This is a genomic window from Pseudomonas sp. PDM27 (assembly GCF_019219205.1).
Lineage (GTDB): Bacteria > Pseudomonadota > Gammaproteobacteria > Pseudomonadales > Pseudomonadaceae > Aquipseudomonas > Aquipseudomonas laurylsulfatiphila.
Genome location: NZ_JAHUWF010000005.1, coordinates 56440 through 416570 on the forward strand (window position 1 = coordinate 56440; position 360131 = coordinate 416570).

At 61.0% G+C, this 360131-nt stretch carries 302 protein-coding genes, 2 tRNA genes, 3 pseudogenes and 1 riboswitch; of the genes and pseudogenes, 145 read left to right on the forward strand and 162 right to left on the reverse strand.

Going from position 1 to position 360131, the window contains the following annotated elements; all coding sequences use genetic code 11:
- Positions 1-36: 36 nt before the first annotated feature.
- From speA to KW838_RS12520, 4 genes are all read right to left on the reverse strand, one after another.
- A complete protein-coding gene (gene speA, locus KW838_RS12505; protein WP_102700473.1) occupies positions 37-1950 on the reverse strand; it encodes an arginine decarboxylase in 1914 nt (637 codons plus the stop codon).
- Positions 1951-2169: 219 nt separating this feature from the next.
- Positions 2170-2541: a translation initiation factor Sui1 gene (locus KW838_RS12510; protein ID WP_102700472.1), complete on the reverse strand. Its 372-nt coding sequence runs from the start codon at positions 2539-2541 to the stop codon at positions 2170-2172.
- Positions 2542-2839: 298 nt separating this feature from the next.
- On the reverse strand, positions 2840-3397 hold the full coding sequence (locus KW838_RS12515; RefSeq protein ID WP_102700471.1) for an NUDIX hydrolase: 558 nt from the start codon (positions 3395-3397) through the stop codon (positions 2840-2842).
- 3 nt (positions 3398-3400) lie between these two features.
- Positions 3401-4468, reverse strand: a complete 1068-nt coding sequence (locus tag KW838_RS12520; protein WP_218501236.1) for a DUF2333 family protein — start codon at positions 4466-4468, stop codon at positions 3401-3403.
- A 483-nt stretch (positions 4469-4951) separates the two neighbouring features.
- Here KW838_RS12520 and gcbA point away from each other — a divergent pair, with 483 nt between their 5' ends.
- The 14 genes from gcbA to KW838_RS12590 all read left to right on the forward strand — a co-directional run bounded on the left by gcbA (position 4952) and on the right by KW838_RS12590 (position 23621).
- Positions 4952-6622, forward strand: coding sequence for a diguanylate cyclase GcbA (gcbA, locus tag KW838_RS12525; protein WP_102700469.1), 1671 nt, complete (start codon positions 4952-4954; stop codon positions 6620-6622).
- 955 nt (positions 6623-7577) lie between these two features.
- Complete coding sequence (locus KW838_RS29895; protein ID WP_371317839.1) at positions 7578-8621, forward strand: methyl-accepting chemotaxis protein; 1044 nt, start codon at positions 7578-7580, stop codon at positions 8619-8621.
- A gap of 172 nt (positions 8622-8793) precedes the next feature.
- Positions 8794-10539, forward strand: a complete 1746-nt coding sequence (locus KW838_RS12535; RefSeq protein ID WP_218501238.1) for a protein-disulfide reductase DsbD — start codon at positions 8794-8796, stop codon at positions 10537-10539.
- 132 nt (positions 10540-10671) lie between these two features.
- Positions 10672-11127 (forward strand): type II 3-dehydroquinate dehydratase, encoded by a 456-nt coding sequence (gene aroQ / locus KW838_RS12540; RefSeq protein ID WP_007971361.1) that lies wholly within the window; start codon positions 10672-10674, stop codon positions 11125-11127.
- A gap of 24 nt (positions 11128-11151) precedes the next feature.
- The gene (gene accB / locus KW838_RS12545; RefSeq protein ID WP_007971363.1) at positions 11152-11616 is read left to right on the forward strand and encodes an acetyl-CoA carboxylase biotin carboxyl carrier protein; all 465 of its coding nucleotides are present in this window, start codon (positions 11152-11154) and stop codon (positions 11614-11616) included.
- 17 nt (positions 11617-11633) lie between these two features.
- Positions 11634-12992: an acetyl-CoA carboxylase biotin carboxylase subunit gene (gene accC / locus KW838_RS12550; protein ID WP_095964765.1), complete on the forward strand. Its 1359-nt coding sequence runs from the start codon at positions 11634-11636 to the stop codon at positions 12990-12992.
- A gap of 273 nt (positions 12993-13265) precedes the next feature.
- Positions 13266-14144, forward strand: coding sequence for a 50S ribosomal protein L11 methyltransferase (prmA, locus tag KW838_RS12555; RefSeq protein WP_218501239.1), 879 nt, complete (start codon positions 13266-13268; stop codon positions 14142-14144).
- A gap of 30 nt (positions 14145-14174) precedes the next feature.
- Positions 14175-15428, forward strand: a complete 1254-nt coding sequence (locus KW838_RS12560; RefSeq protein ID WP_102700465.1) for a DUF3426 domain-containing protein — start codon at positions 14175-14177, stop codon at positions 15426-15428.
- A 184-nt stretch (positions 15429-15612) separates the two neighbouring features.
- Positions 15613-16623 carry a tRNA dihydrouridine synthase DusB gene (gene dusB, locus KW838_RS12565; RefSeq protein ID WP_007971370.1) on the forward strand — a complete coding sequence of 337 codons (1011 nt, stop codon included), beginning with the start codon at positions 15613-15615 and terminating at the stop codon, positions 16621-16623.
- Positions 16620-16940, forward strand: coding sequence for a DNA-binding transcriptional regulator Fis (gene fis, locus KW838_RS12570; protein WP_015093301.1), 321 nt, complete (start codon positions 16620-16622; stop codon positions 16938-16940). The genes dusB and fis overlap by 4 nt, the downstream gene beginning before the upstream one ends.
- Before the next feature lie 82 nt (positions 16941-17022).
- Positions 17023-18630 carry a bifunctional phosphoribosylaminoimidazolecarboxamide formyltransferase/IMP cyclohydrolase gene (purH, locus tag KW838_RS12575; protein WP_015093300.1) on the forward strand — a complete coding sequence of 536 codons (1608 nt, stop codon included), beginning with the start codon at positions 17023-17025 and terminating at the stop codon, positions 18628-18630.
- Positions 18631-18785: 155 nt separating this feature from the next.
- Positions 18786-20081 carry a phosphoribosylamine--glycine ligase gene (purD, locus tag KW838_RS12580; RefSeq protein WP_095964762.1) on the forward strand — a complete coding sequence of 432 codons (1296 nt, stop codon included), beginning with the start codon at positions 18786-18788 and terminating at the stop codon, positions 20079-20081.
- A gap of 100 nt (positions 20082-20181) precedes the next feature.
- A complete protein-coding gene (locus tag KW838_RS12585; protein WP_102700462.1) occupies positions 20182-22959 on the forward strand; it encodes a hybrid sensor histidine kinase/response regulator in 2778 nt (925 codons plus the stop codon).
- A gap of 65 nt (positions 22960-23024) precedes the next feature.
- The gene (locus tag KW838_RS12590) at positions 23025-23621 is read left to right on the forward strand and encodes a MarC family protein (RefSeq protein WP_102700461.1); all 597 of its coding nucleotides are present in this window, start codon (positions 23025-23027) and stop codon (positions 23619-23621) included.
- A gap of 11 nt (positions 23622-23632) precedes the next feature.
- Here KW838_RS12590 and KW838_RS12595 read toward each other — a convergent pair whose 3' ends face one another.
- The 6 genes from KW838_RS12595 to cobG form a co-directional block, all read right to left on the reverse strand.
- Positions 23633-24352, reverse strand: a complete 720-nt coding sequence (locus KW838_RS12595) for a hypothetical protein (protein ID WP_218501240.1) — start codon at positions 24350-24352, stop codon at positions 23633-23635.
- A gap of 54 nt (positions 24353-24406) precedes the next feature.
- On the reverse strand, positions 24407-25231 hold the full coding sequence (locus tag KW838_RS12600; protein WP_256358829.1) for a hypothetical protein: 825 nt from the start codon (positions 25229-25231) through the stop codon (positions 24407-24409).
- 192 nt (positions 25232-25423) lie between these two features.
- Positions 25424-27133, reverse strand: a complete 1710-nt coding sequence (gene cobJ, locus KW838_RS12605) for a precorrin-3B C(17)-methyltransferase (RefSeq protein ID WP_218501241.1) — start codon at positions 27131-27133, stop codon at positions 25424-25426.
- Entirely contained in the window at positions 27133-27864 is a 732-nt protein-coding gene (locus KW838_RS12610) for a precorrin-2 C(20)-methyltransferase (protein ID WP_095964814.1), read from the reverse strand. Before KW838_RS12610 ends, cobJ begins: the two co-directional genes overlap by 1 nt.
- The gene (locus KW838_RS12615; protein ID WP_007979603.1) at positions 27864-28490 is read right to left on the reverse strand and encodes a precorrin-8X methylmutase; all 627 of its coding nucleotides are present in this window, start codon (positions 28488-28490) and stop codon (positions 27864-27866) included. Before KW838_RS12615 ends, KW838_RS12610 begins: the two co-directional genes overlap by 1 nt.
- Positions 28483-29805: a precorrin-3B synthase gene (gene cobG, locus KW838_RS12620; RefSeq protein ID WP_218501242.1), complete on the reverse strand. Its 1323-nt coding sequence runs from the start codon at positions 29803-29805 to the stop codon at positions 28483-28485. The genes KW838_RS12615 and cobG overlap by 8 nt, the downstream gene beginning before the upstream one ends.
- A gap of 286 nt (positions 29806-30091) precedes the next feature.
- On the opposite strand from cobG, the gene KW838_RS12625 reads away from it, so the two are divergent.
- The 24 genes from KW838_RS12625 to ureC all read left to right on the forward strand — a co-directional run bounded on the left by KW838_RS12625 (position 30092) and on the right by ureC (position 53764).
- Positions 30092-30739, forward strand: coding sequence for a hypothetical protein (locus KW838_RS12625; protein WP_102700457.1), 648 nt, complete (start codon positions 30092-30094; stop codon positions 30737-30739).
- Between the two features lie 158 nt (positions 30740-30897).
- Positions 30898-32109: a precorrin-6y C5,15-methyltransferase (decarboxylating) subunit CbiE gene (cbiE, locus tag KW838_RS12630; protein ID WP_218501243.1), complete on the forward strand. Its 1212-nt coding sequence runs from the start codon at positions 30898-30900 to the stop codon at positions 32107-32109.
- Positions 32102-33199, forward strand: coding sequence for a cobalt-precorrin-5B (C(1))-methyltransferase (locus tag KW838_RS12635; RefSeq protein ID WP_218501244.1), 1098 nt, complete (start codon positions 32102-32104; stop codon positions 33197-33199). The genes cbiE and KW838_RS12635 overlap by 8 nt, the downstream gene beginning before the upstream one ends.
- On the forward strand, positions 33196-33924 hold the full coding sequence (locus KW838_RS12640; protein WP_218501245.1) for a cobalt-precorrin-6A reductase: 729 nt from the start codon (positions 33196-33198) through the stop codon (positions 33922-33924). The genes KW838_RS12635 and KW838_RS12640 overlap by 4 nt, the downstream gene beginning before the upstream one ends.
- Before the next feature lie 373 nt (positions 33925-34297).
- Entirely contained in the window at positions 34298-34696 is a 399-nt protein-coding gene (locus KW838_RS12645; protein WP_218501246.1) for a DUF2946 domain-containing protein, read from the forward strand.
- A gap of 47 nt (positions 34697-34743) precedes the next feature.
- Positions 34744-35223, forward strand: a complete 480-nt coding sequence (locus KW838_RS12650; protein WP_102700452.1) for a copper chaperone PCu(A)C — start codon at positions 34744-34746, stop codon at positions 35221-35223.
- Between the two features lie 21 nt (positions 35224-35244).
- Positions 35245-35688 carry a DUF2946 domain-containing protein gene (locus tag KW838_RS12655; RefSeq protein WP_102700451.1) on the forward strand — a complete coding sequence of 148 codons (444 nt, stop codon included), beginning with the start codon at positions 35245-35247 and terminating at the stop codon, positions 35686-35688.
- A gap of 239 nt (positions 35689-35927) precedes the next feature.
- Positions 35928-37997: a TonB-dependent copper receptor gene (locus KW838_RS12660; protein ID WP_371317834.1), complete on the forward strand. Its 2070-nt coding sequence runs from the start codon at positions 35928-35930 to the stop codon at positions 37995-37997.
- A gap of 106 nt (positions 37998-38103) precedes the next feature.
- The gene (locus KW838_RS12665) at positions 38104-39477 is read left to right on the forward strand and encodes a PepSY domain-containing protein (RefSeq protein WP_218501248.1); all 1374 of its coding nucleotides are present in this window, start codon (positions 38104-38106) and stop codon (positions 39475-39477) included.
- A gap of 170 nt (positions 39478-39647) precedes the next feature.
- Positions 39648-40436, forward strand: coding sequence for an ABC transporter ATP-binding protein (locus KW838_RS12670; protein WP_218501249.1), 789 nt, complete (start codon positions 39648-39650; stop codon positions 40434-40436).
- Positions 40433-41392 carry an ABC transporter substrate-binding protein gene (locus tag KW838_RS12675; protein WP_218501250.1) on the forward strand — a complete coding sequence of 320 codons (960 nt, stop codon included), beginning with the start codon at positions 40433-40435 and terminating at the stop codon, positions 41390-41392. The genes KW838_RS12670 and KW838_RS12675 overlap by 4 nt, the downstream gene beginning before the upstream one ends.
- Complete coding sequence (locus KW838_RS12680; protein WP_218501251.1) at positions 41389-42399, forward strand: iron ABC transporter permease; 1011 nt, start codon at positions 41389-41391, stop codon at positions 42397-42399. The genes KW838_RS12675 and KW838_RS12680 overlap by 4 nt, the downstream gene beginning before the upstream one ends.
- 201 nt (positions 42400-42600) lie before the next feature.
- A complete protein-coding gene (locus KW838_RS12685; RefSeq protein WP_218501252.1) occupies positions 42601-43023 on the forward strand; it encodes a hypothetical protein in 423 nt (140 codons plus the stop codon).
- Positions 43024-43340: 317 nt separating this feature from the next.
- Entirely contained in the window at positions 43341-44606 is a 1266-nt protein-coding gene (gene urtA, locus KW838_RS12690) for an urea ABC transporter substrate-binding protein (protein WP_007979634.1), read from the forward strand.
- A 189-nt stretch (positions 44607-44795) separates the two neighbouring features.
- The gene (urtB, locus tag KW838_RS12695; RefSeq protein ID WP_218501253.1) at positions 44796-46298 is read left to right on the forward strand and encodes an urea ABC transporter permease subunit UrtB; all 1503 of its coding nucleotides are present in this window, start codon (positions 44796-44798) and stop codon (positions 46296-46298) included.
- Positions 46298-47377 carry an urea ABC transporter permease subunit UrtC gene (urtC, locus tag KW838_RS12700; protein WP_102700441.1) on the forward strand — a complete coding sequence of 360 codons (1080 nt, stop codon included), beginning with the start codon at positions 46298-46300 and terminating at the stop codon, positions 47375-47377. The genes urtB and urtC overlap by 1 nt, the downstream gene beginning before the upstream one ends.
- Positions 47374-48243, forward strand: coding sequence for an urea ABC transporter ATP-binding protein UrtD (urtD, locus tag KW838_RS12705; RefSeq protein WP_218501254.1), 870 nt, complete (start codon positions 47374-47376; stop codon positions 48241-48243). Before urtC ends, urtD begins: the two co-directional genes overlap by 4 nt.
- Before the next feature lie 133 nt (positions 48244-48376).
- Positions 48377-49075 carry an urea ABC transporter ATP-binding subunit UrtE gene (gene urtE / locus KW838_RS12710; protein WP_218501255.1) on the forward strand — a complete coding sequence of 233 codons (699 nt, stop codon included), beginning with the start codon at positions 48377-48379 and terminating at the stop codon, positions 49073-49075.
- A 165-nt stretch (positions 49076-49240) separates the two neighbouring features.
- Positions 49241-50083, forward strand: a complete 843-nt coding sequence (locus KW838_RS12715; protein ID WP_218501358.1) for an urease accessory protein UreD — start codon at positions 49241-49243, stop codon at positions 50081-50083.
- A gap of 133 nt (positions 50084-50216) precedes the next feature.
- Complete coding sequence (locus tag KW838_RS12720; RefSeq protein WP_007945249.1) at positions 50217-50519, forward strand: urease subunit gamma; 303 nt, start codon at positions 50217-50219, stop codon at positions 50517-50519.
- Between the two features lie 9 nt (positions 50520-50528).
- On the forward strand, positions 50529-51062 hold the full coding sequence (locus KW838_RS12725) for a GNAT family N-acetyltransferase (RefSeq protein ID WP_102700437.1): 534 nt from the start codon (positions 50529-50531) through the stop codon (positions 51060-51062).
- A gap of 6 nt (positions 51063-51068) precedes the next feature.
- The gene (locus tag KW838_RS12730; RefSeq protein ID WP_102700436.1) at positions 51069-51602 is read left to right on the forward strand and encodes a GNAT family N-acetyltransferase; all 534 of its coding nucleotides are present in this window, start codon (positions 51069-51071) and stop codon (positions 51600-51602) included.
- Positions 51602-51910, forward strand: a complete 309-nt coding sequence (locus KW838_RS12735; protein WP_218501256.1) for an urease subunit beta — start codon at positions 51602-51604, stop codon at positions 51908-51910. The genes KW838_RS12730 and KW838_RS12735 overlap by 1 nt, the downstream gene beginning before the upstream one ends.
- 153 nt (positions 51911-52063) lie before the next feature.
- Positions 52064-53764, forward strand: coding sequence for an urease subunit alpha (gene ureC, locus KW838_RS12740; protein ID WP_102700434.1), 1701 nt, complete (start codon positions 52064-52066; stop codon positions 53762-53764).
- Positions 53765-53829: 65 nt separating this feature from the next.
- Here the strand turns inward: ureC and KW838_RS12745 are convergent, their stop codons facing one another.
- Positions 53830-59100: a dermonecrotic toxin domain-containing protein gene (locus tag KW838_RS12745; RefSeq protein WP_218501257.1), complete on the reverse strand. Its 5271-nt coding sequence runs from the start codon at positions 59098-59100 to the stop codon at positions 53830-53832.
- A 248-nt stretch (positions 59101-59348) separates the two neighbouring features.
- Between KW838_RS12745 and KW838_RS12750 the strand changes: the two genes are divergently transcribed.
- Positions 59349-60476: a sensor histidine kinase KdpD gene (locus KW838_RS12750; RefSeq protein ID WP_218501258.1), complete on the forward strand. Its 1128-nt coding sequence runs from the start codon at positions 59349-59351 to the stop codon at positions 60474-60476.
- Positions 60477-60591: 115 nt separating this feature from the next.
- Here the strand turns inward: KW838_RS12750 and KW838_RS12755 are convergent, their stop codons facing one another.
- Complete coding sequence (locus KW838_RS12755; protein ID WP_007979663.1) at positions 60592-60897, reverse strand: chaperone modulator CbpM; 306 nt, start codon at positions 60895-60897, stop codon at positions 60592-60594.
- A gap of 27 nt (positions 60898-60924) precedes the next feature.
- Complete coding sequence (locus KW838_RS12760) at positions 60925-61872, reverse strand: DnaJ C-terminal domain-containing protein (protein WP_015093265.1); 948 nt, start codon at positions 61870-61872, stop codon at positions 60925-60927.
- 297 nt (positions 61873-62169) lie between these two features.
- Between KW838_RS12760 and KW838_RS12765 the strand changes: the two genes are divergently transcribed.
- Positions 62170-63444: an Hsp70 family protein gene (locus KW838_RS12765; RefSeq protein WP_007979665.1), complete on the forward strand. Its 1275-nt coding sequence runs from the start codon at positions 62170-62172 to the stop codon at positions 63442-63444.
- A 123-nt stretch (positions 63445-63567) separates the two neighbouring features.
- Here KW838_RS12765 and KW838_RS12770 read toward each other — a convergent pair whose 3' ends face one another.
- From KW838_RS12770 to KW838_RS12780, 3 genes are all read right to left on the reverse strand, one after another.
- On the reverse strand, positions 63568-64581 hold the full coding sequence (locus KW838_RS12770) for an AI-2E family transporter (RefSeq protein ID WP_015093263.1): 1014 nt from the start codon (positions 64579-64581) through the stop codon (positions 63568-63570).
- A gap of 235 nt (positions 64582-64816) precedes the next feature.
- Entirely contained in the window at positions 64817-65125 is a 309-nt protein-coding gene (locus KW838_RS12775) for a PsiF family protein (RefSeq protein WP_218501259.1), read from the reverse strand.
- 64 nt (positions 65126-65189) lie between these two features.
- A complete protein-coding gene (locus KW838_RS12780; protein ID WP_218501260.1) occupies positions 65190-65984 on the reverse strand; it encodes a helix-turn-helix transcriptional regulator in 795 nt (264 codons plus the stop codon).
- A 97-nt stretch (positions 65985-66081) separates the two neighbouring features.
- Here KW838_RS12780 and KW838_RS12785 point away from each other — a divergent pair, with 97 nt between their 5' ends.
- Entirely contained in the window at positions 66082-66969 is an 888-nt protein-coding gene (locus tag KW838_RS12785) for a DMT family transporter (protein ID WP_102700429.1), read from the forward strand.
- Between the two features lie 84 nt (positions 66970-67053).
- Here the strand turns inward: KW838_RS12785 and KW838_RS12790 are convergent, their stop codons facing one another.
- From KW838_RS12790 to KW838_RS12800, 3 genes are all read right to left on the reverse strand, one after another.
- A complete protein-coding gene (locus tag KW838_RS12790) occupies positions 67054-67944 on the reverse strand; it encodes a triacylglycerol lipase (protein ID WP_218501261.1) in 891 nt (296 codons plus the stop codon).
- A 107-nt stretch (positions 67945-68051) separates the two neighbouring features.
- Entirely contained in the window at positions 68052-68357 is a 306-nt protein-coding gene (locus tag KW838_RS12795) for a multidrug efflux SMR transporter (protein WP_007979676.1), read from the reverse strand.
- A complete protein-coding gene (locus KW838_RS12800) occupies positions 68358-68996 on the reverse strand; it encodes an FMN-dependent NADH-azoreductase (protein ID WP_218501262.1) in 639 nt (212 codons plus the stop codon).
- A gap of 109 nt (positions 68997-69105) precedes the next feature.
- On the opposite strand from KW838_RS12800, the gene KW838_RS12805 reads away from it, so the two are divergent.
- From KW838_RS12805 to KW838_RS12815, 3 genes are all read left to right on the forward strand, one after another.
- On the forward strand, positions 69106-70020 hold the full coding sequence (locus KW838_RS12805) for a LysR substrate-binding domain-containing protein (RefSeq protein WP_173900818.1): 915 nt from the start codon (positions 69106-69108) through the stop codon (positions 70018-70020).
- Positions 70021-70233: 213 nt separating this feature from the next.
- On the forward strand, positions 70234-71016 hold the full coding sequence (locus KW838_RS12810; protein WP_256358830.1) for a hypothetical protein: 783 nt from the start codon (positions 70234-70236) through the stop codon (positions 71014-71016).
- Between the two features lie 87 nt (positions 71017-71103).
- Positions 71104-71778, forward strand: a complete 675-nt coding sequence (locus KW838_RS12815; RefSeq protein ID WP_102700426.1) for a hypothetical protein — start codon at positions 71104-71106, stop codon at positions 71776-71778.
- Positions 71779-71851: 73 nt separating this feature from the next.
- On the opposite strand, the gene KW838_RS12820 is transcribed toward KW838_RS12815, so the two are convergent.
- Positions 71852-73921 (reverse strand): AsmA family protein, encoded by a 2070-nt coding sequence (locus KW838_RS12820; RefSeq protein ID WP_218501263.1) that lies wholly within the window; start codon positions 73919-73921, stop codon positions 71852-71854.
- 387 nt (positions 73922-74308) lie between these two features.
- Between KW838_RS12820 and KW838_RS12825 the strand changes: the two genes are divergently transcribed.
- From KW838_RS12825 to KW838_RS12855, 7 genes are all read left to right on the forward strand, one after another.
- Entirely contained in the window at positions 74309-74821 is a 513-nt protein-coding gene (locus tag KW838_RS12825; protein ID WP_095964724.1) for a hypothetical protein, read from the forward strand.
- Between the two features lie 174 nt (positions 74822-74995).
- Positions 74996-75628: a TetR family transcriptional regulator gene (locus KW838_RS12830; protein ID WP_007979686.1), complete on the forward strand. Its 633-nt coding sequence runs from the start codon at positions 74996-74998 to the stop codon at positions 75626-75628.
- Positions 75629-75922: 294 nt separating this feature from the next.
- Entirely contained in the window at positions 75923-76423 is a 501-nt protein-coding gene (gene ureE / locus KW838_RS12835; protein WP_015093252.1) for an urease accessory protein UreE, read from the forward strand.
- Entirely contained in the window at positions 76420-77094 is a 675-nt protein-coding gene (locus tag KW838_RS12840; RefSeq protein WP_218501264.1) for an urease accessory protein UreF, read from the forward strand. Before ureE ends, KW838_RS12840 begins: the two co-directional genes overlap by 4 nt.
- 23 nt (positions 77095-77117) lie before the next feature.
- On the forward strand, positions 77118-77732 hold the full coding sequence (gene ureG, locus KW838_RS12845) for an urease accessory protein UreG (protein ID WP_007979691.1): 615 nt from the start codon (positions 77118-77120) through the stop codon (positions 77730-77732).
- A 27-nt stretch (positions 77733-77759) separates the two neighbouring features.
- Positions 77760-78332, forward strand: a complete 573-nt coding sequence (locus KW838_RS12850; RefSeq protein WP_218501265.1) for a HupE/UreJ family protein — start codon at positions 77760-77762, stop codon at positions 78330-78332.
- A gap of 200 nt (positions 78333-78532) precedes the next feature.
- Positions 78533-79666, forward strand: coding sequence for an AGE family epimerase/isomerase (locus KW838_RS12855; RefSeq protein ID WP_218501266.1), 1134 nt, complete (start codon positions 78533-78535; stop codon positions 79664-79666).
- Positions 79667-79768: 102 nt separating this feature from the next.
- Here KW838_RS12855 and KW838_RS12860 read toward each other — a convergent pair whose 3' ends face one another.
- The 10 genes from KW838_RS12860 to KW838_RS12905 form a co-directional block, all read right to left on the reverse strand.
- Positions 79769-80674, reverse strand: a complete 906-nt coding sequence (locus tag KW838_RS12860) for a cation diffusion facilitator family transporter (protein ID WP_102698677.1) — start codon at positions 80672-80674, stop codon at positions 79769-79771.
- Between the two features lie 171 nt (positions 80675-80845).
- A complete protein-coding gene (locus KW838_RS12865; RefSeq protein WP_007979699.1) occupies positions 80846-81607 on the reverse strand; it encodes an SDR family oxidoreductase in 762 nt (253 codons plus the stop codon).
- Between the two features lie 294 nt (positions 81608-81901).
- Positions 81902-82150 (reverse strand): hypothetical protein, encoded by a 249-nt coding sequence (locus KW838_RS12870; protein ID WP_102698676.1) that lies wholly within the window; start codon positions 82148-82150, stop codon positions 81902-81904.
- A 296-nt stretch (positions 82151-82446) separates the two neighbouring features.
- A complete protein-coding gene (locus KW838_RS12875; protein ID WP_007979701.1) occupies positions 82447-83163 on the reverse strand; it encodes an ABC transporter ATP-binding protein in 717 nt (238 codons plus the stop codon).
- Complete coding sequence (locus tag KW838_RS12880) at positions 83160-84032, reverse strand: ABC transporter ATP-binding protein (RefSeq protein WP_102698675.1); 873 nt, start codon at positions 84030-84032, stop codon at positions 83160-83162. Before KW838_RS12880 ends, KW838_RS12875 begins: the two co-directional genes overlap by 4 nt.
- Positions 84029-85312, reverse strand: coding sequence for a high-affinity branched-chain amino acid ABC transporter permease LivM (gene livM, locus KW838_RS12885; protein ID WP_102698674.1), 1284 nt, complete (start codon positions 85310-85312; stop codon positions 84029-84031). The genes KW838_RS12880 and livM overlap by 4 nt, the downstream gene beginning before the upstream one ends.
- A gap of 3 nt (positions 85313-85315) precedes the next feature.
- Complete coding sequence (locus tag KW838_RS12890; protein ID WP_008048116.1) at positions 85316-86230, reverse strand: branched-chain amino acid ABC transporter permease; 915 nt, start codon at positions 86228-86230, stop codon at positions 85316-85318.
- A 250-nt stretch (positions 86231-86480) separates the two neighbouring features.
- Positions 86481-87614, reverse strand: a complete 1134-nt coding sequence (locus KW838_RS12895) for an ABC transporter substrate-binding protein (RefSeq protein ID WP_102698673.1) — start codon at positions 87612-87614, stop codon at positions 86481-86483.
- Positions 87615-87977: 363 nt separating this feature from the next.
- Complete coding sequence (locus tag KW838_RS12900; RefSeq protein ID WP_015093244.1) at positions 87978-89261, reverse strand: FAD-binding oxidoreductase; 1284 nt, start codon at positions 89259-89261, stop codon at positions 87978-87980.
- A 130-nt stretch (positions 89262-89391) separates the two neighbouring features.
- Entirely contained in the window at positions 89392-90882 is a 1491-nt protein-coding gene (locus KW838_RS12905) for an aldehyde dehydrogenase family protein (RefSeq protein ID WP_102698672.1), read from the reverse strand.
- A gap of 174 nt (positions 90883-91056) precedes the next feature.
- Here KW838_RS12905 and KW838_RS12910 point away from each other — a divergent pair, with 174 nt between their 5' ends.
- From KW838_RS12910 to nadE, 3 genes are all read left to right on the forward strand, one after another.
- Entirely contained in the window at positions 91057-91968 is a 912-nt protein-coding gene (locus KW838_RS12910; protein ID WP_102698671.1) for a LysR family transcriptional regulator, read from the forward strand.
- A 192-nt stretch (positions 91969-92160) separates the two neighbouring features.
- Positions 92161-93387, forward strand: coding sequence for a nicotinate phosphoribosyltransferase (pncB, locus tag KW838_RS12915; protein ID WP_126048937.1), 1227 nt, complete (start codon positions 92161-92163; stop codon positions 93385-93387).
- Between the two features lie 4 nt (positions 93388-93391).
- Entirely contained in the window at positions 93392-94219 is an 828-nt protein-coding gene (gene nadE, locus KW838_RS12920; protein WP_126048935.1) for an ammonia-dependent NAD(+) synthetase, read from the forward strand.
- Between the two features lie 176 nt (positions 94220-94395).
- Here nadE and azu read toward each other — a convergent pair whose 3' ends face one another.
- A complete protein-coding gene (gene azu, locus KW838_RS12925; RefSeq protein ID WP_015093240.1) occupies positions 94396-94842 on the reverse strand; it encodes an azurin in 447 nt (148 codons plus the stop codon).
- 344 nt (positions 94843-95186) lie between these two features.
- Here azu and KW838_RS12930 point away from each other — a divergent pair, with 344 nt between their 5' ends.
- Positions 95187-95774: a TIGR00730 family Rossman fold protein gene (locus tag KW838_RS12930; RefSeq protein WP_102698669.1), complete on the forward strand. Its 588-nt coding sequence runs from the start codon at positions 95187-95189 to the stop codon at positions 95772-95774.
- Positions 95775-95842: 68 nt separating this feature from the next.
- Positions 95843-96022 carry a hypothetical protein gene (locus KW838_RS12935; RefSeq protein ID WP_007973286.1) on the forward strand — a complete coding sequence of 60 codons (180 nt, stop codon included), beginning with the start codon at positions 95843-95845 and terminating at the stop codon, positions 96020-96022.
- Between the two features lie 224 nt (positions 96023-96246).
- On the opposite strand, the gene KW838_RS12940 is transcribed toward KW838_RS12935, so the two are convergent.
- The 11 genes from KW838_RS12940 to rnr form a co-directional block, all read right to left on the reverse strand.
- Positions 96247-97137: a transglutaminase family protein gene (locus tag KW838_RS12940; RefSeq protein WP_015093238.1), complete on the reverse strand. Its 891-nt coding sequence runs from the start codon at positions 97135-97137 to the stop codon at positions 96247-96249.
- Entirely contained in the window at positions 97137-99623 is a 2487-nt protein-coding gene (locus KW838_RS12945; RefSeq protein WP_218501267.1) for a circularly permuted type 2 ATP-grasp protein, read from the reverse strand. The genes KW838_RS12940 and KW838_RS12945 overlap by 1 nt, the downstream gene beginning before the upstream one ends.
- Before the next feature lie 88 nt (positions 99624-99711).
- Positions 99712-102984 carry a transglutaminase family protein gene (locus tag KW838_RS12950; protein WP_218501268.1) on the reverse strand — a complete coding sequence of 1091 codons (3273 nt, stop codon included), beginning with the start codon at positions 102982-102984 and terminating at the stop codon, positions 99712-99714.
- Positions 102985-103356: 372 nt separating this feature from the next.
- The gene (locus tag KW838_RS12955) at positions 103357-105660 is read right to left on the reverse strand and encodes a YgiQ family radical SAM protein (protein WP_218476037.1); all 2304 of its coding nucleotides are present in this window, start codon (positions 105658-105660) and stop codon (positions 103357-103359) included.
- A 189-nt stretch (positions 105661-105849) separates the two neighbouring features.
- The gene (gene dnaB, locus KW838_RS12960) at positions 105850-107247 is read right to left on the reverse strand and encodes a replicative DNA helicase (RefSeq protein WP_008058980.1); all 1398 of its coding nucleotides are present in this window, start codon (positions 107245-107247) and stop codon (positions 105850-105852) included.
- 121 nt (positions 107248-107368) lie between these two features.
- Positions 107369-107815 (reverse strand): 50S ribosomal protein L9, encoded by a 447-nt coding sequence (rplI, locus tag KW838_RS12965; protein ID WP_007973276.1) that lies wholly within the window; start codon positions 107813-107815, stop codon positions 107369-107371.
- Positions 107816-107834: 19 nt separating this feature from the next.
- Positions 107835-108728 (reverse strand): hypothetical protein, encoded by an 894-nt coding sequence (locus tag KW838_RS12970; RefSeq protein WP_218501269.1) that lies wholly within the window; start codon positions 108726-108728, stop codon positions 107835-107837.
- A gap of 36 nt (positions 108729-108764) precedes the next feature.
- Entirely contained in the window at positions 108765-108995 is a 231-nt protein-coding gene (gene rpsR / locus KW838_RS12975; RefSeq protein ID WP_002551829.1) for a 30S ribosomal protein S18, read from the reverse strand.
- A 28-nt stretch (positions 108996-109023) separates the two neighbouring features.
- A complete protein-coding gene (gene rpsF, locus KW838_RS12980) occupies positions 109024-109446 on the reverse strand; it encodes a 30S ribosomal protein S6 (RefSeq protein ID WP_008048087.1) in 423 nt (140 codons plus the stop codon).
- A gap of 305 nt (positions 109447-109751) precedes the next feature.
- Positions 109752-110519 carry a 23S rRNA (guanosine(2251)-2'-O)-methyltransferase RlmB gene (rlmB, locus tag KW838_RS12985; protein WP_007973273.1) on the reverse strand — a complete coding sequence of 256 codons (768 nt, stop codon included), beginning with the start codon at positions 110517-110519 and terminating at the stop codon, positions 109752-109754.
- Positions 110516-113143, reverse strand: coding sequence for a ribonuclease R (gene rnr, locus KW838_RS12990; RefSeq protein ID WP_102673156.1), 2628 nt, complete (start codon positions 113141-113143; stop codon positions 110516-110518). Before rnr ends, rlmB begins: the two co-directional genes overlap by 4 nt.
- Before the next feature lie 224 nt (positions 113144-113367).
- Here rnr and KW838_RS12995 point away from each other — a divergent pair.
- The 4 genes from KW838_RS12995 to KW838_RS13010 all read left to right on the forward strand — a co-directional run bounded on the left by KW838_RS12995 (position 113368) and on the right by KW838_RS13010 (position 116467).
- A tRNA-Leu gene (locus KW838_RS12995) sits at positions 113368-113454 on the forward strand.
- A gap of 168 nt (positions 113455-113622) precedes the next feature.
- Positions 113623-113709: transfer RNA gene (locus KW838_RS13000), tRNA-Leu, on the forward strand.
- 191 nt (positions 113710-113900) lie between these two features.
- Positions 113901-114911 carry an iron ABC transporter substrate-binding protein gene (locus tag KW838_RS13005; protein ID WP_218501270.1) on the forward strand — a complete coding sequence of 337 codons (1011 nt, stop codon included), beginning with the start codon at positions 113901-113903 and terminating at the stop codon, positions 114909-114911.
- Positions 114911-116467, forward strand: coding sequence for an iron ABC transporter permease (locus tag KW838_RS13010; protein ID WP_218501271.1), 1557 nt, complete (start codon positions 114911-114913; stop codon positions 116465-116467). The genes KW838_RS13005 and KW838_RS13010 overlap by 1 nt, the downstream gene beginning before the upstream one ends.
- Before the next feature lie 90 nt (positions 116468-116557).
- Here KW838_RS13010 and KW838_RS13015 read toward each other — a convergent pair whose 3' ends face one another.
- The 12 genes from KW838_RS13015 to KW838_RS13070 all read right to left on the reverse strand — a co-directional run bounded on the left by KW838_RS13015 (position 116558) and on the right by KW838_RS13070 (position 131550).
- Positions 116558-118492 (reverse strand): methyl-accepting chemotaxis protein, encoded by a 1935-nt coding sequence (locus KW838_RS13015; protein WP_218501272.1) that lies wholly within the window; start codon positions 118490-118492, stop codon positions 116558-116560.
- 138 nt (positions 118493-118630) lie between these two features.
- Positions 118631-119920, reverse strand: coding sequence for an adenylosuccinate synthase (locus KW838_RS13020; protein ID WP_007973267.1), 1290 nt, complete (start codon positions 119918-119920; stop codon positions 118631-118633).
- 54 nt (positions 119921-119974) lie between these two features.
- On the reverse strand, positions 119975-121162 hold the full coding sequence (locus KW838_RS13025; RefSeq protein WP_007973265.1) for an ATP phosphoribosyltransferase regulatory subunit: 1188 nt from the start codon (positions 121160-121162) through the stop codon (positions 119975-119977).
- Between the two features lie 312 nt (positions 121163-121474).
- The gene (gene hflC, locus KW838_RS13030) at positions 121475-122344 is read right to left on the reverse strand and encodes a protease modulator HflC (protein ID WP_007973264.1); all 870 of its coding nucleotides are present in this window, start codon (positions 122342-122344) and stop codon (positions 121475-121477) included.
- Positions 122344-123519 carry an FtsH protease activity modulator HflK gene (gene hflK, locus KW838_RS13035; protein ID WP_102698659.1) on the reverse strand — a complete coding sequence of 392 codons (1176 nt, stop codon included), beginning with the start codon at positions 123517-123519 and terminating at the stop codon, positions 122344-122346. Before hflK ends, hflC begins: the two co-directional genes overlap by 1 nt.
- 96 nt (positions 123520-123615) lie before the next feature.
- Positions 123616-124917, reverse strand: a complete 1302-nt coding sequence (hflX, locus tag KW838_RS13040) for a ribosome rescue GTPase HflX (protein WP_095964699.1) — start codon at positions 124915-124917, stop codon at positions 123616-123618.
- Between the two features lie 12 nt (positions 124918-124929).
- A complete protein-coding gene (gene hfq, locus KW838_RS13045; protein ID WP_003221112.1) occupies positions 124930-125190 on the reverse strand; it encodes an RNA chaperone Hfq in 261 nt (86 codons plus the stop codon).
- A 93-nt stretch (positions 125191-125283) separates the two neighbouring features.
- On the reverse strand, positions 125284-126255 hold the full coding sequence (gene miaA, locus KW838_RS13050; protein ID WP_218501273.1) for a tRNA (adenosine(37)-N6)-dimethylallyltransferase MiaA: 972 nt from the start codon (positions 126253-126255) through the stop codon (positions 125284-125286).
- Positions 126255-128165 carry a DNA mismatch repair endonuclease MutL gene (gene mutL / locus KW838_RS13055; protein WP_007973255.1) on the reverse strand — a complete coding sequence of 637 codons (1911 nt, stop codon included), beginning with the start codon at positions 128163-128165 and terminating at the stop codon, positions 126255-126257. Before mutL ends, miaA begins: the two co-directional genes overlap by 1 nt.
- Positions 128162-129592 (reverse strand): N-acetylmuramoyl-L-alanine amidase, encoded by a 1431-nt coding sequence (locus tag KW838_RS13060; RefSeq protein WP_102698657.1) that lies wholly within the window; start codon positions 129590-129592, stop codon positions 128162-128164. Before KW838_RS13060 ends, mutL begins: the two co-directional genes overlap by 4 nt.
- Positions 129593-130063: a tRNA (adenosine(37)-N6)-threonylcarbamoyltransferase complex ATPase subunit type 1 TsaE gene (tsaE, locus tag KW838_RS13065; RefSeq protein WP_007973252.1), complete on the reverse strand. Its 471-nt coding sequence runs from the start codon at positions 130061-130063 to the stop codon at positions 129593-129595.
- Positions 130051-131550: an NAD(P)H-hydrate dehydratase gene (locus KW838_RS13070; protein WP_218501274.1), complete on the reverse strand. Its 1500-nt coding sequence runs from the start codon at positions 131548-131550 to the stop codon at positions 130051-130053. Before KW838_RS13070 ends, tsaE begins: the two co-directional genes overlap by 13 nt.
- A gap of 63 nt (positions 131551-131613) precedes the next feature.
- Between KW838_RS13070 and queG the strand changes: the two genes are divergently transcribed.
- A complete protein-coding gene (queG, locus tag KW838_RS13075; RefSeq protein ID WP_218501275.1) occupies positions 131614-132678 on the forward strand; it encodes a tRNA epoxyqueuosine(34) reductase QueG in 1065 nt (354 codons plus the stop codon).
- A gap of 13 nt (positions 132679-132691) precedes the next feature.
- Here queG and KW838_RS13080 read toward each other — a convergent pair whose 3' ends face one another.
- Both KW838_RS13080 and orn read right to left on the reverse strand, forming a co-directional pair.
- Entirely contained in the window at positions 132692-133303 is a 612-nt protein-coding gene (locus KW838_RS13080) for a trimeric intracellular cation channel family protein (RefSeq protein WP_007973246.1), read from the reverse strand.
- Positions 133304-133452: 149 nt separating this feature from the next.
- Positions 133453-133995, reverse strand: coding sequence for an oligoribonuclease (orn, locus tag KW838_RS13085; RefSeq protein ID WP_116580709.1), 543 nt, complete (start codon positions 133993-133995; stop codon positions 133453-133455).
- Positions 133996-134101: 106 nt separating this feature from the next.
- Between orn and rsgA the strand changes: the two genes are divergently transcribed.
- From rsgA to KW838_RS13110, 5 genes are all read left to right on the forward strand, one after another.
- Positions 134102-135133, forward strand: coding sequence for a small ribosomal subunit biogenesis GTPase RsgA (gene rsgA, locus KW838_RS13090; protein WP_007978809.1), 1032 nt, complete (start codon positions 134102-134104; stop codon positions 135131-135133).
- Positions 135134-135331: 198 nt separating this feature from the next.
- The gene (locus KW838_RS13095; RefSeq protein WP_007978807.1) at positions 135332-135739 is read left to right on the forward strand and encodes a TIR domain-containing protein; all 408 of its coding nucleotides are present in this window, start codon (positions 135332-135334) and stop codon (positions 135737-135739) included.
- Between the two features lie 2 nt (positions 135740-135741).
- The gene (locus KW838_RS13100) at positions 135742-136701 is read left to right on the forward strand and encodes a caspase family protein (protein WP_218501276.1); all 960 of its coding nucleotides are present in this window, start codon (positions 135742-135744) and stop codon (positions 136699-136701) included.
- Positions 136701-137192: a toll/interleukin-1 receptor domain-containing protein gene (locus KW838_RS13105; RefSeq protein ID WP_218501277.1), complete on the forward strand. Its 492-nt coding sequence runs from the start codon at positions 136701-136703 to the stop codon at positions 137190-137192. The genes KW838_RS13100 and KW838_RS13105 overlap by 1 nt, the downstream gene beginning before the upstream one ends.
- Before the next feature lie 536 nt (positions 137193-137728).
- Positions 137729-138163 carry a hypothetical protein gene (locus KW838_RS13110; RefSeq protein ID WP_102698652.1) on the forward strand — a complete coding sequence of 145 codons (435 nt, stop codon included), beginning with the start codon at positions 137729-137731 and terminating at the stop codon, positions 138161-138163.
- Between the two features lie 120 nt (positions 138164-138283).
- Here the strand turns inward: KW838_RS13110 and motB are convergent, their stop codons facing one another.
- Positions 138284-139315 carry a flagellar motor protein MotB gene (gene motB, locus KW838_RS13115; protein ID WP_102698651.1) on the reverse strand — a complete coding sequence of 344 codons (1032 nt, stop codon included), beginning with the start codon at positions 139313-139315 and terminating at the stop codon, positions 138284-138286.
- A gap of 3 nt (positions 139316-139318) precedes the next feature.
- On the reverse strand, positions 139319-140170 hold the full coding sequence (gene motA, locus KW838_RS13120; protein ID WP_046039800.1) for a flagellar motor stator protein MotA: 852 nt from the start codon (positions 140168-140170) through the stop codon (positions 139319-139321).
- Positions 140171-140337: 167 nt separating this feature from the next.
- On the opposite strand from motA, the gene KW838_RS13125 reads away from it, so the two are divergent.
- The 3 genes from KW838_RS13125 to asd are packed head-to-tail and all read left to right on the forward strand — an operon-like array spanning position 140338 to position 143613.
- Complete coding sequence (locus tag KW838_RS13125) at positions 140338-141876, forward strand: HDOD domain-containing protein (RefSeq protein ID WP_218501278.1); 1539 nt, start codon at positions 140338-140340, stop codon at positions 141874-141876.
- A 42-nt stretch (positions 141877-141918) separates the two neighbouring features.
- The gene (locus tag KW838_RS13130; protein ID WP_218501279.1) at positions 141919-142734 is read left to right on the forward strand and encodes a rhodanese-like domain-containing protein; all 816 of its coding nucleotides are present in this window, start codon (positions 141919-141921) and stop codon (positions 142732-142734) included.
- Positions 142735-142752: 18 nt separating this feature from the next.
- Positions 142753-143613 (forward strand): archaetidylserine decarboxylase, encoded by an 861-nt coding sequence (gene asd, locus KW838_RS13135; protein WP_008048034.1) that lies wholly within the window; start codon positions 142753-142755, stop codon positions 143611-143613.
- Between the two features lie 122 nt (positions 143614-143735).
- On the opposite strand, the gene serB is transcribed toward asd, so the two are convergent.
- The gene (gene serB, locus KW838_RS13140; RefSeq protein WP_007977477.1) at positions 143736-144950 is read right to left on the reverse strand and encodes a phosphoserine phosphatase SerB; all 1215 of its coding nucleotides are present in this window, start codon (positions 144948-144950) and stop codon (positions 143736-143738) included.
- Positions 144951-145085: 135 nt separating this feature from the next.
- Here serB and KW838_RS13145 point away from each other — a divergent pair, with 135 nt between their 5' ends.
- Positions 145086-146597, forward strand: a complete 1512-nt coding sequence (locus KW838_RS13145; protein WP_218501280.1) for an AhpA/YtjB family protein — start codon at positions 145086-145088, stop codon at positions 146595-146597.
- A gap of 251 nt (positions 146598-146848) precedes the next feature.
- Here the strand turns inward: KW838_RS13145 and KW838_RS13150 are convergent, their stop codons facing one another.
- From KW838_RS13150 to KW838_RS13190, 9 genes are all read right to left on the reverse strand, one after another.
- Complete coding sequence (locus tag KW838_RS13150) at positions 146849-147562, reverse strand: membrane integrity-associated transporter subunit PqiC (RefSeq protein ID WP_102698648.1); 714 nt, start codon at positions 147560-147562, stop codon at positions 146849-146851.
- A 175-nt stretch (positions 147563-147737) separates the two neighbouring features.
- Complete coding sequence (gene parC / locus KW838_RS13155) at positions 147738-150005, reverse strand: DNA topoisomerase IV subunit A (RefSeq protein ID WP_102698647.1); 2268 nt, start codon at positions 150003-150005, stop codon at positions 147738-147740.
- A gap of 7 nt (positions 150006-150012) precedes the next feature.
- Complete coding sequence (locus tag KW838_RS13160) at positions 150013-150537, reverse strand: TIGR02281 family clan AA aspartic protease (RefSeq protein ID WP_102698646.1); 525 nt, start codon at positions 150535-150537, stop codon at positions 150013-150015.
- Positions 150534-151523: an esterase-like activity of phytase family protein gene (locus tag KW838_RS13165; RefSeq protein ID WP_218501281.1), complete on the reverse strand. Its 990-nt coding sequence runs from the start codon at positions 151521-151523 to the stop codon at positions 150534-150536. Before KW838_RS13165 ends, KW838_RS13160 begins: the two co-directional genes overlap by 4 nt.
- Positions 151523-153427, reverse strand: a complete 1905-nt coding sequence (gene parE / locus KW838_RS13170) for a DNA topoisomerase IV subunit B (protein ID WP_007977465.1) — start codon at positions 153425-153427, stop codon at positions 151523-151525. The genes KW838_RS13165 and parE overlap by 1 nt, the downstream gene beginning before the upstream one ends.
- Positions 153428-153477: 50 nt before the next feature.
- Entirely contained in the window at positions 153478-154086 is a 609-nt protein-coding gene (locus tag KW838_RS13175; protein ID WP_007977463.1) for a YqiA/YcfP family alpha/beta fold hydrolase, read from the reverse strand.
- A 203-nt stretch (positions 154087-154289) separates the two neighbouring features.
- Positions 154290-155105, reverse strand: a complete 816-nt coding sequence (cpdA, locus tag KW838_RS13180; protein ID WP_218501282.1) for a 3',5'-cyclic-AMP phosphodiesterase — start codon at positions 155103-155105, stop codon at positions 154290-154292.
- A gap of 112 nt (positions 155106-155217) precedes the next feature.
- Positions 155218-155670 carry a DUF1249 domain-containing protein gene (locus tag KW838_RS13185; protein WP_007977461.1) on the reverse strand — a complete coding sequence of 151 codons (453 nt, stop codon included), beginning with the start codon at positions 155668-155670 and terminating at the stop codon, positions 155218-155220.
- Positions 155661-156278, reverse strand: a complete 618-nt coding sequence (locus tag KW838_RS13190; protein ID WP_015093209.1) for an NUDIX domain-containing protein — start codon at positions 156276-156278, stop codon at positions 155661-155663. Before KW838_RS13190 ends, KW838_RS13185 begins: the two co-directional genes overlap by 10 nt.
- Positions 156279-156502: 224 nt before the next feature.
- Between KW838_RS13190 and KW838_RS13195 the strand changes: the two genes are divergently transcribed.
- Positions 156503-157249, forward strand: a complete 747-nt coding sequence (locus KW838_RS13195) for an RsiV family protein (protein ID WP_116580721.1) — start codon at positions 156503-156505, stop codon at positions 157247-157249.
- On the opposite strand, the gene cytX is transcribed toward KW838_RS13195, so the two are convergent.
- Positions 157218-158510 carry a putative hydroxymethylpyrimidine transporter CytX gene (gene cytX, locus KW838_RS13200; RefSeq protein WP_218501283.1) on the reverse strand — a complete coding sequence of 431 codons (1293 nt, stop codon included), beginning with the start codon at positions 158508-158510 and terminating at the stop codon, positions 157218-157220. The genes KW838_RS13195 and cytX overlap by 32 nt on opposite strands.
- A 167-nt stretch (positions 158511-158677) precedes the next feature.
- Positions 158678-160567 (reverse strand): phosphomethylpyrimidine synthase ThiC, encoded by a 1890-nt coding sequence (gene thiC / locus KW838_RS13205; RefSeq protein ID WP_218501284.1) that lies wholly within the window; start codon positions 160565-160567, stop codon positions 158678-158680.
- 150 nt (positions 160568-160717) lie between these two features.
- A riboswitch (TPP riboswitch) is annotated at positions 160718-160823 on the reverse strand.
- A gap of 205 nt (positions 160824-161028) precedes the next feature.
- On the opposite strand from thiC, the gene KW838_RS13210 reads away from it, so the two are divergent.
- On the forward strand, positions 161029-162468 hold the full coding sequence (locus KW838_RS13210; protein ID WP_102698640.1) for a TolC family outer membrane protein: 1440 nt from the start codon (positions 161029-161031) through the stop codon (positions 162466-162468).
- Between the two features lie 68 nt (positions 162469-162536).
- Here the strand turns inward: KW838_RS13210 and waaA are convergent, their stop codons facing one another.
- Together waaA and KW838_RS13220 are read right to left on the reverse strand one after the other, a co-directional pair.
- Positions 162537-163814 (reverse strand): lipid IV(A) 3-deoxy-D-manno-octulosonic acid transferase, encoded by a 1278-nt coding sequence (gene waaA, locus KW838_RS13215; protein ID WP_218501285.1) that lies wholly within the window; start codon positions 163812-163814, stop codon positions 162537-162539.
- Positions 163815-163825: 11 nt separating this feature from the next.
- Positions 163826-164728, reverse strand: a complete 903-nt coding sequence (locus KW838_RS13220; RefSeq protein ID WP_173900784.1) for a LysR family transcriptional regulator — start codon at positions 164726-164728, stop codon at positions 163826-163828.
- A 103-nt stretch (positions 164729-164831) separates the two neighbouring features.
- Between KW838_RS13220 and KW838_RS13225 the strand changes: the two genes are divergently transcribed.
- The 4 genes from KW838_RS13225 (at position 164832) to KW838_RS13240 (ending at position 168261) form a co-directional block, all read left to right on the forward strand.
- On the forward strand, positions 164832-165164 hold the full coding sequence (locus tag KW838_RS13225; protein WP_007977444.1) for a multidrug efflux SMR transporter: 333 nt from the start codon (positions 164832-164834) through the stop codon (positions 165162-165164).
- 111 nt (positions 165165-165275) lie between these two features.
- The gene (locus KW838_RS13230; RefSeq protein ID WP_102698638.1) at positions 165276-166451 is read left to right on the forward strand and encodes an FAD-binding oxidoreductase; all 1176 of its coding nucleotides are present in this window, start codon (positions 165276-165278) and stop codon (positions 166449-166451) included.
- Positions 166448-167260: an aldo/keto reductase gene (locus tag KW838_RS13235; protein ID WP_007977442.1), complete on the forward strand. Its 813-nt coding sequence runs from the start codon at positions 166448-166450 to the stop codon at positions 167258-167260. Before KW838_RS13230 ends, KW838_RS13235 begins: the two co-directional genes overlap by 4 nt.
- Positions 167261-167292: 32 nt before the next feature.
- On the forward strand, positions 167293-168261 hold the full coding sequence (locus KW838_RS13240) for a hypothetical protein (protein ID WP_007977441.1): 969 nt from the start codon (positions 167293-167295) through the stop codon (positions 168259-168261).
- A gap of 142 nt (positions 168262-168403) precedes the next feature.
- On the opposite strand, the gene hldE is transcribed toward KW838_RS13240, so the two are convergent.
- Positions 168404-169828, reverse strand: coding sequence for a bifunctional D-glycero-beta-D-manno-heptose-7-phosphate kinase/D-glycero-beta-D-manno-heptose 1-phosphate adenylyltransferase HldE (gene hldE / locus KW838_RS13245; RefSeq protein ID WP_015093200.1), 1425 nt, complete (start codon positions 169826-169828; stop codon positions 168404-168406).
- A 176-nt stretch (positions 169829-170004) separates the two neighbouring features.
- On the reverse strand, positions 170005-171807 hold the full coding sequence (gene msbA / locus KW838_RS13250; protein WP_218501286.1) for a lipid A export permease/ATP-binding protein MsbA: 1803 nt from the start codon (positions 171805-171807) through the stop codon (positions 170005-170007).
- Between the two features lie 154 nt (positions 171808-171961).
- On the opposite strand from msbA, the gene KW838_RS13255 reads away from it, so the two are divergent.
- Positions 171962-173824, forward strand: coding sequence for a bifunctional O-antigen ligase/aminoglycoside phosphotransferase family protein (locus KW838_RS13255; protein ID WP_218501287.1), 1863 nt, complete (start codon positions 171962-171964; stop codon positions 173822-173824).
- 84 nt (positions 173825-173908) lie between these two features.
- Here KW838_RS13255 and KW838_RS13260 read toward each other — a convergent pair whose 3' ends face one another.
- The 15 genes from KW838_RS13260 to glnE form a co-directional block, all read right to left on the reverse strand.
- Positions 173909-174793 carry a glycosyltransferase gene (locus tag KW838_RS13260; RefSeq protein WP_218501288.1) on the reverse strand — a complete coding sequence of 295 codons (885 nt, stop codon included), beginning with the start codon at positions 174791-174793 and terminating at the stop codon, positions 173909-173911.
- Complete coding sequence (locus KW838_RS13265; RefSeq protein ID WP_218501289.1) at positions 174790-175944, reverse strand: glycosyltransferase family 4 protein; 1155 nt, start codon at positions 175942-175944, stop codon at positions 174790-174792. Before KW838_RS13265 ends, KW838_RS13260 begins: the two co-directional genes overlap by 4 nt.
- Positions 175941-177383, reverse strand: coding sequence for a PIG-L deacetylase family protein (locus KW838_RS13270; protein WP_218501290.1), 1443 nt, complete (start codon positions 177381-177383; stop codon positions 175941-175943). Before KW838_RS13270 ends, KW838_RS13265 begins: the two co-directional genes overlap by 4 nt.
- Positions 177384-177391: 8 nt before the next feature.
- Positions 177392-178288: an antimicrobial resistance protein Mig-14 gene (locus KW838_RS13275; protein ID WP_218501291.1), complete on the reverse strand. Its 897-nt coding sequence runs from the start codon at positions 178286-178288 to the stop codon at positions 177392-177394.
- Positions 178288-179418, reverse strand: a complete 1131-nt coding sequence (locus KW838_RS13280) for a glycosyltransferase (protein ID WP_218501292.1) — start codon at positions 179416-179418, stop codon at positions 178288-178290. Before KW838_RS13280 ends, KW838_RS13275 begins: the two co-directional genes overlap by 1 nt.
- Entirely contained in the window at positions 179402-181159 is a 1758-nt protein-coding gene (locus KW838_RS13285; RefSeq protein ID WP_218501293.1) for a carbamoyltransferase, read from the reverse strand. The genes KW838_RS13280 and KW838_RS13285 overlap by 17 nt, the downstream gene beginning before the upstream one ends.
- Before the next feature lie 167 nt (positions 181160-181326).
- Positions 181327-181662, reverse strand: a complete 336-nt coding sequence (locus KW838_RS13290; protein WP_218501294.1) for a YceK/YidQ family lipoprotein — start codon at positions 181660-181662, stop codon at positions 181327-181329.
- 208 nt (positions 181663-181870) lie between these two features.
- The gene (locus KW838_RS13295; protein ID WP_218501295.1) at positions 181871-183322 is read right to left on the reverse strand and encodes a lipopolysaccharide kinase InaA family protein; all 1452 of its coding nucleotides are present in this window, start codon (positions 183320-183322) and stop codon (positions 181871-181873) included.
- Entirely contained in the window at positions 183322-184074 is a 753-nt protein-coding gene (locus tag KW838_RS13300) for a lipopolysaccharide kinase InaA family protein (RefSeq protein ID WP_015093189.1), read from the reverse strand. Before KW838_RS13300 ends, KW838_RS13295 begins: the two co-directional genes overlap by 1 nt.
- Complete coding sequence (locus KW838_RS13305; RefSeq protein WP_007971805.1) at positions 184071-184805, reverse strand: lipopolysaccharide kinase InaA family protein; 735 nt, start codon at positions 184803-184805, stop codon at positions 184071-184073. Before KW838_RS13305 ends, KW838_RS13300 begins: the two co-directional genes overlap by 4 nt.
- Positions 184805-185611 carry a lipopolysaccharide core heptose(I) kinase RfaP gene (gene rfaP, locus KW838_RS13310; protein WP_218501296.1) on the reverse strand — a complete coding sequence of 269 codons (807 nt, stop codon included), beginning with the start codon at positions 185609-185611 and terminating at the stop codon, positions 184805-184807. Before rfaP ends, KW838_RS13305 begins: the two co-directional genes overlap by 1 nt.
- Positions 185612-186733 (reverse strand): glycosyltransferase family 4 protein, encoded by a 1122-nt coding sequence (locus tag KW838_RS13315; protein ID WP_103397336.1) that lies wholly within the window; start codon positions 186731-186733, stop codon positions 185612-185614. It abuts the gene before it with no gap.
- Positions 186733-187794, reverse strand: coding sequence for a lipopolysaccharide heptosyltransferase I (gene waaC, locus KW838_RS13320; RefSeq protein WP_007971808.1), 1062 nt, complete (start codon positions 187792-187794; stop codon positions 186733-186735). The genes KW838_RS13315 and waaC overlap by 1 nt, the downstream gene beginning before the upstream one ends.
- A 1-nt stretch (position 187795) precedes the next feature.
- The gene (gene waaF / locus KW838_RS13325) at positions 187796-188830 is read right to left on the reverse strand and encodes a lipopolysaccharide heptosyltransferase II (protein ID WP_218501297.1); all 1035 of its coding nucleotides are present in this window, start codon (positions 188828-188830) and stop codon (positions 187796-187798) included.
- Between the two features lie 307 nt (positions 188831-189137).
- Positions 189138-192077 carry a bifunctional [glutamate--ammonia ligase]-adenylyl-L-tyrosine phosphorylase/[glutamate--ammonia-ligase] adenylyltransferase gene (gene glnE / locus KW838_RS13330; protein WP_102698623.1) on the reverse strand — a complete coding sequence of 980 codons (2940 nt, stop codon included), beginning with the start codon at positions 192075-192077 and terminating at the stop codon, positions 189138-189140.
- A gap of 383 nt (positions 192078-192460) precedes the next feature.
- On the opposite strand from glnE, the gene aceE reads away from it, so the two are divergent.
- From aceE to msrA, 5 genes are all read left to right on the forward strand, one after another.
- Complete coding sequence (gene aceE / locus KW838_RS13335; RefSeq protein ID WP_015093183.1) at positions 192461-195106, forward strand: pyruvate dehydrogenase (acetyl-transferring), homodimeric type; 2646 nt, start codon at positions 192461-192463, stop codon at positions 195104-195106.
- Between the two features lie 11 nt (positions 195107-195117).
- Positions 195118-197091 carry a dihydrolipoyllysine-residue acetyltransferase gene (gene aceF / locus KW838_RS13340; protein WP_218501298.1) on the forward strand — a complete coding sequence of 658 codons (1974 nt, stop codon included), beginning with the start codon at positions 195118-195120 and terminating at the stop codon, positions 197089-197091.
- 269 nt (positions 197092-197360) lie between these two features.
- Complete coding sequence (locus KW838_RS13345; protein ID WP_218501360.1) at positions 197361-198755, forward strand: alkaline phosphatase D family protein; 1395 nt, start codon at positions 197361-197363, stop codon at positions 198753-198755.
- A 228-nt stretch (positions 198756-198983) separates the two neighbouring features.
- A complete protein-coding gene (locus tag KW838_RS13350; RefSeq protein ID WP_102698620.1) occupies positions 198984-201677 on the forward strand; it encodes a bifunctional diguanylate cyclase/phosphodiesterase in 2694 nt (897 codons plus the stop codon).
- A 183-nt stretch (positions 201678-201860) separates the two neighbouring features.
- Positions 201861-202511 carry a peptide-methionine (S)-S-oxide reductase MsrA gene (msrA, locus tag KW838_RS13355; protein WP_007971822.1) on the forward strand — a complete coding sequence of 217 codons (651 nt, stop codon included), beginning with the start codon at positions 201861-201863 and terminating at the stop codon, positions 202509-202511.
- 100 nt (positions 202512-202611) lie between these two features.
- Here the strand turns inward: msrA and KW838_RS13360 are convergent, their stop codons facing one another.
- The 4 genes from KW838_RS13360 to putP form a co-directional block, all read right to left on the reverse strand.
- Positions 202612-203448: a 23S rRNA (adenine(2030)-N(6))-methyltransferase RlmJ gene (locus tag KW838_RS13360; RefSeq protein WP_007971823.1), complete on the reverse strand. Its 837-nt coding sequence runs from the start codon at positions 203446-203448 to the stop codon at positions 202612-202614.
- A gap of 189 nt (positions 203449-203637) precedes the next feature.
- Positions 203638-203967, reverse strand: a complete 330-nt coding sequence (locus KW838_RS13365) for a hypothetical protein (RefSeq protein ID WP_218501299.1) — start codon at positions 203965-203967, stop codon at positions 203638-203640.
- A gap of 858 nt (positions 203968-204825) precedes the next feature.
- On the reverse strand, positions 204826-206232 hold the full coding sequence (locus KW838_RS13370) for a PAAR domain-containing protein (RefSeq protein WP_218501300.1): 1407 nt from the start codon (positions 206230-206232) through the stop codon (positions 204826-204828).
- A 291-nt stretch (positions 206233-206523) separates the two neighbouring features.
- Positions 206524-208008, reverse strand: a complete 1485-nt coding sequence (putP, locus tag KW838_RS13375; protein WP_126048845.1) for a sodium/proline symporter PutP — start codon at positions 208006-208008, stop codon at positions 206524-206526.
- Between the two features lie 461 nt (positions 208009-208469).
- Between putP and putA the strand changes: the two genes are divergently transcribed.
- Both putA and KW838_RS13385 read left to right on the forward strand, forming a co-directional pair.
- Positions 208470-212420 (forward strand): trifunctional transcriptional regulator/proline dehydrogenase/L-glutamate gamma-semialdehyde dehydrogenase, encoded by a 3951-nt coding sequence (putA, locus tag KW838_RS13380; RefSeq protein WP_218501301.1) that lies wholly within the window; start codon positions 208470-208472, stop codon positions 212418-212420.
- A gap of 258 nt (positions 212421-212678) precedes the next feature.
- Positions 212679-214481 (forward strand): acyl-CoA dehydrogenase, encoded by a 1803-nt coding sequence (locus KW838_RS13385; protein WP_218501302.1) that lies wholly within the window; start codon positions 212679-212681, stop codon positions 214479-214481.
- A 90-nt stretch (positions 214482-214571) separates the two neighbouring features.
- On the opposite strand, the gene KW838_RS29900 is transcribed toward KW838_RS13385, so the two are convergent.
- From KW838_RS29900 to KW838_RS13400, 4 genes and pseudogenes are all read right to left on the reverse strand, one after another.
- Positions 214572-215417 (reverse strand): methyl-accepting chemotaxis protein, encoded by an 846-nt coding sequence (locus KW838_RS29900; RefSeq protein WP_371317840.1) that lies wholly within the window; start codon positions 215415-215417, stop codon positions 214572-214574.
- 18 nt (positions 215418-215435) lie between these two features.
- Positions 215436-216509 (reverse strand): annotated as a pseudogene (locus KW838_RS29905) (cache domain-containing protein); the annotation flags it as partial.
- Between the two features lie 100 nt (positions 216510-216609).
- On the reverse strand, positions 216610-216912 hold the full coding sequence (locus tag KW838_RS13395) for a cell division protein ZapA (RefSeq protein WP_102698611.1): 303 nt from the start codon (positions 216910-216912) through the stop codon (positions 216610-216612).
- Positions 216909-217139, reverse strand: a complete 231-nt coding sequence (locus tag KW838_RS13400; protein ID WP_007971835.1) for a hypothetical protein — start codon at positions 217137-217139, stop codon at positions 216909-216911. The genes KW838_RS13395 and KW838_RS13400 overlap by 4 nt, the downstream gene beginning before the upstream one ends.
- Positions 217140-217515: 376 nt before the next feature.
- Between KW838_RS13400 and KW838_RS13405 the strand changes: the two genes are divergently transcribed.
- From KW838_RS13405 to selO, 3 genes are read left to right on the forward strand one after another with little or no spacing between them, the layout of a single operon-like run.
- Entirely contained in the window at positions 217516-219258 is a 1743-nt protein-coding gene (locus tag KW838_RS13405) for a potassium/proton antiporter (protein WP_102698610.1), read from the forward strand.
- Positions 219259-219292: 34 nt separating this feature from the next.
- Complete coding sequence (gene mscK / locus KW838_RS13410; protein WP_218501304.1) at positions 219293-222661, forward strand: mechanosensitive channel MscK; 3369 nt, start codon at positions 219293-219295, stop codon at positions 222659-222661.
- A gap of 48 nt (positions 222662-222709) precedes the next feature.
- On the forward strand, positions 222710-224173 hold the full coding sequence (gene selO, locus KW838_RS13415; RefSeq protein WP_218501305.1) for a protein adenylyltransferase SelO: 1464 nt from the start codon (positions 222710-222712) through the stop codon (positions 224171-224173).
- A 6-nt stretch (positions 224174-224179) separates the two neighbouring features.
- On the opposite strand, the gene KW838_RS13420 is transcribed toward selO, so the two are convergent.
- Entirely contained in the window at positions 224180-224581 is a 402-nt protein-coding gene (locus tag KW838_RS13420) for a type II toxin-antitoxin system HigA family antitoxin (protein ID WP_102698607.1), read from the reverse strand.
- Entirely contained in the window at positions 224578-224874 is a 297-nt protein-coding gene (locus KW838_RS13425) for a type II toxin-antitoxin system HigB family toxin (protein WP_218501306.1), read from the reverse strand. Before KW838_RS13425 ends, KW838_RS13420 begins: the two co-directional genes overlap by 4 nt.
- Before the next feature lie 195 nt (positions 224875-225069).
- Between KW838_RS13425 and trxC the strand changes: the two genes are divergently transcribed.
- Complete coding sequence (gene trxC, locus KW838_RS13430) at positions 225070-225504, forward strand: thioredoxin TrxC (protein ID WP_007972193.1); 435 nt, start codon at positions 225070-225072, stop codon at positions 225502-225504.
- A gap of 126 nt (positions 225505-225630) precedes the next feature.
- Here trxC and KW838_RS13435 read toward each other — a convergent pair whose 3' ends face one another.
- Positions 225631-226401, reverse strand: a complete 771-nt coding sequence (locus KW838_RS13435) for a ParA family protein (RefSeq protein ID WP_102698604.1) — start codon at positions 226399-226401, stop codon at positions 225631-225633.
- A 345-nt stretch (positions 226402-226746) separates the two neighbouring features.
- On the opposite strand from KW838_RS13435, the gene KW838_RS13440 reads away from it, so the two are divergent.
- From KW838_RS13440 to KW838_RS13535, 20 genes are all read left to right on the forward strand, one after another.
- The gene (locus KW838_RS13440) at positions 226747-227472 is read left to right on the forward strand and encodes a beta-ketoacyl synthase chain length factor (protein ID WP_102698603.1); all 726 of its coding nucleotides are present in this window, start codon (positions 226747-226749) and stop codon (positions 227470-227472) included.
- Positions 227448-228260, forward strand: a complete 813-nt coding sequence (locus KW838_RS13445; RefSeq protein ID WP_102698602.1) for a 1-acyl-sn-glycerol-3-phosphate acyltransferase — start codon at positions 227448-227450, stop codon at positions 228258-228260. Before KW838_RS13440 ends, KW838_RS13445 begins: the two co-directional genes overlap by 25 nt.
- A complete protein-coding gene (locus KW838_RS13450; protein WP_095964643.1) occupies positions 228238-228513 on the forward strand; it encodes a phosphopantetheine-binding protein in 276 nt (91 codons plus the stop codon). The genes KW838_RS13445 and KW838_RS13450 overlap by 23 nt, the downstream gene beginning before the upstream one ends.
- Positions 228514-228522: 9 nt before the next feature.
- On the forward strand, positions 228523-228777 hold the full coding sequence (locus KW838_RS13455; protein ID WP_007972204.1) for an acyl carrier protein: 255 nt from the start codon (positions 228523-228525) through the stop codon (positions 228775-228777).
- Positions 228774-229319, forward strand: coding sequence for a hypothetical protein (locus tag KW838_RS13460; RefSeq protein ID WP_102698601.1), 546 nt, complete (start codon positions 228774-228776; stop codon positions 229317-229319). Before KW838_RS13455 ends, KW838_RS13460 begins: the two co-directional genes overlap by 4 nt.
- A complete protein-coding gene (locus tag KW838_RS13465; protein WP_218501307.1) occupies positions 229316-230995 on the forward strand; it encodes an acyl-CoA synthetase family protein in 1680 nt (559 codons plus the stop codon). The genes KW838_RS13460 and KW838_RS13465 overlap by 4 nt, the downstream gene beginning before the upstream one ends.
- Before the next feature lie 146 nt (positions 230996-231141).
- Positions 231142-231876, forward strand: coding sequence for a glycosyltransferase family 2 protein (locus tag KW838_RS13470; RefSeq protein WP_218501308.1), 735 nt, complete (start codon positions 231142-231144; stop codon positions 231874-231876).
- Positions 231873-232814, forward strand: coding sequence for a glycosyl transferase (locus KW838_RS13475; protein ID WP_102698599.1), 942 nt, complete (start codon positions 231873-231875; stop codon positions 232812-232814). Before KW838_RS13470 ends, KW838_RS13475 begins: the two co-directional genes overlap by 4 nt.
- A complete protein-coding gene (hutH, locus tag KW838_RS13480) occupies positions 232795-234339 on the forward strand; it encodes a histidine ammonia-lyase (protein ID WP_218501309.1) in 1545 nt (514 codons plus the stop codon). Before KW838_RS13475 ends, hutH (KW838_RS13480) begins: the two co-directional genes overlap by 20 nt.
- A complete protein-coding gene (locus tag KW838_RS13485; RefSeq protein WP_007974600.1) occupies positions 234332-234757 on the forward strand; it encodes a thioesterase family protein in 426 nt (141 codons plus the stop codon). Before hutH (KW838_RS13480) ends, KW838_RS13485 begins: the two co-directional genes overlap by 8 nt.
- A complete protein-coding gene (locus tag KW838_RS13490; protein WP_218501310.1) occupies positions 234754-235458 on the forward strand; it encodes an outer membrane lipoprotein carrier protein LolA in 705 nt (234 codons plus the stop codon). Before KW838_RS13485 ends, KW838_RS13490 begins: the two co-directional genes overlap by 4 nt.
- Positions 235442-237781: an MMPL family transporter gene (locus KW838_RS13495; protein ID WP_218501311.1), complete on the forward strand. Its 2340-nt coding sequence runs from the start codon at positions 235442-235444 to the stop codon at positions 237779-237781. Before KW838_RS13490 ends, KW838_RS13495 begins: the two co-directional genes overlap by 17 nt.
- Complete coding sequence (locus KW838_RS13500; RefSeq protein WP_218501361.1) at positions 237781-238938, forward strand: sodium:proton antiporter; 1158 nt, start codon at positions 237781-237783, stop codon at positions 238936-238938. The genes KW838_RS13495 and KW838_RS13500 overlap by 1 nt, the downstream gene beginning before the upstream one ends.
- Positions 238925-240172: an NAD(P)/FAD-dependent oxidoreductase gene (locus KW838_RS13505; RefSeq protein WP_218501312.1), complete on the forward strand. Its 1248-nt coding sequence runs from the start codon at positions 238925-238927 to the stop codon at positions 240170-240172. The genes KW838_RS13500 and KW838_RS13505 overlap by 14 nt, the downstream gene beginning before the upstream one ends.
- Positions 240169-240894: a class I SAM-dependent methyltransferase gene (locus KW838_RS13510; protein WP_218501313.1), complete on the forward strand. Its 726-nt coding sequence runs from the start codon at positions 240169-240171 to the stop codon at positions 240892-240894. The genes KW838_RS13505 and KW838_RS13510 overlap by 4 nt, the downstream gene beginning before the upstream one ends.
- Positions 240894-241511 carry a hypothetical protein gene (locus KW838_RS13515; protein WP_218501314.1) on the forward strand — a complete coding sequence of 206 codons (618 nt, stop codon included), beginning with the start codon at positions 240894-240896 and terminating at the stop codon, positions 241509-241511. The genes KW838_RS13510 and KW838_RS13515 overlap by 1 nt, the downstream gene beginning before the upstream one ends.
- Positions 241508-242704: a beta-ketoacyl-[acyl-carrier-protein] synthase family protein gene (locus KW838_RS13520; protein WP_218501315.1), complete on the forward strand. Its 1197-nt coding sequence runs from the start codon at positions 241508-241510 to the stop codon at positions 242702-242704. Before KW838_RS13515 ends, KW838_RS13520 begins: the two co-directional genes overlap by 4 nt.
- Positions 242701-243162, forward strand: coding sequence for a hotdog family protein (locus tag KW838_RS13525; protein ID WP_218501316.1), 462 nt, complete (start codon positions 242701-242703; stop codon positions 243160-243162). Before KW838_RS13520 ends, KW838_RS13525 begins: the two co-directional genes overlap by 4 nt.
- Complete coding sequence (gene fabG, locus KW838_RS13530) at positions 243159-243887, forward strand: 3-oxoacyl-ACP reductase FabG (RefSeq protein WP_102698590.1); 729 nt, start codon at positions 243159-243161, stop codon at positions 243885-243887. The genes KW838_RS13525 and fabG overlap by 4 nt, the downstream gene beginning before the upstream one ends.
- Positions 243887-245113, forward strand: a complete 1227-nt coding sequence (locus tag KW838_RS13535) for a beta-ketoacyl-ACP synthase (RefSeq protein ID WP_218501317.1) — start codon at positions 243887-243889, stop codon at positions 245111-245113. The genes fabG and KW838_RS13535 overlap by 1 nt, the downstream gene beginning before the upstream one ends.
- 139 nt (positions 245114-245252) lie before the next feature.
- On the opposite strand, the gene KW838_RS13540 is transcribed toward KW838_RS13535, so the two are convergent.
- Together KW838_RS13540 and KW838_RS13545 are read right to left on the reverse strand one after the other, a co-directional pair.
- On the reverse strand, positions 245253-245468 hold the full coding sequence (locus KW838_RS13540; RefSeq protein WP_015093148.1) for a DUF6124 family protein: 216 nt from the start codon (positions 245466-245468) through the stop codon (positions 245253-245255).
- Positions 245469-245939: 471 nt separating this feature from the next.
- On the reverse strand, positions 245940-246842 hold the full coding sequence (locus KW838_RS13545; RefSeq protein WP_218501318.1) for a LysR family transcriptional regulator: 903 nt from the start codon (positions 246840-246842) through the stop codon (positions 245940-245942).
- A 118-nt stretch (positions 246843-246960) separates the two neighbouring features.
- Here KW838_RS13545 and KW838_RS13550 point away from each other — a divergent pair, with 118 nt between their 5' ends.
- The gene (locus tag KW838_RS13550; RefSeq protein WP_218501319.1) at positions 246961-248241 is read left to right on the forward strand and encodes an MFS transporter; all 1281 of its coding nucleotides are present in this window, start codon (positions 246961-246963) and stop codon (positions 248239-248241) included.
- Here the strand turns inward: KW838_RS13550 and gspM are convergent.
- From gspM to KW838_RS13665, 23 genes are all read right to left on the reverse strand, one after another.
- Complete coding sequence (gspM, locus tag KW838_RS13555) at positions 248234-248665, reverse strand: type II secretion system protein GspM (protein WP_102698585.1); 432 nt, start codon at positions 248663-248665, stop codon at positions 248234-248236. The genes KW838_RS13550 and gspM overlap by 8 nt on opposite strands.
- Positions 248662-249768 (reverse strand): type II secretion system protein GspL, encoded by a 1107-nt coding sequence (gene gspL / locus KW838_RS13560; RefSeq protein WP_218501320.1) that lies wholly within the window; start codon positions 249766-249768, stop codon positions 248662-248664. Before gspL ends, gspM begins: the two co-directional genes overlap by 4 nt.
- Entirely contained in the window at positions 249765-250616 is an 852-nt protein-coding gene (locus tag KW838_RS13565) for a type II secretion system protein GspK (protein WP_218501321.1), read from the reverse strand. Before KW838_RS13565 ends, gspL begins: the two co-directional genes overlap by 4 nt.
- Entirely contained in the window at positions 250613-251155 is a 543-nt protein-coding gene (locus tag KW838_RS13570) for a type II secretion system protein GspJ (RefSeq protein ID WP_218501322.1), read from the reverse strand. The genes KW838_RS13565 and KW838_RS13570 overlap by 4 nt, the downstream gene beginning before the upstream one ends.
- Positions 251148-251531: a type II secretion system minor pseudopilin GspI gene (gspI, locus tag KW838_RS13575; RefSeq protein ID WP_218501323.1), complete on the reverse strand. Its 384-nt coding sequence runs from the start codon at positions 251529-251531 to the stop codon at positions 251148-251150. Before gspI ends, KW838_RS13570 begins: the two co-directional genes overlap by 8 nt.
- Positions 251524-251991, reverse strand: a complete 468-nt coding sequence (gspH, locus tag KW838_RS13580; protein WP_218501324.1) for a type II secretion system minor pseudopilin GspH — start codon at positions 251989-251991, stop codon at positions 251524-251526. Before gspH ends, gspI begins: the two co-directional genes overlap by 8 nt.
- A 3-nt stretch (positions 251992-251994) precedes the next feature.
- Entirely contained in the window at positions 251995-252450 is a 456-nt protein-coding gene (gene gspG / locus KW838_RS13585) for a type II secretion system major pseudopilin GspG (RefSeq protein WP_102698579.1), read from the reverse strand.
- 3 nt (positions 252451-252453) lie between these two features.
- Complete coding sequence (gene gspF / locus KW838_RS13590) at positions 252454-253662, reverse strand: type II secretion system inner membrane protein GspF (RefSeq protein WP_218501325.1); 1209 nt, start codon at positions 253660-253662, stop codon at positions 252454-252456.
- Positions 253663-253665: 3 nt separating this feature from the next.
- Complete coding sequence (gene gspE, locus KW838_RS13595; RefSeq protein WP_218501326.1) at positions 253666-255138, reverse strand: type II secretion system ATPase GspE; 1473 nt, start codon at positions 255136-255138, stop codon at positions 253666-253668.
- Between the two features lie 3 nt (positions 255139-255141).
- Entirely contained in the window at positions 255142-257061 is a 1920-nt protein-coding gene (gene gspD / locus KW838_RS13600; protein ID WP_102698682.1) for a type II secretion system secretin GspD, read from the reverse strand.
- 8 nt (positions 257062-257069) lie between these two features.
- Entirely contained in the window at positions 257070-257624 is a 555-nt protein-coding gene (locus KW838_RS13605) for a type II secretion system protein N (RefSeq protein ID WP_371317835.1), read from the reverse strand.
- 58 nt (positions 257625-257682) lie between these two features.
- Positions 257683-259149 (reverse strand): N-acetylglucosamine-binding protein GbpA, encoded by a 1467-nt coding sequence (gene gbpA, locus KW838_RS13610; protein WP_218501327.1) that lies wholly within the window; start codon positions 259147-259149, stop codon positions 257683-257685.
- Positions 259150-259658: 509 nt separating this feature from the next.
- Entirely contained in the window at positions 259659-260726 is a 1068-nt protein-coding gene (gene hemE / locus KW838_RS13615) for a uroporphyrinogen decarboxylase (protein ID WP_095964623.1), read from the reverse strand.
- 242 nt (positions 260727-260968) lie between these two features.
- Positions 260969-262387, reverse strand: a complete 1419-nt coding sequence (locus KW838_RS13620) for an FAD-dependent oxidoreductase (protein ID WP_007975602.1) — start codon at positions 262385-262387, stop codon at positions 260969-260971.
- 30 nt (positions 262388-262417) lie between these two features.
- Positions 262418-266863 carry a glutamate synthase large subunit gene (gene gltB / locus KW838_RS13625; RefSeq protein ID WP_218501328.1) on the reverse strand — a complete coding sequence of 1482 codons (4446 nt, stop codon included), beginning with the start codon at positions 266861-266863 and terminating at the stop codon, positions 262418-262420.
- A 349-nt stretch (positions 266864-267212) separates the two neighbouring features.
- Positions 267213-268802, reverse strand: a complete 1590-nt coding sequence (locus KW838_RS13630; RefSeq protein WP_102698574.1) for an AAA family ATPase — start codon at positions 268800-268802, stop codon at positions 267213-267215.
- 10 nt (positions 268803-268812) lie between these two features.
- Positions 268813-269913, reverse strand: coding sequence for a 3-dehydroquinate synthase (gene aroB / locus KW838_RS13635; RefSeq protein ID WP_007975598.1), 1101 nt, complete (start codon positions 269911-269913; stop codon positions 268813-268815).
- A gap of 150 nt (positions 269914-270063) precedes the next feature.
- On the reverse strand, positions 270064-270582 hold the full coding sequence (gene aroK / locus KW838_RS13640; protein WP_015093141.1) for a shikimate kinase AroK: 519 nt from the start codon (positions 270580-270582) through the stop codon (positions 270064-270066).
- Between the two features lie 4 nt (positions 270583-270586).
- Entirely contained in the window at positions 270587-272638 is a 2052-nt protein-coding gene (gene pilQ / locus KW838_RS13645) for a type IV pilus secretin PilQ (protein ID WP_218501329.1), read from the reverse strand.
- A 13-nt stretch (positions 272639-272651) separates the two neighbouring features.
- The gene (locus KW838_RS13650; protein WP_218501330.1) at positions 272652-273179 is read right to left on the reverse strand and encodes a pilus assembly protein PilP; all 528 of its coding nucleotides are present in this window, start codon (positions 273177-273179) and stop codon (positions 272652-272654) included.
- Entirely contained in the window at positions 273176-273799 is a 624-nt protein-coding gene (locus KW838_RS13655; RefSeq protein WP_218501331.1) for a type 4a pilus biogenesis protein PilO, read from the reverse strand. Before KW838_RS13655 ends, KW838_RS13650 begins: the two co-directional genes overlap by 4 nt.
- The gene (locus KW838_RS13660) at positions 273796-274362 is read right to left on the reverse strand and encodes a PilN domain-containing protein (RefSeq protein WP_218501332.1); all 567 of its coding nucleotides are present in this window, start codon (positions 274360-274362) and stop codon (positions 273796-273798) included. The genes KW838_RS13655 and KW838_RS13660 overlap by 4 nt, the downstream gene beginning before the upstream one ends.
- Positions 274362-275426, reverse strand: coding sequence for a pilus assembly protein PilM (locus KW838_RS13665; protein ID WP_218501333.1), 1065 nt, complete (start codon positions 275424-275426; stop codon positions 274362-274364). Before KW838_RS13665 ends, KW838_RS13660 begins: the two co-directional genes overlap by 1 nt.
- A gap of 213 nt (positions 275427-275639) precedes the next feature.
- Here KW838_RS13665 and KW838_RS13670 point away from each other — a divergent pair, with 213 nt between their 5' ends.
- On the forward strand, positions 275640-278081 hold the full coding sequence (locus KW838_RS13670) for a penicillin-binding protein 1A (RefSeq protein ID WP_102698568.1): 2442 nt from the start codon (positions 275640-275642) through the stop codon (positions 278079-278081).
- Between the two features lie 267 nt (positions 278082-278348).
- On the opposite strand, the gene KW838_RS13675 is transcribed toward KW838_RS13670, so the two are convergent.
- From KW838_RS13675 to rpmE, 3 genes are all read right to left on the reverse strand, one after another.
- Complete coding sequence (locus KW838_RS13675) at positions 278349-279617, reverse strand: malic enzyme-like NAD(P)-binding protein (RefSeq protein ID WP_007989306.1); 1269 nt, start codon at positions 279615-279617, stop codon at positions 278349-278351.
- 183 nt (positions 279618-279800) lie between these two features.
- Complete coding sequence (locus KW838_RS13680) at positions 279801-280589, reverse strand: thermonuclease family protein (protein WP_218501334.1); 789 nt, start codon at positions 280587-280589, stop codon at positions 279801-279803.
- Positions 280590-280624: 35 nt separating this feature from the next.
- Entirely contained in the window at positions 280625-280843 is a 219-nt protein-coding gene (rpmE, locus tag KW838_RS13685) for a 50S ribosomal protein L31 (protein ID WP_008047849.1), read from the reverse strand.
- Positions 280844-281133: 290 nt separating this feature from the next.
- On the opposite strand from rpmE, the gene KW838_RS13690 reads away from it, so the two are divergent.
- From KW838_RS13690 to KW838_RS13735, 10 genes are all read left to right on the forward strand, one after another.
- Complete coding sequence (locus tag KW838_RS13690) at positions 281134-283353, forward strand: primosomal protein N' (RefSeq protein ID WP_218501335.1); 2220 nt, start codon at positions 281134-281136, stop codon at positions 283351-283353.
- Between the two features lie 218 nt (positions 283354-283571).
- Complete coding sequence (gene argS / locus KW838_RS13695; RefSeq protein ID WP_102698565.1) at positions 283572-285308, forward strand: arginine--tRNA ligase; 1737 nt, start codon at positions 283572-283574, stop codon at positions 285306-285308.
- Position 285309: 1 nt separating this feature from the next.
- Positions 285310-286017 carry an SPOR domain-containing protein gene (locus tag KW838_RS13700; protein ID WP_095942351.1) on the forward strand — a complete coding sequence of 236 codons (708 nt, stop codon included), beginning with the start codon at positions 285310-285312 and terminating at the stop codon, positions 286015-286017.
- Positions 286018-286264: 247 nt separating this feature from the next.
- Complete coding sequence (hslV, locus tag KW838_RS13705; RefSeq protein WP_007975582.1) at positions 286265-286795, forward strand: ATP-dependent protease subunit HslV; 531 nt, start codon at positions 286265-286267, stop codon at positions 286793-286795.
- Positions 286796-286849: 54 nt separating this feature from the next.
- Positions 286850-288187 (forward strand): HslU--HslV peptidase ATPase subunit, encoded by a 1338-nt coding sequence (gene hslU, locus KW838_RS13710; RefSeq protein WP_007975581.1) that lies wholly within the window; start codon positions 286850-286852, stop codon positions 288185-288187.
- A 143-nt stretch (positions 288188-288330) separates the two neighbouring features.
- Positions 288331-288702, forward strand: coding sequence for a gamma-butyrobetaine hydroxylase-like domain-containing protein (locus KW838_RS13715; RefSeq protein WP_108230757.1), 372 nt, complete (start codon positions 288331-288333; stop codon positions 288700-288702).
- 258 nt (positions 288703-288960) lie between these two features.
- Positions 288961-290640: a class II poly(R)-hydroxyalkanoic acid synthase gene (gene phaC, locus KW838_RS13720; RefSeq protein WP_007975578.1), complete on the forward strand. Its 1680-nt coding sequence runs from the start codon at positions 288961-288963 to the stop codon at positions 290638-290640.
- A gap of 155 nt (positions 290641-290795) precedes the next feature.
- Positions 290796-291650 carry a poly(3-hydroxyalkanoate) depolymerase gene (phaZ, locus tag KW838_RS13725; RefSeq protein ID WP_007975576.1) on the forward strand — a complete coding sequence of 285 codons (855 nt, stop codon included), beginning with the start codon at positions 290796-290798 and terminating at the stop codon, positions 291648-291650.
- Between the two features lie 115 nt (positions 291651-291765).
- A complete protein-coding gene (gene phaC / locus KW838_RS13730; RefSeq protein WP_218501336.1) occupies positions 291766-293448 on the forward strand; it encodes a class II poly(R)-hydroxyalkanoic acid synthase in 1683 nt (560 codons plus the stop codon).
- Positions 293449-293507: 59 nt separating this feature from the next.
- The gene (locus KW838_RS13735) at positions 293508-294128 is read left to right on the forward strand and encodes a TetR/AcrR family transcriptional regulator (protein ID WP_218501337.1); all 621 of its coding nucleotides are present in this window, start codon (positions 293508-293510) and stop codon (positions 294126-294128) included.
- Positions 294129-294320: 192 nt separating this feature from the next.
- Here the strand turns inward: KW838_RS13735 and KW838_RS13740 are convergent, their stop codons facing one another.
- The 3 genes from KW838_RS13740 to KW838_RS13750 all read right to left on the reverse strand — a co-directional run bounded on the left by KW838_RS13740 (position 294321) and on the right by KW838_RS13750 (position 296124).
- Positions 294321-295211 carry a phasin family protein gene (locus KW838_RS13740; RefSeq protein ID WP_218501338.1) on the reverse strand — a complete coding sequence of 297 codons (891 nt, stop codon included), beginning with the start codon at positions 295209-295211 and terminating at the stop codon, positions 294321-294323.
- Positions 295212-295221: 10 nt separating this feature from the next.
- Positions 295222-295644: a phasin family protein gene (locus KW838_RS13745; RefSeq protein WP_218501339.1), complete on the reverse strand. Its 423-nt coding sequence runs from the start codon at positions 295642-295644 to the stop codon at positions 295222-295224.
- 204 nt (positions 295645-295848) lie between these two features.
- Complete coding sequence (locus tag KW838_RS13750) at positions 295849-296124, reverse strand: polyhydroxyalkanoic acid system family protein (RefSeq protein WP_102698558.1); 276 nt, start codon at positions 296122-296124, stop codon at positions 295849-295851.
- Between the two features lie 155 nt (positions 296125-296279).
- Between KW838_RS13750 and ubiE the strand changes: the two genes are divergently transcribed.
- The 11 genes and pseudogenes from ubiE (at position 296280) to KW838_RS29915 (ending at position 304396) form a co-directional block, all read left to right on the forward strand.
- Positions 296280-297050 (forward strand): bifunctional demethylmenaquinone methyltransferase/2-methoxy-6-polyprenyl-1,4-benzoquinol methylase UbiE, encoded by a 771-nt coding sequence (gene ubiE / locus KW838_RS13755; RefSeq protein WP_007975568.1) that lies wholly within the window; start codon positions 296280-296282, stop codon positions 297048-297050.
- Positions 297050-297673, forward strand: a complete 624-nt coding sequence (locus tag KW838_RS13760) for an SCP2 domain-containing protein (RefSeq protein WP_015093123.1) — start codon at positions 297050-297052, stop codon at positions 297671-297673. Before ubiE ends, KW838_RS13760 begins: the two co-directional genes overlap by 1 nt.
- Positions 297670-299274 carry a ubiquinone biosynthesis regulatory protein kinase UbiB gene (ubiB, locus tag KW838_RS13765; protein WP_102698557.1) on the forward strand — a complete coding sequence of 535 codons (1605 nt, stop codon included), beginning with the start codon at positions 297670-297672 and terminating at the stop codon, positions 299272-299274. Before KW838_RS13760 ends, ubiB begins: the two co-directional genes overlap by 4 nt.
- 81 nt (positions 299275-299355) lie before the next feature.
- Entirely contained in the window at positions 299356-299757 is a 402-nt protein-coding gene (gene hisI / locus KW838_RS13770) for a phosphoribosyl-AMP cyclohydrolase (RefSeq protein WP_218501340.1), read from the forward strand.
- Positions 299750-300082, forward strand: a complete 333-nt coding sequence (locus KW838_RS13775; protein WP_007975564.1) for a phosphoribosyl-ATP diphosphatase — start codon at positions 299750-299752, stop codon at positions 300080-300082. The genes hisI and KW838_RS13775 overlap by 8 nt, the downstream gene beginning before the upstream one ends.
- Before the next feature lie 25 nt (positions 300083-300107).
- On the forward strand, positions 300108-300380 hold the full coding sequence (locus tag KW838_RS13780) for a twin-arginine translocase TatA/TatE family subunit (protein WP_102698555.1): 273 nt from the start codon (positions 300108-300110) through the stop codon (positions 300378-300380).
- Positions 300381-300390: 10 nt separating this feature from the next.
- A complete protein-coding gene (gene tatB, locus KW838_RS13785; protein ID WP_007975561.1) occupies positions 300391-300831 on the forward strand; it encodes a Sec-independent protein translocase protein TatB in 441 nt (146 codons plus the stop codon).
- Positions 300828-301622 (forward strand): twin-arginine translocase subunit TatC, encoded by a 795-nt coding sequence (tatC, locus tag KW838_RS13790; RefSeq protein WP_057712372.1) that lies wholly within the window; start codon positions 300828-300830, stop codon positions 301620-301622. Before tatB ends, tatC begins: the two co-directional genes overlap by 4 nt.
- On the forward strand, positions 301619-302326 hold the full coding sequence (locus KW838_RS13795) for a 16S rRNA (uracil(1498)-N(3))-methyltransferase (RefSeq protein ID WP_015093117.1): 708 nt from the start codon (positions 301619-301621) through the stop codon (positions 302324-302326). Before tatC ends, KW838_RS13795 begins: the two co-directional genes overlap by 4 nt.
- 153 nt (positions 302327-302479) lie before the next feature.
- A pseudogene (locus tag KW838_RS29910) lies at positions 302480-303541 on the forward strand (methyl-accepting chemotaxis protein); the annotation flags it as partial.
- A gap of 141 nt (positions 303542-303682) precedes the next feature.
- On the forward strand, positions 303683-304396 hold the full coding sequence (locus KW838_RS29915) for a methyl-accepting chemotaxis protein (protein WP_371317841.1): 714 nt from the start codon (positions 303683-303685) through the stop codon (positions 304394-304396).
- A 227-nt stretch (positions 304397-304623) separates the two neighbouring features.
- Here KW838_RS29915 and mdoH read toward each other — a convergent pair whose 3' ends face one another.
- The 18 genes from mdoH to hutC form a co-directional block, all read right to left on the reverse strand.
- Positions 304624-307194 carry a glucans biosynthesis glucosyltransferase MdoH gene (gene mdoH, locus KW838_RS13805; protein ID WP_102698552.1) on the reverse strand — a complete coding sequence of 857 codons (2571 nt, stop codon included), beginning with the start codon at positions 307192-307194 and terminating at the stop codon, positions 304624-304626.
- Positions 307187-309001 (reverse strand): glucan biosynthesis protein G, encoded by a 1815-nt coding sequence (locus tag KW838_RS13810; protein ID WP_102698551.1) that lies wholly within the window; start codon positions 308999-309001, stop codon positions 307187-307189. Before KW838_RS13810 ends, mdoH begins: the two co-directional genes overlap by 8 nt.
- Before the next feature lie 321 nt (positions 309002-309322).
- A complete protein-coding gene (gene dtd, locus KW838_RS13815; RefSeq protein WP_015093112.1) occupies positions 309323-309760 on the reverse strand; it encodes a D-aminoacyl-tRNA deacylase in 438 nt (145 codons plus the stop codon).
- Positions 309757-310728 carry a prolyl aminopeptidase gene (pip, locus tag KW838_RS13820; protein WP_095964593.1) on the reverse strand — a complete coding sequence of 324 codons (972 nt, stop codon included), beginning with the start codon at positions 310726-310728 and terminating at the stop codon, positions 309757-309759. Before pip ends, dtd begins: the two co-directional genes overlap by 4 nt.
- Before the next feature lie 104 nt (positions 310729-310832).
- The gene (locus KW838_RS13825) at positions 310833-311738 is read right to left on the reverse strand and encodes an alpha/beta hydrolase (protein ID WP_218501342.1); all 906 of its coding nucleotides are present in this window, start codon (positions 311736-311738) and stop codon (positions 310833-310835) included.
- A gap of 154 nt (positions 311739-311892) precedes the next feature.
- A complete protein-coding gene (locus KW838_RS13830; protein ID WP_218501343.1) occupies positions 311893-312849 on the reverse strand; it encodes a choline ABC transporter substrate-binding protein in 957 nt (318 codons plus the stop codon).
- 266 nt (positions 312850-313115) lie between these two features.
- Positions 313116-313919 carry an N-formylglutamate deformylase gene (gene hutG, locus KW838_RS13835; RefSeq protein ID WP_218501344.1) on the reverse strand — a complete coding sequence of 268 codons (804 nt, stop codon included), beginning with the start codon at positions 313917-313919 and terminating at the stop codon, positions 313116-313118.
- Positions 313920-313929: 10 nt separating this feature from the next.
- Positions 313930-315135: an imidazolonepropionase gene (gene hutI / locus KW838_RS13840; protein ID WP_218501345.1), complete on the reverse strand. Its 1206-nt coding sequence runs from the start codon at positions 315133-315135 to the stop codon at positions 313930-313932.
- Positions 315136-315152: 17 nt separating this feature from the next.
- On the reverse strand, positions 315153-316562 hold the full coding sequence (locus KW838_RS13845) for an amino acid permease (RefSeq protein WP_218501346.1): 1410 nt from the start codon (positions 316560-316562) through the stop codon (positions 315153-315155).
- 136 nt (positions 316563-316698) lie between these two features.
- Positions 316699-318231, reverse strand: a complete 1533-nt coding sequence (hutH, locus tag KW838_RS13850; RefSeq protein ID WP_007975546.1) for a histidine ammonia-lyase — start codon at positions 318229-318231, stop codon at positions 316699-316701.
- A gap of 119 nt (positions 318232-318350) precedes the next feature.
- Positions 318351-319874 (reverse strand): histidine ammonia-lyase, encoded by a 1524-nt coding sequence (hutH, locus tag KW838_RS13855; RefSeq protein ID WP_218501347.1) that lies wholly within the window; start codon positions 319872-319874, stop codon positions 318351-318353.
- Positions 319875-320006: 132 nt separating this feature from the next.
- A complete protein-coding gene (locus KW838_RS13860) occupies positions 320007-320837 on the reverse strand; it encodes a glycine betaine/L-proline ABC transporter ATP-binding protein (protein WP_007975542.1) in 831 nt (276 codons plus the stop codon).
- Positions 320834-321685: a proline/glycine betaine ABC transporter permease gene (locus tag KW838_RS13865; RefSeq protein WP_007975541.1), complete on the reverse strand. Its 852-nt coding sequence runs from the start codon at positions 321683-321685 to the stop codon at positions 320834-320836. Before KW838_RS13865 ends, KW838_RS13860 begins: the two co-directional genes overlap by 4 nt.
- Positions 321686-321755: 70 nt before the next feature.
- Entirely contained in the window at positions 321756-322724 is a 969-nt protein-coding gene (locus KW838_RS13870) for an ABC transporter substrate-binding protein (RefSeq protein WP_095964585.1), read from the reverse strand.
- A gap of 69 nt (positions 322725-322793) precedes the next feature.
- Entirely contained in the window at positions 322794-324263 is a 1470-nt protein-coding gene (locus tag KW838_RS13875; protein ID WP_102698543.1) for a cytosine permease, read from the reverse strand.
- 140 nt (positions 324264-324403) lie between these two features.
- Positions 324404-326071 carry a urocanate hydratase gene (hutU, locus tag KW838_RS13880; protein ID WP_007975538.1) on the reverse strand — a complete coding sequence of 556 codons (1668 nt, stop codon included), beginning with the start codon at positions 326069-326071 and terminating at the stop codon, positions 324404-324406.
- 444 nt (positions 326072-326515) lie between these two features.
- Positions 326516-327085, reverse strand: coding sequence for a HutD family protein (locus KW838_RS13885; protein ID WP_218501348.1), 570 nt, complete (start codon positions 327083-327085; stop codon positions 326516-326518).
- A 10-nt stretch (positions 327086-327095) separates the two neighbouring features.
- Positions 327096-327806, reverse strand: coding sequence for a histidine utilization repressor (gene hutC / locus KW838_RS13890; protein WP_162135916.1), 711 nt, complete (start codon positions 327804-327806; stop codon positions 327096-327098).
- Positions 327807-327952: 146 nt separating this feature from the next.
- Here hutC and KW838_RS13895 point away from each other — a divergent pair, with 146 nt between their 5' ends.
- Positions 327953-329317, forward strand: a complete 1365-nt coding sequence (locus tag KW838_RS13895) for a formimidoylglutamate deiminase (RefSeq protein ID WP_102698540.1) — start codon at positions 327953-327955, stop codon at positions 329315-329317.
- An 83-nt stretch (positions 329318-329400) separates the two neighbouring features.
- Here the strand turns inward: KW838_RS13895 and KW838_RS13900 are convergent, their stop codons facing one another.
- Together KW838_RS13900 and KW838_RS13905 are read right to left on the reverse strand one after the other, a co-directional pair.
- The gene (locus KW838_RS13900) at positions 329401-329970 is read right to left on the reverse strand and encodes a lipocalin family protein (protein WP_218501349.1); all 570 of its coding nucleotides are present in this window, start codon (positions 329968-329970) and stop codon (positions 329401-329403) included.
- 30 nt (positions 329971-330000) lie between these two features.
- On the reverse strand, positions 330001-330255 hold the full coding sequence (locus tag KW838_RS13905; protein WP_007975531.1) for a hypothetical protein: 255 nt from the start codon (positions 330253-330255) through the stop codon (positions 330001-330003).
- Positions 330256-330551: 296 nt separating this feature from the next.
- Between KW838_RS13905 and KW838_RS29920 the strand changes: the two are divergent.
- Together KW838_RS29920 and KW838_RS29925 are read left to right on the forward strand one after the other, a co-directional pair.
- Positions 330552-331574, forward strand: a pseudogene (locus tag KW838_RS29920) (cache domain-containing protein); the annotation flags it as partial.
- 93 nt (positions 331575-331667) lie between these two features.
- Positions 331668-332432 carry a methyl-accepting chemotaxis protein gene (locus KW838_RS29925; RefSeq protein WP_371317842.1) on the forward strand — a complete coding sequence of 255 codons (765 nt, stop codon included), beginning with the start codon at positions 331668-331670 and terminating at the stop codon, positions 332430-332432.
- Positions 332433-332549: 117 nt separating this feature from the next.
- Here KW838_RS29925 and KW838_RS13915 read toward each other — a convergent pair whose 3' ends face one another.
- From KW838_RS13915 to KW838_RS13935, 5 genes are all read right to left on the reverse strand, one after another.
- Positions 332550-333152 (reverse strand): DUF924 family protein, encoded by a 603-nt coding sequence (locus KW838_RS13915; RefSeq protein ID WP_007975528.1) that lies wholly within the window; start codon positions 333150-333152, stop codon positions 332550-332552.
- Between the two features lie 3 nt (positions 333153-333155).
- Complete coding sequence (locus KW838_RS13920; RefSeq protein WP_015093094.1) at positions 333156-334166, reverse strand: class 1 fructose-bisphosphatase; 1011 nt, start codon at positions 334164-334166, stop codon at positions 333156-333158.
- A gap of 272 nt (positions 334167-334438) precedes the next feature.
- The gene (locus KW838_RS13925; protein ID WP_218501351.1) at positions 334439-335812 is read right to left on the reverse strand and encodes a DUF3999 domain-containing protein; all 1374 of its coding nucleotides are present in this window, start codon (positions 335810-335812) and stop codon (positions 334439-334441) included.
- Entirely contained in the window at positions 335809-339012 is a 3204-nt protein-coding gene (locus tag KW838_RS13930; RefSeq protein WP_218501352.1) for a DUF2339 domain-containing protein, read from the reverse strand. The genes KW838_RS13925 and KW838_RS13930 overlap by 4 nt, the downstream gene beginning before the upstream one ends.
- 156 nt (positions 339013-339168) lie before the next feature.
- Positions 339169-341619: a glycogen/starch/alpha-glucan phosphorylase gene (locus KW838_RS13935; protein ID WP_102702598.1), complete on the reverse strand. Its 2451-nt coding sequence runs from the start codon at positions 341617-341619 to the stop codon at positions 339169-339171.
- 255 nt (positions 341620-341874) lie between these two features.
- Between KW838_RS13935 and KW838_RS13940 the strand changes: the two genes are divergently transcribed.
- The gene (locus KW838_RS13940; protein ID WP_007970630.1) at positions 341875-342312 is read left to right on the forward strand and encodes a YkgJ family cysteine cluster protein; all 438 of its coding nucleotides are present in this window, start codon (positions 341875-341877) and stop codon (positions 342310-342312) included.
- Between the two features lie 219 nt (positions 342313-342531).
- Here KW838_RS13940 and typA read toward each other — a convergent pair whose 3' ends face one another.
- Together typA and thiI are read right to left on the reverse strand one after the other, a co-directional pair.
- A complete protein-coding gene (gene typA, locus KW838_RS13945) occupies positions 342532-344352 on the reverse strand; it encodes a translational GTPase TypA (RefSeq protein WP_007970631.1) in 1821 nt (606 codons plus the stop codon).
- A 139-nt stretch (positions 344353-344491) separates the two neighbouring features.
- Positions 344492-345946: a tRNA uracil 4-sulfurtransferase ThiI gene (thiI, locus tag KW838_RS13950; RefSeq protein ID WP_104451145.1), complete on the reverse strand. Its 1455-nt coding sequence runs from the start codon at positions 345944-345946 to the stop codon at positions 344492-344494.
- Positions 345947-346274: 328 nt separating this feature from the next.
- Between thiI and glnA the strand changes: the two genes are divergently transcribed.
- The 5 genes from glnA to ntrC all read left to right on the forward strand — a co-directional run bounded on the left by glnA (position 346275) and on the right by ntrC (position 351786).
- Entirely contained in the window at positions 346275-347681 is a 1407-nt protein-coding gene (gene glnA / locus KW838_RS13955; RefSeq protein WP_007970634.1) for a glutamate--ammonia ligase, read from the forward strand.
- A 226-nt stretch (positions 347682-347907) separates the two neighbouring features.
- Positions 347908-348420 (forward strand): DUF4124 domain-containing protein, encoded by a 513-nt coding sequence (locus KW838_RS13960; RefSeq protein ID WP_218501353.1) that lies wholly within the window; start codon positions 347908-347910, stop codon positions 348418-348420.
- On the forward strand, positions 348417-349037 hold the full coding sequence (locus KW838_RS13965) for a DUF4124 domain-containing protein (protein WP_218501354.1): 621 nt from the start codon (positions 348417-348419) through the stop codon (positions 349035-349037). Before KW838_RS13960 ends, KW838_RS13965 begins: the two co-directional genes overlap by 4 nt.
- A 230-nt stretch (positions 349038-349267) precedes the next feature.
- Positions 349268-350353: a nitrogen regulation protein NR(II) gene (glnL, locus tag KW838_RS13970; protein WP_218501355.1), complete on the forward strand. Its 1086-nt coding sequence runs from the start codon at positions 349268-349270 to the stop codon at positions 350351-350353.
- The gene (gene ntrC, locus KW838_RS13975) at positions 350350-351786 is read left to right on the forward strand and encodes a nitrogen regulation protein NR(I) (protein WP_056852210.1); all 1437 of its coding nucleotides are present in this window, start codon (positions 350350-350352) and stop codon (positions 351784-351786) included. The genes glnL and ntrC overlap by 4 nt, the downstream gene beginning before the upstream one ends.
- A 556-nt stretch (positions 351787-352342) precedes the next feature.
- Here the strand turns inward: ntrC and KW838_RS13980 are convergent.
- Positions 352343-352783 carry a hypothetical protein gene (locus KW838_RS13980; RefSeq protein WP_102700278.1) on the reverse strand — a complete coding sequence of 147 codons (441 nt, stop codon included), beginning with the start codon at positions 352781-352783 and terminating at the stop codon, positions 352343-352345.
- On the opposite strand from KW838_RS13980, the gene KW838_RS13985 reads away from it, so the two are divergent.
- Positions 352782-353237 (forward strand): tRNA (cytidine(34)-2'-O)-methyltransferase, encoded by a 456-nt coding sequence (locus tag KW838_RS13985; RefSeq protein ID WP_102700277.1) that lies wholly within the window; start codon positions 352782-352784, stop codon positions 353235-353237. The two genes, KW838_RS13980 and KW838_RS13985, sit on opposite strands and share 2 nt — an antisense overlap.
- 176 nt (positions 353238-353413) lie before the next feature.
- Here KW838_RS13985 and secB read toward each other — a convergent pair whose 3' ends face one another.
- The 3 genes from secB to KW838_RS14000 are packed head-to-tail and all read right to left on the reverse strand — an operon-like array spanning position 353414 to position 354625.
- Positions 353414-353899, reverse strand: a complete 486-nt coding sequence (gene secB, locus KW838_RS13990) for a protein-export chaperone SecB (protein WP_060544061.1) — start codon at positions 353897-353899, stop codon at positions 353414-353416.
- Positions 353900-353955: 56 nt separating this feature from the next.
- On the reverse strand, positions 353956-354210 hold the full coding sequence (gene grxC, locus KW838_RS13995) for a glutaredoxin 3 (protein ID WP_007972741.1): 255 nt from the start codon (positions 354208-354210) through the stop codon (positions 353956-353958).
- Position 354211: 1 nt separating this feature from the next.
- Positions 354212-354625: a rhodanese-like domain-containing protein gene (locus KW838_RS14000; RefSeq protein ID WP_015093082.1), complete on the reverse strand. Its 414-nt coding sequence runs from the start codon at positions 354623-354625 to the stop codon at positions 354212-354214.
- Between the two features lie 153 nt (positions 354626-354778).
- Between KW838_RS14000 and gpmI the strand changes: the two genes are divergently transcribed.
- The 4 genes from gpmI to KW838_RS14020 all read left to right on the forward strand — a co-directional run bounded on the left by gpmI (position 354779) and on the right by KW838_RS14020 (position 359973).
- On the forward strand, positions 354779-356308 hold the full coding sequence (gene gpmI, locus KW838_RS14005; protein WP_218501356.1) for a 2,3-bisphosphoglycerate-independent phosphoglycerate mutase: 1530 nt from the start codon (positions 354779-354781) through the stop codon (positions 356306-356308).
- 242 nt (positions 356309-356550) lie between these two features.
- Positions 356551-357846: a murein hydrolase activator EnvC gene (locus KW838_RS14010; RefSeq protein ID WP_102700275.1), complete on the forward strand. Its 1296-nt coding sequence runs from the start codon at positions 356551-356553 to the stop codon at positions 357844-357846.
- Positions 357847-357877: 31 nt separating this feature from the next.
- The gene (locus KW838_RS14015; protein ID WP_102700274.1) at positions 357878-359194 is read left to right on the forward strand and encodes a S41 family peptidase; all 1317 of its coding nucleotides are present in this window, start codon (positions 357878-357880) and stop codon (positions 359192-359194) included.
- A 2-nt stretch (positions 359195-359196) separates the two neighbouring features.
- Complete coding sequence (locus tag KW838_RS14020; RefSeq protein WP_218501357.1) at positions 359197-359973, forward strand: divergent polysaccharide deacetylase family protein; 777 nt, start codon at positions 359197-359199, stop codon at positions 359971-359973.
- The last annotated feature ends 158 nt before the right edge of the window (positions 359974-360131 follow it).

Genomic DNA, 360131 nt, shown 5'->3' on the forward strand with positions numbered 1-360131 from the left:
AAATTTTCAGACAACCTGATGAGCGTGGCGCTTACCTCAGGAAGACAGGTAAGACGAACGGGTCAGCCCCAGACGCAAGGCATCGAGGAACTGCGTGCGCTCGGTTGCGCTGATGCGGGCACTGGCGCACTTGTCGCGGTAGTGAGTCATCAACTCCTCCGGCGACAAGTGCACGTAACGCAGCATGTCTTCGATGGTGTCGTGGGTTTCAATACCGGCGTGGTACACGCTGCCGTCGGCGTTCTGGTAGATGTTCACCGAGTCGGTGTCACCGAACAGGTTGTGCATGTCGCCAAGAATTTCCTGGTAGGCACCGACCAGGAACACACCCAGCAAGTAGTCTTCACCTTCGTTCAGCGCGTGCACCGGCAAACTGGTTTCGATGCTCTGCTCATCGACGTACTGGTTGATCTTGCCGTCGGAGTCACAGGTCAGGTCTTGCAGCACTGCACGACGCAGCGGCTCTTCGTCGAGACGGTGCAGCGGTATGATCGGCAGGACCTGATCGATGGCCCAAGTGTCCGGCAGGCTCTGGAACACCGAGAAGTTGCAGATGTACTTGTCGGCCAGTTTGTCGTTGAGTTCGTCCAGCACCTGACGGTGGGAACGCTGGCGCGCCTTCAGCGAGTTATGCAGGCGACGGCACACCGCGAAGTAGCACTGCTCGGCCAGGGCTTTCTCGGCCAGGGTCAGCTTGCCGTCGGCGTACTGGGCCGCAACATCGCTCATGTAGTGCGTGGCGCGCCAGTAGGTTTCCGTGACCATCTCGATGTCGGTCGGGCCGAGCAGATCGACCAGCCACTGCACGGTTTCCGGCAGCGCTTCCTTGTTCTCGATCTGCGGCACGTCGTCGTTGTGTTTCTCGACATCGGTCACCTGGATCACCAGCATGGCGTGGTGCGCGGTCAGGGAACGGCCGCTTTCGGAGAAGATGTTCGGGTGCGGCAGGCTCTGCGCATCGCAGAACTCCTTGAGCATCCCGACCACGACGCCGGCGTAATCGTCCATGTCGTAGTTGATCGAACTGGCGTTACGCGAGTGCGTGCCGTCGTAGTCCACGCCCAGGCCGCCACCGACATCGATGTGGTCCACCGGCAGGCCGAGGTTGCGCAACTCGCCGTAGTAACGGATCGCTTCCTTGAAGCCGTGCTGGTAGTCCGCCAGGTTGGCGATCTGCGAGCCCATGTGGAAGTGCAACAGGCGAATGCCCTGGTCCAGGCCGGCCGCGCGGAAACGCTCGACCACCGACAGCAGTTGCGCCGCCGACAGGCCGAACTTGGATTTCTCGCCGCCAGTGTCTGCCCACTTGCTCGACGCCAGGGACGACAGGCGCACGCGCAGGCCGACCTGAGGCTTGACCTTGAGCGAGGCCGCTTCTTCGATCACCAGGCCGACTTCGGATTCTTTCTCGATCACGATGAACACGTTGTGGCCGAGCTTCTGGCCCATCAGCGCCAGGCGAATGAACTCGCGGTCCTTGTAGCCGTTGCAGACGATGGTGCCGCCCTTCGGCGCCAGTGCCAGCACCGCCAGCAGCTCTGGCTTGGACCCGGCTTCCAGACCGATGGAAACGTTCTGGGTGGCGATGATGTTTTCGATCACCGCTTCCTGCTGGTTCACCTTGATCGGATACAGCGCGGTGTACTTGCTCTGGTATTCCAGACGCTCGATGTTGGCATCGAACGCGCCCGTCAGCTGACGCACGCGGTCTTGCAGAATGTCCGGGAAACGGACCAGCAACGGCAAGGACAGGCCGCTTTTGCGCAGCTGGTCGACTTGCTCGAACAGGTCGATAGGCGAGCTGCTCGGACCGTTCGGACGAACTTCGACGCGACCGGCGTCATTGATCGCGAAATACCCGGCCCCCCAATGGCGAATCCCGTAAACACTGCGGCTGTCCGCAACTGTCCATTGGCTGCCATCGTCTTTGCGTGTGCGTCGTACGGACATCGAAGTCCCCTATAAAGAAGTCATAGTGCGTCGCCTGGGTTCAGGCCGGCGCAGTCTAAAGAATGAAAATGACGGTTCGTCAACGAGGCAATAGACCCCGCCGACCGCAGTGAGTTTAGAAACCGGTCATGAACAGGCTCTGTGAAAACCATGTGGACGGCGCCAGGCCTGAATGCCATCAGGACCGGATCAAGCCGAGGGTGGTTTTCACAGAGGCTGCTAGCCGCCGGACTTCTTCGCCTTGAAACCGAGCTTGATCAGTTCTGCCAAGAGTAGCTCGACATGATCGCCCTGGATTTCGATGACACCGTCTTTCAACGCCCCACCGGTTCCGCAACGCTTCTTCAACGTCGTGGCCAGTTCCTTGAGCGCCTCTTCAGCCAATGGCACGCCAGTGATGGTGGTCACCGTCTTGCCGCCACGGCCCTTGCTTTCGCGACGCACGCGCGCAATGCCGTCGCCGGCCGGGATAACGGTCTGTTTGCAGATGCAGGCGTCCACCGGTTTACTGCATTCCGGGCAATGACGACCTGCGTCGGTGGAAAATACCAGGCCGCCCAAGGCGGCGAAGGATGCGGCTTTTTTGGCCACCGGCAATCCTCTTCGGAGGACAAAGACTGGTCGCAGCACTTGGGAAGGCTATCGACCGCGAAGCCCCACTCAGGCAGGGGCAGCGCTACTGAAACGGTACAACATTCACTTCACTGTTGGAGCGAGCTTGCTCGCGATGAACTCAAAGGCGACGCGTTCATTCTGGATGCCCGCGTTATCGTTGACGTCCATCGCGAGCAGGCTCGTTCCTACAGTTACAGCAATACCGGTTCAGTTTAAAAAGGTCGCGCAGTGTAACGGCAAAAACGCCGATTGCTAAGAGCCAATCGGCGCCAATTTATAGCTGTTTTGCGACGTTGCTTTGTTGAGCCTTCAGATAGCGCTTCAACGCCGCCAGAGAGTCCGGGCAGTAAGGCTTTTGCTCGATCTCCAGCATGACCTGATCGATGGGGATAAAGCGTGCTTCGAGCACCTCTTCCGGTTGCAGGGTCAACGGGCCGTCCCACACCGCCGAGAACGCCGAGCACCACAGGCGATTGCCCGTGTCCTCGAAGAAGAAATGGTCATGGGCGGTCAGCTCCACGCCACTCACGCCCAGTTCCTCTTCCAGTTCCCGGGCCGCCGATTCGGCGTAGGTTTCACTGGCGAGCACCATGCCCCCCGCCGCCACGTCCCAGTAACCGGGATAGATCGCCTTGCTCAGGGTGCGGCGATGCACGCATAGCTCGCCAGCGGAATTGAACAACATGATGTAGGTACCGCGTCCAATCAGCCCGCGCTCGCGCAAATCGGAACGGACCAGGGCGCCCAGCAGGTTGTCCTGCTCGTCTACCCAGGCGATCTGTTCGGCATCGGAAGCCGCACGGTGTGCGGCTTCCCTGGTGTTTTCGACCATGACTCAGCCCTGATTGAGCAGTTGACGCAAATCGATCACCGCGGCGTTGGCCCGGGAAATGTAGTTGGCCATGACCAGCGAGTGGTTGGCCAGTACGCCGAAGCCACTGCCGTTAAGGATCATTGGGCTCCATACCGGCTCCTGCGAGGCTTCCAGCTCACGAATGATCTGGCGCACGCTGACCGTGGCGTTTTTCTTGGCCAGCACATCGGCGAAGTCGACTTCGATGGCGCGCAACAGGTGCGACAACGCCCAGGCCTGGCCGCGGGCTTCGTAGAACACGTTGTCGATCTGCATCCACGGCGTCTCGACGATTTCCTCGTCGACCTGCGGCACTTGGCCCGGTGCCACGACTTCGGTTTTCAATGCGGTATTGAGCTTGACCCGACCCACACTGGCCGACAGCCGTTGCGACAGCGAACCCAGGCGGGTACCGACATCACCCAGCCAGTTGTTCAGGTTGTCGGCACGGGCATAGAACAGCGCGCTCTTCTGGTTCGGATCGGACAGGCGCGCCTGATAGCGACTCAGGGAGTTGATGCCTTCCTGGTACTCGGACTCACTGGACGGCAGCACCCAGCTCTTGTTGTCGAAGTTGAAACGCGGCTCGGCCTTGGCCAGGTCGGCGTCTTCGGCGGACTGCGACTGCGAACGGGCGAAGTCTTTGCGCAACGCCCGGCTCAGGTCGCGGACCTGCACCAGCACGCCGTATTCCCAGCTCGGCATGTTGTCCATCCACAGGCCTGGCGGGAAACGGTCGTTGGATATATAGCCGCCCGGCTTGGTCAGCAAGGTCCCGGCGACGGTCTTGAGGGTTTCCACCGTGGTGTAGCCGACGACCATCTGCTTGCCTTCTTTCTCGGCCGCCAGTTGTGCGGTCTGCTGGACCGGGAAGAGCGCCGGCTCCTGGCTCCAGTACCAGCCCAGGACACTCGCCACCAACAGGTAGATGCCCAGCAGAGTGGCCAGCGCCCGGCTGAACAACAGACCGCCAAGGTAACTGCGGGTCTCCGACTTCGGTTCAGCGGCACGTTCAGGCGCACTGCCTGTGCGGTTCTTCCAGTCCAGCATGGCGATATCCTTTCAATCTCTTGAGTTCAACGGTTCGACCACAACCATACAACAACGTGCCTTGGCCCGGCACCCGCCATTGCACCGATGGGGAAAATTACCGGGCTTGTGGATGAAAAATGTTCCTGGCCTCCCGACGACGCTACGACCTTCAGAATCCGGCTAATGCCCTGGACTGCCGCCTAAGGGAATCCCCTACCCCTGAAACCGAAAAAACCGGGCCACTGTGCACTGGCTGGAAAATCATGAATCTCCAAATGCCAGTCACACTCCAATGGCCATCCCACGCCCGCCAAGTGCCCTGAATAAAGCCCTTCACCCCCGCACTCCGCGACTTTAAAGGCTAGAACCAGACTGACCGGTCACAAACTGAATGTGGTCGCATTACAGATTATTGACGTACAGCGCTCATGTAATGGAAAAGTGGTGCTAGCATAGAGCCACCAGTCGACCTCAGTGTGCACCCTAACTAGTAGTCAGGATATGACCGAGCCAGAAGACCCCAGCCGCGAGCGCCTCAAGCACCACTTTGCCCAGCGGGTAATTCATCAGGCTCGTCAGATTCTTGAGATATGGCAGCGCCTGCAACGCAGCGAGTGGTCCACCGCCGACCTGTCGGAACTGAGCGAGGCCAATCTGCGCCTGCTGCGTTTCGCCGAGCGCTTCGAGCAACCGGAACACACGCAACTGGCACGTCATATCGGTCAATCCCTGGAGGCGGTCGACGCCAACCGCGGACGCCTGAGCAGCGGTCTGATCACCGACCTCAATCGCTTGATGCAGCGCCTGTCACGCACCGGCTTGCGCCATGGCGACCAACTCGATCAAACCTTCCTGCCGCCACTGCGCAAGCCCATCTATGTGATGCTGCAGGATCACGACCGCGCCGAGCGCCTGGCCAAACAACTGGAATTCTTCGGGCTCAGCGCCCAGTCCCTGGACAGCGTAGACGCGTTTCGCTCGTCGATGGTCGAGCGCTTGCCCGCGGCGATTGTCATGGACGTGGACTTCAGCGGCCCCGGCGTCGGCCTGAAGCTGGCCGCCGAAGCCCAGGAAGGCCTGGATCATCGCTTGCCGCTGCTGTTCTTCAGCCTGCACGAAACCGACACACCGACCCGCCTCGCCGCCGTGCGTGCCGGAGGCCAGGAGTTCCTCACCGGCACCCTCGAAGCGTCGAGCCTGCTGGAGAAAATCGAAGTCCTGACCTGCGTCGCCCAGTACGAACCTTATAAAGTGTTGATCATCGACGACTCCCGCGCCCAGGCCCTGCACACCGAGCGCCTGCTCAACAGTGCCGGGATCGTCACCCGGACGTTGATCGAGCCGATCCAGGCCATGGCCGAACTGGCGGACTTCCAGCCAGACCTGATCATCCTCGACATGTACATGCCGGCCTGCACCGGTACGGAACTGGCCAAGGTGATCCGTCACAACGACCGTTATGTCAGCGTGCCGATCATTTACCTGTCGGCCGAAGACGACCTGGACAAGCAACTCGACGCCATGAGCGAGGGCGGCGATGACTTCCTGACCAAACCGATCAAGCCCCGGCACCTGATCACCACCGTGCGCAACCGTGCAGCAAGGGCCCGCAACCTCAAGGCACGGATGGTTCGCGACAGCCTCACCGGCCTGTACAACCACACGCACATCCTGCAATTGCTCGAAGACTGCTCGTTCCGCGCCCGCCGCGAGAACAAGCCGCTGAGCTTTGCCATGCTCGACATCGACCATTTCAAACGGGTCAACGACAGCCATGGCCACCCCATGGGCGACCGGGTGATCAAGAGCTTGGCGCTGTTTCTCAAGCAACGCCTGCGCAAGACCGACTTCATCGGCCGCTACGGTGGCGAAGAGTTCGCCATCGTCATGCCGGACACCGATATCGAAGCGGCCTACAACGTGCTCGATGAAATCCGCCAGCGTTTTGCCGAGATTCACTACCCCGCTCAACCCCAGGACCTGTGGTGCACCTTCAGCGCCGGGGTGGTGGAGTTATGCGAAAGCTCTGACAGCCTGATGATGGCCAGCCTGGCAGACGAGGCGCTGTACCGTGCCAAGGGCGGCGGACGCAATCGCGTACAGGCCGCTCGCACATCAAAGCAAAGTGCCACTTTTTCATCGGAATCGACCGATACAGTCATAACCCTGTAACAGAAACGCAATAACTTCAGGCGCTTACCATTTCTGCCGTTGGTAGTCCTTAATGCGCCTGAAGCTGCTGACCAATCTCAATACCCTCCTATTGGTGGCCGTGTGCGTGGCCCTCGGCGCCACGCTGTGGTGGTCGCAAAAAGCCCTTGAGCGTCCGTACCTACTCATGGAGCGCTACCTGGGCCTGTCGCAGCAGTTTCAGCATGAAGTCGCCCGCTGCATCGAGGATTACCTTGGCAGCGGCGATGCCCTGCGCCTGAGCAGTGCCGCCCAAGGTATCGACAGCCTGCAAAAACAACTCGGCGAATTGCCACCCGCCCTGGCCGAGACTTTGCGCCCGAGCCTGTCGACCCTTGAAGAGTTCAGCAAAACCGACCTGCTGGCAGCCGGCAAACTGGCCGGCGATCCGCAGGCCCTGCTGTTGCAGGCCGAACGGGAATTGGGCGCCAATCTCGATCAGCTCAGCCAGTACGCCAGTGGCAATGCCGCCTATCTGACACCGCTGCTCAGCGCCTCGCAGCACCTGGGCAAATTGTCCCTGGCGCGGGAAAAGCTGGTCAGCAGTGGCCGCAGCGAGCTGGCTGCCGACGTCGAGCGCGAAGTGACCAACATTCGCACCCAGGCGGAAAAACTCGATGCCCTGCCCTTGCTGGGCGTGACCTCCAGCAGCGAATCGAACACCGATGATTTCGCCGCGATGATGGGCCTTGAGAACAAGGAAAAAACCGTCGCCGAAGATGCTGGCGTCGGCCTCAAGCGTGAGCTCAACAGCCTGCTCACCCGCTACCCGGCCGAGCTCGCGCGCACCCGTGATCAAATCGGCAAACGCGCTGACCTGAGCACCGCGACTCACCTGAAAATCGCCGACGTGCAACAGGCCATTGCCGGGTTGGAGCCGGTGGTACGCGCCCAGCACGGGCAGATCCAGGGTGAAGTGCGGCTGATGCAAGGCGTGATGATCGGCTTGATCCTGTTGATCGCGCTGCTGATCGACACCCTGCAGCGCAAACTGGCCCGGACCCTGACCAACCTCGCCCCGGCCCTGTCGACCTGGGCCGAAGGCGACTTCAGCCGCGACATTCAACTGGGCAACACCAACCGCGAATTGCATGACATTGAAGCCTCGCTCAACCGCCTGCGCGCTTATCTGGTGGACCTGGTAGGGACCATTCGCCTCAATGCCGAGCAAGTGGCCGGCAGCAGTCGCACCCTGGCCGACCTGAGCAACGATTTGCATGACGGTGCGCAACATCAGGCCGGCGACACGGCGCTGATCCGCGACTCTCTGAGCGAACTGGAAGCGACCATTCAGCAAGTCGCCGGTGACGCCAGCCAGGCCGCCGACGCCAGCCGCCACGCCGGCCTGGCCGTGGAGCACGGACAGAAAGTCATCGGCCTGAGCCTCACCGGCCTGCATGCGCTGGTGGATGAAGTGCAAGGCAATGCGCAAATGATCGAACACCTGGCCGAGGAGTCGGCCACCATCGGCGGTGTGTTGACGGTGATCCGCTCGATCGCCGACCAGACCAACCTGCTGGCCTTGAACGCTGCCATCGAGGCGGCCCGGGCCGGGGAAATGGGCCGCGGTTTTGCCGTAGTGGCGGAAGAGGTGCGCTCACTGGCGCAACGTACCGCCGGGGCCACGGCAGAAATCCAGACGCTGATCGCCGGGCTGCAAACCGCCGCCCGGCAGTCGGTGGAAGGCATGCGTGCCCAGGTCGAACACGCCGAAGCCACGGCCAGCCAGGCCCAGGCCGCCGATGGCGCGCTGGATAAAATCGTCGGGGCGATCCAGACCATTTCCGACACGGCGGTGCGCATCGCCGATGTCACCGCCCAGCAAAGCGGCGCGGTCAGCGAGATTCGTGATCACAGCGAGCGGATTCATCAGTTGGGTGGGGATAACTTGCTGCGCATTGGCGAAGGGCGTGAGCAAGGGGAAAACCTGCTGGTGTTGGGTGGGCGATTGCACACCGCCGTTCAAGCCTTCCGCGTCTGACAGACCGCCATCGCGAGCAAGCTCGCTCCCACATTTGATCTGTGCACGACACAAATCCCCTGTGGGAGCGAGCTTGCTCGCGATGGCGTCAGAACATTCACAGCAGACTCCTGCTCTGCACGCCTGGTCACTGTCCGCTATCATCCCCCCAATTCCGATACGCGAGATCGTCATGCGCCGTTTGCTCTGCCTGCTGCTTTTAGTATTCGCCCTGCCGGCCAGCGCCACCGGCTTGCTGGAAAATCGTCCCAGCTCGACCCTGGGCTCGATCAACAACAGCGCCGACTTCCTGCCCGTGCGCGAAGCCTTCCAGTTGAGCCTGGTAGAAAGCACACCGCAATCGATCAAGCTGCGCTTCGTCGCCACTGAAGGCTATTACCTCTACCGTCACCGCTTCCAGTTTCGCGCCGATCCGGCCGACGTCGTGCTCGGTGCGGCGAAACTGCCCGATGGCCAGAAAAAACACGATGAGTACTTCGGCGACGTCGAGGTCTACCACGGCATTCTCGACGTCGAACTACCGCGCACCGATCAGCGGGCCTTCACCCTGGCCGTGACGTATCAGGGTTGTGCCGATAAAGGCCTGTGCTATCCGCCGGAGACCGAGCGCCTGAGCATCGACGGCAGCGGCACGGCGCCGACGACATCTCAATGGAGCTGGCGCGAACTGGCCTTGTTTTTCCTCGCGGGCCTGGGCCTGACCTTCACACCCTGCGTGCTGCCCATGCTGCCGATCCTGTCCGGAGTGGTGCTGCGCGGCCAGGTCGGCGGCTGGCGCGGCTTCAATCTGTCGCTGGCCTATGTACTGCCGATGGCCGCGTGCTTTGCCCTGCTCGGTGCGCTGATGGGCCTGTTCGGTGCCCAGCTCAATCTGCAGGCGCGGCTGCAATCGGCTTGGGTGCTGGTGCCCTTTGCGATGTTTTTTGCGCTGTTCGCGTTGGCGATGTTCGGCGTCTTCGAACTGAAACTGCCGCACGCCATCAGCAGTCGCCTGGACCGCATCGCCGGTCGCACCGAAGGCGGGTCACTGTGGGGCGCCGCGGTGTTGGGCGTGGTCTCCAGCTTGCTGGTTTCACCCTGTGTTTCGGCACCACTGGCCGGCGCGTTGCTGTACATCAGCGCCAGTGGCGATGCGCTGGGCGGCAGCCTGAAGCTGTTCATGCTCGGCCTCGGCATGGGGGCACCGCTGTTGCTGGTGGCCACCGGTGGCGCAGCCTGGTTGCCAAAAAGTGGTCCGTGGCTGGTCTACGTGAAAAACGCGATTGGCGTGTTGTTGCTCGGCTTGGCCGTCGGCCTGCTCAGTCGCGTCCTGCCGGGCCAGGTCACCTTGCTGCTGATCGGTTTGCTGGCCGGCGGTGTCGGCCTGTTCATGGGGGCGCTGGAGTTCGTCTATAAACCACCACGCAAACGCCTCGGACAGCTGCTCGGCATGTTCCTGGTGTTTTACGCGCTGGCCTGCTGGTACGGCGCGTTCAGCGGCCAGACCGACCCGTTCAACCCGATCGGCCAGCCCCGTATCGTTGCCAACAGCGGCGCCGCGCAAAACACCAGCGCCTGGCAAACCGTCAGCACGCCAGCCGAACTGGACCGCGCACTCGCCGACGCACGCTCCTCCGGCACACCGCTGCTGCTCGACTGGTACGCCGACTGGTGCATCAGCTGCAAAGTCATCGAGCGTGAGGTGCTGGACGACCCTGTCGTCATCGAACGCCTCAAGGGTTACCGGCTGATCCGCTTCGACATCACCGCCAGCAATGCCGAGCAACGCGCCCTGCTCGACCGCTACCAGTTGTTCGGTCCACCGGCCCTTATGTTTTTTGGCAAGGACGGTGTCGAACGCGCCGATGTACGGGTGATCGGCGAGATCAACGCCAGGGACTTCGCCGAACGTGTTACCAGGGCGAATGACCGCATTTAATCAAGCAGTCATATATTTCGCGCAAACATCGGTCATCGTGCTGCCTATTGCAGAGAACTGGACAGTCACAAAGGCTTTGCGGCATAGTCGCCGGGTTCTGACAATTGCTCACAGAAAATAAAGGAACAGCCGATGGCGACCCTACTGGTTCTGCACGGACCCAACCTGAACTTGCTCGGCACTCGTGAACCGGGCACCTACGGCGCCACGACGCTGGCGCAGATCAACCAGGACCTGGAACGCCGTGCCCGCGAAGCCGGTCACCATCTGCTGCACCTGCAAAGCAATGCCGAGTACGAATTGATCGACCGTATTCACGCTGCCCGCAGCGAAGGCGTGGACTTCATTTTGATCAACCCGGCAGCTTTTACACATACAAGTGTCGCATTACGTGACGCGCTGCTGGCGGTGAGCATCCCATTCATCGAAGTGCATTTGTCCAACGTGCACAAACGCGAACCTTTCCGCCATCACTCTTACTTCTCCGACGTAGCGGTGGGAGTGATCTGCGGCCTTGGCGCCAGCGGTTACCGACTGGCCCTGGAGGCCGCCCTGGAACAGCTTGAACAACAAGTTAACCGCCCCTGACCGACCCTTGGGAGTTGATGATTCATGGATATCCGTAAAGTTAAGAAACTGATCGAATTGCTGGAAGAGTCCGGCATCGACGAGCTCGAGATCAAGGAAGGCGAAGAGTCCGTACGCATCAGCCGTCATAGCAAAACCCCGGCTCAGCAGTACTACGCGCCGGCTCCAATGCCTGCTCCGGCTGCCGCGCCTGTCGCTGCCGCCGCTCCGGCTGCCGCTGCTGCTCCTGCTGCCGCCGCCGCACCAGCGCTGAACGGCACCGTTGCCCGTTCGCCGATGGTCGGTACGTTCTACCGCAAGTCTTCGCCAACCTCGCCGTCCTTCGTTGAAGTCGGCCAGACCGTGAAGAAAGGCGACACCCTGTGCATCGTTGAAGCCATGAAGATGATGAACCACATCGAAGCTGAAACCAGCGGTGTGATCGAATCCATCCTCGTCGAAGACGGCCAGCCGGTTGAGTACGACCAACCGCTGTTCACCATCGTTTGAACCGCGGAGAGCCTTTGATGACTGCGAAGTTGGAAAAAGTTCTGATCGCCAACCGCGGTGAGATCGCCCTGCGGATCCTGCGCGCCTGCAAAGAGATGGGCATCAAGACCGTCGCCGTTTACTCCAAGGCTGACAAGGAACTGATGCACCTGGGCCTGGCAGACGAATCCGTCTGCATCGGACCGGCATCGGCCGCCCACTCCTACCTGCACATTCCGGCAATCATTGCCGCAGCCGAAGTGACTGGCGCCACCGCCATTCACCCGGGCTACGGCTTCCTTGCGGAAAACGCCGACTTCGCCGAACAGGTCGAGAAATCCGGCTTCGCGTTCATTGGCCCGAAAGCCGAAACCATTCGCCTGATGGGCGACAAGGTATCGGCCAAGCACGCCATGATCGCTGCTGGCGTACCGACCGTTCCGGGTTCTGACGGCCCGCTGCCGGAAGATGAAGAAACCGCTCTGCGCATTGGTCGCGAAGTGGGTTACCCGGTGATCATCAAGGCCGCTGGCGGCGGCGGTGGTCGCGGTATGCGCGTTGTGCACAAGGAAGAAGACCTGATTTCCTCGGCGAAACTGACCCGCTCCGAAGCAGGCGCGGCGTTCGGCAACCCGATGGTCTATCTGGAAAAATTCCTGACCAACCCACGCCACGTGGAAGTCCAGGTTCTTTCCGACGGCCAGGGCCAGGCTATCCATCTGGGCGACCGCGATTGCTCGCTGCAACGTCGTCACCAGAAGGTTCTTGAAGAAGCGCCGGCACCGGGCATTGACGAAAACGCACGCCAGGAAGTACTCGCACGCTGCGTCAAGGCATGCATCGACATCGGCTACCGTGGCGCAGGCACTTTCGAGTTCCTGTACGAAAACGGTCGTTTCTACTTCATCGAGATGAACACTCGTGTCCAGGTAGAGCACCCGGTTTCGGAAATGGTCACCGGCATCGACATCGTCAAGGAGATGCTCAGCATCGCCGCCGGCAACAAGCTGTCGTTCACCCAGGATGACGTGGTCATCCGCGGTCACGCGCTGGAATGCCGGATCAACGCCGAAGACCCGAAAACCTTCATGCCGAGCCCTGGCACGGTCAAGCATTTCCACGCTCCAGGCGGCAACGGCGTTCGCGTCGACTCGCACCTGTACAGTGGTTATGCCGTTCCGCCGAACTACGATTCGTTGATCGGCAAGCTGATCACCTACGGCGCAACCCGTGACGAAGCCATGGCGCGCATGCGCAATGCGCTGGACGAGATCGTGGTTGACGGGATCAAGACCAACATCCCGCTGCACCGCGACCTGACCCGCGATGAAGGCTTCTGCAAAGGGGGCGTGAACATTCACTACCTCGAGCACAAGCTGGCTGGCGAGAAGCACTAAGCTTCAGCTGGTACACGACAAAGCCGCCTTCGGGCGGCTTTGTTGTATCTGGACATTTCATCAGATAGGTGGCTTTGCACAATCCCTGTGGGAGCGGGCTTGCCCGCGAAGACGTCGGCACATCCAACATCAATGCGACAGACAGCACGCATTCGCGAGCAAGCCCGCTCCCACAGGCACAGCGGACTCCCACAAAACCCGCTCTCTCGCGTAAACTTGCGTCCTTCTCGCAGCCCGCCAGGCTGCAATCAACATTTTTCAAAGGTGCCCGCCATGCCTTGGCTGCAAGTACGTCTCGCCATCAGCCCAGAACAAGCCGAAACCTATGAAGACGCGTTCCTTGAAGTGGGCGCCGTGTCGGTGACCTTCATGGACGCCGAAGACCAGCCGATCTTCGAACCGGAACTCAATACCACGCCACTGTGGTCGCACACGCACCTGCTGGCCCTGTTCGAAGGTGGCACCGAGCCTGGCCCGGTACTGGCCCACCTGGAACTGTTGACCGGCAGTCCGCTGCCTGAACACCACAGCGAAGTCATCGAAGACCAGGATTGGGAACGCAGCTGGATGGACGGCTTCCAGCCGATGCGTTTCGGCCAGCGCCTGTGGATCGTGCCGAGCTGGCACGCCGCGCCGGAACCTGAGGCAGTGAACCTGTTGCTTGATCCGGGCCTGGCGTTCGGCACCGGCACCCACCCGACCACCGCACTGTGCCTGGAATGGCTCGACGGTCAGGACCTGAAGGACTGCAACGTGCTGGACTTCGGCTGCGGTTCGGGGATTCTGGCGATTGCCGCCCTGCTGCTGGGCGCCAAGGAGGCCGTGGGTACCGACATCGACGTGCAGGCGCTGGAAGCGTCCCGCGACAACGCCGGGCGCAATAACATCGCTGATGAGTTGTTCCCACTGTATCTGCCGGAAGATTTGCCGCAGGTTCAGGCCGACGTACTGGTGGCCAATATTCTCGCCGGCCCGCTGGTTTCCCTGGCGCCGCAGCTGTCCGGCCTGGTCAAGTCGGGCGGTCGCCTGGCGCTGTCGGGCATCCTCGCCGAACAAGGCGACGAAGTTGCTGCCGCCTACGCCAAGGACTTCGATCTGGATCCGATCGCCAATCGCGATGGCTGGGTGCGCATCACTGGCCGTCGGCGCTAGAATGGCCGCCTGCATAATCCGGAACGCCGCATGACCGATAGCTTCGTCACTCAGTGCCCGCATTGCCAAACCAGCTTCCGCGTCAGCCATGCCCAATTGAGCGTGGCTCGCGGCGTGGTTCGCTGCGGCTCCTGCCTGCAGGTGTTCAATGCCGCCAGGCAGTTGCTTGAGCAGGCCGGCAAGGAACCACCGGTAGCGGTGCCGTTACCGCCTGTGCAGCCTGCCGAACCCCTCGAGCCATCGGCACCGCGCGCCATCAGCCAAAAGCAATGGAGCGCGACCGAACTGGACCTGGACAGTCTCGACCTCGACGAAGAACTCGCCCGGCTCGAACAGCGGGAAATCCAGCCCGCCACCGAGCTCGGTCGCCATCGCGACGACTCACTGAGCGCCCGCCGCGACAGCACCGGGCAGGATGACGAGGAGCCGTGGTCCGACAGCCTGTTCAGTGAGTCCGCGGCCGATCGTGCGCAAGTCGACGAACCGTTCGACCAACTTGAAACACCTGAGCCGACGATCGAATCGGGCAAAGCCTCGCGCACCGAACCTTCGCTGTCTCTGGAACCGGTCGATCTCGACGACGAACTGCAACCACCCCAGTTGCGCTTGCACGACCCACTCGATGCGCCGCTGCACCACGAACGCCTGTCGGCCGCCGACGAGAACGAACTCGACGACAACCTGCCCTCGGTCGAGCCGCTGCGCAAGCGCCGCGAACGCAGCGAGACGGGCCCGCGTGCCGAAGTGTTGCAAGACCTGACCGACGACCCGCTGCAACTGGACTGGCAAAAACGCCGCTCGCCCTGGGGCCGACGGCTGTTGTGGTTGTTGCTGGTGCTGATTGCCGCTGGCGCGCTCGCCGGCCAGTACATCGCCTACCATTTCGACGAACTGGCGCGACAGGATCAATATCGCCCGTGGTTCCAGCAACTGTGCCCGCAAATCGGCTGCTCCGTGCCCTCCAAGGTCGACATTGCAAAAATCAAAAGCAGCAACCTGGTGGTGCGCAGCCATCCCGAATTCAATGGCGCGCTGGTGGTCGATGCGATCATCTATAACCGCGCAACCTTTTCCCAGCCCTTCCCGCTGCTGGAACTGCGCTTCGCCGACCTCAATGGCCACCTGATCGCCAGTCGCCGCTTCAAGCCCGGCGAGTACCTCAAAGGCGATCTCGAAGGCATGGCGGAAATGCCTCCGCAGACGCCGATCCACATCGCCCTGGACATTCTCGACCCCGGCGCCAAGGCCGTGAACTACAGTCTGAGCTTCCACTCTCCGGAGTGAAACGCTTCATCGCTCCCCGATTGACGTGGGCTTTCTGACTCCCCCTGGCCAACCAAACCACGGGTAATAACAGAATAACTGTTCAGATTTTGTTCAATTCAGCCTTTATCCAGTCATCGAGAGCGGGTATCATGCCAACCCTTTTTCGAACTCTCATGATCCGGCCCCACAACAGGGAAGTCCTATGTCGGCGGTACGCATCGGCCCATACACATTACATAACAGCTTGATTCTCGCCCCCATGGCGGGTGTCACCGACCAGCCCTTTCGTCAGCTGTGCAAGCGATTGGGCGCGGGACTGGTCGTCTCGGAAATGGTCACCAGCGACATGAGTTTGTGGAACACCCGCAAGTCGCGCATGCGCATGATCCACACAGGCGATCCCGAGCCACGCTCGGTACAGATCGCCGGTGGGGACGCGCAGATGCTGGCGGACGCTGCCCGTGCCAATGTTGAAATGGGCGCGCAGATTATTGATATCAACATGGGCTGCCCGGCCAAGAAAGTCTGCAACAAGGCTGCCGGTTCCGCACTGTTGAAGGATGAAACCCTGGTCACCGAGATCCTGCAGGCCGTCGTGGCTGCGGTCGATGTGCCGGTTACCCTGAAGATCCGGACCGGCTGGGACCGGGACAACAAGAACGGTCTGACGGTGGCGAAGATCGCCGAGCAGGCAGGCATTACGGCGCTGGCAGTGCATGGCCGCACCCGTGCCGACCTGTACACCGGTGAAGCCGAGTACGACACCATTGCCGCGATCAAGCAGGCGGTGTCGATTCCGGTCTTCGCCAACGGCGATATCGATTCGCCGGAAAAAGCCCGGTACGTGCTCGACGCGACCGGTGCCGATGGTTTGTTGATTGGCCGGGCTGCCCAGGGGCGGCCATGGATTTTTCGCGAGATCGACCATTTCCTGCGTACCGGCGAGAAACTCCCGGCGCTGGAACTGATCGAGGTGGAACGCATCCTGCTAGAGCATCTGGCTGCCCTGCACGCCTTCTATGGCGATGTCATGGGTGTACGCATTGCTCGAAAGCATGTGGGCTGGTATCTCGCAACCCTGCCGGGCGCCAGGGAGTTTCGCGCCCACTTCAATCGTTTGGATGGTACGGATACACAATGCGCCAACGTTCGGGCGTTTTTCGCCGAGCGTTACAAGAGCCTGACAGGGGACGGAGAGTGGGTGGCCGCATGACGATGATGACCGAGACTTTAGTGAGTGGAACAACACCCGTGAGCGACAACGTGAATTTGAAACAGCACCTCAATACACCGAGCGAAGAGGGCCAGACCCTTCGCGGGAGTGTCGAGAAGGCGCTGCACAATTATTTCGCCCACCTTGAGGGCGCTGCCGTCACTGATGTGTACAACCTGGTGCTCTCCGAAGTCGAGGCTCCCCTGCTCGAGTGCGTGATGAACTACGTCAAGGGCAACCAGACCAAGGCCAGCGAGATGCTCGGACTGAACCGGGGCACGCTGCGCAAGAAACTCAAGCAGTACGATTTGCTGTAAGCATTCAATCAAACCAGAAAGGCGCCCGCGTAAAACCGGTCGCCTTTTTTGCTGACTTCCTTTGCTTTTGATGGAAATTGAGATGACCGACCAGACTACCCGCCTGCCGATCCGCCGCGCCTTGATCAGCGTTTCCGACAAGACCGGGATCCTCGAATTCGCCAAGGAGCTTGAAGCCCTGGGCGTCGAGATCCTCTCCACCGGCGGGACGTTCAAGCTGCTGCAGGACAACGGCGTTGCCGCAGTGGAAGTCGCGGATTACACCGGTTTCGCCGAAATGATGGACGGCCGGGTGAAAACCCTGCACCCGAAAATCCACGGCGGGATCCTCGGTCGTCGCGGTATCGACGACGCGATCATGAACGAACACGGCATCAAGCCGATCGACCTGGTCGCGGTCAACCTGTACCCGTTCGAAGCCACCATCAACAAGCCAGGCTGCGACCTGCCGACCGCCATCGAGAACATCGACATCGGCGGCCCGACCATGGTTCGTTCGGCCGCGAAAAACCATAAAGACGTAGCGATCGTGGTCAATGCCAGCGATTACGCCAGCGTCCTGGAAAACCTCAAGGCCGGCGGCCTGACCTACGCTCAACGCTTCGACCTGATGCTCAAGGCGTTCGAACACACCGCCGCCTACGACGGCATGATCGCCAACTACATGGGTACCGTGAACCAGGCGGCCGACACCCTGAGCACGGAAGGACGCAGCGAATTCCCGCGCACCTTCAACAGCCAGTTCATCAAGGCCCAGGAAATGCGCTACGGCGAGAACCCGCACCAGAGCGCGGCGTTCTACGTGGAAGCCAAGCCTGCCGAAGTCGGCATCGCCACCGCAACCCAGTTGCAAGGCAAGGAACTGTCGTACAACAACGTGGCCGACACCGACGCCGCGCTGGAGTGCGTGAAGAGCTTCGTCAAGCCGGCTTGCGTGATCGTCAAGCACGCCAACCCGTGCGGCGTGGCTGTCAGCCCTGACGCCGAAGGCGGCATCCGCAAGGCCTACGACCTGGCCTACGCCACCGACACCGAATCCGCGTTCGGCGGCATCATCGCCTTCAACCGCGAACTGGACGCCGAGACCGCCAAGGCCATCGTCGAGCGCCAGTTCGTCGAAGTGATCATTGCCCCGAGTGTCAGCGAAGAAGCCCGCGCCATTGTCGCCGCCAAAGCCAACGTACGCCTGCTGGCCTGCGGCGAGTGGTCGGCTGACCGCGCCGCTGCCTGGGACTACAAACGCGTCAACGGTGGCCTGCTGGTACAGAGCCGCGACATCGGCATGATCGGCGCCGACGACCTGAAAGTGGTGACCAAGCGCGCACCGACCGAACAGGAAATCAACGACCTGATCTTCGCCTGGAAAGTCGCCAAGTACGTGAAGTCCAACGCCATCGTCTACGCCAAGAATCGCCAGACCATCGGTGTCGGCGCCGGCCAGATGAGCCGCGTGAACTCGGCGCGCATTGCTGCCATCAAGGCTGAACATGCCGGTTTGCAGGTAGCCGGTTCGGTGATGGCTTCCGACGCATTCTTCCCGTTCCGCGACGGCCTGGACAATGCGGCCAAGGCAGGCGTGACTGCTGTGATCCAGCCAGGTGGCTCGATGCGTGATGCTGAAGTGATTGCTGCGGCCGACGAAGCCGGCATCGCCATGGTCTTCACTGGCATGCGCCACTTCCGTCACTGATACGACGATCAACTGTGGGAGCGGGCTTGCTCGCGAAGACGGCGGCACATTCAATATTGATGTGACTGAAACACCGCTTTCGCGAGCAAGCCCGCTCCCACATAAGAGCATCCCAGCGGTGCTATCAAGAATTTGCGTCATCCGAGGTTTTTGAAATGAATGTTTTGATCATTGGCAGCGGTGGCCGTGAACACGCCCTGGCCTGGAAAGTGGCTCAGGATCCGCGCGTGCAGAAAGTGTTCGTGGCGCCGGGCAACGCCGGTACCGCCATCGAAGCCAAGTGCGAGAACGTCGCCATCGACGTACTGGCGCTTGAGCAACTGGCAGACTTTGCCGAGAAAAACGTTTCCCTGACCATCGTCGGCCCTGAAGTGCCACTGGTTGCCGGTGTCGTGGACCTGTTCCGCAGCCGCGGCCTCGATTGCTTCGGCCCGACCGCTGGCGCTGCGCAGCTGGAAGGTTCGAAAGCCTTCACCAAGGACTTCCTGGCTCGCCACAAGATTCCGACTGCCGACTACCAGAACTTCACCGAAATCGAGCCAGCCCTGGCTTACCTGCGTGAAAAAGGCGCTCCGATCGTGATCAAGGCCGACGGCCTGGCCGCCGGTAAAGGCGTGATCGTCGCCATGACCCTGGCCGAAGCCGAAGACGCCGTGCGCGACATGCTGGCGGGCAATGCCTTTGGCGATGCGGGTTCGCGTGTGGTCATCGAAGAGTTCCTGGACGGCGAAGAAGCCAGCTTCATCGTCATGGTCGACGGCAAGAACGTGCTGCCGATGGCCACCAGCCAGGACCACAAACGCGTCGGCGACGGCGACACCGGTCCGAACACCGGCGGCATGGGTGCTTACTCCCCGGCGCCAGTGGTCACCGCCGACGTGCACAAGCGCGTCATGGACCTGGTGATCTGGCCGACCGTGCGCGGCATGGCCGAAGAAGGCAACGTCTACACTGGTTTCCTGTACGCAGGCCTGATGATCGACAAGGCTGGTAACCCAAAAGTCATCGAATTCAACTGCCGTTTCGGCGACCCTGAAACCCAACCGGTGATGCTGCGCCTGCAGTCGAGCCTGGTGTTGCTGGTCGAAGCCGCCCTGGCCCAGGCGCTGGATAAAGTGGAAGCGCAATGGGATCCACGTCCGAGCGTCGGCATCGTTCTGGCCGCTGGCGGCTATCCTGGTGACTACGCCAAGGGCACAGCCATCAAGGGACTGGATGCAGCCGCCGCACTGGAAGGCAAGGTTTTCCACGCCGGTACGGCGCTCAAGGACGGTCAGGTAGTGACCGCCGGTGGTCGTGTGTTGTGCGCCACAGCCATGGGTGCCAGCGTCGACGCTGCACAGCAGCAGGCCTACAAGCTGGCGGCAACGATTGACTGGGAAGGCTGTTTCTATCGCAAGGACATTGGCTATCGCGCCATTGCCCGCGAGCGTGGCGAAAGCCAGGAATAAGGTAGACACCGCACCAGGCAATGAACACGGTTCATTGCCTGGCTATTCCGGCGCCGCGCATCGTTATATTCTGGCATCAACCTAACGAAGGGATTTCGCCGTGCGCTGGCTCAGGATTGCCATAAGCTTAACCGTCACATTGCTGACCCTGCTCTGCATGCTACCGGCCCAGGCCGCGCAAGGCAGTGGTTGGGCGGTATTGCTCGACGAACAGGGCGACCTGCAACTGAGCGACATCCGTTCCGCACGCTACACCAATCAATTCAGCCCCATCGAACTCGACCGCATTACAGCGGCTGAACCCGATGGGGCGCTATGGTTGCGATTCAAGCTTGCACCGGGCAAGCACGAACAAGTGCTGCGGTTGTTCGCGCCCGACCTGCGCCAATTCAACATGTACGTACTGGACGGCGACAAGCTGATCGACCAATCCAGCACGGGCAACGAACAGCCCCAATCCGAGCGTCCATTGCCCAGCAGCGACTTCATGCTGCCGCTGCCGCAAAGTGACAGCCCTCTGGATGTCTACCTGCGACTGGCCTCCGACCACCAGTTACGGCCCTACATCACCCTGCAATCGGCGGTCATCGCGGCTGCCAACCAGAACCAGACGCTGATCTATGGCCTGCTGTTCGGTTGCATCGCCATGCTGATCCTGCACAACCTCATCCGCTACGCCTACACCCGCTCGCACAGCGCCCTCTGGCTGGCAGCGTGCGAAGGGCTGTTGATGCTCAGCCTGCTGTTGTTGCTGAACCTTGCTGGCCCCTGGCTACCGGACTGGCACGCACTGCAAACGCCGGGGGCTTACCTGGCATTGCTGCTGACGGCGCCCTGCGGCCTGATGCTTGCCTATCGCTTCTTCTCCCCGCTCGGTCCGCACCCGCTGAACCGGTTGCTGCTCGGCGAGGTCCTGCTGATCACCGCCTGCGGCCTGATGCTGCTGTTCGTCAATACCCTGCCGCTGAACTTCATTACCTACGGCCTGGTAGCCCTGGCTGGCCTGACCATGCTGTTCATCAGCGCCTATCACTGGCAAAAAGGCTATCGCCCGGCGCGTCTCTTCGTGGCGGCCATGGTGGTGTTCAACCTCGGGACCCTGGTCATCCTGCCTGCGCTGTTGGGGCTGACCCTGGTCGAACCCCATGGCCTGATCACCACCTTGCTGGTATTCATCTGCATCAGCGGCCTGCTGATGAGCATTGCGTTGAGCGAGCGCCAGCGCCGCATCACCGAAGACCGTTTCAGCATCAGCCGTGACCTGGCGGCCAGCAATGCCGAGGTCAACGCCAAGGCCGAGTTCCTGGCGAAGATCAGCCATGAAATCCGCACCCCGATGAACGGCGTTCTCGGCATGACCGAACTGCTGTTGGGCACACCGCTGTCGGTCAAGCAACGCGACTATGTGCAGACGATCCACAGCGCCGGGAACGAGCTGCTGACACTGATCAACGAAATTCTCGACATTTCCAAACTCGAGTCCGGGCAGATCGAGCTGGACGATGTGCAGTTCGACCTCAACGCGCTGATCGAAGACTGCCTGAGCATCTTCCGCGCCAAGGCCGAGCAGCAAAACGTCGAGTTGATCAGCTTCATCCAGCCGCAAGTGCCTCGAGTGATCAGCGGTGACCCGACGCGCCTGCGCCAGACCCTGTTGAGCCTGCTCGAAAACGCCCTGAAAAAAACCGATGAAGGCGAAATCCTGATCGTCGTGGCGCTCGACGAGCGCAACACCAAACCGCGCCTGCGTATCGCCGTGCAGGACAGCGGCGAGCCGATGGATGCCGAAGAACGCGACGCCCTGATGCACGCCGAACTGCACAGCCGGCATTTTCTGTCGGCCACCCACCTCGGCGGCAACCTGGGTCTGGTGATTGCCCGGCAACTGATACGCTTGATGCAAGGGGAATTCGGCATCAAGAGTGGCAGCAACCAGGGCAGCACCCTGTGGCTGACCCTGCCGCTGGATCCGGATCGCCTCGAGCACCCGACCTCCGACCTCGATGGCCCGCTGCAAGGTGCACGGGTATTGGTGGTGGACGACAACGATACCTGTCGCAAGGTGCTGGTGCAGCAATGCAGCGCCTGGGGCCTTAACGTCAGCGCCGCGCCTTCCGGCAAGGAAGCGCTGGCACTGCTGCGCACCAAGGCGCATTTGCGCGATTACTTCGATGTGGTCCTGCTGGACCAGAACATGCCCGGCATGACCGGCATGCAACTGGCGGCCAAGATCAAGGAAGACCCGAGCCTGAACCATGACATCCTGCTGATCATGCTCACCGGCATCAGCAATGCGCCGAGCAAGATCATTGCGCGCAACTCCGGGATCAAGCGCATCCTCGCCAAACCTGTGGCCGGCTACACCCTCAAGACCACCCTGGCCGACGAACTGACCCAACGCAACAAAGGCCTGGTCGTCACGCAATCACTGCCAAGCGGCCCGCCCCCGCCGGTCAAGGTCCCCAGCGATTTCCGCATTCTGGTGGCCGAAGACAACAGCATTTCGACCAAGGTGATCCGCGGCATGCTGAGCAAGCTCAACCTGCAACCGGATACCGCCTGCAACGGCGAAGAAGCCTTGCAGGCGATGAAAGCCCAGCGTTACGACCTGGTGCTGATGGACTGCGAAATGCCGATCCTCGACGGTTTCTCGGCCACCCAGCAATTGCGTGCCTGGGAAGTCGGCAACCAGCGGGTCCGTACCCCCGTGGTGGCATTGACCGCCCACATCCTGGCCGAACACAAAGAGCGTGCGCGCCAGGCCGGCATGGACGGACACATGGCCAAACCGGTCGAACTGTCACAACTGCGTGAATTGATCGAACACTGGGTCGCCCAGCGTGACCAGCAGAATCGCACAACGACCCAAACGTCCTGAGCCGACAGACTGCGCAACCCCTGATAGACTCCCCCTCGACTTCCCTCGCCAGTGAGCCCGGCACCATGCTCCATGTGTTGTTCAGCGTTTACCTGAAGATGCTGGTGCTCTACAGCCCATTCTTCGTGTTGTCCTGCTTCATCAGCCTGACCCGTGGTTATTCGCGCAAGGAACAGCGACGGCTGGCCTGGAAAGTTGCGGTCGCCACACTGGTCTCCAGTGTGCTGCTGTACTTGTTCGGCCGAGTGATTTTCAGTGTTTTCGGCATTACCGTGGACGCATTCCGCATCGGCGCCGGTAGTGTCCTGTTCATCTCGGCACTCGGAATGGCACAAGGCAAATCGGCGGTACAGACCGACAACGTGCAGCAGGATGTGACCATCGTCCCGTTGACCATTCCACTGACCGTCGGCCCCGGCACCATCGGTGCGTTACTGGTGATGGGCGTGAGTCAGCCGCACTGGGACGACAAGCTCACGGCCATTGTCGGCATTGCCATGGCCAGCTTTACCGTGGGCGTGGTGCTGTTTTTGTCCAGCCGAATCGAGCGCATTCTCGGTGATCAGGGATTACAGATCGTCAGCCGCTTGATGGGGCTATTCGTATGCGCACTGGCGGCGCAGATCATCTTCACCGGCGTCAAAGGCTATCTGGTGCCTTAGCCCGCGCCACCCTAAGCAAGCTGCACCGCATGTTCGCCGACCTTGATGCACAGTGCCTGCCGTTGCTGCCCTAGCCACTGCACTGTGTCTTCTCGGAATGCCGTGTAGTCGTTGACAGCAAATCGGGCGTGAAGAAATGAAGTCTTCACACCTCCCTCCACGCGATTCAAAGCAAAGTCTTGCCCGATAAACTGGCCTTCAATCGGCTGATCCGTTTCAAAGAACACGGTGGCCAATGTTAAAAAACCATCAGCCTCGACTATGCCTGCCAGCACTCTCACACGATGAGTACGCTTGAGATTGTCTTCGATGCCGACTGAATGAGTCCCACTCTCCAATATCGATTGCTCACGGAAAACCCTGGCCCCCAGCGACTGTACCGGCAGTTGCGCAATCATGCGCAAAGCACTTCCCATCAGAATGACTTGCTGAGCGGACAGCCTTGATTGAAAGGCTGCATGCACAGCGTCATACACGGAAAAAATCGTAACGCCTGCGCAAGGGAACATCCCCGAGGTTTGCCCTTGGTCATGGAACTGCCAGCCACAAGCGGCCAGCGTATCCACAAATACTTCGGCCCATTTGACGTGGGCGTGACCATTCGGAAAATCTTCCTCGGCGGCGAGTTGCGCAAACAAGACAGTGTCGAGGCTGTCCTGCAGGGCCGCAGGCGACAACGCCTTCGACATCAGCAAAACGCCGCCTGAATTTATTACTACGGAGTACGTCATTCGCTTTCCTTGATTCAGGAAGGCCAAAGGCCTGAAGCCTCTGGCCTCGCTCCTTCACTTGCGCCGACTGAACCGCTTGACCAACACATCTTTTCGGTGCTCGCCGAGGTACTCTTCGATGTCCGACTTGATTTCCGCATAACGGGCAGGGTTGAACGTTACAAACGACTTTCCGTGAAAGATGTCCAGGGAAGAAGTCCTCCAGTCGACAAACAGCAGACCGCCATCATTACCTCCACCCTGATGATCAACCGCGCCTACCGCGATCAGGATAATTCCGTTGGCCATTTGCTCGCAGGGAATAGTGGTCAGGCGTACGCCTTCCGTATTCTTCGCTTCAAGGTTGAACAGATTTATTGCATCAGACTCTTTCTTCAATGCATCCAGCGTGGAGCTGGTGATTGCACTGAGCACAGTTGCACCAGGAATTGCAGCCTTTGCGGCGTCGACGGCAGCCTGGATAATATCGACCATGACATTATCCATTGTGATATTTAGCGAAGTGGCACTGTATTTTGAGTAACCTTTATCCGGGACAAAACACCCCAAGTCCTCCAGGCATTTTGTAAACGCCTGGTACCAAGCTTTGGGGTCCTTATTTCCGGGCACTTCGTAATTGGCTTCCATCTTCGACATGGTGATCAGGTTTTCAATGATCGCCATGTTCTCGATGCTGATCTTGTCACCGTAGCCAATCAGGCTATTGCCCAGCACCAGCGCGTCCAATTCCTTGGTAGGACTCGAAGCGACCGACGACATCAGCGACATCATGGGCGGCCGCTTGGCCACAGCACTTTTACGTTTGTTAATGCATGCCCGTACAAAGTCAGCACTTTTCGTAATATTTACCGAACTCTCAAAATTATCCACGAATAACATTCCCTTATTTATTAATAAACGCCCCGTCCTGGAGCGCCCTAAACCTAGCGCGGCCAATCCCAACTATCAACCGCAACTAAATACAACATATGTATATCCACCACCCATCACTAACAACACAAACAATCAGCAACAACCAGGCCACTACTCATAAATAGTGGCCTGATGCTACTCAGCAGAGAAGAACTATAACTATTGGATTGGAGTCAGTTTGTCGCCGTAACTGCGCGGCGTGTAAACCCAGGTACTACCGTCCAGGCGAGGGAACACCCGAGTGGTCGACGAGCCAATAAGAACCATCGTTCGCATGTCCACCTGATCAACGCTCAGTTGCCCCAGCGTGGTGACCCGCAAGGTCTGACCGGGGCGGCCAATATCGCGCCCCAACACGACCGGAGTCGCCGGCTCACGGTGCTGGCCGACAATCTCCAGCGCCCGGCCCAATTGCCACGGCCGCGAACGCGAAATCGGATTGTAGAAAGCCAGTGCCAGGTCGGCCTGAGCGGCCAGATCCAGACGTTTCTCGATGATCGCCCACGGCTTGAGGTTGTCCGACAGTGACAACACACAGAAGTCATGACCCAAAGGCGCACCCGCCTGGGCAGCCGTTGCCAACGAAGCAGAGACTCCCGGCAAGATCTCGAGATCGACGCCGTGCCATGCGCCATCGCTGGACTCGTGAAGCGCCTCCAGCACAGCAGCTGCCATGGCAAAAACACCCGGATCGCCGGACGAAACCACCACCACCGACCGCCCTTGAGCCGCCAGTTCGAAGGCGTGTCGGGCACGCTGCATTTCTTCACGGTTATCGGTGCAGTGCAGGACCTGGTCTGCACGGAACGGGCCGGCCATGCGCACGTAGGTTTCGTAGCCGAGCACATCGTTGGCACGAGCCAGTTCCGCCTTCACCGCCGGCACCATCAACTCGGCAGCTCCCGGCCCAAGACCGATCACCGCCAGACGTCCGCGAGGGCGGCCGATATGCAAAGGGTCCAGCGGCTGTTCGGCGACAGCAATGGCAATAGTGTCATCACCGACAATGGAGACAGGTTGCCCGATGGCGTGCCGCACCAGTTCGCCGGCCACACCAGCCGAACTGACAAAACGCAACGGCACACCCAACTCAAGCGCCACTTCACGCAAGGTGGAGCTGCTCATTTCGGTGTCGGCAGCCAACAGGCAAGCCACCGATTGCGCGGCGATTCCGGCCTGATGCAATGCCTCGCGAATGGTCTCTGACACAGGCATCGATTCGCCCGCCACGGCAACCAACACGTTGCGTGGATAGATCAGCAATTCGTTGGCGGCCGGCTCGCGCCGGGCATGACCGACGTGAACAATCAGCCGCGCCTGTTCATTCTCGGGCAGTTGCGCGCCTGCCAACCAAGGCGCCGAACCTTCGATGCGCACCGTTTCCCCGGCCAGCAAATCGGAAACGAAGCGCTTGCCCAACGCCAGGTCGCCCAATGCATACCCCTGGGGAGGATTCAGCAGGCAGGTACCGAAACGCAGTTCACCACTGGTGGTGATGGCCGGCGCCACATCCAGATGCGCCGCCACTTCGCGGGCGATGACATTGACCCCTCCCAGACCGCCGAGCAGCGGCACCACGGCACTGCCATCTTCGGCAACGGCCAGCACTGGGGGCTCTGCGCCTTTCTCCAGCAACAACGGCGCCAGGGTGCGGATCACGATCCCGGCGGCGCACAGGGCAATCACCGGTGTGCCCTGTTGATAGAGCTCGCGCAGGGTCGCACCGAATTCGTGATAGACCCGATCCGCGCCTTCGACCCGTTCAGCCAGGCCGTGGATCAGCGCATCGGGATAAAGCTGTTGAATCCTGCGCGCGGTCGCGAGGCTGCCATTGCCGAGAATGACAATCGCCGGAACTGGACGGGTCATCAGCCTTGCCACCTTTCACCGGGAACGATGATCAACGAGAAGTACGGCGAAGACATCGGCTCGACCTGATCCAGCGGCACGATCTTCTGGTTGGCCATGGTTGCGCGTTCGACGTACAGCGCACGCTCGGCCAGGCCGAGCTCTTCCAGCACCTGGCGGACCTTGGGGAAATTGCGTCCCAGTTTCATGATCACCGCCGCATCGGCATCGGCCAGGCGACGCTTGAGTTCGTCGTGCGGCAGCACACCGGACAACACCGACAGACTCTGATTGCGATACACCAGCGGCGCACCGAGCACCGAAGCACCGCCGAGCATCGAGCACACGCCAGGCACGACTTCAGCCTGATAACGCTGGGCGAGCCGGTCGTGCAGGTACATGTAGGAACCGTAGAAGAACGGGTCGCCCTCACAGATCACCGCCACATCGCGGCCTGCGTCCAGATGCGCGGCCAGTTCTGCGGCAGCGTCATCATAGAAGTCGCTGATCACTTGCTCGTAGGACAACGGCGCCGGCAAGGCTTCGGTGGTCACCGGGTACACCAGTGGCAACAAATTCTGTGCGTCTTGCAGGTGGGCTTCGATGATACCGAAGGCGTTGCCCTTCTTGCCCTTGGCGACGAAGTACGCCACTACAGGCGACTCGCGCAGCAGCCGCAGCGCCTTGACGGTAATCAGTTCCGGATCACCGGGACCGACACCAAGGCCGATCAAACGTCCAGGTTGCTGCATCATTCGATCTCCGTGGCGAGGGCATTGACGGCGGCGGCAGCCATGGCGCTACCGCCCAGGCGACCCTGCATGATGACAAACGGCACGCCACGGCTGTCAGCCGCCAGCGCTGCCTTGGATTCGGCGGCGCCGACGAAACCTACAGGGAAGCCGAGGATCAGCGCCGGTTTCGGCGCACCGGCGTCGAGCATTTCCAGCAAATAGAACAGCGCCGTCGGAGCGTTGCCGATGACCACCACGCTACCTTCCAGATGGGGACGCCACAGTTCCAGCGCAGCGGCTGAGCGGGTGTTGCCCAATTCACGGGCCAGTTCCGGAACGCTTTCGTCGCGCAAGGTGCAGATCACCGGATTGTTCGCCGGCAACCGCGCGCGGGTCACGCCTTCGGAGACCATTCGCGCATCGCACAAAATCGGCGCGCCGGCCGCCAGCGCATCACGCCCGGCCTTGCCCGCCCCTTCGGAAAACTGCAGACCGTCGATGGCCTCGACCATGCCGCAGGCGTGAATCACACGGACCGCGAGTTTCTCCAGATCGGCCGGAATTCGGTCGAGGTTGGCCTCGGCGCGAATGATCGCGAAGGAGTTGCGATAGATCTCCTGACCGTCGCGGATGTAATCAAGCATCAAGGGGGCTCCGTGAGCGGGCGTCGAGCAAGGCCGCGACCGCTTCAATAGTAAGGTTGTGTGCGTGCAGCGCACCGAAACCCGGCTGCGCTGCATCGCGAAAATATAGATCGTAGTGACCGGGGGTGACGGCCAGCAAGGTGACGGGCGCAATATGCGCGGCGGCGCAGGAGCGCGGGCAACCGCTCAGGTGTATGTTGAGCGCCGGTCCGTGGCGGCGCAGCAGCGCGGCCAATTGCAGGGCATCGCCCTTGGTCTCGGCCAGGCCTTTGGCGCAACCGTTTGAGCCGGTGCAGGCGATCAGCCTGGACAATGGCTGATCGGCTTCGCACTGCAGCCCCAGACACTGCAGTCGCCGAATGACCTCAGCGGCATTTTCCGCGCGGACATTGGGCACCAGCAGGCTTTGCCAGGGCGTGAAACGCAGACTCGAATCACCGAGTTCGCAGGCCACTTGCGCCACCCCTCTCAGCATCGTCGGATCGAGCCGCCCCAGTGGCGGGACAGCCCCCACATAGACAACGCCGGACTCGGCCTGGGGATGGGCGCCGATGTGCAAATCGCTGCCAACCGAAACCCGCTGCCAATCGACAACCGCTTGCATCGATACACGCTCAGCCAGCCGAAGCAGAACGTGCTCGATCGAGTACTCGGCCAGCAAATGACGCATCCGCGTCTGCTCGGGGCGCGCCCATTCAAGGAACAACTCAAGCACCGCGACGACCAGGGCATGGCCATCGTCGAGCGCGACCGAACCGGCCGGTTGGTCCGTCGGGCATCCGGCCAACCCAAACGCCAGCCGTTGCTCACCGTTTCGCTCGAAGGCCGCGAGCCACAGGTCGTGGGGATGCTCAAGCATCGCCAGAGCCTCGCCGCCATCGAGCTGCACAGCGAACTTGGCACTGAGATCGTGAAAGCGTTCGTGCTGTTGCACCATGGCCAAAATCCGATCGGCAAGTGCACGGGTATCGAACAGCATCTGCCGATCGAACCCGGCGGCGGGGCTGAGCATCAGATTGCGCACATCGTCACCCGCCGCATGGCTCGGGCCCAATCCTGCGGCAAGCAGGCAGTCGATCAAGGCGGCCTGTTCGTTGCCGATGCCACGAATCTGCAAGTTGCCGCGGTTGGTCGCCTCGATCACACCACCGGCATATCGCTCGGCTGCATCGGCCACGGCGACAGCCTGCTGTGTGCGCATGGAACCACTGCTGAGTTTGATTCGGCAAATGCCGCCGTCCAACGCCTGGACGATACGCAGTAATCCGGGACAGGCCGAAGGGCGTAAAGGGTTGGATTTCTGACGAGAATTCACTGGATGACCGGTACGAGGCGAAGGGCAGCATTATGCCTGCTTTGTCAGGCGGGATGAAAAGTCCAGGCAGATGGACGACGAAAAGCGCCTGGCTCCGGCGTCAGAGTGTTTGTTCTGGCGCACGAGTCGTACTGGCTCATGTCAGGCATAAACGCCGCAAAAAATACTGACAACAAAAATCAACTTCACAACCCGCTCTTGTTTCACCCCCCTATCGACTCCTGTACTTTTCATTCGCAAACAACGATAGCAAACATATCAAACAGATAACTATCAGGAACAACACATGAGCAAAAACAACCTGCCTGGAGTATTAACCGGACACAGCCTTACTTCATGCATAGACGAAATCTCACCGCAAGATTACGAAGACCTTACCGATTGCACGCAAATAGCCACAAAGTCCGCCGACATGCTTTGTAGTCGCTTCGCTGATTCGTTCAAGTGGCTGGATGAGTATGTATTTACGATGAAATACCTGGGTTGGTCTGTTTTTGAAGACGCGATTTTCACCCGCACCCGTAGCGTCATTACACACAGCGTTGCGGACTTTCTGGTGCAAAGCGCTGAAGGGATGCGGGACTCCCGACAAGGCATTGCCATGATAGACACGCTCGACGCGCTGAAGCCCGACAATTCAGCGCTGTTTTCGCTGGATAAAGAAAGTCTTATGGGAGAAGGCTTTCAGGTAATACCTGCACGCTACGATTCAAAGGGTTTCCTTGAAATAGCCGTCTTTAATCTTGAATTGGAAGTCACTACAAGAAAAAATGGTTTTTTGTTCTGGAACTGGGAAGATCAGGATGCACAAATCACCCAGCGACGGGCCAGCCTTAAACTGGACAGATACAAACTCGAAAACAACAAACTATGGATTGAAAAAAAGATTCGCGAGATCGCCATGAAGAGATTCGAACTGCGCAAACCATCATAAGATTGAATACCCTGACACTTGAACGGTGTCATCACGGTCAAAAGCACGCTTTCATCCGATCACGACAGGCGAATGCCGCGCCGCGGTATGATGCGCAACCGCCAGCCCGGCACGGACCGGCTCCGTGATTTGGCTTCGATTGATAGATGAGGAACAGCATGACCCCCTGGCTGACAGTAGTAGGCATCGGAGAGGACGGCTTCAAGGGGCTTGGAAAAAATGCCCGACATGCTCTGCTGAAGGCTTCGCGGATCATTGGCGGTCAACGACAACTGGATCTGCTGCCAGCCTGCATCCGTGGCGAACGGCAATTGTGGCCAAGTCCTTTTTCCCTTGATCCGGTCCTGGCCAGACGTGGCGAACCCGTTTGTGTCCTGGCCAGTGGCGATCCGATGTTCTTCGGCGTCGGCGCCAGCCTGGCCCGGCAACTCCCCGCCGCCGAGATGCTGACGCTCCCCGCGCCCTCCTCCTGCTCACTGGCCGCTGCGCGAATGGGCTGGCCCTTGCAGGACGTGGTCACCCTTTCGGTGGTGGCCCGGCCGATCGCCGCACTCAATGCCCAACTGTCCAGCGGCGTACGCTTGCTGGTATTGAGCAACGACGGCCGCAGCCCCGCCGCCATCGCTGCACTGTTGCGCGAACGAGGCTTCGGTCTCAGTCGTCTCACCGTGCTGGAACACCTGGGCGGCGAGGCCGAGCGGCGTGTAGACGGTATCGCCAGCGACTGGAACGATCCGCCGATCGCCGATCTGAACCTGATCGCCATCGAGTGCATCGCAGAGCCGAACACGTTGCGGCTGTCCCGACTGGCCGGACTGCCGGACTCGGCCTTCAGGCACGACGGCCAATTGACCAAACGCGATGTGCGCGCCATCACCCTCGCGCGCCTGGCCCCGATCCCCGGCGAACTGTTGTGGGATGTCGGTGCCGGCAGTGGCTCGATCGGCATCGAATGGATGCGCTCCCACCCCGGTTGCCGTGCACTGGCCATCGAGGCGGATGACGGCCGCCAGGCGTTGATCGAACATAACCGCGATGCCCTTGGCGTTCCCGGTCTGCAACTGGTTCGCGGCAGTGCTCCGCAGGCCTTGGTCGGCCTGGAGCGACCGGACGCGATTTTCATCGGCGGCGGTGTCACCCGTGAAGGCGTGCTGGATACATGCTGGGCCAAACTCAAACCCGGTGGCCGGCTGATTGCCAATGCGGTCACCCTGCAAAGTGAAATGACCCTGATGGCCTGGCGCGAACAACACGGCGGAGAGTTGACGCGGATTCATATCGCGCAGGCTCAACCGCTGGGCGACTTCGACACCTGGCGTCAGGCCCTGCCGATTACCTTGCTGGACGTGACGAAGCCCTTCGATGCGTGACGAAACCGCCGAACAACCCGCACCGCTGCGCAGTGGCCTGACCACCGGCAGTTGCGCCACCGCTACCAGCCTCGCTGCCGCACGCTTGCTGTTGGCCGGTGTAAGGGCCGATGCGGTGGACATCGTGCTGCCCAAAGGCAAGCACGTGCAGATGCGCCTGGAGTTCTGCCGCCTCACCGGGGACGGCGCCGAAGCGGGAACCCTCAAGGACGCCGGCGACGATCCCGACGTGACCCATGGTGCCCTGCTCTACTCGCAGGTGCGCCTGAGCGCCGAGCCGGGGACTCGCTTCCATGCCGGCCGCGGCGTCGGCACCGTGACCCGGCCCGGGCTGGTGCTGGGTGTCGGCGAACCGGCGATCAACCCGGTGCCACGCAAAATGATCGGCGATCACCTGGCGGGACTGGCCGACGAACTCGGTTATGCCGGCGGTTTCGACGTGACGGTCAATGTCGAGAATGGCGAGGCACTGGCACTGAAAACCATGAACCCACGCCTGGGCATTCTTGGCGGACTGTCGATCCTCGGCACCAGCGGCATCGTCCGGCCGTTTTCATGCGCGGCCTACATTGCCTCGATCCACCAGGGCATCGACGTGGCGAAAACCAACGGTTACCTGCACATCGCCGCCTGTACCGGCAACGCCAGCGAAGACACCATGCGCCAGGTCTACAACTTGCCGGAAATTGCCCTGATCGAAATGGGCGACTTCGTCGGTGCCGTACTCAAGCACCTGCGCAAAGTGCCCGTGGACAAGCTCAGCCTGTGCGGTGGATTCGGCAAGATCAGCAAACTGGCGGCCGGGCATATGGATTTGCACAGTCGTCATTCGAGCATCGACCTGCCGCAACTGGCGCAATGGGCCGCACAGGTCGGCGCCGATACGGCATTGCAGCAAAGCATCCGCGAGGCCAACACCAGCCAGCAGGCACTGGCCATGGCCGCTGCAGCCGGAGTAGCCCTGGGCGATGCAGTCTGCCAGCACGCCCTGGACTTTGCCCGCAGCGTGGTGCCGGCGCAGGTTCAGGTGGAAGTCTTTGCCATCGATCGCCAGGGCGGGATTGTCGGCCATGCAGGTGCTTTTCAATGAAGCGCATCCTGTTGCTCGGCGGTGTGACCGAAGCCCTGGCCATTGCCCGCACGCTGGGGCCGCAGCACATTTACAGCCTGGCCGGTATCGGCCGGGTGCCGACGGACCTGCAATGTCAGATCCGCGTGGGAGGTTACGGCGGTGCCGAGGGTCTGGCGCAATTCATTCGCGATGAAGGTATCGAACTGCTGGTTGACGCCACTCACCCCTACGCCGCCCAAATCAGCCAGAACGCTGCGACCGCCGCGCGCTTGAGCGGTGTTCCCTGCTGGGCGCTACGGCGTCCGGCCTGGCAAGCCCGGGCGGGTGATGACTGGCGGGAAGTTGCCGATTGGGCCGAACTGATCGAAGCCCTGAAACCCTTCCGCCGACCACTGTTCACCCTCGGTCGCGAGCCCCTGCAACATCTGGATGAAATTCCTGCGGAGCAATTCTGGACCCTGCGCGCGCTGGACGTCTATCCGGGCAACGCGCGCTGCGAAGTGATCGGCGCACGGGGGCCATTCCTGATTGAGGATGAACGAGCATTGTTCGAACGTCGGCAGATCGACGTATTGATCAGCAAGAACAGCGGCAGCACGGCGACCGAGCCGAAGCTGGAAGTGGCGCGTGAGCGTGGGGTGCCGGTGATTGTATTGAAACGACCGGAGTTGCCTGGGGTTGAGCGAGAGTTTGCGGCGGTGGCCGAGATACTGCAGGTAATGGCAGAGCAGCAATTGATCTGATTTTTGCGAACACGTCAGGACGCCTTCGCGGGCAAGCCCGCTCCCACAGTGGACTTCACCGAGCACAAATCCAGGGCTAGATAAAGAAACCCTGTGGGAGTGGGCTTGCCCGCGAAGGCGCCATCAGTGGTAACGCAAAGGCTGGAACCTGCCAGTCACTCAGACTTTACGTACAAACCTTTAAGGAACGACTGACTCTCTTGAGATTCTGAACAATGTTTAAGCGGTGCTGGCATTCTGGAATTCGCGGCTATGATGAAATCAATGGACGCAACGCACTGCGACACCAAACCGCACACCGCGTTTTTACTTATCGGCCCTGATCAGGCTAAATAGCCCGCGCCTGATCGCCCACCCAAACGGATTTTGTCCCATGTCCCGACAACGGCTCGCAATTGCCTGGATAGCCTGCTTCGCAGTGCTGTTCAATTTGCTTGCCATGCCGATGTCCGGAGCGATGGCGCAAACGTCGAATTCACCTGCCGAACAGTTGTTGTGGGGCAGTTTCTGCAGCGCCAGCGGCACCAGGATGGTGGCGATCTCCATCGGCGACCTTGAACAGAAAGCCCCGCAAAACGACGATCATTCCAACATGCAGCATTGCTGGTGCTGTTCGGGGTCTGCGCCATTGGTGGCGTTGCCGGGGCATGCGCCACAGCTGTATTTCGCGCACTTCGAATCCAACCGAAGCCTGCCTGCCACCTCGCTCGACAGCCCGTCGCCGCGCCAGCAATGGCCGAGTCTCAACCCCCGCGCGTCCCCTCTGGTGTGATTTTTTCTCGCAATTGACTGCGTTTTAAATCGTTCCGGAGAACTGCCATGTTGAACAAACTCATCGTTCTGGCTGCGTTGCTGCTGCCTGCCTGCTTTGCCAATGCCCACGAATACAAGGTCGGCACGCTGGAAATCGCCCATCCGTGGTCCCAGGAGTTGCCGCCCAATGCGCCCACCGTTGCGGCGTATTTCGTGATCGACAATGAAGGCAAGACCGCCGACCGCCTGCTCAGCGTCGACACCCCCATTGCCGGCGAAGCGCAATTGCATGAGCACGTGATGCAAGGCGACATGATGAAAATGCAGCACGTACCGAGCGTGGAAGTGCCCGCCGGTGGCGAGGTCACTTTCGCACCGATGGCCTATCACGTGATGTTGCTGGGCCTCAAGGACCGCAGCCTGCTGGTTGACGGCAAGCGCTTTCCCATGACGCTGCACTTCGAGAAGGCCGGTGACGTGACGGTCGAAGTCGCGGTGCAGAAGCAGGCGCCGGACGGCATGCAAGCGCACGTGCACAATCCGTAATCACCTGAGCTGAAAACGCCCATGCGCCCGCTTAGCGCCAGGTCATCCAGGACACGCTGTCAGGCATTGAGCTTGACACGCGGCAGCTGGATCAGCCTGTTCGCCATGCTGATGATCTTTATCGGTCCGCTGATTTCCCAGTCGATGCCGATGGATTCGCGCGCCATGTCGATGAGCATGCCTGCGGGTATGAGCATGGACATGTCGGCGATGGAGCATGCCGACCACGGCAAGCAAACCTCCGCCGAACATTGCCCGCCTGCCCCGGGGCACCATGTGCTGTGGGAAAAGTGCGGCTATTGCAGCCTGCTGTTCAATTGCCCGGCGCTGACCGGTGGCCTGTCCTTCGCCAACTTTGTCATTCCCCCCGTCAACACCTTCACCACGCCTTCTCCGCGCCAGGGCCATGCCCGGCAAACCTTCTTCCCCGGCGCCCGCACCCGCGCCCCGCCTTCCGTCGCGTAAACACCCACCTCCGATCTCACACGGTCCGCAAGACAACCCAAGCAACCGGTGGGAGCGGGCTTGCTCGCGAAGAGGGAGTGTCAGTCAACGCAGATGTCGCCTGACACACCGCTTTCGCGAGCAAGCCCGCTCCCACAGGGACAGCTTCAGGCTGCCGGCCGTGTCGTTTACGACTGTACGATGGAAATTTCATGTCCAGGTTTTCTGCTGACACAGGCTTGAGCCCAGCTCAAGTCTCCATGGCCCAAAACGAATCCGGCATTCGTTTCAGGCACGCCACTGCGATTTTGTGCAGTGCATTGCTGGCGCCTTCCGCGCTGGCCGATGAACACGCCGGTCACACTGAAGAACTGAGCCCGACGGTGATTACCGCCGTTGCCCCCAGCTCGCCATTGACCATCGTCACCAACCCCAAGGACCCGCGCCAACCGGTGCCGGCCAGCGACGGCTCGGATTACCTGAAAACCATTCCCGGTTTCGCCCAGGTGCGCAACGGCGGCACCAACGGCGACCCAGTGCTGCGCGGCATGTTCGGCTCGCGGCTGAACATCCTCACCAACGGCGGCATGATGCTCGGCGCCTGCCCTGGGCGGATGGACGCGCCGACCTCCTACATTTCGCCGGAAACCTACGACAAGCTGACCGTGATCAAAGGCCCGCAAACCGTGCTCTGGGGACCGGGCGCTTCGGCCGGCACCATCCTGTTCGAACGCGAGCCGGAAAGCTTCGGTGAACTCGGCACGAGGGTGAATGCCAGCGTGCTGGCCGGCTCCAACGGGCGCTTCGACAAACTGGTGGACGCCGCTGCCGGCGGGCCACTGGGCTACGTGCGGGTAATCGGCAACACCGCACATGCAGACGACTATCAGGATGGCAACAACGACACCGTCCCATCGCGCTACGACAAATGGAACGGCGACGTCGCACTCGGCTGGACCCCGGATGCCGATACCCTGCTGGAGCTGACCGCCGGCAAGGGTGACGGTGAAGCGCGCTACGCCGGGCGCAGCATGGACGGTTCGCAGTTCCTGCGCGAAAGCCTCGGCCTGCGCTTCGAGAAATCCAACATCGGCGATGTGCTGGATACGGTCGAGGCGCAGGTCTACTACAACTATGCCGACCACGTGATGGACAACTACACCCTGCGCACGCCGTCCGGTACCGGCATGATGGCCGGCCCCATGGCCTCCAACGTCGACCGCCGCACCCTCGGCGCGCGGATCAAGGCCACCTGGCGCTGGGCTGATGTGCAACTGATCAGTGGCATCGACGCACAGACCAACGAACATCGCCAGCGCAGCACCATGGGCATCGACGCCTACAAGGACCTGCCCTACACCAAGGATGCCGACTTTCATAACTACGGTGTGTTCGGCGAACTGACCTGGTACGCCGCCGACCGTGACCGTTTGATCAGCGGCGCACGCCTGGACCGCGCCTCGGCCAAGGACTATCGGCAGACCATCGGCTCGGGAATGATGACCCGCCCGAATCCGACCGCCGACGACACCCGCGCCGACACCCTGCCAAGCGGCTTCATCCGCTACGAGCATGACCTGGCCGACAGCCCGACCACCTTGTACGCGGGCCTCGGTCACACCCAGCGGTTCCCGGATTATTGGGAGCTGTTTTCGCCCAACTCCGGCCCCGCCGGATCGGTGAATGCCTTCGATTCGATCAAACCGGAAAAAACCACCCAGCTCGATTTCGGCCTGCAATACAAGACCGAAACACTCGAAGCCTGGGCCTCGGGTTACGTCGGGCAGGTGCGCGATTACATCCTGTTCAACTACACCCCGACGATGATGGGCACGACCTCGCAAGCCGAGAACATCGACGCACGAATCATGGGCGGCGAACTGGGCGCCGCGTACAGCCTCACTGAACACTGGAAAGCCGACGCGACCCTGGCCTACGCCTGGGGCAAGAACAGCAGCGATGGCTCTGCATTGCCGCAGATGCCGCCGCTGGATGCCCGTTTCGGCCTGACCTACAGCGAAGACAACTGGAGTGCCGGCGCACTGTGGAGAGTGGTCGCCGCACAAAACCGTATCGACCAGAACAAGGGCAACGTGGTCGGCAAGGACTTCGGCAAGACGCCGGGGTTCGGCGTGTTCTCCCTCAACGGTGCCTATCGGATCAACAGCCACTGGAAGGTCAGCAGCGGCGTCGACAACCTGTTCGGCAAGGCTTACGCCGAGCACTTGAACCTGGCCGGCAACGCAGGTTTCGGCTACCCGGCCAATGACCCGCAGGCCATCAAGGAGCCGGGGCGCACGCTCTGGACCAAGGTGGACATGAGTTTCTAACCCTTGAGGGCCCCGCTCCCTCTGTGGGAGCGGGCTTGCCCGCGATCGGTTGCGCAGCAACCGCAAAACAAACAACTAAAAGATCCAGCCAAGCGGAGCACACGTGATGAAACAGCCCAAAGTGAACTTCTACAACCTGGCCTGGCGCTGGCATTTCTATGCCGGATTGTTCGTTGCGCCATTCATGGTGATGCTGGCCCTGACCGGCACCATTTACCTGTTCAAGCCGCAACTCGATTCGCTGATGTACAGCAGCCTGCTCAACGTGCCGGCCGGTCATCACACCGTCCCGGCCGACGACCTGCTCAAGCGGGTAAAAGATGCGTATCCCCAGGCAACGATCAAACAGTACCTGCCACCGGTCAATGCCGAACGCAGCGCCCAGTTTGTCGTGCTCAACGGTGGCAACGAGCTGAACGTTTTTGTCGATCCGTACCAAGGCGACATCCTCGGCGAGCAAGACGCCAAGAAGAACCTGCAAGCCATTGCGCGCGCGATTCACGGCGAACTGATGATCGGCACCGTCGGTGATCGGCTGATCGAACTGGCCGCCGGCTGGGGTGTGGTGCTGGTGGTTTCCGGGGTATTCCTGTGGTGGCCGCGCGGTCAGGCCGCCGGCATTCTGTGGCCACGCCTGAGCAGTCGCGGGCGGGTGCTTTGGCGGGACTTGCATGCCGTCACCGGGTTCTGGGGCGCCGCCCTGTTGCTGGTGATGCTGCTCAGCGGGATGACCTGGACCGGCTTCTGGGGCCAGCAATACGCGGCCGTGTGGAACGTCTTTCCGGCGGCAATGTGGGACAACGTACCGAAGTCCGACGTCGAGGCGCGCAGCCTCAACAGCGCCACGCGCCAGACCGTGCCCTGGGCCATGGAAAACACGCCGATGCCAATGTCCGGCGGCCACGCCGAACACATGGCCCACGATGGCGCGCAAGCCGGCCCGGCCGCACCGACCATCAGCCTGCAGGACGTGCAAAACATCGCCACCCAAAGCAAGGTCGAGCCGGGCTACAGCATCACCTTGCCAACGACCGCCACCGGTGTGTTCACCATCGCGGTGTCCGCCGATGACCCGCGCAATGACGCCACCTTGCACATCGACCAGTACACCGGCAAGGTCCTTGCCGATGTGCGTTACGAGCAATATGGCGCCGTCGCCCGCGCCACGGAAATCGGCGTGATGCTGCACGAAGGCAAGATGTTCGGCACGCTCAATCAGATCATCGTGTTGCTGATCTGCCTGATGATCCTGCTCAGCGCGGTCAGCGGCGTGGTGATCTGGTGGAAGCGTCGTCCGCAAGGAAAACTCGGCGTACCGCCGCTGCGTCACGACCTGCCGAAATGGAAAACCGCCATGGTGATCATGTTCGCCCTCGCGGTGGCCTTCCCGTTGGTGGGCGCTTCGCTGGTGGTGGTGTGGGTGCTGGATCGTGTGCTGCTGTCGCGTTTTACCCGGCAGACTGAGAGCGCCTCATCTTGATCATGAAACAGCTGAGATGCGCGGGGCGCAAGGGGCTGTAAACTCCCCCGCATGTCACCTCGGCTCTCTTCGCGAGCAGGCTCGCTCCCACATTTGACCGTGTTCCAATGTGGGAGCGAGCCTGCTCGCGATGGGGCCAGCCGCACCACCGATGTACCAAGAGCATTTGCATGACCTCGCTGAACCTCGCAAACATTTCCTGGACGCCCCTGAGCCACGGCCATTGCCACCATCAGTTCCAGCTGCGTGATGCCTCCGTGCACGTCGCCGCCGGTGAGTTCGTCGGGTTGATCGGCCCCAATGGCAGTGGCAAGACCAGCCTGTTGCGTTGTGCCTGGCGCTTCAGCAAACCGGAGCACGGCGAGGTCAGGCTCGATCACCAGAATGTCTGGAAACAGTCTTCACGCTGGTGTGCGCAACGCATCGCCGTGGTCTTGCAGGAGTTCCCCGACGCCTTCGGTCTGACCGTCGAGGAAGTGGTCGCCATGGGCCGCACGCCGCACAAAGGCCTGTTCGATGGTGACACGCTCGAGGACTCGATACTCATTCATCAGGCGCTCGAGTCCGTCGGCCTCAAGGGCTTCGATGACCATGAGTTCGCCACACTCTCAGGCGGTGAGAAACAGCGGGTAATCCTCGCCCGCGCCCTGGCCCAGCAACCGCAACTGCTGATCCTCGACGAGCCGACCAACCACCTCGACCCACGCTATCAGCTTGAGCTGTTGAAGTTGGTCAAGCACCTGAACATCGGCACCCTGGCGAGCATCCACGACCTCAACCTGGCGGCGGCTTTTTGTGACCGGCTGTACGTGATCAACCATGGCCGCATCGTCGCCAGCGGCACGCCGCAAGAGGTGCTCACCGCCGCCCTGCTGCGCAATGTGTTTGGCGTCGAAGCGCTTATTGATGACCATCCGCTGCACGGCTACCCACGAATCACCTGGATAACCCAACCATGAATTTGCGTTCCCTGCTGCGCTCCGGCCTCTGCCTCGTGATGCTGTCGATCAGCGCCCAGGCCTTGGCCGAAGCCACCCATTACCCGCTGACAGTCAAAAGCTGCAACCGCGAAGTGACCTTCACGCAAGCACCGCAACACGCCCTCAGCCACGACATCAACATGACCCAGATGATGCTCGCCCTCGGCCTCAAATCACGAATGGCCGGCTACAGCGGCGTCAGTGGCTGGAAGGCGGTGACACCCGACATGCAGTCGCTGCTCGACGGCCTGCCGGAGCTGGCGGCCAAGTACCCGTCAGTGGAAACCCTGCTCGATGCCAACGTCGATTTCCTCTTCGCCGGTTGGGACTACGGCATGCGGGTCGGCGGCGATCTCACTCCGCAGACCCTGCAGCCGCTGGGCATCAATGTGTATGAGCTGAGCGAATCCTGCGCCTTCGTGATGAAGCGCCCACCGGCCAGCCTCGAAGACACCTACAACGACCTGCGCAACCTCGGCAGGATCTTCGACGTGCAGGACCGCGCCAACGCCCTGGTCGCCCACATGCAGGCGCAAGTGGCGGACATTCGCAAAACCCTGCCCGCGCAAAGACCGCGGGTCTTCCTGTACGACAGCGGCGAAGACCGGGCCATGACTTCAGGCCGCCTGGGCATGCCGCAAGCGCTGATCGACGCCGCTGGCGGGCGCAACATCCTGGAGGATGTCGACGCAAGCTGGACCCGGGTCAACTGGGAAAGCGTGGTCGAACACAACCCGCAGGTGATCGTGATCGTCGACTACAGCGAAATCACCGCCGAACAGAAGATTCAGTTCCTGCTGGCCAACAAGGCCCTGCAATCGGTGGACGCGATCAAGCACCGGCGCTTCATCGTCATCCCGTACGTGCAGGCCACGCCGGGGATCGATAACGTGCTGGCGGTCGCCACCCTGGCCAAGGGTTTCCACGGCGAATGATCAACCGTCGCTACGCCCTGTTGCTGATCGCCCTCGGTGCGCTATTGCTGGTGTCATGCGTAGTGTCCCTGGGTTTCGGCCCGGCGCGGGTACCGCTGGACGTGGTGTGGCGCATCCTGCTGCACAAGCTGTTCGGCTTCGGTGTGCCGGACTGGAGCCCCGGGCAGGAGCATATCGTCTGGCTGATCCGTGTCCCGCGCATGCTGCTCGGTGCGTTGGTGGGCGCAGGGCTGGCACTGATCGGCGCGGTGCTGCAAGCGGTGACGCGCAACCCCCTGGCTGACCCGCATCTACTCGGCGTCACGTCCGGCGCGACATTGGGCGCGGTGATCGTGGTGTTGCATGTCGGAGAGATCGTTGGCCTGCTGACCTTGCCGATCGCAGCCTTCATCGGGGCATTGCTGAGCATGTTGGTGGTGCTGATGACCGCCAGCCGCCACGGTCGCCTCGACAGTGATCGTCTGTTGTTGTGCGGCGTGGCGGTGTCGTTCGTGATGATGGCGATCGCCAATTTGTTGCTGTTCCTCGGCGACCATCGAGCCAGTTCGGCGGTGATGTTCTGGATGCTCGGCGGACTCGGGCTGGCGCGCTGGGAATTGCTGGCGGTACCGACCGCCAGTGTGTTGTTCGGGCTGGTCTTGCTGCTGGGCATGGCGCGACCGTTGAATGCGCTGATGGCCGGTGAGCAGACGGCAGTGACCCTGGGCCTGAATGCGCGCACCGTGCGCCTGCGGGTATTTCTGATTGCATCGCTGATGACCGGGGTGCTGGTGTCGATCAGCGGCTCGATCGGCTTTGTCGGGCTGATGGTGCCGCACATCGCGCGGCGTCTGGTCGGGGCTGAACACCGAAGAGTGCTGCCGGTGTGCGTGTTGCTCGGCAGCATCTTTCTGGTCTGGGTCGACGTCGCCGCCCGGACGATGATCGCGCCCGAAGACTTGCCCATCGGGGTGGCCACGGCGGCGATTGGCGGGTTGTTCTTCATCGGTTTGATGCGACGTCGTTAACGCCATGTTTAATTAAAACAACATTCAAAACTGCATCTATGTCTGGAAAAACCTCGTATTGAGTTAGCACTTAACAAATCCATTACCACGCTCATACTCCGCTCCCGCGAGTTGAATAATAAAAAATACTCGCGCACTTCAATGACGATTATTCCTACACCTTAATCGTCACAACTCCTACAAGAGCGGAAAGAGGTAACCATGTTCAAAAAAATCATCATATCCATCGCACTTGTCTCATCGCCTGCATGGGCAGCCAAGCCCCCCTTTACTGGCGTTGACTACAGCGGCCGATATCAATGTACCGGAATGGACAGCCATGACGGTGCGTTTGAAGGTGTTGTCGACATGAAGCTCAATGCCGAACAAAGTACCGGCGAACATGGCGCCTACGGTTTTACCCTGACGTTGCTCGACAACTCCCGGTATGACGGGTTTGCCGCCGCCAACTCGAGTTCCCTGGCGATTTACTTTGCCCATACGGATCCGTCGTTCAAGGACTACGGTGTCGGGATAGCGAACATCGCTTCCACGCCTGACGGGAAAACTTCATTCACCAAGTACTATTACGGCCCGGAGTACAAAGGTGGCGGACATGGTTTTGAAACATGCATTAAAAGCTGAGCGAATGCACCACTGACTTTGTGGGAGCGGGCTTGCTCGCGAAAGCAGTGGATCAGTCGACACTGTAATCGACTGACCTGACGCTTTCGCGAGCAAGCCCGCTCCCACAATTGATCGATGCTGCCCGCCCCAATCTGGCGCAACTCCTCGCACCAATACGCCTGCCGCGTCCCTTCCTGGTGCGCCATCAATCCGCACAACCGCTCTAAAACGCCATTCCCGTACCTTTCTCCGACCGGGCACAGCCCTTGCTAAAGACCCTTCAGTAGTCCGCATCTGCCAACCAAGAAAACTCATAAGTTCATGGAGATCGCACAATGAAGCGTCGCAGTTTGATCAAGGCTTTCACTCTCTCGGCATCCATTGCCGCAATGGGCATGACCTGGACCGTCCAGGCCGCCGAGACCATCAAGGTCGGTATTCTGCATTCGTTGTCCGGGACCATGGCGATCTCCGAAACGTCGTTGAAAGACATGGCGCTGATGACCATCGACGAGATCAACGCCAAGGGCGGCGTGAACGGCAAGATGCTGGAACCGGTGGTGGTCGACCCGGCGTCGAACTGGCCGCTGTTCGCCGAAAAGGGCCGTCAGTTGCTGACCCAGGACAAGGTTGCCGTGGTGTTCGGTTGCTGGACTTCGGTGTCGCGCAAATCGGTACTGCCGGTGTTCGAAGAGCTCAATGGCCTGCTGTTCTACCCGGTGCAGTACGAAGGCGAAGAAATGTCGCCGAACGTGTTCTACACGGGCGCCGCGCCAAACCAGCAAGCGATCCCCGCCGTTGAATACCTGATGAGCGAAGAAGGCGGCAGCGCCAAGCGCTACTTCCTGCTCGGCACCGACTACGTCTACCCGCGCACCACCAACAAGATCCTGCGTTCGTTCCTGCACTCCAAAGGTGTGGCCGACAAGGACATCGAAGAGGTCTACACCCCCTTCGGTCACAGCGACTACCAGACCATCGTCGCCAACATCAAGAAGTTCTCGGCGGGCGGCAAGACCGCCGTCATCTCCACCGTCAACGGCGACTCCAACGTGCCGTTCTATAAAGAACTGGCCAACCAGGGCCTGAAAGCCACCGACGTTCCGGTTGTGGCGTTCTCGGTCGGCGAAGAAGAATTGCGCGGCATCGACACCAAGCCACTGGTGGGCAACCTCGCTGCGTGGAACTACTTCGAATCGGTCGAGAACCCGGTGAACAAGAAATTCGTCGATGACTGGAAAGCCTACGCCAAAAAACACAACCTGCCGGGCGCCGACAAAGCGGTGACCAACGACCCGATGGAAGCCACCTATGTCGGCATCCACATGTGGGCGCAAGCCGCCGAAAAAGCCAAATCCACCGACGTCGACAAAGTACGCGAAGCCCTGGCCGGCCAGACCTTTGCCGCACCGTCCGGTTACACGCTGACCATGGACAAGACCAATCACCACCTGCACAAGCCGGTGATGATCGGTGAGATCCAGTCTGACGGTCAGTTCAACGTGGTGTGGCAGACCGAAGGACCGATCCGCGCCCAACCGTGGAGCCCGTTCATCCAGGGCAACGACAAGAAGCCGGAGTATGCGGTGAAGAGCAACTAAAGCCATTGGGCCTGACGATTGTTCAGGCCCAACACAACTCCCTGTGGGAGCATTTTTTGTGGCGAGGGAGCTTGCTCCCGTTGGACTGCGGAGCAGTCCTTTTTTGGGGCCGCTTCGCGCCCCAGCGGGAGCAAGCTCCCTCGCCACAAAAGCCAGCCTTCACATTTAGTCCGAGCCAGGCGACTCTCTATGCCCACTGCCCTCTACCGCTTCCTCCTCGCCATCGTGCTCTTGTTGCCGATGACCACCCACGCCGATGACGCCGAAGACTTCGTCGCCGCCAATCCCGTGCAGCAAGCCAAACTTCTGGAAGCCTGGGCCGCGCAGCCCGATCCGGCCCGTATCGAATTGATCAATGCCCTGCAGCAAGGCGAACTGACCATCGACGGGCAACCGAAAACCCTGCGCCTGAACAACCGCCTGCGGGGTCTGATCGACTCGGCCCTGGCCAGTCATCAGTTGCTCGCCGCCGACGCCAAAATCCGTCTGGCCGCCGCGCAGCAATTGCAGAAGAGCGCCAAACCGGCGCAGTTGAAATTCCTCGACCGGCAACTGGCGGGCGAAACGGATGAAGGCGTCCACGCCGCCCTCAGCCTGGCCCTGGCCAATCTGCAACTGGTCGACAGCGATCCGGCCGTGCGCCTCGCTGCCGTGCGCCTTCTCGGTGAAACCGGCGATCCGCTGGCCCGCCCCCGCCTCGAAAGCCTGCTGGAGCCGGGCGTTGAAACCGATGCGATGGTGCGCACCGCCGCTGAAACCAGCCTCGCCCAGGTCAAACGCAAACTGCTGGTCGGCGAGATGCTGGGCCAGGCGTTCAGCGGCATGTCCCTCGGTTCGATCCTGCTGCTCGCGGCATTGGGCCTTGCGATCACCTTCGGCCTGCTCGGCGTGATCAACATGGCCCACGGCGAGATGCTGATGCTCGGCGCCTACTCGACCTATGTGGTGCAACTGATGTTCCAGCGCTTCGCTCCGCAGGCCATCGAGTTCTATCCATTGATCGCGCTACCCGTGGCATTTTTCGTCACCGCCGCCATCGGCATGGCGCTGGAGCGCACGGTGATTCGCCACCTCTATGGTCGCCCGCTGGAAACCCTGCTCGCCACCTGGGGCATCAGCCTGATGCTGATTCAGCTCGTTCGGTTGCTGTTCGGCGCGCAGAACGTCGAAGTGGCCAACCCGGCCTGGCTGTCGGGCGGGATTCAGGTGCTGCCCAATCTCGTACTACCCTACAACCGCATCGTCATCATTGCCTTTGCGCTGTTTGTGGTGGTGCTGACCTGGTTGCTGCTGAACAAGACACGCCTGGGCCTGAACGTGCGAGCGGTCACCCAGAATCGCAACATGGCCGCCTGCTGCGGCGTACCGACCGGGCGCGTGGACATGCTCGCCTTCGGTCTCGGCTCGGGCATCGCCGGTCTCGGTGGCGTGGCCCTGAGCCAGATCGGCAACGTCGGCCCGGACCTCGGCCAGAGCTACATCATCGACTCGTTCCTGGTGGTGGTGCTCGGCGGTGTCGGCCAGTTGGCCGGTAGCGTGCTGGCGGCATTCGGCTTAGGGATAGCCAACAAGATTCTCGAACCGCAGATCGGTGCGGTGCTCGGCAAGATCCTCATCCTCGCGCTGATCATTCTGTTCATCCAGAAACGTCCGCAAGGCCTCTTCGCACTCAAAGGACGGGTGATCGACTGATGAACCAGCCCCTGCTCGTTACCGCGACCCAAAAAGCCGGCCCCAAAGTCTCGATTGCCATCGGCGCAGTGATCCTCATTGTGCTGCTGGCGTTACCGCTGCTGTCGCTGTTGCCGGTGGACAGCACGCTGCATGTTTCAGCTTATACGCTGACGTTGGTGGGCAAGATTCTCTGCTACGCCATTGTCGCGTTGGCCCTCGATCTGGTCTGGGGCTACGCCGGTCTACTGTCCCTCGGTCACGGCCTGTTCTTCGCCCTCGGCGGCTATGCCATGGGCATGTACCTGATGCGCCAGGCCTCGGGTGATGGTTTGCCGGCGTTCATGACCTTCCTGTCGTGGACTGAAATGCCGTGGTTCTGGACCGGCACCAGCAGCTTCCTCTGGACCCTGTGCCTGGTGGTATTGGCGCCGGGGTTGCTGGCGCTGGTGTTCGGTTTCTTCGCCTTCCGTTCGCGGATCAAGGGCGTGTATTTCTCGATCATGACCCAGGCCCTGACCTTCGCCGGCATGTTGCTGTTCTTCCGCAACGAAACCGGTTTTGGCGGCAACAACGGCTTCACCAACTTCCGCACCATTCTCGGCTTTGGCATCACCGAACCGGGCACCCGCGCGGTGCTGTTTTTCGCCACGGTGCTGTTGCTGGTGGCGAGCCTGTACATCGGCTGGCGCCTGGCGCAGAGCAAGTTCGGCCGGGTACTGACCGCACTGCGCGATGCGGAGAACCGCCTGATGTTCTGCGGCTACGATCCGCGCGGGTTCAAGTTGTTTGTTTGGGTGTTGAGCGCGGTGTTGTGTGGCCTGGCCGGTGCGCTGTACGTGCCGCAAGTCGGCATCATCAACCCGAGCGAGATGTCGCCGACCAACTCGATCGAAGCCGCCGTATGGGTCGCCCTCGGCGGGCGCGGCACGCTGATCGGTCCGTTGCTCGGTGCCGGCGTGGTCAACGGCATGAAGAGCTGGTTCACCGTGGCCTTCCCCGAGTACTGGCTGTTCTTCCTCGGCGCACTGTTCATCGTCGTGACCCTGTACCTGCCCAAAGGCGTGATCGGTCTGCTGAAGAAAAGAGGTGAATCATGAGAGTCACGGCAACCGCTGAATTCATGCTCGAGCCGGCGTTTTTCCCCGTAGAGCCCAACAAGGACGCCGGCAGCAGCCGTGACGCCATCGGTCTCGGCCAGCGCGCCGGCAAAGGCCTGAATACGCGCCACGGCACCATCCTGACCCTGGAAGACATCAGCGTCAGCTTCGACGGCTTCAAGGCGCTGAACGATTTGAACCTGTACATCGGCGTCGGCGAACTGCGCTGCATCATCGGTCCCAATGGCGCGGGCAAGACCACGCTGATGGATGTGATCACCGGCAAGACCCGTCCCGGCCACGGCAAGGCCTGGTTCGGCGAAACCCTGGACCTGACGCAGATGAGCGAAGTGCAGATCGCCCAGGCCGGCATCGGCCGCAAGTTCCAGAAGCCGACGGTGTTCGAAGCCTTGAGCGTGTTCGAGAACCTGGAACTGGCGCAGAAAACCGACAAGTCGGTGTGGGCCAGCCTGCGGGCGCGCTTGAGCGGCGAGCAGAAAGACCGTATCGCCGAAGTGCTGGAGACCATTCGCTTGACCAGCTCGGTCAATCGCCCGGCCGGCCTGTTGTCCCACGGCCAGAAGCAGTTCCTCGAGATCGGCATGCTGCTGATGCAGGACCCGCAATTGCTGCTGCTCGATGAACCGGTGGCGGGCATGACCGACGCCGAAACCGAATTCACCGCCGAGCTGTTCAAGCGCCTGGCCGGCAAGCACTCGCTGATGGTGGTGGAACACGACATGGGCTTCGTCGGCTCGATTGCCGACCACGTCACCGTGTTGCATCAGGGCAGCGTGCTGGCCGAGGGCTCACTGGAGCAGGTGCAGGACAACGAACGGGTGATCGAGGTCTACCTCGGTCGATAGGCATGTGAATGCCATCCAAATGTGGGAGCGGGCTTGCTCGCGAAAGCAGTGTGTCCGTCGATGAAAATGTTGAATGTCAGCCCGCATTCGCGAGCAAGCCCGCTCCCACAGGGGAACTGAGGAGTATTTGAGAATGCTGCAAGTCGAAAAACTGCACCAGTACTACGGCGGAAGCCACATCCTGCGCGGCCTGACGTTTGACGTGAAGGTCGGCGAAGTCACCTGTCTGCTCGGGCGCAACGGCGTGGGCAAGACCACCCTGCTCAAATGCCTGATGGGCCTGCTGCCGGCCAGGGAAGGCGCGGTGAACTGGGAAGGCAAACCCATCACTGCGTTCAAGCCGCACCAGCGCGTGCATGCCGGCATTGCCTACGTACCCCAGGGCCGGGAGATCTTCGGCCGCCTGACCGTCGAGGAAAACTTGCTGATGGGCCTGTCGCGTTTTCCCGGTGGCGAAGCGAAGGAAGTGCCAGCGTTCATTTACGAGTTGTTCCCGGTACTGCTGCAAATGAAACAACGCCGAGGGGGCGATCTGTCCGGCGGCCAGCAACAGCAATTGGCCATCGGCCGCGCGCTGGCCAGCCGCCCTCGCCTGCTGATCCTCGACGAGCCCACCGAAGGCATCCAGCCATCGGTGATCAAGGAGATCGGTGCCGTGATCAAAAAGCTCGCGGCCCGGGGCGACATGGCCATTCTGCTGGTGGAGCAGTTCTACGATTTCGCCGCCGAACTGGCCGACCAATACCTGGTGATGTCCCGGGGTGAGATCGTGCAACAGGGGCGTGGTGAAAATATGGAAGCCGAGGGCGTGCGTGGGCTCGTTACCATCTGAGGCGTCACGGTCCACTTCTTTTGACACGGCACCAATTTGTCGCGCCGAATTTGCGACTGCGCACGCTATTGGTGCATCACAACACTAAACAGCCACCTCCTGCCTGCAATGCCTTGCGGCACAGCCTTTGCAAACATCCTGACGACCTCTCGACAAGCATTGACTATGACTCTTCCGGCTTCAGGCGTTTTGTTTACCCCCAGTTGGCACGCCGAACTGGAGCTGGGCTACGCCCGATTCGACAACACCACACGCCCGGTCCAGCGTCGGCACAAAGGCCCGCTGCGGGTACAAAAGCACCTGTATGCCGAAGGGCCGGAAGTCTGCCAGCACATCATCGTCCACCCACCCGGCGGAATTGCCGGCGGGGATCGACTGGAGATTTCGGCCAGCGTCGAGGGCAATGCCTGGGCGCAAATCACCAGCCCCGGCGCGGCCAAGTGGTATCGCGCCGCGGGTCCCGCCTATCAGCAGCTGAATCTGAAGGTGGCGGCCGGTGCGACACTGGAGTGGCTGCCCCAGGAGACGATCATTTTCAGTGCGGCCCAGGCTGAACTCAGCACCTCCATCGACCTTGAAGGCGATGCGCGTCTGTTCTACTGGGACGTCGTGGCCCTGGGCCGTCCGGCCAGTGGCGAGCGCTTCGACCTTGGGCATTTCCAGGCACGACTGGATGTGCGCCGCGACGGCCTGTTGCTCTGGCATGAACGTCAGCGCATTGTCGGAGCGGACGGTTTACTTGATTCGCCCATCGGGCTCGACGGGCAACCGGTGTTTGCCACCTTGTTGGTGACGACGGGTGAGATCGATAGCGAACTGCTGGAGAAATGCCGCTCGCTGCCCAACGACGTGCGCGGGGATTTGACCCAGTTGCCCGGGTTGCTGGTTGCACGGTGTCTGGCCAGTGAGGCGTTGTTGGCGCGGGGTTGGCTGATTGATTTGTGGCGATTGCTCAGGCCAGCGCTACTTGGCCGCGAAGCGGTCCCCCCCAGAATATGGAACACCTGAATATGCCTATCCTGTAGGAGCTGCCGAAGGCTGCGATCTTTTGATCTTTAAAAGATCGCAGCCTTCGGCAGCTCCTACAGGGGTATGGGTTGCAAGATTTAACCTTTTAAACTGCCGATTATGGATGTCTACGATGGACCTGACCCCACGCGAAAAAGACAAGCTGCTGATCTTCACCGCAGGCCTGGTGGCCGAGCGGCGTTTGGCGCGCGGCGTGAAACTCAATTACCCGGAAGCCATGGCCTACATCTCCGCGGCCCTGCTCGAAGGCGCCCGTGACGGCCAGACCGTGGCCGACCTGATGCACTTCGGCACCACCCTGCTGACCCGCGAACAAGTGATGGAAGGCATCCCGGAAATGATCCCGGAAATCCAGGTCGAGGCCACCTTCCCCGACGGCACCAAACTGGTCACCGTCCACCAACCCATCGCCTGAGGCCGCGCCATGACTTACCACATCCGCGATGCCGTGCCTGCCGACTTGCCGGCCATCTGCGACATCTACAACGACGCCGTGCTCAACACCACGGCGATCTGGAATGAACAGGCGGTCGACCTCGGCAATCGCCAGGCCTGGTTCAGCGCCCGGCAATCCCAGGCTTACCCGATTCTGGTGATCGTCGACGGTGAAAACTCGGTACTGGGCTATGCCTCATTCGGCGACTGGCGACCTTTCGACGGTTTCCGCCACACCGTCGAGCATTCGGTCTACGTGCGCAGCGACCAGCGCGGCAACGGCCTCGGCCCACAACTGATGGAAGCACTGGTCGAGCGCGCCAAAGGCTGCGGCAAGCACGTGATGGTCGCCGCCATCGAAAGTGGCAACGCTGCGTCCATTCGTTTGCATGAGCGCATCGGTTTCATCACCACCGGGCAAATGCCTCAGGTCGGCACCAAATTCGGCCGCTGGCTGGACCTGACGTTCATGCAACTGACCCTCAACCCCGGCGCGCAACCGCCGAGTGTCAACCAGGAGTAATGCCCGATGAACGCCGCCCAACTGCGACGCGTCAACGTTGAAAGCTTTGCGCACTATCGTCAGGGCCTGATCGACCTGCTGCTCGATGCCGTCGGCTACGGGGCCAGTGTCGGCTTCATGGCTGGCCTCGATGCGACCCAGGCCCACGCCTATTTCGATGAGGTCCAGGACAACCTGAACAAGGGCAATCTGTTGCTGTGGGTGGTGGTCAAGGACGAACAGGTGCAGGCCAGCGTGCAGTTGGGTTTGTGCCAGAAAGCCAACGGCCTGAACCGCGCCGAAGTGCAAAAGCTGCTGGTGCGCGAACATGCCCGGCGTCGCGGTCTGGGCCAGCAACTGATGAACGCTCTGGAGGCGGCCGCCCTGCAGCACAAGCGCGGCATGCTGTACCTCGACACCGAGGCCGGCTCGCCCGCCGAAGCCTTCTATCAATCGCTGGGCTATACCCGCGCCGGTGAAATCCCCGACTACGCCTGCGACCCGAGCGGCCGCTACAAACCGACCGCCCTCTACTACAAGATTCTTCAGGGAGCCCATTGATGATTCCCGGTGAATACCAGATCCAGCCCGGCGACATCGAACTCAACGTCGGCCGCCGCACGATCAGCCTGAAGGTGGCCAACAGGGGTGACCGGCCGATCCAGGTCGGCTCGCATTATCACTTTTTCGAAACCAACGACGCCCTGGGGTTCGACCGTGCCGCCAGTCGTGGCATGCGCCTGAACATCCCGGCTGGCACGGCGGTGCGTTTCGAACCGGGGCAGAGTCGCGAGGTGGAGTTGGTGGATCTGGCGGGGCATCGTCGGGTGTTCGGGTTTGCCGGCAGGATCATGGGTGATCTCGATTAAAGATCAAAAGATCGCAGCCTCGCTTCGCGAGACAGCTCCTACAGAATTCTCCAATGTGATCGCGGCCCCCTGTAGGAGCTGTCGAGCGAAGCGAGGCTGCGATAGCGAGCAACGCGAGCGGTTCCAAATTCAATTGAATCTCAAGGCGAACGAATGAAGATTTCCCGTCAAGCCTACGCCGACATGTTCGGTCCCACTATCGGTGACAAGGTGCGCCTGGCCGATACCGAGTTGTGGATCGAAGTGGAACAGGACTTCACCACCTACGGCGAAGAAGTGAAATTCGGTGGCGGTAAAGTCATTCGTGACGGCCAGGGTCAGAGCCAGTTGCTGGCCGCCGACGTGGTCGACACCCTGATCACCAACGCGCTGATCATCGATCACTGGGGTATCGTCAAGGCAGACGTCGGTCTCAAGGACGGGCGCATCGCAGCGATCGGCAAGGCCGGTAACCCGGACATCCAGCCCAACGTCAACATCGCCATTGGCGCCAGCACCGAAGTCATCGCCGGCGAAGGCATGATCCTCACCGCCGGCGGCATCGACACCCACATCCACTTCATCTGCCCGCAGCAGATCGAAGAGGCATTGATGAGCGGTGTCACCACCATGATCGGTGGCGGCACCGGACCGGCTACCGGCACCAATGCGACCACCTGCACCTCCGGGCCGTGGCACCTGGCGCGCATGCTTCAGGCTGCCGATGCCTTCCCGATGAACATCGGCCTCACCGGCAAGGGCAACGCCAGCTTGCCGGAGCCGTTGATCGAACAGGTCAAGGCCGGTGCCATCGGCCTCAAGTTGCATGAGGACTGGGGCACCACGCCCGCGAGCATCGACAACTGCCTGAGCGTGGCCGACCGGTTCGACGTGCAGGTGGCGATCCACACCGACACCCTCAACGAATCCGGTTTCGTCGAGACCACCCTCGCCGCCTTCAAGGGCCGCACCATTCACACCTATCACACCGAAGGTGCCGGTGGCGGTCACGCACCGGACATCATCAAGGCCTGTGGATTTACCAACGTGCTGCCGAGTTCGACCAACCCGACCCGGCCGTTCACCCGCAACACCATCGACGAACACCTCGACATGCTGATGGTCTGCCATCACCTCGACCCGAGCATTGCCGAGGATGTGGCCTTCGCCGAAAGCCGCATTCGCCGCGAAACGATTGCCGCTGAAGACATCCTCCACGACCTCGGTGCGTTCTCGATGATCAGCTCCGACAGCCAGGCCATGGGGCGGGTCGGTGAGGTCATCACCCGCACCTGGCAGACCGCCGACAAGATGAAAAAACAGCGCGGGCCGCTGCCCGGTGATGGCGCCGGCAACGACAACTTCCGCGCCAAACGCTACATCGCCAAGTACACCATCAACCCGGCGATCACCCACGGCATCAGCCATGAAGTGGGTTCGGTCGAAGTGGGTAAATGGGCGGACCTGGTGCTCTGGCGCCCGGCATTTTTCGGCGTGAAACCGACGCTGATTCTCAAGGGCGGCGCTATCGCGGCCAGCCTGATGGGCGACGCCAATGCCTCGATCCCGACACCGCAACCTGTGCACTACCGCCCGATGTTCGCCAGCTTCGGCGGTTCACTGCACGCCACCAGCCTGACCTTCATCAGTCAGGCGGCGCAGGAGGCAGGCTTGCCCGAAGCACTGGGTTTGAAGAAGAAAATCGCGGTGGTCAAAGGTTGCCGCGACGTGCAGAAAACCGACCTGATCCACAACGACTACCTGCCGAAAATCGACGTCGATCCGCAGACCTATCAGGTCAAGGCCGATGGGGTTTTGCTGTGGTGTGAACCGGCTGAGACGTTGCCGATGGCCCAGCGTTACTTCCTGTTCTGAACCGGCAACCACGACACGAGCAAAGGCCTCGCACACCCTGTGTCGAGGCCTTTGTTTTTCCGTGATTACTGAACGGATTCAATCCGCAGCCGATCCAGCTTGGCCCGAATCATCGCTTCCCGTGTCAGTTTTTTCAGAAACTGCGTAATCTGCAGATCGATGTCATCCAAGGCTTGAACATATTCCTCGTCAGTCATCAGCTTGCCGTTCGCAAAGTCAGTTTCACTTTTGCCCAACTCACTGCACAACCCCTTGATTTCCGCCTCCACCGCCGCCTTTCCCTCGGCGGTGAGCCGCGTACCTTCGGCCCTGCGCTGCAACGCATCCTGCAAATCGATAGTGGCGTCGATCCTGCGCTTCAAGCCGTTCAATTCCTCGCGGTAAGTCGTCTCCAGCCAGGTTCGCCAGAGCGGTTGCTCGAAGAGGCGATCACTCAGCAGATCACCTTCCTCCAGCGCCTTGATCCGCTGGAACGCTGCTTCGGTCATTTCCTTGCTCACACCGGCGATGTTGCGAAACTGCATGCCCCGCGCCTGCCACGGCAAATCCAGACGCTCCGCCAGATCGGTCATGTAGGCCAGGTGCACTTCCACTTCATCGATAGTGCCGATCACATCGCCATTGGCGTCGTAGCGACGGAACCCTTCGCCGTTAGCCAACCGCGCAGACACCCGCTGACGGGCAATGGCACCCAGCTCATCGAGCCGGGACTTGCCCAGGGCCAGTTCCAGCAATTGCGCCTCGATCAGGTCCGCACGCACCAGGGCGTAGGCTTCGTGCACCATCACCTGCACGCCCATGGCATTGAACAGTTGCGTGCCGCCATCCACGCACTCGGTGGGCGTTGCCGCCTCGTTGAACAGCTTGCTTCGCAGTTCAGTGTCGCGGGCCATGGCTTCGAGCATGCGCCAGACCTTGGTCGTCAGTTCCGTCTGATAGTCACCGCCGGCCTTGAAGTCGGCGGACTGGGTGAGCTTGCGCAGTTCATTGAAAAACGGCACCGAACCAAACTCGTCTTCGACCTCGTTCCAGATCTCCTGTTTTTCCTGCCATTGCCGCTCGGTCATGCCCATCCACCAATCCGCGCTGTCGAGCAAGCCTCGGGGTGGATATGGGCGGTCCGGGTCCATGCCGACCGACTCGATGTACATCCTGAGGGTGTCGAGATTTTCCGGCGATATCCAGTGCGGCTCCCGGCTGATCACCGTGCGTGCCAGCAGCTCGGCGCGAAACGATCCGGGCGCGACCTGCGGTATCCGGCTGATCGGATTGCGGCTCAACTCAATGAAGATACTGCGTGGCCGCGATTGGGAAAACAAACCGACAGGCCAACTGTCCAGTCCGGCATCGCTCAATACCAACACCTGCAAATGCGGCATCCGGCTGACATCGGGAATGAGCTTCAGCGGGTTGCCGCGCAACGCCAACGACCTCAGACGTGTCAGATTCTTCAGGCGATCAACTGCCACTAGATCCAGCTCGATGCAGTTGTCGTTGAGGAACAGGTCGGTGAGATGACGCATGTCCTTCAGTACCGGCGGAACAGCCGTCAGCAGATTGTCTTGCAGGTTGAGGTAGCGCACCTGATGGAACGGCTCGAGGAACGACAGGTTCCCGGAACGCAACTGCCCACCGCGCAGACTCAGGCTGGTGACATGATCGAAGTTGGCCTCCAGCCTCGGCAGGGTTTCCAGCAGTCGGCTCAGCCTGGGAATGTTGTCCAGACTCAACGCCTGCGGCCGCACAACCCCGTAAGCCTCGATGCCCTCCGGCCCGGTGCGCTGCCAGCATTGCCTGAGCGCTTTGTAGATGTTGTTTCGCGCATGCCACTCCGCCACGCCCGCCGGGGTAAAACGAGCGGATTGCGTCGGCGAATTCATCCAGCGTTGCAGGGCGCGGTTCAACTGGTTGAACTCGGTCTCCAGCACAGTCAGCCGTGCATGCACCGCCCCTTCGCCCTGACCGAAACCCGCCAGCAGTGTCTCGACTTCCTCCGAGGTAAAATCCGGATACAGTGCATGAGCCCGTCGTCGCAGGCCTACGCCTTGCGGTGCTTGTCGGGCATAGCCACGCATGCCGCCACGCAAGCGCATGACGCTCGGGTCGTAAGCCGGCCTGGTGATCGGGTGGTCCCGCAGAATCGGCTCGAGCCGGGATCGATCCAGCGGCTGCGCCCTGACCGCTTGCTCAAGACGTGAAGACTCATGGATTTCAAAGCCAAGCGCTGTGCGCTCAGCGTCGGGCAAGGCATGCAGCACCGCCGCGTACAGATTGTCCGCACCGTGCAGCTGTTGATCGTTGCCGTCCCGTGCCTCGTATTGGCCATCCTCACCCAGGACCAGCACTTTGCGGGTCGTCGCGTCGACGGGGCCGAGACTGTCGGTCAGTGATCCCGTGAATGAATACTCACGGATTTCCAGACGCAGATCCGCCGGCCAGCCCGGCAATGCGCCCAGCGAGTGCAGCTCCAGGCGTGCGGTATCGCGATTGTGCAGTCCGTCGAGGTACAGGCCTTCATATGCCCGTGTCACACGCAGTTGTTCCGCTGCCTCCCGAGCTTGTTGAGCCAGTCTCAACGGAACACGTTTTTTTTCGTTCAAATGCTGCACATCCGAGGGATGCGCTTCACTCAGCAACGCCTGCGCCTGACTGACAGAGATATCAGCCCCATCATCCATGAGCATCTTCACCAACGGATCGTCCGACCGACTCCGGCGCTTGTACAACAGGTCGAACAACTGACTTTTGCGCTGACGCGCCAGCGCCGCCCATTGATCACACAGTGCCTGTGCACGTTTCGCCTGGTCACCGGAATACCCTTCTCCAAGCAGTTCGCGTAGCGCTGTTTCGTCAAGGAAACCGACCACTCGTTCAGGCAACTCACCCGCAAGCAGTTCAGACCAGGTCATCTGCAAGGTATTGGTCGCTGACGCATTGGCGTAGCCTTCCTTGATCGATACACCGGTCAGGCCCGGTCCCTGGAAGACTTCAATGGCCTTGTCGCCGGGCCAGCCGCGCAATTCCGTCATGAGTCGAAGCGAGTAATCCGCCCAATCGTTACTGATCCGATGGGCCAGAATCTGTTGCGCACCGGCTTCGGAATCGGCATGGGCCTTGAAGCGCTTGAGGGTATCGACCAATGACGCGGGCGGAATTTCATGCTCGACATGGAGCCGGCGCAAGGTGTTTTCATGTACGCCGCTGGCAGTCAAAACCTGCTCCAGGGTCTCATCGGAAAGCCCCTCTACCGAAGCGCCCAGACGCCTGAGCACTACACGCCGATCCCATTCGAGCGGTTGATCGAGTTCGGTCTTCCAGCTGCCGGCACCGTTGTGCTCCAACAGCGGCTGATAGGCATCGGCGCGAGTCGGGTGTTGCAGCCGATGCTGGCCGGTTTCCGGGTCTTGCCTGACGGCATAGCATTTGTCATCGAGGCGTAGCAGGTCTTGCTCTTGATAACGGTACAGCCCAGTGTCACCAGCCTTCGCCCCATCGGGCAATGTGATCGATTGCTCATAGGGCACAAGGTCAGGGTTCCACAACCGCTCCTTGCCGCCGACTTCCACTGGTTTGAGCCCCTCGACAAACGGCGACACCTTGATCGGTGCGACAGCGGGGCCGGGCAACACATGTCCGGCGCCCATCAGTGCCAATTGCGCGAAGTTGATCAAGACCCCGTTGATGTACGCCGAAGCCTGTTCCTTGTCACCCTTGCTCCAGTCCTCGACGCCTTCGGCAACCTCGGCGAGCATTTGCGCGACCATGATGCCAAGCATGGCTTCCCCCAGCCCCGGCACCAGCATTGCGGCGAAATTGAAAACATTCCAACCGATCGACAGGTAACCGGTCAGGCGCTTGAAGCGGGCGTTGGCATCCTCGTCGCCGGTCGGTACGGCGATCAGCCGGGCATCGGCGATGGCCTTGTCGCGGCGTTCCAGAAACAGCGTGACCCACAGCTCATCGCGGATCTGGTTGGTCACCGGTTCCGCATCGGGATTTTCGACCGCCGTTTCACGCCACCACGGGCCCATGTCCAGCGGTTCGCGCTCATGCCAGGTGTAGGTGGTGAGACGTTCTTTGACCCGGGCGAAAAACAGCCCCTTGTCCTTCTGCGCCACAAACCGGCTGAAAAAGGCCTGGTAATCCGTATTTCTCAACTGCCCCAGGAGCGCCTTCATGAACGCGGTCAGTGAGGGATACTCCTTCAACGGATGGTCAGGATCATCGGGCACATAGGCGATCAACGGACCGCTTAAACGACTCTGTTGATAGATATCGTCGCGGCGCAACAGTTCATCGCTCAACCCCTGCGGCCCATTGGCGAAGAAGGCTTGCAGCAGTTTGAATTGATCGTATTCCCGGCCCGGAAGAACAGGGACGCGGTGCGACCAGTCGATCCAGAATCTCAACAGCGCCGGCGTCAGCGCTTCAATGTCGCGCTTTATTTGCGATGGCTCGCTGACCGCGCTGAACAACACGATGCCGGTCAACCGAAAACCCATCAGCGACAAGCGATGAGCATGCAACGGCCGGTCGTACAGCGTGACGTTTGCCTGCCCCTCACGCACCTGGCCCAGTTTGACGTAGGCATGGTCACTGATATCGCCGTTCAATCGGGCAATCAGTGCGGCCACATGAAAGGCCGCCTGTTCACTGGCCACCGAGTCTTGTTGCAAGGTTCGCTGTGCTTGCGGGGTATCGGGCAACAGGATGGACTTGATGTGCCGCTGGTATTGCCCGCCGATGTCCACCCTGCGGCACAAGGCGGCAAAATCCGGCAGGGCAATCGCCGGCTCCAGGCTGAGACTGCCCCGACTGTCCTTGCGGTAAATACCGGAACTGTCTCGGAACGCCCCTTCGACGGTTTCAGCTTCCTCGAAGTTGTGCAGCGCCGCCTCCAGCAAGGTGGACTGGCGGACGCGACTGGCGCCGGTGTCGATGCCGAATATGATCGTACTGGGCACCTCGAGCTGCACGCTGAGTTCGTCGACGCGTTCAACGGAGCTGAAATTCGCCTGCAACATCTCACTGACCAGTGGTTCGGCGAAGGCCTCAATGTCGTGTTGCAAGCTGCCCAGGGTTTTGTCCAGTACGCCCTGCACACGCCAGCGCTCCTCGATCAGCTGCTTCAGGTATTGGCGGTCAATGGCCCGTGCGCCGCTGTACCACTCGGGCAGCGCCGGCTCCAGGGTTTCGAGGGATTTGAGCCTTGCAAGCGGGGCATTTTTCAAGGCCCCCGGTATCCCGTCGACTACGCGACGGTAATGCACGCCCCGGTGTTCGACGCCTGTGGTTTCAATGGTTTGCTGTGAATGGCTTCCATGCAATTCAGACACTGTTACATCACCTTGATGGCTGGATTTGAACCCACAGCTTCGCCAACCCAACCGCCAAACAAAAGCCCAAAAAACCGCTGGGCCGCCCCTGAAAAAAGGCCTCCACCGTTCGAAATTCAAAGAGCCTTCAATACATAAGTACCGCCACTGAGGCCTGGACTTATGCCACCGAACGAGCGGTCGTGTTTTTTCCGGCAAAGGGACTACTATTCGATTCGCTGTCCCCGATTCATGCTCAGGTAACCGCCATGCGTCTTTCCGAATTCATCGTGCTACAGGTTGATCGCATCGTCGATGAGTGGGAGCAGTTCGCCAAAACCATCACCCCGGCCGCCGAGTCCATGGACAGCGCCGCCTTGCGCGACCATGCCCGGTCGATCCTGCTGGCCGCGGCCCGAGACATGTGCAAGCCCCAGACACCCTCCGAACAAGCGGCCAAGGCACGCGGCGAAGGCCCGGAGAAAACCCCGAGCCTCGACGAGGCCGGTGCCAGCCATGGCGAGTTGCGCCATACCGTGGGTTTTGATCTGGTGCAGATGACCAGTGAATTCCGTCATTTGCGCGCCTGTGTCATCCGCCTGTGGGTCAACAGCCTGCAATCGCCTGACCTGGCCTACTTCCAGGACATGATCCGCTTCAACGAAGCCATCGACGAAGCCCTGGCCGAATCCACCGCCGCCTATGCCGAAATGGTCAACCGCTCCCGGGACATTTTCCTCGCCATCCTCGGTCATGACCTGCGCGCGCCCCTGCAGGCGGTGAGCATGTCCACCGAAATCCTGCTGCGCAAAGCCGCGCTGGAAGGTGATGCACTCAAGTGTGCGATCAATATCCAGCGCAGCACCGGACATCTGGCGGTGATGGTCGGGGATTTGCTGGAGTTGGTGCGCAGTCGCCTGGGCAAGCACCTGCCGATCGAACCGACGCCCATGGACCTGGCCGAAGCGGCACGGGACGCGATTGCGCGGGCCTGTGCCGGTCAACCGGAGTGCGATCCAACCCTGACGGTACAGGGTGACACCCGCGGTACCTGGGATCCGCGCAGGGTCGATCAGATGCTGCAAAACCTGATCGGCAATGCCTTGCAACATGGCTCGAGCAAACGTGAAGTGACCTTGACCCTCAAGGGCGAGGCCGACAGCGTTCGGCTGACGGTGCAGAACGACGGAGTCCCCATCCCCGGCGATGCAATCGCGACCATTTTCGACCCACTGGTGCGCAGTGCCAGCGAAGAACTCGGCGAGCCCACTACCAGCCTTGGGTTGGGGTTGTTTATCGTCAAGGAAGTGGTCGACGCCCATCAGGGGACGATTGAAGTCAGTTCCAGTGAGAGGGATGGCACGACCTTTACCGTGGTGTTGCCACGCAAAACCTGAAGCACCCCCCTGTAGGAGCTGCCGCAGGCTGCGATCTTTTGATTTTGCTTTTGAAGTTTTGCATCAGCAGGAGCAATGAAACACAAGATCAAAAGATCGCAGCCTTCGGCAGCTCCTACTCGACCAGCAACCGCCCCAAGCGCTGCTTGAGCATGCGGTTCTCGGCCCTCAGCTGCTGCACCTCTTCGAGCAGGTCCAGCGCCAGGGCGACGCCTTCCCACTCCAGGTCAAGGTCGCGCCGCAGCTTGGCGGCGCGCTTGGCCAGGGTCAGCTCATAGTCGTTGAAAACCCAGTCCTTGGGCTGAGCGCCCTGAGGTTCGAGGATGCCGTGCTCGACGATTTCGATCACGTAGACGTCCGACAGCTCGGTCGCCTCACAGAATTCTGCCATGTCCAGTTGAACGATCAGGGGACTGCTCATTGTCAGTGACTCCTTGGTTCTAAGGGATCAAAAATGCTCTCGCGGGTCGAACGCGGCTTTTTTCGCCAGCTCCTGCCACAGGGCCTTGATGTCATCGTCGGATTTCTTCGGCATCACGGCCTTCAATTGCACGAACAGGTAACCGCGCTCACCGGCCTTGTTCATCAGGCCATGGCCCTTGGCGCGCATGCGCTGGCCGTTCTGGCTGCCAGCCGGCACCTTGAGGTTGATCTTGCCGGTCAGGGTCGGTACGGCGACTTCGGCCCCCAGCGCTAGCTCCCACGGAGCCAGTGGCAAGGTGATGATCAGGTTATCGCCTTCGACGTCGAATTTCGGGTGCGGTGCGAAACGGATCGTCAGGTACAGGTCGCCATTGGCGCCGCCACCCACACCCGGAGCGCCCTGCCCCTTGAGGCGAATGCGCTCGCCGTCGGCCACACCGGCCGGAATCTTCACGTTCAGGCTTTTGCTGGTGTTGCTCACATGCTGGCCAGCCGCGTTGTACTGCGGCACCTGGAAGGTGACCTTCTTCGATTCGGTCGACAGCGTTTCTTCAAGAAAAACCCCAAGCTCCATTTCCACGTCCTGCCCTCGACGTCCGGTGCTGCGACGCGACTGTCCACCCCCATTGAAACCAGGCCCACGGTTGCCGAAGATCGAACTGAAGAAGTCCGAGAAATCGCCCGTGTCCTGGCCACCGCCACCAAAACCGCCACGGCTCTGCCAGCCCGGTGGTCCCTGGAACGGCTGGCCGTGCTGGCCATAGCGGCGCAGATCATCGTATTCGGCGCGTTTGTCGGCGCTTTTCAGCGCTTCATAGGCTTCCGAGGCGTCCTTGAACTTGGCCTCGGCGTCCTTTTCCTTGCTGACGTCAGGGTGGTATTTGCGCGCCAGCTTGCGATAGGCGGCCTTGATCGCCTTATCGTCTGCGGTCGGTTCCACACCGAGAATCTTGTAATAGTCTTTGAAGTCCATCGCGGGAATCACCATCCGTTATCAAATCGCGCCACGGGCCACAGCATGCGCTTGTTTGCAGCCGTTGGTTTGACCGATCTCAAATTTGTGACCGGGCGGCGCAGCAGAAGTTTATCGGCAGCCGGCGGGGCTTCTTGCGAGCACGCCCGCCGCTGTCCGGTTGATGCAGGGTAGTTTGGGGGGGATGCCCCATCTTTCAAGGCATTGTTTGCGAAGAATTAGCAGATAACCGGCCTTCGAATCTGGCGCCCACTGGCATACACTGCGCGGCCGTTTTTTAACCGGAACCTGAAAGACATGAACAACGCATCTCCAGCCCGTGCCGTGGGTATCGACTTTGGCACGTCCAACTCCACCGTCGGCTGGCTGCGCCCCGGCGTGGAAACGCTGATCGCGCTGGAGGACGACAAGATCACCCTGCCGTCAGTGGTCTTCTTCAATATCGAAGAACGTCGCCCGGTGTACGGCCGGCTGGCGCTGCACGAGTATCTGGAAGGTTACGAAGGCCGCCTGATGCGCTCGCTCAAGAGCCTGCTGGGCTCCAAGCTGATCAAGCACGACACCAGCGTCCTGGGTACGGCGATGCCGTTCAAGGACCTGCTCGGGCTGTTCATCGGCCAGCTCAAGAGCCGTGCCGAAGCCGCCGCCGGTCGGGAATTCGAAGAAGTGGTGCTGGGTCGCCCGGTGTTTTTCGTCGATGACGACCCGATGGCCGACAAGGAAGCCGAAGACACCCTGGTCGACGTGGCCCGCAAGATCGGTTTCAAGGAAGTCTCGTTCCAGTTCGAACCGATTGCTGCGGCATTCGACTACGAGTCGACCATCGAGAAAGAAGAGCTGGTACTGATCGTCGACATCGGCGGGGGTACGTCCGACTTCTCCCTGGTGCGTCTGTCGCCGGAGCGTCGTGCTGTGGATAACCGCCAGGACGACATCCTCGCCACCGGCGGCGTGCACATCGGCGGGACCGACTTCGACAAGCAACTCTCGCTGGCCGGCCTGATGCCGCTGTTCGGCTACGGCAGCCGGATGAAGAGCGGCGCCTACATGCCCACCAGCCATCACATGAACCTGGCGACCTGGCACACGATCAACTCGGTGTACTCGCAGAAATCGCAACTGGCCCTGGGCAGCATGCGCTACGACATCGAAGACACCGGCGGCATCGATCGCCTGTTCAAGCTGATCGAACAGCGCGCCGGGCACTGGCTGGCGATGGAAGTGGAAGAAACCAAGATCCAGCTGACCCACGCCGACAACCGCCACGTGCCGCTGGACCGCATTGAAGCGGGCCTGAGCGTGGATTTGAGCCGTGCGCTGTTCGAGTCGGCCATCGACAACCTGCTGGAGCGCGTACGCAACAGCGTCACTCAATTGCTGACAGACGCCGATGTCCGGGTCGATCAGGTCGACACGGTGTTCTTCACCGGCGGTTCGAGCGGCATTCCAGCGCTGCGCAACAGCGTCTCGGCGATGCTGCCGAAGGCGCGGCATGTGGAAGGGAACATCTTTGGCAGTATCGGTAGTGGTTTGGCGATTGAGGCGGCCAAGCGTTACGGCTCTATGGACTGATCCAAAAGCTAGGGTGCGCCCTTCGCGAGCAGGCTCGCTCCCACAATGGACCTGAACTCACAGGACTAATGTGGGAGCGAGCCTGCTCGCGAAGGGGTCAGTTCAGGCAACGAATAACCTGAATCAAACCATCCCCACCTGCTTCAACTCACTCTTCAGATACGCGTAGTAAATCGGCCCCGCCACCACCCCCGGCAGGCCGAACGCGGCCTCGAACACCAGCATCGCCAGCAGCAACTCCCACGACTTGGCACTGATCTGCCCGCCGACGATACGCGCGTTGAGGAAGTATTCGAGCTTGTGGATAACAATCAGGTAACCCAGCGCCGCGACGGCGACCCAGATCGACAGCGACAGACCGACGATGGTGATCAGGGTGTTCGACATCAGGTTGCCGATCACCGGCAGCAGGCCGAGCAGGAACGTCAGCACGATCAGGGTTTTGGTCAGGGGCAGCTTGATGCCGAACATCGGAAGGATCACCGCCAGGAAAATACCGGTGAAAATGGTGTTGAGCAGGGAAATCTTGATCTGGGCGAACACGATGTTGCGAAACGCCTGGACCAGCAGGTGCAGACGATCAAACAGCGCCGCCGCCAGCGGTTTGCGCTTGGTCAGATCCGGCACACGCTGCAACGCAATGATCGCACCCAACACCATGCCGATCAGCAAGGTCACGAACATGTGTGCCGCATCCTTGCCCACCAGTTGCAATTCGCTCAGGTGCTTGCTGACCCACTCGCCAATGGCCACACGGAACTCGGCGGCACTGGCCGGCAGATAGGCGTCGATGAACGGCGGCAGTTGCCCGCGTGCACGGTCGACCACCCCCATGAATTTGTCGAGGGAGGCGCCGGGGTTTTCCGCTTCGTGCAACAGGAAGCTGAAGGCACCGGCAAAGATCAGCGACAGTACGCTGACAATCAGCGTCCCCAGCAAGGCCACCGCCAGCCAGCGCGCACGCCGGCCTTCGATCAGCCGTTGCAGTTGCGGAGTGAGCATGTTGACCAGTTCGAACACCAGCAACCCGGCGAGCAGGCTCGGCAGCAACCGCAGCGGCAGGACCAGCAGCAGCCCGCCAAAAATGATGACCCAGCTGATGACCAGCAAAACTTGACGCTGAGAAAACGTTGGCATACAGCCTCAAAAACGAACGGCGTAAAAAGGATTGGCAGTCTGCCAGCGATCCGGTGCGAGCACTAGGATTGTGTGGATCGACCTTAGTGGGGGTTCAGGTTCTTTTGCAGTGCCCCGACCGGCCCCATCGCGAGCAGGCTCGCTCCCACATTTGTCCGGCGTGCCCAGTTCCACTGTGGGAGCGAGCCTGCTCGCGATGGGGCCCTCACAGCTCCCACATTTTTCAGCCCTATGTTTATTTTTTCTTCAGGCAATCGCTCATGAAAGCCTTGCGCTCGTCACCTTTGAGGGCTTTGGTGGCGGCGTCGGCATTGCAGGTTTTCATTTTCTCTTGCTGCGGCGTCAAGGCCTTGCCGGCATCGTTTGCCGCCGGAGTAGCCTTCAGGCAGGTGCTCATGAAGACTTTGCGCTCGTCGCCCTTGAGGCTCTTGGCCGTGGCGTCGGCATTGCAGGTAGTCATCTTTTCCTGTTGGGCTGTGGCGGCGAAGCCCTGGGAGCAGAGCAGCAAACCGATCATCAACAAAGGGACACGCAACATCTTCATGGAGTTTTCTCCTGGTCGCCACACCGAGGGGCGCGGCCTCGTACTGGAGTGTAGACAACCCCTGTTACACCTTCCTGTTCTCCAGATGGCTGCGCCGATACTGCTCCGGCGTACACCCGGCCTGGCGCTGGAACATCGCGATAAACGCCGAGCCGGTGCTGTAGCCCATGTCGAAAGCGATTTCCTGAATGCTGCGCTGGCTGTCCAGCGCTTCGATCGCCGCCAGAAAGCGCAGGCGCTGGCGCCACTCACCGAAGCTCATGCCCAGCTCCCGCACGAACTGCCGTGCCAGGGTGCGTTCGCTGACATGGATGCGTGCAGCCCATTCCGCCAGCGGCCGGTTATCCCCAGGGTCGGCCTGCAATGCTTCGAGAATCCCCAGCAGTCCGGGGCTGCTGGCGTAGGGCAGATAGCACTCGTGCACCGGGGCCTGTTGCAGTTGATCCACCAATACCTGAGCCAGACGCTGGTCGGCGGCCTGCTCGGGAATCTGCACGTCCCGGGCGGCGAAGTCCTTGAGGATCGCCTTGAGGATGTCGCTGATGGCCAGGGTACAGGCTCGCGACGGCAGATCAGCGCACACCTTGGGCGCCAGGCACACGGCGCGGTAGTTGACCGGTTGGTGGCTATAGAAGCTGTGCTCGATCTGTGGCGGCACCCACACCGCGTATTGCGGAGGCGACATGAAGCGGCTGCCCTCGACATCCATGTGCAGCACGCCGTGGGCTGCATATTCCAGCGTCCCCCAGGGATGCCGATGGGGGGCGGCGTATTCGTGGGCGTCAAAATCGGCATAGCGGAAGTACACCGCCGACGGCAGTTCGCTGAAATCCAGCAGGTCGATGTGTTTACTGCTCATGCTGTCCGTCATCAGGGGCGAGTTGTCCGAATCGAAGTATAGGCTTGCATCCAGACAAGCGGATAATTGCACTTCATTAACGTTCTGGTTTTTCCCGATGCAATACGCTTATCCCCTGCTGGCCATATTCATCTGGGCCGGCAATACCGTGATCACCAAAATGTCGGCCGGGGCGATCTTCCCCGCCGAGATAGGTTTCTACCGCTGGCTGCTGGCCGGGTTGCTGTTCACGCCCTTCATGCTCAAACCGGTGCTCGCCCATTGGCCGCTGATCCGCCCGAAACTGGGCAAGATCTTTGTCCTCGGTGTTCTTGGCATGGCGGTCTATCAAAGCCTGGCGTACTTCGCCGCGAGCCTGACCTCAGCCACCAACATGGGCATCATCCTCTCGCTGATGCCGCTGATGTCGCTCGCGATGGCGATCATCAGCCTCGGCCAGCGCCTGACCATGGGTGCCCTGGCCGGTGCGGTGCTGTCGTTCGCCGGCGTCCTGGTGGTGGTGTCGTCCGGCAGCCTGGGCACATTGCTCGAACACGGGGTCAACCTGGGCGACGCGATGATGCTGATCGCCACCCTGGCCTACGCGGTCTACAGCACCCTGTTGAAAAAATGGCAGCTGAAACTGCCGCCGCTGGTGCTCCTGTACCTGCAGGTGCTGGTGGCCGTGGTGGTGCTGTTTCCGCTGTTCCTCGCCTCACCGAAAGTCGGCCCGACCCTGCAGAACATTCCGCTGGTGCTGTACGCCTGCCTGCTGGCTTCGATGGTCGCGCCGTTGGCGTGGATGCAGGCGGTGGTACGTTTGGGTCCGAGCCGGACCACGCAGTTTTTCAATTTGCTGCCGTTGATCACCGCATTGATTGCAGCGGTGGTGCTGCATGAACAATTGGCGATGTATCACCTGGTGGGCGGGGTGTTGACCTTGGGCGGGGTGATTGTTTCCGAGCGTTGGACGACGGTGTTGGGGCGTAAGGTCGGCGTTGCCTGAATGAAAAGATCGCAGCCTTCGGCAGCTCCTACAGGGGAACGCATTCCAAATGTAGGAACTGCCGCAGGCTGCGATCTTTTGATCTTATAAACCCGCCGCCTTCAGTCGCGCCGCATGTTCGACAAACAAACGGATCGGCTCTGCCCCCTTGCCCACCAGCCCCAGCGACTGATTGACGATATCGAAGTGATCCAGCGGATACTCATCGCCAATCACCGTGCCCAGGTGCGAGCTGTAGCGCCCGACCATGCCGTCGCAATGCCCGGCTTCACGGACGAAGGTTTTGGCGAACAACCGGCAACTGCGGTTAGTGCCGTCCAGCAGATTGCGCCCGCGATCGGTGATGCCCGGCTGCAAGGTGCCGGACCAGGAGTAATAGCGCACGCCATTGACCTCTTCCGGCCCCTGACCGCCCCAGGTTTCAGGCAAGCCCTGTGGATAACGCTGGTTGAACAGCCCGACGCCAGCGGTGGTGAGAGCGTGATGGGAGGCATGGATATCCACCGGCAACTTCGGCCCGTGGTAACCGGTATCCAGCCACCCCAACAGCGTGCCGACCATCCGCAGCAAAAAGCTCAGCAGACGACCGCGCAGGCTGTCATGGGGATAGTGCTGATGCAGGTAATCAGCGAGTTCCGAACCATGGTTCGGCCCCGCCACCGAGGTCACCGATGCCACCCGATCCGGGCGTTTGGCCGCGGCGTAACGGGCGGTCAGCGAGCCCTGGCTATGGCCGATCAGGTTGACCTTGTCGGCCCCGGTTTCCCGCAGGATTTCGTCGATACGCGCCAGCAATTGCTCGCCGCGTACTTCGTTCGAATTAAGCGGCGAGACCTGCACGGCGAACACCACGGCCCCACCACGGCGCAGGGCTTCGACGATCCCGTACCAGTACGGATAAAGCACCAACCGGATGAACCCGAGCATTCCCGGGACCAGCACCAGCGGGTAGCGCGGGGCAGAACCTTGCGACATGGGTGGACATCCTTGTGGTCGGGTGGTGACGCAAGGCGCAATGCAAGACATCCGCCAAGTTACGCCTGCGAAGATGACAACTCGACGACAAGTCTATGTCATCCGCCCTACTTCAACCCCGCCACACCCGCCACGATCAGCCCGACCGAGACCAGTTTGATCACGCTCAGGCTTTCCCCCAGCAGCGCGAACCCGAGAAACACCGTGCCCAGCGAACCGATAGCGGTCCAGATCGGGTACGCGATACTCACGGGTAACTCGCGCATGGCCAGGGTCAGGAAGTAGATCCCGCCCACAGCGGCCACCACCGTGATCAGCGAAGGCCAGAGCCGGGTGAAGCCCTCGGCGTACTTCATGCCCATGGCGAAGGTGACCTCGAACCCGGCGGCGACCAGCAGAAACACCCAGGCCATCTAGAACTCCCCGGCCAGCGCCAGCAAGCGCTGCTCAGCCTCGGCGGCAGAGATCTCAAAGCTGCGTTCGGCGGACTCCTCGCCCTCGGCAGCCACCACTGTGACATCGGTGATGCCGATGAATCCGAGCACCGTGCGCAGTAGCGTGTCGGCATGGTTCATGGCTTCCAGCTCGCCGCCCGGACCAAAACCGAAGCCGCCACGGCTGGTAATGATCAGGGCTTTTTTACCCTGCACCAATGGCTCGTACTGGGCCACGCCATTGTCCAGGCTGTGATCGAAGGTCACCCCCACCCGCACGATCTGATCGATCCAGGCCTTCAAGCCGCTGGGAACGCTGAAGTTGTGCATCGGTGTGGAAATCACCAGCACATCATGGCCGAGCAGTTCGCCGACCAGTTCGTCGCTGAACGCCAGGTCGGCCTGCATCGACAGTGGCCGAGCGTCGGGCTCGGGGTAAAACGCGGCGGCCACGAATGCCTCGTTGACCGGCGGGATCAGCGCCCGGCCGACTTCGCGGCGAGTCAGTGGCAAGTGTGGATGACGGGCCTGCCAGGCCGACAGAAACACTTCGGCCAAACGCCGGGAGTGCGAACGATCGCCACGGGGGCTGGCATGAACAGCAAGAATTTTACTCATCTGTCTCTCCTCAGGGCTAAACTCAAACGGCTTGTGGCTTGCAGCTTGAAGCTCGTAGCTACACCCATTCAAATGAGTAAAAATCAGCCAAGGTGAATCTATTTCACCTGTGGAGTGTTCAATGTTCGCCTCGCTGCCCTTGACCGCCCTGCGCGCCTTCGAATCCGCCTCACGCCTGTTGAGTTTCAAGGCCGCCGCCGAAGAACTGTCCGTCACCCCGACGGCGGTGTCCCATCAGATCCGCTCCCTGGAAAGCTGGCTCGGCGTGCCGCTGTTCGAACGCCTGCCACGCCAGGTGCGCCTGACCGAATGCGGCGAACGGCTGTTCCAGAGCCTGCACGGGGCTTTCCTCGAAGTGGCACAAAGTGTCGATACCCTGCGCCCGCAACGCAGCGGCGCCAACCTGACGGTCTCCACCACCGCAGCCTTCGCCGCGCTGTGGCTGGTGCCGCGCCTGGGACGCTTCTATGCGCGCCACCCGAACATCAGCGTGCGCCTCGACACTCATTGCGAGGTCATCGATTTGCATCAGGACGCCAGCGTCGATCTGGTGCTGCGCTACAGCCTCGACGACTACCCCAACCTGTACGGCCAGTGTCTGTTCGATGAGTCCTTCGGTGTCTACGGTTCGCCCGAACAAGTGGCGCTGGCTTTGAATCGTGCCCCGACGCTGATCAGCGTGCGCTGGCACAACTCCAGACTCTATGCCCACGGCTGGGAGGCCTGGTGCGCGCAATCGGGCGAAACCTGGCTGAGCGGTCGGCCAGCGGTGCGCGAATACGACGAAGAGCATTACGCCCTGCAAGCGGCGATTGCCGGGCAGGGCCTGGTGCTGGCGAGCAATATTCTTGTTTCGGAAAGTGTGGCCAGTGGGTTGCTGGTGCCGTATCGGGGTGACGTCCAGGTCGAAGGCGCCGGGTACAGTGCCCTGTGTGTTCCGGGGCGCGAACGTCATCCGCCGGTACGGGCGTTTTTTGGGTGGTTGCGTGAGGAGGCGTTGGCATCCGGTCATTCGTTGCGATGAACGTTCATCGACTACCGACGCAAATAACGACAGCGACAATAGTTACCAGACACCAAACATACTGATCACAAATTTAAACCAGACCAACTCCCCGCACCAAAAACAGCAACGCACGATATTTATCACGTTACAACCACACTATGGACTAAACCCTCCAACCCCTTATATTAAACTGACAGACAAGAAGTCTGGAAAACATATAAAGGACTAACGATGATGCACATTGAACAACAACTTGAATTTCTCGACAGCCTGCCCGCCCTGCCTGCCCGACGTACTGCCTACACTCAAACACTGCAGACCATTCGAAGCGTTTCCGACGACCTTCCAATCGATCCAGACAAGGAAAGTGGCACCGTCGGCCCGGACATGATGAACATCTATGTACCCGGCGTATCGGTGCAAAACCGTGAAGATGTCGACAACTGCAAATTACTGATGCAAAACGCGGCATCGCAAAAATACGACATGGTTAAAGAGTTGCATCAGTGGTACAAATTTTACACAGAAGGCCTGCGTACCCTCGGATGGACGATCAACAAGCTTTACGCTCAGGACAGAATCATTGAAAGAACCGGCCTTACCATGGACGCCGTCGCTTTTGAAATACTTCAGAATCTGGTCCAGGGAAACGCTCCTCGCCTGGCAGCACTGGCTGGCAAAGCCGTGGAGGGAGTGAAAGGTGAGGACGGCCTGATCCAGATCTACAATCGTAACGCTCAAAAAGGTTATCAAGCGGTATTTGATATTTCCCCAGTCTGGCAAACCCGGGAAGGCTCTCCGATGATGATCCTTAGCTGTACTAGTGTGGATGTCAGGGAAAGTACTCGCGGTATTCTTTGGTGGAAATCGACAACTAAATCCACCGCCGTAAAATCGCAGGCAACGCCGGTTTACCTCAACACTCAAGTCTATGCGCGAGTGCGCAACAAAGTGCTTGAGAAACTGGGTAATGCTGCTGACGAGTACCTCGACAATATCCCGGGCTTTCAGTAACACCTAAACTTTAGATTAGCACTGGGACCGACCCACACTGACGGTCTCAGTGCCACACTTACCTCACTTTTTTAGCTTGAGGCCAATATGAAATCATTATCATCCGAGACTTACATCATCGATGGCAATATCACACTTTTTTTAGGCAAACACTCCGATCAATTCAAAAAGGACATTCTGCACTCCAGCTTACTGGCACAACTACTCGCTGACAGTACTCCAGACAAGTGGCTAACATCGTACAGAACCACACTTGAAAAATTGCACTGGACACTTAATGGCTTCAAGAATCACACGCTTCCAAAAAGTTCATCCAGCCTGTTCAGCATTGCATCCACGGTACTGGCTGATACATTACAAAAAGAGCAACTGCAACAACTGAGCGGCGCGCTTTCAAACATTGCACAACTACCCAGCGAATCACCTGCCCTCAAGGCACTCCTGAACAGGATTCAAACAGAGATCGCGCCCAGCCACGGAGAAGGCTCGCTTACCGTGAGCACGCTGTTGACAATCGTCTGCGAAAACAAAAAAACCATCTCACTTCAAATTTCCCTCGAAACGACTCGCCCCGTAGACATCAGCTTTCTTAGGCAACCGCTCCCTGAAGCGGTCATACAGAGCGATATTGAGACCAGCTTATGGACCACCTATTTGTCCGAAGACAAGTACGCCAAAATCAGAACTCAGGTTGTCGGTAAACTTGGCAGCAAGCCTCAGACTCATCTGTTCCAGATTTTTGAATCAGATCCAGCAATCTGAGCCCCCGTTGAAAACGCCTGCAGCATGCCGCCCTCCAGTACTCAAAAGGTCCGGGCTGCAGGTCTTCAGCTCTTCAGTTCTTCACCGTTTTCGGCGCCTTGCCCGACTTCATCTGCTCCAACAACGGTGCGCATTGATTTGGCTCACCACCACTCGGTGCAACCAGCGCCAGCAACCCCGCCGCCGGTGCGGCGATCACGCCCAGCGCCACCATCCCGGCCCCGCGTAACATCAGAGGCACAGCCTTGACCCCGGCATCGGGCTTGATGAACTTGCCGCGCACATACAGCGGCGAACGCAATGAAATCAGGCGCCAGCCCTTGGATTCCGGGGTGATGGTCAGGTCCAGTTGTTCCGTCGCCATGTTAGCGGTGCCGTCGATGTAGACGATGGCGTTCTCGGTGTCGAATACGAACAGCCGGGTGGTTGCCAGGCCGGACTGGATACCGAAGTCGGCGGCCGCGCAGTTGATCTTCACTTCCTTGTCGCCAAAGATCTTGCCAACCACATAGTTGCCGACGTTCAGCCCCGCCAGCTCCATCAATTCGCGACTGATGGCGCCATCGTTGATCAGCATTTTCAGATTGCCATTGGCGCTGCCCAGCAGCCTGGCCACCGAATTGCCGCGCCCGCTGATATCAGCGTCGCCATTGAGCTCGCCAAAACTGGTTTTCATCGGCTCAAAGCCTGGGAACAACTGTTTGAGCTTGAATCCCCGCGCCGTGAGCCTGGCGTGGCCTTCCAGGGGATCGGTGTGGCCGTTCAGGCGAATCTGCGCATCCAGCTTGCCGCCGGCCACGCCGAAGCGCAGCGGTTCGAGGCTGAGCACGCCATCGGTGAGCACCAGATGGGTATAGAGATCGTTGAATGGCAATTTTTCGCTGTGCACGATGCGCTTGCCAGTGAACTCGACATCGGCGTCCATATCGCGCCAGCGGTCTGTCTTGAACTCTTCGACCGGCAGCACTTTGTCCGCCGGTTGTTTGCTGTCACCGCCACGGGCCTTCTGCTTGGCGTTGGAATCGGCGCCGATCAGCGGCGCCAGGTCAGCGAACAGCAATTGATTGGATAGTAGCGAGCCGCTGAGTTTTGGCCGTGGTTGACTGGCCACGTAGGTCAGACTGCCGTGGATGTCACTCTCGCCGATCTTGCCGTTGAATTCCTCATAGCGAAACACCGCGCCACCCGGCTCGTGCAACTTGGCGTTCAGATGGCCGTCGGTGGCATAGGGCGGGGTGTCCGGCAGGATCACGCCGGTCAGCGGGTAGAGGTTGCCCAGGCTGGTGCCGGCCAGTTTCAGGCGCAGGTCCAGGGCGCCGAGATTCAGCGGATCGGTCAGGGTGCCAGCCAGTTCGACGCTGGAATCGGCGATCGTCACCTGCGCCTGAAGAGGAAACGGGCGTGCCGCATCCTGCAACGCCAACAACCCGCCAATCTTGCCCTGGCCCGCGAGCTTCTGGCCGTGGTACTGACCGTTGACCTTGAGGGCGAACGCATAATCCTGGGGTGATGAGCCCTTTTCCTGCGCGGCTTTCGCCGCCTTGTCGCCAACAATATCGCTGAACGGAATCGGCTTGCCCAACGGATCGATCAGCACGTCGAGCTGCGTCTTCAGGCTCTGGTCGTCGAGGATGACGTGGCCCTTGTCGAAGCCGATCGCACCGATATCCACCACCCAACTGGAAGGCTCGGCGTTCGGGTCTTTGGGGTCGAATTTGAACGTCCAGTTGGCGCGCCCGTCAGCCAGGCGTTGCAGCTGCGCATTCGGCTCGGCGAGGTCGATACGCGGGATCACCACCCGCTGTGCCAGCAAAGCCAAGGGTGAAATGCGCAACTCGACACGTTTGAGAGTGGCCATCTGCGGTTGCTTCGACCAGTCCGGGTTGCCCAGGCTGATGTCCTCGGCCACCACATGAGGCCATGGCACCCAAGCGCGCCAGCCGCTTTGATCGGGCTCGGTCTGCCAGACCACCGACAGATTGCCGTTGATGGCAAAAGCGCGGTGCAGTTCTTCGGAAACCTTGGCATTGAGCGGCGGTTTGATCCGGTTCCAGTCGAAGAACACGATGATCAGCACCAGCAACGCCAGCAAGGTAAGGAAGGTGGAAAGGGTCCAGACAAACGTCTTTTGGGTGCGCGTCATTGCACAGGGCTCCTGATACGACTGAGCGCCCCGACTGCGACGCACAGGTGAAACGGTGAGCCGGAAGCGGCTCGCCATGAAGTCTACGACTGATAAAAACCCGGCAGGTTTAATCGATAGACCGATTTCGCCGAATTCAGCCAGTCCGATACTGACCCATCAGTCGAGCAGCGTTACCGGCCCCGCACTTTTACACGTCAAGGCTGGGTCGAAAATACCCAAACAAGGGCAAGACAACTCGTCGGAAACGCCCGTCCTAGAGCCTCCCCAGCAAACAATCAATTCCGTTGATTATTACCATTGCGTTTATGAACTTTTATATCGATTTATCGAGAGTAGCATTGCCCTCGTACCCACTTTTTCGCACCCCCGAGGAGCACAACAATCATGAAACGCCAATTACTGCTTAGCCTTTCACTCTCGATGCTGGCCAGCACTGCTTTTGCCCTGCCAGCAGCTGACCAGGCCACCCCACAAGTGAAACAAGACCACTCGGTGTTCAGCCAGACCGTCGCCGCCGATGGCTCCGACCGTACTCCTCAGGGTCAAACCCTTGCCGAAGGCGGTAATGATCGCCTGAAAGAAAAAGGCCTGATCACTCAGGATGGCTCGGACCGCACTCCACAAGGCCAGACCCTGGCTGCCGATGGTTCGGATCGCACCCCACAAGGCCAGACCCTCGCCGCCGATGGTTCGGATCGCACCCCACAGGGCCAGACCCTCGCCGCTGATGGTTCGGATCGCACCCCACAAGGTCAAACCCTGGCTGCCGACGGTTCGGATCGCACCCCACAAGGTCAAACCCTGGCTGCCGACGGTTCGGATCGCACTCCACAAGGTCAAACCCTCGCTGAAGGCGGTGGTGACCGTGTGATCGAACGCAACAGCGCTCTGAGCTAAGCCCCATGGCCGCCCAGAAAAAAAGCCCAATCCCCGGATTGGGCTTTTGACTTTTCAGCACTGCGCTTTTTTATAGATGCCGCACTTCCCCGCTTGATCCCTCACAGTCGTTCGACGCCGGCAAAGCCGATTTGCTAGAGTGCGCCGCGTCCTTGTCCAGAAAACACCCTTGCGATGCTGCCCCGCGCCGAACAGAAACAACAGACCCGTAATGCCCTGATGGACGCTGCCCGGCGCCTGATGGACGGCGGCCGAGGATTCGGCAGCCTGAGCCTGCGTGAAGTCGCGAAAACCGCTGGCATCGTACCGACCGGTTTCTACCGCCATTTTGCCGATATGGATGAACTGGGCCTGGTGCTGGTCAGCGAAGTCGGTCAGACCTTCCGCGAAACCATTCGCCTGGTACGGCACAACGAATTCGTGATGGGCGGCATCATCGATGCCTCGGTGCGGATTTTTCTCGACGTGGTCAGCGCCAACCGTTCGCAGTTCCTGTTTCTCGCCCGCGAGCAATACGGCGGTTCGCTGCCGGTACGCCAGGCCATTGGCCGTCTGCGTGAAGGCATCAGTTCGGACCTGGCGGCGGATTTGTCACTGATGCCGAAACTGCAGCACCTGGACATCGCCGACCTGAGCGTCATGGCGGATCTGATCGTCAAAAGCGTGTTCGCCACCCTGCCGGACATCATCGATCCGCCAGCCGAGGCCTTACCTGAGCACCTGACGCCCCAGGCAAAAATCACCCAGCAGCTGCGGTTTATCTTTATCGGCCTCAAGCACTGGCAAGGGCTCGGCAGTACCGAGTAACCCTTAACCTTCAGTCTGGATCAAGACCCTGTGGGAGCGAGCTTGCTCGCGATAGCGTCGGCACATACAGTATCAATGTGACAGATACGCCGTCATCGCGAGCAAGCTCGCTCCCACAATGAACTGCATCGCTTCAACTTGGTGCGCAAATCAAAAACAACGCACCAACTTCAACCAAAAAACCCACTCAATCAATACCTTTCCTACGTCTCCTTCAGCCATTTCCTACACATCAAGTCGATTGGCAAGCCCCTTGCTCTAGCCTGAGCATCGTCCATTGCTGGAAGCCTTCCGATGCTGGTGATTCATCGCAGAATCGACCCTCAACCCGTTTGGGCCGCTGAACTGCACCTGACGTTCGAAGCCCGCAGCAAAAGCCGTTTGCGCTGTTTCAGTGCCGAGGGCGAAGACGTCGGGTTGTTTTTGGAGCGTGGCCAGCCGCCGCTGCATGACGGCGAATGCCTGCAAGCCGAGGACGGGCGAATCGTGCGTGTCTGCGCCCGCCCCGAACAACTGCTGCACGTCACCTGCGCCAATGCCTTCGAACTGACCCGCGCGGCCTATCACCTGGGCAACCGCCATGTCGCCCTGCAAGTCGGTGACGGCTGGTTGCGACTGCTCGACGACTACGTGCTCAAGGCCATGCTCGAACAACTCGGTGCCATTGCCTCGAACATCGAAGCGCCGTTCCAGCCGGAACATGGCGCCTACGGCGGCGGCCATCATCATTCACGCCACGGCGATGAAGACTTCAACTACGCGCCGAAACTGCACCAGTTCGGCGTACGCCCATGAACCCGGCCTGGGCGCTGCTGCGCCTGGCCAGTCCGCAATTGCCGATTGGCGGCTACAGCTATTCCCAAGGGCTGGAAATGGCTGTGGATAACGGCCGGGTAAACGACCCCGACAGTGCGCGACGCTGGATCAGCGATCAGTTGCTGTTGAATCTGGCACGTTTCGAAGCACCGTTGCTGCTCGCCCATTGCGTGGCCGCCTGCGAGGACAACTGGGGCCAATTGCTGCAACGCTGCGAGGAACATCGGGCCAGTCGCGAAACCCGCGAGCTGCATCAGGAAAGCCGGCAGATGGGCTACTCGTTGCAGCAGTTGCTCAACGGCTTGCCGGAACTCGACACAGCTGCCCGTGCCTTCCTCGAACAACGTAGCGAACCCCATCTGGCCCTGGGTTGGGCCCTGGCCGCGCGCGCCTGGCAGATCAGCCCGCAGGACGCCTTGGCTGCGTGGCTATGGAGCTGGCTGGAGAACCAGTTGGCGGTGCTGATGAAGACTTTGCCACTGGGCCAGCAAGCCGCCCAACGCCTGACCAGCGAACTGTTGCCGCTGCTTCAAGAGGCTCAACAGAACGCCACCCGAATCGATCCCGATCACTACGGCAGTGCCGCTTTCGGCCTGTCCCTGGCGTGCATGGCCCATGAGCGCCAGTACAGCCGTCTGTTCCGTTCCTAGGGCCTGTTATTTTGGAGAATCACATGAACACACAACCCCTGCGCGTCGGCATCGGCGGCCCGGTCGGTTCCGGCAAAACCGCCCTGACCCTGGCCCTGTGCCTGGCCCTGCGCGAGCGCTACAACCTGGCCGTGGTGACCAACGACATCTACACCCGCGAAGACGCCGACTTTCTGGTGCGCAATGAAGCCCTGGCGCCGGAACGCATCATCGGCGTGGAAACCGGCGGCTGCCCGCACACGGCCATCCGCGAAGACGCTTCGATCAACCTTGAAGCCGTGGATCAACTCAATCGCCGTTTTCCGGGGCTGGACCTGATTCTCGTGGAGTCCGGTGGCGACAACCTCTCCGCGACCTTCAGCCCGGAACTGTCCGACCTGACGATCTACGTGATCGACGTCTCCGCCGGCGACAAGCTGCCGCGCAAGGGTGGGCCGGGGATCTGCAAATCCGACCTGCTGGTGATCAACAAGATCGACCTGGCACCGCTGGTCGGGGCCTCGCTGGAGATGATGAACAGCGACACCCAGCGCATGCGCAACGGCAAGCCATTTGTCTTCAGCAACCAGAAAACCGGCCAGGGTCTGGAACAGATCATCGCCTTCATCGAACGCCAGGGCTTGCTGACCGCGGCCTGATCACCCCCTTCAACAAGGAAGCTTTCCATGACACTGAAACGCATTCTGGGCGCCCTGGCCCTGCTGCTGACGCCAGCCCTTGCCCTCGCCCATCCGGGGCACGGCGACAATGGCTTGATCGCCGGTATCAGCCATCCGCTTGGCGGTCTCGATCACCTGCTGGCGATGCTCGCGGTCGGCCTGTGGGCCGCACAGCAGCAGGGTGCTGCGCGCTGGGCGCTGCCATGCACCTTCGTCGGGACCCTGCTGATCGGCGGGATGCTGGGCTTTGAGGGAATGAACCTGCCTGCACTGGAGAGCGGGATTGCCGCTTCGGTATTGGCCTTGGGGCTGGCGGTGGCGCTGGCTGTGCGTCCACCGCTGGTAATGGCGGTGGGTGCGACAGCCTTGTTTGCGCTGTTTCATGGTGTGGCGCATGGGCTGGAACTGCCGGACATGTCGAGTCCCTGGACCTATGCCGCAGGTTTTGTCGCCGCGACGGCGGTGTTGCATGCGGTAGGTTATGCGGTGGTGCGGGTGTTGCCGCAGGCCGCAGCGCCGTTGGTGCGACTAGCGGGCGCAGCTTCGGCGGTGACCGGGGCGTGGCTGCTGGCGGGCTAGTTCTCTAGTGCCTGAACCGTCCTCTTCGCGGGCAAGCCCGCTCCCACAGGGTTCCTGGTGTGAATGCTATCTATGTCACACAGTAAACCACTGTGGGAGCGGGCTTGCCCGCGAAGGCGGCCTGACAGACACAGCCTCTCTCAAGCCAGCCTCTCTGCTAACATGTCGCGCAATCGCCCCTGCCGTGACGACGCCAGCCAATGCCACCTGTTTCCCGCTCCGCCTCCCAGCCTGAATTGACCGCCCTGTTCGCCTCGGTGCAACAGCATTTCCTGAACGTCATCGTGCCGCTCTGGCAAGGCCCGGGCTGGAATGCCGACATGGCGTTGCCCTACGAGGCGCTGGATGCCGAACACCAGCCGCTGCCACCGCAACGCTACCGGGCCATGGCCTGTGCGCGGCAGCTGTATCTGTTTGCCAGCCTGATCGGTCAGGTGCCGGGCGCCGAAGAGCGTGCCGCCGCCTTGTTCCGCTCGTTGCAGCGGCACTTCCACGATGCCGAGCACGGGGGCTGGTTCTACAGCGTCGATGCGCAAGGTGCGCCACTGGATCAGCGCAAGGACCTCTACACCCACGCGTTCATCCTGTTCGCCTGTGCCCATTACTGGGACAAGGTCCGCGAGCCGCTGGTGGAGTCGGTACTCAACGCATCGCTGGAAGTGATCGCGCAGCGTTTCGCCACGGACGACGGTCTGTATGAAGCCACGCTCGACCGCGACTGGGCATCGCTGGGCAGCGGCCCCTTGCAAAACCCGCTGATGCACCTGGCCGAAGCATTCCTCGCCACCCTGTCGGTGCGTGAAGATCTCGACGTGCAACACGCACTCATCGAGTTATGCACAGCCATGCACGCGCGCTTTATCGATCCGCAGCACGGCGTGTTGATGGAAAAGCCGCTGGGGTCTGTGGATAACTGGTTTGAACCGGGGCATCAGTTCGAGTGGTATTTCCTGCTGGAATCCTCGGCACTGCTGCGCACTTCGACCCTGCATGCCGATCTGGAAAGGGCCTTCGCCTTTACCGAGCAGTTGGGCGTCGATCAGCAGACCGGTGCGGTGCGGGCCATGCTCGACCTCGAACCAAGTGGCGGCGTCCGGGATGCCACGCAGCGTATCTGGGCCCAGGCCGAATACCTGCGCGCCCTGACGCTACGACCCAATAGCGAAGCGGATGTCCTGCGCCAGTTGCAGGCATTGCAGCAGCGCTCGCTGCATGCCGGCGGCTGGTATGAATGTCGTGATGAACGTGGTGAAGTCAGCCGCCGCGACATGCCGTCGACCACGCCTTATCACCTGGCGACCTGTTATCGCGGGCTGGCGGTATTTCTCGGCTGACTGTTTGGTTGCTTTCGCGAGCAGGCTCGCTCCCACAGGTGATCGCATTTCAATGTGGGAGCGAGCCTGCTCGCGAATGACCTCAAAGAGCTCACCTGGCTGTCACTCAATCCACTTGCGGTCCCCGGTAAAGCTGATGGTCAGCCATCGCGCGGCATCCGGTTCGCCAAGCTTCGCGGAAATTTCCTCGCGCAAACTGTCCAGCTGCCCCACCCCGTCCAGCCAGTAATCCTTCGGCAATACAATGTGGATCTCGATAAAACACGCCCTGCCGTGCTTCTGCACGTAGGAAATGTAGTCGTCGAAACCATGCTCGACCTTCGCCACCTCCATCACCTGACGCACCTTGTCGTCCAGCTGGTCCGGGACGATCCCCAACACATCGCGCAAGGCCGGTCCGAGGATTTTGAAGGCCGGGGGGAGCATGCCTAAGGCCAGCAGAATCAGGATCATCGGGTCGACATACACCGCCCACTTGTCGTAACCCTGAGTCTTGAGCAGCAGCGCGATGAGGAAACTCACCAGCAGGCCCGCCGACAGCATCGCGTCCACCAGCCAACTGATGTTGTCGAACTGGATCAGCGATGAGTTGAGCGTGCGATTGCGTTGGCGGACGTAAAAAAAGTAAATGAGTTCAACGACAGTGAAGAACGCCGCGTAGAAGATCACCAGCCCCAGTTCGACCTCGCGGCCTCCGCTGATGATGCCGAACACGCCGTTGAGAAAGGCGTAAATGGCGACCAGGAAAATGAAGCTACCCTCGATCACCAGCACCATGGGTTCCAGGTGCCAGGAACCGAACTGGAAGCGCTGGTTGCTTTCTTTGGCGATCAGCCTGGCGGTGATCAGCATCAGGACCTTGATGAAGGCCGCGATCAACGAAAAGAAGCCATCGAACAGGATGGATTGGGCGCCCGACACAAAACCGGTGATGATCCCGGCGAATGTCACGGCGAGCATCAGGAAGGTCGATTGTTTGAGCAGCGACTGCTCGCCTCGATTACTCACTGGATCTCCTCTAAGACCTCTAGACCGCCGGGTGTGGCGGTTGCTTGAGGGAGGAGTCTAGCTGAAGCTTTGTGTCGCCTGAGCCGGCCCTTTCGCGAGCAAGCCCGCTCCCACACTGGATCGCGGTCTAATGTGGGAGCGGGCTTGCTCGCGAAGAACGATGACTCGGTCTTAAGACTTGCGCTCGATCGCAAATCCAGCCCAGGTCTGGCTGACCGGCATCAGCTCCAGGCTGTTGATGTTGATGTGCGCAGGCGCATTGAGTACCCAGAAAATGGTCTCGGCGATGTCTTGCGGCTGGATCGGCTCGGCGCCGGCGTAGGTGGCGTTGTAGCGCTCCTGATCACCGGCAAAACGCACCAGCGAGAACTCGCTCTCGCACAGGCCCGGCTCGATGTTGCTGACCCGTACGCCGGTGCCCTGCAGGTCGCAGCGCAGGTTCAGGGAGAACTGTTTGACGAACGCCTTGGTCGCGCCATACACGTGGCTGCCCGGGTACGGGTAATTGCCGGCGATGGACCCCAGGTTGACGATACCGGCGCCACGACCGTGGGCGATCAGGCGTGGCAACAGCAGACGGGTGCTGTACATCAGGCCTTTGACGTTGGTGTCGACCATGGTGTCCCAATCGTCCAGGTCGCACTTGGGTGCCGGATCGACGCCCAAGGCCAGCCCGGCGTTGTTGATCAACCCACGCAGTTTGGCAAAGGATGGCGGCAGATTGGCAATCGCTTCCTCCATGGCCTTGCGATCACGCACATCGAGCACCAGGCCATGGACTTCGGTCTGCTTCGACAGCTCGGCGCACAGCGCATTGAGGCGCTCTTCACGACGGCCTGTCAGCACCAATTTCCAGCCAGCGTCGGCAAAACGACGGGCACAGGCTTCACCAAAACCGGAGGTCGCGCCGGTAATAAACAGGGTGTTGGACATCGTGTTCTCCTTGCTTCGGCTGATCGCCAGCCATTGGAATGGTAAATCAGCAGGCAGAATGCCCGGCCTTGCCCATAGCGGCAACCGCCCTTTCTGTACAAAAAACGAACAATCCCCGCAAGCCCTCGGCCAGCCTGGCTTGCAGCCATGTGCGCGCACGTTATCCACAGGCCGGTCCACAGTCTTTGGGGGCAAGTGGAAAAGCTGCAAGCCGCTATCCACAAGGCTTTGCGCGGCTTTTTGAAACTTTTTTGCTTGACCCTCAATCGCCCGCCGTGTAGCCCCTGGCAATTTTCATGACTGACGGGTCAATCCAGCGATGGCGCCAAGCCAGTAACCACGGCCTTCAGCCGGGTCTTTCCAGAGTTTAATCACAGACTTATCCACAGGCTTGTCCACGTCGATTTCACGCAGTTGCGCCCCGAACAAAAAGGTTGACAAAGCGGCCTGCAAGCTGCGCAAAAACACATGATCAAAAAACAACCACAGCTCTGCAAGCCACGGTTTAAAAGGCCTGCAGCCAGCTACTCCCACGTTATTCACAGCCGGCTCCACAGCAAACGGGGACAAGTCAAAACCGTGACAAAACAACTATTTGCAGCGGCTTTATGTCGCGCTTCGGGAGCTCTTGAATATTGTTTTCCACAATTTCCCGCAGGCACGCCAAAAACCCTGTGGGAGCGAGCTTGCTCGCGATAGCGGTTTGTCAGTCAACATCAATATTGGCTGATAGATTGCTATCGCGAGCAAGCTCGCTCCCACAGGGTTTAGTGGTGTTTGGGAGATGAAAAAAAGCCCCGGCGATTGCGCGCCGGGGCTTGTGTATAACCCACTGAAACTCAGTGCCCGCCGAGATAAGCGTTACGCACATCCTCGTTGACCAGCAGCTCCTTGCCGGTGCCGGTCATGCGGATTTCGCCGTTGACCATCACGTACGCCCGGTCCGACAACCGCAGGGCGTGGTTGGCGTTCTGTTCCACCAGGAAGATGGTCATGCCGGTCTTGGCCAGTTCTCGCAGGGTCGCGAAGATCTGTTTCACCACGATCGGCGCCAGGCCCAGGCTCGGCTCATCCAGCAGCAACAACTTGGGCCGGCTCATCAGGGCGCGGGCGATGGCAAGCATCTGCTGCTCGCCGCCAGACATGGTCATCGCCCGCTGGGTACGCCGTTCTTCAAGCCGCGGGAACAGCTCGAACATGCGTTGCATGTCTTCCTTGGCGTACTTGTCACCGATAGGGATGGTGCCCATCAGCAGGTTTTCTTCGACGGTCATGTCGGGGAACACCCGCCGCCCTTCCGGCGACTGCGCGATGCCGTTGGAGGCGATGTAGTGGGACGACTTGTGGGTAATGTCCACGCCCTGATAAAGGATCTGCCCGTCGGCGGCCCGTGGCTGGCCGAAGATCGACATCAGCAGGGTCGACTTGCCGGCGCCGTTGGAGCCGATCAGGCTGACGGTCTCCCCTTCGTTGATGTGCAGCGAGACGCCTTTAAGGGCCTGGATCGGGCCGTAGAACACGTCCAGGTCCTTGAGTTCGAGGATGGGTTTGCTCATACCACCTCCTCTTCGTCGGCGCCCAGGTACGCGGCAATCACTTTCGGGTCGTTGCGGATGTCGTCGGGCCCCCCCTCGGCGATGACGATGCCGTGGTCCAGCACCACGATGTGATCGGAAATGCTCATTACCATGCCCATGTCGTGTTCGATCAGCACCACGGTCAGATCGTGCTCATCGCGCAGCAGCCGGATCATCGCGCTCAGCGCTTCGGTTTCCTGAGGGTTGAGGCCGGCGGCCGGTTCGTCGAGGCAGATGATCTGCGGACGGGTGCACATGGCGCGGGCGATTTCCAGGCGGCGCTGCTGGCCGTAGGACAGCTCACCGGCCAGGCGGTTGGCGCAGTCCACCAGGTCCACCACTTCCAGCCAGTAGAACGCATGGTCCAGCGCATCGCTTTCGGCCTTGCGATAGCCCTTGGTGTTGAGGATGCCGGCCAGCATGTTGCGGTTGACCCACATGTGCTGGGCCACCAGCAGGTTTTCCAGCACCGACATTTCCTTGAACAGGCGAATGTTCTGGAACGTCCGCGCCAGGCCGGCACGGTTCACCAGGTGGGTGCCGCCGAACATCTTGTAGCGCAGCCGGGTGATGAAGCTTTTTGGCGAAACGAAATCGGTCGGCTTGAACGATTCGCCCAGCAATTGGATGACGTTGGTCTGTTTCCCGCGCACGTTCAGTTCGATCTTGCCGCCGGAGGCCTTGTAGAACCCGGTCAGGCAGTTGAACACCGTGGTCTTGCCGGCGCCGTTGGGGCCGATCAGGGCGAAGATCGAGTTGCGCTTGACCTTCAGGCTCACATCATTCAGCGCCTTGATGCCGCCGAAGTGCATCATCAGCTTCTCTACGGAGAGTACGACTTCGCTCATGGCGCTACTCCTTTACGCGGCGTCACACCGGTACGGCTGATCCGAATCAGGCCGCGCGGTCGCCAGATCATCATCAACACCATCAGGATGCCGAACAGCAGCACGCGGTACTCGGCGAAGCCACGCAGCAGTTCCGGAGCGACGGTCAGCACGAATGCTGCAATCACCACGCCGATGGTCGAACCCATGCCCCCCAGTACCACGATGGCGAGGATCAACGCCGATTCGAAGAAGGTGAACGAGGTCGGGTTGACGAAGCCCTGGTAGGTGGCGAAGAACACCCCGGCCAGACCGGCCGTCGAGGCACCGATGGTGAATGCCGAGAGCTTGACCAATACGTGGTTCAGGCCCATGGAGCGGCAGGCGATTTCGTCTTCGCGCAGGGCTTCCCAGGCGCGGCCGACCGGCATGCGGGTCAGGCGATGCTTGATGTACAGCACAGCCAGCACCACCAGGAACAGCACCGCGTAGATAAAGTAGTACTTCACGTCGGGGTTGTAGGCGATGCCGAAGAACTCATGGAACGGCACGCCGCCGTCCTTGGCTCGTTTGCCGAACTCCAGGCCGAAGAAAGTCGGCAGCGGTGCCGGCATGCCGTTCGGGCCGCCAGTCAGCGACAACCAGTTGTTGAGGATCAGGCGGATGATTTCACCGAAACCCAGGGTCACGATCGCCAGGTAGTCACCGTGCAGGCGCAGCACCGGGAAACCGAGGATGCAACCGGCCAGGCCGGCGATGATCGCCGCCAGCGGCAACACCGTCCAGAAGCCCAGGCCGAGGTATTGGTAACCGAGTGCCAGGCCGTAGGCGCCGATGGCGTAGAACGCCACGTAACCGAGGTCGAGCAGGCCGGCCAGGCCAACCACGATGTTCAGCCCCAGCCCCAGCAGTACGTAGATCAACCCGAGGATGACCACGCCCAGCAGGTAGGAGTTGGAGAAAAACGGCAGCGCCACGGCAATCAAGATGACCAGCGGGATGATCCAGCGCAGCCGCGACTTGTAGTCAGGCGCCAGCACATGCACCCCGGAGCCTGTCGATTCAAAGCCTTCGAGGATTTTCAGGCCCTGGGCTGTCTGCAGGAACATGCTCAGGGCAAAACGTCCGGCCATGACGATCGCCACGATCCACGCCACCCGGGTGGTTTCCAGGTTGAAGCCATAGCCATCGAGAACGACGCCGACAATCGGCCCGAACACAATCAGGGCAATGAGGCCGGCAAGAATCGCGTCAACCAGACTTTTTTTGATATCAATGGTTTTTTTAGTGGTTGAAGACATCGCTTACACCTTCGACACAAGAGGACGGCCGAGCAGGCCTTGAGGCCGAAAGACCAGAACGAGGACCAACAGCGAGAAGCTGAAAACGTCTTTGTAGTCCGAGTTCACCAGACCGGAAAACAGCGACTCGGAAATCCCGAGAATGATCCCGCCGAGCATTGCGCCGGGCAGTGAGCCAATCCCGCCGAGCACCGCGGCGGTGAACGCCTTGATCCCGATGATGAAGCCGGCATAGAAGTCGAATGTGCCGTAGTTCATGGTGATCAGCACGCCGGCCAGGGCCGCCATCGCTGCACCGATGATGAACACGTAGGAAATCACCCGATCGGTGTTGATCCCCAGGATCGAAGCCATCTTGCGGTCTTGCTGGGTTGCACGGCACATGCGGCCGAGCTTGGTGTATTTGATGATGTAGGTCAGCGCGGCCATCCCGACAAACGCGGCGACCAGAATGAAGACCTTGGTGTAGGTCAACTGAACGAAACCGGTACCGATATCAACGCGCCAGGCACCCGAGAGCAATGTCGGAACGCCTTGTTGCTTCGCGCCCTGGGAGATCTGTGCGTAGTTTTGCAGGATCAGGGAGATACCGATCGCACTGATCAGCGGTGCGAGTCGAGTGGAGTTGCGCAGGGGTTTGTAGGCGACACGCTCGATGACCCAGCCATACACCGCCGTGACGACGATGGTGAAGATCAGTGTGCCGAGCATCAGCAGCGGGAAGGATTCGATACCGAAGTAAGCCAGCAGAGCCAGACTGATTGCCGCGAGGTAAGCGGAAATCATGTAAACCTCGCCGTGGGCGAAGTTGATCATGCCGATGATGCCATAGACCATTGTGTAGCCGATGGCGATCAGGCCATAGACCGACCCGAGGGTCAGGCCGTTGACCAGTTGCTGCAGGAAAATACCATCCATAACGCAATCTCACGCAATGAGAACCTGCACATGTGGCTGTGCGGTTCTTCTAAGGAAAATACAGATATACGTCGGAGCAATGACAACCACGATCAGGCTGGCCACCACCGCCCCCTGTAGGAGCGAGCCTGCTCGCGAAGAACCTGAGGACAACGCGTTTAACCAGCAAACACGCGTCATCGTTGACGTTTTTCGCGAGCAAGCCCGCTCCCACAAGGGATCAGTGGGGTTCAGGTGATCGAGTCAGCCCTTACTTCTGTTTTTCCAGCTGGTGGTATTTGCCGTCCTTGTCCCACTGGTAAACCACGTAGTCGGAGATTTTCAGGTCGCCCTTGCTGTCCCAGGTCTTCTCGCCCATGACGGTCTTGACCGGGTTCTTCTTCAGCCATGCGGCCGCTTCTTCGCCCTTGTTGGACTTGGCGCCGTTGAAGGCTGCCGCCAGGGCCTGGACCGAAGCGTAGGCGTACAGGGTGTAGCCTTCAGGCTCGGTACCGGCCTTGCGGAAGGCATCTACCACGGTCTTGCTGTCTGGCAGCAGGCGTGGGTCGGCGCCGAAGGTCATCAGCACGCCGTCAACGAATTGCGGACCGCCAGCGGTGGTCACCAGTTCGTCGGTCACGATGCCGTCGTCGGACATGAACTTGACGTCTTTCAGGCCCTGTTCACGCAGTTGACGCACCAGAGGACCGGCTTCCGGGTGCAGGCCACCGAAGTAGACGACGTCAGCGCCAGCGCCGCGGATCTTGGTCACGATGGTGCTGAAGTCTTTCTCGCCACGGGTCAGGCCTTCATACAGCACAGGCTTCACGCCACGCTTCTCAAGCTGAGCCTTGGTGGCATCCGCCAGGCCCTGACCGTAGGTGTCCTTGTCGTGCAGCACGACCACTTTCTTGCCCTTGAGCACGTCGACGATGTAGTCGCCGGCCACGATGCCTTGCTGGTCGTCACGCCCGCACATACGGAACATGGCGCTCAGGCCGCGCTCGGTCACAGCCGGGTTGGTGGAGCCTGGAGTGATGGCGATGATGCCTGCTTCGTCGTAGATCTCGGAAGCCGGGATGGTCGACGAGGAGCAGAAGTGACCGACCACGCCGGCGACTTTCTGGTTGGTCAGGTCCTTGGCGACCGTCACGGCCTGTTTCGGTTCGCAGGCGTCATCGCCCTTGACCAGTACGATTTTTTCCCCGTTGACCCCGCCCGACGCGTTGACCGCATCGGCCGCCGCTTGTGCACCCTTCATGTACTGTTCGCCAAATGCCGCGTTGGCGCCTGTCATTGGTCCCGCTACGCCGATCTTGATGTCAGCCTGAGCAAACGCAGAAACACCCAGCGCAGTTGCCACTGCGAGGGCCAGAAAGCCTTTCTTGTAAAACGTCTGGGACATGAGGTGGTGCTCCATGGTTTTTTTAATTGGCACTGCGACTTCAATGAATGCTCAGAGCAAGGGCCGTGCCATCGGTTTTTTATTCTGAAAAAAGTCGCTGCTTTCTTGTTATTTCGACTGTTTCGATCCCATTTTCATTGGGCGTGCAACCGTCTAAACCGCGGAAGGTAAAACCATAATTTTTTTGAGGCGCAACCCGCCTGCGCCATCATTGCAACCGCGGCTTTAAACGACGTGCAACCAGCCTGTAACAACGTGCGTCACCGAAGTGCACACTGCTGGTGCGAGACTGCTACAACCCGCACCACTACAGGCTAGCTGCAGATCGAAAAAGCGCCGCTTCCCCACTGCAAAAATCAACATTCAGATCACGATCCGCAGGCACTGGCCTGCGTGATACAGCGAGAATCCCGCCTCGTACAGACAGCTGCGCAACCCCACCCCGGCCAATGGCTGCATGGGCGCGAAAGGAATCGGCAGCGCTTGAGGATTTCCGTTACACAGGTAATCGGCAAAGGCCTTGCCGACCACCGTTCCCGTGGTCACGCCTCGCCCGTTGTAACCGGTGACGGCCACTAAACCGGGCGCCGGTTCGAACAGGCGCATCAAATGATCGGGGGTGAAGGCGATGCGACCGGTCCAGGTGCACTCCCATTCCACCGGCTTGAGGTACGGGAAATAGTGCTGCTGCACCCGGTCGGCCCAGGCCTTGAGGAACCAGGTCGGCTTCTGATTGCCATTACCCAGGCTGCCAAGCAACAGGCGACCGTCTTTATCCCGACGGATACTGCTGAGCACCTGTCGGGTGTCCCAGGAACCCTGGCCACCGGGCAGAATTTGCCGGGCGGCTTCTTCGGTCAGCGGCACCGAGGCCACCTGATAGTAATAACCGGGGAAGAAATTGCGCCGCAGCTCCGTCCAGTCGCCTTCGGTGTAGGCATTGGAGGCAATCACCACTTTCTCGGCCATCACCGAACCCTGGGCGGTTTGCACCGACCAGCGCTGGCCCTGGCGTTCGAGGCGGGTGACCGGGGAATGATCGAACAATTGACCACCCAGGCCGATAGCCGCCTTGGCCAGCCCGGTGGTGTAGGCCATCGGGTTGAGCGTGCCGGCGCGGCGATCGAGCAATGCCGCGGCGATCTTTTTCGTGCCGGTGGCTTGCTCGCAGGCCTGACCAGTGAGCAGCTCAACCGGCGCACCGCGACGTTTCCATTGTTCTTCACGACTGCGCAAGTCGGCTTCGCCACGGGCGTTGTGCGCCATGTGCAGCGTGCCTTCGCGGCGCAACTGGCAATCGATGTTGTATTTGTCCACAAGGCTGAACACCAGGGATGGCGCCGCCCCCAGCATGCGGTTGAGCTGGCTGCCGACCTCAGTGCCGAACCCGGCTTCGATCTCGTCCGGGGGAATCCACATCCCGGCATTGACCAGCCCGACGTTGCGCCCCGAACCACCATGGCCGGCACGATGGGCCTCCAGCACACAAACGGTCTTGCCTTGCTCCAGCAGATGCACCGCCGCCGACAAACCGGTAAACCCGGCGCCGATGACGCAGACATCCACCGTGACCTCACCCTTGAGGGCCGAATTGTCCGGCCTCTGCGGCGTCAGTTTTTCCCACAGACACTCTTCGCGTAACGGCATTGCCAGACTCCAACAGAAACCTAACAAACACATCATTCCCCTGTAGGAGCTGCCGAAGGCTGCGATCTTTTGATTTTGTTTCAAAAAGATCGCAGCCTTCGGCAGCTCCTACAGGGGATCATCTACCGACTCAGTCGAAGGTGATCCCTTGAGCCAACGGCAACTCCAGCGAATAGTTCACGGTGTTGGTCTGGCGGCGCATGTAGCCGCGCCATGCGTCAGAGCCGGATTCACGACCGCCGCCAGTTTCTTTCTCGCCGCCAAACGCGCCACCGATTTCCGCACCGCTCGGGCCGATGTTGACGTTGGCGATGCCGCAGTCGCTGCCCACCGCCGACATGAACTGCTCGGCTTCACGCACATCGGTGGTGAAGATGCAGGAGGACAGGCCTTGTGGCACGGCGTTGTTCAGGCGCAGCGCTTCCTGGAAGTCGGTGTAGCCGACCACGTACAGGATCGGGGCGAAGGTTTCGTGGCAGACCACATCGCTCTGCTCCGGCATTTCGACGATGGCCGGCGACACGTAGTAAGCGTTCGGGAACTGATCTTCCAGCTGACGCTTGCCGCCGAAGACTTTGCCGCCTTCGCTCAAGGCCTGCTCCAGCGAATCCTGCATGTTGTCGAAGCTTTGCTTGTCGATCAGCGGGCCGACCAGGTTGCCTTCCAGCGGATGGCCGATACGCACTTTCGAGTAAGCGGCTTTCAGGCGGGTGACGATTTCTTCTTTCACCGATTCATGAGCGATCAGTCGACGCAGGGTGGTGCAGCGCTGACCGGCGGTGCCGACGGCGCTGAACAGGATCGCGCGAACGGCCATGTCCAGGTCAGCGCTCGGGCCGAGGATCATGGCGTTGTTACCGCCCAGTTCGAGAATGCTGCGGGCAAAGCGCGCGGCCACTTTCGGTGCCACTTCGCGGCCCATGCGGGTGCTGCCGGTGGCGCTGATCAGGGCTACGCGCGGGTCGTCCACCAAGGCTTCGCCGGCATCGCGACCGCCGATCACTACCTGGCACAAATTCGCAGGCGCATCGCTGAAGTTCTTCACGACGCGGTCGAACAGCGCCTGGCAGGCCAGCGCGGTGAGCGGGGTCTTTTCCGACGGTTTCCACACCACCGGGTTACCGCACACCAGCGCCAGCGTGGTGTTCCAGGCCCAGACCGCAACCGGGAAGTTGAAGGCACTAATCACCCCGACAACGCCCAGCGGGTGCCAGGTTTCACGCATGTGGTGGCCTGGGCGCTCGGAAGCGATGGTCAAACCGTACAGTTGACGGGACAGGCCGACGGCGAAGTCGCAGATGTCGATCATTTCCTGAACTTCACCCAGGCCTTCCTGAGTGATCTTGCCGGCTTCCCAGGACACCAGCTCGCCGAGGTCGGCCTTGTATTCGCGCAGCACTTCACCGAATTGACGCACCAACTCACCACGGCGCGGTGCCGGAACCTTGCGCCACAGTTCGAACGCATGATCTGCGCGACTGATGTGCTGCTCGACTTCAGCGGCGCCTTCCCAGTTCACGGCGGCGATCCTGCTGCCATCGACCGGCGAATGCACCGGCACTTTGCCGTTCTGGTACAGGGCCGGGTTCACACCTAGACGATCAAGCAATGCGGCAACCATGGGTCACTCCTCAAGCAAAAGACAGAACACGTGCAGCCGGAAATTCACGGCTGATCAGACCTGTAGTTTTAGCTGCCCGGAGGTTACTCAACAAACGACCTTTAAGAGAGATATCATTCCGTTTATTCATGCTGTGCATTGCTGGCAATAAGAAACAAGAACCAAGGACCGCCCATGCTGAATAAACGCTACCTGCCATCGATCGCTGCGCTGCAGTGCTTCGAAGCCGTCACCCGGCACTTGAGCTTCACCCGGGCTGCCGAAGAGCTGAACCTGACCCAGAGCGCCGTGAGCAAACAGGTCGCGCAACTCGAGGAGCTGTTGCAGCACCTGCTGTTCCGCCGGGTGCGCCGCCGCCTGCAGATGACGCCGGCCGGCGATCTGTACCTGGTTGAAGTGCGAAAAATCCTCACTCAGGTCGAGATGTCGACCCATTACCTGCGTTCCTACGGTGGCGAAACCGAAGTCCTGCGGGTTTCGACGCCGCCCACTTTCGGCGCGCGCTGGCTGGTACCGCGCCTGAAAGGCTGGCGTCTGCGGCACCCGTCGATCCATCTGGACCTGTGCAGCGAGCAGGAAGCCGACGACCTGCTGCAAGGTCGCAGCGACCTGGCGTTCTACTTCGGCCAGGGCTCGCGGCCCGGCACCGAATGCCTGAAGCTGTTCGGCGAAGAGCTGGTGCCAGTGTGTGCCCCGGGTAGCCTGCCGGACACGCCGTTCACCGACCCGACGCAACTGACCGACCTGGTCCTGCTGCAAAACGCCTCCCGCCCCCAGGCCTGGCATGACTGGTTCGACCACCAGGGCTACCACACCGAGCACAGCTACCACGGCCCGCGTTTCGAAACCTTTTACATGTGCATCCGCGCCGCCCAGGTTGGCTGCGGCGTGGCGCTGCTACCGCGTTTTCTGGTGGAAGAGGAACTGGCGGACGGCAAGCTGGTCATTCCCTGGCAGCATGCAATGCCCAGCAGCGATGCCTATTACCTTGCGTACCCGGAGCACTCGGCGGAAGTGCCCAAGGTGCGGGACTTTGTGAAGTGGATGCTGGAGCAGATCGATAGCCCGGAGGCTCCACAACATTGAACCTTTTCACAATCCCTGTGGGAGCGAGCTTGCTCGCGATGGCGTCATTACATTCAATACTTGAATTGCCTGTCAGTCCGCTATCGCGAGCAAGCTCGCTCCCACAAGGATCTGGTGCAGTCTGAAAAATTGCTGGCAATCCCCACCACCGTTGTGCGCCACTAGCTCTATTCAATGTGGAGAACCCCCGTTATGAGCGAGAGTGTGTTTGCCGATCGCATCGTGCAGAACCTGCTCGACACCGACTTCTACAAACTGACGATGATGCAGGCGGTGCTGCACAACTACCCCAACGTCGAAGTCGAATGGGAGTTTCGTTGCCGTAACGGCGAGGATTTGCGCCCGTACCTGGCGGAGATCCGTTTCCAGATCGAGCGCCTGGCCGAACTGAGCCTGAGCGCCGATCAATTGAGCTTTCTGGAACGCATCAGCTTCCTGAAGCCGGATTTCCTGCGCTTTCTCGGTTTGTTTCGCTTCAACCTGCGCTACCTCCACACCGGTATCGAAAACGGCGAGCTGGTCATCCGCCTGCGCGGCCCCTGGCTGCATGTGATCCTGTTCGAAGTGCCGCTGCTGGCGCTGGTCAGCGAGGTACGCAATCGTTATCGCTACCGCGAAGTCGTACTGGAGCAGGCCCGCGAGCAGCTCTACCGCAAGTTCGACTGGCTGAGTGCCAACGCCAGCAGTGATGAATTGTCCGAGTTGCAGGTGGCCGATTTCGGCACGCGCCGCCGCTTCTCGTATCGCGTACAGGAAGAAGTGGTGAATGTGCTCAAGCACGACTTCCCCGGACGCTTTGTCGGCACCAGCAACGTGCACCTGTCCCGGGAGTTGGACATGAAACCCCTGGGCACCATGGCCCATGAATGGATCATGGCCCACCAGCAGCTCGGCCCGCGGCTGATCGACAGCCAGATCGCCGCACTCGATTGCTGGGTCCGCGAATACCGTGGCCTGCTGGGGATTGCCCTGACCGACTGCATCACCATGGATGCCTTCCTCGGCGATTTCGATCTGTTTTTCGCCAAGCTTTTCGACGGTTTGCGCCACGACTCGGGCGATCCGGTGGTCTGGGCGGAAAAGGCCATCGCCCACTATCACAAGCTCGGCATCGACCCGATGAGCAAGACCCTGACCTTCTCCGACAGCCTGACCCTGCCCAGGGCCCTGGAGATATTCCGGGCGTTGCGCGGTCGGATCAATGTCAGCTTCGGCATCGGCACCAACCTGACCTGTGACATTCCGGGTGTCGAACCGATGAGCATCGTGCTTAAAATGGCCGCCTGCAACGGCCAGCCGGTGGCGAAGATCTCGGACGAGCCCGGCAAGACGCACTGCAAAGACCCGAATTTCGTCGCGTACTTGCGACACGTTTTCCAAGTACCTGCCGCCCTTTCAAGTACATCAAGCAAGGAGTGAATTCATGCAAGCCGTACAGCGTGAGATTGCTGAACAGCTCAAGGTCCAGCCGCCATTCGCCGACGAAGCCGCCCTTGAGGCCGAAGTCGCCCGGCGGGTGACCTTCATTCAGGACTGCCTGGTCAACTCCGGGCTCAAGACCCTAGTCCTGGGCATCAGTGGCGGTGTCGACTCCCTGACCGCCGGCCTGCTGGCCCAGCGAGCCGTGCGTGAACTGCGCCAGCGCAGCGGTGATGCCGCGTACAAATTCATTGCCGTGCGCCTGCCCTACGAAACCCAGTTCGATGAACACGACGCCCAGGCTTCGGTGGATTTCATCAAGCCGGACGAGCGTCACACCGTGAACATCGGCCCGGCGGTCAAGGCCCTGGCCAATGAAGTGGCGGCCTTCGAAGGCAAACATGCGGTGTCGGTGGACTTCGTGCTCGGCAACACCAAGGCGCGCATGCGCATGGTCGCCCAGTACACCATTGCCGGCGCGGCCCATGGCCTGGTGATCGGCACCGATCACGCGGCGGAAGCGGTGATGGGGTTCTTCACCAAGTTCGGTGACGGCGCCTGCGACCTGGCGCCACTGAGCGGTCTGGTGAAAAACCAGGTCCGCGCCATCGCCCGCAGCTTCGGCGCGCCGGAATCGCTGGTGGAAAAAGTCCCGACGGCGGACCTTGAAGACCTGTCGCCCGGCAAACCGGACGAAGCCTCCCACGGCGTGACCTATGCCGAGATCGACGCGTTCCTGCACGGCCATCCAGTGCGTGAGGAAGCGTTCAAGATCATTTGCGACACCTACAACAAGACCCATCACAAGCGTGTGATGCCGTTTGCGCCTTGAAGCGTGAGTGAATGAAAAAGCCCGCTGAAGTGTTGAGCTTCAGCGGGCTTTTTCTTGGGCCAAAGCATGCGTCGATGCTTCTGGCCCCTTCGCGAGCAGGCTCGCTCCCACATTTGATCGCGGTCTAAATGTGGGAGCGAGCCTGCTCGCGAAGAACGATGACGCGGTTTACCTGATTACTTCAGGGTCACGGTGCCTTTCATCATCGAGATGTGGCCCGGGAACGAGCAGAAGAACCCGTACTTTTCACCGGCCGCGAGCTTGGACACGTCGAAGGTCACCGAATCGGTTTCCTTGGCGCCGATGATCTTGGTGTGGGCGATCACACGGGCGTCGCCTTCTTTCAGGTAGTTCTTGTCGATGCCGGCGCTCAGGCCATCGGTGGCGATCGGCTGCATGTCGGCTTCTTTACTCAGCACCCAGTTATGGCCCATGACGTTCTTCGGCAAGCTGCCGGAGTGCTTGAGTTCCACGGTAAACGTCTTGCAGCTCTTGTCGATTTCAATGGCCTTCGTGTCGAAAGACATCTGGTCGGTGGAGTCGACAGTGACTTTGCACTCGGCAGCCATCAATTGGCTGCTGGCCAGTGTCAACAGGGATACCGCAACAAGTTTGGCAAACATGGTGAATCTCCAAGGCAGGGTTAACGAAATCGCGAATAAACAGAAGACTGCCTGAAAACTTCGCAAGTTCATATGACTTGAATCAAAAATTGTATACAACTTTCGCGCTATGGCACCGATACGAAATATCTACCGGCCAAGTGTCTGGCCCGGGCCTATCATCAGGCCGTCCCCCTTCAAATGGAATGCCTGTCATGTCGATCAACAGCCTGTTGTGCAGTTTGCTGGCCGCCTACGCCTGCGGCGCCAGCGGTACGTACGAAACGCCAAAACACCAAGTCTAGCCCTTGGAGTGACGCGCGCCTGCCTTTACTCTGTGGCCCTGATCGACCATGGAGCAAGGCATGTCTTTAACATCCGTTTGTGTATTTTGTGGCGCCAGCACCGGCACCCACCCGGCTTACCGCGAGGCCGCCGTGGCCCTTGGCCAGGCCCTGGCCGAACGCAAGCTGACCCTGGTGTATGGCGGTGGCGCCGTGGGGCTGATGGGCATCGTCGCTGATGCGGCCCTGGCGGCCGGCGGTGAAGTGATCGGCATCATCCCGCAAAGCCTCAAGGACAAGGAAATCGGCCACAGCGGTCTGACCCGCCTGGAAGTTGTCGATGGCATGCACGCGCGCAAGGCCCGGATGGCCGAACTCAGCGATGCCTTTATCGCGCTGCCCGGTGGCCTTGGCACCCTCGAAGAACTGTTCGAAGTCTGGACCTGGGGCCAACTCGGCTACCACGGAAAACCGCTGGGATTGCTGGAAGTGAACGGTTTCTACAGCAAATTGACGTCTTTTCTTGATCACATCGTCGGCGAAGGCTTCGTTCGCGGGCAGCACCGTGACATGCTGCAGGTGAGCGAATCGCCGCAAAACCTGCTCGATGCGCTGGATGCCTGGCAACCGTCCGTAGCGCCAAAGTGGGCCGAGCAAAAACCCAGCTAACGGCTCGGTACCGATACAGGGCAGAATATGCGCCGCTCAACCTCACCTTCGACCCCAGAGGATCGCCCATGGCTAAACCTAATTATTCCTTCGCCAAACGTCAGAGAGACTTGGCCAAGGAGCAGAAGAAAGAGGAAAAGCTTCAGCGCAAGAAAGCTACAGCTGAAGAAGCGGCACTGAACCCTGAGGGTGAAGTGGCGGCAGAAGACGATGTTGATGCACCGAAAGACTCGGCGCCCGACGCCTGAGAACCTCCGGGCCGGTTGATCTGATCTGGCCCAACGGATCTGTGTAATGGATTGGCAGCTTGGCTGCCGATCCTCACAGGCCGATCTGAAATCCCCCTCCCGACTCGCTATACATTCCCCCCTTGTAGGAGCTGCCGCAGGCTGCGATCTTTTGACTTTGATTTTTAAAAAAACAAGATCAAAAGATCGCAGCCTGCGGCAGCTCCTACAAGGATCGGGGGGGGCTATTCCAGTGGCATCACGGTTACCCGAACTTCGGGATCGTGGTTCCCTCCTCCGAGAATCACCCCCCGCAACGGCGACACATCGGAAAAATCCCGGCCCCAGGCCAGGGTGATGTGCTCCAGCGCCGGCTGCACATTGTTGGTCGGATCGAAATCCACCCACCCCGACACCGGGCAAAACACCGATACCCAGGCGTGGGACGCATCGGCACCGATCAACCGTGGCTGGCCCGGTGGTGGCTGGGTCAGCAGGTAGCCGCTGATATAACGCGCGGCCAATCCACGGGAACGCACGCAAGCGAGCATCAGGTGAGCAAAGTCCTGACAGACCCCGCGTCGGCGCTCCAGCACTTCCACCAGCGGCGTCGCCACCTGGGTAGCTTCAGCATCGAAAGTGAATTCGCTGAAGATTTTCTCCATCAGCGCCTGCACGCCGAGCAACAACGGTCGACCGGGTGGAAAACAGCTTTGCGAGAACTCGACGAAGTTTTTCTTCAAATGCACATACGGCGATTCGAACCGGTATCGACAGGCTTCGAGCAATTCTGGCGACAACGGTTGGCTGCTGTAGGTCAGTGCGCTTCGTGTGTGTTCCCACGCCGGAGACTTACTGAAGTCCAGCACAGGTCGGGGCAACACTTCGATCGTGAGACTGGCATTGACCAGCAACTCATCGTGGGGACGCTCGAACGCCAGCCGGGTCAGCGGATTGCCGAATACATCCAGCTCATCGCGACGCGAGGTCGGCTGCGGACTGATCTGCAATTGCCGGTCGGTGCAGCGCTGCCAGGCACAAGGCCGTGGCCACAAATGCGCCAGTTGCTGGGCCAGGGACACCGGGCTGTCGTAGTGATAATGGGTGTCGTGGAAAATCTGGTAGCGGGCGCTCATCACACGGACACCGTGCGCTGGCTGACATCGTCGACATGGGCGAAATGCCGCAGCGCCAGGCGATCGGAAACTTGCCCGCTGGCGTCGGCGATCTCCTGCAACAATGCGGCCAACCCTTCGATGGCGGCGCGAACACTGGCGTCGCCGAACAGCGGGTTTTCCAGGCAGCCAAGATCGAATCGCGCCAGACGCTCGACCAATTGCGGCAGTACTGTTTCACGCGGTACGCCAAAGTCGTCATTGAGACGCTTGAGGGTGCGCGTCACCAGTTTCAGCTGGAACAACACGGCGTGAGGGTTCTGCTCGTCGAGCAACAGCAGGTCGAGCACCGGAATCAGCTGCGCGACGGCCAGATAGCGCGACCGGTAGGTGATGCTGCTGTTGCCCAGTTCCAGCAACCACTCCAGCCCGGCCTGATCGAAGGCCCCGGCGCCACGCAGGAACGCCGCGAGGCTGCCGCTGAGAAATTGCAGGCGCTCTATCCGCCGGCCAATCATCAGGAAACGCCAGCCTTCGTCCCGGGTCATGTCGTCCAGGGCAAAGCCGGACAGCGCCGCCAGGGACATCACCAGACGGTTGAGGAAATCCAGCAACTCGCCGAAATCCGGTTCTTCGGTTTTCAGCTCCATGGCTTCGCGCTGCAACTCCACAAGCGCCTGCCAGTTTTCCCGCGAGAGCTTGCCGCGCACCTGCGAAGCGGCCCACTGCAAGCGTTGTAGATTGGAGCGCAGGCTGAACGGCCAGTCGTCACCGAGCAATGCCGCCAACAGGCGTTCGGGTAATTCGCCCTCTTCGGGCAGCAGCATCAACCGTTCGCCGAGATCGACTGCGGCCTGCAAGGCTTGCGGGTCATCGCCGTCGACATAGCGCGCGAGCATGATGCGCAGCAAACGGGCACTGTCGTCGCAACGTTCGCAGTAACGACCAAACCAGAACAGGTTTTCCACCACCCGCGATGGCAGATACGGATCGCGCCGCACCAGGTCATGCACGCCGATGTTGCGTTGGGCCTTCCATTGTTCGCCGCTGGGCGCTCGATCACCCAACACCCAGGTGTCCTTGCTGGCGCCGCCGCGCTGCATCGACACCACTTCGGCATCGGCTTGTGCGGCGACCCGGGTCAAGCCACCGGGCAACACCCGATATCCCTCGCGGCTGGCCACCGCATACACGCGCATGCCGATGGCCCGGGGTTGCAGTTGACCGTCTTCGGCTTGCCAGATCGGCGCCTGGGACAATTGCGCAAGTTCTTGCGCCACATAAGCGTATGGCCGTGCCTGCATGCGCTGGGCGAGCTCCTGGCGCTGTTTTTCACTCAAGTCGCGGCCGAATACCGGTGCAAAGCTCTGGGACGGAAACGCCGGTTTGATCAGCAGCTCCGGTAGTTTTTCCAGGGCCTGGGCCAATACCGGCGCTTCACCGCACCACCAGGTGGCGATGGACGGCAGGATCAGCTCTTCGCCGAACAGGAACTGATTGATCTTCGGCAGGAAACCCAACAAGCCCGGCGATTCCAGCACTCCACTGCCGAGGGCGTTGGCCACCAGCACCCGCCCCTGCCGCACCGCTTCCAGCAGGCCCGGGACTCCGAGGGCCGAATCGGTGCGCAGTTCCAGGGGGTCGCAGAAGTCATCGTCGAGCCGACGCATGATCGCGTGCACCCGGCGCAGTCCACTCAGGGTCTTCAGGTAGACCGTGGCATCGCGCACCGTCAGGTCGCCGCCCTCCACCAGCGGATAACCCAGCTGACGCGCCAGGTACAGATGTTCGAAATAGCTTTCGTTGAAACGCCCTGGTGTCAGCACCACCACCAAGGGTGCGTCCTCGTCACTCGGGGCCTGACGCGCCAACGTTTCCTGCAAGGTGCGGAAGAATCCGGCCAGGTGCTGCACCTTCAAATCACGGTACAACTCGGGGAAAGCCCGGGACACGATCGTGCGGTTTTCCAGCGCATACCCGGCACCCGAAGGCGCCTGGGTACGGTCCGCCGTGACCCACCAGCGGCCATCGGGTGTACGCGCCAGGTCCACGGCATACAGGTGCAGAAAGGCTCCGTCAGGGGGGCTGATGCCCTGACAGGGCCAAAGGAAATTGTTGTGACCGAACACCAGCTCGGCGGGCAGCAGACCTTCTGCAATCAGCCGTTGCGGACCGTAGAGGTCAGCCAGTACGGCATTGAGCAAACGCGCCCGCTGCGCGATGCCGGCCGACAACTGTTGCCACTCATCGGCAGCGATGACGTGGGGCAGCAGGTCCAGCTCCCACGGCCGGTCAGCGCCCTTGGGGTCGGCATAGACGTTATAGGTAACGCCGTTTTCCTGGATTTGCCGGGTCAGCAGGGCCTGACGCTGCACCAATTGCGCCGGCGTGCTGCGTTGCAACTGCTCGAACAGCCGGCGCCAGTGCGGGCGCACGGCGCCACTGTCGTCGAGCAGTTCGTGATAGGTGCCCGCCGTCAGCGGGTAGCGGTCAAGCAGGTCAGGCATGGAAAGCTCGGCAGACAGCAATGTTCGGTCAGACTAGCGCAGGCTCGTGACGCCCGGATAGACGAAAAATCCCAGCGTCGCGGACGGTTTAGAAACGTCGCAAATCGAGCGTCATCGGTAGCTCATCGTTAATGTCCAGAGGGGGTACAGGCAGTTTCCCTGGCGTGTGTCCGATGCGGAAGAAGCGCGCCATCCGGCGGCTCTCGGCCTCGTTGGCATTGACCGGCAAGCTGTCGTAATTGCGCCCGCCCGGATGGGCGACGTGGTACTGGCAGCCGCCCAGCGAACGCTGCATCCAGGTATCGAGCAGGTCAAATACCAGCGGCGCGTGGACCGGGATGGTCGGCTGCAGGCAGTTAGCTGGTTGCCAGGCACGAAAACGCACGCCCGCGACGAACTCGCCGACCCGCCCCGTGGGTTGCAATGGCACCGGGATGCCATTGCAGGTCAACAGGTAACGCTGGGGCGGCAGGCCGCTGAGCTTGACCTGCAAACGCTCCAGCGACGAATCCACGTAACGCACCGTGCCGCCCATGGCGCCTTCTTCGCCCAGCACGTGCCAGGGCTCGAGCGCCTGGCGCAGTTCCAGGGCAATACCACTGACGGCGTAATCGCCCACCTTGGGAAAACGAAACTCCAGATGCGCTGCGAACCATTCGGCACGCACCGGATAACCGGCGGCGTTGAGGTCAACGATGACATCGGCAAAGTCCTGCTCGATAAAGTGCGGCAACAGGAAGCGATCGTGCAGCTCCGTGCCCCAGCGCGCCAGTTTTGGCGGTGCATAGGGCTCGCGCCAGAACCGCGCAACCAGCGCCCGCAGCAACAATTGTTGCGCCAGGCTCATGCGGGCATGGGGTGGCATCTCGAACGCACGCAGCTCCAGCAATCCAAGGCGGCCGGTAGCACCGTCCGGCGAATAGAGCTTGTCGATGCAGAACTCGGCGCGATGGGTGTTGCCGGTGACATCGATCAGCAGGTTGCGCAGCAGTCGATCCACCAACCATGGCGGACACTCCTCACCCGCTTCAGGCATCTGCGCGAAGGCGATTTCCAGTTCGTACAAGGCATCGTTACGCGCTTCGTCGACGCGGGGCGCCTGGGACGTCGGGCCGATGAACAGACCGGAAAACAGGTAGGACAGCGATGGATGGTTGTGCCAGTAGCTGATCAGGCTGCGCAGCAGATCCGGGCGACGCAGAAACGGCGAGTCCCCCGGGGTCGCGCCACCCAGCACGAAATGGTTACCGCCACCCGTACCGGTGTGCCGGCCGTCGATCATGAATTTCTCGGTGGTCAGGCGGGTCTGGCGCGCTTCTTCATAGAGGAACTCGGTGCGCTCGACCAATTCATCCCAGGTCGCGGACGGCTGCACGTTGACCTCGATCACCCCCGGGTCCGGGGTGATGCGGAAGTTGCTCAGGCGTGGATCGCTTGGCGGCTCATAGCCCTCCAGCAATACCGGGCACATCAGTTCTTCAGCGGTGGCTTCGATGGCAGCGACCAGCTCAAGGTAGTCCTCGACCTGCTCCAGCGGCGGCATGAACAGGTACAACCGGCCTTCCCGCGCCTCGGCACAGAAGGCCGTACGGGTCAGCCAGTCGGCGGACTCATCGATTTTTGGCGCACGCTCTTCTGTAACTGCTGCGCCTTGGCTCTGAAGCTGACCGGTGTCAGGCAGCGGTGGGAACGCCTGATTCGGGTCTTGGGCATGAATGAATGGATACTCCGCCGCTTTCACCCAGGGTTGCGACCCCAGCGGCAAGCGATAGCCCAGCGGCGAGTCCCCCGGCACCAGACGGCAGTGCTCTTCGCGCAGATACCAGCGGCCGCTCTGCCACTGATCGCCCTTGGCGGTGCGCGCCAGCGGAAGGACCTGGCCAATTACCTTGTCCAACCCCTGGCTGAACACTTTGCGCAGACGCGCCCGCTCCAACGGTTCCTCCAGACGCGAATCTTCGGCGCTGACGTTTTGCGGCAGCATTCCTTCGCGCCAGAGGTAATAGAAATTGTCTTCGTAGGCTGGAAAAACGAAGCGTGTCGGAATTTTCAGGCGTTCGGCGACGCTCGCCAGAAAACGTCCGGCCAGCGCGCCATCGGCGCCGTAGTCTTGTTGCTCGTCAGCGATCAGCGCGCTGTTGTGCCAGATCGGCACGCCGTCGCGGCGCCAGTAACAATTGAGCGACCAGCGCGGCAGTTGCTCGCCGGGGTACCACTTGCCTTGCCCGAAATGCACCAGTCCATTGGGCGCGTAATGTTTACGCATGCGCTGGAACAGTTCGGCGGACAACCGCCGTTTATCCGGCCCCAGTGCCGCGGTATTCCACTCGGCGCCGTCCGGGTCATCGATTGACACAAAGGTCGGCTCGCCACCCATGGTCAGGCGCACATCGCCTTCCAGCAAGTCGGCATCGATCTGTCGGCCCAGGGCTTGAATCGCCAGCCACTGGTCGTCGGTGTAAGGCTTGGTGACCCGCGGCGCTTCCCAAATTCGCTCCACGGACATTTCGTGGCTGAATTCGCACGCGCAGGGTTCCACCAGGCCACTGATCGGCGCCGCAGAAGACGGATCGGGACTACAGGCCAACGGAATATGTCCTTCACCGGCAAACAACCCGGATGTCGCGTCCAGGCCAATCCAGCCGGCACCGGGCAAGTAAACCTCGCACCAGGCGTGCAGGTCGGTGAAGTCCACTTCAGTGCCCGACGGGCCGTCGAGACTTTTGACGTCGGCGGTCAGCTGGATCAGGTAGCCCGACACGAAACGCGCCGCCAGCCCCAGATTGCGCAGCAGTTGCACCAGTAACCAGGCGGAATCGCGGCACGAACCGGAGGCCTGTTCGAGGGTGTGTTCAGGTGTTTGTACGCCGGGCTCCATGCGGATCAGGTAGTCGATGTCTTCGCTCAGGCGCTGGTTGAGCGCGACGAGAAAATCCACGGCAGGCAACGGGGTGCGGTCGATGCCATCCAGATAGGCCTTGAACTTCGGCGTCAGCGGCAACGTTTCCAGGTACGGCGCCAGCTCCTTGCGTTCATCCGTGGCATAGGCGAAGGGAATCTTTTCCGCGTAAGGCTCAAGGAAAAAGTCGAACGGATTGAAGATCGCCATTTCTGCCAGCAGGTCGACTTCAATGCGCAATTCATCGGTTTTCTCCGGGAACACCAGCCGCGCCAGGTAATTGCCCTGAGGGTCCTGCTGCCAGTTGATGAAGTGCTGCTCGGGCGAGACTTTCAGCGCATAAGACAGAATCCGCGTGCGGCTGTGGGCGGCGGGACGCAGGCGAACAATCTGCGGGCCGAGCTCGACAGCGCGGTCATAGCGGTAATGCGTGACATGGTGCAATGCGACATGAATCGACACGGCGTGCCTCCTGCGAGCCTTGAGCGTATTGGAAAGCGCGCAAGACTTATGCCATCCCGCATTGCTGGCGCTTTCTTCGATTACTGGAGGCAGTACAGCACCAAAATCGGGCGAGGCAGGAAAATGGATTGATTATGTTGCACGTAAATGTGGCGAGTGGGGTTTCGCCTGGGAAGCTCTTTGGTGAATGTGCCGCCCTCTTCGCGAGCAGGCTCGCTCCCACAGGAGGAATGCATTTCATTGTGGGAGCGAGCCTGCTCGCGAAGAGGCCAGTTGCCATAACCCACTCTCGGGCTTTGATACAGCTTTTACTCTTCCCGGAATGCAAAACGCCAACCCGAAGGTTGGCGTTCTGTTCAGCTCAAGCGAGGCTTAGCGCGGTACGACGGGCTTGCGAGCCGGCTTCGGCCCCTTGCCCTTGGCCGCGTCCTTGCGTTCCTTGGCCGCCTGCTGGTTGCGGGCGAACGCCGCCGCCTTGGCCTGTTCGCGCTTGTCCCACGGGTTGCCGCCATCGCTGGCACGCGGTGGCAGGCCAGTGTGCTGGGTGAGGATCTTGGTGGTCTTTTCCTTGGCCACTTTATGGCTGCCGGCTGGCGTCGAATTCTTGCGACGGGCGCTCTGGTAGCTGTCGGTCGACGGCTGGTGCAAAGGAATCAACTGGTTCTTGCCCGGCCCGATCAGGTCGGCGCGACCCATGCGGGTCAGTGCTTCACGCAGCATCGGCCAGCCTTTCGGGTCGTGATAACGCAAGAACGCCTTGTGCAGACGACGCTGCTCCTCGCTCTTGACGATGGTCACCGCGTCACTCTTGTAGGTGACCTTGCGCAGCGGGTTCTTGCCCGAGTGGTACATCGCGGTGGCGGTGGCCATCGGCGACGGGTAGAACGCCTGCACCTGGTCGGCGCGGAAACCGTTGCCCTTGAGCCACAGAGCCAGGTTCATCATGTCTTCATCGGTGGTGCCCGGGTGGGCGGCGATGAAGTACGGAATCAGGTACTGCTCCTTGCCCGCTTCCTTGGAGTACTTCTCGAACATGCGCTTGAACTTGTCATAGCTGCCGATGCCCGGTTTCATCATCTGGTTGAGCGGACCTTCCTCGGTGTGTTCCGGGGCGATCTTCAGGTAACCACCGACATGGTGGGTCACCAGCTCTTTAACGTATTCCGGCGACTCGACCGCGAGGTCATAACGCAGGCCGGAAGCGATCAGGATCTTCTTCACACCCGGCAATTCACGGGCACTGCGATACAGCTTGATCAGCGCCGAGTGGTCGGTGTTCAGGTTCGGGCAGATACCCGGGAACACGCAGGATGGCTTGCGGCACGCGGATTCGATTTCCGGGCTCTTGCAGGCGATGCGGTACATGTTCGCGGTCGGGCCACCGAGGTCGGAGATCACGCCGGTAAAACCGGGCACCTTGTCGCGAATTTCTTCGATTTCGCGAATGATCGACTCATGGGAACGGTTCTGGATGATCCGCCCTTCGTGCTCGGTGATCGAGCAGAAGGTGCAGCCGCCGAAGCAGCCACGCATGATGTTCACCGAGAAACGGATCATGTCGTAGGCCGGGATCTTCTCCTTGCCGTACGCCGGGTGCGGAATGCGCGCATAAGGCATGCCGAACACGTAGTCCATTTCTTCGGTGGTCATCGGAATCGGTGGCGGGTTGAACCAGACGTCGACTTCGCCGTGCTTCTGGACCAAGGCGCGGGCGTTGCCCGGGTTGGTTTCCAGGTGCAGCACGCGGTTGGCGTGGGCGTAGAGCACCGCGTCATTGCGGACCTTTTCCACCGACGGCAGACGGATCACGGTCTTGTCGCGGGTCATGCGCGGGCTGGCGAGGATCTGCACGACCTTGGCTTCTTGCGGATCCTCAACCGGACCTTTTTCCTGCTCGATGGCGCAGGCCTGGGTGTCCTGGGTGTTGACGTACGGGTTGATGATCTTGTCGATCTTGCCCGGACGGTCGATGCGCGTGGAGTCGACTTCGTACCAGCCTTGCGGCGTATCACGACGGATGAACGCGGTGCCGCGCACGTCGGTGATGTCTTCGATCTTGTGACCGTAGGACAGACGCTGGGCGACCTCGACGATCGCGCGCTCGGCGTTGCCGTAGAGCAGGATGTCGGCGCTGGCGTCGATCAGGATCGAGTTGCGCACGCGGTCCTGCCAGTAATCGTAATGCGCGATGCGGCGCAGCGACGCTTCGATGCCGCCGAGCACGATCGGCACGTGCTTGTAGGCTTCCTTGCAGCGCTGGCTGTAGACCAGGCTGGCGCGGTCCGGACGCTTGCCGGCCAGGCCACCCGGCGTGTAGGCATCGTCGGAGCGGATTTTCTTGTCCGCGGTGTAGCGGTTGATCATCGAGTCCATGTTGCCGGCCGCGACACCGAAGAACAGGTTCGGCTCGCCGAGCTTCATGAAGTCGTCTTTGGACTGCCAGTTCGGCTGGGCAATGATCCCGACGCGGAAGCCCTGGGACTCCAGCAGCCGGCCGATGATCGCCATACCGAACGACGGGTGATCGACGTAGGCATCACCGGTGACGATGATGATGTCGCAGGAATCCCAGCCGAGCTGATCCATCTCCTCCCTGCTCATGGGCAGGAACGGCGCTGGCCCGAAACATTCGGCCCAGTACTTGGGATAGTCAAATAACGGCTTGGCTGCTTGCATGTCGATAACCGGTGTTGGCTTTCATTGAATTTCGCGGGCGCGGAATATAGCACAAATTTTGACCAATTCCGACGGCTGTGGTCGGAAATTGGTGGAACCTCATTCGCGAGCAGGCTCGCTCCCACAGGTTGAATGAAGTTCCTGTGGGAGCGAGCCTGCTCGCGAAGAGGCCCGCACAGTCGCTACAACTTACTCATCATCATCGAAGTTATAGCTACCCGGCGCGAGGTTCTCGAATCGGGTGTACTTACCGATAAAGGCCAGGCGGATAAAGCCGATCGGCCCGTTCCGCTGCTTGCCGATGATGATTTCGGCGATGCCCTTGTGCTCGGTTTCCGGGTGATACACCTCGTCGCGATACACGAACATGATCACGTCGGCGTCCTGCTCGATCGCTCCGGATTCCCGCAAGTCGGAGTTCACCGGGCGCTTGTTCGGCCGCTGTTCCAGGGAACGGTTGAGCTGCGAGAGCGCCACCACCGGGCAGTTGAATTCCTTGGCCAGGGCTTTCAGGGATCGGGAGATCTCGGAAATCTCGTTGGTCCGGTTGTCACCGCTGGAACCCGGGATCTGCATCAGCTGCAGGTAGTCGATCATGATCAGGCCGACTTCGCCATGTTCCCGCACCAGACGGCGGGTCCGGGCGCGCATTTCCGACGGGCTGATGCCCGCGGTATCGTCGATGAACAGCTTGCGATCGTTGAGCAGGTTGACCGCCGAGGTCAGGCGCGGCCAGTCGTCGTCTTCCAACTGACCTGAACGCACCTTGGTCTGGTCGATGCGGCCGAGGGAAGACAGCATACGCATGATCAGCGATTCGCCTGGCATCTCGAGGGAGTACACCAGGACGGCCTTCTCGCTGCGCAGCACGGCGTTTTCCACCAGGTTCATCGCAAAGGTGGTTTTACCCATGGACGGACGGCCGGCGACGATGATCAGGTCAGCCGGTTGCAGGCCGCTGGTTTTCTCGTCGAGGTCGGTATAGCCGGTGGACAGGCCGGTGATGGCGTTGTCGGTGTTGAACAAGGTGTCGATACGGTCGATGGCCTTGGTCAGCAGGTCGTTGACGCCCACCGGGCCACCGGTTTTTGGCCGGGCTTCGGCAATCTGGAAGATCTGGCGCTCGGCTTCATCGAGAATTTCGGCGGCGGTACGGCCTTCCGGATTGAAAGCGCTGTCGGCGATTTCGGTGCTGATGCCGATCAACTGGCGCAGCGTCGCCCGCTCGCGAACGATCTGGGCATAGGCCTTGATGTTGGCGACGGACGGGGTGTTTTTCGCCAGCTCGCCGAGATAGCCGAGGCCGCCGACTTGCGAGGTCTGGCCTTCCTTGTCCAGTTGCTCGGACAGGGTCACGACGTCGATCGGCATGTTCTGATCGGCCAGTTTGGCGATCGCGCGGAAGATCAGGCGGTGGTCATGTCGATAGAAATCACCGTCGGAGACTTGATCGAGCACGCGCTCCCAGGCGTTGTTGTCCAGCATCAGACCACCGAGCACGGCCTGTTCGGCCTCGATGGAATGCGGCGGCACTTTCAGCGCGGCAGTTTGCAGATCGTATTGCTCGGGAGCGGAGATTTCGTTCATGGCCACTTGGAATCAGAATTTAAAAACTGGGATGCCAGAAAGACAAAGGGCACGACCTGTAAACAGGATCGTGCCCGATGTTACCGGCAAGCACCCGAGGGTGCCAGCCGACAAGTGCTGCTTAAGCTGCTACCACGACAACGCGTACGGTGGCTTCAACTTCGGCGTGCAGGTGCACGGCTACGTCGAATTCGCCTACGTTGCGGATGGTGCCGTTCGGCAGACGAACTTCGCTCTTCTGCACTTCAACGCCGGAGGCGGTCAGTGCGTCAGCGATGTCGTGAGTACCGATCGAACCGAACAGCTTGCCTTCGTCGCCAGCGGTGGCAGTGATGGTCACTTCCAGCTCGGCCAGTTGGGCAGCGCGGCTTTCAGCCGATGCTTTGCGATCTGCTGCAGCTTTTTCCAGCTCAGCACGACGCTCTTCGAACGCAGCCAGGTTGGCTGGGGTCGCAGCGGTAGCTTTGCCGTAAGGCAGCAGGTAGTTACGACCGTAACCAGCCTTAACGTTCACTTTGTCACCCAGGTTGCCCAGGTTGGTGACTTTTTCCAGAAGGATCAGTTGCATGTGAAAATCCTCTTAACTTTTAACCTTCACCGTTCGCGTTATCGGCATCTTTCGGTGCCGAACGACCGCGAAAATCAATCAGGCTGTCGACGATGGCCAGGACCACCAGCAACGGATAGATCAGTTGCATGAACAGCAACAGCGTCACGTACAACCCCACCAACCAGAACCTGGCCAGTCGCTTCTGCGCCACCAGCCCGTGAATCAGGGCCAGCCCGGCGAACACCAGCGGTACGCTGCACAACGGCGTCAACATGGCCAACTGCGGACCGATGTTCGGCCCCAGAAGCATGCACGCCAGCAGCAACATCGCCGGCAACAGCGGGAGGCGGATGGCGCGAAACTCGCGACCAAAACCGCCCGGGTTGTACAACAACGCCTGCCAGTAGCGCCCGACAAGCAGGCTCAGCAAGCTGACGATTTGCAACAACGCCGCAATCAGGCCGGTCAGGACCGGTGCAATCAGGGACGCGAAACGCGCTTGTTCGTCTACCGACAACTTCTGGTAGACATCGCCGAGTAGCGACGGCATGACTTTGATCAAAGCCTGCGCCAGCATCTCGATCTGGGGAGCAAAAGCTGTCCCCAACACCACTGAAAACACCACTCCCATCGCTATGCTGACCAGCAGCACGCGGTTCCAGGACTCGCTTGCGCGCAAAACCAACGCAAGGCTCGCAGACCCCAGCAGCACCAGAAGTGCCCGTGGGTCGTCGGAGTAAAGCCACCAGGCCAATGCCGGCAGCAGTCCCAGAGCAAGAACGCCCAGGGCGTCCCTCAATCCGCGCCGCAGGAGCACAAGGCATCCGGCGGCAGCACCCAACCAATACAACAGCGGCAATGCCGCGCATCCAGCCACTACCAGAGTGGCCTGCATACGGCCGCGCATGATGAACTCAGCTATGGCCCGCATGCATTCAATCCTTTGCTACGTGTCGACTGCCCGGTCTCAGCGGCCGTGGCTGTCGGTGTAGGCCAGCAGGGCCAGGAAGCGGGCGCGCTTGATAGCGGTGGCCAGCTGACGCTGATAACGAGCTTTGGTACCGGTGATGCGGCTTGGAACAATTTTGCCGGTCTCGGATACGTAGGCTTTCAGAGTGTTGAGATCTTTGTAATCGATCTCTTTCACGTCTTCAGCGGTGAAGCGGCAGAATTTACGACGACGGAAGAAACGTGCCATTTGATAGGCTCCTTAAAAGGTCCGTGGATTACTCGTCAGCGTTATCGCTGTTGTCGCTGTCATCACTGTCAGCGCTTTCAGCGCCTTCGTGCTCAGGACGGTCGCGACGCTCACGGCGCTCACTGCGGTTTTCTTCAGCCTTGAGCATCTCGGACTGGCCGGTAACGGCTTCGTCGCGACGGATGACCAGGTTACGGATCACTGCATCGTTGTAGCGGAAGTTGTCTTCCAGCTCGGCCAGGGCCTTGCCAGTGCACTCAACGTTCAGCATCACGTAGTGAGCCTTGTGAACATTGTTGATTGCGTAGGCCAGTTGACGACGGCCCCAATCTTCCAGACGGTGGATTTTGCCGCCGTCTTCTTCGATCAGCTTGGTGTAACGCTCAACCATGCCGCCGACTTGCTCGCTTTGATCCGGGTGGACCAAAAAGATGATTTCGTAATGACGCATGAATGCTCCTTACGGGTTGTAGCCTGCCGCTCAAAAGCGGTCAGACAAGGAGTGAATGACACTTATGGACTTGCGGACGCTAGACACGTTGGTGCCTGCCATCACAGCAAGGGGCGCAATTGTAGAGAAGGGATGAGGGAGGCGCAAGGCAATTGGTGATTATTTGAACAGCCACACATTCATGCCACACCACAAAACACTGTGGGAGCGAGCTTGCTCGCGATGGGGGCCTACCATTCAACATTGATGCTGAATGTTACTCCGTCATCGCGAGCAAGCTCGCTCCCACAGGGACTGCAACCGGATCAGGATTTCTTGGCGGCAGCCTTGGCTTTGACGCTGCGCTGGCGCTGCGCTTCGAACAGGCAGACGCCAGTCGCCACGGAAACGTTGAGACTGCTGACGCTACCGGCCATCGGCAGGTTCACCAGATAGTCGCAATGCTCACGGGTCAGGCGACGCATGCCCTTGCCTTCGGCGCCCATGATCAGGATGGTCGGACCGGTGAGATCCTGGTCATACAGACTGACCTCAGCTTCGCCAGCCGTACCGACAACCCACAAGCCGCGCTGCTGGAGCTTTTCCAGGGTGCGCGCCAGGTTGGTCACGGCAACCAGCGGAATCACTTCCGCCGCGCCGCAGGCGATTTTCCGTACGACCGGGGTCAGGGTCGCCGACTTGTCCTTCGGCACGATCACGGCCAGCGCGCCCGCCGCATCGGCGGAGCGCAGGCAGGCGCCGAGGTTGTGCGGATCGGTCACGCCGTCGAGCACCAGCAACAACGGCGCGCCGTCGGTGCGATCGAGCAGTTCGTCGAGCATTGCCTCGCCCCAGACCTGGCTCGGACTCACGTCCGCGACCACGCCCTGGTGCACGCCTTCAACCCAGGCGTCCATTTCGCGGCGCTCGGCCTGGCCGACCTGGACCCGGTTTTCGTTGGCCAGCTCAATCAGCGTCTGGACCCGAGGATCATTGCGGCCTTCGGCCAGCCAGATCTGCTTGACGCGTTTCGGGTGGTGACGCAACAACGCTTCTACAGCATGGACGCCGTAGATCTTTTCCAACTGACTCATGGCTTGGCCTTAGGTTTACGCGCCCCGCCACTCTTGGCTGGAGCCGAGCCCGCTTTTGGCGGGCCTTTACGATGTTTGCTCGGTTTGGCTGGCTTGCCGCCGACGGCCTTGTCAGGCGCCGACCGACTGGTCTTTCCCCCAGACGCCGCTTTACCGCCGCTTTTCGCACCGGCCAGCAACGCCTGTTTCATTTCACGACTTTTGCGCACTTCGGCGTTTTTCGCCGCGGCATCGCTCGGGCGATAGGCTTCCACAGCCTTTTCCTTGGCAGGACGGCGACCGGTTTTCGCCGGGGCCGGCTCTGCTTCGACTTTCGCTGCAGGCGCTGCACTTTCGGTACCGCGTTTTTTGCGGCCGATCGGCGCGCTGATGGTTTTTTCGGCCATCTCGAAGTCGATCTTGCGCTCGTCGAGGTCGACGCGCATGACCCGCACTTCCACGGTGTCGCCCAGGCGGAAACTGCGACCGGTACGCTCACCGGCCAGGCGGTGGTGCACAGGATCGAAGTGGTAGTAATCGCCCGGCAGCGCGGTGACGTGCACCAGGCCTTCGACGTAGATATCGGTCAGCTCGACGAACAGACCAAAACCGGTCACGGCGGTGATCACACCCGGGAACGATTCGCCCACGCGATCTTTCATGAACTCGCACTTGAGCCAGTTCACGACATCGCGGGTCGCTTCGTCGGCACGGCGCTCGCTCATCGAGCACTGCTCGCCGAGTTGCTCCAGGGCCGCTTCGTCGTACGGATAGATGCGCGCCTTCGGAATGGTCATCGCACCGGCACGGCGAACGTGCGGGGTGTTCTGCTTGGAATGGATCACGCTGCGGATTGCGCGATGCGTGAGCAAGTCCGGGTAGCGGCGGATCGGCGAGGTAAAGTGGGTATAGGCTTCGTAATTCAGGCCGAAGTGACCCTGGTTATCGGCGCTGTACACCGCCTGGCTCAACGAACGCAGCATGACGGTCTGGATCAGGTGGAAATCCGGACGATCCTTGATACCGGCCAGCAATGCCTGGTAATCCTTCGGCGACGGACCGTCCTTGCCTTTGTGCAGGGACAGGCCGAGCTCGCCGAGGAAGGCGCGCAGCTTTTCCAGACGCTCCGGCGGCGGACCATCGTGAACACGGTACAACGCAGGAATTTCGTGCTTTTTCAGGAATTCGGCGGTGGCCACGTTGGCCGCCAGCATGCATTCCTCGATCAGCTTGTGTGCGTCGTTGCGTACGGTCGGACGGATTTCGGCGATCTTGCGCTCGGAACCGAAGATGATCCGGGTTTCCTGGGTCTCGAAATCGATCGCGCCACGAACGTGACGGGCCGCCAGCAATACCTTGTACAGCGAGTACAGCTGCTTGAGGTGCGGCACGACGTCGGTGTATTCGCCGCGCAGCTTGCGCGCCTCGGTGGCTTTCGGCGTTTCCAGCATGGCGCTGACTTTGTTGTAGGTCAGGCGCGCATGGGAGTGGATCACCGCTTCGTAGAAGCAGTAGTCGGTCATTTCGCCGGATTTGGAGATGGTCATCTCGCAAACCATGGCCAGGCGATCGACTTGCGGGTTCAGCGAGCACAGGCCGTTGGACAGCTGCTCAGGCAGCATCGGAATCACGCGCTCGGGGAAGTACACCGAGTTGCCGCGAACCTGTGCTTCGGCATCCAGCGCCGAACCGAGCTTCACGTAGCTGGATACGTCGGCAATCGCCACGTACAGCTTCCAGCCACCCGAAAACAGACGCAGCTTGCCCGGACGGGCTTCGCAATAGACCGCATCGTCGAAGTCGCGGGCATCTTCGCCGTCAATGGTGACGAACGGCAGATGACGCAGGTCGATGCGCTTCTCTTTGTCCTTCTCTTCGACTTCCGGCTTGAGCTTGCCGGCTTCCTTGAGCACGGCGTCAGGCCAGACGTGAGGAATGTCATAGGTACGCAGGGCGACGTCGATTTCCATGCCCGGCGCCATGTAGTTGCCCACGACTTCAACCACGTCGCCTTGCGGCTGGAAGCGTGGCGTCGGCCAGTGAGTGATCTTCACTTCGACGAACTGACCGATCTGCGCGTTGGCATTACGGCCCGGCGTCACCAGCACTTCCTGCTGGATCTTCGGGTTGTCGGCAACCACAAAACCGATACCGCCCTCTTCGAAGTAGCGACCGACGATGGTCTCGTGAGCACGGGACACCACTTCGACGATCATGCCCTCACGGCGACCACGACGATCCAGACCGGAAACACGCGCCAGGGCACGGTCACCGTCGAACACCAGGCGCATCTGCGCCGGGCTCATGAACAGGTCGTCACTGCCGTCGTCCGGCACCAGGAAGCCGAAGCCGTCACGGTGACCGCTGATGCGGCCCAGGATCAGGTCAAGCTTGTCCACCGGCGCATAAGTACCGCGACGGGTATAGATGAGTTGAGCATCGCGCTCCATGGCGCGCAGGCGGCGGCGCAGGGCTTCGATCTGGTCTTCTGTGGTCAGACCAAACTCTTCGACCAGTTGCTCGCGGTTAGCAGGCGAACCCCGATCAGCAAGGTGCTGAAGGATCAGTTCGCGGCTAGGAATAGGGTTTTCATATTTTTCCGCTTCACGAGCGGCCTCGGGATCGAGGGACTGCCAATCGGCCATTAGAGAGTTTTCACCTTGTCTATATGCGGGTTAGTTTGGCATAGGCGTAATGAAACGGGAAATTTCAAGCTAAGACGACCCATCTAAAGCCCTGTATCGACACCGCAAAGCTGTTTTGAAGACCGCTGGCGAAATTTTCCAGGTTTTTTTGATTCCGGGGGTTTACAGTTAAAAAGACGCTCCGTATAGTGCGCGCCATCGACGACGGAGACGTTGCCGATACTGCCCAGATGGTGAAATTGGTAGACACGCCAGCTTCAGGTGCTGGTGACCGCAAGGTCGTGGAAGTTCGAGTCTTCTTCTGGGCACCAATTTCGAGCTTGAGATTAGTTCAATTTCAAGGCTCACACAAAAACCCGCGAAAGCGGGTTTTTGCATTCTGGGCCCCTGGTTTATTAATTTTTAAAATCAGGGGTTTACAGATCAAAACGCTCTCCGTATAGTGCGCCACATCAACAGCGGCAACGCTGAAGATGAATGCCCAGATGGTGAAATTGGTAGACACGCCAGCTTCAGGTGCTGGTGACCTTACGGTCGTGGAAGTTCGAGTCTTCTTCTGGGCACCAATTCAAGTTCAAGGTTACGGCCTTGAATTTCACAAAAACCCGCGAAAGCGGGTTTTTGCGTTTCTGGCATTCGAAAATTTCCGCATGACCGGATTGTGTGTCGCTCCGGCAAACCCGAGGGCGCATTTGAGAAACAATATCGTTTATCATTGTTGCAAGTTTTTGCAATGCGACAGTGAGGAACCCTGCGAATGATGTTTCGAAATACCCTGCGCCGCGGCTTGACCATCACCCTGCTCGGCCTGGCACTTGCCACTCCCCTCACCCAAGCCGCCGACCCGGTTTCCCTGACGCTCTACAACGGCCAACACAAAGAAGTCGGCGACGCGGTCGCCAAAGCCTTCGAAGCCAAGACCGGGATCCACGTCAACGTACGAAAAGGCAGCAGCAACCAGCTCGCCAGCCAGGTCGTCGAAGAAGGCGATCGCTCCCCTGCCGACGTGATCTACACCGAAGAATCGCCGCCACTGAACAAACTTGGCGAACAAGGTCTGCTGGCCAAGGCGGATGACGCCACGCTGGCGGTTCTGCCCAAGGAATACGTCGCCAGCAATGGCACCTGGATTGGCGTGACTGCCCGGGTGCGCGTCGTCGCCTACAACCCCAAGCTGATTGATGAAAAAGACCTGCCGACCTCGGTGATGGACTTCTCCGATCCAAAATGGCAAGGCAAGGTCGGCTTCGTGCCCACCAGCGGCGCCTTCCAGGAACAAGCCGTCGCCATCATCAAAGTGCACGGCATGGACGCTGCCGAAGAATGGCTGACCGGGCTGCGCGCATTCGGCAAGACCTACAGCAACAACATGGTCGCGCTCAAGGCCGTGGAAAATGGCGAAGTGGCCACCGTGCTGGTCAACAACTACTACTGGTTCGCCTTGCAGCGTGAAAAAGGCCAGCTCGATTCGAAACTGCACTACTTCACCGGCGGCGACGTCGGCGGGCTGATCACCGTGTCCAGCGCAGCCGTCCTGAAATCCAGCAAACACCCCAAAGAAGCACAACAATTGCTCGCCTACATGGCCAGCGAGGAAGGCCAGCGCGTGATCACCCAGACCACCGCCGAATACCCGCTGCACAAAGGCATGGAATCTGATCGCGGGCTCAAGCCATTCAGCGAGCTGCAAGCACCGAAAGTCACGCCCGCCGACCTGGGCAATGCCGAAGAAGCCCTGGACCTGGAACGTGAAGTTGGCCTGAACTGATGAGCGCATCGCTTTCCGCGCATGGCGGGTACATGCCACGGCGCAAGCGGCCGTCGATCTGGCTGGTCCTGCCGGTCTTGCTACTGGTGGTGCTCAGCCTGCTGCCGTTGGCCTATGTCGGGCTCAAGACCTGGCAAGCAGGCTGGGCCGAGGCGCTGCATTTGCTGTGGCGCCCCTATGTGTTCGGACTGCTGCGCAACACCCTGGCGCTGATGGTCGGCGTGACGCTGGCCTGCGGCGTGATCGGCCTGTCACTGGCGTGGTTGCTGGAGCGCAGCAGCCTGCCGGGGCGACGCCTGTGGGGCGTGATCCTGTGCCTGCCCTTTGCCGTACCGGCGTTTGTCAGCAGCTTCACCTGGGTTTCATTGAGCGCTCATTTCGAAGGGCTCGGCGGGGCGATTCTGGTGATGACGCTCTCCAAATACCCGCTGATTTTCCTGCCGGTGGCGGCGACCCTGCGCAATCTCGACCCATCACTGGAGGAGTCGGCGCGCACGCTGGGACAGAACCGCTGGGGCGTGTTCTTCAAGGTCACCCTGCCCCTGCTCTGGCCGTCGCTGCTTGCCGGTTCCTTGCTGATCGCCCTGCACATGCTGGTGGAATTCGGCGCGCTGTCGATCATCGGCCTGCAAACCTTCACCACGGCAATCTACCAGCAGTTCGAATTGGAGTTCAGCAATGCCAACGCAGCGATGCTCTCCGCCGTACTGCTGATGCTGTGCCTGGCGCTGTTGCGGCTGGAGCTGCGCGTGCGCGGCAAGGGTCGACACGTGCGCACCGGCCAGGGTGCGGCGCGACGCGCGGAACAGGTTAACCTGGGACCCTGGGCTGTGGCAGGACAGCTTTATTGCCTGCTGCTGGCAATCGTCGGCAGCGGGATTCCGCTGGGCATGCTGGCTTACTGGCTGGCCGTCGGATCATCGGCAGCCTTTCCAATGGCAGCCATCGGCGAAGCATTGCTGTCATCCCTCGCGCTGTCGCTGGGTGGCGCGGCGGTGTGCCTGGTGCTGGCGGTGCCGGTCGGCCTGCTGGTCGTGCGCTACAAGGGCCAACTGGCGATCTGGGCCGAGCGCTTGCCGTATCTGCTGCACGCCCTGCCGGGACTGGTCATCGCCCTGACCCTGGTGTATTTCGCCCTGCACTACGTGCCGATGCTTTACCAGACTTCGGCATTGCTGCTGATTGCCTATGCGCTGCTGTTTCTGCCGCTGGCCCAGGCACCGATCCGCACCGCCCTGAACAAGGCGGCACCGCAGCTTGAAGAAGCGGCGCGCACGCTGGGCGCCTCACCATTCAGTGCTTTCTGCCGAGTGACTCTGCCGATCATTTTCCCGGCACTGGGCGCGGCTTTTGCCCTGGTGTTCCTGGATGCGATGAAGGAACTGACGGCGACCTTGCTGTTGAGTCCGACGGGGCTGAATACGCTGGCGACGGAAGTCTGGGCGCATACTGCGAATGTGGAGTTTGCGGCGGCTGCGCCTTATGCGGCGTTGTTGATCGTGGTGTCGGGGTTGCCGGTTTATCTACTGACGACGCGGATGTATTTGAGCCGCTGACAAAGCAAAAGATCGCAGCCTGCGGCAGCTCCTACATGGAAATACGCGTTTCCCTGTAGGAGCTGCCGCAGGCTGCGATCTTTTGATCTTTTAAGCCCTGAACTGCCCCAGGCTCGCCTTCAACTGCGCCGCCAACCCATCCAGCACCATGCCGCTGGCCGTGGTCTCCACCACCGCCTGAGCCGCTTTCTCGGCCTGGGCATGAATGGTCTCGACCCGACCACGCACCGCCTGCGCCCCTTGCGCCTGATGCGCCGCAGCCTGGGTCGCCAGACCGATCGCCGCATGCACCTGCTCAACCGACACCTGCACCGACTGCTGCAACCGTGCACTGTCACGCAGCACCACCAAACCTTCGTTGGCCTGGCGTCCAGCCTGACCGATTGCCGCGACCGCCTCGCGCGCGCCCTGCTGCAAGGCCACGATGTGCGCCTGGATATCGCCCGTGGAGCTCTGCGTCTTGCTCGCCAGTGCCCGCACCTCATCTGCCACCACCGCAAACCCGCGCCCGGTCTCGCCGGCACGCGCCGCTTCAATAGCCGCGTTCAGCGCCAGCAGGTTGGTCTGCTCGGCGATGCCGTGGATCACCGTCAACACCACTTCAATCTGCTGGCTTTGCTGCGCCAGGCGCTCGATCACCTGAGCGCCGGTATTGACCTGGCCCGCCAGCTCCTCGATCAGGCTGCCGACTTTCGCCGAGGTCCGGGTGTTTTCATCGGTGGCCTGACGAATCTCCACCACCTGCTTCAGCGCCGCCTGCATGGCGTGGCTTTCCGACTGCGCCTCATCCGCCATTTGCGACAGGGCACGCAAGCTCTCCGCCACTTCGTCACGCTGCATGCCAGCCGCTGCGTCCGCACCCGCGTTGCGCAGGGTCATGGCACCAATCTCGACGCCAGTACGCTGAGCCACATCGCCCGCCTCGCGCACGATCGGCTGCAACTTATCCACAAAGCGATTGACCGCCGAGGCCATGTCGCCGATTTCGTCCTTGCTGTTGATCTGCACACGCTTGGTCAGGTCGCCCTCACCCGCTGCCAGGTCATCCATGGCAACGATCAGCATCTTCAGGCGATTGACCACTCGACGACCGAGCACCACCGCCAGCAACAGCAGGACACCAAAACCCACGACCGCCAGACACACGCCGATGCGCCAGCGCAATGTTGCAGCGGCTTCCTGTACGGTGCTGGTGGTGTTGGCTTTCATTTCAGCCGCGGTGGACTGCGCCGACTGCAGACGCGCGCGCATCGCCGTTGCACTGTCGGCAGCCGCGCCTTTGAGGCTGTCGCCGACCAGTTGATCGCTGCTGGCGATCAAGGCCGAGAAGCGCTTGTCGAGGGCCGCCAGATCAGTCTCCACCGACGCCGTCGAGACCCCCATCAAGACCTTGCCGATTTCCACGCCATTGGGGTTGATCGAGGCCTCGATGTAGAAGACCGAAGGATCGTTCTTCGCTGCATCCAGCACCTTGTCGAGCGCCCGCTCGCCCTGGCCTTTTTCCAGCAGAGCCTTGTTGATCGGGTTTTCCCGGTTGAGGTAGCGCGTCAGGTGCTGACCGGTAGCGTCGTCATACACCACGAACAGCACATTGGGATTACGCTGGGCCCGGCGGGCGAATTCGGACAGTGTCGGAATGTCGCTGTCCCACATGGCGCGGGGCGCGACCGAAGCCAGAAGCTGCGCCATATCGTTGGCGGAGTCCTTCAGATCCTTTTCCAGGGTCGAACGCAGTTGCGCCTGCTCTTCCTCAAGACGCGAGGACAAACCGGCCGTGAGGCGCTGACGTGTACTGGTAGAAAGGCTGTCCAGACTGGACGTGACTTCACGCCCGGCCTGCTCGAGCTCGGCGGAAAGTTTTTGACTGTCCGCGCCCAGGCGCGTGCCCAGATCGGCTTCGAGCGCGGTCACCGTGCTCCGGGTCAGAGCAACAGCCACCAGCACCTGCACCAAAAGGGCGATACCCAGAGTAACGAACACGGGCCGCAACAAACGGCTTTGTAACAGTGAGAGAACGGCCGACACTGTGAATCCCTCTACTTGGACGCCATTAATTTGATGGCATTCTTTTGAGGATATTTACAGCAAAGGTCATGCCGTCCTGCAGACAAATACGACAAAGGCCCCGATTAAGGAGCCTTTGTGTTTCACATCAACGACTTATCAAGCAAACGGATGACGCAGAACGATGGTTTCGTTGCGGTCCGGGCCCGTCGAAATAATGTCGATCGGCGCACCGATCAGCTCTTCAACGCGCTTGATGTAAGCACGGGCGTTAGCTGGCAGCTCTTCCAGGGTCTTGGCACCCACGGTCGACTCGGTCCAGCCCGGCACTTCTTCGTACACAGGCTGCAGGCCCACGTAGCTGTCAGCATCAGTCGGGGCAACGGCCTTGCCTTCTGCGTCTTTGTAGCCGACGCAGATGTTGATGGTTTCCAGACCGTCGAGCACGTCCAGCTTGGTCAGGCAGATGCCCGAGATGCTGTTCACATCGATAGCGCGACGCAGGATAACAGCGTCGAACCAGCCACAACGACGAGCACGGCCGGTCGTCGCGCCGAACTCGTGACCTTGTTTGGCCAGGTGCGCACCGACTTCGTCGAACAGCTCTGTCGGGAATGGACCCGAACCTACACGCGTGGTGTAAGCCTTGGTGATGCCCAGGATGTAGTCCAGGAACATAGGGCCGACACCCGAACCGGTAGCAACGCCGCCAGCGGTGGTGTTGGAGCTGGTCACGTACGGGTAGGTACCGTGGTCGATGTCCAGCAGGGAGCCTTGGGCGCCTTCGAACATGATGTCTTTGCCAGCGCGACGCAGGTCGTGCAGCTCGGCAGTCACGTCCAGCATCAGCGGCTTGAGCAGCTCAGCGTATTCCTTGCACTCGGCCAGGGTCTTGTCGAAGTCGATGGCTGGCTCTTTGTAGTAACCCACCAGCATGAAGTTGTGGTAATCCACCAGTTCACGCAGCTTGTCTTCAAAGCGCGGCATGTTGAGCAGGTCGCCCACACGCAGGCCACGACGTGCAACCTTGTCTTCGTAGGCCGGGCCGATGCCGCGACCGGTGGTACCGATCTTCAGCTCGCCACGGGCCTTTTCGCGGGCCTGGTCCAGCGCAACGTGGAAGGACAGGATCAGCGGGCAGGACGGGCTGATACGCAGGCGCTCGCGCACCGGCACACCTTTTTCTTCCAGCTTGGTGATCTCGCGCAGCAGGGCGTCAGGTGCAACCACCACGCCGTTGCCGATCAGGCACTGCACGCCTTCGCGCAGCACGCCCGACGGGATCAGGTGCAAGACGGTTTTTTCGCCATCGATCACCAGAGTGTGGCCCGCGTTGTGGCCACCCTGGTAGCGCACTACGGCGGCAGCATGTTCGGTCAGCAGATCAACGATCTTGCCTTTGCCCTCATCACCCCATTGGGTGCCCAGGACTACGACATTCTTACCCATAACACTTGTCCTCATTCGCGCAAACTTGGTGCCGGCGGCAGCCGGCAGGAAAACTCAAGAAGCCAGTGGCGATACTTGCCAAAGCCCGTTCTGCTGAATCAATTGCCGGTCGCAGTCCGCTTCACGGGCGGCGGCCAAAGGTTGTCCAGGCAAGGCCTGAACGACACGCTGACCCTCACTGCGCAACTGGCAAACCTGCTGCCAGAGTGCCGCATCCGTACTGTCAGGCATCCAGATACCGCCAGACGGTAGCTCGATCTCAGCACGCCCCAGGGTCACCAGGGTTTTCAAATCGGTGGAAAAGCCGGTCGCCGGACGGGCACGACCGAAGTCGGCGCCGATGTCGTCGTAACGACCGCCCTGGGCAATGGACTGGCCAACACCCGGGACGAACACGGCGAACACCACACCGGTGTGGTAGTGGTAGCCACGCAGCTCGCCCAGGTCGAAATACAGCGGCAGCTCAGGGAAACGCACGGACAGCCGCTCGGCAATTGCCAGCAAGTCGTCCAGCGCCGCCAGAACCGGGGCAGGCGCCTTGGCCAGACGCTCGCGGGCCGCAGCCAGCACTTCACGACCGCCACACAGGTCGACCAACGCCCGCAGCATGCCCGACAGATCGGCAGGCAAGCCTTCGGTCAAGGTAATGACCTCGTCGATGGCCTTGCGTTGCAAGGCATCGAACAACTGTTGCTCGACTTCACCGGACAAACCGGCCGCACGGGCCAGGCCGCGATAGATGCCGACATGACCGAGGTCCATGTGCACATCCGGCACATCGGCCAGTTGCAGCATGGCCAGCATCAGGCTGATGACTTCGACGTCGCTGCTCGGGCTGCCGTCGCCGTACAACTCGGCACCCAGTTGAATCGGGCTGCGCGAGGACGACAAGGCACGCGGCTGAGCATGCAGCACGCTGCCGGCATAGCACAGGCGGCTTGGACCTTCACGACGCAGGGTATGCGCATCGATGCGCGCCACTTGCGGCGTGATATCGGCACGGAAACCCATCTGGCGGCCCGATTGCGGGTCGATGACCTTGAAGGTGCGCAGATCCAGGTCCTGGCCCGCGCCGGTCAGCAGGGATTCCAGGTACTCGATATGGGGAGTCACGACAAACTCGTAACCCCAGCTCTGGAACAGATCCAACACCTGACGACGCGCGACTTCAATACGCGCAGCTTCCGGTGGCAGTACTTCTTCGATGCCATCTGGCAGAAGCCAGCGGTCTACCGTTGCCATTACGCCTTCCCCTATCTCCGGGCGACCAGCCTGTCGGCGAGCCTTGAGTGAAGCAGAAAATGATCGGCTTGCGCACAAACCACGCGCATGAGCGACGGAGCGAAAAGCCTTTCTACCGGCTTCGCCAACCACTTTCCTCGAAAAACTGTCGAGCCAATCGGCCCGGCATCTGCTTTAAATCAGCAATCAAACGTGCAGACGCAAAAAAGCCGGGAATTTCCCGGCTGCCGCATCATACACACGTTTTCCCAAAGGATCACCCCGCCAGAGGTTTTAGCCGCCCGGCGGGGGATAAATCAGGTCAACGCCGTATCAAGGCTTGGCTTTTTCCAGGTAGTGGAAGAAGTCGCTGCTTGGGTCGAGGACCATGACGTCGGATTTGTTCGCGAAGCTTTCACGGTAGGCACGCAGGCTACGGTAGAACGCGTAGAACTCCTGATCCTGACCGTAGGCCTTGGAGTAGATCGCAGCGGCCTGGGCATCGCCGTCACCGCGAACCTCTTCGGATTCACGATAGGCTTCAGCCAGCAGCACGCGGCGTTGACGATCGGCGTCGGCACGGATGCCTTCGGCCAGCTCGTTACCCTTGGCGCGGTGCTCGCGAGCTTCACGCTCACGCTCGGTGCTCATACGTTCGAACACGCTGCGGTTCACTTCTTTCGGCAGGTCGATGGTCTTGACCCGTACATCGACCACTTCGATGCCCAGTTCCTTTTCAGCCATCTTGTTCAGCGAAGCAGTAATGTCCGCCATCAACGCATCGCGCTCACCGGAGACCACTTCGTGCAAGGTGCGCTTACCGAACTGGTCACGCAGGCCCGATTCGAGACGACGGGACAGACGTTCGTCGGCGATCTGCTTGAGGCCGGAAGTCGCGGTGTAGTAACGCTCTGCGTCCTTCACGCGCCACTTGGCGTAGGCATCGACCATCACGGCTTTCTTTTCCAGCGTCAGGAAGCGTTGTGTCGGTGCATCCAGCGTCATCAGGCGTGCGTCGAATTTACGCACCTGGTTAACGTAAGGCACTTTCACATGCAGGCCTGGCTGAACATCGGTCTGGACCACGCGACCGAACTGCAGCAACACCGCACGCTCGGTCTGAGCCACGATGTAGAAGCAGTTCCAGGCAGCGATCGCCACGACGACGCCGACAATAAGGGCGATCAGCGATTTATTGCTCATCAGCGACTCTCCCTGGTACGTGCTTGCTGTTGCTGCAGATCAGCTGCCGCACGCGCATTCGCTTCATTGCTGGTGGCTGCCGCACTGGTCACCGGAGTGCTGGTGTTGCGACCACTTTCGACCATCTTGTCCAGCGGCAGGTACAACAGATTGCTCTGGCCGTTCTTGTTGCCGGTCACGAGCACCTTGCTGGTGTTGCTGAAGACTTCCTGCATGGTGTCCAGGTACAGACGCTGGCGGGTGACTTCAGGCGCCTTGCGGTACTCGGCAACCAGCTTGGTGAAGCGATCGGCCTCACCCTTGGCGCGCGAGACGGTCTCGTCACGGTAACCATTGGCATCCTCAAGGATGCGCTGGGCCTGACCACGGGCTTCCGGCACGACGCCGTTGGCATAGGTTTCGGCCTGGTTGCGCGAACGCTGCTCGTCTTCCCGGGCACGGATCACGTCATCGAAGGCTTCCTGGACTTCGCGCGGTGCCGCTGCGCTCTGAACGTTGACCTGGGTAACAGTGATACCGGTGCGATAGGTGTCCATGAAGCGTTGCAGACGCTCCTTGATCTCGCTGGCCATCAACTCACGACCTTCGGTCAGTACCTGGTCCATGGCGGTGGAACCCACCACATGGCGCAAGGCGCTGTCGGTCGCGTGCTGCAGGCTGATTTCCGGCTGATCGACGCTCAGCACGAAGTCCTGCAGGTTGCTGATCTTGTACTGCACGGTCAGCGGCACTTCGACGATGTTCTCGTCTTCGGTCAGCATCTGGCCCTGCTTGGTGTAGGCACGCTCACGCGTGACGTTTTCCATGTACTTCTTGTCGATCGGCGGGAAATAGATATTCAGGCCCGGCCCCACGGTTTCGTAGTACTTGCCGAAGCGCAGCACCACGGCTTGCTCCTGCTCGTCGACGACATAAACCGCGCTGTACAGCCAAACGGCAGCCAACACGACCAGGCCGATGCCGAGCAGGCCGCCAAAGCCGCCACTCTTGCCCGGACCACCGCCGTCGTCGCCACCACGTTTCTTACCACCACCGAACAAACCGTTCAGGCTTTCCTGCAGCTTTCGGAAGGCCTCGTCGAGATCCGGTGGCCCCTTGCGGTCGCCGTTGTTACGACGCTTGCCACCCCAAGGATCCTGATTATTCGAGTTGCCACCCGGCTCATTCCAAGCCATAGCGCTCTCCATCTGATAAAGCAAAGACGCACCCACGGCGCGCCGACCAATGCTACAGAATGCCTGTCACCACGGCACAACCGCTTTCTCAGGCTTTTATTGCAAAGTGTGTTGCTCGATAAACTCCGTCGGCACAACGCCTTCACGGCTGACCAGTCGATTGAGCTCCGAGCGCGGCAATCGAACGGCCAGCAAGCTGACACCTTCTTCGTCGTATTCTTCTTTCTGTACCGCGCCCAGCTCGAAAAACTGTGCACGCAGACGCGCAAAACGCTGAGGCAAGCGCAAGGTACCGACAAACAATTCACTGCCCAGCAACTCGGCAATGGCTTGCTCAAGCAATTCCAGACCTGTGCCATCACGTGCCGAGAGCCAGACCCGTTGGGGCCTGCCGTTTTCGTCGCGCTGGATTTGTGGCTCAACGCCTTCAAGCAAATCGAGTTTGTTATAGACCTCGAGGATCGGCAAGTCCTGGGCACCAATCTCGCCCAGCACCACCATCACCTGCTCGATCTGCAACATGCGATCCGGTTCAGCCGCATCGATCACGTGCAACAGCAGGTCGGAGTTGCTCGACTCTTCGAGCGTAGACCGAAATGCCTCGACCAGCTTATGGGGCAAGTGGCGAATGAAACCCACAGTGTCAGCCAGGACAATCGGCCCCAGGTCGTCCAGTTCCAGACGGCGCAAGGTCGGGTCCAGCGTGGCAAACAACTGGTCAGCCGCGTACACGTCGGATTTCGTCACGTTATTGAAGAGCGTGGATTTGCCGGCGTTGGTATAGCCCACCAGGGACACGGTAGGAATATCGGCACGGGAACGGCCGCGTCGCGACTGTTCGCGCTGACTGCGCACTTTTTCCAGGCGGCCCTTGATCTGCCGCAGGCGAACCCGGAGCAGACGACGGTCGGTTTCCAGCTGGGTTTCACCCGGGCCACGCATGCCGATACCGCCAGCCTGACGCTCAAGGTGGGTCCAGCCACGAACCAGCCGGGTGCTCATGTGGTCAAGCTGGGCCAGTTCTACCTGGAGCTTGCCTTCATGGGTGCGGGCGCGTTGGGCGAAAATATCGAGAATCAGACCGGTGCGGTCGATCACGCGACACTCGAAGACACGTTCGAGGTTACGTTCCTGACTGGGTGTGAGGACGTGATTGAAGATGACCAGGTCTGCTTCTTCGGCATGGACCAGATCGCGTAGCTCCTCGACCTTGCCGCTGCCAATCAGAAATTTGGCGGTTGGCCGATGACGCGGCACGTTAAAAAACGCAACGGTCTCGGCGCCGGCCGAATTAGCCAATTCCTGAAACTCCTGCGGATCTTCGCGCGCCTCAGGGTCCTGTCCATCCAAGTGAACGAGGATCACTCGCTCACCACCACCGTGGCGCTCAAAGAACAAAGGAGACTCCTATCAGGCGTTACCTGGCTCAGCGTCACCTGCATCGGATTCGGTTGCGCTAGGCAGACGAATTGGACGAACTGGTACCACTGTAGAGATAGCGTGCTTGTAGACCATCTGGCTTACGGTGTTTTTCAGCAGGATGACGAACTGGTCGAACGACTCGATCGTTCCTTGCAGTTTGATACCGTTGACCAGGTAGATGGACACCCCAACTTTCTCTTTACGTAAAGTATTCAAGTAAGGGTCTTGTAGCGAATGCCCTTTTGACATGTGCCGCACTCCTTTAAGGATTCAATATAAAAAATAGGTAAACAGATGGCTTTAGCCGCCACACCCCCAAGGATAGACGGCAATTGCAAGGACTCAGCTCAATATGGAGATGGTCCCAAGGTATTTCAAGGCGCGCGGCAGATTGTCGCAATCCAGACTGTCCAGCCAATGCAGGTCAGTCCAACTGCGCAGCCAGGTGAACTGGCGTTTCGCCAATTGGCGCGTGGCAATGATTCCACGCTCCTGCATCTCGGCTGACGTCAGCTTGCCATCCAGGTAGTCCCAGACTTGGCGATAGCCTACTGCACGTATAGACGGCATCCCGGCATGCAGGTCACCTCTATTACGCAGGGCTACGACCTCGTCAATGAATCCCTGTTCCAACATTAAAGTGAATCTTTGTTTAATTCGCTCGTGCAGTACCTGGCGATTTGCCGGGGCAATAGCCAAGTTCGCGACAGTATAGGGCAATTGTTGCTGTCCCGAAGCGGCTGCTTCGGTACTTTGCACAGATTGTTGCAAGCGTAGCGCAGTCATGCTCTGACCGCTTACCCGATAAACTTCCAGCGCTCGACTCAGACGCTGCGGATCGTTCGGATGAATACGCGCGGCAGAAACCGGGTCGATCACTGCCAACTGGTCGTGCAGGGCTTGCCAGCCAAGGCGTGCAGCCTCTTCTTCGATCTGTGCACGCACTTGCGGGTCGGCGGCCGGCATCTGCGCCAGGCCCTCAACCAAAGCCTTGTAATAGAGCATCGTGCCGCCTACCAGCAGCGGAATTTTTCCGCACGCGGTGATCTCGGCCATGGCTTCCAGGGCGTCACGGCGGAAATCCGCAGCCGAATAGCTCTCGGCCGGGTCGAGAATATCGATCAGACGGTGCGGATATTGCGCCAGCAGCTCTTTGGAAGGCTTGGCGGTGCCGATGTCCATGCCACGGTAGACCAGCGCCGAATCGACGCTGATCAACTCGCAAGGCAGGACTTTGGTGAGTTCGATGGCCAGGTCGGTCTTGCCGGCGGCGGTCGGGCCCATCAGGAAAATCGCAGGTGGGAGCTGGCTCATCAACGACCGCGCAAGAACAGTTTGTCCAGATCGTCCAGGCCCAGTTGGGTCCAGGTCGGTCGGCCATGGTTGCATTGACCGCTGCGCTCGGTGTTTTCCATGTCACGCAGCAGGGCATTCATTTCCGGCAGGGCCAGACGCCGGTTCGCCCGAACCGCACCGTGGCAGGCCATGGTCCCGAGCAACTCGTTCAGGTGCGCCTGAATGCGGTCGCTGGTGCCGAATTCCATCAGATCAGCCAGGACGTCCGCGACCAGCCGGTTGGCTTCGGCCTGCTTGAGCAGCGCCGGGATCTGTCGGATGGCCAGGGTTTCCGGGCCCAGGCGCTGCAACTCAAAGCCCAGGCGCTGGAACCAGGCGACATGTTCCTCGGCGCAATCGGCTTCACGCTGGCTGACGGCCAGGGACTCCGGCACCAGCAACGGCTGACCACTCAGGCCCTCGCTGGCCATCGCCACCTTCAGACGCTCATACATGATCCGCTCGTGTGCGGCGTGCATGTCCACCAGCACCAGGCCCTGGGCGTTTTCCGAAAGGATGTAGATGCCCTTGAGCTGTGCCAGCGCATAACCCAGCGGCGGGATGTCGTCCTGCCCGGCCGGTAGCGCGACGGCATTGGCCTCGGGCAGCGGCGCAAAAAACTCGCGGTAGGCGGCCTGCGCTTCGGCGACAGGCACACCGGACTGCGGGCGCGGCGTGTATTGATACTGATAACCGGCGCCAGCACCCGAACCCGCCGGCGCATTGAACGAGGGCTGGGCCTGAGGCTGTTCCAGCAACGCATTGGCGGCCAGGCGCATTTCGCCCTGGGGCCCGAATTCACCGGCTTCGAGGCCGGTAGGCCGGACAATGGCCGTGGCAACCGGTGCCGCCAGATGATCATCGGGGCGCACATCGCCCAAGGCGCGATGCAAGGTGCCGTAGAGGAAATCGTGAACCATGCGCCCTTCGCGGAAGCGCACTTCGTGTTTGGTCGGGTGCACATTGACGTCGACGCCGGTCGGATCGACTTCGAAAAACAGCACGAAGGTCGGGTGCCGACCGTTGAACAGCACGTCGCGATAGGCCTGGCGTACCGCGTGGGCCACCAGCTTGTCGCGCACGGCACGGCCATTGACGAAGAAATACTGCAAGTCGGCCTGGCTGCGGTTGAAGGTCGGCAGGCCGACCCAGCCCCATAAGTGCAGGCCGTTGCGCTCGATTTCGATCGGCAGGGCCTGCTCCAGGAAGCCCGGCCCGCAAATCGCCGCCACGCGCCGGGCACGGGCCGCATCATCATGGGCCTCGTGCAGGCTGAGGATGGTCTTGCCGTTGTGGCGCAGATGGAACGCCACATCGAAGCGCGCCAGGGCCAGACGCCTGATCACTTCCTGCAGGTGATCGAATTCGGTTTTTTCGGTCTTGAGAAACTTGCGCCGCGCCGGGGTATTGAAGAACAGGTCGCGCACTTCAACCGAAGTGCCCACCGGATGCGCCGCAGGCTGCACGCGGGGCGCCATGTCACGGCCTTCGGTCTCGACCTGCCAGGCCTGATCGGCGTCACGGGTGCGGGAAGTCAGGGTCAGGCGCGCGACGGAGCTGATCGATGCCAGGGCCTCACCGCGAAAGCCCAGGCTCATGACCTGCTCGAGGTCTTCCAGGTTGCGGATCTTGCTGGTGGCGTGACGGGCCAGGGCCAGCGGCAGGTCATCGGCGGAAATGCCGCTGCCGTCGTCGCGCACCCGCAGCAACTTGACGCCGCCCTGCTCCACATCGACGTCGATGCGCCTGGCACCGGAGTCGAGGCTGTTTTCCAGCAGCTCCTTGATCACCGAAGCCGGACGTTCGACCACCTCACCGGCGGCAATCTGGTTCGCCAGTCGCGGGCTGAGCAGCTCGATGCGAGCGCCGCTGTTCACGACCTGATTCATTCTTTGGCCGCCAGTTCAGTACCCGGAATGGTCAGGTGTTGACCGATCTTGAGCTCATCGCTCGACAGGTTGTTGGCACTGCGCAAGGCCGCGGGCGACACCTGATAACGCACGGCGATCATCGCCAGGGTCTCGCCCGGGTTGACGCGGTGGTCACGTGGCCCCTGCACAATCTTGCCGGAGTCGCGCAACCAGGCAATGTAAGTGCCCGGCGGCGGGTTCTGCTGGAAGAACTGGCGCACGCCGCTGCTGATCGAACGCGCCAGCGCCTGCTGGTGGTTCGATGCCGCGAGTTTCGAGGCTTCGTTGGCGTTGGAGATGAACCCGGTTTCCACCAGGATCGACGGAATATCCGGCGACTTCAGCACCATGAACCCGGCCTGTTCGACCCGCTGCTTGTGCAGAGGCGTGACCCGGCCAATGTTGCTCAGCACCTTCTGGCCAACGTTCAGGCTGGACGTCAGGGAGGCCGTCATCGACAGGTCGAGCAGCACACCAGCGAGCATGCGGTCCTTGTCATCGAGGCTGACGTTGCCGGCACCACCGATCAGGTCGGAACGGTTTTCGCTGTCAGCCAGCCAGCGGGCGGTCTCGGAAGTTGCGCCGCGATCGGACAGGGCAAATACCGAGGCACCGAAAGCAGCAGCAGAAGGCGCGGCGTCGGCGTGGATCGAGACGAACAGGTCGGCGCCCTTCTTGCGGGCAATTTCGGTACGGCCGCGCAATGGAATGAAGTAGTCGCCGGTACGGGTCAGTTCGGCGCGGAAACCTTTCATGCCGTTGATCTGACGTTGCAATTCGCGGGCGATCTGCAACACCACGTCTTTCTCACGCTGACCACGAGAACCCGATGCACCCGGGTCCTCGCCACCGTGTCCGGCATCGATCACCACAATGATGTCGCGCTTTCCGGCCGGGGCCGGCGGCAGCTTGATTGCAGGTTCGGCAGGCGTGACCGGCACGGCGGGCACCGTGGCGACCGACGGTGCCGGCGCTGGAGGAGGCGCGGCATCCGCGGCGTTATCGAACAGATCGACCACCAACCGGTTGCCGTACTGGGCGTTCGGCGCCAGGGAGAAGCTTTTTGGCGTCACCGCCTTTTTCAGGTCGATGACCACCCGCAGGTCGGTCGGTGTGCGTTGAGCCGAGCGCATGGCGGTAATCGGGGTGTTCGACGTATTGACGTTGAGTGGCGCACCGAGGGTCGCGCCATTGATGTCGATGACCAGGCGATCCGGCGCGGTCAGGGTAAACACGCTGTGCTGCACCGGGCCAGTCAGGTCAAACACCAGGCGCGTGTTGTCCGGTGCCCGCCACAGACGAACACTGTTGACCTTCGAATCGGCCACAGCGTCGACGGTCACCGCCAGAAACAACACCCCTACGGCAGCAACCAACGCGCGAAAGCGCATACCTAACCCCATCATTTATTTGGATTCCAATGCCAAAGCGGCACACCAGGCCTCGCCACGCGAGCCCTGGGATAAAATTTTCAGCGAACGCCCGCTGTCTTGCGGGCTAATGGTAATGGTCAGGTCCGGCTTTGGCAAAAAGCCTGCACCTTTGTCGGGCCACTCGATCAGACACAGGGCATCGTCTTCGAAATAGTCGCGGATACCGAGGAACTCCAGCTCTTCCGGATCGACCAGACGGTACAAATCGAAATGGAAGGCGCGAATGTCGCCAATCTCGTAGGGTTCAACCAGGGTGAAGGTCGGACTTTTCACTGCCCCGACATGCCCCAGGCCGCGGATGATGCCTCGGGACAAGGTGGTTTTGCCCATCCCCAGGTTACCCTCGAGGAAGATCAGGCCATGACCTTGGGTGATTCGGGCAATGCGTGCGCCAAAGTCGCTCATGGCCTGCTCATCGGCCAGGTACAGGGTTACTTCAGACACGGTGCTTGCTCCTCCAACAACTGACGAATGACTGGAATCAGATCACTGGCCGCCAGCCCGCGGCCGAATTTCCCTTGTTGCTCACCGGCATTGGCGTGCAGCCAGACCGCCAGGCAGGCCGCGTCGAAGGGTTCCATGCCCTGGGCCAGCAATGCGCCGAGCAAACCGGCCAGTACATCGCCTAAACCGGCAGTAGCCATCGCCGGGTGGCCCTGATGACAGACGGCCAGCCGCCCGTCGGGACAGGTAACCAGGCTCCCGGCCCCCTTGAGCACCACGACCGCCGAATATTTCTTGCTCAATGCATGGGCCGCTGCCGGTCGGTCGGCTTGCACCTGCGCCGTACTCATTCCGAGCAAACGCGCCGCTTCGCCCGGGTGCGGGGTGATCACGCAATCCCTGGGCAAACTCACACGCTCCTCGGCCAGCAGGTTCAGCGCATCGGCGTCCCAGACTTGCGGCAACGCTGCGTTAGCAGCGGCCGACAACAAACTGCGCCCCCAACCCGCCTGCCCCAGCCCCGGACCGACAACCAACACGGAAACCTTTTGCAGCAAATCCATCAACTGATTGGCCGAGGAAGTGCCCAGCACCATCGCCTCGGGGATCCGCGCCAGTGCGGCCGCGACATGTTCGCTGCGGGTCGCCACCGACACCATGCCCGCACCGCTGCGCAGCGCACTTTGCGCGCTCAGCAGGATCGCGCCACCCAACCCGCGATCGCCGCCAATCAGCAACACATGACCGAATTTGCCTTTGTGGGAAGCTGGTGCCCGCGCCGCTGGACGCGGCAGGTTAGCTGCAGTCAGGCGACGGGCGGTGAAAGCAGCGCCTTCTATCAACCGGGGGTCTGCGTGCAAGTCGTTGAACAGCAGTTCGCCGACCACATCCGCCGCCTCGCCGGTGAACAATCCCAATTTCAAGCCGATGAAGGTCACTGTCAGGTCGGCCTGCACCGCCAGGCCGAGGATGCGACCGGTATCGGCGCACAGTCCTGAAGGAATATCCACCGCCGCGACCGGCAGCCCGCTCACATTGATCGCGGTGATGGCGCTGGCATACGGCTCACGCACCTCGCCACTCAGGCCGGTGCCGAGCAAAGCATCCAGGACGATGCCGCGCAATCCGGATTGTGCCGTCCAGGGCTCGATGAGCACTTTTTCAGATACCGCCTCGGCATGGGCCAAGGCCGCGTCCCCCAGCAGACGCTGCGGATCTCCGACGGCCAACACCCGGACGGCCCATCCTGCACGCTGGGCCAACACGGCCACCAGATACCCGTCCCCGGCGTTGTTGCCATGGCCGGCGAGTACACTGAGTTCGTTCGCTGTCGGCCATTGCCGCACCAGCGCCCGCCACGTCGCCCGCGCCGCGCGCTGCATCAATTCGAAGCCCGGTGTGCCGGCGGCGATCAGGCTCGCGTCGAGTGCTCGCACTTGCGCGGCACTGTACAGTGCGTCGGGTAATTCATCTTTAGTGTGCGGCATGCGTCTTCGGACTCCGATGTCTGGCAGAATTATACGCACCTCAGCTCCGGTTTCTCTCGCATCATGCCCGCTATTACCACAGACCTGCCTGCCCTCGCCCAATCCATCAAGGACTGGGGCCGCGAGCTGGGCTTTCAGCAAGTCGGCATCAGCGGCCTCGACCTGGGCGAGCACGAGCAACACCTGGAGCGCTGGCTCGCCGCCGGCTACCACGGCGAGATGGACTACATGGGCGCCCATGGCAGTAAACGCTCACACCCGGAGGAGCTGGTGCCCGGCACTTTGCGCGTGGTTTCGCTGCGCATGGACTACCTGGCGGGCGACACCCACATGGCGAAAATGCTCGCCCAACCGGAAAAAGCCTACGTCTCGCGTTATGCCCTGGGTCGTGATTACCACAAATTGATCCGCAAGCGCGTACAACAACTGGCGGACAAGATTCAGGCAGAAATCGGCCCGTTTGGGTTCCGTGCCTTTGTCGACAGTGCACCGGTGCTGGAAAAAGCCATCGCCGAACAGGCCGGCCTGGGCTGGATTGGCAAAAACACCCTGGTGTTGAATCGCAAGGCAGGCAGTTATTTCTTCCTCGCCGAGCTGTTCGTTGACTTGCCGCTGCCGGTGGACCCGCCCCACGCCACCGAACACTGCGGCCGCTGCAGTGCCTGCCTCGACATCTGTCCGACCAATGCTTTCGTCGGCCCTTACGTGCTGGATGCCCGGCGCTGCATTTCCTACCTGACCATCGAACTCAAAGGCGCGATCCCGCAAGACCTGCGGCCGCTGATCGGCAATCGGGTGTTCGGTTGCGATGATTGCCAGATTGTCTGCCCCTGGAACCGCTTCGCCCGCCCGTCCGGCGAAAGCGACTTCAAGCCGCGGCACAACCTGGACAACGCCGAACTGGCGGAACTGTTCATGTGGGATGAGGAGAAATTCCTGAGCAGCACCGAAGGCTCGCCGCTGCGTCGGACCGGTTACGAAAACTGGTTGCGCAACCTGGCGGTAGGCCTGGGCAATGCGCCTTCGACGATTCCGGTGCTGGAGGCGTTGAAAGCGCGGCGCGAGCATCCGTCCGAACTGGTCCGCGAACACGTCGAGTGGGCCTTGAAACAACACGGTCTCGCGTAGGGGGATCGCGGCGTCAGGCTTCGTCGTTGTAGACGAACTTGGGCATTTCCCAGTGGAAACGGATCGCCAACAAGCGCAACAGGAAACCGCCGAACAGGGTGATCAGAATCGCCTGTTCTCCTGGCAAGTTCAGGTATAGACAGAGCATGTAGCACCACGCCGCCGCAAACGAGACGCTGGCATACAGCTCACGCCGGAAGATCAGCGGAATATCGTTGCAGAAAATGTCCCGCAGGATGCCGCCAAATACTCCGGTGATCACGCCGCTGACCGAGGCGACCAACATGCCATGGCCCATTTCCAGGGCAGTGATGCAGCCGATCAGGGTGAAAGCCACCAGCCCCATGGCATCGAGCACCAGAAACAGTGAGCGCAAATGCCGCATCCAGCGTGCCGTGAACACGGTAATCATCGCCGCAGCCGTGGTCAGCACCAGGTATTCCGGGTGTTTGACCCATGTCAGCGGGTAATGCCCGAGCAGCACATCGCGCACCGAACCGCCCCCCAGCGCCGTGACGCAAGCGATCAGCACCACGCCAAACCAGTCCATGCCACGACGCCCGGCAGACAGGGCGCCGGTCATGGCTTCGGCGGTGATGGCGATCAGGTAGAGCATCAGCAACATGGTGGCGGTCCTTGCGAAAAGGCGCGCAGTCTACCCACTTTCACAATTCCCATGTAGGAGCTGCCGCAGGCTGCGATCTTTTGATCCTGTCTTTCAAGAATCAAGATCAAGAGATCGCAGCCTGCGGCAGCTCCTGCAGGGGAGTCCGATCAGGACTTGATGAAGTGCTTGCGGTAGTGCTGCAACTCGGCGATGGATTCGCGGATGTCGTCCAGCGCCAGGTGGGTGCTGCCCTTCTTGAAGCTGTCACGCACGTCCGGTGCCCAGCGCGCCGCCAGCTCTTTGAGCGTGGACACGTCGAGGTTGCGGTAGTGGAAATAGCTTTCCAGGGATTTCATGTGGGTATAAAGGAAGCGACGGTCCTGGCAGATGCTGTTGCCGCAGATCGGCGATTTGCCCTTCGGCACCCACTTTTCCAGGAAGGCGATGGTTTCGGCTTCGGCTTCGGCCATGCTGATACGGCTATCGCGAACCCGCTGGGTCAGCCCGGAACCGCCATGCTGACGGGTGTTCCACTCGTCCATGCCGGCGAGGATTTCGTCGCTGTGGTGAATGGCGATCACCGGGCCTTCGGCCAGGGTGTTCAGGTCACTGTCGGTGACGATGGTGGCCATTTCGATAATGACGTCGGTATCAGGGTTCAGACCGGTCATTTCCAGGTCGATCCAGATCAGGTTCTGCGGATTTTGCATGTTCGGCTCCTAAGCAATGCTGCGCAGTTTAGCCTAGGCCGGTGGCCGGGCGTGCTAAACTCGCGGCCGTTTTACCTAATCGCTGCATTCTTTATACGGAACACCCATGGCCAAACGCCAACTCAATCGCCGCCAAAACTGGCGCATCGAAAAGATTCAGGGCGAACGCGCTGCCCGCGCCGCCAAACGCGAGTCCTCGGCTGTCGAGGCACTTGAGGGCGGCGATCTGGGCCCGGAACAGCACGGCCTGGTAATCGCGCACTTCGGTGTGCAGGTCGAGGTCGAGGCCCGCGACGGCGAGCTCGCCGGCCAGGTGTTCCGTTGCCACCTGCGCGCGAACCTGCCGGCGCTGGTGACCGGCGATCAGGTGGTGTGGCGCGCCGGCAACCAGGGCATCGGCGTGATCGTGGCGCAACTGCCGCGCAACACCGAGCTGTGCCGCCCGGACAGCCGTGGTCAGCTCAAGCCGGTGGCGGCCAACGTCGACATGATCGTCATCGTGTTTGCACCGCTGCCCGAGCCCCACGCCAACCTGATCGACCGCTACCTGGTGGCGGCCGAACATGCGGGCATCAAGCCGCTGCTGCTGCTGAACAAATTCGACCTGATCGACGAAAACAACGCCCCTGCGCTGAATGCCTTGCTCGCCGTATACCGCACCCTCGGTTACCCGGTGCTGGAAGTGTCGGCGCATCACGGTAACGGTATGGAACAATTGCAGACGCAACTGGACGGACGCATCAGCGTGTTCGTCGGCCAGTCCGGTGTCGGCAAGTCGTCGCTGGTCAACAGCCTGCTGCCGGATGTCGAGACCCGCGTCGGCCCGCTGTCCGAGCTGTCCGGCCAGGGCACCCACACCACCACTACCGCGCGGCTCTTCCACTTCCCCGGCGGCGGTGAGTTGATCGACTCCCCGGGTATCCGCGAATTCGGCCTGGGTCACGTCAGCCGTGCCGACGTCGAAGCCGGCTTCATCGAGTTCAACGACCTGCTGGGCACCTGCCGCTTCCGCGACTGCAAGCATGACCGCGAACCCGGTTGCGCCCTGCTCAAGGCCCTTGAGGATGGCCGCGTGCAGCAGCAACGGATGAACAGCTACCGCTCGATCATCGCCAGCCTGCCGGAAAACGGCTACTAAACAGACGTGCCGACCGCCCGGTTTTACGCGGGGTGGTCGGCGCCTGGAACTTCCCCCGCTTAAACATCAGACCTTTCTGTAAGACGTGCGCACGCTCGCTTGTAGGGCATTTCTCTTTCCGCGCCGACCTCTTGTAGCCGCCCTGTAATCGCCTAGTTTCAAACCCTCTTCGCACTCCAGCGACACCGAGGGACACCCATGCAAACCTACCATCTGTTCATCAGCCACTCGTGGAACTACTCCGACGCCCACGACAATCTCGTGCGCCTGCTCAACGCCAAGCCCGGCTTCACCTACAAGAATTTTTCGGTGCCGCCGGACAACCCGATTGTCGGCGCGAAAACCGACAAACAACTTGAGGAGGCCATCGAAAACAAGATCCGTCCGTGTTCGGCGGTATTGATCATGGCCGGGATGTATTCCACCTACAGCAAGTGGATCAACAAGGAAATCGAGATCGCCAAGCGCATGGGCAAGGTGATCATTGCGATCAAGCCGTTCGGCGCCGAGCGGATTTCCACGGTAGTGCGTGAGGCGGCACATGCCGAGTGTGCCTGGAACACCAACAGCATCATCAGCGCCATTCGCCAGCATACGGCGGTGTAACCATGCGCAAGGGACTGTTTATCGGCATCAACGACTACACCCACGTTTCGCGCCTGAGCGGTTGCAGCAATGACGCCATGGCCATGGCTTCCGTGCTGAAGACCGACGCCAATGGCGATCCGAACTTCAAGAACATCGTGCTGACCTCCGCCGAGGACTACCTGAGCCGGGAAAAGCTCGAAGACCAGATTCGCGAACTGTTTTCCGGGGACTGCAATGTCGCGCTGCTGTATTTCGCCGGCCACGGCAGCTTCGACACCGACACCGACGAAGGCATGTTGATCCCCCAGGATTACAAGAGCGCCAAGGACGGGATTCGCCTCAGCGACATTCTCAACTGGGCGAGCAAGGCCACGAAGATCAAAAACAAAGTGATCATCCTCGATTGCTGTCAGAGCGGCTCGGCCGGCGAACTGCGCGCCTTGCGCAGCGAGGGCAGTGTGGTCGGCGAAGGCATGACCATCCTGACCGCCTGTAAAAAGGAAGAGCCGGCGATGGAGGGCGCGCAACACGGCGTGTTCACTGGACTGTTGCTCCAGGCCCTGCACGGCGGAGCAGCGAACATCCTGGGCAAGATCACACCCGGCAGCCTCTATTCGTTTGTCGACAACGCCCTCGATGCCTGGGAACAGCGCCCGGTGTTCAAGACCAACGTCTCGCAGTTCATTTCCCTGCGCGAAGTGTCGCCGCTGATCCCCAAGGAGATCCTGCGCAAACTCCCCGAATGGTTTTCCGAAGCGGAGTCGGTGTACCCCCTCGCCCCCAGCTTTGAGCCCACCGAGCCTGAATTCAACCCGGAGCACGGCGACGTCTTCGCCCAGTTGCAAAAGTGCAACCGCCACAGCCTGGTCGAACCGGTGGACGCCGAGCATATGTACTACGCCGCCATCCACTCCACCGGCTGCCGCCTCACCGCCCTCGGCGCCTATTACCGCGAACTCGCGATCAAGGGACATTTCTGATGCCAGTGTTTATCAGCTACCGCCACATGGACCGCGCCTACGCGATCAACATCAACACCCGCCTGCTGCAGGCGAACATCAAGACCTACCTGGATGTGCTGGACCCCGAATCCCAGACCACCGACGACATCACCGGCGTGATCACCCGCAACATTAGTGAATGCACGCACCTGCTGGCAGTAGTCTCGGAGAAAACCGCGCTGTCCTGGTGGGTGCCGTTCGAAATCGGCGAGGCGACCATCACCAACCGACGCATCTGCTCGTTCAAGACCGGCCCGACCGAGCTGCCGCTGTACCTGGACAAATGGCCGAAGCTGACCAGCGACCGGGACATCGACTTCTTTATCGATGCCTATCGCAACGAAGCGACGCTCAAGCGCTCGATGTCGCTGGAATCGGTGACCGGCAGCGAGTCGGTGCGCAGCGTCAACAAATCCAATGCGGATCGCTTTCACGCCGAGCTCAAGTCCCGAATCATCCGTGGGTTCTGACGTCACTCTGCTCCCCGATCCGTCCTCTTGACCGGTCGGGGTTTCTCTCACCCATCATCTGTAGGAGCGAGCTTACTCGCGATGGAACCATAGGCAGCGCTTTTACCACGCTTATACGCGTCATCGTTAACTGAAGTTGATTGCTAGAGAGTCGCCTGAGAAACCAACAATCAATCGACTATTTAAAAGAAAAAACCTATCGTCAGATATGGTTTTTTTCCGCTCTTGCAAAACCAATTATTACTCCACGCCCAATTGGCGAACACACTTTCAGCACATTGCATGCTCCACCAACATCACTGAAAACCAGCAAACACCTCTCTGTTTATCGCCCTTCGATCTAAAGAACTGTCAACTATAACAGTAGATAAAGGAAAACAGCTCACCGACTATATCAGCAGAGGAATGCTGAGAACTTGAGAAGCCTGGGTGAATGAATTAACCCGGCTATTCATCGCGTTGTTTCTTCGTTGGCTACCAGCTTGGCTGCTTGAGTGGAGGCAGCCTGCCTGACAATCTCAACACGAGAAACCCATATGAACGTTAAAGATTTCGATAAGAAGTACAATGCGAAAAAAATGGACGGAGCGGTCCGTGCGTCAATGAAATTGGAGAATTTAGAAAAGCCATTCGACTTTCATTCTTTGTATGGCAGCCTCAGCTCCGAGCTCCGCTACATTAATGCTACATCCACGGATGGATATTTAATTTTATTTTTTATCCCGATTAGCTGGGGCAAAGGCAGCCATGTTTTAGAACCTCACTCAGAGGTTATTAAATTTGAGCCAGGCAAGGAAATCCCACCCGAAAGATTGTGGTATGCCCAGCGGGGGAAAATATCGATTACAGACAGTACCGATAACAACTTTCAAGGCACGTTTGTTTGTTATGAAAGTTCCGACACCACTAAGGAGAGGCCCGCATTAACAGAAGGAAAATTCAGGATCAACTTCAATTCAGCCGATAAATAGCCTGAATATTTTATAGCGTCCGCACTCACCCAGGCATCGCTCTCAGCTGTAAAAATGCCCGTATCGCTAGATACGGGCATTTTGTCGTTACGCGAGATCCATGACAGGGAAATCAGGGCGTCACGGCCGGGCGCCAGACTCACCCGGCTTCGGCGCTGGATCATCGAACAGGTTCAACCGTTCGCGCAGTTCGTGAGCCGGCAGCGGCTCCTTGTCCGCCGGCAACGCATTTGGATCGACCGGTGTGGCCGGCGCGCCGTCCGGAGCAGTCGAACCTTGCGGTGCATCGGGAGCTGGCTCCGCGCCTTGCGAACCTTCGATGGCACGCTGGGCTTTCTTGGTCAGGACCACGATGTCGATACGGCGGTTCACCGGGTTGAACGGATGCTCGCGATCAAACAACGCCGACGAGGCATAACCGACCACGCGCGCCACCTGTGCATCCGGATAGCTGCCCGCCACCAGCGCACGCCGTGCGGCGTTGGCACGGTTGGCCGAGAGTTCCCAGTTACCGAAATCACCGGTGCCGGTGTACGGCTTGGCATCGGTGTGACCGCTGATGCTGATCTTGTTCGGCACCGCCTTGATGGTGTCGGCCATGGCCAGCAGGATGTCTTCGAAATACGGCTTCAAGCGAGCTGAGCCCGAGTCGAACATCGGGCGGTTTTCCGCGTCCATGATCTGGATACGCAGGCCGTCCGGGGTAATTTCGAACAGGATCTGGTCCTTGAACTTCTGCAACTGCGGATTCTCATCAACTTTGTTCTGCAGTTCTTGCAGCAACAGTTCGAGACGTTCCTTTTCGACCTGCTCGGCCATGCCTTCGACCTGGTCGGTATCGATGGTGACCTTGTCCGGCTGCGGCTGGGACTTCACCTCAGGGTTGAGGGTGTTTTCCGGCGCCAGGGTCGGCGTGCCGCCCAGATCGATGATGTAAGGCGTGCCGCTTTCGGAAAAGCCGATCGGGTCCTTGAAGTAACCGGCGATGGCGATCTTCTGTTCCGGCGTGGCGGTGGAGAGCAGCCACAACACCAGGAAGAACGCCATCATCGCCGTGGCGAAGTCGGCGAAGGCGATTTTCCAGGCGCCCCCGTGATGCCCGCCGGCGTAGCGCTTGACGCGCTTGATGATTATCGGCTGGTTATTTTCCATTTCTTAACGACCACGAACCGCTTGTTCCAGCTCGGCGAAGCTTGGACGGTGCGCCGGGTACAGAACCTTGCGCCCGAACTCAACGGCCAGCGATGGCGGCATGCCGGAAGCCGAAGCCACCAGCGAAGCCTTGATGGCTTCGTAGACGTTCAGCTCTTCCTTGGCATCGTGGGCCAGGGAATGGGCCAGCGGGCCGAAGAAGCCATAGGCGGCGAGAATACCGAAGAAGGTACCGACCAGTGCCGCACCGACGTGCAGGCCGATGGACTTCTGGTCGCCCTCACCCAGCGAAGCCATGGTCACCACGATACCCAGTACCGCCGCGACGATACCGAAACCGGGCATGGCGTCGGCGATGCCGTTGACCGCGTGAGATGGGTGCTCCAGGTCTTCCTTGAGGCTGAACAGTTCCATGTCGAACAAGCCTTCCAGCTCGTGCGGGGCCATGTTGCCGGAGGACATGATGCGCAGGTAATCACAGATGAACGCGGTCATGCGCTCGTCCTTGAGGACCGTCGGGTACTTGGCGAAGATCGGGCTCGCGGCGGCATCTTCGATGTCGCCTTCGATGGCCATCATGCCTTCGCGGCGGCTCTTGTTGAGGATCTCGTAGATCAGGCCCAGCACTTCAAGGTAAAAGGCGTGGTTGAAACGCGAGCTGAACATGCCCAGGGACTTCTTGAGCACGTGCATCGTCATGTAGCCGGGGTTGGCCTGCAAGAATGCGCCGAGGGCTGCACCGCCAATAATCATGACCTCGAAAGGCTGGATCAGGGCGGCAATCTTGCCGTGGGAAAGCACGTATCCGCCGAGCACGCTCGCGAATACGACGATGATGCCGATAATTTTAGCCATAGGTTAGGAGAGCACTTACTGAGTCGGGTTCAAGGTCATATTCGGAAGTTAAAAAATCTCTTCTTCTACTTATCGGCAAAACTGCGCCAGACTATAGCCAGTTCAGGCGAAAAGCTAATTTGACCCCTTCCGGGCACAGGTATTGTTGACGATGATCGCCTCCCACCATGGTTAACGAAACGAACGTTCCAACACCAAAACCAACGACGCTCGAAGGCTGGGTCAAGCTGCTCGATGGCGTGCGCCTGCCGGTTCCGCAAGCCAGCCACGACCGGGTCTGCAAGGCCATCCGCGACAATCGCAGCTCGCTGCGCGATATCGCCGACCTCATGCAAGGCAGCCCCGCCCTGGCCTTGAGCGTGATTCGCGAAGCCAACCGACACACTCATGGTGGCATGACCGAGCCGGCGGAAAACCTCGAGATCGCGATCAATCGCCTCGGCCTGAAACGCACCGAAGAATTGCTCGCGCGGCTGCCCGCTGAACCCCAGTCCGAAATCCCCAAAGCCTTGCGTCAGCTGCAGATGATCAGCCAGCACGCCACGCAACAGGCCAATGGTTTTTTTGCCAGTCGCCTGGCGCGCCTGTGGCAGGACATCCACTGGGGCAGCCTGCTGTTTCTTTCGCCCCTGTGGCCTTTGGCGCTGACCCATCCAAAACTGCTCGAAGACTGGGAACTGCGGGTCATCCATAAAGGTGAGTCGGCACGTAAAGTCGAAAAGCAATTGTTTGGCGTACGCCTGCTGGACATCGGCCAGGCGCTGGTGGAGGTCTGGCGCTTGCCGATCTGGGTGCAACAGGGCTATCGCCTGTTGCTCACCGAGCAGCGGGAGCTGGTGAAAGTCCTGCGCATCGCCCGTGACAGCGAGCACCCGTTGCGCCAGCAGAACCGCCTCGATGACGATCCGACCCTGCGCCGCTGGCTCAATCAACCGGCCAATACGGTGCTGCTGGCCAACGGGCTGGCGCTGTCGGCACAACACGCCTGGGACAGCCCGCACAGTGAACGCTGGCAGTACCTGACCAGCCTTTACCTGCAAATGCCGATGGATGAGGTGCAACAACAACTGCACCAGCAAGCCGCCAACAGCGCGCGCCATCACGCCATGCCCGACCTCTGGCACCCCGCCGAATCGCTGATCTGGCCGTGGGGCATGAACCGTGTCCACTCAGGCTTGCTACCGGCCGCGGCCCCCACTGCCGAAGATCTGGCGAAATGGCGCAAGCAATGCGCCGAATTGCTGGCCGAGCCGAGTCGTTTCACCAACGCCATGCACCTGACCATCGCCGCCCGGGACGCCCTTGCAGCCTGCGGCATGCGTCGGGTGATGATCCTGATGGCCGACCGTACCCATGCCAACCTGCGCGTGCACCAGACGGCCGGCCTGCCGAAGGAAACGGCCGGGCTGAACTTCGTGGTCAGCCAGAGCAACGTATTGCAACGCCTGCTCGCGCAACAGGCCCAGGTCCGCCTGACGCCGGCCAACAACGCGCAATTCTCGGCCCTGCTGCCCAACAGCCTGCGCTCACAGTTCAGCGGCGAACACCTGCTGCTGCGCTCGCTGGTCAACAATGGCCGGGTGATCATGATCGTCGTGGCGGATCAGGGCGGCGGGCCGTTTTCGGAAGTTTCCGTACAGGCCTTCGGCAAAACCGCGCAGTGCATCGAGAAAGCCCTGCACAGCTTTAGCCACCGTGGCCAATAAGGCTGCGCTACAATCCTCCCTTTTGTGCTCTGGAGACCTCACATGTCTGACTTCTCTGGCTTGCCGCTGGTGATCGAGCCGAGCGACTTGCTCCCTCGCCTCGACGCCCGCGAACTGATTCTGGTGGACTTGACCAGTCCCGCCCGCTACGCCGAGGGACACATTCCCGGCGCGCGTTTTGTCGATCCGAAACGCACGCAGCTGGGGCAGGCACCCGCCCCGGGACTGATGCCCCCGCAGGCAGCACTCGAAACGCTGTTTGGCGAGCTGGGACACAATCCCGATGCGGTCTACGTGGTGTATGACGACGAAGGCGGCGGTTGGGCCGGACGCTTTATCTGGCTGCTGGATGTCATCGGCCACAGCCAGTACCACTATGTCGACGGCGGCCTGACGGCCTGGCTGGCAGAAGGCTTGCCCATGTCGATCCAGATCCCGCCAGCCGTGGGCGGCCCGGTTTCTCTGACCCTGCACGATGAACCCACCGCCACCCGTGAATACCTGCAAAGCCGCCTCGGCGCCGCCGACCTGGCCATCTGGGACGCACGCGGGCCGCTGGAGTATTCCGGCGAGAAGGTCCTGGCGGCCAAGGGCGGGCACATTCCCGGCGCGGTCAATTTCGAATGGACCGCCGGCATGGATCGGGCACGCCAGTTGCGCATCCGCACCGACATGCCGCAGATCCTCGAACAACTCGGGATCAGCAAAGACAAAGAAGTGATTACCCACTGCCAGACCCACCACCGTTCTGGCTTCACCTATCTGGTGGCCAAGGCTCTCGGTTATCCGCGGGTCAAGGGCTACGCCGGCTCCTGGGGCGAATGGGGCAACCATCCCGATACCCCGGTAGAAATTTAAGATTTTTAAGGACTGTTAATGAACAAGCGTCTGTTTCTCCTCGGCCAGTACCTGCTGCCCCACAACTTGCTCTCGCGACTGGCCGGCTGCATCGCCGAATGCCGCGTGCGCTGGTTCAAGAATGCCTTTACCGCCTGGTTCGCCAAGCGCTATCAGGTCGACATGTCCCAAGCGCTGGTCGAAGACCTGACTGCCTACGAGCACTTCAACGCGTTCTTCACCCGCGCACTGAAAGACGGTGCCCGTCCGCTGGACGAAACACCGGGCGCGATCCTCAGCCCGGCCGACGGCGCGATCAGCCAGCTCGGCCCGATCGAGCACGGTCGTGTATTCCAGGCCAAGGGCCACAGCTTCAGCGTGCTGGAACTGTTGGGTGGCGATGCGGCGAACGCTGCGCCGTTCATGGGCGGTGACTTCGCGACCATCTACCTGTCGCCGAAGGACTACCACCGCGTGCACATGCCGCTGGCCGGCACCCTGCGCGAGATGGTCTACATCCCGGGTCGCCTGTTCTCGGTCAACCAGACCACCGCTGAAAACGTTCCGGAACTGTTCGCCCGCAACGAGCGCGTGGCGTGCATTTTCGACACCGAGCGCGGGCCGATGGCCGTGGTGCTGGTGGGTGCAATGATCGTGGCTTCGATTGAAACCGTCTGGGCCGGCCTGGTCACGCCGCCGAAGCGCGAGCTGAAAACCTTCCGCTACGACGAAGCCGCACGCGCGCCGATTCATCTGGAAAAAGGTGCGGAACTGGGTCGCTTCAAGCTGGGTTCGACCGCCGTCGTGCTGTTCGGGCCGGATCAGGTGAAGTGGGCTGAGGAAATGACTGCCGGTACAGCGGTGCAGATGGGTCAGGGCATGGGTTCGCCAAAGGCCTAAGGACCAAACTGTACCCCTGTGGGAGCGGGCTTGCTCGCGAAAGCGGACTTACAGTCAACATAGATGTTGAATATGATGACGCCTTCGCGAGCAAGCCCGCTCCCACATTTGTATCGGGTATATCAGAGCTGGCCGTCGCGATCGCGGAAGCCCAGCAGGTACAGCACGCCATCCAGGCCCAGCGTCGAAATGGCCTGCTTGGCCGACTGCTTGACCAGCGGCTTGGCGCGGAACGCCACGCCCAACCCGGCAATCGCCAGCATCGGCAGATCGTTGGCACCGTCGCCGACCGCAATGGTCTGCTCCAGGCGCAAGCCTTCCTTGTGTGCCAACTCCTTCAGCAAATCCGCCTTGCGCTGCGCATCGACAATCGGCTCGACCGCCACGCCAGTGACTTTGCCGTCGACCACTTCCAGTTCGTTGGCAAACACATAGTCGATACCCAGCTTGGCCTGCAATTGCTTGGCGAAGTAGGTGAAGCCGCCCGACAGGATCGCGGTCTTGTAGCCCAGGCGCTTGAGTTCGGCGAACAGGGTTTCGGCCCCTTCGGTCAGGCGCAACGAGGCACCGATGGAGTCCAGCACGCCAACGTCCAGACCTTTGAGCAAGGCCAGGCGCTCCTTGAAGCTGGCGCGAAAATCCAGCTCACCGGCCATCGCCCGCTCAGTGATTTCCGAAACCTTGTCACCCACGCCAGCCGCCTTGGCCAGTTCGTCGATCACTTCGGCTTCGATCAGGGTCGAGTCCATGTCGAACACCGCCAGGCGACGGTTGCGACGGAACAGCGAATCTTCCTGGAAGGCGATGTCGACGTTCAGTTCCTGGGCGACGCTGAGGAATTCGGCCCGCAGCGCCTGCGGATCAGCCGCCTCGCCACGCACGGAAAACTCGATGCAACCCTTGCCCTTGTCGGCCGGCGTGTCCAGTGGCATGCGCCCGGACAGACGATCGATGTGGTCAATGTTCAGACCATATTTGGCGGTGATCGAACTCACGGCCTGCAACTGCCCGGCTGTCACCTTGCGGGTCAACAGGGTCACGATGTGGCGCTTTTTGCCCTGGTTGCCGACCCACTGCTGGTAATCCTGTTCGGACACCGGTGTGAAACGCACCTGTTGATCGAGCTCGTAGCCCTTGAACAGGATGTCCTTGAGCACGGACTTGCCTTGCTCGGTGTCGGGAATTTCAACCAGGATGCCGAACGACAAGGTGTCGTGAATCACCGCCTGACCGATGTCGAGAATGTTCACACCACCCTGGGCCAGAACGCCGGTAATGGCCGCAGTCAGACCCGGACGGTCGACTCCCGTGATGTTTATCAGGACGATTTCGCGCAAGGCGCACCCCCGCAGGTGGAAAAAAACCGCATTCTACCCACTTTCGGTGACCATCGGGCACCGTGAGCGCTTTGACGGTCTAGGGCCTGTCGCTATACTGCGCGTCAACTTCACGGACAAAAGAGCCGAGCTCAAGTGAACCGGCCCACGCCAGTAAAAACCGATAACTTCTTCCTGCTGATCTTCCGGGCACTGCGCCACCGCCGTGTACCGATTGCATTGCGCATCGCCAGCCATAACGTGATCCTGGTCGCCCTGGCCCTGGTCATCTATGCCGGTGTGATGGGCCTGCAGTTCAAGCAGGCCATGCACGAGCAGGCGGATGCGCTGGGCGAAAGCCTGACGACGCAGACGGCCACTTCGGCCACGGAGCTGTTGGTGTCCAACGACATCCTCAGCCTCAATGTGCTGCTCAATAACCTGACCAAGAACAAGCTGGTGGCCCACGCCGCCATCTACAGTCCGGACAACCGCATCCTTGCCGAATCCGGCCAGCGTCCCAAGCATGGCCTGCTGGGCGAGGCCGAAGGCATGTACCAGAGCAAGATCACCTTCCAGGACGTGACCGCCGGGCAATTGCGTATCAGCCTGGACATGGACCAGTTCCAGCAGCCGATGACAATCAGCCTGCAAAGCATGGGCATCCTCAGCGCCATCCTGCTGGCCCTGTCTTTGGCCCTGAGCCTGCGCATGGGGCGTTATCTCTCGACGCCCCTGCTGCAATTGCGGGTGTGGCTGCGCAATATCGATGAATACACCCCGGCCACCGACCGCCAGGACGAAATCGGCGACCTGGCGCGTCAGCTGCACGCCAACTTCGCCCCGGAGCCTGCCCCTGTGCCGGAACCGGAATTCGACGACGTCGATGACGAGGCCGACCCGGCCTTCGAAGTCCGCAACCTGCGCGATCCGAGTTTCGACGAGAGCCGCCCGGTAGCGGCGCTCAAGCCAGCGCCACGGCAGATCGTCAGCACCGTCGAAGACGACGATGACGAAGACCCGTTCGCTGACCTGCGCGACGAGTCGCTGGACAGCCCCCCGCAACCGGTGATTCGCAAGGCCACGCCGAGCGTGCCGCAACACAGCGCGGTACTGGCGGTGCAACTGGGTTCCCAGGAGCAACTGCGACGCCTGCCGCGGGCACGCCTTGAAGAACTGCTGGAGCGCTATCGCGATTGCCTCGACCAGGCCGCATCGCTGTATCAAGGCGAAGTGGAGACCTTGAACGATGGCAGCACGCTGATGCTGTTCCACACCGAAGACAGCGGCGACGACTACCTGACCAATGCCATTTGCTGTGGCGAGTTGCTACGGGCCTTGGGCCACCAGCTGCAGATCGAAGTCGCGGACAGCGGCATCACCCTGCAATTGCAGCTGGGCCTGACCCTCGGCGACGAACTGTTCGGCCTGAGCCAGATCGACCTGCTGCTGACCGACTCCGCCCAGGACGCCCTGGCCCTGTCGCAGCACAGCCGCAACCTGCTGCTGGTGGAGCGCAAGATCAGTGACGACGCGTTGATCCGCCAGCGCGCACGGATCCGCCCGATTGCCAGCCCTGAAGGTGCATGCTGCGTAGAGCGGTTGATGGAGCCGTATCCATCGATGCTTGAACGGCAACTGGCGCGGATGCACGAACGCCGGGCTTAAACCTTAGGCCCGGCCACAATGAAGCCCGCAGATGAGTGATCGTCTGCGGGCTTTTTTGTTGTCTGTGCTGACGCCTTCGCGGGCAAGCCCGCTCCCACAGGTTCAGGGGTGTTCACATAATTTGTGTACGACGCGGACACTGTGGGAGCTGGCTTGCCAGCGAAGAGGCCGGAACTGACGCCAGATATTTCCAACCTGCAGAAACAACAAAGCCCGCATCAATGCGGGCTTTGTTTCAAATCCATCCAGGCTTAGAAGCGGAACACTTCCATATCCGTACGAATAGGCGCGGCCATCGGGATCTTCGGCTGCTTTTCCTGTTCTACCGCAGGTGCAGGCGCCTTGGCTGGCGCTTTACGCGGGACTTCGGCGATCGGTGGCTGATTGGCCAGTGGCTTGAGCGCCACCGACAATTCCGAGGCCAGGCGTTGCAACAACACGCCCTGTGCCTGGACCTGAGCCGCCGTACTACCGGCATGCTGTTCCTGCAAATGGATGATGCGATTATCACGGACCTGCCCGCGACGGTCGATCAGGCGCCATTGCGCATCGAGGATCGCGGGTTGTTTTTCACCCGAATCCAGGCGCGTGATGGTCAGCAGCACCTGAACGTCCGGGGTGAACCCCAATGTTGCCGGGGCCAGCACTACGCGCTGGCTGTCCAGGTGACCTGCGACCTGACGCAGTAGCAACTGATCGATATCCGACGAAAGGCTGCCGGCCCAACGACCGTCGGTCGATGCTTGCAAGCTGCCATCCGGCTGACGCTGCAACAGGGTTTCGCGCTGCAGGTAGTCGGCCACGGTGACCGGGCCCAACAATACCGCCATGCCCGCGTTCTGTGCAGGCTGAACCGGGTTTCCAGCGTCCAGCTGATACAGCGACACCGGTTGGTGAACGCTGCAACCCGCCAGGCCAAGAATGCCGGCGAGCATAAGAATAAAAGGAAGGCGCAGAGCAGTCATCGTCCCATCCAGGTGATCAATAAAAGGCTGATCACAGTGAAAATACTCAATAAATATGAATAACGCGCGGCAGTGCCGGCGCTTGAAAGGCCATATCATCCGTGAATATGCGTTCCGACTCCAGCGCAAAGCGCCGAACTACGGGTTAATTCGTAGTTCGGCGCTTCTATGTCGCCTAATTGAGGTTTTCGACGAGCAGCGCATCTACCCGCTGGAAGCCACGCGGCAACTTGTTGCCACGACGGCCACGTTCACCTTTGTAGTGTTCGAGGTCGTCCGCTTTCAGTGACAAGGTACGTTTCCCGGCCTGCAACACCAAGGTTGCACCGTCCGGCAATACGGCGATGTCCGTCACATACTCTTCGCGACTGGCCACTCGCTCACCGGGAATCCCGATGATCTTGTTGCCTTTGCCTTTACCTAATTGTGGCAGGTCGCTGATCTTGAAGATCAACAGGCGACCTTCGGTCGTCACCGATGCCAGCCAGTTCTGCTCACGATCGGCCACAGGACGCGGCAGCATGACCTTGGCGTTGTTCGGCAGGCTCAACAGGGCCTTGCCCGCCTTGTTCTTGGCTTGCAGGTCCTCGCCCTTGACCACGAAACCGTAGCCGGCGTCGGAGGCGATCACGTACAACGCATCGTCTTCGGGCATGAGCACGCATTCGAAACTCGCTCCCGGTGGCGGTGTCAGGCGACCGGTCAGCGGTTCGCCCTGGCCACGGGCCGACGGCAAGGTGTGGGCGGCCACCGAGTAACTGCGGCCGGTGGAGTCGATAAACACGGCAAACTGGTTGGAGCGCCCGGCGGCCAACGCCTTGAAACCGTCCCCGGCCTTGTAGGAAAGCCCGGTGGCATCGATCTCGTGGCCTTTGGCGGAACGAATCCAGCCTTTTTCCGACAGTACGACCGTCACTTTCTCGTTCGGCAGCAGATCGTGCTCGGTCAGGGCCTTGGCCTCGGCGCGCTCGACAATCGGCGAACGACGGTCGTCGCCGTAGGTTTCGGCGTCCTTGATCAGCTCGGTGCGTACCAGTTTCTTCAACTTGGCTTCGCTGCTCAGCAGGGCTTGCAGCTTGGCTTGTTCCTTGAGCAGTTCATCCTGCTCGGCACGCAGTTTCATTTCTTCCAGTCGCGCCAACTGACGCAAACGGGTATCGAGGATGTAGTCGGCCTGGATCTCGCTCAGGGCGAAGCGTTCGATCAGTTTGGCCCGTGGATGCTCCTCGGTACGGATGATGTGGATCACTTCATCCAGATTGAGGTAGGCAATCAGCAAACCGTCCAACAGGTGCAGGCGACGCTCGACCTTGTCGAGGCGGAATTGCAGGCGACGACGCACGGTCTGCACCCGGAACTCCAGCCATTCGACCAGCAACGCGCGCAGGTTTTTCAGCTGCGGCTTGCCGTCCAGGCCGATGATGTTGATGTTGACCCGGTAGCTCGACTCCAGCTCGGTGCTGGCGAACAGGTGCTGCATCAGCGCATCGTGGTCGAAGTTCTTGCGCGCCCCCGGAATGATCACGATCCGGCACGGGTTTTCATGGTCGGATTCGTCGCGCAGGTCGGCGATTTGCGGGGCCTTGGACGGCTTGGCCTGCATCATCGCGGCGATCTGTTCCAGCACCTTGGCGCCCGAGACCTGATGTGGCAACGCGGTGACGATGATGTCGCCGTCTTCGATGTGATACACGGCACGCATGCGCACCGAACCGCGACCGGTTTCGTAGATTTTCAGCAGGTCGGCGCGCGGGGTGATGATTTCCGCTTCGGTCGGGTAGTCCGGGCCCTGGATGTGCTCACAGAGCTGTTCGACCGTGGCCTTGGGCTCATCGAGCAAACGCACGCACGCCGTGGCGACTTCGCGCAGGTTGTGCGGCGGCACGTCGGTGGCCATGCCCACGGCGATGCCGGTGGTACCGTTGAGCAGGATGTTCGGCAAGCGGGCCGGCAGGACCAGCGGCTCGTCCAGCGTGCCGTCGAAGTTCGGCCCCCAGTCCGCCGTACCCTGGCCCAACTCGCTGAGCAGCACTTCGGAATAACGCGACAGCCGCGCTTCGGTGTAACGCATGGCGGCGAAGGACTTGGGATCATCCGGCGCACCCCAGTTGCCCTGGCCGTCGACCAGCGTGTAGCGATAGCTGAACGGCTGGGCCATCAGGACCATGGCTTCGTAGCAGGCCGAGTCCCCGTGGGGGTGAAACTTACCGAGCACGTCACCGACGGTACGCGCCGACTTCTTGTGCTTGGAATCGGCGTCCAGCCCCAGCTCGCTCATGGCGTAGACGATACGCCGCTGTACCGGTTTCAGACCGTCGCCGATATGCGGCAAGGCACGGTCCATGATCACGTACATGGAGTAGTTGAGGTAGGCATTTTCGGTGAAGTCAGCCAGTGACCGGCGTTCTACACCGTCCAGGCTGAGATCAAGGGAGTCGCTCATGCGGGCCTCATCGGTTCGTTGTCTGGCGCAGCAGCATGGTGCCACCGCGCTGGGTAAATTCAAGTTTGTTCAGTGCGCTCATGCCGAGCAACACCTGATCGCCATGCAGCCCCGGAGCCACCAGTGCGCGTACATCCCGCAGCACGATGTCGCCCAGTTGCAGCCGTTCAATACGGGTGCGATAGCCCTGGCTCAGGCCATTGGCCGTGCTCAGGGTCACGCCGAATCCTTCTTCGAGCTTCAAACGCTTGGCCAGGTCCGCCGGAATCGACACATCGGTCGCCCCGGTGTCGAGCATGAAGTCCACCGGCTGGCCGTTGATCTGGCCGCTGGCAACAAAATGCCCCTGCGCATTGCTGACCAGTTTCACCTCGATGAAACCTTCGCCCTGCTCCGAGCTGACCACCACGTTCGGATTTTGCTGCCGCGCTTCCCACTGGCCGAAAAACCGCGTGGCCAGAAACAGCGCTGCGCACCAGGCCAGCACCATGAACACCCGGCCGATGCGCTGCCCCGGCGTTTGCTGCTTCACAGGCTGGCACTCCAGCCACCGTCCGGCGCCGCGAAACGCCAGACCACCGGACGCACTTCACCATCGGCGCGCGCACCGAAGTTGTTGTCGACACCGATCCAGGCACCCTCGGCGTCCACGATCAACGCTTCTTCCAACCCGTAGTCCTGTGGATAACGACGGTTTTCCTGCAACAACTCGGCGGCGTACGACCAGCAGCGCTCGACCCTGGCCGTCTGCGGATCCCGGCGACAAATCTGATAGGCGTTGCGTTCAAGGGTGAACAGCTTGCCGTTGAACAGCGACAGGTCAGAGAAATCCCGCGAGACAGCTCTGGCGTGGGGAAACTGCTCGGGTTGCATTTCCATGCCCGCCTCGCTCAGCAGCACGCAGCCACCGTCGCAATCCCACATCGTCTGCTTGCGTTTGATCATCAGCAACCCGCGGCCTTTACGCTCGGCGGCGAGCCACATCTGATCGCCCGCCGGATTGACCGCCAGCCCTTCGAACAGTGCATTGAATTGCAACAGCAAACCTCTGGCCCGCGCCTCGCGAACCATCATCGGCGAAATTTTCAGCCAGGTAGCAGGCCCCGTTGGCGGCACTTGCAAGACAGCGGCATGGCCTTCGCTGACGATGTAGCGATTGCCGGCGCTGTCGCAGCTAATGCCTTCGAAGTCCAGATCGCCACCACGCACGAACGAAGCCCCCCAGACGCGAGACTTCAGCCCCCAGGGCAAACCGCTGTCAGGCACCGGCGGTACATCAATGTGCACCGTTTGTGCCTGCCACACGGATTCGCGGGTATCGAGGCGGTAGATCTGATCATCGTCGCGGTCGGAAACTGCCCACAGGTCATTGCCGCACTGCGCCAGCCCGGACAGGTTGCCACCGCGCATGCCGTCGACGACATGCCCGGACAACACGCGCAGTTGTGGCGCCGGCTCGGCAGATACCGTAATCGACGTCAGCAGCAACGCACAGGCCAGGGCAAAGCCCAGACGCATCAGCCCAGCACCTCGGCCAGGTTGCCCTTGGACTCCAGCCAGGTCTTGCGGTCACCGGCGCGTTTCTTCGCCAGCAGCATGTCCATCATTTCCGAGGTCGCCTCGAAATCTTCCAGGGTCAACTGCACCAGACGCCGAGTGTTCGGGTCCATGGTGGTTTCACGTAGCTGCGGCGGGTTCATTTCACCCAGCCCCTTGAATCGGGTGACCTGTGGTTTGCCGCGTTTCTTCTCGGCAACCAGACGATCGAGGATGCCGTCGCGTTCGGCTTCATCCAGGGCGTAGTAGATTTCCTTGCCCAGGTCGATGCGGTACAGCGGCGGCATGGCCACGTAGACGTGACCGGCATCCACCAGCGGGCGGAAGTGCTGGACGAACAAGGCACACAGCAAGGTCGCGATGTGCAGGCCGTCGGAGTCGGCGTCGGCGAGGATGCAGATCTTGCCGTAGCGCAGCTGGCTCATGTCGGCAGCGCCCGGATCGACACCGATCGCCACGGCGATGTTGTGCACTTCCTGGCTGGCCAGCACTTCGCTGCCGTCGACTTCCCAGGTGTTGAGGATCTTGCCGCGCAACGGCAGGATCGCCTGGAACTCTTTGTCCCGCGCCTGCTTGGCCGAGCCGCCGGCGGAATCACCTTCCACCAGGAACAGCTCGGAACGCATCGGGTCCTGCCCGGCACAGTCGGCCAGCTTGCCCGGCAGCGCCGGGCCCTGGGTAATGCGTTTGCGCTCGACCTTCTTGCTGGCCTTGAGGCGACGGCCGGCGTTGTTGATCGCCAGTTCCGCCAGCAGCATGCCGGTTTCCGGGTGGGCGTTGAGCCACAGGCTGAACGCATCCTTGACCACACCGGAAACAAACGCCGCCGCTTCACGGGACGACAGGCGCTCCTTGGTCTGGCCGGAGAATTGCGGCTCCTGCATCTTCATCGACAGTACGAAGGCGATACGTTCCCAGACGTCTTCCGGCGCCAGCTTCACGCCGCGCGGCAACAGGCTGCGGAATTCGCAGAACTCGCGCATGGCGTCGAGCAGGCCTTGGCGCAAGCCGTTGACGTGGGTACCACCCTGGGCGGTCGGGATCAGGTTGACGTAGCTTTCCTGTACCGCGTCGCCACCTTCGGGCAGCCACAGCAGCGCCCAATCCACCGCTTCCTTATTACCGGCCAGGCTGCCGCAGAACGGCTCGTCCGGCAGGCGCTCGAATTCGCTGACCGCGTCCACCAGGTAGGAACGCAGGCCGTCTTCGTAATGCCATTCGACTTTTTCGCCGGTGGCTTTGTCTTCAAAACTGACCAGCAGCCCCGGGCACAACACGGCCTTGGCCTTGAGCACGTGCTTGAGGCGGCTGATGGAAAACTTGGGAGAGTCGAAGTATTTCGGATCCGGTGCGAAGAACACACTGGTGCCGGTGTTGCGTTTGCCGACAGTGCCGACGATCTCCAGCTCGGTGGCCTTGTAGCCATCCTTGAAGGTCATCTGGTACTCGTTGCCGTCACGCTTGACCCGCACCCGCACTTCGGTGGACAAGGCGTTGACCACGGAAATACCCACCCCGTGCAAACCGCCGGAGAACTGGTAGTTCTTGTTGGAAAACTTGCCCCCGGCATGAAGCTTGGTGAGGATCAACTCGACGCCCGAAACACCTTCCTCGGGGTGAATGTCCACCGGCATGCCACGGCCGTCATCGCTGACTTCCAGGGAATGGTCGGCATGCAGGATCACCTGTACCGATGAGGCATGCCCGGCCAGGGCTTCGTCGACACTGTTGTCGATGACTTCCTGGGCAAGGTGGTTCGGCCGACTGGTGTCGGTGTACATGCCGGGGCGTTTGCGCACCGGGTCGAGGCCCGAGAGGACTTCGATGGCGTCGGCGTTATAAGAGCTAGCGCTGGGAGTGGCCATAGGGTCTCGTCGTCAGTGTTCGGTGAAAAAAGAATTCAAGGGGCTATCGCTCACAATGCGCTGAAATCGATTGCCTGATACAAATCGGCGCCGATGCCGGCAAAACTCAACATGGCCGGCAATCGCGTGGCAAAACCCTGGAAACTGTGGTCGCCGCCGGCCTGGATACGCAAGGCGCATGCCCGGTAATACTGCTGGGCGAGACGATAGTCCAACGTTTCGTCAGCTGTCTGCAACCATACCTGATAACGCTGCGGATCCCGGGGTGCCGGCACTTCCAGCTCGGCCAAGGCCGTCACGTGGTCGTGGGTCAATTCCCAGGCCTCTTCGGTATACAGGTTTTTCTGCGTCCCCAGATAGCCGTCGAACATCCGGTGCGGGCTGACGGCAGGGTTGATCAACAGGGCTTTCAAGCCATGGCGCTCGGCCAGGTGAGTCGCATAGTAGCCGCCGAGGGAGCTGCCGACCAGCAGTGGCCGCCCCAGTTCGGCAATCGCCTGCTCCAGCTGCTCGATAGCCTGGCGCGGGTGGTGGTGCAATGCCGGAACGCGCAACTGTTCGCTCAGGCCCAGACGTTCCATCACCTCGACCAACTGGCAGGCCTTCTTCGACAACGGCGAGCTGTTGAAGCCGTGGATATAAAGGATCGAACCGGACATTTGAGTTCCCTGTGCGTCGGCTAAAGAGGCGGAGTTTACAGGGACTCTGGGGAATCGGGGATATCCGCGAAATTCGAGGTGTCTTTGAAGACGTCATCGCGAGCAAGCTCGCTCCCACAGGGGATTTGTGAATGACGCAGATCCAATGTGGGAGCGGGCTTGCTCGCGAAGGCCGCGCCCCGGTTTTCCAGAAAAATGAAAAATCAGTAGCCGTTGGAACCGTAATCCACAGTGAAATCGAACCCGGTAACCCGCTCTACCCCGGTTTCCAGCCGCCCGTCGGGCAGCAGTCGCAACCAGCGATAACCCGGTGCCTGTTCCCCGACCTTGAAATCCTCGCTGCCCGGCTCGAACTGGATGCAGGTCGAGGGCGAGGCGATCAATCGCACACCATTGCGCCTCTGATCGATTTCCTGATGCACATGCCCCCACAACACCGCGCGCACCTGTTCGAAACGATCCAGCACGGCGAACAGCGCCTCGGGATTGCGCAAGCCAATCGGTTCCATCCAGGCACAACCGATGGACACCGGGTGATGGTGGAAGCACACCAGATGATGGCGTTCCGGCGCTTCGCTCAGCGAGCGGGCGAGCAACTGCAACTGTTCATCCTGCAAATATCCCGGCACCGAGCCCGGCACCGCCGAATCGAGCATCGTGACCCGCCAGTTGCCGATATCCACCACAGGTTCGAGCAAAGCGCTCTGCACCGCCGCCTCGGCCATGATCTGCGGCTCATCGTGATTGCCGGGAATCCAGCGCGCCGGCGCACCGAGTTGGCGCGTCATCTCGCGAAATTGCCGGTAGGACGCAAGCGTCCCGTCCTGGGACAGATCACCCGTGGCCAGGATCAAATCGATCTGCGGCTGCTGCGCGCGCACCAGCTCGATGACCTTTTGCAGGCTGTCGCGAGTGTTCATGCCCAGCAACGCAGCGTCCGCTTCGGCAAACAGATGACTGTCGGAGAGTTGCACCAGCAACGCCGGATCGGCGGTGGTCAATGTGGATACGCTCGGCAAGGCGTTCTCCCAGGGCGTGATCACGGGGATGGGTAAGTGCCGCAATTATGCTGGGGGACGATCGAAAGGGGAAATCCGTGAACCTGACACAGTTCACAACTGCGCTTCGCCGTTAACGTACGACTTCGTACTCATGCCCCAGCGCCAGGCAATGGCTCAGCCATTCGCCCAGAAACATGTTCAGCTGGGCCTTTTCGTCCGGCTGGTGCATCGAGGCGTTCGGGTAAGGATAGATGCCGCGAAAGCGTCGTGCATGTTCGGCGCTGACCACTTCGGCCATGCGTGCATCGTGATAGACCTGCACTTCCAGTTGCGGCACCGGCAGCCACGGCAGGCTGTGTTCCTGCCGCACTTGCAGGGTCGTGGTGTAAGGACAGGTCAGCAATACCTCCAGGGCCAGCACGCCGAGCATCTGGTCGCCATGGGTCACGGCGATGCGCCGCGCGGCAGGCTCGCTGCGCATGTCCGGCAGCAGTCGCATCAGGCGCGCGTAGTTCGCCTCGCAGGACGCTTGCAGCCCCACCAGATCTACCCGATAGCGATCGCGCAGCTTGTTTACGACCATAACCCCCTCACTTCAACGCGGTTCAAAGCCAGCCATTGCAAGGCAATGATGCTCGCCGCGTTGGCAATACGCCCGTCGCGCACGGCTTGCAGGGCATCTTCGAAAGCCCAGACCGTGACGCGGATGTCTTCTGCCTCTTCCTCCAGCCCATGCAGGCCGCCAACCCCGGTAGTGTCACAACGCCCCAGGTACAAATGCACGAATTCGTTACTGCCGCCCGGCGATGGAAAATATTTGAGCATCGGCCAGAGCGCCCCGATTTCCAGCCCAGCTTCCTCCTGCGCTTCGCGGTGAGCAACTGCTTCCGGCACTTCATCCTTGTCGATCAGACCAGCGACCAGTTCGATCAGCCACGGGTTGTCGGTCTTGCCCATGGCGCCGACGCGAAACTGCTCGATCAGCACCACTTCATCGCGCTGCGGATCGTAAGGCAGCATGCAGACCGCGTCATGGCGAACGAACACTTCACGATTGATCTCACGGCTCATGCCCCCGGCGAACAATTCGTGGCGCAAGTGCACGCGTTCGAGTTTGTAGAAACCCTCGTAGCATTTTTCGCGCCGCACGATATCAACGGCGGTCGGAATGGCGTTGGCAAAATCCGTCATGACAATCCTCGTTACTGCGAATCCTGAACGAGGCTCCTTTCTTCCTGGGCCTCGACTTCGCGCCATCCTAACGCGCCCGTGATGTTTGATGCAGCCCCTTTCCCGTCAGCGGGATGGACGGTGAAGGCGAAACCCTCTCTAATTAGCTTAGTGGCGAACTGATTGCTTTGTTGAGAGTCGAAGCCGGTAACTTTTTGCCTTCCCCTGTTTCAGAAAGGACGCCCATGTCGCTTTTCAAAATCGCCTCCGTGGCCGCCATCGCCTTGACCCTGGGCGCTTGCGCGAGCCTGTTCCAGCCCAACTACCGGACGCCGCTGGAAACCACCCGCGATGCCTCCGAGCAACTCAAGCCCGGTTGCAGCAACCCGGATTGCCCGCTGGTCAACATCGACACCCTGCACTTTCCGGACGAGCCTGCACTGGACGGCATCATCGAAAAACGCCTGCTGCAGATGACCCGCACCTCGCCCGACGCGCCGGTGGCACCGACCCTGGCGGCCTATCGCGAAGAATTCCTGCGCACCGCCGGCCCGCGCAACAGCAGCTATCTGCAGGCGAAGGTACGTGAGCAGCATGACGGCTTGGTGATCATCGAATTGTCCAGCTACCTGGACACCGGCGGCGCCCATGGCACGCCGGGGCGGGGTTTCATCAACTACTCGCGCCAGCAGCATAAAGTGCTGACGTTGTCCGACATGTTGGTGCCGGGGCAGGAAGACGCGTTCTGGAAAGCCGCGCAAGTGGCGCACAACAGCTGGCTGATCAGCACCAAGCTCGATCAGGAACCGGAGTTCGTGAAGAGCTGGCCGTTCCAGAAAACCCAGAACGTGGCGCTGACCTACGGCGGGGTGATCCTCAAGTACGAAACCAGCACCATTGCGCCTTACGCGCTGGGCCATGTCGAACTGAAGATCCCCTACCCTCGCCTGAACGGCATCATCAAGCCCGAGCTGTTTCCCGGCCGTAACTGAAGGCCCGGCCCAGCACCAGCTGCAGCAACCCTGCCAGGACCAGCGCCGGCAGGGTTGCCCCCACGTCCGGATACAGGTTGGCGAGCAGATGGTAAGTGCTGATCCCACCCAGCCAGGCCAGCAGCGCCGGCCAGCGCAAAGCGGCTGAAGCCACCTGGCCGCTGCGCTTGCGCAGGATGAAGTGGTCCACCAGCACCACGCCGAACAACGGCGCAAACACCGAACCGATCAGCAGCAGGAAGTTCTGGTACTGGGCCAATGGCGCCAGCAGGGCAATCAGCGTACAGATGACGCCAATGGCCAGGGCCAGATGCTCGACTTTGGCACGCAACAGAATCCCGCTGGACACCGCCGCCGAGTGAATATCGGCAAAGGCGTTTTCCGATTCATCCAGAAGAATCAGCAGCAGCGGAATCCCCAGGCCGGCCCCGGCCAGCGCCAGCAGCAAGGCATTGACTTCACCGCTCGGCGCGAACGCCAGGGTGTAGGCCACGCCCAGGCTCATCAGCCAGAAGTTACCGATGAAGAATCCGATGGCGGTGCCACCGAAGACGTTTTTCGCCCGTTTGCCGAACCGCGAGTAGTCGGCGATCAGCGGCAGCCAGGAGAGCGGCATGGCAATGGCGATGTCGAAACCCACGGCAAACGGCATCGAACCATCACCGGCCTGGGCCCACAACGCGGCCAGGTCAGCCTTGGCGAACAGGTTCCAGGTCAGCCAGATGCACGCGGCCAGCAGCAGCCAGATACCCCACTTGCGCAGGATCTGCCGGACGAACGTCAGCGGGCCACTGACCGCCAACAGAGTCGCCAGGGCGCCGAAGAACAGGGTCCAGAGCAGCGGATTCGACAGCAGGCTGCCTTCGCTGAAGGCCTTCGCGCCCAACAGACTGGCGGCATCGCGCATGACAATGATTTCGAACGAGCCCCAGCCGATCAGCTGCAGCAGGTTCAGCACCGCCGGCAGGCTCGCGCCCTTGGCACCGAGGCTGAGTTTGAGGGCGGCCATCGACGACAGGCCGGTGTCACTGCCAATCACCCCGACCGCCGCCAGCAGCAGAACGCCGACCAGGGTGCCGAGGAAAATCGCCAGCAACGAACCGGACAGGCCCAGGCCCGGCGCGAGCAATGCACCGGTCTGCAACACCATCAGGCCGATGCCGAGGGAGAACCACAGGGAAAACAGATCGCGACCGCCGAACACACGCTTGTCGATCGGCACCGCGATGTCGGGGGAGTAAGTGCTGGGTTGAATGCTCAAGGGTGTTATCTCAGAGGGACACATTTTGTTTTTGGGAGTTTCGGTGTCTGAACTGGCGCTTTCGCGAGCAAGCCCGCTCCCACATTGGTCCTGCGTACACAGGTCAAATGTGGGAGCGGGCTTGCTCGCGAAGACGGCACCAAAGGCACCGTCAATCCCAGGTCAGATCAAACCTTCTTGTATAACTGGCTGCCTTCCTTCTTGAAGCGCTCGGCCTGTTCGGCCATGCCTTGGGCGACGTCCACGTCGACCGCTTCGATCCGTTGGTTGGCCGCATACTCGCGGACTTCCTGGGTGATTTTCATCGAACAGAACTTCGGCCCGCACATCGAGCAGAAGTGCGCGACCTTGGCCGAATCCTTCGGCAGGGTTTCATCGTGATACGAACGCGCGGTGTCCGGATCGAGGCCCAGGTTGAACTGGTCTTCCCAGCGGAACTCGAAACGCGCCTTGCTCAAGGCATTGTCGCGGATCTGTGCGCCTGGGTGCCCCTTCGCCAGATCGGCGGCGTGCGCGGCGATCTTGTAGGTGATGATGCCGGTCTTCACGTCATCCTTGTTCGGCAGGCCCAAATGTTCTTTCGGCGTGACGTAGCAGAGCATGGCGCAACCGAACCAGCCGATCATTGCCGCACCGATGCCCGAGGTGATGTGGTCGTAGCCCGGCGCGATGTCGGTGGTCAGCGGGCCGAGGGTGTAGAACGGCGCCTCGTCGCAGCACTCCAGCTGCTTGTCCATGTTCTCCTTGATCAACTGCATCGGCACGTGGCCCGGGCCTTCGATCATGCACTGCACGTCGTGTTTCCAGGCGATCTTGGTCAGCTCGCCGAGGGTTTCCAGTTCACCGAACTGCGCCTCGTCGTTGGCGTCGGCAATCGAGCCCGGACGCAGGCCGTCGCCCAGCGAGAAGCTGACGTCGTAGGCCTTCATGATTTCGCAGATTTCGTCGAAATGGGTGTAGAGGAAGTTCTCTTTGTGGTGCGCCAGGCACCACTTGGCCATGATCGAGCCGCCACGGGACACGATGCCGGTCACGCGCTTGGCGGTCATCGGTACGTAGCGCAGCAACACGCCGGCGTGGATGGTGAAGTAGTCGACGCCCTGCTCGGCCTGTTCGATCAGCGTGTCGCGGAACAGCTCCCAGGTCAGGTCTTCGGCCACACCGTTGACCTTCTCCAGCGCCTGGTAGATCGGCACCGTACCGATCGGCACCGGCGAGTTGCGGATGATCCACTCACGGGTTTCGTGGATGTGCTTGCCGGTGGACAGGTCCATGACCGTGTCCGAACCCCAGCGAATGCCCCAGGTCAGTTTCGCCACTTCTTCTTCGATGGACGAACCCAGGGCGCTGTTGCCGATGTTGCCGTTGATCTTCACCAGGAAGTTACGGCCGATGATCATCGGCTCCAGTTCGGTGTGGTTGATGTTGGCCGGGATGATCGCGCGGCCGCGGGCGATTTCTTCACGGACGAATTCAGGGGTGATTTCTTTCGGGATGCTCGCGCCGAAACTGTGGCCGGCGTGCTGTTGCTTCAACAGGCCGGCGGCGCGGGCCTCTTGCAGCTTCATGTTTTCGCGGATGGCGACGTATTCCATCTCGGCGGTGATGATGCCTTTGCGCGCGTAGTGCATCTGGCTGACGTTGGCCCCGGCCTTGGCGCGACGCGGGTTGTTCACGTGGGCAAAGCGCAGTTTGGTCAGCTCTGGATCGGCAAGGCGCTCCTGCCCGAAGTTCGAGCTCAGGCCACTCAGGCGTTCGGTGTCACCACGGTCGTCGATCCACGCCGAACGCACGTCACCCAGGCCTTTACGCACGTCAATCACCACGTTGGGATCGGTGTAAGGGCCCGAGGTATCGTAGACAGTCACCGGGGCGTTGATTTCGCCGCCGAAGTCAGTCGGCGTCACGTCCAGGGTGATTTCGCGCATCGGCACGCGGATGTCCGGGCGAGAGCCCTGGACGTAGACTTTTTGCGAACGGGTAAAGGGTTGAACCGACTGCTCATCGACCTTGGCCGACTCACTGAGGTTGATCGCGTTTTTTGCTTTTATGGTCATCACGGGCTCTCCAGACAGCATCCAGGCAGTGGATTGTCGGAGCAGAACCTGAAAGGCACGGACGCACCAGGACTGGTGCTGTGCGTCGTCACACGGGGAGCGCTCGATTGTCGAACAATTTCCCGGACGAAGCACAAGAGGACTCGCCGGGTGACGAGAAATCTTGTTCCCTACGCAGGCGCTAACCTGATCAGGTTCAACGGGATCCGAAATTATTCGATCTCAGCCTCATAGCAAGGCACCCCGACAAGAACCCGGCCAGTCTAGACACAACTGGCAGAGAACGCCAACCCCCCGGCAAATACCATGATGAATGGCGTAATAACACGCAGTATCAGGATTGTTGCCACCCCGATGCGCAACTACACTCGCTACGCTGAGCCGCGCATTGACGCTGTCGAAGCAGAGCCTTAGCCTTGGCGCTCAAATTACCTCTGTAATATCAATTCTAGGGATCGTCTATGCTGCGCAAACTCTCACTGGCCCTTGCCGTGTCTTGTGCGTCCAACGGATTGGCCTGGGCAGCAGATGCGCCCTTATCGAACAAGACGGACCTTGTCAGCGTTTATCAGGAAGCCGTCAACAACAACGCCGATCTGGCGGCTGCCATCGCCCAATACGGCGCGCAGAAGGAAGTCGTCCCCCAGGCCCGCGCCGGACTGCTGCCGAACCTCTCCGGTGGCGCGAATGTTTCCGAGGTGCGGACCTCGCTCGATCAACCCTCGGGCACGTCCAACCGCGATGCTCATTCCTACCAGGCCACTTTGGCGCAGCCGCTGTTCCGGGCCGACCGCTGGTTCCAGTTCCAGGCCGCCAAGGAAGTCAACGAACAGGCCGCCCTGCAACTCTCGGCGACCGAGCAGAACCTGATCCTGCAAACCGCCGACAGCTATTTCAACGTGCTGCGCACCCAGGACAACCTGGCCTCGACCAAGGCCGAAGAAGCGGCGTTCAAACGCCAGCTCGATCAATCCAACGAGCGTTTCGATGTCGGCCTCTCGGACAAGACCGACGTATTGAACTCACAGGCCAGCTACGACACCGCACGCGCCAACCGCATCGTTGCGCAGCGCCAGGTGGACGACGCCTTTGAAGCATTGATCACCCTGACCAACCGTCAGTACAACTCGATCTGGGGCATCAGCCATAACCTGCCGATCCTGCCGCCAGTACCGAACGACGCCAAGGCCTGGGTCGAAACCGCGGGCAGGCAGAACCTCAATCTGTTGGCCAGCAACTATGCCGTCAGCGCCGCCGAGCAAACCCTCAAGCAACGCAAGTCCGGGCACTTGCCAACGGTTGACGCGATCGCCAAGTACGAGAAAGGCGACAACGATGCACTGGGCTTCAGCAACCCGAACAACCTGCCCCAGGCGTACGGTGGCGACGTCGATCAAACCACCGTCGGCCTGCAACTGAACATCCCGATCTACAGTGGTGGCCTGATCAACTCCCAGGTGCGCCAGTCGTATGCACAACTGGACCAGACCGAGCAGCAACGCGAAGCCCTGCGCCGCAGCATCGTGGAAAACACCCGCGACCTGCACCGCGCGGTGAACACCGATGTCGAGCAGGTACAGGCGCGCAAGCAATCGATCATCTCCAACCAGAGCGCGGTGGAAGCGACTGAAATCGGCTATCAGGTGGGGACGCGAAACATCGTCGACGTGCTGGATGCGCAGCGCTCGCTCTACAACTCGGTGCGCGACTACAACAACACCCGCTACGACTACATCCTCGACAACCTGCGCCTGAAGCAACAGGCCGGCACGTTGAATCCTGGAGACCTGCAAAACCTCGCACGCTGGCTCAATCCCAACTACAACCCGGACAAGGATTTCCTGCCACCGGATCTGGCCAAGGCGGCAGAGGAGCAGTTGAAGGCGCGACCGGAGCAATAAAGCAAAAGATCGCAGCCTGCTGTAGGAGCTGCCGCAGGCTGCGATCTTTTTCTGTCCGACGACTCGGTCTACCGCTCGATCAACCGCCCCAACCCGTCCAGCAAGCGCTGCAACGCCCCCTGGTTGGCGCGCATCACCTTCAACCCGGCCTCTGCCATGCGCTGTGCATCACGGGGCAGTTCGAACAGCCGCTGCACCGCCACCGCCAACCCTTCGGCATCCTCCACTTCCTGCAACGCCCCGGCACTGCGCAATTGCGCAGCGATTTCGAGGAAGTTGAAAAGATGCGGCCCGCTCAGCACCGGTTTGGCCAGGGCCGCCGGCTCCAGCAGGTTATGCCCGCCGTTCGGCACCAGGCTGCCGCCGACGAAAGCACTGTCAGCCAAAGCGTAGAGAAACAGCAACTCACCCATTGTGTCGCCCAGCAACACTGAAGTATCGGCACCGACCGCGTCGCCACTGGAGCGCCGGACTGTGGCAAACCCTTGTTGCTGGCACAGCCCGTACACCGAATTGAAGCGTTCCGGATGACGCGGCACCAGAATCAGCAACGCATCGGGGTGACTGGCCAGCAACTGACGATGAGCTGCCAGCACGACCTCGTCTTCGCCGTCATGGGTACTGGCCGCGATCCACACCGGTCGCTCCAGCGCCTGCCATTGCCCGCGCAACTGGCTGGCGCGCTCGAGCAGTTGCGGGTCGATGGTCAGGTCGAACTTGATCGAACCGGTGACCTCGACGGTTTCCGTCCGCGCGCCCAGATCACGGAAGCGCTGGGCTTCGGCCTCGGTCTGCACCGCGAACAGGCTCATCTCGGCCAGCATCGGCTGGGTCAGCTTGCGGAACCGGCCGTAGCCCTTGGCCGAACGCTCGGACAGTCGCGCATTGGCCAGCGCTACGGGAATCCCGCGTTTGGCACATTGATGGATATGGTTGGGCCACAGCTCGGTTTCCATGATCACCGCCAGTTTCGGCCGGACCCGATCGAGGAAGCGCCGGGCGGCGCACGGCAAATCGTAAGGCAGATAGCAGTGCTGGATGCGCGGCTCATTGGCAAACAGGGCCAGGATGCGTTCCGAACCGGTCGGCGTCATGCAGGTCACGGTGATCGGCAGATTCGGGTAACGCGCCAGCAAGGCGCGGATCATCGGCGCAGCAGCAATGCTTTCGCCCACCGACACGGCATGCACCCAGATGCCGCCCGGTTTCATCGCCGGCATCCCGTAGGAGAAGCGCTCGCCGATGCGCCTGGCATACGCCGGCGCCTTGCGCGCGCGCAGCCAAAGCCGAATCGCTACCAATGGCAGCCCCAGATAAAACAGCGCGGTGTAGAGAGTTCTATTCATGGCGGCGGAGTTTATCGGCTTTTTTCGCCAATCGTCTGCAAGTGCACGGCAAAACGTTCGGCGAGCCAGCGCGCGGCCGGACCAAGCGGCTCGTCCCGGCGCCATACCAATTCCACCACCAGGGCTGGCGGGGTCCATTCGCTGACCAGTTCGACCATCTGGTTCTGATACGTCGGGTATTGCACCACGTGGCGCGGCAGCCACGCCCAGCCAAGGCCGCGCACCAGCCATTCGGCCATTACATAGAAACTGTCGGCGCGCCAGACTTGCGGGCTGGCGGGATCACTGCCGGGATAAATGCTCGACTCCGTGGACATCAGCAACTGCCGATGCTGCGCCAACTGCTGGCCGTCCACCGTGCCTTTGCCGGCCAACGGATGATCCTTGCCGCACACCGTGACCATTTCCACGCTGCCCAGCACACGACGCTCAAGCGCCTCGGGAATCTGATCGTGAAAGAACAGCAACCCCAGGTCTGCGCGCCGCTCCACCAGCTTGCGCGCGACATCGCCCTGGGCGGCACTGGTCAGTTGCACTTCAAGGCTGGGGAATTTTTCCGCCAGGGCCTCGAAGCTTTCGATGATCGGCTGATAAGGCATCGCCTCATCCTGCGCCACGCGCAGTCGTGCCTCCTGGCCGCGCATCATCGCCAATGCCCGGCCATTGAGTCGTTCACACTGACGCAACACTTCCCGTGCTTCGTCCAGCAAAGCGGTACCGGCTTCAGTGAGCTTCGGCTGACGGCCGCTGCTGCGGTCGAACAGGCTGATGCCCAGGTCATCCTCCAGCAACGCTATCGCACTGCTGACCGCCGACTGCGCCTTGCGCTGATCCCGCGCCACGGCAGAAAACGAACGCTGCTCCGCTACGCTGACAAACAACCGCAGTTGCTCCAGATTCCACTGCATGCTCATGGCTCAACCCATCTCTTGAACAGATAGGTAATGACTTTACCGCATCTGGCAAATCACTAGAATGCCGACCTCAGAGAGCAACACTTCACACGAGGATTGACCCATGACCGCTTACTACTACCTGGCCATTGCCATCTGCGCCGAAGTGATTGCCACTGTTTCGATGAAAGCCGTCAAAGGTCTCAGCACCCCGCTGCCACTGGTGCTGGTCATCCTCGGCTACGGCATTGCCTTCTGGATGCTGACCCTGGTGGTGCGCAGCGTTCCCGTGGGTGTGGCGTATGCCGTTTGGGCCGGCATGGGGATCGTGATGGTCAGCGTCGCGGCGCTGTTTATCTACGGGCAGAAGCTGGATGTGCCGGCGATGCTGGGGATGGCGTTGATTGTGCTGGGGGTTGTGGTCATCCAGCTCTTCTCCAAGACTGCTGGGCATTAGAACTCGAAACGCTCCCACAGGGTTACTCGTTGGCTCGAGAGTACTGGCGTCAGCCCCTCCAATCTTCGAGTCTGTATACTGCGCCCTCGTCTTGAACACAGAGGTCGCTGCATGCCATCCGTTATTTCCACCGACGTTCTGATTGTCGGCGCTGGTGTCGCCGGCCTCTGGCTGAACGCGCGCCTGCGCCGCCAGGGTTTTTCGACCGTGCTGGTGGAAAGCGCCAGCCTCGGCGGCGGGCAGACCGTGAAGTCCCAGGGCATTATCCACGGTGGTGCCAAGTACGCATTGCACGGTGCCCTGACCGGCGCTTCGGAAGCCATCGCCGATATGCCGCGCCGCTGGCGTGAAGCCCTGGCCGGTGACGGCGAGCTGGACCTGTCTGGTGTGCGCCTGCTCTCCGAAGCCCATTACCTGTGGTCCCCTGGCACCCTCGCCGGCAACCTGACCAGTTTCTTCGCCAGCAAGGCCGTGCGCGGTCGCGTCGATCAGGTCAAGGGCGACCAGTTGCCGCCCGCGCTGCAGGACAAGCGCTTCAAGGGCAAGGTCTATCGCCTGGCGGAACTGGTGATCGATGTGCCGAGCCTGATCCAGCGCCTGGCCGACCTCGCCGGTGACGGCTTGCTCGCCGGGCAGAAGATCGAACCGCTGCTGGAGGGTGGCAAGCTGGTCGGCCTGATCGTCGATGAGCGCGAGATCCGCGCCCAGCGCATCGTCTTGAGCGCCGGTGCAGGCACGGCGCAACTGCTCGAAGCATTGGGCCTCAGCGAGCCGGCGATGCAGCGTCGACCGCTGCACATGATCATCGCCAAGGGGCCGAGCCTCAAACCGCTGTACGCCCATTGCCTGGGCGGCGGCACCAAACCGCGAATTACCGTCACCACCCACCCGGCCGCCGACGGTCAATGGGTTTGGTATATGGGGGGCGACATCGCCGAAAGCGAAGGCGTACTCCGTGAGCCTGCGGAGCAAATCGCCACCGCCCAGAAAGAACTCGGCCAGTTGCTGCCGTGGATCGACTTGAGCACGGTGCAGTGGGCCACCCTGCGCGTGGATCGCGCCGAACCCCTGCAATCGGGCCTGACCCGCCCCGACAATGCGTTTCTCGCAGAAGAAGGCCGGCTGCTGGTGGGCTGGCCAACCAAACTCGCCCTGGCGCCGGACTTCGCTGACCGCGTGATCGCCAGCCTGACCCGCGACGGTATCCAGCCAGGCCACCCGGCAGCGCTGCCTGAACTGCCGAAGCCACCGATGGGCGTACCGGCCTGGGAGCAACTGTTGCCATGAGCCAACCGACCCTGCATGACTTGCATCGCCCCCTGGGCAGCAGCGGCCTGCTGGTTTCACCCCTGGGCCTGGGCACGGTGAAACTGGGCCGCGACCAGGGCGTGAAATACCCCAGCGGCTTCCGGATTCCCGATGACGATGAAGCGCGCATGCTGCTCAAGCTCGCCCGCGACCTGGGCATCAACCTGATCGACACGGCCCCGGCCTATGGCCGCAGCGAAGAACGCCTCGGCCCGCTGCTGCGCGGTCAGCGTCAGGATTGGGTGATTGTCAGCAAGGTGGGTGAAGAATTTGCCGACGGCCAGTCCCGTCATGATTTCAGCGCGGCACACACGCGCATGTCGGTAGAGCGCAGCCTGCAACGTCTGGAAACGGACTTCATCGACCTGGTGCTGGTGCACTCCGATGGCAACGACCTGGCGATCCTCAATGACTGCGAAGTCTACGAAACCCTCGCCGAACTCAAGGCCGAAGGCAAGATTGGCGGCTTCGGGTTTTCCGGCAAGACCGTCGAAGGCGGTTTGAAGGCGCTGGAGCAAGGCGACTGCGCGATGGTCACCTACAATCTGAACGAACAAAACGAGAAGGCCGTCATTGACTATGCTGCTGCACACGGCAAAGCCATTCTGGTCAAGAAAGCCCTCGCCAGCGGTCACGTATGCCTGAGTCCGGGCGTGGACCCGGTGCGCGCCAGTTTCGAGTTGCTGTTTGAACATCCGGGTGTTGCCAGTGCTATTGTCGGGACCATCAATCCGCTGCACCTCGCCCACAATGTCGCGACCGTTGCCCAGGTCCTACGTAGCCACTGACGCCGCTCACGCGGCCTTAAGCAGGAGCCGACATGTCGCGCACGCTCATCAGAAAGAACCCGAGCAACTTCAAGACCCTGCCGTTATTCGTCGAAGCGACTCCTGAAGGCCTGAGTTACCAGAGCGTCGGCAGGCCGCTGAATTTCTCCCAGACCCTGCAACGTCGTCGGCCGGTCACGGTCGGCGACAGCGAACGCTTTGCCCTGGAACTGGCCAATCTCGGGGTCTCGGTGCGCCTGACCCTGCATTGGCAGAATCGCGACTACTGGGTGCTGGTGCGTCAGCGTCGGCAGGACCGTGGCGACGTGGTGCTCAAGCTGATCTCCGGTTATGTGCCGGCCCACGAACTGAACCTCCCCCTGCACACGGCGATCCAGGAGATTGCCGAAGAATGCCTGCTGGAAACCCCGGAGGGCTGGCTCGGTGGCCGGTTCAATGACACCTGGCTGCCGGCCCCCTACTCGGCCGCCCTGCATTACCGCGAAGCCCTGCCGTTTCGCTTGTCGCCACTGTCCGGCTCGGCGCGGCCGGTGCGTTGCGCCAACCTGACGTTGATGGAGCGTCCGCGGGCTTACGTGCATTTGCCGACGGCGTCGCTGCAACTGATTTACGACCTGCGCCTGGACGTTCCCAAGGAAGCCAAGTCCCTGAGCCTGTTCCATGTCGATGAAAGGCTCGAAGGCGATCAACTCGTCGCCCGTCTCGACCGCAAGCGCCCCGATCTGTACTTGATGCCCTTGCAGGACGGCCACCCGATGGCTGAGCTCTACACCCTGAAAAAGGATCAACTGCACCCGGCCAGCACCCGCGGCCTGTACCTGGCCGAAAGCTTTGCCCGACAGGAAGGCTGGCTGGTGCGCGATGAACGAATCCGCTGGAAGGACTGGGTGAGGCAGCAGGGGTTGACCCCGCCGGGGAAGGATTCGGGTTTGGCGCGGTTGCGCGGGAAGGCCAAGCTGCTGCTGAAGAAAATCGTGCCGCGCAAAAAGGTCAGCTCTTAAAAGCAAAAGATCGCAGCCCCTGTAGGAGCGAGCTTGCTCGCGATGAACTCAGCGGCACCGCATTCAATCAGTCAATACGCGGTATCGTTCACGTCCATCGCGAGCAAGCTCGCTCCTACAGAGGCTGCGATCTTTTACGGCTTCATTCGGACTTGCGGATCTTCTCCACAATCGCCGTGGTCGAGCTGTTTTCCACCAGCCCCAGCACTTTCACGGTACCGCCGTAGGCCGTCACGATGTCCGCGCCGACCACCTGGTCGATCCCGTAGTCGCCACCCTTGACCAGCACGTCCGGCTTGATCGCGCTCAGCAGGTTTTCCGGGGTGCCTTCCGGGAAACTGATGACCCAGTCCACCGCGCCCAACCCGGCCAGCACCGCCATGCGCCGGTCGACACTGTTGATCGGACGGCCCGGCCCTTTCAGGCGGCTGACCGATGCATCGTCGTTGATCGCGACGATCAGGCGATCGCCCTGGGCCCGCGCCTGTTCCAGATAGGTCACGTGGCCGGCATGCAGGATGTCGAAGCAACCGTTGGTGAACACGATCCGCTCGTTATGCGCGCGGGCATCATCGACCGCCAGCAACAGCTGCTCAAGACCCAACACACCGCGCTCGGAACCCTCTGCGCGCTGGATTGCACGACGCAGTTCCGGTGCACTGATGGCCGCCGTACCGAGCTTGCCGACCACGATACCGGCCGCCAGGTTGGCCAGGGCCACTGCGTGAGGCAGTTCTTCGCCAGCGGCAATTGCTGCTGCCAGGGTGGAAATCACTGTATCGCCGGCACCGGTCACGTCGAACACTTCGCGGGCACGGGCCGGCAAGTGCAGCGCCGGATGATCCGGACGCAGCAAGGTCATGCCGTGCTCGCCACGGGTCACCAGCAAGGCACCGAGGTCCAGGTCGTGCATCAGTTGCGCGCCCTTGTTGACCAGATCGTGTTCATCGGCGCAACCACCGACGATGGTTTCGAATTCGTTGAGGTTCGGCGTGATCAGGCTTGCGCCACGGTAGATCGAAAAATCCTTGCCCTTTGGATCGGCCAGCACCGGAATACCGCGGGCCCGGGCGGCCTGGATCAGCGCCTGATGATTTTTCAGTGCGCCTTTGCCGTAGTCGGACAACACCAGCACCTTGATGCCTTCGAGCAGCTCGTCGACCTGCGCGGCCAATGCCAGCGCGTCGGTGGCGAAGGGTTCTTCGAAATCGATACGCAGCAGTTGCTGGTGACGACTCATGACCCGCAGCTTGACGATGGTCGGCTGGTGCGCAATGCGCTGGAAGATGGCGCGCACGCCAGCACCCTTGAGGCTGTTGACCAGGCTATTGGCGGCTTCATCGTCGCCGGTTACACCGACCAGCGAGGCCGGAGCCCCCAGGGCGGCAATGTTCAAGGCAACGTTGGCAGCGCCACCCGGACGGTCCTCGATGTGATCGACCTTGACCACCGGCACCGGCGCCTCAGGGGAAATCCGTGAGGTACCACCATGCCAGTAACGGTCGAGCATGACATCGCCGACCACCAAGACAGGGGCTTGATCGAATCGCGGCATGGACAACTTCATGGTGCAACCCACATACAGAATGAACAGGGGCGCGATATTAACACAGGGTTGGCATCGGCTTGTGCGGTGGCTGCAACGGGATGATTTGCCGGGTGTTTTTGCTCATTTTTTGAGCAAAAGAACCGCCAGGCGACGGCACCGGCACGAAAGGGCGAGCCAGGCTCGCCCCTTCGGGGTCAGGCGATGTCTTCGGCCGGGGCGTCGAGGCCCATCGCGTTGAGGCGTGAGTAGTAGCCGTTTTGCGCCAGCAGTTGCTCGTGGGTGCCGCGCTCGACGATTTTCCCCTGATCCATGACCAGGATCAGGTCGGCCTTCTCGATGGTCGACAAGCGGTGAGCGATCACCAGCGTGGTGCGCCCCTTCATGACCTGATCCAGGGCGGCCTGGATATGCCGCTCGGACTCGGTATCGAGTGCCGAAGTCGCCTCGTCGAGAATCAGCAGCGGGGCATTCTTCAACAGCGCCCGGGCAATCGCCAGGCGCTGACGCTGGCCACCGGAGAGCAACACGCCGTTTTCCCCGACCTGGGTGTCCAGGCCCTCGGGCAATTGAGCAATGAAGTCCATCGCGTAGGCATCTTTCGCCGCTTTTTCGATGTCCTCACGGGGTGCGCCGGCCAGGTCGCCATAGGCGATGTTGTTGGCCACCGTGTCGCTGAACAGGGTCACGTGCTGAGTCACCTGGGCGATATGCCGCCGCAGGTTCAACAGCTTGTACTGCTCCACTTCGACGCCATCGATGAGGATTTCGCCCTTGTCGTGGTGATAGAAACGCGGAATCAGGTTGGCCAGGGTCGACTTGCCGCTGCCCGAACGCCCCACCAGCGCCACCATTTGCCCGGGCTCGACCGAGAAACTGATGTCATTGAGCACCTGGCGCTCGGTGTCAGGGTAGGTGAAGCTGAGGTTGCGCACGTCCAGGCGGCCGCTGACGACATCACGCTCGACGGTACCGGTATCGACTTCAGGCTCGACATCCAGTTGCTCGAAGATACTTTCAGCACCGGCCACACCTTTCTGGATGGTCGAGCTGACTTCGGACAGCTGGCGAATCGGCTTGGGCAGCAGGCCGGCCAGGGTGATGTAGGCCACCATGTCGCCGGCGGACGCATCGCCACGCAGGAACAGCACCAGGAACATCAGCACGGCCATGGCGGTGTAGATCACCAGTTGCAGCAGCGGCGTATAGATTGCGCCGGTGCGGGTCATGCGCAATTGCTTGTCGGTATTGCCCTGGCTGGCGTCGAAGAAGCGTTTCTCTTCGTACTTTTCACCGCCGAAGCTGCGCACCACGCGATAGCCCTGGATCGTTTCGGACGCCACGTGCGTCACGTCCCCCATGGCCAGCTGGATTTTCTTGCTTTGCTTGCGGAATTTCTTGCTGGCCGTGCGCACCATGATGGCAATCAGCGGCAGGATGGCGACCATCACCAGCGTCAGGCGCCAGTTCATGAACAACAGCGAGGCAAACAGGAAGACCACCGTCATGCCTTCACGAATTACGACCTTGATCGCATCTGTTGCCGCCCCCGTGACCATGGTCACGTTGAAGGTGATACGTGAAATCAGGTGCCCCGAGTTATGCTTGTCGAAATACCGGTTCGGCAACACCAGCAGGTTGTTGAACAGCTGGACCCGCAAGTCATGGACCAGGCCCAGGGAAACCTTGGCCAGGAAGTAGTTGCCCAGGTACGACCCCAGCCCCTGCCACGCAGCGATCAGGATGATCAGCAACGGCACCGCCTGCAGCAGTTGCAGGTCGCGCAGGTAGGGCACGCTTGGAAACAGCGCCGCTTCAGGATTGGATAGACCGTCGACGAAGTACTTGAGGATGTAGCCCAGCATTGGCTGCGTCGAAGCGAAAATCAGAAAGCCGACGATGCTGATCAGGAACAGGCTGATATACGGCCGGACATAGCCGAGCAGGCGGAAGTAGATTTTCAAGCTCGATGGGCTTGCGGAGAGACTGGAGTCGGTCATATCACGCGAATGTCGATGAAAAGGACGCTGACTTTAGCACAGCTTCCCCAGGGTTCTGGCAATCGCATACAGTCTGTGTATTGTGGCGCGTCAAATAGCCACCCGCTGTCCCTGCCTTGGTACGGTCGCTCATTTCAGGAATAAGTTACTCAGCATGCATTTAAACGCTTTGAACAGCACGTCCAATAGAATCTTCGATTTCATTTGTTTGTGGATCCTTCCACTCGGTTATTTATTGCTGCTTTGCGCACTGTTTTTCCTGCCGGGGCGCAGTGAGCATCACAAACTCTACTATGGCCTTTTCAGCATTCCGGCACTGATTGCACTGTGCCTGCGGCCGCGGCTCGCCAAGGAGCTGCTGAACGAACCGATCGTCGTTGCAGTCCTGCTGTTTGTGGCGTGGGCATTGCTCAGCCTGAACTGGGGGCCGGAAAATGACGTCCCGGCCGGTCAGATCAAACCATCGCTGCATACCCTGATGCTGTTCGTTGGCTGCTACCTGCTGGTGCGCTATCGCAGCGAAATCATTCAACCCCTGCTGTTCTGCGCCGCGACGGTGGCGTTGATCAGCTCGGCTTACAACCTGTACAGGTTCGGCCTGATCTACCAGCCGGAAATGCGCCTGATCGGTGTCGGCGCGTTCGACAATCCACTGCTCAGCTCCCACGTCTTCGGCTTTTTCTGTACCTACTGGCTAAGCCTGAGCATGACCTGCAAGCGCCCCCGGATACTTTGGTTGAGCTTGCCAGCGATGGCGATCATGTTCGCCACCGTGCTGGCCACCGGTTCCAGGACACCACTGGTTGCGCTGACGATCGCCGCGCTGTGGCTGTGTTTCATCTGCTGGAATCGACGCTCGGTCCTCCTGCTTGCCTCCATGTTCATCGCCGGAACGGCGACTTTCGCGCTATTTGCGGACAAAATCATCGCAAGAGGCAGCTCCTTCCGCATCGAGCTCTGGCAATTGACCCTGGGCAGGATCGCTGACCATCCGTGGATCGGACATGGCTACAACGCCAAGTTGAGCCTGGACCCGGGCGTCGGCTACACCCTGCAAGAACCCCATAGCTTTGCCTTGGGCGTGCTCTATTACGTCGGCATTATCGGCCTGCTGCCATGGCTGTTCTTCCTCGCATGGGGCCTCATCAGTAGCCAGCGCCATCGCGTGCAACCGCTGTTCATCATTGCCTCGGCCTGGCTGGCCTTCGGTATCGGCGCGGGCCTGACTGAAGGTGGCGGGATTATTTCGCGCCCCAAGGAGCACTGGTTCCTGCTGTGGATCCCCCTGGCGCTGGTTGCCGCCTTGAGCATCAATCAACGGGCCAGACGCCTTCTGGACACGCCGATCAAGGCCGCGACGCCAAGCGCCCTGCAGCAGCTGATTGCCGATGCCCGGATCATCGAAGAAGACGGTTTGGGGCCCAAAGTCCTGCGCCTGACCGACGGCAGCTTTCTCAAGCTGTTCCGCCGTCGCCGCTGGTATACCTCGGGTAGTTTCACGCCCTATTCCGATCGTTTTGCCGTCAACAGTGTGCAACTGCGCGGCATAGGCATCCCGACCCCGCAAATCCTCGATCTCTACCGATTCGAAGACGGCAGCACCGGGGTGCACTACTCACCGTTGCCGGGCAACACGCTGCGCCAGATCCTGCAAGGCATCACCGCGCCGGCGGTGCGCCAGGCACTGGTGGAGCGCTTCGGCAAGTTCATGGCTCAACTGCATCACAAAGGGATCTACTTCCGCTCCCTGCACCTGGGCAATGTGCTGGTGCTGGAGGACGGCGAGTTCGGCCTGATCGACCTGGCCGACCTGCGAGTCTACCCATCATCACTGAGCCCTTCCCTGCGCCGGCGTAATCTGCGCCATATGCAGCGCTACGCAGAAGATCGGCGCTGGCTGTTCGAGGACCACTTCGAAGCGCTGCTGCAGGGATACGCCGCGGTGGCCTCGAAAGCCGACGTGGATAATTTGCACAGGCAAGTGCTGGCCGGGAGCCCTTCGGCCCAAGCTCACTGATGACGTAAACCAGCCCGCTGATCGCGATAACGGCCTACCGGCCGGCTATCGCGACCGCGCCGGGCAAAGCCTCAAGCCCCTGGCTCAGTCTTTCTCCAGCCGCGAGAAATACATCCGGCCCAACCCGCGCCAGGTTTTCTTGTTCCAGGCCTTGAAGGGAATCTGCGCCAGCAACTCACGCGCCAGCTTGCGATCACGGTTGGCGGTCTTGAGGAACATGGAATTGAGAAACTTGTAGCGCACCTCGTCATACAGCGGGTGATCGCTGAAGAGCGCGTAGGTGCGCAGGATGCTGTCGATCATGAAGCGGTGGTTCTTGTAGGAGTTGGTGGCGTGCTTGCGATAGCGCGCCATCAACACGTTCAGACCATCGATGAAGTAACCGGCATGGGTCACCTTCAACTCGATCAGCAAATCTTCCAGGCGAATGGTCGGGTCGAAACCGCCCACCTTCTCCAGCGCTTCGCGTCGGATCATCAGGGTGGGTGCCGGAGGATAGGGCTTGCGCTCCAGGAACATGTCATCGAAGTCCAGGCGACGGAACGGCACATCCCGGCGCTGGCGCTTCTCCGGGTAGAGATTGCCGTCGGCATCGATCAGCTCGATGTTGCCGGCGCAAATGCCGACCTCGGGCTTGCCGTCCATATGCGCGACCTGGATGGCGATTCGCTCCGGCAACATGATGTCATCCGAACCGAACGGCACGATCAGGCTGCCCTTTGCCCGGGCAATCGCACCATTGAGGGTGTTGGTCAGCCCCTGGTTTTCCTGGACCCGGAAGTCGAAACCGTGGGTGACCTGCAACGCCTTGATCCGCTCGACGCTGTCGTCCTTCGAGCCATCGTCGACCACCAGCAACTCAATGTTCCGATAGGTCTGGTTGAGGACGCTGAGAATGCTCTGCTCGATGTAGGGACCGTGGTTGTACGACGCGATAATGACCGTGACGATGGGTTGCGCGTCGTTCATGGCTGTTCCTTGCGGGCCTGTTCCAGGCCGGAGTCGATCAGATTGAGGTATTCGCGACGGAACTCCTCGATGTCATGGTGTTGTTGCAGATAACGGAAAGCCTGCTCGCCCTTGGCCTTGAGCTCGTCATCCGACAGCCCGAGGTAGGTGTCCAGCGCAGCCTGCAGCGTCGGCACATCCTTGGGCGTAATCGCCAGGCCACCGGCCCCCTCGATGAGCGGCAACATGGCCGGCACGTTCGAGGCAATCACCGGCAAATGCCCGCTCATGCCTTCAAGCAGCGCCAACCCGAGGCCCTCGGCCAGGGAAGGCATGGTCCAGATGTCGAACGCACGAATGTACTGCAGGGCAATTTCCTTGAACCCCAGCAAATGGGCGCGACCGCCGAGGCCGAGGCGGTCGATTTCCGCGGCCAGGCGCGACTCTTCGCGACCGGCACCGATGATCGCCAGCTGGGTATTCGGGTATTTGTCCTTGAGTGCGGCAAAGGCCTGCAGCAAATAGATATGACCCTTGACCGGCACCAGCCGCCCCAGTGCACCGATCAGTCGTACCGACGGATCGATGCCGAGCATTTCACGGGCTTTCTCGCGGCTGTGCTGCAAAGCCTCGGCCTGCTCGATGTCGATGGCGTTGGTGATGGCATAGGTATTCTGGTCGGTGAAGCCACAGTCACAGTCCAGCAGATACTGCTTTACCGCTGGCGACACGCCGACGAAACGCCAGTGACGATCGATCAGGCGCTGGGTCTGGCGGCGCCGGTAAAAACGGTCGTACTCGCCAAAGCCATGGGAAATGCCGATGCACAACGGCACTTTCAACCAGCGGTTGAGCGCCAGCATCATGTTCACCGGCTTGAAGCGGTTGCAGATCACCACATCGAATTTTTCCCGGCGGCAGAACTTGTACAGCTGCCACATCGCCCGCAGGCGCATGCCCTTGAGGGACTTGTCGGAAAACTCGAAGTACACCGAACGGTCGGCCCGGCTCACCGCTTCGCCCGGCCCGGGTTTGCCCCGCAGAAACGCGGCGGTCACTTCATATCGATCGGTGGGCAGGGCCTTGACGATTTGCTCCGCGAGGTCGGCGAAATCATGGGCTTTGACGTTGTAGTCAGGCTGCAGCTGCAGGACCTTTGACCGCTGACTCATAACTCTCCCCGCTGAAAAACATTGCCTGGTGTGTGCTTGATGGACCACAAAAGCTCGTGGCGCCGGACGGCCTTGCGAAAGAACTCGTTCTCGCCATAGGTGGGCGGCACCCGGCCGGCCAACAACCGCTGGATCAAGCGACGCAGGCGGCGCTTGAACGGCATCGGCGGCTGCAGGTCGTGCATCATGCCCAACGCCATGGCCTTGTCCCGCTGTTGCTCCAGCGGCATCGGCAGGCAATAAGGCTGCATCGGCTGGACGGAATCGAAGGCCGGCGGCAAGGCGATGCCGTCACCGCTATCGCCCATCGGCCAACGGTCGTTGTCGTGCAAGTGGTTGGCGTAGCCCAACAGCGTGGTCGGTTGCCAGTCCAGGCCTTGCAAGGCCTCGAGGACTGCCGCCTGGGCGCAGATATGATCGGGGTGCGGATCCAGGGTCGGATGCGGCAGCACGATGACCTCGGGCCGGGCCTGCAGCAGCAATTCGCGCAGATCGGCCAGCAGATTGTTCCAGGTCGGCGCGCCATCGGCATCGCCTGGCAGCGTGAACGGATTCAGCTGGCGAAATAGTCGGGTGTCGCTCAGGTCGGCTTCCCGCGATCCCGCCGGCAAACCAGGCGCGGCCTGCATGCTCGCCAGTTGCAGGCAGAAATAACCCAGCTGTACGCAGCGGGCCTCGGGCACACCGGCCCAACGCGGCACGGCAATGCTGTCCCAGGTGCGCAGACGGCCTTTCAAGCGGGCTGCATCGACCTTGTTCAGGCCCATCTGCCGGTAGTGTTCGGCTTCGATTTCACCGGCTGTCAGCGTGACGATCCAGGTTTCGTCGGCCTGGCTGTACAAACCGTAGGCTGCCAGCTCGGCGTCATCGGCGTGGGGCGCGATGACCATCACCCGCTGACGCCGGTAATCCGGATGTTCCAGCGCCCACAGCACCGGCTCACCGAACACCCGACAGAAACGCCCGCGCAAGCGCAGGTCACCACGGGACAGCGCCTGAGCCTGACCACTGAGATTGAGGTAACGCAGGCCGTTTACGCCCCGTTCGAAGGTTTGTCGGTCAGGGTTTTCGCCCCCCGCCAACTCGACCACCGGATCGAAAAAACGACCCAACCAGGTGCTTTTTACCCGCAGGGCCAGCACCAGCGTCGCGTCGTCGACCAGCATCACGCCCTCGTCCAGCCGCAAATGTTCACCGCTCAGGTGCACCTTGGGCTGTGGCGTGTACGGGGGAAAGCTGTACTGATAATCGTCTTTCGGCGAGTAGAACAGATGGTCGGCAAACCAGGCTTCATGGGCTATCCAGCCCAGAGCCGCCAGCACCAGCGGCAACCACCAGGCCACCAGCACACCGATGACGATCAACAGCACCAGCGCAATCAACAGGCCGATACGTTTAGTGCGCCGATGGCGCTTGAGCAGTTGCTGTTTGCGGCTCATGGCTTGGCTCATACGGTGAAGACCGGCACAGGGTTGCACCAGCGATCCTTGTATTCACGGTCGGCGCGACCGAAAGAAAAACGCAACGGCTTGTCCTGCGCCCGGGCATGCTCCCAAGCGCTTTGCGTATTGAGAAAACTCAGCACGCTGCCGGGGCTGAACTCGCGAGTCTCGGGATCGACCCCGCCGTTGATGTACTCAACGCTGATCCACTGCGGGGTTTCGACGCGGTACACCAATTGAATCGCAATCGGCGCATCGTTGAGAAAAATCACCGAACCGATCAGCAACTCGCGCAGCAACTCGATGACCTCGGCCATGCGTTCGGCACCCGTCGCCGGGAAACCCCAGCGGCGCTGGAACAGGTCGCAATAAATCGCCGCCAGCTCAGCGCTGGAGAATTCGGACACCGGCCGCACCACGCCCCCGGCCTCTTCCAGCAGACGCAATTCACGGCGCTGGTTGTAGCGAAATTTCTTCGACAGCTCTTCGGGGGTACGAGCCATGGCCAGTTGCTCGGTCTGCAAGCGGATGCCGGTGAACCGCCCCTCGTTCAACGCCGACAGATAGCGCCCGCGATGGCGCAAAGGCGCCTGGGTATCGGCCGCGGCCGGCAGGATGATTTCAGCATTGCCCAGGTCGAACAGACCTTTTTTGCCGCGACGCTTGAGCACGTCCTTGGACAAGGCCAGGTCGCGACCCCAGGTCGGGATCGCCGCCTTGACCTCGCCACCCTGCATCCAGGCCAGGTAACGCACCGGGATGTCGGCCAGTTGCGCCAGGCGCTCGACCACCATGGGATGAGTCGCGACGCTGCCGCCATAACGCTGCCAGGTTTCGGCGTAAGTCGAGGCGTCGACTACCGCCCAGCCACGCTCGCGCCAGCCTTGAAATCGGTTGAGCATCAGCCCCTCTGTGCCAGTTCGGTAACGTGCGGCAAGTGCCAGAAAGCATCGCGCACTGCGCGGTCGGAAAAGCGTTCGCGCAAGCGCTCGAGCATCATCTCGGCACACTGCCGGCGTTGCTGATCATCCATGGCAGCCAGGTGTTGCAGTCCTTGGGCCAGATGTCCGGCATCGCCCAACGGGAACAGGATGCCCACGCCCTCGACCACTTCTTTCGCTCCGCCGCACGCCGTGGCGAGCAAGGGTACGCCGGCGGCCATGGCCTCCAGCAGCACCATGCCGAACGGTTCGTGATCGGAACTCAGGGCGAACACATCGAAGGCGCGGAAATAGTTGCGCGCATCCGGTACCTGGCCGAGGAACAGCACCCGGTCACCGATACCCAGCTCGCGGGCCCGAGCCTTGAGGTCTTCCTCCAGGCGCCCCTTGCCGAGAATCACCAACTGGCTGTTGGCCGGCAACTGCGGCAATGCCTCGGCGAAACCGTCGAGCAGCGTGGCCTGGTCCTTGTCCGGATGCAGGCGTCCGACGTTGCCGACAATCCAGGCATCCGCCGCCAGCCCGAGGGTTTCCCGGGCCTCGCGAGCCGACACCTGCGTGGCTTGCAAGGCATCGACGTCGATGCGGTTGTACAACGTCTGAATTCGCGAAGCCGGCCACTTCGACAGGCAACTGCGCATGTCGTCGCGCACCGCGTCGGACACACCGAGCAGGCTCAAACGCTTGCGGAATATATGGGCGAACAGTTTGCGGCTGCCGCGCTTGTAGTCTTCAAACCCGTGGTGCACGCCAATGACCGGCAACGACGTACCGAGCAGGGCGATATAAATAGGCTTGAAGCGATGAGCGATGCAGAAACTGAAGTTGCGCGACGCGGCGATCTTGCGCAGATCGCCGATGGCGCCCAGTTTCAGGCCACGAATGGCCTTGGAACTGTACTCCATGAACAGCACCTCGTCGGAGGCGCAGCCCGCGGCGACTTCGGCATCGGCAACCCCGGTGAGAAACACCGTGGTCACGCGATAGCCAGTCCCCGCGAACAGGCTGGCGTACTGCCGTGCGCAATCCAGGAACGGCCCGTCATAGCCGTGGCAGAACTGCAGCACATGACGTTCAGCCGAACGTGTCATAGGCGTTTGCGCCCTCTTTGACCACCAAGATGTCTTCCATGATCAGATACTGTAGATCCGAACCGAAGAACATGTTCAGCGCATCGGTCGGCGAGCAGATCATCGGTTCGCCGCGACGGTTGAGCGAGGTGTTGAGCGACACACCGTTGCCGGTGAGCACTTCCAGCGCTTTCATCATGTCGTAGTAGCGCGGGTTGTATTCGCGCTTGAGCACCTGGGCGCGGGAGGTGCCGTCTTCGTGGACGACTTCCGGCACGCGGGTCTTCCATTCTTCCGCCACTTCGAAGGTGAAGGTCATGAACGGAGCCGGGTGATCGATCTTGATCATCTGCGGCGCCACGGTGTCGAGCATCGACGGGCAGAAAGGCCTCCAGCGCTCGCGGAACTTGATCTGGTGGTTGATGCGATCAGCCACGCCCGGCACGCTCGGGCAACCGATGATCGAACGACCACCCAGTGCACGCGGACCGAACTCCATGCGGCCCTGGAACCAGGCCACCGGGTTGCCGTCGACCATGATCTTGGCGATCTGCTCCGGCATGTTGTCGAGCTTGCGCCAGGTCGGCTTGTTCTCGTGACGGGCGCAGGCGGCGATCACGTCTTCGTTGCTGTACGACGGGCCGAGGTAGACGTGTTCCATCTTCTCCACCGGTACGCCACGGGCGTGAGACACATAAGCCGCGGCGCCGACCGCGGTGCCGGCATCACCGGACGCCGGCTGTACGAACAGCTCCTTGACGTCCTCGCGGGCGATGATTTTCTGGTTGAGCTTGACGTTCAACGCACAGCCACCGGCATAGGCCAGCTTGCCGGTTTCCTTGAGCACGTCGCCCAGGTAGTAGTCGATCATCTGCAGCGCAATCTTTTCGAACAACGCTTGAATGCTGGCGGCGTAGTGGATGTAAGGCTCGTCGGCGATGTCGCCTTCGCGCTTGGGACCCAGCCACTCGATCAGCTTCGGCGAGAAGTAGTAACCCTTGCCCTTCTCTTTATAGCGACGCAGACCGATGACGTTGGCGTAGTCGGTGTTGATCACCAGTTCGCCGTTTTCGAACGAAGCCAGGCGCGAGAAATCGTATTTGCTGGCGTCGCCGTACGGCGCCATGCCCATGACCTTGAACTCACCGTCGAGCATGTCGAAACCGAGGAACTCGGTGATCGCGCCGTACAGGCCGCCGAGGGAGTCCGGATCGAAGAATTCCTTGATCTTGTGGATCTTGCCGTTTACGCCATAACCGAAGAAGGTCGTGGCGTACTCGCCCTTGCCGTCGATGCCCAGGATCGCGGTTTTTTCCTTGAAGCCGGAGCAGTGGTAGGCGCTGGAAGCGTGGGCCAGGTGGTGTTCGACCGGCTCGATCTTGATCTTCTTCGGATCAAAGCCCAGTTGCTCCAGGCACCAGACGATCTTGTTGCGATAGCGCTTGTAGCGACGGTTGCCCATCAGGATCGCGTCGAGTGCACGGTCCGGGGCGTACCAGTAACGCTTGGCGTACTGCCAGCGGGCCTTGCCGAACAGGCTGATCGGGGCGAACGGGATCGCTACCACGTCAACGTCGGACGGCTTGATGCCAGCCTGTTCCAGGCAGAATTTCGCCGATTCGTAGGGCATGCGGTTCTTTGCATGTTTATCGCGTACGAAGCGCTCCTCTTCAGCCGCCGCGACCAGCTTGCCGTCGATGTACAGGGCTGCGGAAGGATCATGGCTAAGGGCGCCGGACAGGCCAAGAATCGTCAATGCCACAGGGGTCTAGCCTCTTTAGTCTGCATGCAGGCGCAAGCGCCTCAAAAATTAATGTGCCCTCGCAAGGGGGCGAGAGACAGCTAAAGGGCGGGATTATAGCGTAAAAGCGGCGGCAAGCCTCTAGCTACAAGCGGCAAGCCACCACTGTGGTGACCTTGCGATTACTTTTAACCGCGCGAAGGGCGCCAGTAGACGACGATATTGCCGTCCACGCTTTGCCGGTAAATCGTGTAGGGCAAGGCGGCGGTGTCCAGTGCGCCGGACAGGGCCAGGTCGAGCAAAATGAGCGGGACGAGGATACCCGTGGGATCGGGCGGTGCGTTCAGTACGCAGAAGTCATAAGCGAGGCCGCTATAGACCCGGGGAATGGACTGGCAATAGGTCTTTTGCCTGCGCAGCCCGTGCGCTGCTTCGGCTTCATCCTGGAGGACCGTAGCGGCGGTCCCGCAGCCCATTAGCGACACGGATAAAACACCCGATGAAACTGCCATTTTGATCGTCACAGCCTGACCTCCGAGAACGTCAGGCAAACTAGCATCGGGGCGATTTCGGCCACAGTTCATGGCTTCCCAAGATCGCGTAGGACGGTTCACAAGAACCTGCCTGTTTTCTCGGTTGGCAGTTCCGGCCCCTTCGCGAGCAGGCTCGCTCCCACAGTGGTTCCGGTCGTTCAGAAATCCCTGTGGGAGCGAGCCTGCTCGCGAAAAGGATTCAGGCCGCGCTGGAGATATCTTTGGGAAGACGCTGATCAATGACCTGATAAAGGGCACTGCCTTCAGGCCAGTTACGCATGAACCGCGCGCGATCCCTGGCATACGCCGGGGCGAAGCTGCCGAGCGAGCCGTGCTGGCACATCGAGTCGAGGTCGATCAACGCCCAGCGATCCTGCTGCCAGAACAGGTTATGGCCCTTGAAGTCGCCATGACTGATACGCAAACGAATCAGCTCGGCAAACAGATGATCCAGCGCCGCCAGTTCGGCCTGCGGTGCGTCACCACTTTCAACATAGGGCGCAAAACGCTCGATGATGTCCGGCCCCGGCAGATACTCGGTGATCAGGTACGCCCGGCTGCGCAGCCACAGGAAACGCTTCTCCAGCAACGCCAGTGGCTTGGGCGTGGCAATCCCGAGGAACGCCAGGCGATTGCCTTCGCGCCACGAATGCCAGGCCCGGCTCGGGCGCCAGAAACGCTTGAGCCAGTGGGCAAAACCCTTGATGTTGTAGCGCTTGATCACCAGCGTGCGGCCATCCACCTCGACCTTGCCAACGCTCGCCGCGCCGCCGGTCTTGTACAGATGCCCCTGATCGAGCAAGGCATCGGCCCGCTCCAGCACCGGCACCATCGACGCCTCTTCCTCGCGGCGAATCGCCCGGAGTTCGAAGGCCCCGCGCCGGACGCTGAACAGCGTGCACTCGCGACCGACCTTGATCAGGTAGTCCTTGAGGCGCCAGTTGCGGACCTTGTCGATCTGCTTCTGCAGCGCCTCCATGGGCAAGGCGTGTTCGCCGTTGCTGAGCAGGTAATACACCAGCAACTCTTCAATGAAGGGCTCGATCGACTTCGGCAACTGGGCGAAGAACACCCCGAGGTTTTCCAGGACTTTCTGCCGCGACAGCGGCTGGCCAGGCGTCTCGCTGCAGATACCGGCACCATCGATCAGGTACAGGCGGCCACCCTGGCGCAGTAGATTGTCCAGGTGCAGGTCTTCCTGCCACAGGCCCTTGCGATGCATCTGACCGATCGCGCCCAACGCCTCGGCCAGCACCGCCCCTTGTCCATCGGACAGTACGGGCTGCTGCTCAACCTGCTTCCAGGTGTCGCCCAGGCTTTCGGCATGCTCAAGGAAATCAAACAGCAGCCAGCCACCCTCGCCGTCTTTCAGGCCATCGGCCAACAACTGCGGCGTGGTCAGGCCCTGGGCGGAGAGCAGGCGCACGCCGTCCAGTTCACGCTGAAAATGCCGTGCGGCCTTACTGCCGACCAGCAACTTGGCCAACACCGGCCGGCCGCGCCAGACACCCGCACCGACATAACGCTGCCCCGGCAATACCCGCAACAGGCTCAACAGCTGCAAATCGGCGGGACCGGCGGCATCGGCCAGCGTAACGCTCAGCGGCAATGCCGGATGGCGGCCAGCGGATTTCAATTCGGACAAACGCATCAACGAGGCCCCTTTTGGCTGCGCCGTGCGGTCAAGCGCTGCAGCCAGCTGTCGATCAGGGAGCTGTCCTGCGGCTGATCCAGATAGGCCGCCAGCAATTGCCGCAGCTGCGATTCGCCCCACTCGGGCGCGCGGCGCGTCAGCGGTTCCAGGTCCTTGATTCGGTCACGCTGCCCGTACAGCAGCGGCCGGGTCTTTTCCAGGTCGATCAACTGAGCCTGGTAGCCGTGGCCGGTGGCACGCATGAAAATGTGTTTGGGATAGAAACACCCGTGCACCTGGCGTGCAGCGTGCAGTTGCCGGGCCAGTTCGCCACTGGCCTTGAGGATTTCCGAGTGCTGCTCAGGGCTCAATTGAGCCCAGCGCTGCAACAGCGAGTCGAGGTCGTCCCAACCGTCCAGGGCGCGGGTCAGCAGGATCGCGCGGACTTCGCCATTGACCTTGCGCTGCCCGTAGAACACCGCTTCCAGCGCCGGAATGCCCATCTTCCGGTAACGGGAGATGTTGCGAAACTCGCGGGCAAAACTCGGCTCGCCGAACGGCGCGCGCAAGGTGCGGGTCAGGTAGTTGCTTTGGCGCTTGAGGTAGTAGCCATGACCTTCCAGATCCAGCCGAAACACACTGCTCCAGCCGCCGCGACCGGTGTTGGGTTCGTCCACCGCATCGAGCTGTTTGGCCCAGAGTGCCTCGAACGTGCCGAGACCATGGCGCTCAAGCAGCGCACGGTCTTCAGCGGCCAGAAAATCAGTCATTCGCGTCCCTCGAAAAATCTCACCACGTGCCGGATACGTTTCTTGTCCGCGGCGTTGAGCCGGGTCCGGTTGCGGTATTGCAGGTAAAAGCGCAGGCGCTGGGTAGCCGACAGTTGATACTTGGCAACCTTGTCCAGGCACGCCAGATCCTTGGTGATGCGGTACTTGAGCCAGAAACCGCGCCAGAAATCGCCGTTGGGGCAATCGATCAGAAACAGTCGAGCCTCATCGTCGATCAGCAGGTTGCGCCACTTCAGATCATTATGGGTGAAACGGTGGTCGTGCATGGTCCGGGTGTACTGGGCCAACTGACGACTCACGGCATCGACCCAGGCGCGGTCCGACAATTTCGGATCGCGTCGCTCGGCCAGTGCCGACAAGTCTTCGGTACGCGGCAGTTCCCGGGTAATCATCGCGCCGCGAGCGTAGGCCGCACCGCGCCGCTCCAGCCCCCAGGCCACCACTTCGGCCGTGGGAATGCCCCACTTGGCGAAGCGCTTGAGGTTCTGCCACTCCATCTTCACCCGAGGCTTGCCGAGGTAACGCCGCAAGCCTTTGCCGGCACCCACGTAGCGCTTGACGTAATAGTTGACGCCATTGCGCTGAACACGAATGACCTCGGAGAGCAGGTCCTTGGTCAACTGCTCGCCCTGAAGCGCAAACACCGCCTCAAGGCTGCCAAAGTCATCGGCCAGATCGCTGTAGGCCGGCTCCAGTTTCCAACCCGACATCAGAGCGCATCCCCGTATCGCTGTTTACGCTCGTAGAGCTTGTTGGCCTTGCCATCGAGCCATGCCAGCAAACCGGCCTCTTCACTGAGGATCTGCCGCAGCGGACGCTGGAAATAGCCTTTGAGAAAACGCAATTTGTCGCGGCGGGTCAGGCCGATGTCCAGGGCGGAAAAGTACAGGGCCGCCAGATCCTTGTTGCGCCAGCGCGAGGTGATTGTCGGACGGGTCTGGGCGCGGTGCAGGTCAATCACCGAAAGCTTGAAGTCGTCAGCGGTCACCGGTTTGTCGGTGTGCAGCAGGAAATGGCAGATGTAGCAGTCGCGGTGATTGACCCCGGCGCGGTGCATCATGCCGGTCATGCGTGCGACTTCGGCGATCAGCGCGCGCTTGAGCTTTGGCTCGGGCGGCTGCTTGACCCAGTTGACGCTGAAGTCTTCGAGGCTAACGGTGGGCGCCAACTCTTCGGTAACGATGAACGAGTGCTGGTCGGCCGGGTTACTGCCCTTCTCGCCATACGCGACGGCGGTCATGGTCGGCACGCCGACTTCCTGCAGGCGCTGAATGGCCTTCCACTCCTGGCCGGCACCCAGTACCGGGAGCTTGGCCGTGAGCAGGTTCTTGAAGATTTCGCCCCAGCCGATGCCACGGTGGATTTTCACGAAAAACCCGTTGCCGTCGACTTCCGTGCGCAATGTCCGGCGTGCTTCCAGCTCGCGGTACACCTCGCCCTTGAGCCCCTCGACTTCGGCGAACGGGTCGCGTCCGGCCCAGAGGCTCTTGAACGGTTCAGCCAGCATCAACTTCATTTAAGCGTGCTCCGCCAGAATCACATCGGCCGCGTGTTGCGGCATGCTGTAGAGGTCGGCCGTTTCGGCGAAGGCCAGACCATTGCGGCTCCAGGCCGCCCTTGCTTGAGCGTCGTTCAACATGCCGGTCAGGTATTGCGTCAGCTGTGCCTGATCGAAGGGCTCGTCCAACACCAGGCCAGCATCGGCCTCGGCGATGTAATGGGCGTAACCGCACACCGCGCTCACCAACACCGGCAAGCCGGCCACCAGTGCTTCGAGCAGCACGGTGCCGGTATTTTCGTTGTACGCCGGGTGGATCAACAGATCGGCACCCAACAGGAAACGCGGGATATCGCTACGGCCCTTGAGGAACGTGACGTTGTCGCCCAACCCCAATGTCGCACTCTGCATCTGGAATAACTTGGGGTCATCCTGGCCAATTACAAACAGCCGGGTGCGCTTCCTCAGCTCGGCAGGCAATGCCGCCAGTGCCTTGAGGCTGCGATCGACACCCTTGGTCTTGAACCCGGAGCCGATCTGCACCAGCAGCAGTTCGTCGTCCTTGAGATCGAATTCCGCGCGGAACCCTGCACGAATGTCATCGGCATCGGCCGGTCGGCGACGGTCCTGGGCGATACCCGGTGGCAGCAGGTGGAAACGCTCCAGCGGTGTGTCGTAATGCTTGATGAACAGCGGCTGCTGGACCTCGGAAATCATCAACACTTCGGTCTTCGCATCCTTGGCGAACACCGCGCGCTCGTATTCGGCGAAGTGGCGATAGCGGCCCCAACGGCGATACAGCGAGTTGCGCAGGTTCTGCGCCTTGTCTTCGAAGCAGCCGTCGGCGGCGTAGTAGACGTCCAGGCCCGGCATCTTGTTGAAGCCGATCAGGCGGTCGACCGGGCGCTTGGCCAGGTCGGCTTCCATCCATTCGCTGAGTTTTTCGTTGCGTCGATGGTTGAAGAACGCCTTGACCGGTGCCACCAGCACTTCGAAACCCGGCGGTACGTCGCCCTCCCAGATCAGCGTGTAGACGCGAATCTGATGGCCGCGCTTCTGGCACTCCAGGGCAATGCGCATGAAATCGCGCTGCAAGCCGCCGAACGGAAAATATTTGTACAGGACAAATGCCAATTGCATCAGCGCAGCTCCTCAGCCATTAACAACGTGCTCAGTCGGCTGGCGACACGCTCGGGGTTCAGACGCGTGAAGCACAGGGGCCACTCGCGTTTCAGGTCAAATTGACGGGCATCTTCGGCCGTCGGTTGATAGGTGCATTTCTTTTGCAGGCACGGCGCACACGGGAAGTCGCTGGCCAGGTGAATCTGCACTTTGCCGTAGGCGCCGGTCAGGCCCGGATTGGTCGGACCGAACAGCGACAGCGTCGGCACATCCAGCGCGGCAGCCAGATGGCCCAGGCCGGTATCCACCGCCACGCAGGCTTGCGCGCCGGCCAGCACCTTGCCGACACCGGCCAGGTTCAATTTGGGCAACACTTCGGCGTGCTTGAAACCGGCAGCGATGCGCTCGGCCCGGGCTTTCTCCTGCGCATTGCCCCAAGGCAACTTGACCCCGACGCCCAGGTAGCCGACCCGTTCGGTCAGCTCGCGCCAGTAAGCTTCAGGCCAGTGCTTGGTGTCCCAGGTCGTGCCATGCAGAAACACCACGTACGGGTTCTTGCGCGGCAACTCCACCAGGCGTTCGACATTCAGACCGTAGTCACCCATGCCTTTGGGCAAGTCATAGCCCAACGCGATGGCGAACAACTGACGCACTCGCTCCACCGCGTGCTGCCCGCGGGCAACGGCCAGACGCCTATTGTAAAAGCGCGCAGCGATGGGTTCGCGCGCCGAGCTTTTATCGAGGCCGGCCACCGGTGCCTTGACGTAACGGGTCAGCCAGGCGCTTTTCAGCAAGCCCTGGGCGTCGATCACCAAATCGTATTTCGTGGCGCGAACGCTTTGCTTGAAGCGCTTCCACTCACCGCTCTTGATGGTCTGCCAGATATTTTTGCGCCAGCGACGGATCGCCACCGGAATCACCTTGCCCACCGCCGGATGCCAGGTCGGGATTTCGGCAAAGCCTTCTTCCACCACCCAGTCGAATTTGATGCCGGGAATCGCCCGCGCCGCGTCGGTCAACGCCGGCAACGCATGAATGACGTCGCCCAGCGAAGACGTCTTGATCAACAGAACCCGCAAGCTATTTGACCTCGACCACAGTGCCTTGCAACCGCTGCAAGGCGTCGTTCACCGCTTGCGGCATGAGTTGGCGCAGGCAGTTGTAATGACCGAAACGGCAGGTGCGATCGAAGCACGGGCTGCACTCGATGCCCAGGCGTACGATTTCCACGTGCTCGGCCAACGGTGGCGTGAAACCCGGCGACGTCGAGCCGTAGACCGCAACCAGCGGGCGGTTCAGCGCGGCGGCGACGTGCATCAGGCCGGAGTCGTTGGACACTACCGAATCTGCACAGGACATCAAGTCGATGGCTTCGGCCAGCGAGGTGCCGCCACTGAGGTTCACTGACTCTTCACGCAGGCCGGGAATCAGCCGCGCGCGAATGTCTTCGCCCACCGCGTGGTCGTTTTTCGAACCGAACAGCCAGACTTGCCAGCCTTCACGGATCTTCGTTTCGGCGACCTTGGCGTAATGCTCGGACGGCCAGCGCTTGGACTCGCCGAACTCGGCGCCGGGGCACAGGGCCAACACCGGGCGGTCGAGGGTCAGGCCGAACCTGGCCAGTGCCGCCTCGCGGGTGACCGGGTCGATCTGCAGCGTCGGACGCGGATAGGGTTTCGGCAACTCGACGCCCGGCTCGAAGGCCAGGGCCATGAAGCGCTCGATCATCAGCGGATAACGATCCTTATCCAGCGCGCGCACGTCATTGAGCAGGCCATAGCGGAATTCGCCACGCCAGCCGCTGCGCTTCGGGATGCCGGCAAAGAACGGCACCAGCGCCGACTTCAGGGAATTGGGCAACAGGATCGCCTGGTCGTACTGGCCGGCCAGGGATTTGCCGATGCGCCGGCGCGTCGCCAACTCCAGCACGCCATGACCGAGCGGAAAGCTCAAGGCCCGGCGAACTTCGGGCATGCGCTCAAGAATCGGCCGGCTCCACTCGGGGGCCAGCACGTCGATTTCGCACTGCGGGTGGCGTTGCTTGAGACACTGGAAAAGTGTCTGCGCCATCACCATGTCACCGACCCAACTGGGCCCAACGATCAGAATTTTCATGTGGTTTCCATAAACGAACCGGGGAGGCCTACGCCTCCCCGCCTCGAGAATCTCTGCGGGAGCATGCTGGCTTGCGATGGGTCATCACCTTCAACATTGCTGTCGACTGTCACTCCGCTATCGCGAGCAGACTCGCTCCCACATTGGGTATTGGTGTACTTCGATCGGCATGACACTGCAGATCTACTGTGGGAGCGGGCTTGCCCGCGATGAGGGCGTCACATCCGAACATCAATGGTGACTGTGCCTCCGCTATCGCGAGCAAGCTCGCTCCCACAGGGGTATCGGGCGTATCAAAAATCCCGTGTCAGTTTAGCCCCAGCTCACGCCAGATCCGCATGACCTGCTGCCGTTCGTCCGTGAACTGGTCGGCCGGTATCACCCCCGGGTTCTTCTGCAGAGCCTGTCGGTGGGCGGCGGAACGGTACGCTTTATACGCTTCACGCAACAGACTGGCATCTTCGACAGGCATCAGCCCTTCGTGCTCCAGTTCTTCCAGAATGCGGATGTTATCGGTCCAGCGCAGCAATGGCGGGTGTGTTTCGGACCACGCCAGGGCCGCGTATTGCACCATAAATTCAATATCGACGATACCTCCGGCATCCTGCTTGATATCGAACGGCGCCGTGGCTTCGAAGGCATTTGCCCCGGTGCCGGCCGCCGTGCTCTTGCTGCCGAGGTTATCGCGCATCTTGGCGCGCATCTCGCTGACCTCCTGGCGCAGGGTCGGCAAATCACGCGTCTTGCCCAATATCGCGGCACGGACTTTCTCGAAGGCCTGGCCGACATCCTGACTGCCCACCAGCACCCGCGCCCGCACCAGCGCCTGATGCTCCCAGGTCCAGGCTTCGTTCTCCTGATAACGGGCAAACGCCCCCAAAGAACTCACCAGCAATCCCGACGCACCGGACGGCCGCAGGCGCATGTCCACTTCATACAACTGCCCGGAGTTGGTCTGCGCCGTCAGCAGGTGAATGATCCGCTGCCCCAGCCGGGTGAAAAACTGCGCGCCGTCGATGGGTTTGGGCCCATCGGTTTCAGCTTGCGGATCACCGTCGTGGATGAACACCAGGTCCAGGTCCGAACCATGCCCGAGTTCCAGGCCGCCGACTTTCCCATAACCGACAATGATGAAGCCGGGATCGCACAAGGTGCCATCGCTGCGCAGGGGCGTGCCGTACTTGGCCACGGTCTGGCGCCAGGCCAATGCCAGCACTTGCTCCAGGATCGCTTCGGCGAGCCAGGTCAGGTAGTCGCTGACTTTCATCAGCGGCAGGCTGCCAGCGATTTCCGAGGCGGCCACCCGCAAGCGGTGCGCCAGCTTGAAGTGACGCAGCGCTTCCATTTGCTGTTCGAGGTCGTCCTCGGGAATCCGCGTCAGGCGCTCGCGCAACTCGGCGGCCAGTTCTGGTGCCAGTGGCGGCTTGAACAGTCGACCTTCGTTGAGCAATTCGTCGAGCAGCAGCGGGAAACGGGTGATTTGCTCGGCGATCCACGGGCTCGCGGCACACAGCGTCAGCAAACGCCGCAAGGCGCCAGGGTTCTCGGTCAGCAGCACCAGGTATGCGGAACGACGGGCCACGGCTTCGACCAGCGGCAGCACGCGCTCCAGCACCAGATCCGGATTGGCATGCTCCACGGCCTGCGCCAGCAAGCGCGGAATAAACGCATCGAGACGTTCGCGTCCCAGACGCTGCATCGCCCGCAATTGCGGACTGCTGCGCAAGCCGGCCAGGGCGTTCAAGGCCTTGGGCGCATCCTTGAAACCACCCTCCTCCAGTTGGCGGCATGCGGCCTCATCGTCCTGAGCTTCTTCCCACAGCGGCAACCATTCACCGCCGACCACCACTTCGCTTTCGGCACCCTGCTCTTCGTCGGGATCGGCGATCACCTGCCCGAAGTGCCAGGCTACGCGGCCACGCCAATACATCAGTTGTTCGTGGAACGCCGTCCAGTTGGCGAAACCCAGCATAAAGGCGATGCGCGCCTGATCCTGCTCGCCACTGGGCAACATTTGCGTCTGGCGGTCAGCGATCGCCTGAATCGCGTGTTCGGTGTAACGCAGGAATTCGTAGCCTTCGCGCAGCTCGCTGATCACAGCCGGCGGCAGATAACCCTGACCTTCCAACGTACTCAGCACCTTTAATAGCGGGCGCTGCTGCAAGCTCAGATCGCGGCCGCCGTGGATCAGCTGGAACGCCTGGGCAATGAACTCGACTTCACGAATACCGCCAGAACCGAGCTTGATGTTGTCGGCCATGCCCTTGCGCCGCACTTCCTGCTGGATCAATTGCTTCATGGTGCGCAGCGCTTCGATGGCCGAGAAGTCCAGGTAACGCCGGTAAACGAACGGCCGCAGCATGTCCTGCAGTTGCGCGCCAGCCACCTGGTCGCCGGCCACCACCCGCGACTTGATCATCGCGTAGCGTTCCCAGTCGCGACCCTGGTCCTGGTAATACTGCTCCAGCGCATTGAAGCTCAGCACCAGCGCGCCCGCCGAACCGTAGGGGCGCAAGCGCATGTCGACGCGGAATACAAAGCCGTCGACGGTCATCGGGTCCAGGGCCTTGATCAGCCGCTGGCCCAGACGAATGAAGAATTCCTGGTTATCCAGCGCGCGCTTCACACCGACGGTTTCGCCGCCCTCGGGATAGGCGAAAATCAGGTCGATGTCCGAAGACAGGTTCAACTCCACGGCACCGAGCTTGCCCATGCCGAGGATGACCATCTGCTGCGGCTCGCCGCTGCGCCGCCCGGTCGGCACGCCGAACTGCTGGCAATGCCGCACGTACAACCACTGATAGGCCTGATCGATGCTGGCATCGGCCATGTCCGAGAGGTCGCGGCAGGTCTGGATCAAATCGGCCTGGCGGGTCAGGTCGCGCCAGATGATCCGCACCTGATGGCGCGCGCGCTGGCGGCGCAGGGCACGGCCCAGCAGATCTTCGGTCTCGGCCGTGCTCACGGCGGCCGCGATCTGCGCGCACAATTCACCGGGCGCGTAGCTGCGGTCCAGTTCACCGGACTGCACCAGCTGCAGCAACATCAAAGGGTCACGAACAGACTGTTCAATCACGAAATCGCTGGCGGCGGTGACGCGGGCAAATTGCGCCCAGCGCTCTGGCGACCAGGCAGACAGCCCGTGATCATCGTCCAGAGTGGCGACGGCAGCCCGGAACGACTGCTCGGCGCGGGTGACAAACGGCTGGAGAATGGCGGGCAGTTCGGCAAGCGAAGGGAGGCTCATGGTCTATCCTTGATCGGCGTACAACGGACTGCATGTAGTGGTTTTCGAAAACCCACTACCTGAGGGAGTGTCGAACAAAAGTTAGAAATAGCTGAAATTTCTTTTATTTTGGCAGCCAGCATCAAGCTTTTACCTTTTGTAGTTGGAAAAAGACCAACCTTAACGATTATTCTCACAACGCAGCCGGGGGCCACAAGCCGCTCATCTGTAGTTTTACTACTCGTATATACATTAGACGGGCTGAAATGCCGGAAGATTTGTAGTAAAACTACACGCCGCCGGAACAACCTGTCGGCAATCCAAGAATTCATAACGTCTGCCCACAAGGCCAGTCGCTAACTCAGGCAACCGATTCTGGTAGCCTTTCCGCCCTGGAGCAAGCCATGCAAGACCTCGATCCCGTCGAAACCCAGGAATGGCTGGACGCCCTGGAATCGGTTCTCGACAAAGAAGGCGAAGACCGTGCTCACTATCTGATGACCCGTATGGGTGAACTGGCGACCCGCAGCGGTTCGCAGTTGCCTTACGCCATCACCACGCCTTACCGCAACACGATCCCCGTTACCCACGAAGCACGCATGCCTGGCGACCTGTTCATGGAACGCCGCATTCGCTCGCTGGTACGCTGGAACGCGATGGCCATGGTGATGCGTACGAACCTGAAAGATTCTGACCTCGGCGGTCACATCTCCAGCTTCGCTTCCAGTGCGACCCTGTATGACATCGGCTTCAACTACTTCTTCCAGGCCCCGACCGACGAACACGGCGGCGACCTGATCTACTTCCAGGGCCACACCTCGCCAGGCGTTTACGCCCGCGCATTCATGGAAGGCCGCATCACCGAAGACCAGATGAACAACTTCCGCCAGGAAGTCGACGGTCAGGGCCTGTCGTCCTACCCGCACCCTTGGCTGATGCCTGACTTCTGGCAGTTCCCGACCGTATCCATGGGTCTGGGCCCGATCCAGGCGATCTACCAGGCACGCTTCATGAAGTACCTGGAACACCGCGGCTTCATCCAGCCAGGCAAACAGAAAGTCTGGTGCTTCCTGGGCGACGGCGAGTGCGACGAACCGGAATCCCTGGGCGCGATCTCCCTGGCCGGCCGCGAGAAGCTGGACAACCTGATCTTCGTCATCAACTGCAACCTGCAGCGCCTCGACGGCCCGGTTCGCGGCAACGGCAAGATCATCCAGGAACTCGAAGGCGTGTTCCGCGGTGCTCAGTGGAACGTGACCAAAGTCATCTGGGGCCGTTTCTGGGACCCACTGCTGGCCAAGGACGTCGACGGCATCCTGCAACGCCGCATGGACGAAGTCATCGACGGCGAGTACCAGAACTACAAAGCCAAAGACGGCGCGTTCGTACGTGAACACTTCTTCAACACGCCGGAACTCAAGGCGATGGTTGAAGACCTGTCCGACGACGAGATCTGGAAGCTCAACCGTGGCGGCCACGACCCGTACAAGGTCTACGCGGCGTACCACGAAGCGGTCAACCACAAAGAACAACCGACCGTCATCCTGGCCAAGACCATCAAGGGTTATGGCACCGGTGCCGGTGAAGCGAAAAACACTGCGCACAACACCAAGAAAGTCGATGTCGACAGCCTGAAGTTGTTCCGCGATCGCTTCGACATCCCGGTCAAGGACGACGAGCTGGAAAACCTGCCGTTCTTCAAACCGGAAGAAGGCAGCGCCGAAGCCCGTTACCTGAGCGAGCGCCGTACCGCACTGGGCGGCTTCGTGCCACAGCGTCGCGCCAAGAGCTTCAACATCCCGACTCCGCCACTGGACACCCTCAAGGCGATCCTGGACGGTTCGGGCGACCGCGAAATCTCCACCACCATGGCCTTCGTGCGGATCCTCGCGCAACTGGTCAAGGACAAGGAAATCGGCCCGCGCATCGTGCCGATCATCCCGGACGAAGCCCGTACCTTCGGTATGGAAGGCATGTTCCGTCAGTTGGGCATCTACTCCTCCGTCGGCCAGCTCTACGAGCCAGTCGATAAAGACCAGGTGATGTTCTACAAGGAAGACCAGAAAGGCCAGATCCTCGAAGAAGGCATCAACGAAGCAGGCGCCATGAGCTCCTTCATCGCTGCCGGTACTTCGTACTCCAGCCACAACCAGCCGATGCTGCCGTTCTACATCTTCTACTCGATGTTCGGTTTCCAGCGTATCGGCGACCTGGCCTGGGCCGCTGGCGACAGCCGCACCCGTGGCTTCCTGATCGGCGGCACCGCCGGCCGTACCACCCTGAACGGTGAAGGCCTGCAACACGAAGACGGTCACAGCCACCTGCTGGCTGCCACCATCCCTAACTGCCGCACCTACGATCCAACCTACGGCTACGAGCTGGCGGTGATCATTCAGGACGGCATGAAGAAGATGACCGAAGAGCAACAGGACGTCTTCTACTACATCACCGTGATGAACGAGTCGTACCAACAGCCAGCCATGCCGGCCGGTGCCGAAGAAGGCATCAAGAAAGGCATGTACCTGCTCGAGGAAGACAACCGCGAAGCGGCGCACCACGTTCAGCTGATGGGCTCCGGCACCATCCTGCGTGAAGTCCGTGAAGCCGCGAAGATCCTGCGTGAAGAGTTCAACGTCGGCGCCGACGTGTGGAGCGTTACCAGCTTCAACGAACTGCGTCGCGACGGCCTGGCCGTTGAGCGCAGCAACCGTCTGCACCCTGGCCAGAAGCCTAAGCTGAGCTACGTCGAAGAGTGCCTGAACGGCCGTAAGGGTCCGGTCATCGCCTCTACCGACTACATGAAACTGTTCGCCGAGCAGATCCGTCAGTGGGTACCGTCCAAGGAATTCAAAGTCCTGGGCACCGACGGTTTCGGCCGCAGCGACAGCCGCAAGAAACTGCGTCATTTCTTCGAAGTCGACCGTCATTTCGTGGTGTTGGCAGCCCTGGAAGCACTGGCTGACCGTGGCGACATCGAACCCAAGGTTGTGGCCGAGGCCATCGCCAAGTTCGGTATCAACCCGGAAAAACGCAACCCACTGGACTGCTGAGGAGAGATTCTGTGAGCGAACTCATTCGCGTACCTGACATCGGCAGCGGTGAAGGTGAAGTAATTGAACTGTTTGTGAAGGTCGGCGACCGTATCGAAGCCGACCAGAGCATCCTGACGCTGGAATCGGACAAGGCGAGCATGGAAGTGCCTGCGCCGAAGGCCGGTATCATCAAGAGCCTGAAAGTGAAGCTGGGCGATCGCCTGAAAGAAGGCGACGAACTGCTGGAGCTGGAAGTCGAAGGTGCTGCTGCGCCAGCCCCTGCGGCTGCCGCTGCGCCGGCGGCCAAGGTTGAAGCCAAGCCGGCTGCTGCTCCTGCTGCTGCCGCTGCCGCTCCTGCTGCTGCTGCTGCGCCGGCTGCCGCCAGCGTTCAGCAAGTGCACGTGCCGGACATCGGTTCGTCGGGCAAGGCCCAGATCATCGAGATCCAGGTCAAGGTCGGCGACACCGTCGCAGCTGATCAGTCGCTGATCACCCTGGAATCCGACAAGGCGAGCATGGAAATCCCGTCGCCTGCCGCTGGCGTGGTCAAGGCCATCAGCGTCAAGCTCAACGACGAAGTCGGCACCGGCGACCTGATCCTGGATCTGGAAGTGGCAGGTGCTGCGGCACCGGCTGCCGCCCCGGCCCAGGCTGCCGCTCCAGCTGCTGCCGCTGCGCCTGCACCTGCAGCAGCTCCGGCTGCACCGGTTGCCGACAGCGTCCAGGACATCCACGTTCCGGACATCGGTTCGTCGGGCAAGGCCAAGATCATCGAAGTCCTGGTCAAGGCCGGCGACACTGTTGTGGCCGACCAGTCGCTGATCACCCTGGAATCCGATAAGGCCAGCATGGAAATTCCATCGCCAGCCGCTGGCGTGGTGGAAAGCGTTTCCATCAAGCTTGATGACGAAGTCGGCACCGGCGACCTGATCCTCAAGCTGAAAGTCAAAGGCGCTGCCCCGGCTGCTGCACCGGCACCTGCCGCTGCTGCTCCGAGCGCTGCTGCTTCGGCTCCAGCCGCTGCTGCTCCTGCCGCGGCCGCACCTGTTGCTGCCCCGGTTGCCGCTCCTGCCAAGCCGGGTGCAAAAGTTCACGCCGGCCCTGCCGTGCGTCAACTGGCCCGCGAATTCGGCGTCGAGCTGAGCGCCGTCGGCGCCAGCGGTCCGCACGGCCGAATCCTGAAAGAAGACGTGCAGGTTTACGTCAAGGCCATGATGCAGAAGGCCAAGAAAGCACCGGCCGCTGCTGCTGGCGCAACCGGTGGCGCGGGCATCCCGCCGATTCCGGTCGTGGACTTCAGCCGCTTCGGTGAAATCGAAGAAGTGCCGATGACCCGCCTGATGCAGGTCGGTGCTGCCAACCTGCACCGCAGCTGGCTGAACGTGCCGCACGTGACGCAATTCGATTCGGCGGATATCACCGAACTCGAAGCGTTCCGTGTTGCCCAGAAAGCCGTTGCAGAGAAGGCCGGCGTCAAGCTGACCGTCCTGCCGTTGCTGCTCAAGTCCTGCGCGCACCTGCTCAAGGAACTGCCGGACTTCAACAGCTCGCTGGCACCGAGCGGCAAGGCGATCATCCGCAAGAAATACGTGAACATCGGCTTCGCCGTCGACACCCCGGATGGCCTGCTGGTACCGGTCATCAAGAACGTCGACCAGAAGAGCCTGCTGCAACTGGCTGCCGAAGCCGCTTCCCTGGCCGAAAAAGCCCGGACCAAGAAGCTTTCGTCGGACGAGATGCAAGGCGCCTGCTTCACCATTTCCAGCCTCGGGCACATTGGCGGCACCGGCTTCACGCCGATCGTCAACGCGCCGGAAGTGGCGATCCTCGGTGTTTCCAAGGCCACCATCCAGCCAGTCTGGGACGGCAAAGCCTTCCAGCCGAAACTGATGCTGCCACTGTCGTTGTCCTACGATCACCGTGTGATCAACGGCGCCGCTGCTGCACGCTTCACCAAGCGTCTGAGCGACCTGCTGGGCGACATCCGCACCATGCTCCTGTAATACCGACCGGCCCTCCTTCACCGGAGGGCCGGTCGCGTTCCACGTTTCCGAGCGCCACGCTCGTACCTCAACCCCGCCAATTTGGCGGGGCTTTTTTTTGCCTGAAGTTCTTGTTTAAACACCTTCCTACATTTGTGGCTGCTATTGCCCACAACTTGAATCCATTTCTGCCAGGTATTTATTCAGGCCAAATAATTAGTCTTGGCTGAATACCCCATTACATTCGAACAACCAACTTCCTGATTAACTGGCAGCGAATGGACTCAAACATGATAAAACCAACTGTCGGCCCGATTATTGGCCACACAACAACTAATCACGCGCGTATTTTTGTACGCGGCGAAACGCAAAACAGTGCACCCGTATTTGCCGGCATTCGTTATCGGCAGTCCGGGCATGAACAATGGCTTAACAGTGTCTTTGCAAGGCTGACAAACCTGCAGGACATGTCCGATGTCATTGCTCTCAATAACCTGGCAGCCGATACCGAGTACGAATACCAGGCCGGCTGGTTCAGCACCCAGAGTACCGAGCACACCGCGGATTCGCTGCAGAAACTGCCGCTGCAATGGCCACAAGAGCTCTATCGTTTGCGCACCCGGTCCGGCGCGGCGGGTACGCCACGAGCCTATTTCGTCGGCTCATGTCGTTACCTGCGGATGACCGCTGGCATCCCGTCGGCACCACAACAGGGTGACCGGATATTTGCCTCGATGGCTCAACTGGCAACGCAAGCCAACCCACCAGTCAGCGCAATACTGATGACTGGCGACCAGATCTATGCCGACGACTTGAATTTTTTTGCGCCTGACCGCGAGTATCAGCAAATACTCGCAAAATACCGTGCGGCTTTCTCCCAGCCGCATATTTCCAGGTTAATGGCCAACGTATCGACTTACATGATCCTCGACGATCATGAAATTAAAGACAACTGGCCAAACAAGAAAAGTTCGGCCGATGAGGTGTTATACAAAAACGCCATCACTGCATATGAGTTATATCAAGCCAGCCACAGCCCGGCATTTGAATTACTTGACGATGGCCGGCTCGACCGGATTCCGAATCACTACTGGTATCAGTTCACCGATGGAGATATCGAATGGTTCATCACCGATAGTCGCACCCGGCGCAACTTGTCCGCCGATGATCGACGCATGCTTGATGTCGAACAGGAACATGCCTTGTGCCAATGGCTGATCAACAGCACCGCACGGGTCAAGCTGGTGGTTACCAGTGTGATGTTCTTTCCCGACGCCAAACAGGATGGGAATGACGCCTGGGCCGGTTTTCCCGGGCAACGATTGCGGTTGCTGGAGTTCATTCGTTCACACCGGCTGAAGAATGTCATTTTCGTTTCCGGTGACATCCACGCCTCCCTGACCAGTCGACTGACCCACAGCGAAGACCCTGACTTCGAAGTGCACACCATCGTGTCGTCGCCATTGTGCAACACCAAACTGCTGCCCTATGCCGGTCAATCCAGCTTTATCCTCGACCGGCCGCTGGCAGGGAACGCCGCTGGCGAATATCGGCAGGAATTGACCGGCAAAGTCATCAGCCAGGATAACTTCGCGCACCTGGTCATCGACGCAGAGCGCATTCAGGTGAATTACCACGATCGGGATGGCAAGTTACTGCAAACGACGCGCATTCATTTGCGTTGATGTCAAAAAATCACGGTCTTCGAGACGGCCTCCAAGCCCGTGATCTGATCAATAGCCATACTTTTTCCGGAAACTGCAGAAATCTTCGCGCCTGCCGACATATTCTTATAGCACTTAGCCTTCATCTCTCTTGTCAGTCGGTGTCGCAATGATGCAACCTTGCCGCAGGCAACAGTAAAGAGGGCGTGAGCCCGGCGCGTTCAGCATATTCGAAGCGAGTTTCCCTCCATGAAAAGCCAACCCGATGCCGCCAGCCGTATGGTGGCCGAGGTAGTGACGCAGTTGCCTGTGCCCTCGCGGCTCGGCATGCTGCGTTTCGAACGGCTTAATGAACCCAGCTGGGCGCTATTGTTTCTCGATCCCAATTGCGAACGCCAGTTCGGCCTGCCAGCCGTGGAGCTGTGCGCACTGGTGGGTTCGCCCTACGCCAGCCTGATGGAGCCGGAAGCGCGCTATCAACTTCATGATGCGGTCCAGCAACAGCTGTCTCAAAGCACGCATTACCTGATCCGCTACACCCTGCATACGGCCTCTGGCTCCCTGAATCTGCTGGAACTAGGGGAAGCCTACAAACAGCACAATCGTCACCTGTTGCGCGGCTACCTGTTGGTGATTGACGGCCTGTTCGAGGATGACCCGCTGCAGCCGGCCCTGGACCTGGAAACCCAGAACTCGCGCCTGCAAATCGCCCTGGAGCTCAATCAGCGCGCCCAGCAGGAGCAACTGCTGCATCTGGACCGGGTACGTGCCCAGCAGGATTTGATCCTGCTGCTTACCCGTCAGCGCTACAGCAGCAACAACTCCTTGCGCGAAGCCGCCGAGCTGATCACCCGCAGCGCCTGCGACATTTACCAAATCGACTGCGCCAGCCTGTGGAGCCTCGAAGGCTCGATGCTGGTACCGATTTCGGCCTATCACCGCACGAATCAGGAATACCTGCTGCCGCAGCCGATCGACGCCAGCGTGTTCCCCGACTACCTCGACGCCCTGCACACAGGCCGTGCCATCGACGCCCATAACGCCATGCGCGATCCGCGCACCCGGGAGATGGCCGAAAGCCTGCGTCCGCGCGACGTCAACGCAATGCTCGACGCCAGCATCCGTGTCGATGGCCAGGTGGTTGGCGTCTTGTGCCTGGAGCAAATCGGTGCAACCCGTGCCTGGCAGTCCGATGAAATCGCCTTCGCCGGCGAACTGGCCGACCAGTTTGCCCAAGTCATCAGCAACCACAACCGGCGAACCGCTACCAGCGCCCTGCACCTGTTTCAGCGTGCGGTCGAGCAAAGTGCCAACGCCTTTCTGCTGGTCAACTGCGACGGTGTGGTGGAGTACGTCAACCCGAGCTTCACCGCAATCACTCAGTACTCCACCGAAGAAGTGCACGGTCAGCGCCTGTCGGAACTGCCGGCCCTGGAGAACCTCAGCGAACTGCTGTTCGACGCGCCTTCGGCGCTGGCCAAGAGCAACAGTTGGCAGGGCGAATTCAAGAGCCGCCGGAAAAACCTCGAACCCTACTGGGGCCAGCTGTCGATTTCCAAGGTTTATGGCGACAACCGCGAGCTGACCCACTACATCGGCATCTATGAAGACATCACCCAGACCAAGCTCGCTCAGCAGCGTATCGAGCGCCTTGCCTACACCGACAACCTGACCAATCTCGGCAACCGCCCGGCGTTCATCCGCAACCTCGATGAACGCTTCGCCCGGGACAGCGACGCGCCGATCAGCCTGTTGCTGGTGGATATCGACAACTTCAAGCGGATCAACGACAGCCTCGGCCACCAGACTGGCGACAAATTGCTCATCAGCCTGGCCCGACGCCTGCGCAACAGCTTGATCCCGAGCGGCAGCCTGGCGCGATTCGCCAGTAACGAGTTCGCCGTGTTGCTGGACAACAGCGACCTCACGATGGGTCAGCAAGTGGCCAATCAGTTGCTGGCCACCCTCGACAAACCGATGTTCGTCGACAACCAGTTGATCAGCGTCACGGGTTCCGTGGGTCTGGCCTGCGCGCCGCTGCACGGGCGCGACCCGCAAACCCTGATGCGCAACGCCGGGCTGGCGCTGCACAAGGCCAAGGCCAATGGAAAACATCAGGTGCAGGTGTTCACTGAAGCGCTGAACGCCGAGGCCAGCTACAAGCTGTTCGTCGAAAACAACCTGCGCCGCGCCTTGACCCAGAACGAACTCGACGTGTTCTACCAGCCCAAGCTGTGCCTGCGCAGCGGTCGCTTGCTGGGCATGGAAGCATTACTGCGCTGGGATCATCCGGAAAAGGGCATGATCCGCCCGGATCAGTTCATCAGCGTCGCCGAAGAAACCGGCCTGATCATTCCGATCGGCAAATGGATCGCCCGTCAGGCCTGCCGCATGAGTAAAGCGCTGACTGCCGCCGGCCTGGGCAACCTGCAAGTGGCGATCAACCTGTCGCCCAAGCAATTCTCCGATCCGGACCTGGTGGCCTCCATCGCCACCATCCTCAAGGAAGAAGCCCTGCCCGCTCATTTGCTAGAGCTGGAGCTGACCGAAGGCCTGCTGCTGGAGGCCACCGAAGACACCCACTTGCAACTCGACCAGCTCAAGCGCCTTGGCCTGACCCTGGCCATGGACGACTTCGGCACCGGTTACTCGTCGCTCAGTTACTTGAAAAAATTCCCCATCGACATCATCAAGATCGATCGAAGCTTCATCCACGAAATCCCGGACAACCAGGACGACATGGAAATCACCTCCGCGGTGATCGCCATGGCCCACAACCTGAAACTCAAGGTCGTGGCTGAAGGCATCGAAACCGCCGAGCAGTTGTCGTTCCTGCGCCGTCACCGCTGCGACGTCGGCCAGGGCTACCTGTTCGACCGTCCGATCCCGGGCAATGAGCTGATCGAAAAGCTCAAACGCTACCCGCGTGGCCCAATCGCCTGACAGACACAAAACCTGTGGGAGCGAGCTTGCTCGCGATAGCGGTGGATCAGTCGACATTGATGCTGAAAGTTATGCCCTCATCGCGAGCAAGCTCGCTCCCACAAGGGTAGTGCGTATCTGGCCGGCATTGGGCACACTGACAGCCTGTTTATTTACAACTCAACCTGACTGAGAGGACTGATCATGGTTCTGCGCTCGGAAATTCTGGTGAACAAAAACGTGCTCCCTACTAAAGAACAAGCTCTACCCGGTCGCGAAACCGCAATGACCCTGCCTGAAAAGCACTTTGTGTTTAAAGACACCCCCTTGCTCGGCCCGTTCTTCGAAGACGTCGACTTCGCGATCTTCGGCCTCGGCTGCTTCTGGGGCGCGGAACGCCGCTTCTGGCAGCGCGACGGCGTGGTCAGCACTGTTGTGGGTTACGCCGGCGGCTTCACGCCGAACCCGACCTACGAAGAAGTCTGCTCGGGCCTGACCGGCCACGCCGAAGTGGTGCTGGTGGTGTATGACAAGGCCAAGGTCAGCTACCAGGAACTGCTGGCGATGTTCTGGGAACTGCACAACCCGACTCAGGGCATGCGTCAGGGCAACGACATCGGCACCCAGTACCGCTCAGTGATCTACGCCACTTCGCCGGAACAACTGGACGCCGCGCTCAAGAGCAAGGAAGCGTACCAGGCTGAACTGTCCAAGGCCGGCCTTGGTGAAATCAGCACCGAAATCGACCAGGCCCCGACCGTCTACTTTGCAGAGACGTATCACCAGCAGTACCTGGCCAAGAATCCGGAAGGCTATTGCGGGATCGGCGGTACGGGCGTGACCTGCCCGATCTGATCGCTAAAACAAAAAATCGCAGCCTTCGGCAGCTCCTACAGGCGTACGAATAACCCTGTAGGAGCTGCCGCAGGCTGCGATCTTTTGATCATGCCGCTTGTTACTCGGCAATCAACCAATCCATCCGCCACCCACCCTGGGTCTGTCCAAGCTTCTCGGACAACCATGGCAGCAGCTCACGCAACTCTTCCTCCAGCCCCCACGGCGGATTGGCAATCGCCAGCCCGGAGCCGTTCAGGCTGTTCGGCGTATCCAGTGGATGCACCAGCAACTCCACCCGCAACAACTTCGGCGCACCGGTACCGGCCAGGTCCTGGTAGAAACGACGCAGCGCGCGCTGATCCTTCACCGGGTACCAGATCGCCGCCACAGTCTGGCGCATCCGGCCAATCGCTTCCTTGAGCGACGCAGCACAACGCTGCATCTCGTCGAGCTTCTCGAACGGCGGATCGATCAACATCACCGCCCGCTTCTCCGGCACCGGCAGCAAGGCCCGCGACACATGCCAGCCTTCGCCCAGGTGCACCTTGACCCGACGATCACCGGCCATGTTGTCCTTGAGTAAAACGCCATCTTCCGGGTGCTTCTCGTTGAGCAACACGCGGTCCTGCGGGCGAGTCAAACGTCGCGCCAGCTCCGGCGACCCCGGGTAATAGCGCAACTGGCCATCCGGGTTCATCTCGTGCAGCACCTGCATGTAATCAGCGGTCAGGATCGGCAGATCCGGCTGATCCCACAAACGCGCAATGCCTTCCAGATACTCACCGGTACGGTTGGCCTGGTCACCCTGAAGGTCATACAGACCGATGCCGGCGTGAGTGTCGAGATAGGCAAACGGCTGCTCCTTGCGCGACATCAGGGCGATGAGGCGGGTCAAGGTCAGGTGTTTGAACACATCGGCGTGATTGCCGGCATGGAAGGCGTGACGATAATTCATGGTTGCTCCTGCGAAGGCCGGGAAGTTTACCTTTTACCGGCCGGCAAGTCAGGGGTTGGGGGCTGAGTGGCCCTCAACGTCAAAAGATCGCAGCCTTCGGCAGCTCCTACAGGGATCGCACAGATGGATCTGACACCTGTAGGAGCTGCCGAAGGCTGCGATCTTTTGATCTTGATCTTGTGACGATGCCTACGCCCCTGCTGAAGGCCCCGCCCGCAATCGCCGCCCAACCACATCCAGCACATCACAGCCATCGCACAATGGAATAGCGCAGAGCAAGGCGAAGTCGCTGAGGATGAAGGACTCACACTCGATCGAACCGCGCATGGACAGGTTCTCAAGCACTTGGGTGACTGCGCGGATTCTGTAGTTGGCAGCGTCGGTGAGGATGTCGAGTGGCGCGAGGGTGTCGACGAACAGGGTGGGCATGTCGTTGCAGTTGCTGGTCAATGCCATGAAGCGGTTATCGGGATGGGGGATTGGTTTTTCGTAGGGTGGGTCGGGATGCATGGATTTCATTTTTAACGCTCTAAGGAAGAAATGGATCTGCCATTAGCCTTCCTACGGGCTAGGGTGGCAGCTATGCACGGGGTAGGAATATCGAGACCCTTAGAGCAAAACTCGACCACACCGAAGCGTGCCCGCGCATAGCCGCCGCAACTGATCTTACGGCCGCATGCAATCGGCCGCAAACCAGGCATTGACGCCAACGTAGCTCTAACGGTCTTGAGAGGTTCCTACACCCCACCACTGAATAGTCAGTGACCGCCAAAGACTATCGACGGAACGCACATCGCACCACTTCATGAAAACCGCTAGGTTTTGAAGGAAACGTCCTAGGACCTTGCCCGGAAAGTTCGCAGCACCCCCTATCCACCAAATAGATTCAAGACTGTTGCGTTCAAGCTGGGCAAGCCGTTGAAGGATAGTGTTAATCCGTAAAGCGTCCTCCCAATCAGTATTGCGGGAAGCTGAGTGAAGAATGAGGCAGTTACGTGACTATCCCCGACATCACTATCAAGCCAAGTAGCACCATGCCGGTTAATACCCCTAGAAGGGTCCATTGCAGCACTACAAGCTTTCGCCTGAGGTCATGGGGGAAGCGGTCGAGATCTTCAGCAGTGACCATACCGCGCTTCAGAAAAAAGCGGGGAAACGTAACGACGCTAGATATTGAATAAACCAATCGCGTCTTACCTCTAAGCCCTTTATCAACACGCGCGGAGACAGTTATAAGTGGAGAACTGTTTTGGAAATACTCTGATAGTACATCACCCTTGGTGTAGCCCAAGTGCAGCGCAACTCCAAATACAACAAGTGCCCCACCGAAAATTATTAACCCTGACGCAAGGAATAGTGCGTCTGCAACGCTAATGCTCATTGAGTGGCCTCGAAAATCCGCTCACCCATTTTTTCACCAATAACACTTCCAATAGCGCTGGAAGAAAAAGAGCCTGCCCCGACCACAACAATACTGCAGACTAGTAATCCCAAGCCACCAGTTGGTACACCCAACCCAACACAAAGCCCGCCGACAGCTGAGGTTGATAGAGCAGCCCCTACAATTCCGCCACCTACGATCCCCCCGGTAAAACTCCCCGTTTCAGTAAATTTAACCCGCTCGCACGTTTCGGTATCTCCCGCAATACACACATCCTGAACCTTCAACGCAGACGCCCCTCCGTCGACAGCTGTGCCCAGCCATCCGCCGTATTTGACGTATTTAGAAGCCTTCGCCACACCTTCAAGATGGGTGGCATAACCCGGTACTTGCCCGGCAGGACTGGCACTGGTCCAGTGGTGGACAAGGCTTTGGCTAGAGATGCCCAACATTTTTTTCAGATTAATGTGGTGAGGAAACCCTATTCCCTTGCGGGTTAGCGTCGTCATATGGCTGTTAAGTTGTGCAAGCAAACGCTGTCGTTCTACAAAAAAGGCCGGCGAGCGCAGGTGCCCATCTCTTTGTAGCGTCGTCTGTTGCAACACTTCAATTTCCCTCAAGGCATTGCCGACGTTATCCAGGTTGTTCTTGAAAATGCTCGCGCCGACACCAATGGCGCCAGAACCGTAGCCCAAAATAGTCTGAATGGCATCACGGTGCTGCACCATGAAATCCGCCTCTTCCGGGCTGAGCGTTTCAAGCACCTGGTTGGTCCTGGCTGCCACGTCCATGAGCAAGGCTTCTTCACGGGTGCACTGGTAGTTGTTCGGGTCGCTCAGCACGATCATCGAGCCGGCTTTGACGTCGCCCAGATTGGGATTGAGCAGTTTGAATTTGCCCATCACCGCCGGGTCACGGAGAGTGAACAGATTGGCTTCAAGTTGTTCCCGGGTGGTGCTTTTGGGAACGACGTAAAAACCAGGCTCCTGGGCCGATGCATTGAACGGTATCGGTTTCGGATTGCTCCGCGCGGTCGCGAGTGATGATGGCGAGGCTGCCGGGTTGCTCGTGGCTAGGGCAGACGGTTGTCTGACGGCCCGTGCGGCGTGCGGTGCAGCGCTTCTGCTGGATCCATATGAGCCTGTGAAATCCGATGCGATCAGAGTCGCCTTGCAAGGGCAACCGCTGAAACTGTCCAGCGTGCCGGCCACCAATCGTCCATGACTCACCATGTAGGAAATACCGCCCTCAATCCTGTAGGTTTGGCCATCCACGCCGCAGGTGACCGGATCGCCTTCGCACGCATGGGGGAGGCCATACATCATGACGCGTGTATCGGCGTCCTTTACCTTGCCTCCGCACGTAGTCTTGTCACCCAAACGGATAAAATGCCCTTCAGCCATTGATTGATCTCCCTTTCTACTGACGCCCCAGTCATGGGAGGCGCACCACTGTTAACGATGGGTAAGCCGACTCTGGATGAGTGGCTTAACGCAAAGTACGTGGACAGAGAGGAAACTCAAGATGGCCGAAAAAATCAGGAAATGTCTCACGACCAATACTGAAAAGGACCGCAGATATTGGAGGGCCAAAGCTTGTTTTTTGGACTTGGCTTGCAAAAAAAACGGCCCGCACCATAAGGCTGCGAGCCGTTTCTTTTATCAGGGATGGGAAGCACTCCCCCCCATCACTCATCACTTGTTCAGACGATAATCACGCTCTGCCGCCGCAAAACGCTGGAACATGCCGGCAGTCGGCGTGCCCATTTTGCTGACGAAGTAGATCGCCAGGCTGGCGAAGATGAAGCCCGGGATGATTTCGTACAGGCCCAGCAGTTCGAAGTGCTTCCAGACGATCACGGTGATCGCGCCGACCAGGATGCCGGCCAGTGCGCCGTTGCGGGTCATGTCTTTCCAGATCACGGAGATCAGCACGACCGGACCGAATGCGGCACCGAAACCGGCCCAGGCGTAGCTCACCAGGCCCAGTACACGGTTTTCCGGGTTGGACGCCAGGGCGATCGCCACCAGGGCAACCAACAACACCATGGCACGACCGACCCAGACCAGCTCCAGCTGCGAAGCGGATTTACGCAGGAAGGTCTTGTAGAAGTCTTCGGTCAGGGCGCTCGAGCACACCAGCAACTGGCAGCTCAGGGTGCTCATCACCGCAGCCAGAATGGCCGACAGCAGGATACCCGCGATCCATGGGTTGAACAGGATCTTGGCCAGCTCGATGAACACACGCTCGTGGTTCTCGGTGACTGCGCCAGCCACGTCCGGATGCGCCGAGAAGTAGGCGATACCGAAGAAGCCCACAGCCACGGTGCCGCCCAGGCACAGGATCATCCAGGTCATGGAGATGCGGCGAGCGTTGGCGATCGATTTAACCGAATCGGCCGCCATGAAACGCGCCAGGATGTGCGGCTGACCGAAGTAGCCAAGACCCCAGCCCATCAGCGAGATGATGCCGATGAAAGTGGTGCCCTTGAGCATGTCGAAGTTGCTTGGATCTTGCGCTTCGATGGCCAGGAAGGTGGTGTCGACACCACCGGTTGCCAGCAGCACGATGATTGGCGTCAGGATCAACGCGAAGATCATCAGGGTGGCTTGTACGGTATCGGTCCAGCTTACGGCCAGGAATCCACCGATAAAGGTGTAGGCAATCGTCGCCGCAGCACCGGCCCACAGCGCCGTCTCGTAGGACATGCCGAAGGTGCTTTCGAACAGACGGGCACCGGCCACGATGCCGGAAGCGCAGTAGATGGTGAAGAACACCAGGATCACGACCGCAGAGATGATCCGCAGCAGGCCGCTCTTGTCTTCGAAACGGCTGGCGAAGTAGTCCGGCAGGGTCAGTGCATCACCGTTGTGCTCGGTCTGTACACGTAGACGGCCGGCGACGAACAGCCAGTTCAGGTAGGCACCGACGATCAGGCCGATGGCGATCCAGCTTTCGGAAAGACCGGACATGTAGATTGCGCCGGGCAAGCCCATCAACAACCAGCCGCTCATGTCGGAGGCACCGGCGGACAGTGCAGTCACGACGCTGCCCAGGCTGCGACCGCCCAGGATGTAGTCGGAAAGATTGTTGGTGGAGCGATAGGCCATCAAGCCGATCAGCACCATTGCTGCGATGTAGATCACGAACGTGATCAGGGTTGGATTGCTTACGCTCATTAAGTTACGCCCTGGCTTTGTTTTTATGTAGCGGCGGCTGGTGAACCGCTCGCAAACGCATACGTTTGACAGACGATCCGGATTCCCGCGCATTTATGACTGATGTTTCCCCAGGAAAGCCATCAGCCGGAGCACCCGGTTTCTGCCCGGGTTGCACCTTGGGCGCGAATGCTATTCAACAAAGCAAATATGGTGCAACCTGTTTCTTGAGAATAAGTTGCACCCTTTTCAATTTGCGACAAATCCTACGGTTTTTGCTCCCTTTTAGCGCAGTTCAGACGCTTTACTAGAAGCAAAAGCACCAAGCAGGAGCAGCACGCTCGTACCAGAAATTAATTCCCGACGAGGCGCCGATTTTTCCTGCAAAAAAAGGGTTGCACCCGGTTGCACCTCGACAGTCGCACGGCTAATCTTGCCGCCAGCTGATGCCACGCAGTCGTGGCAAACATGAGGATAAAAACATGGCTACCACCACCCTTGGGGTCAAACTTGACGACCCGACCCGCGAACGCCTCAAGGCCGCCGCGACCTCGATTGATCGCACACCGCACTGGTTGATCAAGCAGGCAATCTTCAATTACCTGGAAAAACTCGAGGGTGGTGCAACCCTGACCGAGCTGAGCGGCCTGACCAAGGACTCCGACGACAGCGTCGACGCGCCTCTGGATCACGCCCACCAGTGCTTCCTCGAATTCGCCGAAAGCATCCTGCCGCAGTCGGTTCTGCGCGCCTCGATCACCGCCGCCTACCGCCGCCCTGAGCCGGAAGTCGTGCCGATGCTGATCGAGCAGGCTCGCCTGCCGGCCCCGATGGCCGAAGCCACCAACAAACTCGCCGCCTCGATTGCTGAAAAACTGCGCAACCAGAAGAGCGCTGGCGGCCGTGCCGGCATCGTTCAGGGCCTGCTGCAGGAATTCTCCCTGTCGTCCCAGGAAGGTGTGGCACTGATGTGTCTGGCCGAAGCGCTGCTGCGCATCCCGGACAAAGGCACCCGTGACGCCCTGATCCGCGACAAGATCAGCACCGGTAACTGGCAGCCGCACCTGGGCAACAGCCCTTCGCTGTTCGTCAACGCCGCCACCTGGGGCTTGCTGTTGACCGGCAAGCTTGTATCCACGCACAACGAAGCCGGCCTGACTTCGTCCCTGAGCCGCATCATCGGCAAGAGCGGCGAGCCGATGATCCGCAAGGGTGTCGACATGGCCATGCGCCTGATGGGCGAGCAGTTCGTGACGGGCGAAACCATCGCCGAAGCCCTGGCCAACGCCAGCAAGTTCGAAGCCAAGGGCTTCCGCTATTCCTACGACATGCTGGGTGAAGCCGCACTCACCGAGCACGACGCCCAGAAGTACCTGGCCTCGTACGAACAAGCCATCCACTCGATCGGCAAAGCGTCCCACGGTCGCGGGATTTATGAAGGCCCGGGCATTTCCATCAAGCTGTCCGCCCTGCACCCGCGCTACAGCCGCGCCCAGTACGAGCGCGTGATGGATGAGCTGTACCCGCGCCTGCTGTCGCTGACCCTGCTGGCCAAGCAATACGACATCGGCCTGAACATCGACGCCGAAGAAGCCGACCGTCTCGAGCTGTCGCTGGATCTGCTCGAGCGCCTGTGCTTCGAGCCGCAACTGACCGGCTGGAACGGCATCGGTTTCGTGATCCAGGCTTATCAGAAGCGCTGCCCGTACGTGATCGACTACGTGATCGACCTGGCTCGTCGCAGCCGTCATCGCCTGATGATCCGCTTGGTAAAAGGCGCGTACTGGGACAGCGAAATCAAGCGCGCCCAGGTCGAAGGCCTGGAAGGCTACCCGGTCTATACCCGCAAGGTGTACACCGACGTGTCCTACATCGCTTGCGCGCGCAAGCTGCTGTCGGTGCCGGAAGTCATCTACCCGCAGTTCGCCACGCACAACGCCCACACCCTGTCGGCCATCTACCACATCGCCGGTCAGAACTATTACCCGGGCCAGTACGAGTTCCAGTGCCTGCACGGCATGGGTGAACCGCTGTACGAACAGGTTGTAGGCAAAGTCTCCGAAGGCAAGCTGAACCGTCCGTGCCGCGTGTACGCGCCGGTCGGCACCCACGAAACCCTGCTGGCTTACCTGGTGCGTCGCCTGCTGGAAAACGGCGCGAACACTTCGTTCGTCAACCGTATCGCCGACCAGTCGATTTCGATCCAGGAACTGGTAGCCGATCCGGTAGCCAGCATTGAGCAGATGGCAACCGTGGAAGGTGGTTTCGGCCTGCCGCACCCGCGCATTCCGCTGCCGCGTGACCTGTATGGCGCCGAGCGCGCCAACTCCAGCGGCATCGACATGGCCAACGAACATCGTTTGGCGTCGCTGTCCTGCGCACTTCTCGCTACCGCGCACAACCACTGGAAAGCCGCACCGATACTCGGCTGCGCGTCCAGCAACGAAGCCCCGGCTCCCGTGCTGAACCCGTCCGATCTGCGTGACGTGGTCGGCCATGTACAGGAAGCGACCGTCGAAGACGTCGACAATGCGATCCAGTGCGCCCTCAACGCTGCACCGATCTGGCAGGCCACCCCGCCCGCCGAACGCGCCGCGATCCTGGAACGTGCCGCCGACCTGATGGAAGCCGAGATCCAGCCGCTGATGGGCCTGCTGGCCCGCGAAGCCGGCAAGACCTTCGCCAACGCCATCGCTGAAGTCCGCGAGGCCGTGGACTTCCTGCGTTACTACGCGGTGCAGGCACGCAACGACTTCACCAACGACGCTCACCGTCCGCTGGGTCCAGTGGTGTGCATCAGCCCGTGGAACTTCCCGCTGGCGATCTTCAGTGGTCAAGTGGCTGCAGCGCTGGCCGCCGGTAACCCGGTACTGGCCAAGCCTGCGGAACAGACCCCCCTGGTCGCCGCTCAAGCCGTGCGCCTGCTGCTCGAAGCCGGCATTCCCGAGGGCGTGCTGCAACTGCTGCCGGGTCGCGGTGAAACCGTCGGTGCCGGCCTGGTCGGCGACGATCGCGTCAAAGGCGTGATGTTCACCGGCTCCACCGAAGTCGCGCGCTTGCTGCAACGCAACATCGCCGGCCGCCTGGACAGCCAGGGCCGTCCGATCCCGCTGATCGCCGAAACCGGTGGCCAGAACGCGATGATCGTCGACTCTTCGGCACTGACCGAACAAGTGGTGATCGACGTGGTTTCGTCGGCGTTCGACAGCGCCGGTCAGCGTTGCTCGGCCCTGCGCGTCCTGTGCCTGCAGGAAGACTCCGCCGATCGCGTCATCGAAATGCTCAAGGGCGCGATGGCTGAAAGCCGTCTCGGCAACCCTGAGCGTCTGTCCGTGGACATCGGCCCGGTGATCGACGCCGAAGCCAAGGCTGGCATCGAGAAGCACATCCAGGCCATGCGCGACAAAGGTCGCAGCGTGTACCAGGTGGCCATCGCCGATGCTGAAGAAGTCAAACGCGGCACCTTCGTGATGCCGACCCTGATCGAACTGGAAAGCTTCGACGAACTGCAACGGGAGATCTTCGGCCCGGTGCTGCACGTGGTTCGCTACAAGCGCAAGGACATCGATCAACTGATCGGCCAGATCAACGCTTCCGGCTACGGCCTGACCCTGGGCGTGCACACCCGCATCGACGAGACCATCGCCAAGGTGATCGACAACGTCAATGCCGGTAACGTCTACGTCAACCGCAACATCGTCGGTGCCGTGGTCGGCGTGCAGCCGTTCGGCGGCGAAGGCCTGTCGGGTACCGGCCCGAAAGCCGGTGGCCCGCTGTACCTGTACCGCCTGCTGTCGACCCGCCCTGCCGATGCGATCGAACAATCCTTCGCTCGTGGCGATGCCGCCGCAGCACCGGACGTTCGTCTGCGCGAAGCCATGAGCAAGCCGCTGACCGCCTTGAAAGCCTGGGCCGACAGCCACAAGTTCGCCGACCTGAGCACCCTGTGCGTGCAATTCGCTGCACAATCGCAAAGCGGCATCACCCGCGTTCTGGCCGGCCCGACCGGCGAGCGCAACAGCTACGCGATCCTGCCACGGGAACACGTGCTGTGCCTGGCGGAAGTCGAAGGCGACCTGCTGACGCAACTGGCGGCGGTACTGGCTGTCGGCGGTTCGGCGGTGTGGCCGGAAGGTGAACTGACCAAGGCGCTGTTCGCACGCCTGCCGAAGGAGATTCAGGCGCGTATCAAGCTGGTTTCCGACTGGAACAAGGACGAAGTGGTGTTTGACGCGGTTGTGCATCACGGCCATTCCGACCAGTTGCGTGCGGTTTGCCAGCAGGTTGCCAAGCGTGCCGGTGCGATTGTCGGGGTTCAGGGCCTGTCGCAGGGCGAGACCAACATTGCGCTGGAGCGTTTGGTGATCGAGCGTGCGTTGAGCGTCAACACCGCTGCGGCGGGTGGTAATGCGAGCTTGATGACCATCGGCTAAACCCGACAATCCGGGCACCTGCAACAGGTGCCCGGTTCAGCAACAATCCCTGTGGGAGCGAGCTTGCTCGCGATAGCGGTCTATCAGTCACCTTTAATATTGACTGATCTGCCGCCATCGCGAGCAAGCTCGCTCCCACAGTGGTTTGTGGCGCTTGCTAAGTTTCTGCGCGGCTCCAACATCACCCTTATCAATCATCCTGTTCAGCTTCTATTCGCAAGACTAGACTCGGCCCATCCCAACAAAAGGTAGGCCGCCATGTCCGAGACGCTGCTCAGTTCCCGCAATCTGGCTTTCGAGCTGTATGAAGTCCTCGATGCCGAGGGCCTGACCCAGCGTGAACGTTTCGCCGAGCACAACCGCGAAACCTTCGATGCCGCCCTCGGCACCGCCCGCAGCATCGCCGAGAAATTCTTCGCCCCGCACAACCGCAAGGGCGACGAGAACGAGCCGCGCTACGAGAACGGTCAGGCGATTCTGATTCCGGAAGTGAAACCGGCGGTGGATGCTTTCCTCGAAGCCGGCTTCCTCAACGCCGCACGCAGTTTCGACGCTGGCGGCATGCAACTTCCTACGCTGCTGTCCCAGGCCTGCTTTTCGCACTTCCAGTCGGCCAACGCGGCGACGACTTCCTATCCGTTCCTGACCATGGGCGCGGCCAACCTGATCGAAAGCTTCGGTACCGAGGAGCAGAAGCGCCGCTTCCTGCAACCGATGATCGATGGCCGCTTCTTCGGCACCATGGCCCTGACCGAACCGCATGCCGGTTCGTCGCTGTCGGATATTCGTACCCGCGCGGAGCCTGCGTCCGACGGTACTTATCGCCTCAAGGGCAACAAGATCTTCATCTCCGGCGGCGATCATCCGCTGTCGGAAAACATCGTGCACATGGTCCTGGCCAAGCTGCCGGACGCGCCGGCCGGGGTGAAGGGCATCTCGCTGTTCATCGTGCCCAAGTACCTGGTCAACGATGACGGCAGCCTCGGCCAGCGCAACGACGTGCTGCTCGCCGGGCTTTTCCACAAGATGGGCTGGCGCGGCACCACCTCCACCGCGCTGAACTTCGGCGATAACGGCGAGTGCGTCGGCTATCTGGTGGGCAAGCCACACCAGGGTTTGAGCTACATGTTCCAGATGATGAACGAGGCGCGGATTGGCGTCGGCATGGGGGCAGTGATGCTCGGCTACGCCGGCTACCTGTATTCGCTGGAATACGCCCGCGAACGTCCGCAAGGACGCGTGCCGGACAGCAAGGACCCGAACACTGCGCCAGTGGCGATCATTCAGCACGCCGACGTCAAACGCATGCTGCTGACACAAAAGGCCTACGTTGAAGGCTCGTTCGACCTCGGCCTGTACGCGGCGCGACTGTTCGACGACACCACCACCCTTGAAACCGAAGCCGAGCGCAAGCAGGCCCATGAACTGCTGGACCTGCTGACGCCGATCGTCAAATCCTGGCCCTCGGAGTTCTGCCTGAAGGCCAACGAACTGGCGATCCAGATCCTCGGCGGCCACGGTTACACCCGTGAATACCCGGTGGAGCAGTACTATCGCGACAACCGTCTGAACCCGATCCACGAAGGCACCCACGGCATTCAGTCGCTGGACCTGTTGGGCCGCAAACTGGCGCAGAACGGTGGCGCGGGGCTCAAGCAACTGATCCGCCTGATCGCCGACACCGCCGAACGTGCCCAGGCCTTCGAGTCGCTGACGCCGCTACGCGAGCCGCTGGAGAAACTGGTGGCGCGCCTGCAAACGGTGACCATTGGTTTGCTGACGGATTTGGGGCAAGGCAAGGTTAATAGCAGCCTGGCGAACTCGGCGCTGTACCTGAAAGTGTTCGGGCACACGGTGATTGGCTGGCGCTGGCTGGAACAGGCCATTCGTGCCGAGGAAGGCTTGGCCAAGGGCAATGCAGCGGATGTGAGCTTCTATAAAGGCAAGCTGCAGGCGGCCCGCTACTTCCTGACATGGGAAGTGCCAGGGTGCCACCATGAGTTGACGATTCTTGAGGCTCGGGATGATGTGTGTCTGGGCATGCAGGATGAGTGGTTCTGACCACAAAAAAGATCGCAGCCTTCGGCAGCTCCTACAGGGAAACGCATTCCCATGTAGGAGCTGCCGCAGGCTGCGATCTTTTGATCTTGATCAGCTCAGCTTGAACCCACCCATCTGCCGCGCCAGGTCATCCGCCAACCGCTGCAATGTCTGGCAATCTTCACGACAAGCCCTGACCTCCCCCGCCGTCGCCCGCGCCAGATCGGAAATGCCCTGCACGTTGCGATTGATTTCCTCGGTGACTGCCGATTGCTCTTCCGTCGCCGTCGCCACCTGATGGTTCATATCGCTGATGCGCTCCACTTGCCCGGTAATCGCCGTCAACGAGGTGCCGGTACGCTGGCTCGACTCGACCCCCGTGCCCGTCGCGGCTTGCCCGGAATGCATCGACGACACCGCGTTCTCCGCGCCTTGCTTGAGGCTGCCGATCATCTGCTGGATTTCATCGGTGGACGATTGCGTACGCCGCGCCAGAGTACGCACTTCATCGGCCACCACGGCGAATCCACGCCCCATGTCGCCAGCGCGCGCCGCTTCGATAGCAGCGTTGAGTGCCAGCAGGTTGGTCTGCTCGGAAATCCCGCGAATCACCGCCAGCACCTGATCGATGGATGCCACTTGATGAGCCAGCTCGGCCACCGCCGTGGCCGCGACGCCGATTTCCCGGGACATGCTTTCAATATGGCGGATAGACCCCCCCACCACCTCCCGCGCCTGCATCGCTTCGTCACGGGCGGTTTGTGACGCGAACGCCGCGTTGCCGGCGTTCTGCGCGATGTCCTGCACGGTCAGGCCCATTTCGTGAACAGCGGTGGCGACCATGTCGGTCATTTCCTGCTGACGACCAGAGCGTTCGGCGGTGTTGTCCACCACCCGCGCCACCTGGCCGACAGCGGTGCGCAGGCGCTCGCTGGTGGTCAGTACTTCGCCGATCATGTCGCGCTGGCTATCCAGGAACCGATTGAAGCCACGAGCCAGATCGCCCAACTCATCGGCGCGACTGGAATCTAACCGGTGGGTCAAATCTCCACCACCGCTACCGATGGCCACCAGCGCCGCTGTTACCTGGCGAATCGGCCGCACCAGCCCTCGGGCCAGCAACACCACCAGCAACAGGCACACCAGCGCCACCGCCAGGCCGATGCCGCTGCTCATCCACATCGCGCGGCGGGCTTCGGCGTAGATCTGCGATTGCGGCACTTCTGCCACCAGGGTCCAGCCGAGATCGCGCAGCGGCAAACTCAAGGCGAGGAAGTCTTCGCCGTCGCGCTGGAAGTCGCTGCTGGTGGCGGCTTTTTGACTCATCAGCGTTTGCGCCGCTGTAGCGCCGATCTGCTCGGTCAAGGTGCGTTTGCCGCTGAATTGCGCCTCGGGATGGACCTGGATCAAACCGTCGGAACGCACGAGATAGACCTTGCCGCGCTCCCCGAAACTGAAGTTGTGAATCAGCTCCGACAGCTCTTTCATGCTCAGGCCAAGCCCGGCAACGCCCACGACTTTGCCGGCCTGTTCGACCTTGAGGTCGATGAACAGCGCCAATTCTCCGGTGGCCGTGTCGTTGTCGATGTTGAGGGTGCGCGGCTGATTGCTGTCGAGGAACGCGTAGAACCAGGCATCTTTGGGATTGGATCGGCTGAGGGTGCGGTCCAGACCCTTTTCGGTGATGTAGTGATTGGACGCGGTGCCGACAATCAGCGCGGTAAAGGCTTTGTGTTCGGCGCGGATGCCTTCCAGATAGGTGGCGAAGGTGGTGGTCCGGGCACTGTCTTCACCCCCGGCCAACCAGTCGCGCACCATGCTGTTGCTGGCGATGTCCTTGGCGGCGGTGAGCGGCTGCACGAGGATCCGCTCGATGTCGTTGCGCATCGCTTCGATGCTCGACGGCAAGGCTTGCTCGACCAGATAGCTCTGGGCGAGACGGTTGACCACGAGGGTATAAATGCCAACCACGATCAGGATGCTGACCAGCAGGGCGGTGCCCATGCTCAGGATCAACTGCCATTGAATACTGCGTCGCCAGAACTGCATGGAGCACCCCCAAAGAATAAGAGGCTGAAACACTGCAACAGCCGTGCCGATTGTATACAGACCAACCGACAATCTATTCTTTGGTTGTGCGCAAAGCCGATCAGGCCTGATTGATCGTCTTGGAGATCACTTCAACCGTGGCGCTGACTTGCTCTTGGTAACGGTCGAGTTCGAGCTTGTGCTGCTTCTGCATTTCAATCTGCTGGGAGCACAGATTCATCGCCGCCAGCACCAGCAGTCGGTCACCGATCAGCGTCGGGTACTTTCTCTTGGTGTCGGCCAGGGCTGCCTTCAACATCATCGCGGCGTCCAGCAGGGTTTGTTCTTCCCCGGCCGGTGCCTTGATCGAATAGTCCTCCCCCAGGATCGAGACGACTTTTACCCCTGCGGCGTTGTAACTCATGCGCTGACAGGGCCTGCGCTGACGCGCTCAACCAGGGCCTGGATGCGAGCCGCCGTGGCGCCTTGTTTCTCTTCCTGCTCCATCAGGCTCAGTTGCAGGCTTTCGTTTTCATCCTTGGCCTGGGCCAGTTCTGCAGTCAGGGTCTGGTTGGTGCCGAGCAGGGTCTGGTTCTGCTGCACCAGGTCGCTGACCAGTTGTTCCAATTGGCTTAGGGATGCTTCCAACATTTTGATATTCCGGGCTTTTTCAAAGGGCGCGTACGATAAAGAAAAGTCACTGTGGATGCCAGGGTTAAACAGGCGCAAAGCCTTGATTTTGCTGACGGGCAACCTTCCTCGCGAGTTTTAAAGACTGCGGTAGGCCAATCTGGTTCCTGCACTTCGTCGCCGAGGCCTTTGCTCTATTACAGAGTGATGCCGAAAAGATCGCAGCCTGCGGCAGCTCCTACATGTAATGCGAGCCTGTGCAGGAGCTGCCGCAGGCTGCGATCTTTTGATCTGCAAAACCTTTTTGACAGCATCACATTTCAACAGGTTAGAATCGCTGGCACGCAGACTGCATGGTCAGTTTGTGCCCGCCTTTCAGCTTTCTGGAGTACTGCCTTTGAATGCGACGACCATCAACAGCCTGTTCTTGATCGGCGCGTTGCTGGTAGGTGCGAGCATTCTGGTGAGCTCCCTTTCATCGCGCCTCGGCATCCCGATTCTGGTGATCATCCTGGCCGTCGGCATGGCGGCCGGTGTCGATGGCGGCGGCATTATCTTCGACAACTACCCCACGGCCTACCTGGTCGGCAACCTCGCACTGGCGGTGATCCTGCTCGATGGCGGCTTGCGTACCCGGGTCTCGAGTTTCCGCGTGGCGTTATGGCCGGCGCTCTCATTGGCCACGGTCGGGGTGCTGATTACCACCGGGCTGACCGGCATGGCGGCCGCCTGGCTGTTCGACCTGAACCTGATCCAGGGCCTGCTGATCGGCGCCATCGTCGGCTCCACCGACGCCGCGGCGGTGTTCTCGCTGTTGGGTGGCAAAGGCCTGAACGAACGGGTAACCGCCAGCCTTGAAATCGAATCCGGCAGCAACGACCCGATGGCGGTGTTCCTCACCGTCACCCTGATCGACATGCTCGCCAGCGGCCAGACCGGCCTGCACTGGAGTCTGCTGACCCACCTGCTGCGCGAGTTCGGCATCGGTGGCGTCATCGGCCTGGGCGGTGGCTGGCTCATGCTGCAACTGGTCAACCGCATCAATCTGGCCACCGGCCTGTATCCGATCCTGGTCATCGCCGGTGGCCTGGTGGTGTTTGCCCTGACCAACGCCCTGCACGGCAGCGGCTTCCTTGCCGTGTACCTGTGCGGCCTGGTGATCGGCAACCGTCCGGTGCGCAGCCGCCACGGCATTTTGCACATGCTCGACGGCATGGCCTGGCTGGCGCAGATCGGCATGTTCCTGGTGCTGGGGCTGTTGGTCACACCTCACGACCTGCTGCCAATCGCCTTGCCGGCTCTGGCCCTGGCGCTGTGGATGATTCTGTTTGCCCGGCCACTGTCGGTGGTGGTCGGCCTGCTGCCGTTCAAGGCATTCCATGGTCGTGAGAAAGCGTTCATTTCCTGGGTCGGCTTGCGCGGCGCGGTCCCGATCATTCTCGCGGTGTTCCCGCTGATGGCCGGCCTGCCCAACGCCCAGCTGTACTTCAACCTCGCCTTCTTTATCGTGTTGGTGTCGCTGCTGGTTCAGGGCACGAGCCTGCCGTGGGTCGCCAAGCTGCTGAAGGTGACGGTACCTCCGGAGCCTGCACCCATCTCGCGCTCGGCCCTGGAAGTGCATGTCACCAGCGAGTGGGAGCTGTTCGTTTATCGCCTCGGTGCGGAAAAATGGTGCATCGGTTCACCCCTGCGTGAGCTGAAAATGCCCGAAGGCACCCGTATCGCGGCCCTGTTTCGTGGTCAACAATTGCTCCATCCGTCGGGTAGTACGGTGCTGGAAGTCGATGATTTGCTGTGTGTTATCGGCCATGAACACAACCTGCCGGCCCTCGGAAAACTCTTCAGCCAGGCACCCCAACGGGGCCTCGATCTGCGCTTCTTCGGCGACTTCGTACTCGAAGGAGACGCCCAGCTGGCCGCGGTTGCGGCCCTGTATGGGCTGAAGGTCGAAGGCATCGATCCGGACATGTCCCTGGGCCGCTTCATTGCCCAGAAAGTCGGCGGCGCGCCGGTGGTGGGTGACCAGGTGGAATGGAACAACACCATCTGGACCGTGGCGGTCATGGACGGGAACAAGATCGGCAAAGTGGGCGTCAGATTCCCCGAAGGAAGTCGCCCGGGTCCCGGACTCTTCCTCTAAACTGCTTCCACTCTCACTTGCTTGACCGGTCTTTATGCCTAACCTGCGCTCCTTTTTCGCCATTGCCCTTCTGGGCTTGAGTCTCTCTGTCGGCCCCCTTGGTTTTTCACAAGCGGTACAAGCGGCCGAACCGCCCTCCAGCGAAGCCGTGCAAGCGAGCCTGGACAAGATTGCCGACCGCAAACTGCCGGAAGCCGATCAGAAGGCCTTGCAATCCGTCCTGCAAGGCACGCTGAACCAGCTCAACAACAAGCGCGATTACGAGCAGAAGCTGATCGAGCTCAAGCAAACGTTGAGTTCTGCACCCAAGCAGACGATCGAGAACCAGCGCGAACTGACCCGCCTCAAGGCCAGCCCTGTGGTGCCGGTGGCGCAGCGCTTCGCCAAAGAATCGATCCAGCAGCTGGAGCAAATGCTCACTGAGCGCTCCACCCAGCAAAGCGACCTGCAAAAAGCCCTGGGCGATGCCAACAGCCTGACCATCACTGCCCAGACCCGCCCCGAGCGCGCCCAGGCGGAGATATCCGCCAGTCAGACGCGCATCCAGCAGATCAACAATATCCTCAAGAACGGCAAGGACGCCGGCAAGACCCTGAGCGCCGAGCAGCGCGACCAGCTCAATGCCGAACTGGCGGCACTGAACGCCCTGATCCCGCTGCGCCGCCAGGAACTGGCCGGCAATACCCAATTGCAAGATCTCGGCAACAGCCAGCATGACCTGCTGTCGGAGCGATCCGACCGCCTGGACAAGGAAATCCAGGAACTGCAAACCCTGATCAACCAGAAGCGTCTGGCATTGTCCCAGGAAACGGTCACCCAGCAATCCATCGAAGCGCAGAAGGCCGGCGGCAGCAGCCTGCTGGCCACCGAAAGCGCGGCCAACCTGAAGCTCTCGGACTACCTGCTCAAAAGCACCGACCGCCTCAACGAAGTCACCCAGCAGAACCTGCAGACCAAGCAACAACTGGACAGCCTGACCCAGAGCGATTCGGCGCTGGACGAGCAAATCAACGTACTCAAAGGCAGCCTGCTGCTCTCGAAGATTCTCTACAAACAGAAACAGGCGTTGCCGCGCCTGCGGCTCGACCGCAACCTGGCCGACCAGATCGCTGACATTCGCCTGTATCAGTTCGAAGTCAGCCAGCAACGGGAACTGCTGAGCAATCCGACCACCTACGTTGAAAACCTGCTGTCGACCCAGCCCCCCGAGCAAGTCACGCCGCAGTTGCGCAAAAGCCTGATGGAACTGGCCACCACCCGCGCCGACCTGCTCGAGCGGCTCAATCGCGAACTGAGCGCAGTGCTCAATGAATCCATCACCCTGCAACTGAACCAGAAACAGCTGCTCAGCACCGCACAAAGCCTGCGGGCGACGCTCGATGAGCAGATGTTCTGGATTCCCAGCAACAAGCCGCTGGACCTGGAGTGGATTCACAGCGTGCCGGATCGCCTCCAGCGTCAACTCGACTCACTCCCGGTACTTTCAAGCCTGAGCGAACTGACCGACGGTTTGACCCAACGCCCACTGCTGTTCCTGCCATTGGCGCTGCTGATCGGTGCGCTGCTGTGGCGGCGCAAGAGTCTGTACGCACGACTGAACAAGGTTCACCAGGACATCGGTCACTTCAAGCGCGATAGCCAGTGGCACACCCCGCAGGCGATTCTGATCAACATCCTGCTGGCGATGCCGGTTTCCCTGGGCCTGGCCCTGTGTGGCCTGGCCCTGCAAATCGACGCCCGTGGGCAGAACGCCAATATGGGCGCGGCGCTGCTGCAAATGGCCGGGGCCTGGCTGGTGTTCTACACCGCCTACCGGATCCTCGCACCGGGTGGCGTGGCAGAACTGCATTTCCGCTGGGAAAAGCCCCAGGTGGAATTCCTGCGCAGATGGATCCGCCGTCTCGGCATCGTGGTGATGGCACTGGTGACCGTAGTGGCCGTTGCCGAACTGCAACCGGCGGCACTGGCCGATGACGTGCTCGGCATGCCGGTGGTGCTCACCTGCTACGCCTTGATGACCTTGCTGCTCAGCCGCCTGCTCATCAGCAGCCCGACTCACGAGAACGCCTCGCTGTTCCGCAAACTGGTGGGGATCCTGTTCACCGCCCTGCCTGTCGCGCTGTTCGTGGCGGTGTGCTTCGGCTACTACTACACCGCACTTAAGCTCAGCGACCGCTTGATCAATACCCTGTACCTGCTGATGTTCTGGCTGGTGATCGAAGCCACCTTCGTGCGCGGCCTCAGCGTGGCGGCCCGGCGTCTGGCCTACCAGCGCGCCCTGGCCAAGCGCCTGGCCGCCAAAGAGGCCGGCGACGGCGAAGCGGTGATCGAAGAGCCGACCATGGACATCGAGAAGGTCAACGAACAATCCCTGCGCCTGATCCGCCTGGCGCTGCTCGGCGGCTTCATGGCGGCGCTGTATTGGGTCTGGGCCGACCTGATCACCGTGTTCTCGTACCTGGACAACATCACCCTCTACGAATACACCAGCGGTACCGGCGCCAACATGAGCATGGTGCCGATCAGCATCGGCGACATGCTCGGTGCGTTGATCATCATCGGCATCACCTTCGCCCTGGCGCGCAACTTGCCCGGCCTGCTGGAAGTCTTCGTGCTGTCCAAGCTCAACCTGGCCCAGGGCAGCGCCTACGCGACCACCACGTTGCTCTCGTACGTGATCGCCGGCGTCGGTTTCGTCTCGACCCTGTCGACCCTGGGCGTGAGCTGGGACAAGTTGCAATGGCTGGTGGCGGCGCTGTCGGTCGGCCTCGGTTTCGGCATGCAGGAAATCTTCGCCAACTTCATTTCCGGCATCATGATTCTGTTCGAACGTCCGGTGCGGATCGGTGACACCATCACCATCGGCAACCTGTCGGGTACGGTGAGCAAGATCCGTATCCGTGCCACGACCATCACCGACTTCGACCGCAAGGACATCATCGTCCCGAACAAGACGTTCATCACCGGGCAACTGATCAACTGGTCGCTGACCGACACCATCACCCGGGTGACCCTCAAGCTCGGTGTCGACTACGGCTCGGACCTGGACCTGGTGAAAGAATTGCTGCTCAAGGCTGCACGGGATAACCCGCGCGTCCTGAAAGATCCGGAGCCGCATGTGTACTTCCTGAATTTCGGTGAAAGCACCCTCGACCACGAGTTGCGCATGCACGTGCGCGACCTCGGCGACCGCAACCCGGTGCTCGACGAGGTCAACCGCTTCATCAACCGCGAGTTCAAGAAGCAGCACATCAACATCTCGTTCCGGCAGATGGAGGTCTACCTCAAGAACCTGCACGGCCAGGAATACAAGATGGTGCCGATCGAGCCGGAAGCGAAAACCATCGTGCCGATCGTCGACGGCAAGCCGGCGCAAGAACCGCCTGCCGCCAAACTCGACTAACCGGCCTTTCCCCAGCAGAATGCTCGGACATTCTGCTGGAGCCGGCCCTTGAAAGCCCTCGACGAACTCACCTTCGATAATCGCTTCGACCGCCTGGGCGACGCGTTTTCCGCCCATGTGCTGCCCGAGCCCATCGACAATCCGCGCCTGGTCGTGGCCAGCCCCGCCGCCATGGCCCTGCTGGACCTCGACCCGGCCGTGGCCGAAACCCCGGAGTTCGCCGAACTGTTCAGCGGCCACAAGCTCTGGGCCGATGCGATTCCGAGGGCGATGGTCTATTCCGGACATCAGTTCGGTTCCTACAACCCGCAACTGGGCGATGGCCGCGGCCTGTTGCTCGGCGAGGTGTACAACGAGGCCGGCGAACACTGGGACCTGCACCTCAAGGGCGCCGGCCAGACGCCGTTTTCACGCATGGGCGATGGCCGGGCGGTACTGCGCTCGTCAATCCGCGAGTTCCTCGCTTCCGAAGCCCTGAACGCCCTGAATATCCCGACCACCCGCGCCCTGTGCGTGATCGGTTCCGACACCCCGGTGTGGCGCGAAAAGCAGGAGCGCGCGGCCATGGTCCTGCGCCTGGCGCCAAGCCATGTGCGCTTCGGCCACTTCGAATACTTCTACTACACCAAACGCCCCGAGCAGCAGAAAGTGCTGGGTGATCACGTGCTGGCCATGCACTTCCCGCAGTGCCTGGAACAACCGGAGCCGTACCTGGCGATGTTCCGCGAAGTGGTCGAGCGCAACGCCGAACTGATCGCAAAATGGCAGGCCTATGGCTTCTGCCACGGGGTGATGAATACCGACAACATGTCGATCCTCGGGATTACATTCGACTTCGGCCCGTTCGCCTTCCTCGACGACTTCGACGCCAACTTCATCTGCAACCACTCCGACGACCAGGGTCGTTACTCCTTCAGCAACCAGGTGCCGATTGGCCAGTGGAACCTCAGCGCCTTGGCTCAGGCACTGACGCCATTCATCAGCGTCGAAGCCCTGCGCGAAACCCTCGGCCTCTACCTGCCGCTGTTCCAGGCCCATTACCTGGACCTGATGCGCCGCCGCCTCGGCCTGACCACGGCGGAGGATGACGACCAGAAACTGCTGGAGAACCTGCTGCAACTGATGCAGAACAGCGGCGTCGACTACAGCCTGTTTTTCCGTCGCCTGGGGGATGAGGCACCGGAACTGGCCATCACCCGCTTGCGCGATGACTTCGTCGACCTCAAGGGCTTTGATGCCTGGGGCGAACTCTACGTCGCCCGGGTCGCCCGTGAAGGCACGCTGGATCAGGAGCAGCGCCGCCAGCGGATGCACGCGGTCAACCCCCTGTACATCCTGCGCAACTACCTGGCGCAAAAGGCCATCGATGCGGCAGAAAGCGGCGACTATTCAGAAGTTCGACGACTGCACGCAGTGCTGAGCAATCCGTTCGAGGAACAACCGGGGATGGAAAGCTACGCCGAGAGGCCACCGGAATGGGGCAAGCATCTGGAGATCAGTTGTTCGTCGTGAGGCGGGTCAGATAAAGGTTTCTACAGACACACCGAAACGTTCGGCCAACCAGCGGATCTGCCGCAGGTTGAGCTGGCGTTTGCCGCTCAGGATCTCGGAAACGACCGACTGAGGGCCGACGCCAGGCAGGTCGCTCTGGCTCAAGCCGTGTTCGCGCATCAAGTAGCCAAGAACCTCGACTCCGCTGGGCTTCGGCATCGGGTGATGCTTGTGATCCCATTCCTCAATCCAGTCACCAATGATGTCTACCAGACTCATCAACGGGTGAGACTCATCGTCGCCGGTCATCTCGAGCAACTCGTCCAGCGCCTGCGCCAACAGGTCATAGTCGTCTTCGCTTTTCGGTTTTCGAAGCAACGGCGAGACGAACTCCCAATGCTCGGCAGCTCTTTCGATCAGGACACTCATGCTCTTTCCTCCTTCCATTTACCGCGGTCATATTCGCGGTGGTCCAGCACATGCTTGATATAAAGCTTTTGCGATCGATACCTGACAAAAGCGATCAGCCGCAATTTGTTGCCACCGATATCGAAAACATGAAACTCGCCCACCTTGTCGACTGCAGGAAAGGTGGTTCTCATCGCCGCAAAATCCGACGGCTTGCTTCCTTTGGCTAATTGATACCAATGATCCAGCGCGTTGGCTGCCATTGGCCATTTCTCCTTGGCTTCACGTACTCTTTTTTCGGTGAGAACATGCATGCAACATCCTTATCGCATTTTGCTATGGAAAGTTAATCTCAGATCGAAAATATCGCAAGTTGCGATAATGCTCCACAGACAAGCGGTCTGGCTCGGCAAGACTCAAGCCTAGATTCACCGCACGCCGCTGCACGATTGAAAATATGAGCAAACGTCTCCAACTAGGTGTTATCAGCTCCCCATTGGATCTTGCTCATGACCGACCCACTCCTCATCCCCTGCCCCCATTGCAACGGCCTCAACCGCATCCCCGCCGAGCGCCTCAACGATCACCCGAAATGCGGACGCTGCAAGGCCGACGTCCTGCTGAACAAGCCGTTTGAATTGAAACAAGGCGACTACGCCAGCCAGATCAAGGGCGATCTGCCGCTGCTGGTGGACGTGTGGGCGGACTGGTGCGGGCCGTGCAAGTCGTTTGCACCGGTGTTCGAGCAGGCGGCCGGGCAACTGGAGGGCAAGTGCCGGTTGGCCAAGCTGGACAGCGAGGCGAACCAGCAGTTGTCGGCGCAGTTGGGGATTCGCTCGATCCCGAGCCTGATCCTGTTCAAGAACGGCCGGGAGATCGCCCGGCAGAGCGGGGCTTTCCCGTTGCCGCAGTTGATGGCCTGGCTGCGTAGCCAGGGTATCTGAAGCAACACAGCCCCTGTGGGAGCGAGCTTGCTCGCGATGACGATGTGTCAGTCGAAGATAATGTTGACTGTCAGTCCGCTATCGCGAGCAAGCTCGCTCCCACAGTGTTTTGTTTCGCCTGGAAGATCAGGCGTTTTCCAGCAGGCTGTGCAATTCGACAAACTGCTGGGTCAGCTTGTGCCGCGGGTCGAGATGGATCAGCGGCGTGTTGGCCTGGTGGGATTCGCGCATGCGTACCGAGCTGGCCAGGTACACCGGCAGCACCGGCAGGCCTTCGGCGATCAGTTCGTCGAGGATTTGTTGGGGCAGGCTGGCGCGGGCCTGGAACTGGTTGACGACGATGCCTTCGACTTCCAGGCCTTCGTTATGGTCGTCCTTCAACTCTTCGATTTCCGCCATCAGGCCGTAGAGTGCCTGGCGTGAAAAACTGTCGCAATCGAAGGGAATCAGCACACGATCGGCGGCAATCAATGCAGAAACCGCATAGAAATTCAGCGCTGGCGGGGTATCGAGGTAAATCCGGTCGTAGTCTTCGCTCAGTTCCTCAAGCAACTTACGCAGCTTGTTGATCTTGTGCTTGGCTTCAAGCTTTGGCTGCAAGTCCGCCAGTTCAGCGGTGGCGGTAATGACGTGGAGGTTATCGAAGGGGGTTTCGTAGATGTCGACCTGATTCTTTTTGGAGAACGGCCCGGAAGACAGCGTCTGCTTGAAGAAATCGGCGATGCCCATCGGGATGTCGCTACCCGTGAGCCCCGTCAGGTACTGAGTGGAGTTGGCCTGGGCATCGAGATCCACCAACAAGGTGCGAAAACCCTCGTTGGCACTGACCGCCGCCAGATTGCAGGCAATGCTGGACTTGCCAACGCCACCTTTCTGATTGAACACCACGCGCCGCATGTCAAAACCTCCGTGTATCAAAGAATGATCGAGTGTAGTGGTGCACGGCGCTGCTTCGCTACCAGGGACTACACAGTCAGTTGCCTTCTCTTACATGAAAAGCCGTGAACGGCCCGATGGTTTGACGCAGGAACCGACAGACGGAGTAGTGATTGTGTGAATAATTACCAATCGCTCAGTTTTTGCGAGCCAGTCGCTGCATCTTGTTGAGCAAAATGTAACCAGCATTTGCTACAGGTTCCCGGCACCGGGATAATGCGCGCCACTCGGCGGCAAACGCCGCGCAGGGTGAGTCTCGGCTCTCGGCCACTCCCCGCGTCAAGTAAGCCCGTGAGGGCGGGATGAATGTCTGTGATCAACTTCAACATCGCCCAATGGCGCGCCTGGGCCCCGGGGCTTGAGAGCGTGAACGATTGGCAGGCCTGGAGCCGGCAACCCGTCGTGCTGCCGGACAGCGATGCCGCTCCTGACGTTTCCTTTCTGCCGGCCATGCAGCGCCGCAGGCTCAGCCGCCTGGCACGGATGGCCTTCAGTGTCGGCTGGCCATTGGCCGAAGGCCGGCAGGATCTGCCATTGGTCTTTGTTTCCCGTCACGGCGAAACACCCCGCACCGTCGACATTCTCAGTGATCTGGCCGCCGACGAGCCGCTGTCGCCGACCCGGTTCAGCTTGTCGGTGCATAACGCGATTATTGGTTTGTGGTCGATCATGCGCGGTGAAACCAGCGAAATGACGGCCCTGGCTGCCGCAGGCGATGGCCTGGAGCACGGCATGCTCGAAGCTGCCGCGCTGCTGGCCGAAGGCGCTGGCGCGGTACTGCTGGTGGTCACCGAAGAGCGGCCGCCCGAAGCTTACTCGACCTGGATCGACGACGTGCCATTCCCTTATGCCGTCGGCCTGCTGATCACACCCGGTACCGACTGGCAGTTGTCCCTGAACAGCCCCTCGGAAGCGTTGTCCAACTCCCGCTGGCCCCACGCGCTGAATCTGTTGCGTATGCTGCTCGGCCAGCAAACCACCTGCCAACATGCCTGGAAAAATCGTGTATGGACCTGGCAACGCAACCCGTGACCGAGAAAAACCGCGACGCCTATTACTGGCGCTTGCTGGCCACCGCCGCGAGCTTTGCCCTGTTCGGGTTGGGCGGCCTGTGCCTGCGCCTGGTGATTTTCCCTGTGCTGAACTGCCTGCCGGGCGACGCCCGGACCCATCGGCTGCGGGCCCGGCAAACGGTCAGCCGCTGTTTCTGGATTTTTGTGCGCTTCATGGCCCGTACCGGGGTGCTGACCTACGACATTGAAGGCGCGGAAAAACTCGGTCGTCCCGGGCAAATGATCCTTGCCAATCACCCCTCGCTGATCGACGTGGTGTTTCTGATCGGCCTGGTGCGTCACGCCAACTGCGTGGTCAAGCAAAGTCTCTGGGAAAACCCGTTCACACGTGGACCGCTGCGCTGCACCGAATACATCAGCAACGACGGCAGCATGGACATGCTCGACGCGGCGGCCGACGCGCTGAAAGACGGCCAGACCCTGATCATTTTCCCCGAAGGCACGCGCACCCAACCCGGCCAGGCACCGGCCTTTCATCGGGGCGGTGCGGCAATCGCCCTGCGGGGTGCGAAAATCCTCACCCCGGTCATTATCAAGGTCAACCCGACCACATTGACCAAGGCCGAGCCCTGGTACCGCATCCCCAAGCGGCGCGTGCACTTCAGTTTTCGGGTCGGGGCCGATATAGACCCACAGGCCTTCGCCTCGCTGGGGCCGGCTCCGCAAGCCTCGCGCAAGCTCAACGATTATTTGCATTCTTACTTCATCAAGGAGCTCGCCGAAGATGAGCGATCGGAACACCCATAGCCTGGTGCTGGAAATCAAAGAGCTGATCATCGACGCCCTGGGCCTCGAGGACATCAGCGCCGAAGACATCGGCAACGAGCAGACGCTGTTCGGCGAAGGCCTGGGCCTAGACTCGGTGGACGCCCTGGAACTGGGCCTGGCCATCCAGAAAAAGTACGGCATCAAAATCGATGCCGACGCCAAAGACACTCGCAATCACTTCAGCAACGTGGCGAGCCTTGCGGCGTTCGTCACCGCAAAACAGGCAGCTTGAGACCGGACCATGCAAACTCGTGATGACATTTTCAACACCCTGCGCGATGCCCTGGTCGAGCTTTTCGAACTGGACCCCGGGCGTGTGAGCCTGGAATCCAACCTGTATCAGGACCTGGAAATCGATAGCATCGACGCGGTCGACCTGATCGATCACATCAAACGCCAGACGGGCAAGAAAATCGCCGCCGAAGAATTCAAATCGGTGCGTACCGTCAGTGACGTTGTCGAGGCGGTCTACCGTCTGGTTCAACCGGCCGCATGAGTCGTCTGATTGGCCTCGGCCTGCTGCTGGCAGGCCTTTTGTATCCCTTTGCGGTGTATTTCGGCATGGAGCACTTCGCCCCCTGGCAGTTCGGCCTGCTGCTGGGCGGACTGTGGCTGGCCCGGGCGCTGACCGGCAAACGTCGGCCCGGCAGCCTGTGGATGGCAACGGTGGCCATTGGGTTCTGCCTGTTGCTGGCACTGTTCGACAGCCCGGCGCTGTTGCGCTGGTATCCGGTGTTGATCAGCGTCTTCATGTTGGTGCTGTTCGGCTCGAGCCTGACATTCGGCCCACCGATCGTCGAACGCCTGGCCCGGGTGCGCGAGCCGCAATTACCGGCCGAGGGCATTCGCTATACCCGTCAGGTGACCGTCGCCTGGAGCGTTTTCTTTTTATGCAACGGTTTGTGTGCCGCCGCCCTGACCCTCTGGGCGCCGCTGAGCTGGTGGACGCTGTACACCGGCCTGATCTCCTACGGATTGATAGGCCTGATGTTTGCCATTGAATGGCTGATACGACTAAGGGTACGAGGCCACCCATGAATTGGATAAAACTTGAGCACCTGCTGCTCAAGGCCCGGCCGGACCGTGCCATCACGACCGGTCCGGCACTGGATCACACCCGACTGTGCGAACTGGCGCTGAGCCTTGCCGCCGGCCTGCAAGCCCAGGGTGTACGGCAGATGGCCGTGCACCTTGAGGATGCCGCCGACCTGGCGATTGCCCTGCTCGGCGCCTGGCGTGCCGGGGTCAGTGTGCTGCTGCCGTCCGACCTGCAACCGCAGACCCGCCAACGCTGGTCAGGCGAAGTTGATCTGTGGCTGTCCGATCAACCGGGCGACATGCACCTTGGCGATTTCCATCAGCCGCCGCTCAGTGCCGCTGCGCTGGACCTGGATAACTGTCGGTTGAGCCTGTGCACATCCGGTTCCAGTGGCGAACCCAAGCGCATCGAAAAGAACCTGCGCCAACTGGCCAATGAAGTCGAAGCCCTGGAAAAGCTGTGGGGTCCTGGCCTGGGCCCGGCGTGCATCATTGGCAGCGTCGCCACCCAGCACATCTACGGTTTGTTGTTTCGGGTACTGTGGCCGTTGTGCGCCGGGCGTCCGTTCGTACGCAAGCAACTGGCGTTCCCGGAAGACCTGCAACGTGCCAGCCGCGAGCACCCGGCCTTTGCCTGGGTGGCCAGCCCGGCGCTGCTCAAGCGCATGGGCGACAACCTTGACTGGCCGGCCTTGAGTTCCGTTCGCCGGGTGTTTTCCTCCGGCGGTGCATTGCCGGTCGAAGCCGCACAAAGCCTGCATGAGCGTCTCGGGCAATGGCCAACGGAAATTTTCGGCAGCTCGGAAACCGGCGGCATCGCCTGGCGTCAGGGCTCCGAACTCTGGCAACCCTTTGCCGATGTCACACTGACTCAAGACAGTGAGGGTGCGCTGCTGATCGCTTCGCCCTACTTGCCTGATGGTCATATCGAACAGACTGCCGACTCAGCACGCATCGCCGTCGATGGTCGCTTCGAATTGCTCGGGCGACTGGACCGGATCGTCAAACTGGAAGAGAAACGCATCTCGCTGCCGATGCTGGAACAGGCGCTGATGGCCCATGACTGGGTCAGCGAAGCGCGGCTCGGCGTGGTTCGGGAAAACCGCGCTTCCCTGGGGGCGTTAGTGGTTCCGAGCGAAGCCGGTTTGCATGCTCTGCGTAATCTGGGCCGACGCAGCCTCACCGAGCAATTGCGCCAACACCTGAACCAACACTGCGAAACCCTGGCCCTGCCGAGACGCTGGCGCCTGCTGCGACAACTGCCACTGAACGCTCAGGGCAAACTGCCCCAGGCCGACGTCGACGCCCTGCTGTTGGCGCCGCGTCCCAAAACCCCAGAGGTGCTGGAGCAAGTCGAAAGCGATGGCGAGTGGAGCCTGCAACTGGCCGTGCCACCGGACCTGGCCTATTTCAGCGGTCATTTCCCCAAGGCGCCGGTATTGCCTGGCGTGGTGCAGGTGGACTGGGCGCTGAGCCTGGGCCGGCAACTGATGAACCTGCCGGAAAAATTCGCCGGCATGGAAGTCTTGAAGTTCCAGCAACTGGTGCGCCCGGGCGATGAAATCCAGCTGCACCTGCGCTTCGACCCGGCCCGCGGCAAACTCTATTTCGCCTACCGCAACGAAACCGCTACCTGCTCCAGCGGGCGAATATTGCTGGAGGCGGCGCATGTGTAAGTTTGGTGAGTGCTGCGCACTCATTCGCGAGCAAGCCCGCTCCCACAGGGGGGCCGTGTCGTTCACAAATCCAGTGTGGGAGCGGCGGTGCGACGATTCGACTTGCTCGCGAAGCAGACACCTCGGTCCTTCAGGTGTACACCAACATGCATAGCCCCTGCGCTGTCGTCCCCGTGTACAACCACGAAGGCGCCATCACCACAGTGGTCGATGCGCTGATCGCCAGCCATCTGCCGTGCATCCTGGTGGACGATGCCAGCAGCCCGCGCTGCGCCCGGGTACTGGACCGCCTGGCCCAACGTGAAATGGTTTACCTGATCCGCCTCGCCGAAAACCAGGGCAAGGGCGGCGCGGTCATGACCGGCTTGCGCGAAGCTTCACGCCTGGGTTTCAGCCATGCCCTGCAGGTGGATGCCGATGGCCAGCACGACCTGCAGGACGTCAAACGCTTCATCGAACAATCACGCCGCCACCCACGGGCGGTGATCTGCGGTTATCCGCAATATGACGCCAGCGTACCCAAAGGCCGTTTGTATGCACGCTACCTCACCCACGTCATGGTCTGGATCAACACCCTGTCGTTGCAGATTCGCGACTCCATGTGCGGTTTCCGGGTTTACCCGTTGCCACCGGTTCTGGCGTTGATCGAGTCAGCGAAAATCGGCAAGCGCATGGACTTCGACTCGGACATCCTGGTGCGCCTGGCCTGGCGCAATCAGCCGATGCAATGGCTGCAAACCAAAGTCCGTTACCCGCTGGACGGCGTTTCGCATTTTCGGATGTTCCACGACAACGTGCTGATTTCCAGCATGCACACGCGGCTGTTCTTCGGCATGTTGCTGCGCTCACCCATGATCCTCTGGCGACGGTGGCGGACATGAGTGCCGACAAACAACACTGGGCCGACCGCGAGGAGCGCGGCAGTTTCTGGCTGATGAAGCTCACCGCATTCGGCGCCAAAGTGCTGGGCCGTCGAGTACTGAGCCCGGTGTTGTACGGCATCGTCCTGTACTTCTTCCTGTTCGGGCGCAGTGCGCGACACAGTGCCTGGCAATACCAGCAACGCCTGGCCGACTGGAGCGGGCGCAACGAACTGCGCCCAAGCCATTGGCGGGTATTCGGCCAGTTCATGGCGTTCGCCGACTCCATGCTCGACAAACTCGACGTCTGGAACGGCAGGCTGAGCATCGAGCAGATCGAAATCATCGACCCGGCGCTGCTGCGCGACCAGTTGCGCGCTGCCCGCGGCCAGATGCTGGTCGGCGCACACCTGGGCAACCTGGAAGTCTGCCGCGCACTGGCGGAAATCGGCGAAAAGGTCACGATGAACGTGCTGGTGCACACCAAGCACGCCGAACAGTTCAACCGTTTGCTGGGTGAAGCCGGGGCGACCAACTTGCGCCTGATTCAGGTCAGCGAGCTGGACCCCGGGATCATGCTGCAATTGAGCGAGCGCCTGGAGCGCGGCGAGTGGCTGGCGATTGCCGGCGACCGCGTGCCGCTGCATGGCGGACGCAGCGTGACCGTGGATTTTCTCGGCCATCCGGCCAGATTCCCTCAAGGCCCGTGGCTGTTGGCCGGCCTGCTGAAATGCCCGATCAATTTGCTGCTGTGCCTGAAAAAGCCCGACGGCGACTATCGACTGACCATTGAACCCTTCGCTGAGGCAATCACCTGGATGCGCAGCGACCGCGAACAGGTCATTCATCAGTGGGCGTCCCGCTACGCCGAGCGCCTGAGTCACTATTGCCTCGAAGCGCCCCAACAATGGTTCAACTTTTACCCTTTCTGGAAGACCGATGACGACGCCAACGCTTGAGCCGGTAACCTTCGGCGAACGCCCTCTGCGCATTGAAGATGTGCTGGCACTGGCCAACCGCAAGGTGCCGGCGCAGTTGCAAAGCGATCCCGCCTACCGCGAGCGCATCGCCAAGGGCGCGCGTTTTCTCGACTCGCTGCTGGACAAGGAAGGCGTGATCTACGGCGTGACCACCGGTTATGGCGATTCCTGCGTGGTCGCGGTGCCGCTGCATCACGTCGAAGCGCTGCCGCAGCACCTGTACACCTTCCACGGCTGCGGGCTGGGGAAACTGCTCGACGCCCAGGCCACCCGCGCGGTATTGGCGGCGCGTCTGCAGTCGCTGTGCCACGGTGTTTCCGGGGTGCGCGTGGAGCTGCTGGAACGCCTGCAGGCGTTCCTTGAACACGACATCCTGCCGCTGATTCCGGAGGAAGGTTCGGTCGGCGCCAGCGGTGACCTGACGCCGCTTTCGTACGTTGCCGCCACGCTGTCCGGCGAACGCGAAGTGATGTTCCGCGGCGAACGCCGGCAGGCTACCGATGTGCACCGCGAACTCGGCTGGCAACCACTGGTGTTGCGGCCGAAAGAAGCCCTGGCGCTGATGAACGGCACTGCCGTAATGACCGGCCTCGCCTGCCTGGCATTCGCCCGCGCCGATTACCTGCTGCAACTGGCCACGCGCATCACCGCGCTGAACGTGGTCGCCCTGCAGGGCAACCCGGAGCACTTCGACGAGCGCCTGTTCGCCGCCAAGCCACACCCGGGACAGATGCAGGTCGCCGCGTGGCTGCGCAAGGATCTGGCCATCGACGCGCCGACCGCCCCCTTGCATCGCCTGCAAGACCGCTATTCCCTGCGCTGCGCGCCCCATGTGCTGGGCGTGCTGGCCGACAGCCTGAACTGGCTGCGTTCGTTCATCGAGATTGAACTCAACAGCGCCAACGACAACCCGATCATCGACGCCGAAGCCGAGCGCGTGCTGCACGGCGGGCACTTCTACGGCGGGCACATCGCGTTCGCCATGGACAGCCTGAAAAACCTCGTGGCCAACGTCGCCGACCTGCTGGACCGGCAACTCGCGCTGCTGGTGGACGAGCGCTACAACCATGGCTTGCCGAGCAACCTGTCCGGCGCTACGGCTGACCGCGCCATGCTCAACCACGGCTTCAAGGCCGTGCAGATCGGCACCAGCGCCTGGACCGCCGAAGCGCTGAAAAACACCATGCCGGCCAGCGTCTTCTCGCGCTCCACCGAATGCCACAACCAGGACAAAGTCAGCATGGGCACCATCGCCGCCCGGGATGCGATCCGCGTATTGGAACTCACCGAACAAGTGGCAGCCGCCACCCTGCTGGCGGCCAATCAGGGCGTCTGGCTGCGCGGCCAGGCCGAAGATGCGCGACCACTGCCACCCGCACTGGCCGCCATGCATGAAGACTTGGCCGGGGACTTCCCACCGGTCATCGAAGACCGCGCGCTGGAAGGCGAGTTGCGCCTGTGCCTGCAGCGCATCGCCGAACAACACTGGAGGCTGCATGCGTAGCAAGGGACTTCTGCACACCGACACGGAAATCGTCGTGCCGTTCTTTGACGTCGACAGCATGCACGTGGTCTGGCACGGCCATTACGTCAAATACCTGGAAGTCGCCCGCTGCGCGCTGCTGGACACGATCGGCCACAACTACACGGCGATGAACGAATCCGGCTACGCGTGGCCGGTGATCGACCTGCAATTGCGCTACGTGCGCGGCGCGGTGTTCGGCCAGAAACTGAACGTGCGCGCCAACCTGGTGGAGTGGGAGAACCGCTTGAAGATCAACTACCTGATCAGCGATCTGCAAACCGGTGAACGCCTGACCCGGGCCATGACGGTACAGGTCGCCGTCGACCTCGCCAGCCGCGAGATGCAATTGGCCTCGCCCAAGGTGTTCACCGACGCCGTTGAAAGGGCCCTGCCATGATGTTCTGCCGCCCCCGCCCCCCTGTAGGAGCGAGCCTGCTCGCGATGGTCGCTAACGATGACACCGGGCCCCTGACACCCCGCGGCTTTCTCAGGTTTTTCGCGAGCAAGCTCGCGCCTACAGTGCTCTGCGTGCTACTGGGTATTCCAGGGCTGGCCCATGCCTTCGACCTGCAACAACTCAGCGAGCAACTGGCCAAACCCGAGGTGATCCACGGCAACTTCATCCAGGAGAAACACCTGCGCGCCCTGCCCCAGCCGCTGACCAGCAAGGGCTCATTCGTGCTGGCAAAAAACCACGGCTTGTTGTGGCTGCTCAAAACACCGTTGCAACAGGACTATCGCATCACCACCAAAGGCATTGCCCGGCGAGACGGCAGTGTCTGGCAAATGCTGCCGGGCAAAAGCGCCGGTGCCGAGCAGAACCGTTTGTTCCTCGCCGTGCTGCAAGGCGACAGCAGCGGGCTGCAACGGGATTTCGAGTTGGCCCTGAGCGGCGACGCGCAGAACTGGAAACTCACGCTGGTGCCGCGCTCGATGCTGCTCAAGCAGGTGTTCAACCAGATCAACATTACCGGCGCCGCACTGGTGCAGAGCATCGAACTGCTCGAAACCCAGGGCGACAGTACGCTGTTGCGCATGCAGGACAGCACCAGCGCGCAACCGTTGAGCGACGCGGAGCAACATGACTTTGCCGAGTGAACGGTGGTTGCCACGGCTGTTTCTGATCCTGCTGCTGGCAGTACTGGCGCTCGCGGGTTGGCAATGGCGTGACGGCGCGCCACTGTCGGCGAACCTGATGGAACTGGTGCCCGGCACGGCGCCCGACGCCCTGGAACTGCGCGCCGAACAACGCATGCAAGAACCGCTGAACCGCGAAATGCTGGTGCTGGTCGGCCACGCCGATCGCCAGCAAGCCGTCGCCATGGCGCAAACCCTCGGCGAGCAATGGCAAGCCAGCGGACTGTTCGAAAAGGTCCAGTGGACCCTGCAAGCCGACTTGCCGGCGCTGCGCACACAATTGCTGCAAGGTCGCCTGGCGATGCTCTCGGCGGTGGACCGACAACTGCTGATCGAGCACCCCGACACCTTTATCCAGCAACGCGTGCAAGCCTTGTTCGATCCGTTCAACGGTTACAGCCTGGTGTCGAGCCAGGAAGACTGGCTGGGCCTGACCGGGCGTATCCAGAACAGCCAGCCGCAACGCGGTTCGGTACAACTGGACATCGGCAGTGGCACCCTGGTCGCCGATGCCGATGGCAAGAGCTGGGTGCTGCTGCGCGCACGCACCACCGGCAACGCCTTCGACATGAACCTGCCGCTGCAAGTGGCCGACCTGCTCGAGCACAGCCGCGAACAAGCTGCGCAGCACGACGTGCAACTGCTTGCCGCCAGCGGCTTGCTGTACGCGGCCCACGGGCAACAGCAGGCCGCCCGGGAAATGACCTGGGTCGGTGGCGGTGCCACCGTCGGGATTCTGTTGCTGCTGCTGTTGGCCTTCCGGCGCTGGCGCGTGTTGCTGGCGTTCGTGCCGGTGCTGGTGGGCATGCTCTTCGGAGCGGTGGCCTGCGTGGCGTTGTTCGGCCATATGCACGTGATGACGCTGGTACTGGGTTCGAGCCTGATCGGTGTGGCGGTCGACTACCCGCTGCACTACCTGTCCAAAAGCTGGAGCCTGAAACCCTGGCACAGCTGGCCTGCCCTGCGCCTGACCCTGCCAGGGTTGACCCTGAGCCTGATCACCAGCGGTATCGGCTACCTGGCCCTGGCCTGGACACCCTTCCCGGCGCTGACCCAGATTGCCGTGTTCTCTGCCGCCGGTTTGCTCGGCGCCTATTTGTCCGCCGTGTGCCTGCTGCCGGCCTTGCTCAAGGGCGTGGAGCTGCGTCCGGCGCAGTGGCCATTGCGCGTTTGCGAGCTTTTGCTTGGCTGTCGAGAAGCGCTGCTCAATCAGGTGAAAACGCCAGTCCTGCTGGCGCTGCTGATCGCCTTTTGCGTAGGCGGGCTGTTGCAGCTGAGCAGCAAAAACGACATCCGCCAGTGGATCAGCGCACCGCAACAATTGACCGACGAAGCCCGGACCATTGCACAGATCACCGGCTATCAACCCACCAGCCAGTTTTTCCTGATACGCGCCGCCAACCAGCAGCAACTGCTTGAACGCCAGACCGCCCTGAGCGAACGACTGGATCAATTGATTGGCCTGGAAAAGCTCCAGGGGTATCTGTCGCTCAATCAACTGGTCAGCCCGCCGAACCAACAGCAGCAGGTGCGCGAAGCGTTGAACAAACTGCCGGCGTTCTGGCAACCGTTGCTCGACATCGGCGTACCGGCCGAGGCGTTGCAAGCCGAGCTGACGAAGCTACAGGCATTGCCGGCCGTGGACATCGACGCAGCGCTCAGCGGCCCGCTGGCAGAACCCTACCGGCCCCTGTGGCTGGGGCCGACCGAAGACGGCGTGGCGGCGATGGTCAGCCTGCAAGGCATCAACAACCCGGCCCTGCTGCGGCTCCAGGGCGAGGACCTACCCGGCGTGACACTGGTGGATCGACTGGGTGAATTGAACAACGTCTTCGCGGCTACCCAAATCAGTGCCGCCGAACTGAAACTCGCCTCCTGCGTGCTGATCGTGCTGGTGCTGATCCTGCCGTTCGGTCTCGGCGGTGCGTTGCGCATCGTCTCCCTGCCGCTGCTGGCGGCGTTGTGCAGCCTGGCCAGCCTCGGTTGGTTGGGGCAGCCCTTGACCCTGTTCAGCCTGTTCGGCCTGCTGCTGGTGACGGCGATCAGCGTCGATTACGCGATCCTGATGCGCGAACAGGTCGGCGGCGCGGCCGTGAGCCTGTTGGGCACCCTGCTGGCGGCGTTGACCACCTGGCTGTCGTTCGGCCTGCTGGCGGTGTCGAGCACTCCGGCGGTGAGCAACTTCGGATTGTCGGTGAGCCTCGGCCTGGTCTTCAGCTTCCTGCTGGCACCCTGGGCCGGCCGACAGGTGCACGAGCCCACAGCCGCGGAGCATGCAACGTGATGATCGTTTTGTTCTGGGCGATGGCCCTGGCGTTGTTCGCGCTGGCGACCCGTGTCGGCCGGCATTTCGGCCTGATTCCCATCGTCAGCCAGTTGTTGCTGGCAACCCTCGGCTTGCCGCTGCTGATGTATTTCTGGATCGAGCCGCAATGGCAGCTGAGCGGTGCGCAGCTGGTGTCGCCGGGTTGGCTGAAGAACCTCTACAGCCTGAGCTTTGCCCTGTTGCTGGGCTACATCCTCAGCGATGTGATCGACCTGCAACTGGATCGCCAGAGTCTGAAAATCGCCCTGCCGAGCTTTTGCATTCCGTTTGCCTGCGGCCTGGCCACGGCCGTCTGGCTGTTGCCGGCGCACCCCTGGATCAGCTCGCTGGCCGTCGGCCTGTTGTTCGCCATCACCGCGATTCCGGTGCTGTACCTGTACCTGCGACACATCGATTACCCGCCTGCTGCCACCCGGCGCCTGGTGCAAACCGCGATTCTCATCGACCTCGCCTGCTGGACTTTATTCGGCCTCGCCCAGGGCAGCCTGCACCTGAGCAGCCTGTTGCTGCCACTGGCCGGCGCCTGCCTGCCGGTGCTGCTGCGGCTACTTGGCTTGCGCCAGACGTGGCTCTACAGCCTGGGTTTTTTCGCCCTGCTGGTCGTCGCCGAGCACTACAAGCTCAATGCGCTGATTTTCGGCATCGGCTATGTGTTGATCATGGCCGCGTTGAAAGCGCCGTTGGTGCTGCCGTTGCCGGCCATCTGGATGAGCCGATTGCAGACGTACATCGCCATCCCGCTGATCCTCACGTTCGGCATCGTGCAGATCAACGTGCACAGCGCGATGGACAGCCTCGGCTGGGTGCAACTGGTCGCCCTGCTGCTGTTGCCGATGCTGAGCAAACTGCTGGGCAACTGGCTCGGCCTTGGCTGGGCCGGGGCCTCGTTCAAGGGCGCCAGCCGCTGGCGGGAAAGTGTGCTGCTGAACATCCGCGGCTTGAGCGAGATCGTTTTTCTCAACCTGTTGCTGCAACAGCAACTCATCAGCCCGCCGCTGTACTTTGCGCTGATGCTGATGGGCCTGATCGCTACACTGCTGCCAGCCCTGACCGGTATGCACCGAATCCCCCTGAAAGCCGCTGTCCCGGCAAGGAGCCCCCATGCCAACCGTTGAAATGGAATGCCGCCAGGTCGTGGTCATCGGTGCCGGTCCTTCGGGGGCCATCGCCGCCGCGTTGCTCAAGCGCAAGGGACACGATGTGCTGGTGATCGAGCGTCAGCATTTTCCACGTTTTTCCATCGGTGAAAGCCTGTTGGCCCATTGCCTGGATTTCGTCGAAGAAGCGGGCATGCTCGACGCCGTCAACGCGGCCGGCTTCCAGGTGAAAACCGGTGCCGCCTTTGCCTGGGGCGAACGTTACAGCGCGTTCGATTTCGGCGAGACGTTCAGCCACGGCAAATCAACGACATTTCAGGTCCAGCGCGCCGATTTCGACAAGCTGCTGGCCGATCAGGCCGCGCTGCAAGGCGTGGAGATCCGCTATGGCGAAACCATCGTCAGCGTCGACATCGCCCCGGAAAAACCGCAACTCGGCGTGCGCCGCGAAGACGGCAGCGAGTACCGCATCAAGGCCGGCTTCCTGCTCGATGCCAGTGGCTACGGCCGCGTGCTGCCGCGCTTGCTCGACCTCGAGGCGCCGTCGAACTTCCCGGTGCGCCAGGCTGTGTTCACCCATGTCGAAGACCGTATCGACCACCCGGCCTTCGACCGCAGCAAGATCCTCGTGACCACTCATCCGACCCAACGCGACGTTTGGTTCTGGACCATTCCGTTCAGCAACGGGCGCTGCTCGGTCGGCGTGGTCGCCGCCGAGGAACGTTTCGCCGGCCGCAGCGACAATCTGGACGAGTGCCTGCGCGGCTTTATCGCCGAAACGCCAAGCCTGGCCGGCGTGTTGCAAAATGCGCAGTGGGACACCGCAGCCCGAACCATCGGCGGTTACTCGGCCAACGTCAAAACCCTGCACGGTCCGGGCTTCGCACTGCTGGGCAATGCCGCGGAATTCCTCGACCCGGTGTTTTCCTCCGGCGTGACCATCGCCATGCGTTCGGCGAGCATGGCGGCCGGGGTGTTGCACCGCCAGCTGCAAGGTGAAGCCGTCGACTGGCAAACCGAGTTCGCCGAGCCGCTCAAGCGCGGTGTCGACACCTTCCGTTGTTACGTCGAAGGCTGGTACGCCGGGACCTTCCAGGATGTGATCTTCCATGAGAGCAGTTCGCCGGAAATTCGCGGAATGATCAGCTCCATCCTTGCAGGGTATGCCTGGGACCCGCGCAACCCGTTCGTCAGCGAAGCCCGGCGCCGGTTGAAGGTGATATCGGAGTTCTGTGCAAGGGATGCGTCATGAACCACTTGAGCGACCATTACGTCGAAGAAACCCGTTTCGGTTTGTGGTTCCTGCGCAGCCGGATCTGGCAACACTATGTGCTGCGGCTGGCGGTCAACGATTTGCGCGGCCTGTTCAGCGAAGCGCCGCCTGGCGACCCGGTACTGCTGGATGCCGGCTGTGGTCAGGGCAAGTCATTCTCGCTGTTGCGCCAGGCCTTTGCGCCCGCTCGCCTGATCGGCATCGATGCCGACCCGCAGAGCCTCGCCCAGAGCGCCGAAGAAGCGGCGCGCCAGGGCATGGACGTGGAGCTGATCGGCAGCGACTGCGCGAGCCTCAAGCTGGCGGACGCCAGTATCGACCTGCTGTTCTGTCACCAGACTTTCCATCACCTGGTGCAGCAGGAACAGGCTCTGGCCGAGTTCTACCGTGTGCTCAAGCCGGGCGGCTATCTGCTGTTCGCCGAGTCCACCGAGGCCTACATTGATACCTGGGTGATCCGCTGGTTGTTCCGCCACCCCATGCAGGTGCAGAAAAGCGCGGCGCAGTACCTGAAAATGATCCGACAACAGGGTTTCGAATTTACCGCGCAAAACGTGTCTTATCCGTACCTGTGGTGGAGTCGCGCCAAGGATTTCGGCCTGCTCGAATACTTGGGTGTGTGCAAGCCAAAACCCTTTGGCCAACGGGAAGAAACCCTGGTCAATGTGGTGGCGCGCAAACCTTTTGAAGGAACTGTGTGATGTTCATGGCCAGTCGCTCACAACACTATCCCTGTGGGAGCGAGCCTGCTCGCGAAAGCGTTGCGTCAGTCAACATTGATGCTGCATGTACCACCGTATTCGCGAGCAGGCTCGCTCCCACAGGGGTAACCGGCATGCTGCGATTCCTGCTACTCGGCATGGCCCTGCTTCTGAGCGCCTGCACCAGCCGAGCCCCATTGCCCGAGCAAAATCCGGATCTGCCGTTGCCGCTGCAATTGCATATCCAGCTATTGAAGCCCGACGACCGCCTGGACTGGATAGTGGTGATCCAGCGCGAAGAGACGGGCATTCGCTGGTCGATGATGGACCTGCTGGGCATTCCCCAGGCCCGCCAGCTATTGAACGATAAAACCTGGCACGCCGACGGCCTGTTGCCACCCAACCCGCAAGCCCGGGAACTGTTCGCGGCGCTGCTGTTTGCACTGACGCCGAATGATGAACTGGCGGCCAACTATCCCGGCGCCTGGCAGCACGGCAGACAACGGTCCCTGCCCGAGCGCTGGGACGTCCGCTACGCACAACCGCAGAATTTTGAATTGATGACTGCGAACGGTGCGACCTATCAAGTCACGCCCCTGAGCGGTGAAACACCATGACAGCTTACCTCAATGCCCTCGGACTGGTCTGCGCGCTGGGCCGCGACAAGCAGGAGGTTGCCCGCCACCTGTTTGCCGGCGACTGCGGCGGCATGCGCGAACAAGCCGGCTGGGTGCCGCAACGCACGCTACCGGTCGGCGCGGTCCAGGGCAACCTGGCAACCCTTCCAGCCGACATGTCGCGCCATCACAGTCGCAACAATCAGCTGTTGCTGGAAGCCACGCTGCAAATCCGCCCGGACATCGACAGCGCCATCCAGACGTACGGCCGCGATCGCATCGGTGTCGTGCTCGGCACCAGTACCTCGGGCATCGACGAGGCCAGCCAGGGCCTGGCGCACTACCTGCGCGAAAAGCAGTTCCCGCCCGAGTACGACTACCAGCAACAGGAGCTCGGGGCGCCGGCAAACTTCCTCGCCGAATGGCTGCAATTGAGCGGGCCGGCCTATGTCATTTCCACGGCTTGCACCTCCAGTGCCCGGGCCTTGATGAGCGCCCAGCGCCTGTTGGACCTGGGTGTCTGCGACGCGGTGCTGTGTGGCGGTGTCGATACCCTGTGCAAGCTGACCCTCAACGGTTTCTCGGCGCTGGAAGCGGTCTCGGACCAGCGTTGCAATCCGTTTTCGCTGAACCGCAATGGCATCAACATTGGCGAAGCGGCGGTGCTGTTCCTGATGACCAGGCACGCAGGCGACAGCCAGCCGATTGCCTTGCTCGGCAGCGGCGCCAGCTCCGATGCACATCACATTTCCGCCCCCGAGCCGACGGGTCGAGGCGCCCTGCAGGCCATGCGCAAAGCCTTGGACCGCGCCAACCTGCAACCGGAGCAGATCGCTTATCTGAACCTGCACGGGACTGCCACCCAACACAACGACGCCATGGAAAGCCTGGCCGTGTCGACGCTGTTCCCGGCCGGCGTGCCCTGCTCGTCGAGTAAACCCATGACCGGCCACACCCTCGGTGCAGCCGGGGCGCTGGAAGCCGCGTTCTGCTGGTTGAGCCTGAGTGCCGACAATCGCGGGCATGCCCTGCCGCCGCACGTCTGGGACGGACAGCCCGATCCCGACCTGCCGCCGTTGCAATGGGTGACCCCGGCCACTCGCCTGACGTCCATTGCACCCCGTTACCTGATGAGCAATTCCTTTGCCTTCGGTGGCAACAACGTCAGCCTGATTATCGGAGACGCCCCATGATTGACTGGCCGCTCGCCGAACTGCTGCCCCACGCTGGCGACATGATCCTGATCGATCAGGTCCTGGCGTTCGATGAAGAGCAGATTCACACCCGCCTGACCGTCAAGCCCGATGGCCTGTTCAACCTCCCCGACGGCAGCCTGCCGGCCTGGGTCGGCATCGAACTGATGGCCCAGAGCGTGGCGGCCTTTGCCGGTTGCCATGCGCGTCAGCGCGGCGATGCAGTGGAATTGGGCTTCCTGCTCGGCAGCCGCAAATTCGAATGCAACGTGGAAAGCTTCCCGGCCGGCACCGAGCTGACCCTCCACGGGATTCGCTCCCTGGAGGACGACAACGGCATGGGCGTGTTCGAGTGCCACATCAATGGCCCCGGCATTCACGCCACCGCCCGTCTGAACGTGTTCCGCCCACCCCAGGCCGCCCAATATCTTCATGAACCCGAAGGAGTCCAGTCATGACTGAATCCGTACTGGTCACCGGTTCCAGCCGTGGCATCGGCCGCGCCATCGCCTTGCGCCTGGCCCGGGCCGGGCACGACATCGTGCTGCATTGCCGTAGTGGCCTGGCCGACGCCGAAGCCGTCAAGGCCGAAGTCGAGGCCTTGGGCCGCCGTGCGCGCATCCTGCAGTTCGACGTGGCCGACCGCGCCCGTTGCAAGGAGATTCTCGAAGCCGACGTGGAAACCCACGGCGCCTATTACGGCGTGGTGCTCAACGCCGGCCTGACCCGCGACGGCGCCTTTCCGGCCCTGAGCGAGGACGATTGGGATGTGGTGATGCGCACCAACCTCGACGGTTTCTACAACGTGCTGCACCCGGTGATGATGCCGATGATCCGGCGTCGCGCCGCCGGGCGGATTGTCTGCATCACCTCGGTGTCCGGGCTGATCGGCAACCGTGGCCAGGTCAACTACAGCGCTTCCAAGGCCGGGCTGATCGGTGCAGCCAAGGCATTGGCGATCGAGCTGGGCAAGCGCAAAATCACCGTTAACTGTGTCGCACCCGGCCTGATCGACACGGCCATGCTCGATGAAAACGTGCCGGTGGAAGAACTGATGAAAATGATCCCCGCACAACGCATGGGCACCCCTGAAGAGGTGGCCGGCGCGGTGAATTTCCTGATGTCGGCGGAAGCCTCGTACATCACCCGGCAGGTTCTGGCCGTCAACGGAGGCCTGTGCTGATGAAGCGCGTCGTCGTCACCGGCATGGCCGGCATCACCTCACTGGGCAGCGACTGGGACACCATCGCCGGCAACTTCGCGGCCAACCGCAGCGGCATCCGCCGGATGGACGAGTGGGATCGTTTTACCGAACTCAACACACGCCTGGCAGCCCCCATCGATGACTTCAAGGTGCCAAGCCACTGGACCCGCAAGCAACTGCGCAGCATGGGCCGGGTCTCACGGCTGGCGGTGGGCGCGGCGGAGATGGCGCTGGCCGATGCCGGCCTGTTGGGCGACGAATCGATCAAGGACGGGCGCATGGGCGTCGCCTGCGGCTCCTCCACCGGCAGCACCGACGAGATCAAGGCGTTCGGCAACATGCTGCTCAACTCGGTGGCCGAAGGCCTGAACGCCAATTCCTACGTGCGCATGATGCCGCACACCACCGCGGCGAACATCAGCATCTTCTTCGGCCTCACTGGCCGCCTGATTCCCACCTCCAGCGCCTGCACCAGCGGCAGCCAGGGCATCGGCTATGCCTACGAGGCGATCAAGTTCGGCCGCCTGCCGCTGATGCTCGCCGGCGGCGCCGAGGAACTGTGCCCGACCGAAGCCATGGTCTTCGACGCGCTCTACGCCACCAGCCTGAAAAACGACACCCCACAACGCAGCCCGCGCCCTTACGACAGCGCACGCGACGGCCTGGTGATCGGTGAAGGCGGCGGCATGCTGGTGCTCGAAGAACTGGAGCACGCCCTGGCCCGTGGCGCCCGCATCCATGCTGAGATCGTCGGTTTCGGCAGCAACGCCGACGGCCAGCACACCACCCGTCCGGAGCAAATCACCATGCGCCGGGCCATGGAACTGGCCCTGGAAGACGCCGGGCTGACACCTTCGGACATCGGCTACGTCAACGGCCACGGCACCGCCACCGAACAGGGCGACATCGCCGAAACCCTGGCCACCAGCAGCCTGTTCGGCGAACACATGCCCATCAGCTCGCAGAAGAGCTTCCTCGGCCACACCCTCGGCGCCTGCGGTGCGCTGGAGTCCTGGTTCAGCATCGAAATGATGAACCGCGACCTCTACGCCCACACCTTCAACCTCGACGAAGTCGACCCGCATTGCGGCAAGCTCGACTACCTGCGCGGCGAGTTTCGGCAGATGAGTAACCGGTACGTGATGAACAATAACTTTGCGTTTGGCGGGGTAAATACTTCGCTGATTTTCAAGCGCTGGTCGTAACCTAGAATATTTTCCCTGTGGGAGCGAGCTTGCTCGCGATGGACGTCAACGATAACGCGCGGTGCCTGAATGACCGCGTTGTCTGGACGTTTTTCGCGAGCAGGCTCGCTCCCACAAGGGTTCTCGCCTCCCCGGACGATCACGGTGGATCAAGGTTATCCAACACCCGATTCACCGCCATTTCCCCCAGCATGATCGACTGCTGGATCCCCAGCAGGGTGTGGCCCTGCGATCCCTTCAAGTCTCTGGCGAAGTCACTCGCCATGACGCTTGCCGAGGCCAGCGACACGCAGGCGTATTCCAGCAGGGTGCGGTTGTCGATGTCGGGGGCGATGAGGAAGATTGTACTGGTCATGATTCAGCGTCCTGAAAATGGGCGGCCACGCCGAATCGTTGCTGATCATAAGGGTGGCAGCTGTACGCAGGTTAGCAGACCGGACGAAGTAAACCGGCGCGCCCTAAGGCGCCCTGCGCACAGCCACCGTCAAGGGCAGGTATGGACATACCTGCCTATCAGGAGCGCAAATGCGCTTACTTCGATACGGGCTGCTAAACCCGATCACTGACCATCAGTGACCCGGATCAAGCTACCGATGGCCCCCAAAGCGCACAAGCCGGCGGATTCTGGAGTAGTTGTAGGCAGCGCCGCAAGGCGCTGTAGCCTGTCCGGGGGATTTCGGAAATGTCCCACAGCCGGCGGTGAAGCTTCCTGCTGGCTGGGATACTGTTGGTGTTCTTGCGGACGCCTTCGCGGGCAAGCCCGCTCCCACAGGGATTGCGCTGAACCCTGTGGGAGCGAGCTTGCTCGCGATTGACGGCGCAGCCGTCATGGCTTCAGTGGCTCAACCTTCCTCGTCAGCAGCTCGACAAACGCTTTGGCCATCGCCGACTTCTGATCCTTGCGCTGCACCAACCACACCGCCGACACCGCCGCCGGATCCAGCAAAGGCCGATAGACCACACCATCAATGCGCATCCGCTGATAAGACGCCGGCAACACCGACACACCGAGCCCCGCCGCCACCAGGCCGATGATGGTCATCGCCTCCCCGGCCTCCTGGGCAAAGTGCGGGCTGAAGCCGGCGTCCCGGGCCAGGCTGAGCAACTGCGCATACAGGCCACTGCCGTAGCTGCGTGGAAAAAACACAAAGGGCTCAAGCGCCAGGGCTGACAGAAACAGACCCTCTTCGCTCCCCTCTACCAACGGGTGCTTGGAGCTGAGCACCGCGACCAGCGGTTCACGCATCAACTCGACCACGCTGACGCAGTCCGGCAGCCCGAGCGGGCGCATGATGCCGACCTCAATCGACTCGTCCACCAGAGCATCGGCCACCTGGGTGCTGCTCATTTCCCGCAGGTTCAGGTGCACCGCCGGGAAACGCTGGCGAAAAGAGAAAATCGCCTGGGGAATGGTCGAGTTGAACGGGGCCGATGAGGTGAAGCCAATCTTCAATTCCCCCAACTCCCCCAGTTGCGCCCGTCGCGCGACATCCGCCGCTTTGTCGACCTGCGCCAGCACCAGCCGCGCCTCTTCCAGGAACAGCCGACCGGCCTCGCTCAACTCGACCCGACGATTGGTACGCTCGAACAGCCGCGCACCGACTTCTTGTTCCAGCGCCTGGATCTGCTGGCTCAGCGGCGGCTGGGAGATGCCCAGCACCTGTGCGGCGCGGCCGAAGTGCAGTTCTTCGGCGACGGCGATGAAGTAGCGCAGATGACGCAATTCCATGAAAACCCCATTAGGTCGTAAAAGCTATCAAACAGGTCGAACAATATATTGGATTGAATCATTAGCCAGCTATATGCTTTTTTCATTGCCTGACCGGCTGCGTCCTCCGAGGTCCCCCGTGAAAACTGCTGTCGCTCCACTCGCCCATGAAGTGCCTCCCGCTGCGCCGGACGCTATCGCCGTTGAGCTGGCGGAGATCTACATCGAAAAAGGCACGCCAGCGTTCATGCGCACGGTGCTGGCGCTGTTCTGCGGCGGCTTCGCGACCTTCGCCCTGCTGTATTGCGTGCAACCGATGATGCCGCTGCTGTCCGACGAATATTCCATCAACGCGGCGCAAAGCAGCCTGATCCTCTCTGTCGCCACCGGCATGCTCGCTTTCGGCTTGCTGATCACGGGGCCGATCTCCGACCGCGTCGGGCGCAAACCGGTGATGGTCGCCGCGCTGTTCGCCGCCGCCCTGTGCACCCTGGCCAGCGCCATGCTGCCGAGCTGGCACGCGGTGCTGGCGATGCGGGCGCTGGTGGGCCTGTCATTGAGCGGGCTGGCGGCGGTCGCCATGACCTACCTGAGCGAAGAGATCCATCCGCAGCACATCGGCCTGGCGATGGGGCTGTACATCGGTGGCAACGCGATTGGCGGGATGAGCGGGCGCTTGATCACCGGGGTATTGATCGACTTCGTCAGTTGGCACACGGCAATGCTGGTGATCGGCGGCCTGGCCCTGATTGCGGCGGCGGTGTTCTGGAAGATCCTCCCCGAATCGCGCAACTTCCGTTCCCGCTCGCTGCACCCGCGCAGCCTGCTCGACGGCTTCACCATGCACTTTCGCGATGCAGGCTTGCCGCTGCTGTTCCTCGAGGCCTTTGTGCTGATGGGGGCGTTCGTCACGCTGTTCAACTACATCGGCTATCGCCTGCTGGCCGAGCCGTATCACATGGAACAGGCGTTCGTCGGGATGCTCTCGGTGGTGTACCTGTCGGGTATCTACAGCTCGGCGAAAATCGGTGCCCTGGCCGACAAGCTCGGTCGACGCAAAATGCTCTGGAGCACCATTGCGCTGATGATCGCCGGCCTGGCGCTGACGATGTTCACACCGCTGCCGCTGGTGATCATCGGCATGCTGGTGTTCACCTTCGGTTTCTTCGGCGCCCACTCGGTGGCCAGCAGCTGGATCGGCCGCCGCGCCACCAAGGCCAAGGGCCAGGCGTCGTCGCTGTACCTGTTCAGCTACTACGCCGGGTCGAGCATTGCCGGCACGGCGGGTGGCGTGTTCTGGCATCTGGGTGGCTGGAACGGGATCGGGCTGTTCATCGGCACGCTGCTGGTGATTGCGCTGCTGATCGCGTTGAAACTGGCGAAGTTGCCGCTGTTGCCACAACACACCTCGGCTACCTGAGCACCAGTTGCGCCTCCAAGGCATCGTCACGTTTTTCCAGGGTCAGCGACTGCAACGCGACACCGTTGCGCTCCATAGCGTCGAGCCACTGTATCAACGGCTGCGCGTTGCCATTGAGGGTCAGGCGCAGCAGATCGCTGTCGCTCTCCATCTGACGGATTTCCAGCCCCGCTGCCGCAGCGCTTTCACTGATGCGCAGCGATAACGGCTGACCGGTGTCGGCGGGGACATGGCTGCGCGGTGACGCCCGTTGCAGTTGCGCGGCCAGACTCGCCTGCTGTTGATACTGTCGCTCGACTGTTTCCAGGCGCTGCCGGTTCGGTTGCCAGATCAGGCTGAAAGCCACAACCGCCAACAAAAATGCGCCCATCACCTGCAACAGCCGTTGTTCGCGCACAGAAAGGCGCCGCCATGCCTGGATCATGCCTCGTCCTCCACGGTGAGGGTGGCGTGCACCCGGTCTGCGGCTTTGTTTGCGCTATCGAGCCGGATGGGTATGCCTTGTTGGCGTCCGCGCTCACGCAATTGCTCCAGCTCGGCAAAGCCGCTGGCGGTCAGCTGGATTTTCCACCCTTCCCCGGCCCTGAATTCGATGCGCCGGACCTCGACCGGGCTGGCGCCGATCACCTGCTCAATCAATCGGACCAGCCCCGCCATGCGGGTGTTTTGCGATTCGACAGGCTGGCTTTGCAGGGCCTTGAGTTGCGCTGCCATGTCGACGATGCGGCCTTGGTCCGGGTAAAGCGCCTTGAATCGCAGTTCATTTTGGCTGGCGAGGCGGCGGGCTTCGCTGTCGAGGAAGCGGATCCGCGTCTCGCTGGCCCCCCAGGTCAACAGCGCCAGCACTAACATCACCCATCCACCGGTACGCCAGGGCAGACGCTTGCCGCGCGGGGCAAATGCGCCTTGCAGCAGGTTGATGGCCCGGATCGGGCGGTGGGTCAGGCATTGGTCGATGACAGCGGGATCCTCACGTTCGTCCAGCCATTGCATGTCTTTGGGCAATAAAGGGGTGAGCAGCGCCAGATTGTCTTGCGACAACGCCATGCGTGCCGAGAGGCCTGCACCCAACAGCCAACGACCGAACCACCATGCGCCGCACGGCTGATCACCTGACAATACATCGGCATCAACGAACACCCCACGCACCGCGATACCCGCCTCGCGCAGCAGGGCGAGTACGGCGGCCAACCGCTCCAGGCCGATGACCATGGCCGGGTAGCAGCCGTCGCGATCACGAGCGCCAACACCCAGATGCACAACGTCCAGCGCCTCGCTCAGTTGATCCTCCACGGCGAAGACTATGGCCTGGGTCTCGGGTTGACGCCGCGCCGGCCATGGCTCGCTGCGTACCCAACTGCACATTTCCATGGGCAGCAGCACATCGACCGACCTCCCCTGCAATGCCGAGGCCGCCTGACTCAGTGGCATCGGCTGGCGTTGGCCGGTGGGGGACCACAGTATGCAAGGCCAGAGTGCGGATGGCGCATCCCGGCCCTCGGCGGTCAGGTAAAGCCAAGTGTTCATCGCGGTCTCTCGTAGCTACTGGTGGGAAGAAAGCGTCGTTGCAGCACCGTCAGTTGTTGAGTCTTGGGGTCGTGCCCGACATCCGTGGCCAGATGCAATTGGCGCCCGTCCCGGATCACCTGCACGCCGATCCGATACCAGCGGCTATGGGTGCCAAGGCCGTGGCTGCTCAAGCCCTGCCCGGAGAGCAAGGGGTCCTGGGTAAACGCCTGGACACTCGTCCAGGGCGTTGTTGCGGCCTGAAGCGCCAGCGCATCGGCGGTCGCAGCGTCCACCTCGCCGAGGGTTCTCAACACCAGCGCCGGTGCGGTGTTGATGTTCAGGGTGACGTCGGTTGGCAGCAGTGCCACCCAGGGCTCCAGTCGTTGCAGCAGGCGAGCGTCAATGCCGGGAAGCAAGCGCAGCTGGCTCAGTTCCCGCAGTGGCCCGACCTGGCTCAGTTGCACAGGAGGAAGCTCGAGCAGCTCAAGCAGGCGCGCCCAACGGTTGAGGGTGACCTGATCCACCTGGCCCTGGCGTAACAAAGCATTGAGATTGAAACGCCCGGCGAGGTCATCGATATCGATGCGGATCTGCGCATCCTCAACCTCGATACCCGGCGCCATGGCCCTCCAGCCCTGAATCCGCTCGACGGGGTTTTCCGTGTCCTGTAGCGCGTCGCGCAACAGCAGCAACGCCCAGCTTTCCCCACCCGATGCGAGTTGGCGCAGGTGTATCTGCTGCAACTGTTGCCCGCTGCTTTGCAGCGACAAGTGATGGCTGCGCAACAAGCCACCGGTGATCAGCAGGGCCAGGCTCAGGACCAGCAAAACACTGATCAACGCCATGCCGCGTTGATGCCCGTTCATGGCAATGCACCCGGCATCGGCAACACCCGACGAATAGATTCGAAGCGACCAACCGAGACTTGCACCTCCAGCGCCAGGGGCGGCTTCGCGTCCTGCCCGGACGGCCCATGAGCGACCCAGCCGGACTGGCTGTCGAACAGGCGCCAGTTCAACTCGCGAACGTCATCCAGCAGTTTTTGCCGCTGCACGAGCTCTGTGCCTTCGCCCTGGCTTTCGCGCCACAGCACGCCGTCGTCGAGTCGATAGGTCAGCGTCTGAAGCTCACTGCGCGGCTGGTCCAGAGGATTGCGCCAGTGACTGCGCTGGAACTGCAAAAGCGGCGGTGCGAGCACCATCGGCTGCACAGTGACATGCAGCAGATCCCGCTCGATCACCGCCACCGCGCGCTGCAGGCTCCTGAGTTCCCGCTCGTGAGTCGTCGCACCTCGTTGCACCCGCACCACGCTATCGAACAAGCCCCAACTGGCCAGCCCCAGCACGGCGAAGATCGCCAGGGCGATGACCAGCTCCAACAAGGTGAATCCGCGCTGCTTATTCATGAACCGCGAGTATCCAACCGCTGGCACGATGCAAGGCGTGCGTACTGTTTGCAGGGCTGACTTGAATGTCGACCTGGAGCAAACGTGGATCACCGGTGGCGCTGATGTGCTGATGCAACACCCAGTCGCGCTGATCCATCGACACCACCTGTTGTTGCTGCCCAACCGCCAACCCAGGTTGCAGGCGCAATTCGTTCAACCGGTTGTCCGCCAGCCACGCCGCGAACAGTCGTGCCTCAACGGCGCCACGCTGTTTGACCACGTATTGACTGGCTGACAGCACGGCAGCCGCCAGTGTCGCGAAGACCGCCAGGGCCACCATGATTTCCAGCAGCGTGAAACCGCCCATGGCGGGTCGGGTTCGCGGGCTAGCCATCGATCTCCACCTCGCCCAGGCCATCGCCGGACAGGCTCAGCCAGGTCCGGTTGCTGGACTCGAATACCAGGGTGAAGACGCTGGTCTCATCGTTGCTGAATATCAACAACTGCGGCGGTCCTTCATCAGCGTCCAGGTCTACCGCATAGCCGTCATGCCGAAAACGCACCCGCACGCTCAGGGGCCAATCAGTAAGCTCCGCCACCGGCTCCCATCCGTGCGCACCCTGGCGCATCGCCCGGTGGCCATCGGTACTCAGCCGCAAGCCATAGTCCTGCCCCTCGAATACCGCTCGCTCACGCAACTGATGGATCACCTGCACCATCGCCTCAGCCTCCTGCCTGACCTGGCGCGCGGGACTGCCCCCACCGGCGAAGCTCACCATGCCCAGCAAAAAGCCGACCATGACAATCACGATCATCAACTCCAACAACGTAAATCCCCGGCAACGGTAGCCCACGGTTCAATGACCCCAATTGCCGATTTCCGCTGCAAACCCTTCACCGCCGGCTACGCCATCGGCACCCAGGGAATACAGGTCGTACGTGCCTTCCGGCGATTTCACACCCGGATTGAGATACTGATAAGGCGTGTTCCACGGGTCGACCGGTATGCTCTTGAGGTAACCCTCAGGGTTCCAGCCACGCGCCGTGGGCAGTCCGGAGGGACGTTTGACCAACGCTTCCAGGCCTTGCTGGGTCGAGGGGTAATGGGCGTTGTCGAGGCGATACATTTCCAGGGCGGTGGCGATGGCCTGGATATCGATTCTGGCGGCGGTGACCTTGGCCTGATCGGGACGGCTCATGAACTGCGGCACCACAATGGCCCCCAGCACTCCGATGATGACCACCACCACCATGATTTCGATCAGGGTAAAACCGCGTTGCACGCGGGAAAGGCTTTTGCGGACAGGTTGCATGGATCAATTCACCAATTGGTTGAGGCTGAGAATCGGAAGCAGGATGGCCATGACGATCAGCAGCACAACGCCGCCCATCAGCACCAGCATGGCCGGCTCGAACAGGCTCACCACCAGCGCAATGCGCGCGGCGAGGCTGCTTTCCTGTTGTTCGGCGGCCCGGGCCAACATGCGGTCGAGTTCGCCGGCACGTTCACCGCTGGCGATCATGTGCAACATCATCGGCGGGATGTCGCCGCTCAGTTCCAGGCCGCGGGTGAGCGTTCCGCCTTCGCGCACGGAACGGGCGACATCGACCATCCGCGCGCGAATGGTCAGGTTGCCGATGACCGAGGCGGAAATTTCCAGTGCGTCCACCAAGGGCACGGCACTTTTGCCCAGGATCGCCAGGGTGCTGGCAAACCGCGCGGCTTCCATGGCCCGCAGCACTTCACCGATGACGGGCGCACTCAGCAGCCAACGATGCCAGCGCAGACGCCACTGCGGCTGCTGCCAGCTCCAGCGCCACAGGCCGAACAGCGTCACCAGTACGCCTATCAACAACAGGAAATGGTTGCGCAGGCCGTTGCTCACACCAATCATTACCTGGGTCAGCCAGGGCAACGGCTGGCCGCTGTCGACGAAGATCTTCACCACATCCGGCACCACATAGCCGAGCAGAAAACCGACGATTGCTGCGCTGGCCAGCATCAGGATCAAGGGGTACACCAGGGCCATCTGGATCTTTTGCCGCGAGGCCTGGCGGGCCTGTGTGTAGGCCGCCAGTTGCTCCAGCACATGGCCCAAATGCCCCGAACGTTCGCCGGCGGCCACGGTGGCGCGAAACAATTCGGGGAAAGCCCTGGGGAATTGCCCCAGGGCCGAGGCCAGGGCGTGGCCTTCCATCACCCGGCTCCTGACCGCCGAGAGCAGGCCCGCGACCTTGCGCTTCGAGCTCTGTTTCGTCACCGCCTCGAGTGCCTCTTCCAGAGGCAGCCCGGCCTGAACCAGCGTTGCCAGCTGCAAGGTCAACAACGCCAGATCAGCCGCGCTCAGGCCTGCGCCGCGAGGTTGCTTGCCTGTATCGCTGCCGACCCGGACCTCGATCAATACACGCGGCCACACGCCACGCTCGCGCAACAGCTGTCGCGCGTGACGGGGTCCATCGGCCTCCAGGCGTCCCTTGCAGGATCGGCCTTGGGCATCAAGGGCGCGGTAATCGAAGGTCGGCATCCGTCAGTGCTCCTGGGTCACGCGCAGCAACTCATCGAGGCTGGTCAAGCCTTCCAGCACCCGCTGACGCCCGTCCTGGAACAGGCTGCGCGAGACCATGCGCGTTGCGTCGACAAGGATTTGCTCACTCGCGCCCTGATGGATCAGCGCCGAGACGGCGGGCGTCACGCTGATCAGTTCGTAGATGCCGATGCGCCCGCGATAGCCGTGCTGGCACTGCGCGCAGCCCGAGGCTTTGCACAGGGTGTGCGACGTGGCCGTGTCGAGCCCAAGGCGCTCACAGGCCGCCGCGTCGGCGGTGTACGAAACCTTGCAATGGGGGCACAGGGTGCGCAGCAGGCGCTGGGCCAGAATGCCCACCAGCGAGGACGCCAGCAGGTAGGCATCGACGCCCATGTCGACCAACCGCGTGACGGCGCCGACCGCACTGTTGGTGTGCAAGGTCGACAGCACCAGATGCCCGGTCAAAGAAGCCTGCACGGCGATCTCGGCAGTTTCGAGGTCGCGGATTTCGCCGACCATCACCACGTCCGGGTCCTGGCGCAGAATCGCCCGCAGTCCGCGGGCGAAGGTCATGTCGACTTTCGGGTTGACCGGCATCTGGCCCACACCCGGCAGGTGATACTCGATCGGGTCTTCGACCGTGAGGATGTTGCGGGTCTGGTCATTCAGGCTGCTCAACGCGGCGTACAGGCTGGTGGTCTTGCCGGAGCCGGTCGGCCCGGTCACCAACAGGATGCCGTGGGGTTTGCCCAATAACTGGCGCAGGGCCGCGAGGGTATCGTCCGGCATGCCCAACCGATGCAGGTCAAGGCGCCCGGCCTGCTTGTCGAGCAGGCGCAGCACCACCCGTTCACCGTGGGCCGAAGGCAGCGTCGAGACCCGCACATCGACTTCATGCCCGGCCAGACGCAAGGCCATTCGCCCATCCTGGGGCACGCGTTTTTCCGCGATGTCCAGGCGCGCCATGACCTTGATCCGCGACACCAGCAGCGTCGCCAGTTCGCGCTTGGGCCTGAGCATTTCACGCAGTTGGCCATCCACCCGCATACGCACCGACAGGTACTGCTCGAAGGTTTCCAGGTGCACGTCCGAGGCGTGCTCGCGCACGGCTTCACCGAGCAGTGCGTTGATCAGGCGGATGATCGGCGCATCGCCCTGTTGCTCCAACAGGTCGGCGGTCTGCGGCACCTGATCGACCAGGCTGAGCAAGTCCAGCTCTTCGTCCAGCCCTTGGGCTACCTGCTCCATCGCGCTTTGTCCCTCGCGATAGGCTGCCGCCAGGCGTGAGGCATATTCTTCGGCGTCGACGATGACGAACGGCAGCGTCGACCCGCACACCCGGCGCGCCTCTGACACTGCGCTGAGCGGTGCATCGCTGCGCAGGGCAAGGCGCAGATCGTCGCCGTCACGCTCCAGCAACACACCAAAACGCCGGGCGAAGCCGAAGGGCAATTGCGCGCTGAATTCGCCCATGGGTTACTGCGCCTTGCCGCGCAAGTCGAACACTGGCGCGTCGCTGGCCGGTTCAAACAACCCGCGCGCCTCGGATGGCAGCAGCAACGAGTTGTTTTCCCCCGCCCCCGATTTGCTCAAGTCACGCAGCGCGTTATAACGCTGCTGACTGACCTGGGACAGATCCTCCTTGCTGCGCACGATGGTCGGGCGCAAGAACACCATCAGATTGCTTTTGGTCTGGGTGTCGCGGCTCCAGCGGAACATCGCGCCGAGGTAGGGAATGTCACGCAGCAGCGGCACGCCACTTTTCTGGGTGCGCACGCTGTCGCGGATCAGGCCGCCGATCACGATGATTTCGCCATCGTCGGCGAGGATGGTGCTTTTGAGCGCTCGCTTGTTGGTGATGAGGTCCGAGGAGTCGATGCCCGACACCGAGGGGGCGATGTCCGACACCTCCTGCTCGACCTCCAGGCGCAGCGTCGAGCCTTCGTTGATGTAAGGCTTGATCTTCAGGCTGATGCCGACGTCCTTGCGCTCGACAGTGGTGAACGGATTCTCCGCGCCGTTGCTGTTGGTGGCGTAAGAACCGGTCTTGAACGGCACGTTCTGGCCGACGATGATTTCCGCTTCCTGATTGTCCAGGGTCAACAGGCTCGGGGTGGACAGCAGGTTGCTGTGGGTGTTGCTGGCCAGGGCCGAAATCAGCGCACCGAAGCGGTCGCTGCCCAGTTGCAAGATCGCCCCTTCCGGCGCCGATCGTTTCTCGTCGAACCTCAACCCGCCGACAATCGGAATGTCGGTGCCGGGAAAGTTGATGAAGCCCTTGGCGTCGCCGGTGTTGAGGTTCCACTGCACACCGACGGCCTCGGCGATGTCGCCGGAGATTTCGACGATGGCGGCGTGGATCAACACCTGGGCCCGCGGCTGGTCCAGTTGGCGCACGATGCTTTCGATGGTCCGCACCTGTGCCGGCTCGGCAATCAGCACCAGCGCGTTCTGGCTTTCATCGGCCTTGATCATGAAGGCTGTGCCGCCCGACATGTCCTTGGCGTTGCCGGCGGCGGACACCTGTTTTCTGCCCTGCCCCATCGACTCCAGAATCTCGGCCAACTGCTTGGCATCGCTGTGACGCAGGCGAATCACCCGGGCGTTGTCGAGGGTCGTGGTGGCCGGTGTATCGAGACCACGGGCCAGTTCGATCAAACGCTGGCGAACGACCGGCGGACCAATGAAAACCAGGCGATTGGTCCGGGTGTCAGCCAGTACTTGTATGGCCGACTCGGCATTGCGCTTGCCCATGGAGGCCTCGATCACCGGCGCGACATCGCCGGCCTGGGCATGCTGGAGCTGAAGCACCGCGTGCAGGTTGTTCTGCCCCGAGTCCAGTTCACGGATCACCCGGGCGATGCGCTTCACATTCGCGGCCGTATCGGTCAGCACCAACGCGTTGGCCGACACCGAGGGGCCGACATAACCGTTGGCAGAAACCAACGGCCGCACCAGCCCGGCGATATCGGTGGCGCTACCGGTGTTCAACCCGATGACCTCAGTCACGAACTGCGACGCCGTGCTGGTTTTTACCGTGCCCTGACCGGCCCGGGTCCTGGCCTCGGCAACCGGAGTGATGAGAATCCGGTCGCCCTCATCGATCACCGTGAAATTGTGGGCGTCGAGCACTGAATAGAACAACCGGCGCACCCCTTCACGATCGAGGGCCTGCCGGGACATGACGGTGATACGACCGGAGACCTTGGGGTCCAGCACTACCGTGGTCCCGAGAATGCTGGAGATCTCTTCGACGATGTCGCGCAGCTCTGCGTTGTTCATCGCCAGTTGCCATTTTTCTTCGGCGCCTCGAAGCGTGCCCGGGAAGGCTGCCGCCGCCAAAACGGCAAGCAAAAGCATGGAACGCAACCAATGCGCGCCGACGAAGCTGTTCATGAAATTCATCACTCTGGTTGCCCGGAGAGCGGGCGTAAAAAACGCGTGGTCGTGGTGACCGGTTGAGCATCGACGGATGATTCGAGTCCCGTCAGGAACCGTGCGCCAGAGGGGACGAGCGTTAGCAGCTCTTCCCGGCCCTTGTTCCACAGCACAACCTGGTGGGTCTCGATACGACGCAGGACACTGCCGCCGGGCAAACGCTCGCCCACCTGATAGAGACGAGAACCTTGAGCATTGGCCAGCAGTGCCTTGGATAGTCCGTTGCTGACAAAGCTCGCTTGCAGGGTCAGCGGTTCGGCGCTGGGCCGCGGTGCGGCCTCCGTCGTCAGGCCGAACACGATGGCAATCGATGTTGTTTCGAGCGGCTCACGTACAGGCACCGCCTCCAGCGTTGCGATGTCGGGCGACGGTGAAGCCAGGTGCTCGCGAAACAACTGTTCCTGCCACGCCAGAAATACCGCAGCGCCCATTGGCAACGCGAGCCAGCAAATGCTGCTCAGGCATGCCCGAAAGCGTTGTCCGGAAAAATTCGAAACCTTCATTTTCAACTCGGTACTCAACAGAAACACCTGGCTTCAGGCGACCTTTTTGAGGCCGTCTGAAGCCAGTTGCGGGGACTTACAACTTGTCCCACGCCATGTGCGAGTGAGCACCGACACCCGGTTCAAAACCGTTGGCGGTAGGGGTGTACTGCTTGCAATAACCCGACGCAGGGAATGGCTTGCACTCGAAGACTTCGTCGGTCTTCGGTTGCAGCACCTTGGTGCCGGCGGTGTAGTCGCTGAGGCCTTCAGGGAATACGAAGTCGTATTCGATGACCGCGCCTTCACCGGTCAGTTGAGTGGTCTTGGTGTCCTGACGGGTGGTGCGGCCATCCAGGGTGGTGCCGACCAGGGTCAGCGTGTGCGCACCCGGATTGCTGCGCACATCCAGGGACAACGAGGTGGAGCCGGTGGCCACTTGTGCCGACGTGGTGCCGACCGGTTTGTTGTTCTGGTCGAACAAGGTCGCTTCGACGTCCATCGCGCGGTTCGCAGTCATGCTGAATTCGACTTTGGCCCGGCCTTTATCCAGGACGTATTCGGCTTGCTGAGAGGTCACCGCCATGTGCGCAGCGGCGTCTTCCTTCATGGCCAACTGCACTTCATAGCGGACTACGCCGCTTTCTTTTTGCACGTAGAGGCGGTTGGTGCCTTTGACTGGGACAACATTGCCGCTCTCGTCACGGATACCGGCGCGAACCAGAGTGTGGGTCTGGTTGATTTTCTCCGCCAGCTTGTACGACCAGTTTTGCGGTGTGCCTTCTTCAGCGTTATCGATGCTGATTTCCACGCTGTATTCCGCACTCTCGCCCTTGGCGGTAAACGCGCGGGCCTTGACCTTGTCACCCACCAGCAATGGAGTCGATGACGCAATGCTGCCTACCGGCGACCAGCCGCCCGGCAAGTCGGGTTCGGCAAGGATGTTCACGTCTGCGACATTGTAAAACGCGGCGGCGGTGTCACCGACGGTCCAGATGGCCAGGATGACGTGGTGGCCGGACTTGTCGGACGGGAGGGTGCAGCTGTGCCTGGCGCCCGACACCGGCAACTGGTTGCCGCCATCGATGGTGCAGAACGGCGTGCTTTCGAAGGTGGCGCGCTTGAGCGACTCGTTCGGGTTCCAGCCGTCGCTGGAGATGAAATACTCGTGCTTGGTCGCCGGGTGGGCGGCGGTGTAACGCCATTGGAAATCGATGTTGCGATCCTTGATTTCCGTCAGGTGCCAGCGGGTGGCGGACTGTGCGTCCAGTGCGGAGAACAGCGCGTGACCGCCGCTGGCGATCTTGCCATCGACCGGCCCCTGCAAAGGGGCACCGCCGACACCTGCGGGAAAGCCCTTGAAGGTTTCACCGACGCTCTGCGGCTCGTACTGCGCGCCACCACAGTTGGTGTTCAAGCCTTTCTGGCAGGCCAGTGCGCGTGACGGCGGCACATCCAGATAGCCGTGGGCGGATGCGGTTTGAGAGGCCAGCATTGCCGATAACAGGATCATCGAAGAGGTGCAGGCCGTTAATGCACTTCTTTTATCAAATTTAAGTTTCATGATGTGTTCCAGACTGCCTATCGAAAACAAGGCGCCTTGCAGGCCGCGATGTTTGCTTCGTTACCGTTCAGCGTTGTGCTGAACAGGGATCTGGAACCTTACGGGGATGACGAAGAATTCTATGTAGGAGTAATCATCGAACCGGCCAGGAATAGTCTGCTCATTCGAATTTCACTCAGGAAAGAAAATACCCTGCCAACAGAAACGCTACATCCGGAGAGTATTTCTGCAGGGCATAAAAAAGGTTCTTTACGGAATCCCGGGGGAACACAGATAACGAAATATCTGTAGGAGCTGCCGAAGGCTGCGATCTTTTGATTTTGCTTTTGCTTTTGCGATCTGGAGATTGTTGAAGATCAAGATCAAAAGATCGCAGCCTTCGGCAGCTCCTACAGGGGAACACGTGCACCACCAAACAGTTATCGGTGTTCCCCGGCATTGCGTGAACAACCATAAAAAAACCTGTCCGGCACGAGGCGGGACAGGTTTCTTGAAAACGGCGCTGGCCGTTACTCGTGATATTGCGCCGACAGTTCATGCACGGCGCGCAGGAATGCGCCGGCGTGTTCCGGATCGACTTCCGGCGTAATGCCATGACCGAGGTTGAACACGTGACCGCTGCCTTTGCCGTAGCTGGCGAGAATGCGCCCGACTTCAGCGCGAATGGCTTCCGGCTTGGCGTAGAGCACCGTCGGGTCCATGTTGCCTTGCAGCGCGACCTTGTCGCCAACACGGGCACGGGCGTTGCCGATGTCGCAGGTCCAGTCCAGGCCCAATGCATCAGCACCGGCATCGGCGATGCTTTCCAGCCACAGGCCGCCGTTCTTGGTGAACAGGATGACCGGCACCTTGCGGCCTTCGTGTTCGCGGATCAGGCCGCTGACGATTTTGCGCATGTAGGCCAGGGAGAACTCCTGGTACGCCGCTGCCGACAGGTTGCCGCCCCAGGTATCGAAGATCTGCACCGCTTGCGCACCGGCCATGATCTGGCCGTTGAGGTAGCTGGTGACCGATTGCGCAAGCTTGTCCAGCAACAGGTGCATGGCTTGCGGGTTGTCGTAGAGCATGGCCTTGGTCTTGCGGAAGTCTTTCGACGAGCCGCCTTCGACCATGTAGGTCGCCAGGGTCCATGGGCTGCCGGAGAAGCCGATCAACGGTACACGACCGTTCAGTTCACGCCGGATGGTGCTGACCGCATCCATCACGTAGCCCAAGTCTTTCTGCGGGTCGGGAATCGGCAGGGCTTCGATGTCGGCCAGGGTACTGACGACTTTCTTGAAGCGCGGACCTTCGCCGGTTTCGAAGTACAGACCCTGGCCCATGGCATCGGGGATGGTCAGGATGTCGGAAAAGAGGATCGCCGCGTCCAGTTGTGGATAACGGTCGAGCGGCTGCATCGTGACTTCGCAAGCGAACGCCGGGTTCATGCACAGGCTCATGAAATCGCCGGCCTTGGCGCGGCTGGCGCGGTATTCAGGCAGGTAGCGACCGGCCTGACGCATCATCCACACGGGGGTGACGTCTACGGGTTGCTTGAGCAGGGCGCGCAGGAAACGGTCGTTCTTCAGGGCAGTCATGTCGGCATCCGGAAAAAAAGTGCGGGCATTTTCTCAGAGCCGGGCGCAAAAGGCACGGATGCAGGTCAGCCTTTTGTCTATCGGGTCAATTTGTCGCATTTTTGCAGCACCACAAAACACTGTGGGAGCGGGCTTGCTCGCGAATGCGGTGTGTCAGGCAACAAAACTGTCGACTGACACTCCCTCTTCGCGAGCAAGCCCGCTCCCACATTTTTACTGCATTTCAAGTCTGGATCGGGTGCTTAGACGCCCAGGTAATCCAGGATCCCTTCGGCGGCATTACGGCCTTCGAAGATTGCCGTCACCACCAGGTCCGATCCCCGCACCATGTCGCCACCGGCGAAGATTTTCGGGTTGCTGGTCTGGTGCTTGTACTGGCCTTGTTCCGGTGCCACAACGCGGCCCTGGCTGTCGGTCTGGATCTCGAACTGCTCGAACCACGGCGCCGGGCTTGGGCGGAAACCGAAGGCGATGACCACGGCGTCGGCCGGGATGATCTCTTCGGAGCCCGGGATTGGCTCGGGGCTGCGACGGCCACGGGCGTCCGGCTCGCCGAGACGGGTCTCGACCACTTTCACGCCTTCGACCTTGTCTTCACCGACGATGGCAATCGGCTGGCGGTTGTAGAGGAACTTCACGCCTTCTTCCTTGGCGTTCTTCACCTCTTTGCGCGAGCCCGGCATGTTCGCTTCGTCACGACGATAAGCACAGGTCACCGACTTGGCGCCCTGGCGGATCGACGTACGGTTGCAGTCCATCGCCGTGTCGCCACCGCCCAGGACCACGACTTTCTTGCCTTTCATGTCGACGAAATCTTCCGGCGACTTTTCAAAGCCCAGGTTGCGGTTGACGTTGGCGATCAGGAAGTCCAGTGCGTCGTACACGCCCGGCAGGTCTTCACCGGCAAAACCGCCCTTCATGTAGGTGTAGGTGCCCATGCCCATGAATACGGCATCGTATTCTTCGAGCAGTTGCTCCATGGTCACGTCCTTGCCCACCTCGGTGTTGAGGCGGAACTCGATGCCCATGCCGGTGAAGACTTCGCGACGATTGCTCAACACGGTCTTTTCCAGCTTGAACTCGGGGATGCCGAAGGTCAGCAGGCCACCGATTTCCGGGTTCTTGTCGAACACCACCGGGGTCACGCCGCCGCGCACCAGCACGTCGGCGCAACCCAGGCCCGCAGGCCCGGCACCGATGATCGCGACACGCTTGCCGGTCGGCTTGACCTTGGACATGTCCGGGCGCCAGCCCATGGCGAACGCGGTGTCGGTGATGTACTTCTCCACCGAACCGATGGTCACCGCGCCGAAGCCGTCGTTGAGGGTGCAGGCACCCTCGCACAGACGGTCCTGCGGGCACACCCGGCCGCAGACTTCCGGCAGGGTGTTGGTCTGGTGCGACAACTCGGCGGCCTGGAGGATGTTGCCCTCGGCCACCAGCTTCAGCCAGTTGGGAATGAAGTTGTGCACCGGGCACTTCCATTCGCAATACGGGTTACCGCAACCCAGGCAGCGGTGGGCCTGGTCGGCCGACTGCTGGGGTTTGAAGGGTTCGTAGATTTCCACGAACTCTTTCTTGCGTTGACGCAACAGTTTCTTCTTCGGATCCTTGCGCCCGACCTCGATGAACTGGAAGTCATTATTCAGACGTTCAGCCATTTTAAAACCTCATCAAACTCTTCAGGCGCATCACTGCGGGTTGGCACGGGTGCTGGAAAGCAACGATTTCAGGTTGGCAGCCTTGGGCTTGACCAGCCAGAAACGACGCACGTAATCATCGAGGTTCTCGGCGAGCTCACGACCCCACTCGCTGTCGGTTTCCTCGACGTACTCGTTCAGCACGCGTTGCAGGTGGCTACGGTAGGCTTCCATCGCCTCGCCGCTGATCCGCTGGATTTCCACCAGTTCGTGGTTGACCCGGTCAACGAAGGTGTTGTCCTGGTCGAGCACGTAGGCGAAACCGCCGGTCATGCCAGAGCCGAAGTTGTAACCGGTCTTGCCCAATACGCAGACGAAACCACCGGTCATGTACTCGCAGCAGTGATCGCCAGTGCCTTCCACCACAGTGTGGGCACCGGAGTTACGCACGGCGAAACGCTCGCCCGCGGTGCCGGCGGCGAACAGCTTGCCGCCCGTGGCGCCGTACAGGCAGGTGTTGCCGATGATGGCACTGTCCTGAGTGCGGTAGACGCTGCCTTTCGGCGGCACGATCACCAGCTTGCCACCGGTCATGCCCTTGCCGACGTAGTCGTTGGCGTCGCCTTCCAGGTACATGTTCAGGCCGCCGGCGTTCCACACACCAAAGCTCTGGCCCGCAGTGCCCTTGAAGCGGAAGGTGATCGGCGCATTGGCCATGCCCTGGTTGCCGTGCTTGCGCGCGATTTCGCCGGAGATCCGTGCACCGATGGAGCGGTCGCAGTTGCAGATATCCAGGGCGAATTCAGCGCCGCTCAGGTCGTTGATCGCCGAGGTGGCCATATCGACCATTTTCTCGGCCAGCAGGCCTTTGTCGAACGGCGGGTTGCGCTCTACGCCACAGAACTGCGGTTTGTCCGCCGGCACGTGGTCGCTGCCCAGCAACGGAGTCAGGTCCAGGTGATGCTGCTTGGCGGTCTGGCCTTCGAGGACCTCCAGCAGATCGGTACGGCCGATCAGCTCCTCGAGGGAACGCACGCCCAGCTTCGCCAGCCACTCACGGGTTTCTTCGGCGACGTAGGTGAAGAAATTCACCACCATGTCGACGGTGCCGATGTAGTGGTCCTTGCGCAGCTTCTCGTTCTGAGTCGCGACGCCGGTGGCGCAGTTGTTCAGGTGGCAGATGCGCAGGTATTTACAGCCCAGGGCGATCATCGGCGCGGTGCCGAAGCCGAAGCTTTCAGCGCCGAGGATGGCCGCCTTGATCACGTCGAGGCCGGTTTTCAGGCCGCCGTCGGTTTGTACCCGGACTTTGCCGCGCAAGTCGTTGCCGCGCAGGGTCTGGTGGGTTTCGGCCAGGCCGAGTTCCCACGGAGCGCCCGCGTATTTGATCGAGGTCAGCGGCGATGCACCGGTGCCGCCGTCGTAGCCGGAGATGGTGATCAAGTCCGCGTAGGCCTTGGCCACACCGGCGGCGATGGTACCGACGCCTGCCTCTGCTACCAGCTTCACTGAAACCAGCGCCTTCGGGTTGACTTGTTTCAGGTCGAAAATCAGCTGCGACAAGTCTTCGATCGAATAGATGTCGTGGTGCGGCGGTGGCGAAATCAGCGTCACGCCTGGCACTGCGTAACGCAGCTTGGCGATCAGACCGTTCACTTTACCGCCCGGCAGTTGACCACCCTCGCCCGGCTTGGCGCCTTGGGCGACCTTGATCTGCAGCACTTCGGCATTGACCAGGTATTCCGGGGTCACACCGAAACGGCCAGTCGCAACCTGCTTGATTTTCGAGCTCTTGATGGTGCCGTAGCGCGCCGGGTCTTCGCCGCCTTCGCCGGAGTTGGAACGCGCACCGAGGCGGTTCATGGCTTCGGCCAGGGCTTCGTGAGCTTCCGGCGACAGGGCGCCCAGGGAGATACCGGCGGAGTCGAAGCGCTTGAGCACCGATTCCAGCGGTTCGATCTCGCTGATATCCAATGGAGTGTCGAGGGTTTTGACTTTCAGCAGGTCGCGGATCATCGACACCGGGCGGTTGTCCACCAGCGAGGTGTATTCCTTGAACTTGCTGTAGTCGCCCTGCTGCACAGCCGCCTGCAGGGTGTTGACCACGTCCGGGTTGTACGCGTGATATTCGCCACCGTGGACGAACTTCAGCAGGCCGCCTTGCTGGATTGGCTTGCGCGGACTCCAGGCTTCGGTGGCCAGGGCTTTCTGTTCAGCTTCGATGTCGACGAAACGCGCACCCTTGATGCGGCTCGGCACGCCACGGAAGCTCAGGTTGCAGACTTCCTCGGACAGGCCGATGGCCTCGAACAACTGCGCACCGCGGTACGACGTGATGGTCGAGATGCCCATCTTCGACAGGATCTTGAGCAGGCCCTTGGTGATGCCTTTACGGTAGTTCTTGAACACCTCGTAGAGGTCGCCCAGTACTTCACCGGTACGGATCAGGTCACCCAGCACTTCGTAGGCCAGGAACGGATAAACGGCAGAGGCACCGAAACCGATCAACACGGCGAAGTGATGCGGGTCACGAGCGGTCGCGGTTTCCACCAGGATGTTGGAGTCGCAACGCAGGCCTTTTTCGGTCAGGCGGTGGTGCACCGCGCCGGTGGCCAGGGACGCATGGATCGGCAACTTGCCCGGGGCGATGTGACGGTCACTCAGCACGACCTGGGTACGACCGGCGCGCACGGCTTCTTCAGCCTGATCGGCGACGTTGCGGATGGCCGCTTCGAGGCCGACGCTTTCGTCGTAGTTCAGATCGATGATCGCGCGCTCGAAGCCCGAACGATCGAGGTTCATCAGCGAACGCCACTTGGCCGGGGAAATGACCGGCGAGCTGAGGATCACGCGCGAAGCGTGTTCCGGCGACTCCTGGAAAATGTTGCGCTCGGCACCGAGGCAGATTTCCAGCGACATGACGATGGCTTCACGCAGCGGGTCGATCGGCGGGTTGGTCACCTGGGCGAACTGCTGGCGGAAATAGTCGTACGGCGTGCGCACGCGCTGGGACAGCACGGCCATCGGCGTATCGTCGCCCATCGAACCCACGGCTTCGTAGCCTTGCTCGCCGAGCGGGCGCAGCACCTGGTCGCGCTCTTCGAACGTGACCTGGTACATCTTCATGTATTGCTTGAGCTGATCGACGTCGTAGAACGCCGAACCGTGGTCGTTGTCTTCCATGGTCGCCTGGATGCGCAGGGCATTCTTGCGCAGCCATTGCTTGTACGGATGACGGGACTTCAGACGGTTGTCGATCGCATCGGTGTCGAGGATCTGACCGGTCTCGGTGTCCACGGCAAAGATCTGGCCAGGTCCCACACGACCCTTGGCGATCACGTCTTCAGGCTGGTAGTTCCAGACACCGATTTCCGAGGCCAGGGTGATGAAGCCGTTCTTGGTGGTGACCCAACGCGCCGGACGCAGACCGTTACGGTCGAGCAGGCACACCGCGTAGCGACCGTCGGTCATTACCACGCCGGCCGGGCCGTCCCACGGTTCCATGTGCATCGAGTTGTATTCGTAGAACGCGCGCAGATCCGGGTCCATGGTCTCGACGTTCTGCCACGCTGGCGGAATGATCATCCGCACGCCACGGAACAGGTCGATGCCGCCGGTGACCATCAGCTCCAGCATGTTGTCCATGCTCGAGGAGTCGGAACCCACGCGGTTGACCAGCGGGCCGAGTTCTTCCAGGTCCATCAGGTCGTTGGTGAACTTGGTGCGACGGGCCACGGCCCAGTTGCGGTTGCCGGTGATGGTGTTGATCTCGCCGTTGTGCGCCAGGAAGCGGAACGGTTGAGCCAGCGGCCATTTCGGCAGGGTGTTGGTGGAGAAGCGCTGGTGGAACACGCAAATCGAAGTTTGCAGGCGCTCATCGCTCAGGTCCGGATAGAAGGCGGTCAAGTCCGCCGGCATCATCAGGCCTTTGTAAATGATGGTCTTGTGCGAAAAGCTGCAGACGTAGTGGTCGGTGTCGGCGGCGTTGGCCACGGACGAGCGACGACGGGAGGTGAACAGCTTGACGGCCATGTCCTGGTCGCTCAGGCCTTCACCGCCGATGAACACTTGCTCGATCTGCGGCAGGCGCTCAAGGGCCAGGCGGCCGAGGACGCTGGTGTCGATCGGCACTTTGCGCCAGCCAACCAGTTGCAAGCCGGCGGCCAGGATCTCGCGGTTCATGTTCTCGCGAGCGGCTTCGGCTTTGACCGGATCCTGGTTGAAGAAGACCATGCCCACCGCATATTGCTTGGGCATTTCGACGCCGAAGGTTTCCTGGGCGATGGCTCGCAGGAACACGTCCGGCTTTTGAATCAGCAGACCGCAACCGTCACCGGTCTTGCCGTCGGCATTAATCCCACCGCGGTGGGTCATGCAGGTCAGGGCCTCGATGGCCGTTTGCAAAAGGGTATGACTGGGCTCGCCCTGCATATGGGCTATCAGGCCGAAACCACAGTTATCCTTGAATTCATCTGGTTGGTACAGACCTGCTTTCATAGACACTTTCTCACCAGGCTGCCTCTGTACGAGGCAAATTTCTTTTCAATTCAACCACTTGCCATCCGCGCCGAACGTACGCCAGCTTTGCGGGGACAAAAGGGAGGTCATTGTACACACCGACACTTGGCCTCACAAATTTGACGACGAAATGTCGCAAATCTATGTCGCATTTGTGAAAGGTTTAAAGCGATATGCTGTGCTAGTCAAAACTTTTTTAATTTTGACCGCAACGACTCAAAGACTACTGTGACGCAGACACCACAAGGCACGCAGCCCGGAAGGTTGCGCGCACTTGTAGAAATTTTGAGGTGCTTGGAGAGGCGGCCTGGGTAAGGCCGCCGAATCTTCAGCGAGTTGTTGCCAGTTCCTGTTGGACGCTGGCGACAGTGCGAGGCCAAGGTTTACCAGCCTGAACCTTCGCTGGCAAGGCCTTGATGGCGGAAACGGCTGCATCACGGTTGGCGAAGTTGCCATAGGTGATCACGTAGAGCGGCTTGCCATTGAGGACTTTCTTGAAATAACGGTACTCGCCGCCCTGCTCCTTCACGAAGCTTTGTGCGGCAGTTTCGGAGCTGGTGCCGAGGATTTGCACCACGTAGTTGCCCGGTGCCTGACCGGCGTACCAGGTGCCACCCGCCGCCTTGGCCGTAGGAGCCGGTTTCTCGGCAGGCTTGGCCGCCGCAGCAACGGCTGGCTTGGCTGGCGCAGGGGCTGGCTTGGCCACTGGAGCAGGCGCTGGCTTGGCCGTGGCGACCTGAGTCGGCGCAGGTGCAGGCTTGGCCGCTGGTGTCGGCGCAGGGCCGGCAGGAACGCCCACAGGCGGCGCGGTGGTGGTCACCGTCGGTGGTGTGGCGCTGGAGCCTTCAACCGGAACGCCGTCGTCGCCTTCGGTGATGCCGCCTGCGGCTTCAGCCAGCGGGGCGCGCATGACCGGTTGCGAGTTACCGACCAACGGCAACGGCATCGGCTGGGTGTTGCCGGCGAATTCCACGGCCGGAGCACCGCCATTCGCGGTTGGCTGGCCCTGGCCAAGCGGCAGTTGCGCCTGTTCATTGGCGGGCGCACCGGTGGTCGGTGCCTTGTTGCGACCCGGCATCATCCAGGCGGCAGCTACCGCAACCACGACAACGGCGGAAATCGCCAATACGTGTTTCTTCGGCATATTGAACCCCATTTTTGGACGCTTGACCGCAGAGCGGCTGGCGATCATGGCTTCGATCATTGCATCGCGGGCGACCTGATTGATGCTGCCAGGCCAACCTTCGGAGCTTTCGTGAATATCAGAGATCTGATCCGCGGTGAAAAGTTCGATGCCGCGGCCAGCGCCCTCGAGCCGCTGCTCCAGATACTCGCGGGTTTCGTCCTCGGTATAGGGCTGCAATTCGATGACGTGGAAACGCTCTTCCTCGAGATGCAAAGCCTCAAGCTGAGCGATCAGCGCGGTCTCACCGAACAGGAATACATGCGGGCGACCTTCAGGCGCGCCGGCCGCCAGGACCATCAGAACCTCAAGGGCGGACTCATCGAGCTGTTCGGCGTCATCGACCAGCAAATAGACTTCCTGGCCGGTGAGTGCAAGCTGCACCACCTGGGCCAGGATAGCGTCGGCATCCGCCTGGGCGACATTCAGCGCCTGGGCCACCTGACGCAGCACCCCGGCCGCATCGCCGGCGCCACGGGCGGACACCACCACACTTTGTACCGACTGCTTGTTGGTGCTGGCGACCAGGGCCTGACGCAACAGGGTCTTGCCACTGCCCTCGGGGCCAGTGACGACCAGCAGCAGCTGACTGTAGCGGGCCAGGTGATGCAACTGTCCCAGCACGGGTTTGCGCTGGGCCGGGAAAAATTTGAAGCCAGGCACCCGTGGAGCAAAAGGGTCATGACTCAACTGGTAATGGCCGAGGAAAGCCTCGTCGGCATGCAAACTAGTCATCGTGTTCTTATTAACCTTTAAGCTGAGCCAGGGCGCGGTAGTCTGCCCCCAGCGTGGCCTGTAGAACCTCTTTCGGATAATCGTCGGTCACCACCGCTTCACCCATGTGGCGCAGCAGCACCAGGCGCAAACGACCGTCGATCACTTTTTTATCAATGGACATATGTTCGAGGAAATCGGCTTCTGTCATCTCTTCTGGCGGAATGACCGGCAGCCCTGCACGCTGGAACAGACGAATGCCGCGATCACGCTCCTGCTCGCTGATCCAGCCCAGTCGCGCGGACATTTCCAGCGCCATCACGGTGCCAGCAGCCACCGCTTCCCCATGTAGCCAGACACCATAGCCCATGTGGGTTTCGATGGCGTGGCCAAAAGTGTGGCCCAGGTTCAACGTGGCACGAACGCCCGTCTCTTTCTCATCGGCACCGACCACCGCGGCCTTGGCCGCGCAGGAGCGCTCGATGGCATAGGTCAGGGCTTGCTGATCCAGATTGCGCAGGCGGTCGACGTTGTCTTCGAGCCAGGTCAGGAACGGCTCATCACAGATCAGCCCGTACTTGATGACTTCGGCCAGACCGGCGGACAGTTCGCGCGCCGGCAGGGTATTGAGGCTGGCGGTATCGATCAGCACCACGTTCGGCTGATAGAAGGCGCCGACCATGTTCTTGCCCAGCGGATGGTTGATCCCGGTCTTGCCGCCCACCGAGGAGTCGACCTGCGACAGCAGCGTGGTCGGAACCTGGATGAAATCGACGCCGCGCTGGTAGCAGGCGGCGGCAAAGCCGGCCATGTCACCGATCACACCGCCACCGAGGGCGATCACCGTGGTGCGGCGATCATGCCGTGCGGTCAGCAGACCGTCGAAAATCAGTTGCAGGGTTTCCCAGGTCTTGAAGGCTTCACCGTCGGGCAGCACCACGGAAATCACCGAGAACTGCGCCAGGCTGCGGGTCAGACGCTCGAGATAGAGCGGTGCAACAGTCTCGTTGGAGATGATCGCTACTTGCCGTCCGCGAATGTGCGGGGCCAGCAGCTCAGGCTGATCCAACAAACCTTCGCCAATATGAATCGGGTAGCTGCGCTCGCCTAGATCGACCTTGAGTGTCTGCATGTGTCCCCACAGTGAAGATGAATCAGGCGTCCTGCCTTGAGTTAACGAATATCCACGGCATCTGCTGGTGTGACGCCGTTCGGTAGCCATCCGCCACAACCTTGAGCGGTCATGGCGAGACGCCGAGGATAGCGCATTTCGCGCGGCGCTTTAACGGGGCGGCAACTGCTGCAGGCGCTCTAGAATGTCGAGTACGACCATTCGCGGCGGTCGCTCATCGGTTTCGACCACCAGGTCGGCAATTTCCCGGTAAAGCGGATCGCGGATCGCCAACAGGTCCCGAAGGGTCTTGGCCGGATCGGCGGTACGCAACAATGGCCGATTGCGGTCACGGGCCGTGCGGCCGACCTGCTGCTCGACCGACGCATGCAGATAAACCACCCGCCCACCGGCATGCAGTGCCCGACGATTGGCTTCGCGCATGACCGCGCCCCCACCTGTCGCCAGCACCACTCCGTCGTAATCGCACAGCTCGGCAATCATTGCCTGCTCGCGATCACGAAAGCCCGGTTCGCCTTCTTTATCGAAGATCCAAGGGATATTGGCGCCCGTGCGCAATTCAATTTCCTTATCGGAATCTTTGAATGGCAGGCGCAGCTCTTTGGCCAGCAACCGGCCGATGGTGCTTTTTCCAGCACCCATCGGTCCTACAAGAATCAAATTTCGCACAGAATCAATGACTCACAGCAATCGCCTGATTATTCATGATACGCGGAGTGAGGAATACCAACAGCTCGGATTTTTTCTCCGAAACCACATCACGCCGGAAAAGGCGGCCAAGATACGGCACATCGCCAAGAAATGGCACCTTATCTACGACCTTGCTCTGAGTATTTGAGAAAACGCCGCCAATGACGATGGTCTCGCCATCGTTGACCAGGACCTTGGCGTTGACTTCGTTTTTCTTGATCGGCGGTACATCCTGGACCTTGTTCAGGTAGTCCGGCTCGTCCTTGGTCACCTTCACCTCCATGATGATCCGGTTGTCGGGCGTGATCTGCGGCGTCACCTCCAGCGACAGCGAGGCCTCCTTGAACGACACCGAAGTCGCGCCACTGGAACTGGCCTCCTGATAGGGAATCTCGGTGCCCTTGAGGATCTTGGCGGTTTCCTTGTCGGACGTGACCACCTTGGGTTGCGAGACGATTTCGCCGTTGCCGGTTTTCTCCATGGCCGTCAGTTCCAGGTCCAGCAAGACGTTATCGGTGATGAACGCGATGCCGATTCCCGAGGTGTTGTTGGCGACGCCCATGTCGACGAACGGTGAGTTGGTGCTGGTACTGCCGGGCGTGCCGATGGTCGATGAGCCGTTGAGTCCATTGCTGACACCGGAGGTGTTCCAGTTGCCCCTGTTCTGTATCGATCCGCCCCAGCGCACCCCGAGGCTTTTGTCATAGTCGACGTTGGCTTCGACAATGCGCGCCTCGATCATGACCTGACGCACAGGGATATCCAGCTGCGTGACGATCCTGCGCAGCTCATCAAGCCGGTCCTGGGTCTGGTAGGCAATGATGTTGTTGGTGCGCTCGTCGACGGTGATCGACCCCCGTTCGTCGGGTTTCGCTTCGGCACTGGTCACCGACTGGAAGAGCTTGGCGATGTCCGCCGCCTTGGCGTAATTCACCTGCAACAGTTCCCGGCGCAACGGCGCCAGATCGGCAATCTGCTTTTGTGATTCCAGCTCCTGACGCTCACGGGCAGCAATTTCATCGGTCGGCGCAACAAGCAGGACATTACCGACCCTGCGCTTGTCCAGCCCCTTGGTTTTCAGCACCAGATCCAGCGCCTGATCCCACGGCACGTTCTGCAGGCGCAATGTGATGCCACCCTGCACCGTGTCGCTGGCCACCAGGTTGAGGTTGGTGAAATCGGCGATCAATTGCAGCACCGAACGCACATCGATGTCCTGGAAATTCAGCGAAAGTTTCTCGCCGCTGTAGGCCTGTAGCCCGGCATTGCGCTTTTGCAGGTCGTCGACCGTCGCCGGGCGAACGCTGACCGTGAGCTTGCTGTCGGTCTGATAGGTCGAGTAATCGAACGCACCACCGGGCTCGATGCTGATGGTGGCTCGATCGCCGCTTGCGCTGGCATTGACGAACTGCACGGGCGTGGCGAAATCCTTCACATCCAGACGCACGCGCAACGACTCGGGCAATCGGGTTTTGGCAAACCCGACAATAATCTTGCCCTCACGCTGTTGTATGTCGGGCGCAATCGATGGGTCCGACAAGTCGATCACCACGTTGCCCTCGCCCTGTGTGCCTCGCTGAAAATCCACACCCCGAATGGCCTTGCCTGGCGTCGCAGCGGCGCGTGCCGGGATTGCCGGGATTGCCGACGGTTTGACCCCCTGCCCGACTACCACCAGCAAATTGTTGCCTTCAATTCGCGAGTCGTACTGGGCCGACTGAGCCAGGTTGATGATCAATCGCGTACGGTCCCCGGCCTCCACCACCGTTGCACTTCGGGCATTTCCACTGCCGAGATCGCGAGTCTTGCTGGCCAGTTGACTGGCGACACCCGGCAAATCCAGCGCAATCCGGGCCGGCGACTCCGTCATGTAACCCTGAGGCAACGGGGGCGGTGCATCGAACGACAACTTCAACTCGACCCGGTCTCCCGGTAGCGCAGCGACATCCAGCGCCTTGAGATTGGCCGCTTGTACCATCGGCGACAACATCGCTATCCATAGCGAAAGGCCGAAGGCGGAGAAAATCCTGTTCATTATTCGGGTTCCACTATGAGTGCTCTTTCAAAGGGATGGTCCGGGGACGCTCCAGCCACGCGCCCTGACCATCAGGGACAATTTCAACCACATCGACTTGCGAACCACTGATCGCAACGATTCGTCCATCGTTACGCCCCAGGTAATCACCGACCTTCAGGCGGTGCACGCCACCCGCCCCGCGCAACAGGGCAAAGGAGCATGTCGCATTGGAAAGGGTGCCGACCATTTCAAACTGCTCGATGTTGAAACCTTCGAGGTATTGCCTGACCCGGTCAGGGTCGGGCTTGACGTTGCGCGAACCCCGCCGATGGGCCGCCAGATCAGTGCTGACCTGTGGTGAAAACGGACTGCGCAGGTTCGCTGCGTCGTAGGTGAATGTCGGGTAAGACCGGAATACCGGCGTTGGTTCAATACCGCCCGGCCCGCGCAGGCGTATTTCGCTCAAGTAGGCATCCAGATCGCTGTAGTCATCGCCAGCGCCACAACCGGACAGAACAGCCAGTAACAGCACCATCGGAAAACAACGCGCCGGGTTCATTGATGCCGCCCCGTTTCGTTGTAGCGGTAGGTCTTGGCGAGGATGCTCAAGCGCAGTTTCGGAGCACCCTGGGGACTGACGGGGGCAAGGTCGAAATCGTGCAAGGTGACGATTCGCGGCAACCCGGCCACGCCACTGACGAAGGTGGCCAGGTCATGGTAGCCCCCGGTGACCGTGATCTGGATTGGCAACTCGATGTAGAACGGCTGGGCGACCTCCGGCAGCAACTTGATCTCCTCGAACTCCAGGCCACTGCCCAGACCTGTACGCGTGATGTCTTCCAGCAAGCCAGGCACTTCGGTGTCGCCGGGCAGTTGCCGCAACAGCACGCCGAAAGCGTTCTCCATCTCCTTCAACTGCTGGGTGTAGAGATCGAGATTCGCCGCCATGCGGACTTTGCCGGCGAACTGTTCCTTGAGCGTCAATTCTTCCTCGCGCTTCAAATCGAGCTGGTTCTCGAGGTCGCGAGTGGAAAAGTTGTAGCCCAAGGCCAGCACCACAAGCATGAGCAAACCGGCCACCAGACACTTGATCGCCGGCGGCCAGGCCCCCATGTTGCTGGTGTCCAGGTCGTTGAAGTCGATCTTGCGCAGCCCTTCGAACCATTCGGACAGGCTCATTTGCCTTCCTCCGGTGCTGCGGGTTGAGTCTGGCGAACGCTCAACTGGAAGACGTTGGCCTGCTCCACCTGACCGACAGCTGCGGCCTTGACTTCGGTCAGGCTCGGCGCATCGAACCAGTCTGATGCCTCGAGGTTGCGCATCAAGTCTGAAACAAGGTTGTTGGATTGCGCGGCACCGGTGATGGACAAGGTCTTTCCGGTCATTCTCACTTCGGTGAAATACACGCCCTCAGGCAGTGCCCGCGCCAGCTGGTCAAATATTCGCCCGCTGATTTGGCGGTTGTCTTGCAGGCCCTGGATGATTCGCATGCGCTCGACCAGTTGCTGGCGGCGCGCCTTGAGATCATTGATCTGCGTGATCCGCTCATCGACCACGGCGATTTGCCTGCCGATGTAATCGTTACGGGCGATTTGCCGGTCGATGGCACGGCTGATGGCCTGGTTGGCAACCAGCACCGCGCCCATCGTGCCCGCCATAGCGGCCACCAAGACCAGCAGGAAGCGTTTGCGGCGGACTTCACGCCGCTCCTCGCGCCAGGGTAAAAGGTTGATCCGTGCCATCAGTCGAAGCTCCTGAGGGCAAGACCACAGGCGATCATCAACGCCGGGGCGTCACTCGCCAGGGCAGCACCGTTGACCTTGCTGCCCAGCGTCATTGCGGAAAAAGGGTTCGCGATCAGGGTCGGCGTGCCCAATTGCTGCTCGACCAAACGGTCCAGCCCCGGGACCGACGCGGTACCGCCAGCCAGCAGGATATGGTCGACAGCGCCGTACTGACCGGCGGCAAAGAAGAACTGCAGCGAGCGCGACACCTGCTGCACCAGTGCCTGTTGAAAGGGCTGCAGGACCTCACCGACATAATCATCCGGCAGGCCGCCCTTCCTTTGCGCAAGACTCGCCTGCTCCAGCGTCAGGCCATAGCGACGCTGGATTTCCCCGGTCAACTGCCGACCGCCGAACAGTTGCTCACGGGTGTAGATAATCCGCCCGTTGTGCAACACGCTCAGGGTGGTCATGGTGGCGCCGACATCCACCACTGCGACCGTCAAAGGCCCCTCGGAAACCGCAAACCGACTGGCCAGCAACCCGAATGAACGCTCCAGAGCGTAGGCCTCGACATCGACTACGCGGGCGGTCAGCCCGGCCAGAGCCAGGGCGGCCTCACGGACCTCGACGTTTTCCTTTCGGCAAGCCGCGAGCAATACGTTGACCCGCTCCGGGTTGCGCGCGGAGGCCCCCTGGGCTTCAAAGTCGATCGCAACTTCATCCAGGGGATAAGGAATGTATTGATCAGCCTCGATCTTCAGTTGGCTTTCCATCTCGTCTTCGGAAAGTCCAGCATCCATCTCGATGATCTTGGTGATCACCGCCGAGCCTGCCACAGCGACGGCCACACCCTTGAGGCCGGTTCTGGCCCTGGTCAGCGCGCGCGCGAGGGCCAGCCCCACGCCTTCGAGGTCAGCGATGTTCTTTTCGATCACCGCGCCGACCGGCAACGGCTCGACCGCATAAGCCTCGACCCGGAAGCGTTCGCCCTGACGGCTCAATTCCAGAAGCTTTACCGAGGTAGAGCTGATATCGATTCCGAGGAGCGAACCGGATTTTTTGTTGAAGAGTCCTGGCACTACCAATTCCCTATGACTTTCCGTGAGTTACGGACTCTGCAATGTCCATTGCGTTCAATCCGCCCGTCTTGACAGCAGCGCCAACCGCGCTCCCGATCAGAAAAATGCTTATAATGCCCAGCGTTTTTTTCCGCATTTGCTCAAGCGCGGGTCGTTCTCATTTAGCCTGAACCCTGTTGCCCAATTCATTTTTGCCCTGGATATCCAAAAGCCTTGATTCGTCTGCTGAAGTTTTTCGGTTGGTCCATCGTCGCGGTTTTCTGCGGACTCCTTCTGGGTCTGAGCGGGGCGTACCTCTACCTTAGTCCCGGGCTGCCGTCCGTGGAGGCGCTGAGAAGCATCCAGTTGCAGATTCCTTTGCGGGTCTACAGCAGCGATAACAAGTTGATTGCAGAGTTCGGCGAAATGCGCCGCACACCGATCCGTTTCGCCGACATTCCCCCCAATTTCATTAATGCGTTACTAAGTGCTGAAGACGACAATTTCGCCAACCACTACGGCGTCGATCCCAGCAGCCTGATGCGTGCCGCGACCCAACTGGTCAAAAGCGGACACATCCAGTCCGGTGGCAGCACGATCACCATGCAGGTGGCGAAGAACTTCTTCCTGACCAGCGAACGCAGCTTTTCGCGCAAGACCACCGAAATCCTGCTGGCCCTGCAGATCGAACGACAGCTGACCAAGGACGAGATCCTCGAGTTGTACGTCAACAAGATCTACCTGGGTAACCGTGCCTACGGCATCGAGGCGGCGGCGCAGGTCTATTACGGCAAATCGATCCGCGATGTCAGCCTGGCGCAAATGGCAATGATTGCCGGCCTGCCCAAGGCGCCGTCGCGCTTCAACCCGCTGGCCAACCCGGCGCGCAGCAAGGAACGTCGCGACTGGATCCTGGGGCGCATGTACAAGCTCGGCAAAATCACCGAGGCCGATTACACCGCCGCGATCAACGAGCCGCTGAACGCCAGCTATCACGTACCGACTCCGGAAGTGAACGCGCCGTACATCGCCGAAATGGCCCGTGCCGAAATGGTCGGGCGTTATGGCAGCGACGCGTATACCGAAGGCTTCCGCGTCACCACCACGGTGCCGAGCGACCTCCAGGAACTGGCCAACACCGCAGTCCACGAAGGCCTGATGACCTACGATCAGCGCCACGGCTATCGCGGCCCCGAGTCGCGGCTTCCGGGCAAGACGCGTGAAGCCTGGGTAACCGAACTGACCAAGCAACGCACCATCAGCGGCCTGGAACCGGCGATCGTGACCCAGGTCGACAAGAGCGGCCTGCAAGTGCTGACCCGCACCGGCCAGGAACACGTCAGCTGGGACACCATGAAGTGGGCCCGTCCGTTCCTGAACACCAACAGCATGGGCGCCAACCCCAAGCAGCCTTCGGACGTGGCCCAGGTCGGTGACCTGATTCGCGTGCAGCGTCAGCCGGACAACTCGCTGAAGTTCAGCCAGATCCCGCAGGCCCAGGGCGCGCTGGTGTCCCTGGACCCACAGAACGGTGCCATTCGCGCCCTGGTCGGCGGCTTCGCTTTCGAACAGAGCAACTACAATCGCGCACTGCAGGCCAAGCGCCAGCCGGGCTCGAGCTTCAAACCGTTCGTCTACGCCGCCGCACTGGATAACGGCTACACCGCCTCCAGCCTGGTGAACGATGCCCCGATTGTGTTCGTCGACGAGTACCTGGACAAAGTCTGGCGACCGAAAAACGACACCAACACCTTCCTCGGCCCGATCCGCCTGCGTGAAGCGCTGTACAAGTCGCGCAACCTGGTGTCGATCCGCTTGCTGCAAGCAATGGGCGTTGGCAAGACCATCGACTACATCGCTCGCTTCGGCTTCAACAAACAGGACCTGCCACCCAACCTGTCCCTGGCGCTGGGCACCGCGACCCTGACGCCAATGGAGATCGCTACCGGCTGGAGCACCTTCGCCAACGGCGGCTACAAGATCACCCCGTACATCATCGACAGGATTGAAAGCCGCAACGGCGACACGCTGTTCGTCGCCAATCCGGCGAGCGTGCCTCAGGGCGGCGCTGCCAGCGATGGCATTGCCGCACCAGCGGCTCAAGCCTTCACGGTCAATGCGACGCCGGGCGAAGCCCCGGGCACTGTGCCGACACCACAAGCTCCCGCCGTGGCCGAACGCATCGTTGACGGGCGCACCACGTACATCCTCAACAGCATGCTTGAGGACGTGATCAAGCTCGGCACCGGTCGCCGCGCACTGGCCCTGGGCCGCCCTGACATTGCCGGCAAGACCGGTACGACCAACGAATCCAAGGACGCCTGGTTCTCCGGTTACAACGCCGATTACGTGACCACCGTGTGGACTGGTTTCGACCAGCCGGAAAGCCTGGGCCGCAAGGAATTCGGCGGCACCGTCGCGCTGCCGATCTGGATGAACTACATGGGCGCTGCACTCAAAGGCAAGCCGCCGCATACCCAAGCGGAGCCGGAAGGCCTCCTCAGCCTGCGAGTCGATCCGGTCAGCGGTCGCGCAGCCAGCCCGGGCACACCAGGCGCCTACTTCGAGCTGTTCAAGGCCGAAGATACGCCGCCGTCGGGCAACGAGCTCGGCAACGGCAATGCGCCGGGCAGTCCGCTGCCGGCAGATGAAGCTGCGCCGATCGATTTGTTCTGATTGCAGCAATATTGAAAAGCCCCGCCTACGAAAGAAGAGCGGGGCTTTTTTGTGCCTGCCGGTTTTGATGTTGTCTGGTCCGGCCTCTTCGCGAGCAAGCTCGCTCCCACAAGAATCAGCGGCGTACATAAATTCGATGTACACCATCGCCCACTGTGGGAGCGAGCTTGCTCGCGAAGAGGCCCTGACAGGTGGCACAAAACTGTCAGGCACAAAAAAGCCCCGACTCTCGCAAGCCGGGGCTTTTCGTTGAAACGTTACAACGGCTTAGCCGTTGAACACATCATCCACGCTTTTCAGCGGATAGTTCTTCGGATACGGCAGGGTCGCCACGCCGGTCTCGATGGCGGCTTTGGCCACGGCATCGGAGATCAGGGTGATCAGACGGGCATCCATTGGCTTCGGAATGATGTACTCACGGCCGAATTCCAGCTTGATGCCGCCGTAGGCGTCGCACACTTCCTGAGGCACTGGCAGCTTGGCCAGTTCACGCAGGGCGTTGGCCGCAGCGACTTTCATTTCTTCGTTGATGCGCTTGGCGCGAACGTCCAGGGCACCACGGAAGATGAACGGGAAGCCCAGTACGTTGTTGACCTGGTTCGGGTAGTCGGAACGACCGGTAGCCATGATCACGTCGCTACGGGTGGCGTGTGCCAGCTCCGGGGAGATTTCCGGATCAGGGTTGGAGCACGCGAACACGATCGGGTTGGCCGCCATGGACAGCAGGCCTTCAGGGCTCAGCAGGTTCGGGCCGGACAGGCCTACGAACACGTCAGCGCCTTGCAGGGCGTCAGCCAGGGTGCGCTTGTCGGTCGCGTGAGCGAACACAGCCTTGTACTGGTTCAGGTCGTCACGACCGGAGTGGATCACACCGGTACGGTCGACCATGTAGATGTTTTCGATGTTGGCGCCCATGCTCACCAGCAACTTCATGCAGGAGATGGCGGCGGCGCCGGCGCCCAGGCAGACGATCTTGGCTTCCGGCAGGGTTTTGCCAGCGATTTCCAGGGCGTTGATCATGCCGGCCGCGGTCACGATAGCGGTGCCGTGCTGGTCATCGTGGAATACCGGAATATCGCACTGCTCGATCAGGGCGCGTTCGATTTCAAAGCACTCGGGTGCCTTGATGTCTTCCAGGTTGATGCCACCGAAGGTGATGGAGATGCGCTTGACGGTGTCGATGAAGGCCTGCGGGCTTTCGGAGTCGACTTCGATGTCGAAAACGTCGATGCCGGCGAAGCGCTTGAACAGTACGCCTTTACCTTCCATCACTGGCTTGGAGGCCAATGGGCCGAGGTTACCCAGGCCGAGAATCGCGGTGCCATCGGAAATGACTGCAACCAGGTTGCCTTTGCCGGTGTACTTGTAGGCCAGCTCGGGATCGCGGGCGATCTCGCGTACTGGCTCGGCTACGCCCGGGCTGTAGGCCAGCGACAGGTCGCGAGCGGTAGCAGTGGCCTTGGTGAGCTCGACACTCAGCTTCCCTGGACGAGGATTGGCGTGATATTCGAGAGCGGCAGTTTTCAGATCAGACATTTTGGCATTCCGCTTTTTACTGTTGGACAGACTGGTCAGCGAGGATACGCGCCTCGCAAAGTCCCCACAAGACTGACTGGTCACCCCTGTCAAGCGCCCGCCCCTACGACTTTGGGCCAAGAGCCACGGCACACAAGGCCTGGACTGTTCACAATCGACGGAAAAAATGTCTACAATTTTTTATCACTGTACCGCTTGAAGCATCGCCGGGTCGGTCAAGGGCAACATCCAGCGCGCCTGCCCTTCTTTCAGTCCGCCACGTCGCGAACGATCCAGCACCCAGCCGCGCGCCTCGATCTGCTTGCCCTTGAGGCTTTCCAGCGAATTCACATCAAAACGCGCCAGCAGATTGGGTGCAACGCGCAATACAACCGAGTCCTGCAACTCGATCCAAACCCCACCTCGATTGCGCTGCACCTTGCTCACACGACCGCTGAGCACGGCAAAGCCGGAAGTGCTGATCTGCTCCGCTTTCAGTACAGGCGACTGGCGCCACACACCGAGCCCGGCCTGTCGAGCGTTGCGCTCTGCGGCTTGCTGACAGGCGACCAGATCGACGTTCGGCGCCACGGCCACCTGGAAACCCAGGCCTTCGGCGAGCATCTGCGCTTCGAGGTTAGCGCCATCTGCACCATAGACATGGGCCAGCGTGCGGCCGTAATGGTCCTTGCTTTCTTTGCCAGGCACCAACCCGACCCGCCCGTCACTCGCCGCCACCAATGCCTCAAGGCGCTTGCGCGCGGCCACGGCGAAGGGCTCGTCGGAACGGCCCTGCTTGCCCAGCTCCGGCGTGTTCAAGCCGATCATGCGCACATTGCGGCCATCGCTCAGACGCAGGGTGTCGCCATCCACCACCCGCTGCACCGCGACGGGTGTCAGGCCGCCTGGCGTCGGGCAAAAGGCCTGCGCGCCGGACAGCCAAATCGCGGACACAAAAAAGGCGCCCGCGAGGGACGCCTTTTTCATCAGCATGGAAAAACCGTAGCGGCTTCCCAAGTTGATCGGCCTTAGGCCTTTTTCGCGCCGAAAGCACCGAAACGGTCTGCGAAACGCTGAACGCGGCCGCCAGTGTCCAGAGTCTTCTGCTTACCGGTGTAGAACGGGTGGCATTCGTTGCAAACGTCGATCGCCAGGGCTTTGCCGAAGGTCGAACGGGTTTCGAACTTGTTGCCGCAGCTGCAGGTAACAGCAACTGCTGGGTATTCTGGATGGATATCCGCTTTCATGGTGTTTTCCTCAGGCTAGCGTGCCGCCACCCAACACTATTGTTGAATACCGCACGTAATTAGGCCGCGGATTCTACCAGACAATCCCGTTCACGCAAGCTGTCGCTTCTACCGACCGTCTGCTAGGCTCCCGGCCCAAAGCACATTCCCCTGTGGGAGCGAGCTTGCTCGCGATAGCGTCGTGTCAGGCAACATAAATGCTGACTGACAGGGCCTCATCGCGAGCAAGCTCGCTCCCACAGGTTATGGGTCCAGCCTTTCATTTACTGCCCGCAAAGAGAATCCCCCGCGTGCCCGACGCCATTCTGCGCCTCGCCCTGCCTTCGCCGCTGCGCCGCCTGTTCGACTACCGCGCTCCGGCCGGCGTCCTGCGTGCCCAACTGCACCCCGGCATGCGCCTGCGGGTACCGTTCGGCCGACGCGAGATGATCGGGATCCTGGTGGAAGTTACCGACACCAGCGAAGTACCGGTCGAGAAACTCAAGCCGGCCCTGGCCCTGCTCGACGCTACGCCACCCCTGCCGCCCGCGCTGTTCAAGCTGTGCCTGTGGACCTCCCAGTATTACCAGCACAGCCTCGGCGACACCTTGAGCTGGGCATTGCCGGTGCTGCTGCGCCAGGGTGAACTGGCCGAAGCGCGCCAGGAACGCTTCTGGTCTGCCGCACCGGGCGCCAGCCTCGATGATCCGCGCATCGCCCGCGCCCCGCGCCAGCGCGAAGCCCTGGCCACGCTGGCCCAGCATCCCCACGGCGTCGCCCATCAGTTGCTGAGCAAACTGATGCTGAGCAAGGACAGCCTGGACTTGCTGCTGGCCAAGGAGCTGGTGCAGGTCGAGATCCGTCGCCACGCCCCCGGCGCACGCCACGAACACTGGCTGGCGCAACCGGAACTGCCACTGAACCCGGAGCAGCGCGCCGCCTATGAGGCCATTCGCGCCGGCTTCGACAGTTACCACGCGTTCCTGCTGGCTGGCGTCACCGGCAGCGGCAAGACCGAAGTCTATCTGCAGTTGATCCGCGAAACCCTGGAGGCCGGCAAGCAGGCACTGGTGCTGATCCCGGAAATCAACCTCGGTCCGCAGACCCTGGCGCGCTTCGAACAGCGTTTCAATGCCCGCATCGCGCTGATCCATTCGGCGGTCAATGACCGCGAACGCCTCGATGCCTGGCTGGCCGCCCGTGACGGTGAGGCCGACATCATTATCGGCACCCGTTCTGCCCTGTTCACGCCGATGAAGAACCCCGGCCTGATCATCATCGACGAAGAGCACGACGGCTCCTATAAACAGCAGGAAGGCTTGCGTTACCACGCCCGTGATCTGGCGCTGGTGCGGGCGCGACAGGAAAACATCCCGATCGTCCTCGGCTCCGCCACGCCCTCGCTGGAGAGCCTGCACAACGCCTACACCGGCCGCTACGGGCTACTGCGCCTGAATGAGCGCGCCGGCGGGGCCAAACAGCCGCGCTTCCTGCGCCTGGACGTGAAAAGCCGCCCGCTGGACAGCGGCATTTCCGGGCCGATGCAGCAAGCCATTGGCCAGACCCTGGCTGCCGGGCAGCAGGTACTGGTGTTCCTCAACCGCCGCGGCTTCGCCCCGACCCTGCTGTGTCACGATTGCGGCTGGATGTCCGAGTGCCAACGCTGCGATGCGCGAATGACCGTGCATCAGCGTTACGGCGAGCTGCGCTGCCACCACTGCGGCTACGTCGAACGCGTGCCGCGCCAGTGCCCGAAGTGCAACAAGGTCGATCTGCGCCCCGTCGGCGCCGGTACCGAACGGGCCGAGGAGCGCCTGGCGATTCTGTTCCCGGACTATCCGGTGCTGCGGGTCGACCGCGACAGCACATCGCGCAAGGACGCGATGAACCAGCTGTTCGCGACCATTCAGAAAGGCCAGCCGTGCATCCTGATCGGCACGCAAATGCTTGCCAAAGGCCACCACTTCCCAAGGGTGACGCTGGTGTCGATCCTCGACGCCGACGGCGGCCTGTTCTCCGGCGACTTCCGCGCCAGCGAACGCATGGCGCAGTTGATCGTCCAGGTCGCCGGCCGCGCAGGCCGCGCCGAAGAGCCGGGCAAAGTGATTATCCAGACGCACTTGGCCGACCACCCGCTGCTGGTGCAACTGACCGAGCAGGGCTATTTCGCTTTCGCCGAACAAGCCCTGAGCGAACGCCGCGCGGCTGGCCTGCCGCCGTTTGCGCATTTGGCGCTGCTGCGGGCCGAAGCGCATAAACCGGGTCAGGCCGAAGGTTTTCTCGATGAGGCGTGCAGCGAGGCCGAGCGTTTGCTGGCTGAACAGGGATTGACCGGGATCGAACTGTTGGGGCCGGTGCCGGCGCCGATGGAGCGACGGGCCGGGCGTTATCGTGCGCAGTTGTTGTTGCAGGCTACGGCGCGGGCGCCGCTGCATCGGTTGCTGGCCAGTTGGTTGTTGGTGCTGGAGCAGATGCCGAGCGGGCGGGCGGTGCGTTGGTCTTTGGATGTTGATCCGGTGGATTTGTATTGAGATCAAAAGATCGCAGCCTTCGGCAGCTCCTACAGAGGGCTCGGCGTTCACCACCTACCATGTAGGAGCTGCCGAAGGCTGCGATCTTTGCTTCTTTTGTCACCACACATCCACAACCTGCCTGCTAAGGTTGGCAAGCCCGTCTTCGCAACGGATAATGCCCAGTTTTTCCACCAGCGCATGATGCGCCGCCGCGCCTGCGGTCGAAAGAGAAGACCATGAAAGACACCATTCGCCAGCTGATCCAACAAGCCATCACCCAACTCGTCAACGAAGGTGTGTTGCCTGAAGGCCTGTCGCCGGCGATCCAGGTGGAAAACTCCCGCGACAAGAAGAACGGCGACTTCGCCAGCAACATTGCCATGATGCTGGCCAAACCGGCCGGCATGAAGCCCCGCGATCTGGCGGAAAAAATCATCGCCGCGCTGCCGGCTGACGAAAACGTTTCCAAGACCGAAATCGCAGGTCCCGGCTTCCTGAACTTCTTCCAGAACACCGACGCCCTGGCGACCCGCCTGGACGCCGCCCTGGCCGATGACCACATCGGCGTGCGCAAGGCCGGCCCGGTGCAGCGCACCGTGGTTGACCTGTCGGCACCGAACCTGGCCAAGGAGATGCACGTCGGCCACCTGCGCTCGACCATCATCGGCGACGGCGTGGCCCGCGTTCTCGAGTTCCTCGGCGACACCGTGATCCGTCAGAACCACGTCGGCGACTGGGGCACCCAGTTCGGCATGCTGATGGCTTACCTGCAGGAAAACCCGATCACCAGCGACGAGCTGTCGGACCTGGAGAACTTCTACCGCGCCGCCAAGCAGCGCTTCGACGAATCCGAAGAGTTCGCCGACCGCGCACGGGGCCTGGTGGTCAAGCTGCAAGCTGGCGACCCGGACTGCCTGGCGTTGTGGACCAAGTTCAAGGACATCTCGCTGTCCCACTGCCAGAAGATCTACGAACTGCTCAACGTCAAACTGACCATGGCCGACGTGATGGGCGAAAGTGCCTACAACGACGACCTGATCAACGTAGTCAACGATTTGAAGGCCGCTGGCATGCTGGTCGAGAGCAACGGCGCCCAGTGCGTGTTCCTCGACGAGTTCAAGAACGCCGACGGCGACCCGCTGCCGGTGATCATCGTCAAGGCTGACGGCGGCTACCTCTACGCCACCACCGACCTGGCGGCCGTGCGCTACCGCAGTGGCAAGCTCAAGGCCGATCGTGCGCTGTACTTCGTCGACCAGCGTCAGGCCCTGCACTTCCAGCAAGTGTTCGCCGTGGCGCGCAAGGCCGGTTTCGTGACCCATCCGATGGAAATGGAACACATGGGCTTCGGCACCATGAACGGCGCTGACGGCCGTCCGTTCAAGACCCGTGATGGCGGCACCGTGAAGCTGATCGACCTGCTGACCGAAGCCCAGGAACGCGCCTACACCCTGGTCAAGGACAAGAACCCGGAGCTGGCCGAGGCCGAGTTGCGCAACATCGCCAAGGTCGTGGGCATCGGCGCAGTGAAATATGCCGACCTGTCCAAGCACCGCACCAGCGACTACAGCTTCAACTTCGACCTGATGCTCAACTTCGAAGGCAACACCGCGCCCTACCTGCTGTATGCCTACACCCGCGTGGCCGGCGTGTTCCGCAAACTCGGCAAGGACTTCAGCGAAGTCGACGGCCAGATCGTCCTCGAAGCGACGCACGAACACGAACTGGCGGCGAAGCTCGCGCAGTTTGGCGAGATACTGAACAACGTGTCCGAAAAAGGCACCCCGCACATCCTCTGTACTTACCTGTACGACGTCGCCGGCCTGTTCTCCAGCTTCTACGAGAACTGCCCGATCCTCGCCGCCGATACCCCGGCACAAATGCAGAGCCGCCTGCGCCTCGCCGCGCTGACCGGACGCACCCTCAAGCAAGGCCTGGAACTCTTGGGCCTGGAAACTCTGGAGCGTATGTAAGTTGGCTGCCAAGAAAAAACCTGCACCCAAGCGTGGCGCCAGCCGTTACCAAGCTCCTGCAAAGCAACCGATCCCGGGCTGGCTGTGGATGGCCATCGGCCTGACGGTCGGCGCGTTCATCGTGTTCCTGATGAAGCTGGAACCGGGCAAGGGCAGCGACACGGTCAAGCGTGAAAAAGTCGAGCAACAGCAGAAAGCCAGCAAGATCGCCGAGGCCAACAAGACCCCGCCGAGCCCGACGCAACCGGTGAAGCCGAAGTACGACTTCTACACCTTGCTGCCGGAATCGGAAGTCATCGTGCCGCCGGATGCCGTGCCGGAAAAAACCCTGCCGACGCCGCAAGTGCCGGCCATACCGACCACGCCGGTCACCCCGGCCGAAGCGGCGAAGATCGACACGGCTCGCGCCCAGGCAGCCCTGGCCGGGATCACGCCGCCGCCAGCGCCACCGGTCAAGGCTGCGCCTGTGACGAAGTTTTTCCTGCAGGCTGGCTCGTTCCGCAAAGAGACCGATGCGGACAAGGTTCGGGCGCAGATCATCCTGCTGGGCCAGGCTGTGGCGGTTGAGTCCGGGACGGTGAAGGACGAAACCTGGTATCGGGTGCTGGTCGGACCGTTCAGCAACCGCGAACAACTGACGACTGCCCAGAAACAACTGGCCGGCGCCGGCTTCAGCAATCTGTTGTTACAACAACGCCAGAGCCGCTAATCGACTGCCACAGGCACCGCGTCATCGTTCTTCGTCGGAACGCCGCCCGGAGCAAGCCCGCTCCCACATTCGACCGCGATCCAATGTGGGAGCGGGCTTGCTCGCGAAGGGGCCTTGGCAAACACCACAGCACCCGTCTGCCTCACACCACTCGTCCCCTCTCTCGCCTTACAGTTGAAAAACCCTCCACCACCCCCATATGAATGGGCATAAGGCATTTTCGCCCCGCTGCGTGGAGACTCTTCCCTTGACCACCATCGTTTCAGTTCGCCGCCACGGCAAAGTCGTCATGGGCGGCGACGGCCAGGTTTCCCTTGGTAATACCGTGATGAAAGGCAACGCGAAAAAAGTTCGCCGCCTGTACCACGGCCAGGTCATTGCCGGTTTTGCCGGTGCCACCGCCGACGCCTTTACCCTCTTCGAACGTTTCGAAGGCCAGCTTGAAAAACACCAGGGCCACCTGGTGCGCGCCGCCGTCGAACTCGCCAAGGAATGGCGCACCGACCGTTCCCTGAGCCGCCTCGAAGCCATGCTCGCGGTCGCCAACAAGGACGCCTCCCTGATCATTACCGGCAACGGTGACGTGGTCGAACCCGAAGACGGCCTGATCGCCATGGGTTCCGGTGGCGCCTACGCCCAGGCCGCAGCCAGCGCGCTGCTGAAAAAAACCGACCTGTCAGCCCGGGAAATCGTCGAAACCGCCCTCGGCATCGCCGGCGACATCTGCGTATTCACCAACCACACCCAGACCATTGAGGAGCAGGACTGCGCCGAGTAAGCCCGTGCAGCCATCGCACCACGGCTCATTCTTGCTTGAGGTCCACTGAATATTATGTCCATGACTCCCCGTGAAATCGTCCACGAACTCAACCGCCACATCATCGGCCAGGACGATGCCAAGCGCGCCGTCGCCATTGCCCTGCGCAACCGCTGGCGCCGCATGCAGCTGCCTGAAGAGCTGCGCGTTGAAGTCACGCCAAAGAACATCCTGATGATCGGCCCGACCGGCGTCGGCAAAACCGAGATCGCCCGTCGCCTGGCGAAACTGGCCAATGCGCCGTTCATCAAGGTCGAAGCGACCAAGTTCACCGAAGTCGGCTATGTCGGCCGCGACGTCGAATCGATCATTCGTGACCTGGCCGATGCCGCGATCAAGCTGCTGCGCGAGCAGGAAATCGTCAAGGTTCGCCACCGCGCCGAAGACGCTGCCGAAGAGCGGATCCTCGACGCCCTGCTGCCACCGGCGCGCATGGGCTTCAGCAACGACGATGCCCCGACTGCCGATTCCAACACCCGCCAGCTGTTCCGCAAGCGCCTGCGCGAAGGTCAGCTGGACGACAAGGAGATCGAAATCGAAGTCGCCGAAATGGCCGGCGTCGACATCTCCGCGCCACCGGGCATGGAAGAAATGACCAACCAGCTGCAAAGCCTGTTTGCCAATATGGGCAAGGGCAAGAAAAAAGCCCGCAAGCTCAAGGTCAAAGAAGCGCTGAAGATGGTGCGCGACGAAGAAGCCAGCCGTCTGGTCAACGATGAAGAGCTGAAGGCCAAGGCCCTGGAAGCCGTCGAACAGCACGGCATCGTGTTCATCGACGAAATCGACAAGGTCGCCAAGCGTGGTAATTCCGGTGGCGTCGATGTATCCCGCGAAGGCGTGCAGCGCGACTTGCTGCCGCTGATCGAAGGCTGCACCGTCAACACCAAGCTGGGCATGGTCAAAACCGACCACATCCTGTTCATTGCTTCCGGTGCGTTCCACCTGAGCAAGCCGAGCGATCTGGTGCCCGAGCTGCAAGGCCGTCTGCCGATCCGTGTCGAACTCAAGGCCCTGAGCCCGGAAGACTTCGAACGTATCCTCAGCGAGCCTCACGCCTCGCTCACCGAGCAATACTGCGCACTGCTGAAAACCGAAGGCCTGGGCATCGAGTTCCAGCCGAGTGGCATCAAGCGCATCGCGGAGATCGCCTGGCAGGTCAACGAGAAAACCGAAAACATCGGTGCCCGTCGCCTGCACACCCTGCTCGAGCGCCTGCTCGAAGAGGTGTCGTTCAGCGCCGGCGACCTGGCCAGCACCCATGACGGCAAGGTGATCCAGATCGACGCCGACTACGTCAACAGCCATCTGGGCGAATTGGCGCAGAACGAAGACCTGTCCCGTTATATCCTGTAAGCAACTCTTACAGCGATAGAGAACCTGTGGGAGCGAGCTTGCTCGCGATGAGGCCATCTCATTCGATATTCATGTTGAATGTGATACCGCAATCGCGAGCAAGCTCGCTCCCACAAGGATCTCCACACAGCGGACATCCGGTCATGATCCCCACCGACATCAAGCTGCACAAAGCCTCGAAAACCCTGTCGCTGAAATACGCGTCCGGCGAGGAATACACCCTGCCCGCCGAGTTCCTGCGCGTGCACTCTCCTTCCGCCGAGGTCCAGGGCCACGGCAAACCCATCCTGCAATTTGGCAAGATCAACGTCGGCCTGACCAAGGTAGAACCGGCCGGTCAGTACGCACTGAAACTGACCTTCGATGACGGTCACGACAGCGGCCTGTTCACTTGGGAATACCTCTACGAACTGGCGCGACGTTATGACGCACTTTGGGAAGATTATCTGGCCGAACTCAAAGCGGCCGGAAAAACCCGCGACCCGAACGAATCCGTCGTCAAGCTGATGCTCTAATCCGAGCCTCTTGCTCTTTAGAGGGCATTTTCTAATTTCATCTGTTTGAATGCTCCGCTTCAGGGCCGTCGATTGGCCTGCTTGCGAAAAAAATTAAACTCGGGTAACCAATGGAACTGGCAAGTTCCCTGCAGTGCTCACTGCGAACAAAAGCAGCGATGCAGTATTAACGGTCACCCGAGCAGCAGTACCTGGCATTGGTTGTGTGACTGCACAGCAGGCCCCGGGTACTCGTCTCAGGACATTGGAGCGTCGTAGATGAGTAACAAGAATAACGATGACTTGAAGCAACAAGCCTCCGAAAACACCTTGGGGCTGAATCCTGTCGTTGGATTGCGTGGAAAAGATCTACTGGCTTCTGCTCGCATGGTGCTCAGGCAGGCCATCAAACAACCGATTCACAGCGCCAAGCATGTCGCCCATTTCGGTCTTGAACTCAAGAACGTACTGCTAGGCAAATCCGAACTTCTTCCGAATGGCGATGACCGTCGCTTCGCCGATCCGGCCTGGAGCCAGAACCCGCTCTACAAACGTTATCTGCAAACCTATCTGGCGTGGCGCAAGGAACTCCACGACTGGATCGATGACAGCAACCTGCCGGCCAAGGACGTCAGCCGCGGGCACTTCGTGATCAACCTCATGACCGAGGCCTTGGCCCCGACCAACACGGCGGCCAACCCGGCAGCGGTCAAACGTTTTTTCGAGACCGGCGGTAAAAGCCTGCTCGACGGCCTCTCGCATCTGGCCAAGGACCTGGTACACAACGGCGGCATGCCGAGCCAGGTCAACATGGGGGCATTCGAGGTCGGCAAGACCCTGGCCGTGACCGAAGGTGCAGTGGTGTTTCGCAACGACGTGCTGGAGCTGATCCAGTACAAGCCCACCACCGAACAGGTGCACGAGCGCCCTTTGCTGGTGGTGCCACCGCAAATCAACAAATTCTACGTTTTCGACCTCAGCCCGGAGAAAAGCCTGGCGCGGTTCTGCCTGCGCAGCAACGTGCAAACCTTCATCGTCAGCTGGCGCAATCCGACCAAGGAGCAGCGTGAGTGGGGCCTGTCGACATACATCGAGGCGCTCAAGGAAGCGGTCGACGTGGTCACCGCGATCACCGGCAGCAAGGACGTGAACATGCTCGGTGCCTGCTCCGGCGGCATCACCTGCACCGCGCTGCTGGGCCATTACGCAGCGATTGGCGAGAACAAGGTCAACGCCCTCACGCTGCTGGTCAGTGTGCTCGACACCACCCTGGACAGCGATGTGGCGCTGTTCGTCGATGAACAAACCCTCGAAAGCGCCAAGCGCCACTCCTATCAGGCTGGCGTGCTGGAAGGCCGCGACATGGCGAAAGTCTTTGCCTGGATGCGCCCCAACGACCTGATCTGGAACTACTGGGTCAACAACTACCTGCTGGGCAACGAGCCACCGGTATTCGACATCCTGTTCTGGAACAACGACACCACCCGGTTACCGGCTGCGTTCCACGGCGACCTGATTGAAATGTTCAAAAGCAATCCATTGATTCGTCCGAATGCACTGGAAGTGTGCGGCACACCGATCGACCTGAAGCAGGTCACCGCCGATATCTTTTCCCTGGCCGGGACCAGCGACCACATCACCCCGTGGCGCTCCTGCTACAAGTCAGCGCAACTGTTCGGCGGCAATGTTGAATTCGTGCTGTCCAGCAGCGGGCATATCCAGAGCATCCTGAACCCGCCGGGCAATCCGAAATCGCGCTACATGACCAGCACCGAAATGCCCGCCAATGCCGATGACTGGCAGGAAGAGTCAACCAAGCACGCCGATTCGTGGTGGCTGCATTGGCAGGCCTGGCAGGCACAGCGCTCGGGCAACCTGAAAAAAGCTCCGCTGAAACTGGGCAACAAGGCGTACCCGGCGGGCGAAGCTGCACCGGGCACTTATGTACATGAGCGGTAACTGACACACCTCGACTTCCCTGTGGGAGCGAGCTTGCTCGCGATGACGGTGGCTGGTTTGGCATATGCGCCGACTGACACTCCGCTATCGCGAGCAAGCTCGCTCCCACAGGGGGCGGGGATGAACTGGAAAAAGCGACCCACAGGGCCTGAAGCATGCCGCAACCCTTCATATTCCGTACCGTCGACCTGGATGGCCAGACGCTCCGCACGGCGGTACGCCCCGGCAAGCCTCACTTGACGCCCCTGCTGATTTTCAACGGTATCGGCGCCAACCTGGAGTTGGTGTTCCCGTTCATTGCCGCGCTGGACCCGGACCTGGAAGTCATCGCCTTCGACGTACCCGGCGTCGGCGGTTCGTCGACGCCAAACCGGCCGTATCGTTTTCCGGGGCTGGCCAAGCTCACGGCGCGGATGCTCGACTACCTCGACTACGGGCAGGTCAACGTCATCGGCGTGTCCTGGGGTGGCGCCCTGGCCCAGCAGTTTGCTTATGACTATCCGGAGCGCTGCAAGAAACTCGTGCTGGCCGCCACGGCGGCGGGTGCGGTGATGGTGCCGGGCAAACCGAAAGTGCTGTGGATGATGGCCAGCCCGCGACGCTACATCCAGCCGTCCCACGTGATCCGCATTGCGCCGATGATCTACGGGGGTGCGTTCCGTCGCGACCCGACGCTCGCCGCCAGCCATGCAGCCAAGGTGCGCTCGGCGGGCAAGCTCGGTTACTACTGGCAGCTGTTCGCCGGCCTCGGCTGGACCAGCATCCACTGGCTGCACAAGATCCGCCAGCCGACCCTGGTGCTGGCCGGCGACGATGACCCGTTGATCCCGTTGGTCAACATGCGCTTGCTGGCCTGGCGGATTCCCAACGCCCAGTTGCACATCATCGATGACGGTCATCTGTTCCTGATTACCCGGGCCGAAGCGGTGGCCCCGATCATCATGAAATTCCTGGAGGAGGAGCGCCAGCGCGCGGTGATGCATCCGCGTCCGGCGCCATTGGGCAGTTAAAGCACTGCCTCAGCGGTCGGCAGGACGCCACGCCGCGCAACAACCCGTTACAGCGTCTATGGTGTTCTGGTTCAGTGTGTTTGTTTTTGGCCTGAAGACGAAGGAGTGTTGAATCATGCGCGAGAAACCAGCGAGGGAGTCCTTGGCGACTCCCGCCGCGTTCATCAATGCACAGAGTGCGATTACCGGTCTGCGTGGCCGGGATCTGCTGTCGACCCTGCGCAGTGTGGCCGCCCATGGCTTGCGCAACCCACTGCACAGCGCCCGGCATGCCCTCAAACTCGGCGGTCAGCTTGGCCGCGTGCTGCTGGGCGAGACCCTGCACCCGACCAACCCGCACGACGCTCGCTTCGCCGACCCGGCGTGGAGCCTCAACCCGTTTTATCGCCGTAGCCTGCAGGCCTATCTGAGCTGGCAGAAACAGGTCAAAAGCTGGATCGACGAGAGCAACATGAGCCCGGACGACCGCGCCCGCGCCCACTTCGCCTTCACCTTGCTCAACGACGCCGTATCGCCCTCCAACAGCCTGCTCAACCCACTGGCGGTCAAGGAGCTGTTCAATTCCGGCGGTAACAGCCTGGTGCGGGGCATCGGCCATCTGGTGGACGATCTGCTGCATAACGACGGCCTGCCCCGGCAAGTCACCAAGCAAGCGTTCGAGGTCGGCAGGACGGTCGCCACTACCACCGGTGCCGTAGTGTTTCGCAACGAGCTGCTGGAGTTGATCCAGTACAAGCCGATGAGCGAAAAGCAGTATTCCAAGCCCCTGCTGGTGGTGCCGCCGCAAATCAACAAGTACTACATTTTTGACCTGAGCCCGCACAACAGCTTCGTCCAGTACGCCCTGAAAAACGGCCTGCAAACCTTCATGATCAGCTGGCGCAACCCGGATGTGCGTCACCGCGAATGGGGGCTCTCGACCTACGTCGAAGCCGTGGAAGAAGCGATGAATGTCTGCCGGGCGATCACCGGCGCACGCGAGGTCAACCTGATGGGCGCCTGCGCCGGCGGGCTGACCATTGCCGCGCTGCAAGGTCACTTGCAGGCCAAGCGGCAGCTGCGCAGAGTGTCCAGCGCGACTTACCTGGTGAGCCTGCTCGACAGTCAGCTGGACAGCCCCGCTACGCTGTTCGCCGACGAACAGACGCTGGAGGCTGCCAAGCGCCGCTCCTATCAGAAAGGCGTGCTGGACGGCCGTGACATGGCCAAGGTCTTCGCCTGGATGCGCCCCAACGACTTGATCTGGAGCTATTTCGTCAACAACTACCTGTTGGGCAAGGAGCCACCGGCGTTCGACATCCTCTACTGGAACAACGACAACACGCGCCTGCCGGCCGCCCTGCATGGCGACCTGCTGGACTTCTTCAAGCACAACCCGCTGACCCACCCGGGCGGACTGGAAGTGTGTGGCACGCCGATCGATTTGCAGAAGGTCACCGTCGACAGTTTCAGCGTCGCCGGCATCAACGATCACATCACACCGTGGGACGCGGTGTATCGCTCGACGCTGTTGCTCGGTGGCGAACGGCGCTTCGTGCTGTCCAACAGCGGTCATGTGCAGAGCATCCTCAACCCGCCGAGCAACCCGAAAGCCAACTACGTCGAGAACGGCAAACTGAGCAGCGATCCCCGTGCCTGGTACTACGACGCCAAACATGTCGACGGCAGTTGGTGGACCCAATGGCTGGGCTGGATTCAGGAACGCTCCGGCGCGCAGAAGGAAACCCACATGGCCCTCGGCAACCAGAACTACCCACCGATGGAGGCAGCACCCGGTACTTACGTGCGCGTGCGCTGACGTTCAACGAGCCGCGGCCGCTGCCGGCCGTGGCAAGACCCGATCATTAAGAAGACTGGATGAAAACCCGCGACCGGATCCTCGAATGTGCCCTGCAGTTGTTCAATCAGAAGGGCGAACCGAATGTCTCCACCATGGAAGTTGCCAATGAAATGGGCATCAGCCCGGGCAACCTCTACTACCACTTTCACGGCAAGGAACCGCTGATACTCGGGCTGTTCGAGCGCTTCCAATGTGAACTGCAACCGCTGCTCGACCCACCGGCCGACGTCGAATTGGGCCCCGAAGATTACTGGTTGTTCCTGCATCTGATCGTCGAGCGCCTGTCCCATTACCGGTTTCTGTTCCAGGACCTGTCGAACCTCGCCGGACGCCTGCCGAAACTGGCCAAGGGCATTCGCAACCTGCTCAATGCACTCAAGCGCACACTGGCGTCGTTGCTCGCACGATTGAAGGCTCAAGGGCAATTGGTCAGCGACACCCAGGCGTTAGGGCAACTGGTGGAACAGATCACCATGACCCTGCTGTTTTCACTGGATTACCAGCGTATTCTCGATCGCGAAGGCGAGGTACGGCTGGTGGTTTACCAGATCATGATGCTGGTGGCGCCGCATCTGTTGCCACCGATCAAAGTGGCGACGGAGCAAATGGCGATGCAGTACCTGGAAGCACACGAGTAAGCCTGACACCCGCCAACCCTGTGGGAGCGAGCTTGCTCGCGATGGCGTCTGTTCAGCCAACATGGATGTCGACTGATACACCGCTATCGCGAGCAAGCTCGCTCCCACAGTGGGTTTGTGTCGCTCAGAAATCCGCGCACAAACAAAAACGCCCGACCTTGGCAGGCCGGGCGTTTTCTTGAGCCCTGAAAATCAGGACTGACTGGTTGGCGTCGATGGAGCTGGCGCGGCAGTCGGGGTGACAGCAGGGGTTGGTGCGGTCGCGGAGTTCGAGGCGCTGACCGGAGCTGCTGCCGGGGTTGCCGGGGTTGCCGGCTTGGCAGCTGCTACTGCTGGCTTTGGCGCGGCGGCTTTTGGAGCTGCCGGCTTCTTCACTGCAGGTTTTTTCGCAGCAGCAGGTTTGGCTGCCGGCTTGGCGGCGGCGGGTTTTGCTGCAGCTGTTTTAGCCGCAGGCTTGGCCGCTGCTGGCTTGGCAGCCGGCTTGGCGACAGCTTTCGCAGCAGCCGGTTTGGCCGCTGGTTTGGCGGCGGCCGTTTTAGCGGCAGGCTTGGCAGCAGGTTTAGCCGTTGCTTTGGCCAGTGGCTTGGCAGCAGTTTTCGCGGCTGGCTTGGCGGCGGCAGTCTTGGCAGCAGGCTTGGCCGCCGCGGTTTTCGCCGCGACAGGCGCAACCTTGGCACCGGTCAGTTTTTCGATTTGCTTGGTCAGGGTTTCGACCTTGCTGTGCAGTGCCTTGACTTCGTTGCGGCTCGGTACGCCCAGACGCGAGATGGCACTGTTCAGACGCTTGTCGAAAGCACCTTCGAGCTCATCCCACTTGCCCAGTGCACGATCTTTCACGCCGCTGATGCGCGATTTGGCCGAAGAAGCGGAGTCCTTTGCGGCGTCGACTGTCTTGCCAACAGCGCTCTTGGTGAGCTTCTCGGCTTTCTCGCCATCCTTGACCAATGCATCGAAGAGTTTGCTGCCGTCAGTGTCGATCTTCGAGTACACGCCTAAACCAGCCAGCCAGATTTTTCGGGAGTAATCTTCAACCTTCCCGATCCACGAGCTGCCTTCTTTTTCGGTTTTCTTTTTAACAGCCATCCCGTTCTCCTTAAGATTTACGCGCGACACGTTCGAGCAATGCCGTCAGCTCATCGAGCTTAGCAGAGAGTGTCTCAACGTCATGTTTAGACGGAATGCCGATACGATTCAAGGCACTTGCGACACGCGTGTCGAACGCCTTCTCGACCTTGTCGAGTTGAACTTCGACACGGCCTTTGAAAGTGCTGACTTCACTCTTGACTTCAACGATCTCGGCATTGGCCGCTTCGAGTTTCTCAGCGACTACTTTTTTGCCTTTCTTTTCAACAACCTGACCAGCCTTGATCAGCTCTTGAAAGTATTCGCTGCCCTCTTGGCCGACCTTGGCATAGGCGCCCAGGCCTGCCAGCCAGATCTTGCGGGCATAGGATTTGACGTCGCCCAGCGTGCTGGTCGATGCGTCGATTTTTTTCTTCAAAATAACTTTGGCCATGGTGCACCTCACGCGCAGAAGGTTTGAGGAACTGCCCGGATAAGTGTCGGGCTCTGGCACAAAGTAGGGAGAAAAATTAGAAACGGCACCCTAACAAATGACATGAATGAGTGTGCCTTTTGGAAAAGATCGCAGCCTTCGGTAGCTCCTACAGGTAAACGCGAGCCTGTGTAGGAGCTGCCGAAGGCTGCGATCTTTTCGGGATCACACGAGGGCCTTGTCCAGCGCCTTCTCGATTTCCGCTTTGATCATGCCGCTCATGGCCGACATCATCAGGCCCAGCTCCACGTCGACACGAATCGAATCCTCGGTGACATGCACCGCACCTTTCACACCCGAGCGCTTGAGGTTCAGGGTGTCGCCGGACCACTGCGGCTCCAGGCCATACTGATCGGAAAGTTTCTGCGCCAGCTTGTCGGCCTTCTCGCGAGCCGCTTCCTTGCCCAGGCCGTGGGCACGTTCAACACTAATACGGGCCATTGAATGACTCCTGCTTTATGGATGCTTTCCCGAGGCATCTTGACCTCTGCTGCGTCAAAACGTCCCGATGGTTGCCCATCTTACCTTCAGCCTTGCCAAGACAAAGCATGCCTTGGGGATTAGAATGTCGCGCATTCTCTTTTGGTGACAGCGATATGACTGATCAGCGCAAAGGCAGCGATGCCGAACCCACCACTCACTTCGGCTTCAAAAACGTTCCGGAAAGCCAGAAAGCGGAAAAAGTCGCTGAGGTTTTCCACTCGGTAGCCGCCAAGTACGACCTGATGAACGACCTTCTGTCGGGCGGCATGCACCGTCTGTGGAAGCGTTTCGCGATCGAGCTGTCGGGCGTTCGTGCCGGCAATCGCGTGCTCGACATCGCCGGTGGCACCGGCGACCTGACCAGGAAGTTCTCGCACCTGGTAGGCCCGACCGGCCAGGTCGTACTGGCCGACATCAACGAATCCATGCTCAAGGTCGGTCGTGATCGCCTGCTGGACCTGGGTGTGGCCGGCAACGTCGAATTCGTCCAGGCCGATGCGGAAAAACTGCCGTTCCCGGACAACCATTTCGACTGCGTGACCATCGCCTTCGGCCTGCGCAACGTGACCCACAAGGAAGACGCCCTGCGCTCGATGCTGCGCGTGCTCAAACCGGGTGGCCGTTTGCTGGTGCTGGAGTTCTCCAAGCCGACCAACGCGCTGATGTCCAAGGCCTATGACGCCTACTCGTTCGCCTTCATGCCGTTGATGGGCAAGCTGATCACCAACGACTCTGAAAGCTATCGCTACCTGGCCGAATCGATCCGCATGCACCCGAACCAGGAAACCCTGAAGTCGATGATGGTCGAGGCCGGTTTCGACCGCGTGACCTATCACAACATGACCGCAGGCATCGTTGCCCTGCACCGCGGCATCAAGCCCTGATGCTGCTCGCCGGCCTGCTCGCCAGCGTTGAACTCGGCCTGAACCGGGTGCTGCGCCTCGACAGCACGGCGCTGCCGCGGCTGGCGCATCTGACCGGCAAAGTGATTGCCGTCGATTGCCGCAGCCCGGCGCTGCACCTGTTCATCCTGCCCAGCGACGAAGGCCTGATGCTCGCCTCCCAGTGGGAAACCGGCGCCGACTGCACCTTGCGTGCACCGGCTTCGAGCCTGTTGAAACTGGCCATGAGCAAGGACAAGACCTCCGTCCTGCACGCCCCTGAAGTCGAACTCGACGGCGACAGCGGCGTGCTGCTGGAACTGGCGGCGATCCTCCAGGACCTGGAGCTGGACTGGGAGTACGAGCTCTCGCGCTGGCTCGGCCCGGTCGCCACGCAACTGGTCGGCGGCCACCTGCGCAGTCGCGCCCGCTGGTACCAGCAAGGCTTTGCCAGCCTGGGCCAGAACCTGGGCGAATACCTGGCCGAAGAATCGCGCACCCTTGTCGGTCAGCGCGAAGCCGAAGCCCGATTCAGTGAACTGGACCAGATCAAGCTCGATCTGGAACGTCTCGAGGCGCGTTTCGAGCGCCTTTCCCGATCCCTCGACCCAAGCGATAACGCATGAAGCTGCTTGCCGTCCGCCGTTTGTTGCGCATCCAGCGCGTCGTGATCCGCTACCGCCTCGATGACCTGTTGTTCGCCCTGCCACTGCCGTGGTTTCTGCGAGCGCTGCGTTACGCGTTGCCGTGGCGCTGGTTCCCGCGCAAGACCCTGGACCTGAGCCGTGGTGCGCGCCTGCGCCTGGCGTTGCAGGACCTGGGGCCGATCTTCATCAAGTTCGGGCAGATCCTGTCCACTCGCCGCGACCTGCTGCCAGAAGACATCGCCGATGAGCTGATGAAGCTGCAGGACCGCGTGCCGCCGTTCGACTCGCAAGTGTCGGTCAAACTGATCGAAGAACAGCTGGGCAAGAAAATCAGCGACGTGTTCAGCCGTTTCGATGTCGAGCCGCTGGCCTCGGCTTCGGTGGCGCAGGTGCATGCCGCGCAACTGAAAACCGGCGAAGAAGTGGTGGTCAAGGTGATCCGCCCCGGCCTCAAACCGGTGATCGCCCAGGACCTGGCGTGGCTGTTCATCCTCGCCCGCGCCGCCGAAAAACTCTCCGCCGATGCACGCCTGCTGCACCCGGTGGACGTGGTCAGCGATTATGAAAAAACCATCTACGACGAACTCGACCTGCTGCGCGAGGCGGCCAACGCCAGCCAGTTGAAGCGCAACTTCGACGGCTCGCCGCTGCTGTACGTGCCGCAAGTCTATTGGGACTGGTGCCGGCCGAAAGTACTGGTGATGGAGCGCATCTACGGTATCCAGGTCACCGATCTGGCGACCCTGGCCGACCAGCGCACCGACATGAAAATGCTCGCCGAGCGTGGCGTGGAGATTTTCTTCACCCAGGTGTTCCGCGACAGCTTCTTCCACGCCGACATGCACCCCGGCAACATCTTCGTCAGCACCGTGAATCCGTGGAGCCCGCAGTACATTGCGATCGACTGCGGCATCGTCGGCAGCCTGACCCCGGAAGACCAGGATTACCTGGCGCGCAACCTGTTCGCCTTCTTCAAGCGCGATTACCGTCGCGTGGCGCAGTTGCACATCGATTCGGGCTGGGTGCCGGCGGAAACCAAGCTCAACGAATTCGAAGCGGCGATCCGTACCGTCTGCGAGCCGATCTTCGAAAAACCGTTAAAGGATATTTCCTTCGGTCAGGTGCTGATGCGCCTGTTCCAGACCGCTCGGCGCTTCAACATGGAGGTTCAACCGCAGTTGGTCCTGCTGCAAAAAACCTTGTTGAACATCGAAGGCCTGGGCCGCCAGCTGTACCCGGACCTCGACCTGTGGAACACCGCGCAGCCGTTCCTCGAGCGCTGGATGCGCGAACGGGTCAGCCCCAAAGCCCTGCTCGGCAACGTGCAGAGCCAGTTCGAACAGATCCCGCACCTGGCGAACATGGCCCGCGACCTGCTCGAACGCATGTCCCAGCCCCACGCCTACGACCCGCCGCCCGCGTGGCATCGACGCCGGGACGACTGGTTCCTGCGCCTGCTCGGCACGGCGCACCTGGCCGGTGGCGCCATCCTTGCCGCTGGCGGTCCTCTGAATCAGTTGGATTACTGGCCGGCCGGCATCATGATGGCGGTCGGTTTGTATCTGGTCGTGCGCCGATAGCCAGTTGTGTGAACGACTGGCACACTGTTTCAACGCCTGAGCTCGACTATTGAAGTGTCGAGCCCGCTGTCGGAGTCAAAGATGAAAAACTGGCTGGACGAGATCAAGTGGGACGCCGATGGCCTCGTGCCGGCGATTGCCCAGGATCACAAGACCGGGCGCGTCCTGATGATGGCCTGGATGAACCGCGAAGCACTGGAACTGACCGCTGCCGAGAACCGCGCCATCTACTGGTCGCGCTCCCGTGGCAAGCTGTGGCGCAAGGGCGAAGAGTCCGGCCACGTGCAAACCCTGCACGAGATGCGCCTGGACTGTGACGCCGATGTCATCATCCTGATGGTCGAGCAGATCGGCGACATCGCCTGTCATACCGGCCGCCAGAGCTGCTTCTACCGCGTTTACGAGAACGGCGACTGGACAGCGGTCGACCCGGTCCTGAAAGATCCGCATGCCATCTATTCCGCAGGGCACAAACATGAGTGACACTCTCACCCGCCTCGCCGAGGTACTGGAAGAGCGCAAAGGCGCCGCCGCCGACAGCTCGTATGTCGCCAGCCTGTACCACAAGGGCTTGAACAAGATTCTGGAAAAAGTCGGCGAAGAGTCGGTCGAGACCATCATTGCCGCCAAGGACGCCGCCGTCAGCGGCGACTGCAGCGATGTGATCTACGAAACCGCCGATTTGTGGTTCCACAGCATGGTCATGCTCGCCCAATTGGGGCAGCATCCACAGGCTGTACTCGATGAACTGGACCGTCGTTTCGGTCTCTCCGGACACGCCGAGAAAGCCTCGCGCCCGTCCGCCTGAATAACTATTAGAGAGGAGCAGCAGCATGGGCATTTTTGACTGGAAACACTGGATCGTCATCCTGGTTGTCGTGGTCCTGGTATTTGGCACCAAGAAACTGAAAAACCTCGGCACCGACGTCGGCGAATCGATCAAGGGTTTCAAGAAAGCCATGAACGACGACGAAAAACCGGCCGACCCGAATGCGACCCCGGCCCAACCGGTTCCGCCGGTACAGCCACAGACCACTGTGAACCAGCCGCACACCATCGACGTGCAGGCACAGAAAGTCGAAGAGCCGATCCGCAAAGACGTGTGAGCGCAGACTAATGTTTGGTATCAGCTTCTCTGAACTGCTGCTCGTCGGCCTCGTTGCCCTGCTGGTGCTGGGCCCCGAGCGCTTGCCGGGCGCTGCGCGCACCGCTGGCCTGTGGGTCGGGCGCCTGAAGCGCAGCTTCAACGCAATCAAACAGGAAGTTGAGCGTGAAATCGGTGCCGACGAGATTCGTCGGCAACTGCACAACGAACACATCCTGTCGCTTGAGCAGGAGGCGCGGAAAATCTTCACGCCGACCCAGCAGGAGCCGACGCCGGTCGAGCATGTGGGTGCGCAGACGATTCAAGCGCCTGCCGCTACTGTCGACTCGACACCTGCTCCCGTTGTAGCGCCTGTCGAACCTGCGCCCGTTGTTGCAGCCGCTCCGGTTGAACCCGCTGCGCCTGTTGCGCCAGCCCCTCATGACCCAACACTGCCGCCGCGAGCCCCATGAGCGATCTCCCAGAAAACGACCAGCACATGCCGCTGGTTTCGCACCTCACCGAGTTGCGTACCCGACTGCTGCGCTGCGTAGCGGCGATTTTCATCATCTTCGCCGGCCTGTTTGCCTTTACCCAGCAGATCTACACCTTCGTCTCGACTCCGCTGCGTGCGTACCTGCCCGCCGGCGCGACGATGATTGCCACTGACGTGTCGTCGCCGTTCCTGACGCCGCTGAAGCTGACGATGATGGTCTCGCTGTTCCTGGCGATTCCGGTGATCCTGCACCAGATCTGGGGCTTCATCGCCCCGGGCCTGTACAAGCATGAAAAGCGTATAGCCGTGCCCTTGCTGGTCTCCAGCATCTTTCTGTTCTACGCCGGCATGGCCTTCGCCTACTTCCTGGTGTTCCCGCTGATCTTCAAGTTCTTCGCCGCCGCCACCCCGGCCGGTGTGGAAATGATGACCGACATCACCAGCTACCTCGATTTCGTCATGACGCTGTTCTTTGCCTTTGGCGTGGCGTTCGAAATCCCGGTGGCCGTGGTGCTGCTGGTGTGGATCGGTGTGGTCGACGTCAAATACCTGAAGAAGATCCGCCCGTACGTGATCATCGGCTGCTTCGTGGTCGGCATGATCCTGACGCCACCGGACATCTTCTCGCAGACCCTGCTGGCCGTGCCGATGTGGCTGTTGTTCGAGATCGGCATCCTGTTCGGCAGCCTGATCAGCAAGCGTGGCGACCATCCGGAAGACCAACCGGCTGACGATCACAACGACCAGCCTCCAGCGACCCAAGCGTGAACCTGCTGCTCCTGGAAGAGGCCGACTTCATTGCGGCCGACCGGGCGATCCTGCGTGATCGCCGGCTGACGCACATGCAGGAAGTCCACCGCTGTGAAGTGGGCGACAGCATGCGCGTCGGGCGGATCGGCGGGCTGATGGGTTCGGCCGAAGTGTTGCGCCTGGACGCCGACGAAGCGGAATTGCGCGTCACCCTCGACCAGCCGCCCCCGGCCAAGCTGCCGTTGACCCTGGTATTGGCCCTGCCACGCCCCAAGATGCTGCGCAGGGTGTTCCAGACCGTGGCGGCCATGGGTGTGCCACGTATCGTGCTGGTCAACAGCTATCGCGTCGAGAAGAGCTTCTGGCAGACCCCCTTCCTGGAGCCCGAGGCCATTCGCGAGCAATTGATCCTCGGCCTCGAGCAGGCCCGGGACAGCGTGCTGCCGGAAGTCGTCATCGAGAAGCGCTTCAAGCCGTTCGTCGAGGACCGTTTGCCGGCGATCACCGACGGCACCCTCGGTCTGGTGGGGCACCCCGGCAATTACCCGCCCTGCCCTCGCGCACTCAGCGAACCGGTGACCCTGGCCATCGGCCCCGAGGGTGGCTGGATTCCCTACGAAATCGACCTGCTGGGCAAATCCGGCCTGCAACCGGTGCAACTGGGCGAGCGCATCCTGCGCGTTGAAACCGCCGTGACCGCGCTACTGGCCCGCCTGTTCTAACACTGCCCCCCTGTAGGAGCTGCCGAAGGCTGCGATCTTTTGATTTTGCTTTTAAAGATCAAAAGATCGCAGCCTTCGGCAGCTCCTACAGAATCTCTGTGCGCCGCCGATACAGTCCCCATAAAACCAAATTGTGGTCCGGGGAGATTCAGCATGTACCAATGGCTAGCCGAGAATCTGGGAAACGTCAGCGTCAAACGCAAGCTGGGGATCGGCTTCGGCCTGGTGCTGTTACTGACCCTGCTGATCACCTTCACCGGTTGGAGCGGCCTGAGCGGCGTCACCAGCCGTGGGGATAAACTGGGGTTCATCGCCAGCCTCAACGACCTGACCAAGGACCTGCGCATTGCACGCCTGGATTACGAGATGCGTCGCGGGGAACAAGGCCCCGGCGCCGTCAACGATCTGCTGGGCAAACTCGAAAGCGGCCTGCAGACCGCCCGCGGCCTGATCGAACAACCGGCTGACACGGCCATGGTCGATCAACAACTGGCCGCTGTCGCCGAATACCGTCGTGCCTTCAACGACATGACCCAGGCGGGTGCCCAGCGTGAAGATGCCCGCAGCAAACTCGGCGCCACCGCCGATAACGCCGTGGCCCGCGTCGCCGAAGTGGAAAAATCCTTGCTGCAAGGTGACAGCGTCGCAGCATTCAATAGCGTGATCGACCTGAGCAAACTGATTCAGCAGGCGCGCTTCCAGGTTCGCGGCTACACCTACAGCGGCAAGAGCGAAGCCGAACAGCCAGCCTTCGACGCGATCGACAACGCCCTGAAGAACCTCGAGAGCCTGCCGGCCAAACTGCCTGAAGAACACATCGCCAACCTGCAACAGGCGACTGACTCACTCAAGGCCTATCGTGCCGCCGTCAGCCAGTTCCGCGACTCCCAGGTGGCCAGCGCCAAGGCCCTGGTACGCATGTCCGCCCAAGGCGAGATCCTGTTGGACATGAGCCAGAAACTCACCGTCTCGCAAACCGTCGTGCGTGACAGCGACGCCGCCCACGCCAAGAACATGCTGACCCTCGCCACCGTTCTGGCCATCGCCTTCGGCCTGCTGGCCGCCTGGGCCATCACCCGGCAGATCATCATTCCGTTGAACCAGACCCTGGCCGTCGCTGAACGCGTTGCCAGCGGCGACCTGACCCACAACCTGACGTCGCAGCGTCGCGACGAACTCGGCCAGTTGCAACGCGCCATGCAGAGCATGACCCAGGGCCTGCGCGAACTGATCGGCGGCATCAGCGATGGCGTCACGCAGATCGCCAGCGCCGCTGAAGAGCTGTCGGCGGTCACCGAGCAGACCAGCGCCGGGGTCAACAGCCAGAAAGTCGAGACCGATCAGGTCGCGACGGCCATGAATGAAATGGCCGCCACCGTGCAGGAAGTGGCGCGCAACGCCGAAGAGGCCTCCGAAGCGGCCGTCGCCGCCGACCAGCAGGCCCGCGAGGGCGACAAAGTGGTGGGTGAAGCCATCGCCCAGATCGAGCGCCTGGCCGCGGAAGTCGGCCACTCCACCGAGGCCATGGGCGAACTCAAGCGCGAAAGCGACAAGATCGGCAGCGTGCTCGACGTGATCAAGTCCGTGGCCCAGCAAACCAACCTGCTGGCGCTCAACGCCGCGATTGAAGCAGCCCGTGCCGGTGAAGCAGGACGTGGGTTTGCCGTGGTCGCAGACGAAGTCCGCAGCCTGGCCCAGCGCACCCAGAAATCCACCGAAGAGATCGAAGAGCTGATCGTCGGCCTGCAAAACGGCACGCAGCAAGTGGCGACCATCATGGACAACAGCCGCACCCTGACCGACAGCAGTGTCGAACTGACCCGCCGCGCCGGTGGCTCACTGGAAAGCATCACCCGCACCGTCTCGGCGATTCAGGCGATGAACCAGCAGATCGCCGCTGCCGCCGAACAGCAAAGCGCCGTGGCCGAAGAGATCAACCGCAGCGTGCTGAACGTGCGGGATGTGTCGGACCAGACCTCGGCAGCCAGTGAAGAAACCGCAGCCTCCAGCGTTGAGCTGGCACGACTGGGGACGCATCTGCAGATGCTGGTGGGCAAGTTCAGGGTTTGAGGTGATCTGCAGACCTCGGTTCACTCAGGACCGAGGTGATGTCTTCGCGGGCAAGCCCGCTCCCACAGGTATTTTCGGTGTTCACACAATGTGTGCCTCACCTTGAACCCTGTGGGAGCGGGCTTGCCCGCGAAAGCGATTGACCAGACACCGCCGTTACAGAATCTGGTGCAAGCTCAAGAACCAACTTCAAACCATAAAAAAACCCGCTTTCGCGGGTTTTTTTATCATGCCAACTGAGGCTGTTCGCTCATCGGCTTGAGCGGCAGCAACGGTGCATGGGGGTCGGCCTGGACCGACTTGCGCCATGCGCCCAGCCACTCGGCATGCCCTTCGCTCCAGACCTGCTCATGCAAGCGAGCCAAGGCCACCGGGTCGCTCAACAGTTGCACACGCTCGTTGTTGGTCAGGCCTTCAGGTCCAACCTTCATCGCGTGTCGCACCCGCTCGATCCGCAACCACTCAATCGGCTCAGCCTGATTGTGCCGCGAGGTCGCCAGCGAGCACGCCAGGGCGTTCTGCTGTGGATCGACCACCGAACGGACGAAGCCGTCGTTCAGCGCGTGCCAGCGGTTTTCATGGGTGTACTGGTCGGTGGCCAGCAAGGCCTGCGGCGGATTGTATTCCTCAGGGATCAGGAACAGGCTCTCGTCACGGGACTTCAGGCCCAGGCCGACGCGGCTGGAGATCACCGACACCGGGATCGACAGCATCAACGAACCGACGATTGGCACCAGCCACCACAGGAAGCTCGGGTTCAGCCAGATCACCAGCATGGCCCAGAAGAAGCCCAGCAGGGTTTGCGGACCGTGGCGCTTGATCGCTTCGCTCCACGGCGTGGAGTCGTCGTCACGCTGCGGCGAGTTCCAGGTCGCGGCCCAGCCGAGGAACGCGGCGAGGACGAAACGGGTGTGGAAAATCATCCGCACCGGCGCCAGCAGCATGGAGAACAGCATCTCCAGCAGCATCGACAGGGTCACCTTGAACTTGCCGCCGAACTCTTTCGCGCCCTTGGCCCAGATCAGGATGATGCTCAGCAACTTCGGCAGGAACAGCAACACGATGGTGGTCGAGAACAGCGCAATCGCCTTGTCCGGGTGCCATTGTGGCCACAGCGGATAGAGCTGGCGCGGTTCGAGGAAGTATTGCGGCTCCATTAGCGTGTTGACCGCCAGCAGCGCGGTCGACAGCACCAGGAAGAAGAACCACAACGGCGCCGACAGGTAGGACATCACGCCGGTCAGGAACACCGCGCGGTGCACCGGGTGCATGCCTTTTACCAGGAACAGGCGGAAGTTCATCAGGTTGCCGTGGCACCAGCGACGGTCACGCTTGAGTTCGTCCAGCAGGTTCGGCGGCAGTTCTTCATAGCTGCCCGGCAAGTCGTAGGCAATCCACACGCCCCAACCGGCACGGCGCATCAGCGCGGCTTCAACGAAGTCGTGGGACAGGATCGAACCGGAGAACGCGCCTTTACCGGGCAACGGCGCCAAGGCGCAGTGATCGATGAACGGCTTCATGCGGATGATCGCGTTGTGGCCCCAGTAGTGCGACTCGCCCAGTTGCCAGAAGTGCAGGCCGGCGGTGAACAGCGGGCCATACACGCGAGTGGCGAACTGCTGCATGCGCGCATACAGGGTGTCCATGCCCGACGCCCGTGGCGCGGTCTGGATGATCCCGGCGTCCGGCGTGGCTTCCATCAGGCGCACCAGACTGGTCAGGCACTCACCGCTCATCACGGAGTCGGCGTCGAGTACGACCATGTACTTGTAGTCACCACCCCAGCGACGGCAGAAGTCGTCGAGGTTGCCGCTCTTGCGTTTTACGCGACGGCGACGGCGGCGATAGAAGATCTTGCCGAAGCCACCGGCTTCGCGGCAGACGTCCAGCCAGGCCTGTTGCTCGGCCACGCAGATATCGGCGTCGTTACTGTCGCTGAGGACGAAGAAGTCGAAGCGGTCCAGGTCACCCGTGGCCGCAACCGACTCGAAGGTCGCCCGCAGGCCGGCGAATACCCGAGGCACGTCTTCGTTGCAGATCGGCATCACCAGTGCGGTACGCGCATCCTTTGGAATCGCCTCGTTACCGGCACTTTTACCGGAGATACGGTATTTATCGTGGCCAGTCAGCAATTCGAGGAAGCCCATCAGCGCGGTCCAGAAACCGGCCGATACCCAGCAGAACAGAATCCCGAACAGGATCAGGATGCTGGTCTGCAAGGCGTAAGGCAGCACTTGCGTGGCGGTTTGCAGCAGCGGTTGGTGCAGCACTTCGTTGAGGTCGACGAACGACCAGCCCTGGTACGGCATGATGCCTTTCATGTACCAGCCGGCGACGATGGTCTGGCCGAGCATCAGCAGCAACAGAATGTAGCGACGGATCGAACCGACGGTACGCCAGCGCGCAGCCGGCAGTACACGCTCGTCCTTCGGCGGCTTCGGCGGGTTGGTACGACCGGTCATCCGCCGCCAGCCACGCACCAGAATGTTGGTGCGCCACGGCTCCGGCACGACCTTGGTCCGCCGGATCGGCGGGGTCGCCTTGAGGCAGACCCGGCCGTTGGCGTCGAGCACCAGCATTTCCGCGTCCTGCAGTTCTTCGGCAGTGCTCAGGGTCAGGCGTTTGCCGACCGAAGCCTGGGCGGCTTCGGTCGGGGCGTCGAACGTCGAAGACGACAGGCGTTCGTGCAATTCGCTGAAAGACTGGCAGCCCGCGAGTTCCGCGCGCTGCTCGTCGGTCATCGGCAGATGCGCCAGATACTCGGAAAGAGTTTCTGGCCGTACTTGAGAGTTACTCATCGGCAGGCAACTGATAGCTCCAGGTCTCGGTCAGGACTTCTTCAGTCGGCGCCGATTCCGGTGTGGCTGGGGCCGCGTCGGCAGCGACTGGCTGCTTGGCGTCTTTATTGGCCTTGTCCTTGGCATCTGCAACAGGCTTCGCTTCAGCCTGCTTGGCCTCCGCTTGCTTGGCTTCCTTGTCGGCTTTCTCTTGTTGCTTGGCGGCAACCTTGTCGGCCTTGGCAACCGACGAGTTGGACGACGGAATCGAGGTCTTGGCCAGGTCTGCCGGCACGATGTTCTGCACCAGCGCCGCACGCATCTCGGTGGCCTTGCCCGGGTCCTTGATCTTCATCCGCAGGGTCAGGCGCCAGCCCTTGGTTTCAGGGTTGTAGCGAACGCTGTTTTCCACCAGCTCGGCGTTGTCGCCGACGCTGACCTGGCTGCGAACCTCGGAATCGGCCGGCAACGCCGCCAGGGACGGGCCTTCGAAGTCCACCAGATAGGCAACGCTGCCGTCCGGCTGACGAATCAGGTTGGACTGCTTGACGTCACCGGTCGAACGCAGGGTCTGCTTGACCCAGGCGCTGTCCGGCGCGTGAATCGCCGCTTCGTCCATGGTCCAGTGCATACGATAAGCGACATCGAGCGGCTGGCCAGGTTCCGGCAATTTTTCCGGATTCCAGAAGGCCACGATGTTGTCGTTGGTTTCGTCGGCGGTCGGAATCTCGACCAGGTCGACGGTGCCCTTGCCCCAGTCACCCTTCGGCTCGATCCAGGCGCTTGGGCGCTTGTCGTAGCGGTCGTCGAGGTCTTCGTAGTGGCTGAAGTCGCGGCCACGTTGCAGCAGACCGAACCCGCGCGGGTTTTCCACGCTGAAGTTGCTCACCGCCAGGTGTTTCGGATTGTTCAGCGGACGCCAGATCCACTCGCCGTTGCCGGCATGGATCGCCAGGCCGCTGGAGTCGTGCAGTTCGCGGCGGTAGTTCAGTACTTTCGACGGCTGGTTGGCACCGAACAGGAACATGCTGGTCAACGGGGCGATGCCCAGCTTGCCGACCTTGTCACGCAGGAACATCTGGGCCTTTACGTCGACGATGGTGTCGCTGCCCGGACGCAGGGTCAGGCGATAGGCGCCGGTGGCACGCGGAGAGTCCAGCAGGGCGAAGATCACCAGGTGCTTGTCGCCCGGCTTGGGCTGTTGAATCCAGAACTCGCGAAAACGCGGGAATTCTTCGCCGGACGGCAAGGCGGTATCGATGGCCATGCCGCGAGCGGACAAGCCATAGACGTGCCCCTTGCCGACGACGCGGAAGTAGCTCGCGCCGAGCATGGTCATGATTTCGTCTTGCTTGTCGGCCTTGTTGATCGGGTACAGCACACGGAAACCGGCATAACCCAGCTGTTCGGTGGCCTTCGGATCGAACTGCATGTCGCCGAAGTCGAAACGACTCGGGTCGTATTTGATCTCTTCGACGGTGTTCGCGGTGATTTCGTTGATTTTCACCGGCGTATCGAAATGCATGCCCTGGTGGTAGAAGGACAGCTTGAACGGCGTCTTCTGATCCGCCCATTCGGCTTTTTCCGTCAGAAAACGAATTTTCTGATAGTCCGCGAACTTCATGTCGCGGAACTCGTTCGGCAGGTTACTGCGCGGCGCTTCGTATTTCTGCGCGGCCAGCTCTTTTGCCTTGGCCGACACATCATCCAGACTGAATGCCCAAAGCTGGCCGGCGCTGAGCAGGCAGAGCAGTGCAGAGCCCGCTACCAGGGCGCTGCGTAACCGTTTGGCAGACAATTTTGGTGCGTTACAGGGACTAACAATCACGAGCAACCCTCGCCGAAAACAGATCAAAAAACCAACGGCCAGTTAAAGGGTCTGCACGGTGTACGGTATGAAAAAACCGCCCTTGCAAACCACTCTTGCCAAGTTGGCGAGCATTGTTCCGACTCCGCTGGGGCGAAATGATTCCCCAATCGGATCCAGACAAGTCTCTACCTAAGTCAAAATGGACCAACGAACGCTGATCCCCGTAGCGCGCGATTATCTAGTAGGCCGCGTTACAACGCATCAGGGGTAACAAAGTATTTATCGCGATAAAGCCCTGTTTTCAGTCGAAATGAGCGTAAAAACTTGTTTCAAGCACTTTCAGGTCTGTAACAGGAAGGTTACCGGGCCATCATTGACCAAGTGCACCTGCATATCCGCGCCGAATCTACCTGATGCCACAGTGCCATGCACCTGTTTCGCTTTGCTTAATAGATAGTCGAACAGTTCCTCACCCAGGGCCGGAGGGGCCGCAGTCGAGAAACCCGGACGCAGCCCGCTTCGGGTATCGGCAGCCAGGGTGAACTGAGAGACCAGCAGCAGCCCGCCGCCCACATCCGCCAAGGACAGATTCATCTTGCCCTCAGCGTCACTGAACACCCGATAGTTAAGCAGTTTATTAAGAAGTTTGTCGGCGCTGGCCCGCGTATCGTCTGGCTCAACGGCCACCAGGACCAGCAATCCCTGATCAACGGCACCCACGACTTCGCCGGCAACCTCGACTCGTGCGCCACGCACCCGTTGCAGCAGACCCTTCATGCCTCGTCAGGCGCCAGGTCGAGCAGACGCCGGGCCATCTGATCGGCGGCGCGGACCAGCGCGTCGGTGATGCCCGGTTCGGAAGCGGCATGACCGGCATCGCGGATGACCTGCAGTTCGCTGTTCGGCCAGGCTTGATGCAATTCCCAGGCGTTATCCAGCGGGCAGATCACGTCATAGCGGCCATGGATGATCACGCCGGGCAAATGGGCGATCTTGCCCATGTCGCGGATCAACTGGTTCGGTTCCAGGAAGGCGTGGTTGCTGAAGTAGTGGCATTCGATGCGGGCAATCGACAAGGCACGCTGTGGCTCGGAGAAGCGATCGACCACCAGCGGGTTCGGACGCAGGGTCGCAGTACGGCCCTCCCAGGTGGACCAGGCCTTGGCCGCGTGCATCTGGGCAATCTGGTCGTTGCCGACCAGACGCTTGTGGAACGCGGTGAGCAAATCGCCGCGCTCGTCCAGCGGGATCGGCGCGATGTAGTCCTGCCAGTAATCGGGGAACAGACGGCTCGCGCCAGCCTGATAGAACCATTCGATTTCCTGCGGACGGCACAGAAAAATCCCGCGCAGGATCAGACCGTGTACGCGCTCAGGATGGGTTTGCGCATAGGCCAGCGCCAGGGTCGAACCCCAGGAGCCGCCAAACAGCACCCATTTGTCGATGCCCAGGTGCTGGCGAATCCGCTCCAGGTCGGCGACCAGATCCCAGGTGGTGTTGTTTTCCAGGCTGGCGTGGGGAGTGGAGCGACCGCAGCCGCGCTGATCGAAAGTGACAATGCGATACAGGTTGGGATCGAAGAAGCAACGACTCTGGGCATCACATCCGGCACCGGGGCCGCCGTGGATGAACACCACCGGCAAACCTTCCGGTGAACCGCTTTCGTCGACATACAGCGTGTGGGTCTCGTCGACGGCCAGATCGTGCCGGGCGTAGGGTTTGATCTGCGGGTACAAAGTCTGCATTGCGCACTCCGTATGGGGTCGAGGTCATCCCTGGGGGGACTTCTATTATTCTGCCGTCCGGCATCATAAACCCGAATTACGTCAATGAGCATGCCCCTGCGGAGTCAGAGTTTTGCCGCCAGGTATCCGAACAGGGTCTGGTACAGCTCATCGACCTCGGCCACCTGCCCGCGGGCCCGCAAACAGCCATGAACCAGACCCTCACCGACATACAGCGTGGCAGCACCGCCCGCAGCATTCAGTCGCTCGGCATACTGCACACCGTCATCACGCAACGGGTCGAATTGCGCCACGGCGATCCAGGCCGGTGGCAATCCCCTGAAATCCGTGGCGAGCAATGGCATGGCGTAGGCGCTCGGCTGGCGGGTGCCACGCAGGTAAAGGGCGTGATAGCAATCGACGTCACTGCTGCTGAGTAACGGCGCGTCGACGCACTCACTGCGCGATGGCAGCCGGTGATCGCCGCCCAACCCCGGATAGATCAGAACCTGCGCGCACGGCAACGGCTCGCCGGCATCGCGCAATGCCAGGCACAACGCGGCAGCGAGATTGCCGCCGGCGCTGTCACCGGCCACCAGCGTGCGCTCCGGATCGAGTTGAAACGGCCCGGTGCGCAGTGCTCGCCAGACCTTCAGGCAATCATCGAACGCGGCGGGGAACGGATGCTCCGGTGCCCGGCGATAATCGACGGCGATCACCAACACACCGAGAGTCGATGCCAATTCGGCGCAGATGAAGTCGTGGGAGTCCAGGTCCCCCACCACCCAGCCGCCACCATGCAAGTAAACGATGCACGACGTACTGCTGGCCGGTGGCTGATAGGAACGGACGGCAACGCCGGACAACACGAAGTCGACCACATACAACCCGGCGGGACGTGCCGGAGTAAACGCCCGGCACATCTCGCTGTAGGCCAGGCGCAATCCGGCGAGGCTGCTGTCGGTGCTGTTGAAACTGACGGTTTTCTCGACGAATGCCGTCATCTGTCTGGAAAGCGGGTAAGAAGCCATGAGCCGGATGCCCGTTCAGGGAAATGTGTGGGACCCACCCTGTGGGAGCGAGCCTGCTCGCGAAGAGGCCGGCACATCCAACATCAATGTTGACTGTCAGACCGTCTTCGCGAGCAGGCTCGCTCCCACAGGTCTTGCACAAATCAGACGGGGGTCAGTTCTTCAGGCTGGCCTGAACCGTCGCTACGCCGTCCTTGCCATCGAAACTGCTGACACCTGCCAGCCAGCGCTGCAGATCCGCGGGATGGTCACGCAGCCATTTTCTGGCGACATCCTGAGCCGTCTGGCGCTCCATGATCGGTACCATCAGCTGGCTTTCCTGGGCAGCGGTGAAGGTCAGGTTCTCCAGCAACCGATTGACGTTCGGGCAGCGCTGGGCGTAATCCGGGGCGGTGACGGTGGATACGGTCGCCGCACCTTCGTTCGGCCCGTACACGTCTTCGCTGCCGGTCAGGTAGTCGATCTTCATGTTGATGTTCATCGGGTGCGGGGTCCAGCCGACGAACACCACGAACTCCTTGCGATTCACCGCCCGCTGCACTGCAGCGAGCATCCCGGCCTCACCGGACTCGATCAGTTTGAAGTCCTTCAGGCCGAAGTGATTGGTCTCGATCATCGTCTTGATCGTGGTGTTGGCACCGCTACCCGGCTCGATGCCGTAGATCTTGCCGCCGAGCTGGTCTTTGAACCTGGCGATGTCGGCGAAGGTTTTCAGGCCCGCAGCCGCGACGTAGTCAGGCACTGCGAGAGTCGCCTGCGCATCGGCCAGACTCGGTTTGTCCATGACCTTGACCTGATTGGCCGCCACGAACGGCGCGATGTTCTTATCCATCGCCGGTTTCCAGTAACCGAGGAAGATGTCGAGGCGCTTGTCACGGATGCCGGCAAAGATGATTTGCTGCACGGCGCTGGTTTGCCTGCTTTCGTAGCCCAGACCATTGAGCAGCACATCGGCCATGCCGCTGGTGGCAATCACGTCGGTCCAGTTGACCACGCCCATGCGCACGGTCTTGCAGGAGGGATCGTCAGCGGCAAGGACGCTGGTGCTCAGGAAAGCGGTGCCGCAGAGGATTGAGAGACAGCGGGCGAACCGACCTTTGGGGCTTGTCATAGAGAGCATTCTCGTGCGGCAGCGGATTATTGTCGGGCTGGTGTCTTTGTGCACCGTGGCCAGAACAATACGCAGCAGACGAGCGGTAAAAGCGACCTGTGGCGACCGTGTTTTGCACGGTGGCGACTGTCCCGGCGCGCTTTCAAGATAAACACATACCTGTGGGAGCGAGCTTGCTCGCGATGACGGTGGATCAGTCGACATAGATGTAACTGACAGACAGCTATCGCGAGCAAGCTCGCTCCCACAGGGTTATATACCAAGCATTAAGCGTTGTAGTGCTTCTCGCCCCAGGCCAGCAGCCCTTGCAGCAACTCCTTGAGCACCACCTGCGTCGGCTCCGCCAGATCGGCGCGATAACGGAACGGCTCGAACTCTTCCATATATGTGCACTGCCCGAGTTCCAGTTGCACAGCGTGGATGTTCTCGCCCGGGTTGCCGTAATGGCGGGTGATGTGGCCGCCCTTGAAGCGTCCGTTCAACACGTGGGTGTAATTGTCGTGGCGCGCGCAGATCGCTTCCAGTCGGGTCGCCAGCTGAGGATCGCAACTGGCGCCATTGAAGGTGCCGAGGTTGAAGTCCGGCAGTTTGCCGTCGAACAGGTGCGGGATGATCGAGCGGATCGAGTGTGCGTCGAACAGCAGCGCGTAGCCGAACTCAGCCTTCAGTCGCGCCAGTTCCTGCTGCAGGGTGCTGTGGTACGGCGTCCAGATTTGTTCCAGATAGGTTGCGCGCTCCTCTTTCGAAGGCTCCAGCCCTTCACGGAATAACGGGATACCGTCGAACAGCGTCGCCGGGTACAGGCCCGTGGTGGCGCCGACGTACAAAGGTTTGTCGTCGGACGGCCGGTTCAGGTCGATGACGAAGCGCGAGTATTCGGCGGCCAGGGTGCTGGCGCCCAGTTCAGCGGCGAAGTCATACAACTGCGGAATGTGCCAGTCGGTGTCCGGCAGGCTTTTCGCGTCGGGGATCAATCCAGCCTCGACCGCAGGCGTCAGACGTACGCCAGCGTGGGGCATGCTGATCAGCAGCGGTACGCGGCCTTGTTTGAAGTTAAGTACCTTATCCACAACGGCTCTCCTACAGATTTGTCTCGACGCCGTGGCGCACGACGCGTTTTTCCAGGTCGCCGCCCAGCCAGTACGACAGGTCGGCCGGACGATCGATTTGCCAGGCGACGAAATCCGCGACCTTGCCGGCTTCCAGCGAGCCGTGGGTATCGGCCATGCCCAGCGCGGTAGCGGCGTGAATCGTGGCACCCGCCAAGGCCTCTTCCGGGGTCATGCGGAAGCAGGTGCAGGCCATGTTCAGCATCAGGCGCAACGACAGTCCCGGTGAAGTGCCCGGGTTGAGGTCGCTGGCGATGGCGATTTTCACGCCGTGCTTGCGCAGGGCATCCATCGGCGGCAATTGGGTTTCGCGCAGGAAGTAAAAGGCCCCGGGCAACAACACCGCGACGGTACCGGACTCGGCCATGGCGATGGCGTCGTCTTCGGTCATGAACTCCAGGTGATCGGCGGACAACGCGTGGTAACGCGCTGCCAGGCTCGAGCCGTGCAGCGACGACAATTGCTCGGCGTGCAGCTTCACCGGCAAGCCCAGTTCCCGTGCGGTGATGAATACGCGCTCGACCTGCGCTGGCGAGAACGCCAGGTATTCACAGAATGCATCCACCGCGTCGACCAGCCCTTCGGCCGCCAAGGCCGGGAGCATGTCGGCGCAGATGTGATCGATGTAATCGTCGGCGCGATCGGTGTATTCCGGCGGCAAGGCGTGAGCGGCCAGACAAGTGCTGCGCACGCTGACGGGCAGTTCGGCACCGAGGCGACGGGCCACACGCAGCATCTTGCGCTCGTTGGCCAGGTCCAGGCCGTAGCCGGACTTGATTTCGATACTGGTGACGCCATCGCGCATCAGGCTTTTCAGGCGCTTGGCGGCACTGGCGAACAGTTCGTCTTCGCTGGCCGCGCGGGTGGCGCGCACGGTACTGGCGATACCACCACCGCTGGCGGCGATTTCCGCGTAGCTGACGCCTTGCAGGCGCTTTTCGAATTCACCGCTGCGGTTACCGCCGAACACCGTGTGGGTGTGGCAGTCGATCAGTCCCGGGGTGACCCAGGCGCCTTCGAGATCATTGACGGCCGGGTAATCCCCCGCCGGCAGTTCAGCGCGCGGGCCGATCCACTCAATGAGCGCACCTGACGTCACGATGGCCGCATCCTCGATGATCGAGTAGACGCCTTGCGCCATGGTTGCGACGTGACAGTGTTGCCAGAGCGTTTTCATCCTTGGCCTCCGTTAGGTTATCGATGAGAAAAAGTCGGGTCCGGTGTCACCAGGGCTGCCTGGCCTGCCGCCGGTTTCACCCAGGTCAGGTAGGCCAGCACCAGCAGCACGATCCACACCACGCCGACTATCAGGGCCGCCTGGGTGTCCGGGAAGTAGCCCAACACGCCGAAGACGAACAGCATGAAGGCAATCGCCGCTATCGGTGCATAAGGCCAGAACGGTACCGGGAATTTCAATTGTGCGACCTGCTCGGCGCTCATGGAACGACGCATGGCCACCTGGGTAAACAGAATCATCAGCCAGACCCAAACCGTGGCAAAGGTCGCGATGGAGGCGATCAGCAGAAACACGTTTTCCGGGATCAGGTAGTTCAGCAACACGCCCAGCAACAGCGCGGCGCTCATCACCACAACGGTCATCCATGGCACGCCGTTGCGCGACAACCGCGCGAAGCCCTTGGGTGCGTGGCCCTGCTGAGCCAGGCCGTACATCATGCGGCCAGCACCGAAGATGTCACTGTTGATGGCCGAGATCGCCGCCGAGATCACCACGATATTGAGGATGGTCGCCGCCGAGCTGATGCCCAGATTGTCGAAAATCTGCACGAACGGACTGCCCTGGCTGCCGATCTGCTGCCATGGAAAGATCGACATCAGCACCAGCATCGTCAGGACGTAGAACAACAGGATGCGCAACGGCACGGCATTGATCGCCCGGGGCAGCACATGCTGCGGGTCCTTGGCTTCACCGGCGGTCACACCGATGATTTCGATCCCGCCGAACGCGAACATCACCACCGCGAACGAAGCGATCAGACCGCCCACGCCATTGGGCATGAAGCCGCCATGGCTCCAGAGATTGCTGATGTCGGTCGCCTGGGCGCCGGGCGCCGTGCTGATGCCGAACAACATGATGCCGAAGCCACCCAGGATCATCGCGACAATGGCCGCGACCTTGAGCAGCGACAGCCAGAACTCCATTTCACCGAAGACCTTGACGTTGCACAGGTTCAGGCCGCCTACCACCGAGACGATGCCCAGCACCCAGATCCAGCGGGAAACCTCCGGGAACCAGAAGCCCATGTAGATACCGAATGCAGTGACGTCGGCCATGCCGACGATGACCATTTCGAATGCGTAGGTCCAACCGAGGATGAAGCCCGCCATCGGTCCGAGATAGGTGCTGGCGTACTGGCCGAAAGAGCCGGCCACGGGATTGTGCACAGCCATCTCACCGAGGGCGCGCATGACCATGAACACCGCCGCGCCACCAATCAGGTACGCGAGCAGCACCGCAGGCCCGGCCATTTGAATGGCCGAGGCAGAACCGTAAAACAGCCCGGTGCCGATTGCCGACCCCAGCGCCATGAAGCGAATATGTCGGGCAGAGAGCCCGCGTTTCAAACCCTTTGCTGGCTGTTGCATTGCTCGTCCTTAATTATTGTTATTCGACGCAAAATCGAATCGCCTCCTGCAGGAACTGTCGAGTGCAACGAGGCTGCGATCTTTTAAAAGCAAGATCAAAAGATCGCAGCCTGCGGCAGCTCCTACATTGGAGCCCTTACAGGCTCGGCAGCAACTTCGCCGAAACCAACTCGTTCAGGCAGCGCGAGGCCAACAACTCGGTCGCGGCATTGATGTCCGGCGCGAAGAAGCGGTCCTTCTCATAGAACGGCACTTCGTTGCGCAGGATGGCGCGGGCCTTTTCCAGCTTCGGCGAAGTCTTCAGGCCGTTGCGCAGGTCAAGGCCCTGAACCGCGGCCAGCCATTCCACGGCGAGAATGCCACGGGTATTCTCGGCCATTTCCCACAGACGCTTGCCAGCCGCCGGCGCCATGGACACGTGGTCTTCCTGGTTGGCGGAGGTCGGCAGGCTGTCCACCGAGTGCGGATGGGACAACGCCTTGTTTTCGCTGGCCAGTGCCGCGGCGGTCACCTGGGCGATCATGAAGCCGGAGTTCACGCCGCCGTTGGCCACCAGGAACGGCGGCAGTTGCGACATGTGCTTGTCCATCATCAGCGAGATGCGACGCTCGCTCAGCGAGCCGATTTCGGCGATGGCCAGGGCCATGTTGTCGGCGGCCATGGCCACCGGTTCGGCGTGGAAGTTACCGCCGGAAATCACGTCACCTTCGGCAGCGAACACCAACGGGTTGTCGGATACGGCATTGGCTTCGATCGCCAGCACTTCGGCGGCCTGACGGAACTGGGTCAGGCAGGCGCCCATGACTTGTGGCTGGCAACGCAGGGAGTACGGGTCCTGGACCTTCTCGCAGTTCTCGTGGGAGTCGGAGACTTCGCTGCGCTCGCCCAGCAGATCGCGATAAGCGGCGGCCGCGTCGATCTGACCTTTCTGGCCACGGGCCGCATGGATGCGAGCATCGAACGGCGAGCGCGAGCCCAGTACCGCTTCCACGGTCAGGCCGCCCAGTGCCAGGGCACCGGCGAACAGGTCTTCACCTTCGAACAGGCCACGCAGGGCGAACGCGGTGGACACCTGAGTGCCGTTGAGCAGCGCCAGGCCTTCTTTCGCGGCCAGGGTCAGCGGGGTCAGGCCGGCGACTTTCAGCGCTTCGGTGGCTTCCATCCACTCGCCCTTGTAGCGTGCCTTGCCTTCACCCAACAGCACCAGCGACATGTGGGCCAGAGGCGCGAGGTCACCGGAAGCACCGACCGAACCTTTCAGGGGAATGTGCGGGTACACCTCGGCGTTGATCAGGGCGATCAGCGCGTCGATCACCACACGGCGGATGCCGGAGAAACCACGGCTCAGGCTGTTGACCTTGAGCACCATGATCAAGCGTACCAGCTCGTCGCTGATCGGCTGGCCGACACCGGCGGCGTGGGACAGCACCAGCGAGCGCTGCAGGTTTTCCAGGTCTTCGCTGGCGATGCGGGTCGAGGCCAGCAGGCCGAAACCGGTGTTGATGCCGTAGGCGGTGCGGTTCTCGGCGAGGATCTGCTCCACGCAGGCCACGCTGGCTTCGATCTGCGCTGCAGCACTGTGATCGAGGGTGATTTTGACCGGTTGCTGATAGACATCACGCAGTTGGGCAAGGCTCAGTTGGCCGGGAATCAAATTAAGCGCAGTCATGTTCATTCTCCTTTTGAGAGTTTGTTGTTAACTACCAGACGCTCCGGAAATATCCGTTGTCCGTCGCTTCCCCCTTTTTAAGGGGGCTGGCGCCTTGGCACGCTGGTCTTGTTTGGAAATCAGTTCAAGTTCGGTAAGGTTTTTTGCAGCAAAGCAGGGTCTTTCAGAACGCCGGCAGCGGCAGCGATGTCCGGCGCCAGCCAGCGATCCTGGTCATAGGCCGGAACGCGCTCACGCAGCAGACGCCAAGCGGCATCGGTGCCCGCGCCGAAGCGTTGCTCTTTCAAGAATTCAAACGCCTGGGCCGCCAACAGGTACTCGATGGCGAGGATCTGCGTGCAGTTTTCCAGGGCGCGATGCAGCTTCAGCGCGGCGTTGGTGCCCAGGCTCAGGTGATCTTCCTGCAGGCCCGACGTCACGTAGTTATCCAGCACCGCCGGTTGCGCCAGCTGACGGTTCTCCGCGCACAGGGAAGCGGCCACGTATTGCACGATCATCATCCCGGAGTTCACCCCCGGGTTGGCCACCAGGAACGCTGGCAAGCCGCTGACGTGCGGGTTGATCAAGCGGTCCAGGCGACGTTCGGCAATGGAGCCGATTTCCGCCATGGCAATCGCCAGCAGGTCCGCGGCCATTGCCACGGACTGGCCGTGGGGGTTGGCCTGGGACACCACGCGGTAGTTGTCCGCAGTCCCCAGCACCAGCGGGTTGTCGGTGGCGCCGTTGAGTTCGGTTTCGATCTGTTTGGTCGCGTGCACCAATTGATCGCGCGCAGCGCCATGCACTTGCGGGATCGAGCGAATGCTCAGGGCATCTTGCGTGCGAATGCCTTTGCTCTGGGCGATCACTTCACTGCCGTCGAGCAAGGCGCGCAGGTTGATCCCGACCTGTTGCATGCCAGGGTGCGGCTTGAGCGCGATGATCTCGGCATCGAACGCGTCGATCTGCCCGCGCTGGGCTTCGAAGCTCATGGCGCCGATCACGTCGGCCCATTCCAGCAGGCGCGTAGCGTCGGCAATGGCCAGGCAGCTCAGTCCGGTCATGCACGGCGTGCCGTTGACCAGGCACAAACCGTCCTTGGCGCGAAGCTTGACCGGCTGAAGGCCTTCTTCGGCCAGCGCCTGTTGCGCGGCAACGATCTGCCCGCGATAGCTGACATTGCCCACGCCCAGCAGCGCGATGCCGATGTGGGCCATGTGGGTCAGGTAGCCCACGGAACCCTGGGACGGCACCTGCGGGGTGATGCCCCGGTTGAGCAGCGCCAGCAGCGCTTCGACGACCTGACGGTGCAGGCCGGATTTGCCGTGGCTGTAGTTGACGATGGCGGCACACATGATCGAACGGGTCTGCTCGTCGGCCAGTGGTGCACCAACGCCGCAGGCGTGGCTGAGCAAGGTATTGCGCGACAATTGGCTGAGTTGCTCGTCCTGCAGCGAGACGTTGCACAGCGCGCCCAGGCCGGTGTTGATGCCGTAGGCGCGTTCGCCGCTGGTGACGATGCGCTGGACGATGGCCTGGGCGTTTTCGATGCGCGCCCAGATCGGCGCCGACAGCTCAAGCTGCGCGCCATGACGAGCGACGGCGACCACATCCTGCCAAGTGACCTGCGCTTCGGTGATAACGATTTTTTCAGCCCGGGACATCTTCAACCTCATCCAAATATTGATGCAGCTTCACCGCCGCCTTCGCGAGCAGGCTCGCTCCCACATTGGAATGCATTTCCCTGTGGGAGCGAGCCTGCTCGCGAAGAGGCCAGCTCACTCACTGCAAACCTCTTAAACCACCGCCGCCCGACGCTGCACAAAGCGGTCGACATACTCATCCGCCGGCGAGTGCAGGATCTCTCTCGGCGTGCCGACCTGGATCAGGCGGCCGTCCTTGAGGATCGCGATGCGGTTGCCGATGCGCACGGCCTCGTCGAGGTCGTGAGTGATGAAGACGATGGTCTTGTGCAGGGTCTTTTGCAGTTCCAGCAACTGGTCCTGCATCTCCGCACGAATCAGCGGGTCGAGGGCACTGAAGGCTTCGTCCATCAGGATGATGTCGGTGTCCGCCGCCAGGGCGCGGGCCAGGCCCACACGCTGGCGCATGCCGCCGGAAAGCTGATGCGGGTATTTGTTTTCGTAGCCCTTGAGGCCCACGGTGTTGATCCAGTGCAGCGCACGCTCGGCGCACATGGCTTTGCTTTCACCACGGATTTTCAGGCCGTAGGCGACGTTGTCCAGTACGCTCTTGTGCGGCAACAGGCCGAAGCTCTGGAACACCATGCTGATCTTGCGCCGGCGAAATTCGCGCAGGGCTTCCATGTCGTATTGCAGGATGTCCACGCCGTCCACCAGGATCGCGCCGCTGGTCGGATCGATCAGGCGGTTGAAGTGGCGTACCAGGGTCGACTTGCCGGAGCCCGACAGGCCCATGATCACGAAAATCTCGCCGCTGCCAATGCTCAGCGACAGGTCGTTCACGCCCACCACGCAGCCGGTTTCGGCCAGCACCTGATCCTTGGTCTTGCCCTGGCCGACCATGGCCAGCGCGTCCTTGGCACGGTTGCCGAAAATCTTGAAGACGTTTTTGACTTCGATCTTGCTCACGGTTGCGTTGTTCATTTGCTCACCTCATGCCGTGCGCGACCGTACGCCTGTGTAATGCGGTCGATCACCACAGCCAGAATCACGATCGCCAGACCGGCTTCGAGGCCACGTCCGACGTTCAGGGTCTGAATCCCCACCAACACGTCTTCACCCAGGCCACGGGCACCGATCATCGAAGCAATCACTACCATCGACAGGGCCATCATGGTGGTCTGGTTGATGCCCGCCATGATGCTCGGCAGGGCCAGCGGCAGTTGCACGCCGAACAGTTGCTGCCAGCGGTTGGCACCGAAGGCGTTGATCGCTTCCATCACTTCGCCGTCGACCTGGCGAATGCCCAGATCGGTCAGGCGGATCAGCGGTGGCGCGGCGTAGATCACGGTGGCGAAAATCGCCGGGACCTTGCCCAGGCCAAACAGCATCAGCACCGGGATCAGGTACACGAAGCTCGGCATGGTCTGCATGATGTCCAGCAAGGGCATCAGCACCGAACGCAGGCGATTGCTGCGTGCCGAGAGAATGCCCAGCGGAATGCCGATCAACACCGAAATGATCGTCGCCACCATCATCAGCGCCAGGGTCTGCATCAGCTTGTCCCAGAGGCCGACCGCACCCACCAGGAACAGCAGGCCGACGATCACTGACGTGGTCACGACTTTACGGGTCGCGTGCCAGGCCACGCCCGCCACGATCGCCAGCATCAGCCACCAGGGCGCCGCACGCAGCAGGCTCTCAAGATTGACGATGGCCCACAGCAGCGTATCGGAGATGTGCCGGAACACGTCGCCGTAGTTGGTGACCAGCGAATCGACCCAACCGTTGACCCAGTCGGCGATGGAAAAGGTAAAGCTTTCGGGAAACATAAGAGACTCTCAATCAAGGGGTTGCGATCAAGCGTCCGACTGCCGTTGCCGGCAGTCGGAAAAGCCCAACCTACAAGGCCGCGTCGATTTTCTTGGCTGCGTCTTCGCTCACCCACGCGTGCCAGACTTCAGGATGTTCCTTCAAGAAGATCTTGGCCAGTTTTGGCGACTCGATCCGCTCTTTGGTCATGCGTCCCAGGTTCTGGTTCAGCAGGTCGATCGGCACGTTGACCTTTTCCAGCACGGCCACCAGTTCCGGGGCTTCGTCGTGGAAGGTCTTGGACAGGCCGACCTTGATGGTCACAGTCTTGTTCACGCCTGGTTTCTCTTCGAGTTTCACCACGTCGACCTGGCCCATCAGCGGCGTTGGCGACCAGTAGTAGAACAGGATCGGCTCGCCACGCTTGTAGCTCGACAGCACGGCGGCATCCAGCGCCGGGCCGGTGCCTGGGCGGAAGTTGGTGTAGGTGCTTTCCAGGCCGTAGCTTTTCAGCATTTCGCTGTTGTCGAGCTCACAGGTCCAGCCGGCCGGGCAATTGTAGAAACGGCCCTTGGATGGCTCTTCGGCGTCCTTGAAAACGGCCGAGTACTTGGCCAGGTCGGCAATATTCTTCAGGTCCGGCGCCTTGGCTTCCAGCTTGCGCTTGGCGTCGCCTTCGATCACGTAGCGCGGCACGTACCAGCCTTCGATCGCACCCACCACCGGCGCGCCGACACCGACGACCTTGCCGGCCTTCTCAGCCTTGTTCCAGACTTCGCTGCGGCCGACCCATTCTTCGGCAAACACTTGAATATCGTTGCTGCTCAGGGCGTTTTCCATGGTGATGGAGTTGCCCGGCAGGCTGTCGGTCTTGCAGTCGTAGCCTTTCTCCAACACGACTTGCATCACGTCGGTCAGCAGCATGGCGCTTTCCCAGTTCAAACCGGCGAATTTCACCGGCTTGCCCGACTCGCACCAACCCGCCGCCTGAGTGGCGCCAGCGCTGGCCAGCAGGCCCATGGAAAGCAATGTGGTCAGCAGGGTCTTGTTCGATTTCATTGTTTTGACGCTCCTAATCATGAATTGGCTTACGGCAGTCAAGAGGCATCCAGCCCTGTCCACGTCCAATCAGGCCTGCGCCGCAGCGCGACCGACATTCAGCTTTTGTTCGGTGACCGCGTCCTGCTCGACCGGCAGGATCAAACGATCAGGCACTGTGCCGTGCCATTTTTTCGCACACAGGTAATACAGGGCTGCGGGAATCACCAGACCGATGATCCAGGAAATATCCACATCACCCAGGGCCGCCACCAGCGGACCGGTATAGAACTTGGTGGAGATGAACGGTAGCTGCACCAGCACACCGAACACATAGACGCTGATACCGAGAAGGTTCCAACGACCGTAGCGACCGTTCGGATCGCCCAGCGCCGGCACGTCATAGCGCTCGCGAGTGATGCAGTAGTAGTCCACCAGGTTGATCGCACTCCATGGCGTGAAGAACGCCAACAAGAACAGGATGAAGGACTTGAACGCACCGAGGAACGAGTGCTGGCCGAGCAACGCCATCAGGGTCGCAGCACCGACGATGACGAGCACGAAGACCAGACGCTGCAAGCGCGTGACTTTCAGGTCACCACGGAAACCGCTGATGATGGTCGCGATGCACATGAAGCTGCCGTAGGAGTTCAGCGTGGAAATGGTGACCTTGCCGAACGCGATGCTGAAGTACAGCAGCGCAGCGGTGGCACCGGTACCACCCAGACCCACGATGTACGCCACTTCGTGGCCGGCGAATTGCCCGTTGGCCGAAGCGGCAGCGAACACGCCGAGGACCATCGCCACTTGTGCACCAATGACCGAACCTGCGCCTGCGGCGAAAAAAGTCTTCACCGAGGAAATCTTGCTCGGCAGGTAGCGAGAATAGTCAGCCACATAAGGGCCGAAGGCGATCTGCCAGGACGCCGCGAGCGACACCGCGAGCAAGAAACTGCTCCAGCTGAAGTGGCGGATCTGCAACAGAGCGCCAACATCAACCTGGCTGATCAGACGGCTGAACAGATAAACAAAGGCAATCACGCCAATGACACTGGCAACACGGCCGATCCAATGGATCACCCGATAACCGAGCACCGTGACCAGCACGATGACACTGGCGAAAAGGAGGATACCGACGGTGTCGCTGACGCCAAACAACTGGCCCAGCGCCTGGCCGGATAACACGGTTCCCGTTGCGGTGAAGCCCAGGTACATCAAGCAGACCAGCACGATCGGGATGGCCGCGCCGTACACGCCGAACTGTACCCGGCTGGAAATCATCTGCGGCAGGCCAAGCTTGGGGCCTTGCGCCGCATGCAGCGCCATCACGCCGCCACCGAGCAGTTGCCCGATCAGCAGGCCGATCAGCGACCAGAACACGTCACCGCCCAGCACCACGGCCAGCGCCCCGGTGACAATCGCGGTGATTTGCAGGTTGGCACCCATCCACAGGGTGAACTGGCTAAACAGACGACCGTGTCTTTCCGCTTCCGGGATGTAGTCGATCGAGCGTTTCTCGATCAACGGTTTGTTGCCTGCACGTTCGCTGTTAACAGCCATGGTTCAACCTCTATGGATTGTTATTCTTGGTTAACTCGATCCCTGTAGGAGCTGTCGAGTGAAACGAGGCTGCGATCTCTTGTTTTTAAAAGATCAAGATCAAAAGATCGCAGCCTGCGGCAGCTCCTACAGGGCAAGCATTACTTGCCGGTAATCATCGGCAGGTTCAGCCCTTGTTCCTTGGCGCAGTCGATGGCGATCTGGTAACCGGCATCGGCATGACGCATAACGCCAGTGGCCGGGTCGTTGTGCAGCACGCGAGCGATACGCTCGGCCGCTTCGTCAGTACCGTCGCAGACGATCACCATGCCCGAGTGCTGGGAGAAGCCCATGCCGACGCCACCGCCGTGGTGCAGGGACACCCAGGTCGCGCCGCTCGCGGTGTTGAGCAGGGCGTTGAGCAGTGGCCAGTCGGACACGGCGTCGGAACCGTCTTGCATCGATTCGGTTTCGCGGTTCGGGCTCGATACCGAGCCGGAGTCCAGGTGGTCGCGGCCGATCACGATTGGCGCGGACAGCTCACCGCTACGTACCATTTCGTTGAACGCCAGACCCAGCTTGGCACGCAGGCCCAGGCCAACCCAGCAGATACGTGCCGGCAGGCCCTGGAAGCTGATGCGCTCGCGCGCCATGTCCAGCCAGTTGTGCAGGTGGGCATCGTCCGGGATCAGTTCTTTTACTTTAGCGTCGGTCTTGTAGATGTCTTCAGCGTTGCCCGACAGCGCAGCCCAACGGAACGGGCCAATACCACGGCAGAACAGCGGACGGATGTAGGCCGGTACGAAGCCTGGGAAGTCGAATGCGTTTTCCACGCCTTCTTCCTGGGCCATCTGACGGATGTTGTTGCCGTAGTCGAAGGTCGGCACGCCCATTTTCTGGAAGTCCAGCATCGCTTTAACGTGCACGGCCATCGATTGCTTGGCGGCCTTGATCACAGCGGCAGGTTCAGTCTTGGCGCGAGCACGGTACTGGTCCCAGGTCCAGCCGGCCGGCAGGTAACCGTTGAGCGGGTCGTGGGCGCTGGTCTGGTCGGTGACCATGTCCGGGCGTACGCCACGCTTGACCAGTTCCGGCAGGATTTCAGCGGCGTTACCCAGCAGCGCGATGGAGATCGCCTTGCCTTCTTTGGTGTACTTGTCGATACGCGCCAGCGCGTCGTCGAGGTCTTTGGCTTGCTCATCGACATAGCGGCTTTTCAGACGGAAATCGATGCTGACCTGCTGGCATTCGATGTTCAGCGAGCAGGCACCAGCCAGTGTCGCGGCCAGAGGCTGGGCACCGCCCATGCCGCCGAGACCGGCGGTCAGGACCCACTTGCCCTTGAGGTTGTCGTTGTAGTGCTGGCGACCGGCTTCGACGAAGGTTTCGTAGGTGCCCTGGACGATGCCCTGGCTGCCGATGTAGATCCAGCTGCCGGCGGTCATCTGGCCGTACATGGCCAGGCCTTTGGCGTCGAGTTCGTTGAAGTGTTCCCAGCTCGCCCAGTGCGGCACCAGGTTGGAGTTGGCGATCAGTACGCGCGGCGCGTTGGCGTGGGTCTTGAACACGCCGACCGGCTTGCCGGATTGCACCAGCAGGGTCTCGTCGTCATTCAGGTTGGTCAGGCTTTCGACGATCTTGTCGTAGCATTCCCAGTTACGGGCAGCGCGACCAATACCACCGTAAACCACCAGTTCCTTAGGGTTCTCGGCGACTTCCGGGTCGAGGTTGTTCATCAGCATGCGCAGCGGCGCTTCGGTCAGCCAGCTCTTGGCGGTCAGCTTGTTACCGCGGGCAGCGCGGATTTCAACGTCACGAAATTTAGTCACGAAAAGAACTCCTCAGCAATCAATCCAAAACCAACCCAGGCAGTGGGCGAGCAAGCCAATGGGCATCAGTGCACACCGGCGAATCAGTGGACGATGGTTGAGTCCTCGTGACTCATACGCATACGTCTTTACTTGTACATACAAGCATATGCAATCAAGCGGCCAACTTGTTGGATGAGCATTCAAGAAAAATCCTGAAACGGTTGGAGAGCGCCTGGAACAAGGGCTCCGGGGAAGATGAAATTTTTCGGAGGGGATTTTTGGCGGGTGTGGGGTTTGTTACTTGGGCGTGGTTTTGCGCCGCACTGGGGCGTTCGGTAACAAGTTGGTGCGCTTTTGGGAACGGTTAAAAGCAAAAGATCGCAGCCTTCGGCAGCTCCTACAGGGGAACGCATTCCAAATGTAGGAGCTGCCGAAGGCTGCGATCTTTTGACGATTTGTGAATCAGCGTGCGGTCAGCTCAATCACGCAGCAGGCGGCGCTGGTGGAGACTTCCAGTAACCCACCGTTACCGACCAATTGCAGGCAATCATGGCGACCCAGTTGCGAGGCGTCGGCATTGACCTTCACCTCCAACGCTTCACTGACACTGAACACCAGCACAGTCCCCGCCTCGCTGAAAAACCGCTGTTCACTGTCCAACCACTGCAACCGTGCACGGTAACGCTGCGGCGCGTAGATCAGGTTGAAATCACGGATCGGCCCGCCGAGCAGCGTGCAGGAGACATGACTCTCGCCGCTGAAGGCAAACGGGTCCAGCGGTAACAGTGGCCGCGTGATCTGGCCATCCACCGACAAGCTCATGCCGTCACCCTGCAACACGGTGATGATCCGCTCATAACCGGCGAAGGTGGAAAACCCGCCCGATTCGCCAATGTCGGCAATCGACAGGCGCCAGCCAAACCCATCCAGGCCGGTGCCGGCATCGCGGGTGATTTCTTCGGTGCTGCCGCCGCCGTTTTTCCACGGCATGCGCGGGTAATCGACCGCGCGCAAAACTTTCAGACTACTCATTTATGGCTCTCTATTTATGAAACCGACCTTCCAGACGATGACGGGAACCGGGGTGGATCAAGCGAGCGGCGGTCACCGGCTGGCGGCCGGACCAGGTGCGGCGACGGATCAGCAGGCACGGCTCGCCCTTTTCAATCTGCAGCAATTTGCATTCGGACGGCTCGGCCAGGATCGCCTCGACCACGTGCTCGCCTTCGGTCAGCGGCGCGACCTGGTTCAGGTAGGCGTAGGGCGTTTGCAGGGTGAAGTCCTGCTTGAGGTAATCCGGCGCCACCAGCGCGTTGACGAAACGGTCTTCGATCTGCACCGGAATATCGTTTTCAAAATGCACGATCAGCGAATGGAACACCTTCTGCCCTTCGCGCATGTCCAGGGCCAGGGCGCGCTCGGAACCGGCGGCCTCTTCTTCAAGGGTAATGACCTTGCAGGTGTGGCGATGACCGCGAGAGGCGATTTCATCGGCGATGTTGTGCACTTCGAACAGCGCGGACTGGCTTTTCGGCTCGGCGACGAAGGTGCCGACGCCTTGCATGCGCACCAGCAGGCCATCGGCGGTCATCTCGCGCAGCGCACGGTTGATGGTCATGCGGCTGAAGCCCAACTGGCTGACCAGCTCGCTTTCCGACGGAACGCGGTAGTGCGGCGGCCAGTTTCCGCTGTCGATTTGCTGGGTGATCATTTGTTTGACGCGGGCGTACAAGGGCGCCGGACTGTCGCCCATGTTCGCGGCCAACGGAGAGACTGGAGGCGGAGTCGGCACGGTTAATCCTTGGTCGTTTAGTTGATGTCGCTAGCTTGCCGGAGTTTACCGGGCAGGCAAACGTCTGTATATGTATATACAAATAACACACGATGGGGTGCTGAACCATGTCCGCCTTCTTTGCCGAACGCGCGCTGCTGCCTAGTGGATGGGCCAACAATGTACGTCTTGAGGTCAGCGCCGATGGCGTATTGACCCATATCCAGGCCGATTCTCATGCAGATGGCGCCGAGCGGTTGAGCGGTCCGCTGCTGCCTGGCATGCCGAATCTGCACTCCCATGCCTTCCAGCGGGCCATGGCCGGGCTGGCGGAAGTGGCGGGAAATCCGAACGACAGTTTCTGGACCTGGCGCGATCTGATGTACCGTCTCGTCGGAAAAATCAGCCCGGAGCAACTCGGCGTCATCGCCCGTCAGCTGTACATCGAAATGCTAAAAGCCGGTTACACCTCGGTGGCGGAATTTCATTACGTACACCATGACATCAGCGGCCAACCTTATGCCGACCCGGCCGAACTGGCCCTGCGTATCAGCCAGGCAGCAGGTTCCGCGGGCATCGGTTTGACCCTGTTGCCGGTGCTCTACAGCCACTCCGGTTTCGGTGGCCAGACCCCGAACGAAGGCCAGCGCCGCTTCATCAACAGCACCGAAAACTACCTCAAGCTGCAATCGCGCCTGCAACCGGTCCTGGCGCAGCAACCGGCTCAGTCCCTGGGATTGTGTTTCCACTCATTGCGCGCGGTCACGCCGCAGCAGATCAGTGAAGTGCTGGCAGCCAGCGACAAGCAGTGCCCGGTGCACATCCACATCGCCGAGCAGCAGAAAGAAGTCGACGACTGCCTGACCTGGAGTGGTCGTCGTCCGCTGCAATGGCTGTACGAAAACGTCGACGTCGATCAACGCTGGTGCCTGGTCCACGCGACCCACGCCAACCCGGAAGAAGTCACGTCGATGGCCAAGAGTCGCGCCATCGCCGGCCTGTGCCTGACCACCGAAGCCAACCTCGGCGACGGGATCTTCCCGGCGGTGGACTTCCTCGCCCAGGGCGGCCGCATGGGCATCGGTTCCGACAGTCATGTGTCATTGAGCGTGGTGGAAGAATTGCGCTGGCTGGAATACGGCCAGCGTTTGCGCGACCAGCGGCGAAATCGTTTGTATGGCGCGGAGCAGCCGATGGTCGGGCGCACGCTGTTTGATGCCGCGCTGGATGGCGGCGCTCAGGCACTGGGTCAGCCGATTGGCGCGCTGGAAGTCGGCAAGCGCGCCGACTGGCTGGTGCTCGACGGCAACGATCCGTACCTGGCAACAGCCAGCGGCGACGGAATTCTCAACCGCTGGTTGTTTGCCGGTGGCGATCGCCAGGTGCGGGATGTGCTGGTCAATGGCCAGTGGGTAGTGCGTGACGGGCGCCATGCCGGCGAAGAAGAAAGCAGCCGCGCCTTCACCCAAGTCCTGCGCGAATTGCTCGGGTAAAAGCAAAAGATCGCAGCCTGCGGCAGCTCCTACAGGGGATTGATGTTGACCCTGTAGGAGCTGCCGCAGGCTGCGATCTTTTTTCAGTTCGAGGTCTTGGCCATCTGCTGTTCCGACGCCCGCCAGATCAACCGGGTGGTGTCGTAACCCTGCTGACGCGCCCTGCTCAGCAGCTCCTCACGCACCACTCCATTTACAGTCGGCGTGCGCGACAACAGCCACAAATATTTCCGGCTCGGATCACCGACGATGGCGGTCTTGTAGTCATCGCTGACGTACAGCACCCAGTACTCGCCCTTCGCCGTACCCGGGATCAGCCTGGAAAACCAGGTATCGAACTCGACCTTCAGCTTGTCGTTCTTGCCGGGCACCTCCGGATAAGCCGTGCCCTTGACCTCTTCCCATTGCCACTGCGCTGTCAGGCAGCGGTTCAATACCGCGACGTTGCCATCGGGTTTAAGCGTGTAATGGGCTTCGGATTGCGCGCAGTCGCGCTGGAAGTACATCGGCAGACGGGCCAACTCGTACCAGGTGCCCTGGTAGCGCTTGAGGTTGACGCTGTTGGCCGTCTTGGGCGCCAAAGGGTCCGGGCCAGACGAGGCACAGCCAGCCAACACCAGGCCGGCAAAAAGGATGATCAATAACCGCTTCATTATTTTTCTCCCGTGGGCGAACGCCCCGGTTTACTTCAGGCCTTGGCCGGAAAACATCAGCACTTTGTCACCGGCGAACTGCACGCTGATAAAGCTGTTCTTGTCGCCCCAGGTGCAACTGGACATGCCGAGCGCGCCTGAACAATCGGCGGGTTTGCCCAACAGGGTTTCCACATCAGCCTTGGCCATGCCGGCCGAGAGCTTCGAGTAGTTTTCCTGATTGACCTTGCTGCAGGCAGCGAGCAATACGCAGAACGAAAGCAGGGCGATGGAACGCAGCGACATGGTGAAACTCCGGGGGGCGTAGGGGATTGGCATGGCTGCCAAGCTGAAGCTTAGAAGAGAAAACCCCTGTGAGGTTCCGTGCCCGGCAGGCTATTTATCGGGCCACTCGTCTGCCTTTTGCCGAAAATCAACCACTTTCCTCGTTCACCGGGCATTTCGTCGTTTTTCAGCAAAATCCGCCTAATCTTTAGCGCCGCTCAGTCGACATAAATGCAACGCAATGCCACGTCGGTGGCATTTGCTCCCCCATTTTGTAGAACAGCCCCTCTGCGGTAGCTCATCCCATGACCAGAAACATGAAGTTCAGCCACAAGATCTTGCTGGCTGCCGCCCTCGTGGTGGCCGTCGCATTCGCTTGTTTCATCCTGTTCAACGACTATCGCCAGCGCGAAACCCTGCGCAACAGTACCGAAGCCTCGATGCAGGAACTCGGCAGCCTGACCACCAGCAACATCCAGACCTGGCTGGAAAGCCGCATGCAGTTGCTGCAGTCGATGGCCCAACAGGTCAGCGCCGACGGCAGTGCGCCCGCCGGCCTGAAACGGATCATCGACCTGCCCGCCTACACCGGCAACTTCCAGCTGAGCTACTTCGGTGGCGCCGACGGCGTGATGTTCTCGGTCCCGGCGGGCAACCGCGCGGCGGACTACGACCCACGTGCCCGTGGCTGGTACAAAGCGGCCAATAGCGCACAACAGACCATCGTCACCGAACCCTACATCGCCGCCTCCTCCGGCAAACTGGTGATCACCGTGGCCACCCCGGTAAAGCACCAGGGCCAGATGATCGGCGTCGCCGGCGCCGATATCGATCTGTCCAGCGTCAGCGCGATCATCAACTCGCTGAACTTCGGCGGCCACGGACATGCGTTCATTGTCGGTGCCGACGGCAAGATCCTGATTCACCCGGACAGCAAGCTGGTGCTCAAGAATCTGGCCGAGGCCTATCCGAGCGACACGCCGAAAGTCAGCCCGGGCATGAAAGAAGTCGAGATCGACGGCAAGCGCCAGTTCATCTCCTTCACCCACGTCAACGGCGTGCCATCGGCGGACTGGTACGTGGCACTGGTGCTCGACCAGGAAACGGCGTTCTCGATGCTCAGTGAATTCCGCACCTCGGCGATCATCGCCATGGTGATCGCCGTAGTGATCATCATCGCCCTGCTGGGCATGCTGATCAGCCTGTTGATGCAACCGCTGTTGACCATGGGCCGCGCCATGCACGACATCGCCGAAGGCGAAGGTGACCTGACCAAACGCCTGACCATTCACGGTCACGACGAATTCGGCGCGCTGGGGCTGTCGTTCAACCGCTTCGTCGAACGCATTCACACCTCGATCATCGAAGTGGCCTCGGCCACCGGGCAGGTCAACGAAGTAGCGCTACGCGTAGTGGCCGCGTCGAACTCGTCGATGTACAACTCCGACCAGCAAGCCTCGCGCACCAGCAGTGTGGCCGCGGCGATCAACCAGCTCGGCGCCGCCGCCCAGGAAATCGCGCAGAACGCCGCCCTCGCCTCGCAGCACTCCAGCGACGCCCGCAGCCTGGCCGAAGACGGCCAGCAAGTGGTGGATAAAACCATCGCGGCGATGCAACAGTTGTCGGCGAAGATCAGCGACTCGTGCGGCAACATCGAAACCCTCAACAGCAACACGGTCAACATCGGGCAGATCCTGGAAGTGATCACCAGCATCTCCCAGCAGACCAACCTGCTGGCGCTCAACGCCGCCATCGAAGCGGCCCGCGCCGGTGAGGCCGGTCGCGGTTTTGCCGTGGTGGCCGATGAGGTGCGCAACCTCGCTCACCGCACCCAGGACTCAGCGCAGCAAGTGCAGACGATGATCGAAGAGCTGCAAGTCGGTGCCCGCGCAGCGGTGGGCATCATGACCGACAGCCAGCGCCAGAGCGAAAGCAGCGTCGGCATCGCCAACCAGGCCGGCGAACGCCTGGGCAGCGTGACCCAGCGCATTGGTGAGATCGATGGCATGAACCAGTCGGTCGCCACCGCCACTGAAGAACAGACGGCCGTGGTGGAGTCGATCAACGTCGACATCACCGAAATCAATACGCTGAACCAGGAAGGCGTGGAGAACCTGCAGGCGACCTTGCGTGCGTGTGCCGATCTTGAGCAGCAGGCGGCGCGGTTGAAGCAGTTGGTGGGAAGCTTCAGGATCTAAGGCGCACTCACCGGCCCCTTCGCGAGCAAGCCCGCTCCCACACTGGATCTCCAGTGCGACAAAGTTCCCTGTGGGAGCGGGCTTGCCCGCGAAGGCGGCATCAGCCGCCATGAAGATCTAGAACCTCGACCCAGGCTTCGACAGAAACGCCAACTCCTCAGCAGTAGACGCCCTCCCCAACACCGCATTGCGATGCGGAAACCGCCCAAACTGCGCAATCACTTGCTGATGCCGCTCGGCATAGTCCAGGTAATCGCTGAACAGTGCCCGATCGCTTTCCGGCTGCTGCGCCACCAATTCGATATAGCGCGAGACACCTTCATTCTGCACCGCCAGGTTCTCGCTATGCTCGAACACCAGGTAGATGAACACCCGCTGGATCGGCTGCAACTGCCGGTCGAAATCCGCGGCAATGCCTTGCGCCACCAGTGCCTGAGCCCTGATGTCACCGGAAAAAGCCTTGGGAGAATCGCGAAAGATCATTCGCGGGAGTTGATCGAGCAACAGCACCAGGGCCAGCCAACCTTCGGGACGTTGCATCCACTCGGTCAATCCGCCGGCCAGTGCCTGCTCGACCCAGTCCCCGAAACGCTCACGCGCTTCGAGGTCCTGGCTGTCGCGCTTGCCGAACCACAACCTGCCCTTCTGCGCCGCCACTTCGCTCGCCGATCCGGAGCTTCCGAACCACCAATCAAGCAACGGCTGCCAGGGCGCAGTCATGGATTATTCCTTGTGATAAGCCGTGACGCGGGCTACTTCTTCTTTCGAACCGAGGAACACCGCCACACGCTGGTGCAGGCCTTCGGGCTGGATGTCGAGGATGCGCTGGTGGCCGTCGGTGGACGCGCCGCCCGCCTGCTCCACCAGGAACGACATCGGGTTGGCTTCGTACATCAGGCGCAGCTTGCCCGGCTTGGACGGCTCGCGGCTGTCACGTGGGTACATGAACAGACCGCCGCGGGTCAGGATGCGGTGCACGTCGGCGACCATCGCGGCGACCCAGCGCATGTTGTAGTTCTTTTTCAGCGGGCCTTCATCGCCTGCCAGCAATTCGCCGACGTAGCGCTGTACCGGTGCTTCCCAGTGACGCTGGTTGGACGCGTTGATGGCAAATTCCTGGGTGGCTTCAGGAATGGTGATGTTCTCGTGGGTCAGTACGAAACTGCCCATTTCACGGTCCAGGGTGAAGCCTTTCACGCCGTCGCCCAGGGTCAGGATCAGCATGGTCTGTGGACCGTAGATCGCGTAACCGGCGGCCACTTGCTGGGTGCCTGGCTGCAGGAAGGCCTTTTCATTCAAAGGTTCGTTCTGGCTCAGGTATTCGTTCGGGCAACGCAGTACCGAGAAGATAGTGCCGACCGGGGCGTTGATGTCGATGTTCGACGAACCGTCCAGCGGGTCGAATACCAGCAGGTACGCGCCTTTCGGGTATTTGCCCGGGATCTGGTAGGCGTTGTCCATTTCTTCGGACGCCATGCCGGCCAGGTGACCGCCCCATTCGTTGGCTTCGAGCAGGATTTCGTTGGAGATCACGTCGAGCTTCTTCTGCACTTCGCCCTGGACGTTTTCAGTGCCCATGCTGCCCAGTACACCACCCAGGGCGCCTTTGGACACGGCGTGGTTGATCTCCTTGCAGGCACGCGCCACCACTTCGATCAGGAAGCGCAGATCGGCAGGAGTGTTGTTGCTGCGGGTCTGCTCAATCAAATAGCGACTCAAGGTAACGCGGGACATGGAAGGCTCCGGTGGAATGGGGGGCTAAAAACCCGCGCAGTTTAACGCGAGTCGGGGCGCATTTCCTCCTATCAGACGTGATCCGCCGAAGAGAGTTCATGCGCGGGGTTGAGCGTAGATGGAAATGGGCGGGGTGTGAGCTGGAAAGTAGCGCTCATCTCAGCATTTTTATTGACTGATATACCGCTATCGCGAGCAAGCTCGCTCCCACAGGGACAGCGCAATACCTGTGGGAGCGAGCTTGCTCGCGATTGGGTGCGCAGCACCCACGGTCAGGATTTGACAGAAGGCTTGCGCAGCAAACTGAACGCCATCGCCGCCAGAAACACCACGCAGAGCAGCAACACCGCCCACAACCCGAATTTCTTCCAGTGGCTGTCGACCGGCGCAGACGTGGCGCCAGCCGACGGCTGCGTCGCCACCGCCCCGACATCCACCAGGGCACGGCCCAGGGTCGCCAGCTTCTGCGGGCTGTAATCCGGAATCAGCGTCGACAGCGGCAAGTTGGCTGCCTTCGCCGCGGCATTCCCCACCATCAGCGTGTATGGCCCTGGCCCACGTGCCAGAAACACCAGTTGCGTGGCGCGCATGGCAAACTTCAGCGTCGGCGCCTGATCACCCAGGCCGCCACCACGTTCGTCCACGGTCAGTTTCAATTGCTGGACGATTTGCCCAGACAACTGCAATTGGTTTTGCACCGCGTCCTGACCATTCTGCGTCAGGCGATAGAGCAAACCACTGCCCAACGGCTGCCATGGCAGGCTGCTGTCGCGCCGGCCGGCCAGGCTCACTGGCGCCAGGCTGTTGGGCTGGCTCAACTCGACCTGCACCCGCTCGACATTCAGCCCCATCGGCAACTGCCAGGTGTATTCACCCGCCTTCACGCTGCTGCCGGTCAACGCCTGGGACCAGACCAACGGCAGCGGCAGGCTGCGGGTACTGGCGCTTTGCAGTTGCGCCGAAGTCAGTGTCGGCGCCGAATGCGGAGTGATCCACAGCAACCGCAGGTAACGCGCCGACTGGCCCGGCAGGTTGACCTCATGCTGTTCGACCCGCTCGTCGGAAAAGGTCAAGCGCGCCACCTGCCCTTCGCCCCAGGACTGCCAATGCTGCAGATCATCGCTGGCTTCGACGGTGAAACGCTGGAAGCCGTCGCGTTCGCTGGTCCAGTCGAGAATCAATTGCTGCAATGGCGCCTTGATAGCGGACGCGTCCAGCAACCAGCCGCGCAACTCCTCCTCACCCGCCTCCAGCTGACTGGAGGGCTGCACCTCGACCAAGGTGCCGTTGGTGCTCGATTGCACCCGCACACTCGGCGCGGTTTCAGTGGCGTCCACCGAGTTGTACAGCGGAAACCATTTCACCTCGGTCAAGGTACGCGTTTCATTGCTCCGCGCCGCCTCCCGGGCCAAGGCATAAGCCTGAACTTCACCCACGGCGTTGAATACACGCACATCGCTCAAGTCAGCCTGCCGTGCATTCAGTTGTACGCTCAGGGGCAGTTCAAGGCGATACCAAGGTCCTTCGCCCGTTACCGACAAAGGCACTTGGGTGGTGAAGTCCGCCGGTTTTTCCTGGGCAACCGCCGACAACACCACACCCATGGCAACAATGCCCAGCCAACCCAGGTTCAGCTTCTGACTCAAGACGACACTCCTTGTGATTCCGGGACCGGCTTCCCGCTATCCGGCACGGCTTCGGCACGTTTGGGCGGTAGCGGAGCGAAATAACCCACCACCAGCAGCAACACGCCAACACCAATAAACGACACGATTCGCGCCAGCCCGCCGCGATTGCTCAATTCGACAAAAAACAGCTTGGCCACGACCACGCCAATCAAGGCCGCACCGATCAGCCAGACTTCGCGACGGCGACGCAAATGGCCGCCGATCATCAGGCTCAGGGCCATCAAGGTCCAGACAATGGACAGGCCGGCCTGTACTCGCATCGACTCCAGCAACAGATCCAGCTCGAACGGCACCGCGCTCCAATGGTGCATCGTGCGCATCACCAAGGCCGTAAAGAACACGAACAACGAGGCACCTGCGACCCCTTGCGTGGCAATGGCGGCGTACTCCTTGCGGACATCCAGTTGGGGCATGGCGCTGCGCGACCAGACATAGACGCCGAACAACGCAAACAACAGGCCCAGCTCCAGCGGGTTGATCAATGGCACGTAAGGCAGTGGCTCGGCGTTGCCCTCACTGGCGATATTTGCCAGCCAGAACCAGCCGAGCATCAGCAAGGCCAGCGGCGCAGCGGCGTACACGCGGTACTCCCGAGGATAGGCCGACACCGGCCAAGGCCATGCGCGAGGCGCTGCCATCAACACCAGATACAGGCTTGGCAGAATCGCCCAGCCCAACCAGCGCCAGGCGTTGTATTGCTCGGACAACACCAGCAAGGCGTAACGCAGTTCCAGCGCCAGCACGCCCATCAACAGCCAGCAGCCGAGCACATGGGCGACGCTCAGCACGGGCGCTGGCAGCATGGGCACCAGGCGTCGCAGGGACATGAAATGCACGACGAACACGGCGGCCCACGCCAGCCAGCCGAAGTTGGCCGCCGGGTGATAACGCGAGTGCCAGGCCGCGAGCAGCACCAGTGCCGCAGCGGGAATCAACACCGTGCCGAGTCCACCCAGTGACGGCCATTTCAGGCGCAGCGCCAATACCGTCCACAGCGCAACACTCACGGCAGCGATGCCCAACAACAAAGTCGCCTGCATCGACTGCGGCGCAAAATGCAGCACTTCGATGACCCAGGCCAGCGCCCACCAACCCGCGCCCCACACCAGCAACGCCTGGGACAAGCGCAACAGACTCAGCCCTTTGAACGCGGTGAGCGAATGACCGATCTGCAAACGCCAGGCCCCGACCATCGCGGCCAGCCCCAGCACCAGCGGCGCCCAGAACCCGCCATGGGCCAGGGGCTGCAGACCGTCACTGAACTGCGGCCCTGCCGTCAGGAACAGCGCGCCACCCAACAATTGCACAGCGAGCGCGGTGAACACGAACGTGCGCGACTGCAGGTGCATACCAACAAACAGCGTAAGCGCCCCGGCCAAGGCCCAACTGATCACCGTGCCGTGGCTGAAGAAAAACAAGGGTGCCAGCAAATAGAGAAACGCCAGCCCGAGACAAGCCAATACCGGCAGACCATTGAGCTCCCATGGCCTGATCTGCTGCGGCAAGGCTTTACGCAATTGGTAAAAGCTGAACAGCAACGCGATGCCCAGCAACAGCGCGCCCAGCGGTACACCACCGAGCAGGCTGCTCTCGCTGACGTGCAGCTCGCTGAGAAACGCCAGCGCCGCCCCCAATTGCAGCAGCAAGGCAAAGGCCCGGCCCAGTGGCCTTTGTTGGCGCAGACCGAGCCAGAAGATCCCCGCGCCTTCCACCGCCCATGCGGCCGTCGTCCAGCGCGCATCGAGCCCCAGCGGTATCGCCAGGCTGGCGAAGATCACGCCCAGGGCCAGGCAGGTTTCGCCCAACAACAGCGTACGCCCGACCATCAGCCAACGGGCAAGCCCCATGTAGATCATGCCCATTGCCAAAGCACTGAATGCAGCAGCGAATTCCAGATGCTGCACCAGCGCGAACTGCAAGCCGAAACCCGCCAGTGGCGGGCCGAACAGCAGCGTGCCGTCGACGTAGTCACCCTTGCGCGCAGACCAGCGCAGCAGTGCTTCGCGACTGTCGTCTGCGGGTGTATCGCCCATTTCCATCAATCTGCGCCGGGCGAACAGCAGACCAATGGCCACGTACATCAGGAAAAACAAAATCAGAAACGGCTCGGTGCTCCACAACAGCTCCGGCGAGTAGGAGCGCAGGCCCCAGGCGAATCCGATGCCGAAGGTGCCGGTGAAGCCGATGACATTCAACAGACGCCAGGCCTTGAACCAGGCGATGGCGAAGATGCCGGCGTTGAGCAGGGTAAAGTAGCTGAACAGCGCGACATGGCTGCCGGCGCCGGTGGAGGCCAGGAGGGGCGCGGCGAATCCGCCAAGGGCGGCCGCGGCGGCCAGCCCCAGGGAATCCTGGGCAATGGCGAGAATCGCCGAACAGACCGTCACCGCCACCAGCAAGCCAAACCCCGCCGAGGGATCGAGCAACGGATGCAGGCGCATCGCGGCAAACACCGTCAGGTACATCACGGCGATCCCGGCACCCTGGAGGATCAACGCGTAACTGCTGTTGCGGGCCCTCAACCACCAACCCAGCCCGAGCAGCCCCAGTGCTGTGGCAGCCACGCCTGCGTAGCGCAACTCAACCGGCACCACCACGCCTTCAGTGGCATAGCGCAGTAGAAAGGCCAGGCCGAGGAACAGCAGCACCACGCCGACGCGCAACACGGTATTGCCGCCGAACAACCAGGCGCGGGCGCGACTGATGGCACGATCGATGAGATTAGGGCCACGCGGGGAGCCAGGCGATTGTGCTTCGCGAGCGGTCGGTTCTGGCTTCCAGGCATCGGCGGCCGGACGCCTGATTTCGCTGGCCGCTGCCTGGATTGGCTCGAGTTCGGGCGGCAGTTCCCAGATCAATTCCGTGGCTGCGGCAGGGGCTTCATCAAGGAAGGTTTCAGGTGAGACAAGTGGTTCGCGGGTTTCCGGCGCCTTGCCGCCCGATGCTTCGAGCAGCGTCAGCCGTTGCTCGACCGCTTGCAGGGCTGCCTGCGCCTGCTCCAGCAAACGCCGCTGCTCGACGGCCTGCGAGTCCATGCGCGCCAAGCGAAGGGCCTGGCCGATACCCAATCCGAGTAATGCGCCCAGCAGCGCATCGCTGAATGACTCGTCGAGTATCCAGCCGAGCACCAGCCCTATCAGCATGAACATCCATTGCATGGTCGATATCCCTAAGCGCATTGGCCAATCCGGAAAGATTAGCTCAGCCGTATCCATAAAGATCGCAGCCTTTGGCAGCTCCTACAGGATGGGTGTAGGAACTGCCGAAGGCTGCGATCTTTTCCGGCGCGCCAGTATATCCACCTGCCTGAAGACTTACTCCAGCGCCTTCCAGATTTCCGTGGCGTACTCGCGAATGGTCCGGTCCGATGAGAACCAGCCCATCCGCGCCGTGTTCAACACCGCTGAACGCCACCACTCCTTCGAATCGTGCCAATGGGCTTCGACGCGCATCTGCGCATGCCAGTAGGAATCGAAGTCGGCGCAGACCAGGAAGCGGTCGTAATCCACCAGCGAATCGATCAACCCGGTGTAGCGGGACGGATCATCCGGCGAGAACACCCCCCCACGAATCGCTTGCAGCACATCGTTCAGGCGATGGGACGCGGCGATGTCCGGTACGGCGCTGAACTCATGGTTCTGCTTGCGCGCCTCCACCTGCTGCGCGCTGAGGCCGAAGATGAACATATGCTCGGCACCAATGCGGTCGCACATTTCCACGTTGGCCCCGTCCAGGGTGCCGATGGTCAGCGCGCCGTTCAGGCCGAACTTCATGTTGCTGGTGCCTGACGCTTCGAAGCCGGCGGTGGAGATTTGCTCGGACAAGTCCGCCGCCGGAATGATGCTCTCCGCCAGGCTGACGTTGTAGTTGGGCAGGAACACCACTTTGAGCAAGCCGCGCACGGTCGGGTCGTTGTTCACCACCCGGGCGATGTCATTGGTCAGTTTTATGATCAGTTTGGCCTGGTGATAACTCGCGGCAGCCTTGCCGGCGAATATCTTCACCCGTGGCACCCAGTCGATTTCAGGTTCGGCGCGGATTGCCTGGTACAACGCCACGGTGTGCATCAGGTTGAGCAACTGGCGTTTGTACTCATGGATGCGCTTGACCTGCACGTCGAACATCGCCGCCGGGTTGACCGCCACGCCCAACCGCTCATGAATCAGGTACGCCAGGGCTTTCTTGCTGTGCAGGCGTTGCTCGGCGAACGCTTTGCGGAACGCGCTTTTCTCGGCGAACGGCTCGAGGGCTAGCAGACGCTCTTCCGGGTTGTCCAGCACCTCGGGGCCCAGGGCATCGACCAGCATCGAGGTCAGCTCGGGGTTGGCCTGGTACAGCCAGCGGCGGAAGGTAATGCCATTGGTCTTGTTGTTGATTCGCTCCGGGTACAGCTTGTGCAGTTCGGAGAACACTGTCTTGCGCATCAGTTGCGTGTGCAAACCGGACACGCCGTTGACGCTGTGGGAGCCGAGAAACGCCAGGTTGCCCATGCGCACCCGACGACCGTTGTCTTCCTCGATCAGCGACACCGCGCGCAGCACGTCGAAGTCGTGGATGCCTTTGGCCCGCAGGGAGTCGATGTGATGGGCGTTGATCAGGTAAATGATCTGCATGTGCCGCGGCAACATGCGCTCCATCAAGCCGACCGGCCAGGTTTCCAGCGCTTCGGGCAACAAGGTGTGGTTGGTGTAGGAGAGCGTATCGACGGTGACCTGCCACGCCGCATCCCATGCCACGTCATAGACGTCGACCAGTTGCCGCATCAGTTCAGCCACGGCAATCGAGGGGTGCGTGTCGTTGAGCTGGATCGAGGCGTGATCGCCCAGAGTTAGAACCGAAGTGTGCATGTTGCGATGGCGGCGCAGCAGATCCTGCAACGAGGCGGCGACGAAGAAGTACTCCTGGCGCAAGCGCAACTCCTGGCCAGCCTCGGTGCTGTCCGCCGGGTACAGCACCCGGGAGATGCTTTCGGCCCGGGCCACTTCGGCCACGGCGCCCAGGTGGTCACCGGCGTTGAAACGCTCCAGGTGCAGATCTTCCATGGCCCGGGCGCGCCACAGGCGCAACGTGTTGACGCTCGCCCCGCGCCAGCCGACCACCGGCGTGTCGTAGGCAATCGCCCGCACGGTTTCCGCCGGGGACCAGACTTGCCGGGATTTGCCGGTGTCGTCGGTCAGGGTCTCGACACTGCCGCCGAAACCAATGGTATAGACCACTTCCGGCCGCTCGAACTCCCACGGGTTACCGAAATCCAGCCAGTGTTCGGTCTGCTCCTGCTGCCAGCCGTCGACAATCGCCTGGCGAAACAACCCGTGTTCATAGCGGATGCCGTAGCCATGACCGGCGATGCCGAGGGTCGACATGCTTTCCAGGAAACACGCCGCCAGACGCCCGAGGCCGCCGTTGCCCAAGGCCGCGTCGGGCTCCAGCAGACGGATGCGCTCAAGGTCGACGCCGAGTTCGGTCAGGGCTTCGCGCGCCACGTCGAGCAGGCCGAGGTTGCTCAGGCTGTCGAACAGCAGCCGGCCGATGAGGAATTCGAGGGAAAGGTAATAAACGCGCTTCTGGCCTTTGCGGTAGATCTGCCGCGTGTGGTCCATCCAGTGCTCGACCATGTGATCCCGCGCGGCCAGGGCAATGGCTTCGAACCAGTCATGGTCGAAGGCGTGATCCGGGTCTTTACCCACTGCATAAGTGAGTTTGGTCAAGACGGCGTCGCGGAATGCGGCCACCTCTGCTTCGCGAACAAGTGGTTCTTGAGTCATCGATAGGACCTCGAGCGAGCTTGGAGTTGTCTGAGCCTAGACGGTCTGACAGGCGGTACAGGCTCTGGTTCGGCAGTTTTTCCTGTAAGTGCGAATCGGGTCGGCAATACATTGTCGAGTACCTGATTCAATGCAGGGGCCGTGCCGGATTAGCGGTTTATTGGCCGGCAGTGAAAAAATCTGGCGAAAGGTTGTTCAAAAATCCACCAGTCCCGGTATGATCGCGCGCCCTGATGCACACGCTGGTAACAAACGATGATGAAGCCGAACCTGATCGCTGCCGCAGAGATCGACCGCCTCGATACCTGGGCCAAGTACTCTGCCCCGATGTGCGGCTCGTGCATGTCCAGCTGCTGCACCCTGCCTGTCGAGGTCAAGATCAAGGACCTGATCCGCATCGGCGTGGTCGATGAGTTCGAGCTGGGCGATCCGCCGAAGAACATCGCCAAACGCCTGCAAAAGGAAGGTCTGGTCGAGCGTTTCAACCAGAAGTCGGGAATCTTTACCCTCCAGCGCATGAGCAACAACGATTGCCTGTATCTGGATCGTAAGAGCCGTCTGTGCACTATTTATGATAAGCGCCCGGATACTTGCCGCAATCACCCGAAAATCGGCCCGCGGCCGGGGTATTGCGCGTACAAGCCGAAGGAAGTGGAGCGCGAGCGGAATTCGCGCAGTATCGAGCGGTTCTGATATTTCCTGAAACCAGTGGCGGTTGATCGGCCGCCATCGCGAGCAAGCTCGCTCCCACAGTGTTCGAGGTGAACCACAAATTGTGTGAACACCACAGAACCCCTGTGGGAGCGAGCTTGCTCGCGATGAGGCCGGCACAAACACCGCACAAACCGCAGACAAACAAAAACGCCCCCGGCCTTTCGACCGGGGGCGTTTTCGTTCAGCCGGGGCTAAATCTTATGCCTTGGCTTTCTTGGCAGCGCGGGTACGCTCGCTTTCGTCCAGGATCTTCTTGCGAAGACGGATGGACTTAGGCGTCACTTCACACAGCTCGTCGTCCTGGATGAATTCCAGAGCCTGTTCCAGGGTGAAGCGAACAGGTGGAACCAGAGCGATGGTTTCGTCTTTACCCGAAGCACGCATGTTGTCGAGCTTCTTGCCCTTGGTAGGGTTGACGCCCAGGTCGTTGTCACGGCTGTTCAGACCAACGATCTGACCGTTGTAGATTTCCTGACCGTGTTCTACGAACAGCTTGCCACGCGCCTGCAGGGTTTCCAGGGAGTAGGTCAGTGCCTTGCCGGTTTCAACCGAAACCAGAACGCCGTTCTGACGGCCGGACATGTCGCCGGACTTCATCACGTCGTAACGGTCGAAGATCGAGGTCAGGATGCCAGCGCCGTTGGTCAGGGTCAGGAACTGGTTACGGAAACCGATCAGACCACGAGCAGGGATGTTGTATTCCAGACGTACACGGCCCTTGCCATCCGGCACCATGTTGGTCAGGTCGCCCTTACGCAGGCCCATCTCTTCCATCACCTTGCCCTGGGATTCTTCCGGCAGGTCGATGGTGACGTTTTCGAACGGTTCGTGCTTCACGCCGTCAACCAGACGGATGATCACTTCCGGACGGCCTACAGCCATTTCGAAGCCTTCGCGACGCATGGTTTCGATCAGTACCGAGAGGTGCAGTTCGCCACGGCCGGAAACCTTGAACTTGTCAGCCGAGTCGCCTTCTTCAACGCGCAGTGCAACGTTGTACAGCAGCTCTTTGTCCAGACGTTCCTTGATGTTACGGGAAGTCACGAACTTGCCTTCTTTACCGCAGAATGGCGAGTCGTTTACCTGGAAGGTCATGGAAACGGTTGGCTCGTCGACGGTCAACGGCTTCATCGCTTCAACGGTGTCCGGGTGGCACAGGGTGTCGGAGATGAACAACGAGTCCATACCGCTGATGCACACGATGTCGCCTGCAGCAGCTTCTTCAACGTCTACACGGTGCAGACCGTGGTGACCCATCAGCTTCAGGATACGACCGTTACGCTTCTTGCCGTCGGCGCCGATAGCCACAACCGGGGTGTTCGGCTTGACGCGACCGCGAGCGATACGGCCAACGCCGATAACACCCAGGAAGCTGTTGTAGTCCAGTGCGGAGATCTGCATCTGGAACGGACCGTCACGGTCGACTTTCGGCGCCGGTACGTTGTCGACGATCGACTGGTACAGCGGGGTCATGTCTTCAGCCATTTCGGTGTGGTCCAGACCGGCAATACCGTTCAGGGCCGAGGCGTAGACGACTTTGAAGTCCAGCTGTTCTTCGGTGGCGCCCAGGTTGTCGAACAGGTCGAAGATCTGGTCCAGAACCCAGTCCGGACGCGCGCCTGGACGGTCAACCTTGTTGATGCACACGATTGGACGCAGGCCGGCTTCGAAAGCCTTCTTGGTCACGAAACGGGTTTGCGGCATAGGGCCGTCTTGAGCGTCAACCAGCAGCAGAACGGAGTCGACCATCGACATTACGCGTTCAACTTCGCCGCCGAAGTCGGCGTGGCCCGGGGTGTCCACGATGTTGATGTGGTAGCCGTTCCAGTTGATGGCGGTGTTTTTCGCCAGAATGGTAATACCGCGCTCTTTTTCCTGGTCGTTGGAGTCCATCACGCGCTCGTCGTTGAGCTCGTTGCGCTCCAGGGTGCCGGACTGACGCAGGAGTTTGTCTACCAGGGTGGTTTTACCATGGTCAACGTGGGCAATGATGGCGATGTTGCGTAGATTTTCGATCACTTGTGTATCTCGATCAGAGGATTCGGTGTGCTGACAAGTCTTGGCAGCGATTAACAGTAGCGTCCGTGAAAGCCGTTACAGCTTGACGGTGGCGTCGGGGGGCCGGTGACGCAGGCCACAGGCAAACAGCCCCGGGCACTTAGCTCGGTCGATAAACGCGCACATTGGCATGCCCCTCACTGAGCAAATGGTGGGCATGCAGGCGACTCATCACGCCTTTGTCGCAATACAGCAGGTACTGGCGAGTAGGGTCCAGTTCCTTGAAACGAGCGTTCACTGCATAAAACGGCATCGTTTGTACCTCGATGCCAGCGAGTTCCAGCGGGTCGTCTTCAGCGGCATCCGGGTGACGGATGTCGATGACGATCTGACCGGCCAGCGCTTCGCTGACTTCTTCAATCTGCAAGTCCTGGCCCAATTCGTCGATCACGCGATCGATCGGCACCAGCTTGGCGTTTTCGAGCGCACGCTCGAGCACCGCCATATCGAATTCTTTCTCTTCGTGCTCGACGCGATAGCGCTTGGCCGCGGTCTTCGGATTGACCGAAATGACCCCGCAGTACTCCGGCATGTGCCGGGCGAAATCGGCGGTGCCGATTTCGTTGGCCGTGTCGATGATGTCCTGCTTGTGCGCGACGATCAGTGGCCGCAAGACCAGCTTGTCGGTCACGCAATCGATCACCGACAGGTTCGGCAGCGTCTGGCTCGACACCTGGGAGATCGCCTCACCGGTGACCAGTGCGTCGATGTGCAGTCGATCGGCAATCCGGGAGGAAGCGCGCAACATCATACGCTTCAATACTACGCCCATATGACTGTTATCGACTTTGCCGAGAATTTCGCCCAGCACTTCCTCGAACGGCACACTGACAAATAGCACGCGTTGGGAGCTGCCGTACTTCTTCCAGATGAAATGCGCGACTTCCATGACGCCCAGTTCGTGGGCACGTCCGCCCAGGTTGAAGAAGCAGAAATGCGCCATCAGGCCGCGGCGCATGATCTGGTAGGCCGCCACGGTGGAGTCGAAGCCACCGGACATCAGCACCAGCGTCTGCTCCAGGGCGCCCAGCGGATATCCGCCGATGCCGTTGTGCTGGCTGTGGATCACGAACAACCGTTGGTCGCGAACTTCGATGCGGACTTCGATTTCAGGCTTTTTCAGGTCGATCCCGGCGGCACCGCACTGACGGCGCAACTGGCTGCCGACATATTTTTCGATGTCGATCGAGCTGAACGGGTGCTTGCCGGCACGCTTGCAGCGCACCGAGAAGATCTTGCCGGCCAGTGCATCGCCGTAGTGCTGCTTGCACTTCTCGACGATGTCGTCGAAATCGCCCAGCGGGTACTCGTCGATCTGCAGGAAGTGCGCGACGCCGGGCATGCAGCTCAGGCGCTCGCCCATCTCCTTCAGGGCCTTGGGGTCGCTGACGCGGGTTTCCAGCTCGAGGTTGTCCCACACGCCGTTCACCACCACAGCCGGGTCCAGATCGCGGAGCACGGCACGGATGTTCTTGGCCAATTGGCGGATGAAACGCATCCGTACCGGGCGGCTCTTGATGGTGATCTCGGGGAAGACTTTTACGATTAATTTCATGGAAACAGCGCGCGCAGGGCCTGCCGAAAAAGGGGGGCGCGGATTATAGCGGAAATTGCTCAAGGTTTAACCAGTTAATGTGCAGAAGGTTTTGCGCGCACCAAAACGGGTCATTTATTCATTTTGACGCCACATTACGGGGCGGTATTTTCGCCTTTAAAGCGCATTAATGGCTGATAAGCGTGTTTTTGGGGCAAAAAACCCATGCTGGGGCACTGGCATGCAATTTGCTCCCTTGTGAGGCAGGTTGCCTTGGCAGAGTATTCGCGCCGGCATCACCCACATTTAAGGGCATCCACTACTAGCCCGAAGCCACCCGGAGGACACTATGTCGAAGTCGGTTCAACTCATCAAAGATCATGACGTCAAATGGATTGATCTGCGCTTCACGGACACCAAAGGCACTCAGCACCACGTGACCATGCCGGCTCGCGATGCGCTGGATGACGACTTCTTCGAAGTCGGCAAAATGTTCGACGGTTCCTCCATCGCTGGCTGGAAAGGCATCGAAGCCTCCGACATGATCCTGATGCCGGACGACTCCACCGCCGTTCTGGATCCGTTCACCGAAGAGCCGACCCTGATCCTGGTCTGCGACATCATCGAGCCTTCGAGCATGCAAGGCTACGACCGCGACCCACGTGCGATCGCCAAGCGCGCCGAAGAGCACCTGAAAGCCACCGGTATCGGTGACACCGTATTCGCAGGTCCAGAGCCAGAGTTCTTCATCTTTGACCAGGTGAAGTTCAAGTCCGACATTTCCGGTTCCATGTTCAAGATCTACTCCGAACAAGGCTCCTGGATGTCCGACCAGGACATCGAAGGCGGCAACAAGGGCCACCGTCCAGGCGTCAAAGGCGGCTACTTCCCGGTTCCACCGTTCGACCACGACCACGAAATCCGTACCTCCATGTGCAACGCACTGGAAGAAATGGGCCTGACCGTCGAAGTTCACCACCACGAAGTGGCAACTGCCGGCCAGAACGAAATCGGCGTCAAGTTCAACACCCTGGTGAAGAAAGCCGACGAAACCCAAACCCTGAAGTACGTCGTGCACAACGTTGCCGATGCCTACGGCCGCACCGCGACCTTCATGCCTAAGCCTCTGTACGGCGACAACGGCTCGGGCATGCACGTGCACATGTCCATCTGGAAAGATGGCAAGAACACCTTCGCAGGCGAAGGCTATGCCGGCCTGTCCGACACCGCCCTGTACTTCATCGGCGGCATCATCAAGCACGGTAAGGCCCTGAACGGCTTCACCAACCCGGCAACCAACTCCTACAAGCGTCTGGTTCCAGGCTTCGAAGCGCCAGTGATGCTGGCCTACTCGGCTCGCAACCGTTCCGCTTCGATCCGCATTCCTTACGTGTCGAGCCCGAAAGCCCGCCGTATCGAAGCACGCTTCCCTGATCCGGCTGCCAACCCGTACCTGTGCTTCGCCGCACTGTTGATGGCTGGCCTGGACGGCATCCAGAACAAGATCCACCCTGGCGATGCGGCTGACAAAAACCTGTACGACCTGCCGCCTGAAGAGGCGAAAGAGATTCCACAAGTTTGCGGCAGCCTGAAAGAAGCCCTGGAAGAGCTGGACAAAGGTCGTGCGTTCCTGACCAAAGGCGGCGTTTTCAGCGACGACTTCATCGACGCTTACATCGCCCTGAAAAGCGAAGAAGAAATCAAGGTACGTACCTTCGTACACCCACTGGAATACGAGCTGTACTACAGCTGCTGATCCGGTAGCGCTGCGGCACGCGGCGTGACAAAAAAGAGGCCTCCTTCGGGAGGCCTTTTTTGTGCCGAAAGTCAAAAGATCGCAGCCTTCGGCAGCTCCTACAGGATGTACGCCAATCCCATGTAGGAGCTGCCGAAGGCTGCGATCTTTTGATCCTGTTTTACTTGGGACAACCACCTCCCCTGACCTATGCTGCAATCCAACGCTTTCGCTTCCGGTCGATTCCATGGGTCGTGGTTTTCTGTTCATCCTGCTGCTGATCGCCCTGCCCGCCATGGCGCAGATCTACAAATACACAGACGCCAACGGCGCCACTGCGTACAGCAATCAACCGCCTGACGGCACCAGCGCCCAACCGGTCCACTTGCCGCCCCTCAACAGCATTGAGCGCCAGCCTGGCGAAGCCGCGCCTGTTACTGAAGCCGCCCCGAATGAGCAGTCCCAAAAGCCCTATGAAGTGCTGGAGCTGACCGGCCTGCCCAATACCGAAGCACTGCGCGCCAACAATGGCACCTTCACGATAAACGTGCTGATCAAGCCGCGCCTGCAAGGCCCCCACCTGATGCGCCTGCTGCTGGACGGCCAGCCCTACGGCCAGCCAGTCAACGTGCCGATCCTGCAACTGGTGAACATCGATCGCGGCGAGCATCGCCTCGCCGTGCAGGTGATCGATGGCGATAACGTTGTGCAGCAGAGCCCCACCGCAACCGTCACCGTGCAACGAGTGCACACGCCTTGAAGGCCTGGCTACTGATCGCCTGCTTCATTGCGCTGCCCACGTCGGCGCAGGTTTTTACTTACCTTGACCCCCAAGGCAATCGGGTTTTCACCGACCAGCCCCAACCCGGCAACGCCACGCGTGTACCGCAGGTAAATAGCAATCGAATGGCGGCCAACCCCACCCGTGCAGCGCCGTCGAATGCAGAAGACAGTCCCGAAGTACAAGCGCCGTTCCACTATGACCTGTTGCGCATCCTGGTTCCGGAACCCGACGCGACCATCCGCAGCAACGCCGGTGAAGTCATCGTCAGCGTCACCAACGAACCTGCCCTGCAACCCGGTCATCGCTACCGGTTGCTGCTCGACGGCCAGCCCACCGCTGAACCCGGCCCGAGTCCGGTATTCCCGCTGAGCAACATCGATCGCGGCAGCCATACCCTGTCCGTGGAAATCATCGATGAACAGGGACGCATCATCGAACGCACCGCCAGCCAACCCTTCCATATGCAGCGCACGTCTCTCGCCCAGAAGCGCAAGATCAAACCCTGCACCCTCGATGACTACGGCCAGCGGCCGGAATGCCCGCTGAACGACAAACCCGCCGAAGAAAAAAATCCTTTCCTGCGACTTTTTTAACCTCATTCAGGTTTGCGCACTATATTGGTGCAACTGCTTGCACCGTACTCACATTCCAACCCATTTTGGTTCGAAATTACCCGTGAAAGCCGGCAGAACGCCACGCAAGCGAGCGTCAAACGCCTGTTTCAGGCCTTTGGCGCTTCTTTTCGGAGCCTTGGTTTACTTTTTGCAACTTCTAATTACCAACACTTGTTTCTTGCGCATGCTCCGCCCCAAAAGAGGTCCCGATGACCATTAGCGACGCACTCCACCGTTTGCTACTCGACAACCTCACCACCGCCACCATTCTGCTCGATGCCGAACTGCGCCTCGAGTACATGAACCCGGCGGCGGAGATGCTGCTGGCCATCAGCGGCCAACGCAGCCATGGACAGTTCATCAGCGAGTTGTTTACCGAATCGACCGAAGCGCTGAACTCTTTGCGCCAGGCTGTCGAACAGGCCCACCCGTTCACCAAGCGCGAAGCCATGCTGACCGCCCTGACCGGCCAGACCCTGACCGTCGACTACGCGGTAACGCCGATTCTGAGCAATGGCGACACGCTGCTGCTGCTTGAAGTCCACCCTCGCGACCGCTTGCTGCGGATCACCAAGGAAGAAGCACAGCTTTCCAAGCAGGAGACCAGCAAGATGCTGGTGCGCGGGCTCGCCCATGAAATCAAGAACCCTTTGGGCGGGATTCGTGGCGCGGCACAATTGCTGGCCCGGGAACTGCCGGAAGAAAGCCTGCGCGACTACACCAACGTCATCATCGAAGAAGCCGACCGCCTGCGTAACCTGGTCGATCGCATGCTCGGCTCCAACAAGCTGCCGTCACTGGCCCTGTGCAATGTCCACGAAGTGCTGGAGCGCGTCTGCCAACTGGTGGAAGCCGAAAGCCAGGGTTGCATCACGCTGGTGCGCGACTACGACCCAAGCATTCCCGACGTATTGATCGACCGCGAACAGATGATTCAGGCCGTACTGAACATCGTGCGCAACGCGATGCAGGCCATCAGCAGCCAGAACGAGCTGCGCCTGGGCCGAATCAGCCTGCGCAGCCGTACCATGCGCCAATTCACCATCGGCCATGTGCGCCATCGCCTGGTGACCAAGATCGAGATCATCGACAACGGTCCGGGCATCCCTGCGGAACTTCAGGAAACCATCTTCTTTCCCATGGTCAGCGGACGCCCGGACGGTACCGGGCTCGGCCTGGCCATTACCCAGAACATCATCAGCCAGCACCAGGGCCTGATCGAATGTGACAGCCACCCCGGCCACACCACCTTCTCGATCTTTCTGCCACTGGAACAAGGAGCCCCATCGACATGAGCCGTAGTGAAACCGTGTGGATCGTCGATGACGACCGTTCTATCCGTTGGGTCCTGGAAAAAGCCTTGCAACAGGAAGGCATGACCACGCAAAGCTTCGACAGCGCCGATGGCGTGATGAGCCGCCTGGCGCGCCAACAACCGGACGTGATCATTTCCGACATCCGCATGCCCGGCGCCAGCGGCCTGGACCTTCTGGCACGGATTCGCGAACAGCATCCACGGCTGCCGGTCATCATCATGACCGCTCACTCCGATCTGGACAGCGCTGTCGCGTCCTATCAGGGCGGCGCCTTCGAATACCTGCCCAAGCCGTTCGATGTCGACGAAGCGGTTTCCCTGGTCAAGCGCGCCAACCAGCACGCCCAGGAGCAGCAAGGCCTGGAAGTCGCCCCGACACTGACCCGCACCCCGGAAATCATCGGCGAGGCGCCGGCGATGCAGGAGGTGTTTCGCGCCATTGGTCGACTGAGCCACTCCAACATCACCGTGCTGATCAATGGCGAATCCGGTACCGGTAAAGAGCTGGTGGCCCACGCCCTGCACCGTCACAGCCCGCGCGCCGCTTCGCCGTTCATCGCGTTGAACATGGCGGCGATCCCCAAGGACCTGATGGAATCCGAACTGTTCGGCCACGAGAAAGGCGCGTTCACCGGCGCAGCCAACCTGCGTCGCGGGCGTTTTGAACAGGCGGACGGCGGCACGCTGTTCCTCGATGAAATCGGCGACATGCCCGCCGACACCCAGACCCGCTTGCTGCGAGTGCTGGCCGATGGCGAGTTCTACCGCGTCGGCGGCCATGTGCCGGTGAAGGTCGATGTGCGCATCATCGCTGCGACTCACCAGAACCTGGAAACCCTGGTGCATGCCGGGAAATTCCGCGAGGACTTGTTCCATCGCCTCAACGTGATCCGCATCCACATCCCGCGTTTGTCGGATCGTCGCGAAGACATCCCGACCCTGGCCAAGCACTTCCTCAGCCGCGCAGCCCAGGAGCTGGCAGTCGAGCCGAAGTTGCTGAAAAGCGAAACCGAGGAATACCTCAAGAACCTGCCGTGGCCGGGCAACGTGCGCCAACTGGAGAACACCTGCCGCTGGATCACGGTGATGGCTTCGGGTCGCGAAGTGCACATCGGCGACCTGCCGCCGGAGCTGCTGAGCCTGCCGCAGGATTCGGCACCGGTCACCAACTGGGAGCAAGCCCTGCGCCAATGGGCCGACCAGGCGCTGGCCCGTGGTCAATCGAGCCTGCTCGACAGCGCCGTGCCGGCCTTCGAGCGGATCATGATCGAGACCGCCCTCAAACACACCGCCGGCCGCCGCCGCGATGCCGCCGTTTTGCTGGGTTGGGGGCGTAACACCCTGACGCGCAAGATCAAGGAATTGGGGATGAAGGTGGATGGCGGGGATGATGATGAGGGGGATGAGGGTTAAACAGCCTTTAGTTATTCGCTGATCGTTAGGCCCAATCGCGAGCAAGCTCGCTCCCACAGTGGTTTTTCGGCGTTTTCACTATCGTGTAGACACCATTGAACCCTGTGGGAGCGAGCTTGCTCGCGATGCTTTTAGAGCCATCAATGCACCGACTGAATGCACCGTGAACCGCAATCGCGCACGAAAGCTAAATCGAAACACCGCCTCCATCTGCCGCAAAACTCACCCCCAAAAAACACCAAAGCCCCGAATTACGGGGCCTTGAGTATTACTTCAGAATTTTCTGTTACCACATATGAAAACCTGGCACGCCCCCTGCAATAACCCTTTCAGGTGATTCAGATCACCGACCCGGTTTCGGGGACCTTGGTACAGGCAGGCCGGGGATTCCCCTCTTTACACCGGGCTCACACCGCAGCCGCGATGAGCCCAGCCGTTTTGGGGCCCTTGATACAGGCAGGTCAGGGGTTCCTTCTTTACACCAGGCTCACACCGCACTCGCGACGAGCCTCCCGTTTCGGGAACCTTGGTACAGGCAGGCCGGGGATTCCCTCTTTTATTGCTCCCGGAGATGGATCTCCAGCCGCCAGCGGTCATCGACCTCGCTACCGGCCCACTCGCCCAGCAGCGGCCGGGCCGCCACCAGCGTCAGCAGCAACCCTCCATCGCTTGAACGTACCCGCCAGTTCACATCCTTGCCGCCAAGCTTGAGCTGGCCTTTCTGCGCCTGGCCCTCGGCGCCAAACAGCAGCGCGACACTGCCGTCGACGATTTCGCCATGGACCTTGGGTTCGTTGTTGAACCACACCACCAGCCCGTCGCCCGTCACCTCAACCTGCTGCAACTGACTCGGGTCTGGCGTGGTCAGTCGACCGATCATCAGGCCGATCATCATCCCGACGATCGCCAGCGAGCCCATCACCCGCAGGAATAGTTTCGAACGCACGCCTGCTTGCGGCGTAGAATGCGCGTCATCTTTACCTTCGGAGCCGTGCATGTTTCACGTCATCCTTTTCCAACCAGAAATTCCGCCGAATACCGGCAACGTTATCAGGCTGTGCGCCAACAGTGGCTGCCACCTGCATTTGATCGAGCCGCTGGGCTTCGAGATGGACGACAAGCGCCTGCGCCGCGCCGGCCTCGACTACCACGAGTATGCCACCTTGCAACGTCACGCCGACCTCCCCAGCTGCCTGGAAAGCCTCGGCCATCCACGGCTGTTCGCCTTCACCACCAAGGGCTCGCGGCCATTCCACGATGCCAGCTTCGCCCCTGGCGATGCGTTCCTGTTCGGCCCGGAAAGCCGGGGGTTGCCCGCCGAGGTGCTGGACGCCCTGCCCCCTGAGCAACGCCTGCGCCTGCCGATGCGCGAAGGCTGCCGCAGCCTGAACCTGTCGAATACCGTGGCGGTGGCCGTGTACGAAGCCTGGCGCCAGAACGACTTCAAGTAACACCACGACCCAATGTAGGAGCTGCCGAAGGCTGCGATCTTTTGATCTTGAAAAATCAAAGTCAAAAGATCGCAGCTTTCGGCAGCTCCTACAGGGGGCCGTGCATCCAGCGGTTTCGTTTGCTCCATGAAAAAAGCGCCTTCAAAGGCGCTTTTTTCATGGAGCAAACGAAGCTTTTACTGAACGGTCGGCGTCTCGCCGGCAGCCTGCATGCGTTGCAGCTCTTGCGCGTACAGCGCATCGAAGTTCACCGGGGCCAGCATCAGTGCCGGGAACGAACCGCGGGTCACCAGGCTGTCCAGGGTTTCGCGAGCGTACGGGAACAGGATGTTCGGGCAGAACGCACCCAGGGTGTGGCTCATCGAAGCATCGTCCAGGTTCTTGATCAGGAAGATACCGGCCTGTTGCACTTCAGCGATGAACGCCACTTCGTCACCGTTTTTCACGGTAACCGACAGGGTCAGCACTACTTCATGGAAGTCCGATTCCAGTGCCTTTTGACGGGTGTTCAGATCCAGGGCGACGCTCGGCTCCCACTGCTGGCGGAAGATCGCCGGGCTTTTCGGAGCTTCGAAGGACAGGTCACGCACATAAATGCGCTGCAAGGAGAATTGCGGTGCAGTTTCTTCTTCGGTCGCAGCAGTGTTCTGTTGGTCAGTCATCGCAGATCCTTCTTGATCCAGGGTTCTTTTAGGTTTGCTTGTTTGGGGTATTGCCGTCAGGCCCTGAGCAGCGCGTCGAGTTTGCCGGCGCGCTCCAGGGCGAACAAATCATCACAACCGCCCACGTGGGTGCTGCCGATCCAGATTTGCGGCACGGACGTACGTCCGGCCTTCTGGGCCATCGCAGCGCGCACCTGCGGCTTGCCATCGACCTTGATCTCTTCGAAGGCCACGCCTTTGTTCTCGAGCAGGTATTTGGCTCGCGAGCAGTAAGGGCAGTAATCGCTGGAATAGACGACGACGTTGCTCATATCACTTCACCAGCGGCAGATTGTCGGCTTTCCAGCTGGAGATACCGCCGGACAGCTTGGCGGCGGTGAAGCCGGATTTCATCAATTCGCGGGCGTGAGTGCCGGCGGTCTGGCCCATGGCATCGACCAGGATGATGGTCTTGGCCTTGTGCTTTTCCAGCTCGCCAACGCGGGCGATCAGTTTGTCCTGAGGAATGTTCAGCGCGCCGACAATGTGACCGGCGGCGAAATCCTTGGTTGGACGAATGTCGATCACCACGCCTGCGTCCTTGTTGACCAGGCCGGTCAGTTCGCCAGTGCTCAGGCTACGGCCGCCGCCCTGCATTTGATAGGCAATCAGCAACGCCAGCAGTACGACGAAGATACCGACGAGAATGTAGTGGTTAGTGGCGAATTGAATCAGGTTAGCAACCATCGAAGGAGGTTCCAGGGCGTTAAAATGTCGGCCAGTATACACAGCCACTATGGTGGGCCAAACCCCGTCCGGCGGTGACGCGGCCGGAACTTCGCTTTAAACTGCCACTCCCTTTTCCATTGCTCCTTTTTATCTCAGCCACGAGTGGATTCCATGACTACCACGCCTAAACCTTTGGTCCTGATGATTCTCGACGGCTTCGGTCACAGTGACAGCCCCGAATCCAACGCCATTTTCGCGGCGAAGAAGCCTGTACTGGACCGCCTGTGGGCCACCGTGCCGAACGGCCTGATCTCGGGCAGCGGCATGGACGTCGGTCTTCCGGATGGCCAGATGGGCAACTCCGAAGTCGGTCACATGAACCTCGGCGCCGGTCGCGTGGTGTATCAGGACTTCACTCGCGTCACCAAATCGATCCGCGACGGCGAGTTCTTCGAGAACCCGACCATCTGCGCGGCCGTGGACAAAGCCGTCGCCGCCGGCAAAGCCGTGCATTTCATGGGCCTGCTGTCCGATGGCGGCGTGCACAGCCACCAGGACCACCTGGTCGCCATGGCCGAACTGGCCTTCAAGCGCGGCGCTCAAAACATCTACCTGCACGCCTTCCTCGACGGCCGTGACACGCCGCCAAAAAGTGCGCAGTCCTCGATCGAACTGCTCGACGCCACTTTCCAGGCCCTGGGCAAAGGCCGAATCGCCAGCCTGATCGGCCGTTACTACGCCATGGACCGCGACAACCGTTGGGACCGTGTCTCCCAGGCCTACAACCTGATTGTCGATGGCCAGGGCGAATTCAACGCCGCCACCGCCCAGGAAGGCCTGGAAGCAGCCTACGAGCGCGGCGAGAGCGACGAATTCGTCAAGGCAACCTCCATCGGCGAGCCGGTAAAAGTCGAAGACGGCGATGCCGTGGTGTTCATGAATTTCCGCGCCGACCGCGCCCGCGAGCTGACTCGCGTGTTCGTCGAAGACAATTTCAGTGAGTTCGAGCGTACCCGCCAGCCGAAACTGGCCGGTTTCGTCATGCTGACCCAATACGCCGCCAGCATTCCTGCCCCGTCGGCTTTCGCTGCCGGCAGCCTGGAAAACGTGCTGGGCGACTACCTGGCGAAAAATGGCAAGACCCAGCTGCGCATCGCCGAAACCGAAAAATACGCCCACGTGACCTTCTTTTTCTCCGGCGGCCGCGAAGAACCGTTCCCGGGCGAAGAACGCATCCTGATTCCGTCGCCGAAAGTCGCCACCTATGACTTGCAACCGGAAATGAGTGCGCCGGAAGTCACCGACCGCATCGTCGACGCCATCGAAAACCAGCGCTACGACGTGATCGTGGTCAACTACGCCAACGGCGACATGGTCGGCCACAGCGGCGTGTTCGAAGCGGCGGTCAAGGCTGTTGAATGCCTTGACCTGTGCGTGGGCCGCATCGTCGATGCCCTGGAAAAAGTCGGCGGCGAAGCCTTGATCACCGCTGACCATGGCAACGTCGAGCAAATGTCCGATGCAACCACCGGCCAGGCGCACACTGCGCACACCACCGAGCCGGTGCCATTCATCTATGTCGGCAAGCGCGACCTGAAGGTCCGCGAAGGCGGCGTGCTGGCGGACGTGGCGCCGACCATGCTGAAGCTGTTGGGCCTTGAGCAACCGGCGGAAATGACCGGGACTTCGATTCTGGTGTAACCGGGATATCCCGAACACCGAAATACCCTGTGGGAGCGGGCTTGCTCGCGAAAGCGGAGTGTCAGTCGACATCAATGTTGCCAGACACACCGCTTTCGCGAGCAAGCCCGCTCCCACATTGGTTTTGGGGTGTTTTCAGGGGCAACTTCGCTCCAGTCATCACACAGTCAGAAATGGGCATTTTTTTTGCCGCCCATGGCGGGCATACTAGGCCGTCCCTTTCCCTGGTGCCGCCCGCCCCTATGCTTCGCGTCCTGATAGCCCTAGCTCTGACTTGCCTGCTCCAACCGGCCTTTGCTGACGAGCGCGCAAACACCCAACAACAGTTGGACGCCACGCGTCAGGACATTGCCGAGCTGAAGAAGCTGCTGGGCAAGTTGCAGGAAGAAAAGTCCGGCGTGCAGAAAGAGCTCAAGGGCACCGAAACTGAAATGGGCAAGCTCGAGAAGCAGGTCGATGCCCTGCAAAAAGAGCTGAAGAAAAGCGAAGCCGAGCTGCAGCGACTCGATGCGGAGAAAAAAAAACTCCAGAGCGCGCGCATTGAACAGCAACGACTGATCGCCATTCAGGCCCGGGCGGCCTACCAGAACGGTCGTCAGGAATACCTCAAGCTGCTGCTCAACCAGCAGAATCCGGAAAGATTCGCCCGCACCCTCACCTATTACGACTACCTGAGCCAGGCTCGCCTGGAGCAGCTGAAGAATTTCAACGAAACCCTGCGCCAACTGTCCAATGTCGAGAAAGACATCGCCATGCAGCAGGCGCAACTGCTGGTGCAGCAAAGCAGCCTCGACACCCAGCGTGACGAGCTCGAGAAAGTCCGCAAGGAGCGCCAGCAAGTCCTGGCCAAGCTCAATGACGACGTAAAGGCTCGCGATCAGAAACTGGCGGCGCGCGAGCAGGATCAGGCAGACCTGTCTAAAGTCCTTAAAACCATTGAAGAAACCTTGGCCCGCCAGGCCCGTGAGGCAGAAGAAGCGCGGCAAAAAGCGCTGATTGCCCAGCAGGAAGCCGAAAAAAAGCGTTTACGTGAGGCCCAGGCGCAGGCAGATGCCGGCGACGACGCCCCACGCAAACCGGTCAGATCGACACCTGGCGCACTGGTTTCCAGTTCCGGCGAGACCTTTGGTGGTCCGTTTGCGTCAACCCGCGGCAAACTTCCCTGGCCTGTCGATGGTCGACTGTTGGCGCGCTACGGTGAAAGCCGTGGCGACGATGCCCGGACCAAGTGGGATGGCGTGATGATCGGCGCGTCTGCCGGCAGCACCGTGCATGCGGTGCATGGAGGTCGTGTAGTGTTTGCCGACTGGCTGCGAGGCGCCGGATTGCTGGTGATCCTCGACCACGGCAACGGTTTTTTGAGTCTTTATGGACACAACCAGACGCTGCTCAAGTCTGCGGGTGATGTGGTTAAAGCCGGTGAGTCCATCTCCACTGTCGGCAACAGTGGCGGGCAGGACACGCCAGCGCTGTATTTTGCTATTCGTCAGCAGGGTCACCCGAGTGATCCGGCGCAATGGTGCCGCGCGCAAGGATAAGCGCGATACCTAATTCAGGAGTTTGTTAGACATGCTGCATTTGTCCCGCCTTACCTCGCTGGCCCTGACGATCGCCCTGGTGATCGGCGCGCCTCTGGCGTTTGCCGCTCAACCGGCCCCGGCGGTTGCGCCTGCGGGCACTGCTGCGACCACCAAGGCGCCACTGCCGCTGGATGAGTTGCGCACCTTTGCCGAGGTGATGGACCGGATCAAGGCCGCTTATGTCGAACCGGTGGATGACAAGACCCTGCTGGAAAACGCCATCAAGGGCATGCTCAGCAACCTCGACCCGCATTCGGCTTACCTCGGCCCTGAAGATTTCGCCGAGTTGCAGGAAAGCACCAGCGGCGAATTCGGCGGCCTGGGCATCGAAGTCGGCGCCGAAGACGGCTTCATCAAGGTAGTGTCGCCGATTGACGACACTCCTGCTTCCAAGGCCGGCATTCAGGCCGGCGACTTCATCGTCAAGATCAACGGCCAGCCCACCCGCGGCCAGAGCATGACCGAAGCCGTCGACAAGATGCGCGGCAAGATCGGCCAGAAAATCACCCTGACCCTGGTGCGCGACGGCGGCACGCCGTTCGACGTGACCCTGTCCCGCGCCGTCATCCAGGTGAAGAGCGTGAAGAGCCAGCTGCTGGAATCGGGCTACGGCTACATCCGCATCACCCAGTTCCAGGTCAAGACCGGTGAAGAGGTTTCCAAGGCGCTGGCCAAGCTGCGCAAGGAGAACGGCAAGAAGCTCAAGGGCATCATCCTCGATCTGCGCAACAACCCGGGTGGCGTGTTGCAGGCGGCGGTGGAAGTGGTCGACCACTTCATTACCAAGGGCCTGATCGTCTACACCAAGGGCCGCATCGCCAACTCCGAGCTGCGTTTCTCTGCCACCGGCAAGGACGAAAGCGAAGCCGTGCCAATGGTCGTGCTGATCAACGGCGGCAGCGCCTCGGCTTCGGAAATTGTCGCCGGCGCCCTGCAGGACCAGAAACGCGCCGTGGTGATGGGCACCAACAGTTTCGGCAAGGGCTCGGTACAAACCGTGCTGCCACTGAACAATGATCGTGCATTGAAGATCACCACGGCGCTGTATTACACGCCGAACGGCCGCTCCATCCAGGCCCAGGGCATCGTCCCGGACATCGAAGTGCGCAAGGCCAAGATCACCAGCGAGCAGGACAACGACTACTTCAAGGAAGCCGACTTGCAGGGTCACCTGGGCAACGGCAACGGCGGTGCGGACAAACCGACCGGCTCCAGCAAGGCCAAGCCGATGCCACAGGACGATGATTACCAGCTGGCCCAGGCCCTGAGCCTGCTCAAAGGGCTGAGCATCACGTCCGGCCGTTGAGGATGCGCCTGCGGTACATTCTCGGTCTGCTTTGCTGTCTGGCGGGTGTTGTTCACGCAACGCCCGCCTCGACTACCCCGCAAAAAGCCTACCTGACGCTGATCATCGATGACCTGGGGCAGAACCTGCCCCGGGATCGCCGCGTGTTGGCCCTGCCCGGCCCGGTGACCACGGCGATCATGCCCGACACACCTCACGCCACCGAATTCGCCCGCGAAGCCCATCGCGCCGGAAAAATCGTCATTCTGCACATGCCCATGGATCCGGCCACCGGACCGTTCGCCTGGCATCCCGAATTGCCTGTCGAAGAGCTGGAAAAGCGCCTGAACGCTGCGTTCAAAAGGGTCCCCTACACCAGCGGCATCAACAATCACATGGGCAGCCGCATGACCGCACAACCCGCGGCCATGGCCTGGTTGATGGCAGACTTGCAACGACGGCACAAATTCTTCGTCGACAGCCGCACCAGCGCCCAGACCGTGGCCGCGGCCGAAGCGCAGAAAATGGGTCTGGCCAGCGTTTCGCGGGATGTGTTTCTCGACGATGAACGGACCGAAGCCGCGATCTTCAGCCAGTTGCAGACAGCGATCAGCCTCGCGCGCAAGCAAGGTTCGGCGGTGATGATCGGGCATCCGTATCCACAGACGCTCGCGGTGCTGGAGCGGGAGTTGCCGAAGCTGAAGGCTCAGGGCATTGAGTGGATTGATGTCCGGCAGATGATCAGTGTGCGCGGTAATCGGGCGACTGCGGCGCATGGGAAGGATGGGGTGTACCGCTAGAGCTACACAGCGCCCCCTGTGGGAGCGAGCTTGAACTGGCCTAATGATTTTGGACACTTCAATCGGGCGCTATGATGGCGCCCAAATCTGAGGTGTTTGGCTATGCGTAAATCTTATTCCAGTGAGTTCAAACTCAAGGCCGCCAGCATGGTGCTGGA

Coding starts and splice junctions, on each gene's coding strand:
- KW838_RS12905 (WP_102698672.1), bottom strand. CDS start 90,882: ATGGTTGCCGCATTGCTTGATCGTCTAGGTGTGAACCCGGCCCTGTAC.
- rpmE (WP_008047849.1), bottom strand. CDS start 280,843: ATGAAAGCGGATATCCATCCAGAATACCCAGCAGTTGCTGTTACCTGC.
- KW838_RS12935 (WP_007973286.1), top strand. CDS start 95,843: ATGGCTAAACCTAATTATTCCTTCGCCAAACGTCAGAGAGACTTGGCC.
- KW838_RS13360 (WP_007971823.1), bottom strand. CDS start 203,448: ATGAATTATCGTCACGCCTTCCATGCCGGCAATCACGCCGATGTGTTC.
- mscK (WP_218501304.1), top strand. CDS start 219,293: ATGCCTAACCTGCGCTCCTTTTTCGCCATTGCCCTTCTGGGCTTGAGT.
- cbiE (WP_218501243.1), top strand. CDS start 30,898: ATGACCCCCTGGCTGACAGTAGTAGGCATCGGAGAGGACGGCTTCAAG.
- gspD (WP_102698682.1), bottom strand. CDS start 257,061: ATGAACAGCTTCGTCGGCGCGCATTGGTTGCGTTCCATGCTTTTGCTT.
- aceE (WP_015093183.1), top strand. CDS start 192,461: ATGCAAGACCTCGATCCCGTCGAAACCCAGGAATGGCTGGACGCCCTG.
- KW838_RS12635 (WP_218501244.1), top strand. CDS start 32,102: ATGCGTGACGAAACCGCCGAACAACCCGCACCGCTGCGCAGTGGCCTG.
- fis (WP_015093301.1), top strand. CDS start 16,620: ATGACGATGATGACCGAGACTTTAGTGAGTGGAACAACACCCGTGAGC.
- KW838_RS12735 (WP_218501256.1), top strand. CDS start 51,602: ATGATTCCCGGTGAATACCAGATCCAGCCCGGCGACATCGAACTCAAC.
- hisI (WP_218501340.1), top strand. CDS start 299,356: ATGAAAAACTGGCTGGACGAGATCAAGTGGGACGCCGATGGCCTCGTG.
- ubiB (WP_102698557.1), top strand. CDS start 297,670: ATGAAGCTGCTTGCCGTCCGCCGTTTGTTGCGCATCCAGCGCGTCGTG.
- KW838_RS13930 (WP_218501352.1), bottom strand. CDS start 339,012: ATGCAATGGATGTTCATGCTGATAGGGCTGGTGCTCGGCTGGATACTC.
- KW838_RS13010 (WP_218501271.1), top strand. CDS start 114,911: ATGAGCGCATCGCTTTCCGCGCATGGCGGGTACATGCCACGGCGCAAG.
- KW838_RS13630 (WP_102698574.1), bottom strand. CDS start 268,802: ATGACTAGTTTGCATGCCGACGAGGCTTTCCTCGGCCATTACCAGTTG.
- mdoH (WP_102698552.1), bottom strand. CDS start 307,194: ATGAGTAACTCTCAAGTACGGCCAGAAACTCTTTCCGAGTATCTGGCG.
- KW838_RS12795 (WP_007979676.1), bottom strand. CDS start 68,357: ATGGCCTGGGTGTTTCTGCTGGTCGCCGCCGGGTTCGAGGTCACCTTC.
- ureG (WP_007979691.1), top strand. CDS start 77,118: ATGAACACACAACCCCTGCGCGTCGGCATCGGCGGCCCGGTCGGTTCC.
- accB (WP_007971363.1), top strand. CDS start 11,152: ATGGATATCCGTAAAGTTAAGAAACTGATCGAATTGCTGGAAGAGTCC.
- KW838_RS13740 (WP_218501338.1), bottom strand. CDS start 295,211: ATGGCTGTTAAAAAGAAAACCGAAAAAGAAGGCAGCTCGTGGATCGGG.
- KW838_RS12660 (WP_371317834.1), top strand. CDS start 35,928: ATGGCCCAAAACGAATCCGGCATTCGTTTCAGGCACGCCACTGCGATT.
- pilQ (WP_218501329.1), bottom strand. CDS start 272,638: ATGAACAGGATTTTCTCCGCCTTCGGCCTTTCGCTATGGATAGCGATG.
- KW838_RS13905 (WP_007975531.1), bottom strand. CDS start 330,255: ATGTCGCTGCGTTCCATCGCCCTGCTTTCGTTCTGCGTATTGCTCGCT.
- waaF (WP_218501297.1), bottom strand. CDS start 188,830: ATGAAAATTCTGATCGTTGGGCCCAGTTGGGTCGGTGACATGGTGATG.
- KW838_RS13280 (WP_218501292.1), bottom strand. CDS start 179,418: ATGACACGTTCGGCTGAACGTCATGTGCTGCAGTTCTGCCACGGCTAT.
- KW838_RS13845 (WP_218501346.1), bottom strand. CDS start 316,562: ATGCAACAGCCAGCAAAGGGTTTGAAACGCGGGCTCTCTGCCCGACAT.
- KW838_RS12775 (WP_218501259.1), bottom strand. CDS start 65,125: ATGAAGATGTTGCGTGTCCCTTTGTTGATGATCGGTTTGCTGCTCTGC.
- KW838_RS12875 (WP_007979701.1), bottom strand. CDS start 83,163: ATGAGCAAACCCATCCTCGAACTCAAGGACCTGGACGTGTTCTACGGC.
- KW838_RS13540 (WP_015093148.1), bottom strand. CDS start 245,468: ATGACCAGTACAATCTTCCTCATCGCCCCCGACATCGACAACCGCACC.
- KW838_RS13305 (WP_007971805.1), bottom strand. CDS start 184,805: ATGTCGGGTTGGAAACTGGAGCCGGCCTACAGCGATCTGGCCGATGAC.
- KW838_RS13420 (WP_102698607.1), bottom strand. CDS start 224,581: ATGAGTGTCCTGATCGAAAGAGCTGCCGAGCATTGGGAGTTCGTCTCG.
- KW838_RS14010 (WP_102700275.1), top strand. CDS start 356,551: ATGCTTCGCGTCCTGATAGCCCTAGCTCTGACTTGCCTGCTCCAACCG.
- trxC (WP_007972193.1), top strand. CDS start 225,070: ATGACCGACCCACTCCTCATCCCCTGCCCCCATTGCAACGGCCTCAAC.
- KW838_RS13260 (WP_218501288.1), bottom strand. CDS start 174,793: ATGAACGACGCGCAACCCATCGTCACGGTCATTATCGCGTCGTACAAC.
- KW838_RS13465 (WP_218501307.1), top strand. CDS start 229,316: ATGAATTGGATAAAACTTGAGCACCTGCTGCTCAAGGCCCGGCCGGAC.
- KW838_RS13895 (WP_102698540.1), top strand. CDS start 327,953: ATGTCCGCCTTCTTTGCCGAACGCGCGCTGCTGCCTAGTGGATGGGCC.
- fabG (WP_102698590.1), top strand. CDS start 243,159: ATGACTGAATCCGTACTGGTCACCGGTTCCAGCCGTGGCATCGGCCGC.
- rlmB (WP_007973273.1), bottom strand. CDS start 110,519: ATGAGTCAGTTGGAAAAGATCTACGGCGTCCATGCTGTAGAAGCGTTG.
- hfq (WP_003221112.1), bottom strand. CDS start 125,190: ATGTCAAAAGGGCATTCGCTACAAGACCCTTACTTGAATACTTTACGT.
- KW838_RS13490 (WP_218501310.1), top strand. CDS start 234,754: ATGATGTTCTGCCGCCCCCGCCCCCCTGTAGGAGCGAGCCTGCTCGCG.
- KW838_RS12770 (WP_015093263.1), bottom strand. CDS start 64,581: ATGCCAACGTTTTCTCAGCGTCAAGTTTTGCTGGTCATCAGCTGGGTC.
- KW838_RS13100 (WP_218501276.1), top strand. CDS start 135,742: ATGCGCAAGGGACTGTTTATCGGCATCAACGACTACACCCACGTTTCG.
- KW838_RS13445 (WP_102698602.1), top strand. CDS start 227,448: ATGGACCTGGCAACGCAACCCGTGACCGAGAAAAACCGCGACGCCTAT.
- KW838_RS13255 (WP_218501287.1), top strand. CDS start 171,962: ATGCATTTAAACGCTTTGAACAGCACGTCCAATAGAATCTTCGATTTC.
- KW838_RS12610 (WP_095964814.1), bottom strand. CDS start 27,864: ATGCAGCAACCTGGACGTTTGATCGGCCTTGGTGTCGGTCCCGGTGAT.
- KW838_RS12755 (WP_007979663.1), bottom strand. CDS start 60,897: ATGAGCAGTCCCCTGATCGTTCAACTGGACATGGCAGAATTCTGTGAG.
- motA (WP_046039800.1), bottom strand. CDS start 140,170: ATGGCTAAAATTATCGGCATCATCGTCGTATTCGCGAGCGTGCTCGGC.
- KW838_RS12830 (WP_007979686.1), top strand. CDS start 74,996: ATGCTGCCCCGCGCCGAACAGAAACAACAGACCCGTAATGCCCTGATG.
- KW838_RS13275 (WP_218501291.1), bottom strand. CDS start 178,288: ATGCTCAACCGATTTCAAGGCTGGCGCGAGCGTGGCTGGGCGGTAGTC.
- KW838_RS13715 (WP_108230757.1), top strand. CDS start 288,331: ATGATCCCCACCGACATCAAGCTGCACAAAGCCTCGAAAACCCTGTCG.
- KW838_RS13515 (WP_218501314.1), top strand. CDS start 240,894: ATGTTCATGGCCAGTCGCTCACAACACTATCCCTGTGGGAGCGAGCCT.
- KW838_RS13485 (WP_007974600.1), top strand. CDS start 234,332: ATGCGTAGCAAGGGACTTCTGCACACCGACACGGAAATCGTCGTGCCG.
- KW838_RS12560 (WP_102700465.1), top strand. CDS start 14,175: ATGACCGATAGCTTCGTCACTCAGTGCCCGCATTGCCAAACCAGCTTC.
- glnA (WP_007970634.1), top strand. CDS start 346,275: ATGTCGAAGTCGGTTCAACTCATCAAAGATCATGACGTCAAATGGATT.
- thiC (WP_218501284.1), bottom strand. CDS start 160,567: ATGACCATAAAAGCAAAAAACGCGATCAACCTCAGTGAGTCGGCCAAG.
- motB (WP_102698651.1), bottom strand. CDS start 139,315: ATGGAAAATAACCAGCCGATAATCATCAAGCGCGTCAAGCGCTACGCC.
- KW838_RS13265 (WP_218501289.1), bottom strand. CDS start 175,944: ATGAGTCAGCGGTCAAAGGTCCTGCAGCTGCAGCCTGACTACAACGTC.
- KW838_RS13150 (WP_102698648.1), bottom strand. CDS start 147,562: ATGACTGCTCTGCGCCTTCCTTTTATTCTTATGCTCGCCGGCATTCTT.
- KW838_RS13780 (WP_102698555.1), top strand. CDS start 300,108: ATGGGCATTTTTGACTGGAAACACTGGATCGTCATCCTGGTTGTCGTG.
- KW838_RS13190 (WP_015093209.1), bottom strand. CDS start 156,278: ATGACGGATTTTGCCAACGCCATTCCGACCGCCGTTGATATCGTGCGG.
- KW838_RS12865 (WP_007979699.1), bottom strand. CDS start 81,607: ATGTCCAACACCCTGTTTATTACCGGCGCGACCTCCGGTTTTGGTGAA.
- gspG (WP_102698579.1), bottom strand. CDS start 252,450: ATGCAACCTGTCCGCAAAAGCCTTTCCCGCGTGCAACGCGGTTTTACC.
- KW838_RS12850 (WP_218501265.1), top strand. CDS start 77,760: ATGACACTGAAACGCATTCTGGGCGCCCTGGCCCTGCTGCTGACGCCA.
- KW838_RS13460 (WP_102698601.1), top strand. CDS start 228,774: ATGAGTCGTCTGATTGGCCTCGGCCTGCTGCTGGCAGGCCTTTTGTAT.
- gspM (WP_102698585.1), bottom strand. CDS start 248,665: ATGATCCAGGCATGGCGGCGCCTTTCTGTGCGCGAACAACGGCTGTTG.
- thiI (WP_104451145.1), bottom strand. CDS start 345,946: ATGAAATTAATCGTAAAAGTCTTCCCCGAGATCACCATCAAGAGCCGC.
- KW838_RS13450 (WP_095964643.1), top strand. CDS start 228,238: ATGAGCGATCGGAACACCCATAGCCTGGTGCTGGAAATCAAAGAGCTG.
- aroQ (WP_007971361.1), top strand. CDS start 10,672: ATGGCGACCCTACTGGTTCTGCACGGACCCAACCTGAACTTGCTCGGC.
- KW838_RS13060 (WP_102698657.1), bottom strand. CDS start 129,592: ATGATGGGGTTAGGTATGCGCTTTCGCGCGTTGGTTGCTGCCGTAGGG.
- KW838_RS13440 (WP_102698603.1), top strand. CDS start 226,747: ATGTCTGTGATCAACTTCAACATCGCCCAATGGCGCGCCTGGGCCCCG.
- KW838_RS13960 (WP_218501353.1), top strand. CDS start 347,908: ATGGGTCGTGGTTTTCTGTTCATCCTGCTGCTGATCGCCCTGCCCGCC.
- KW838_RS13900 (WP_218501349.1), bottom strand. CDS start 329,970: ATGAAGCGGTTATTGATCATCCTTTTTGCCGGCCTGGTGTTGGCTGGC.
- KW838_RS29895 (WP_371317839.1), top strand. CDS start 7,578: ATGATCGGCTTGATCCTGTTGATCGCGCTGCTGATCGACACCCTGCAG.
- KW838_RS12730 (WP_102700436.1), top strand. CDS start 51,069: ATGAACGCCGCCCAACTGCGACGCGTCAACGTTGAAAGCTTTGCGCAC.
- KW838_RS13545 (WP_218501318.1), bottom strand. CDS start 246,842: ATGGAATTGCGTCATCTGCGCTACTTCATCGCCGTCGCCGAAGAACTG.
- KW838_RS13495 (WP_218501311.1), top strand. CDS start 235,442: ATGACTTTGCCGAGTGAACGGTGGTTGCCACGGCTGTTTCTGATCCTG.
- accC (WP_095964765.1), top strand. CDS start 11,634: ATGACTGCGAAGTTGGAAAAAGTTCTGATCGCCAACCGCGGTGAGATC.
- KW838_RS13865 (WP_007975541.1), bottom strand. CDS start 321,685: ATGTTTCCCGAAAGCTTTACCTTTTCCATCGCCGACTGGGTCAACGGT.
- urtA (WP_007979634.1), top strand. CDS start 43,341: ATGAAGCGTCGCAGTTTGATCAAGGCTTTCACTCTCTCGGCATCCATT.
- KW838_RS12720 (WP_007945249.1), top strand. CDS start 50,217: ATGGACCTGACCCCACGCGAAAAAGACAAGCTGCTGATCTTCACCGCA.
- KW838_RS13935 (WP_102702598.1), bottom strand. CDS start 341,619: ATGACTCAAGAACCACTTGTTCGCGAAGCAGAGGTGGCCGCATTCCGC.
- KW838_RS13985 (WP_102700277.1), top strand. CDS start 352,782: ATGTTTCACGTCATCCTTTTCCAACCAGAAATTCCGCCGAATACCGGC.
- purH (WP_015093300.1), top strand. CDS start 17,023: ATGACCGACCAGACTACCCGCCTGCCGATCCGCCGCGCCTTGATCAGC.
- gspL (WP_218501320.1), bottom strand. CDS start 249,768: ATGAACACTTGGCTTTACCTGACCGCCGAGGGCCGGGATGCGCCATCC.
- KW838_RS12515 (WP_102700471.1), bottom strand. CDS start 3,397: ATGGTCGAAAACACCAGGGAAGCCGCACACCGTGCGGCTTCCGATGCC.
- ureE (WP_015093252.1), top strand. CDS start 75,923: ATGCTGGTGATTCATCGCAGAATCGACCCTCAACCCGTTTGGGCCGCT.
- rnr (WP_102673156.1), bottom strand. CDS start 113,143: ATGGCCGATTGGCAGTCCCTCGATCCCGAGGCCGCTCGTGAAGCGGAA.
- grxC (WP_007972741.1), bottom strand. CDS start 354,210: ATGAGCAACGTCGTCGTCTATTCCAGCGATTACTGCCCTTACTGCTCG.
- KW838_RS12680 (WP_218501251.1), top strand. CDS start 41,389: ATGATCAACCGTCGCTACGCCCTGTTGCTGATCGCCCTCGGTGCGCTA.
- secB (WP_060544061.1), bottom strand. CDS start 353,899: ATGACTGACCAACAGAACACTGCTGCGACCGAAGAAGAAACTGCACCG.
- KW838_RS12840 (WP_218501264.1), top strand. CDS start 76,420: ATGAACCCGGCCTGGGCGCTGCTGCGCCTGGCCAGTCCGCAATTGCCG.
- KW838_RS12855 (WP_218501266.1), top strand. CDS start 78,533: ATGCCACCTGTTTCCCGCTCCGCCTCCCAGCCTGAATTGACCGCCCTG.
- dtd (WP_015093112.1), bottom strand. CDS start 309,760: ATGAAGGGTCTGCTGCAACGGGTGCGTGGCGCACGAGTCGAGGTTGCC.
- KW838_RS13870 (WP_095964585.1), bottom strand. CDS start 322,724: ATGAAATCGAACAAGACCCTGCTGACCACATTGCTTTCCATGGGCCTG.
- KW838_RS12895 (WP_102698673.1), bottom strand. CDS start 87,614: ATGTCCCAGACGTTTTACAAGAAAGGCTTTCTGGCCCTCGCAGTGGCA.
- argS (WP_102698565.1), top strand. CDS start 283,572: ATGAAAGACACCATTCGCCAGCTGATCCAACAAGCCATCACCCAACTC.
- KW838_RS13655 (WP_218501331.1), bottom strand. CDS start 273,799: ATGAGCCTGTCCGAATGGTTCGAAGGGCTGCGCAAGATCGACTTCAAC.
- rfaP (WP_218501296.1), bottom strand. CDS start 185,611: ATGAAGTTGATGCTGGCTGAACCGTTCAAGAGCCTCTGGGCCGGACGC.
- KW838_RS13315 (WP_103397336.1), bottom strand. CDS start 186,733: ATGCAATTGGCATTTGTCCTGTACAAATATTTTCCGTTCGGCGGCTTG.
- KW838_RS13350 (WP_102698620.1), top strand. CDS start 198,984: ATGAAAAGCCAACCCGATGCCGCCAGCCGTATGGTGGCCGAGGTAGTG.
- phaC (WP_218501336.1), top strand. CDS start 291,766: ATGCGCGAGAAACCAGCGAGGGAGTCCTTGGCGACTCCCGCCGCGTTC.
- KW838_RS13750 (WP_102698558.1), bottom strand. CDS start 296,124: ATGGCCCGTATTAGTGTTGAACGTGCCCACGGCCTGGGCAAGGAAGCG.
- KW838_RS12825 (WP_095964724.1), top strand. CDS start 74,309: ATGAAACGCCAATTACTGCTTAGCCTTTCACTCTCGATGCTGGCCAGC.
- KW838_RS13195 (WP_116580721.1), top strand. CDS start 156,503: ATGTCGCTTTTCAAAATCGCCTCCGTGGCCGCCATCGCCTTGACCCTG.
- KW838_RS14020 (WP_218501357.1), top strand. CDS start 359,197: ATGCGCCTGCGGTACATTCTCGGTCTGCTTTGCTGTCTGGCGGGTGTT.
- ntrC (WP_056852210.1), top strand. CDS start 350,350: ATGAGCCGTAGTGAAACCGTGTGGATCGTCGATGACGACCGTTCTATC.
- KW838_RS13300 (WP_015093189.1), bottom strand. CDS start 184,074: ATGACTGATTTTCTGGCCGCTGAAGACCGTGCGCTGCTTGAGCGCCAT.
- KW838_RS12890 (WP_008048116.1), bottom strand. CDS start 86,230: ATGGATGGTATTTTCCTGCAGCAACTGGTCAACGGCCTGACCCTCGGG.
- rpsF (WP_008048087.1), bottom strand. CDS start 109,446: ATGCGTCATTACGAAATCATCTTTTTGGTCCACCCGGATCAAAGCGAG.
- urtD (WP_218501254.1), top strand. CDS start 47,374: ATGAGAGTCACGGCAACCGCTGAATTCATGCTCGAGCCGGCGTTTTTC.
- KW838_RS12955 (WP_218476037.1), bottom strand. CDS start 105,660: ATGCAAGCAGCCAAGCCGTTATTTGACTATCCCAAGTACTGGGCCGAA.
- purD (WP_095964762.1), top strand. CDS start 18,786: ATGAATGTTTTGATCATTGGCAGCGGTGGCCGTGAACACGCCCTGGCC.
- KW838_RS13745 (WP_218501339.1), bottom strand. CDS start 295,644: ATGGCCAAAGTTATTTTGAAGAAAAAAATCGACGCATCGACCAGCACG.
- waaA (WP_218501285.1), bottom strand. CDS start 163,814: ATGAATAGAACTCTCTACACCGCGCTGTTTTATCTGGGGCTGCCATTG.
- pncB (WP_126048937.1), top strand. CDS start 92,161: ATGAGCGAGAGTGTGTTTGCCGATCGCATCGTGCAGAACCTGCTCGAC.
- KW838_RS13165 (WP_218501281.1), bottom strand. CDS start 151,523: ATGCGTCTGGGCTTTGCCCTGGCCTGTGCGTTGCTGCTGACGTCGATT.
- KW838_RS12785 (WP_102700429.1), top strand. CDS start 66,082: ATGCAATACGCTTATCCCCTGCTGGCCATATTCATCTGGGCCGGCAAT.
- KW838_RS13520 (WP_218501315.1), top strand. CDS start 241,508: ATGACAGCTTACCTCAATGCCCTCGGACTGGTCTGCGCGCTGGGCCGC.
- rplI (WP_007973276.1), bottom strand. CDS start 107,815: ATGCAACTGATCCTTCTGGAAAAAGTCACCAACCTGGGCAACCTGGGT.
- cobJ (WP_218501241.1), bottom strand. CDS start 27,133: ATGACCCGTCCAGTTCCGGCGATTGTCATTCTCGGCAATGGCAGCCTC.
- KW838_RS13675 (WP_007989306.1), bottom strand. CDS start 279,617: ATGTCTGATCTGAAAACTGCCGCTCTCGAATATCACGCCAATCCTCGT.
- KW838_RS12640 (WP_218501245.1), top strand. CDS start 33,196: ATGAAGCGCATCCTGTTGCTCGGCGGTGTGACCGAAGCCCTGGCCATT.
- KW838_RS13920 (WP_015093094.1), bottom strand. CDS start 334,166: ATGTCCCGCGTTACCTTGAGTCGCTATTTGATTGAGCAGACCCGCAGC.
- prmA (WP_218501239.1), top strand. CDS start 13,266: ATGCCTTGGCTGCAAGTACGTCTCGCCATCAGCCCAGAACAAGCCGAA.
- KW838_RS13680 (WP_218501334.1), bottom strand. CDS start 280,589: ATGCTGATGAAAAAGGCGTCCCTCGCGGGCGCCTTTTTTGTGTCCGCG.
- KW838_RS12970 (WP_218501269.1), bottom strand. CDS start 108,728: ATGCGGGCCATAGCTGAGTTCATCATGCGCGGCCGTATGCAGGCCACT.
- hutC (WP_162135916.1), bottom strand. CDS start 327,806: ATGGGCGACAGTCCGGCGCCCTTGTACGCCCGCGTCAAACAAATGATC.
- KW838_RS12945 (WP_218501267.1), bottom strand. CDS start 99,623: ATGCCTGACCTGCTTGACCGCTACCCGCTGACGGCGGGCACCTATCAC.
- KW838_RS13940 (WP_007970630.1), top strand. CDS start 341,875: ATGATGAAGCCGAACCTGATCGCTGCCGCAGAGATCGACCGCCTCGAT.
- KW838_RS13860 (WP_007975542.1), bottom strand. CDS start 320,837: ATGAACAACGCAACCGTGAGCAAGATCGAAGTCAAAAACGTCTTCAAG.
- KW838_RS13370 (WP_218501300.1), bottom strand. CDS start 206,232: ATGGCTGAAGGGCATTTTATCCGTTTGGGTGACAAGACTACGTGCGGA.
- KW838_RS13080 (WP_007973246.1), bottom strand. CDS start 133,303: ATGTTGCTGATGCTCTACCTGATCGCCATCACCGCCGAAGCCATGACC.
- KW838_RS13175 (WP_007977463.1), bottom strand. CDS start 154,086: ATGTCCGGTTCGATCCTTTATATCCACGGCTTCAACAGCTCGCCGTTG.
- KW838_RS12675 (WP_218501250.1), top strand. CDS start 40,433: ATGAATTTGCGTTCCCTGCTGCGCTCCGGCCTCTGCCTCGTGATGCTG.
- aroB (WP_007975598.1), bottom strand. CDS start 269,913: ATGCAGACACTCAAGGTCGATCTAGGCGAGCGCAGCTACCCGATTCAT.
- glnE (WP_102698623.1), bottom strand. CDS start 192,077: ATGAGCCTCCCTTCGCTTGCCGAACTGCCCGCCATTCTCCAGCCGTTT.
- KW838_RS12535 (WP_218501238.1), top strand. CDS start 8,794: ATGCGCCGTTTGCTCTGCCTGCTGCTTTTAGTATTCGCCCTGCCGGCC.
- gspI (WP_218501323.1), bottom strand. CDS start 251,531: ATGGCTAGCCCGCGAACCCGACCCGCCATGGGCGGTTTCACGCTGCTG.
- KW838_RS13095 (WP_007978807.1), top strand. CDS start 135,332: ATGCAAACCTACCATCTGTTCATCAGCCACTCGTGGAACTACTCCGAC.
- KW838_RS13295 (WP_218501295.1), bottom strand. CDS start 183,322: ATGCGTTTGTCCGAATTGAAATCCGCTGGCCGCCATCCGGCATTGCCG.
- livM (WP_102698674.1), bottom strand. CDS start 85,312: ATGTCTTCAACCACTAAAAAAACCATTGATATCAAAAAAAGTCTGGTT.
- KW838_RS12615 (WP_007979603.1), bottom strand. CDS start 28,490: ATGCTTGATTACATCCGCGACGGTCAGGAGATCTATCGCAACTCCTTC.
- queG (WP_218501275.1), top strand. CDS start 131,614: ATGCCCGCTATTACCACAGACCTGCCTGCCCTCGCCCAATCCATCAAG.
- KW838_RS12820 (WP_218501263.1), bottom strand. CDS start 73,921: ATGACGCGCACCCAAAAGACGTTTGTCTGGACCCTTTCCACCTTCCTT.
- KW838_RS13125 (WP_218501278.1), top strand. CDS start 140,338: ATGGTTAACGAAACGAACGTTCCAACACCAAAACCAACGACGCTCGAA.
- KW838_RS13345 (WP_218501360.1), top strand. CDS start 197,361: ATGATAAAACCAACTGTCGGCCCGATTATTGGCCACACAACAACTAAT.
- KW838_RS29900 (WP_371317840.1), bottom strand. CDS start 215,417: ATGATCGGCGAAGTACTGACCACCAGCGAGCGCCTGCGCACCGCTGTC.
- KW838_RS12655 (WP_102700451.1), top strand. CDS start 35,245: ATGCGCCCGCTTAGCGCCAGGTCATCCAGGACACGCTGTCAGGCATTG.
- KW838_RS13395 (WP_102698611.1), bottom strand. CDS start 216,912: ATGAGTTACAACGCCGCAGGGGTAAAAGTCGTCTCGATCCTGGGGGAG.
- KW838_RS13210 (WP_102698640.1), top strand. CDS start 161,029: ATGCTGCGCAAACTCTCACTGGCCCTTGCCGTGTCTTGTGCGTCCAAC.
- KW838_RS13535 (WP_218501317.1), top strand. CDS start 243,887: ATGAAGCGCGTCGTCGTCACCGGCATGGCCGGCATCACCTCACTGGGC.
- KW838_RS12780 (WP_218501260.1), bottom strand. CDS start 65,984: ATGAGCAGTAAACACATCGACCTGCTGGATTTCAGCGAACTGCCGTCG.
- KW838_RS13110 (WP_102698652.1), top strand. CDS start 137,729: ATGAACGTTAAAGATTTCGATAAGAAGTACAATGCGAAAAAAATGGAC.
- KW838_RS12715 (WP_218501358.1), top strand. CDS start 49,241: ATGACTCTTCCGGCTTCAGGCGTTTTGTTTACCCCCAGTTGGCACGCC.
- KW838_RS13830 (WP_218501343.1), bottom strand. CDS start 312,849: ATGACAAGCCCCAAAGGTCGGTTCGCCCGCTGTCTCTCAATCCTCTGC.
- KW838_RS13500 (WP_218501361.1), top strand. CDS start 237,781: ATGATCGTTTTGTTCTGGGCGATGGCCCTGGCGTTGTTCGCGCTGGCG.
- KW838_RS13025 (WP_007973265.1), bottom strand. CDS start 121,162: ATGGCAACGGTAGACCGCTGGCTTCTGCCAGATGGCATCGAAGAAGTA.
- KW838_RS13185 (WP_007977461.1), bottom strand. CDS start 155,670: ATGGTCGTAAACAAGCTGCGCGATCGCTATCGGGTAGATCTGGTGGGG.
- ubiE (WP_007975568.1), top strand. CDS start 296,280: ATGACTGATCAGCGCAAAGGCAGCGATGCCGAACCCACCACTCACTTC.
- KW838_RS13525 (WP_218501316.1), top strand. CDS start 242,701: ATGATTGACTGGCCGCTCGCCGAACTGCTGCCCCACGCTGGCGACATG.
- KW838_RS13660 (WP_218501332.1), bottom strand. CDS start 274,362: ATGGCACGGATCAACCTTTTACCCTGGCGCGAGGAGCGGCGTGAAGTC.
- parC (WP_102698647.1), bottom strand. CDS start 150,005: ATGAGCGACTCCCTTGATCTCAGCCTGGACGGTGTAGAACGCCGGTCA.
- KW838_RS13070 (WP_218501274.1), bottom strand. CDS start 131,550: ATGCCGCACACTAAAGATGAATTACCCGACGCACTGTACAGTGCCGCG.
- gpmI (WP_218501356.1), top strand. CDS start 354,779: ATGACTACCACGCCTAAACCTTTGGTCCTGATGATTCTCGACGGCTTC.
- KW838_RS12910 (WP_102698671.1), top strand. CDS start 91,057: ATGCTGAATAAACGCTACCTGCCATCGATCGCTGCGCTGCAGTGCTTC.
- dnaB (WP_008058980.1), bottom strand. CDS start 107,247: ATGAACGAAATCTCCGCTCCCGAGCAATACGATCTGCAAACTGCCGCG.
- gspF (WP_218501325.1), bottom strand. CDS start 253,662: ATGCCGACCTTCGATTACCGCGCCCTTGATGCCCAAGGCCGATCCTGC.
- KW838_RS13020 (WP_007973267.1), bottom strand. CDS start 119,920: ATGGGTAAGAATGTCGTAGTCCTGGGCACCCAATGGGGTGATGAGGGC.
- KW838_RS12645 (WP_218501246.1), top strand. CDS start 34,298: ATGTCCCGACAACGGCTCGCAATTGCCTGGATAGCCTGCTTCGCAGTG.
- KW838_RS13475 (WP_102698599.1), top strand. CDS start 231,873: ATGAGTGCCGACAAACAACACTGGGCCGACCGCGAGGAGCGCGGCAGT.
- KW838_RS13435 (WP_102698604.1), bottom strand. CDS start 226,401: ATGCGGCGCGTGGTGTTCAATCAGAAAGGTGGCGTTGGCAAGTCCAGC.
- tatC (WP_057712372.1), top strand. CDS start 300,828: ATGAGCGATCTCCCAGAAAACGACCAGCACATGCCGCTGGTTTCGCAC.
- phaC (WP_007975578.1), top strand. CDS start 288,961: ATGAGTAACAAGAATAACGATGACTTGAAGCAACAAGCCTCCGAAAAC.
- hslU (WP_007975581.1), top strand. CDS start 286,850: ATGTCCATGACTCCCCGTGAAATCGTCCACGAACTCAACCGCCACATC.
- KW838_RS13235 (WP_007977442.1), top strand. CDS start 166,448: ATGAGCCAACCGACCCTGCATGACTTGCATCGCCCCCTGGGCAGCAGC.
- KW838_RS13220 (WP_173900784.1), bottom strand. CDS start 164,728: ATGAGCATGCAGTGGAATCTGGAGCAACTGCGGTTGTTTGTCAGCGTA.
- hemE (WP_095964623.1), bottom strand. CDS start 260,726: ATGACTGCCCTGAAGAACGACCGTTTCCTGCGCGCCCTGCTCAAGCAA.
- KW838_RS13105 (WP_218501277.1), top strand. CDS start 136,701: ATGCCAGTGTTTATCAGCTACCGCCACATGGACCGCGCCTACGCGATC.
- KW838_RS13230 (WP_102698638.1), top strand. CDS start 165,276: ATGCCATCCGTTATTTCCACCGACGTTCTGATTGTCGGCGCTGGTGTC.
- KW838_RS13425 (WP_218501306.1), bottom strand. CDS start 224,874: ATGCATGTTCTCACCGAAAAAAGAGTACGTGAAGCCAAGGAGAAATGG.
- gltB (WP_218501328.1), bottom strand. CDS start 266,863: ATGAAAGCAGGTCTGTACCAACCAGATGAATTCAAGGATAACTGTGGT.
- KW838_RS14015 (WP_102700274.1), top strand. CDS start 357,878: ATGCTGCATTTGTCCCGCCTTACCTCGCTGGCCCTGACGATCGCCCTG.
- hutH (WP_218501309.1), top strand. CDS start 232,795: ATGACGACGCCAACGCTTGAGCCGGTAACCTTCGGCGAACGCCCTCTG.
- putP (WP_126048845.1), bottom strand. CDS start 208,008: ATGAGCGTAAGCAATCCAACCCTGATCACGTTCGTGATCTACATCGCA.
- tatB (WP_007975561.1), top strand. CDS start 300,391: ATGTTTGGTATCAGCTTCTCTGAACTGCTGCTCGTCGGCCTCGTTGCC.
- gbpA (WP_218501327.1), bottom strand. CDS start 259,149: ATGAAACTTAAATTTGATAAAAGAAGTGCATTAACGGCCTGCACCTCT.
- KW838_RS12590 (WP_102700461.1), top strand. CDS start 23,025: ATGCTCCATGTGTTGTTCAGCGTTTACCTGAAGATGCTGGTGCTCTAC.
- KW838_RS13505 (WP_218501312.1), top strand. CDS start 238,925: ATGCCAACCGTTGAAATGGAATGCCGCCAGGTCGTGGTCATCGGTGCC.
- KW838_RS13825 (WP_218501342.1), bottom strand. CDS start 311,738: ATGGCTTCTTACCCGCTTTCCAGACAGATGACGGCATTCGTCGAGAAA.
- pip (WP_095964593.1), bottom strand. CDS start 310,728: ATGCAGACTTTGTACCCGCAGATCAAACCCTACGCCCGGCACGATCTG.
- urtB (WP_218501253.1), top strand. CDS start 44,796: ATGCCCACTGCCCTCTACCGCTTCCTCCTCGCCATCGTGCTCTTGTTG.
- msbA (WP_218501286.1), bottom strand. CDS start 171,807: ATGACCGACTCCAGTCTCTCCGCAAGCCCATCGAGCTTGAAAATCTAC.
- parE (WP_007977465.1), bottom strand. CDS start 153,427: ATGGCCACTCCCAGCGCTAGCTCTTATAACGCCGACGCCATCGAAGTC.
- KW838_RS12765 (WP_007979665.1), top strand. CDS start 62,170: ATGAACAACGCATCTCCAGCCCGTGCCGTGGGTATCGACTTTGGCACG.
- hldE (WP_015093200.1), bottom strand. CDS start 169,828: ATGAAGTTGTCCATGCCGCGATTCGATCAAGCCCCTGTCTTGGTGGTC.
- KW838_RS12790 (WP_218501261.1), bottom strand. CDS start 67,944: ATGTCGCAAGGTTCTGCCCCGCGCTACCCGCTGGTGCTGGTCCCGGGA.
- dusB (WP_007971370.1), top strand. CDS start 15,613: ATGTCGGCGGTACGCATCGGCCCATACACATTACATAACAGCTTGATT.
- gspE (WP_218501326.1), bottom strand. CDS start 255,138: ATGGGCGAATTCAGCGCGCAATTGCCCTTCGGCTTCGCCCGGCGTTTT.
- KW838_RS13130 (WP_218501279.1), top strand. CDS start 141,919: ATGTCTGACTTCTCTGGCTTGCCGCTGGTGATCGAGCCGAGCGACTTG.
- KW838_RS12940 (WP_015093238.1), bottom strand. CDS start 97,137: ATGAGCGCCCGCTACCAGATTTTCCACGACACCCATTATCACTACGAC.
- azu (WP_015093240.1), bottom strand. CDS start 94,842: ATGTTTGCCAAACTTGTTGCGGTATCCCTGTTGACACTGGCCAGCAGC.
- KW838_RS13650 (WP_218501330.1), bottom strand. CDS start 273,179: ATGAACCCGGCGCGTTGTTTTCCGATGGTGCTGTTACTGGCTGTTCTG.
- KW838_RS29915 (WP_371317841.1), top strand. CDS start 303,683: ATGAATGAAATGGCCGCCACCGTGCAGGAAGTGGCGCGCAACGCCGAA.
- KW838_RS13760 (WP_015093123.1), top strand. CDS start 297,050: ATGCTGCTCGCCGGCCTGCTCGCCAGCGTTGAACTCGGCCTGAACCGG.
- mutL (WP_007973255.1), bottom strand. CDS start 128,165: ATGAATCAGGTCGTGAACAGCGGCGCTCGCATCGAGCTGCTCAGCCCG.
- speA (WP_102700473.1), bottom strand. CDS start 1,950: ATGTCCGTACGACGCACACGCAAAGACGATGGCAGCCAATGGACAGTT.
- KW838_RS12760 (WP_015093265.1), bottom strand. CDS start 61,872: ATGGACTTCAAAGACTATTACAAGATTCTCGGTGTGGAACCGACCGCA.
- KW838_RS13875 (WP_102698543.1), bottom strand. CDS start 324,263: ATGGCTGTTAACAGCGAACGTGCAGGCAACAAACCGTTGATCGAGAAA.
- hflC (WP_007973264.1), bottom strand. CDS start 122,344: ATGAGCAATAAATCGCTGATCGCCCTTATTGTCGGCGTCGTCGTGGCG.
- KW838_RS13915 (WP_007975528.1), bottom strand. CDS start 333,152: ATGACTGCGCCCTGGCAGCCGTTGCTTGATTGGTGGTTCGGAAGCTCC.
- urtC (WP_102700441.1), top strand. CDS start 46,298: ATGAACCAGCCCCTGCTCGTTACCGCGACCCAAAAAGCCGGCCCCAAA.
- KW838_RS12595 (WP_218501240.1), bottom strand. CDS start 24,352: ATGACGTACTCCGTAGTAATAAATTCAGGCGGCGTTTTGCTGATGTCG.
- hutH (WP_007975546.1), bottom strand. CDS start 318,231: ATGACTGCGCTTAATTTGATTCCCGGCCAACTGAGCCTTGCCCAACTG.
- KW838_RS12880 (WP_102698675.1), bottom strand. CDS start 84,032: ATGAGCGAAGTCGTACTCTCCGTAGAGAAGCTGATGATGCACTTCGGC.
- orn (WP_116580709.1), bottom strand. CDS start 133,995: ATGCAAAATCCGCAGAACCTGATCTGGATCGACCTGGAAATGACCGGT.
- hflK (WP_102698659.1), bottom strand. CDS start 123,519: ATGGCTTGGAATGAGCCGGGTGGCAACTCGAATAATCAGGATCCTTGG.
- KW838_RS13400 (WP_007971835.1), bottom strand. CDS start 217,139: ATGTTGGAAGCATCCCTAAGCCAATTGGAACAACTGGTCAGCGACCTG.
- rsgA (WP_007978809.1), top strand. CDS start 134,102: ATGGCCAAACGCCAACTCAATCGCCGCCAAAACTGGCGCATCGAAAAG.
- KW838_RS13775 (WP_007975564.1), top strand. CDS start 299,750: ATGAGTGACACTCTCACCCGCCTCGCCGAGGTACTGGAAGAGCGCAAA.
- KW838_RS12600 (WP_256358829.1), bottom strand. CDS start 25,231: ATGTTATTCGTGGATAATTTTGAGAGTTCGGTAAATATTACGAAAAGT.
- gcbA (WP_102700469.1), top strand. CDS start 4,952: ATGACCGAGCCAGAAGACCCCAGCCGCGAGCGCCTCAAGCACCACTTT.
- KW838_RS13470 (WP_218501308.1), top strand. CDS start 231,142: ATGCATAGCCCCTGCGCTGTCGTCCCCGTGTACAACCACGAAGGCGCC.
- KW838_RS13735 (WP_218501337.1), top strand. CDS start 293,508: ATGAAAACCCGCGACCGGATCCTCGAATGTGCCCTGCAGTTGTTCAAT.
- phaZ (WP_007975576.1), top strand. CDS start 290,796: ATGCCGCAACCCTTCATATTCCGTACCGTCGACCTGGATGGCCAGACG.
- putA (WP_218501301.1), top strand. CDS start 208,470: ATGGCTACCACCACCCTTGGGGTCAAACTTGACGACCCGACCCGCGAA.
- KW838_RS13980 (WP_102700278.1), bottom strand. CDS start 352,783: ATGCACGGCTCCGAAGGTAAAGATGACGCGCATTCTACGCCGCAAGCA.
- KW838_RS13005 (WP_218501270.1), top strand. CDS start 113,901: ATGATGTTTCGAAATACCCTGCGCCGCGGCTTGACCATCACCCTGCTC.
- KW838_RS13225 (WP_007977444.1), top strand. CDS start 164,832: ATGACCGCTTACTACTACCTGGCCATTGCCATCTGCGCCGAAGTGATT.
- KW838_RS13570 (WP_218501322.1), bottom strand. CDS start 251,155: ATGAATAAGCAGCGCGGATTCACCTTGTTGGAGCTGGTCATCGCCCTG.
- KW838_RS12800 (WP_218501262.1), bottom strand. CDS start 68,996: ATGAGTAAAATTCTTGCTGTTCATGCCAGCCCCCGTGGCGATCGTTCG.
- ureC (WP_102700434.1), top strand. CDS start 52,064: ATGAAGATTTCCCGTCAAGCCTACGCCGACATGTTCGGTCCCACTATC.
- KW838_RS12685 (WP_218501252.1), top strand. CDS start 42,601: ATGTTCAAAAAAATCATCATATCCATCGCACTTGTCTCATCGCCTGCA.
- KW838_RS12750 (WP_218501258.1), top strand. CDS start 59,349: ATGCGTCTTTCCGAATTCATCGTGCTACAGGTTGATCGCATCGTCGAT.
- KW838_RS13620 (WP_007975602.1), bottom strand. CDS start 262,387: ATGGCTGAACGTCTGAATAATGACTTCCAGTTCATCGAGGTCGGGCGC.
- msrA (WP_007971822.1), top strand. CDS start 201,861: ATGGTTCTGCGCTCGGAAATTCTGGTGAACAAAAACGTGCTCCCTACT.
- hutI (WP_218501345.1), bottom strand. CDS start 315,135: ATGAAAACGCTCTGGCAACACTGTCACGTCGCAACCATGGCGCAAGGC.
- KW838_RS14000 (WP_015093082.1), bottom strand. CDS start 354,625: ATGGTTGCTAACCTGATTCAATTCGCCACTAACCACTACATTCTCGTC.
- rpsR (WP_002551829.1), bottom strand. CDS start 108,995: ATGGCACGTTTCTTCCGTCGTCGTAAATTCTGCCGCTTCACCGCTGAA.
- KW838_RS12650 (WP_102700452.1), top strand. CDS start 34,744: ATGTTGAACAAACTCATCGTTCTGGCTGCGTTGCTGCTGCCTGCCTGC.
- KW838_RS13240 (WP_007977441.1), top strand. CDS start 167,293: ATGTCGCGCACGCTCATCAGAAAGAACCCGAGCAACTTCAAGACCCTG.
- nadE (WP_126048935.1), top strand. CDS start 93,392: ATGCAAGCCGTACAGCGTGAGATTGCTGAACAGCTCAAGGTCCAGCCG.
- KW838_RS12670 (WP_218501249.1), top strand. CDS start 39,648: ATGACCTCGCTGAACCTCGCAAACATTTCCTGGACGCCCCTGAGCCAC.
- KW838_RS13385 (WP_218501302.1), top strand. CDS start 212,679: ATGTCCGAGACGCTGCTCAGTTCCCGCAATCTGGCTTTCGAGCTGTAT.
- KW838_RS12810 (WP_256358830.1), top strand. CDS start 70,234: ATGATGCACATTGAACAACAACTTGAATTTCTCGACAGCCTGCCCGCC.
- KW838_RS13510 (WP_218501313.1), top strand. CDS start 240,169: ATGAACCACTTGAGCGACCATTACGTCGAAGAAACCCGTTTCGGTTTG.
- KW838_RS12930 (WP_102698669.1), top strand. CDS start 95,187: ATGTCTTTAACATCCGTTTGTGTATTTTGTGGCGCCAGCACCGGCACC.
- KW838_RS12665 (WP_218501248.1), top strand. CDS start 38,104: ATGAAACAGCCCAAAGTGAACTTCTACAACCTGGCCTGGCGCTGGCAT.
- KW838_RS12520 (WP_218501236.1), bottom strand. CDS start 4,468: ATGCTGGACTGGAAGAACCGCACAGGCAGTGCGCCTGAACGTGCCGCT.
- KW838_RS13270 (WP_218501290.1), bottom strand. CDS start 177,383: ATGAGCCGCAAACAGCAACTGCTCAAGCGCCATCGGCGCACTAAACGT.
- KW838_RS29925 (WP_371317842.1), top strand. CDS start 331,668: ATGTACAACTCCGACCAGCAAGCCTCGCGCACCAGCAGTGTGGCCGCG.
- hutH (WP_218501347.1), bottom strand. CDS start 319,874: ATGTCCCGGGCTGAAAAAATCGTTATCACCGAAGCGCAGGTCACTTGG.
- KW838_RS13365 (WP_218501299.1), bottom strand. CDS start 203,967: ATGAAATCCATGCATCCCGACCCACCCTACGAAAAACCAATCCCCCAT.
- KW838_RS12815 (WP_102700426.1), top strand. CDS start 71,104: ATGAAATCATTATCATCCGAGACTTACATCATCGATGGCAATATCACA.
- KW838_RS13885 (WP_218501348.1), bottom strand. CDS start 327,085: ATGAGTAGTCTGAAAGTTTTGCGCGCGGTCGATTACCCGCGCATGCCG.
- KW838_RS12625 (WP_102700457.1), top strand. CDS start 30,092: ATGAGCAAAAACAACCTGCCTGGAGTATTAACCGGACACAGCCTTACT.
- KW838_RS13565 (WP_218501321.1), bottom strand. CDS start 250,616: ATGAACGGGCATCAACGCGGCATGGCGTTGATCAGTGTTTTGCTGGTC.
- KW838_RS13455 (WP_007972204.1), top strand. CDS start 228,523: ATGCAAACTCGTGATGACATTTTCAACACCCTGCGCGATGCCCTGGTC.
- KW838_RS12725 (WP_102700437.1), top strand. CDS start 50,529: ATGACTTACCACATCCGCGATGCCGTGCCTGCCGACTTGCCGGCCATC.
- asd (WP_008048034.1), top strand. CDS start 142,753: ATGAACAAGCGTCTGTTTCTCCTCGGCCAGTACCTGCTGCCCCACAAC.
- glnL (WP_218501355.1), top strand. CDS start 349,268: ATGACCATTAGCGACGCACTCCACCGTTTGCTACTCGACAACCTCACC.
- miaA (WP_218501273.1), bottom strand. CDS start 126,255: ATGAGCCAGCTCCCACCTGCGATTTTCCTGATGGGCCCGACCGCCGCC.
- urtE (WP_218501255.1), top strand. CDS start 48,377: ATGCTGCAAGTCGAAAAACTGCACCAGTACTACGGCGGAAGCCACATC.
- KW838_RS12900 (WP_015093244.1), bottom strand. CDS start 89,261: ATGCCGTTACGCGAAGAGTGTCTGTGGGAAAAACTGACGCCGCAGAGG.